The sequence below is a fragment of the Nonlabens sp. Asnod3-H03 genome (assembly GCF_045063665.1).
Taxonomy (GTDB): Bacteria; Bacteroidota; Bacteroidia; order Flavobacteriales; family Flavobacteriaceae; genus Nonlabens; species Nonlabens ulvanivorans.
The window spans coordinates 2,032,541-2,424,380 of the sequence record NZ_JBEFOD010000008.1 but is presented as its reverse complement, the minus strand read 5'-3'; the positions used below and the strand labels follow the sequence as shown (position 1 = coordinate 2,424,380).

The 391,840-nt window shown below is 34.8% G+C and carries 374 protein-coding genes and 1 other RNA gene (1 of these 375 only partly in view); 202 read left to right on the top strand and 173 right to left on the bottom strand.

From position 1 onward, the window contains the following. Positions 1–125 precede the first annotated feature (125 nt). The 6 genes from ACJJVI_RS14360 (at position 126) to ACJJVI_RS14335 (ending at position 7,009) form a co-directional block, all read left to right on the top strand. Entirely contained in the window at positions 126–722 is a 597-nt protein-coding gene (locus ACJJVI_RS14360; RefSeq protein WP_042271822.1) for a transferase hexapeptide repeat family protein, read from the top strand. 569 nt (positions 723–1,291) lie between these two features. Beyond that, the gene (locus tag ACJJVI_RS14355) at positions 1,292–2,572 is read left to right on the top strand and encodes a dihydrolipoamide acetyltransferase family protein (RefSeq protein ID WP_405352596.1); all 1,281 of its coding nucleotides are present in this window, start codon (positions 1,292–1,294) and stop codon (positions 2,570–2,572) included. A gap of 48 nt (positions 2,573–2,620) precedes the next feature. Further along, positions 2,621–2,938: a GIY-YIG nuclease family protein gene (locus ACJJVI_RS14350; RefSeq protein WP_104515590.1), complete on the top strand. Its 318-nt coding sequence runs from the start codon at positions 2,621–2,623 to the stop codon at positions 2,936–2,938. Positions 2,939–2,994: 56 nt separating this feature from the next. Beyond that, on the top strand, positions 2,995–5,079 hold the full coding sequence (locus tag ACJJVI_RS14345; protein ID WP_405352592.1) for a thiamine pyrophosphate-dependent enzyme: 2,085 nt from the start codon (positions 2,995–2,997) through the stop codon (positions 5,077–5,079). A 7-nt stretch (positions 5,080–5,086) separates the two neighbouring features. Next, positions 5,087–6,586, top strand: a complete 1,500-nt coding sequence (locus ACJJVI_RS14340; protein ID WP_405352589.1) for an HTTM domain-containing protein — start codon at positions 5,087–5,089, stop codon at positions 6,584–6,586. Positions 6,587–6,592: 6 nt separating this feature from the next. Then, positions 6,593–7,009: an OsmC family protein gene (locus tag ACJJVI_RS14335; RefSeq protein WP_042271814.1), complete on the top strand. Its 417-nt coding sequence runs from the start codon at positions 6,593–6,595 to the stop codon at positions 7,007–7,009. A gap of 36 nt (positions 7,010–7,045) precedes the next feature. Here ACJJVI_RS14335 and ACJJVI_RS14330 read toward each other — a convergent pair whose 3' ends face one another. From ACJJVI_RS14330 to ACJJVI_RS14315, 4 genes are all read right to left on the bottom strand, one after another. Continuing rightward, complete coding sequence (locus ACJJVI_RS14330) at positions 7,046–8,773, bottom strand: hypothetical protein (protein ID WP_405352585.1); 1,728 nt, start codon at positions 8,771–8,773, stop codon at positions 7,046–7,048. A 219-nt stretch (positions 8,774–8,992) separates the two neighbouring features. Then, the gene (locus ACJJVI_RS14325) at positions 8,993–9,529 is read right to left on the bottom strand and encodes a DUF4136 domain-containing protein (protein ID WP_317290953.1); all 537 of its coding nucleotides are present in this window, start codon (positions 9,527–9,529) and stop codon (positions 8,993–8,995) included. Positions 9,530–9,588: 59 nt separating this feature from the next. Continuing rightward, on the bottom strand, positions 9,589–11,598 hold the full coding sequence (locus ACJJVI_RS14320) for a urocanate hydratase (protein ID WP_405352581.1): 2,010 nt from the start codon (positions 11,596–11,598) through the stop codon (positions 9,589–9,591). Next, the gene (locus ACJJVI_RS14315; RefSeq protein WP_193742921.1) at positions 11,598–11,768 is read right to left on the bottom strand and encodes a DUF5522 domain-containing protein; all 171 of its coding nucleotides are present in this window, start codon (positions 11,766–11,768) and stop codon (positions 11,598–11,600) included. The genes ACJJVI_RS14320 and ACJJVI_RS14315 overlap by 1 nt, the downstream gene beginning before the upstream one ends. Before the next feature lie 76 nt (positions 11,769–11,844). Here ACJJVI_RS14315 and ACJJVI_RS14310 point away from each other — a divergent pair, with 76 nt between their 5' ends. The 4 genes from ACJJVI_RS14310 to hemL are packed head-to-tail and all read left to right on the top strand — an operon-like array spanning position 11,845 to position 15,275. After that, positions 11,845–12,180 carry a hypothetical protein gene (locus ACJJVI_RS14310; RefSeq protein ID WP_405352579.1) on the top strand — a complete coding sequence of 112 codons (336 nt, stop codon included), beginning with the start codon at positions 11,845–11,847 and terminating at the stop codon, positions 12,178–12,180. Continuing rightward, the gene (locus ACJJVI_RS14305) at positions 12,177–13,142 is read left to right on the top strand and encodes a 1-aminocyclopropane-1-carboxylate deaminase/D-cysteine desulfhydrase (RefSeq protein ID WP_405352577.1); all 966 of its coding nucleotides are present in this window, start codon (positions 12,177–12,179) and stop codon (positions 13,140–13,142) included. Before ACJJVI_RS14310 ends, ACJJVI_RS14305 begins: the two co-directional genes overlap by 4 nt. After that, positions 13,132–13,983, top strand: coding sequence for a glucosaminidase domain-containing protein (locus ACJJVI_RS14300; RefSeq protein WP_405352575.1), 852 nt, complete (start codon positions 13,132–13,134; stop codon positions 13,981–13,983). Before ACJJVI_RS14305 ends, ACJJVI_RS14300 begins: the two co-directional genes overlap by 11 nt. Beyond that, positions 13,983–15,275, top strand: a complete 1,293-nt coding sequence (hemL, locus tag ACJJVI_RS14295) for a glutamate-1-semialdehyde 2,1-aminomutase (RefSeq protein ID WP_405352573.1) — start codon at positions 13,983–13,985, stop codon at positions 15,273–15,275. The genes ACJJVI_RS14300 and hemL overlap by 1 nt, the downstream gene beginning before the upstream one ends. Positions 15,276–15,341: 66 nt before the next feature. On the opposite strand, the gene ACJJVI_RS14290 is transcribed toward hemL, so the two are convergent. The 4 genes from ACJJVI_RS14290 to lysS all read right to left on the bottom strand — a co-directional run bounded on the left by ACJJVI_RS14290 (position 15,342) and on the right by lysS (position 18,695). After that, entirely contained in the window at positions 15,342–15,716 is a 375-nt protein-coding gene (locus ACJJVI_RS14290) for a hypothetical protein (protein ID WP_036581563.1), read from the bottom strand. A gap of 110 nt (positions 15,717–15,826) precedes the next feature. Then, positions 15,827–16,252, bottom strand: a complete 426-nt coding sequence (locus ACJJVI_RS14285; RefSeq protein ID WP_042246622.1) for a hypothetical protein — start codon at positions 16,250–16,252, stop codon at positions 15,827–15,829. A 130-nt stretch (positions 16,253–16,382) separates the two neighbouring features. Continuing rightward, positions 16,383–16,964, bottom strand: a complete 582-nt coding sequence (locus ACJJVI_RS14280; RefSeq protein WP_042271795.1) for an OmpH family outer membrane protein — start codon at positions 16,962–16,964, stop codon at positions 16,383–16,385. Between the two features lie 39 nt (positions 16,965–17,003). Continuing rightward, the gene (gene lysS, locus ACJJVI_RS14275) at positions 17,004–18,695 is read right to left on the bottom strand and encodes a lysine--tRNA ligase (RefSeq protein WP_036581559.1); all 1,692 of its coding nucleotides are present in this window, start codon (positions 18,693–18,695) and stop codon (positions 17,004–17,006) included. A 160-nt stretch (positions 18,696–18,855) separates the two neighbouring features. Between lysS and ACJJVI_RS14270 the strand changes: the two genes are divergently transcribed. The 6 genes from ACJJVI_RS14270 (at position 18,856) to ACJJVI_RS14245 (ending at position 22,705) form a co-directional block, all read left to right on the top strand. Beyond that, entirely contained in the window at positions 18,856–19,014 is a 159-nt protein-coding gene (locus ACJJVI_RS14270; RefSeq protein WP_081908554.1) for a YqaE/Pmp3 family membrane protein, read from the top strand. Between the two features lie 43 nt (positions 19,015–19,057). Next, positions 19,058–19,786, top strand: a complete 729-nt coding sequence (locus ACJJVI_RS14265) for a hypothetical protein (RefSeq protein ID WP_042271792.1) — start codon at positions 19,058–19,060, stop codon at positions 19,784–19,786. A gap of 223 nt (positions 19,787–20,009) precedes the next feature. Continuing rightward, the gene (locus tag ACJJVI_RS14260) at positions 20,010–20,315 is read left to right on the top strand and encodes a lipoyl protein ligase domain-containing protein (protein WP_193743798.1); all 306 of its coding nucleotides are present in this window, start codon (positions 20,010–20,012) and stop codon (positions 20,313–20,315) included. A gap of 79 nt (positions 20,316–20,394) precedes the next feature. After that, positions 20,395–20,778, top strand: a complete 384-nt coding sequence (locus ACJJVI_RS14255; protein ID WP_036581553.1) for a hypothetical protein — start codon at positions 20,395–20,397, stop codon at positions 20,776–20,778. A 68-nt stretch (positions 20,779–20,846) separates the two neighbouring features. Further along, complete coding sequence (gene lipB / locus ACJJVI_RS14250) at positions 20,847–21,542, top strand: lipoyl(octanoyl) transferase LipB (RefSeq protein ID WP_036581551.1); 696 nt, start codon at positions 20,847–20,849, stop codon at positions 21,540–21,542. A gap of 83 nt (positions 21,543–21,625) precedes the next feature. Further along, positions 21,626–22,705 (top strand): DNA topoisomerase IB, encoded by a 1,080-nt coding sequence (locus ACJJVI_RS14245; RefSeq protein ID WP_405352565.1) that lies wholly within the window; start codon positions 21,626–21,628, stop codon positions 22,703–22,705. Positions 22,706–22,713: 8 nt separating this feature from the next. Here ACJJVI_RS14245 and ACJJVI_RS14240 read toward each other — a convergent pair whose 3' ends face one another. Beyond that, positions 22,714–25,143 (bottom strand): hypothetical protein, encoded by a 2,430-nt coding sequence (locus ACJJVI_RS14240; protein WP_405352562.1) that lies wholly within the window; start codon positions 25,141–25,143, stop codon positions 22,714–22,716. Between the two features lie 62 nt (positions 25,144–25,205). Then, positions 25,206–25,805, bottom strand: coding sequence for a ribonuclease HII (locus ACJJVI_RS14235; RefSeq protein WP_397303581.1), 600 nt, complete (start codon positions 25,803–25,805; stop codon positions 25,206–25,208). Positions 25,806–26,027: 222 nt separating this feature from the next. Here ACJJVI_RS14235 and ACJJVI_RS14230 point away from each other — a divergent pair, with 222 nt between their 5' ends. From ACJJVI_RS14230 to ACJJVI_RS14210, 5 genes are all read left to right on the top strand, one after another. Beyond that, on the top strand, positions 26,028–27,998 hold the full coding sequence (locus tag ACJJVI_RS14230; RefSeq protein ID WP_405352559.1) for a putative porin: 1,971 nt from the start codon (positions 26,028–26,030) through the stop codon (positions 27,996–27,998). Positions 27,999–28,177: 179 nt separating this feature from the next. Further along, a complete protein-coding gene (locus ACJJVI_RS14225; protein ID WP_405352556.1) occupies positions 28,178–29,164 on the top strand; it encodes a hypothetical protein in 987 nt (328 codons plus the stop codon). Positions 29,165–29,320: 156 nt separating this feature from the next. Then, a complete protein-coding gene (locus tag ACJJVI_RS14220) occupies positions 29,321–29,557 on the top strand; it encodes a hypothetical protein (protein ID WP_036581541.1) in 237 nt (78 codons plus the stop codon). Positions 29,558–29,597: 40 nt separating this feature from the next. Further along, positions 29,598–32,075, top strand: coding sequence for a TonB-dependent receptor (locus tag ACJJVI_RS14215; protein WP_405352554.1), 2,478 nt, complete (start codon positions 29,598–29,600; stop codon positions 32,073–32,075). Between the two features lie 47 nt (positions 32,076–32,122). Beyond that, positions 32,123–32,704 carry a type 1 periplasmic binding fold superfamily protein gene (locus tag ACJJVI_RS14210; protein WP_405352551.1) on the top strand — a complete coding sequence of 194 codons (582 nt, stop codon included), beginning with the start codon at positions 32,123–32,125 and terminating at the stop codon, positions 32,702–32,704. A gap of 73 nt (positions 32,705–32,777) precedes the next feature. Here ACJJVI_RS14210 and ACJJVI_RS14205 read toward each other — a convergent pair whose 3' ends face one another. From ACJJVI_RS14205 to ACJJVI_RS14180, 6 genes are all read right to left on the bottom strand, one after another. After that, a complete protein-coding gene (locus tag ACJJVI_RS14205; protein WP_170062957.1) occupies positions 32,778–32,918 on the bottom strand; it encodes a hypothetical protein in 141 nt (46 codons plus the stop codon). Between the two features lie 27 nt (positions 32,919–32,945). Continuing rightward, positions 32,946–33,113 carry a lmo0937 family membrane protein gene (locus ACJJVI_RS14200; protein ID WP_036581536.1) on the bottom strand — a complete coding sequence of 56 codons (168 nt, stop codon included), beginning with the start codon at positions 33,111–33,113 and terminating at the stop codon, positions 32,946–32,948. A gap of 88 nt (positions 33,114–33,201) precedes the next feature. Then, a complete protein-coding gene (locus tag ACJJVI_RS14195; RefSeq protein ID WP_405352548.1) occupies positions 33,202–34,743 on the bottom strand; it encodes a cryptochrome/photolyase family protein in 1,542 nt (513 codons plus the stop codon). Positions 34,744–34,811: 68 nt separating this feature from the next. Then, complete coding sequence (locus ACJJVI_RS14190; RefSeq protein WP_405352546.1) at positions 34,812–36,140, bottom strand: DASH family cryptochrome; 1,329 nt, start codon at positions 36,138–36,140, stop codon at positions 34,812–34,814. A gap of 13 nt (positions 36,141–36,153) precedes the next feature. Then, a complete protein-coding gene (locus ACJJVI_RS14185; protein WP_081866560.1) occupies positions 36,154–36,285 on the bottom strand; it encodes a DUF2256 domain-containing protein in 132 nt (43 codons plus the stop codon). Next, positions 36,278–36,931 carry a flavin reductase family protein gene (locus ACJJVI_RS14180; protein ID WP_405352543.1) on the bottom strand — a complete coding sequence of 218 codons (654 nt, stop codon included), beginning with the start codon at positions 36,929–36,931 and terminating at the stop codon, positions 36,278–36,280. The genes ACJJVI_RS14185 and ACJJVI_RS14180 overlap by 8 nt, the downstream gene beginning before the upstream one ends. Positions 36,932–37,013: 82 nt before the next feature. Here ACJJVI_RS14180 and ACJJVI_RS14175 point away from each other — a divergent pair, with 82 nt between their 5' ends. Then, entirely contained in the window at positions 37,014–37,811 is a 798-nt protein-coding gene (locus tag ACJJVI_RS14175) for a class I SAM-dependent methyltransferase (protein WP_405352541.1), read from the top strand. Positions 37,812–38,013: 202 nt separating this feature from the next. On the opposite strand, the gene ACJJVI_RS14170 is transcribed toward ACJJVI_RS14175, so the two are convergent. The 4 genes from ACJJVI_RS14170 to ACJJVI_RS14155 all read right to left on the bottom strand — a co-directional run bounded on the left by ACJJVI_RS14170 (position 38,014) and on the right by ACJJVI_RS14155 (position 44,280). Then, the gene (locus tag ACJJVI_RS14170; protein ID WP_405352538.1) at positions 38,014–40,443 is read right to left on the bottom strand and encodes a TonB-dependent receptor domain-containing protein; all 2,430 of its coding nucleotides are present in this window, start codon (positions 40,441–40,443) and stop codon (positions 38,014–38,016) included. Further along, positions 40,424–41,806 carry an HTTM domain-containing protein gene (locus ACJJVI_RS14165; RefSeq protein WP_405352535.1) on the bottom strand — a complete coding sequence of 461 codons (1,383 nt, stop codon included), beginning with the start codon at positions 41,804–41,806 and terminating at the stop codon, positions 40,424–40,426. Before ACJJVI_RS14165 ends, ACJJVI_RS14170 begins: the two co-directional genes overlap by 20 nt. A 67-nt stretch (positions 41,807–41,873) precedes the next feature. Then, positions 41,874–42,995 (bottom strand): imelysin family protein, encoded by a 1,122-nt coding sequence (locus ACJJVI_RS14160; protein WP_405352532.1) that lies wholly within the window; start codon positions 42,993–42,995, stop codon positions 41,874–41,876. A 79-nt stretch (positions 42,996–43,074) separates the two neighbouring features. Beyond that, complete coding sequence (locus tag ACJJVI_RS14155; protein WP_405352529.1) at positions 43,075–44,280, bottom strand: DUF4856 domain-containing protein; 1,206 nt, start codon at positions 44,278–44,280, stop codon at positions 43,075–43,077. 255 nt (positions 44,281–44,535) lie between these two features. On the opposite strand from ACJJVI_RS14155, the gene guaB reads away from it, so the two are divergent. The 10 genes from guaB (at position 44,536) to ACJJVI_RS14105 (ending at position 52,106) form a co-directional block, all read left to right on the top strand. Further along, positions 44,536–46,011 (top strand): IMP dehydrogenase, encoded by a 1,476-nt coding sequence (gene guaB, locus ACJJVI_RS14150; protein ID WP_036581514.1) that lies wholly within the window; start codon positions 44,536–44,538, stop codon positions 46,009–46,011. A 2-nt stretch (positions 46,012–46,013) separates the two neighbouring features. Continuing rightward, positions 46,014–46,628, top strand: coding sequence for a fumarylacetoacetate hydrolase family protein (locus ACJJVI_RS14145; protein ID WP_036581511.1), 615 nt, complete (start codon positions 46,014–46,016; stop codon positions 46,626–46,628). After that, positions 46,625–46,960 (top strand): Hpt domain-containing protein, encoded by a 336-nt coding sequence (locus ACJJVI_RS14140; protein ID WP_036581508.1) that lies wholly within the window; start codon positions 46,625–46,627, stop codon positions 46,958–46,960. Before ACJJVI_RS14145 ends, ACJJVI_RS14140 begins: the two co-directional genes overlap by 4 nt. Beyond that, the gene (locus ACJJVI_RS14135) at positions 46,961–48,208 is read left to right on the top strand and encodes a CinA family nicotinamide mononucleotide deamidase-related protein (protein WP_405352525.1); all 1,248 of its coding nucleotides are present in this window, start codon (positions 46,961–46,963) and stop codon (positions 48,206–48,208) included. A 158-nt stretch (positions 48,209–48,366) separates the two neighbouring features. After that, entirely contained in the window at positions 48,367–48,606 is a 240-nt protein-coding gene (gene rpmB, locus ACJJVI_RS14130) for a 50S ribosomal protein L28 (RefSeq protein ID WP_036581503.1), read from the top strand. Positions 48,607–48,625: 19 nt separating this feature from the next. Continuing rightward, positions 48,626–48,808 (top strand): 50S ribosomal protein L33, encoded by a 183-nt coding sequence (gene rpmG, locus ACJJVI_RS14125; protein ID WP_036581501.1) that lies wholly within the window; start codon positions 48,626–48,628, stop codon positions 48,806–48,808. 6 nt (positions 48,809–48,814) lie between these two features. Beyond that, positions 48,815–48,967, top strand: coding sequence for a DUF4295 domain-containing protein (locus ACJJVI_RS14120; RefSeq protein ID WP_081866548.1), 153 nt, complete (start codon positions 48,815–48,817; stop codon positions 48,965–48,967). Positions 48,968–49,132: 165 nt separating this feature from the next. After that, entirely contained in the window at positions 49,133–50,086 is a 954-nt protein-coding gene (gene ftsY / locus ACJJVI_RS14115) for a signal recognition particle-docking protein FtsY (RefSeq protein ID WP_036581498.1), read from the top strand. An 82-nt stretch (positions 50,087–50,168) separates the two neighbouring features. Beyond that, positions 50,169–51,770, top strand: a complete 1,602-nt coding sequence (locus ACJJVI_RS14110; RefSeq protein ID WP_042271763.1) for an amidase family protein — start codon at positions 50,169–50,171, stop codon at positions 51,768–51,770. Between the two features lie 78 nt (positions 51,771–51,848). Beyond that, a complete protein-coding gene (locus tag ACJJVI_RS14105) occupies positions 51,849–52,106 on the top strand; it encodes a hypothetical protein (protein ID WP_036581493.1) in 258 nt (85 codons plus the stop codon). Between the two features lie 16 nt (positions 52,107–52,122). Here ACJJVI_RS14105 and ACJJVI_RS14100 read toward each other — a convergent pair whose 3' ends face one another. Beyond that, positions 52,123–52,986, bottom strand: a complete 864-nt coding sequence (locus tag ACJJVI_RS14100; RefSeq protein WP_405352519.1) for a carboxypeptidase-like regulatory domain-containing protein — start codon at positions 52,984–52,986, stop codon at positions 52,123–52,125. A gap of 25 nt (positions 52,987–53,011) precedes the next feature. Next, complete coding sequence (locus ACJJVI_RS14095; protein ID WP_405352516.1) at positions 53,012–53,836, bottom strand: hypothetical protein; 825 nt, start codon at positions 53,834–53,836, stop codon at positions 53,012–53,014. Between the two features lie 110 nt (positions 53,837–53,946). Here ACJJVI_RS14095 and rimO point away from each other — a divergent pair, with 110 nt between their 5' ends. Further along, positions 53,947–55,251 (top strand): 30S ribosomal protein S12 methylthiotransferase RimO, encoded by a 1,305-nt coding sequence (gene rimO / locus ACJJVI_RS14090; RefSeq protein WP_042271755.1) that lies wholly within the window; start codon positions 53,947–53,949, stop codon positions 55,249–55,251. A 190-nt stretch (positions 55,252–55,441) separates the two neighbouring features. Continuing rightward, complete coding sequence (locus ACJJVI_RS14085) at positions 55,442–56,122, top strand: TlpA disulfide reductase family protein (RefSeq protein WP_053234211.1); 681 nt, start codon at positions 55,442–55,444, stop codon at positions 56,120–56,122. A 2-nt stretch (positions 56,123–56,124) separates the two neighbouring features. On the opposite strand, the gene ACJJVI_RS14080 is transcribed toward ACJJVI_RS14085, so the two are convergent. From ACJJVI_RS14080 to ACJJVI_RS14065, 4 genes are all read right to left on the bottom strand, one after another. After that, the gene (locus ACJJVI_RS14080; RefSeq protein WP_160165392.1) at positions 56,125–56,292 is read right to left on the bottom strand and encodes a hypothetical protein; all 168 of its coding nucleotides are present in this window, start codon (positions 56,290–56,292) and stop codon (positions 56,125–56,127) included. Then, positions 56,280–56,981, bottom strand: coding sequence for an ABC transporter ATP-binding protein (locus ACJJVI_RS14075; protein WP_036581482.1), 702 nt, complete (start codon positions 56,979–56,981; stop codon positions 56,280–56,282). Before ACJJVI_RS14075 ends, ACJJVI_RS14080 begins: the two co-directional genes overlap by 13 nt. Positions 56,982–57,038: 57 nt before the next feature. Continuing rightward, a complete protein-coding gene (locus ACJJVI_RS14070; protein ID WP_042271752.1) occupies positions 57,039–57,806 on the bottom strand; it encodes an O-methyltransferase in 768 nt (255 codons plus the stop codon). Between the two features lie 78 nt (positions 57,807–57,884). Continuing rightward, a complete protein-coding gene (locus tag ACJJVI_RS14065) occupies positions 57,885–59,765 on the bottom strand; it encodes an ABC-F family ATP-binding cassette domain-containing protein (RefSeq protein ID WP_405352510.1) in 1,881 nt (626 codons plus the stop codon). 245 nt (positions 59,766–60,010) lie between these two features. On the opposite strand from ACJJVI_RS14065, the gene ACJJVI_RS14060 reads away from it, so the two are divergent. The 31 genes from ACJJVI_RS14060 (at position 60,011) to ACJJVI_RS13910 (ending at position 93,771) form a co-directional block, all read left to right on the top strand. Continuing rightward, positions 60,011–60,814, top strand: coding sequence for a polysaccharide biosynthesis/export family protein (locus ACJJVI_RS14060; RefSeq protein ID WP_042271746.1), 804 nt, complete (start codon positions 60,011–60,013; stop codon positions 60,812–60,814). 1 nt (position 60,815) lies between these two features. After that, positions 60,816–63,272, top strand: coding sequence for a polysaccharide biosynthesis tyrosine autokinase (locus ACJJVI_RS14055; RefSeq protein ID WP_405352506.1), 2,457 nt, complete (start codon positions 60,816–60,818; stop codon positions 63,270–63,272). A gap of 42 nt (positions 63,273–63,314) precedes the next feature. After that, the gene (locus ACJJVI_RS14050; RefSeq protein WP_405352503.1) at positions 63,315–64,175 is read left to right on the top strand and encodes an ABC transporter permease; all 861 of its coding nucleotides are present in this window, start codon (positions 63,315–63,317) and stop codon (positions 64,173–64,175) included. Further along, the gene (locus tag ACJJVI_RS14045; protein WP_405352501.1) at positions 64,175–65,002 is read left to right on the top strand and encodes a polysaccharide pyruvyl transferase family protein; all 828 of its coding nucleotides are present in this window, start codon (positions 64,175–64,177) and stop codon (positions 65,000–65,002) included. Before ACJJVI_RS14050 ends, ACJJVI_RS14045 begins: the two co-directional genes overlap by 1 nt. After that, on the top strand, positions 64,999–66,252 hold the full coding sequence (locus ACJJVI_RS14040) for an ABC transporter ATP-binding protein (protein ID WP_042271741.1): 1,254 nt from the start codon (positions 64,999–65,001) through the stop codon (positions 66,250–66,252). Before ACJJVI_RS14045 ends, ACJJVI_RS14040 begins: the two co-directional genes overlap by 4 nt. 25 nt (positions 66,253–66,277) lie before the next feature. Beyond that, entirely contained in the window at positions 66,278–67,402 is a 1,125-nt protein-coding gene (locus ACJJVI_RS14035; protein WP_405352498.1) for a glycosyltransferase family 4 protein, read from the top strand. Between the two features lie 23 nt (positions 67,403–67,425). Continuing rightward, on the top strand, positions 67,426–68,442 hold the full coding sequence (locus tag ACJJVI_RS14030) for a glycosyltransferase family 2 protein (protein WP_405352495.1): 1,017 nt from the start codon (positions 67,426–67,428) through the stop codon (positions 68,440–68,442). Continuing rightward, positions 68,439–69,389 carry a glycosyltransferase family 2 protein gene (locus ACJJVI_RS14025; protein WP_405352493.1) on the top strand — a complete coding sequence of 317 codons (951 nt, stop codon included), beginning with the start codon at positions 68,439–68,441 and terminating at the stop codon, positions 69,387–69,389. Before ACJJVI_RS14030 ends, ACJJVI_RS14025 begins: the two co-directional genes overlap by 4 nt. Then, positions 69,386–70,282: a glycosyltransferase family 2 protein gene (locus tag ACJJVI_RS14020; protein WP_081908551.1), complete on the top strand. Its 897-nt coding sequence runs from the start codon at positions 69,386–69,388 to the stop codon at positions 70,280–70,282. The genes ACJJVI_RS14025 and ACJJVI_RS14020 overlap by 4 nt, the downstream gene beginning before the upstream one ends. Continuing rightward, complete coding sequence (locus tag ACJJVI_RS14015; protein ID WP_053234205.1) at positions 70,282–71,238, top strand: glycosyltransferase family 2 protein; 957 nt, start codon at positions 70,282–70,284, stop codon at positions 71,236–71,238. Before ACJJVI_RS14020 ends, ACJJVI_RS14015 begins: the two co-directional genes overlap by 1 nt. 15 nt (positions 71,239–71,253) lie before the next feature. Next, on the top strand, positions 71,254–72,174 hold the full coding sequence (locus ACJJVI_RS14010; protein WP_405352488.1) for an NAD-dependent epimerase/dehydratase family protein: 921 nt from the start codon (positions 71,254–71,256) through the stop codon (positions 72,172–72,174). Between the two features lie 6 nt (positions 72,175–72,180). After that, positions 72,181–73,206: a hypothetical protein gene (locus ACJJVI_RS14005; RefSeq protein WP_405352486.1), complete on the top strand. Its 1,026-nt coding sequence runs from the start codon at positions 72,181–72,183 to the stop codon at positions 73,204–73,206. Further along, entirely contained in the window at positions 73,207–74,274 is a 1,068-nt protein-coding gene (locus tag ACJJVI_RS14000; RefSeq protein WP_405352483.1) for a glycosyltransferase family 2 protein, read from the top strand. It abuts the gene before it with no gap. Continuing rightward, positions 74,267–75,367 carry a DegT/DnrJ/EryC1/StrS aminotransferase family protein gene (locus ACJJVI_RS13995; RefSeq protein ID WP_042271718.1) on the top strand — a complete coding sequence of 367 codons (1,101 nt, stop codon included), beginning with the start codon at positions 74,267–74,269 and terminating at the stop codon, positions 75,365–75,367. The genes ACJJVI_RS14000 and ACJJVI_RS13995 overlap by 8 nt, the downstream gene beginning before the upstream one ends. Beyond that, on the top strand, positions 75,364–76,002 hold the full coding sequence (locus tag ACJJVI_RS13990; protein WP_042271715.1) for a NeuD/PglB/VioB family sugar acetyltransferase: 639 nt from the start codon (positions 75,364–75,366) through the stop codon (positions 76,000–76,002). The genes ACJJVI_RS13995 and ACJJVI_RS13990 overlap by 4 nt, the downstream gene beginning before the upstream one ends. A 5-nt stretch (positions 76,003–76,007) precedes the next feature. Then, complete coding sequence (locus tag ACJJVI_RS13985; RefSeq protein ID WP_081908550.1) at positions 76,008–76,961, top strand: glycosyltransferase; 954 nt, start codon at positions 76,008–76,010, stop codon at positions 76,959–76,961. Between the two features lie 4 nt (positions 76,962–76,965). Beyond that, positions 76,966–77,874, top strand: a complete 909-nt coding sequence (locus ACJJVI_RS13980; RefSeq protein ID WP_053234200.1) for a glycosyltransferase — start codon at positions 76,966–76,968, stop codon at positions 77,872–77,874. Continuing rightward, positions 77,871–79,001 carry a glycosyltransferase gene (locus tag ACJJVI_RS13975; RefSeq protein WP_405352478.1) on the top strand — a complete coding sequence of 377 codons (1,131 nt, stop codon included), beginning with the start codon at positions 77,871–77,873 and terminating at the stop codon, positions 78,999–79,001. The genes ACJJVI_RS13980 and ACJJVI_RS13975 overlap by 4 nt, the downstream gene beginning before the upstream one ends. 63 nt (positions 79,002–79,064) lie before the next feature. Then, entirely contained in the window at positions 79,065–80,234 is a 1,170-nt protein-coding gene (locus tag ACJJVI_RS13970; protein ID WP_348021670.1) for a cytidylyltransferase domain-containing protein, read from the top strand. Then, positions 80,221–81,096, top strand: coding sequence for an N-acetylneuraminate synthase family protein (locus ACJJVI_RS13965; protein WP_042246163.1), 876 nt, complete (start codon positions 80,221–80,223; stop codon positions 81,094–81,096). The genes ACJJVI_RS13970 and ACJJVI_RS13965 overlap by 14 nt, the downstream gene beginning before the upstream one ends. Positions 81,097–81,141: 45 nt before the next feature. Further along, complete coding sequence (locus ACJJVI_RS13960; protein WP_405352473.1) at positions 81,142–82,560, top strand: UDP-glycosyltransferase; 1,419 nt, start codon at positions 81,142–81,144, stop codon at positions 82,558–82,560. Continuing rightward, on the top strand, positions 82,560–83,702 hold the full coding sequence (locus ACJJVI_RS13955) for a glycosyltransferase family 4 protein (RefSeq protein WP_405352470.1): 1,143 nt from the start codon (positions 82,560–82,562) through the stop codon (positions 83,700–83,702). The genes ACJJVI_RS13960 and ACJJVI_RS13955 overlap by 1 nt, the downstream gene beginning before the upstream one ends. Further along, complete coding sequence (locus tag ACJJVI_RS13950) at positions 83,699–85,189, top strand: glycosyltransferase family A protein (RefSeq protein ID WP_348021668.1); 1,491 nt, start codon at positions 83,699–83,701, stop codon at positions 85,187–85,189. Before ACJJVI_RS13955 ends, ACJJVI_RS13950 begins: the two co-directional genes overlap by 4 nt. Beyond that, positions 85,186–86,217, top strand: a complete 1,032-nt coding sequence (locus tag ACJJVI_RS13945; RefSeq protein ID WP_405352467.1) for an exostosin family protein — start codon at positions 85,186–85,188, stop codon at positions 86,215–86,217. The genes ACJJVI_RS13950 and ACJJVI_RS13945 overlap by 4 nt, the downstream gene beginning before the upstream one ends. 1 nt (position 86,218) lies before the next feature. Next, entirely contained in the window at positions 86,219–87,211 is a 993-nt protein-coding gene (locus ACJJVI_RS13940; RefSeq protein ID WP_405352464.1) for a glycosyltransferase family 2 protein, read from the top strand. Next, positions 87,211–87,759, top strand: coding sequence for a serine O-acetyltransferase (locus ACJJVI_RS13935; protein ID WP_042271704.1), 549 nt, complete (start codon positions 87,211–87,213; stop codon positions 87,757–87,759). Before ACJJVI_RS13940 ends, ACJJVI_RS13935 begins: the two co-directional genes overlap by 1 nt. Continuing rightward, positions 87,756–88,901 (top strand): glycosyltransferase, encoded by a 1,146-nt coding sequence (locus ACJJVI_RS13930; RefSeq protein ID WP_405352461.1) that lies wholly within the window; start codon positions 87,756–87,758, stop codon positions 88,899–88,901. The genes ACJJVI_RS13935 and ACJJVI_RS13930 overlap by 4 nt, the downstream gene beginning before the upstream one ends. After that, positions 88,898–89,965, top strand: coding sequence for a glycosyltransferase (locus ACJJVI_RS13925; protein WP_405352459.1), 1,068 nt, complete (start codon positions 88,898–88,900; stop codon positions 89,963–89,965). Before ACJJVI_RS13930 ends, ACJJVI_RS13925 begins: the two co-directional genes overlap by 4 nt. Beyond that, positions 89,965–91,338 (top strand): O-antigen ligase family protein, encoded by a 1,374-nt coding sequence (locus ACJJVI_RS13920; protein ID WP_405352457.1) that lies wholly within the window; start codon positions 89,965–89,967, stop codon positions 91,336–91,338. The genes ACJJVI_RS13925 and ACJJVI_RS13920 overlap by 1 nt, the downstream gene beginning before the upstream one ends. Next, a complete protein-coding gene (locus ACJJVI_RS13915) occupies positions 91,338–92,351 on the top strand; it encodes a glycosyltransferase family 4 protein (protein ID WP_405352455.1) in 1,014 nt (337 codons plus the stop codon). Before ACJJVI_RS13920 ends, ACJJVI_RS13915 begins: the two co-directional genes overlap by 1 nt. 28 nt (positions 92,352–92,379) lie before the next feature. Then, positions 92,380–93,771: a sugar transferase gene (locus ACJJVI_RS13910; RefSeq protein ID WP_405352453.1), complete on the top strand. Its 1,392-nt coding sequence runs from the start codon at positions 92,380–92,382 to the stop codon at positions 93,769–93,771. Between the two features lie 59 nt (positions 93,772–93,830). Here the strand turns inward: ACJJVI_RS13910 and lnt are convergent, their stop codons facing one another. Continuing rightward, positions 93,831–95,438 carry an apolipoprotein N-acyltransferase gene (gene lnt / locus ACJJVI_RS13905; protein ID WP_405352451.1) on the bottom strand — a complete coding sequence of 536 codons (1,608 nt, stop codon included), beginning with the start codon at positions 95,436–95,438 and terminating at the stop codon, positions 93,831–93,833. A gap of 29 nt (positions 95,439–95,467) precedes the next feature. Then, positions 95,468–96,550, bottom strand: coding sequence for a PorV/PorQ family protein (locus ACJJVI_RS13900; RefSeq protein ID WP_405352449.1), 1,083 nt, complete (start codon positions 96,548–96,550; stop codon positions 95,468–95,470). Between the two features lie 109 nt (positions 96,551–96,659). Between ACJJVI_RS13900 and ACJJVI_RS13895 the strand changes: the two genes are divergently transcribed. Beyond that, positions 96,660–97,415, top strand: coding sequence for a CDP-alcohol phosphatidyltransferase family protein (locus ACJJVI_RS13895; protein ID WP_405352447.1), 756 nt, complete (start codon positions 96,660–96,662; stop codon positions 97,413–97,415). A gap of 9 nt (positions 97,416–97,424) precedes the next feature. Here the strand turns inward: ACJJVI_RS13895 and lptB are convergent, their stop codons facing one another. Continuing rightward, the gene (gene lptB / locus ACJJVI_RS13890; protein WP_036581414.1) at positions 97,425–98,171 is read right to left on the bottom strand and encodes an LPS export ABC transporter ATP-binding protein; all 747 of its coding nucleotides are present in this window, start codon (positions 98,169–98,171) and stop codon (positions 97,425–97,427) included. Positions 98,172–98,326: 155 nt separating this feature from the next. Between lptB and ACJJVI_RS13885 the strand changes: the two genes are divergently transcribed. From ACJJVI_RS13885 to ACJJVI_RS13860, 6 genes are all read left to right on the top strand, one after another. Beyond that, positions 98,327–98,557, top strand: coding sequence for a hypothetical protein (locus ACJJVI_RS13885; protein WP_042246202.1), 231 nt, complete (start codon positions 98,327–98,329; stop codon positions 98,555–98,557). After that, positions 98,557–99,147 (top strand): phosphatase PAP2 family protein, encoded by a 591-nt coding sequence (locus ACJJVI_RS13880; RefSeq protein ID WP_405352444.1) that lies wholly within the window; start codon positions 98,557–98,559, stop codon positions 99,145–99,147. Before ACJJVI_RS13885 ends, ACJJVI_RS13880 begins: the two co-directional genes overlap by 1 nt. A gap of 1 nt (position 99,148) precedes the next feature. Further along, positions 99,149–99,598, top strand: a complete 450-nt coding sequence (locus tag ACJJVI_RS13875) for an OsmC family protein (protein WP_405352442.1) — start codon at positions 99,149–99,151, stop codon at positions 99,596–99,598. A gap of 99 nt (positions 99,599–99,697) precedes the next feature. Continuing rightward, on the top strand, positions 99,698–100,555 hold the full coding sequence (locus ACJJVI_RS13870; protein WP_405352441.1) for a YHYH protein: 858 nt from the start codon (positions 99,698–99,700) through the stop codon (positions 100,553–100,555). Between the two features lie 52 nt (positions 100,556–100,607). After that, a complete protein-coding gene (locus tag ACJJVI_RS13865) occupies positions 100,608–101,126 on the top strand; it encodes a toxin-antitoxin system YwqK family antitoxin (protein ID WP_405352439.1) in 519 nt (172 codons plus the stop codon). Beyond that, a complete protein-coding gene (locus tag ACJJVI_RS13860; RefSeq protein WP_405352437.1) occupies positions 101,035–101,772 on the top strand; it encodes an SCO family protein in 738 nt (245 codons plus the stop codon). The genes ACJJVI_RS13865 and ACJJVI_RS13860 overlap by 92 nt, the downstream gene beginning before the upstream one ends. 28 nt (positions 101,773–101,800) lie before the next feature. Here ACJJVI_RS13860 and ACJJVI_RS13855 read toward each other — a convergent pair whose 3' ends face one another. The 5 genes from ACJJVI_RS13855 to meaB form a co-directional block, all read right to left on the bottom strand. Further along, a complete protein-coding gene (locus tag ACJJVI_RS13855) occupies positions 101,801–102,424 on the bottom strand; it encodes a MarC family protein (protein ID WP_036581402.1) in 624 nt (207 codons plus the stop codon). A gap of 147 nt (positions 102,425–102,571) precedes the next feature. After that, entirely contained in the window at positions 102,572–104,878 is a 2,307-nt protein-coding gene (locus tag ACJJVI_RS13850) for an acyl-CoA dehydrogenase (RefSeq protein ID WP_405352434.1), read from the bottom strand. A 252-nt stretch (positions 104,879–105,130) separates the two neighbouring features. Further along, positions 105,131–105,619: a hypothetical protein gene (locus ACJJVI_RS13845; protein WP_405352432.1), complete on the bottom strand. Its 489-nt coding sequence runs from the start codon at positions 105,617–105,619 to the stop codon at positions 105,131–105,133. Positions 105,620–105,787: 168 nt separating this feature from the next. Next, positions 105,788–107,638, bottom strand: a complete 1,851-nt coding sequence (locus ACJJVI_RS13840; protein ID WP_405352430.1) for a M1 family metallopeptidase — start codon at positions 107,636–107,638, stop codon at positions 105,788–105,790. A gap of 425 nt (positions 107,639–108,063) precedes the next feature. Beyond that, on the bottom strand, positions 108,064–109,077 hold the full coding sequence (gene meaB, locus ACJJVI_RS13835; protein ID WP_405352428.1) for a methylmalonyl Co-A mutase-associated GTPase MeaB: 1,014 nt from the start codon (positions 109,075–109,077) through the stop codon (positions 108,064–108,066). A 123-nt stretch (positions 109,078–109,200) separates the two neighbouring features. Here meaB and ACJJVI_RS13830 point away from each other — a divergent pair, with 123 nt between their 5' ends. From ACJJVI_RS13830 to ACJJVI_RS13815, 4 genes are read left to right on the top strand one after another with little or no spacing between them, the layout of a single operon-like run. After that, on the top strand, positions 109,201–110,175 hold the full coding sequence (locus ACJJVI_RS13830) for a YHYH protein (protein WP_042295869.1): 975 nt from the start codon (positions 109,201–109,203) through the stop codon (positions 110,173–110,175). 7 nt (positions 110,176–110,182) lie between these two features. After that, positions 110,183–110,794 carry a hypothetical protein gene (locus ACJJVI_RS13825; protein ID WP_405352426.1) on the top strand — a complete coding sequence of 204 codons (612 nt, stop codon included), beginning with the start codon at positions 110,183–110,185 and terminating at the stop codon, positions 110,792–110,794. A gap of 27 nt (positions 110,795–110,821) precedes the next feature. After that, entirely contained in the window at positions 110,822–111,805 is a 984-nt protein-coding gene (locus ACJJVI_RS13820) for a YHYH protein (RefSeq protein WP_348021650.1), read from the top strand. Between the two features lie 10 nt (positions 111,806–111,815). Continuing rightward, on the top strand, positions 111,816–112,412 hold the full coding sequence (locus tag ACJJVI_RS13815) for a hypothetical protein (RefSeq protein WP_348021649.1): 597 nt from the start codon (positions 111,816–111,818) through the stop codon (positions 112,410–112,412). Positions 112,413–112,424: 12 nt separating this feature from the next. On the opposite strand, the gene ACJJVI_RS13810 is transcribed toward ACJJVI_RS13815, so the two are convergent. Beyond that, positions 112,425–112,841 (bottom strand): hypothetical protein, encoded by a 417-nt coding sequence (locus ACJJVI_RS13810; protein ID WP_348021648.1) that lies wholly within the window; start codon positions 112,839–112,841, stop codon positions 112,425–112,427. A 212-nt stretch (positions 112,842–113,053) separates the two neighbouring features. On the opposite strand from ACJJVI_RS13810, the gene ACJJVI_RS13805 reads away from it, so the two are divergent. Further along, the gene (locus ACJJVI_RS13805; protein WP_042246226.1) at positions 113,054–113,827 is read left to right on the top strand and encodes a hypothetical protein; all 774 of its coding nucleotides are present in this window, start codon (positions 113,054–113,056) and stop codon (positions 113,825–113,827) included. Between the two features lie 15 nt (positions 113,828–113,842). Continuing rightward, positions 113,843–114,466, top strand: a complete 624-nt coding sequence (locus ACJJVI_RS13800; RefSeq protein ID WP_042246228.1) for a DUF6705 family protein — start codon at positions 113,843–113,845, stop codon at positions 114,464–114,466. A gap of 97 nt (positions 114,467–114,563) precedes the next feature. Here the strand turns inward: ACJJVI_RS13800 and secA are convergent, their stop codons facing one another. From secA to ACJJVI_RS13770, 6 genes are all read right to left on the bottom strand, one after another. Continuing rightward, the gene (gene secA, locus ACJJVI_RS13795; protein WP_405352423.1) at positions 114,564–117,962 is read right to left on the bottom strand and encodes a preprotein translocase subunit SecA; all 3,399 of its coding nucleotides are present in this window, start codon (positions 117,960–117,962) and stop codon (positions 114,564–114,566) included. Between the two features lie 121 nt (positions 117,963–118,083). After that, positions 118,084–118,305 carry a DUF2795 domain-containing protein gene (locus ACJJVI_RS13790; protein WP_036581376.1) on the bottom strand — a complete coding sequence of 74 codons (222 nt, stop codon included), beginning with the start codon at positions 118,303–118,305 and terminating at the stop codon, positions 118,084–118,086. Between the two features lie 152 nt (positions 118,306–118,457). Beyond that, complete coding sequence (locus ACJJVI_RS13785; protein WP_036581373.1) at positions 118,458–119,030, bottom strand: cob(I)yrinic acid a,c-diamide adenosyltransferase; 573 nt, start codon at positions 119,028–119,030, stop codon at positions 118,458–118,460. 321 nt (positions 119,031–119,351) lie between these two features. Further along, the gene (locus tag ACJJVI_RS13780; RefSeq protein ID WP_036581370.1) at positions 119,352–119,699 is read right to left on the bottom strand and encodes a carboxymuconolactone decarboxylase family protein; all 348 of its coding nucleotides are present in this window, start codon (positions 119,697–119,699) and stop codon (positions 119,352–119,354) included. Then, positions 119,692–120,531: a twin-arginine translocase subunit TatC gene (tatC, locus tag ACJJVI_RS13775; protein ID WP_036581364.1), complete on the bottom strand. Its 840-nt coding sequence runs from the start codon at positions 120,529–120,531 to the stop codon at positions 119,692–119,694. Before tatC ends, ACJJVI_RS13780 begins: the two co-directional genes overlap by 8 nt. Before the next feature lies 1 nt (position 120,532). Next, the gene (locus tag ACJJVI_RS13770; protein WP_405352419.1) at positions 120,533–121,498 is read right to left on the bottom strand and encodes an SIS domain-containing protein; all 966 of its coding nucleotides are present in this window, start codon (positions 121,496–121,498) and stop codon (positions 120,533–120,535) included. Positions 121,499–121,584: 86 nt separating this feature from the next. On the opposite strand from ACJJVI_RS13770, the gene recQ reads away from it, so the two are divergent. The 14 genes from recQ (at position 121,585) to ACJJVI_RS13700 (ending at position 139,565) form a co-directional block, all read left to right on the top strand. Then, on the top strand, positions 121,585–123,780 hold the full coding sequence (gene recQ, locus ACJJVI_RS13765) for a DNA helicase RecQ (protein WP_036581358.1): 2,196 nt from the start codon (positions 121,585–121,587) through the stop codon (positions 123,778–123,780). 227 nt (positions 123,781–124,007) lie between these two features. Continuing rightward, positions 124,008–124,595, top strand: a complete 588-nt coding sequence (locus ACJJVI_RS13760) for a hypothetical protein (protein ID WP_405352417.1) — start codon at positions 124,008–124,010, stop codon at positions 124,593–124,595. 133 nt (positions 124,596–124,728) lie between these two features. After that, positions 124,729–125,661, top strand: coding sequence for a peptidylprolyl isomerase (locus ACJJVI_RS13755; protein ID WP_036582076.1), 933 nt, complete (start codon positions 124,729–124,731; stop codon positions 125,659–125,661). Positions 125,662–125,818: 157 nt separating this feature from the next. Next, the gene (locus tag ACJJVI_RS13750) at positions 125,819–126,910 is read left to right on the top strand and encodes a BT_3928 family protein (protein WP_036581353.1); all 1,092 of its coding nucleotides are present in this window, start codon (positions 125,819–125,821) and stop codon (positions 126,908–126,910) included. After that, complete coding sequence (locus tag ACJJVI_RS13745; protein WP_405352415.1) at positions 126,907–127,983, top strand: ABC transporter permease; 1,077 nt, start codon at positions 126,907–126,909, stop codon at positions 127,981–127,983. Before ACJJVI_RS13750 ends, ACJJVI_RS13745 begins: the two co-directional genes overlap by 4 nt. Before the next feature lie 21 nt (positions 127,984–128,004). Then, on the top strand, positions 128,005–128,757 hold the full coding sequence (gene tpiA, locus ACJJVI_RS13740) for a triose-phosphate isomerase (RefSeq protein WP_042270275.1): 753 nt from the start codon (positions 128,005–128,007) through the stop codon (positions 128,755–128,757). Continuing rightward, a complete protein-coding gene (locus tag ACJJVI_RS13735; protein ID WP_405352412.1) occupies positions 128,747–129,331 on the top strand; it encodes a DUF1287 domain-containing protein in 585 nt (194 codons plus the stop codon). The genes tpiA and ACJJVI_RS13735 overlap by 11 nt, the downstream gene beginning before the upstream one ends. Continuing rightward, a complete protein-coding gene (gene prmA, locus ACJJVI_RS13730) occupies positions 129,321–130,172 on the top strand; it encodes a 50S ribosomal protein L11 methyltransferase (protein ID WP_405352410.1) in 852 nt (283 codons plus the stop codon). The genes ACJJVI_RS13735 and prmA overlap by 11 nt, the downstream gene beginning before the upstream one ends. A gap of 60 nt (positions 130,173–130,232) precedes the next feature. Continuing rightward, positions 130,233–130,508 (top strand): ATP-dependent Clp protease adaptor ClpS, encoded by a 276-nt coding sequence (locus ACJJVI_RS13725; RefSeq protein ID WP_042246653.1) that lies wholly within the window; start codon positions 130,233–130,235, stop codon positions 130,506–130,508. 150 nt (positions 130,509–130,658) lie between these two features. After that, positions 130,659–131,330: a TetR/AcrR family transcriptional regulator gene (locus tag ACJJVI_RS13720; RefSeq protein ID WP_405352409.1), complete on the top strand. Its 672-nt coding sequence runs from the start codon at positions 130,659–130,661 to the stop codon at positions 131,328–131,330. A 3-nt stretch (positions 131,331–131,333) separates the two neighbouring features. Continuing rightward, entirely contained in the window at positions 131,334–133,007 is a 1,674-nt protein-coding gene (locus ACJJVI_RS13715; RefSeq protein WP_042270279.1) for a peptidase domain-containing ABC transporter, read from the top strand. A gap of 6 nt (positions 133,008–133,013) precedes the next feature. Further along, positions 133,014–134,369: an HlyD family secretion protein gene (locus tag ACJJVI_RS13710; RefSeq protein ID WP_036581338.1), complete on the top strand. Its 1,356-nt coding sequence runs from the start codon at positions 133,014–133,016 to the stop codon at positions 134,367–134,369. Continuing rightward, positions 134,347–135,822, top strand: a complete 1,476-nt coding sequence (locus ACJJVI_RS13705) for a TolC family protein (protein ID WP_405352406.1) — start codon at positions 134,347–134,349, stop codon at positions 135,820–135,822. Before ACJJVI_RS13710 ends, ACJJVI_RS13705 begins: the two co-directional genes overlap by 23 nt. 131 nt (positions 135,823–135,953) lie before the next feature. Continuing rightward, a complete protein-coding gene (locus ACJJVI_RS13700; RefSeq protein ID WP_405352404.1) occupies positions 135,954–139,565 on the top strand; it encodes a T9SS type A sorting domain-containing protein in 3,612 nt (1,203 codons plus the stop codon). Between the two features lie 72 nt (positions 139,566–139,637). Here the strand turns inward: ACJJVI_RS13700 and rluF are convergent, their stop codons facing one another. Beyond that, positions 139,638–140,399, bottom strand: a complete 762-nt coding sequence (gene rluF, locus ACJJVI_RS13695) for a 23S rRNA pseudouridine(2604) synthase RluF (RefSeq protein WP_317291049.1) — start codon at positions 140,397–140,399, stop codon at positions 139,638–139,640. Positions 140,400–140,493: 94 nt separating this feature from the next. Here rluF and ACJJVI_RS13690 point away from each other — a divergent pair, with 94 nt between their 5' ends. Beyond that, on the top strand, positions 140,494–140,853 hold the full coding sequence (locus ACJJVI_RS13690) for a hypothetical protein (RefSeq protein ID WP_042270282.1): 360 nt from the start codon (positions 140,494–140,496) through the stop codon (positions 140,851–140,853). An 11-nt stretch (positions 140,854–140,864) separates the two neighbouring features. Here ACJJVI_RS13690 and ACJJVI_RS13685 read toward each other — a convergent pair whose 3' ends face one another. The 3 genes from ACJJVI_RS13685 to ACJJVI_RS13675 form a co-directional block, all read right to left on the bottom strand. Then, positions 140,865–141,320 carry a hypothetical protein gene (locus ACJJVI_RS13685; RefSeq protein WP_405352402.1) on the bottom strand — a complete coding sequence of 152 codons (456 nt, stop codon included), beginning with the start codon at positions 141,318–141,320 and terminating at the stop codon, positions 140,865–140,867. A gap of 2 nt (positions 141,321–141,322) precedes the next feature. Then, positions 141,323–141,781, bottom strand: a complete 459-nt coding sequence (locus tag ACJJVI_RS13680; RefSeq protein ID WP_202963590.1) for a transcription elongation factor — start codon at positions 141,779–141,781, stop codon at positions 141,323–141,325. 106 nt (positions 141,782–141,887) lie between these two features. After that, positions 141,888–142,841: a fasciclin domain-containing protein gene (locus ACJJVI_RS13675; protein WP_042295889.1), complete on the bottom strand. Its 954-nt coding sequence runs from the start codon at positions 142,839–142,841 to the stop codon at positions 141,888–141,890. A 189-nt stretch (positions 142,842–143,030) separates the two neighbouring features. On the opposite strand from ACJJVI_RS13675, the gene mnmA reads away from it, so the two are divergent. From mnmA to ACJJVI_RS13655, 4 genes are all read left to right on the top strand, one after another. Next, complete coding sequence (gene mnmA, locus ACJJVI_RS13670; RefSeq protein ID WP_405352627.1) at positions 143,031–144,209, top strand: tRNA 2-thiouridine(34) synthase MnmA; 1,179 nt, start codon at positions 143,031–143,033, stop codon at positions 144,207–144,209. Between the two features lie 9 nt (positions 144,210–144,218). After that, positions 144,219–145,799, top strand: coding sequence for a S8 family serine peptidase (locus ACJJVI_RS13665; RefSeq protein ID WP_405352399.1), 1,581 nt, complete (start codon positions 144,219–144,221; stop codon positions 145,797–145,799). A gap of 80 nt (positions 145,800–145,879) precedes the next feature. Further along, on the top strand, positions 145,880–146,833 hold the full coding sequence (locus tag ACJJVI_RS13660; RefSeq protein ID WP_036581318.1) for a nitronate monooxygenase family protein: 954 nt from the start codon (positions 145,880–145,882) through the stop codon (positions 146,831–146,833). Then, on the top strand, positions 146,826–147,461 hold the full coding sequence (locus ACJJVI_RS13655) for a hemolysin III family protein (RefSeq protein WP_405352396.1): 636 nt from the start codon (positions 146,826–146,828) through the stop codon (positions 147,459–147,461). The genes ACJJVI_RS13660 and ACJJVI_RS13655 overlap by 8 nt, the downstream gene beginning before the upstream one ends. Here the strand turns inward: ACJJVI_RS13655 and ACJJVI_RS13650 are convergent. Together ACJJVI_RS13650 and ACJJVI_RS13645 are read right to left on the bottom strand one after the other, a co-directional pair. Then, positions 147,458–148,126: a ZIP family metal transporter gene (locus tag ACJJVI_RS13650; protein WP_036581314.1), complete on the bottom strand. Its 669-nt coding sequence runs from the start codon at positions 148,124–148,126 to the stop codon at positions 147,458–147,460. The two genes, ACJJVI_RS13655 and ACJJVI_RS13650, sit on opposite strands and share 4 nt — an antisense overlap. A 91-nt stretch (positions 148,127–148,217) precedes the next feature. Continuing rightward, positions 148,218–149,018, bottom strand: a complete 801-nt coding sequence (locus tag ACJJVI_RS13645) for a cyclopropane-fatty-acyl-phospholipid synthase family protein (RefSeq protein WP_036581311.1) — start codon at positions 149,016–149,018, stop codon at positions 148,218–148,220. Between the two features lie 44 nt (positions 149,019–149,062). Between ACJJVI_RS13645 and ACJJVI_RS13640 the strand changes: the two genes are divergently transcribed. From ACJJVI_RS13640 to ACJJVI_RS13620, 5 genes are all read left to right on the top strand, one after another. Then, a complete protein-coding gene (locus ACJJVI_RS13640) occupies positions 149,063–150,229 on the top strand; it encodes a class I SAM-dependent RNA methyltransferase (RefSeq protein WP_036581308.1) in 1,167 nt (388 codons plus the stop codon). Positions 150,230–150,370: 141 nt separating this feature from the next. After that, positions 150,371–150,547 carry a CAL67264 family membrane protein gene (locus tag ACJJVI_RS13635; protein ID WP_235183329.1) on the top strand — a complete coding sequence of 59 codons (177 nt, stop codon included), beginning with the start codon at positions 150,371–150,373 and terminating at the stop codon, positions 150,545–150,547. Beyond that, on the top strand, positions 150,547–150,960 hold the full coding sequence (locus tag ACJJVI_RS13630) for a hypothetical protein (protein ID WP_036581303.1): 414 nt from the start codon (positions 150,547–150,549) through the stop codon (positions 150,958–150,960). The genes ACJJVI_RS13635 and ACJJVI_RS13630 overlap by 1 nt, the downstream gene beginning before the upstream one ends. Further along, positions 150,957–152,648, top strand: a complete 1,692-nt coding sequence (gene ettA / locus ACJJVI_RS13625) for an energy-dependent translational throttle protein EttA (RefSeq protein WP_036581301.1) — start codon at positions 150,957–150,959, stop codon at positions 152,646–152,648. Before ACJJVI_RS13630 ends, ettA begins: the two co-directional genes overlap by 4 nt. A gap of 88 nt (positions 152,649–152,736) precedes the next feature. Then, positions 152,737–153,105, top strand: a complete 369-nt coding sequence (locus tag ACJJVI_RS13620) for a hypothetical protein (RefSeq protein ID WP_405352393.1) — start codon at positions 152,737–152,739, stop codon at positions 153,103–153,105. Here the strand turns inward: ACJJVI_RS13620 and ACJJVI_RS13615 are convergent. Both ACJJVI_RS13615 and ACJJVI_RS13610 read right to left on the bottom strand, forming a co-directional pair. Beyond that, positions 153,102–153,905, bottom strand: coding sequence for a zinc-dependent peptidase (locus ACJJVI_RS13615; RefSeq protein ID WP_053234041.1), 804 nt, complete (start codon positions 153,903–153,905; stop codon positions 153,102–153,104). The two genes, ACJJVI_RS13620 and ACJJVI_RS13615, sit on opposite strands and share 4 nt — an antisense overlap. 43 nt (positions 153,906–153,948) lie before the next feature. Next, positions 153,949–154,668 (bottom strand): Bax inhibitor-1 family protein, encoded by a 720-nt coding sequence (locus ACJJVI_RS13610; protein WP_042246281.1) that lies wholly within the window; start codon positions 154,666–154,668, stop codon positions 153,949–153,951. A 122-nt stretch (positions 154,669–154,790) separates the two neighbouring features. On the opposite strand from ACJJVI_RS13610, the gene ACJJVI_RS13605 reads away from it, so the two are divergent. From ACJJVI_RS13605 to ACJJVI_RS13590, 4 genes are all read left to right on the top strand, one after another. After that, a complete protein-coding gene (locus ACJJVI_RS13605) occupies positions 154,791–155,339 on the top strand; it encodes an RNA polymerase sigma factor (protein ID WP_036581294.1) in 549 nt (182 codons plus the stop codon). A 35-nt stretch (positions 155,340–155,374) separates the two neighbouring features. Then, complete coding sequence (locus ACJJVI_RS13600; protein ID WP_405352390.1) at positions 155,375–155,878, top strand: hypothetical protein; 504 nt, start codon at positions 155,375–155,377, stop codon at positions 155,876–155,878. Beyond that, the gene (locus ACJJVI_RS13595) at positions 155,875–156,348 is read left to right on the top strand and encodes a hypothetical protein (RefSeq protein ID WP_397303758.1); all 474 of its coding nucleotides are present in this window, start codon (positions 155,875–155,877) and stop codon (positions 156,346–156,348) included. Before ACJJVI_RS13600 ends, ACJJVI_RS13595 begins: the two co-directional genes overlap by 4 nt. 122 nt (positions 156,349–156,470) lie before the next feature. Next, positions 156,471–156,809 carry a hypothetical protein gene (locus ACJJVI_RS13590; protein ID WP_036581284.1) on the top strand — a complete coding sequence of 113 codons (339 nt, stop codon included), beginning with the start codon at positions 156,471–156,473 and terminating at the stop codon, positions 156,807–156,809. Here the strand turns inward: ACJJVI_RS13590 and ACJJVI_RS13585 are convergent. The 6 genes from ACJJVI_RS13585 to alaS are packed head-to-tail and all read right to left on the bottom strand — an operon-like array spanning position 156,806 to position 162,159. Beyond that, positions 156,806–157,429 (bottom strand): DUF4230 domain-containing protein, encoded by a 624-nt coding sequence (locus ACJJVI_RS13585; protein WP_036581281.1) that lies wholly within the window; start codon positions 157,427–157,429, stop codon positions 156,806–156,808. The genes ACJJVI_RS13590 and ACJJVI_RS13585 overlap by 4 nt on opposite strands. Continuing rightward, positions 157,426–158,355, bottom strand: a complete 930-nt coding sequence (locus tag ACJJVI_RS13580; RefSeq protein ID WP_405352387.1) for a GSCFA domain-containing protein — start codon at positions 158,353–158,355, stop codon at positions 157,426–157,428. The genes ACJJVI_RS13585 and ACJJVI_RS13580 overlap by 4 nt, the downstream gene beginning before the upstream one ends. 34 nt (positions 158,356–158,389) lie before the next feature. Then, the gene (locus ACJJVI_RS13575; protein ID WP_042295901.1) at positions 158,390–158,671 is read right to left on the bottom strand and encodes a hypothetical protein; all 282 of its coding nucleotides are present in this window, start codon (positions 158,669–158,671) and stop codon (positions 158,390–158,392) included. A 5-nt stretch (positions 158,672–158,676) separates the two neighbouring features. Beyond that, entirely contained in the window at positions 158,677–158,985 is a 309-nt protein-coding gene (locus tag ACJJVI_RS13570) for a hypothetical protein (protein WP_405352385.1), read from the bottom strand. A 33-nt stretch (positions 158,986–159,018) separates the two neighbouring features. After that, complete coding sequence (locus tag ACJJVI_RS13565; protein ID WP_405352383.1) at positions 159,019–159,537, bottom strand: hypothetical protein; 519 nt, start codon at positions 159,535–159,537, stop codon at positions 159,019–159,021. Further along, on the bottom strand, positions 159,538–162,159 hold the full coding sequence (gene alaS, locus ACJJVI_RS13560) for an alanine--tRNA ligase (protein WP_405352381.1): 2,622 nt from the start codon (positions 162,157–162,159) through the stop codon (positions 159,538–159,540). 158 nt (positions 162,160–162,317) lie between these two features. On the opposite strand from alaS, the gene ACJJVI_RS13555 reads away from it, so the two are divergent. Both ACJJVI_RS13555 and ACJJVI_RS13550 read left to right on the top strand, forming a co-directional pair. After that, a complete protein-coding gene (locus ACJJVI_RS13555) occupies positions 162,318–163,298 on the top strand; it encodes a M23 family metallopeptidase (RefSeq protein ID WP_036581268.1) in 981 nt (326 codons plus the stop codon). Then, a complete protein-coding gene (locus ACJJVI_RS13550) occupies positions 163,298–163,624 on the top strand; it encodes a MerR family transcriptional regulator (protein ID WP_036581266.1) in 327 nt (108 codons plus the stop codon). The genes ACJJVI_RS13555 and ACJJVI_RS13550 overlap by 1 nt, the downstream gene beginning before the upstream one ends. Before the next feature lie 50 nt (positions 163,625–163,674). Here ACJJVI_RS13550 and ACJJVI_RS13545 read toward each other — a convergent pair whose 3' ends face one another. The 13 genes from ACJJVI_RS13545 to ACJJVI_RS13485 all read right to left on the bottom strand — a co-directional run bounded on the left by ACJJVI_RS13545 (position 163,675) and on the right by ACJJVI_RS13485 (position 172,933). Then, positions 163,675–164,043: a DUF4870 domain-containing protein gene (locus ACJJVI_RS13545; protein WP_036581264.1), complete on the bottom strand. Its 369-nt coding sequence runs from the start codon at positions 164,041–164,043 to the stop codon at positions 163,675–163,677. A gap of 10 nt (positions 164,044–164,053) precedes the next feature. Then, the gene (locus ACJJVI_RS13540; RefSeq protein WP_036581261.1) at positions 164,054–164,416 is read right to left on the bottom strand and encodes a DUF1304 domain-containing protein; all 363 of its coding nucleotides are present in this window, start codon (positions 164,414–164,416) and stop codon (positions 164,054–164,056) included. Positions 164,417–164,552: 136 nt separating this feature from the next. Further along, a complete protein-coding gene (locus ACJJVI_RS13535) occupies positions 164,553–165,242 on the bottom strand; it encodes a haloacid dehalogenase type II (RefSeq protein ID WP_405352378.1) in 690 nt (229 codons plus the stop codon). Positions 165,243–165,257: 15 nt separating this feature from the next. Continuing rightward, a complete protein-coding gene (locus tag ACJJVI_RS13530) occupies positions 165,258–165,920 on the bottom strand; it encodes a peroxiredoxin-like family protein (protein WP_348021623.1) in 663 nt (220 codons plus the stop codon). 29 nt (positions 165,921–165,949) lie between these two features. Next, positions 165,950–166,594, bottom strand: coding sequence for a DsbA family oxidoreductase (locus ACJJVI_RS13525; protein WP_405352375.1), 645 nt, complete (start codon positions 166,592–166,594; stop codon positions 165,950–165,952). Further along, positions 166,594–166,911: an EthD family reductase gene (locus ACJJVI_RS13520; RefSeq protein WP_405352373.1), complete on the bottom strand. Its 318-nt coding sequence runs from the start codon at positions 166,909–166,911 to the stop codon at positions 166,594–166,596. Before ACJJVI_RS13520 ends, ACJJVI_RS13525 begins: the two co-directional genes overlap by 1 nt. Positions 166,912–167,002: 91 nt before the next feature. Further along, positions 167,003–167,551, bottom strand: coding sequence for a carboxymuconolactone decarboxylase family protein (locus ACJJVI_RS13515; protein ID WP_006797169.1), 549 nt, complete (start codon positions 167,549–167,551; stop codon positions 167,003–167,005). 66 nt (positions 167,552–167,617) lie between these two features. After that, a complete protein-coding gene (locus ACJJVI_RS13510; RefSeq protein WP_405352371.1) occupies positions 167,618–168,184 on the bottom strand; it encodes a TetR/AcrR family transcriptional regulator in 567 nt (188 codons plus the stop codon). Positions 168,185–168,309: 125 nt separating this feature from the next. After that, a complete protein-coding gene (locus ACJJVI_RS13505) occupies positions 168,310–169,761 on the bottom strand; it encodes an FAD-dependent oxidoreductase (protein ID WP_405352369.1) in 1,452 nt (483 codons plus the stop codon). A gap of 70 nt (positions 169,762–169,831) precedes the next feature. Beyond that, positions 169,832–170,308 (bottom strand): hypothetical protein, encoded by a 477-nt coding sequence (locus ACJJVI_RS13500; RefSeq protein ID WP_042246329.1) that lies wholly within the window; start codon positions 170,306–170,308, stop codon positions 169,832–169,834. Positions 170,309–170,393: 85 nt separating this feature from the next. After that, complete coding sequence (locus tag ACJJVI_RS13495) at positions 170,394–171,614, bottom strand: MFS transporter (RefSeq protein WP_405352367.1); 1,221 nt, start codon at positions 171,612–171,614, stop codon at positions 170,394–170,396. A 78-nt stretch (positions 171,615–171,692) separates the two neighbouring features. Beyond that, on the bottom strand, positions 171,693–172,214 hold the full coding sequence (locus ACJJVI_RS13490) for a hypothetical protein (RefSeq protein ID WP_405352365.1): 522 nt from the start codon (positions 172,212–172,214) through the stop codon (positions 171,693–171,695). Positions 172,215–172,300: 86 nt separating this feature from the next. Next, positions 172,301–172,933 carry a hypothetical protein gene (locus ACJJVI_RS13485; protein WP_405352363.1) on the bottom strand — a complete coding sequence of 211 codons (633 nt, stop codon included), beginning with the start codon at positions 172,931–172,933 and terminating at the stop codon, positions 172,301–172,303. 320 nt (positions 172,934–173,253) lie between these two features. Between ACJJVI_RS13485 and ACJJVI_RS13480 the strand changes: the two genes are divergently transcribed. From ACJJVI_RS13480 to ACJJVI_RS13435, 10 genes are all read left to right on the top strand, one after another. Further along, positions 173,254–173,592, top strand: coding sequence for a single-stranded DNA-binding protein (locus ACJJVI_RS13480; RefSeq protein ID WP_006797161.1), 339 nt, complete (start codon positions 173,254–173,256; stop codon positions 173,590–173,592). Between the two features lie 271 nt (positions 173,593–173,863). Continuing rightward, positions 173,864–174,487 (top strand): LemA family protein, encoded by a 624-nt coding sequence (locus tag ACJJVI_RS13475; protein ID WP_006797160.1) that lies wholly within the window; start codon positions 173,864–173,866, stop codon positions 174,485–174,487. Continuing rightward, the gene (locus ACJJVI_RS13470; protein ID WP_348036182.1) at positions 174,480–174,932 is read left to right on the top strand and encodes a TPM domain-containing protein; all 453 of its coding nucleotides are present in this window, start codon (positions 174,480–174,482) and stop codon (positions 174,930–174,932) included. Before ACJJVI_RS13475 ends, ACJJVI_RS13470 begins: the two co-directional genes overlap by 8 nt. After that, positions 174,932–175,723, top strand: a complete 792-nt coding sequence (locus ACJJVI_RS13465; protein WP_405352360.1) for a TPM domain-containing protein — start codon at positions 174,932–174,934, stop codon at positions 175,721–175,723. The genes ACJJVI_RS13470 and ACJJVI_RS13465 overlap by 1 nt, the downstream gene beginning before the upstream one ends. Before the next feature lie 188 nt (positions 175,724–175,911). Further along, entirely contained in the window at positions 175,912–176,469 is a 558-nt protein-coding gene (locus ACJJVI_RS13460; protein ID WP_042246337.1) for a CPBP family intramembrane glutamic endopeptidase, read from the top strand. Positions 176,470–176,578: 109 nt separating this feature from the next. After that, positions 176,579–177,238 carry a hypothetical protein gene (locus ACJJVI_RS13455; protein WP_405352358.1) on the top strand — a complete coding sequence of 220 codons (660 nt, stop codon included), beginning with the start codon at positions 176,579–176,581 and terminating at the stop codon, positions 177,236–177,238. Positions 177,239–177,304: 66 nt separating this feature from the next. After that, positions 177,305–177,730, top strand: coding sequence for a hypothetical protein (locus tag ACJJVI_RS13450; RefSeq protein ID WP_042270332.1), 426 nt, complete (start codon positions 177,305–177,307; stop codon positions 177,728–177,730). Between the two features lie 57 nt (positions 177,731–177,787). Next, positions 177,788–179,065 (top strand): DEAD/DEAH box helicase, encoded by a 1,278-nt coding sequence (locus ACJJVI_RS13445; protein ID WP_042270334.1) that lies wholly within the window; start codon positions 177,788–177,790, stop codon positions 179,063–179,065. A gap of 164 nt (positions 179,066–179,229) precedes the next feature. Further along, positions 179,230–179,379 (top strand): hypothetical protein, encoded by a 150-nt coding sequence (locus ACJJVI_RS13440; RefSeq protein ID WP_160165390.1) that lies wholly within the window; start codon positions 179,230–179,232, stop codon positions 179,377–179,379. Positions 179,380–179,509: 130 nt separating this feature from the next. After that, positions 179,510–181,153 (top strand): SulP family inorganic anion transporter, encoded by a 1,644-nt coding sequence (locus ACJJVI_RS13435; RefSeq protein ID WP_036581213.1) that lies wholly within the window; start codon positions 179,510–179,512, stop codon positions 181,151–181,153. A gap of 72 nt (positions 181,154–181,225) precedes the next feature. Here the strand turns inward: ACJJVI_RS13435 and katG are convergent, their stop codons facing one another. The 3 genes from katG to ACJJVI_RS13420 all read right to left on the bottom strand — a co-directional run bounded on the left by katG (position 181,226) and on the right by ACJJVI_RS13420 (position 186,255). Further along, positions 181,226–183,466: a catalase/peroxidase HPI gene (gene katG, locus ACJJVI_RS13430; RefSeq protein WP_405352354.1), complete on the bottom strand. Its 2,241-nt coding sequence runs from the start codon at positions 183,464–183,466 to the stop codon at positions 181,226–181,228. Positions 183,467–183,619: 153 nt separating this feature from the next. Beyond that, positions 183,620–185,014 carry an aminotransferase class V-fold PLP-dependent enzyme gene (locus ACJJVI_RS13425; RefSeq protein WP_405352352.1) on the bottom strand — a complete coding sequence of 465 codons (1,395 nt, stop codon included), beginning with the start codon at positions 185,012–185,014 and terminating at the stop codon, positions 183,620–183,622. Positions 185,015–185,091: 77 nt separating this feature from the next. Further along, positions 185,092–186,255, bottom strand: coding sequence for an aspartyl protease family protein (locus ACJJVI_RS13420; RefSeq protein ID WP_405352350.1), 1,164 nt, complete (start codon positions 186,253–186,255; stop codon positions 185,092–185,094). Between the two features lie 116 nt (positions 186,256–186,371). Between ACJJVI_RS13420 and ACJJVI_RS13415 the strand changes: the two genes are divergently transcribed. After that, entirely contained in the window at positions 186,372–188,000 is a 1,629-nt protein-coding gene (locus ACJJVI_RS13415) for an acyl-CoA carboxylase subunit beta (RefSeq protein ID WP_405352348.1), read from the top strand. Between the two features lie 84 nt (positions 188,001–188,084). Here ACJJVI_RS13415 and ACJJVI_RS13410 read toward each other — a convergent pair whose 3' ends face one another. From ACJJVI_RS13410 to ACJJVI_RS13400, 3 genes are all read right to left on the bottom strand, one after another. Further along, positions 188,085–190,016: a T9SS type A sorting domain-containing protein gene (locus ACJJVI_RS13410; RefSeq protein WP_405352346.1), complete on the bottom strand. Its 1,932-nt coding sequence runs from the start codon at positions 190,014–190,016 to the stop codon at positions 188,085–188,087. A gap of 66 nt (positions 190,017–190,082) precedes the next feature. Next, a complete protein-coding gene (locus ACJJVI_RS13405) occupies positions 190,083–190,775 on the bottom strand; it encodes a response regulator transcription factor (RefSeq protein WP_051788659.1) in 693 nt (230 codons plus the stop codon). A gap of 4 nt (positions 190,776–190,779) precedes the next feature. Further along, positions 190,780–191,553, bottom strand: coding sequence for an alpha/beta hydrolase (locus ACJJVI_RS13400; RefSeq protein ID WP_348021611.1), 774 nt, complete (start codon positions 191,551–191,553; stop codon positions 190,780–190,782). Between the two features lie 91 nt (positions 191,554–191,644). On the opposite strand from ACJJVI_RS13400, the gene ACJJVI_RS13395 reads away from it, so the two are divergent. Further along, positions 191,645–193,630, top strand: coding sequence for a DUF3352 domain-containing protein (locus tag ACJJVI_RS13395; protein ID WP_405352343.1), 1,986 nt, complete (start codon positions 191,645–191,647; stop codon positions 193,628–193,630). Between the two features lie 125 nt (positions 193,631–193,755). Here ACJJVI_RS13395 and pyrF read toward each other — a convergent pair whose 3' ends face one another. Next, positions 193,756–194,565 carry an orotidine-5'-phosphate decarboxylase gene (pyrF, locus tag ACJJVI_RS13390; RefSeq protein ID WP_405352341.1) on the bottom strand — a complete coding sequence of 270 codons (810 nt, stop codon included), beginning with the start codon at positions 194,563–194,565 and terminating at the stop codon, positions 193,756–193,758. Positions 194,566–194,649: 84 nt separating this feature from the next. Continuing rightward, positions 194,650–195,726 carry a peptide chain release factor 1 gene (gene prfA, locus ACJJVI_RS13385; RefSeq protein ID WP_006797143.1) on the bottom strand — a complete coding sequence of 359 codons (1,077 nt, stop codon included), beginning with the start codon at positions 195,724–195,726 and terminating at the stop codon, positions 194,650–194,652. 62 nt (positions 195,727–195,788) lie between these two features. On the opposite strand from prfA, the gene ACJJVI_RS13380 reads away from it, so the two are divergent. Then, positions 195,789–196,265, top strand: a complete 477-nt coding sequence (locus tag ACJJVI_RS13380) for a peptide-methionine (S)-S-oxide reductase (RefSeq protein WP_348021608.1) — start codon at positions 195,789–195,791, stop codon at positions 196,263–196,265. A 78-nt stretch (positions 196,266–196,343) separates the two neighbouring features. On the opposite strand, the gene ACJJVI_RS13375 is transcribed toward ACJJVI_RS13380, so the two are convergent. The 4 genes from ACJJVI_RS13375 to ACJJVI_RS13360 all read right to left on the bottom strand — a co-directional run bounded on the left by ACJJVI_RS13375 (position 196,344) and on the right by ACJJVI_RS13360 (position 201,850). Then, positions 196,344–197,522: an AIR synthase related protein gene (locus tag ACJJVI_RS13375; protein WP_348021607.1), complete on the bottom strand. Its 1,179-nt coding sequence runs from the start codon at positions 197,520–197,522 to the stop codon at positions 196,344–196,346. A 220-nt stretch (positions 197,523–197,742) separates the two neighbouring features. Continuing rightward, entirely contained in the window at positions 197,743–199,929 is a 2,187-nt protein-coding gene (locus ACJJVI_RS13370) for a glutamine synthetase III (RefSeq protein WP_036581190.1), read from the bottom strand. A 118-nt stretch (positions 199,930–200,047) separates the two neighbouring features. Beyond that, positions 200,048–201,001 carry a calcium/sodium antiporter gene (locus ACJJVI_RS13365; protein WP_036581187.1) on the bottom strand — a complete coding sequence of 318 codons (954 nt, stop codon included), beginning with the start codon at positions 200,999–201,001 and terminating at the stop codon, positions 200,048–200,050. A gap of 48 nt (positions 201,002–201,049) precedes the next feature. Next, positions 201,050–201,850 carry an SUMF1/EgtB/PvdO family nonheme iron enzyme gene (locus tag ACJJVI_RS13360; RefSeq protein WP_405352337.1) on the bottom strand — a complete coding sequence of 267 codons (801 nt, stop codon included), beginning with the start codon at positions 201,848–201,850 and terminating at the stop codon, positions 201,050–201,052. Between the two features lie 124 nt (positions 201,851–201,974). Here ACJJVI_RS13360 and fsa point away from each other — a divergent pair, with 124 nt between their 5' ends. Next, positions 201,975–202,628 (top strand): fructose-6-phosphate aldolase, encoded by a 654-nt coding sequence (gene fsa / locus ACJJVI_RS13355; RefSeq protein ID WP_036581181.1) that lies wholly within the window; start codon positions 201,975–201,977, stop codon positions 202,626–202,628. A 59-nt stretch (positions 202,629–202,687) separates the two neighbouring features. Here fsa and ACJJVI_RS13350 read toward each other — a convergent pair whose 3' ends face one another. Continuing rightward, complete coding sequence (locus ACJJVI_RS13350) at positions 202,688–204,142, bottom strand: redoxin domain-containing protein (RefSeq protein WP_036581179.1); 1,455 nt, start codon at positions 204,140–204,142, stop codon at positions 202,688–202,690. 138 nt (positions 204,143–204,280) lie between these two features. Here ACJJVI_RS13350 and ACJJVI_RS13345 point away from each other — a divergent pair, with 138 nt between their 5' ends. After that, positions 204,281–205,900: an ABC-F family ATP-binding cassette domain-containing protein gene (locus tag ACJJVI_RS13345; protein ID WP_036581176.1), complete on the top strand. Its 1,620-nt coding sequence runs from the start codon at positions 204,281–204,283 to the stop codon at positions 205,898–205,900. Positions 205,901–205,975: 75 nt separating this feature from the next. Here ACJJVI_RS13345 and ACJJVI_RS13340 read toward each other — a convergent pair whose 3' ends face one another. The 8 genes from ACJJVI_RS13340 to ACJJVI_RS13305 all read right to left on the bottom strand — a co-directional run bounded on the left by ACJJVI_RS13340 (position 205,976) and on the right by ACJJVI_RS13305 (position 213,870). After that, on the bottom strand, positions 205,976–206,170 hold the full coding sequence (locus ACJJVI_RS13340) for a hypothetical protein (RefSeq protein ID WP_036581174.1): 195 nt from the start codon (positions 206,168–206,170) through the stop codon (positions 205,976–205,978). Further along, positions 206,160–206,351, bottom strand: a complete 192-nt coding sequence (locus tag ACJJVI_RS13335; RefSeq protein ID WP_146128661.1) for a hypothetical protein — start codon at positions 206,349–206,351, stop codon at positions 206,160–206,162. The genes ACJJVI_RS13340 and ACJJVI_RS13335 overlap by 11 nt, the downstream gene beginning before the upstream one ends. A gap of 85 nt (positions 206,352–206,436) precedes the next feature. Beyond that, on the bottom strand, positions 206,437–207,156 hold the full coding sequence (locus ACJJVI_RS13330) for a hypothetical protein (protein WP_405352334.1): 720 nt from the start codon (positions 207,154–207,156) through the stop codon (positions 206,437–206,439). A gap of 109 nt (positions 207,157–207,265) precedes the next feature. Beyond that, the gene (gene pheT, locus ACJJVI_RS13325; protein WP_405352332.1) at positions 207,266–209,689 is read right to left on the bottom strand and encodes a phenylalanine--tRNA ligase subunit beta; all 2,424 of its coding nucleotides are present in this window, start codon (positions 209,687–209,689) and stop codon (positions 207,266–207,268) included. Between the two features lie 80 nt (positions 209,690–209,769). Beyond that, positions 209,770–210,537: a hypothetical protein gene (locus tag ACJJVI_RS13320; RefSeq protein ID WP_348021602.1), complete on the bottom strand. Its 768-nt coding sequence runs from the start codon at positions 210,535–210,537 to the stop codon at positions 209,770–209,772. A gap of 26 nt (positions 210,538–210,563) precedes the next feature. Then, on the bottom strand, positions 210,564–211,367 hold the full coding sequence (locus ACJJVI_RS13315) for a lysophospholipid acyltransferase family protein (protein WP_405352329.1): 804 nt from the start codon (positions 211,365–211,367) through the stop codon (positions 210,564–210,566). 75 nt (positions 211,368–211,442) lie between these two features. Next, complete coding sequence (locus tag ACJJVI_RS13310) at positions 211,443–213,269, bottom strand: T9SS type A sorting domain-containing protein (RefSeq protein WP_042270357.1); 1,827 nt, start codon at positions 213,267–213,269, stop codon at positions 211,443–211,445. Beyond that, complete coding sequence (locus tag ACJJVI_RS13305; RefSeq protein WP_405352327.1) at positions 213,262–213,870, bottom strand: NUDIX hydrolase; 609 nt, start codon at positions 213,868–213,870, stop codon at positions 213,262–213,264. The genes ACJJVI_RS13310 and ACJJVI_RS13305 overlap by 8 nt, the downstream gene beginning before the upstream one ends. Before the next feature lie 38 nt (positions 213,871–213,908). Here ACJJVI_RS13305 and ACJJVI_RS13300 point away from each other — a divergent pair, with 38 nt between their 5' ends. Continuing rightward, complete coding sequence (locus ACJJVI_RS13300; RefSeq protein ID WP_042270361.1) at positions 213,909–214,649, top strand: peptidylprolyl isomerase; 741 nt, start codon at positions 213,909–213,911, stop codon at positions 214,647–214,649. A 132-nt stretch (positions 214,650–214,781) separates the two neighbouring features. Here ACJJVI_RS13300 and ACJJVI_RS13295 read toward each other — a convergent pair whose 3' ends face one another. Next, positions 214,782–215,840 (bottom strand): 3-oxoacyl-ACP synthase III family protein, encoded by a 1,059-nt coding sequence (locus ACJJVI_RS13295; protein WP_036581155.1) that lies wholly within the window; start codon positions 215,838–215,840, stop codon positions 214,782–214,784. Positions 215,841–216,079: 239 nt separating this feature from the next. Beyond that, on the bottom strand, positions 216,080–218,917 hold the full coding sequence (gcvP, locus tag ACJJVI_RS13290) for an aminomethyl-transferring glycine dehydrogenase (protein WP_405352324.1): 2,838 nt from the start codon (positions 218,915–218,917) through the stop codon (positions 216,080–216,082). Positions 218,918–219,053: 136 nt separating this feature from the next. Here gcvP and ACJJVI_RS13285 point away from each other — a divergent pair, with 136 nt between their 5' ends. Further along, complete coding sequence (locus tag ACJJVI_RS13285; protein WP_405352322.1) at positions 219,054–219,905, top strand: hypothetical protein; 852 nt, start codon at positions 219,054–219,056, stop codon at positions 219,903–219,905. Positions 219,906–219,907: 2 nt separating this feature from the next. On the opposite strand, the gene ACJJVI_RS13280 is transcribed toward ACJJVI_RS13285, so the two are convergent. The 5 genes from ACJJVI_RS13280 to purE form a co-directional block, all read right to left on the bottom strand. Next, positions 219,908–220,153, bottom strand: coding sequence for a hypothetical protein (locus ACJJVI_RS13280; protein ID WP_146128660.1), 246 nt, complete (start codon positions 220,151–220,153; stop codon positions 219,908–219,910). 4 nt (positions 220,154–220,157) lie between these two features. Further along, entirely contained in the window at positions 220,158–220,721 is a 564-nt protein-coding gene (locus tag ACJJVI_RS13275; protein ID WP_042246402.1) for a sigma-70 family RNA polymerase sigma factor, read from the bottom strand. A 7-nt stretch (positions 220,722–220,728) separates the two neighbouring features. Next, positions 220,729–222,789 (bottom strand): M3 family metallopeptidase, encoded by a 2,061-nt coding sequence (locus ACJJVI_RS13270; protein WP_405352319.1) that lies wholly within the window; start codon positions 222,787–222,789, stop codon positions 220,729–220,731. Between the two features lie 84 nt (positions 222,790–222,873). Then, entirely contained in the window at positions 222,874–223,113 is a 240-nt protein-coding gene (locus ACJJVI_RS13265; RefSeq protein ID WP_146128659.1) for a hypothetical protein, read from the bottom strand. Then, positions 223,106–223,600: a 5-(carboxyamino)imidazole ribonucleotide mutase gene (gene purE / locus ACJJVI_RS13260; RefSeq protein WP_317291109.1), complete on the bottom strand. Its 495-nt coding sequence runs from the start codon at positions 223,598–223,600 to the stop codon at positions 223,106–223,108. Before purE ends, ACJJVI_RS13265 begins: the two co-directional genes overlap by 8 nt. 194 nt (positions 223,601–223,794) lie before the next feature. On the opposite strand from purE, the gene msrB (ACJJVI_RS13255) reads away from it, so the two are divergent. Beyond that, entirely contained in the window at positions 223,795–224,307 is a 513-nt protein-coding gene (gene msrB / locus ACJJVI_RS13255) for a peptide-methionine (R)-S-oxide reductase MsrB (protein ID WP_042270369.1), read from the top strand. A 72-nt stretch (positions 224,308–224,379) separates the two neighbouring features. After that, positions 224,380–224,766 (top strand): peptide-methionine (R)-S-oxide reductase MsrB, encoded by a 387-nt coding sequence (msrB, locus tag ACJJVI_RS13250; RefSeq protein WP_405352316.1) that lies wholly within the window; start codon positions 224,380–224,382, stop codon positions 224,764–224,766. Here msrB (ACJJVI_RS13250) and ACJJVI_RS13245 read toward each other — a convergent pair. From ACJJVI_RS13245 to ACJJVI_RS13230, 4 genes are all read right to left on the bottom strand, one after another. After that, complete coding sequence (locus ACJJVI_RS13245) at positions 224,763–225,446, bottom strand: hypothetical protein (RefSeq protein ID WP_405352314.1); 684 nt, start codon at positions 225,444–225,446, stop codon at positions 224,763–224,765. The two genes, msrB (ACJJVI_RS13250) and ACJJVI_RS13245, sit on opposite strands and share 4 nt — an antisense overlap. Next, positions 225,446–226,141 (bottom strand): hypothetical protein, encoded by a 696-nt coding sequence (locus ACJJVI_RS13240; RefSeq protein ID WP_405352312.1) that lies wholly within the window; start codon positions 226,139–226,141, stop codon positions 225,446–225,448. Before ACJJVI_RS13240 ends, ACJJVI_RS13245 begins: the two co-directional genes overlap by 1 nt. 115 nt (positions 226,142–226,256) lie before the next feature. Then, on the bottom strand, positions 226,257–227,390 hold the full coding sequence (locus ACJJVI_RS13235; RefSeq protein ID WP_405352310.1) for a DEAD/DEAH box helicase: 1,134 nt from the start codon (positions 227,388–227,390) through the stop codon (positions 226,257–226,259). Between the two features lie 132 nt (positions 227,391–227,522). Continuing rightward, a complete protein-coding gene (locus ACJJVI_RS13230; RefSeq protein ID WP_405352308.1) occupies positions 227,523–228,371 on the bottom strand; it encodes an OmpA family protein in 849 nt (282 codons plus the stop codon). A gap of 51 nt (positions 228,372–228,422) precedes the next feature. Here ACJJVI_RS13230 and ACJJVI_RS13225 point away from each other — a divergent pair, with 51 nt between their 5' ends. Then, positions 228,423–229,028 (top strand): DNA-3-methyladenine glycosylase, encoded by a 606-nt coding sequence (locus ACJJVI_RS13225; protein WP_405352307.1) that lies wholly within the window; start codon positions 228,423–228,425, stop codon positions 229,026–229,028. 3 nt (positions 229,029–229,031) lie between these two features. On the opposite strand, the gene ACJJVI_RS13220 is transcribed toward ACJJVI_RS13225, so the two are convergent. The 6 genes from ACJJVI_RS13220 to ACJJVI_RS13195 form a co-directional block, all read right to left on the bottom strand. After that, positions 229,032–229,778 carry a LytR/AlgR family response regulator transcription factor gene (locus tag ACJJVI_RS13220; RefSeq protein ID WP_405352305.1) on the bottom strand — a complete coding sequence of 249 codons (747 nt, stop codon included), beginning with the start codon at positions 229,776–229,778 and terminating at the stop codon, positions 229,032–229,034. Continuing rightward, a complete protein-coding gene (locus ACJJVI_RS13215) occupies positions 229,775–230,575 on the bottom strand; it encodes a sensor histidine kinase (RefSeq protein WP_405352303.1) in 801 nt (266 codons plus the stop codon). The genes ACJJVI_RS13220 and ACJJVI_RS13215 overlap by 4 nt, the downstream gene beginning before the upstream one ends. Beyond that, positions 230,568–231,200, bottom strand: a complete 633-nt coding sequence (locus ACJJVI_RS13210; protein ID WP_405352301.1) for a hypothetical protein — start codon at positions 231,198–231,200, stop codon at positions 230,568–230,570. The genes ACJJVI_RS13215 and ACJJVI_RS13210 overlap by 8 nt, the downstream gene beginning before the upstream one ends. Positions 231,201–231,203: 3 nt before the next feature. Then, positions 231,204–231,731, bottom strand: coding sequence for a hypothetical protein (locus tag ACJJVI_RS13205; protein WP_317291120.1), 528 nt, complete (start codon positions 231,729–231,731; stop codon positions 231,204–231,206). Between the two features lie 131 nt (positions 231,732–231,862). After that, positions 231,863–233,041, bottom strand: a complete 1,179-nt coding sequence (locus ACJJVI_RS13200) for an SdrD B-like domain-containing protein (RefSeq protein WP_405352300.1) — start codon at positions 233,039–233,041, stop codon at positions 231,863–231,865. Positions 233,042–233,098: 57 nt separating this feature from the next. Next, positions 233,099–234,814: an OmpA family protein gene (locus ACJJVI_RS13195; RefSeq protein ID WP_405352299.1), complete on the bottom strand. Its 1,716-nt coding sequence runs from the start codon at positions 234,812–234,814 to the stop codon at positions 233,099–233,101. A 318-nt stretch (positions 234,815–235,132) separates the two neighbouring features. Between ACJJVI_RS13195 and htpG the strand changes: the two genes are divergently transcribed. The 9 genes from htpG to ACJJVI_RS13150 all read left to right on the top strand — a co-directional run bounded on the left by htpG (position 235,133) and on the right by ACJJVI_RS13150 (position 246,411). Beyond that, entirely contained in the window at positions 235,133–237,025 is a 1,893-nt protein-coding gene (gene htpG, locus ACJJVI_RS13190; protein ID WP_405352298.1) for a molecular chaperone HtpG, read from the top strand. A gap of 557 nt (positions 237,026–237,582) precedes the next feature. Beyond that, positions 237,583–238,863: a hypothetical protein gene (locus ACJJVI_RS13185; protein WP_348021585.1), complete on the top strand. Its 1,281-nt coding sequence runs from the start codon at positions 237,583–237,585 to the stop codon at positions 238,861–238,863. 132 nt (positions 238,864–238,995) lie between these two features. Next, positions 238,996–240,276: a hypothetical protein gene (locus ACJJVI_RS13180; protein WP_106200850.1), complete on the top strand. Its 1,281-nt coding sequence runs from the start codon at positions 238,996–238,998 to the stop codon at positions 240,274–240,276. Between the two features lie 101 nt (positions 240,277–240,377). Next, positions 240,378–241,652, top strand: a complete 1,275-nt coding sequence (locus ACJJVI_RS13175) for a hypothetical protein (RefSeq protein ID WP_348021584.1) — start codon at positions 240,378–240,380, stop codon at positions 241,650–241,652. 65 nt (positions 241,653–241,717) lie between these two features. Continuing rightward, on the top strand, positions 241,718–242,224 hold the full coding sequence (locus ACJJVI_RS13170; RefSeq protein ID WP_348021583.1) for a hypothetical protein: 507 nt from the start codon (positions 241,718–241,720) through the stop codon (positions 242,222–242,224). A gap of 6 nt (positions 242,225–242,230) precedes the next feature. Then, positions 242,231–242,959, top strand: coding sequence for a CsgE family curli-type amyloid fiber assembly protein (locus tag ACJJVI_RS13165; protein ID WP_081866538.1), 729 nt, complete (start codon positions 242,231–242,233; stop codon positions 242,957–242,959). 11 nt (positions 242,960–242,970) lie between these two features. After that, on the top strand, positions 242,971–243,390 hold the full coding sequence (locus ACJJVI_RS13160) for a curli production assembly/transport component CsgF (RefSeq protein ID WP_036581098.1): 420 nt from the start codon (positions 242,971–242,973) through the stop codon (positions 243,388–243,390). A gap of 17 nt (positions 243,391–243,407) precedes the next feature. Then, a complete protein-coding gene (locus ACJJVI_RS13155; protein ID WP_036581094.1) occupies positions 243,408–244,922 on the top strand; it encodes a CsgG/HfaB family protein in 1,515 nt (504 codons plus the stop codon). A gap of 16 nt (positions 244,923–244,938) precedes the next feature. After that, positions 244,939–246,411, top strand: a complete 1,473-nt coding sequence (locus ACJJVI_RS13150; RefSeq protein ID WP_042296698.1) for a carboxypeptidase-like regulatory domain-containing protein — start codon at positions 244,939–244,941, stop codon at positions 246,409–246,411. A 362-nt stretch (positions 246,412–246,773) separates the two neighbouring features. On the opposite strand, the gene ACJJVI_RS13145 is transcribed toward ACJJVI_RS13150, so the two are convergent. The 3 genes from ACJJVI_RS13145 to ACJJVI_RS13135 are packed head-to-tail and all read right to left on the bottom strand — an operon-like array spanning position 246,774 to position 249,762. Then, positions 246,774–248,306, bottom strand: a complete 1,533-nt coding sequence (locus ACJJVI_RS13145; protein WP_405352297.1) for a hypothetical protein — start codon at positions 248,304–248,306, stop codon at positions 246,774–246,776. Beyond that, the gene (locus ACJJVI_RS13140) at positions 248,303–248,713 is read right to left on the bottom strand and encodes a thioesterase family protein (RefSeq protein ID WP_006797096.1); all 411 of its coding nucleotides are present in this window, start codon (positions 248,711–248,713) and stop codon (positions 248,303–248,305) included. Before ACJJVI_RS13140 ends, ACJJVI_RS13145 begins: the two co-directional genes overlap by 4 nt. Next, positions 248,713–249,762 (bottom strand): glutaminyl-peptide cyclotransferase, encoded by a 1,050-nt coding sequence (locus tag ACJJVI_RS13135; RefSeq protein ID WP_405352296.1) that lies wholly within the window; start codon positions 249,760–249,762, stop codon positions 248,713–248,715. The genes ACJJVI_RS13140 and ACJJVI_RS13135 overlap by 1 nt, the downstream gene beginning before the upstream one ends. Before the next feature lie 87 nt (positions 249,763–249,849). Between ACJJVI_RS13135 and ffs the strand changes: the two genes are divergently transcribed. Then, positions 249,850–249,949: signal recognition particle sRNA small type (ffs, locus tag ACJJVI_RS13130), an RNA gene on the top strand. A gap of 45 nt (positions 249,950–249,994) precedes the next feature. Next, complete coding sequence (locus ACJJVI_RS13125; RefSeq protein WP_317291130.1) at positions 249,995–250,798, top strand: SDR family oxidoreductase; 804 nt, start codon at positions 249,995–249,997, stop codon at positions 250,796–250,798. On the opposite strand, the gene ACJJVI_RS13120 is transcribed toward ACJJVI_RS13125, so the two are convergent. Beyond that, positions 250,795–251,487 (bottom strand): Crp/Fnr family transcriptional regulator, encoded by a 693-nt coding sequence (locus ACJJVI_RS13120; RefSeq protein ID WP_405352295.1) that lies wholly within the window; start codon positions 251,485–251,487, stop codon positions 250,795–250,797. The two genes, ACJJVI_RS13125 and ACJJVI_RS13120, sit on opposite strands and share 4 nt — an antisense overlap. A gap of 138 nt (positions 251,488–251,625) precedes the next feature. On the opposite strand from ACJJVI_RS13120, the gene ACJJVI_RS13115 reads away from it, so the two are divergent. The 9 genes from ACJJVI_RS13115 to ACJJVI_RS13075 are packed head-to-tail and all read left to right on the top strand — an operon-like array spanning position 251,626 to position 260,440. Then, positions 251,626–254,028, top strand: coding sequence for a heavy metal translocating P-type ATPase (locus tag ACJJVI_RS13115; RefSeq protein ID WP_405352294.1), 2,403 nt, complete (start codon positions 251,626–251,628; stop codon positions 254,026–254,028). 60 nt (positions 254,029–254,088) lie between these two features. After that, entirely contained in the window at positions 254,089–254,271 is a 183-nt protein-coding gene (ccoS, locus tag ACJJVI_RS13110; RefSeq protein WP_036581079.1) for a cbb3-type cytochrome oxidase assembly protein CcoS, read from the top strand. A gap of 2 nt (positions 254,272–254,273) precedes the next feature. Beyond that, a complete protein-coding gene (gene ccoN, locus ACJJVI_RS13105) occupies positions 254,274–256,478 on the top strand; it encodes a cytochrome-c oxidase, cbb3-type subunit I (RefSeq protein ID WP_036581076.1) in 2,205 nt (734 codons plus the stop codon). Positions 256,479–256,481: 3 nt separating this feature from the next. After that, a complete protein-coding gene (locus tag ACJJVI_RS13100) occupies positions 256,482–256,673 on the top strand; it encodes a hypothetical protein (protein ID WP_036581074.1) in 192 nt (63 codons plus the stop codon). Further along, positions 256,666–257,616: a cbb3-type cytochrome c oxidase N-terminal domain-containing protein gene (locus tag ACJJVI_RS13095; RefSeq protein WP_405352293.1), complete on the top strand. Its 951-nt coding sequence runs from the start codon at positions 256,666–256,668 to the stop codon at positions 257,614–257,616. Before ACJJVI_RS13100 ends, ACJJVI_RS13095 begins: the two co-directional genes overlap by 8 nt. A 17-nt stretch (positions 257,617–257,633) precedes the next feature. Further along, positions 257,634–259,055, top strand: coding sequence for a cytochrome c oxidase accessory protein CcoG (gene ccoG, locus ACJJVI_RS13090; RefSeq protein ID WP_036581069.1), 1,422 nt, complete (start codon positions 257,634–257,636; stop codon positions 259,053–259,055). Between the two features lie 59 nt (positions 259,056–259,114). After that, the gene (locus tag ACJJVI_RS13085; protein WP_317291134.1) at positions 259,115–259,558 is read left to right on the top strand and encodes a FixH family protein; all 444 of its coding nucleotides are present in this window, start codon (positions 259,115–259,117) and stop codon (positions 259,556–259,558) included. A gap of 1 nt (position 259,559) precedes the next feature. After that, positions 259,560–260,291: a sulfite exporter TauE/SafE family protein gene (locus ACJJVI_RS13080; RefSeq protein WP_036581066.1), complete on the top strand. Its 732-nt coding sequence runs from the start codon at positions 259,560–259,562 to the stop codon at positions 260,289–260,291. Between the two features lie 5 nt (positions 260,292–260,296). After that, positions 260,297–260,440 (top strand): hypothetical protein, encoded by a 144-nt coding sequence (locus tag ACJJVI_RS13075; RefSeq protein WP_170062954.1) that lies wholly within the window; start codon positions 260,297–260,299, stop codon positions 260,438–260,440. Positions 260,441–260,643: 203 nt separating this feature from the next. On the opposite strand, the gene hemN is transcribed toward ACJJVI_RS13075, so the two are convergent. Further along, on the bottom strand, positions 260,644–262,008 hold the full coding sequence (gene hemN / locus ACJJVI_RS13070) for an oxygen-independent coproporphyrinogen III oxidase (protein WP_405352292.1): 1,365 nt from the start codon (positions 262,006–262,008) through the stop codon (positions 260,644–260,646). Positions 262,009–262,200: 192 nt separating this feature from the next. Between hemN and ACJJVI_RS13065 the strand changes: the two genes are divergently transcribed. The 3 genes from ACJJVI_RS13065 to ACJJVI_RS13055 all read left to right on the top strand — a co-directional run bounded on the left by ACJJVI_RS13065 (position 262,201) and on the right by ACJJVI_RS13055 (position 265,508). After that, complete coding sequence (locus tag ACJJVI_RS13065) at positions 262,201–262,743, top strand: CopD family protein (protein ID WP_405352291.1); 543 nt, start codon at positions 262,201–262,203, stop codon at positions 262,741–262,743. A 175-nt stretch (positions 262,744–262,918) separates the two neighbouring features. Further along, the gene (locus ACJJVI_RS13060) at positions 262,919–264,220 is read left to right on the top strand and encodes a hypothetical protein (RefSeq protein ID WP_405352290.1); all 1,302 of its coding nucleotides are present in this window, start codon (positions 262,919–262,921) and stop codon (positions 264,218–264,220) included. Positions 264,221–264,230: 10 nt separating this feature from the next. Continuing rightward, positions 264,231–265,508 (top strand): hypothetical protein, encoded by a 1,278-nt coding sequence (locus tag ACJJVI_RS13055; RefSeq protein ID WP_405352289.1) that lies wholly within the window; start codon positions 264,231–264,233, stop codon positions 265,506–265,508. 32 nt (positions 265,509–265,540) lie between these two features. On the opposite strand, the gene ACJJVI_RS13050 is transcribed toward ACJJVI_RS13055, so the two are convergent. Next, complete coding sequence (locus ACJJVI_RS13050; RefSeq protein WP_036581053.1) at positions 265,541–266,410, bottom strand: sterol desaturase family protein; 870 nt, start codon at positions 266,408–266,410, stop codon at positions 265,541–265,543. Between the two features lie 133 nt (positions 266,411–266,543). Here ACJJVI_RS13050 and ACJJVI_RS13045 point away from each other — a divergent pair, with 133 nt between their 5' ends. The 8 genes from ACJJVI_RS13045 to ACJJVI_RS13010 all read left to right on the top strand — a co-directional run bounded on the left by ACJJVI_RS13045 (position 266,544) and on the right by ACJJVI_RS13010 (position 275,399). Beyond that, positions 266,544–268,211 (top strand): alpha-amylase family glycosyl hydrolase, encoded by a 1,668-nt coding sequence (locus ACJJVI_RS13045; protein WP_405352288.1) that lies wholly within the window; start codon positions 266,544–266,546, stop codon positions 268,209–268,211. A 101-nt stretch (positions 268,212–268,312) separates the two neighbouring features. Continuing rightward, entirely contained in the window at positions 268,313–269,665 is a 1,353-nt protein-coding gene (locus tag ACJJVI_RS13040) for a TrkH family potassium uptake protein (RefSeq protein WP_405352287.1), read from the top strand. Positions 269,666–269,759: 94 nt separating this feature from the next. Next, positions 269,760–270,878 (top strand): DUF2891 domain-containing protein, encoded by a 1,119-nt coding sequence (locus ACJJVI_RS13035; RefSeq protein WP_405352286.1) that lies wholly within the window; start codon positions 269,760–269,762, stop codon positions 270,876–270,878. Further along, positions 270,859–272,055, top strand: coding sequence for an Nramp family divalent metal transporter (locus tag ACJJVI_RS13030; RefSeq protein WP_405352285.1), 1,197 nt, complete (start codon positions 270,859–270,861; stop codon positions 272,053–272,055). The genes ACJJVI_RS13035 and ACJJVI_RS13030 overlap by 20 nt, the downstream gene beginning before the upstream one ends. Beyond that, entirely contained in the window at positions 272,042–272,791 is a 750-nt protein-coding gene (locus ACJJVI_RS13025) for a LamB/YcsF family protein (RefSeq protein ID WP_405352284.1), read from the top strand. Before ACJJVI_RS13030 ends, ACJJVI_RS13025 begins: the two co-directional genes overlap by 14 nt. Then, entirely contained in the window at positions 272,784–273,491 is a 708-nt protein-coding gene (locus tag ACJJVI_RS13020; RefSeq protein ID WP_405352283.1) for an allophanate hydrolase subunit 1, read from the top strand. Before ACJJVI_RS13025 ends, ACJJVI_RS13020 begins: the two co-directional genes overlap by 8 nt. After that, positions 273,484–274,326: a biotin-dependent carboxyltransferase family protein gene (locus ACJJVI_RS13015; protein ID WP_405352282.1), complete on the top strand. Its 843-nt coding sequence runs from the start codon at positions 273,484–273,486 to the stop codon at positions 274,324–274,326. Before ACJJVI_RS13020 ends, ACJJVI_RS13015 begins: the two co-directional genes overlap by 8 nt. 86 nt (positions 274,327–274,412) lie before the next feature. Next, positions 274,413–275,399: a YihY/virulence factor BrkB family protein gene (locus ACJJVI_RS13010; protein WP_405352281.1), complete on the top strand. Its 987-nt coding sequence runs from the start codon at positions 274,413–274,415 to the stop codon at positions 275,397–275,399. Positions 275,400–275,425: 26 nt separating this feature from the next. On the opposite strand, the gene ACJJVI_RS13005 is transcribed toward ACJJVI_RS13010, so the two are convergent. From ACJJVI_RS13005 to ACJJVI_RS12985, 5 genes are read right to left on the bottom strand one after another with little or no spacing between them, the layout of a single operon-like run. Beyond that, positions 275,426–276,163 (bottom strand): LytR/AlgR family response regulator transcription factor, encoded by a 738-nt coding sequence (locus tag ACJJVI_RS13005; protein ID WP_405352280.1) that lies wholly within the window; start codon positions 276,161–276,163, stop codon positions 275,426–275,428. Continuing rightward, positions 276,150–278,978, bottom strand: a complete 2,829-nt coding sequence (locus ACJJVI_RS13000; protein WP_405352279.1) for a histidine kinase — start codon at positions 278,976–278,978, stop codon at positions 276,150–276,152. The genes ACJJVI_RS13005 and ACJJVI_RS13000 overlap by 14 nt, the downstream gene beginning before the upstream one ends. Before the next feature lie 17 nt (positions 278,979–278,995). Next, the gene (locus tag ACJJVI_RS12995) at positions 278,996–281,065 is read right to left on the bottom strand and encodes a hypothetical protein (protein WP_348021567.1); all 2,070 of its coding nucleotides are present in this window, start codon (positions 281,063–281,065) and stop codon (positions 278,996–278,998) included. Positions 281,066–281,074: 9 nt separating this feature from the next. Next, positions 281,075–287,611 carry a hypothetical protein gene (locus ACJJVI_RS12990; protein WP_405352278.1) on the bottom strand — a complete coding sequence of 2,179 codons (6,537 nt, stop codon included), beginning with the start codon at positions 287,609–287,611 and terminating at the stop codon, positions 281,075–281,077. A gap of 11 nt (positions 287,612–287,622) precedes the next feature. Next, the gene (locus tag ACJJVI_RS12985; protein WP_405352277.1) at positions 287,623–289,341 is read right to left on the bottom strand and encodes a hypothetical protein; all 1,719 of its coding nucleotides are present in this window, start codon (positions 289,339–289,341) and stop codon (positions 287,623–287,625) included. Between the two features lie 334 nt (positions 289,342–289,675). Here ACJJVI_RS12985 and ACJJVI_RS12980 point away from each other — a divergent pair, with 334 nt between their 5' ends. Continuing rightward, complete coding sequence (locus tag ACJJVI_RS12980) at positions 289,676–290,176, top strand: pyridoxamine 5'-phosphate oxidase family protein (protein WP_405352276.1); 501 nt, start codon at positions 289,676–289,678, stop codon at positions 290,174–290,176. Between the two features lie 10 nt (positions 290,177–290,186). Beyond that, on the top strand, positions 290,187–290,621 hold the full coding sequence (locus ACJJVI_RS12975) for a hemerythrin domain-containing protein (protein ID WP_348021564.1): 435 nt from the start codon (positions 290,187–290,189) through the stop codon (positions 290,619–290,621). A 50-nt stretch (positions 290,622–290,671) separates the two neighbouring features. Here the strand turns inward: ACJJVI_RS12975 and ACJJVI_RS12970 are convergent, their stop codons facing one another. Further along, the gene (locus ACJJVI_RS12970; RefSeq protein ID WP_262496349.1) at positions 290,672–290,800 is read right to left on the bottom strand and encodes a hypothetical protein; all 129 of its coding nucleotides are present in this window, start codon (positions 290,798–290,800) and stop codon (positions 290,672–290,674) included. Positions 290,801–291,124: 324 nt separating this feature from the next. Between ACJJVI_RS12970 and ACJJVI_RS12965 the strand changes: the two genes are divergently transcribed. The 4 genes from ACJJVI_RS12965 to ACJJVI_RS12950 all read left to right on the top strand — a co-directional run bounded on the left by ACJJVI_RS12965 (position 291,125) and on the right by ACJJVI_RS12950 (position 295,230). Beyond that, complete coding sequence (locus tag ACJJVI_RS12965; RefSeq protein WP_042296668.1) at positions 291,125–292,798, top strand: histidine kinase; 1,674 nt, start codon at positions 291,125–291,127, stop codon at positions 292,796–292,798. Then, complete coding sequence (locus ACJJVI_RS12960; protein ID WP_405352275.1) at positions 292,799–293,557, top strand: LytR/AlgR family response regulator transcription factor; 759 nt, start codon at positions 292,799–292,801, stop codon at positions 293,555–293,557. A 95-nt stretch (positions 293,558–293,652) separates the two neighbouring features. Then, the gene (locus ACJJVI_RS12955) at positions 293,653–294,465 is read left to right on the top strand and encodes a hypothetical protein (RefSeq protein ID WP_405352274.1); all 813 of its coding nucleotides are present in this window, start codon (positions 293,653–293,655) and stop codon (positions 294,463–294,465) included. Between the two features lie 276 nt (positions 294,466–294,741). Then, positions 294,742–295,230 (top strand): hypothetical protein, encoded by a 489-nt coding sequence (locus ACJJVI_RS12950; protein WP_042296664.1) that lies wholly within the window; start codon positions 294,742–294,744, stop codon positions 295,228–295,230. A 72-nt stretch (positions 295,231–295,302) separates the two neighbouring features. Here ACJJVI_RS12950 and ACJJVI_RS12945 read toward each other — a convergent pair whose 3' ends face one another. The 3 genes from ACJJVI_RS12945 to ACJJVI_RS12935 all read right to left on the bottom strand — a co-directional run bounded on the left by ACJJVI_RS12945 (position 295,303) and on the right by ACJJVI_RS12935 (position 299,428). Beyond that, complete coding sequence (locus ACJJVI_RS12945) at positions 295,303–296,706, bottom strand: exonuclease domain-containing protein (RefSeq protein WP_348021562.1); 1,404 nt, start codon at positions 296,704–296,706, stop codon at positions 295,303–295,305. Between the two features lie 122 nt (positions 296,707–296,828). After that, positions 296,829–297,587 carry a hypothetical protein gene (locus ACJJVI_RS12940; protein WP_348021561.1) on the bottom strand — a complete coding sequence of 253 codons (759 nt, stop codon included), beginning with the start codon at positions 297,585–297,587 and terminating at the stop codon, positions 296,829–296,831. A gap of 251 nt (positions 297,588–297,838) precedes the next feature. Then, the gene (locus ACJJVI_RS12935; RefSeq protein WP_405352273.1) at positions 297,839–299,428 is read right to left on the bottom strand and encodes a protein adenylyltransferase SelO; all 1,590 of its coding nucleotides are present in this window, start codon (positions 299,426–299,428) and stop codon (positions 297,839–297,841) included. Positions 299,429–299,574: 146 nt separating this feature from the next. Here ACJJVI_RS12935 and ACJJVI_RS12930 point away from each other — a divergent pair, with 146 nt between their 5' ends. Genes ACJJVI_RS12930 through ACJJVI_RS12920 form a run of 3 tightly spaced genes read left to right on the top strand, consistent with a single transcriptional unit; the run spans position 299,575 to position 301,854 of the window. Continuing rightward, positions 299,575–300,933, top strand: coding sequence for a hypothetical protein (locus ACJJVI_RS12930; protein WP_405352272.1), 1,359 nt, complete (start codon positions 299,575–299,577; stop codon positions 300,931–300,933). A 42-nt stretch (positions 300,934–300,975) separates the two neighbouring features. Beyond that, positions 300,976–301,404: a hypothetical protein gene (locus ACJJVI_RS12925; protein WP_036581017.1), complete on the top strand. Its 429-nt coding sequence runs from the start codon at positions 300,976–300,978 to the stop codon at positions 301,402–301,404. Positions 301,405–301,464: 60 nt separating this feature from the next. Next, positions 301,465–301,854 carry a YchJ family protein gene (locus tag ACJJVI_RS12920; RefSeq protein WP_036581015.1) on the top strand — a complete coding sequence of 130 codons (390 nt, stop codon included), beginning with the start codon at positions 301,465–301,467 and terminating at the stop codon, positions 301,852–301,854. Positions 301,855–301,904: 50 nt separating this feature from the next. Here ACJJVI_RS12920 and ACJJVI_RS12915 read toward each other — a convergent pair whose 3' ends face one another. Further along, entirely contained in the window at positions 301,905–302,060 is a 156-nt protein-coding gene (locus ACJJVI_RS12915) for a hypothetical protein (RefSeq protein ID WP_405352271.1), read from the bottom strand. Positions 302,061–302,137: 77 nt separating this feature from the next. Here ACJJVI_RS12915 and ACJJVI_RS12910 point away from each other — a divergent pair, with 77 nt between their 5' ends. The 12 genes from ACJJVI_RS12910 to ACJJVI_RS12855 all read left to right on the top strand — a co-directional run bounded on the left by ACJJVI_RS12910 (position 302,138) and on the right by ACJJVI_RS12855 (position 315,136). After that, the gene (locus ACJJVI_RS12910; RefSeq protein WP_405352270.1) at positions 302,138–302,497 is read left to right on the top strand and encodes a hypothetical protein; all 360 of its coding nucleotides are present in this window, start codon (positions 302,138–302,140) and stop codon (positions 302,495–302,497) included. Positions 302,498–302,668: 171 nt separating this feature from the next. Beyond that, the gene (locus tag ACJJVI_RS12905) at positions 302,669–302,842 is read left to right on the top strand and encodes a hypothetical protein (RefSeq protein ID WP_397298700.1); all 174 of its coding nucleotides are present in this window, start codon (positions 302,669–302,671) and stop codon (positions 302,840–302,842) included. Between the two features lie 98 nt (positions 302,843–302,940). After that, complete coding sequence (locus ACJJVI_RS12900) at positions 302,941–303,237, top strand: hypothetical protein (protein ID WP_036581011.1); 297 nt, start codon at positions 302,941–302,943, stop codon at positions 303,235–303,237. Positions 303,238–303,480: 243 nt separating this feature from the next. Beyond that, the gene (gene hsdR, locus ACJJVI_RS12895) at positions 303,481–305,859 is read left to right on the top strand and encodes an EcoAI/FtnUII family type I restriction enzme subunit R (protein WP_405352269.1); all 2,379 of its coding nucleotides are present in this window, start codon (positions 303,481–303,483) and stop codon (positions 305,857–305,859) included. A 4-nt stretch (positions 305,860–305,863) separates the two neighbouring features. Next, positions 305,864–306,622 (top strand): abortive infection system antitoxin AbiGi family protein, encoded by a 759-nt coding sequence (locus tag ACJJVI_RS12890; RefSeq protein ID WP_405352268.1) that lies wholly within the window; start codon positions 305,864–305,866, stop codon positions 306,620–306,622. A 4-nt stretch (positions 306,623–306,626) separates the two neighbouring features. Beyond that, on the top strand, positions 306,627–308,057 hold the full coding sequence (locus ACJJVI_RS12885; protein ID WP_405352267.1) for an N-6 DNA methylase: 1,431 nt from the start codon (positions 306,627–306,629) through the stop codon (positions 308,055–308,057). Continuing rightward, positions 308,058–309,422, top strand: a complete 1,365-nt coding sequence (locus ACJJVI_RS12880) for a restriction endonuclease subunit S (RefSeq protein WP_405352266.1) — start codon at positions 308,058–308,060, stop codon at positions 309,420–309,422. It begins immediately after the preceding gene. A gap of 12 nt (positions 309,423–309,434) precedes the next feature. After that, the gene (locus ACJJVI_RS12875) at positions 309,435–311,480 is read left to right on the top strand and encodes a hypothetical protein (RefSeq protein ID WP_405352265.1); all 2,046 of its coding nucleotides are present in this window, start codon (positions 309,435–309,437) and stop codon (positions 311,478–311,480) included. Positions 311,481–311,483: 3 nt separating this feature from the next. Further along, the gene (locus tag ACJJVI_RS12870; protein WP_405352264.1) at positions 311,484–312,500 is read left to right on the top strand and encodes an HNH endonuclease; all 1,017 of its coding nucleotides are present in this window, start codon (positions 311,484–311,486) and stop codon (positions 312,498–312,500) included. 9 nt (positions 312,501–312,509) lie between these two features. Next, positions 312,510–313,349 carry a GIY-YIG nuclease family protein gene (locus tag ACJJVI_RS12865; protein ID WP_405352263.1) on the top strand — a complete coding sequence of 280 codons (840 nt, stop codon included), beginning with the start codon at positions 312,510–312,512 and terminating at the stop codon, positions 313,347–313,349. Positions 313,350–313,397: 48 nt separating this feature from the next. Further along, positions 313,398–314,357 (top strand): phospholipase D family protein, encoded by a 960-nt coding sequence (locus ACJJVI_RS12860; RefSeq protein WP_405352262.1) that lies wholly within the window; start codon positions 313,398–313,400, stop codon positions 314,355–314,357. 191 nt (positions 314,358–314,548) lie between these two features. After that, on the top strand, positions 314,549–315,136 hold the full coding sequence (locus tag ACJJVI_RS12855) for a DUF6642 family protein (RefSeq protein ID WP_405352261.1): 588 nt from the start codon (positions 314,549–314,551) through the stop codon (positions 315,134–315,136). Between the two features lie 257 nt (positions 315,137–315,393). On the opposite strand, the gene ACJJVI_RS12850 is transcribed toward ACJJVI_RS12855, so the two are convergent. The 19 genes from ACJJVI_RS12850 to ACJJVI_RS12760 all read right to left on the bottom strand — a co-directional run bounded on the left by ACJJVI_RS12850 (position 315,394) and on the right by ACJJVI_RS12760 (position 338,160). Continuing rightward, positions 315,394–316,020, bottom strand: a complete 627-nt coding sequence (locus tag ACJJVI_RS12850) for a Pycsar system effector family protein (RefSeq protein WP_052404961.1) — start codon at positions 316,018–316,020, stop codon at positions 315,394–315,396. Next, a complete protein-coding gene (ppk1, locus tag ACJJVI_RS12845) occupies positions 316,017–318,014 on the bottom strand; it encodes a polyphosphate kinase 1 (RefSeq protein WP_405352260.1) in 1,998 nt (665 codons plus the stop codon). Before ppk1 ends, ACJJVI_RS12850 begins: the two co-directional genes overlap by 4 nt. Positions 318,015–318,018: 4 nt before the next feature. After that, a complete protein-coding gene (locus ACJJVI_RS12840; protein ID WP_052403463.1) occupies positions 318,019–318,906 on the bottom strand; it encodes a DUF6268 family outer membrane beta-barrel protein in 888 nt (295 codons plus the stop codon). After that, positions 318,903–320,150 carry a cation:proton antiporter gene (locus tag ACJJVI_RS12835; RefSeq protein ID WP_405352259.1) on the bottom strand — a complete coding sequence of 416 codons (1,248 nt, stop codon included), beginning with the start codon at positions 320,148–320,150 and terminating at the stop codon, positions 318,903–318,905. Before ACJJVI_RS12835 ends, ACJJVI_RS12840 begins: the two co-directional genes overlap by 4 nt. Before the next feature lie 7 nt (positions 320,151–320,157). Continuing rightward, complete coding sequence (locus ACJJVI_RS12830) at positions 320,158–320,805, bottom strand: potassium channel family protein (protein WP_348021549.1); 648 nt, start codon at positions 320,803–320,805, stop codon at positions 320,158–320,160. A gap of 66 nt (positions 320,806–320,871) precedes the next feature. Continuing rightward, positions 320,872–321,249: a DoxX family protein gene (locus ACJJVI_RS12825; protein ID WP_042291956.1), complete on the bottom strand. Its 378-nt coding sequence runs from the start codon at positions 321,247–321,249 to the stop codon at positions 320,872–320,874. Positions 321,250–321,272: 23 nt separating this feature from the next. Further along, positions 321,273–323,216, bottom strand: a complete 1,944-nt coding sequence (locus ACJJVI_RS12820) for a thiamine pyrophosphate-binding protein (protein ID WP_405352258.1) — start codon at positions 323,214–323,216, stop codon at positions 321,273–321,275. Between the two features lie 12 nt (positions 323,217–323,228). Then, positions 323,229–323,600 carry a DUF2721 domain-containing protein gene (locus tag ACJJVI_RS12815; RefSeq protein ID WP_042246560.1) on the bottom strand — a complete coding sequence of 124 codons (372 nt, stop codon included), beginning with the start codon at positions 323,598–323,600 and terminating at the stop codon, positions 323,229–323,231. 125 nt (positions 323,601–323,725) lie between these two features. Then, on the bottom strand, positions 323,726–324,469 hold the full coding sequence (locus tag ACJJVI_RS12810) for a hypothetical protein (RefSeq protein ID WP_042246564.1): 744 nt from the start codon (positions 324,467–324,469) through the stop codon (positions 323,726–323,728). 11 nt (positions 324,470–324,480) lie between these two features. Next, a complete protein-coding gene (locus tag ACJJVI_RS12805) occupies positions 324,481–326,088 on the bottom strand; it encodes a glutamate synthase-related protein (protein ID WP_042246567.1) in 1,608 nt (535 codons plus the stop codon). Between the two features lie 18 nt (positions 326,089–326,106). Continuing rightward, positions 326,107–329,628, bottom strand: coding sequence for a metallophosphatase (locus ACJJVI_RS12800; RefSeq protein WP_405352257.1), 3,522 nt, complete (start codon positions 329,626–329,628; stop codon positions 326,107–326,109). Between the two features lie 371 nt (positions 329,629–329,999). Then, positions 330,000–330,275: a hypothetical protein gene (locus ACJJVI_RS12795; protein ID WP_348021544.1), complete on the bottom strand. Its 276-nt coding sequence runs from the start codon at positions 330,273–330,275 to the stop codon at positions 330,000–330,002. A gap of 231 nt (positions 330,276–330,506) precedes the next feature. Beyond that, entirely contained in the window at positions 330,507–332,159 is a 1,653-nt protein-coding gene (locus ACJJVI_RS12790; protein ID WP_405352256.1) for a CRTAC1 family protein, read from the bottom strand. Next, positions 332,152–332,817, bottom strand: coding sequence for a DUF6796 family protein (locus ACJJVI_RS12785; protein WP_042270475.1), 666 nt, complete (start codon positions 332,815–332,817; stop codon positions 332,152–332,154). The genes ACJJVI_RS12790 and ACJJVI_RS12785 overlap by 8 nt, the downstream gene beginning before the upstream one ends. 108 nt (positions 332,818–332,925) lie before the next feature. Next, a complete protein-coding gene (locus ACJJVI_RS12780; protein ID WP_405352255.1) occupies positions 332,926–333,489 on the bottom strand; it encodes a TetR/AcrR family transcriptional regulator in 564 nt (187 codons plus the stop codon). A gap of 157 nt (positions 333,490–333,646) precedes the next feature. Continuing rightward, positions 333,647–334,306 carry a Crp/Fnr family transcriptional regulator gene (locus tag ACJJVI_RS12775; RefSeq protein ID WP_405352254.1) on the bottom strand — a complete coding sequence of 220 codons (660 nt, stop codon included), beginning with the start codon at positions 334,304–334,306 and terminating at the stop codon, positions 333,647–333,649. A gap of 500 nt (positions 334,307–334,806) precedes the next feature. Further along, positions 334,807–336,243, bottom strand: a complete 1,437-nt coding sequence (gene mnmE / locus ACJJVI_RS12770) for a tRNA uridine-5-carboxymethylaminomethyl(34) synthesis GTPase MnmE (protein ID WP_405352253.1) — start codon at positions 336,241–336,243, stop codon at positions 334,807–334,809. A gap of 90 nt (positions 336,244–336,333) precedes the next feature. Further along, entirely contained in the window at positions 336,334–337,158 is an 825-nt protein-coding gene (locus ACJJVI_RS12765; protein WP_317291174.1) for an SDR family oxidoreductase, read from the bottom strand. A 30-nt stretch (positions 337,159–337,188) separates the two neighbouring features. Further along, positions 337,189–338,160, bottom strand: a complete 972-nt coding sequence (locus ACJJVI_RS12760; RefSeq protein WP_036580961.1) for a 3-oxoacyl-ACP synthase III family protein — start codon at positions 338,158–338,160, stop codon at positions 337,189–337,191. 205 nt (positions 338,161–338,365) lie between these two features. On the opposite strand from ACJJVI_RS12760, the gene ACJJVI_RS12755 reads away from it, so the two are divergent. Next, entirely contained in the window at positions 338,366–338,794 is a 429-nt protein-coding gene (locus ACJJVI_RS12755) for a DUF4268 domain-containing protein (protein WP_405352252.1), read from the top strand. 1 nt (position 338,795) lies between these two features. Here ACJJVI_RS12755 and ACJJVI_RS12750 read toward each other — a convergent pair whose 3' ends face one another. After that, a complete protein-coding gene (locus tag ACJJVI_RS12750) occupies positions 338,796–339,359 on the bottom strand; it encodes a nitroreductase (RefSeq protein ID WP_405352251.1) in 564 nt (187 codons plus the stop codon). Between the two features lie 130 nt (positions 339,360–339,489). Here ACJJVI_RS12750 and ACJJVI_RS12745 point away from each other — a divergent pair, with 130 nt between their 5' ends. The 8 genes from ACJJVI_RS12745 to ACJJVI_RS12710 all read left to right on the top strand — a co-directional run bounded on the left by ACJJVI_RS12745 (position 339,490) and on the right by ACJJVI_RS12710 (position 347,384). Next, positions 339,490–339,822: a hypothetical protein gene (locus ACJJVI_RS12745; protein ID WP_042270485.1), complete on the top strand. Its 333-nt coding sequence runs from the start codon at positions 339,490–339,492 to the stop codon at positions 339,820–339,822. Positions 339,823–339,831: 9 nt separating this feature from the next. Continuing rightward, on the top strand, positions 339,832–340,506 hold the full coding sequence (locus ACJJVI_RS12740; protein ID WP_405352250.1) for a hypothetical protein: 675 nt from the start codon (positions 339,832–339,834) through the stop codon (positions 340,504–340,506). A gap of 14 nt (positions 340,507–340,520) precedes the next feature. Then, the gene (locus tag ACJJVI_RS12735) at positions 340,521–341,186 is read left to right on the top strand and encodes a hypothetical protein (RefSeq protein WP_405352249.1); all 666 of its coding nucleotides are present in this window, start codon (positions 340,521–340,523) and stop codon (positions 341,184–341,186) included. An 11-nt stretch (positions 341,187–341,197) separates the two neighbouring features. After that, positions 341,198–341,932 carry a sensor histidine kinase gene (locus ACJJVI_RS12730; RefSeq protein ID WP_405352248.1) on the top strand — a complete coding sequence of 245 codons (735 nt, stop codon included), beginning with the start codon at positions 341,198–341,200 and terminating at the stop codon, positions 341,930–341,932. Positions 341,933–341,938: 6 nt separating this feature from the next. Beyond that, positions 341,939–342,595 carry a response regulator transcription factor gene (locus tag ACJJVI_RS12725; protein WP_042246594.1) on the top strand — a complete coding sequence of 219 codons (657 nt, stop codon included), beginning with the start codon at positions 341,939–341,941 and terminating at the stop codon, positions 342,593–342,595. 898 nt (positions 342,596–343,493) lie between these two features. Continuing rightward, positions 343,494–345,032 carry a YifB family Mg chelatase-like AAA ATPase gene (locus ACJJVI_RS12720; protein ID WP_405352247.1) on the top strand — a complete coding sequence of 513 codons (1,539 nt, stop codon included), beginning with the start codon at positions 343,494–343,496 and terminating at the stop codon, positions 345,030–345,032. A 14-nt stretch (positions 345,033–345,046) separates the two neighbouring features. Beyond that, a complete protein-coding gene (locus tag ACJJVI_RS12715; protein ID WP_405352246.1) occupies positions 345,047–345,406 on the top strand; it encodes an Hpt domain-containing protein in 360 nt (119 codons plus the stop codon). A gap of 94 nt (positions 345,407–345,500) precedes the next feature. Further along, positions 345,501–347,384: a DEAD/DEAH box helicase gene (locus ACJJVI_RS12710; protein WP_317291181.1), complete on the top strand. Its 1,884-nt coding sequence runs from the start codon at positions 345,501–345,503 to the stop codon at positions 347,382–347,384. A gap of 95 nt (positions 347,385–347,479) precedes the next feature. On the opposite strand, the gene ACJJVI_RS12705 is transcribed toward ACJJVI_RS12710, so the two are convergent. The 3 genes from ACJJVI_RS12705 to ACJJVI_RS12695 form a co-directional block, all read right to left on the bottom strand. Continuing rightward, positions 347,480–347,761 (bottom strand): hypothetical protein, encoded by a 282-nt coding sequence (locus ACJJVI_RS12705; protein ID WP_042248576.1) that lies wholly within the window; start codon positions 347,759–347,761, stop codon positions 347,480–347,482. A 2-nt stretch (positions 347,762–347,763) separates the two neighbouring features. After that, positions 347,764–349,731, bottom strand: coding sequence for an endonuclease (locus ACJJVI_RS12700; RefSeq protein WP_405352245.1), 1,968 nt, complete (start codon positions 349,729–349,731; stop codon positions 347,764–347,766). Between the two features lie 84 nt (positions 349,732–349,815). Beyond that, positions 349,816–350,280, bottom strand: coding sequence for a hypothetical protein (locus tag ACJJVI_RS12695; RefSeq protein ID WP_405352244.1), 465 nt, complete (start codon positions 350,278–350,280; stop codon positions 349,816–349,818). Between the two features lie 117 nt (positions 350,281–350,397). Between ACJJVI_RS12695 and ACJJVI_RS12690 the strand changes: the two genes are divergently transcribed. Further along, complete coding sequence (locus tag ACJJVI_RS12690; protein ID WP_036580882.1) at positions 350,398–351,531, top strand: DUF3095 family protein; 1,134 nt, start codon at positions 350,398–350,400, stop codon at positions 351,529–351,531. A gap of 130 nt (positions 351,532–351,661) precedes the next feature. On the opposite strand, the gene ACJJVI_RS12685 is transcribed toward ACJJVI_RS12690, so the two are convergent. After that, positions 351,662–353,110: a glyceraldehyde-3-phosphate dehydrogenase gene (locus ACJJVI_RS12685; RefSeq protein ID WP_405352243.1), complete on the bottom strand. Its 1,449-nt coding sequence runs from the start codon at positions 353,108–353,110 to the stop codon at positions 351,662–351,664. 169 nt (positions 353,111–353,279) lie between these two features. Further along, positions 353,280–354,686 (bottom strand): S1C family serine protease, encoded by a 1,407-nt coding sequence (locus ACJJVI_RS12680; protein ID WP_036581832.1) that lies wholly within the window; start codon positions 354,684–354,686, stop codon positions 353,280–353,282. A gap of 224 nt (positions 354,687–354,910) precedes the next feature. Between ACJJVI_RS12680 and dapF the strand changes: the two genes are divergently transcribed. From dapF to ACJJVI_RS12655, 5 genes are all read left to right on the top strand, one after another. Further along, the gene (dapF, locus tag ACJJVI_RS12675; RefSeq protein WP_042270496.1) at positions 354,911–355,693 is read left to right on the top strand and encodes a diaminopimelate epimerase; all 783 of its coding nucleotides are present in this window, start codon (positions 354,911–354,913) and stop codon (positions 355,691–355,693) included. Further along, a complete protein-coding gene (locus ACJJVI_RS12670; protein ID WP_042248587.1) occupies positions 355,690–356,211 on the top strand; it encodes a GNAT family N-acetyltransferase in 522 nt (173 codons plus the stop codon). Before dapF ends, ACJJVI_RS12670 begins: the two co-directional genes overlap by 4 nt. Continuing rightward, positions 356,204–357,250 carry an endolytic transglycosylase MltG gene (gene mltG, locus ACJJVI_RS12665; protein ID WP_405352242.1) on the top strand — a complete coding sequence of 349 codons (1,047 nt, stop codon included), beginning with the start codon at positions 356,204–356,206 and terminating at the stop codon, positions 357,248–357,250. Before ACJJVI_RS12670 ends, mltG begins: the two co-directional genes overlap by 8 nt. A 234-nt stretch (positions 357,251–357,484) precedes the next feature. Beyond that, entirely contained in the window at positions 357,485–358,129 is a 645-nt protein-coding gene (locus ACJJVI_RS12660) for a hypothetical protein (RefSeq protein WP_042296619.1), read from the top strand. Between the two features lie 69 nt (positions 358,130–358,198). Beyond that, the gene (locus tag ACJJVI_RS12655) at positions 358,199–360,472 is read left to right on the top strand and encodes a CotH kinase family protein (RefSeq protein WP_405352241.1); all 2,274 of its coding nucleotides are present in this window, start codon (positions 358,199–358,201) and stop codon (positions 360,470–360,472) included. Between the two features lie 69 nt (positions 360,473–360,541). Here ACJJVI_RS12655 and ACJJVI_RS12650 read toward each other — a convergent pair whose 3' ends face one another. The 6 genes from ACJJVI_RS12650 to ACJJVI_RS12625 form a co-directional block, all read right to left on the bottom strand. Further along, positions 360,542–360,934: a DUF2721 domain-containing protein gene (locus ACJJVI_RS12650; protein WP_042248594.1), complete on the bottom strand. Its 393-nt coding sequence runs from the start codon at positions 360,932–360,934 to the stop codon at positions 360,542–360,544. A gap of 89 nt (positions 360,935–361,023) precedes the next feature. Beyond that, the gene (locus ACJJVI_RS12645) at positions 361,024–361,692 is read right to left on the bottom strand and encodes a YggS family pyridoxal phosphate-dependent enzyme (protein WP_405352240.1); all 669 of its coding nucleotides are present in this window, start codon (positions 361,690–361,692) and stop codon (positions 361,024–361,026) included. After that, positions 361,689–362,912 (bottom strand): DUF1015 domain-containing protein, encoded by a 1,224-nt coding sequence (locus tag ACJJVI_RS12640; protein WP_317290869.1) that lies wholly within the window; start codon positions 362,910–362,912, stop codon positions 361,689–361,691. Before ACJJVI_RS12640 ends, ACJJVI_RS12645 begins: the two co-directional genes overlap by 4 nt. Positions 362,913–362,921: 9 nt before the next feature. Further along, positions 362,922–363,809 carry a 3-hydroxyacyl-CoA dehydrogenase family protein gene (locus ACJJVI_RS12635; protein WP_036581813.1) on the bottom strand — a complete coding sequence of 296 codons (888 nt, stop codon included), beginning with the start codon at positions 363,807–363,809 and terminating at the stop codon, positions 362,922–362,924. Between the two features lie 12 nt (positions 363,810–363,821). Next, positions 363,822–365,075, bottom strand: a complete 1,254-nt coding sequence (locus tag ACJJVI_RS12630; RefSeq protein WP_405352239.1) for a serine hydrolase domain-containing protein — start codon at positions 365,073–365,075, stop codon at positions 363,822–363,824. Beyond that, positions 365,075–366,043 (bottom strand): Gfo/Idh/MocA family protein, encoded by a 969-nt coding sequence (locus ACJJVI_RS12625; protein WP_042248598.1) that lies wholly within the window; start codon positions 366,041–366,043, stop codon positions 365,075–365,077. The genes ACJJVI_RS12630 and ACJJVI_RS12625 overlap by 1 nt, the downstream gene beginning before the upstream one ends. Positions 366,044–366,150: 107 nt before the next feature. On the opposite strand from ACJJVI_RS12625, the gene ACJJVI_RS12620 reads away from it, so the two are divergent. After that, positions 366,151–366,792 carry a protein-L-isoaspartate(D-aspartate) O-methyltransferase gene (locus ACJJVI_RS12620; RefSeq protein ID WP_348021758.1) on the top strand — a complete coding sequence of 214 codons (642 nt, stop codon included), beginning with the start codon at positions 366,151–366,153 and terminating at the stop codon, positions 366,790–366,792. Between the two features lie 66 nt (positions 366,793–366,858). On the opposite strand, the gene ACJJVI_RS12615 is transcribed toward ACJJVI_RS12620, so the two are convergent. The 3 genes from ACJJVI_RS12615 to ACJJVI_RS12605 all read right to left on the bottom strand — a co-directional run bounded on the left by ACJJVI_RS12615 (position 366,859) and on the right by ACJJVI_RS12605 (position 370,725). Then, on the bottom strand, positions 366,859–367,980 hold the full coding sequence (locus ACJJVI_RS12615) for a PepSY-associated TM helix domain-containing protein (RefSeq protein ID WP_348021527.1): 1,122 nt from the start codon (positions 367,978–367,980) through the stop codon (positions 366,859–366,861). 60 nt (positions 367,981–368,040) lie between these two features. Beyond that, on the bottom strand, positions 368,041–370,464 hold the full coding sequence (locus tag ACJJVI_RS12610; protein ID WP_405352238.1) for a TonB-dependent siderophore receptor: 2,424 nt from the start codon (positions 370,462–370,464) through the stop codon (positions 368,041–368,043). Between the two features lie 87 nt (positions 370,465–370,551). Next, complete coding sequence (locus ACJJVI_RS12605) at positions 370,552–370,725, bottom strand: hypothetical protein (protein WP_348021526.1); 174 nt, start codon at positions 370,723–370,725, stop codon at positions 370,552–370,554. 29 nt (positions 370,726–370,754) lie between these two features. On the opposite strand from ACJJVI_RS12605, the gene ACJJVI_RS12600 reads away from it, so the two are divergent. Continuing rightward, positions 370,755–371,276: a TlpA family protein disulfide reductase gene (locus tag ACJJVI_RS12600; protein WP_405352237.1), complete on the top strand. Its 522-nt coding sequence runs from the start codon at positions 370,755–370,757 to the stop codon at positions 371,274–371,276. A 12-nt stretch (positions 371,277–371,288) separates the two neighbouring features. Beyond that, entirely contained in the window at positions 371,289–372,050 is a 762-nt protein-coding gene (locus ACJJVI_RS12595) for a thioredoxin family protein (protein ID WP_405352236.1), read from the top strand. 143 nt (positions 372,051–372,193) lie between these two features. Here ACJJVI_RS12595 and ACJJVI_RS12590 read toward each other — a convergent pair whose 3' ends face one another. Both ACJJVI_RS12590 and ACJJVI_RS12585 read right to left on the bottom strand, forming a co-directional pair. Then, entirely contained in the window at positions 372,194–372,541 is a 348-nt protein-coding gene (locus ACJJVI_RS12590; protein ID WP_405352235.1) for a hypothetical protein, read from the bottom strand. Positions 372,542–372,559: 18 nt separating this feature from the next. Further along, entirely contained in the window at positions 372,560–373,327 is a 768-nt protein-coding gene (locus ACJJVI_RS12585; protein ID WP_405352234.1) for a CDP-alcohol phosphatidyltransferase family protein, read from the bottom strand. A 195-nt stretch (positions 373,328–373,522) separates the two neighbouring features. On the opposite strand from ACJJVI_RS12585, the gene ACJJVI_RS12580 reads away from it, so the two are divergent. After that, positions 373,523–374,374 carry an alpha/beta fold hydrolase gene (locus ACJJVI_RS12580; RefSeq protein ID WP_405352233.1) on the top strand — a complete coding sequence of 284 codons (852 nt, stop codon included), beginning with the start codon at positions 373,523–373,525 and terminating at the stop codon, positions 374,372–374,374. 34 nt (positions 374,375–374,408) lie between these two features. Here the strand turns inward: ACJJVI_RS12580 and ACJJVI_RS12575 are convergent, their stop codons facing one another. From ACJJVI_RS12575 to ACJJVI_RS12515, 13 genes are all read right to left on the bottom strand, one after another. Continuing rightward, entirely contained in the window at positions 374,409–375,209 is an 801-nt protein-coding gene (locus ACJJVI_RS12575) for a hypothetical protein (RefSeq protein ID WP_405352232.1), read from the bottom strand. Between the two features lie 2 nt (positions 375,210–375,211). Beyond that, positions 375,212–375,709: a DUF2628 domain-containing protein gene (locus tag ACJJVI_RS12570; RefSeq protein WP_405352231.1), complete on the bottom strand. Its 498-nt coding sequence runs from the start codon at positions 375,707–375,709 to the stop codon at positions 375,212–375,214. Between the two features lie 18 nt (positions 375,710–375,727). Beyond that, positions 375,728–376,450, bottom strand: a complete 723-nt coding sequence (locus ACJJVI_RS12565; protein WP_405352230.1) for a toxin-antitoxin system YwqK family antitoxin — start codon at positions 376,448–376,450, stop codon at positions 375,728–375,730. Positions 376,451–376,640: 190 nt separating this feature from the next. Beyond that, entirely contained in the window at positions 376,641–377,615 is a 975-nt protein-coding gene (locus ACJJVI_RS12560) for an acyl-CoA thioester hydrolase/BAAT C-terminal domain-containing protein (protein WP_405352229.1), read from the bottom strand. Between the two features lie 203 nt (positions 377,616–377,818). Further along, a complete protein-coding gene (locus ACJJVI_RS12555; RefSeq protein ID WP_405352228.1) occupies positions 377,819–378,319 on the bottom strand; it encodes a hypothetical protein in 501 nt (166 codons plus the stop codon). Positions 378,320–378,321: 2 nt separating this feature from the next. Further along, positions 378,322–379,233 carry a helix-turn-helix domain-containing protein gene (locus ACJJVI_RS12550; protein ID WP_405352227.1) on the bottom strand — a complete coding sequence of 304 codons (912 nt, stop codon included), beginning with the start codon at positions 379,231–379,233 and terminating at the stop codon, positions 378,322–378,324. A 9-nt stretch (positions 379,234–379,242) separates the two neighbouring features. Further along, positions 379,243–380,193 carry an SDR family oxidoreductase gene (locus tag ACJJVI_RS12545; RefSeq protein ID WP_405352226.1) on the bottom strand — a complete coding sequence of 317 codons (951 nt, stop codon included), beginning with the start codon at positions 380,191–380,193 and terminating at the stop codon, positions 379,243–379,245. Between the two features lie 240 nt (positions 380,194–380,433). Then, the gene (locus ACJJVI_RS12540) at positions 380,434–381,036 is read right to left on the bottom strand and encodes a short chain dehydrogenase (protein WP_405352225.1); all 603 of its coding nucleotides are present in this window, start codon (positions 381,034–381,036) and stop codon (positions 380,434–380,436) included. Between the two features lie 8 nt (positions 381,037–381,044). Next, the gene (locus tag ACJJVI_RS12535; RefSeq protein WP_317290887.1) at positions 381,045–381,326 is read right to left on the bottom strand and encodes a hypothetical protein; all 282 of its coding nucleotides are present in this window, start codon (positions 381,324–381,326) and stop codon (positions 381,045–381,047) included. Positions 381,327–381,370: 44 nt separating this feature from the next. Beyond that, positions 381,371–381,673, bottom strand: a complete 303-nt coding sequence (locus ACJJVI_RS12530) for an ArsR/SmtB family transcription factor (protein WP_405352224.1) — start codon at positions 381,671–381,673, stop codon at positions 381,371–381,373. A 67-nt stretch (positions 381,674–381,740) separates the two neighbouring features. Beyond that, positions 381,741–382,511 carry a tetratricopeptide repeat protein gene (locus ACJJVI_RS12525; protein WP_405352223.1) on the bottom strand — a complete coding sequence of 257 codons (771 nt, stop codon included), beginning with the start codon at positions 382,509–382,511 and terminating at the stop codon, positions 381,741–381,743. A gap of 222 nt (positions 382,512–382,733) precedes the next feature. Then, positions 382,734–385,205, bottom strand: coding sequence for a DUF5686 and carboxypeptidase regulatory-like domain-containing protein (locus tag ACJJVI_RS12520; RefSeq protein WP_405352222.1), 2,472 nt, complete (start codon positions 385,203–385,205; stop codon positions 382,734–382,736). A 167-nt stretch (positions 385,206–385,372) separates the two neighbouring features. After that, positions 385,373–386,401 carry a helix-turn-helix transcriptional regulator gene (locus tag ACJJVI_RS12515; protein WP_405352221.1) on the bottom strand — a complete coding sequence of 343 codons (1,029 nt, stop codon included), beginning with the start codon at positions 386,399–386,401 and terminating at the stop codon, positions 385,373–385,375. A gap of 201 nt (positions 386,402–386,602) precedes the next feature. Here ACJJVI_RS12515 and ACJJVI_RS12510 point away from each other — a divergent pair, with 201 nt between their 5' ends. After that, on the top strand, positions 386,603–388,003 hold the full coding sequence (locus ACJJVI_RS12510; protein WP_405352220.1) for an RtcB family protein: 1,401 nt from the start codon (positions 386,603–386,605) through the stop codon (positions 388,001–388,003). A gap of 191 nt (positions 388,004–388,194) precedes the next feature. Here the strand turns inward: ACJJVI_RS12510 and smpB are convergent, their stop codons facing one another. After that, positions 388,195–388,656 carry an SsrA-binding protein SmpB gene (gene smpB / locus ACJJVI_RS12505; protein ID WP_348021039.1) on the bottom strand — a complete coding sequence of 154 codons (462 nt, stop codon included), beginning with the start codon at positions 388,654–388,656 and terminating at the stop codon, positions 388,195–388,197. Positions 388,657–388,711: 55 nt separating this feature from the next. Here smpB and ACJJVI_RS12500 point away from each other — a divergent pair, with 55 nt between their 5' ends. After that, on the top strand, positions 388,712–389,464 hold the full coding sequence (locus ACJJVI_RS12500; protein WP_042270531.1) for a DUF6503 family protein: 753 nt from the start codon (positions 388,712–388,714) through the stop codon (positions 389,462–389,464). Positions 389,465–389,491: 27 nt separating this feature from the next. Here ACJJVI_RS12500 and ACJJVI_RS12495 read toward each other — a convergent pair whose 3' ends face one another. Continuing rightward, positions 389,492–390,469: a YitT family protein gene (locus tag ACJJVI_RS12495; RefSeq protein WP_036580661.1), complete on the bottom strand. Its 978-nt coding sequence runs from the start codon at positions 390,467–390,469 to the stop codon at positions 389,492–389,494. Positions 390,470–390,833: 364 nt separating this feature from the next. Here ACJJVI_RS12495 and ACJJVI_RS12490 point away from each other — a divergent pair, with 364 nt between their 5' ends. Further along, positions 390,834–391,840, top strand: partial view of a flavin-containing monooxygenase gene (locus ACJJVI_RS12490; protein ID WP_405352219.1) — the 5' portion only. It continues 37 nt past the right edge of the window; the window shows 1,007 of its 1,044 coding nt (coding positions 1–1,007); it begins with the start codon at positions 390,834–390,836; the stop codon falls past the right edge of the window.

Here is a 391,840-nt window from a genome sequence, read left to right as displayed (position 1 = left end):
TACCACATACCACATACCACATACCACATACCACATACCACATACCACATACCACATACCACATACCACATACCACATACCACATACCACATACCACATACCACATACCACATACCACATACCACATGATCTACTCCTTCAAATCACACATTCCAGTAATTCACGAGTCCAGTTTCGTTCATCCACAGGCGACCGTTATCGGTAATGTAATTATTGGTAAGAATTGTTACATAGGACCATCGGCTGTAATACGAGGCGATTGGGGCGAGATAATTCTGGAAGATGGTGTTAATGTGCAAGAGAATTGTACCATACATATGTTCCCTGGAAAAAGCATCACGCTTAAAGAAGGAGCGCACGTAGGTCATGGAGCAATTATTCACGGTGCAAACCTAGGTCGCAACTGCATGATAGGTATGAATAGTGTCATAATGGATGATGCGACTATAGGAGACGAATGCATAGTAGGAGCGATGACATTTGTAAAAGCTGAAGCTGTTTTTGAACCACGTTCTTTAATTGTAGGGAATCCAGCCAAAAAAATCAAAGAGGTTTCTGATCAAATGATCGCTTGGAAAACTGCTGGAACTAAATTGTACCAACAATTACCTGCAGACTGTCATGAAACTATGAGAGAAGTAGAGCCGCTGCGTGAAATCCCTGAAAATAGACCAGTTCAAGAAGATTTTTATAAGACCTTACAGGAAATCAAAAAGAGCTGATCATTAAATGATAGCTTAATATAAAAGATTTAATCCTTTATGGTTTTAACACTATGTATTAAAAAGTCACGTATTTAATTAAACCTATTTACTTCGATTAAGTCCTATTAGTATATAAAACAAACCATTTAAAACCTATGTACTATGAAAAATTTATTGAAAGTATTCGTCCCAACAACAAGAAAATTATTTGTTCAATTAAGTGACATAGCACGTTCCGCAAACTATGCAATTCATAGATAAAATGCTTTATTAATAAAAAAACTATAAAGTATACAATTATGAAAATCGAGCCTTGAAAGTGATAATAGCCCAGTCGTTATTATCACTTTTTTTTGTGTTTAATTTTGCTGGCCTTTTTTAATTGAATCACTCAGTTGTAGAAGAAACATAAGTCATAAATGGTTTGTACTCTTATCTTCTAGTTATCAGTTCAGTTGATTTCATAAATGAAATGATTTTTTATCGCTTTCGCGAAAGCGGAATTACAACATAAAATTTACAACTAACAACTGTTAGTTTTGTATTTTTATACCATGGCAAAGACTATGGATTTTTTGCTCCCAAAAATGGGAGAATCAATAACAGAAGGAACAATACTTAACTGGCTGGTTCAAGAAGGAGAAGCTTTTGAAGAAGGTGATATCCTTGTTGAAGTAGGTACCGATAAAGTAGATAATGAAGTACCAGCGCCAGCAGCAGGTATTATGTTTAAGCATTTATGTGCAAACGGTGATGTGGTAGAAATAGGTAGCGTGATTGCTCAATTTGAAGAATCAGATGGTTCTGTAAAGACGGTAGCCGCTCCAAAATCTGCTGAGTCTAATAAGGTAGTTAAGAGTGGATCTTCTGTGAGTAAGCCGCCTAAGATGGTAAAAGCAAGTTCAAAAGCTACTGCGGTTTCTAATTCTTATGTAAATCAAGATCTTTTTGTGAGTCCACTCATAGATAGTATGGCTCGCAAGCATCATTTATCTTATGAAGAACTAGCTCGCATACCAGCAACTGGTCATGAAGGTAGATTGCGCAAGAGCGATGTGGTAAATTATATCAATGAAGGTAGGCCTTTTCAATTTGCACAAGCAGTAAATAATGAACCAGATCCTACGGCATATCGTATACCACAATTAAAACTGGATAAAGGAACAGGAACCATTATAAAAATGGACCGCATGCGCTCTATGATTGCAGATCATATGGTGTATTCTAAACATACCAGTCCGCACGTGACTGCTTATGTGGAGGCAGATCTTACAGATTTAGTGAACTGGCGTAATAAAAATAAAGCACCTTTTCAAGAAAAATACGGTGAGCGATTAACGTTTACACCGCTTTTTGTAGATGCGGTAGCGAGAGCGATTAAGGAATATCCTAATATCAACGCTAGTGTAGATGGTTCCAATATCATCGTTAAAGAAAATATCAACGTAGGTATGGCGACGGCATTACCATCAGGTAATTTAATAGTACCTGTGGTAAAAAATGCCGACCAGAAATCTTTACAAGAAATCGCTGCAGATGTGAATCGCATGGCAAACCTAGCACGTGAAAATAAATTAGGTGGCGACGATATTAAAGGAGGAACATTTACGATATCAAATGTGGGAACATTTGGATCATTAATGGGAACACCTATTATCAATCAGCCAGAGGTAGCAATTCTTGCAACAGGAATTATAAAAAAACGTGCTGAGGTAATGACACGCGATGGAGTAGATTCTATAGAAATACGTAGTATGATGATGTTATCATTATCATTTGACCATAGAGTAGTAGATGGATTTTTAGGAGGTAGTTTTTTAAAGCAAGTGGCTTTGAATCTTGAGGCAGCGCCTGATAAAGATTATTAAAAAGAATTGAATTTCCGCACTCGATGCGGAAACTGCTAGTTTTATTTAATGGCCAGTTACGAGCACAAATATTATGTCTATTTACTTTCTAATAAGAAAGATGGTGTTTTGTACCTTGGAATGACAGATGATGTGAAGCATAGAACTGGACAACATAAAGAAGAAAGGTATAAGAAAGCGTTCTCAAAACGATACCAGACTAAAAAACTGGTCTATTTTGAAGAATTTCAATGGGTTCAAGAGGCACAAGCAAGAGAGAAGAAGCTGAAGAAGTGGAAACGGCAATGGAAAATAGACCTTATTGAAAAGGATAATCCAGAATGGCTAGATCTTGCAGAGGCTTGGTGGGATGATGAGAATTATTAATTAGTATGGAGTAAGTATAATCAGATTCCGCATCAAGTGCGGAAATTCAAGATATTATGAAAATAAGTAAAGAAATTTTAGAATTCGGATATAAAAACCTAATCACTGCCAAAGCCATGGCAGAGCTCTACGAAGAGAACTTTAAAACAGTTTCTAAGTATGTGCATGCAACTAGTCGTGGTCATGAGGTGATTCAGACGGCGCTAGGAATGCAGTTGTTACCGCAAGATTATGCTTTTCCATATTACCGTGATGACGCGATGTTACTTTCTATAGGTATGAAACCTTATGATCTAATGTTGCAATTGCTGGCTAAAAAAGATGATCCTTTCTCTGGTGGACGTACCTATTACTCGCATCCATCTCTGAAAGATATCGATAAGCCTAAAATACCACATCAATCTAGTGCTACAGGAATGCAGGCTATTCCTGCTACTGGTGTAGCGTTAGGATTTCATTATCGCGAGAGTTTAACAGAAGAACAAAGAGCTGCTATTGATTCAAATTCGAGTTCAAGTTCAAGTTCTGATTCCATTGTAGTTTGTTCTCTAGGTGATGCATCTGTGACTGAAGGTGAGATTGCTGAAGCTTTTCAAATGGCAGCTTTAAAGCAATTGCCTATTTTATATCTAGTGCAAGATAACGGTTGGGATATCAGCGCAAATGCTGCAGAAACTCGTGCACAAAATGCTGCTGAATATGCTGCAGGATTCCACGGTATAGAAGCTATTTCTATCGACGGGACTGATTTTGAAGAAAGTTACAACACCTTAAACGAGGTGATTGAAAAAATAAGAACAGAGCGCAGACCGTTTTTGGTTCACGCTAAAGTACCATTATTAAATCACCACACCAGTGGTGTAAGAATGGAGTTTTATCGCGATGATTTGGAAGAGGCGAGAAGCCGTGATCCATATCCGCGTATGAGACAGTTATTGCTCGATAATGGATTTAGTGAGCAAGATGTAGATGGTTATGACGCTTTCGCGAAAGCGGAATCTAAAAAAGCTCTAGAGCAAGCAATGAAAATGCCCGATCCTGAGCCATCAGATTTATACACACACGATTTTGCACCAACACCGATAACAGAAGAAAAAGGAGAGCGATCTCCAGAAGGTGCTGATAAAGTCGTGATGGTAGATTGTGCACTATTTGCCATTGAAGAATTAATGAAAAAACATCCAGAATGCTTGTTGTATGGGCAAGATGTAGGTGGTAGATTAGGTGGTGTTTTTAGAGAAGCGGCGACACTGGCACAAAAATTTGGCGATAATAGAGTTTTCAACACGCCTATTCAAGAAGCATTTATAGTAGGTAGTACGGTAGGAATGAGTGCTGCAGGTTTGAAACCTATCGTAGAGGTGCAATTTGCAGATTATATCTGGCCTGGACTAAATCAATTGTTTACAGAGGTTTCTCGATCTAATTACTTAAGTAATGGAAAATGGCCTGTTTCTATGGTCTTGAGAGTGCCGATAGGAGCTTACGGTTCTGGTGGTCCTTACCATTCTAGTTCTATGGAAAGCGTGGTTTCTAATATAAGAGGTTTAAAGATTGCCTATCCATCAAATGGTGCCGATTTAAAAGGACTGATGAAAGCTGCTTATTATGATCCTAATCCGGTGGTGATTTTTGAGCATAAAGGATTGTACTGGTCTAAAGTAAAAGGAACTAAAGGCGCTACAAGTATAGAACCTAGTGAGGACTATGTGTTGCCGTTTGGAAAAGCATGGGTACTACAAGAAATCTGGAAAAAAGAAGAAGAAGAAACCTTGAGTATTATTACTTATGGAATGGGTGTGCATTGGGCAATGAATGCAACTGAAGAACTTGGTTTGCAAGATAGAGTAGAGGTTGTGGATTTAAGAACGCTGCATCCACTAGATTATGAAACGGTTTTTGCGAGTGTAAAGAAATGTGGTAAATGCCTAGTCGTTACTGAAGAACCTAGTGAGAATAGTTTCTCACGTGCTTTACAAGGACGCATTCAAGAAGAATGTTTCAAATACATCGACGCTCCGGTAATGGTCATAGGATCTGAAAATATGCCAGCGATTCCATTAAATTCTGTTCTTGAGGAAACGATGATTCCTAGTACAGAGAAAGTAAAAACTAAGATTGAGGAAATTCTTAATTATTAATTGTTGCATGTTAACTAAATTAATTGCGAGATTAAATTCTAAAATTATCCCTTTTGACCTAAGGTCATTAGGGATTTTTAGGATAATTCTAGGGCTTGCAATAATTTATAATCTTGTTTTTTATAGATTTCCTGCTGTAGGTGTGTTTTATAATACTCCTGATTTAATTCCTCCATCTACTATTGCTAATTATTATGGGACTCCATTGCAATTATTTAATTGGATAGATTCTGATTTGTGGTATAATTCTCTATTTCTAATAATGCTTTTGTTGAGTATTTTATTGACGGTAGGTTATCAATTAAAATGGGTGATTCCAGCTCTATTTGTATTGTTCGGTAGTATGATCACTACTAATCCTTATGTCGCGCATGGTGTAGAATATCTAGAGGAAACAGCGCTGTTTTGGGCTATTTTTTTACCATTAGATAAAAGGTTTATCATTACTAAAATTACAGATGTTAGAACACAAAACTCAGGTAATTTTGCACATCTAGGTTTACATTTTCAATTGTTTCTTATCTATTTTTCTAGTTGGATTTTTAAAAATGGAGAGCTATGGCAGTCAGGAAAGATTCTTGAAATAGTATCTAAGGACTTAATACATTCTAAACCTCTATTACAAGGAATAAGCAACCAACCAGAAGTTTTAGAAATCTTAACCTATAGTGGTTTTTATCTAGAGGTGATTATTTCATTATTAATACTCAGCGCTTTCTTTTTCAAAAATTCACGTAAGTGGGTCTTTATTTCTATACTTATCTTACATGCGACTATGGCGCTTTATCTTCATGTAGGAACGTTTTTTATTATAGGTTTTGCTTTTTCTATTTTGTTTTTACCTGCAGGATTCTGGGATCATAGAATAATAAATAGACTGTACAGTCCGACTGGTATGATTGATGTTTCTCAAAAGGAGAAGCTAAATCAATTAAAAACTATTGGTATACTGGTATTTATGGCTTTTATACTACATGGTAATTTACATCACTGGAGTAAGAATAGTTATTTGAGCCCAACTTTATTAAAACTTCCTTTCTATCATTACACCATAGGTAGACAGTTACCAGATCCGGGAATATTTAGTGGCTTTTGGCACCAATCGTGGAAGTTTTTCCCTAATAATATATATGATGATTTAGGTGATTTTATATTCATCGGTTATAATGCGTCTGGGAAAGCTATAGAATTAAGAACTGGGACCGAATTAACTATTAGTGAAAGTGATGATACGATAGAAATAAATCCATTACCGTCGCATTCTTATTTCGGCGCAGAGTTTACCTTTGGAGTATATTATAAATTTTACCAAAATCGATTTCCTGAGTCAACTCAACAAGGTTGGCTAACTATAGAATTAGATAATTACAAAAAAGCACATCCTAAGAATAAAATTTCTAAAGCTGAATTATGGAAGCTAAAGCGTTTTCATCATTATGAAGGTGAACATTTAAAGTTGCAGGACTCACTTATCAAAATTTGTACTATTTATAACCCTATTAAATAATATCTCATGAAAATAACCCTAGAAAGAAAGAATACAGAATATCTACTAGAAGCAAAAGGTGTTTCTGGAAACACCGTGATGATAGACCATAGCGGTATGGAAACTGTTCAAGGAGTAAGTCCTATGGAGTTACTTCTTATGGGTGTAGGCTCTTGTAGTGCGATAGATATTATCGCGATTTTAAAAAAACAACGCCAGAATATTACTAGTTATAAGGTTGAGGTCACTGGAGAGCGTTATGAGTTAGATGATTCTAAGCCATTTAAATCTATGCATGTTCTTGTGAAATTAGAAGGAGACATCAATCCAGATAAAGCTCAAAAAGCAGCCGATTTGAGTTTTGATAAATACTGCTCTGTTTCAAAGAGTTTTGATAAGTGTGTAGAGATCACATATAGTATTCAAATAAACAAGCCTTCTTAACTAAGAAGGCTTGTTTATTTGAAGATGATATTGAAATTATTTTATTTTCTCAATCGTAAAAAAGTTGCTACCAGCGTCTGGACGCATTCTTATAACACCACTATTACCAGCTCTTTCAGTATGAATGTATACTTCATCACCAGCTTGTAATTCAATTACTTCTGTGATGTTAACACTAGATGAGTTACCTGCAGAATTATTATTAAGGATTATGTTATTTGCTGTAGGTGTTGCTGGGTAACCTGTACTTGAATCACTAGGTCTAAAGTACCTCAATTCTGCATCTAATTGTAAGTTAAAATTATTAGCGCTACCTGCTGTATTAGGAGCAAAAATTGCCATTGCAACTACAATTCTATAGCGTCCATCTTCATTTACGGTCAGTCTAGTTTGATTATCACTTTCTGTGGTTGAAAATAACATATTATCATCGTTCCAATCATTAAAAGCAAAAAGTTCTAGTTCTTGACTAGTCCCATTATTTAAATTTTTACCTCTACTAGCCGCATTACCAAAACGAGCTGAACGATCTTCTCTAAATTGAGGAACCCATCTACTTCCGTTCCATGAATATAATCCTTCTCTAACATCGTTGCGATAACCTGATGGAGTTAGATCCTCATTAGTATTATAAACAATCGTTCCTTTTACTACACCAGTAACCGGTGCTGCTAGTGATGCGTCAGTAAGAGCAACTCTATTAATTAATAGTCCTTTATCTGTCGCTCCTAGCTCTAGACTAGCTGCATCTTCTATAGAAGTAGTACCTATTCCTACACTACCATTAGTGTAAATGTTATCAGTAATATCAGTAGCAGCGTTAGTAGTAGATTCTACATGCCAGTCATAATCCTTGTCAGCAGATGTTATAATTCTATTCCATCTCTCTTGCCAGACATATAAGCCTTCAGTACCGGAACTTGTTCTCGAATTATAAGCAATTAGTCCATTTAATGGATCACTTACTAATGGAGCAAAGGTTGATAAATCTGCAATATTAATACGGTTAGGTAGAAAACCTTTGGTATTGTGAGCTAAAGATAATGAAGCATAATCAGGATTACTATTTGCTCCTATTTGAATGTTTTCTCTCTCTGGATTTGCATTGAGTATCACTCCAGAATCTCCACGTATTTGTAGATTCATATCTGGATCACCATCAGGATTAAAGGTAACCTGACTTGAACTACCAAAAGATCGATGTGATAGAAAAACGTCACCATTACTAGTAAAGGTCAAATCTGTGTTATTAGTGGCCAGATACATTCCAGAATTTGTTGAGTTTGTAAAAGAATAGCTAGGTGAGGTTTCTGTACCGTTAGATAAACTTCTTAACGCACCATTTGTTTCAAATCTAAATCTATCGTTATTATTGGTTTTCACGATCAGAGGAAATGCATTGTTACTTCCCAATCGGTTTGTAGTATCAATGGTATTACCATTTAAGGACCAGTCAGTATCATTCCCTAATGCTATCCATTGATCTGTACCATTCCAATAATAAAAACCTTTATTTAAAGGATTTGATCCTGTAACAACTTGTGTATTGTAAACTAAAACACCTTCTTCTAACGTGGTACCAGAAAGCGAAATTCCTGTTAGATTGTTACTTGCACTTAAAGCAACTTTAGGAATTAATATACCCTTATCACTTTCATTAATATCCAATGCAGTTCCATCGGCAGGTGTAGCGGTATTGATCCCTACTTGTCCCAAAATCACTTGGCATGTCAAGAAAACTAGAATGAGTGTAAAAAACTTCATATAAACATTATTGTTTTCAAATTTAAGTTTTGTTACCCATTGATATTCTGAAAATCTAATAATCGTGTGTTTAATCGATGATAATGCGTTTAGCGTCGGTAAAACGTATGGTGTAAGGTGCTTTTAAACTGTAATTCGTAAGTTTTAAAGCAAAAAAATATCTCGTTTCAAACAAAATGATACGAGATATTTAAATCTTTTCTAGTTTTAGAATTAACCTTACTGCGGTGGATATTGCATTAAAATTTCTTGAACAATCTTATTGATTCGTTCTGTTTTTTTAACTGGATCATTACTACGTATTGGTGCAGTTCCTACACCTTGCCATATCAATTCTTTTTTCTGTGCATCTATAAAGTCAATATGTAATACACCTTCGTTTACTGTATTAACATTATTACCGCCAAAACCGTTATTCCAACCTAATCCACCCCAGCCCCAACCAAAGCCAGCATTCCAGCCCCAATTATTGTACACATCTACACGCTGTTGAGTTTTAGTAAAGATATTAATCATGACGTCTGGAGTTTGTGATTTTGCCCAGCCGCTCGCTAGCATTTGTTCATCAATTGCTTTTAAAATACGTTTTTTATCTAAGTCGTTAATGTCGGCCTCATCGATACCTTGTTTAAAATAACCATAGGTCTTAAATTGATTAAAATCAGTTCCTACTGCATAGTCTTGAGAAACTCTCACGGTTTGACATCCTACTAGCAATACGATTGCTGCGATTAGTAAAGTAGCTTTTTTTATCATGGCTTTATAGATTGCGCTTTCGCGAAAGCGTGATTACTAATCAACTTTCTCAAAAGCAATTAAACTTTATTCAATAAATCATCACTCACGCTATGCGGTAAGGTAACTTGCAGCTGTGGATTCAATTCCATAGCTCTTTTAATAGCAAAAACAGCATTGTCATTTCTAGCCCAGTTACGTCTAGCAATACCATTATTAACATCCCAAAAAAGCATAGACTCAAGTCTAGCTTCTGCTTCAATAGTACCATCAATAAACATGCCAAAACCACCGTTAATGACTTCGCCCCAGCCAACGCCACCGCCATTATGTATAGAAACCCAAGTTGCACCTCTAAAACTGTCTCCTATTACATTCTGTATCGCCATATCTGCTGTGAAACGAGAGCCATCGTATATATTAGAGGTTTCTCGATAAGGAGAATCTGTTCCAGAGACATCGTGATGATCACGACCCAGAATAACTGGCCCTATGTAACCATCGGCAATGGCTTTGTTAAATGCTCTTGCTATTTCTATACGTCCTTGCGCATCTGCATAAAGGATGCGTGCTTGAGAACCTACTACAAGTTTATTCTCTTGAGCGCCTTTTATCCATTTTATATTATCCTGCATTTGCTGTTGGATACGTTCAGGTGCATCTTGTGATAATTGCTCTAATACATCTGTCGCAATTTGATCTGTTTTCTTAAGATCTTCTGGATCATTAGATGCGCAAACCCATCTAAATGGACCAAAGCCGTAATCAAAACACATCGGTCCCATAATGTCTTGTACATAAGATGGATATCTGAACTCTGTGTCTTCACCAGCGATATCAGCATCTGCACGGCTAGATTCTAGTAAAAATGCGTTACCATAGTCGAAGAAATAGGTGCCTTTTGCAGTATGATTATTTATGGCTTTAACATGCCTGCGCAAAGATCGTTGTACTTCTTTTTTAAATTCATCTGGACGATTACTCATCATCTCATTAGATTCTTCAAATGATAAGTCGACGGGATAATAGCCACCTGCCCACGGATTGTGTAAACTAGTCTGATCGCTTCCTATCGAGACATGAATATTTGCTTCAAAAAGAGTTTCCCAAACATGTACTACATTACCTTCATATGCAATAGAAACGGTTTCTTGATTTACTTGTGCTTTTTGAACTCTGGAAATTAAGTCTGTAGGATTATTAATTACAACATCAACCCAGCCTTGTGAATGTCTTGTGTGAACCGCTTTAGGATTCATCTCTGCACAAATTGTGATACATCCAGCGATGTTACCGGCTTTAGGTTGTGCACCGCTCATACCACCAAGACCTGAGGTAACAAAAATATTACCAGTAGGTTTTTGTTTGATTTTTCTAAATGCGTTGAGTACCGTAATAGTTGTTCCATGTACAATTCCTTGTGGTCCTATATACATATAAGATCCAGCGGTCATTTGTCCATATTGAGTAACACCTAGTGCATTAAATTTTTCCCAGTCATCAGGTTGCGAGTAATTAGGGATCATCATACCGTTAGTTACCACACAACGAGGTGCGCCTTTATGAGAAGGGAACAGTCCCATGGGATGACCACTGTACATAGCCAGTGTTTGCTCATCTGTCATCTCACTTAGGTACTTCATGGTCAGTAGGTACTGTGCCCAATTAGAAAAAACACCACCATTACCACCATAAGTAATCAACTCATGTGGATGTTGTGCTACAGCGTGATCTAAGTTGTTTTGAATCATTAACATTATTGCAGCAGCTTGTTTTGAGCGATGTGGATACTCCTCAATATTGCGAGCCTTGATTTCATACTCTGGCATGAAACGATACATATAGATACGCCCATAATCATCAAGCTCTTTCTTAAACTCTGGAAGTAAAATAGCATGATGATGTGGTTCAAAATAGCGTAAGGCATTACGTAGGGCTAGTTCTTCCTCTTCTGTAGAAAGAATCTTTTTACGTTTAGGTGCGTGATTTACATTTTTGTTATAAACATGAGGTGCTGGTAATGTATCAGGAATTCCTTGTTTTATGCTTTCGCGGAAGCGAACTAAGGAATTATCTACGGCTGTTTGCATTATTGTTTTTTTTTAATACTGTCTGATGATTTATCATATCCGTAAGGGCAGTGGCGACAACCACTTTTACAACAATAGCCTCTTTTAAGGTGGTACTGCTCAGTAAAGCATCTGTAACCTTGAGGTGTCAGGTAGTAATCTCCTTCTTCTACGGGAATGATTTTTTTCATTGTATAAAAATACGATTCTGTTGGCGGTCTATAAAGTATTGTAGTAGCAGAATCCTAGAAGTGGTATTTTTGTTCCATGTTTATAAGACGCGTTACATTATTTAAATGGGTAAATGGAATGGTGATATGGCCATTTTTATTAGTTCAAGATAAAAAGTCCATAAAAGATCCAGTTTTTATGAATCATGAGCGCATCCATGCTAGACAACAATTAGAGTTGATATTAATACTTTTTTTTATTTGGTATTTAATAGAGTATTGTGTCTTAAGACTAAAGTATAGTCATGGTAGAGCTTATCGCAATATTGTTTTTGAAAGAGAAGCTTATGCTATGGAATGTGATCTGGATTACTTAAAATTCCGTAAAACATGGAGTTTTATAAAGTTTTACTCTCAAAAATATAGGGTATGAAGCTTTTTAATGTAAAAAATGCGGTGAATCAGCGATATCGTGAATTTAATGATGGAGCGATTATAGTGGATATAAAACGCGAAGATTTATTACATACTCGAGTATCTGGAAATAAACTGCGCAAATTGAAATACAATATTCTAGCAGCGCAACGACTAGGTTTAGACACGTTACTCACATATGGTGGTGCTTTTTCCAATCATATAGCAGCAACAGCCGCAGCTGGGTATATTTGTGGGTTTAAGACGATAGGTGTTATTAGAGGTGAAGAATTGGGACATGACCTAGAGAAAACACTTGCTGGAAACAAGACTTTAAATACCGCACACGCATTAGGCATGCAATTTAAATTTGTCTCTCGTTCTGCTTACAGAGATAAGTATGAAGATTTTTTTCAATTTGCCTTGAAAAAGGAATTTAATTCATTTTACAATATTCCTGAAGGTGGAACTAATGATTTTGCAGTTAAAGGAACTGAAGAAATCTTAACAATTAAAGATAAAGATTACTATGATTATATATGTGTTGCCGCAGGAACTGGCGGTACTGCTGCTGGAATTATAAATAGTGCTGCACCACACCAGAAAGTGTTGGTGTTTTCTGCATTGAAAGGTGATTTTATGTTTGATGAAATTGCACAGTATACAGATAGAGCGAATTTTATGGTTTTTGATGAGAATAGATTTGGTGGATATGCAAAGTCTAGTGATAGATTGATTAAGTTTATGAATGGACGCTTTCGCGAAAGCGTAACTGAGCAAAATCCTAAGGGAATACCACTTGAACCTATTTATACCGGAAAAATGATGTATCGATTAGAACATCTTGTTAAGACTGGCGTTATATCTGGAGAAACTCGTATTTTAGCCATTCATACTGGTGGTTTACAAAGTGTCGCAGGATACAACGCCATGCTTGAAAAGAAAGGCAAAATTACCTTAGATTATATCAATGAAATTTAAGTCCATACTCTACATCGCACTTATTAGTTTATTTATAGCTTCTTGTGGCTCTAATAAAAAGGTAGTTACTACTAAAAAGCGTGACAAAACATCCAAAACACGTAATGACAACCAAGCTGATGAACCGCAAAAAACGGTTGTTACAAAAGATGAAGAAAAGGTAACAGAAACCATTAAGCCACGTAGTGGTGATAAGGTAGCTAACTATGTCAACGAATTTAAGGGTGTTGCTATGAAAGAAATGCATCTCTATAAAATTCCAGCAAGTATAACTCTAGCCCAAGGGATTTTAGAAAGTGGATCTGGATTTGGCAGATTGTCGGTAGAGGCAAATAACCATTTTGGAATTAAGTGTCACACTGCATGGACAGGTGAGCGTATCTATCACGATGATGATGAAGATCAAGAATGTTTTAGAAAATACGTTTCGCCAGATTATTCATACCGTGATCATTCCTTATTCTTAACACAGCGTAAAAGGTACGCAAGCTTATTTAAGCTAGATAAAGATGATTATAAGGGTTGGGCCTATGGTTTGCGCAAAGCAGGATATGCCACAGATAAAAAATATCCACAAAAATTAATAAGCCTTATTGAGAGGTATGAGTTATATCAATATGATGCCATTGTTTTAGGGAATCCTGTGAAAACCTATACAGAAACGACCACATCAACAGATAAAGCTGAAAATCATATCGTTAAGTCTGGAGATACACTTTATGGTATCGCCAAAAAATATAATATTACTGTAGCACAATTAAAAACTTATAATAGTTTGAAGTCTACAACCTTAAGTATAGGACAAGTCCTAATTGTTAAACCAATTTCTAAAGATTTTTAATGTCATTTAGTTACCAACGTAGTAGTGCGCTTTTTAAAGAAGCGCAAAAAGTAATTCCTGGTGGAGTCAATTCTCCTGTTCGTGCATTTAATGCTGTAGGTGGTTCTCCTGTTTTTGTAGATCATGCTAAAGGCGCATATTTATATGATGTCGATGGCAATAAAATTATTGATTATATAGCTTCATGGGGACCTATGATTTTAGGTCATGCCTTTGATCCTGTTGTAGATGCAGTAAAAGCAGCCGCAGATAAAGGTACCTCGTACGGAATGCCTACAGAATTAGAAACAAAAATTGCAGAGCTTGCCGTTTCTATGGCGCCTAATGTGGATCAAATACGTATGGTTAATTCTGGTACTGAGGCCTGTATGAGTGCTGTAAGACTAGCTCGAGGATTTACAGGGCGAGATAAAATCATCAAATTTGCAGGATGTTATCACGGGCATAGTGATTCATTCTTAATTCAAGCAGGTAGTGGTGCGGTTACCTTTGGTAGTCCTAATAGTCCTGGTGTAACTCAAGGTACTGCAAAGGATACTCTGCTAGCACAGTACAATAATCTCGAACAAGTTGCTGAGATTTTCAAGCAAAATGAAGGGGAAATAGCTTGCGTAATCATAGAGCCTATCGCTGGTAATATGGGATGTATTGTACCGCAAGAAGGTTTTCTAGAAGGTATAAGGTCTTTGTGTGATGAGAACGATTCCTTGTTCATTTTTGATGAGGTAATGACAGGTTTCAGACTTGCTGCAGGTGGCGCGCAAGAAACAACTGGCGTTAAAGCAGATATTGTTACTTATGGAAAAGTGATAGGTGGTGGATTGCCAGTAGGAGCATTTGCTGCGAGACAAGAAATCATGAATCATCTAGCACCTCTAGGTCCAGTATATCAAGCAGGAACCTTAAGTGGAAATCCGCTGGCGATGAGTGCTGGTATAACAATGCTATCTCATTTAAATAACAACCCAGATATTTTTTCAAGTCTAGCCCAAAAAACAGAACGACTTCATAAAGGAATTGATACTGTTTTAACAGAGAAAGGAATGCCGTATCAAATTAATAGATATGGCTCAATGATGTCTGTGCATTTTACAGATCAGCCTGTAATCGACTTTGCTAGTGCAGCCACTGGAAATAATGAATGGTTTAAGAAATTTTTCCACGGACTTTTAAAGCGTGGTGTTTATTTACCACCGAGTGCATTTGAAAGTTATTTCTTAAACAATGCCTTGAGTAATGAGGATATAGACAAAACTATTGAAGCGACTAGAGAAGTAGTAGCAGATTGGTAGTTTGAAAAATCATATATATAAAAGCCGTTTCATTTGAAACGGCTTTTATATATATGAATTAAATTTTTACTTAGGACTGATCGCATTTTTTACCATTGCGTATTTTTCTTCTCCTAAGAATGCTTTTAATTTTGTTTCAAATGAATCACGTATGTCATTAATTTTCGACTGCATTGCGATATCAGAAAGATTCTCTCTTTTAACACTTAATGTTTGAGTCTCTTTTTCGTGAACTAGCTCAAGTAATTCACCTCTTCTTTTAGCATCTACATTCCCTAATGTCATGATTTGATCTACTTTTTGATCTACAATTGCATTAAGCTTATCGTTCTTCTCTGAGATCACACGACTGTTTTCTAATTGAGCGTCAGTTATTTGAGGTGTTTGTGCATAGCCTAGACCTGCAACTGATACTGCTATAATAAAAAGTAATTTTTTCATGATTGTTGTTTTTCAAGATTTTAAAAATAAGAAATAAAATAGTTAAACAAAATAAAAGCCCTTAACATTCTCATGATAAGGACTTTTAAACCAAACTAAACTAAATCAAACTAATCTCTATTTCTTCTTTTTTTATCGCCTTTACCGCGTTTTTTTGCTCTTTGTTGCATCATTTTCTCCCATTCTGCATACTGGTCGTTGTTAAGAATCTTTTTCATTTTTCTTTTGACGGCTATTTTTTCATCTAGAATTTTTAATCGAGCTTCTTTCTTCTGATCATCAGATAATTTCTCACGATCTTCACGTGAAATTTTATTAGCCTCTCTTTTCTCTGCTTGTTTAAAAAGTACTTGAAATACTTCTTTTTCTTGTTGATCAGAAAGGTCTAATGCTAGTGTTAATTTTTTAGATTGAACTGTTGCCATTTCTTGAGGAGTAACATCTTTCATTTTTTCTCCTCGATCTCCTTTTCTACCTTGTTGTGCTTGAGCAACTGTCATTGCCATTAAGGCAATTAAAACGATTATCTTTTTCATGTTATTTATATTATTTGTTACACTTCTATGACTAGTGTATAGATAAAAAGGTTTAATCACAACTCAAAAAAAAAGTCAAGCACATGGCTTGACTTTTTAATTTTAATAAAGATAAAATATTTGTAATGTCTTATTCTTCAGTCACTTCTTTAGTTACTTCTTCGGTTTCTGAAGACGTTTCAGTAGAACTGTTTTTACCTTTATAAGAAGCGTTTATTTCTTTAATAACAGTTTCAGTAATATTGCTAGATTCATTCCCGTAGATTAATCCACCAGATTTATTTTTACCTAAAACAAACGCATAATTGTTCTTTTTTGCATGAGCAGCAATAAATTCCTCTACATGAGTATCGAGTTCTTTCAAATCATTTTCAAGTTGCTCTTGCATGCTTTGTTCTTGAGTTTTGATTTGTGATTCTATCATCTGCCATTTTTTACCAAAAGCTACGATTTCTGGATTTGTTTGCTGTTGTTGTTGACTCAGGTTATTAAATTTGGCTTGAAGAGGTGCGGCTTCCATTTGGTAAGCCATCGCTAGGCTATCTGTTCTCTTTTTAAAGTCCTCTTGTCTTTTAGTTATAGACGCTTCTAGATCTATTTTTTCTTGATATTCTTCATAAACTTTAGCATTATCAATAAAAACAACTTTTTGAGTTTCTTGACAAGATGCTGCAATTATTAGAATGGCAACTAAGGATATAATATTTTTCATGTATATTTTTTTATATTTTTAAAAACGACTGATTACGTATTAAATAGTCTTGATAATTAAAGATTCATCAGTCTTTTCAACTTTAGTGATCTTTTTTGCGTTCAATCCTTTTACGGCTTTGTCCCATTTTTTATTACTTAAACCAACTTGTCCTTTAAGTTCATTTAAATCCATTTCTGTTTGTTTTTTAAGAATATCAAAAACGGTTTTTTCATCTTCAGTAAGGTCTAGTGCTTTCTTCTCAGGTTTCATTTGAGGGAAGAATAATACTTCTTGTATAGATGGGTTATTGGTTAAGAACATGATTAAACGATCCATTCCTATTCCTAGTCCACTGGTAGGTGGCATACCGTATTCTAGTGCTCTTAAAAAGTCTTGGTCGATGAACATCGCCTCATCATCACCACGGTCTGCTAGTGCAACTTGAGCTTCAAAACGCTCGCGTTGATCAATAGGGTCATTCAACTCAGAGTAAGCGTTTGCAATCTCTTTACCACACACCATAAGTTCAAAACGTTCTGTAAGTTCTGGGTTATCTCTATGTGCTTTACATAACGGTGACATCTCTTTAGGGTAATCTGTGATGAAGGTAGGTTGGATATAGTTTCCTTCACACTTCTCTCCAAAGATTTCATCGATAAGCTTTCCTTTACCCATTGTGGCATCTACGTCTATTCCTTCCGCTTTCGCGAAAGCGTATAACTCAGCCTCACTTTTTCCATCAATATCAAATCCTGTAAAATCAATGATCGATTGACGCATGGTGATTCTAGGATAAGGAGCTTTCCACTCAATTGTTTGATCTCCAAATTGACTATTTGTTTTTCCATTAACAGAAACAGCACAATGTTCTAAAAGACGCTCTGTAAAATCCATCATCCAGTTGTAGTCCTTATATGCTACATAGATCTCCATTGCGGTAAACTCTGGATTATGAGTACGATCCATACCTTCATTACGGAAGTTTTTACTGAACTCATACACACCATCAAAACCACCTACGATTAATCTTTTTAAATACAACTCATTTGCAATACGCATGTAAAGCGGTATGTCTAATGAATTGTGATGTGTAATAAAAGGACGTGCAGCAGCTCCACCTGGGATAGGTTGTAGGATAGGAGTTTCTACTTCAAAGTACTCGCGCTCATTAAAGAAGTTGCGCATGGCGTTAAATAACTTTGTACGTTTTACAAAAACTTCTTTCACCTGTGGATTTACCACTAGGTCTGCATAACGCTGGCGATAACGCATTTCTGGATCTACAAATCCGTCATGTACTTTACCTTCTGCATCAACTTTAGGTAATGGTAATGGTTTTAATGCTTTAGTAAGAAGTGTGAATTTTTTAACCATGATGGTCATTTCGCCCACCTGTGTTTTAAATAATTCTCCTTCTATACCTATAATATCTCCTATATCTAGAAGCTTTTTATAAACATCATTATATTGTGATTTATCGTCGCCAGGACAGATTTCATCGCGATTAAAATAAACTTGAATGCGGCCTTCACTATCTTGAAGTTCTGCAAATGAGGCTGCTCCAGCGATACGTCTAGACATTAAACGTCCTGCAACGTTTACCTGTTTACCTTCTTTGAAATCTGCTTTTATGGATGTAGATGTGTTATCTACAGGATATAAAGCTGCTGGATAAGGATCAATTCCCATCTCACGCAATTTGCCTAGTTTCTCGCGGCGTATGATTTCTTGTTCAGAAAGTGGATTCATGTCTTAATTTATTAAGCTTGCAAAGATAACTTGCTTACATGGTGTAACAAAATTGTTTTTATAGAGTCCTATTTTTAGTTATGGGACATTTTGTTCCTTAAATCATTTACTATTTAAGTATAGTTTTAATTTTTTTCCCAACTAATTACTGAATAAATATATGAGTTTCTGGCGTGTATTACTTGCAATTATTTTTCCTCCATTATCTGTGATAGGAAAAGGATGTGGTTCTATTTTAATTGTTTTTATACTGACCTGTCTAGGTTGGGTTCCTGGAGTGATTGCTGCACTGATTATACTTAATAAAAGTAACGATTAGTGAATTAGAGTTCTTTTATTACTTTTAATAAAATTACTTTTTGATGAAGATCTTCAATAAATTAAGATTTAATATTATTCGTGCACGTTCATTTAGAAAATACCTGCTATATGCTATTGGTGAAATAGTTCTTGTGGTTGCTGGAATTTTAATTGCATTATGGCTTAATAATAAAAATGCACAAGCAAAAATTGAGCAAGACAATCTCAAGCATGCTCAAACGGTTCTTACTTATATGGATCAGCATATTCAAGAATTAGACATGGTTATGGAGCAATATGAAGCTTTTGAGCCCATTATTTCAAAAATTATTTACACACCAACGGACGAACCCATTTCAAACTGTGAAAATTGTAATCAAATGCTTTTTGGGTTTTTGTATCCTGAAATAGATAATCGCGCTGCAGTCAGATCAGATATGATTAGATCAGATAATGACTCTTTATCATTGCTTTCTCAAAAAATAACGGCAGACTATAATGCTTATTCCAAAATATCTGATATTTATATAAAATCTGCTCAAAATGTTCTACATGAAAATATGAATTATTTGAAAGATAATAATAGTTGGTTTACAGCATTTATATCTCAAGGAGAATGCAATGATGACTGTATGACTTACTTTAATGAAAGCTATGATTATCGTAATAGAGTAACTTATTTTAATTTAATTGTGTTTGACGCTTATCAATTTGAATTATATCAATTTAGAGATCAATTGAAAGAACATAGAGAGCATCTACAAAATATAATCCATGAAATTGAACCTTAATGTATTCTGAGATGGCTCTTATAATTTAGACGTGATAAATCTTACCATTGCCATATGAATAAACAAGTGCGGTTTAAAGATTTTAGGCCTCAAGGATTATAAAGATACTTAGGATCATCAAGTACAACTTTTCAAAGATATAATTGATATAAAAATTAAGAATAGGAGAGAAGATGCAGGTCTAGAAACTGATAATCATTTACTATTTGTAGAGCATGATCATGTGTATACATTAGGTGAAAGTGGTGATCTTGAAAACTTACTCGCTAACGAAAGTTTGCTTAAAAACATAGGCGCTACTTTTTATAAAATCAATTGTGGTGGTGATATTACCTATTCTTGGTCCTCGACAAATTCTATGTTATCCTATACTAGACCTCGAATTTTTTTTACAGATATTCATAAATACTTGAGTTTTCTAGAAGAAAATTTTATTAAAATTCTTGCAGACTATGGTCTTAAAGAAAAGCGTAGCGATCGAGAAACAGGTGTGATTGCTGCGCTGATTATTTTAAATAAAAATAACTAGCTTTTTTAAGCAACCTATAAGTTAAACACGCATCTATAATACTGTAAAAGCTTTACCTTTTATATAATCGTCCAGTTTTATGAAACGTCTTATTTTTTTATTTATCGCTGTAGTTACTATTGTTTCTTGTTCGATTGAAGAAGATTATAACACGTTTAATGTAACTAACAACTCTAGTGAAGAGATTTATATCGCCTTTGATTTTGATAATTCTGTAATTTCTTCCTTTGAAGATTCTAGTCTTGAATCTTCAAGAATAATTCAATCTATGAGCAGCAATCTGTTTTCTGTGGATGAAAGTGTCTTTTCCGGGAATAAAGAATTAACGCTTATTATTATCACTAAAGATGTCTATGATACAAATTCATGGCAAGATATTGTGAATGATAATCTATTTGATGAGCGATATGATTTAACCTTGAGTGAATTAAGAGAAATAAATAATGAGATTGTATATAATTAGATAGGTCTTATTGCTTTTTTAAGATACTAGTCTGATAGTTTTAAGACTGCAAGTTTTACCTTTGCCATATGAATAAACAAGTGCAGTTTAAAGATTTGGGTCGCAAGGATTATAAAGAAACTTGGGATCATCAAGAACAACTTTTCAAAGATATTATTGATGTAAAAATTAAGAATAGGAGAGAAGATGCAGGTCTAGAAACTGATAATCATTTACTATTTGTAGAGCATGATCACGTATATACATTAGGTAAAAGTGGTGATCTTGAAAATTTACTCGCTAACGAAAGTTTGCTTAAAAACATAGGCGCTACTTTTTATAAAATCAATCGTGGTGGTGATATTACCTACCATGGGCCAGGACAGATTGTAGGTTACCCTATACTAGATCTAGAAAACTTTTTTACAGACATTCATAAATATTTACGTTTCCTAGAAGAGATCTTTATTAAAATCCTTGCTGATTATGGTCTTAAAGGAGAGCGTAGCGATGGAGAAACAGGTGTGTGGCTGGATGTAGGAACACCATTTGCTCGCAAGATTTGTGCAATGGGCGTGCGTGCTAGTCGCTGGGTGACCATGCATGGATTTGCATTTAATGTAAATACTAACTTAGGCTACTTTGATCATATTATCCCATGTGGTATAGAAGACAAAGCAGTCACTTCACTTGCTGCAGAGTTAAAGCGACCAGTGAATGAAGATGAAGTAAAAGAGAAAATCAAACTTTATTTTTCAGAATTATTTGAAGCAGAACTCGTTTAAAAACCTGAGTCTACTACGCTAATTGTTTCAGAATTAGCCTTTTTTTATGTTTTGAAAGTAGGTTTCTGTTCTATTTTTAAGTCATGACTTTATCACCAGATCAAATAAAAGAATGCCTTACTCAACCAGAAGCAGCGGCTCAACTGGCAGATCTAGTGTATATACATAACGATCATTTAAATATTTACCGCAAGAAGTATGGTAGAGGATTCACTTACTTAATTCATAATAAAGAGCGTCTAGTTGATAAAAAACAGCTTAAAAGAATTAAATCTTTAGTGATTCCACCGGCATGGAGTGAGGTTAGGATTAGTGAACTGCCTAATGGGCATTTACAAGTAGTAGGTCGCGATGATAAAGGTAGAAAAGTCTATTTATATCATAATATGTGGTCGCTGTTGCGCAACCAGACTAAGTTTTTTAAGATGTCTGCTTTTGCAAAGGTGTTACCTAAAATAAGAAAGCGACTGGAAAAAGATCTTGATCAAGATGGAATGCCACAATCTAAGTGTCTCGCCCTAGTTTTAAGCATCATGGATCAAACTTACATAAGAGTAGGTAATCAACACTATGCAGATAAGAATGATACTTATGGCTTATCAACCATGCGCACCAGACATGTTAAGGATACTGATCAAGGTGTACTGTTTTCATTTGTTGGGAAAAAAGGTGTGTCGCAAGAAAGCAGTATCGAGGATCCAGATTTGGTAGATCATATCCATCAATGTGAGGAAATACCAGGATGGGAATTATTTCAATACTATGATGAGCATGGACAACATCAATCTATAGATAGTGGAATGATTAATGACTATATTCATGACGTTGCAGGTGATATTTTTAGTGCAAAAGATTTCAGAACTTGGGGCGCGACACGTGAGTTTTTTAAAAGTCTTATAGAATTAGATCTTTATGATGATGAAAAGGGCTGTGAGAAAAATATTCTTAAATCATTGGACGCAGCTGCAGATGCTCTAGGAAACACGAGAACGGTATGTAAAAAGTATTATGTGCATCCACAATTACCAGAATCTTATAGGAATGGTTCTTTTGAAAAGTATAGGGCTAGGTATCATGCTTCAAAAGATAGTGAGTACTTTGAATCAAGTGAGAAATGCGTTCAAGAAATTATAGCAGATTTTGAAATTGAGTTTGATGTCTAAATCACAATTTACCACTTATAAATAATAATGTCATCACCATCTAGAGTCGTTAGGAAATTACTCTTAGATCTTGCGATAGCAGTATTTTCTTTACCATATACTGGAAACGAGTTCAAAATCGCACCCTTTTTATCAAGTAAGTAAACTTGATTTTCACCAGAATCTATTAGGTGTATATACTCTTCTCTTAACAGCTTATCAACTTTAACATTGTTGTATGTGCCGTAAGGTAGCTCTATCGACTTACCATTAATTAATAACTTATTATTGTTTTGAATGATTTCAATACCATCTAGAGCGATATAATACTCGGTTGCAGAAACCGTTTTACCAGAATTTGTAATTTTACCAGTAACTGGATTTAGATAAATCAGTTGATTGCCATCTAGCATCTTTATAAGGTTTTTTTGAAAACTCATCGCTCCAGTTAATGATACTTTTTCTTTAACCTTAGTTCTTACCTTACCTGTTCTGTTGAGTAGTGAGATGGTGTTGTCAGCTTTCGCGAAAGCGATGTAATCACGACTTCCTACTCTATAATGCTGTGGCTGGCTTATGATTTCATCTTGCTTCTTATACTTAAATCCTTTTACTACTTTACCATTAATATCATACATGGTAAGTGTTTTACCGTGTGTTACTAGAAAGCGATAATTGCGATTATTATCATAGTCAAATACACTGAGTGGTTGGGTGATGCCACCTTTAATTTGAATAGGATATTTATTGACATCTTTACCATTGCGGTCTAGATAGTAAACGGATTTACTGGTAGAAAAAGCAAGTTGTTTACGGCCATTTTTATAACCGTCGACAGCATTTATTTGACCTATAATGATGGCGTCTAACTGCTTACTCCAGTGTTTTTTACCGGTATCTGTTAATAGATGTAATTTAAAATCTTCATCTTGGAAAGCGACATCATGTTTCCCTGTGAGATGATTGGGAAATAAAAATGGACCTGCAATAATCTTGCGTGGTGATTTATAAGAACCAGTTTGAACGATTCCTGTATTCTGTATGCTAGCATCTATTTGAGGTATGCTGGTGTGGTAATGTGCATAGCCCTTTTCATGAACGTACTGACTGACCATGAAAGGGAAATCTTTACTTGATATTTTATTGATAATTTTAGAATCACCTGTATCTGTTACAGACTCTTGTATAATATTTAAGCTCGTAAAATACATGAGCGTGCTAGAATCGCTTATGTTGTTAGATAAATCTTCCCACCAAGCTTGCTGAGATAGTGCAGATTTATTTTGGTAACTGACGATAAATTCTTCTGGCGCAGTAGCTGTGGTCGATAGAATTAAGTAGTCTTCTATTACTGTTAAGAACTTATAGTTATCGACAGGCAGCAGTGGTTGCATACCTTGAGTCTTAACAGGTTCTCTTAATTCATAAATGGTGAAATTGCGATAATCAAATTTTGCACTGGTGGCGCTGTCCATATCCATGAACAAGGCTTCAAATGGTTTAAGTGAAAATACGAGTGCGTCTGTTTTAGGTAAAGCAACTTGTGCTAGCTCAGTACTGTTGTCCAGTATTAATTGAAGGGTTTTATTAAGTTTTGAGGTAGTGCCATTGTAATGATTGACCTGTCTGTGTAATTTATGTGCATCTTTATAGGTTACAATTACTGCTTGATCCACATTACTAGGAATGATGGCAGGAACCCTATTTTGTTGTGCTTTCAAATCATTAAAAATAGCATGGAACTGCTGTGAAGAATCTGCATAAGTGAAGATCCCATCAATATTAAATGCATGATCTGTTTTACGTGGTTCTAATTGAAACCAGTGGCCTCTAACTTTAGAAGTACGAGAGTTTTGTTTCAACAAAAAATGCTGTAACCAGTCCTTTTGAGAACCATGGATATATATACTCAAGTCTGATTTTGAAGTACGATCATAAATAGACGCAAATTGAGAATCAAAGATATAATCTTCTACATTGCGACGTATTAAACTTTCAATGACTAAACGTGAGGTACTCGCAATATGAAAGCCGTTATGATTAAGATAATAATAAGGAATTTCATGTGTAGTATCTTCGGCATAAGTGATCTGGTCATAGGTATGAACAGACATGCTATCTGCTTTAATGATTTTGCTTTCTAAAATGTCTGTAATTAATGTAATGGCAATATCGTCCTTGCCTTCTGGACTAATTGCGATGATACTTTCCCCTTTTAAATCATAATCAAGTAAAAAAGCGCTCGCTGTTTTTAATTCCTGAATGCGTTCCAATTCTTTAACCTCTTCCATTAATGCGCTAGAGGAAAGAACATCGTTAAGGTTCTTTACATCATTAGTAGCAATGATTATTTTTGAATCTGTAGGGATGCGATTTAAAATCTGTTGATTAACGGTCACATTATCATTACAACCTATTAAAAAAAGACTGATAAAAAAGACGGCAATAAGGCCACGCATAGTTTAAGTATTTGCACAAAAATAGAAAGATAATTTACGATAACATCACAGTTTGCAATAAGTTATAATGTAGATTTTAATTCTTCTGGTAAAAGTTTAAAGGTCATTCTATGGTAAGGAGTAGTTCCAAATTCTCTAATTGCTTCTCGATGTTTTTTAGTAGGATATCCTTGATTTTGATTCCAACCATATTCGGGAAATTCTTTAGAAATCTTTTCCATATAATCATCACGATATGTTTTAGCAAGTATAGATGCTGCAGCAATATGTAAATATTTACCATCTCCTTTAATTACTGTAGTGGCATCAATATCAGCATATGGTTTAAATCGGTTTCCATCCACAGCAATATGTTCTGGTCTTGTTTGTAAACCGTCAATGGCTTGATGCATGGCTAGAATACTAGCATTAAGAATATTGATTTTATCAATAGTTTCCATCATAACATGGGATACATGATAAGCGATAGCATGTTCTTCGATTAGACTGCGTAGTTGATATCTACGCTTTCGCGAAAGCTTCTTACTGTCATTCAATAAATCACTTTTAAAATCTGGTGGTAATATTACAGCGGCAGCAGTTACAGGTCCACAAAGACAGCCTCGTCCAGCCTCGTCAGTACCGCATTCAACAATGTTAGGATGTATTTGATTTAAAAGCATATGCTAAAATATGAATTATAGTTATAATCTTTTTAGGAGTACTGTTATGATGGTGCTTTAAAACCGCATAATATGTTTAGTGACAAATTCTATGAATATGAAGTACTGTTAATTTTAAGCCTTATCAGATTGATACAATTACACGGGTTAATCGTTTTTCATAATACGACCACTTTAAAAGCGTTATAATGTTTACTTTTGATGCCTTGAGCAGCTATGCACATGAATAAGAATATTTTACTCTTTTTACTACTACCGCTTTGGGCTTGGGCTCAACTGCCTACCCAAACTACAACAAGTGGTCTCGGTAACAATCGCCCACAATTCGGTAATGAAAAAGATTTAACGGTTGAAGGTGAAAAACCGCCCATTACGGATTATTTAATCATATCGCAAGATCGGGATACGACCTTTGTAGACACAACTCTTACTATGGCCAAGGATTATAAATATAATTACTTGCGTCGTGATGATTTTGAATTAATGCCTTTTCATAACATAGGTAGACCTTATAATAGTTTAGGAAGAAACTTTGATTTTGATTTACTGTCACCACGTATGGGTGCACGGGCAAGACATTTTAATTATATCGAGATTGACGATGTTTTAGATTACCACGTCCCGACACCGTTAACTGAATTATACTTCAAAACCGTTGTAAATCAAGGTCAACAACTAGATGCCCTTTTTACAACAAATGTGTCGCCAGGATTGAACTTCTCGCTATCATATAAGGGTTTAAGAAGTGCAGGTAATTATGTAAATACATTGACTAGCACAGGTAACTTTAAGTTTACTACAAATTATGTGTCAAAAAATCAACGTTATAGATTAAGGCTGCATACTGTTTTTCAAGACAACTCAAATCAAGAAAACGGTGGTCTAGATCCCGAATCATTAGAAGGTTTTGTGACAGGTAATGAAGATTTACAAGATCGCGGTAGGTTAGAACCTAATTTAACAGTCGCTACTAGTTTTTTAGAAGGGAAACGTTATTACCTCAATCATGATTATGAGATTATAGGAGATAAAGACTCTACATCATACTATAGTGCACGCATTTATAATACTGCGTTTTATGAAGATAAACTTTATCGTTTTGAAGAGAGCACCGCTAGTAATAGCTTTTTAGGTGATTCTTATGTGAGTAGCAGTTTAAGAGATCAGACTGATCTGGAGCAAGGCGCTATTGAAGCAGGAATAACTTATGATCATTATATACTAGGTTATTTTAAAGCTGGTATTGTTAGGCAAGAGTATAATTATGGTTACAATAGAACATTAGATTTAGGCTCTGGTAACTTTATTACAAACCGACTGAAAGGTGAGCTGTATCAGTTTAAAGGTGCCTTTGAAAAGCGTATTGGTAAATTTGATATAAATGTGGCTACTGGGATTAATGTTGCAGGTGATCTGGATGGTCAGTACCTCAATGGAAGTGCTAGTTATAAATTTAAAGATGTTGAGGTCAATGCAGGAATAGCAATTAGTTCTAGAGCGCCAGATTTTAATTATCAATTATTTCAGAGTGACTATGTCAATTATAACTGGCAAAATAGTTTTAGTAATATTGAAAAACAACAACTATCATTTAATGTTCAGTCAGAAAAATATCTTGATTTAGATATAAGCTTCACTACTTTACAAGACTATGTGTATTTTGAAGAAAATCAAGTGCTTGATACAGATAATGAGGTGACTGGTTATAATGCTAGTCCAGTTCAGGCTTTAGATGATATTACTTATTTAAAAATAAAAGCACATAAAGATATTAGGTTTTTCAGGCATTTTGGAATTGATAACACCGTCATGTTTCAAAGTGTTTCACAAGGATCCGATATTATTAATGTTCCAGAATTTACAACTAGAAACTCGCTGTATTATAAAGATCGTCTTTTTAAAAATGCTCTTCTATTACAAACAGGTATTACGTTGAAATACTTTAGCAGCTATTATATGGACTCTTATGATCCTGTATTAGGTGAATTTACTGTACAGACAGAACAAGAATTGGGAGCATTTCCTATGGTAGATGTTTTTGTAAATGCTAAGGTAAGACAGACTCGAATCTTTTTTAAACTTGAACATCTTAATCAGCTATTTGCTAGTGGTGACGATTACTTCAGTGCACCACGTACACCATATCGAGATTTTACTGTTCGTTTTGGTGTCGTTTGGAATTTCTTCTTATAAAATCACCTTCCTCAGGTTCTAAATGTTTTCTTAAACACTGTTAATTTTTGAATTTTACTTGGGCTATGAATGCAGTAAATTCGTTTAAAGTGTTAAAACCTATTTAAAACCGACAATTAGATAAAACCATAAGAACTGTTCTAGCGTACATATTGTAACTAACAATAAATAGTACAACTATGAAAAAGCAAATTATTGCCATCGCAGTATTAAGTCTTACCATTTTCTCATGTTCTAATGACGATGATAATGGAGGCAACAACACAAAAAGAGCTGAACTTTATGCAACAAGTACAGCAAACGGAGATATTACCGTTTATGATTTTGCTAGTGGTGCAAGCCCTACTACCAGTACACTGACAACTGCATCTACTTCTAATGAAGGTATACAATACAGTGCATCTCAAGACGAGCTTTATGTAGCTTCCAGAAGTTCTTTTAATCTAAATGCATATTCTAATATTGAGGCTCAACTTATAGGGACTACATCTGCAATTGTAGGTGTGAATGGATCAATCGATTTCACAAGTCCTAGAGCTCTAGCGGTAAATGGAAATTCAGTAGTAGTAGCAGATAATGGAAACAATCAGCTATTTGTATACAACAGAACTTCTAGTGGTTTATCATTAGCAAATACCTTTGATATTTCATTTCCAGTTTGGGGTGTTGAATTTGTAGGTAATGATCTTTATGTAGTAGTAGATACCACAGGTGATCTTGCTGTATTTAATAATTTTCTTAGCAACTCTACAGATGGAGCGCTTGCAGCATCTAAAAGAATTACAATAGAAGGAATAGTTAGAACACATGGTATCGCTTACGATGCGTCAGATGATTTATTAATCATGACTGATATAGGTGATGCAGGAAGTGACTCAGATGGTGGTTATCATCTAATACAAAATGCAAGTTCACAAATTTCTGGTGTTACTAATGGTGGTACACTAGCAGTAGCTTCTCAAACTAGAATTGCAGGATCTAATACTTTATTAGGTAATCCAGTAGATGTAACATATGATACAGATGCAAATGTGGTTTATATCGCAGAGATTGCTAACGGTGGCGGTAGAATCTTAGGTTTTCCAGTAACAGTATCAGGTGATGCGACACCTAGTGTAAATAATATGTTGACTTCTGCAAGTTCTGTCGACTTTTATAATGAATAGTTAATTGGGAAACACCAATATTATTTAAAAGCTGCTATTTCAATAGCAGCTTTTTTTTATGCCTTTATTTAGAATTAATTAAGAATTAGTAGTCTATATTTGGAGTTGATGAAATCTAGATTATTCATATCGCGTCTTTTGCTAACCATTTTTGTAATGGTTCAGCTATCGGTATTGCATGAATTGCAGCACGATGATGCATCGCACAATTGCGATATTTGTATGATTTCTCATGATTTTCAATCAGAATCATTTCAATTAGCAACAACAACGACTGTTTCTACAGTTACTCAAATACCTGTTGTTCAAAGAAAAATAGATGTTTATTTCGCTTTCGCGAAAGCGTCTTACACACCTTCACATCTTTCCATTAGGCCACCGCCAGCTGTTTAATCTTATTATTACTCTTACGATTAACAGTTAAATTATTACAATGAAATTACAAACATTGTGGTTGTTTGTGATGCTTACTTCAGCATCATGGGCAACAGCACAAGACTGTACCTATATATTAGAAGGTACTGTTAAAGATTATCACGACAATAGTTCTCTTGAACTAGCTACTATTTATGTTGAGAGCTTACAAAAAACAGTAAGTACTGATGCAAATGGCTATTTCATTTTAAAGGGATTATGTACTGGTACTTATAATTTATCAATAGCTCATATCGATTGTGAGCCTAAGAAAATTACAGTTGACCTGACAGGCTCGCAAAAAATTGAAATATTGCTAGAACATCATGTCGAGGACCTGCAGACCATTCAAGTTATTGCAGATGTACATGATGATCACTCAAATACACAAGCAACAACACGCATTAAGAAAGAGATATTGCAAAACTTTAGTGGAGCAACTTTAGGCGATGCTCTAACTAGTGTTGCTGGAGTCAGTTCATTAAAAACAGGTAATAGTGTCGTTAAGCCTGTGGTGCATGGTCTTTACGGAAGTAGAGTGGCAATTGTGCATGATGGAATCCGTCAACAAGATCAAGAATGGGGAATCGAGCACGCGCCTAATATTGATGTTAATACGGCAAACAGTATACAAGTTATTAAAGGAGCAAGTGCTTTAAGATATGGTGGTGATGCGATAGGTGGAACAATAGTTATAGAACCAGCAAGAATTATTTCAAAAGATACCTTATCAGGATCTATCATTAGTCAATTACAAACAAATGGACGAGGTGGCTCTATTACAGGATCCATCAATAATTATCGTAAATCTGGCTGGTATCAACAAACTACTGTGACATATAAACGGTTAGGCGATTATGATGCGCCAGATTATGTTCTAAGTAATACGGGTAGTGAGACAGCAGCATTTAATTTGGGATTGGGATTCAAGACATTTGAATATGGAGCAGATTTAAAATATTCTTATTATGAATCGTCTTTAGGAATTTTAAGAGCTTCACATATAGGTAATGCTGCCGATTTAGTGCGCAGTATCAATTCAGGAACTCCTACAGTGATTAATGATTTTACCTATGACATAGATGTGCCTAGACAAGAGGTAGCACATCACAGTTTAAGATTTAGTGCTTTTAAAAGGTTTGCAGGTTTAGGAAAGCTAGAAGCAGATTATTCTTTACAGTTCAATAATCGAAAGGAATATGATATAAGGCGAGGAAGTAATGCTGGTAGAGCATCGCTAGATATGGACTTGATGACACATATCGCCGCATTAAACATGTTGTTTGACTCAAATAAAACTACCACGATTAATGTAGGTCTTGATGGTATGTATCAAGTTAATACTCCAGATGCTAATACTGGTGTGCGACGCTTAATTCCAGATTATGATGCTACTAAAGTTGGAGCTTACATTAGTATTAATCATCAGCTTAAGGATAATTGGATTATTGATGCTGGTTTGAGACTCGATTCCTATAAAATTGATGCTGATAAATTTTATTTTCAAACTCGTTGGGAAAGTTTGGGCTATGATGAGCAATTTCCACAATTTGAAAGAAGGACAGAAGGAAATCAGCTGCTTACAAATCCTGTTTTAGACTACGGTCTGTATGCATTTACAGCTGGGACTAAATATTTCTTTAATGACCATTATGATATCGCGGTTAATTTAAGTTCGGCAAATCGTGCGCCTAATCCTAGTGAGTTATTTAGTGATGGATTGCATCATGCGCTAGCAACGATTGAACTAGGAAGATTGGACCTGGCGAAAGAACAGTCTTATAAACTTAATACTACATTTCATGTCAATCACAAAAATCTAGATCTAGAACTAAATCCTTACTTGAACTTAGTAAATAATTTTATTCAATTAGTACCTACATCTATTGAGACAACAACACGAGGAGCATTCCCAGTTTATCAGTATGAACAGTTGGATGCACGTTTATTAGGAATAGATGTAAGTGCTAGCTACGATGTGTTTGCTAAAAAAGAAGCTGATGTGACCGAAGAAGGTGGACTAAACCGTAATCAACAAAGGCTTTTAAATTTTAACTCGCAATTTTCATATATACATGGGACAGATGTGGATGCAAATGAGGCACTTATAGATATGCCGCCAGCGCAGTTTAGTAACACAATAACTTGGTTTAATGCTATAAATACTGGATTAGACTTTCATTTGACTAATCAAACCACTCTTGAACAAACACGTTTTCCAGATAACGATTATGAGGTGAATGTTCCGTTAGAAACAGGTGGTTTTGAAATGCGTGAAGTTAATATTTCTCAACCACCATCAGCCTATAGTTTATGGAATGCAGGCGTGAGTTATAGTTTTTTCTCAAAGAAAAATCCCAAGGTTAAAAGGTCCTTATTAAAGTTAAGTGTGTTTAACATATTTAATACTAATTATCGCAACTATCTCAATAGACAACGATTTTATGCCGATGATATAGGTCGTGATATTCAGCTTCAATTCATCTATAATATTTAATAGTAAACCATAATAACAATTAATTAAGCAAGTAAACAATGAAAACAATGAAAACAATTAACACAAATACAATGAGATCAAATGCAATTAAAGTGCTAGGATTACTAGCAGCAACAGCAGTATTTACATCATGTGATAACGACGATGATATTAGCGCTGAAAATGAAGAAGAAGTGATAACCACTGTAGAATACACATTAACTAGTACTACAGATGCTACTAACGTAGTGGTATTTACATCTGTAGACGCAGATGGTGAAGGACCATTAGCTCCTGTAGAAACAGTGACAGGAACTTTAATGGCTAGTACTGTTTATGACGGAAGTATAAAATTCTTAAATGAATTAGAATCACCTGCAGAAGATATTACTGTGGAAGTAGCAGAAGAAGCTGATGAGCATGAAGTTTTTTACATCGATTCTATAACAGATCTTACTGTCGCAAAAGTTGACACAGATGCAAATGGTAATTCACTAGGATTAGATACTACTTTCACAACCGGAGCAGCTGGTACAGGAACTTTGACAATCGTGTTAAGACACGAGCCTTTAAAGCCTAACGATGGTACATTATTAAATGCCGGTGGGGAAACTGATGTGCAAGTTGAATTTGATTTAGATATTCAATAAGAACCTTTGAATATAGCCTAAGAAAAAAGCCATTCTGTAAAGAATGGCTTTTTGTTTATGATATACAGTACAACTAGTCTACTGCATCTTCTACGTCATCTGCAACGCTTTCAACTGCGTCTTCAACTTTATCTCCAGTGCTTTCTTCTCGACAACTAGATATTGATATGGTAAATAAAGCAACTGCTACTAATACGATTGATTTTTTAATCATGATTCTGTTTTTTTAGTTAGTGATTAATTATAGTGGTTTCTTACCTGATATAATATTGTAAAGAATTACGATTACCGCGATTACTAGTAAAACGTGAATAAGGTTACCCATTCCCATTCCACCACCTATGCCGGCTAATCCTAAAACCCAAATGATTATACAAATTACTGCTACAAGCCATAAAATACTTCTCATAATTTAAATGTTTAATTGGTTACAAGACTAATTTATAACTATTCTTCTGTGAATTTATTAATATAATCAGAATTCACATTAAATTATGTTAATAATTGTAAGGATTTTTAATAACGTCATTTGCTCTTGATTTATGCGCTTCTAATTTCTCAGTATCCATTTTTTTCAACAAATTCATCATCATGGCCATGCGGTGATTTCCTTTAAAGTATTCCTTTTTTTCATCTAGGAAATTCCAGTACAAAGAATTGAATGGACAGGCATTATCCTCAGCATTCTTCTTAGATACTTTGTAATGACATCCTTTACAGTAGTTGCTCATTTTATTAATATAACTACCACTAGAAACATAAGGTTTAGTAGCGACTATTCCGCCATCTGCCCATTGAGACATGCCGCGTGTATTAGTAATTTCTACCCATTCTATAGCGTCTATATAGACGCCTAGATACCATTCGTCTACATAACTAGGCTCAGTCATGGTGAGTAACGCATAATTGCCGGTCACCATTAATCGTTGAATATGATGAGCATATGCATTATCTAGTGAGTTATTAATAGAGTGACTTAAACAGTTCATCTTAGTCTCTCCAGTCCAGTAAAAATCTGGTAGCTTATTATGATTTTCTAGTTGGTTTTGACTTTGATAGCTAGGCATTTCCTTCCAGTATATTCCTCGCATATACTCTCGCCATCCTAGTATTTGTCTTATAAAACCTTCTACTTGTGAAATGTCAATTTTTGGTTTCCCGCTTCCGCGAAAGCGAGACAAAACAGCATCTATGACTTCTCGTGGGCTTAATAGTTTGCAATTCATGGCAAAGCTTAACCTAGAGTGATATAAGTAGTGCTGATCAGTGTGCATCGCATCTTGATAAGTACCAAATTCTATTAAAAGATTCTCACAGAAATAATTTAATACATCAAGTCCATCTTGTCTAGTGGTAGGCCAGTTAAAGTTGTGTTCATCGATGCGTCCCATGGTTTTGACATCTGCTTTATGGAGTAGTTTCACTATAGCAGTAACGTCTTTTCTAAAACCGCGCTCATGTGGTATATCAGTCTCGCCTTTCCACTGGTTGCGATTGCTATGGTCATAATTCCATTTCCCACCTTCAGGTTCTAGATCATCATCAATCATGATGTGATGCTTCTTGCGCATGTCCCGATAGAAGTACTCCATTGTCATACGCTTTTTACCTTCAAAAAATTTCTCAACGTCCTTTCTTTTAGTAAAAAAATGTTCGGTATCATAACCTTGCCATTCGATTTCTAGTGATTTACAGAATTCTTTGAGCTGTTGATCAAGTCTGTATTCATCTGGAGCTAAGTATTCAAACTTTTCAATCTTTTGTTCCTTGATGATTTGGTTGAGGTTCTCTACTAGATCTTGGTTATTCTTATCATCATCGAGATGGTAGTAAATACTGTTCCAGCCGCGATCATTAATCCATTCATTAAAACCACGCATCGCCATAAAAAAGGCAACTACCTTCTGTATATGATGTGTGACATAATCTGTTTCTTGACGCATTTCGGCCATGAAATAAATGATATTTTCTTGATCATCATCAAACCACGAGTGCTTGTGGTTAAGTTGATCGCCTAGTATGAGTCTTAATGTTTTCATTTTTTAAAATTTCAGATTGGGTCTGTAATGGTTTTTTACCTAAGGATTTGAACTATTATAAGTGAGATTTAAAACAATTCCTCTTGTAACCACATTCTTTGATATGTACCATCACTATCATATCTACTTGCTTGTAATTCTATATTAAAGGTTCTATTTCTAGGGTCATTACCTACACCGCTATTATACATCCAGTTGCCATAATTAGAATGCACGTCATAGTCGATTAAAATATGTTCAAAATATGCAGCGCCTATGCGCCAGTCTTGTTCTTTATGCATCGACCAGTAACTGGCAACGTTCTGTCTACCACGATTACTCATCCATCCAGTGGTAGCTAGTTCTTTCATGTTTGCATTTACAAAGCGTTCATGTGTTTCACCATTGATCCATTTTGATAATTCACGTTCACTGCTTTTCCACTCATATTCTTTTTGTAGGATACCACCTAATTTGAAGATGTCGTTCCCATTTTTTAGTGAAACATATTTAAAGAAGTCACGCCATATAAGCTCAAAAATTAGCCAATAGGTATCTTGATTTTTTTTCACTTCTTTTTCAAATCGTTGGACTTCCCAATAGATTTCTCGAGCGCTTATGCATCCTATGGACAACCATGTGCTTAACTTGCTACTGTAGTCTATACCTACTAAACCGTTTCTAGTTTTTTTATAATATTGAAGTTTGCCCGTATCCCAGAAATAATGGTTGAGTCTTTCCCATGCTGCAGTTGCGCCACCTTTCCATGGGAAAGCGCTACGATGGTCCTTTTCAAAACTTTCTAAGCCTAAATCTTCAAGTTGTGGAATAGTAGTCATCACAATGCTGGGCAATTCTTGCTGATAATCTTTTATATCAACTAGTGTTCTTACGTGAGATTCTTTCTCACATTTTTTACGGAATTGCGTAAAAACGGTTGGGATTTCTTGAAAGTTGGAGTAGGGAACGTCATCTGGATGATAAAGGAACTGATCATAAGTCCGATGTCCTTTAGGTTTTACTTCTAGCAGCTTGAGTGCAGTGCCCAATAGCTTTTCTTGCTCAACTTCATCGCGTGTCCATTCTTTTTGTAGATAGATATTTGTGATGTCGTATTCCTTAATGATGTCTGGAAATACATTTACTGGGGAATCATGATAGACTAATAAAGGAATGCCGTGTTTATCTAATTGTTTGCGTAAATCTTCTATAGCTTCTATAATAAATTGTGCTCTAAATTTTCCCGTTTTACCGAAAGGTAATTCTATATCGATATCAAGACCAAAATTACTATTCTGATAAAAAATAGGGTCAAAACAATATACACCTATTACTTTACCGTCATTATCGCATGCTTTTTTAAGGCTATGATTATCAGTTACTCTTAAATCATTTCTAAACCAGACGAGATTATTCATATATCAATTAATGCTATTTATTTGCGCTACACTTTTTACTACAATACTTTACAGTTTCCCAATTCTTTTCCCATTTCTTACGCCAGGTAAATTCTCGATTGCATACCGGACATATTTTAGTAGGTAAGTTGTGTTGATTACGCATCATTGTCAATTGAAAGTTCTTCTAACTCTTTATCAACTTGCGCATAAGACAATCGCTTCTTTGTTTTGGCGATGGCATAACCGTCTAAACCATTTATAGCAACGCTACCTGCTTTACTTATGTCTACCCATCCGTCTTTGTGTAAAATATCTGCTTTTATAAAAATGTCAGTGATTTTACAAATGACTAGAATACAGTTATTCTCCTTAATTGGATATTCGTTTACATATTCTGCCGCGACTTGTATGGTCGCTTCATTTACAAATGGTACTTTGAAATTATCACGACGAAGTAATTCTATATCTAACTCATCAAATTCTGAAATATGTTCAGCATATTTTGCGCTTGATTGATGTGCTCTATCTACTAAGTTCATATTCACATGGTTTAATGTGATTTTACCAGTAGCTTTTAAGTTCTCATAGGTATGCCCGACTCCATGTCCTAGTGGTCGTTGTACAAAACTAAACATGGCTGGATTACTTCCTAAATGGGTGACACTACTAAACATGGCTACGTTGTCTATTTCATCTATGGAACGAGTGGCAAGTAAGTTTGCGCTCTTAAATCCGGTAACACTATTAATAAGGTTGCCGCGATAAAAACGGTCCATAGTTTTAATAGCAATAGCATCAATATGCTTCATTTGTTTAATATTTTACCTCAAAGTTAAAACAAATTATTCATGAGCGTCATTTTCAAATGTTTAAACTTTGCTAAATTGCGATATGGATTTACAGGAAGCATTTGAAATAAATAAGAACACTTGGAATCAAAAAACAGCTATACATTTTGAGAGTGAGTTCTATGATAAGGACGCTTTCGCGAAAGCGAAAAATTCACTTAACTCCTACGAGTTAAACGCACTAGGCAATGTAAAAGACAAAAAGTTACTGCATTTACAATGTCATTTTGGTCAGGACTCCTTAAGTTGGGCACATAAAGGTGCTGTGGTAACTGGAGTAGATATAAGTGATGAAGCTATAAAACTAGCTCGTAAATTAAGTAAAGAGCTAGATGTACCTGCACAATTTGTGTGCTGCAATGTGCTTGAAACCTCAGATTATATTAAAGAAAAGTTTGATATCATTTTTACTAGTTATGGTACGATAGGCTGGTTGCCAGATTTAAAGCCATGGGCACAGATGATCAGTGAGCGATTAAATGATAACGGTGTTTTTTATATTGTTGATTTTCATCCTATCGCATGGATGTATGATTATAATGTGACACCACCAGTTATGAAATACCACTATGCTAGAGAAGAAGCTATATATGATGAGTATGAAGGCACCTATGCAAATAATAAATCTAAAATGGTTAGTAAAGAGTATGGTTGGAACCACAGTCTTAGTGAAGTCGTACAGTCACTTATTGATGCTGGTCTCTCTGTAAACTTACTGGCAGAGCATGATGGTAGCCCATACGATGTGTTTCCTAATATGAAATTGAGGGATGATGGGTTGTATTATTTAGAAGGTGGATTATATCCGATGCTATTTGAAATTAGTGCTGTAAAGGCATAAAAAAATGCCCTACTTATGAATTAGGGCATTTTAGGGGAAAGCATTTTGAATTAACTTTACAAAACGTTAGCAATTTAGTAAAATAGTTTTCTAGATACAATAGAATAAAATGAAAATATCCTAACTATTAGTAAGAATATTCTAATATATGTAATTTGGGATAGCAGGTATTAAGAATATAATAATATTAAAGATTGTTTTCTCAAATCTTAATCTCTAGAGTTATGTAATAATTACGATTAGGAGAGGTGATAATTCCAGGTCCTGGATAACCAGTTGCTCTTCTTGTAAAATAGGAGTTGTCTAGCACGTTATTAATTCCAGCTTCTAATTTAAACCTGTTGTATTTATATGAGGCCGAAAAGTCTAAAACATCATAAGCTGGTATAGCGCCTATTACACCACTAAGATTCCCATCAGTAGCGTTTGTAGCATCTGTGAATTGTTGAGATAGATATGAGTATTGGATACTAGACATGAAGTTTTTATATCCTAATTGAAAACCTGTTTTAAAATTTAATTCTGGTATAAACTCTACTTTATTTCCTTCAATACCGTTGGCATCAGAATTTGTGTATTCAGAACTTACTAAAGAAGTGTTGAAAAATAGATTGAATTTATAAGCTCGGTTTTTAATGAGTAGCTTTTGTAGATTAAGATCTACTAGACTTTCTAGTCCATAGATAACAGCGTCTCCTACATTACCTCGTTGACTTTTTACACGACCATCATCTGCAACGACTTGTGTAAAACCTATTCGGTCATTATAAAATAATGCAAATGCACTAGCGTCATAAGATATGAAATCGTTAAAATTACCACGAGCACCTATGTCTGCAGTAAAACCTTTCTCGTCGTCAATGTTGGGATCAATTTCAAAAGCAGGATTAATAGTGCTTATATCGGTAAATGTTACAGACCTATAATTTTGTGAGATATTACCGTATAATTCTATCGCATCATTTGCTTTATAACTAGTTCCTAAACCTAGTAAGGCAAAGGTTCTTTCATTAGATCTACTTTCATCAATTACTTCGTTAAAAATAACATTACCAGCAGCGTCAGTTCTTATTTCTCTAGTAAAACCTTCACTTTCTGTTTTGATATATTCTAGTCTAAAACCAGGAGTAAATGAAATTTTATCGTTTACATAAAAGATGTTCTCACCGAATAGCGAGATATTTAAATTAGGATATACAAAGTCGTTTTGATTTGAGTAATTAGGATATTCATCAAATCGAAAGTCAAAGTCTGCATCGCTACCATCACTTCCAGGACCTTGAGTACTTGTGTTGTTTGCTTTATAAAACTTAGAACCGATTAAGAAAATATTTTTCTTTCCAGCAAGATTGTAGGTGCTTAAGAATCTCGCCTCGGCACCATAATTATTAAAATCTCCTTTTATTAAATCTCTTTCTGTACCAGGATCAATTTGATCGACACGATTAGTTCTAAAGCCTAGTGCATTACGCTGTGCTTGTAATCCAAAGGCGTTAAAAGTGAATTTTGTGTCTTCAGTAAAATCATGAGAGAAATTAAGATTGTATAAAAACCAATCTACTTCAAACCAGTTACGTTCTCGATTACTTTGAAAAGGATTCTCCTCAAATTGTCGATCATTAAGCCCACCAGCTTGTTGGGCTAGGTAGTTTAGGTAAGTGATTTCTCCTGTGACCTTAGTCTGATCATTAAATTGATATCCTACATGAGCATAAATATTCTTAGATTCAAATTGAGAATTAGGTCTAAAGCCATCACCTTTTTTATAATTAAAAAAAGTATAATAACTCCATTTACCGCTAGTACCACTTAGACTTGTGAAATTAGTGTACAATCCATTAGAACCTATAGTGTTTCTTGTAATAAGCTCTAGAGGTTTAGATTGATTAGGTTCTTTCATAACAAAATTCACTAAGCCACCGAATTGAGTACCATATTGTAATGATGCTGCACCACGTATTACTTGAATACTCTGTAGACCTTCTGCCGGTGGAGCATAGTAACTTTCGGGATAACCCAACACATCTGCGCTTATATCATACCTATTTTGTCTAGTGTTAAAATTTGCAGTTCTATTAGGATCTAGTCCACGTCCGCCGATGTTTAATTGCAATCCAGCATCATCATTTTGATAGATATTAAGACCAGCAACTTGATTAAAAATTTGACGTGCATTATTTGCAGCTAGATTTGCGGTAGAGTTTTCAATAAGAACCACTTCAGTTTTCTTACCGGCATAAATAGAAGTGCCTTCAACATCTTTTAAACGCTCTAGTTGAAATAGTTTTTCTTTGCGCACTGTTAATTCAATGGCTGTTAACTCTTCACCTAATTGTTGTAATTGTACATTTTTAATAAGGTCATTGTTGATAGTAAGAGATTCTTCTAGAACAACATATTCATAACTGAACCATATAAGCGTTAATTCTTTTTGAGTAGTTTCAAATCGATATTTCCCATTTATATCTGTAATGGCTAGTTGTCCAGCATTTTTATCATAAATAGCAACGTTTTCAATGGCAGTACCAGTAATATTATCAGAAACGGTGCCTGATATTTGATATGACTGCGCATATGATATAGACCATGTCAATATCAATAGTATTAAAATACTATAATCCTTTAATTTCATCTTCTAATGGTAATAGCCAGTCTTTATGCTGGAATGAATCTTTAATTTGATATAAGTTTGCTTTGGGGTCTACTAGTCTGCGACTGGTTCTACCATTCAACGCGGCATAACAGTCTACATAAACTTTTACATCCTTATATCCTTGGGAGCTATAATGGTCTCCTAAAAAGTGTGCGTATTCTAAAATAAAGTCAGGTTGAAAGCTCATTTGCTTCTCTTGAAACGACGTTAGAAAATCATCATTTTGAACATAAAATGACTGTCCAGATCCGTCAACAATTTTAAACTGTGTGTTTCCCATTTTTTCCATCAACATCACACGCCACGAGAATCTATAGCCTTCCTCAGTCCAGAACAATTCTCCAGGATACGCGAGGTATCGCCATGGTAATACTAATTGAATTGTGAAAAATATCACTAGTACTGGTATTATAACTTTCTGATATTTAATTACAAATGGTTTGTTGTTGGTACGCTTTCGCGAAAGCGGACCTAATAAAGTGCTTAAAGGACTTAAAAATCTTCTTAAATAAGCAATAATTTTTTCATGTAGTGAACTGTCAAAAAACACCAATGCACTTACAATCATTATAAAAGGAAACATTCCTATCGGGAATAATACACGAGTTAATACATGGAATATAACCACAGCTATAAATGCCCAAAGCCGCGTTTTTTTATAAAGTAATAAAAAAGGAATGAGCAAATCATAGAGCATACCAGTCCAACTGAATGCATAATGTACCCATTCTTGTTGCATAAGGTTGCCTAGAAAAGGTAAATCATATTTAGAAGGCAACCATATTTTTAAAGGCATGGCTTTTAAAAGCCAGTCGCTATTAATTTTTGCTAATCCAGCATAGAAGTACACGATACTTAATAGCAATTTAATGCTGTCGATACTCCATTGCGGGATTGTTGGTGTCTTTAAGATGAGATCAGTTGCTTTAGGATGATCTATTGAGAAATGCCTATTTGCAGGTAAAAAGATCATTAAAAAACTAAGTAGGCTGATGAAGTAATAATGATTAAGATAGGTGGTTTTATCCATCAATTCTATATAAGTAAAGCTTAAGAAAAATAGAATAATGGACAACCTATACTTAAATCCTATGGCAATGAAAAATGCGGCTATACCGCATATAGTGAATAATAAATAAGTGAAGGACCCTAATGGTTTTACCCAATCAAATCCATAATAAGAGAAATGAAATTGAGGTGTTATATAAAGACTATTGATCCAACCATGTGCAGCAAATCTAATGATGCTATAAAGCATCATCAACCCAAAGCCAATGCGGAAAACCGCTAATGGCGCAGCAGATGCGCTTTTATCTAGATATGATTGTATCGTTTTATTCATAACCTAAAAAAAGGTTGCCTCATACTTTAATATGAGGACAACCTTTTTTAAAATTTATTGATATGGTTTAATCACCGTCAGCATCAACATAATCTACGCTTATATTAAGTGTTTGCAACATGTCTACTTTTAATAAAACAGTGACGCGCTGTAACTCATCATAAGTCATTAACATAGCTACATTATTATTGTTCACCTGATTATACAGATTGTTATCTAATTGATCAAGCTCAGTTCTAGCGGCTTCTATCTGACTGTTTATAGAGGCTGTTAGGTCAGAAGATCCACTATTATCCCTTAAAAGAGTTACATAACTTGCATAACTTATACCAATTGTTGAGTTATTATAAGCTTTACCGTTAAAAAAGTCTTGAACTGCTTGTAGAGCAGTTAGGGCAAGTTCTTTAGAGTAAACTTTACTGTATAATCCTTCCACTTTATCTGCAAGTGGTGTTGTAGAAAAAACTCCTGCAGGTATGCCTACTTTGTTAGCACGCAATCCCTTTTCATAATAAAAAATGAAATCGTTCACTAGCATATTTACAGAGCTAGATGCTGTGTTTGCCGTACTGCTAATAAAAATATCTCTATAAGAACTGGTCCAGTCTGTTAATACTGTAGTAGTTAGATTTTCCATCTGGTCTATCACATCGCTGAGGTAATTTTTGTAACCTAGCGCATTACTGTCAGTAGTATAAAAGTCTATTATGGCACTGTCGTCATTACCTAGACCATATAGTAAGTAATCTAAAGCAGGGAAACCTACGGCATCATTATTATTAGGACTAGTAAGGTCATAAGATCCAGACGCGATATTGTTTTGGATATCTGTCGTGTTAGTAGGATAGATGTTCATCTGGAAATTATATAAAACTTCTTCAGCCTTACCAATGTTAAACATCTCAACGTACTGCCATGTTTTATAAGCTGCTAACCAGTCAGTTCTTAGGTTATCAAGATTTGTTTGATTAGGTGTTGTTATAAAAGTCTCTTTTGACGCTTTTAAAGCTGTTAAATCAGAATTCAAATCTTGTAATGCAGGAATGATGATGTTATCTGCTGCATTTTCTAAAAGAGCCTTTCTATCAAAGTTATCAGATGATCCGCTAGTAGAATCATCGTTAGATTCTGTACACGCGGTGATCAGTATGATAGAAAACAGTGCTAATGCTAATTGCTTGATTTTCATTATTAATTTTTTAAAAGTTTGCAAATGTACCGTTGTAGTCGAGAGTATGTCCTATTAACTACATTAAATAAATGATAATTTAATTGCTAGCTTGTGCTGTTGTGAAATTAAATCTAGCCGCAATGTCATCTGATATTTGATCTAAAGTGGTAGGTGTAACATCCCAGAATCCATTACCAGTCATTAATTGACTTAAATAGGTGTTTACTTCAGTTTTGCTAAAATATGGTGCGTCAGTATCAGGATTACGTGTAAATTGAAGGCTATAGATAAATCCATAAGCTTCAGATAATCCATGAAATGCTCTTGCTGGATCTGCTGTTAAATTGTCTTTACCATTTTGTAAATAAAACACCGCTCTTACAGCTGGAATTAAAGAGACGTTCTCTCTTATAATTGCTGCTTGTTCATCTCTAACACTGTAGTTTCTTTCAACTATCGCTGCACGTCCTAATTTGAATGCATCATAAATTGTAGTTGCGATTCCAGCAAAATCTGCATCACCTTCTAAACGATCAATGTATTCACTTAAAAAACTATCTTGATCTAGAATAGGCATTGTAGCATCTGGTTCTGCACCGTATAAATAGCCAAAAGCCTCATCCCATTTATGCTCCATGTTGGTATAACTTTTACCTGATACTAATACTTCGTTATCATTATCTGCTCTATTAGTACTTTCATCAAGAACAGACGTGCTTAAATAATTGTTCAAAATTTGATCGGTCATTAAAGCCCCTAAAAGCCCTTTAGCAAACGCTTGGTCATACTCCAGACCTTTTGCGTTTACATATCTAATAGTTCCACCACCAGCTTGTTGAATCTGTCCTGGTACACCAGCGCTAGCTGTATTGTTCCATGCTGGGAAAATATCATTTACTTGAGATGATATATAATTATCAAAATCTGCTCTAATCGCAGCAGCATCTGTTGCGTTGCTAGAAAAATAGTCTGCACTAGCAGCTACTTTACTACGTACACTTTTGTCAGAAGAATTTAAAGCTGCATCACTAAAATCATTTGCTCCTGCTACATGCGCAAACATGTTAGTCAATTGTGTTTCGGTAGTAGATGTTTCTTTAAAAGCGGTCTTAATTTCTTCAGCCATTGCTATACGAGTAGTCTGGCCAGAATAGCTAACGGTGCTTTCTGTTCCTCTATTAAAAGAATATGTTGCTGGTGCTATAACGTTATTAACGGTTATATCATCATCATTATCACATGAGGTGGTAAAGAAAGTTGCTATAGCGGCAGTGGCGATTAAAGATATTTTTTTTAGAGTCATTTTGGTTTTATTTAGACTTGATATAAATAGTTGAATTGATTTCGGCTGCAAATTTAAGTCCTTATTTAGATTTAATAAAGATAAGGTTGGAAATTCGTTATTGATATTTCTGATACTATATAATATTCGGATTGATTTTCATTATTCATATTGATTCTAAATTGGTAAGTGTTTGAATAGTTAAGTATTGTATTAATCCATATGAATACTCACCAATTAAATAATGTATATTTGCATGCAATAAAATTCTATTGCATGATTTCCCATGATTCCAAATTTCTAGGTGAAGGTTTAACCTATGATGACGTACTACTTGTACCTGCTTACAGTGAGGTGCTGCCTCGAGAAGTAAGTATAAAGACTAAATTTTCAAGAAATATTACTCTTAACGCACCTGTAATCAGTGCTGCTATGGATACCGTTACAGAAAGCCGCATGGCTATTGCTATGGCTCAAGAAGGTGGAATAGGAATCTTGCATAAAAATATGTCTATTGAAGCTCAAGCTCAGAAGGTGAGACGTGTAAAACGAGCTGAAAGTGGTATGATCATCGATCCAGTTACTCTTACTATTGAGGCTACCATAGGTGATGCAAAAGCTAGTATGCGTGAGCACAGTATAGGTGGGATTCCTATAGTGGATGATGCTGGTTATATAAAAGGTATCGTAACTAATAGAGATTTACGATTTGAAAAAGATAATAGTCGCTCAGTTACTGATGTGATGACTTCAGAGAATCTAATCACAGCAAAAGCAGGGACATCTTTACATGATGCAGAAGCGATTTTGCAAGAATATAAAATAGAGAAATTACTAGTTGTTGATGATCAAGATAAATTAGTAGGACTCATAACCTTTAGAGATATCACTAAGCTAACTTTAAAACCTAACGCTAATAAGGATCAGTATGGTCGTTTGCGAGTAGCGGCTGCAATAGGTGTTACAGGTGATGCTGTTGATAGAGCTGGTGCATTAGTGGAAGCTGGTGTAGACGCTGTAGTAATCGATACGGCACATGGTCATACTAAAGGTGTTGTTGATGTTCTTAAAAAAGTGAAGGCCGCTTATCCAGATCTGGACGTTGTGGTTGGAAATGTTGCCACTGCCGAAGCTGCAAAATATCTAGCAGATGCTGGTGCAGACGCTGTAAAAGTAGGAATTGGTCCTGGTTCAATATGTACAACTCGTGTTGTAGCTGGTGTTGGTTTTCCTCAATTAAGTGCTGTAATGGAAGCGTCTCATGCATTAAAAGGTACTGGAGTGCCTGTCATCGCAGATGGAGGAATACGTTACACGGGTGATATACCTAAGGCAATAGCGGCAGGAGCAGACTGTGTAATGCTAGGTTCTATGCTTGCTGGTACTACAGAGTCACCGGGAGAAACCATTATATATGATGGTCGTAAATTTAAATCTTATCGTGGAATGGGATCTGTTGAGGCGATGCAACACGGTTCTAAAGATCGTTATTTTCAAGATGTAGAAGATGATATTAAAAAACTAGTTCCTGAGGGAATTGTAGGTCGTGTACCTTATAAAGGAGATCTAGTAGAAAGCATGACTCAGTTTATAGGTGGATTACGCGCCGGAATGGGTTATTGTGGTGCTGGTGATATTGAATCCCTCAAGAATAATGGCCGTTTTGTAAAAATTACAGCAGCTGGTGTTAATGAAAGTCACCCACATGATGTGACCATTACTAAAGAAGCGCCTAATTATAGCCGTAAATAATTATGAAAATTATTTGCATCGGTCGCAATTATACAGAACATATTGCAGAGCTTCAAAACGAGCGACCTACTGAGCCAGTCGTTTTTTTAAAGCCTGACACTTCTATTTTATTACATAAACAGCCGTTTTTTATACCTGCATTCTCAAATGATGTCCATCACGAGGTAGAAGTTGTAGTGCGTATTAATCGTATCGGTAAGCATATCGATAAAAAATTTGCACACAAGTATTATAATGAAATAGGCCTAGGAATTGATTTTACAGCAAGAGATGTGCAACAACGTTGTAAAGAAAAAGGATTGCCATGGGAGAAAGCAAAATCTTTTGATGGAGCAAGTGTAGTTTCTAGAGAGTTTATCAATAAAGAAGAATTAGGTGATTTAAATAACTTGTCATTTGAATTGTTTAAAAATGATAACTTGCAGCAAAGTGGTGATACCAGTCATATGCTTTGGAAAATAGATGAAATCATAGAGCACGTCTCTCAATTCTTTACACTTAAAATAGGGGATCTTATATTTACGGGAACTCCAGCAGGTGTATCAAGAGTAGAAGAGAATGATGTTTTAAAAGGAACTCTTGCTGGTAAAGAAATGTTCCAGATCAAAGTAAAATGAAGCAAAACCTATACGATCTACAAAAATTAATAGAGCTCTCAGACAATGATGCAGACTTTATTAAGGATATGGTAGAGATGTTTATTACAGAAATACCTAAAGATCTTGAGCATCTTGCGGTCGCCATAATCGATGACGATAGAGCACGTGTTCACGAGTACGCTCATAAAATGAAACCCAGTGTTGATATGTTTGGGTTAGAGTGCTTGTCCGACATATTGATAATTGAGGCATGGGGAAAATCAGATGATGAAATGGAGATTAAAGAACATTTCATGCGTGTTAACCAAGAATTGGATATGGCCTTAATTCAACTTAAAAGAGATTTCTAAATGCAAGCAACTATAATTACTATAGGAGATGAAATCCTTATAGGTCAAATTGTAGATACCAATTCTGCATGGATGGCAAGCGAACTCAATAAGATAGGCGTTAACGTTTATGAGATTATCTCTATTAGTGATGATCGGGAACATATCCTTTCCGCTTTCGCGAAAGCGAAACAAGAATCAGATATTGTGCTTGTTACAGGTGGTTTAGGTCCAACTAAAGATGATATTACAAAGAAAACGATTTGTGAATTCTTTGATGATCAACTCGTACTGGATCAAGAAGTCTTAGACCACGTGATTATGCTTTTTGAAAAATTTGTAAAAGCACCAATGGTCGATATGAATAAAGACCAAGCGTTAGTCCCTTCTAAAGCACAGGTAATCTCTAATCAGTATGGGACAGCACCTGGATTGTGGATTGAGAGTGAAGGAACTATTTTTGTGTCTATGCCAGGTGTACCATTTGAAATGAAGGCCTTAATGTCTGATGGTGTCATACCTAAAATTCTTAATATAGGTGAATTACCATTTATACATCATCGTACAATTCTTACAGCAGGTCAAGGAGAAAGTACAATAGCTACTCGAATAGAGCAATGGGAAAATGATTTGCCTTCTCATATTAAACTGGCTTATTTACCTAGTTTAGGAACTGTACGTTTAAGATTGTCTTCTCGTGGAATGGATAAAGATCTTATTCTTGAAACGGTAGATGATCAGATTCAGAAATTGTATGCGATTATCGAAGATGTCATTGTAGGTGAAAGTAATGATGAAAGCATAGTGCATGCTGTGGTTCAATTATTGAAAGAGAATAACAAAACGGTCGCCACTGCAGAGAGTTGTACAGGAGGAAAAATAGCTAGTCTTATTACAGAAATTCCAGGAGCGTCTAAAGTTTTTATGGGTAGCACCGTTACTTATGCTACCCAGTCTAAAGTTGACATGCTAGGTGTGGATCCGGCAATTATTGAAAAATATAGTGTAGTAAGTGAGCAGGTAGCTCATGAGATGGCTTATAAGGCACGATTAAAGTTTAAATCAGATTATGCCGTTGCAACTACAGGTAATGCAGGACCTACTCAAGGAGATAGTGATGCTCCTGTAGGAACTGTTTTTATAGGGATATCGACACCAGAAAAGACATATGCGCTACAGTTTATGATGGGTAATCATAGAGATAGAGTGGTTCAAAAAACAATTAATAAATCACTAGAATTATTGCAAAAAGATTTGATAGCTCAGTAATAATTACTGTTACAATAGAATATTACACGCTGATTTTAATGCTTGAATAGTAGGAAAATAGGCGTTTGAGAAAAAATTATAAAAAAGGGTGCAATTTAGGCTTGTGAGAACGAATAAATAATCGTTATTTTGCAGTCCGATTTTAAACACAGATAATCATGTCACGAGTTTGTGAACTTACAGGTAAGAGAGCGATGTCAGGAAACAATGTTTCCCACGCAATGAATAAGACTAAACGTAGATTCAACGTGAATCTTTTTACTAAGCGTTTCTACCTTCCTGAAGAGGATAAGTGGATTTCACTTAAAGTATCTGCTAAGGCGATAAAAAACATCAATAAATTAGGTATTACTGAGGTAATGAAGCAAGCTCGCGCTAAAGGGCTTCTTACCAAGTAATCTATTAATATACTAGAAGATGGCAAAGAAAGGTAATAGAATTCAAGTGATACTTGAATGTACAGAGCACAAGGAGTCAGGTAAAGCTGGAACTTCTCGTTACATCACGACTAAGAATAAAAAAAATACGCCAGATCGTTTGGAGATTAAAAAATTCAACCCGATCCTTAAGCGTATGACTGTTCATAAAGAAATTAAATAATACGACATGGCAAAGAAATCAGTAGCAACCCTACAAACTGGGTCAAAGAGATTAACGAAAGCCATCAAGATGGTTAAATCACCTAAGTCAGGTGCATATACTTTCGTAAGTGCTATTATGGCACCTGAATTAGTAAACGATTTCTTGAAAAAGAAATAAGTTGGTTAGTTAAGATGATAAAAGACCGCTCTGCTTGCAGAGCGGTCTTTTTTTATGGACCATTTGTCAGTCATGTTTCTGTGGCTCGCAAATTGACTACACAATATGATGCTTCTATAGTATCACATATATGATTAACTTTGCAACGACCAGAAACAGCCAAAAATGAGTTTTTTTAAAAAGATATTTTCAAAAGAGAAAAAGGAAACCCTAGATAAAGGACTAGAAAAAACCAAAACAACGTTCTTAGATAAATTAGGTAAAGCCGTTGCCGGTAAATCTAAAGTCGATGCAGATGTGCTTGATGATCTTGAAGACGTTTTAATATCTAGTGATGTAGGTGTGGCTACCACAATTAAAGTCATTGATCGTATTGAAGAACGTGTAGCAAAAGATAAATATTTAGGCACTACCGAGCTCAATGGTATTTTACGTGATGAAATCGCAGGTTTATTAAGTGAGGTTAATAATGGTGACGCTACTGATTTCACCATTCCTCAGCAAGATGGCCCTTATGTAGTTATGGTGGTAGGAGTTAATGGAGTAGGTAAAACAACTACCATAGGTAAGCTCGCTCACCAATTTAAGCAAAAAGGTCTTAAGGTCGTGCTAGGTGCTGGAGATACATTTAGAGCAGCAGCTGTAGACCAATTACAAATTTGGGCAGATCGTGTAGGTGTAGAAATTGTTAAACAAGATATGGGTAGTGATCCAGCTAGTGTTGCATTTGATACTTTACAAAGTGCCGTCGCTCAGAATGCAGATGTGGTTCTTTTGGATACTGCAGGTCGTTTACATAATAAGGTCAATTTAATGAATGAACTTACTAAGGTGAAACGTGTGATGCAAAAAATAATTCCTAATGCTCCACATGACGTAATGTTAGTTCTTGATGGCTCTACCGGTCAAAATGCTTTTGAACAAGCAAAACAGTTTACTGCGGCGACAGAAGTGAGTTCGTTAGCAGTTACAAAACTGGATGGTACTGCAAAAGGTGGCGTAGTTATAGGGATTTCTGATCAATTTCAAATACCTGTTCGATATATAGGAGTAGGAGAAGGAGTGGATGATTTACAAGTTTTTAATAAATCAGAATTTGTAGACAGTTTCTTTAATTAGAGTGCTCATTAAACAGTTTATAACTCTTATACCTAGCTTCGGTTAGGTCTAAGAGTTTTTCTATTTTTAAGAAAAATATTTTATGCGTTTTATATTACTTTTTTTAGCGTTCACAGTATGGAGTTGTAACTCTCCTAAAGCTGTAAATGAAGTCTCCCAATCTATTAATCAGGATGATGAGCAATTTAAAGTCTTGGATTCTAGGTTTTTGAAAAAAGAAGATATTATTGCTCCTTTTAAAGATGATTTATCCAGCTTTCGCGAAAGCGAGGAACTAAAATCTTTAATACTAGAAAAAAGCATCCCTGAAATTCAACAAGCTGTATATGATGGTAAGCTTTCTTACCAACAATTAACCTTATTCTATATCAATAGAATTGCAAAGTATGATAGAGAGAACAGGAAATCATTAAATTCTGTAATAGCTCTAAATCCACAGGCAATGGAAGATGCATATGCTTATGATTTGAGAATTGATGAATTCAGACGTGGAGAAGGTAAGTTTAACCCTTATAGTTTAATGGGTATGCCTATTTTGTTAAAAGATAATATCAATACCGAAGGTATGAAAACAACTGGTGGCGCTGCTGTTTTAAAAGATCTGGAACCTCAAAATGCGCGTATCGTACAGCGATTAATTGAAGCAGATGCTATTATTTTAGGAAAAGCAAATCTAAGTGAATGGGCTTATTTCTTTTGTGGTGATTGTCCTAGTGGTTATAGCGCTATGGGTGGACAGACTTTAAACCCATATGGTCGTAAGGAAATAGATACTGGCGGATCTAGTAGTGGTAGTGGAGTTGCAATAGCAGCTAATTTTGCGGTAGCTGCTGTAGGTTCTGAAACCGCAGGTTCGATATTATCGCCAGCGTCACAAAATAGTGTAGTAGGTTTAAAACCATCAGTAGGTACTTTAAGTGGGATAGGTATTATTCCTATATCAACTTATCTCGATACAGCAGGTCCTATGTCTAAAAATGTTGTGGATAATGTCATTTTAATGCGTGGGATGTTAAGTGATAAACGCATGTTCAGTGATTTATTTATAGCAAATTTGGGGACCTCTACGGTTCAAGGTCGTGTTTTTGGAGTTTTTCCTGGTTATAAGAAGAATCCATTATATGCCAGTGCTGTAGAACAAATTATAGCTTTAGGTGCAACTGTGGTAGAATTAGAAGAAAAACAACCGCAACTAGATGGATTTGTTTCTTTACTTAATGTCGATATGAAAAAGGATTTGCCTGCATATTTCATGGGATTAGGATTGCCTGAGTATCAAGGATGGGATGTGGCTAAGGTGATGGAATTAAATAAAGCAGATTCATTAAATTATATGCCTTATGGTCAACGACTGTTTCAAGGTATAACAGATGAAAAGGATTATTCTCCAGCAGAATCTGCGGCTCTTAAAACTAGATTAACAACTCAAGCACAAGAGTATTTTGATTATTACATTCAGTCTCATAATCTGGATGGTTTCTTATCAGTTAATAATTATAATGCGGCAGAGGCTGCTGTGGCTTTTTATCCTGCTATCACTGTACCTATGGGATATGATGAGAATGGTCAGCCTTTTGGATTAACTTTTATTGCACCTACCGAAGAAGAGAAGATGCTTTATCAATGGGCAGCTGCTTATGAAAAAGCAACCCAACACCGTAAGATGCCTAAAGGTTACAATTAAAATCATCAGTCATTGAAAGATTCAACTCAAAAGCCGTCGTTGCTTAGCTCTAAAAGCCTCGTTATTTTGACGAAGTTTATGGCAATCTATGCAGCCTTTCATATTATAACTGTGTTAGGAAAAACTTATGTAGATTCCCTATCTGAAGAATCAACAATTGTGGATACCTACCAGTTGCCTATATATATAGTCGCTGGTATACATTTTATCATGTTGCTTATTTGTGGTGCGATGCTAATGACTAAAAAGTATTATTGGTTAGTTACCGTAGCCTGCATAGTGATCTCATTGTATACACGATTCTTTTTTGAGGATATTGTAACCTGGGTGAATTAGATTAGTGATATCTGATTTACCAATTTCTTAAATTATAAGATATACCTAGGCTTACTTCTTCATAATTACTGATATGATGATATCTTACATTTATTATCCAATTGTATCTTATATTGTAATCTCCTTTCAATTCAACTTCATTAATTCCTTCCCAGTACGTATAGCCAGTTGTGAAAAAGAAGCCCCTAAAGACTCTTTTTCTAATTTCAATACCGTAACCAACTTCTTCATAATATAGCCTTTGGGAGCTAGAGTAGTTGATAAGTCCTGTACTAATCTTTATATGCTGATGAGGATCAGCACCTAAACCAAAATCTTTTGTTATAAAAAACTCATATTTGTGTAATCTATTTGATTTAAAATCAGCTTGATGGAAACTCAATCCAGGTTTTATATAGATGCCATTGATTCTAACAGGTTTTATGGTTTCTACTTGGATTTCCTTATTAGACTCAAGATTAGTAGTGATTCTTCCGTTCAATTCTAAATGGTTTAGCTGATGCCATCTCGTTTTGAATTCTATGCCTAGAGTTTTATAGTTTACACCATACATAGATTTTATACTATGAGTTGGGTCGTTCCAAAAATAACAGCCGGTAATTCCAGAAACCAGTGATACATTGATAACATTGTTTTTACCAGCGGATATCTCTTGAGTTTCATACCCTACAGATGAAAATATCAACACATCATCTTCTTCTACCTCAATAGAGTAGTTGCTATCAAAATCTGTGTTAACTTCATTATCAGTTCCTTTAATTAAAACGGTTGCTCCTAAAACAGGTATGCCACTGTTATCAGTCACAGTCCCAGTTATCGTCCTTTGAGCGATGCAGGTGATATAATAGAGTGATAGAAAAAGAACTAGACTTATTTTCATTAAAATTAGAAGTATTGAGGACGTTTTACAATCGATCAAAATTAGCACGCACTTTTTTCTCTGGCTTTAAATTATGTTCAGGAGTAGATGGGCCAGTGATAGGAGCAACTTGTGGTTGCGGTATTTTTTCTATCATTTTAATCTTTCCTTCTATCGAGTAATGTAAGGTGCTTAATGCATGCATCGGGTGACTGTATTGTTTCCAGTCCATAGCGTTAGTGACAGCCTGCTGTAATTCAACATATTTACGTTGCTGTTTTTGATTAAAACCTACATATCGATCACCTATTATGGGGAGTAATTCTTTATAATGGTTAAGCCAGTCGTTACCGTTGTAAATTCCGTAATACATAGCTTTCCAATAAAAATGAACGGTAAAAAAAGTATACTGTGGTACAATAGCCGAAGCCTGCACAAGTTTCCAATATTCTATTTGAGAAGTATCATTCCCAGATTTTAATAATGTAAGAGCCTCGTGAGCCTCAGCCCATGATGTTTTCATAAAGCTACGTTTCAAACGGAAAAATGCAATTGGAATCGTAAATGACACCATCATAAATATGTAGCGAGACCAATGCGCTTCTGGGCTCAAACATAAAATGATGCACAAAGCTGTGAATAAAATCCACGTAGGAATAAAAAACAATCTTCCGTTAACACCAAAAGTTGCTGTGAGCATGCAAATCCATGCACATAAATGTGCTTGAAATATAACCGCCATAGGTCGCGCATTCCCTATCTCCCAGATGCTGTCATCTATGTTAAATAGGTATAATATAAAATAAATGACACCAAAAAATAAGGCCAATAATAGTCCTTGAAAAAAAGCAGCTCCGTTAAATATTACCATTTGATTTACTTGAGATTGTTGAAAATACTAATTTTTATGAATACGCTTTCGCGAAAGCGTGATCAAAAACAACATTTACATCTAGTTAAGTCGTAAATTTGCAGCCGCTTATGAGAACAAAATCAAGAAAAAAGAATAAGATTAATGTTATCACTCTAGGATGTTCAAAGAACGTCTATGATAGTGAAGTGTTGATGGGACAATTGAAGGCCAGTGGTAAAGATGTAGTCCATGAGGAAGAAGGAAATATCGTTGTGATAAATACCTGTGGTTTTATCGATAATGCTAAGGAAGAATCTGTAAATACAATCCTAGATTTTGTAGAGCGCAAAAATAACGGAGAAGTAGATCAGGTATTTGTGTCGGGTTGTTTATCAGAGCGTTATAAGCCAGATTTACAAAAGGAAATTCCAGATGTGGATCAGTATTTTGGTACCACAGAGTTGCCGTCATTATTAAAAGCATTAGGAGCTGACTATAAGCACGAGTTGATAGGTGAACGTGTAACTACGACTCCTAAAAATTATGCGTATTTTAAAATCGCTGAAGGTTGTGATAGACCATGTTCTTTTTGTGCAATACCATTAATGCGTGGTGGTCATAAAAGCACACCTATAGAACATCTAGTCATTGAAGCTGAAAAACTGGCTGCAAATGGTGTTAAAGAGCTTATTCTTATCGCTCAAGATTTAACTTATTATGGATTAGATTTATATAAAAAGAGACGTCTTGCAGATCTTTTAAAAGAACTGGTGAAAGTAGAAGGAATAGAGTGGATACGTATGCACTATGCATTCCCAACTGGTTTCCCTATGGATGTTCTTGAGGTTATGAAATCAGAGTCTAAAGTGTGTAATTACTTAGATATACCATTACAACATATTTCAACACCTGTTTTAAAATCGATGCGTCGCGGTACTACATTTGAGAAGACTAATGCGCTTCTAGAAGATTTTAGAGCGACGGTTCCAGAAATGGCGATACGTACTACTTTAATTGTAGGATATCCTGGAGAAACAGAAGAGGATTATCAGATTTTAAAACAATGGGTAAAAGATCAACGTTTTGAGCGTATGGGTTGTTTTACATACTCTCATGAGGAGAATACACATGCTTATAAGTTAGAAGATGATGTGCCAGAAGAAGTAAAACAAGAACGTGCAAACGAGATCATGGAAATTCAATCACAGATTTCTTGGGAATTGAATCAGCATAAAATAGGTCAGACTTTTAAAGTTATTATAGATCGCAAAAGAGGTAATTATTTTGTAGGACGTACAGAGTTTGATAGTCCTGATGTGGATAATGAAGTATTGATTGATGCAGAGAAGCATTACCTGTCTGTAGGATCATTTGTAAATGTTACTATAACTGAGGCTGAAGATTTTGATCTTTATGGTACGCCGGTAGAGTAATGTTTGTATTTTAATACACTATTAAATTTATAATGAACAATGCTTCTTTGGGTGAGAACTAAAGAAGCATTTTTTATTTGCTGTTGAAATAGTTTATTTCAATATTATCAATTTATAAAAGTTATTCAATCAGAACGTGGCATCTTCTTTGAATACTGTGATACGTTCTACAAATCCGTATTTTTGACTTATGAAAAAGTTGTTATTTATTATTTTAATGATCAGTTCAGCTGCATTGTCCCAGGCACAAATTACTTACTATCAGATAGAGGATGGTACTGTGATGGATTTTTTTCAGTTTGAAAAGTATAAAAAAACATTATCTACTGGTTTAGTGATACATAATTCAGTTAGTACGCGAACGGCTCAGGATTCTGTAATTCAAACGGTTAAAGTTACTGTGGTAGACAGTAATCCAGATTCCAATTATTATGATCCTTTTTTAGTGCATCGCAAAAAGATAGGTGATCGCTTTCCTATGGAGGAGTTTATAGCTAGTGATAGTTCTGGAATTGATGATGTGGATTATACAGGTAAGCCTACGGTTGTTAATTTTTGGTTTACGAGATGTGGACCTTGTATTATAGAAATCCCATATTTAAATCAATTAGAAGAAGAGTTTAATGGCGAAGTAAATTTTGTAGCTATCACTTTTGATAAAGACTATGTGGTCAATCATTTTCTAGATAGAAAGGCATTCAATTTTGAACATCTTACAGATGTGCGACCTGCAATTGATGCTTATGACGTTCAAGCTTTTCCTATGAACTTACTATTAGATAAAGATGGTAGAATTGTTCAGGTTTATGGAGATATTATTGCAGAGCATTTGAACTTATCTGCAACATTAAGAGAAATGGTAAATGAGTAATATTATTTCTGTTGTTCTTTTTTACGATCTTCTAGTCGGGCTTTAAAGCTGCGTCTATTTTTTGTTCTAGAGCGGCCATGTGTTTTGCGATTCCATAATAGGAATACAAAAAAGGCAATGATAACAGCACCTATATACAGCCAGTCTTGGTAGTCGCTTAATCCTTCCATTCTTTATTTCTAATGTCTGTTTCAATAACGCCATCACGTAGTCTGATGACTCTATGAGCATGCTCTGCAATTTCTTCTTCATGCGTTACTAGAATCACTGTATTTCCATCGGCATGAATCTTGTCAAAAAGAGCCATTATTTCAACACCTGTTTTAGAATCTAGATTTCCGGTAGGTTCATCTGCTAGAATAATCGATGGATTATTAACTAAAGCTCTACCTACGGCAACACGCTGTCGCTGTCCACCAGATAATTGATTAGGCTGGTGATCCATACGATCGCCTAATCCTACACTTTCAAGTACTTCAGTGGCGCGTGCATTACGTTCTTTCTTAGACTTACCGGCATAAACCATAGGTAATGCGACATTATCTAATGCTGTTGTGCGAGGTAAAAGATTGAAAGTTTGAAATACAAAACCTATTTCTGTGTTTCTAATATCTGCTAGTTGATCATCACTCAAACTAGAAACGTCTGTGCCATTTAATTTATAAGAACCAGCTGTAGGAGTGTCTAGACAGCCTAGTAAATTCATTAAAGTTGATTTTCCAGAACCTGATGGTCCCATAAGTGCGACATAATCACCACGTTTAATCTCGAGATCTATTCCTTTAAGCACCTTGACAACTTCTTGTCCCAGTTTAAAATTACGCACGATACCACGCACATCTATTACATTATCACTCATAGGTTAAAAGTATGGAATTATTAGCCTTTCTCATAGGACGTTCAAATTCTGATAACGTTACAACTTGATGTAAAAACGTTCTTGTAATTGTTCTTTTCTTAAAAATAAGAGTCCTACATCATATAGGTCTATACTAGCGGTGACGTTTACATGTTGACATAGTTGACTCCATGCATCTGTCATATCTCGCGACCAGTATATGTCGTCCAGTATAAAAATAGTGTCTTTGTGAGATAGTTTTAGACAAGCATTAAAATAGTCTATGGTTGCCATTCCATCGTGATGCCCATCAATGTAAATCAAGTCATATGTTGTACCTAATTGATTTATAAGAAATTCATCAAACTTACTGCAAACACTTTTTACCTTATCAAGGCTAAATTTTTCAAATTGCGATTGTGCAAATTTTTGAACTTCAGGACTACCTTCAATTGTGGTTATATGAGCACCTGATAAAGCCATAGCATGTGTTGCTATACCTATGGAAGTGCCAAGTTCTAGAACATTGTTTACTTTAAAATAGTTACACAACCGGAATAACATTTCGGCAGATTTTCTATCACTGGAATTGTATTTCAGAATATCGCTCACACGACGTTCATCAGTTTTAAAGATTTTGCTTCCAGCTCCATAGTCTTCTATGTGTAAAATGGTGTTGTTATTTTTCACGCTTTCGCGGAAGCGTCTCATAACATCATATTGCTCATAAACGGCTTTATCTCTTAAGCACTTTTTCTCGAGTGTAAACACAAACGGCGAGTGAATCCCATGTAAATGAAAGGATTTAATGCTGTGTTTTATATAGTTCTTGAGTTGGTGTAGCAAGAGGAAGCTATTTCTGCGTTACTATTTTCTGTTTATTTAAAAGTAGTATTTGAATCCAATTTTAATTTTATAAAAATACTATCCAATCGACTCCGTAAGTTCTAACCATTCCATTTCTCTTTCTTCTAAGTCTGCTTTTACCTGATCTAGTTTTATAGAATTAGCTGCTAGTTCTTCTGGTGTAAGAGAAGTGTCTAGAAAAGACTCCTGAAGTTTCACACGTTGTTCTTCTAGTTTTTTAATGCTGTTTTCTAATCGGGAAAGTTCTTTTTGCTGTTCACGAGTAGGACCTGTGCTCGTGGTAGTGGCTTTAACTGCAGGTTTTTTAGCAACTGTTTTTTCGCCTTGAGCACTATCATCCTTGTCTAGTGCGAGATCAGTGTTTCCTACATAAGCACGGAAATCACTATAGTTCCCAGGGAAATCTGTGATGGTTCCGGACTGATTGAAAACAAATAGATGATCTACAATCTTATCCATAAAATAACGGTCGTGACTTACAACCATTAGACAACCAGGGAAATCCATTAAAAAGTTTTCTAAGATATTTAAGGTAGGGATATCTAGATCATTAGTAGGTTCATCAAGAATTAGAAAATTAGGGTTTTGAATGAGTACTGTACATAAGTAAAGTCGTTTGCGTTCACCACCACTTAGTTTTTCTACAAAGTCATGTTTCTTTTTACTGTCAAACATAAATCGTTCTAACAGCTGACTTGCACTAATGATTTTTCCTTTATTAAGAGGAATGTATTCACCGTATTCTTTAATCACATCAATGACCTTTTGGCCAGGCTTGATGTCTATTCCACCTTGAGTATAGTAGCCTATTTTTACTGTTTCACCTTTCACCACTTTACCAGAGTCTGGTAGTAGATTCCCAGTGATCATATTCAGGAATGTTGATTTACCAGTTCCATTTTTCCCTATAATTCCTACTCGTTCTCCTTTAATAAAGTTGTACGAGAAATTATCGATAAGCTTTTTACCAGGGAATGATTTAGATATTTTATGAAGTTCAACCACTTTTGTGCCTAAACGCTCCATGTTAATTTCTAATTCTACTTTATGGTCTTTACGACGGTTGTGAGCAGCTTCTTTTATTTGGTAAAAATCATCAATACGCGATTTAGATTTTGTTGTACGTGCTTTAGGCTGGCGGCGCATCCATTGTAGCTCTTTTTTATAAAGTTGCTGCGCTTTTTCTTGTGTAGTTTGTTCAATTTCTAAACGTTCTTCTTTTTTCTCTACATAATAAGAATAGTTCCCTTTATAGGTATAAAGTTTCCCATTATCCAGCTCTATAATTTCGTTACAAACACGATCTAAGAAATAACGATCGTGTGTCACCATAAGAATGGTGTAGTTTTCTTGCTTGAAATACTCTTCTAGCCATTCGATCATTTCAAGATCTAAGTGGTTAGTAGGTTCGTCCATGATTAATAGCTGTGGATCTGATAGTAAAGCTATAGCCATAGCGATACGCTTTTTTTGTCCACCACTTAGATTTTCTACTTTTTGAGAAAGATCATCTAGTTTTAATTTAGAAAGTATCTGTTTGTATTTAGTTTCAAAATCCCAAGCATTTGAAGAGTCCATGGCGTCAAAGGCTGCTTGATACTTATCTGCATCTTCCATGTTTTGCAGTGCCTTTTCATAATTTGCTATGATCTTTATAATAGGAATGTCAGAATCTAAGATGATTTCTTCTATCGTGGCATTGGGATCTAAATCTGGTTCTTGTAGTAAGAATGCCATACGTAAATCATTACGACGGTTTACAGATCCAGTATTAGGCATTTCTTTCCCTATAATGATATCAAGTAGCGATGTTTTACCGAAACCGTTTTTTGCTACAAAACCTATTTTCTGACCTTCATTAATCCCAAGTGAGATATTTTCAAACAACACGCGTTCTCCAAAGCTACGAGAGACATTTTCAACAGATATATAGTTCATGAAATCCTATGTTTTAATGGATTGCAATAATACGTGTTTTTTTGAGGGGTTTGATATTTAAGATTGCTGGTTTTCTATGGGTTATTGGCTCAATTTTATATAAAAATTAAAGAGTCGTTTTTTCTTATGGCCTAAATAAAAATAATCATGGAATGTTGTTCATAGAACTGTAGTGATAATAGCATGGTGTTTATAGGCATTTTAAATAGATAACTTTATATTTACAGCTTATTCCGAGAAGATTTATGCGTACCGTATTAGGTTTATTAATTATAGGTTTGATTTTAATGTTAAGTTCTTGCGTTCCTACACGTAATATTACTTATTTGCAAGAGTCTCCAACTGTAAAGAATGACTCGCTTATTACCATTCAAAAAGTGCAGCCACCCTATAGATTACAAATTAATGATGTCTTAAGCATTCAAATAAAGGCGCCATATGATCAAGAGTTAGTTTCTATGTTTAATGTAGGATCGACGAGTAATGCAAATACTTCAAATCAAGCAGGCGGATTATATTTTTCTGGGTACACTATAGATCAGCATGGTGATATACGAGTTCCACAATTAGGAGAAATTAAAGCTTTAGGGTTGACTTTAGAAGAATTAAGAGAGTTGATTGAAAGACGTTTGCTTACCGAATATTTTAAGGAAAATGCAGAATTATTTGTGACGGTAAGATTAGGTGGATTACGTTATGTTATGGCAGGTGAAGTAAGTGGTCAAGGTGAGCAAGTTATTTTCAGAGATCAAGTGTCCATTATTGAAGCTATCGCAAATAGTGGTGGTGTTCCGATTACAGGTGATTTGACTAAAGTTAGAATTGTACGACAGTATCCTGATGGTGTAAAAGTGCATCATTTAGACCTAACGCAATTAGACGTTGTTTATTCGCCTTACTATTATATACAGCCTAATGATATGATTGTTGTAGATCCGTTACCACAAAAATCATTAGGGACAGGAACTACTGGTTTGGCTTCTTTTACGACTATAATATCAGTATTGACCACACTTGTGACTACAGTACTATTCTTTACGCGTTTATAATATGGAAGAGGAAAAAGAAATTAATTCCTTATCAGGAATATTTGATATAAGACAGTTTTTTACAAAACTGATTAAACTGTGGTGGTTGATTGTGATTTGCCTAGGAATAGGATTAGGCTATGCCTACTATAAAAATCAGTTTATACAGACTGTTTATAGTGCAAGTTCTTTGATCAGTATCAAGGATAATTCAAATCCCTTATTTACCAGCAATCAGAGTTTGACCTTTAATTGGGGTGGAACGACTGATAAAGTGACGACAGCAATTGTACAGTTCAAATCTCGCACACACGCAGAGCAAGTAGTGGACGAGTTACAATTTTACATCAATTACATTAAAGAAGGTGAGTATTATAATACCGATGCTTATAAACAAACACCATTCTTCATTTATGCCGACACTAGTGCCACACAGTTGTATGGAAAGAATTTAAGAATCAAAGTGCTCGATCAAGAGCGCATTGAGCTATCTACTAGTTTTTCTAGCGCCACCGCTGGTGGCTATGATTATGCAAATCGAGTAAGTAAAAGTGTTCCAGTACCTCAAGGAGAATGGAAGCAAGAGTTTCAATTTGGTGAAAAGATAGACTTGCCATTTTTAAAAATAGTAGTGGATAAAAGAGGAGAAACTATTCAAACCGGTGAGTGGTTATTCAACTTTGGAAGTTACTGGGGAACGGTAAATCGATACAAAGGAATATCGATAAGTCAAGAGCCTAAAGGATCTTCTATTTTAAAATTAAGTTTACAAGGTAAAAACAAGCAGCGACTCATTGATTATATCAACACCAGCTCTGTGATTCTTGAACGAGGAGAGTTACAACGTAAAAATAAGTTTGCGGTAAGTACCATTAAATATATAGACAGTTCTTTAATTGCTCAAGAAAAAGCCCTTAGAAAGTCTGAGCAAGAATTAGAAGATTTCAAAGAGAAATCACAAATGCTTGATGCTGTTTCTCAAAACTCTGACTATAACCAACAACTTACAGAGTATGAAATCCAAAAACGCGGTATTCAAAATAAATTGAATTATTATAACAGCCTGAAATCTTATCTTCAGAATAAGTCTGACTACACTGCTATTCAAGCACCATCAGTTGTGGGAATTGAAGAAGGAAGTATTTCTGGAGCGGTGTCTAGGCTGGTGGCTTTATCTGAGGAGCGAAAGCGCAGAGAGTTTGCTATGCGTGCCGATGCCCCAGTATTCCAACAAATTGATCGTGATATCAATGCGGTTAAAGATGTGATCTATGAAAATATTGCTAGTTCTAAATCGTTACTCAATAAAGAGTTGAACCAGCTCTATGGTCAAATTAATAAAGTAGAAGCACAAATTAAAAAGTTACCTAAGGAGCAACAAGAATTTTTGCGCATACAACGACAGTTTGATCTCGATAATAATGCCTATAATGTCTACATTGACAAAAGAGCCGAAGCAGAGCTCGTTAAAGCAGCTAATGTTTCAGATATATATGTGATTGATGAGGCAAAAAATACTGGTGGTGGAGGGACTCGTAGAGATTCTAATTTAAATTATATCATGGCGTTGCTAATAGGTTGTTCCATACCTGTAGCGGTAGCATTTATATTAACACTCCTTGATTTTTATGTGCATTCTCCTAAGGAAATTGAAAAATTATCTAAAATACCATTAATAGGTGTAGTAGGGAAAATGGAACATCCTACTAATTTAATTGTGAAGGATAAACCTAAGTCTACCATTGCAGAGTCCTTTAGGGGAATACGCTCCAGTTTACATTTTATATATGACCAAGAGTCTTTGCATGGTTCTCGTACCATAATGGTAACTAGCAGTGTAAGTGGAGAAGGTAAAACTTTTACCAGTATCAATCTTGCAACAGTATTTGCCTTAAGTGGTAAACGTACCTTATTGGTGGGAATGGATTTAAGAAAGCCTAAGATTTTTGATGATTTTGGTATCGAAAATGATTTAGGAGTTTCTAATTATTTAGTAAACGATTGTTCACTTAATGAAATCATAAGATCGGCAGGTATGGAGAACCTAGATATTGCACTTTCTGGACCAGTACCACCTAATCCAAGCGAATTAATTATGTCCAAGCGTGCTGGAGAAATGATAGAGCAGTTCAAAATGGATTATGATTATGTGATTCTCGATACACCACCATTAGGACTGGTAGCAGATGCAATGGAAATCGCAAAACATGCTGATGCTTCCCTATATATGGTCCGTCAAGGTTATACTAAAAAAGGAATGCTGGATGTAGTTAATGAAAAATACGACCGTAAGGAAATTAAAAACCTAAGTTTTGTCTTTAACTATTTCAATGAACGCGGTAAATATGGCTATGGCTATGGCTACGGTTATGGCTATGGTTATGGAGCTTATGGGAACGGATATCATGAAAATGATCTGAAAGATGGTTTTATTGCAAGAATCAAAAAAATAATCAAGGGCATTTTTAAACCTGGATAATTTAAAGGTATCGCTTTCGCGAAAGTGGAATTACAACAAACTATGAGTAATCAACAAGAATGGCTGTATGAAATCAAGCCTAAGGGCAAGTTAATCGACCTTAATCTCAAAGAGATCTGGCGTTATAGAGATTTGCTTGTGCTATTTATTAAACGCGATATTATTACGGTTTATAAACAAACCATCCTAGGACCATTATGGTTTTTAATACAACCGCTTTTTACTAGTGTTGTTTTTACACTCGTATTTAATGAAGTGGCAGGAATAGATAATGGAATCATTCCTAATTTTTTATTCAACTTAACCGGTTTAACGCTATGGAGTTATTTTAAAGAAGCACTTAATGCGACGAGTAATACCTTTAAATCAAATGCAGGGCTCTTTGGTAAGGTTTATTTTCCACGCTTTATAGCGCCGGCGTCTAAGGTGCTATCGGGACTTTTTAAATTTGGAATACAGATTTTAATCCTAGTTATTTTTTATTGTTATTATGTATTCTACAAAGATGTCGCGATACAGCCATCGGTGTTTTTACCTTTGATCATACTAGTCATATTTATTGTCATACTTATGGCGATGGGAATAGGTATGATTCTATCTGCCTTTACTACTAAGTATAGAGATCTAACCATCCTTATAGGATTTGGCTTAAATCTATTAATGTATTTAAGTGCCGTGATGTATTCTCTAGAAGCTGCAAGAGATAAATTAGGAGAATATTATTGGGCAGTAGAGTGGAATCCACTAGCGCATATTATTGAGAGTTACCGCAGTTTATGGTTTGATAATCTAGAGATTCACTGGACTGGAATTTATGTAGGTTTGGGATTAGGATTGGTACTGTTTTTTATAGGATTGATTGTTTTTAATAAAACAGAAAAAACCTTTATAGATACTGTATAATGAGCAAATCGATACGTTTATACTGGTGGAGTGAGGTTTTAATCCAGAAAAAGGATTATGAAAACTATGGTGATCTGTTGGGGAAATACCTTGTGGAAAAAATATCTCACAAAAAAGTAATCTGGCAACGAGCTCACAAGTTTCACCTGCAAAACTTCTGGAAACCATTATACGTGACCATAGGTAGTATTTTAGAGCATATAGGTACGCATTGTACCGTTTGGGGTAGTGGTATTATTTCTAGAGACGCTCAAATAGCTGGCGCAACATTTTTGGCGGTTAGAGGTCCGCTTTCGCGAAAGCGTATACAAGAACTGGGCTACGATTGTCCAGCCGTTTATGGTGATCCTGCATTGCTCTTACCGCTGCATTATAACCCTATAGTAGAAAAAGAATACCAATTAGGAATCGTACCACATATTAATGATTATGAACTGGTTCAGGAGTGGTTTAAGGATAATGATGCGGTAAAAATCATTAACTTTAAGACCAATGATGTAGAGCAAACGACTAGCGAGATTATTTCTTGTGAGCGTATTTTATCTTCTTCATTACACGGAATTATAGTAGCGCATGCATATCAAATTCCTGCAGTGCAAATACAGTTTTCTGACCGTATTTATGGTGATGGAGTCAAGTACTATGATTATTTAATGTCTGTAGGTCTAGAACCATATGATCCAGAATTTATAAGTGAATTGCATAACATAGAAATGGGAATAGAAAAGGTGAAGCAACACGAGCAACGATTACCACAAGCTGAAATGATTCAAGAAATTCAAAATAACTTAATGAAAGTATGTCCTTTTAAACCTACTGACTTATGATCGATGATGATATCATTTTAAAAGCAGAGAATATTTCTAAGCAGTACCGTCTAGGTCTGGTAGGAACAGGTACGTTAGGACATGATTTAAACCGTTTCTGGCATAAAGTACGAGGAAAAGAAGATCCTTATTTAAAAATAGGAGCTGTTAACGACCGCAGCGCAACAGCTAGTTCGGACTATGTATGGGCATTAAGAGACATCAACTTTGAGGTAAAACGTGGTGAGATATTAGGAATCATTGGTAAAAATGGTGCTGGTAAATCGACCTTACTCAAAATTTTATCGCGAGTTACGAGTCCTACTACAGGATCTATAAAAACTCGAGGACGCATCGCAAGTTTGCTAGAAGTAGGAACTGGGATGCATCCAGAACTTACCGGTAGAGAAAACATTTTTCTCAATGGTGCTATCCTAGGAATGACTAAAAGCGAAATAGCAAGTAAGATTGATGAAATCGTGGAGTTCTCGGGTTGTCAAATGTATATAGACACGCCTGTAAAAAGATACTCCAGTGGGATGCGCGTGCGATTAGGATTTGCCGTAGCCGCATTTTTAGAGCCCGATATTCTTGTAGTAGATGAAGTACTTGCCGTAGGTGATGCCGAGTTTCAAAAAAAGGCCATAGGGAAAATGCAAGATATTTCTAGTTCTGGTGGTCGTACAGTGCTTTTTGTGAGTCATAACATGACATCGATAAGACAATTATGTACTAAGGCTATTTTACTTAAAAATGGTTCTGTTTCTTTTGAAGGTAAAACTGAAAAAGCTGTGAATTTATATATGGCCGACAATAAAAAAGAGAAGACTAAAGGGATTAAAAGTGATATTATTAATAGCTTAAAATTTTTTAAGGATAATGTCGAGAGTGATACATTTTATATTGGCGATGATATTAATGTTGAGGTGGATTTTCATGATTTTAAATTAAATATAGATTTGAATTATTGCTTTCTTGCTTTTTCTGATAGTAATGAAAGACGAGTTCTATCGGTAGGTACTCATCAAGACGGTTCATTTAATAAACTTATAGAGCCTAATTCAACATTGAAAAGCACTATCTTAAATGTAAACATTAAGCAAGGAGATTATGATGTTCTATTAGCCGTAGGAACTAAAACTCCTCGACAAAACTTTGAAATAATTGAGTTTGCTGGAAAGCTCACCATATTGAACAACGATTACTTTAAAACAGGTGAAGATCTTTTACATGGTCAAGGAGATGTTATTTTAAAGTCTAGTTGGAGTTGAATTAAGTAGAATAAAATTTGTTTCAATGAATAAAACTATAGTAGTTGTACCAACAGATCCCGTAAAAGCTTATGATAGAAAGGGTACTTCTGGAGTAGTTAAAAGAATCTATAACCCTAATAATTACTTTGATGAAGTAATTATTCTGTCACCATTTGAGGATGAAGAATTTGTTTGGGAAGGCTTAAAAGTAATTCCAACAAAAACTTATGTAGAGTTTCAAAAGCATTTAAAAAGAATTAATCCTCTGTTTGTAAGAGTATATGGTTCATATCATAGTTGCACATTCGCTATTCACGCAAGACTTCTTAAATATCCTGTTGTTGTAAGTATACATGATGATAGAGATAGTTTTATTCACGATAGTATTAAATATGCTGATAGGATTCTAGCTGTTAGTGATGTCTTAAAAGATATTTTGATAGTAAAAGGAGTTAAAAAGAATAAAATTACCGTGATAGGCAATAGAATTGATTATTCTACTTTCAAGCCTTTAGAAGGTAATTCTCATAACTCAATTGTTTTACCAAAAGGTAGAAATATTTTACATATTGGTAAAAAGACAAATCAAAAAAATTTAGACAATGTTATAAAGGCGCTGACTTTCCTGCCAAAAGACGTTAATTTGATTGCAATAGGAAGAGGTGATGACAGTGTTTACCAAGAAATCGCAGAAGAATATGGTGTTGAAAAACGCTTAGTTCTAAAACAGTTTATACCAAATCATGAACTGAATAATTTGTATAATTTATGTGAAGTATTCTGTGTTCCAAGTAGAAATGAGGGTTTTGGTGTTGTTTTTATTGAAGCCGCAGCAGCAGGTTCTAAAATCGTCACTAGTAATAAAAAACCTATGAGTGATATTTTACCTCGTGAGTATAAAAATGTTTTTTTAGTTGATAATTTTGAGTCGCCAAAAGATTTAGCTAAATTAATAAATCAAGCACTTACAGCTAACGAAATTGATGTTAAATCAGATGCCATAAGACTAAGAGGAATTCATAAAGAGAAATTTAGTTTTGAGATTGTTGGGCAAAAAGAAATTGGAGCTTTAGAAAATATTGGAGCTGCAAGGCCAAATTTGCTTTTGTTTTTAAGATTGAAGTTTTTTTCATTTTCACAAAGAATTATTAATAAAATCAAAAGATAATTAAGGCAAACTGTAACTAGTTAATGAGGCATCTAAACAATTTAATATCAATAATTCTTCCTGTTTATAATGGTCAAAAGTACGTTCGTGAATGTATTGAGAGTTGTATAAAACAATCTTACGAAAACTGGGAATTGATAGTAGTTAACGATTGTTCTACAGATTCTACACTTGAATTAATTGAAGAGTACTCTAAAAAAGATCCACGAATACTTATTGTAAATAATAAAACAAACCAAAAACTACCAAAGAGTTTGAATGTAGGCCATCAGATGGCAAAAGGTGAATTGATGACATGGATATCTCATGATAATATTTTTGACATTAATTTTCTCGAAAGAATGCGCTATCATTTAAACTCTACAAGTTCTGATATTGTTTATTCTGACTTTCAAATTATTGATAAGGAAGAAGTAATTACTGGAACCAGAAAATTATCCAGCTTAGATAATATTTTATTAGGAAATCCTATACAGGCCTCATTTCTTTATAAACGAGAAGTTTTTATATTTCTAAACGGTTATGATGAGAATTTGTTTCTGGTAGAAGATTATGACTTTTGGCTCAGAGCAAGTTTAAACTTTAAATTTTCACGTTGTAATGAAGAACTCTATTTTTTTAGAAAACACGAAGAAAGCTTAACAAGTAGTATTAGTAATAATACTGAACGATATAGTTTATTCGTTAAAGCATTAAGATCGAGTTTTGAAGGTCTTGATCATGGTTTGTTTAATAAGTCTTCATCGTTTTTTTTAACAATGATACAAATAAGTGAAATTGGTAAGAGCCACAAGTTGCCATTTTACTATTTATTCAATTTTCAATTGAGTCTTAAACAAATCCGTCGATATTGTGAAATTACAGGTTATGACTACGACTTTTACCGTCACAAGGTTCCATCTGCTATCAGGTCGATGATATTAAATGGGAATTTAAAATTAAGTTTTTTATCAATCTTATATTTAGCATTTTTTCAACCAAAATGGTGTGTTCATAAGTTTTACGATGTGAAGCAAATTGTTAAATTAGCTTTTATATGATAAGTATTATAATTCCAACGTATAATAATGAGAACTATTTGTTTAATACCTTAGAGTCAGTTTTAAACCAAACATCTAAAAACTGGGAATGCATAATAATTGATGATGGTTCTGATGATGGTACAAAAGAAATCATACAAAGTTATCGTAAAAAAGACAAACGATTTCATTCATATGAAAGACCACAACATATCTTGAAAGGTGCTAACGCTTGTCGCAACATTGGGATAGAAAATGCTGAAGGCGCCTTTCTTATGTTTTTAGACGCTGACGATTTACTGGCAAATACATGTATAGAAAATCGCTTGAATCAAATAGATAAGAATAGTGCGTTTTTTATATTTCCAATGGGTGTTTTAAGAGATTCTGATTTCACAAACATCAAAATAATTAATAGATATGCAGGTGTTGACGAAAGTTATTTAAGCATGTTTTTAAGTTATCAAATACCATGGCCTATAACTTCACTACTATTACCTAAAGCAAATCTTAGTATTATGTTTTCAGAAAAGCTGCAGAGGTTTCAAGATGTAGATTTTTCTATACGATTACTTCTAAATACAGCAGAAGAACAAATTAAATTTTGTAAAGTTGAGCCTGATTGCTTTTATCGAAAAGATGAGAAGAATTTAATGAAATTTAACGATCAATTATTCATTTCAAAAATAGTTACCTCATTTAGTATTTTAGTTCTGGACTTAATTCCTATTCTCAAAAGCAAATCTGACAAGCACCATATAAAACTTCTTTCAAAATTTTATAAAAAAATATATGATAGATATATAGTAAATAACAAGGGATTTTTGAACAATGTACCTAGGGAAATTGAATTGACCTTGTATAGAAATGATATTATAAGTAAAAAAGAAATAATTGTATATTATTTAAAATCCAAACCGTTTATTTATCGCTTGTTTCAACTTAGAAATTTTTTAAATCTTACATGAAAGTAACTATAGCAATTTGCACTTACAACAGGTCATTTTATCTAGATAAGTGTCTAAATGGGTTATCCGGGCAATTATCAAATATGGACAGCACTATAAATGTTCTAATTGTTGATAATAACTCTACAGATAATACTCACGATATTTTTGTGAAATATGAAAAATTGGGATGGCCTATCAGCTATGTTAAAGAGTTGAAACAAGGATTGTCTCATGCTCGTAATTGCGCAATTGAAAATTGTCAAACTCCTTATTTAGGTTATTTAGATGATGATGCTATTCCTCACAGTAATTACATTGAACGTTTGATAAGTATCATTGATGAGCACGAACCAGATTGTTTCGGTGGGATGTATTATCCTTACTATGAAAATGAAAAACCCAAATGGATTCCAAATAGCTTTGGTCAAAAAAGTAAGCTATCCTCTAAGTTTTCTTTAATAAAAGACAAATACCTTTCAGGTGGTATAATGTTTTGCAAACTTGCTATAATGAAAGAGGTAGGCGGTTTTGATCCTTCCAGAGGAATGATAGGAAATAAGATAGGTTATGCCGAAGAAGATCATTTCCAAATGCTGTTAAGAAGCGCAGGATATTCTATCTATTTTGATCCTTCATTAGCCATGAACCATTTAGTGCCAGTTTATAAACAGAAGATGCTATGGCATATTAAAAAAACTTATAAGTCAAGTTATAATACTGTAGATCCTGTATACGAGAAATATAATACTTGGTATTCTATAAAAAGTGTAGGAAGAATTTTTTTGTATAAAACGCCTAGATTATTTAAAATGTTATCTAAAGATAAAAATTACTTTATTCAAAGTTTGATCGTAGATTTTGCTAGTTCTTTTGCTAGAATATTAGGTCTTTATTTTAATAGAAATAAATAATGCGACCTCTGATTTCCATTATTATACCGACTTTTAATAGAGATCATCTGATCATAGATACCATTATTTCTATTATGAACCAATCCTATAATAATTGGGAATGTATAGTGGTTGATGATGGTAGCTCTGATTTTACTGAAAAGGAAGTGAACGAATTAATTGCTATTGATAGAAGGATATTTTACTATAAACGCCCGCAGAATCGAGAGAAAGGTGCCAATGCATGCCGGAATTTTGGTTATGAGATGTCCAAAGGAGATTATATCAATTTTTTTGATAGCGATGATTTAATGCATGCAGATAAATTAGATCTTCAAATGACTATGTTGGAAAAAGATCAAGCCGATTTTAATGTATGCCAAACACTCGTTTTTAGCGGTGAGGAGCATACCGTTGGAGAGTTGAGATTTCCTTTTTTGAAAAGTGATGATCCTCTGAATGATTTTTTAGCACATAAAATCAAATGGCTCACTCAAGCACCATTGATAAAAAAGCAATCTTTGAATAAATTTAATCTCAAGTTCAATGAGAAACTACAGCAATCTCAAGAATTTGAATTTATAGGTAGAATGCTATATCATCAATTATCTTATTCTATAATTGAGAAGCCACTTGTATATTTAAGAAAACACGATGATAGTATTACATACGGTAAGGTTACAAGTCCTAAAATTATTTCCAGTTTTAATGCGAGATATTATTTTGTTAATGATCGAAATAGTGCCCTTTCCCTAAATGCTAGATCCAGTTTATGTAAAGAGTTGATAGCACTATATACTACCGCGTTAAAAAATAGGAAATCATTTAAAAGACAAGATTTAGCTAATATGTATGAGAGGCTTAGAAATGAGTTGTCTTCAAATAAGGAAAAGGAACTGTTGTGGTGTCTCAAAATTAGTTTTAAGTATTTAGATCGTGGAGAGTGCTTCAAGGTTAGGTTACAAGCCATGCAATAAACTATATTTGTTACTATGAATAAAACACTAATCACTGGAGTAGCTGGAAATGTAGGAAGTGCTCTTGCTCATTACCTTTTAAAAAAAGGACATCAAGTAGTAGGTGTAGATAATTTGAGTACTGGGAGTATTTCAAAATTACCTGAGTACAACAACTTTACTTTTATAAAATTAGATGTTAATATATATGAAGAACTTGCAGAGGTAATGTTATCTCATAAATTTGATTATGTCTTTCATTATGCTGCTATGGTAGGAGTGCAACGCACTCTTGATAACCCTATTAAAGTTCTTCAAGATATAGATGGTATTAAAAATATACTGCGATTAAGTAAAAATACAGGAGTACAAAAAGTAGCATACTCCTCGAGTAGTGAGGTTTATGGAGAGCCAGTGAGCTTACCCCAAATTGAAGATGAAACACCTTTAAATTCTAAGTTGCCCTATGCAGTAGTTAAGAATTTAGGTGAGGCATATTTTAGATCCTATCATCAGGAATATGGATTAGACTATACTATTTTTAGATTTTTCAACACCTATGGTCCACAACAAAGTAAGGATTTTGTGATTCCTAAATTACTTCATCAAGCGCTTCATAATGAAGATATCACGATCTATGGAGATGGATTACAATCGAGAACTTTTTGTTATATAGATGATAATATTGAGGCTAGTTATCGCATTTTTAGTGATGATTCCTTAAAAAACGAGGTGTTCAATATAGGAAGTGATTTAGTTTATAATATTAAAGAACTCGTAGATGTTATTCTGAAAGTCACTGGTAGCAACTCACAAATCATTCACTTACCTGCACTAGAAGAAGGTGATATGACTCGCAGACAGCCTGATAATTCAAAAATGAAAGCTGTTTTAAATAGAGAATTAATACCTCTAGAAAATGGAATCGTTAAATTAATGGAGCATCTTAAAAAATAAGCTCTTATGCGCATAGGACGTAGTAATACCCATGATAAAAAGTATGAAGGAAATAAAGCGCAACATAGAGTTATCGTTCCTTTATACATTCCGCATGAAGAAGATTATTATAAAGATTCTTTTAAGATATTTAAAGCCTGTGTTTTTAGTTTAAGAAAAACTACTAGTGCTGGTACACCTATAAGCGTTATTGCAAATGGCTGCTCACCAACTATTCATGAGAAGTTGCTAGGCCTGCAAAATGAAGGACTTATTGATGAATTACTTTTAGAAACAGAGCAATTAGGTAAAGTGAATAGTTTACGTCGAGTGATAGGTGCTAGCGATGAACCCTACGTTACCATAACAGATGGTGATGTGATGTTTTTAAAAAATTGGGATCTAGAAGTAGCTGCCGTTTTTAAAAATTTTCCTCGAGCAACGGCAGTTTCTCCAGTGCCTGTTTTTAAAACTTTCAATCAATTTACGAGTAATATTTGGTTGGAAAATTTATGGACTGGTAGAGTGAAATTTAAGACGCCAGGTGATCCTGAAGGATTAGAGAAGTTTGCTAATAGTATAGGATGGTCTTACCTTAATGATGAGCAAAAAAACACCATACTTACTATATCTAATGGAACTTCTCAAGCGATTGTAGGTTGCAGTCACTTCTGTACTACCTATAAAAGAGAGGCCTTGTTATTTTCGCCACAAGAACCATCAGAGTTTTTATTGAGTGGGAATTCTGAAGGTGTTTATTTAGACATACCTACTATTAAAAACGATGGATATAGACTATCCTGTTTTAAAAACCATGCCTATCACTTGGGTAATACTTGGGAATCATGGATGGATACGGAATTGGAGGCTTTAGAAAGTAACACGCCATCTTTAGTTGAATGGTCTGTTTATAAAACATTATCTCAAAAGAAATTTAGCTATTGGTTAAAATTTGAATTTTTTAAAAAAATTCTTTTCAGAAAAAGGTTTTACAATTATGCAATGAATAGATTCAAGGTTCCCGGAATCTATAAAGAACATTATTTAAAATAAATGGAAAAACTCACTATCGTTATTCCTAATCGCAATCGGGATTTAAAAATCGTAAAACAATCGTTAAAATCTATTCATCCTCAACTAATAGATCATGTAACGGTTACTCTCGTGGATTATGGTAGTGCTCTTTCTTACCAGCGCCAGCTCAAGGAACTTATTGATGGTTTTAAAGGAATAGAATTGATTACTTGCCCAGTTCAAGGTCAGCTATGGAATAAATCGCGCTGCATTAATTTGATATTAAAAAACACTACAGCAACACATTTAATGGTGTCTGACATGGACTTAATTTGGCATCCTGATTTTTTAGAAACAATGATGCCGCAGCTCGATAATAAGAGTACATCTTATTTTCCAGTTGGTTTTATGTCTCAAGAAGAGTCTGTGAAGGATGTGAGTTTTGATCAAAGAACCATCAAGTTTATGTCTAATGAAGAGGCTACTGGAATCTCTATTTTTCCAGTTCATCAGCTGTTAGAAATTAATGGTTTTGATGAGTTTTATCACGGTTGGGGCAATGAGGACACAGATGTTCATTTGCGATTGAGAAATGCTGGTTATGAAGTCCGCTTCCGCGAAAACGAGATCTACTTTAAACATCAATGGCATGAAAAGGCTTATAGAAGTTTAAATCAAGGGTCTATATTTCACACTCAACTTGAAAAAATCAATCATCAACGTACCGAAATCGTTAAAAAACACAAACTTGTCCAGTCAAACCTACATCATAGTTTTGGACTCATGCCTGTTGAGCAAGATTATGGTAGACTAGAGACTACTGAAGAATTAATATCTGTAAACTTTGAGAAGAACAATGTAATTGCCACGCTAGCTAGTTTACCTATTATGGGTCTTAACAAAGTGATTGAGATTCGTTTTATAAAAGAGGAAGTTTCATGGACTGATAAAATCAAGAATTATTTAAAGCCCAAACAATATTTTCTAGATGCCGCAGCCGTAAACGATATGATACTTCTAGAAATAGTAAATCGTTATAGAAACTTACCTTATTTTTATAGTTATTCAAAAGAGTCTATATCTCTTAAAATTATGCTTTGTGAGTAGTTCAGATCAAAAACCAATCTATGTTACTAAATCATTTATTCCACCCATCGAGGAGTATCAAAAAAATGTAGATCGAGCATTTAAAAAAGAGTGGTTGACTAATCGAGGTGAACTAGTTCTAGAGCTTGAACATAAATTACAGGATTATCTAGGTGTGAATCAAATTACGTTGCATACTAATGGGACTTTACCTATTCAAATAGCCCTAAAAGCACTCGGTATTCATAAAGAAGTAATTACAACTCCATTTAGTTACGTCGCTACAACCAGTGCCATAATTTGGGAAGGAGCAAAGCCCGTTTTTGCAGACATAGACGAGGAACACTGGACTATCGATCCTAAAAGAATAGAAGAGAAAATAACTGAAAACACTCAGGCTATTCTTGCGACTCATGTTTTTGGTAATCCATGTGATATTGAAGCTATTGAAGAAATTGCACTAAAACATGGGTTAATCGTAATTTATGACGCTGCACATAGTTTTGGTGTGAATTATAAAGGTGAAAGCTTGTTTAATTATGGACATGTAAGTACTTGTAGTTTTCATGCCACTAAATTATTTCACACGGCCGAAGGTGGTGCTTCCTTCTGTAACGATGAAAAATTAAAACATCAACTTTTTTACCATCATAATTTTGGACATAACGGTGCTGAGGAGTTTCATGGATTAGGTATTAACTCTAAGATGAGTGAGTTGCAAGCGGCTATGGGTTTAACCGTATTGCCTCACATGGAAATGATTTTATCAAAACGAGAAGCAGCAAGCAAACGATATGAAGAACTTCTTTTAAATATGGATGTAACTTTCATAAGATGGAGAAAAGGAGCTACTAGAAATTATTCTTATTTCCCGGTCTTGTTTCCGAGTCATCAAATCATGACTCAAGTAAAAGAAGCTCTCGAAAAAAATAAAATTTTTCCTAGACGTTATTTTTATCCTAGTTTAAATAAATTACCATATTTAGATCATCTAGTTACTATGCCAGTAGCTGAGGATATCGCTGATAGAATTCTATGTTTGCCATTATCTCATAATATTTCAGGATCTGATGTGGATAGAATTATTGAAATAATAATAAAAGAGATGCTATGATAGTGATAGGTTCTAAAGGGTTTGCAAAAGAAATACTGGAAGTCATACTGGAGGGAAAATTTTCTTCTTCCAGTTTGTTATTCTTTGATAACATTAATAATTACGACAACAATGTTCTATTTGATAAATTTAAAATCTTAGTTTCTTTTCAAGAAGTGCAAGAATATTTTAAACTTCATGCAGATACAAGGTTTACATTGGGAATAGGAAATCCACATAATAGAAAAAAACTTACTGCTGTTTTTGAGGATTTAGGTGGTTTAAATACAACTTTTATTTCTAAATACTCAAGAATAGGGAGCTTTGACACAACTATTGGTAATGGTGTTCAAGTGATGCAAGGCACTGTTATTACGAACAGTGTAATGATAGGTAATGGTTGTTTAATCAATCTTAATTGTACCATAGGGCATGATACAAAAATAGGATCCTTTAGTGAGCTTTCTCCAGCTGTAAATGTTTCTGGTAGATGTACCATTGGTGACCTAGTAAGCTTAGGGACCGGAGCGATTGTTTTACCAGACATTACTATAGGAGATAACGCCACAATAGGTGCTGGTGCTGTAGTGACAGAAAATATTCCTGCAAATGCAGTTGCAGTAGGTGTTCCTGCTCGAGTTATTAAATATAAATAAGAATTATGAAGGTATCTGTATGTATGATTACTTATGGGCATGCTTCATATATAGGCCAAGCAATTGAAGGAATACTTTCCCAAGAAACTAGTCACGAGATAGAATTAATCATAGCAGATGATACATCACCTGATGCTACTGAAAGTATTGTGAATCAATTTATAGTAAATAACACTTCTCAAATCCATATCAAATATTATAGGCATGCTACTAATGTAGGTGCGATGGAAAATTTATTATTTGCCATTAAAAAGTGCACAGGAGATTTTATCGCTATGTGTGAAGGTGATGACTACTGGATGGACAACTCCAAAATAGAGAAACAAGTCAATTTTTTAGCTCAAAACCCGCAGTACAGCTTATCATATACTCATTCTTTATTTTTAAATAATTCTAGTGGTACGCTATCAGATCATCCACTTCGCAAACCTTTAACAAGCAAAAAAGCAAACGCTAGACAAATGCTTGATTCAAAATTTGTAGAATTTGCTACCTCAGTGTATCCTTCACAGGTACTATTTAATATTATTGATTGTATCAAACATGAATTAAAAAATGCCATCATAGCAGATACTAGAATTTTTCTTGAAGCAACTTTATTAGGTGATTTTCATTACATTGATCAACCTATGTCGGTATACAGGATATTGGAAGATAGTGCAAGCCATTCTAATAAGGCTGAGAAGTTTATTAAAATCAAAAAAGATTCTTTACTATGTAGAGAGCAATTTGCAGAAAGAAATAAATTACCTGAATCATGGTTGCAACATTATTTAAAGGGGCATAACACTTCATTTATTAATCGCGCTTATTTTGTTAAAAATAATAGGGATCGTGTTGAATTAATGAAAGAGATTAAGTTAGGTAGTTTAAAAAATCTATTTCAATTGAAACCTAGGGTTATTCTTAAGTATGTTTTAGTTATTATTGGAATACATAACTTAATTAAAAAGAAGTAGCGCAATGATATGTTCTAAAGATGAGCTTCTTACCGTCGTTGTTCTTACTTATAATCAAGAGCAGTTTATTCAACAAACCTTGGACGGTATTTTGAATCAAGAAACTGATTTTAGTTTTAGGATTTTAGTTTGTGATGATGGTTCACAAGATGATACACATTATATCTTAAAAAAATATCAGGAAAAATATCCAGCTATTGATCTTATTTTAAGGGATAAGAACATAGGAATATTACCTAATTTTATAGATGCCATAAGTAAATGCGATAAAGAATTTATTGCATTTTGCGATGGAGACGACTACTGGATAGATAGAAGGAAATTAGCAACTCAAATAGATTACCTCAAAGCACATCGAACAACAGATATTTTAGGAACTCAAGCCTCAATTTTGTTTCCTGATAACAAGTGGAAAGAACCACCACAACTAGAACAAGTTAAAAGTTATAGCTATGAAGACTTAATCGCTTCAAATATGCTTCTTGCATCTACAGTAGTTATGAGAAATAAACACGTTAATTTACCTGAATGGTTAATGAAGAGTTCTTATGGTGACTGGCCTTTATATTTATTATCTGTAGAAAACGGTCAAGATATAAGAGTGCTAAATAAAGTTACAACGGTTTATAGAAAGTCTATTGGAGTCACAAAAAAAACAGCTACAAGTGATATTAAATTTTTAAAAGCAGACTTGTATATTTATGAAAACCTGATGAAGAATCATTTGAAACACGATAGTGATGCAGTCATAATAAATCAGATTTTTGAGAGAAACTATCTTTTAATGGGTAATTATAACAAACATGATTATTTTTTAAATTCCTTTAAGTTATTCATTTCGTTATTTTTTAATAATCTAAATCAGTCTGGTAGAATTTTTAAAAGATATTTTAAAACAATAATAAAAAGATGAAAATTCTTCTTGTATCCATGAATTCTATTCACTTCCGTCGTTGGTCTGACCAGTTGCGAGATAGTGAATTTGACGTTTACTGGTTTGATGTGTTGGATCAAGGGTATGCGCCATCTATGAGCTGGCTGACTCAAATCACGGGATGGAAAAAAGGATTTCTTAAAAAACGTGGACGTAGCTTTTTAAAGAGTAAACTTCCTAAATTATTCAACGCACTCGCTCATAAATACGATAATAAGGTGGAAGATGCTTTTGCGAATGCCTTACAAGAAATACAACCAGATCTCGTACATAGTTTTGCTCTTTATGTGTCTTGCACACCTATTCTTAGCATTATGAATAAGCATCGGGATATTCCATGGGCTTACTCATCATGGGGTAGCGATTTATTTTATTATAAAAATATTCCAGAGTATTTAAAAGATATTCAAGCCGTGTTGCCACGAGTAAATTATATGTTTGCAGACTGTAAGCGTGATCAACAAATAGCAAATAAATTAGGTTTTAATGGAACCCATTTAGGAGTTTTTCCTGGTGGTGGAGGATTTGATTTGGAATTAATTGAGAACTATAAAATCCTTTTTGAAAATCGCAAAATCATTGCTATTAAAGGAAATCATAATCGCTCGGGAAGAGCCCTACAGGTATTAAAAGCATTAGAGCAACTTGGAGAACATATTGATCATTTAGAAGTAATTGTTTTTGGAGCTACTAATTCTCTAATTTTAAATCTTGAGACAGATCAGATTAAAAACCTAACTATAAAAGGGATTTTAAATCACGACCAAATACTGGAGCTTTTTGGGGAGTCCTTAATTTATATAGGAAATTCAAACAGCGATGGAATGCCTAATACGCTACTAGAAGCTATTTGTGCTGGGGCTTTCCCTATTCAATCTAATTCTGGTGGAGCTACAGCTGAGCTTATAGAAAATGGCACAAATGGATTGCTTATAGAAGAATGTGAAGATGTAGAACATATTCAAGAAATTATTCATCAAGCAATTTCTAATAAAACTCTTTTAGAAGGTGGAGTAGCTCATAATACAACTCATGTTTTACCTATGCTTAGTCGTTATAAAATTACACAACAAGTCTTAAAAGCCTATACTTCGATTAATTGTTGATTATATTAAATTATATTAAGGTTATCGTCTTCTTTCCTTAAATTTGCTCACAACCCTATATCTATGAAATCCATAGGATTTATCCCATTACGCGCAGGCTCAAAAGGCATACCTGGTAAGAATAAAAAAAAGCTTTTAGGAAGACCTCTTTTTTGTTGGACGCTAGGTGAAGCAATCGCTTCAAATCTCGACGAGATTTACGTTTATACAGACGATGCCGACATTCTTTCTTTTATAGAAAAAGAGTACCATTGGACTACTAAGGTAAAAGCGATAAAACGCAGTGATGCCAGCGCTACAGATACGGCTAGTACAGAACTAGCAATGATGGAATTTGTAAACAGCATTGATTCCGCATTTGATTTATTCTGTTTACTTCAAGCGACTTCACCTTTTACAACTGCTGTTGATATCAACAACTGTCTAGATGCCGTAGCAAGTGGTGAAAATTACGATAGTGCGTTAACAGTGGTAAATAGTCACAGATTCACATGGCATGCAGACGGTACTCCTAAGAATTATGATATTTTCAACAGACCGAGAAGACAAGATTTTGAAGGACTTCTCATAGAAAACGGTGCTTGTTATGTGACTACTGATTCCGCTTTACGCGAAAGTCAAAATAGAATAAGCGGTAATATAGCAACAGTCCCTATGCCTGAGGACAGTCTTACTGAAATCGATTCTTTAACCGACTGGAAAATAGTAGAAGAATTACTAGCAGCTCGATTAAAATCAAAGAAACAAAGTAATCGCATCACTCATTTAATTCTTGATGTAGACGGTGTTTTCACAGATGGTTGTATCTATTATGGTGCAGATGGTGAGTTGATGAAAAAGTTTGATATGCGTGACGGTATGGGCTTAGAAATTCTACGTCAGTATGGAGTAGAGGTAATGGTCATGACTTCTGAGGATTCTCAGATAGTCGCTAGCCGTATGAAGAAATTAAAAATTAAAGACGTTTATCTAGGTGTAAAGGATAAATACAGTTTACTCTCTAGGATAGTAACTGACAGGAACTTATCATTCTCCAACATTGCCTACATCGGTGATGACGTTAACGATATGGCAAATATTTGTGCCGCTGGCTGGTCATTTACTCCAGCAAACGCCACCCAACCCATAAAAAATCATGCAGATGTGATTCTGCAAAACAATAGTGCCGAAGGTGCCATCCGTGAGGCTACAGAATTTATCATAAAGTATAACAACCGATATGAGTCATTATAAAAAACCATATACCATTGCAGAGATAGGTGGAAACCATAAAGGCGATATGGAAATCGCAAAAGAGTTGATCAAAGTAGCTGCCATTTTTTGTAAAGTAGATGCGGTAAAGTTTCAAAAACGTCATAACGTAGAATTGTTAACTAAAGAACAATACGAGGCGCCACATCCTAATCCAGTAAACTCATATGGAGATACTTATGGAGCGCATAGAGAATTTTTAGAATTTGATGTCAATCAGCATGCAGAATTGAAAGCCTATTGTGAAGAGATTGGTATTACTTATTCTACAAGTGTATGGGATGTTACCAGTGCCAAAGAAATAGCAGGTCTAAACCCTGAATTTATTAAAATCCCAAGCGCATGCAACAATCACTACGAAATGCTAGGCTGGTTGTGTGAAAATTATAAAGGAGAAATTCACTGTTCTACAGGAATGACTACTAAGGATGAGGTGGAAGAACTCGTTGCGTTTTTTGAAAAGCATCATCGTGCAAAAGATCTTGTACTTTACAACTGTACATCAGGTTATCCAGTACCATTTCCCGATGTGTGTTTACTAGATATCACCACCATGATTCAAAAATATGGTGATCGCGTTAAAACAATTGGGTTTTCTGGTCATCATTTAGGAATTGCTGTAGATGTTGCTGCATATACTCTAGGAGCAAATGTGGTAGAACGTCACTACACACTTGATAGAACGTGGAAAGGAACCGATCATAGCGCATCTCTAGAACCAGCAGGAATGAGAAAATTAGCTCGTGATTTGAAAGCCGTTTATCAAGCATTAGATTATAAAGCGACAGACATTTTACCTATTGAGCAAGTGCAACGTGATAAGTTGAAATTCCGTAAAGCTTAAATCGAACTCGAATTTAAATTCGAACTTGAAAAATACAACCGCACTGTGTCAATTTATAATTCTAAAAAGTCAAAAATATTCATTCTTTTCCCAGATGGAGTAGGACTACGCAATTTTGCGTTTACTCAATTCAAAGAAATCGGTGAGCAACAAGGCTTTGATATTACATATTGGAATAATACTGTTTTTTCTCTTGAAAAAGAGTTGGGCTATCCAGAATTAAAGATAGAAAGTACTAGAATACATCCTAAAACACCGGTAATCAATCATGCTCGTAAAAGAGTGGAGTTATCGCTTTCGCGAAAGCGGACTAAGGACAATGTCTATCCTACTTATAGATTTCCACTGCGATGGAATAGTATTAAGAATATAGCTAAAAGTTCATTTGTTAAGTTTCATGAAACCTTTAGCGCTACACCTAAAGGCTGGAAACGCTTAATGGATGACATGAATGCTGCCGAACGTTCTACACAACGGTATCAAGAAGTTAAGGCACAACTGGAAGAACACCGACCAGATCTGGTTTTTTGCACCACTCAACGAGCAACACAAGCTATAGCACCTATACTTGCTGCAAAAGATCTTGGGATTAAAACTGCGTGCTGGATTTACAGTTGGGATAATCTACCTAAAGGAATGACTACCATTGAAACTGATTATTATTTTGTTTGGTCAGATTTGATGAAATCGCAACTGCTAGAATATTACCCTAAAACCAGAGAAAAACAAATATTTGTTACAGGAACACCTCAATTTGAGCCTCATTATGATGCTTCTATATTGCTTTCGCGAAAGCGTTTTTGTGAAGGTCATGGTTTAAATGAAGACACTAAATACATCTGTTTTTCAGGAGATGATCAGACGACGTCTCCGCTAGACCAATATTATTTAGAAGATACAGCTATTGCCATACGTAAGCTGCGTGAAGAAGGTCGAGATGTGGCGATTATTTATCGTAAAGTACCTATAGATTTTTCGGGTCGTTATGATAAGGTACTTGAAGAATATAAAGATGTCATTACACCTATAGATCCTTTATGGAAACCTATGGGAAGCCAGTGGAATCAAATAATGCCTACCAAAGAGGATTTTACATTATTAGTGAATACTTGTCACCATACTGAACTTGTGGTTAACATTTGCTCTAGTATGGTGTTTGATTTTGTGGCGCACGGTAAGCCCACTATTTATCCTAACTATGAGCAACCGCAACTCAAAAAAGGAATACGTGATATAGGACAAAATTATAGGTATGTCCACTTCCGTTCTATGCCAGATTATGATACATCGGTCATTTGGGCGATGAATAAATCAGAAATATATGATGGAATTAAAGGATTGCTGGATGGTGATTTATATCCAGTACCTATTACTAAAAAGTGGTATGGAATAGTTAATAAACCTGAATTTCCAGAAAAAGCGAGTGAACGTATATGGGATGGGATTAAAAGAATTATAAAATAATGCACATCGCCTACCTCACACCAGAATATCCTCATGAAAAAACCGGTCACTCTGGTGGCATGGGAACGAGTATCAAAAATTTGGTGTCTCGATTAGTTGTGAAAGGCCACCAAATAACTATAGTGGTTTATGGTCAGAAAAAGCAAGAGAAATTTGATGAAAATGGTATTCATTTTCATCTTATAAAACAAAAAAAATATAAAATAGGTGGCTTTTACTTTTATCGTAAGAACATTGAAAATTACATAAATAAACACTTAAAAAACGTTGATCTTCTAGAGGCACCAGACTGGACAGGTATTACGGCTTTTATGAAATTAAAGATGCCGTTAATTATACGTTTTCATGGAAGTGATACATATTTTTGTCATGTAGAAAACAGGCCTCAAAAGAAAAAAAATAAATACTTTGAAAGTAATGCCGTTTCCAAAGCGCAAGCCTACATAGCACCTACACAATTTGCTGGATCTACTTCTATGCGATTATTTAATCTACCTATGGATTTATTAAAGGTAATTCCATACGGACTAGATTTAAGTCAGTTTATAAATGAAGATATTTCAAATTATAATCCCTTTACTATTCTTAACGTTGGAACTTTGATACGCAAAAAAGGAGTTTTTCAGCTTGTTCAGGTATTTGAAAAAGTCCTAGAAAAATACCCACAATCCCAACTTACATTTATTGGTGGAGATAGTAATGATGTTCAAACAGGTGCGCACTCTACATGGGAATTAATACAGAATATAACACCACCGCTTGTTCTTGAGAATATCAATTATTTAGGAAAAGTACCTTACTCTCAAGTTCAAGAACATATTAGAAAAGCACATGTCTGTGTATATCCCTCACTCGCCGAAACTCTAGGAATGGTTACTATAGAGTCCATGGCTATGGGAAAGGCGGTTGTCAATACAAATATAGGATGGGCTCAAGATCTGATTGAAGATAGAGTAGATGGTTATATGCACTATCCGGATGATATAGACAATTATGTTACCTCTATTAATAAACTTTTTTCCGATGACAAGGAATTGAATCGCATAGGTCAAAATGCTATAAATAGCGTAGCTTCTAAGTTTGATATTAATCATTTAGTTGAGGAAAATGTGAAGTTTTATCAATATGTTTTAGGATTATGATCATCCTTAAATCACATATACATCCAGATTTTGATAAGGCTTATTTAAATAATAATGAACTAAAATTAGACGCTGGAACAACCTTCGACCATTTAAAGGAATTGGCTCGCAAGTTTCCTCAACAATGGATAGGATGGACTTCTATAGAAAGACCAGTTTCAGATTGGAATGACTTACTTAATAAAGCAACTGTCCCTTATATGGTGCTAAGTAAAGGTTCAGCTCCTGGCTTTTTAAGGGACTCTATAGATTATGTAGATGATACACCTTTTATTAACTTTAAAGAAGATCAATGGTATCCTACTTGGATGATGAGTGATAACATTGGTTTAATTCATTCAAGCGTTCTTCAACAAGAAACAGAATTTAAATCTACTGGTAATTGGATTTATGATTTAAATCTATTTACCAGAATCTATCAGTCTCAAGGTCTTTTTTGTTATTCTCAACTTTCTAGAGAACGTATTCAAATTTCAAGTTCAGAGGTGTTCTCTTTCATTTCTCAAACTAAAAAGAAAACATGGATCTTTTTTCTATTGTTATGCCAGATATGTTATGAAAAAAAGTTTCCTATTCTTGCTTTCGCGAAAGCGTTATTTAAAAGACAACTGAATTATACACTAAGATTAGAACCCATACAGTATTCAGTGCCAGAGAGTGATATGGAGAAACGTTATGATGTCATAATTCCAACAATGGGAAGAGCTTCTTATCTTAAAGATGTACTGCTCGATCTTGACCAACAAACTATAAAGCCTCAACAAGTAATAATAATTGAACAAAATGGCGATCATAGTTCTAGCTCTGATTTGGGTTTTTTAAATAATGAGAATTGGTCTTTTAAAATCATCCATAAATTTATACATCAAACGGGCGCTTGTAATGCTCGTAATATTGCGATAGCGCATACAAGATCACCATGGGTATTACTATTTGATGATGATAATAGATTTGATAAAAATTTAATCGAACGTATTTTTAATAGTTTATCTATTACTAAGACAGCTGTGTTAAATATGGCGTATCTTCAAAAGGGAGAAATTGAGTCTCAAAAAACTTTCAAACAGTGGCCGTTTTTTGGTTCAGGTTGTTCTATAGTTCATAGAGATGTATTAGAACAATGTAATTTTGATATGGCACTCGAGCATGGCTATGGAGAAGATGTCGATTTTGGAATGCAAATACGTAATGCAGGTTACGATGTAACTTACGCACCACAGATTCAAATTTTACACTTAAAAGCACCGATAGGTGGATTTAGAAAATCACATGTGTTTCCATGGGATAACGAAGATGTAAAGCCGAAGCCTTCACCTCAAATTATGTATTATCGCAAAAAAAATTATACGCATAAACAATTGTCAGGATATAAAATGGTGCAGCTATTTAAAACATTTGGTGTTTTTGGGACTAAACTACCTTGGAAACACTACAAGAAGTACCTGCAAGCTTGGAATCAAAGTGAAAAATGGGCAAACGAGTTATGATTAAACTCTATACAAATCGAGAATTATTAATCCCTAAAAATAGGAGGCAAGTGCACCCATTGCTTTTTGATTTGCATTATTATGAGAATGCTCACAAATCTGTGTCCAAACATTATGAGCTCGTAAATGAACCAGAAATGGCAGATGCTTTTATATTTCCCGTAGATGCGTTTTCAATAGGTGTGAAAAACTATGTCAATGATTTTAGAGATTTGTATGTCAAAGCATTTAGTTACGGGAAGAAGTTGATGTTATACACTGGTGGTGATTATGGTACCACTTCAAATAATGATCAAATCATTACATGGAGAAATGCTGGTTTTAAATCGACAAATGATCACCAAACGATTGTCATCCCATCTTTTATTAATGATCCATTGCAAGGAGATGATTTAAATCTTAAAATTATTGATTATCAAGATAAACCTCAAATCTCTTTTACAGGTTTTGCAAATTCCAGTTTGAAAGAATTTTTGCGAGTCACACTTTCAACGTTTAAGGCAAATTTAAATCGTTTCTTAAAAAAGGATGCTAGCGATAGGCAATCTATTTATAACGCAGCGGGCAAAAGATTTACCTACCTTAAACAACTAGAGTCTCATCCAGCAATTCATACCGATTTTATTTATCGAGATAAGTATCGTGCAGGTGCTATTACTAATGAACAACGTGAAAAATCTACAATTGAATTCTTCCAAAACCTAAATAACTCTCCTTATACATTTTGCTTGCGTGGTGCTGGTAATTTTTCAGTGCGATTTTATGAATCATTAGCTTGTGGTCGTATTCCAGTTTTAGTGGATACAGATGTGCAATTACCATTAGAAGATCAAATAGATTGGGATCGACATATCTGTCGTGTGTTGCCCAATGAAAATCTTGCCGAAAAACTAATTGGCTTTCACAAAACTCAAACACCTGCAAGTTTTCGGGACTTACAAAAATCAAATCGCGCGCTATATGAAAATTACTTAGTTAGACATGCGTTTTTTTGTAAGTTGCATGATTCATTAAAAGCACTTTTATAAATTGAATCTTTCTCTCATCATATGCACTTACATGCGTCCAGAACCGCTAACTAGACTTATGGAATCGGTTATGGTACAAACTCAAGTACCTGAAGAGATTTTAATTATCGATGGTTCTACAGATGATGAGACTGAAACTCGCTTTCGCGAAAGCGGAAACAAGATTATAAAATATTACAAAGTGCCTCCAGATCATCGTGGTCTTACCAAACAACGTAATTATGGTATTGAACGAGTGCAAGGTGATATGGATATTGTCGCTTTCTTAGATGATGACACGATTTTAAGTTCAGATTATTTTGAGAATTTAGTATCTACTTATGCTCAATATCCAAAAGCAGTAGGAGTAGGTGGTTATATCACAAACGAAGTTTCTTGGGAAGAATCATCAAAAGAAAATCCAGCAGATTTAAACTACTATTATTACGATGGTTATAGGAGAGTTGAGAGTAGTCGTTACAAACTAAGAAGAAAATTAGGACTGGCTCAAACGACAAAACCTGCTGTTTATCCAGAGTTTGGCCATGGTAGATCTATAAGTTTTTTGCCACCTTCTGGTAAGATTTATAAAGTAGAACAGTTAATGGGTGGTGTTTCTAGTTTTCCTCTTGCTGTTTTAAAAGAACATAAGTTTTCAGAATATTTTGAAGGTTACGGTCTTTATGAAGATGCAGATTTTACATTGCGATTATCTAATATAGGAGATTTGTATGTGAATACAGCAGCACAATTAGAACATCATCACGACGCAGCAGGAAGACCTAATAAGTATAGATACGGTAAAATGGTAGTGCGCAATGGCTGGTATGTGTGGCGTGTTAAGCATCCCAACCCGTCATTTAAAAACAAAGTGAAATGGTATCAAATCACCATTTTGCTTACTGCTATAAGATTTCTCAATATCTTTACTACTAGTGAACGTAAAGAAGCTTTTACAGAAGCGATGGGTAGAATCGTTGGGATCCTAAGTTTGATTTTCAATAAACCTAATTAATGAAGTTTTCAAAAGACATTAAACGATATACAGACTACAGTGGTAAGTCTGCCTTTCTCATGTTGTTGACTCAACAAGGATTATGGGCATTACTACAGTATCGTTTCTTCAATTGGATTTATACTTCTAAATGGCCTAAAGTAGTAAAATGGCCTTTATTAGGTATAGGAGTTCTTAAATTGAAAGGTATTGAAGTGTTGACAGGGATAACCATTCCATATAGCGCAACCATTGGAGAAGGTTTTTACATAGGTCATCATTCAGGGATTATTATTAATGCTAATGCTGTAATCGGTGTCAATTGTAATGTCTCTCAAGGAGTAACGATAGGAGTCAGCGGTCGTGGAGAAAATCGAGGTGTGCCAGTCATAGGCGATCACGTATATATAGGAGCCAATGCTACTGTTGCCGGCAATATCATTGTAGGCAATAAAGCGGTTATAGGTGCTAACAGTTTAGTTATTAAAGATGTGGAAGAAGGCACAACTGTTTTAGGTGTTCCAGCCATAAAAGTTAGTGATAACGACTCAGCCGACTATATTTTATGAAACTGCTCATTATATCAGACGCTCCTATTTTGCGTCTCTCAGATAAAAAAGAAGCATATGCACCATATGTTCGTGAGATGGATTTATGGATGCAGCATGCTAGCGATATTTCATTTGTATGTCCTACGCGATATCAACGCAAACTATTAACACAGCCTTTTCAAGAACAAGATTTTAAAATAACTTCCCTCAGGCGATTAGAGTTTCATAACATTATTTCGGCATTAATTTCGTTAATCACAATTCCTTATCAGACTATTATTTTATGGAATGCCATGCGCAAAGCAGATCATATCCATGTAAGATGTCCAGGAAATTTGGCTTTACTTGCCAGCGTTGTTCAAATTACGCTTCCGCGAAAGCGTAAAACTATAAAGTACGCAGGTAATTTTAGTCCTAATGCATCTCAACCTCTTTCTTACAGATGGCAGAAGCGAATATTGTCAAATACTAGTCTGTCTAAAAATATCGATGTATTAGTTTATGGAAAATGGAGTGGTCAGTCTAGAAATATCAAATCGTTTTTTACAGCAACCTATTCAGAAAAGGAAAAGAAACACTTTAAAAAAGAGTTTAAAGAACCACTACAATTTATTTTTGTAGGGACACTTTCTCCTAATAAGAATCCGCAATTATTAGTCGAACTTATTAAGCTATTGAATCATAAAGGAATAGTATCTCAAGCTCATTTTTATGGAGATGGTATTTTAATGGATAAGCTTAAAAATGAAAGTTCATTAATTGAAGTAAATAGTTTAAGCGGCTCAGAAAAAGCTTTTTATTTTTATGGTAATCAACCTAAGGAAATAGTTCAAAATGGTTACAAAAAAGCGCATTTTTCATTTCTTGCCTCACAAAGTGAAGGCTGGCCCAAGGCTGTTGCAGAATCTATGTGGTATGGTTGCATTCCTATTGCGACAGCAGTAAGTTGTGTCCCATGGATGTTAGGTGTAAGTGATAATAAAAGTTTAGGTTCTAGAGGTGTTATTTTTACAGATATAGACAATACCATTGCAACTATAAAACAATTTTTAAATCAACAAGAAGACATCAATTTATTATCTCAAAACGCACAAGAGTGGTCACAGGATTATACGTTAGAGAAGTTTGAAGATGAAATAGTTAAATTACTTCATTCATGAGAATCATTCAAATCATAGATAGTCTCGATGCTGGTGGATCTGAGCGTATGGCGGTGCAAATTGCAAACGAATTGCAAATCGCAGGACATGAATCGCACATATGTGTTACAAGAAGAGAAGGATTACTTAAAAAAACAATTAATGATAAGGTAGGTTATCTATTTATAGAAAAAAAAGGTAAGCTAGGTATTAAGGCGATGACCAAGTTGAAAACCTATATTGTTAAAAATAACATTGATACAGTTCATGCGCATAGCACATCATTCTTTACAGCAACAATTATAAAATGGTGGATACCTCCTGTTAAGTTGATATGGCATGACCATTATGGTAATGCTGAAGATCTAGATAATCGTAAAGTTGGTGTCTTAAGGAAATCCTCACGTTTTTTTGATGGGATTATAAGTGTGAATCAAATTTTGAAAGATTGGTCTATCCGTAATTTGAAACCCGAAAAAGTTATTTATTTAAGAAATTTTGTTTCTAATTCCCTGGAACAGAAGTTATTAAAACCGTTACCTGGTTCATCAGGTAAACGAATAGTACATTTGGCAAATCTGAGGCCTCAAAAAGATCATACACTTTTAATTAAAGCATTTCAAGAAGTAACTAAAAATACTACCGGATGGAATCTATTACTAGTCGGAATGGATTTTCAAGATGACTATGCTCGAAATATTAAATCTACAATAGAGGACTTAAAATTAGATGAACACATACACTTGTTAGGTTCTCGAGAAGATACGATTGCAATTCTAAAAGCATGTGATTTAGGAGTGTTGTCCTCAAAGTCTGAAGGTTTGCCGGTGGCAATACTAGAATATGGACTTGCAGGTTTACCTGTTGTGACAACAGATGTAGGAGCTTGTAAAGAAGTGGTGTTGGGTTATGGTAAAGTAGTACCGTCTCAAGATATTAATTCTTTATCTCAAGCCATTCAAGAATTTATAGATAATCCTGAAGAAGCAAAATCAATGGCTCACTCATACCAACAACATGTAATGACTACCTTTGGAGCTGCTTCTTACATTGAGAAGTTAGAGACTTTTTATAGTTCCTTATAATGATTCAATTTGAGAAATTACCATATCCGTTATTGATTGCTGGTCATATCATTTTGACCATATTCATGATTGCAGCACCATTTTTGATTCCTTTGTTTTTTTATGCCTCCATTATTTATTTTGGACTTAGGGTTTTGTTACAAAAAGATTCAGGTCAAGAAGCACTTTTAGCCTGTGCTTATTTAGTGACTTTAGAGGTTTTCTTAAGGATGAATCAAGCCTTAATCTTTTATGAATTTATGAAATACCTAGTCATTGTTTTTATGATTATGGGGATTATCATGAGAGGTTTTTCATTAAAGTCCATTCCCTATGTTTTTTATCTTTTGTTATTAATACCTAGTATTATTGTTGCTGCCGGAAATATTCCTTTAGGAGAGAGCTTGCGTAAAGCTGTAGCATTTAATTTAAGTGGTCCAGTAACTTTAGGAATAACTGCCATTTACTGTTATCAAAGGACAATTACAAATACGAGATTAGATCAAATATTAAAACTTTGCGTGGGACCTGTAGTTATGATAACCACGTATTTATTCTTAGTAACGCCAGATATTAGAGATGTGGTAACTAATACGGCTTCAAACTTTGCGACATCTGGAGGATATGGTCCTAATCAAGTAGCTACAGTTTTAGGGATAGGTATGTTTATCACCTTTGTTCGTTTCTTACGTATTAAGAATTTAATGATTAATATTTTAGATATTGTTCTCTTTCTAGCCATGACCTATCGGGCTTGGGTGACTTTTTCCAGAGGTGGCGTTTACACCTCTTTCTTAATGATTATAGCGGTGATTGGAACTTTGTTTCTTTTAAAAAGAAGCGAATTCAGAGCTTCTTTTATTCCAAAGCTTGCGGTTATTGCATTAGGTTTAATAATGGCTTGGGGTTTTACCTCACTAGTAACAAATGGTCTGATAGATAAGCGCTATGCAAATGAAGATGCTGCTGGTCGTGCTAAAGATGATTTGTCCACTGGACGTACTGAACTTATATCAATTGAATTAGAAGCTTTTTTTGAAAACCCTATTGCAGGTATAGGTGCTGGACAGGTAAAGTATTATAGAGCAAAAAAAGATGGAATTATAGCTGCATCACATAATGAGACCAGTAGATTACTTTCAGAACATGGAGCTATTGGGATTTTCTCTTTGTTAGTTTTAATATTTACTCCTTTGTTTTTTAGACTTTTTCATCGAGGTAATATTTACTTCTATGCTTTTTTAATTTTTTGGATAGCAACTATAAATCATAGTGCGATGCGTATTGCAGCACCAGCATTTTTCTATGGAATGGCTTTATTATATGTTAGACCTGTGAAAATTAAAAAGAAAATATCAACTGTAAATAGTACAGATAATGCCCTTCTCGCCTAATGAAAAACATTCTGTATATAGGGAATAAGTTAGCTGGTAAAGGACGCACTGCCACAACGATCGATATACTAGGGCCTTTGCTTCAAAAAGAAGGTTTTAAATTGAGATACGCATCTTCCGTAAAAAATACCAATGCTAGATTATTACATATGATGCGTCTAACTTTTTTAAGTAGAAACTGGGCACATTACGTATTAATTGATACTTATAGTACTCGTAATTTTTGGTATGCTATAACAATCGGTCGGTTATGTAAATCTTTAAAAATCAAATATATTCCTATACTTCATGGTGGTAACTTACCAGACCGATTAAGTAAAAACCCTAAAGCTATTCAAGCTTTTATTAATAATGCTCATACTGTTGTGAGTCCTAGTGATTATTTGATAGACGCTTTCGCGAAAGCGGATTTTAAACAACTAGTTAAAATACCTAATCATATCGATTTAAATAAATATTCATTTAAGTTGAGATCTGAGATACAACCTAGATTATTATGGGTTAGATCTTTTGCAGATATTTATAATCCTGAAATGGCTTTAGAAGTTCTCGATTTGATATCTGAAAATTATCCCAATGCCAAATTATGTATGGTCGGACCGGATAAGGACGGATCGATGAAGAAATGTATTTCAATAGCAGCTCAAAAGAATTTATCTGCAGAGTTTACTGGTTTGCTCGATAAGGAAGATTGGATATCATTGAGTAAAAACTATGATCTATTTATAAACACCTCTAATTTTGATAATCTACCAGTAAGTGTCATTGAAGCCATGGCATTAGGATTGCCAGTAATATCTACAAATGTAGGCGGTATTCCATTCTTAATAAAACATGGTGAAAATGGATTTCTAACGCCACCTTTTAAGGCTGTTGAAATGGCTAACCATATTAATGAGTTATTAGAGAATAATCAGTTAGTAACAGGTATCGCTCAAAATGCCAGGACAACTGCCGAAAATTTCAACTGGGATAAAGTTAAAGGATTATGGCTTCAATTATTTGAAGGGTAATCTTATCTTTAGAGCCCCAATTTGAACGATGTCCCAACCAGGTTCTATACATTTTGAAATCTCTGAACGCAAGGTTTTATTGCGTATCATAGATGTAGCCGTCGTTTTAGGCGCGCTTCATCTAGTAGGTACTGTGTTTAATTTTGATTATTTTAAAATTAATGAAGAACATTGGTCTTGGATTATATTGTTAGGTGCATATTTATTGTTTTTTGCGACTGTATTTGAATTGTATCATTTACAACGTGCAAGTCGAATTACTTCTACATTGAGAGGTGTGGTTTTTACCAGTTCTATTACTTCGTTAATTTACCTGTTGACACCTTTCTTAACACCATCTTTACCAGAGAATAGATTACAGATTTTATATTTTTATCTAGCCATTACTTTATCACTTTTAATTTGGCGAGCTTTTTACATTAAGTTATTTTCTAGTTCTAGATTTTATAAGAACATACTAATTATTGCTGATGCAACAGACGCTGCTCAAGTAGCAGAAACGTTACAGGAAGCTGATCCTAATTATAAAATTGCAGGTTATATTAATACAGATCGGCAACTTGAAATAGGTCATGATGATCGTATAAGTATATTAACGATACCAGAGGCAAAAAACAGATTAGAAGGTCAAGAGGTGAGTGAGATTGTTATAGCTTCTTCAAATGTTGAAGGGATCACGCCAGAGCTGTATGAGTGGCTCATCGAGTTAGTAGAAAACGGTTTTTCTGTAAGAGAATATACTCAGATTTATGAGGAGATTACAGATCGAGTGCCTGTTCAATATGTAGGTAAAGATTTTTATAAATACTTCCCATTTGCACGTAGCAATCAGAATAAACTCTATATGGTATATCATAGATTGTTTGACATCGTTTGCTCCATATTAGGTTTGATTTTTGGACTAGTGTTGTTGCCTTTAATTTTTATCGGTAATATAATTGGTAATAGAGGTCCGTTGTTTTATAAACAAGAGCGTGTTGGTAAAAATCGTAAGTCTTTTCAGATTTATAAGTTTAGAACAATGGTCAAAAATGCTGAGGTTGATGGAGCTCAATTTGCCACTAAAAATGATAGCAGAATTACTGCTTTTGGAAAGTTTTTAAGAAAGTCTCGTCTTGATGAGTTTCCCCAGTTTTATAATATTTTAAAAGGTGAAATGAGTATTATTGGACCTAGACCAGAAAGGCCTGTATTTGTAAAACAACTTTCTGAAAAGATTCCTTTCTATGAAACCAGACATGTCGTAAAACCTGGATTAACTGGTTGGGCACAAGTCAAAACTAAATATGGAGAGTCAGAGCTAGACAGCCTAAGAAAGTTACAATATGATCTTTATTATATTAAGCATCGCAGTTTATTCCTAGACTTAAGAATCATCGTTAAAACTTTAAGTACTATCATCTTTTTTAAAGGGCAATAGGTAACAATAAAACTTTCACCTTACTCAATAGACATTGAAGTCATTTTATAATTATTCTATTAGGAACGTTTTTTACGGCGTCTAGTAAAGCCAAATAATAGAGTAAATACACCCATAAATATCGCAATACGAGCTATGTAATCACCATGTTGTACATAAAAAGTGATGTCATCACGTTTTCTTATCGTACCGTTTATGGCGCCTTGTTTACCGTATCCCAATGATTGTATAATTTTTCCACGGTGATCGATGATAGCACTGATGCCAGTATTAGCGCTTCTTGTAATCCATCTTCTAGATTCTATAGCACGCAGCCTAGCTAAACTTAAATGTTGTTGATGTCCTTGAGTATTTCCCCACCACGCATCGTTAGTGATAATGGCAAGAAATTGCGCTCCATTATTTATATATCCAGAGACGTATTCTCCATATACAGATTCGTAACAAATTATGGATGCTACTTTAGTTTCATTTAATGAAGTAAAGACGCTACGTTCTTCTTGTGTGGTTTTAGTAGCTACAGTTCCGCCTAAATCTATCATGGCATCACCTAGTATTGGTTTAAGAATACTCTTATAAGGAAAGTTCTCTATACCTACAACCAACTTAGATTTATGATATAACTCAACAGGTCCCAGCTGGTTAAAAAACATCGCGCTGTTATAATCGTCATAATAGGTCACTCCATCGCTAGCCAGATTTGTTTGATTGGTAGCTTGATCAGGATTTTTAAATACATCAACTAATGATATACCACCTAAGTAACTCAGGTTGGGATAGGAGGCAAAATTACCTCTCAGACTTTGTAGTGTAGGATGATAATTAACTTGACTAATCCTTATGTTATCAGCGATCACAGTTTCTGGAGCAATTACAAACTCAGTGTTTAGTGTTATTTCAGGTAAAGCAAGGTTTGTGATGAGTTGAGTGACCTTATCATTTGTAAAGATGTATTTCTCTTCATAAGGATCTATATTAGGTTGCACAATTACTACATCAGTGCCGCTATCTTTACTTACTTCAAAATAACTGAATAAAATAATTTGAGATATTCCTATGGGAATTAAAATCACCAACGCTGGTAATACTGATTTTTTAATAGCTTGAATCACAGTAAAGCCATAATTCTTCAATTTGAAAAAGGTATAAAATAGGATTACATTTAATAACCAGATCCACAAGGTACCACCAAAAGTGCCGGTATATTCATACCATTGAATCCAGCTTACATATTCACTGAAACCATTACCCAAATTGAGCCATGGCCATGAAAAGTCCCATTGCAAGTGCATGTACTCAAAGCTAATCCATAAACAGCTTAAGAAGGTAAACGCAGCACCTTGTGATACTTTTCTAGCAAATTTATGATAACATAAAAATACTAGAGCCATCAGTAAACTGTTTACTAAAACAGCAAACCACATTCCAAATCCTGTTGCAAGATAGAGCCACCAAGTGGTTGAAATGTTCCAAATAAAAAAACTGAGATACGAAAGTCCTAAAACACGCCATCCTTTGAATCTTAATTCAGATTTTCTGATATGAAGTTCTGCAAATAGTAAAGGGACAAAGGCACCAAATAATAGTAAAGGAAAACCATAAGTAGGCCATCCTAACCATAATAATATACCTGATAAAAGAGCGAGAAGAATACTAGAGTACTTCATAAATAAACTAAGATGCTAAGGTATCAAACTTATCTAGAAAATGTAGAAAGATCTACCTTAAGCGAGAAAATATTTGAATAAAGCGCCTCGCTAGAATCGCCTATATCTGTCAGTGCATAATCTACCGCAATACCTTTGTACTTAAAGCCTATTCCTATATTAGGTTGAAAGTTCACATTATCACTTCCATCGAGTTGTTGCACGTTTTGAAAATTACCGACTCCAGCTCTCACAAAAACTAAATCTGTAAATCCATACTGCAAGCCTAATGCTGGTGTTGCACTTACGGCACTACTGGATATGATATCATTAGTTTGTATAAAGCGCATATTTAAATCAACTTCGGCAGTTAGAATATGGTCGTAGTGAAATGTGAAAGTACGAGCAACACCTATCTGTAATTTAGGTAATGTTATTTCTGTTGTTTCAGGTAAATCTTGATTTTGATTTTCCACGGCTCCTTGTACTTCGGCATATTTTTCTTCATCGATGGTCCAGGTATTATAGGTTGTTGTAATGTCTCTAGCCATAAAACCTAGTTCCCAGTCACCACGTTTAAACTGTGCGCCTACATCAAAGCCAAAACCCCATGCATTTGCAAATTCTCCTATAACTCGTCGTATGACTTTCACATTACCTCCATAACTAAAACCGTCTAATTGTGATTCTCTTGCATAAGAAAATGTGAATGCCCAATCTGCAGTTGAGAATGTAGAAATACGGTCATAATTAATATTTCCTTGTTGATCAATTAATTGAGTTGTATTTAATATGTCATCTACAGAAAATCGTATGACAGAAAACCCAAAGGAACTAAAGTCGTCTATAGGCATGGCAAATGCACCATAATTGTACTGTGCAATATTTGCAAAATAGTTAGCATGCATTACACTAATCTCTTGTTCTTGAACACGCATTAATCCTGCTGGATTCCAGTAACCAGCATTGACATCATTAGTGCTGGCAACCACTGCGTTGCTCATACCTAGTGCTGCTGCATCGACTCCTATATTTAAGAATTCGTTAGAGTATGCTCTAGAGGTTTGTGAATACGCTTTCGCGAAAGCGAGAACGCAACACAATACAATAATAAATTTAGCTTTTCTGGTCATATATAATCTAGCTGCAAATATCTAGGTTTCTCACTAAATAACTAGCAAAACCCTAGGATATTGCATATCAAGTTGAAACAAGTATCGTAGAAAACTGCATATTTGTAGAATGAAGAAATGGATTCCCAATTTAATAACGATGTTAAACCTATTGTCTGGTTGCATCGCTGCGGTATATGCTTTCAAAGATGAGTTGATACTTGCTGGTGTTTTTGTAGCGCTAGGTATATTTTTTGATTTCTTTGACGGTCTGGCAGCTAGATTATTAAAGGTTTCTAGTGAGTTAGGTACGCAGTTAGATTCACTTGCAGATATGGTGACTAGTGGTGTTGTTCCTGGTATTGTCATGTGTCAATTACTTGCAGATGCTACAGGTCACTCTTCTACATTATTTGCTGTGAATGGCGATCTAGGATGGAGTAGTGCAACCAGTTTATTTAAGGAAATTACTTTTTTAGGATTTTTAATTACTGCGGCCAGTGGTTATCGACTGGCTAAATTTAACATAGATACCAGACAGACAGATTCTTTTATAGGTGTACCTACACCAGCAAATGCTATTTTAATTATCTCACTAGGGATTATTGCTCAAATGACAACTAGCGATTTTATTTTTGGATTATTAAGTAATCCATATGTTTTGATACTAATCACGATTATAAGCTGTTACTTACTTAATGCAGAATTACCGTTGTTTGCGTTAAAATTTAAAAACTTCGGCTGGAAAAGCAACGAGATAAGATGGATTTTTATAGCGATATGTATTGCAATGATTGTAATACTTAAAATCTATGCGGTTCCTTGTATTATCGTTCTTTACGTGTTGATGAGCGTTTTTAATAATTTGAGCGCTGTAAAATCGTAAGGTTAATCTTTAATCAGCAAACAACTTCTTCTTGCGCAGCTCAAAATTCTGACCTAGGTATACTCGACGTACTACTTCATCTTCAGCAAGTTCTTCTGGACTACCATGTTTAAGAATATTACCTTCAAACATCAGGTAGGTACGGTCCGTAATAGCCAGCGTTTCTTGAACGTTATGATCAGTGATAAGAATACCTATGTTCTTTTTAGTTAGTTGAGCAACAATACGTTGTATGTCTTCTACAGCTACTGGATCTACTCCTGCAAATGGCTCATCTAGCAGTATAAATGTTGGGTTAGTCGCAAGTGCGCGAGCAATCTCTGTACGGCGTCTTTCTCCACCACTTAATAAGTCACCGTTACGGTTGCGTCTATCTTCTAGACTAAATTCTTCTAATAGCATCTCGCAACGTTCTCGTTGTTCTTTTTTAGTCAGGTCAGTTAATTGCAGTACGCCCAGTATATTCTCTTCTACTGTTAATTTTCTAAATATAGAAGCTTCTTGTGCCAGATAGCCTATACCATTTTGTGCACGTTTGTACATCGGGTATTGAGTAATCTTTTTATCATCTAGCCACACATCACCACCAGTAGGTTTAACCAGTCCTACAGTCATGTAGAAAGATGTTGTTTTACCAGCACCGTTAGGTCCTAGTAGACCTACGATTTCGCCTTGGTTCACTTCAAAAGAAACACCTTTAACTACTGGTCTGCCTTTATAGGACTTCTGTAAATTATCTGCTCTTAGTTGTTGCATAAAACAAAGATACTTTTTATAATTCTGAATTTAGAATTTCTTAGATTGCACTATTATTAAAAACTAAGTTAAGGTAACCTAGAGTTTTAGTAAAACTGCTGCGACAGCAACATTTTACAATTCTCAACGATAACATATAATTCATAACTAGTAACATGGCTTTCCCTAGATTTCTTATGGGCGATAACGCTCACCATCCCGAAGATATTTTTGTAGTACACCTCGATTATCCTCGATTTGTGATAAATTTAAAAGATGATACTCTAGAATTTCTAGAAGATATTGAAAAGAAAGATAAAGAAGAACTTGAGGAAGAAACCAAGAACCTAATCGAAGAAGCTAGTCGATTCTACGACGAGCAGTGTGCTATCTATGATAAAGAATAATGGAAGATATTAAACAGCTAGACTGGGATTTAATGCTTTTGTTGAATGATTGGGGAAACGATACCGTTGATTTGATTTTCAATATCATTACTTATAAATTCTATGCGATTCCACTTTATCTGTACTTGTTTTATGTACTTTTTAAAAAGTTAAATAAAAAAGAATTGATTATAGCGTTAATCACTATTGCATTATTAGTTGCGATAAGTGATCAAGTTGCGATGCTATTTAAGAATACATGGGTACAGCGATTAAGACCGTTTAGAGAACCAGCTTTAGAAGGGTTGATCTCTAAAGTTGGTAAAAGTGGTGGTACTTATGGTTTTTATAGTGGACATGCTAGTAATGCCATGGCGCTTGCTGTATTCATGTGGCATTTGCTCAAGCAGTCTCATAAAACTACTGGAATATTGCTTTTTATATGGGCTGTGTTAGTGGCTTATAGTCGCGTTTATTTAGGAGTACATTATCCAGGTGATGTGTTGATGGGTATGTTTATGGGAACTGTAATAGGTTGGTTATGTTATCGATTATTCGCTTTCGCGAAAGCGAAATATGCACCAGCTTCTTCATCATCCACGGCACTTTAGAATGAAAAAAGAATTCTTTTTCGAGGTACAAACTCAGTGGAAAAAAGGACAATTTAAAAACCATAAAACTCATACCTCTATTATAGAAGGGAAAAAAGATATCATCGTATCTGCAGCCCGAGAATTTAAAGGAGATAAGAATGAACACAACCCAGAAGACCTTTTGTTAAGCGCATTATCTTCTTGCCATATGATGTCTTATTTCTACGTGTGCCAGCAGCATGGTATAGATGTCTTAGAATATACAGATAAGGTTTCAGGTACTTTATTATTAAACGAAGACGCTAGTGGTGCTTTTCAAAAAGTTATTCTTAATCCCGAAGTCTTAATTCTGGATGCTCAACAAATAGATATAGCTACAAAATTACATGAAGAGGCACACCAACTATGTTTCATAGCAAATTCTGTCAATTTTGCGATTGATATAAAGCCGATAGTTAGAGGTCGTTAACATTTTTTTAAGTGTTGATTAAACTTTTAGATTTTTTAATAGTCTAAGTTTTATATCAATGAACAGCGCTTTAATCTAAGTCGCACAACCCTTGAATTTATGAATCAATCAATAAATAAATCTTTCCTTATGTATATAGGGATTTCGATAATGGCTATCGCAGGAGTTTACTCTTGTACTTCAAGCGATGACGATAATGGAAGTACAACTGATGATGGAAGTGGAAATAATACAACAGAATTACATGCCGCTTTTGCAGAATTTGACACAGATAATGTCACGATCATGATGAGTGGTACTTCATCTGTAAATATTGAGACTAACGGTTTGCCTAATCACACTTCACCTTACTGGTCCAGCACAAATGTACGTACTATAACTGGTCCTAATGGTAATGCGGTTGTGACAGGTCCTGCCGCTACTGACCATCCTTTATATGTGGATCCTATTATTACTAGTGGAGATCAAATGGCACCTGGTAACATAGACGACTTTAACGGTTCCTTTTCTTTAACAGTTCCATCAAGTCCAACGCTGGCTAGTAGTTCCTCAACGACTGGTTTAGGAGCCATAGGTATTGCTGTTAGTGGTTCAGTAATTTATAATGATGAAGAAGGACCTAATGTACCACTAGATAGCGCGGTAGGCTCGTTAGATTATACCGCAGCGCATACAGGACCACAAAGTTACCACTACCACTTAGAACCTAAAGCTTTTTCTGATGATGATGATGCACTAGTAGGTATCATAAGCGATGGTTTCTTTATTTATGGTAGAAAATGTACATCTACAGGAACATATCCTACTGATCTAGATGCTTCTGGTGGGCATACCTCTACTACACAACATACAACAACTGCAGAGTATCATTACCATATTCAGAATACAGTATACTTAAATCAATACTATATCATATTCCCTGGCGATTATCAAGGCACACCTAATAACATACAGTAGTATATTGGTCTTATTGCTTTTATCAAGCTGTAAAACAGACTCAAATCATGTTGTGAAAACAACTGAAAAGTTAGAGATTGATAAAGCAACTTTAGAATTAAGACCTAATGAAGGGCTCATGTATTATAACAACGAGCCCTTTACAGGTTACTCTGTAGTTAGTTACTCTAATGGATTAACTGCAGAAAAGATTGAGTATCTCAATGGATTACGCCATGGATTATATGAGAAGTGGTTTAGGGATGGAACTTTGAGTTTTCAATCTCGATATGAGAATGGACTACAGCATGGTAAAACAATATCCTGGTGGAATAATGCTCATAAACGTTCTCAAAGTAATTTTGAGAATGGTGTAGCTCAAGGTGCCCAGTTTCAATGGTATACTAACGGTTCTATTTTTAAAGAAATACATCTAGTCGATGGACGTGAGCAAGGCATGCAACAATCTTACCGTCAGAATGGTAAACTTTATAATAATTATGAAGCAAAAAATGGTAGAATCTTTGGACTCAAAAAAGCAACACTTTGTTTCTCTCTCGAGAATCAAGAAGTCGTTACTGATACTTTGTAATGTTGCTTTAATAGTTAGTTGTGGCTCTAAAGAACAGAATAATAAACCCATTGAAGAAGAGGTAGTAAGTAGAGTAGAGGCGTTGCCTTATTACCAAGAGGCCACTTTTACACCATACTGGCTTTCAAAAGATAGTGACTCGCTTATAGATTTTCATAGAATTCCTGATTTTACTTTTATCAATCAAAATGGTGATACCATCACTCAAGATTTCTATAAAGACAAAATTTATATTACAGATTTCTTTTTTACCGTTTGTCCTGGAATTTGTCCTGCGATGACTGAAAATATGAATCGCCTTCAAAACGAATTTTTAGAAGAAGAAGAAGTGTTATTACTTTCTCATTCTGTCACGCCAGATTATGATACGCCTACTGTTTTATTGGAATATGCACAACGTAAAGATGTGAATGTTAAAAAGTGGAATCTCGTTACTGGCGATAAGGATTTAATTTATGATCTAGGTAGAAATCATTATTTTGTAGAAGAAGACCTAGGTGCCACTAAAGATATCAATGATTTTTTACACACTGAAAACTTTATTTTAGTAGATAAAAACAAACATATTCGTGGTATTTATAACGGTCTCAATAAAGCATCAATAACTCAACTTATTGCAGATGTAAAGACCTTACAAGCAGAGTAAGTTGAATAGTTAATCCACCGATACTATATTAGTTCAACACGTCAAATGATAATTTCAAACCTGAAATAATCATACTAGTACCTATTATCGCAATAATTAATCCCATCAATTTTCCGATTACAGAAATGACATTATCACCTATTTTCTTAGCGATGACATCACTTAGTGAAAATGCGATGTAATTCAATAAACACATCAAAGCAAAAACAAGAAGAACTACAGCAATATCAGCATACGATGAGGTGTTGGCCACAAAGTTAGTTGCGGTTACTATAGTACCAGGACCTGCAAGTATAGGAATAGCAAGTGGTGATATAGCGATATTCTCATCATAATTTACCGTTTTGAGTCTTTTGATGTTTGACTTCTTAGACTGCAGCATTTCAAAACCTACAAAGAATATTAAAATTCCGCCTGTAATTTTAAAAGCTGGAATAGTAATTCCAAATAGCTCAAAAATGTAATTTCCTAAAAGCACAAAGGTGCTAACAATGATAAAGGCTACAATTATCGCTTTTAGATTAATTCTTTGCTTCGTTTCTTTATCTGCTCCTTCAGTAATCGTTAAAAAGATAGGCATATTAGAAATAGGATTCATAATAGCAAAAAAACCTGTAAAAACAGTAAACGCAAAGGTTAGTAAGTCTTCCATTAATTTGTTTTAATATCTCTGTATAGAAAAATTGATGATACCGCTCAATTTTGAAAATATCCTGTACTTATTGTGCAATAATAAGCAAAATGAAAGTCTAAGCTCAATTATAAATCCAGCATTAATGGTTACAATAAACTAACGGTACTAATAAAATTTTAAAGCGGTTGCAGTCATGTGTGCTGGAATATCAAAAGCATCCACTAAATGCTGACTTTCTTCTTTTAATTCTTTACACAGTTTTGAAACTAGCTTATTAATAGCAAGAGATTTTGAACCTGATATGTAATCGTGTTCTAGATACCAGCCTTTATATTCCTCTATGCGATGCAAGGCATATAAATTTTTAAGGGAATTAAGAACTTCTTTTACGCTGTTCTGTTCTTGTTTCTTGATCGCTCCTATAAATTGTTCTAAAACGATGCGATCGATATAAGCACTAGCCATATCTATTAAATGCACTTGTACATCTAGAAAAGCTTCATAGCTATCCATACCGCTTTTAATCTTTTTGTTTAGTCTCATCGCTAGAGTACGCAAGGAATATTCTTCTCTATAAGTGAACGCTGCTAGTTGAAATTCATCACCTAATAAATGTTCTTGAGAAGTATCTCTTGTTACCAGAGCATTAAGTTCAGTTAGATTTGTAGACGCGATGTTGGAAATATATTTAAGAGTATCCCACCAGTCCATTCGGCCAAACTGCTTTTTGAAATAGGTCAGACGACTTTTTGCGGTGAGTTGTAACAATACTGTATTATCACCTTCAAAGGTCATGAATATATCCGTGTCAGCTTTCAAACGGTCAAAATACATCTCGCTTAAATAACCTTTTCCACCACAGGCTTCACGACAGGTTTGAATTGTATCTGTAGCATTCCATGTACTTAGTGCTTTTAATCCAGCAGCAAGCGCTTCTATTTCTTGAGCATCATGATCTGAATGGCTGGTATATTCTCTTAGCAAGTGTTCATGTGCAAAATCATATGCATAGGCATTTGCAATTAACGGCATTAACTTTTTTTGATGCGTTGGATAGTCCATAATGGACTGTTCTGGTTTACCTGGTGGACCAAATTGCTTGCGATCCAGTGCAAAATAGACAGCCATATTTAGAGCTTTTTTGGCAGCAGTGTTTCCGGCAATAGGAACACAAAGTCTTCCACCTACTAGTGTTCCTAGCATAGTAAAGAAACGTCTGGATGAGCTACTTATAGGACTTGTGTATTGTCCTTCTTCATCTACATCACCAAATTTATTAAGCAGATTTTCTTTTGGGATTTTAACCGTATTAAAATGTAATGTCCCGTTGTCTACACCATTGAGTCCCATTTTATGACCATTATCGCCTATCGTAATTCCAGGCATGGTTGCACCTTGTTTGTTTCTAATGGGAACTAAAAAAGCATGTATTCCATGTTCCTCGTCATCGACTATTAGTTGTGCAAACACTGTAGCCATTTGGGCATGCATCGCGGCGTTCCCTATATAAGTTTTTCTATCATTATGTGTTGGTGTATTAATAATAAAAGATTGATCATCTGGTTGGTAAATAGCAGTAGTTTGTAATGCTTTTACATTGCTGCCATGGTGCATTTCTGTCATTGCAAAACAGCCTGGTAAAGCCATCGTGCCTATATCTTTTAAATATTTATCATGATGATAATTAGTTCCTAAAGATTCTACACTGCCACCAAATAATCCAAAATGAACACCAAATTTTATCGTCAGACTCAAATCATATTTGGCCATTTCTTCAAATACGGCTGCATATTGTACCATGGAATCAGATCCTCCATAAGCAGATGGATAAGCAAGTTTACCTAGTCCAGCATCAGCAAGTTCTTGAGTCCATTGCAATACTTTTTCACGTCTAGAATACAGATCCTCACTATGGCTTTCTATCTCTTCTTTATGTGGATCTAGAATGCTTTGTACTTTATTCTTTAAATCGGTATTTCCATGTTGTAGCAAAGTCTTTAAAGCCTTGGAGTATGGCGCTTCAGACCTTTTTAAATTAGAATCTACCTTAAATAATGCAGGATTAAAATCATCTATAAATCGTATAGCTTCATGACTTGAAACACCTAGGTAATTTTCAATTTGCTGTAACGACTGTTTTGTCTTTTCATTTGCCCATTCTTCTAGGTTCGGTTTTTTAGCCAGTACCGTTCCTAGGGAATATAAATCTTGTTTTTCACTTAAGTCCAGCACATCAGCATGCTGTTTTATATACTTTTTCCAATAAACTAATTCTCTTGCAGATGGTGGATGACTAGGGTCTAACCACTTTGAAATCAGTTGTTTTGTTGCGTCAGTGATGGTGTTGTTGTCATCAATCTGATTTTTAATATAATCGATTTCATGCTTTTCTAATATGCCATCAGCCCATGCGATATAAAATAAAGGTAAAAATGGTAGTAGAGAATCTTGAATGCTGATAGAAGTTTTCATAATGCTTTATATCTTAATCGCTGGTTTAACAGGTAGTAAGATACTTTGCAATTCTATATTATCAGCATTAAAAAATCTTAAAAGAATGAGTAGTTTTAAATAACACCGCTATGATCCTTTCCGACCAAAATTTGCTCTCGCTCGTTTTGTCAACTTTCATAATTTAAGAAAAGGAGTTATTTATATATCGATTAAAAATATAGTTTAAGTTTATGAGCCATTGTATTTAAATATTGCAAAAAAATATTAAAATTACTTTTTCAATATATCTTGTATTATTTTGAGATGATGCCTGGAATGTACTCTTAGGAATTTTCTAATCTTACGTTTGTTCAAATTCATTAATACAGCATGCTTGTAGAAATTGTTCTTTTCTAGATCTCTCCATCCTTCTATGCTTTTACGTGCCTTTTTCAGCTCTTCTAGAATTTGCTTTTTTGTAATATTATATGATGGATTAACCTTGTCCGGTGCTGTGACTTTATTGCGTGGTATTTTATTAAATACGGAAACAAATCTCCATTGAAAATTAGTCTTTGAATTATATTCATCAGGATTTGAATGTTCAGCTTCTTTAAGCACTCCATTAATTACTTGTAAAGAATGGAACAAATGCCACTTAACAGGAGCTTCAGACACTTCTAAATTTGTCTCATCCATAACCATTAAGTAAGATTCAATCTTATGGAATTCCTTATCTAGATTTAATTCTTGGGCCTTTAAGCTTACAGAATTAAACATAGATAAGGTAAATAGCAGTAGGTAAAATGGCTTCAAACATTTTTGTACTAATCTATTCAAGTGAAAAGGAGGGGAAATATTTGTAGAATTGGGAAGGTTGGTCATCTGTAAAAACATGATATTCTTTTTTTAAAGATGGGAATAGCCTACAAATGTTACAGTTGCGATTTATATTCTCAACATCTCATCCACTGTATTTGCGGTAACACTATGGTAGTTACCTCTTGCAGTTTTGTAAATTTCTTTTGCTTCTTCTATTCGTTCCGCTTCCGCGAAAGCGTTAAAAAGAGTCGTCACATACCAGCGACGTCCTACAGTATTTAAGAACTCAGCGATTTTTGTGTCTACGTTATTATCATGATAGTTGTTCAAAATAGATTGCTCAAACCAAACCATGGTGATGTAGGAGTTCGTAGAATCGGTCAAGTTGAAAGTGTCATCCAATGTTTGCATTTGTGTTACCGTAATATCTTCTGGGAAATTGCGCACAAAATGAACCCATTCTTGCGGTGTCCAGTTTTCAGTTTTAGTAACGTCTATTTTGTTTGTTTTTAAGAACTCTTCCAGCGTTTTCTCGACATTTGAAAATGCATCAGAAGTTATGACAGCAGCGTTTTCTGGCACACCAGGCTGGTAAATCCATTCCTCAGTATTGAACGTGATGTTGTTTTTCTCTAGCAAATTCTCGTTGAGGTAAGTGATGAAATCCTCTGTGTTTGTAGTGGAGAAAGCATTCTTTTTAAAGTAGGATTTTAAGAATGCATCCATGTTGTCACGTCCTACTTTTTCTTCTAGCGTGCGTAAAAACAGATAACCTTTATCATAAGCAATACTGTTCATTCCATCATCTGGATTGCGACCTTTTAAGTCTAGTTTTAACTTGGTGTCATTAGGTGACTCTTTTAGAGCTTCCAGTTCATCTTCAAGATCTTGTCTGCCTATTAAGGCAAGCATATTAGCACGGTCTTTTCCATACAATGCTTCCATGATTCTAATCTCAAAATAAACCGTAAAACCTTCATTAAGCCAGAAGTCGTTCCAAGTGGCATTGGTCACCAAATTACCTGACCAAGAATGCGCCAACTCATGCGCCACCAGCGATGTTAAACTTTTATCGCCTGCAATAACCGTAGGCGTCGCAAAGGTCAACCGCGGATTCTCCATACCGCCAAAAGGAAAACTAGGTGGCAATACAATCACATCAAATTGATCCCAATCGTAATCGCCGTATAGATTCTCTGCCGCAACAACCATTTTCTCCATATCTGAAAACTCTGTATGGACTTTATCAATCATCGATTTCTCCGCATAAACACCAGTGCGTTCACTGATTGCTTTATACTCGATATCACCTATAGCAAGTGCAATTAAATATGCCGGAATAGGCTGTTTCATTTTGAAATTATAGATCCCATTTGCATTTTTCTCCTTAGGATTCTCAGCACTCATCACCGCCATAAGTTCTTGAGGAACTTTTACAGTAGCGTCATAAGTAATACGTATTTGCGGACTATCCTGAATAGGAATCCAAGTGCGCGTTAAAATCGCTTGTCCTTGAGTGAATAGAAAAGGATTTGTTTTGTCTGCTGTTTGTTGAGCAGTAAGCCATTGTAAGGCTTCTGTTTTTGCCGTGGTAGAGTAGGTGACAGCAATTTGTTTAGTGTCTTCTTTAATAGCAATGGTTAATGGTTGCCCTAATGATTCATCAAAATCACCTAAATCAAACTCTGTTTGTTCACCATTTTGAGTAACGCTTTCAATTTCTAAATATTTACTGTCTAGAATGATTTGATTGCTACCGCTATTCTCAATATCATAAGTCACTGTTCCACTAATAACTTGTGTGTCAAAATCTACATTAATGTCTAAATCTAGATGAGTAATCACTGCATCATTAGGTTGTGCATAGGAATGGGATTCCTCTAGGTAGTTAGGTAGTTTTTGGAGTGATTCTTTGTTTTCTTGACAGCTGGTGAGTATAAATAGGGTTACTAGAATTAGAAAAAAGGTATTTTTCATTTGTTGGGTTTTGATATTGCTAAGATAAGATTACGTTTTCTAAAATGTGTGATGTCACACTGAATATGCGATATTTGATACTTGCGTGGCAAACGTGGAATATTTTAAAGACTTTATAATTATTTAAATAGACCTATAACATTTTCGGCAAAAAGTACAATCCAAAATCCCAAGTAGCCAAGCCAGTAAAATGCTTGAAAACATTTTATGATTATTGGTTCGACATCAGCCATCCACTTTTCACCTGGATTTGCCTTGGTAACTTTTTTAATTACAGTGGTTACGATATATTTATTCCATATATATATGACTATTCCAACAATTAATAACATTATCAGTTTTTCCAGAATTGTCATAACGATTAATTGTAGTGGCAAATTATTTATTTTAACTGCTCAGATAGACTAAGTTCTTCAAAGATTCAATCACAACCCCAACAATTCTCCAGCAGCATCAAAAGGGCTTTTCTTTTTGCTCAAAACCTCTTGTTCTAGAACCGCCAGTTTTGAGATCACTTCTGGGCGGTTATAGAAGTTGGTTTTAATGGCGTCTTCTATGGTCTGATGGAACCAGTAAAGTTCTTGCGCGTTGCGTTTTTTGGTGAAGCTTAGGTTATCGGTAGTGTGAGTTTTATAGTTATCAATTTCTTCGATGACTTCAGTGATTCCTATGTTGTTTAATCCACTACAGGTCAACACTTGAGTAGGCCAGCCGTGATCTTTTTGTGGCATGAGGTGCACCGCGTTTTTGAACTCGCGTCGGGCATGTTTTGCGGCGGTTTGATTCTCACCATCGGCTTTATTGATGATGATAGCGTCTGCCATTTCCATAATGCCTCGTTTGATACCTTGTAAATCATCGCCTGCACCTGCGAGTTTTAAGAGTAAGAAAAAGTCGGTCATGGAATGTACTGCGGTCTCGCTTTGTCCTACGCCTACGGTTTCTACGATGATAAAGTCGTATCCTGCGGCTTCACATAAGATGATCGCCTCGCGTGTTTTGCGAGCCACGCCGCCCAATGTTGTTCCTGCAGGACTTGGTCTTATGAAGGCTTGGTCGCTTTTAACCAGTTCTTCCATTCTGGTTTTGTCTCCTAGAATGCTTCCTCGTGAGATGTTGCTGGATGGATCTATAGCGAGTACGGCGACTTTTTTACCTCGCTGAATGAGTTCTTTTCCTATCGCTTCGATAAAAGTGGACTTTCCCACACCTGGTACGCCAGTTATTCCTAGTCTAAATGATTTCCCAGACTCTGGTAAGGCTTGTTTTATGATCGCTTTCGCGAAAGCGGAATCACCACTAGCGGTACTTTCTACCAAAGTGATCGCACGACTTAACGCACTTACCTGACCAGATTTCAAGTCATTAAATAGTGAGTCGACGTTTACAATTTCTTTTTTACGTCGTGCTCGAGGATTGATATGTGAGTTTGCTGCCAATGAAAGTTGATAAAATTGTAAGCTTCAAAGTAAAGTTTTTATTTCATAAAATTATGTGAAGATCGATTAAACCTTTTTTAAACTGATGAGTCCTATTTTATATCAATCCTTAAAACTACCGTTATGAAATTAACAAAAATCACAGCATGTATCATATTTATGGGCGCGACGTTTATCTCTTGCTCGAGCGACACTGATGATGGTTCTTCAGACACAGGCACAGATACTGTCGTCGTAGATGTAGAACAATCCAACTTTGTAAGCGGTGTATCGATTACAACTGTTCCATGTACTTTATCTGACGGTACGGTAACGGACTGTTATCAAATTGAAACCACAGGTGCTGCTACTGATCACCAGATGGGACCATGGTGTCCAGATAATATTGCAGATGACGCTACCGCTGGAGGAATATGGTTAGAAGGTGGAGTTGTATATGACGTGGATGGTGCATTTGTGCAAAATATGGCAACTTTTTATAACGACAACACTTGGTTAATGTATGATGCAAATGGTGATATTTATACAACAGATACAGAACAAGAGTGTATCGATGCGGCAAATCCTAATGTAGGTACTGCATATCAAAATTTTTGTGTTGAATGTTTGCCTTCTTATATTACAAATCTTACGACCACATGGGTTATACCTGTTACACCAGTACTGGATGTGACTTATAACTTTGCAACAGGTCCTGGTGGTCCTATGGGTGGAACTACAGGTCCATCTACTCGAGGTATTGCTCTAAACGGTATTGAGTTTTCTGCACCAGCACCGGTTAGTAATATACTTGCTGCATATACACTGGCGCCATTTGATGATGCAGGTGGACACATTAATGTAAACCAAGGTTATCACTATCATGCGGCTACTGGAATAAGTACTGAGATTGCGCAAGCTGATCTTCATTCTGGACTTATAGGTTATGCAATGGATGGTCATGGGATATATGGGCGACTAGACTCTAACGGTGATGCACCTACTGATCTTGATGAATGTCTAGGACACTATGATGATACTCGTGGATATCATTATCATGTAGATGAAGCCGGAGCAAATAACTTTATCAATTGTTTGAAAGGTGCGTATGCTTTATAAGCCTTTTGTGAAATATATAATCTTATTCTTATTTACGGTTGGTCCAAGTATAGTTTGGGGTCATAATCCTTCACAGTCTGGTAGTTTGATTTATCAGGTTAACGACAGTGTGTGGGCTTTACAAGTGAGTAGTGCTTTAACAGCATATGAATATGAAGTCGGTCATCGTTATGGTACAGATAGTTATGCAACTCCAGAAGAGTTTAAAGAATTAGTCATTAAACTTTTGAAAGATCATGTACACCTCACTTTTAATAATGGGAAAAGTGTTGATCTTACAATGCCTATCGTACAATTGGGACATGAGACCAAGGTGACCTTTCAGATTATGAAAGTGCCTAGTGTCATCAACGCTATAGATTTTACAAATAGTAGCTTCAGTAATGTTTCTAGAAATAAAAATTTATTAGTCATCGCTACTCGAGATGGAACAAAAGAAAAATTCACTTTAGAGACGCTTAATGAGCATCATATCAAAATAGAAAGAACTGAGAACGGTTTTTCTATCATAAAAGAAAATAAGTTTTCTTATATCAACATGTGGACTGCAATCATAATAGGAATGTTAACAGTTCTAGGTATAGGTTTACTGCTTTTAAAAAATAATTTTAAGAAATAAACGATGTGTAGAAAAAATATAAAAAGAATGCTTCTTATAGCATGTAGTGTGATGATAATTAGTTGTGATTCCAGCGACGATGGTACTGGAAATACAGACGATGGTAATGGAGATGAAGGAACAGCTCTAATTCAAGAATCGATGTTTAATACAGCGTCACTTGTATCTTTTCAAAGCATTACTTCAACTCTAGAAGATGGCACCACAGCAGCCTGTTATGAAATCACTTTTTCTAGCAATCCGGTAGCAAGTGGTCCTTTTTGCCCAGCAACTATTAATGATGTAGCCGGAATGGGTTTTTATGATGGTGCTAGTAATCCAGGCTTGAGAGTCTTTTCGGCTGCTTTATTGAATGACATAGAGGCTGATGGGTATAATATGGTAAATGATGATGGTACGGTAAACGTAGATGATTTTGCAAGTGGTCAGACAGATTCAAGTAAATCTTACTGTTTGGCCGCTGCTCCAGATGATAATTTACTGCTTACCTTTATTATTCCGGCAACGCCTAAATTAGCTGCTTCCAATAATGTAATTTCTGAAGTAGAATTGGTAGGGTTATCTCTAGATGGTGTACCTGTAAATGGTAGTCCGCCATCTGCGGTAAGTGGACCTATGATGGGTGGACCTGGTGGTGGCACATCAACACAAATTAATTTTCCGTCTGTTGATCCTTGTGGTGGACATCACGATCCTGCTGGTTATTATCACTGGCATCTTGTACCTGAAGTTGCCAATCAAGTACTGGCAGCAAATGGGATTACTGAAATCTCTTGTACGAACGTAGTGCAAACTAATGATGTAACCTTATCTGGATTTGCAAAAGATGGTTTTCCTATCTATGCTTATGCTGTAGAACCTAGCGATGTAGATGAATGTGGAGGTAGAGATGCTATAACAGCCGAATTTCCTGATGGTGTATATCATTATGTAGCTAGCACGCTAGCAGCTCCTAATGTGCCTGCTTGTTTAAAAGGTGTTGCAGCGAATAATTCTTTTAGATATCAATAAGTCTTTAATGATGAAAAATATGATCATAGGACTGATGTTTTTATTCAGTCCTTTTTTAATGTGGTCGCATAATCCTTTATCTGCAAGTTATTATTTTGAGGTATCTGAAAATGCGAGTTTACTATCCATTAGTTTAAGTCAAGATGCGATTAACAAAGTGTTGTTAACAACATATACTAAGGCGGAACTTGAAGAAATGAATCAAAAGAATTTTGAAGAATTAATAGTTAAATATATTAAATCTCACTTCAAAGTAATTCTAGACGATGTTGCGGTAGAGTTAAAAAAAGGCGGCATTAAATTAGGTAGCCATCAAACAGATTTAAAATTTGTATTGCCACCGTATGCTCAAGATATCGATGAAATCGTAGTTGACATTCCGGCTTTTAAAGAGAATGGAAAACATCAAACTATTTTCTCCTATAATATTAATGGAAAAACAAACAAGGTTATCCTTAGTGAGTTGAACAACTACAAAGTTACTATTGAGCTAAATGAAAAAGAAGCCATTATAAAAAATCATCAACTATGGAATTATAGTGGAATAGCTATTTTGCTAGTGATTACATTACTCTTTTTTAGAAAAAGGTTAACGAAAGAAAAATAGTGTAACTACAATTTATTTTTTGGAATATTTCAATGCTATACTTCCACCTATATAAGCCATTGGTATGTAGGCTAGTGCGATGTCCATAATGGTGAACCATGTAGGACCTGGCAGCATCATATTTACAGCGATACCACCGATGAGAAAAAAGACACCTATTCCCATCGCAAATTTCATTTTGTGAGTAGCAGCAAGACGTGCCGCTATGTAAGCACCTACCAGTGTGCCTAACGCGTGAGCCAGAAACGGGAATATGAAATTTTCAATGCCAAAATTGGGCATGGCTTTTTTTAAAGCTTCCATATCACTTGCATCCACACCTTCAATAGGGACCACAAAATTACCCAATTCTATAAATCCCATGTTAACAACGTTACCTATGACTACTCCAGCGAGTACGGCTAGAATGTTTTTTATAATTGGATTCATGATGGTTGGTTTTTAAGATTTAAAAATACTAATAATAGTTTTCACAGCAGTAAAAGCTCATAGGTTTTCAAGCTTTCTGGCTATCACATTTGTTGGACATGTTTCATTTCTTAATAGATTAGTGCCATTATAGAAGTAGGAATTAGATTCAAAGTAATGGCTAGTCTGCACTTGCAAAAGATATTTCTCGTTTTGTAGAAAAGAATTCTAGGTTGTTATCCCAAAAAAGTAATGTTTTTGCAGATTCTGTTCAAGATTTTTACGTTAATCTTGATAAAGTCGAATATTTAGAAGCAGTAGATAGTTCTTTTCATAGTTATACTTTTTTAGTAAATCGTTTAAATCAACTGACTAATCATCCTGATGTGAAGCCAGAAATGGAAGCTTTGGAAGCTTATGTGGATGGAAATCCTGTTAATGAAGATGGTGTTGAATTACAATTAGAAAGTGATGGGTCTTATACATCTGTGCCACCGGTCTCAACAGGCAATGGTTTTACTAGTTTTGCAACGGCTAGTGCTAATACAGTGGTACAAATTCATGCTCATGGAGTAGGAGATTATGATTATCCTTCGGACGGAGATCTGGTACTATTATCTGAGTTTCTTAACCAAGTTAAAGAGGCAAATACTAACAGTAATGGGATTGTTTTAAATAATGGACAAAATATTACTGCTATTATGATTTCAGATGGAAAAATAGTCGCTTTGAGAATTGGAAATTTAAGTCAGCTTGAAAATCTATATGATAGAATATTTAATCAAAATCTACATGATTTCTTTTTAAGAGCTTATAATAGCCGTGTTATTGAGCCTATAGATGAAGAATGCTTTGCTGGTACAAATCAATTATGTGCTGACCTTATTTTAGAAGAGAAATATAAAAATAATTTTGATAAATTTTTAGATGACGTAAATCTAGGTATTGATTTGTTTACGGCAACAAAAGATTCAGATGGAAATTATGTCTGGAATTGTGTAGATTAATTATAAAGTAAAGAGATGAAAAAGATATTTTTATTAAGTATAGCGTTTATAAGTGTTTTAGAAGGGTTAGCTCAAGATAATATTATACCACTGGAACAATTTTCTGCGGAATCAATCAGTCTAAACGATTATTATAAAGACGTAAATGGAGTTTTAGATAAATTTGTGGGCACATGGATTTATGATGATGGGACTACTTATTTTAAAGTAGTATTTCAAAAAAAAGAAAGAAACAGTGCTATTAATGATTGGGATAACACTCCTATTTATTTCGATCAATTAGTTGCAAATTTTGAATTAAAGTTGAATGGAGTAACAGTTTATAATAATTTAAATTCAACCGATAATTATCTTATTCATGATGGTCACAGGCTTTACAATTTGAATAGAAAAATTAAACTATTTTATAGTGAATCTGATAACATTTATACCGATTCTTATTATAATAATTATGGCTTACATCGTTCAACGCTAGAATTAACTTATCAACCTGATTTAACTAATAATATTGATCAACTACTTTGGAATAGGATAACTTTTAATGGTAAAGAACTGATAGATACAAGTAATTATTTAATAGGTCAGCAAGATTCAACTCCTTATCAAATCCCACCTAATATGTTATTGACTAAACAATAATTACCTTTTTAAGTTCATTTTACTTAAAGTCAAAAATGCCTTACTAAACAGTAAGGCATTTTTGAAATTATCTTTTCGCGTAAGAGTAATTAGAAAACTATCGTTCTAAAACCCATTCTCCTTTATTAATCAAAGGGATAGCGGCTTTATACTTCACTTCTTTAGTCTCGCCGTTCATTACATTCTTAATAGTCACTTTATCATTACGGCCAATTTTAGGTTGGTCACGAGTAATGGTTTCAGTTACTGGTGGACGTTGTCCTGCGTTACTAGCTCCAGCACCTACGGCACGGTTTTGTGCAGCACGTTCATCACTGTTTAAAATTTCTTCTTTTTGTGTAGTGGTTTTTTCTACCTTACGTTGTTCTGCCTCTTGAATAGCTGCAGTGTCTCGTGTAGGTAAATCACCTTTAAACATAAAGCTGATCACTTCTTTATTTACCTTATCAACCATTTTCTTGAAAAGCTCAAAAGCTTCAAACTTATAGATTAATAATGGGTCTTTTTGCTCGTGAACGGCTAGTTGAACACTTTGCTTTAATTCATCCATCTTGCGCAAGTGCGTTTTCCAAGAATCATCGATAATGGCCAGTGTAATGTTCTTTTCAAAATCAAGGACTAATGATTTTCCTTGAGATTCATAAGCCTCATCTAAATCTGTAGCAACGTTTAAAGTTTTTATTCCATCTGTAAATGGTACAGCGATGCGCTTGTACTGGCGCTCATCATTTTCATATACATTTTTGATGACTGGATACACCTCTGTAGCGGTGCGTTCCATTTTTTCTTTATAATGCTGGTAAGCTGCTTTATAAACTATACCGGTAATGGTTTGCTCATTTTTAGAACCGAACTCTGCTTCAGAAACTGGGCTACTCATTGAGAAGTAACGCATGATTTCAAATTCAAAGTTTTTGTAATCTTGAGCTTGTTTATTAGTCTCGGTAACAACCTCGGCAATATCATAGACCATGTTTGCAATATCTACTGCAAGACGATCGCCAAACAAAGCATTATAACGGCGCTTGTAAATCACTTCACGTTGCGCGTTCATCACATCATCATATTCTAGTAAACGCTTACGTACACCGAATGCGTTTTCTTCTACTTTCTTTTGAGCACGTTCAATAGACTTAGAAATCATAGAGTGCTGAATTACTTCACCTTCTTTCATTCCTAATCTATCCATGGTTTTTGCCATACGCTCAGAACCGAAGAGTCTCATTAAGTTATCCTCTAGAGAGACATAGAATTGAGAGCTTCCTGGATCACCTTGACGACCTGCACGACCACGTAATTGTCTATCTACACGACGTGAATCATGACGTTCTGTACCTATAATGGCAAGACCACCAGCGGCTTTTACCTCATCAGACAATTTAATATCTGTACCACGACCAGCCATGTTAGTAGCAATGGTAATTTGTCCAGGATCACCAGCTTGTGCTACAATCTCTGCCTCACGTTTATGCTGTTTTGCATTCAGTACGTTATGATCGATTCCTGCACGTTGTAAGGTGCGACTTAAAATCTCAGAGATCTCAACTGAAGTTGTACCTATTAATACTGGACGACCAGCTTGTTTTAATCGTGTTACTTCTTCTATTACAGCGTTATACTTTTCACGTTTTGTTTTATAAACTAAATCCTGACGGTCATCACGTGCGATAGGTCTGTTAGTAGGTATTTCTACTACATCGAGTTTGTAGATTTCCCAGAATTCTCCTGCTTCTGTTACCGCTGTACCTGTCATACCAGATAGTTTGCGATACATACGGAAGTAGTTTTGTAATGTAATGGTAGCAAAGGTTTGCGTTGCATCTTGAATTTTTACATTCTCTTTTGCTTCAATCGCTTGGTGTAGTCCATCGCTATAACGACGACCATCCATGATACGACCGGTTTGCTCATCTACAATCATTACTTGCATTTCTTGCACTATACCATTAGGTGTGCGTTTCTCATGCGGTTGTACTACATACTCCGTATCTTTTTCAAATAAGGTATAAGCTTTAAGTAACTGGTTTAAGGTGTGTACACGTTCTGATTTTATAGAGAATTCACGGAAAAGATCTTCTTTTGCTTCTGCTTGTTCTTCTATACTTAAACCAGAGTTTTCAATTTTTCCTATCTCCATTCCCATTTCTGGCATGACAAAGAAGTTAGGATCATCCTGACCAGATAGGTAATCGATACCTTTATCAGTAAGTTCTACTTGATTATTCTTTTCATCAATAACAAAGTAAAGAGCCTCATCTACTTTAGGCATTTCACGATTGTTATCTTGCATATAGAAATTCTCCGTTTTTTGAAGAAGAGTTTTAATACCTTCTTCACTTAAGAATTTTATAAGCGCTTTATTTTTAGGCAGTCCTCTATATACACGCAATAATTGCATTCCGCCTTCTTTAAGGTCGCCATCAGCAATTAACTTTTTTGCTTGTGCAAGGGTTTTGATTAACTCAGTGCGCTGCACTTGTACAATACTTTCTACAGGAGCTTTGAGGACATCAAACTCTTGACGGTCACCTTCTGGAACTGGTCCAGAGATAATTAATGGAGTACGTGCATCATCAATAAGAACAGAATCGGTTTCATCAATAATAGCATAATTATGACGTCTTTGAACTAGATCTTTAGGACTGTGCGCCATGTTATCGCGCAGGTAATCAAATCCAAACTCGTTATTAGTTCCATAAGTGATATCTGCGTTGTAAGCATTTCTACGTTCTTCAGAATTAGGTTTGTGATAATCGATACAGTCTATCGTTAAACCATGAAATTCAAATAATGGACCTATCCATGCGCCATCACGTTTTGCGAGATAATCATTTACAGTTACAACATGAACACCATTACCTGAAAGAGCATTAAGGTAAACAGGTAAAGTAGCTACAAGAGTTTTACCTTCACCAGTTTGCATTTCGGCAATTTTACCTTGATGCAATGCGGCACCACCTATAAGTTGTACGTCATAATGAATCATGTCCCATACGATAGGTTTACCAGCGGCATCCCATGAGTTTTGCCAGATAGCATCATCACCTTCTAGACTTACATAATCTTTATTTGCAGATAGGATACGGTCTTGTTCTGTTGCTTTTACTTTTATCGTGCTGTTGTGGAAAAAGCGTTTTGCAGTTTCTTTTACAACGGCAAAGGCTTCAGGTAATAATTCATTTAAAGTGACTTCACCTTGTTGATAAGCAACATCTTCTAATTTATCAATTTCATTATAGATATCTTCTCGCTTATCGATGTCACTTTCATTGTCAGCATCGGCTTTTAGAGCTGTGATTTTAGCAACAGTATCAGCTTTTGCAAGAGCGATTTTTTCTTTGAATTCTACCGTTTTATGCCTTAATTCATCTATTGAAAGTTTTTCCATAGACGGCTCGATAGCTAGGATTTTATCAACTAGTGGTTGAATATCTTTAACATCCTTTTTGGCTTTATCGCCTACAAATACTTTAAGTACGGAATCTAATAGTCCCATTATGTGGTTATTTAATTGGTTTATAGTGGTTTATGAAAACACACGTTCCAGTTGCAATATCTAAAAATTAAGGCAAAAAAAAAGCCTCTTTACGAGACTTTTTAAGCAGCGATTACCGCTATTAATATTCGTCCTCATTCCAGAGGTAGTCATCGTCTGTAGGGTAGTCGGGCCAGATCTCTTCAATAGAGTCGTACATTTCACCTTCATCTTCAATTGCTTGAAGGTTTTCTACCACTTCCAGAGGAGCACCTGTGCGAATAGCGTAATCAATAAGTTCGTCTTTCTCAGCAGGCCAAGGTGCGTCACTTAAATAAGATGCTAGTTCTAATGTCCAGTACATAGTTTTACCGTTTTAATTTTTGCAAAAATAAACTTCTTGTGAATTTATGCAAGTTATTTTTGAATTAATGATATCAAGATTTACAAGAGCGTGTAAGCTTTTGAGAATCAAAATGTTTTTGCTGAAAAATACTCTTCAGTTGCCCCACGTTTTTAATACTTCTTTGGGATCCATTTGATTTCTTCTGCTTGTAGGTCTTGTGACAATTTACGTGCCAAGACAAAAAGATAGTCAGATAGTCTATTTAAGTACTTTAATACTTGAGTATCTATAGGTGATTGTGCATGTAATTCGGTCGCGAGTCGCTCTGCACGACGACACACCGTACGTGTGATATGACAAAATGACACGGATTGATTGCCGCCAGGTAAGATAAAGTGGGTCATAGGTGGTAACTCTTGGTCCATGGCATCCATTTCCTTTTCAAGTACTTCTATTTTCTCATTGTTTATTTTAGGGATGTTTAATCGCTCTTTACCATTTTTAAGTATAAGTTTTTCAGGATCAGTTGCCAGTATGGCACCTGCGGTAAACAAATCGTCCTGTATTTGAATCAAAATACTTTTAGTGTGGTCATCTACAGGTTGATCTCTTATAAGTCCTATCCATGAGTTTAATTCATCAACGGTACCATAACTATCGATACGTAAATTATGTTTAGGTACTCTAGTGCCGCCAAATAATGCTGTGGTTCCTTCGTCACCTGTTTTAGTATATATTTTCATTTTTGGTATGTTATGCATTGAAATTTAAGAATCATCGTTACTTCATCTCTCTGCCTTCTCGGTTATCTTTAAATCTAGCTTTTAAATTATTGCGATAACTTTTTCTTTTTTGTAGTCGCAACTTACGATTCTTATTACTTAACCAAATAAAAAAGAAGATTCCGCCAAAACCAAAAAGTCCCCAATAAAACATAAATGCTAATTTCTCAAATATAAAATAGAGCAACTAGAATAGCCAATTTCTATTGATGTTGATTATAAAAAAAAACTTCTATCCTGCATAGGATAGAAGTTTTGTAAATTTCAATAGATCATAAATGATTATGATTGTTTCTCTACAGCATCCCAGTACTCATATGCACGTCGTAAATGCGGTATCACGATGGTTCCACCTACTAATGTTGCAATGGATAGTGCTTCAACAACCTCTTCTTTAGTCAGGCCAGCTTTGTGGCTTGCTTCTAGATGGTATTTTACACAGTCATCACAACGCAGTACAGTACTGGCAACAAGGCCTAATAACTCTTTAGTTTTTTTATCCAATGCACCTTCTGTAAATGCATTAGTGTCTAAATTAAAGATACGTTTGATGATCTTATTGTTGTCCTCAAGAATGGCATCGTTCATTTTCTCACGATACTCATTAAATTCTTCTACGATATTACTCATTGTTTAAAGCAGCTAATTTCTGTTTGCGTTTATTTCTGAGTACAAACATCGATATAAAAATGCTTAGCTCATATAAAATTAACACAGGTATAGCAACTATGACCTGACTTTGTATATCTGGTGGTGTAATAACGGCTGCTACAATAAGGATAAGTACTAGCGCATATTTGCGATACTTTCTCATTCCTTGTGGAGTACAAAGACCTATTTTAGTTAAAAAATAAACAATAACAGGTAGCTCAAACATGAGTCCGCTAGCAAGTACACTAGCTCTTATTAACGCGATATAACTCTGTAAGTCTGGTTCAAATTTAATTCCATCACTCAAATCATAAGTAGCAAGAAAATGAACAGATAGAGGTGCAATAAGGTAATATCCAAAAACAACTCCCATAAAGAATAGAATCGAGCTTATAATGATAAAACCACTGGAGTACTTGCGCTCATTTGCTTTAAGGCCAGGAGATATAAATTTCCAGAATTGCCATAGGATCCATGGGAATGCCGCAACAAAACCTACTGTTATAGAGGTCCATACATGTGCGCTAAAAAGATCAGACATCTTACGTGATTGAGGCATGAAGTCTAGTTGAGGATCACAAAATTCACTTTCTACACCTATAAATCGCCCAACATCACACAAAGCGCCATAAGTAACAAAATCTTTACTCTTAGGGCCAAAAATAATAGTGTCAAATATAAATTCAGTAAAAATAAATGCAACGATAGCTGCGATAAGAATACCTAATATAGAGCGTATGAGAGACCAACGCAGCTCTTCTACGTGGTCTAGAAATGACATATTGTTAGGGTCTGCCTTTTTACGTGCCATGTTATAAAATTCCTTCTCTGATTAAATCGTGGATATGGACCACTCCAGCATATCCATCATCATCAACCGCGACTAGTTGAGAAACATTATATTCTTCCATCACTTCACGAGCTTGCACAGCCATATCGTCTGCAGCGATGGTTTTAGGTGATGTGGTCATAATATCTGCGGCGGTAAGACTATCTATGTCTTTTCCGGTAGATAACATACGTCTTAAGTCTCCATCAGTTATGATACCTGTTAACTTAGAGTCATCTACAACGACAGTCATTCCTAAGCGATTCTCTGATATGTTAACAATTACATCTCTAAGAGAACTCTTTGAGTTTACTTGCGGTTTTGTGTTTTGATCTATAAGTTCTTGAACTCTTAAATATAACTTTTTTCCTAGCGCACCACCTGGATGATAACGAGCAAAATCTTTATCTGTAAAGCCTTTTAATTCTAACAAGCAAATCGCAAGCGCATCACCTACCACTAGTTGAGCAGTTGTGCTGGTTGTAGGGGCAAGACCGTTAGGACATGCCTCTTCTTCAATAGGTGCATGAAGAATAAAATCTGCCTCTTTACCTAAAAAAGAATCTCTATGACTAGTGATCGCTATTAATTTATTTTCAAAGTTTTTAATTAAAGGAACCAGAACTTTAATCTCTGGTGTGTTACCACTTTTTGAAATACAGATAACGACATCGTTCTTTTGTATAATCCCTAGATCACCGTGAATAGCATCAGCAGCATGCATGAAAATAGCTGGTGTACCTGTTGAATTCATTGTTGCGACTATCTTCATCGCTATTATGGCGCTTTTACCTATACCGGTAATTATAACTCTTCCTTGAGCAGTATGGATGTGTTGTACCGCTTTCGCGAAAGCGGAATCCAAACTATTTTCAAGGTTTTTAACCGCCGCAGACTCTATGCGAATCGTGCGTTTTGCTACTTCTAAAATATTATTCTCAGTGTCCAAAAAAGTTAATTGTTTTTTATGGTTTGTAGAAAAAGATAAAAATCGTAAATTTCAAGTTACAAAGATAAGTAAAACGTATCAGCCCCATGCCAGAATCGTCTACAGGACTAGAGGAACAATTAAAGAAGTATTTCGGCTTTGACCAATTCAGAGGATTACAGAAGAAAGTAATTACATCACTACTTAATAAGGAAGATGTATTTGTAATAATGCCTACCGGTGGTGGGAAATCTCTTTGTTATCAATTGCCAGCATTAATGCAAGAAGGAACCGCTATCGTGGTTTCTCCCTTAATAGCATTAATGAAAAATCAAGTAGATGCCATACGTGGTATCAGTGATCATGATGGAGTAGCGCATGTATTGAACTCTTCATTATCAAAAACAGACATTCAACAAGTAAAGGATGATATCTCCAATGGTATTACAAAATTACTTTATGTCGCGCCAGAGTCACTTACTAAAGAAGAATATGTAGACTTTTTAAAAGGTGAGAAGATTTCTTTTCTTGCTGTAGATGAAGCGCACTGTATAAGTGAATGGGGACACGATTTTAGACCTGAGTATCGCAACCTGCGCAAAATTATCGACCGTATTGATGAAGGTATCCCTATTATAGGGTTGACTGCAACGGCAACGCCTAAAGTGCAAGAAGATATTCTTAAAAATTTACAGATATCAAATGCGACTACTTATCAAGCTTCTTTTAACAGACCTAATCTATATTATGAAGTACGACCTAAAACATCGCAAGTAGATGCAGATATTACTAGATTTATAAAACAACATGAAGGTAAAAGTGGTATTGTTTATTGTCTGTCACGTAAACGTGTAGAAGAACTAGCTCAAGTATTACAGGTAAATGGTATTGATGCCGTTCCTTATCATGCTGGACTGGATGCAAAAACTAGAGTATTACATCAGGATAAGTTTTTAATGGAAAACTGTGATGTCGTTGTCGCTACCATCGCTTTTGGGATGGGAATAGATAAACCCGATGTACGATTTGTTATACATCATGATATACCTAAAAGTATTGAGTCCTATTATCAAGAAACTGGGCGTGCTGGACGAGATGGTGGAGAAGGACATTGTCTAGCGTATTATTCTTATAAGGATATTGAAAAGCTTGAAAAGTTTATGGCTGGAAAGCCTATTGCTGAGCAAGAAATAGGTCACGCTTTACTACAAGAAATGGTTGGGTATGCTGAGACGAGTATGAGCCGTAGGCAGTTTATTCTTCATTACTTTGGTGAAGAGTTTGATCCAGCTACTGGCGATGGTGGTGACATGGATGATAACATGCGTAATCCAAAACCACAAAAAGAAGCTGTTGAAGAAGTTAAAAAATTAATACATGTAATTGAGTCTGCCGGGCAACGGTATAAGGCCAAAGACATCGTGAATATAATAATAGGTAAGTCCAATGCGATGATTAGCTCTCATAAGCTAGATCAACAAGACTTTTTTGGTAGTGGTAAAGACAAAGAACCTACTTACTGGATGGCATTGATAAGACAGATACTAGTCGCGCGATATATAAAAAAGGACATTGAATCTTATGGAACTTTAAGGCTGTTAAAAGAAGGTGAAGAGTTTTTAAAGAATGGGAAGTCATTTATGATGACTGAAGATCATACCTATCCTGAAAACGCTAGTACCACAGTAATTGCTGCTGGTCAAGGTGGTGCAGTAGATGCAGCACTAGTTAAAATGTTGAAGGAACTACGTAAAAAAGTAGGCGCCCAGAAAAATGTTCCACCATACGTTGTTTTTCAAGATCCTTCCTTAGATGATATGGCTACTAAGTATCCTATTAACATGGAAGAACTAGCAAACATTCATGGCGTAGGAGAAGGAAAGGCTAAAAAGTATGGAGCAAAATTTATTGAGCTCATACAGCGCTATGTCGAGGATAATGACATTACAAGGCCAGACGATTTAATTATTAAATCAACTGGATCTAAATCTGGAAACAAACTTTATTTTATTACTAGTATAGATCGTAAATTGAGTTTTGATGATATAGCCAGTGCAAAAGGAATGGAAATCGATCAGTTGATTGAGGAATTAGAAAGTATAGTCTATAGTGGTACTCGCCTTAATGTAGGTTACTGGATTGATGAAGTACTCGATGAAGATCAACAAGAGGAGTTACACGAGTATTTTATTGAGTCGGAATCAGACAAAATAGAAGATGCCATGGAGGAATTTGACGGTGACTATGAAGAAGAAGAAATACGATTATATCGCTTAAAATTTATTAGTGAAGTGGCAAATTAAATAATTGCTTTTAATACAAATAATCAAAAACGCTCTTAAAATTTAAGAGCATTTTTTTATTCAGTATATTTTTATAATAAAGTTAATTATCACGATTTCAATCAGTTACTGATGGATGATTTATGTTTTACGCAAACGTTTGCGTAAATGGCACGAGATTTGAAACCTACCTAATAAGCGAACGCCGAAAAGCTTATAGAGTAGGCAAAACCCTAAATATTAAAGTCATGAAAAAAATGATACTTTTAATGGCAGCTGGTCTGATGATGATGACTACTGCGCAGGCAAATGAAGTTCTTGTAAACCAAGATAATTTACAGGGTGAATTAACACGTTACCGCAATGCGCAACCAGTTCTTTTTGCTCTTAATAATGTAGACTATGCTGTTTTTCCAGATGGTCGTGTTGAGTTTGAATTACCTAATACAAGACAGATTTATGGTAATAACAGTAACTATCGCAGATATGATACGAATAGACGATCTTCAAATCGTTCTAACAATCGCATAAATGTAAAATACAACCGTAAAGGTCAGGTGACTAAAATAGGAAACACACGCATTTCATATTTTGCAAGTGGTCAGGTCGCTCGTATTGGACATATTAATATGGATTACACATATAGAAGAGGTGTATTGAATCAAGTAGGTGGATTAGAAGTAAGATATAATCGCAATGGTAAATTAATTGCTGCACGTGGACAGGTAAATATGCGTGAACGACTTACTCACAACCAAGATTTCGGTCATTTTCCAGATGATAATCACGATGATTGGGATGATGGAGTTTTCTTTAAGCGAGGAACTACAGAATAATTATTACCAATATATATTAGTAAGCCACCACAACAAAATTGTTGTGGTGGCTTTTTTTATAAGAATTTGTGAATAAGCTATGAGTTAGACATTACGTTGATTGCGTATCTTTGTAGCCTTAAAAAAAGAAGACATGCAAGAAGGTATTTATGCAAAATTTAATACGACTAAAGGTTCAATATTAATTCAACTTCACCACGATAAAACTCCTGGTACAGTTGGAAACTTTGTTGCCTTAGCCGAAGGTAATCTAGAAAACGATGCAAAGCCACAAGGAACACCATATTATGATGGGTTAACTTTTCACAGAGTAATTCCAGACTTTATGGTACAAGGTGGAGATCCACAAGGATCTGGTGCAGGTGGACCTGGTTATAAATTTGATGATGAATTTCACCCAGAACTACGTCACGATGGTCCTGGAGTATTAAGTATGGCAAATGCTGGTCCTGGAACAAATGGTTCTCAATTTTTTATTACCCATGTAGAAACGGCTTGGTTAGATGATAAGCACACCGTTTTTGGTAAAGTTGTAGAAGGTCAGGATGTTGTAGATGCTATCGCACAAGGAGATTCTATTGAAACTGTAGAAATTATTAGAGAAGGTGAAGCAGCGCAATCTTTTAATGCTGTAGAAGAGTTCCGTCAGTTTGAAGGAGCTGCTAAACTACGTGAAGAGCAGGCACGCAAGCAAGCTGAGCAAGATCTAGATGAAATAGCAGCTGGATTTGATAAAACAGAAAGTGGATTGCGTTATAAAATTATTCAAGAAGGTAATGGTGCGCAGGCAGAGAATGGTAAAACAGTTTCTGTACACTATAAAGGAATGTTGCCTAACGGTAAAGTGTTTGATTCAAGTTTTGAGCGCAAGCAGCCTATTGATTTCCAATTAGGAGCAGGACAAGTTATTGCTGGATGGGATGAAGGTATTGCATTACTTAAAGTAGGAGATAAGGCTAGATTAGTCATTCCTTCTCATATAGGTTATGGTAGTGCTGGAGCTGGTGGTGTTATCCCACCTAATGCTACACTAGTATTTGACGTTGAATTAGTAGGGATTAAATAATCCTTAGTTATTATACTTTTAAAAGCATCGGTTTTAAAAAGCCGATGCTTTTTTTATTGCTCACCTTTTAGAACACCACTAAAAATCTCATAAACTAAACCAGCAAAAGCCGACAACTCAGCCCTAATTCCTATATTTGAATAACTAAAAAAATATAATGAAAGCACTGGTTCAATTTTGCAGATGGTTTGTAGGTATCCTTTTTATTTTTAGCGGATTAATTAAATTAAATGATCCACTAGGTTTTTCTTATAAACTAGATGAATATTTCAGTGCTGCGGTTTTGGGATTAGAATTTTTACAGCCGTTAGCCTTACCTCTTGCTATATTTTTAGTCATTTTTGAAGTGGTTTTGGGTGTGATGTTGCTCATAGGTTTTCAAAAGAAATTTACGATTTGGTCCTTATTATTAATGATTGTATTCTTTACGTTTCTTACCTTTTATTCTTGGGCATTTGATAAAGTGACAGACTGTGGTTGTTTTGGGGATGCCATACCTTTAGTACCGTTTGAGTCTTTCCTTAAAGATGTATTGCTTACTATTTTAATTGTGATCATGTTTTTTAATATGAAGTATATTCAACCGCTTTTCGCGAAAGCGTCTTTGAAATACATCATTTTAGTAGTCACTATATTTTGTTTTGCAATAGCTTATTATGTGTTAATGCATTTACCAATCCTAGATTTTAGAGCATATAAAGTAGGTGTGAATATTGAAGAAGGAATGGCAGAAGATCCTAATAATCCAGATGTATATGCATACGACTGGTATTATACTATAGATGGAAAAGAGGAAATCGTCTCAACTGAAGGAGCGCCGCCTAGCGGTTATCCAAAGTATGATAAAGTGGAGCCACGACTAGTTGAAAAAGGATATGTGCCACCTATTCATGATTTTTCTATTGAAAGAAATGGAGAGGATTTTACTGCAGATATACTTTCTAAAGAGAAAATTGCTGTAGTAATCACCTATAACTTAAGTAAGTCTGAGAGTGAAGGTTTATATAAATTAAATGCCTTTATTGACCGTGCAGAAAGTGCTGGATATGAAGTCCTAGCATTAAGTGCGTCTAGCGATAGTCAAGCACAAGAGATCATGAAAAAGTATGGATTTGAAACTACTTTCTATGTTACTGATGAAACGGCACTTAAGACTATTATACGATCTAATCCAGGAATCATGCTCTTAGATAAAGGAACCATAATAGCAAAATCACACTGGAACGATATCGATAGCCTAGAGTTATGATATCATATGCGCTGCGCAAAATAGGCTATGCTTTACTTACTCTTTATGGAGTTGTAACAGTAGTTTTTTTACTCTTTTATCTATTGCCAGGTGATCCTGCACAAATGATGATGGGACAAAATGAAAGTGCAGACCAACTAGCCATTGTAAAACATAAGTATGGTTTTGATCAGTCTATTGGTACACAGTATCTATATTTTTTAAATGATTTATCACCGTTATCCTTTCATAGTACAAAGACATCTGATTTTACTTATGATGACGGCTTAAAATATACGAGTGTGGCATTGTTTACAATTGGAGATATTAGGACTGTTTTAAAATTTCCTTATCTACGTCAGTCTTTTCAAAAAACAGGGAAAAATGTAAGCACTGTCATAGGTGAAACCTTGCCTAATACAATGATCCTTGCTGTAGCAGCGATAAGTGTATCACTAGTTTTAGGCTTATTCTTGGGTGTGATATCTGCATTATATCGTGATGGCTGGTTAGATAAATTCATACAGGTAGTAAGTACCATGGGGATGAGTGTACCATCCTTTTTTAGTGCCATTTTATTTGCGTTTTTATTTGGCTATGTCTTGCATGAATTTACTGGATTAAAAATGAGTGGTAGTCTGTATGAAATGGATGATTATGGAGAGGCAATGCACCTTCAATGGCGCAATTTGATATTACCGGCTATCGTTTTAGGGATAAGACCGCTTGCTGTTATTACTCAATTAATGCGCAATAGTTTATTAGAGGTGATGAGTCAAGAGTATATAACCACCGCATATGCAAAAGGTCTAACAACCTTACAAGTTATAAAAAAACATGCTTTTAAAAATGCTTTAAATCCAGTGGTTACTGCGGTTAGTGGTTGGTTTGCTAGCATGCTTGCTGGCGCAGTATTTGTTGAATATATCTTTAATTGGAACGGACTAGGAAAAGAGATTGTGGAAGCACTTAACACACTAGACTTGCCCATAATAACAGGAGCAGTTTTAGTTATTGCTACGCTCTTTATAATTATCAATATCTTTGTAGATGTAATTTATGTATGGCTCGATCCTAGAGTTAAATTAGATTAATATCATTTTAAAAATAATACGATGAGAAAAAATATAGTTGCAGGTAATTGGAAAATGAATTGTGATTTATCCATGACGCAAACCTTAATAGGTGACCTGAAAAAAGGACTTAAGGCAGATTATAACTGTGAGTTGATGATAGCACCTTCTCATCCATGTCTATATCCAGCATTCAATAGTACATTAGATACACCTATAGAAGTAGTGGCTCAAAATGTATGTGAACAAGAAAAAGGAGCTTTTACAGGAGAAGTTTCTATTGATATGCTACAAAGTGTAGGTGTTAAAACTGTTATTGTTGGACATTCAGAGCGACGCGATATCTATGCAGAATCTGATGAGCTGCTCGCTGCAAAAACTCTTGCTGCAGTAGAGAAAGGTATGCGTGTTATTTTTTGTTGTGGAGAGCATCTAGAACAGCGTAAAGCTGGTAATCATGTAAGTACAGTAACGGCACAAATTGAAAAAGGTCTTTTTCAATTAAATGCTTCTCAAATGGAACAAATTGTAATAGCATATGAGCCAGTATGGGCAATAGGTACTGGAGAAACAGCTAGTCCAGAACAGGCGCAAGATATGCATGCAGATATTAGATCGTTTATTCAGGCAAAATATGGGGATATGACGGCTAGACATACAAGCATACTTTATGGTGGTAGTGTGAAACCTAGCAACGCTGCAGAGATTTTTGCAAAGCCAGATGTTGATGGCGGATTAGTAGGTGGAGCATCACTAGACGCAAAATCCTTCCTTGCTATTGCAGATGCATTTTAAAACATTACTGTTAACCGCGTTTGTTTTAATCCCATTTGGCGGAATTTGTCAAACTACTTTTGGATGGCAACTTGCGCATGCTGCAGATGAACTTACTAAAGTTGATGTGGTGTATAATGGCGCATATTTCTCAATAGATTATCCTGGCGGCGATGTGCCATCTGGTTATGGAGTTTGTACAGATGTTATCATAAGAGCATATAGAGCAGTAGACATTGATCTTCAAAAGGAAGTACATGAGGATATGAAAAAACACTTCAGTGCTTATCCACAAAACTGGGGTTTAACTCGTACAGATAGTAATATAGACCACAGGCGCGTGCCTAATTTGAGACGCTTTTTTGAACGACATAACAGCTCTATCGCAGTTACTTCATTAGAGTCAGATTATTTACCAGGAGATATAGTAAGTTGGGTACTATCTAATGGATTAACTCATATAGGCATCGTGAGTAGCAATAAAATTAAAGGGACTAATAGATATTATATAGTTCACAATATAGGAGCAGGACAGGTATATGAAGACTGTCTGTTTCAATTTAAAATAACAGGACATTACAGATATGAGCCATAGCGTCACAGATCAAATTTACATTGAATATCAATTTACAATAACACCGCTTCAACCGTGGAACGATGTTTTAATAGCTCAACTGGGTGAGGCAGGATTTGAAAGCTTTGTTGAAACAGAAACAGGTGTAACAGCTTATGTTTTGAAATCACTCGATAATGATTCTATACTAAATGATGTAGAGGTTTTGAGCAATGAGTTAGTTGATATCGCTTTCGCGAAAGCAGAAATAGAACCTACCAACTGGAATGCTGAGTGGGAAAAGAATTTTAACCCAATCACTGTAGACAACCGCTGCGAGGTAAGAGCGCCTTTTCATGAAGCGACTGGTGTAGAATACGATATCGTTATTGAACCAAAAATGAGTTTCGGTACAGGTCATCATCAGACCACTCATATGATGATCCAACATTTGTTAAATGAAGATTTAACTGGATTAAGAGTCTTAGATATGGGTAGTGGTACAGGAGTGCTAGGTATTCTTGCCCAAATGCGTGGTGCAATTGACGTCGATGCAATAGATATCGATACCTGGTGTTACGAAAATGCTATCGAAAATATTGAACGTAATAAAGCCGATAAAGTAAAAGTGATCCTAGGTGGTGCAGAACAGTTAGAAGGCAAAACGTATGACTTTATTATAGCAAACATTAATAGAAATATCTTACTTCAAGATATACCAGTATACGGTGAAAGTTTAAAACCTGGTGGAACCATACTTTTTTCTGGATTTTACACCGAAGACCTAGAATTAATTAAAGAGGCCTGTAATAAAGTAGGTATTCAATACGACTCACATATGGTTAGAGATAACTGGGTAGGGCTAAAAATGATTAAGAATTAAAATTTAAGATGCTTTTAAAATTTAGATTAATATCTTTTTTAACTTTGTAATATGATGATTATGAGTACAAAAGAAAAAGTGTCTCCAGAGTTAGACTTAGAGATACTAGAACAAGCAGAAAATAAGATCGTTCTTTACAATGATGAGGTAAACACCTTTGATCATGTTATAGATATGTTAGTAGCGGCATGTGACCATACTCCATTGCAAGCAGAGCAATGTTCTATGATCGTCCATTATAAAGGGAAATGCAGCGTTAAAACAGGTGCGTATAAAGATTTAGAACCACGCTGTACAAAACTGCTTGAGGCAGGATTAACGGCAGAGATTGAATAGAATAATCTCGATTTCATTTTAAAAACCTGTGAGAATCACAGGTTTTTTTATATCTCAAAATTAAATGAAAGTCTTGGTATTGTTAAATAATACTAAAACTATTTATTATTAATAGTAATACTATTATGTTTGTATGGTAATACAATCACTATGGACCGATTACTACAAAACCTGAAGGTGCAGATCAATGATAAAATCTTTGTCAAAGATCCTGAATCGTCTGAATTAGGCCAGCGTATCATTAGCAACAGTATAACTATGATTCATGAAATGGGCTTTGAACAATTTACCTTTAAAAAACTAGGTAAGTCAATAGGCTCTAATGAGAGCTCTATTTATAGATATTTTGAAAATAAACATAAGCTGTTGTTGTATCTAACTTCATGGTATTGGGGCTGGTTAGAGTATCAATTAGTGATTGAAACTTTAAAGATTACAGTGCCTATAGATCGCTTAAGTAGAGCAGTTGAGATTATTACACAACCTATAGAGCAAGATTCAAAGTTTGAACATATTGATGAGGTTGTTTTAAATAAAATCGTCATTGCAGAGTATTCTAAATCATACCTTACAAAAGAGGTCGATGAAGAAAATAAAAGCGGCTACTTTACTATTTATAAGAGATTAGTAGAAAGAGTAAAGGATATGATTTTAATGGTGAATTCAGATTACCCATATCCTTCTTCATTAAGTAGTACGATATTAGAAGGTGCTTTACATCAACATTTTTTAAAAGATCATTTTAAAAACTTAACAGATTGTAACGATCAAGTATCTCCTACAGACTATTTTAAACATTTAGTATTTCAAACTTTAAAATAAATCATGGCAAAAAGTAAGAATATTTTAACCGCATGGCAGCGCTTAGTAAGAATGCTTAAGTTGGATAAAAAAGATGTGCGTCAGATTTTTTATTATGCCATATTTGCTGGATTAGTTGGTTTATCCTTACCATTAGGTATACAAGCAATTATTAATTTAATACAAGGTGCACAAATCAGTACCTCGTGGATTATACTGGTTATTTTAGTAACCTTAGGAGTTGCTTTTGGTGGTGTATTACAATTAATGCAAATTAGAATTACAGAGAACATACAGCAAAAGATTTTTACACGTTCCTCTTTTGAATTTGCATATCGTTTTCCTAAAATAAAAATGAGTGAACTGCATGGTATATATCCGCCAGAACTAGCAAATCGTTTTTTTGATACACTTACGATACAAAAAAGCCTTTCTAAGATTTTAGTAGATTATCCTACAGCTTTATTGCAAATTATCTTTGGTTTAATATTACTCTCGTTTTACCATCCATTCTTTATAATTTATGGATTTCTACTAGTATTGCTGGTCTATATCCTGTTTAAATTTACAGCACAAAAGGGTCTCGATAGTAGCCTTATGGAGTCTCAAAGTAAATATAAAGTAGCACATTGGTTACAAGAGGTAGCTCGATCAATTGTAAGTTTTAAACTATCTGGTAAGACAACACTTGCAGTAGATAAAAACGATCAACTTACGTCTGAATATTTAAAGCATAGAGAAAAGCATTTTAATGTTTTAATCAGCCAGTTTACACAGATGATAGGTTTTAAAGTTCTAGTTACTGCAGGATTGCTGTTAATAGGTGGTATTCTAGTATTGAGTCAGGAAATGAACATAGGTCAGTTTGTAGCTGCTGAGTTGATAATCCTTATTATTATCGGTGCTGTTGAAAAATTAATCACAGGCCTAGAATCGGTTTATGACGTTTTAACCTCATTAGAGAAATTAGGTAACGTGGTGGATAAAGAATTAGAGCCTATGGATGGTGAAAAACCATTTAAAGATGACGATAATTTTTCTGTTGACTTAGAGCATGTTACCTATGAAGTAGAGGACAGAAGTTTGCCTATCATAAATGATGTTTCACTTAAAATTACCCAATCCTGTAATATCGCTTTAAGAGGTAGTAATGGTAGTGGTAAAGCAACTTTATTGAGACTCATAACCGGTATCATTGAACCTACACATGGTAATATATATGTCAATAATACAGATTTACGAGGTGTCAATTTAAATTATTATAGGTCTCACATAGGTCAATCATTAACTGAAGAGTCACCATTTGAAGGTACCTTAAGGGAGAACATCACCTTTGGTGATCCTGAAATTACAGATGATCAAGTATACTGGGCTTTAAGTAAAGTAGGTTTAAACAGCTTTTTGAAAAAATTACCTCTAGGTTTAAAGACAATGTTATTCCCAGAAGGAAAACAACTATCCTACACCGTATCTAAAAAAATCGTTTTGGCTCGCAGTATAGTGCGCAAGCCTAAGATGTTAATACTCAAAGATCCATTAGATCAATTTGATGATGCCGAGGCAGATAGAATTATGGAGTTCTTAACAGATAAAAGTAATGGATGGTCCTTAGTAGTAGTGAGTCAAAATCCAGCGTGGATTACTAAATGTAGTCGAGTAGTGACACTTGATCAAGGAAAATTAATAGAAGATAAATAAAGAACGATGCTCAATATTTCTCAAACAGAATTAGTTAAAAGGCTAGATCTTATTAATTATAAGTCGGGTCAGCGTGTTCTAGAACGTAGACACTATAAATATTTCAATAGATTTTTAACAGGCGCAGCAATTGCTTGTGTTGTTATACTATTCTTGCCATGGACTCAAAATGTTACTGGTAATGGTTACGTCACTACACTTACACCAGATCAACGACCACAGACTATTCAATCTCCCATTCCTGGTAGAATTGAACAATGGCTTGTTCGGGAAGGTGACTTTGTTGCAAAGGGTGATACGATCCTGCGCATCAGCGAGATCAAGAACGAGTATTTTGATCCTAATCTTGTAGAACGTACGGGACAGCAAATTGATGCCAAAACGATGAGCGTTTCATCTTATAGCGAGAAGGTAAAAGCTCTAAATAGTCAGATTGCTGCTCTTGCTCAAGAAAGACAATTAAAACTAGAGCAAGGTCGCAATAAGTTGATGCAATCACGACTAAAAGTGACTACAGATAGTATCGACTACATCGCAGCACAAACTAATTTAAAAATAGCCGAAACTCAATTGCAACGAGCCCAGACCTTAAACAATGAAGGTCTTAAGCCTATGACTGAGGTGGAAGAAAAACGATTAAAAACTCAAGAGACTCAAGCTAAATTAATATCTCAAGAAAATAAATTATTAACGAGCCGCAATGATATCATTAATGCGCAAATTGACCTTAATCGCATACAACAAGAGTATGCAGAAAAGATCGCCAAAGCACGTAGTGATCAATTTACAGCACAATCCAGCCAGTTTGATGCAGAGGCGCAAGTATCTAAATTAGAGACGGACCGTACAAACTATCAAATGCGTAATGATCTTTACTTCATTACCGCACCTCAAAATGGTTATATAAATAAGGCGATATTTGGTGGAATAGGAGAAACTTTTAAAGAAGGAGAACCATTAGTAAATGTGATGCCAGCAGACTATGACCTAGCTGTAGAGACCTTTGTAGAGCCACTAGATTTACCTTTAATTCATCTAGGTGAAGAAGTACGAGTTCAGTTTGATGGCTGGCCAGCTATTGTTTTTTCAGGTTGGCCTAATGTTTCCTATGGTACCTATGGCGCAAAAGTGGTTGCTGTTGAAACCTTTATCAGTGATAATGGAAAATATCGTGTTCTACTAGCACCAGATGAGAACGATCATCCATGGCCTACCGCATTGCGCGCTGGTTCGGGTGCATATACCATTGCATTGTTAGAAGATGTACCTATATGGTATGAACTATGGCGACGTTTAAACGGTTTCCCGCCTAATTATTATCAGCCTAAAACTACAAAAGATGCCGATAAGAAAAAGAAGTAAATACCTATTCATTTTAGGGACGTTTATAAGCTTTATGATCAATGCTACGGTGTTAGAGAGTCCGCTTTCGCGAAAGCGTATTCAACACACTATCCAACAATCAACTGTTGCTCTGGATTCTACTGAAATGAGTTTTAGAGAGTACATGGGATTTGTAAAAGCACATCATCCTATAGCAAAACAGGCGCAACTATTAATCGATGGTGGACAGGCTAATTTGCTGCGTTCTCGTGGTGGATTTGATCCAAAAATTGAGGTAGACTATGACCGTAAAGAGTTTAAAGGAACAGAGTATTATGATCAACTTAATGCAATGTTTAAAATACCTACCTGGTATGGTTTAGAGTTTAAAGCTGGTGTAGAACGCAATGAAGGTACTTTTTTAGACCCGTCAAATACAGTTCCAGAAAATGGGTTGTATAACGCTGGTGTGAGTGTTAATCTAGGACAAGGGTTTTTGATAAATGAACGTATGGCAACATTGCGTAAAGCCAAAATTTATAGTGAGCAAAGTGTAGTGGATCGCGACTTGTTAGTAAATGCGGTGTTATATGAAGCTGCACTAGCATATTTTAAGTGGTGGCAAATCCATGAAGAATATAAAGTTTATGATCAGTTTTATGAAAATGCTCAAATCAGATTTCAAGCAGTGAAAAGTAGTTTTGTAGCTGGTGATAAAGCAGCTATCGATACGGTAGAGGCTGGCATTGCGGCACAAAACAGAGCGCTTAATAGAGAGCAGGCACGCATACAGCTAGTTAAACAGCGCCTCGAACTTTCTAATTTTCTATGGCTTAATGAAGTGCCTGTAGAATTACAACCTAATATAGTGCCCCAAGAAGATTTAAATAACGAGATCGATGCAACGCTAGAGATTTATGGTTTTACTTTAAATGAGTTTACCATCGAGAATCATCCTAAGTTGCGCTCCATGAATTTTAAGATTGATCAATTAGATATCGATAGACGATTAAAGGCAAATAAACTACTGCCTAAGTTAACACTCGATTATAATTTTCTTTCACCAGAGTGGAATGAGTTTAATAGTTTTCAAACAGCAAATTATAAAGGTGGTATTACTTTTTCTATGCCTTTATTTTTAAGAAAGGAACGCGGAGATTTAAGGCTAGCAAAAATTAAAATTGCAGATGCACAATACGATCTAGCATCTTCACAACTAGAAATTAAGAATAAGGTGACAAGTATTTTTAATGAGTTAGATTCTTATAATGTTCAAGTAAATATGATTACTAATATTGTAGAGTCATCGCAAATTATGTTAACGGGAGAAGAACGTAAATTTGACTTAGGTGATAGTTCCTTATTCCTCATCAACAGTAGAGAGGTTAAATTAATCGATTCAAAACTTAAGGAAATTAATACCTATAAAAAACTTTTTATATCAAAAGCAAATTTATTTAAGAGTCTAGCAGTAATGCCAGAGAATTTATAAAAGTAGGAAACTTTTTCACGCAACCATCTGGTTATTAGTTCATCTATGGAATAAGTCAGTAGTCTAAAAAGGTCGTTCAATACCTGAAATGACCATGATTTCAACTAACTTATAACCATAAAACTACCGCCATGAAAAGAATTTTACTCTTAACAGTACTACTGTTGACTACCATTGCTACAGCACAAGTAACTGCTGGTCCAGTTCCAGATTATATTTTATGTGATGATGTTTCTAATGACGGAACAGAAGTTTTTGATTTAACATTTTGGGACGCTACAGCATTAGCAAACCAAAGTTCAACGACACATAGCGTAACTTATTTTTCTTCTCAATTTGATGCCGTTAATAATTTGAATCAACTGCCCATGGCAAATTATTCAAATGTTACTAATCCAGAGTTGATTTTTATACGTGTTGATGATAATACAACGGGTAATTTTAATATTACTACTAGTAATTTAGTCGTTGAGTCATTACCTGTAGTTAATAATTTACAGACTTTTACGTATTGTGGTTCTATTACTGCCACTGGTGAAGTTCAAGTAGACCTTTTTGATATAGAACCTTTTCTTTCAAACGGACAGAATAATTTACTTGTCACTTACTTTTTGAGTTATCAAGATGCAGATACTAATTCAAATCCGCTGTCGACTACTTTTATTAATCAAGCAAACATTCCCACAGATTTATTTATAAGAGTACAGACTACATTAAACTGTCATGTAGTCATTAATGTAGTAGCAACTCTAACAGACTGTAATCAGAATTCTCAAGTAATCGATTTAGAAGAGTGCGAAGATCAAAATAATTCAGCATGTTTTGATTTAAACGTGAATGATTTTCCAGCTCTCGGAACGCTTTCACCAAACCAGTATAGTGTCACTTATCATATTTCTCAAGCAGATGCTGATAACAACGTAAACCCATTAACTTCTCCTTATTGTACATCTACATCGCAACCTATCTTTGTTAGAGTTTATGATCTTACTACAGGAAGTGGAGATACTTCTCAATCTTTTAACTTAGTTATCAGTCCAGCACCACCAGTATTTAATTTAACTCCTATTACGGGCTGTGATGATGATGGTGATGGATTTATTGATTGGAATAGCGCTACTGTACTTGCAGAGATTGATGCGACCGCGACATCTAATGTGAATAGTGCATTTACAGAATACTATTTAACACAACAAGATGCTTTAAACCGCATAAATCCAGTAGGCTATGGTGCGCAGTTATCAACGGCAATTGCAGTTAGTCAAGTTTTTGTAAGAACAGACTTTTTTACTTCTGGTTGCGCTAGTGCTTCACCATTACAACTTATTATTGATCCTATTTGCTTCTCTATAGGTAATCCATCTCATTTATTACAATGTGCAGATCCTGGAGTTCAAGTTTGCTTTGACCTTACACAACACGCTGCTCAAATTATGGCAACTAATAATCCTGCAGATTTCAGTATTTCTTATCATAATACTAATGCAGACGCAAATGCCGATACCAGTGCGATATCAACTCCTAACAATCACTGTATTAATAATAATCAGATGATATACTTTAGGCTAGAAGAAAATGCGACTGGAGCTTATAGAGTAGGTAGCTTTGATCTGTTCATTAATACTTATACCTATGATAATACAACTTCGCTGATATTAGATGAATGCGACGTTGACCTTAATGGAAATGTAGATTTTGATCTTACTGTAGTGGCAACTCAACTTAATACCGGTAATGTATTGACTTACTACGAGGATATTGTAGATGCTCAAAATGAGACCCAATCAATTACTAACCCTTTGCTTTATAGTTTCCCAGTTAATAGTCCATTCAATACAATATTTGTAAGAGAAACCGTGGCTGGTGATTGTGATGTGATTTATTCCATACAGTTAAATGCTCAAGGAAATTGCAATAACTCTTATTTATGTGATAATGCACTTTCATTATGTGATCGTATCGGTCAACCATTCATTAATATTTTTGACGGTTCAACTGCCGAAGCCGGGAACTATTATCCGTTTTCTTCAGCTACAGGACCTCGCAATCCGTCATGGTTCTATATTCCCATCGCAACAAGTGGTGACTTAACTATTGAGGTGTGGCAAAACACACAACCTGACTTTTTAGGGCAAGACTTAGATGTCGATTATGCCTTATATGGTCCTTTTACAACCGCTACTGGTGGTTGTGCAAATGGAATTACACAGGCTAATTATGTTGATCATAGTTTTTCTGTAAACATGCCAGAAATCGGACAAATAAATAATGCACAAGCTGGTGAATACTATTTATTGTTGACTTCAAACTTCTCAAATACTCCAGGTTTCTTAAAAGTAGAAATAGGCACAAGTAGTACGGCTACCGTTAATTGTGATGGGATTAGAATGCAATCTATCCTAGATGTTAACTTAAATGGAGTAGTGGACGCAACAGATGTACCTTTTCCATTGGGGATTTTTGATTGGGAAAAGAACATGAATGGTAGTGTCATGCAAGTAGCAACACCAATAGCAGCATATAGTATCTATGATTCAGACCCAACAAATAGTTATGATTTAGGTTATACTGTTTTACCAGCTTATGCATCAAATTACTCCGTATCACCAGCAACATATACAGCACAAAGTATTCCTGCAGGGTCAGGAGTAACAACAAGAGATTTTCTAGTAACACCTCTTGCTGCTTATGAAGATGTAGTGGTTTACATTATACCGCAACAACAACCTCGACCAGGTTTCACTTATAAAGAAACCGTCGTTTATGCAAATCTAGGAACTACACCTGTGGCAATGGGACAATTACAATATACTTATGACACACAGCTTTCTATAGTTGCGGTAGATGATCCAGCGGCAGTCATTAACCCATTGACTGTGGACTTAAATTACACTAATCTATTACCATTTGAATACCGCACGATGGAAATAGAGATGCAAATTCCTGTAATACCTAATATTAACCTAGGAGATGTTTTAACAAATACCGCAAGTATAACACCTGTTGCAAATGACATCACGCCTAATAACAATTCTAGTATAAGTTCACAAATCGTCATAGGTAGTTATGACCCTAATGATAAAATGGAATCTCGTGGAGCGTTTATTAACCCAGCAGAATTTGGTCCTAATGACTATTTCTACTACACCATCAGGTTTGAAAATACTGGAACAGCCAGTGCGATTAACGTGCGCATTGAAGATACACTAGACGCACAACTGGACTGGAACTCTATTGAAATGATAGATGCAAGTCATGCATATGTTATGGAACGTATGGAAGATCAAGTAGTTTGGAGATTTGATAATATTTTATTGCCAGACGCTGCCACAGATCCAGTAGGCGCAAATGGTTATGTATACTTTAAAATAAAACCTATAACATCAATAGAAGGAACGGTAATACCTAATACAGCCGAAATTTATTTCGATTTCAATCCGCCTATTATTACTAATACGTTTACATCAACTTTCCAAACGCCATTAAGTATTGATACACCACAAACAGTAAACTTCAGTCTAGTACCTAATCCTACTTCTGGAAGCGTACAGGTAAACTTGCAAAATGGTATGTTAGAAAACGCACAGGTTGTTTTATATGATGTGAGAGGTAGAATTACGCTTTCGCGAAAGCTAACAAACAACCATCCTCAAATAGATCTTACTGAACTACCTGCAGGAATTTACATTGCTGAGTTGCGTAACGGAAATGAAACTTATACCACTAAAGTGGTGAAACAATAATTGAAAACGTAATTATATTAAATAAAAAAAGCCTCGATAATTATCGAGGCTTTTCTATCTATTATGGATAGGTTAATCTACTTCGTCAGAAATATTATTTTCTTCTTGATATATTTTTGTGCTCTCTGCAGTGAGTCTGTAGATTTCATCTAGTTCTTCTTTAGTTAAATCACGATAAGTACCTTTAGGAATATCTAGTTCTACATTCATAATGCGTATACGTTTCAATTTTGTTACACGATAATCTAGATACTCACACATACGACGTATCTGTCTGTTTAATCCTTGCGTTAATACAATTCTAAAGGTCTTACGTCCTATTTGCTCTACTTCACACTTTTTAGTTACCGTGTCTAGAATAGGTATTCCTGATGCCATTCTTCTAATAAATCGGTCATCAATACTATGGTCTACAGTAACAATGTATTCTTTACCATGATTATTACGAGAGCGTAATATTTTATTAACGATGTCACCGTCGTTAGTTAGAAAAATTAAGCCTTCGCTCATTTTATCTAATCGTCCTATGGGGAAAATACGAGTAGGATAATTAATGTACTCAATAATATTATCAGGTTCTACACGTGTGTCTGTCGTACATACAATCCCAGTAGGTTTGTGAAATGCGATGTAAACAGGCTTTTCTTTCTTTTTTGAAATAGGTTCACCATCTACAGCAACTTTATCATCAGGTTGAACTTTAGTTCCCATTTCAGGAACAGAACCATTGATGGTGACGCGCTGTTGCTCGATTAATCGATCTGCGGCACGACGTGAGCAAAAACCTTGTTCACTCAAGTATTTATTAATGCGTATTCCTTTGTTTTCAGACATGTGGCAAAGGTAGGATTTTGAGTTTATATTTTCTTCTTTGAAAGATGTTATTGACACTATAGTTCAACCTACCTTTGTGCTTTAATTTATTTCCATGACTCCACAAGAACAATTCTTAACGCAAACCCTTTTCAGCGACCTTAATTATGAGGTGAAAAAGGAATCTATTTATGTGTTTAATGCAGACCATTTTAAAGAACTTATCAAACGATGTGCAAGTAATGGAGTAGGAGCATATCGATTGCTAGTATGGAAAGATAATGAAGTGGTTAAAATAGCAACGCATGATGAGTACAACAAGAAAGCAACTGACGTAAGGTGGTTGAAGACTGCTTATTATAAATACTTTTATGAAGATAAAACGTATAATTTCAGTACAGAATTTAAGGTGTCTGATAAGCTTCTAGAGCGCACAGAAATGTTTGTTCCTAAAGTTGAAGACGAAGAGGAATAATTATAAGATGATTATTTAAAAATGTCTCTGATAATTTTTAAATGATGCTCTGTATGAATGGCAAGGAATTTTTGAGATTCTTTTAAATCTAAATGCCCAAATAAGGGATGTTTAAAATGGCATTGTGCATCTAGCTGTTCAATATCATCAAGGCCATTTTCTGCTAGCTGTATTTGTTGAAGCAAATCAGTTTTTGTGATATGATCTTCTGGTAACACATGTTTAGGGGCACGACCTTTTCCTCTAGGGATTTTTTTAAATGTCATGATTGTCCATTTAAGAAAAGACCATTTAGGTTCAAAATTTTGAGGATTTGAGTTTTTTAAAGCTTGTGGTATACCATTAAATACACGTAAGGTATGATCAATGTGCCAGTAGCTACCTACTTTAGATATTGTTTTATTTTGCTTATCTCCTAATTCAATAAACTTTTGAAGTTCTGTGAGTTGTTGTTGTAGCTTTTTCATGACTAGTAGATTTCTTGAATCGTAAATTTTTGATCATTAAAGCTTATGATATCATTCTTCTTTTTATGTTTTAAAGCTACTCCTATAGGTGATTGTAGAGAGATACAGAATATGGCTTCTCCATCTACCATAACTTTTCCCATTCCAGCACTTACATAAAACCAGCCGGCAGGCAACTTTAAAAGTGCGCCAGGTTCTACTATATCACATTTTTTTACAGCATCTATTTTTTTAAAATGCTCCATTATTTTAGAGGTGTCTGCAAGTTGCCTTTTGAATAAATCTTCCTCATTTTGAATCATGGCCATACCTGTTTCATACTTATCACCAGCACTACTTTTGGTCTCATTTTGTTTTGAGTCCATAAGGCGATCTAGATTTTTAGTAATGGTTGCCATTCGGTCTTCTAAGATATGATGACAGTGATCATAAATTTCTTTTTTAAAGGCAGTAGATTTCATAAAGGATATTAAACTGTAAAAGTAAACAATATCATCGCGAGATTTTATAAAACAAAAAAGCCTCACGCACGAGGCAATGAGGCTTTTTCTCTACTAACCTAAAAGTTTATGGTAGCAACACGTTATCTATTGCGTGTACTACACCATTAATTGCTGTAACGTTAGTTACAATAATGTTTGTATCTCTTGTTTGTGCGTCTGTAATTACTGTTCCTGTAATAGAAAAAGTTCCAGGTCCTATAGGATCTACATTTGCGCCGTCTACAATATTTTCGGCTCTTACCGCTGCACCACTCACTACGTGGTAAGTAAGTACATCTGTTAAATTAGATAAAGCTAGAACGTCTGATATATTATTTAATCCGTCTGTTGTGCTTTCGTCTATTAATGCTTGAAAAGCATCATTAGTAGGAGCAAATACAGTAAAAGTTGCTGTGTCATCGCTTAATGTAGGTACTAATCCTTCCTGGTCTACTGCAGTAACTAGATTTGAAAAACTAGGGTTAGCGGCTGCTAGTGTAACTACTGTAGGTAAAGCAATTACCTCATCCACTACATGAACGACTCCATTATCCACATTTACATCTGCCATAGTAACCTCTGCACCACCATTAAGTACTACACCAGCTGTAAGGTCTACGTATAAATCTAATGCGTCACCATCACCGTTCGTTGCACTGGTCTTTACATACCCATCAGTAAGGTCTGTTGATCGTGCCACAGTTCCTAGTACGTGGTTGCGCAATGTGTTTCTTAAAATTAAAACTGGCACATCATCTATAGTAGCAAAACCATTTGCTGATAAAAATGTTTGGAAAGCTGTGTCTGTCGGTGCAAAAACGGTAAATGTTCCACCTGCTTGATCTAGTGTCGCGTCTAATCCTGTTCTTAATAATGCCGCATTAAGAATAGTAAAATCAGCATTGTCTACTGTTAAGTCATAAGCAGAATTGTTATTATCTAATACTCCGCCGTTGTCATCATCATCTGTACAAGATGCTGCACCTATGGTAAGTGCCACAAGCATCAATACCTTGAAATTGGTTATTAACTTTTTCATGAGTTTGGGTTTTAGTTTTTTTATTTGTTCAAATATAGTCTCAAACACTTTCTATTATGTTTAATGATTTGTTAAAAATATTAAACAATAAATTAGGACTGTTCATTATCAATTTTTATCATGCTCACTATAAGAAAAATCAACCTGCCTACAAGGTTAACTGTAATACATATGAATTATTTTTGCAGCATGGCAAAAGTAGTAGTAGGACTTTCAGGTGGAGTAGATTCTAGCGTCGCGGCATATCTTTTAAAAGAGCAAGGTCACGAAGTTATAGGTCTATTTATGAAGAATTGGCATGATGATACCGTTACCATAAGTGATGAGTGTCCATGGTTAGAAGATTCAAATGACGCGATGTTAGTCGCAGATAAGCTAGGGATACCGTTTCAGACTGTAGATTTAAGTGAACAATATAAAGAGCGTATCGTCGATTATATGTTTGATGAGTATGCACGTGGTCGCACGCCTAATCCAGACGTTTTATGTAATCGTGAGATTAAATTTGATGTCTTTATGGATATCGCTTTAGAATTAGGAGCAGATTATGTTGCTACAGGACACTACTGTCAGAAGACAACCACCATGATTGATGGTAAAGAAATTCATCATCTTATGGGTGGTGCAGATCTTAATAAAGATCAAAGCTATTTTCTATGTCAGGTGTCACAAGAGCAGTTAGCTCGTACGTTATTCCCTATAGGGCATCTTCAAAAACCTCAAGTTCGAGAAATTGCAGCTTCACAAGATTTAATTACTGCAGGTAAGAAGGACTCGCAAGGATTGTGTTTTATAGGTAAAGTACGTTTACCAGACTTTTTACAGCAACAATTGAAACCTAAAACGGGTGATATTATAGAAATTCCAGCACAGGTAAGTATGGATAAAGCTGAAGTTGTGGAAGGTGAGGATACTATGGTGACGCTTTCGCGCAAGCGACACTATCAACCACATGAAGGTAAAAAACTGGGCACACATCAAGGAGCTCATTACTTTACACGTGGACAGCGCAAAGGCCTCGCTGTAGGAGGAACACCTCTACCATTATTTGTGATAGAGACAGACGTAAAGAGTAATACTATTTATGTAGGACAGGGAAAACAGCATCCAGGACTTTACCGTCGTGGACTTTTTATAGATAAAAGTGAGTTACACTGGATACGTGAAGATCTGGCACTTCTACCAGGACAGACCATGGATGTGATGGCCAGAATTCGTTACAGACAGACCTTAGAAAAGGCAGTTTTAAATGTAGTAAGTGATGGCGCTTATTTGATTTTTAACACACCACAAAGTGCTATTTCACCTGGACAGTTTGCAGCATGGTATCGGGATAATGAATGTTTAGGTTCGGGTGTTATTTCTTAACTTGCTCACATGAGAGTTATTCTGTGTATTGTTTTTTATCTCGCTTTCGCGAAAGCGTATGCACAAGAACTTCATGCATGGATTTACTTTACAGATAAGCCTAATGTCACTGCTAGTATAGCGTCGCCACAAAGTATACTTACTCAAAAGGCAATACAACGCAAGGCAAGGCATGGAATTGCTATAGATGATCGAGACGTGCCTGTCAATCAAAGTTATGTCGCACAAATCCAATCTCAGCCTGGTATCACTTATAAAACTCAGTCTAAATGGTTTAATTGTGTACATGTTACGGGTTTAGAAACAGATATTAATGCATTAACAACATTTTCTTTTGTGTCGAGCGTGGATTTTGCAGATCCGACTAAAATGGCTCAAATCAACAACCATAATAAATTTGTCCAGACTACGATGCCGCCGCTCACGTATGGTAATGCATTGAACCAAATTAACATGATAGGACTTAATGATTTACATGATTTGGGTCATACAGGAACAGGTGTTACTATCGCTGTAACTGATAGCGGTTTCCCTAACGTAGATACTAATCCTGCATTTAATCAATTGCGTAATAATAATGGAATCGCTGGTGGTTATGATTTTGTAGCAGGCGATAATAGTTATTATGGAGATCATTTTCACGGTGCACGAGTGTTGAGTATTATGGCAGCACATGAGGCTGGTAATTATGAAGGAAGCGCGCCTGATGCGCAATATTATTTATTCAGAACGGAAGATGTTGCAACAGAAACACCAGTAGAATTAAGTTATTGGGTTGCCGCAGCAGAACGAGCAGATTCACTAGGTGTTGATGTTATCAATGTGTCGCTAGGTTATTTAGGATTTGATAACCCTGCAGAAAGTTTGAGTTATACAGATCTCGACGGACAAACGGCTTTTATATCACGTGGTGCAAATGTGGCTTTTGAGAAAGGATTGTTTGTCGTGGTAAGTGCCGGTAATTCTGGAACGTCGACTTCGCATCCCTATATAAGTGCACCTGCAGATGCTGATGGAGCCTTTAGCATAGGATCTGTAACAGCAACGGAACAGTTGTCTAATTTCTCTAGTATAGGTCCAACGTTTGATAATCGTTTAAAACCTAACGTAGTAGCTCAAGGAAGCAGTACGGCACTAATTACTGAAAATGGAGCTTTAGTTTCTGGTAGTGGTACCTCTTATAGCGCTCCTTTAATTAGCGGTGCTATTGCCTGTCTGATACAAGCATATCCTAATGTAATACCTTTACAAATTAAAAATGCTGTAGAACAAAGTGCAGATAATTTTATGACTCCAAATAATCAATTTGGATATGGTATTCCTGATTTTGGCGCGGTATTTCAAATTTTGAGTACAATACAGTTAGAAGGTCTAGAATTGAACCACTACATCGATGGTAGTAAACAGTTCGTGATTGATTTACCACAAAAGCATCCAGCGGTAAAAGCTAGACTGTATAACCTTATGGGCCAGTGCGTGTGGAATGGCATGCTTGAGAATGAAAAGCCATTAGATTTGAACTCTTTTAATTCTGGTATTTATATATTCCATATCGAAGATATGAATAGATCAATAAAAGTAGTTTTTTAAGTATTTATTGCATCCATTCTCTAAATTTTAAGCTCCACACCTCTCAATTTCTTTTAAATTTGCAGGAGTAAACACAAGCTATGGAAAATAGAATTACTTCGTTATTTGGTATAAAATATCCCATAATTCAAGGTGGTATGATATGGGCTAGTGGTTATAAACTGGCCAGCGCCGTATCCAATGCTGGTGGATTAGGTCTTATAGGTGCAGGATCCATGTATCCTGATGTATTGAGAGAACATATTCAAAAAGTAAAAAAAGCAACAGATCAACCTTATGGTGTTAACGTTCCATTGCTGTATACAGATCTAGAAGAAATACTTCAAATAATCATAGAAGAAAAAGTTCCTATTGTATTTACTAGTGCTGGAAATCCTAAAACTTATACCCAACGATTAAAAGATGCAGGAATCACTGTAGTACATGTGGTAAGCTCTGTGAAGTTTGCTTTAAAATGTCAAGATGCAGGTGTAGATGCTGTTGTTGCAGAAGGATTTGAAGCTGGTGGACACAACGGTAGAGAGGAGACCACAACACTTACTTTAATTCCAATGGTAAAAGCAGCTTTAAAAATTCCATTAATTGCTGCTGGTGGTATTGCAACAGGTAGAGGTATGCTGGCCGCGATGACATTAGGAGCCGAAGCTGTTCAAGTAGGAAGCCGTTTTGTAGCCACTCATGAAGCAAGTAGCCACCTAGCATTTAAGCAAGCTGTAGTGGATGCTAAAGAAGGTGATACGCACTTAACACTTAAGGAATTAGCACCGGTACGTTTATTGCGCAATAAATTCTGGGGAGATGTACAAGAATTGTATAAAACAGGACCAACAACTGAAGAATTAAAAACCTTACTAGGTCGAGCGAGAGCTAAGAAAGGAATGTTTGAAGGAGATCTAAATGAAGGTGAACTAGAAATAGGTCAAATATCTGGATTGATTGATGATATTATTCCAGCAGCACAAGTCGTTGAGAATATGGTGTCTGAATATGAGGAAGCTAGAAAAGAAATGATGAATAGGTCACTACATGGCTAGAGCACAGTCACCACTAGAAGAAAAGTGGAATGTCATCACACATGGCTTTGGTTTTTTACTAGCCTTAATAGGTGCTGTATTATTATTTTTAAAGATAGAAAATAGTAATCAAGCATATATATATCCTGCTATAATAGTATATGCATTTTCACAGATTTTTCTCTATTTTTCATCTACCTACTACCATTGGGTTGCGGTAGGGTCAAGAAAAGACGTACTGCGCAAGATGGATCATATAGCGATATATGGATCTATTGCAGGGACTTATACGCCTATGTGTTTATTAATGTTACAAGATAGTAATGGCTGGATGATTTTGTATGCCGTATGGGGAATCGCATTATTTGGACTTGTTTGGAAACTGTTTTTTACAGGTAAATATGAGGCGTTTTCGAGCATCCTTTATTTGGTGATGGGCTGGTTGATTGTTCTAGATTTAGAAAGTGTGCAGATCTTATTTACAGACTCGATGATTTTTTGGTTAATCACAGGTGGCGTTTTCTTTACCGTAGGAATCATTTTTTATGCTTGGAATAAACTCTATTTCAACCATGTAATTTGGCACCTATTTGTTTTAGGTGGTAGTATTAGTCATTTTTTAATGGTGCTTGAGGTGGTTTCAACTTAAACCAAAAATCCCAGCACAGCACCTATTAACATTACTAAAATCTTAGCAAGATTAAATTTGTGTGCCTCACTCGACTCTAAGATAAGAGTGGTTGACACATGCAATACTATACCAGCCACAATAGCTTTAATAGGTGTCATATAAGCATCAAAAAAGCTCAGCTCACTAGCGAGTAAACTACCTAATGGTGACATAACCGCAAATAATAATAATATAACAATAGCCTTCCATCTTGACATGGTGCTGTTCAATAGAAAACTAGCAAAAATAAAGGCTATAGGTATTTTATGAATAGAAATTCCATATACCATACCGCCATGATCTTGTAATGGCATACCTTCTAGAAATGCATGCAAACACAAACTACCGAAAAGTAGATAAGGAAACTGTTGAATCTCTTTATGCACGTGTAAATGTCCATGTTCAGCTCCTTTTGAAAAGAACTCTAATATGATTTGTATAAAAACTCCAGCAATAAGATAAATACCCATATTGCTATCGCCATCTTCATAAATTTCTGGTAAAAACTCTGAAGCGACACTACTTAATAAAAACGCACCAGAAAAAGCCAATAGCAATTTCATTCTATTTGCAGCTGGTGATTTAAAAAACATGGCTGCTCCAGCTCCTAATAAAACTGCGATAAATGGAAGTAAAAAATTCAAGTCAGGTTATGTATTAAAGCGTAAAAGTAATGTTAATGAATTATCTGTGAGGTGATTTATAGTCTGAATAAAGAATTGGTTTAGTTTGGATTTACTTTCTGACTATCATAATTAGCCGCTCACTAGTTGCAGCATCATAACTGTTCAAATGATAATCACCATAAACCTCTATTAATTCTAATCCAGCTAATTTAAAATAGTTCGTAAAATCTGCTAATTCTAGGGCACTCACACGTTCTGTGAAATGATAATCACGTTCTTGATCAGTAAATTTAATATCTTTATAGATATGACCTTTTTCATAACGACGCCATTGTTTAAAGGTAATACCATCCTCAATTTTCTCATTATAGGCAACTAGATTTTTAATGACAAAAGGAGCATTCATAAAATCTATAACTCCATATCCACCGGGCTTTAAATTTGAATGTATAGCTTTAATGGTATTTACATTATCTGCCACATCATCAAAATAACCAAAACTAGTAAAGAGATTAAATACCGCGTCAAATTGACCATCATAGGGTACTGTCATATTATGTACCTCAAAATTAATACGGCTTGCATCGATTGGTAAAAGCGATTTATCATTTTCTACATCTGAGGTAGAAGTCGTGTTGTCTCTCAATTGTGCTTTTGCAAATGCAATACTAGATGGACTTAAATCAACACCAGTTACACGATATCCTAAACGATTTAAATACATACTGTGTCTACCACGACCACAGGCTAAGTCCATGATATGAGAAGACTTAGATAAGTGAAGGCTGTCTGTAAGTCGACGCATAAATGCGCCAGCCTCTAGATAATCTCTATCTCGATAAAGAATGTGATAATATGGAGTGTCAAACCAACTCGCGTACCATTGATCTGTTTGGGATGCAGTGCTCATAGGCAACAAAAATAGCTTAATTTTGCGGCTCAAATCTGTGAAGAATGTCCCAAAGTTTTAAGATGATTGCCAAAACACTTTTTGGCCTAGAAGAAGTCCTTGAAAAAGAACTGCGCCAGTTAGGTGCAACACGTATTGAGAAAGGTGTGCGCATGGTGAGTTTTGAAGGCGATCTAGGTTTTATGTACAAGGCAAATATGATGTTGCGCACCGCGATACGTATTCTAGTACCTATACATTCTTTTAGAGCCCGTAATGAGGTAGATTTATATGATGGTATTTATCAGATGGATTGGTCTAAGTATCTGACGGCACACGATACACTTGCCGTACATGGTACTGTAGCGTCACAATACTTTAATCATAGTCAGTATGTTGCTTTAAAAACTAAAGATGCTATTGTAGATCAAATACGTAATAATACTGGTAGACGTCCAGATGTAGACACAAAACATCCAGACTTAAGGGTATCGGTGCATATTAATGATCAAAAAGTAGATGTATCCATAGATTCTAGTGGTGAGCCGCTCTTTAAACGTGGTTATCGTCAAGAAACTAATATTGCACCTATTAATGAAGTGCTTGCAGCAGGATTGATATTACTTAGTGATTGGGATCAACGATCACAATTTATAGATCCCATGTGCGGTAGTGGAACTATAGCGATTGAAGCCGCTATGATTGCAGCAAACATTGCTCCTAATTTAAACCGACCAGAATTTGGCTTTGAAAAATGGCCTAATTATGATAATGCTCTTTTTGAAATGATTCAAGAAAGCTGTCTAAAGAAAATGCGTGAGTTTGAAGGTCCTATCATCGCACGCGATGCAGATGGGTATACGTTAGAAAAAGCAAAAGAAAATGTAAAAAATGCTAATCTTCAAGATTTTATAAAACTAGAAAAAGGTGATTTCTTTAGAGATCATCAAAGTGCACAAGCCTTTATAATGTTCAATCCACCGTATGATGAACGTATAGAGATCGATACCGATGCATTTTATAAATCAATAGGCGATACATTAAAACAGCGTTATACTGGTTCCACGGCATGGATGATAACCGGTAATCTCGAGGCATTAAAATCTGTAGGATTGCGTCCATCGCGCAAGATTAAAGTATATAATGGTAAACTAGAAGCACGGTTTGTAAAATATGAAATGTATCGCGGTACAAAGAAACTCCATAAATTAGTTGATGGAGACTCTAAGTAATGCAATCATTAGAGAATTTTAAATAGTTAATTAAAAGAATACAACATAGAGATTTAAAGGAAGTCATGTTTGTAATAATATCAATTTAATTACTTGTGCTTTCCTTCTTATCTTTGAAATTGAAAAGAATAATATATGGCGATGAATAAAAATGGCGTTTTAGGCTGGGCAACTTTAATCATGATTATCATAGGACTAGGGCTTATAGCACTGGGCGCATTTAGATACAATCAGGTAGCTGGCTATGGATTTGCTGCAGTAGGTGTAGGTTTCTTTGCTATCGCTTGGGTTTTTAATGCATTAAAAGGTCGAGTTTAGTGAAGGAAAAAATTCAATTTGAAGATCTTACAGCTCTTAAAGTAGTTGTTCCTACTATTATAGCTGTAGTTTCTTGTTTTGTTTTTGGAACCCTAATTATAATAGACGGTGCTCACCTTTATTACATTATACCTGCATTTATAGGGATTATCCTCATCGGTATTCCACAAATCAAAAACATAAGACAGCGCAACACTATTAAATTTACAAACACAGGTCTAACGGCAAAATTATTAGGTCATAAAACCTTTGGCTTTCAATTTAAAGAAATAGAGCATTATGACCTTACAGAAAAGGGCATGACTCTTAAAGTGAATAAGATGGATGAGGTGACGCTTTCGCGAAAGCGTTTTCAAGAAGATTCTCTCACACAATTACATACATTAATACAACAAAAAACAGCGCAATTATGAGCGATGATAAACAAGTAATATTTTCCATGTCAGGTCTTTCAAAGACCTATCAAAGTACTGGGAAACAAGTTTTAAAGAATATTCACCTTAGTTTTTTCTATGGTGCAAAAATCGGTATTTTAGGTCTTAACGGATCTGGTAAGTCTACATTGATGAAAATCATTGCAGGTATTGAAAAGAACTATCAAGGTGACATTCATTTCTTACCAGGTTATAACGTAGGTTATCTTGAACAAGAACCAGAACTCGATGACACTAAGACGGTGATGGAAATCGTGCGAGAAGGAGTTGCAGAAACGGTAGCTATACTGGACGAGTATAATAAAATCAATGACGATTTTGGTCTAGAAGAAGTGTACTCTGATGCAGATAAGATGGAGAAGTTAATGAACCGTCAGGCAGAACTGCAGGATAAAATAGACGCAACCAATGCTTGGGAACTAGATACTAAACTAGAAATTGCCATGGATGCCTTGCGCACGCCACCAGGTGATGCCAGTATTAAAAACCTGTCTGGTGGAGAGAAAAGACGCGTGGCTTTATGTCGTTTACTATTACAACAACCAGAGATTTTATTGCTGGATGAACCTACTAACCACCTCGATGCAGAGTCTGTATTATGGTTAGAACAACACCTTGCTCAATATAAAGGAACGGTAATCGCTGTAACGCACGATAGATATTTCTTAGATAACGTTGCTGGATGGATTCTTGAACTGGATCGTGGAGAAGGAATTCCATGGAAAGGTAATTACTCGAGCTGGTTAGAGCAAAAAGGTGACCGATTAAGAAAAGAAGAAAAAACAGAGTCTAAACGTCAGAAAACGCTTAAGCGTGAACTTGATTGGGTGCGTCAAGGTGCAAAAGGTCGACAGTCTAAACAAAAGGCACGTTTAAATAACTATGATAAGTTATTGAATGAAGATCAAAAGCAAAAAGAAGAAAAGCTGGAAATATACATCCCTAATGGACCACGTTTAGGAACCAATGTTATTGAGGCAAAAGGAGTAAGTAAAGCCTTTGGCGATAAATTACTTTATGAAGACTTAAATTTTGTGTTACCACAAAATGGTATTGTAGGGATTATAGGTCCCAACGGTGCTGGTAAAACAACCATTTTCAAAATGATCATGGGACAAGAGCAACCAGATAAAGGATCATTTACAGTAGGAGAAACGGTAAAACTAGCTTATGTAGATCAATCGCATAGTGATATCGACCCAGATAAATCGATTTGGGAAAACTTTGCCGATGGGCAAGATATGGTGATGATGGCAGGTAAGATGGTCAACTCTAGAGCTTACTTAAGTCGTTTTAATTTCTCAGGTTCTGAACAAAATAAGAAAGTATCTACACTTTCAGGTGGTGAACGCAACCGTTTACACCTAGCGATGACGCTTAAAGAGGAAGGAAACGTTTTATTACTTGATGAGCCTACTAACGATCTAGATGTAAATACATTACGTGCACTAGAAGAAGGACTAGATAACTTTGCAGGTTGTGCCGTTATCATATCGCATGATAGATGGTTTTTAGATAGAGTTTGTACGCACATCATCGCATTTGAAGGAGATTCTCAAATCTATTCTTTTGAAGGTAGTTTTACAGAATATGAAGAAAATAAACGTAAACGATTAGGTGATGTAACACCTAAGAGAATCCGTTATAAGAAATTAATTAGAGACTAGGATTGAGATCTTAAGGTTTTAAGCATAGAGTCCGTAGTTCAAACTTGAATTACGGACTTTTTTTATTTAATTTGAAAAAATATAATATATGATTCCCCATACGGCAGACTTAAGAGCTCAAATAGAATATTATGCACAAGAAGTGAGCAGTGGTAAGATGGATTTAAGTGCTGTACGTAACAAGCTTAAAAATCAAATGATGGACCTAGAGGACGTAAACTATACGGTTCATAGAGTTGATAAAAGAGCTGCTAGATTAACAGAATTAAAAGGGATTCATCAAAGTGGAAAAACGAAGCTATGGATAGGTATTGCTTTGGTATTTTTTGGTTGTGTTTTCCCGTTCATTTATAATGTGGTCACCTTAAATAAATTTGTGGTTGCTGTTTATACATTTCCATTTGTGCTGGGACTATATTTGATATGGAATGGTCGCAATGATATGGCTCGATATTAATTTTCAAAAATCCATTCGTCCTTATAAAGTAAGGCAGTTTTTAAATAATTGAACAATACTGGGAAACCAGATTTAAAGTCGGCTGGCGATTCAAAGAAGTATTCTGTAAGTACAGATAGAAATTCATATTCATTTGTAAATGCATATTCTCTGAAGTATTTAGTGTTATCTAGTCGTTCTCTTACTTCAGGTTGCATGATGTGATGCAATATCTTTTGCTCGTATTTATGGAATCTAGCAGAATCTACATCTGTACTATGCTTACTTTCAAAATGCATAACGTGCATAAATTCATGTAGTCCTAAATGAAGATTATCGTTATCAATAGCCATACCTGTTAAAAAGTCTTCCCAGGATAGAGCAAGTACTTTAGCTCGTGGATTGTATTCACCTTTATGCATTGCCTCATTGGTAGGGCTTTGAAATGCCTGTGGGAAAAACAATACCGTATTCATCATACTATACAAATAGTTTGCTCTACCAAAACTTAATTGTATCGCCACAGCAGCGCTATAAGTAACTTGTGCATCAGATACTTGATTTTCATAACGATGTCTGAAGTCTTTATCTTTTATAAAAGCCACCATACGATGTTCAAACTGTCGTTGGTATTTTTTAGAGAGCTGTTGGTAGAAAGGATATGTTTCTAGAATACGCTTTCGCGAAAGCGTTAACTTGCGATACGTTACGGGTTGTCTATTCCATACAAAATCGTTCTTGTGCTGTAATTTGCGCAAAATGAGATGTCCAAAGAAAAATAAAAATCCGATGGCTACAGCCGCAAATGCATATGGCGCCATCCATTCAGTCTCTGGATTAAGAACAAGTATGTGAGAGAGAAATCTAATCTCTTGAGAATATACTCAGTAAATACCAGAATAATAACATCAATGATGCAAATAGACCTAGTGAAGCTCCTACATGTTGATCTGTACTGTATTTATGTACTAAGTTAGAGGTTTGATAAAGTATAGAACCTGCAGCAAGAACTACCATACCTGCACTAAAAGCAAGCCCTAGATTAAAACCAAATATCATACCTGCGATAATTAAACCTATAGCTATGAAAAAGCCTACCATCAGTATGTTGCGCAGGAAACTAAAATCCTTTTTAGTAAATAATACAATCGCACTCAAGCCTGTAAATAAAGCTAGAGTCATTACAGCTGCTTGATTAATGATGGAATTGTCAAAGATATTCATGCTTCCGCCAGAATAAGCAATGGCAATCCATAACATGGGAAGAAAAATAAATGCCTCAGCAATCACATAAAGTAATAATGCGAGATATTGTTTGGTTTTATCGTGTGATTTATGCGCAATATTTTCTGCATAGTTTGTTGCTAGCATAAATCCTCCCAACATTAATAACCATCTCCATCCTTGTGTCATGGATAACGCAAACTCTACCAATGGCTCAATGCGTAAAAATATAGACTCTACTATTATAAATAATAAAACGGCTAGTGCAACGTGCGCATAGGTGCGTTTATAAAATGCTACTCTAGTATCATCGCTAGCGGCAATAAGTGGTTGATAAGAAGAAATATTATTATGATCCATGGTTAGTTTATATTACAATTAGTGAAGATAATTAAACTACTTTTTTACAACGCTAAAACATTAATAAAATTTTCTGCAATTGAATTAAACCTTATCTTTCTTTTTGAGTCATAAGGTAGACTATGATAGCAGATAAAGAATACGAGATTCTGGAACTTTTAAAAGTGCCTCATTCCACAGAGGCTGGCTACCGCATGCTTTTAAAGGAGTTTCAAGAGCAATTATACTGGCAAATTAGAAAGTTAGTTATAGATCATGATGATGCACATGATGTGTTGCAAAATGTATTTGTAAAAGTTTTTAAAGGAATTAAAAATTTTAAAGGCGATAGTAAACTTTCATCATGGTTATATCGTATCGCATATAATGAAAGCATGACCTTTCTTACTAAAAAAAAGAAACAGCTTCAAATAAGTGACGCAGAGCTACAAGCTCATTTAGTAGAACAAATTGAAGCAGATGTATATTTTACTGGTGACGAAATCCAATTAGCACTACAGAAAGCACTCGCTCAATTGCCTAAAAGACAAAGCGAAATCTTTAAGATGCGTTATTATGATGAGGTTAAATTTAAGGATATTGCAAATTTGTTAGAGTTAAGTGAAGGAGCTGTTAAGTCTAGTTACCATATTGCTGCAAAAAAAATTGAACAATTTATTAAAGAAGATTAAACTATTTGAGAACTTAAGAGTCTTAAAATCAGAACATGGAAAAAGAAAATAAACATAATAAGGATTTAGGTTTTCAAGTGCCTCAAGACTTCTTCAAAAATTTTGAAGAGGACATGATGACACAATGGAATCTTGAAGATAAGCTAGGTAAAGAAACTGGTTTTGAAGTGCCTGATGGTTATTTTGAAACTCTAGAAGAACGATTATTACCGGTAGTTGATGATAAGGTAAGACAATTACCTAAGAAGTCTAATGTCACTACTTTCTTGTATCCAGTCCTTGCAATAGCGGCAATGCTGGCTATTGTTCTAACTTTAAATAGTGGAAATGAGTCAGTAGATATAGCAAGTGTAGATACTTCAGTACTGGAAGATTATCTTATTGAAGAATCTTTTTTATATGATGACGCTACAGTAGATATATTATTTGCAGATAACGATATATTAGACAATATTAATCTTACTGAAAGTGTTGACACAGATGTGTTGTATGACTATCTAGAAGATGAAATGGATTTAAACGAAATTATTACAGAATGAAAAAGTATATATTAATAATAGCTGTTCTTATAAGTACTATAGGTATGGCTCAAGGACCAGAAGGTGATCGAGATGATCATCGTCGTATGAATAAAGAGAAAATTGAAGCACTAGCTGTAGCTTATATCACAGAGCAATTAGAATTGACGCCTGATGAAGCCGGTAAATTTTGGCCTGTTTTCAATAAATTAAGAGAAAAGCGTCATGATTTAGAACGTAAAAAGAAAGCTTTGATTCGTGAAATGGAAGCTAAAATTGACACCATGTCAAATAGTGAAGCGACAAATTATGTAAGTAAAATTACAGATTTAGATAATCAAATTCATGCTTCTAGCTATGAGCAAAACAATGCTGAGATCATAAAAATTATAGGAGCAAAAAGGTTCTTGAAATTAATGAAAGCCGAAATGGATTTCAGAAAAAAGATGTTGAAAGAATACAAAGAACGCAGAGGTAGAGGCAGACCTTAAAACAACTGTCGGTTTATTTGATTTATTAATGGATAAAAGCCTTTTCAAAAAGCAATTGAAAAGGCTTTTTTAGTTTTTAAAATTTAATATCAAAGCTTAAATTTGAATCAAAATTAATAATCATGAAAAAGTTCTTTTTAATCTTTTTAGTAATAGGATTAGCATCGTGCAATCAACAGGATTCTACAGCTACTATCGAGGCGACAGACGGCATCAAAAGCAGTCAAGCTTATCAAGATTATGTAGTAGCCTTTAATGAATATCAAGCTTGCAAAGAAGAGCGTCCAGGAATAACCAATGCCTACATGAATAAAGAGCTTACAGCACCAGAGTTTGAAAAAGCGCTAGAGAAGAATGCTAAAATGTGTGCTCTTAAAAAACAAATCTTTAATACAAGATGGCAAATGTTACAGACTGAATATGATAAACTGTCCGAAGAATATCAAATCAAAGCAGACTAATCTTTAAATTCGGTTATTTCAGTCGCGTTTTCTACAGATTTACCATCATAAACAACGGTCCATCCCATAGAATTACTCAACACAAAAATACGTGTCAGTTCTATTAATAGTCTCTCGTCTGCGTTTTTGAGGATATCACTATTTCTAATTTGGCGCTCAATATCTTTAGATATTTTTTGCTTCATGCTATTGAAATCCTTAGCCTCAAAGGTGTTGAGTATTCCGTTATCTAATTGATAGAAGTTTAAATTAGGGTTGATGTTAATGGTAGCATCAGGTAATTTCGAAAAAACAATTTCTTTACGCTCGCTGTCAATAGAATACTCTAGATTTTTTAAATCATAGATTACTTGTGCTTTTGCATTTGAAATCACAACGGCTGTTTTCTGGCTAGAGAAATAATCCCAGCCATAGGACTTTGTGTTTTCATAGGTATAGATCTTACCATAGCTAGCCTCAGTGACGATTAATTTACTCACACTTTGCACTTCTTTTTCAATAAGTTCTGTTTGCGCAATAAGGTTTGCTTGCTCTGTGCGATAGCCTTTTATGTAGTCATAAATCAAAACGATGGCAAGCATCATCAAAGCACCTAGAATTAGTGTTTTTAAATTTTTCATAATTCAACTTGAGAATATTTTTGTTGCAGGCTTATCAAAGATTTTTCAATCTGTTCCAGATGCAAATCAACATTTGAAGGTCGATGCGCCATTAGCTTACGATGTTTATCTACCGCTTTCATTATAGGTGAGCAAGTTGTAGAAATCACACTTTCGCGGAAGCGTTCCCAGACCAACTCAATGCCAATTTCATTTAAATGAACCATATCACGACCATAGAATCTATAGTCACGCAGCTCATCCATAGTAATCTCATAGGCTGGAAAATAACAAGCTTTATCTAGATCTACTATAGTTTGAATGGCTTCAAAAAGTCTTGCTTTACTGCGTTGATTTTCTGTAAATCCATCTTTAATATGACGTACTGGTGATAATGTGAATGTTACAGTCGCATCTGGTTTTACCTTTTTAATGATGGAGATGATGTTACTTAATCTAGTTATAATTTCTGCTATAGATAATAGTTTCTTTACAAATAATCCTTGCGGTTTTTTATGACAATTTGCGACAATCGATTGTTGCTCAATATGCTCATATACCCAAGCCGTACCTAGCGTGATAAACACATGTGAGGCTTTTTTAATCTGTTGAGTAAGTAATGTTCCAGCAGTATTCAGATTATTTAAAACCGCATCTCTAGTAGAACCATTTAAATCAGAATGCGCGAGGTAAGAAAAATGAGTTTCTACATCCTCTAGAGTAAACAAGTCGCTACTCAAAGAACGCTCGAGCAATACCAGTAAACTATGAGGATTAAATATAATCCCAAATGGATTTACGCAAGTCTTAAAGCCGTGATAAGCCATTTTGCTACCTATATTTTCTGTAAAACAACTACCTAAAAATACCAGAGAACTTTCATAGTTAATGGCAGGTTGTAATGGAGTAATAGGAACTGGTGTGGTAAGTTGCATTGTTATCTTCACATTTAATAACATCAAAGGTAAAGCAATGCTGTAGTTATAAAAATAACCACCAATAAATTAAGAGTAATAAAACGATGGTGAGTATTAATTTGAGGTACCAGAAGCGTTTGTTGTCACGCTGGTCTTTAAGCGCTTTTGCTATTACTTTTCTTTTAGTACTTGCGACTTGTTCTGGTGTAAACTGCAGACTCATTTTTGAACTCGTCTGCTCATTGTAAAGTGAATCACGTGCATCATTTATTCTGTTGGTTCTACGTTGCGCCGCTTTATTTTGAATAGCCTGTATTTTTTTATAGAGATGATTGTTATAATACATACGGCTTAAGAATTAGACTGAAACTTCATTATTTCATATAGCAAGGTACCAATTCCATAAAAAACGATAGGTGCCGCGATAACCGTTATAATGATGATAAGAAGTGATTTTCTCTTATCCTTATCTGCCTGCTTGCGTATCTTGCGTTTTGCGTTTTCTACTTCTTGAAGAGTGTAATTTTTTTGAGAAACTCCTGCAGTATAGGCGGCTTTTAATTTACTATAATTTTTAAGACGTGTTTTTTTATTAGATAACAACTTTTTGTTGTTTCTAATCGCCGTAACCATCGCTTGTGCAGATCCTCCAAAACTCATAACACTTTATAAGTCGATGAATTAGAGAAAAAGTTACAGGTTGTTATTTATTGAATTTTGATTCAATAGTACTTTTAATGATTCAATATGATGAGTTTCGAAATATTGAATTGGTATCATAAGTGACTGTTTTTTACCCACGTAAAACTTAATCATTTGATATTCCTTAGACACTTTTATAATTCCTGACCAATCAATAGTTGATGAAGCTACAGGATTAGTTGACTCAATTCCATTGTGGTTGAGTATAAGTTTAGATTTAAGACCTGAACCAGCATGATTACTATATATTTTACGATTTCTACCTTTAATAATAAAAGGTTCAAAAAGGGTATAACCAAAATATAAAATTAAAATACCTAATATGTATAGACTTGAAAGTTTGTCATGCAACACGACTAGCGCAATTAAGCAAATTATAAAACTCAATATCCTGACTCCAACCACAATTTTTTTCCAGGGTTTATCAAAATAAACCTTGAAATAGTGATTAGCAAATTCATCCTTCGTAAGGATATAATCAATCTCAATACTTTCGGCCTGGAGATCCATTTAAATCATCTCCTTAGCCGAATCTAGCGCTGCACTAATTCCAGCAGGATTCTTTCCTCCAGCAGTTGCAAAATGTGCTTGTCCGCCGCCGCCGCCTTGAATGTGCTTTCCTAGTTCGCGCACCATAGTTCCAGCATTCAGATCTTTTTCTTCTACTAGATTTTTTGAAATCATAACGGTTAAAGTCGCTTTCTCTCCATCGCTTGCTCCTATAATAAGGAAAAGGTTGTCCATCTCGCGCTCAATTTCAAAAGCTAGTTCTTTTACAGATTTAGCATCAAGATCTGTTTGTGTCGCGATAAAGTTGACACCATTGATATCTTGTGCACTTGCCATTAAATCACCTTTTAAATTACCGGCTTTGGCTTTTAAAAGTTGTTCTATTTCCTTTTTAAGTGCTGCGTTCTCATCTTGTAGTTGAGCAATTGCCTCTGCAGGGTTTTTAGCATTAGATTTTAAGATGGTTTTAATCTCATCAAAATGTCTAGATTGTTCTGCAAAGAAATCTTTAACGGCATCACTAGATATAGCCTCAATACGACGTATTCCTGCCGCAACAGCTCCTTCACTCATGATTTTAAAATGCCACACATCGGCAGTGTTAGCCACATGCGTTCCACCACAAAGTTCATAACTCTTACCAAACTTTATAGTACGTACCACGTCCCCATATTTTTCACCAAATAAGGCCATTGCACCATCCTCAACAGCGGCGTCATAGGTGTTGGTTCTATTTTCTTCAAGTGGTAATTGCTCTCGGATACGGGCATTTACAAAGTTTTCTACTTCTTGTAATTGTTCTGGTGTCACCTTTGCAAAATGAGAAAAGTCAAATCGCAAACTCGCACTACGTACCATAGAACCTTTTTGTTCTACATGATCTCCTAATACCTTGCGCAATGCTTGATGTAATAGGTGAGTAGCTGTATGGTTAGAGCTTGTTCTATGACGTTGATTTGCGTCCACGGCTGCTTTATGAGAGCCTTCTAAATCTTTAGGTAGATTCTTAGTAAGATGTACGGTCTGTCCGTTTTCTTTCTTAGTATCTATGATATAAACGGTATCACCACTGGTGCTTTCTAGATATCCTTTATCACCAGTCTGTCCACCACTTTCTCCATAAAATGGAGTCATGTTAAAGACCAGTTGATATAAATCACCATCTTTTTTAGTAGTCACTTTACGGTAACGAGAAATGCGTACATCTGCCTCAAGTTTATCATATCCTATAAACTCTTGAGTGTCATCGCTGCGCAATTCTGTCCAGTCTGTAGTTGTGGTTTCACTAGCAGCACGTGATCGTTGTTTTTGAGCAGCCATTGCTTTCTCAAATCCAGCTTCATCGAGTTCCATCCCTTTTTCACGCAGGATTAATGCCGTTAGATCGATAGGGAAACCATAGGTGTCATAGAGCTCAAATGCTTTATTTCCGTCAATGATATTTTGTGAGTTACTTTTTGCCGCAGTAATCATGGAGTCTAGAAGAACTAGCCCTTGATCCAGTGCACGCAAAAATGATTGTTCTTCTTCTTTAATCACGTTAAGAATCAAATTCTTTTGTGATTTTAGCTCAGGAAAAGCATCGCCCATTTGTTTAGACAACGTATTAACGAGCATGTATATAAATGGTTCTTTTTTATTTAAATAGGTAAATCCGTAACGTATGGCACGTCTCAAGATTCTACGTATCACATATCCAGCACCATTATTAGACGGTAGTTGCCCATCTGCAATAGAGAAGGCTACAGCGCGTACATGATCTGCAATTACACGTATGGCGATATCTTCTTGTTCTGTCTTACCATAAGCATGCCCAGTGATCGTTTCTATTTCACGTATTAATGGTGTAAATACATCTGTGTCATAATTAGATTGCACACCTTGCATTACCATAGCAAGACGTTCAAATCCCATTCCTGTATCGACATGTTGTGCCGGTAGATTTTTAAGAGAACCGTCTGCCATGCGGTTGAATTGCATGAAAACGAGATTCCATATTTCTACTACCTGTGGATGGTCAGCATTTACAAGACTAGCGCCATCAACAGCAGCTTTTTCTTCAGCCGTTCTTATGTCTACGTGTATTTCAGAACATGGACCACAAGGACCTTGATCACCCATTTCCCAGAAGTTATCTTTCTTATTACCGTTTAGGATTCGATCCTCTGCGATAAATTCTTTCCAATAATCGTAGGCTTCAGTGTCACGTTCTAAGTTTTCACTGGTGTCACCTTCAAAAATGGTGACGTATAAACAGTCTTTATCAATTTTATATACCTCAGTAAGCAATTCCCAGGCCCAAGCAATCGCTTCTTTTTTAAAGTAATCGCCAAAACTCCAGTTCCCTAACATCTCAAACATTGTGTGATGATAGGTGTCAACGCCTACTTCTTCAAGATCATTATGCTTACCGCTTACACGTAGACATTTTTGAGAATCTGAAATACGGCTAAATTTAGATTCATTTATGCCTAAAAAGTATTCTTTAAAAGGGTTCATTCCAGCGTTTACAAACATTAACGTTGGATCATTTTTAATCACCATAGGCGCGCTGGCCACAATCTCATGTTGCTTGGATTTATAAAAGTCTAGGAACGTTTGTCGTATCTGTTGTGATTTCATGTGCAGCTTTAAAAGCGGTTAATGGTAATTTGTTATTTTTGTTGAAATGGAGTAGTTGGGTTGTTGAGAACTCGCTTTCGCGAAAGCGTAACAATTACCACCTTTATGCGTTATTAAAACAATCCATTTAACGACACAAAAATAGCACTTTATACCATATGTCAAAGGTCAAGTATTACTATGATGCAGAAACGCTTTCTTACCGCAAAGTAGAGAAGCGCAAACGCAATACTTTTAGAAAAATAGCTCTGTTTACAGTGGCCAGTGCATTGTTTGGTTTTTTGTTTTTTAATCTGGCATCACAGTTTTATGAATCGCCACAGGCGCGTAAATTAAAACGTGAGAATGAGTTTCTTAAATTAAGCCTTAAAGAGTCGCAAGAAGATGTCAATGATCTTGCAAAGGTGATTAAAAATGTAGAAGAGCGAGATAATTCAATATATCGTATCTATTTTGATGCGGCACCTATATCTGATGAGCAGCGACAGTCGGGTTTTGGTGGTGTGAATCGCTATAAGGATTTTGAAGGTTATGATAGTTCTAAAAAGGTTGTAGGTCTTAAAGAGTCTATTGATAAATTGAAAAAGCGAGTTGCTATACAGTCTAAATCACTGGATGAGATTGAAGAATTAGCAAAGAGTAAGGAAGAACTTTTAGTTTCCATTCCTGCGATACAACCAGTGCGTAATGAAGATTTAACGCGCATGGCCAGTGGTTATGGTTATCGTACAGATCCATTTAATAAGACCCGTAAATTCCATTATGGAATGGACTTTACAGCACCGCGTGGTACACCTGTGTTTGCAACTGGTGATGGAGTAGTGGATAGAGCAGATGCAAACAGTGCTGGATATGGTAATCATATACGTATTGACCATGGTTTTGGCTATGTGTCGTTATATGCTCACTTAAGAGAGAATAAACCCTATAATGTAAGAGTAGGTCAACGTGTAAAGCGTGGTGATATCATAGGCTATGTAGGTAGTACAGGCCGTTCTCAAGCACCGCATTTACATTATGAAGTGTTTAAGGATAAGGAGCGTATCAACCCTATTAACTTCTATTATGGTAATTTAACTCCAGAAGAGTTCAACTTATTATTGAAAGCTTCTCAACAAGAAAACATCTCGTTAGACTAATGTATATAGACCTGCCCGATAAGTTGTATTATTCTATGGGAGAGCTTACTAAAGCTTTTCAGGTTAATGCATCATTAATTAGATTCTGGGAAAAGGAGTTTGATATTTTACAGCCCAAAAAGAACTCGAGAGGTAATCGCAAGTTTACTAAAGAAGATGTAAAGAATTTACAGACCATCTATCATCTCGTAAAAGAGCGTGGTTTTACTCTAGAAGGTGCAAGAGAATATATGAAGTCTCATAAAAACGAATTGTCTAATCTAGAGATCATCAAGAAACTAGAGCATGTCAAGGCAGAGTTGTTAAAAATAAAGGATCAATTATAAGATCCGGTATTGAGGTTTTTTAGGGAATACCGTTTTACCTTAACCAGTAATTAAGCAATAAACTTTATGTTGATTGGATATTTGTAAAAATTACCTTCAGCAGCTTTAACAGCTCCTATGATAGGGAAAACGATGGTTAATATTGCTAATCCTATCAATAATGGTACGCCTATAATTGCACAAGTTAAAATCAAACCTAGAATACCATATATAAAAGAACTAATCATCCAGTTAACAATCTGTTTACCATGTTGATCAACTACATAGGATTGATCTTTATTAGTTAACCACATCACGATAGGTAATACAATGCCTATTAAGGGAACGATATATCCTGCAAATTGTGAAAGATGCATCAACATACAAAATTGGTTGAGTTCCATTCCCCAAGGCCTGAATTCTGGGTAATTCTGATTCATTGATCTCTTTTTAAAATATCAATATTAATAAGATAGTAATCGCAGCAGGAATGGTTTGAACAAAAAGTATTTTACGTTCCACTGTTAAAGCACCATAAATACCAGCGATGGCGACACATGCTAGAAAAAATAGGGCAACATATGATTGCCATATATCATCAGTGATCAATAAACTCCATATTAGTCCTGCGGCTAGAAAACCATTGTATAAGCCTTGATTTGCAGCCATGGATTTAGTAGGAGCAAATAATTCTTTGGGGAAACTTTTAAATACTTTTCTTCCTTTAGTTTCCCAAGCAAACATTTCAAACCATAAAATATAGACGTGAATTAAAGCAATAAAACCTATTAAAATGGAAATGAGAATCTGCATATAAGGATTTTGAAAAATGAGTATGGTATAAACAAGGCTAAATATAAGAATTAATACACGTTTTAACTTTTACATTTATTTGCTTTCTCTCAAATAATAAGAACATTCAACATCGTAAATCACTGAAATAAACAGTTTAATGGTATGCTACTAATAAATCTGCCACTTTCAGTAAATCTGGAGCGTTGATTTCCGTTTGTGGAGCTAGTGGAAAAAGTTGTTGTCCTGGTCTACTTACAAATGCGGCACGCCATCCAGCCCATAAAGCACCAGCAACGTCCCAACCATGAGCAGCTATTAACATACAGTCTTCTGGCTGTACGTGAAGTTGATTTGCAGCCCAATCATAAGTATCGGTAAAAGGCTTAAACTTTTTTACGGGTTCAATACTTAGTCTGCGATCAAAATAGCTATTCAATCCAGCGTTTTCAAATTGATGTTGTACACCTTCATCAGATGAGTTAGTAAGAGAAACTAATGTGTATCCAGCTTCTTTTAATTTTGATAAGGCTTCTTTAACTTCGGGATGTGGTGGTAAGTTGCGCAATCCATTAATGACAAGATTTCTAGCATCTTCTTCGGTCATCTTAATATCGTGGTTTGCAGCGACCATTTGTAAAGCTGCCGCACCTATATGACCGAAAGGTTCATATCGACCACTCGCAGACATTACTAATGAATATTGTAACATGGTTGTAAACCACAGCGGTAATAAATGATCATTACCTCCTAAGGCCTCTGCAACCTGTTTTTTCATTTGTGTAAGGTCCAACAAAGTCTCGTTAACGTCAAAGAATAATACTTTAGGCTTGATTTTAGGTTCCATGTTCAAATGATTTATCTATGCTTTCAAATGTTTTAATGTAGATAGTATATCTGTTCCTTCTGCTCTTTCTTTATAATCTGCATCTAAAAAAGCATATTGAATAATTCCTTTTTGATCGATGACATAAGTTGCAGCAAGTGGTAATTCATTACTATGATCACCATTTTTCTCACTTAATTTAAACCCAGCTTCATATATCGCAGCAACATCATCAGTTAATTGATAAACTACTCCATATGCTTTACCTACGGTATTTCCTATATCGCTTAAGACGTTGAATTTCAAATTATTCTTCTCAGCTGTGTTCAATGAATTGTCAGGTAGTTCTGGTGTTAGAGCAATTAATTGGGCATTAAACTTTTCAAACTCAGGTAATATTTCTTGTAAATAGTGCAATGTAATATTACAATATGGACACCATCCACCTCTATACCAGGTTAAAACAATAGGACCTTTTTCTAGCTCATTATACAGAGAAATGGACTGATTTAAAGCGTTTTTAAGTTCAAAATTTGGGGCTTTATCACCTATGTTTAATGCATTTTCTAAAACACCTGAATTAGCAACACTTTCAATACCATCATTATAGATTTTATTCTTTTCGGCTGTAAATTTTGCAATTCCTGCCTTGCGCTGTGGCTCTAGTAAACGGTCTAATGCTCCATTTTTGGTTTCCATTTTTCTTTTTTTATAGTTGAGTTTGGATATTATTCTGCAATGATTTCAGATAGTACTTGTTTAAAAATATCTACAGGTTGAGCACCAGAAACAGCGCTTTTTCTATTAAATACTATTGTAGGAACTGAACTTACTCCTAAGTTTTGCCAGAATTGTTCCTTTTTTCTAACTTCTTGTTGTGCTTCAGGTTGATCGATTAGTGCTAAAGCTTCTGTAGCATTAAGACCTACTGAAATCAATGCTTCTTTTAAAACATCGCGTTGAGAAACATCTTTACGATCACTAAAAAAGGCTTTGGTAAGCTGCATTTTTAACTCGGTTTGCTTTCCAAAATCTTTTGCATACTCAAGTAAGATATGAGCATCAAAGGTGTTGACCATGCGCATCTCATCAAAGTAATCAAAGGTGAAACCTAGTTCTGCTCCTGCCTCTATCATATGTTGTTTAGATGCTTGCTGCTGTTCTATAGTGGAACCATACTTTTTAGTGATATGTTCATTAAGGTTTTGACCTTCAACGGGCATATTAGGATTCAATTCAAATGGTTGCCATTCTATTTCGACTTGATCTTGAATGCCTAGTTCATTAATAGCCTTTTCTAATCTCTTAAAGCCTATCGTACACCAAGGGCAAACAACATCAGATACAATATCTATTTTTAGTTTATCAGCCATTAGGATAGAGTTATAAGTTCACTAATTTGTAATTCACCATCGACATTGCTATAGTTTTTTACATCTGCGGCAAACGTTGCAGCATGCGGAGCAAAAGAAGATTTAAAACTAGCGACATTGTCAAACAGTAAATGCGCGATTGCAACATAAGGAGCTAGTTCACCAGGCTGTCTTCCTGCAATTCCTACTTCAAATTCTAGTCCTTTTAAATCTTTACCTAATGATTTAGAAATCATCGGTAAATGACTGTTTTTGTAATAATCTGTATCAAACTGAACGTCTTTTCCGTTAGGATACATTACAGATACTTTAATCATAATAATGATATTTATTTTAGTAAGTTAATAAACCTTCCGCACTTAAACGGAAGGCTTATTGTTATAAATTGAGATTTAGGGAATCAACAATTTATTTTTTCCAAGCAAATTTTTCAAATGCAGCATCTACTGGAGTATGAGCGATGTGATTTGTATAATTACTGATTACTTTTTGTGACATTCCTAGAATGATGTCCAATACTTGTCTCTCTCCATAACCTGCAGCATAAAAAGCGTCTAAGTCTTCTTGAGATACATTACCACGATTGCGTACTACAGATAAAGTCATGTTGCGTAGGGCTTCTAATTTTGAGTCTTCTAATGGAGTCTCATTACGTAAAGCATCTGTGATGCCATCGTCTACTTTCATCATTTTTGCAATACCAGTGTGTGCTGGTACACAGTAATGACAGGCATGCTCTACATTAATAGTTTGCCATACAACAGTTAATTCATCTTCATTAAATGATGAGTTTACAAACAGTTCATGTAATTGCTGGTATGCCGTTAATAATTGTGGAGAAGCTGCTAGTACACCGTGTAAACCTGGTATCATTCCATATGCTTTTTGAGAATTCTCTAGTAAAGCTTTGCTTTCTTCTGGTGCGCTCTCAATGTTGTGAACTTTTAAAGTGGTCATAATTTCAATTTTTAATTTATGTTAATTTTAGCTAAACAATCGTTTAGTTATAGTGTAAAAAATATATTACAATCTATCGAATGTCATCTCGATATAATCTTCAATTTCTTTGGTGCTGTTTACTCTAGAAGCAGCGGCTAGACCATGCTTTGCTAACAATAAAAAATTAGCTTGTTTTTGAATGGTTTCTTCATCCTTAGATGAATCCATTCTCAATTTTTCTATAAATACTTCTTTAAGGTCATTCATAAAAGCATTCATCTGTTCTTTAATTAATTCATCAGGACTTTGTGAAAATTCATTATAGGTGTTTGTGATTAAACAACCCTTTGCTGACTTTTCATCACCGCGACCTAACTGAACAGAATCATAGAAGAATTCTTTGATATCCTCAACACCATTTGAAGCATTTTTCAGTTTATCAAATACATCTTTGACCTTATTTTTGTAGCTTTTTAGACTTTCTACAAAAACGCCATGTTTGCTGCCAAAACTTGAATAAATAGAAAATTTGTTAATGCCCATTTCTTTCTCTAGCATTTGCATAGAGGTGTTCTCATAGCCATTACGCCAAAAAAGAGTCATCGCTTTTTCAATGACTTCACTCTCGATATATTCCTTTTTTCTAGCCATTATTTCTAATACAGTACAAAACTAACCAACCGTTTAGTATTAAAAAAGCTTTTAACTAATAATTATCAATGACCTTATTTCAGTTTAAGTAAAACATTAATATTAATTGATTTGGGCTGGTACAATTATCTACGTTTTAGACAACGACCTCTAGGTTCATCACCTTCATGAAGTACAACATCAGAATGTAGAAATTGTGCTGCGGCAGCCGAATCTTTCACTTTAGTAGCGGTACGTTGAAGCATTTCAGATTCAAAGTCTTTTAAGACACTTTTCTTTAATCCTACTTCTCGCCAGTTGGATTGTGGTCTGCAACCCATAGTGATACAGCGAGCTAAGGATAAAGCATCCAGTAAAGCTTGATTTGCGCCTTGTCCTTTAAATGGACTCATAGGATGCGCCGCATCACCTATTAAGGTCACCATTTTACTATGACTTAATAAGTCTGGATTTAACAATTCACGATCATAAACAGGATAACCGGTAATATCTGATTCTTTAGTAGCTTCGAGAATGTGCGGAATAGGATCATGCCATGGAGTTCTTAATTGGGCTTCAGTCTTTAGGGCTTGAGCACCTTTTAAACTTAAATCTTTAGCTTCTTGTTCTGACATCGGGAAACTGAGTTGCCACATTACAGAATGAGCATCATATGGCATCATATAGATTCTCTCATTTCCATTGGCAGTTTGAAAAACCGTTGCCGAATCTAATAAAGAACTTTCCACATTCTTAAGTTGGTCCAAAGGGCAAATACCTAAAATCACAATACAGCCTAAGTATCTTAAAGGTGTGCGTTCTTCTCCTATAAGTTGTTTGCGCACCGTACTGCGTATACCATCTGCACCTACAATTAAATCTGCTCGAACGGTTTTCTTTTCTCCGTCGACATTAAAAGTCAATGCTCCACCGTTTTCTGGGTTAGTTTGGACATCGATTAATTGATGATTCCATTGAATATGCTGAGGTCCACCTAATTGGTTGATTAATTCTAATCTAAGGGATTGTCTCGCAATATGAATATTGGTTCGTTTTGGATATGGTTTATTTTCTGATGGCAACCATTTTCTAATTCCCCATTCACCAACAACATTACCTTCAGGTGTATGTACTACATGTTTTGTGGATATCACTCCATCTTTAAGCGTTTCGATTCCTAAGCCTTCAATAGCTTTGCTAGCTTGTTGTAAGGTTAATCCATAACCTTGTGATCTTGCATCAAAACTACTGTCGCGTTCATATAAAGTAAACGGTATACCACGATGTAAACAAGCTACTGCAAGCGCTACACCACCGATTCCGCCACCGATAATAGCCACGTGCGGATAGTTCTCTGCGTCAGGTGTTGGGAAATTTGTAGAAGGGATAATACCTTTTCCATGGCATATTTTACAAATGTGTAAATGCGCTTTAGGTCGAGTAGGAGCGATGCCTTTCTGATCACTGTTTTCAAATTGCTCTAAAGCTTTTTGATAAGCCAACTTATCTTTTTTGCGCAAGCGGCCACTTTTCTTGCCTCGACCTTGACAATCTGGACAGCTGGTCCAGCAAGAATGATGTTGCTGCTCGTTACTCAATGGTATTAGAAATCTAAAAATTATGGAATGGTAAAGATAAAGAAGCTTGAAGTATCGTTCATAGTTCTTTTTATTCAGCTCTCAATTCAATTAAGTGCTTTATAAGTGGATGATTTTCTGATTTTTTTAATTCTCTTAAAGTTCTTTTTCCAATTCGCTTATCAACTACTGCAAGTGCTTTTATTATTGGATTATAACTTTTAATCGCTTCTTGTACATTAAGGCTCAAAAAGTAGAAAGCATTGTCTGCAAAATCATATTTTGAAAACTCGCCTTTCTCCACTATATTCCCTTCTATTCTATCAGTTGATTTTATTCTTTCGTGAGAAATGTAATGAGTTTCGGCTAATTCATTTGAGTAGCTCTGAAATTCATTCCATGTGTCTTGATTAGAAAAATTTAAAATCTCTTTTCCATCCCAAGTAATCCATGCTCTTCCTAAATGACCTGTCGATTTTTGATATGTAGTCAAATGATAATCAAGTCTGTCTTTTAAATTATCTGCTAGTCTATTTTTTAACTCTTTTCTTAATTTACTCCATTTCATCAGGTCACATTATGAAAAATGATTTTGTGTATTGTTTTATAATTCTAGAATAATAGTATCTCAAATTATTGAAGAGTATTGTTGACTAATGCCTTAGCTCATTATTAGTTACTTTTTTATTCCAGAATACAAAACCAATCAATCCGATTCCAATAATTATTAAGCCTATAATTCCAATTTTCAAACCTAACATTGGATTATCATATAAACTGTCGTTAAATAATCCAAAAATAATAGAAAATAACCTGTTCGGTAAAAAAGCTAAACTAAATAGAATTGCTAAGTATTTAGGGTTAGAATATTTTGTCAAAACAGACTGGATTATAGGCGAGATATGAATTTCAGCGATACCTAGAAAAAGCAATGAAACAAGATAGGTTATAGTATGTTGTTCAGTCGGTACTTCTGGAATTAAGAATAATATCCCGAATGATAGTACTCCAGAAATAAATCCAATAATTATTTTAAAGAATTGACTACTGTAAAAATAAGTCCACAAAATAATTGTAACAATACTAATTGGTAAAATGAATATAGAGTTGATTGATTGCCACAAATGATTTGGAATACCTAATGTTGATATTTCACTTAATTGTAATTGCAAATCATAAGTACGAAGGCTTGATATTTCATGCAATTGCCAAAATAATGCAACAGCAATTAATGCAATTAAAATAATTAAAATTCTTTTTTTTATTGATAATGAATTCTTCTCAACTTTATCCAATCTTTTCTCTGCTACAATAAAGACTGGTATTATTGAAATTAAGCTTAATACTCCAGATATAATAAATCCAATATTGTATCCATATCTTTCTCCCATATAACCAATAATTAAAATCCCAAGGAATGAACCTAGATTTATTGCGAGATATAATATTGTAAATCCTGAATCTAATAGTTTAGTCTTATTTAAATATGATTTTCCAAAATTTGAAATAATATTAGGAGAGAAAAGTCCGTTGCCTAAGACGATAAGAACTAAGCCTGCATAAAAACCAGTGGTTGAAGCGATGCAAAGACTAAAAGCTCCTATTGCTTGCATAATTCCACCGAATATTATTGATTTTTTATTTCCAACAAATAAGTCTCCGAAAATAGCACCGAGAATTTGAGAGAAAACTAAAGAGCCTATAAGCACACCATAGATTGCTAATGCTTCTGTTCTTTTCATTGTTAAGCTTTCTCCGGCCATATATAATATAACAATAGCACGAAAGCCATAAAAAGATGCTCTTTCCAACATTCTAGAAATAGAGTAGTAGAGTGTTTCTTTTGTATGATTCTGATTTTGAATTTTTTCCATTCAGTCTGTTGGTTGAGTAAATCAATTACAACATAGACTTTACCTACCTTCAATATTAACTTACACGGTTTTTATTAATTAGTTCACATATCCCAATTCAATTCTTTTGATGATTTTTTTTTCCATAACCCATTCGGAATAGATTGTTCCTTGATAATTTGGTATCCAACCTATATGTTCAATGCATCTAGTTTTTTTAGGTGACTTAAGATAGAAATTCCCTGCAATAAAAAGCTCATCAAGTGATATGGTCATTCCGTAACTATCAATTGAATTTATAGTTACTCCGGACTTAGTTAAATATCCATTTTCAGTTTGAATAAGATAGATGCTAGAATTATTATTTTTCTGTAGTTTTTTTAATAGTGCTAATTCATCTCTGTGTTGCCCAAAATTTCGATTAATCATTTTATTTTCAAATTCTTTAATACTGAACTTAAATTCGGTGTCTTTAATTCTCAAAATTAAATTTGCATTTTCATAGTTTTCAGAACTACAAATAAATCGCGTATCAAGTTTCCCGTAATCTGTTAAGTTGATGTTTTTAGACTTACAACTTGAAATTACAATTGTTGTTACGATAAGTATTATTATTCTCATTATTGATCGAGTAAATCTTACAAAGTACAATTGATATATAGTTGCTAAGAAAAACAATTTCTAGTAACTATTGTTACCACACGTTTTTACAGTTTTTTTATTTCTCCAAATCCATATGTTCTATTAGATAAATTTGAATAATAGACGTAATTTCCATTCTCGAGAACATCAATTATTTTAACATCTATTTTTTGTCCTATTAGGTATTCGTTTTCTGGTTCAGAAACTCTTAAATAAGTCAGAACGTAATGACAAGGTGTGACCCATTCAATACGGTAAACAGTTTTGGAGTCTTTTGTTTTCTCAATTTGTTTTCTTTTACGCCTTATTATTTTAACGTCTTGATATTCAGGGTTTGTATATGTATATTCACCTTTTCCAAAATTAAAAAAGCAATCTGTACTAAGCATTTCCATTGATTGATATTTGGAACTCACAATTGTAAAGGAATAATCAAAACATTTATTACTGTACTTACTTCCTTTTAAAAAATGAATATTTTTTCTATAGTCTATAATTTGTTGTATATTTTTTTTGTTTTTATAGGTTGTTCTTTCTGGTATTTCAGTTACTGAAATTGTTTCACCATTTTCTCCCACACAAATTTTCACATACAGACGTTCAACAACTTCCACATCATCTACAAAAAAGTATTGCTGTATTTGAGAATACAAAAAAGAGGATTGTAAAATTAAAATCAGAAAGATAATTTTTCGCATATGTTTTCTTGAATGTTAGCTATCACTTTACATCCACCCAAATATAAACCTTCTCCTACACTTGTTTAAAAGTCATTTCAATTTTAAAATTGATTATTCAACGTGATGCTTTAATATTTTGCAAACTTTCAGAATTTCATAATCAACACTTTAAAGCAGGTTTATCAGATTTAAACCATTACAAACGTAAATAAACGTAAACAAACGTTTAAAATACTTATACAGCTTTTAACTCGTCACATATTTGCACCGTCATCAACAAACAAACTGTGATGTCACGATATATAAACTAATTTAATCCATACAAAAACAATTTAATTATGAGCACATTAAGAAACAAAGTACAGTTAATTGGTAACCTAGGTCAGACTCCAGAAATCAAAGTTTTAGACTCTGGTAATAAACTGGCAAAATTCTCTATCGCAACAACAGATCGTTATAAAAACAAGCAAGGCGAGCTAGTAAACGATACCCAATGGCACAACATTATCGCCTGGGGAAAAACCGCAGACATTGTAGAGCAGTACGTTCAAAAAGGGAACCAAATAGGTGTTGAGGGAAAACTGACCTCTAGATCTTATGAAGATAAAGATGGTATCAAAAGATACGTTACAGAGATTGTATGCAGCGAGCTACTTCTTATGGGAAATAAAGCTTAAACCACTATCCATTTTATATTTAAAAAGACCTGAGTAATCAGGTCTTTTTTTATGAAACCATAGGGAAGCTATCTGCTATTTCAACAGGAATATAGTATTCTTTAAAATAATAAATCTACTGCATTAAGATCGCAAAAAAGCGTTTAACAGATACAAAACTCACCTTAGTCGGATAGCATGCAACATCCCGATTCCTTTTAACAGTCCACCATTCTTTTTTGTAACTTTAGACCTTAATTAGATACCAATCAATTACATTAAATAAAAGATTATGAGTAAAGCAAAATTTGCGGGCTTAGGTTGCGCAGGATTAGGATTAATAGGTGTAGTGGTTATCGCCATTATTATCGCGATTAACGCATACAGCTGGTATAACAACGCGATAGGACTTAAAGAAAATGTACAAGCGCAATGGGCAAACGTAGAAAGTAGTTATCAACGTCGTGCAGATCTTATCCCTAATATAGTCGCAACGGCCAAAAAATATGCAGAGTTTGAACAAGAAACACTGACGCAAGTGATAGAAGCTCGTGCCAAAGCAACTTCTATTAACGTCGATGCATCAAACTTAACCAGTGAGCAAATTCAAGAATTCTCTCAGGCACAAGGTGCGGTAAGTTCTGGACTAGGACGTTTACTCGCTACCTATGAGAACTATCCAGACCTTAAAGCCAATGAGAATTTCCTAGAACTCATCAACGAACTAGAACGTACAGAAAATCGTATCAATACAGAGCGTAACCGTTACAATGGTGACGTTAAAGCATATAACGCACACATAGGTATGATACCAGGTAGATTCTATGCATCATGGTTTGGCTTTACTGGTTCGCCATATTTCCAGGCAGAGGCTGGATCAGAAACCGCACCTGTTGTAGAAGACTTATTTGACTAATACCATGGGTTCTAAAGTAGAAGATTTTCTCACTGCCTCACAAGAGCAGCAAATCATTGCCGCCATTAGAAAGGCAGAACGTACCACAAGTGGTGAGATAAGAGTACATCTCGAATCTCACTGCGCTGGTGACGCTTATGTACGTGCGCAAGAGATTTTTCATCTACTTAAAATGGATAATACAAAGGATGAAAACGGTATCCTCTTTTATATAGCCGTTACAGATCGCAAATTTGCCATTATCGGTGATCATGGGATACACCAGCATGTAGGAGACGATTTTTGGGTAAGTATTAAAGAGTTGTTGGTATCACGCTTTCGCGAAAGCGTATTTCACAAAGGCCTTATAGATGCCATACACCTTACCGGTGAACAGTTAGCGTGCTATTTCCCATGGGATGTAGATGATGTCAATGAACTACCAGATGAGATAACGACCAGTTAATGAAGAAGCTCCATTTTATTATAGGATTGTTGTTGCTGGTTACTTTACAGGCATATGGGCAATTTATCATTCCGCCAAAACCGGTAGATAATTTACAGACATCACTGTATGATTATGCCAGTTTGTTGGACCAGTCACAACGTGTATCGCTAGAAAATAAATTACTGCGCTATGCAGACTCTACATCTACACAAATTGTGGTCTTTATCGTTACATCTACTAAAGGCGATGATATCTCTATGGTGTCCACACAATGGGGACAAAAATGGGGCATAGGTCAGGAAAAAGAAGATAATGGAATAGTCATTTTACTGGCTATAGAAGATCGTAAGGTCGATATATCCACCGGTTATGGTATAGAATACCGCATGACAGACTTATTGTCTGAGCGCATTATTAATGGCGTTATGATACCACGTTTTAAGACAGGCGATTATTATGCTGGTCTTAACGATGGTGTAGATGCTATTTTTAAAGTATTAATTGGAGAATTTACAGAATCACGAGATTTTACTAAAGAAGATTTTCCATGGAGTTCTTTGATCATTTTTGGGATTTTTCTCTTTTTCATCATTTTAAGCGCTAGTAAAAATAACCGCAATAATGGTGGTCGTGGTGGTGGTAATCCATCTTTACTTGATATTATCATCCTGAGCAATATGGGGCGTGGTAGTATGGGCGGCGGCTTTGGCGGTGGTGGTTTTGGTGGTGGATCGTCTGGCGGCGGCGGCTTCGGTGGTGGCTTTGGCGGCGGCGGTTTTGGTGGTGGTGGTGCTAGCGGTGGCTGGTAGTGGATGGACTACAATTTATAAAGACTCTATTGCAAGCATAGAAACGGTCACAATCACGATAGGTTATCGTTGCAATCCTTGAATTTAGATTTGTGATGTTCCAATTAACAATTAACAATTACCAATAACCTAATATTCCAACTGTAACAAATCTGCTTTATCCCATACTAACTTTTAAAATAAGTTAGATGGTTCAAGATATTCTCGATTACTTTAAAAATCCCGATTGCCTTAAAGGTGATAATGTTTTCAATACTCAAAAGGTAAAATTATTCTGGACATCGTTCTGGATGATCATGGTTGGTAACATCGCTTTTTCCATTCTTATTTATGGTATTGAAGCTCTAGGTCTTATTGATACCGATAATCATGCGGTCATGGACATGGTAAAGAACGAGTCTGTCTATTTTATTTTGATGGCTGCTGTTGTGCTAGCGCCATTGCTAGAAGAATTAATTTTTAGAGCACCTATAACACTTTTCCGTACGGTAGATCGCAGTGATTTTAGATGGATATTTTATTTGTTTGCGTTAGCCTTTGGTGCTGTACATATCTCAAACTATGGAGTTAGTTTAACGACCATACTACTATTGCCTATCATCACTGGACCACAAATCGTGACTGGTTTATTTCTAGGATTGATACGTGTAAAGGTAGGCTTACTTTATTCTATGCTGTTTCATGCTTTGTATAATGGCGTATTGATGATACCATCTATTTTGTTTGTGAAGTATTTTGAGATGTAAATAGAGTAGTAGTGTGCGGTTGTATAAAAGGGCTCAAATAATAGTACATTTGTGTTGTAATTACTTTTTCGCATAAGCGAAACCTTTAACCAACCTTTTACCTCATTTCATGAAAATTCTATTAAAAGCATCCTTCATTTTTGTATTATTAACAACGTTATCTAGCTGTCTAGGTGGATCTAATACACCTGAAAAACTAGATGTAGAAAAAGACTTTAAGCTTTTTGAAAGTAAAAAATTCAGCATTAAAGTGCCGGATTACTTAACAGAAACAGCAGACTTAAATGAAGATGCAGAGATGCAAATGCAAAACATGTTCCGTGAGACCTACATGATCGTCATGGCAGAGTCGAAGACTGATTTTGATTTTGCTAGTGAAATCTTAGGTATGGGAAATGATAGTCTTTCTTATGCAGAGAATTATATGGACATGCAATTAGAGTCCATGACTGAGGCTTTTACTTATGATGTAGTAAAAGAAAAAACTACAACGGTTATTAATGATATGCCTGCTATGATAGTAGAGGCAAACGCTTCTATTGATGGTCTTAATGTATCCTACATTATCACAACTATTGAAAGTGATCACGATATATTTTATATTACTTGCTGGACTTTAACAGATAGAAGAGATCGTTATTTTCCAGCTTTTTATCAATCGGTTGAAACGATCCAGCAGTTAGAATATGACGTAGAGAGTGATGATAGTGGTTTACAAATCGATTATGATGAGTTGCTTAAAGAGTTAGAGCAAAGCGCTGGTGAGTAAGTAAATCTTGAGATGAGTAAAATCATTCTGGCAAAGGTTTTGATATAGCTAATTAAAGCCAGGATTATGAAAAATTTTACGAGACTTATTTTATTGATATTTACGACTACGGTAATGATGAGCTGTGATCCTGTCACAGACTGTATTGTTAACACACGTCCACACTTACCACATACGGACTTTGTAGATGGTACAGAAGGCGTTTACTATGAAGACTTTATTAGAGCCGAAATTAGAAACGAACCTAGAGACCGCGATTACTGGTATTATTTTACAGTAACTGGTTTGCCCGCTGGAATGGATTATGAATTTGTAGGACAGGACTTGTATATTTTTGGTACACCACAGTCACCTGGTAGATACAGTATAGAAGTTTTTCTAGAAGTAGAACCACAATATCTAGTGTTTGATGATGATGACGGTCCATTAGAAGATGGAGATTCTTTATGCTCTTATACCGATGAGCGTTTTTACTCATTGCAAATACAATAATAAGCTGGGTACGTTTGCCCAGCTTAATTAGTTTACCTTTGTAGCTTAATACAATTCATGACATTTAAAGAACTAGGGCTCGTAGAGCCTATCTTGCGTGCGCTGCAAGACCAAGGATATGAAAATCCTACACCTATTCAAGCGCAATCCATTCCTGTTTTATTAAAAGGGAAAGATTTATTAGGAGTTGCACAGACAGGTACCGGTAAAACAGCCGCGTTTTCAATTCCAATTTTACAACATTTATATAACGGTGCACCGCCTAAAGGGCGCAGACCTATTAAAGCACTAGTAGTAACACCTACACGAGAACTTGCTATACAAATTGATGAGAATTTCAAGGCCTATGCAAAGTATACTGATATTAGAAATACGGTTATTTACGGTGGTGTTAAACAAGCACAACAAGTCAATAGACTTAAAAGTGGTATCGATGTTCTTGTCGCAACACCTGGTAGATTACTAGATTTAATTAATCAAGGTTTTATTACCTTAAAGCATATTGAATACTTTGTCCTAGATGAAGCAGATCAAATGCTGGATATGGGTTTTATCCATGATATTAAAAAACTACTGAAATTATTGCCTCATGAGAGACAGTCGCTTTTCTTTAGTGCTACCATGCCTAAAACTATTGTAGAGTTATCTAAACAAATCTTAGGTGATTTTGAGCGTGTGACTATCGCACCTGAAAAAACAACTGCAGAGAAAGTAGAGCAACAAATCTATCATGTTAATAAAAAGCACAAGACAGCATTATTAATCGAGCTTTTAGAAACTAAGTTATTAGATTCTACACTCGTGTTCTCACGTACAAAACATGGTGCTAATAAGATAGTAAAAGATCTAGAAAAAGCAGGAATCGGTAGTGCAGCCATTCACGGTAATAAATCTCAAGCAGCTCGACAAAGAGCTCTAGGTGATTTTAAAGACGGGAAAATTCAAACATTAGTAGCTACAGATATTGCGGCACGTGGTATCGATATTGATGAGTTGAGCTATGTAGTGAATTATGACTTGCCTAACGTTGCAGAATCTTATGTACACCGTATAGGTCGTACCGGTAGAGCAGGTGCTAGTGGTCTTGCAGTCTCTTTCTGTATGCTTGAAGAGCGACCATTCCTAAAAGATATTGAGAAATTGATACAACAACAAATTCCTGTAATAGAGGATCATGAGTACCCTTTTAAAATGGAAGACGCTGCAGAGCCTAGTTTGAAAAAACAAGGTCAACGTGGTCGTAGACCACAACGTAAAACGGGATCAGGTAATGGGAAGCCTAAATCTGGCGGATCAAAAAATACTGGTGGCAATAAGCCGAGAAGAAGATATTAATTACGATTTTCTAATTCCATCTATAAAAGCCACGATTTAAACCATTGAATCGTGGCTTTCACTATTTAAGGGAATAATCAATCATTGATAGGGAACAACACATCTTCTCAAAACCTTAAAGTCTTTTCATCTTTGTATCATCATTAATCATAAAACGATACATCATGAAAAATCCCGTAAAATCATTATTCAATCTTATTGAAATATTTAGAAAAGGCGCTTATAAAAATCAATCACCGCTTATTGCAGAGAAACATTGTGAAAACCTAAGCCTACACGATTACTACTGTGATCAAGATCACTTGGGTATTTAACATTAAGCCTTTACGGTATGGCGAGTGTTGATGGATATACCTTATCAATTATTGATTACGCTTTCGCGAAAGCGTAATTCACATTATTCTTTTTAAAGACGTATTTTTGCACGCTTAAAAATCAAGCAGCATGCGCAAGATCTTCAATAATTTTACAAAGAACCCTAAAGACGATATTCTTTCAGGTATCACTGTTTCTCTCGCGATGATTCCAGAGGTAGTAGCATTTGCTTTTGTTATCGGGATTGATCCTTTAGTAGCGCTCTCTGGAGCCTTTATGATCGGTTTGATTACAGCTCTTTTTGGCGGTAGACCAGGATTGATATCTGGTGCGGCTGGTGCTGTTGCTGTAATTTTTGCAGATCTAATAATAGAAGGTCATGAAAAAGGCCTTGCTATGGAAGTGCCTGTGGATAACATGCAGTACATCTACCTGTTTGCTGCAGTTATTTTAATGGGTATTATTCAAGTATTAGCTGGTGTTTTTAAGGTAGGGAAGTTTGTGCGATTGATTCCACATCCTGTGATGATGGGATTTGTGAATGGTCTAGCTATAGTCATCTTCTGGGCACAAGTAAAAATGTTTAGAAACAGAACGGCTGTTGTTGATGAGAATGGTGTCACGGATTATGTTGCGAGCTATATGGAAGGATCCCAGCTTTATATCATGATAGGGTTAGTGGCGCTTACAATGGCGATAGTCTTCTTTCTTCCTAAACTCACAAAAAAAATCCCTGCTGCGTTGACCGCTATTATTGTTGTTACTGCAATTGTTATATTGGGTGACATGGAAGGAGTAAGCACAGTAGGTTCTTACATAAGAGATGGTGGTGGTACTGGTTTAAAAGGTGAATTACCAACTTTTAATACAGAGTTATGGGAAAAACTACCACTAGGTCTAGAGACTTTTAAATTCATACTGCCTTATGCATTTCTCGCAGCAGCCGTAGGATTAATTGAATCCTTAATGACCATGAATCTAGTTGATGAACTGACAGAAACACGAGGTAGTGGTAATCGTGAGTGTGTCGCTCAAGGTGCTGGTAATATCGTTAGTGGACTCTTTGGTGGAACAGGTGGTTGTGGTATGATAGGTCAGACCGTTATTAATATAAATGCTGGTGGACGAGGACGCTTAAGTGGTGTTATGATGTCCCTAACATTGCTAGTTTTCTTACTTTTTACAGATCAATATATTGAGCAAGTGCCTATTGCAGCTCTAGTAGGTGTTATGTTTATGATGGTAATAGAGACCTTTGCATGGTCTAGTTTTAGAATACTGGGTAAAATACCTAAGTCTGATGCTGTAGTTTTAATTATTGTGTCTGTAGTAACAGTAATATTTGACCTTGCGATTGCTGTATTTGTAGGTGTAATTATATCAGCCTTAGTGTTTGCATGGGAAAGTGCAAAACGCATTAGAGCTCGTAAAAGTATTAAAGATGACGGGACTAAAGTTTATGAAATATGGGGACCATTATTTTTTGGCTCTGTAACAGATTTCAATATGAAATTTGACCCTAAAAATGATCCAGATAAAATAGAAATCGATTTTATAGAGGCTCGTGTACAAGATCATTCTGGTATAGAAGCATTAAGAGGTGTAGCTAATAAATACTTAGACCTAGGTAAAGAAATTAAGTTAACACACCTGAGCCCAGAATGTAAGCAGCTATTAATTAAGAATAGTCCAGAGTTTGATACCATCATAGAAAGTAGTATCGAAGACCCGAGATATCACATCGCAACAGATTTACTAGATGCTGAGGTTTAATATTATAATTATAATACACAAAAAAAGGTGGACTGATTAAGTCCACCTTTTTTATTTCATTCTATTAAGTTATTACTTTAAATCAAAACGATCTAAGTTCATCACTTTATGCCACGCAGCGATAAAGTCTGCTATAAACTTATTCTTACTGTCATTGCTTGCATAAACTTCTGCTATAGCTCTCAACTCTGTGTTAGAACCGAATATTAAATCAACACGTGTACCTGTCCATTTCAAGTCACCAGTCTTACGATCACGTCCTTCAAATAATAAATCTGCAGACGATTTAGATTGCCATTTTGTGCTTAGATCTAATACGTTAACAAAGTAGTCATTAGTTAACTGACCTGGTCGATCAGTGAAAACACCATAGTTAGACTGATCATAGTTAGTATTCATTGCTCTTAATCCACCTACTAGGACAGTCATTTCTGGTACTGATAAGCTCAGTAAGTTAGCTCTATCAATCAATAAGTCTTCACCAGCCGCTTTTTGTTCACTACCTAAGAAGTTTCTGAATCCGTCTGCACGCGGCTCAAGATAAGTAAAAGACTCAATGTCCGTTTGCTCTTGAGTAGCATCTGCTCTTCCTGCGTTAAAAGGCACAGCAACGTCATGTCCAGCAGCTTTTGCAGCTTTTTCAATCGCAGCGTTACCACCTAAAACGATTAAGTCTGCCATAGAAACTTGTTTGCTTCCAGTTTGTGCATTATTGAAGTCGCTTTGGATTTTATCTAATGCATCAAGAACCTTATGCAATTGTTTTGGGTTATTTGCTTCCCATTGGTTTTGCGGCGCTAGCCTTATACGTGAACCATTTGCGCCTCCACGTTTATCGCTATCTCTATAAGTTGAAGCACTTGCCCATGCTACGGATACTAATTCTTGAACCGTTAAACCACTATCTAAAATTTGAGATTTCAGATTGCTAATATCTTCATCATTGATTAATTCATGAGTAACTTCTGGAATCGGGTCTTGCCATAATTCTTCTTTTTCTGGGATGTCATTACCTAAGTATCTTGTGGTAGGTCCCATATCTCTATGTGTTAATTTAAACCACGCTTTTGCGAAAGCGTCTTCAAACTCATCTGGATTTGCTCTAAAGTGTTGAGATATTTTAAGATATTCTGGATCTGTTTTTAAGGCTATATCTGCTGTTGACATCATTAAATCCTGACGTTTTGAAGAGTCACCAGCCATAGGAGCTCGATCTGCATTAGATGCGTCAGTAGGTCTCCATTGATGAGCGCCTGCTGGACTTTTAGTGAGTTCCCATTCATAATCTAGTAACACTCTAAAGTAATCATGATCCCATTGATCTGGATTAGGAGTCCATGCACCTTCTAGACCACTGGTGGTAGTGTCATCACCGTGTCCAGTACCATAGCTGCTATTCCATCCTGTACTCATTTCTTCGATACGAGCACCTGCTGGTTCTGGTCCCATATACTTCTCTGGGTCTGAAGCACCATGAGCTTTACCAAAGGTATGACCACCAGCTACTAATGCAACCGTTTCATAATCATTCATGGCCATACGACCAAAGGTTTCTCTAATGTCGTGTGCGCTACCCATTGGATCTGGTTTTCCATTAGGTCCTTCTGGATTTACATAAATCAATCCCATATGCGCAGCACCTAGAGTTCCTTCTAATTCACCATTTTCATATCGAGCATCGTTTCCTAACCATTCTGTCTCACTACCCCAGTAAATATCTTGTTCTGGTTCCCAAATATCTTCACGACCACCAGCAAAACCTAATTTTTTAAGCCCCATAGATTCCATCGCAACATTACCTGTAAGTATCATAAGATCTGCCCATGAGATACTTTTTCCATATTTCTGCTTAATAGGCCATAATAACAATCTAGCCTTATCTAGGTTACCATTATCAGGCCAGCTATTTAAAGGAGCAAATCGTTGACTACCAGAACATGATCCACCACGTCCATCACCGACACGGTAGGTACCAGCACTATGCCAAGCCATTCTCACGAAGAATCCACCATAATGCCCATAATCTGCTGGCCACCAATCTTGTGAATCTGTCATTAATGTCGTCAAGTCTTTTCTTAACGCCTCCATATCTAAACTATTAAACGCTTCCACATAATCAAAATCTGGATCCATTGGGTCTGATTTAGGTGCGTTTTGGCGCAAAACATTTAATCTTAATTGATTAGGCCACCAGTCTTTATTGCGTGTACCACGACCAGCTGTATTAGGTGTAGCGCTACCCATAAAAGGACATTTTGCAACGGCATCAGAATTATTGATGTCCCATACTTTTGTATTATTAGAGGAATCCATATGTTGAATTTTTTAAATTAGATTATGGTTAAAATTAGGTATAAGATAGGTTTCGTTTTAAGAATGTTAATTTCTTATAGTTACATTGATATAAGTAAAAACTATCACGTAATAAAAGTCAATATATTTTGATTATAATTTATAAATATTGAATTAAGAAAATTCAGCTCTTACGGATTTCACAAACTCCACATAGTGATCTAGATCCTTTTGTGTGGTAGCAATGCCTACAGAAACACGAGTTGCACCACGCATATTTTTTAATTTACGAACTAAATCTTTGCGATTACTATTATCAGAGGTATAAAATTCATTCTCGATACCGTCATTTGTAATGTGATTATTAAGTTCATCAATTCCAGGATTACAGAAACATCCAGACCTTAAAGATATATTCATAAGGTTTGCTTTTTCTTCAACATCATATACAGATATTAATGCTCCATCAGGATTAAAAAAGTTCATAATAATTGTCCCACCAGTAGTCTCACGACATGATGGACCAAATAAATGTATAAACCTAGAGCCATCGTTATAACGTATGTCCTTAAGAGATTGATATAAGTACTTAGTCATAGAGGTGATGCGTTCATTAATACGTTGCATACCTATTTTACTGATGTAATTAAGGCCTATGGTGACCGCAGGAATATCTAGATAACTTATGGTGCCATTTTCAAAACGTTCATAGTCATCTGCCAGAAAATAAAAAGGATTGCTTACACTAGCGTACTGAACTGTGCCGCCAGCAAACCATTTTTTTTCTAGTTTATGAAAAGCAGATTTTTTTATTAATAAACAACCTAGACCTGTAGGATATCCAAATATTTTATAAAATGAAACAGCAACAAATTCTGGTTGATACTTTTTTAAATCTAAAGGGCTGCTGGGTACATAAGCTGCGGCATCTAGGCACACATCCCATCCATTACTTTGTGCTTTGTTAATCCATTCTAGATCATGTTTTACTCCAGATACATTAGATTGTGCCGGATAAGTAAATAATTTATTCTTTTTATATGCATGTTGTTGAAGACTTTCCTCCAGATCTTGATCGCTTATCATAAGATCTTCATAGTTAAGTGGTGCATAACTATAGCTGCCACCTTGCTTGCTGCAATACTCTCGCATGCCATGCACGCTGTTATGATTATCTGCAAGCATAAGTAAGTGACTATCCTTATTATGAGGATAACATTCTCCTACAATCTTTAAGGCACCACTGGCATTTTGTGTAAAAACGCATTGATAGTCTTCACTAGCATTAAAAAAAGTAAGAACCTTATCTCGGGCTTCTTGAACTAATTGTGTAGCTAATAAACTAGAAGGGTTTCCAGAATGTGGATTACCTAATACATTATTGCGCAATAAAGATTGATGCTCATCAAGTTGTGATTGAGCATATAAGTTACCACCAGTAAAGTCTAGATACGTATGTTGCTGTTGACATAGACGCGAGTACTCTTTGCGTCTTAAATCGTTAAAATATGTATCATGTAGTAAAGTGGGTTTTTGGGCTGTTTGTTTTTTATATAGGCTGCTTAACATGACTTATGTTAATGGTTAGTTTTCAATGTCTTGCCTAAGTTAAGAAAATATAATGGAGGAATTAATGTATCGCTATTTTATTCTATGAGTTTTACCCGTTTTAATGTGGTGTTGTACTCTTTACCATCACGTAAATAGATGATATCTATCGTTTCTAATTTTTCTAAATCAAAATCGTTATAAATGTCACAGGACGTTTGATCATTAAGTTCTCTTAAATTATAGTCGTTGATACTTAATAGTTGATCGCCTATTTGTAAATCTAAATCTACCTCTTTAATCACAGCAACTACAATAGCTTTGTTTTCTTTAAATCTTGTTTGGAATCCAAAAACACTTTTCTCTCCTTTTTCATATTCTTTTATTTTTTTGAGATAAATAAGGTTAGAAGACCAATCCATAATCATGTCATGTTTATTCATAAAGTCATTACCTATCAAACTACCATGATCCAGTTCTACGATTTGTTGTCCCATATCTATATCGCCTATTCTTAAACTATCTATTTTTATTGTTCTAGTAGAAATAGAGTCTTTTACATCGTACAGCCCGACACTAGAACTGCCGTATTTTACAAAACCTATGGCATCATCAAAATCTGCGATGTCACTATCAACATCTAGATGCCCAGCAAATCCTGTATCAAAAGTGTATGTTGTAGAAACACCATTTACAAATCCGACTACATATGGAGTTTTTTGATTGCTAGTAAAGAAGTTAAGACGATCCTCATAACTGGTAATATCAAAATTAGCAAGCTGGTCTGTTATTGTTATTTCATGATTTTGATAATCAAATTTCCAAAAAGATTTTGCCATCTGATTAGCGCCTATAATTCCATCGATTCCCATACAGTTGAATTCAAAAACATCGCGCAGGTCTGCAACTATAGCTCCTATATCATTGTAAATTAGATTTCCTATCCTTACTTCTGGTATAATAACGACCTCTTGATTATTGGACTGTCCTTGGGAATCTGTTACGTTCGTACTATTTGCCGGATTAATATTAAGGTCCTTATAAATCTGGTTAGAAATAACGGTAGGAGCACCGGTATCTACTAAAAAAGTATAGGTTTTTTGATTGATCACTACATCTATTAATGCAAAATTATAATCATAATTAAATTTTATAGTTTCCATATAATCATCCTTTGCCACCTTGCCACCATTGAGTGTTTTAGAAAGACTATTACAACCTATAATAGTTAGGATTAATATTAAGTAGACCAGTTTTTTCATAATCAATAATTTAACTTTTAAAGATAGAGGTTAAGATGGGTACGCTTTCGCGAAAGCGTAATAATTCACATTTTTCTAACATCTAAAATCGCTATTTTTGAGCAAACATTCTATACATGGACATCAACTTCAATAAAAACGAAGATCATAATAAGTTACTACTTTCAGATTTAAAGCGTAGGCTAGGTGAAGTTCATCTAGGTGGCGGAAAGAAACGCATTGAAAAATTGCATTCTAAAGGCAAGATGACAGCTAGAGAACGTATTGATTATCTGGTTGATAATCCAGAAGATTGTATTGAGATAGCGGCATTTGCAGGTGATGGAATGTATAAAGAACACGGTGGTTGCCCTAGTGGTGGCGTGGTTATTAAAATAGGTTATGTAAAAGGTAGACAAGTAATGGTGGTGGCAAATGATGCTACTGTAAAAGCTGGAGCCTGGTTTCCTATTACTGGTAAAAAGAACCTGAGAGCACAAGAAATTGCTATGGAAAATAGATTGCCTATTATCTATCTAGTAGATAGCGCTGGTGTTTATTTACCAATGCAGGATGAGATTTTTCCAGATAAAGAACACTTTGGACGCATATTTAGAAATAATGCCGTGATGAGCAGTATGGGAATTACTCAAATTGCTGCGGTTATGGGTAGTTGTGTCGCTGGTGGTGCTTACTTACCTATAATGAGTGATGAGGCACTTATCGTTGATAAAACAGGAAGTATTTTTCTTGCTGGCTCTTATTTAGTAAAAGCTGCAATAGGGGAAAGTATTGATAATGAAACCCTAGGTGGAGCAACTACACATTGCGAGATTAGCGGTGTGACTGATTATAAAGCTGCAGACGATAAAGATGCACTTGATAAAATCAAAAACATCATCGATAAAATAGGTGATTATGATCGTGCAGGATTTAGTAAAGTAGAGGCTGTGAAACCAGCTCTAGATCCTGAAGAATTATTTGGAGTACTTCCTAGAGAACGATCTGCACAATATGATATGATGGAAATCATCAATAGAGTGGTAGATGCAGATACTTTTGAACCTTATAAGGATGGCTATGGACAGACTATTATTACAGGTTATGCTCGTATTGATGGTTGGGCGGTAGGAATTGTAGCAAATCAACGTAAAATTGTAAAGACCAAGAAAGGTGAGATGCAATTTGGCGGTGTGATTTATAGCGATAGTGCAGATAAGTCTACACGCTTTATAGCTAACTGTAATCAGAAGAAAATACCGCTAGTGTTTTTACAAGATGTAACTGGTTTTATGGTAGGTTCTAAGTCAGAACATGGCGGCATCATAAAAGATGGTGCTAAGATGGTAAATGCTGTTTCCAATTCTGTTGTTCCTAAATTTACTATCGTGATTGGAAATAGTTATGGAGCTGGAAACTATGCGATGTGTGGAAAAGCTTATGATCCTAGATTAATAGCAGCATGGCCTAGTGCAGAGCTTGCTGTGATGAGCGGTAATAGTGCCGCAAAAGTACTGATGCAAATTGAAAAAGCATCGCTAGAAAAGTCAGGTAAAAAGCTGACTGAAGAGGAAGAGAAAGCATTATTTGCAAAAACAAAAGATCGTTATGATGAGCAAGTATCTCCATACTATGCTGCGTCACGCATATGGACTGATGGTGTTATCGATCCACGAGATACACGTAAGTGGATCTCTATGGGAATAGAGGCTGCAGATCATGCACCTATAACAAAGGATTTTAACTTAGGCGTTATACAGACATAATTAAATTAATAACACAACAAAAATAAAGCTCCAAAATCAAGAATGATTTTGGAGCTTTATTTTTTTAAAGAAAAATTATAGTTACTAGTTCTTAATGAAGTTTTCAGCAATTCTACCATTGTTGGTATCAATTACAAGTAAATATTGTCCTTTACTTAGGTTTTCAATATTAAGTGCATACTTGTTACTCTGATTTTTCAACTGTATACGTTTGATGTTTTTACCAGTGATATCATATATACTAATAGCTTCTATAGATGAGTTCATTGTGTTGATATTTACTAAATCATGTGAAGGATTAGGAAATAGTTCCAAATCGACTTCTATGTCGACTATACTGGCTGTTGCACAATTCATATTAAATGAAGCTGTAGGATCGATGTTATTTACAAAATTACTATTCATGTAGGTTATATCAGATACCTCAATACAAGTAAGAACTGGATTGTTAAGAGCATTAAAACTCCAAAAGTTTTGATTGGTAGGATCTGTTGGGTCATTTGCAGCAAGCAGACCGTTTGCACCGTTATTTAAATTAAGTTGTGTTAATTGATTGTTGTTTACATCGATAAATGTGAGTAAAGCATTTGAAGATAAATCTAATTGACCTAGGTTATTGTCTCCTGCTCTTAGAAATTGTAGAGCACTATTCATTGAAAGGTCTAAATTGCTTAAATTGTTATTATTGAAATAAACGCCTTCTAATAAAACATTCTGACTGAAGTCTATTGTGCTTAAAAGATTGTTTGCGAAACCAACCTCAATCAAGTTAACGTTACTATTAATATTTACTGCGGTAAGTTCGCTATTTTCCCAAAAAAGAGATTCTACACTACCCAAAAGGCTGAAATCTGGATTTGTTATTCTACTACCAATGTTGATTAAATCCATAAGGTTTGGGTTGTTAGTAAAATCAATTGATGTTATGGGATAGTCAGTACTGGTGCGATCAAAATTATTTGAACCAAATCTTAAGTATTCTAACTGCGGATTTTGAGAAATATTAATACCTGTTAATAATGGACAGGATAGTAATTCTAGTCGTTCTAATAAAGGATTTTGAGTAACATCTATGGATGTTAATTGACTTGCAAATGCAAGTCTTAAGGTTCTTAAACTGGGGTTATTATTGGTGTTTATACTTGAGAAGGTTCCGCCTATGGCATCTAGAAAGTCAAGATTGATAGCTCCAGAAATGTCGATATTCTGTAAGCTAAAATTAAAAATAAAGCTGGCATAAGTTATTGAATTTGTTGAACTCATGTCCACTGTAGTAATAGAGTTATTATCTAGATTCACAAAGCGAGCATTATTTACTAGTTGAGAGTTAAATGTAGCTATGGAATTATCATTTGCTCTTAATGTGTCTAGGGCAACAAACGCCTCTAAACCGGTTAAATCACTAATACCTTTATTAGATATATCTAAAGTGTTTACGGCACTTACATTTGCGCTATCTAGTAAATTATCTAATACCGTATCATAACCTAAAGCGATTAGTTCTTGTTCAAAATTATCATCAGGAATTATAGTTTGTCCTGCTGGAACATTTATTTTGGATAGATTAAACGTGGCTTGAGCGGTTGGAATCCCACAAGCAGCCATGGTATTTTCTGTATAATTTATAGTAAAATTATTATCACCACTAGTAATACTCCATAAAGAGTTGTTACCGGCACTAGCCTCATCATAGATGATATTAGGAGCCGTGGTACATTGTAGGGTTGTGTCTAATAAGGGAACAGCTATTTCATTATTTGACAAGTCTAAAACTACCGAAACTGTTGCGCCATTAAATTCAGGTAGTAATTGAATCGTAAATACTCTCTCACTAGGTGTGTTTCCGACTGAAATAAAAACATCTGTTTCATTAAAATTAGAAGCTGTAAAAGCAGAACCTACTCCGGTAGTCCCGTTTGTAAGTTGATATAAGCCAACCATAAAATCATTAGGTTGAGCTGTCATTAATGAAATATTGAGCACAAACCCAATGATAATAAGTAATTTAATTTTCATAATATGTAGTTTAGTCAAAACTACAATCATAGCATAGAGTTTAAAATACCCTATTTGGGGTATATTTTACAACAGTTCAAGAGCTAAAGAAATTTTAACAATTTCAGCATTTTTTGATACATCAAGTTTTCTATAGATATTTTTTCTATGGGTATGGACACTATGCTTAGAAATAATAAGAATTTCGCTTATCTCTTGATTAGATTTTCCTTTTGCGATAAGCTTTATAATTTCTTTTTCCCTTTTAGTTAAGGTTTGAAATCGTTGCCATTGTAGAAGAGATTTTTCTCCCCATGGAATTATTTGCTTCAACACTTTTTCTAATCCACTTTGTTGGTGTGGAAAAAAAGTAGTGTTGAGGCTTAAAGTTTCATTCAATAATATCTTATTTGTGAAATAAGTAACCATTTTACCATTCATTGACACACATTGTAAATAGTCACTAACTTCATCAAAGTCATTTTTTAAATTTAGAATTTTAGCTTTGTTGATAGCATTTTGGTATAAATGAGGATTTGATATGGATGGTAAATATTCGATCCCAATTTCATAAAGCAATTCCATTTCTTGACCATAACTAAAAAATACATCGGCAAAAACTTCATACTCTAAGGTTTCTCTATCATTTACATAAACCGGTTGAGGTAGAAAATCTACTATCGAGTTAAAACTATTTCTATCATTTTGAAATAAGTGTTTTAACCTAAAGGCAAGATGTTGTGATTGAATGCGGTACTCTTTCTCGGTAAATAGATTCATTTCTCTATTTTAAATGAAGCTTAAAGACGTCACTGGCAAGATGGTTGATAATAGTAGACATTTCTTCAGGTCGCTCTAAAGTTGGATAATGGCCGCAATTTTCTAGCTCAATATAACTGGTGTTATGCGATGATTCTTTAACTACCTTTTTCAGATATTCTTTGTTTACTGATGGGTCATGCGAGCCACTTACTATAACCTTAGGACACTTTAGATTTGTAAAAGACTTATATTGATCTGACCAATTACCATTAAATAAATCTTCAGCTGTCGCAGATCTTACCTTGGGATTAGAATTTTTAAAATCACTGACTATTTGTTCTGTAAATTTTTGCTCATACACCGTTACAGATGCTGCACTTGCTATTTCTTCATCAGTAGATTTTTCTTTTAAAAAGGTCTGTAATGCGTCTACAGGTATAAAAGCTTCTTCAAAATTAATAGGCTTCTTAACTGGTGGAGCACTAAAAATAATCAACCCTTTAAGTTTCTTTATTTGATTTGCGATTTCCATAGCAAGATGACCTCCTAAACTGTTACCTACCAGTAATATAGGTTGGTCATAACTATTAATAAGGGATATTAACTCTTGTTTGTAAAACTGTAAACTAAAATCAATATTATCATCTGGATTCTCGTTAATTTCGTGCCCAGAAAGCGTAGGGATTAAAACTGAGTTATTTAACCTTAAATCTTTAAAAACTTTAGATGAAGATGAGTTTCCGTGAAGTAAAACGATGATGTTTTCTTCATCTGAGCTGATAAATGTACTTTTCATAAAATGTAGGTTACTCAAATTAAATCAATTTAATTTTCTTACAAAAGAAACCGATTGATTAATTTTAGTCAATCTCTTAATTTATAATATTTTGACTTTAAAAAAAATCATTTACATTATCATTATTGCGATGATTGCGTTTTTAGGCTATCAGGCGATAAGCTTTTTTGCAATAGAAGAAGATAAAATTAACTCGGTATATTTAATTCCAAGTGACGCTATCTTCATTATGGAATTTGATGAGCCGCTAGAGAATATTGAAACGCTCTCAAAGAGTGCTCTATGGGATCATTTACAGACTAATGATCAAATTCATGAGATGTCTGCCAAAGTTAATGCACTAGACTCTTTGTTTCAGCAAAAAAGTGATCTCTTTAATATGATAGGAGAACGCGATGTCCTACTATCTGCCCATATGATTAAGCGTGATGATTATGCTTTTCTCTATGTAGTGGATATGGATAAGTTATCGCGATTAGGCGTTATTAAAAATAATATTAATCAATTACTCAATAAAGATTTTAAAGTAACCAAAAGAAATTTTAAAGAAGTTGAAATTACAGAAATCACTGATCTAGAGTCTTTTGAAACTCTTTCCATTGCATTTGTAAAAAACCAAATGATTGCCTCATACACACATTCTCTAGTGGAGAAGTCCATAGATGAATATGAAAATCCACAAATCGGTAGAGATTTACAATTCTTAGAGATCCAAAAAGAGCTCAAAAAGAAAGGTTTATTTCGTTTATATCTTAATCATAAGCAACTTACCAGTTACTACAAAGTATTCTCAAATGAACCTAGTGCAATTGTTGAAACACTAGAAACCAATTTTAATTTCTCTGGATTTAATATAGATGAAGATGATGATCGTTTGTTAACCGCAACAGGTTATTCTAGCGGTAATGAGGTAATGGATGCGCTGGTAAAAGCGCTTGATGATTCGGGCACTGGTTCTATAGATGCTATAGGTGTTTTGCCTCAAGAAACAGCGCTGTACATGAGTTTTGGCTTTGAAGACTTTATCACACTACACGAGTCTTTTTACAATTTATTGGGTGAAAAACAGCCTGATATGGTGAAGCAGTATGAAGATGGAAAAACTAGAGTAGAAGAGTTCATAGACATCGATTTAGAAAATGATTTTTATAGCTGGATTGATGATGAGATCGCTTTCGCGAAAGCGGACTTCCCACAACTCAACGATAAGGACGGACTTGCCATTGCCTTTAAAACTAAAGACGTAGATGATAGTAATAAGCATTTACAGCACATAGAAAATCAGATTAGAAAAACAACGCCAGTAAAGTTCCAAACGGTAGAGTACAAAGGATATGATATTCACTATTTAAATATCAAAGGCTTTTTTAAATTAATATTGGGTTCGTTATTTGAAAACATAGAAAAACCATATTACACCACGATTAATGAGTACGTAGTTTTTAGTAATTCACCTATAACCTTGAAACTATATATAGATGCTTATGAATCTCAAAAAACCTTGTTTACAGACGAGTATTATCGTGATTTTATAGATGAATTTAGTAATTCTAGCAATGTGTTTTTATATGTAGACACCAACAAGCTAGCGCACGCTTCACAATCATATTTAAATGCTGATTCTAAGAAGGAGCTTCAAGATAATGAGAATTTCTTCTCGCAATTCACACAGTTAGGACTAGAGCTTAAAGCAGATGGGAACCATTTTAAGACTAAAGCCGTAATTCATTTTGATACAGATTATGATGTAGAGGCACAACGTCTTGAAAAAAAATCTGAAGGCATACCGTTTTCGGTTTTAGAAATTGAAAAGGAGGAAATTAGCAAGGAAACGATTTTTGATATTCCTGAGATTTTTCCTAGCGACTTTACAGCAAATAGTTATGTAGCTAAATTTAATACCGGTAAAACAGAAATGAAAGTATACCTAAAAGATGGTATACCACATGGACGCTATAAACTCTACTACTTTAATGGTCAATTAAAGATTTCTGGTCGTTTTAATAAAGGAGAAAAAACAGGAACCTGGCGAGCTTATACTAGAGATGGTAAATTATATCATAAAAAGAAGTTTTAGTAAAGCTAAATCTGTCACGCTGAATTTATTTCAACATCTCACTTTACAACGACACTAGTGTATTGCTATCACCAACCATAGAATTTCATTAACGGCAGATTTTAAATCAAGTTCAGAATGACAGATTACAATAATCCAGCCATTTGCTGCTGTAATTCTATCGCTTTAGCACGTGCAGCTTGAGCAAAGTCTTTTCCTTGAGATGCATAAATAATACCTCTAGAGGAATTTACTAATAAACCTACCTGATCATTCTTACCGTATTTTACAACCTCACTTAAAGAACCACCTTGAGCTCCTACACCAGGAACTAATAAAAAAGCATCTGGTACAATAGCTCTAATGTCACTTAAATACTCAGCTTTTGTAGCACCTACTACATACATCAAGCGATCACTATTTTTATATTGTGAAGCTGTTTTAAGAACCTCTTGGTATAGAGGTTTTCCGTCAACTGATTTAGTTTGGAAATCTGTGCTGCCGCCATTTGAAGTAAGTGCCAGAAGAATCGCAAACTTATCCTCAAAATCTAGAAAGGGTTCTACAGAATCCTTACCCATATATGGGGCAATAGTTACACTATCAAAACTTAGGTCTTCATAAAAAGCCTTTGCATATCTAGTAGAGGTATTGCCTATATCACCACGTTTAGCATCGGCGATGGTAAAGTGGTCCGGATAATTCTCGTTAAGGTAATTAATAGTTTTTTCCAGTGCCTGCCAGCCTTTCACACCATAAGCTTCAAAGAAAGCCGTATTAGGTTTATAAGCCACACACAAATCATGAGTAGCGTCTATAATCGCCTTTGCAAATGCAAAAATAGGATCTTCTTCCTGCAACAAATGAGCTGGTATTTTTTCAAGATCAACATCTAAGCCTACGCATAGGAAGGATTTCTTATCGTGAATTTGCTGGGTGAGTTGGGATAAAGTCATCGTGGTTGCATTGTCTCGGCGGATGCAATCCGCCCTTACTGGTTAGGCTACTTCGTTTCTAGTTTCCGCTCATTGCATGCGAGGTTACAAACCTTCATCTGTCATTTTTAACTTCTCGGTATTATCCACCAGTTGAAGTTCATCTATAATCTTTTGAATATCACCATTAATGATATTGTCTAGGTCATATAAAGTCAGGTTGATACGGTGATCTGTAACACGACCTTGTGAGTAGTTATAAGTTCTAATTTTGGCACTACGGTCACCAGAACTTACCATGCTCTTACGCTTCTCAGAATCGGCTTCCATTTTCTTTGCAAGTTCCATTTCATATAAACGAGAACGTAAAACCTTTAAAGCTTTCTCCAGGTTTTTATGAGATGATTTTTGATCTTGACAACTCACGATCATTCCAGTCGGCTCGTGGTGTAATTTAATCGCACTATAAGTTGTGTTTACAGACTGTCCACCAGGACCAGTAGAAGTTGTACGTTCTATACGTACTTCAGTCATATCTAGTTCTACGTCAAATTCTTCTGCCTCTGGAAGAACCATAACTGTTGCTGCACTCGTGTGTACACGACCTTGAGTTTCAGTTTGTGGTACACGTTGTACACGGTGCACTCCAGCTTCAAATTTAAGTGTTCCATAAACATCTTCTCCATTTACTTCTAGAATGATCTCTTTATAACCACCACTAGTACCATGACTGGTATCAACTACACTCGTGCTCCATCCTTTACTAGAGCAGTATTTTTCATACATTCTAAAAAGATCTCCAGCAAAAATACTCGCCTCATCACCACCAGCACCAGCACGTATTTCCATTACAGCATTCTTAGCATCTTCTGGGTCTTTAGGCACCAGCATCATGCGTATTTTTTCTTCTAATTCAGGTATAGCTTCTTTAGCTTCATCATACTGCATCTGCGCCATTTCAACCATGTCTGCATCGCTACCATCTGCTATGATTTCTTTTGCTTCATCAAGATTTGCCGTAAGAGTCATGTACTCTTCACGTACTTCCATTAAAGCTTTAAGGTCTTTATATTCTTTAGTAAGTTGAACATATCGCTTTTGATCAGAAATAATATCAGGTTGGATGATTAAATCATTAACCTCGTCAAAACGATTTTTTACTATATTTAATTTATCTATCATGGTCTATATCAAGTCCTGCGAAAATACAAAATTCGGCCCAATTTTTTACTATATTAATCTCTATGAAAACAATTCTCAAAATAGGATTAGGTGGCGGCTGTCACTGGTGTACTGAGGCTGTTTTTCAAGCAGTGACTGGTGTTGTAAAAGTAGAACAAGGATACATTTCTAGTGAGACACCTTATGATTCTATGAGTGAAGCTGTTATCGTTCATTTCTCTACTCTAGTTGATCTAGAGCAACTTATTGACGTTCATTTAGAAACGCATGCTTCAACACAACAACATAGTAGGAGAGAAGACTATCGTAGTGCGGTATATTTCTTTGATGTAGAGACTGAAAAAAAGGTGAAGTCTATTATAAACACGCTTTCGCGTAAGCGTAATAAAAAATACATCACTGCAGTGTTACCTTTTGTAGCATTTGAACCATCTCGCGAGTCCATCCAGAATTACTACAAAACCAGACCAGACGCGCCATTTTGTAAAAGATATATCGAGCCGAAGTTAAAATTAGTTAGTGAAATACTCAAAAGCTAAACGTCTGTCTCAGCTAGTCGACGAGGCTCTTATTATAAACCAATGTGCCTTGACAAGCCTAGTGTGACTCTTTAACTCTTAATATTCAAATATTCCAAATTCACTATCAATAGTCAACTTTTTAGAGTTTGCAGCTTCTACACGACCTATGATTTGAGCATCGACATTAAAGGAATTTGAGATATCAATGATTTGCTGTGCAATAGATTCATTTACATAGAGTTCCATACGATGTCCCATATTGAAAACTTGGTACATTTCTTTCCAATCTGTACCAGATTCCTCTTGAATCATTTTGAAAAGTGGTGGTAATTCAAACATGTTATCCTTGATGATATGCAAGTCATTTACAAAGTGTAAAATTTTAGTCTGTGCGCCACCAGAACAGTGTACCATACCGTGTAGATCTGCACGATTTACATCGCTCAAAATCTTTTTAATAATAGGAGCATAAGTTCGAGTAGGAGAAAGGACTAGTTTACCTGCATCTAGAGGACTACCTTCAACTGGATTAGTCAAATTTTGAGATCCAGAATACACTAAGTCTTCTGGTACGGCTGCGTCAAAACTCTCTGGGAATTTTTGAGCTAGTGTTTTATTAAATACATCATGTCTAGCGCTAGTGAGACCATTTGATCCCATGCCGCCATTGTATTCTGTTTCATAAGTAGCCTGACCAGAACTAGAAAGTCCTACGATAACATCACCAGCTTTAATGTTTGCATTATCCACTACATCGCTACGTTTCATACGTGCCGTTACTGTAGAATCTACGATAATAGTTCTTACTAGATCACCAACATCTGCTGTTTCTCCACCTGTAGATATGATTTCTACACCATGTTTTTTAAGATCTGCAATAAGCTCTTCAGTACCATTAATAATCGCACTGATCACCTCACCAGGAATTAAGTTTTTATTTCTACCTATCGTGCTAGAAAGTAAGATATTATCTGTCGCGCCTACACAAAGCAAGTCGTCTACATTCATGATAAGTGCGTCTTGAGCAATACCTTTCCATACTGCAATGTCTCCTGTTTCTTTCCAGTACATGTATGCTAGACTACTTTTAGTACCGGCGCCGTCTGCATGCATGATAAGACAATGATCTTGCGAACCGGTCAACGAATCAGGAACGATTTTACAAAAGGCTTGTGGAAACAATCCTTTGTCTACATTTTTTATAGCGTTATGTACGTCTTCTTTGCCAGCGCTTACACCACGCTGCGCATATCTTTTGGAAATGTCTTGGCTCATATGGCAAATTTACTATTTACATATAATTATGAGGTATGAAGTTCTAAGTATTAAGTAAAAAGTATGAATAGGTTGTTAAGAAATGAATTTAAATAAAATTATTCTGTTTTTTAAAATGTGGTTCCTGTTTCTTATAATCACGCTTTCGCGAATGCGTTTATTAAAAAAAGCCTCTAATAATTAAATTAGAGGCTTTTATATCATTTATGTTTTAGTAATACTAACGTGTAAATAATAATTCACGGTACTTAGTCAGTGGCCATAATTCATCGTCTACTAATAATTCTAGTTTATCACAGCTATAACGTATCACGTCAAAGTAAGGTTTTACTTTATCACAGTATTGAGCTGCAGTATCTTCAGCACTTTTTGCGTTATTTGCTTTTTTACGAGCTTCAGTCATTTCAGTAATTCCTTTATTGATCTTCTCAATATGCTCTGAGATTTCTTCAATAAGAATCATTTGCTCTTTTGCTACTTTTTTGAATTCTTTACCGTAGATTTCTTTTAATCCTACTACGTTTTCTATCAATCTGTTTTGATATTTAACTGCTGTAGGAATCACATGATTACGTGCGATATCACCTAATATACGTCCTTCAATCTGAATGCGCATTGCATATTCTTCAACTTCAATTTCATAACGAGATTCTGTCTCGATCTTACTCATGATGTTTAAGTCTTCAAAAAGCTTTATAGTTTTCTTAGAAACTTTTGCTTTAAGAGCTGTAGGCGTCGTTTTATTATTACTTAAGCCACGTTTTTTAGCTTCTTTTTCCCATGCTTCTCCATATCCATCACCTTCAAAACGTATCTTTTTAGATTGCTTAATGTACTCACGTAATACATTAAAGATAGCTTCGTCCTTCTTAAGCTTTTTGTCTTTAATTAGAGCATCTACTTCAGATTTGAACTCAATTAATTGTTGTGCAACAATCGCGTTTAAAACGGTCATTGGGTTTGCACAGTTTGCTGTAGAACCTACGGCGCGTAATTCAAATTTATTTCCTGTAAACGCAAATGGTGATGTGCGGTTACGGTCTGTATTATCTAAAATTACTTCTGGAATTTTACCAACAACGTTAAGTTTAAGGTCTGTCTTCTCTTCTGGAGAAAGCTTTCCATCAGTTACTTTTTCAAGTTCGTCAAGAACTTTAGTTAATTGCGAACCGATGAATACAGAAATAATAGCCGGTGGCGCTTCATTTGCTCCTAAACGGTGGTCGTTAGATGCACTAGCGATTGTAGCTCTAATTAATTCTTCATTATCATGTACGGCTTTAATCGTATTTACAAAGAATGTCAAAAATTGTAAATTCTTCATAGGTGTGCTACCTGGTGATAGTAAATTCACACCAGTATTAGTAGCTAGAGACCAGTTGTTGTGTTTTCCAGAACCGTTTACTCCTGCAAATGGCTTTTCATGGAATAATACTTTAAAATTGTGACGTGAAGCTACTTTGCGCATCACATCCATTAATAAAGAGTTATGATCTACCGCTAGATTTGCTTCTTCAAAAATAGGAGCAAGCTCAAACTGATTAGGAGCCACCTCATTATGACGTGTTTTAACAGGTATACCTAATAGCATACATTCTGTTTCCATGTCACGCATATAGTTCAATACTCTAGAAGGTATAGATCCAAAGTAATGATCATCTAGTTGTTGTCCTTTAGCAGATGAGTGACCTAATAATGTACGACCAGCTAGTTGTAAATCTGGACGTGAGTCAGCAAGTGCAGCGTCTATTAAAAAGTATTCTTGTTCCCATCCTAAAGTGGCGATTACTTTAGAAACGTTTTTGTCAAAATATTTACAAACATCAGTTGCTGCTTGATCTACCACTTGTAATGATCTTAAAAGTGGAGTTTTATTATCTAGGGCTTCTCCTGTGTAAGCGATAAATACAGTAGGAATACATAAGGTAGTTCCCATGATAAAAGCTGGAGATGTAGGATCCCAAGCAGTGTATCCACGAGCTTCAAAGGTGTTTCTTATTCCACCATTAGGGAAAGAAGAGGCATCTGGCTCTTGTTGAACTAATTGTCCGCCACCAAATTTCTCAATCACTTCACCATCCATTTCTAGTTCAAAGAAAGCATCATGTTTCTCTGCAGTTCCACCAGTAAGAGGTTGAAACCAGTGCGTGTAGTGTGTTGCGCCATTTTGGATAGACCATTCTTTCATACCTGTTGAAATATGATCTGCTACTTCACGACTTATTTTTGTGCCGTTTTCCATAGCGTCTATGACACTTTTATAAGCTTGCTTCGTCAAATGCTGACGCATCGCGTGCTTATTGAAAACATTCTTACCGAATATTTCACTACGACGTTTAGGTTCATTCACTTCAATAGGCTGGCGATTGAGTGTTTCTTTTAAAGCATTAAATCTTAATGTAGACATGATGTGGTGTTATTTTTATAATAATACACCGCAAAAGTAACACTTTTTATAAATCAACCCTTGTTTTTTTAGGGATGTAATATCAACAAAACATTAAAATATGTGAATAACCCCTTAATTATGATAGGGTGGCGAAGGCGAGGTAAATGAATAGCAGGTAAGCTGCTAGATATAGTATACCTTTATATCTTGAAATATTATAAGCTTTAGGTAAAAAGGCTAGTGGTAATAAAGCAAACGAGATGCCTAGCATCCAGTAGATATCATTATTTAATAATCCCATTCCTTCTGGGTTGATCTGTATAGGTTGGATTAAAGCGGTGATACCGAGAACTGATCCTATATTAAAGATGTTTGACCCTATAAGGTTACCTAATGAAATTGCCTTCTCTTTTTTTAATGCGGCTATTATAGAAGCTGCTAGTTCAGGAACAGATGTTCCTAAGGCTACCATGGAAACTGCAATGATACTTTCGGGAATTCCTAGACTAGCTGCAATATCAACAGCACCTTTAACTAGTAACTCACTTCCTTGCCATAATGCGAGTCCTCCTAAGACTAAAAACATGAAAATCTTCCACCATTTAGTTTCTTGTAATTCCTCTTCAACATTAACAGCTTCTGGATTCTTGCGAGCTCGTCTTATAAGTAAAACCAAGAAAATGACTATTCCACCTAATAAAACGCCACCTTCCCATCGTACTAAGTTGTTGTCAGATAATAAAAGAATATATAATACGATACTAAAAGCCATCATCCATGGCCAGTTAAATTTAAAGAAATCTTTGTCAATGGCTAGTGGTGCGATGAGTGCTGTTGCTCCTAATACCAAAGCGATATTTGCAATGTTAGAACCTATAACATTACCTAAAGCTAATCCTGAAAGTCCATCTAATGCAGATTGAATACTGACAATTAATTCTGGAGCACTAGTAGCAAATGATACTACTGTGAGCCCAATGATCATTCTAGATAGTTTTAACTTTAAAGATAATCCCACAGATGACCTTACTAGAAATTCACCACCTATGACTAAAAGAACTAAACCTATTAATAAATAAAATAAACTCATAAGAGAAGAAGGTATAGAATGATTTATAGAATAACTAGGATGGTTTAATTATGGGGTAACCTCACATATACAACGGAAACCTGTATTTAGTTCTTTAGCCTCATAATAAGATAGTGATTTATATAAAGGTAAGTAAGGTCCGTTTTTAGACAATTCTTTCATTTCAAAAACAGCCATGTGATAGTCGTCTTGAATTCTTCTGAATTTGTAAAAATCTCCAGCATAGCTATAGATCTCATTTTGATAGGTAAGTAGTTTTAATTGCTTGTCTAGTAAGTTTTGAGCAGCAATCATCTCTTTCTCACTAGGTAGTCGATAAGAAACTTTTGTTGGATATTGGGATCTTTGATTCTCATTCTTACTGCGTATACCATAAACTGCGTTTACCATATCTGTGCGCCATTTACAGAATAGTTCAGCTTTTTCTTGTGATACGTGAACTACAGGATGCCATTGGTAATACGGGTGGCTGGTATAGTTTCCTAGTGTGAGTTTAGGAGTAACCATTAATCTAGGGTCTAATGTAGCTCCTATCATTAATCTTGTACTACCGTTATATGGTTGAAAAACAGAGTCTGCTTCTAATCCATAGGATGGGTAAGATTTCATTTTCTCATGTTTCTTCTCAGACCAGTAGTTGCCTAAATGATCTAAAAATTCAGAATACATAAGGTTAGTAACAGGTACTCTATCAATATACAAGTTGTCGGTAAGTTTAATGGTTCCAGGTGGGATTGATGTATCTTCTAACTCAATCGCAACCTCAGTATTGCTAGGTTTAGGTCCACAGCTGATGGTTAAAATAACAAGGATAAATAATGGTAATGGTAATTTTTTCAATAAACTCATTTAAGTAAAACTTAGCTGTTAAAAACATTTAATATCTTAAGACTACAAGGTTACAAATTTAGACATTACATTGACGACTTTTGCAACTACTTAACATCAACTTTTATAATAACACATCACAACTATGAAATTTTTTATTGACACCGCAAACCTAGATCAAATTGCCGAAGCCCAATCGATGGGTGTCCTAGATGGAGTAACCACTAATCCTTCTCTTATGGCAAAAGAAGGTATAACAGGTAGCGAGAATATTTTAAATCACTACAAGAAGATATGTGATATTGTTGATGGACACGTAAGTGCCGAGGTGATTTCAACAGATTTTGAAGGGATGGTTAAAGAAGGAGAAGCACTAGCTGCAATGAATGACCAGATCGTTGTAAAGTTACCTATGATTAAGGATGGTGTAAGAGCTTGTAAGTATTTTAGTGATAAAGGTATTAAGACTAATGTCACTTTAGTTTTTAGTCCAGGACAGGCATTACTTGCAGCAAAAGCAGGTGCCACTTATGTATCTCCATTCATAGGTAGATTAGACGATATATCTACAGATGGTTTAAACCTAATTGCTGAAATCAGAATGATTTATGATAACTATGGTTTTGATACAGAAATTCTGGCTGCATCTGTAAGACATACCATGCATGTGATTGACTGTGCAAAATTAGGGGCAGACGTTATGACAGGACCATTAAGTTCGATTGAAGGTTTATTAAAACATCCATTAACAGATATAGGTCTTGCAAAATTTCTTGCAGATTATAAGAAAGGGAATTAAGAGATAGCTCAGTTATTAAATAAAAAAGGCTCGCATTGCGAGCCTTTTTTATTTAATCTTTATCTGTTAATATAACCCAACAGTGTTGTTTCTATTTGATAATGAAATAGATTAATACTAGGGTCTATTATCGTGAGATTTTTATCAATTACCATGCTGCGATTATCATTGCGCAATGCTAATTGTGCGGTCACCGGTGAGGTGTTTAGGATTTGATACTCCATGTTAGAGTTAAAACTATAACGCTCATAAGCTTCTTCCCATTGATTACCTTCAGAATCATCTAGATTAATACCTATAAAATCAATCTCAGGATACTTAAGTCTTAAATCTTTAATTTTGTCGTGTACTCTTATTGCATATTCACGCTCATCATCAGACCAGAAGAATAAGACAGTCAGTTTCTTTACACGCTCAGATAATTCCATTTTATCCCTATTAGTGTTTTGGATCTTAATGTTAGGCATTTCATTACCAGGATCCAGTTTAATGTAGGTAGATGCTGTAGTAGTAATTCTGTTTTTTAACTCAGCATCGTCAGTCATGCTTGTGAATAAATCAACTAATTCATTAATTTCATTAGCATTTTTACGATTCATTATGAAATGTTGCGTAATGTTAGAAGCAAAAATATCTTTAACTATTCCACGTGAAAATAAACTATCAATTACAGCCAGTCTCTTCTTTTGATATTTTAAACTAGATCGGTCTACCAGCACACCTGATCCTAATTCTTTTGCCAGGCTAGTAAATGCAAGGTTAGAAATCAGGGAATTTACATAAGGTCTGAAGGCTATATTATTAAGTAGTGATTTGTCATCTATGTCAAAATCTTTTCTGTAAGAATAGAATGAAGGCGGCAATTCTTTACTTTCTAAAAAATCATTTTTACCATAGTGTACAAAAGGAAAGCGCTCTATTTTTGACCACATTGAAAATTTAAAAACCTTATCTGCATGGCACAAAAAATCTGGATCTAGTGAATGTTCTTCAGCAATAGATTCTAGATTTAATATTCTAGCCTCGGTAATGCTATCCAACACTTTTTTAAATTCTGTATGTGATAACTTATAATTATTAAGAAATTCACGATCATCTTTTTCAATTTGCACAAAAAGATTAATAAGATAATTATTTTCTTTTGAATGGGTTCCAGAGAAAGCTAGAGTCTCATCAAAGGCCTTAGTATTAAGCCTTAAAACAGTGCTGTCTCCAGGTGAAAGATATACAGACTGATATTCTCCAGGATGTGCAAATGTGTATAGACCAGGTTTAAGTGAGTTATACGATTTTGAAAAAGAACCATCTGCCGCTAAAGGAATTGTATCTGTTAAGCCATTAAAATCTTTTAAGGTTACAAATTCTTTATGAGCATTGATAATTTTACCTGAAATATGAGTAACAGCATTAGAATTATCTTCCTTACATGAGGTAAATAGTAATAGTACTCCAGTAATTAAGGAGCTAATAAGAAGATAATTACGCTTTCGCGAAAGCAGACTATAAAAAATCATTAACGGTACTCATTTGGGCTAATAGCAAAAGAAACATTTATATGTGCGATAACTAGTTAATGAGCTGTTAAAAACAACAAAATCAATGTGGTAAATACCTAATAATATCAGTACTTTTGCACGCTCAAAGACAAAAATATGTTATCAGTTTCTAATTTATCTGTTCAATTTGGTAAACGCGTCCTTTTTGATGATGTTCACGCAAAGTTTGGTGGTAGTAATTGTTATGGAATTATAGGTGCAAATGGAGCCGGTAAATCTACATTTTTAAAGATTTTAACTGGACAAATGGAACCTACAAGCGGTCATGTCTCGTTAGAGGCTGGTAAACGCATGTCTGTTCTTGAGCAAAATCACAATGCTTATGATGAGGTTACAGTTCTAGAAACGGTGCTGCAAGGTAATAAGCCTTTGTATAAATTAAAGACTGAAATTGATGCTCTTTACGCAGATTATACTGATGAGAATGCAGAGAAGATAGGAGAGTTGCAAGTACAGTTTGAAGAAATGGATGGATGGAATGCAGATAGTGCTGCGGCATCTTTACTTTCTAACTTAGGTATAGGTGAAGAGTACCATTACACCTTAATGGGTGATATGGATAATAAACTTAAAGTACGTGTGTTACTTACTCAGGCATTATTTGGTAATCCAGATGTTCTTATAATGGATGAGCCTACTAATGATCTGGACTATGAAACAATCTCGTGGTTAGAGCACTTTTTAGCAAATTATGAGAACACAGTCATTGTCGTATCGCATGACCGTCACTTTCTAGATGCTGTATGTACACATATTGCAGACATCGATTTTGGTAAAGTAAATCAATACAGTGGTAACTACACGTTCTGGTATGAATCTTCACAACTTGCGGCTAGACAAAAAGCACAAGCTAATAAGAAAGCCGAAGAGAAGAAAAAAGAGCTTCAGGAATTTGTCGCACGTTTTAGTGCAAACATGGCAAAATCTAAACAAGCAACTTCTCGTAAGAAGATGATTGATAAATTAAATATTGAAGAAATCAAACCTTCATCACGTCGTTATCCTGCAATTATTTTTGAAAGAGAAAGAGAAGCTGGAGACCAAATCTTAAATGTAGAAAAACTTGCTGCATCAATTGATGGAGAAGTGCTGTTTAAAGATGTCGATATCAACCTGGCAAAAGGTGATAAAGTAGTTGTGTTTTCTAGAGATAGCCGTGCAACGACCGCTTTTTATCAAATAATAAATGATAAAATGAAAGCAGACGCAGGTACTTTTATGTGGGGAATTACTACAAATCAAAGCTATTTACCAGTTGATAATGCTGAGTTTTTTGACGTTGATTTAAACTTAGTGGACTGGTTAAGACAATATGCTCAAACTGAAGAAGAGCGTGAAGAAGTTCACTTACGTGGATTTTTAGGTAAGATGATTTTCTCTGGTGAAGAGGCACTGAAAAGTGCTAGAGTACTTTCTGGAGGAGAAAAAGTGAGATGTATGCTATCTCGTATGATGATGAAGAGAGCAAATGTTCTTATCGTCGATGAGCCTACTAACCACCTTGACCTGGAATCTATACAAGCTTTAAATAATAGTTTAAAGAATTTTAAAGGTACGGTACTGCTTACGACACATGATCATGAGTTTGCACAAACGGTAGGTAATAGAGTGATTGAATTAACACCTAATGGAGTTATCGACCGTTACACAACATTTGAAGAGTATATGGATGATAAAGCAATTAGAGAGCTAAGAAATAAGATGTATAATTCTTAAACTTCCAATATTATAAAATTAAAAAACCCATTTCTATTTTTAGAAATGGGTTTTTTAGTAGGGTATATTTTAAGTCTATTCAGACTTAGTTTTTTTATTTTTAAAATACTCAAATCCTCGGTATAACCCTAAACCTACTAAGAAAATTGAACCTACTAGTTGAAAATTAGAGACGTCTTTATTTAACATAAATCGCTCATAAATTTTCCAAGCTCCTAATCCTAAAAAAGCGAGTCCTAGAAAAAATTTGATGGACTCTTTATTCTGCATTTTTATTAATCAAAGCATTATAGGCTACGACAAGCCCGTAAACTACTATTGCTACTGATAAGACTACTCGCCATGTGGGCATTTCTTGTCCTAGAATAAAATGATTGTATAGTCTCCAAGAACCAAATCCAATCATTACTGCGGCAATGATACCTCCTAAAAATGGGTTTCTAGTTTTCATATTTAAATTTATGAAAGCAAGATAATAAAAAAACGCTCCTATTAAAAAATAGGAGCGTTTCATTGCCTTGTTTTTGAATAAGCAATTAGGCGTTAAAATATTTTGAATTCCATATGGCGGTATTAAAGTTTTTACCTTTTGCAAAAGAATAGTAGAGAACTATTGCCGCAACTGATTTGAACATAAAAAAGAAAATTAATACGAATTGAATCCCGCTAGTTTCTGGTGAGAAAACTCCACCAGGTACAAGTGCACTTATCAATAAGCTCACTAATAAAGTTGAGACTATTAAATTTTCAAAACATTTAAAGGACCAAGCCCATATTTTTCTCATCGGACTTAAATCATTTCCCCATTTATGGATCAAATAAAAGTATCCATTTCCTATAGGAGCAAAAAGTAATGGGTCATCAGCATTTTCTAATTTAAACATTTTTGAAGGAGCGACTATCTTAAAACCTTTCATAGTGATATGATGTCTCTTTTCCATTTGTTTAATAATGCTCACGGCTTCTTGAGGAATCTCGTTTTTAAAATACTTAGTATCTAGAAATCTCAATCTATAATCCACACATATGTCCCTTATTTGATCAATATGATATATGCGATTGGTCTCTAGTAAATCAAGGTTAAATTGATTGCGAGGAGTTGGTTTTTGAGGGCTTTTCATGCGAGCCATAATAGTATCCTCTTTCAACTGATCATCTTTGAGAATTTGAGATACTTGTTCTAGAATATCAACCTCTTGATACTCTTTATTTCTAGCTTTCTGCAGTTGTTGTTCAATATCTGTGCGCTCAAACATAAATTCCTATAATTAGATATTTAAAAATATGAGGAATTTTTTAAATTTAAAAACTCCTTCACAAACTATGTCGTAAAGGAGTTTAAAAGCTATCAGTTAAAGATATATTTTAACGTAGTTCTACTCCAGCTTGTTTTTCTAGTTGCTGTTGTATTTTTTGCATCGCTTTATCGATTTGTTTATCAGTAAGTGTTTTTACTTCATCTTGTAATAAAAAACTTAATGCATAGGATTTTTTACCTTTTGCAAGATTTTTACCTTCATAAACATCGAATAGTTGAACCTCTTTGAGGAGTTTTTTCTCAGTTTGTAAGGCAATATCATGTAATTCCTTAAAGCTAGTCTCATCGTTAACTAATAAAGCTAGATCTCTTTTAACAGCAGGAAATTTAGGTATTGCAGTTACCGATTTGCGATCTTCTTTTACTAATTTCAATACTTCATCCCAATAGATATTTGCATAATGCACAGTTGCATCTATATCAAATGATTTACATACCTTCTTTTTAACAACTCCAAGATCTGCGATTTTAGTACCGCTATTCAATGATATTCCTTCACTTAAGAAATCCATCTTAGTAGGTTTCTCATTTATTTTAGTAATACCTAATCTTTTAAGAGCACTTATTACGGCACCTTTTAAGTAAAAGAAGTCAGCCGTGCGAGATGTATTATTCCAACTTTGTTCATGTATAGCACCGGTAGTTACTAAACTTAAATGCTTTTGCTCTGTAAATTGTCTTTCTTGATATTGATGATACGTATTACCGAATTCAAACAATCTTAAATTCTCTTGTCTACGGTTAATATTATGCGAAACAGCCTCTAGAGCCCCATAGATCATGCTTTGACGCATAACAGATAAATCACTACTTAAAGGATTTAACATGCGCACTTCATTCTTTGGAGATATTTGCTCCGTTAGTGTATGGTATTTATCAGAGGTAAGGCTATTTGCCATCATTTCATAAAAGCCTTGACCAGCAAGTTGCTGTGCTACTAGGTTTTGTAGTTTATGATTGTCTAACCTCGAACTTTTTGCAATACTAGCATTTAGTTTATCGCTAGTTTCTATGCGATCATATCCATAAACACGTAAAATCTCTTCAATGACATCTGCGGGTCTAGTAACATCATTGCGATATGCAGGAATTGTCAGACCTAATCCTGTTTCTGTTACATTATTAACGTGAATATCTAATGTTCTAAGAATACTCTTGATTTCTTCTTTAGGTATTTCCTTTCCTATTAAAGAATTGACTTTAGAAAAGGGAAGAAAAACCTGTTGGTCCTCAATTTTATGAGAATAAACATCAGTGATATCACTACTTATTTCTCCACCAGCGGTTTCTATTATTAATAAGGCAGCACGCTTAAGTGCATATTCTGTAATATTAGGGTCTATGCCACGTTCAAATCTAAAAGAAGCATCTGTGTTAAAACCATGACGTTTTGCCGTTTTACGTACGCTTACTGGATTGAAATATGCAGATTCTAAAAAGATAGAATTAGTCCCTTTTTTAACACCACTATTCAATCCACCATAAACACCTGCAATACATAATGGTTTTACACCATCACAAATCATTAAGTCCTCTTCATGTAAGTCATGTTCTACCTCATCTAGAGTAGTGAACTTAGTTCCAGCCGGTAATGTTTTTACAACAATCTTATTTCCTTCAATGGCGCTTAAATCAAAAGCATGCAGTGGTTGACCTAACTCATGCATCACATAGTTAGTTATATCAACGACATTATTTTTAGGAGCAATACCTATGGCTTTTAATCTATTTTGAATCCAATCTGGAGAATCTTTTATAGTTAAACCTGTAAGTGTAACACCACAATATCTAGGTGCAAGTTCTGGTTGATCAATTGCTATATCAACTCTGTGTGAACGGTTGTCTACATGAAAACTACTTACAGATGGCGTGATAAACTCTAACAAATCTCCTTCAATCGCAAGTCCTGCTCTTAAATCACGTGCAACACCTAGGTGTGACATCGCATCAGATCTATTAGGCGTCAGTCCAATCTCTATAGTATAGTCATTTTCTATATTTATTACTTCACTAAATAATGTTCCTGGTTCTAATGATGCGTCTAGAACCATGATACCATCATGTGATGTACCTATGTTCAGTTCATCTTCGGCACAGATCATACCATGGCTTTCTTCACCACGTATTTTTCCTTTTTTGATTTTCCATGCCTCACCAGTTTCTGTGTATAGTGTAGTGCCTATGGTGGCTACCGGTACTTTTTGCCCAGCAGCTACGTTAGGTGCGCCACATACAATCTGCACTGTTTCAGTGCCTATATTTACTTTGGTAAGTTTAAGTTTATCAGCATTGGGATGTTTCACACATTCCAGTACGTGACCTACTACAATACCTTGCAATCCTCCTTTTACGCTTTCAAATTTCTCAATACCTTCTACTTCTAAACCTAGAGAAGTGAGCAAAGCTGCGTGCTCTTCAATTGATTCAGGAACAGTTATAAATTGACGTATCCAGTTGTAAGAAACCTTCATATAATTGTAGTTTTTTAAGGCAGTAAAGATAGTATTAATGGCGCTTTCGCGAAAGCGTATCCCATATAATCACATTAGGTTTATATCATCCAATGACCATGATGTACTATTTCTAAAACAGCAATGGCGAGTAACCATTTTTCCTCTTCTGGTGATGGTGTGTTGAGTAATGACATTATAGGTTGTCCAATAGCGTTTTCATTAAAGTTGTTTTTGAAAAGGCCTTCTTCAAAATCTGCATAATTAGGTGCAACATAAACGGTCGCTAATTTCTTGTCATTGATAATAACCTCATAGCTAGAATCACCAAAGCGATACCTGAAGTTACCCGAATTTATAGAAATCTTTGTCGGGTGAACGGCATTACCTATATAATTTCCTTGTGAGTTAAAGAGACCACCTGAATTTGTAATACTACCTAAATATTGATTATTGAGAGTAATGTATATGGTATCTTCTTTCACTTCATAGCCCAAGTTAAAAATCGTTGAGCCCACATAGAATTGTCCATCAGATCTAAAACCTCGCTCTATACGACTGAAAGCCATGATAGGTTTTTGATCTGTTGCATAAACGGTTCCTACCAGCCGTCTTGTCATTCCTTTAGAAAATTGATAAGTCATCCATGAAGATATATCTGTAAAACTACGATCACCCCAAGGAACAAGGGACTTTTTCATATAATCAACACGTGCCAGCAACTGCTGCTTTTCATTTTGAGTCTGCTGTGGTGACTTTTCTTTATTGGCTTTTCTTACAAACCATCTTATTAAAAAAAACATTCCTACTACAAAGCCTATCATGGCTAGTGCAGTCAGTAGAAAAGTAAGAAAGATGAAAGTTTCCAATCTGAAAAGTGTTTAAAGAAATGTTTCTAGTAATCCCATTTACGTTTTTGATTCAACTCTTCCATTTCTTCTAATACTTCTTGTGGAATCACTTTTAAAAATGATGAGTGCTGTTCTATAGCATATTCAATTTTTTCTACGATGGATTCTACGCTTTCATTTTCATAATCGATATCTAGTGGTTCTTTAATGACCATAGATTGTAGAATATTACGTTTTTTAATACGTAGTCCTTTTTTATCAAAACTTCTACGGAAACCATCAATTACAATAGGAACTACAATAGGTTTATATTGTTTAATGATATGGGCAGTACCTTTTCTAATAGGTTTAAATGGTTTTGTAGTTCCCTGAGGAAATGTAATAACCCAGCCATCATTTAAGGCGATACCTATATTCTTAGTGTCATCTGGATTAACAGATCTATTTACTTCTTCTCCTTTTGCACGCCAGGTACGTTCTACGGTAATCGCGCCTACGTAAGCAAACACTTTCGGTAAAAATCCACTGGTCATGGTTTCCTTTGCGGCTACATAATAGATATTAAGTTTAGGGTTCCACAGATAACCTACGTTTTTAATGGAATCTTGTCTGCCAGATAAGGCAGCATTAAATACATGAAACATGCTTACCACGTCTGCAAAATAGGTCTGATGATTTGAAATGAAAAGAACACCTTGTTCTGGTAGGTTTCTCAAAATCTCACTTCCTTCAATCTGTAATTCATTAAAACCTCTAAAACGTCTGTGAGATAACACACCTAAAAAGCGTATTAAAAAACGTTTAATCCATAGTATATGTCCGAAAGGATTTTTTTTGAATAATCCCATAGAGTCATTTAAGTTTAAGGGACGGCTAAGATAGGGATTGTAAGGATACTAGCTGTTAATCACATTTAAAATCGTTTAATTTTTTAACACTTTTCTATAGTAAATTTTATCATTTATGTAGATATGAGCAACATAATAACCTGATTGTAAATCTTGTAAGTTAATCATGTTTACAGTATGGTGATTTTCTAATACTAATTGACCTAGTTGATTATAAATTTTTACTGTTGAAATAGGACTCGTAGATTCTAAGAATAGTAAATGTTTAACCGGATTAGGGTATAAGGCTAGCTCAATCTGTTGTTCATCAGGTATAGATAGTGCTGCGTCCACCTGTGTTTTAACAGTGCCGTGTATATCTTTTAATAATAGTCTTTCATAAAATATTTGATGAGCCTCGTTTGTAGCGTGCACACCATCACCACTATTATATGCTGGTAATATTTGATTTCCGGCGGTGTTACCTATACCTGTCCAAAAATCTACAGCAAAAGTTCCAAAAGTGTTATATGTTTCTGTGACCATTTGTGTTTGTATGGCGACTTGACTTCCGTTTGCTGGAAAGTTACGTGGTTGTGGTGTTGCCACCCATAATGGTATTTGATTTTGAGAAGCCGTTTGAGAGATTAAACTATAATTATGCAATTGATCTGTTACAGGATAGTTGCCAGCTGCATCATTAGATGGTAGATTGATGATAATTCCATGTGCATTAAGGTTGACAGCCTTAGTTATATTCTTATCTACATTAATAGTTTTATTAACACCTGCAGGTATTGTGGTTCCAGTAGGTAAAATATTATAGGTAACAAATCCACCTTGTGCCAGATTTATAACCTCATAACGTGTGTCTATTTGTTCTAAGTAACGGCGGTATTTCCATACCCAAGCGTTATATTGGTTTGAAGGACCACTTCCAGCAGCTGTAGAAGAGCCTAGTACAATTATACGATAAACCGTATTGTCATCTGGTATAATTGTAACAGGTAAACTGTCTATTACTTGGCTTCCATCACTTAATCTTATAATCACATTACTAGAAATGGAATTGGGAACGGTAAAATCATAGCTCCGATCTGTGGAAGGAACTGTTGCTATATTGTTGAAGGTATTTCCACCATCGATAGAGTATTCTAAAGTAACCTGATCGATACCTTCACTAATCCACGATAATGGAACCGTTTTACCTACTTCCCAAGTTGATTGTTGTATGGGATAGGTGAGTAGCAAATTTTGTTGTGTAATGAATTGAGAGATAGGTGTGTTATCGATTTGTATTTCAAGAGCGTTGAGATAATAAAATCCATAACTGTTTGTATTGTTTGCACCAGCTGTTGCAGTAATCTCTATCTCGCCATTACTGTCTGGTTGCATATTATAAACCTCAATCTTTTGAGTTGTGTTATTTGATGCGTTTAGGCTTACGATTTGAGTTGTGTTACCATTAACTGTATACGAAGTTTCACGATTATCAGTTACATTCATTCTAGAAGCAAAAAATGAAAAGCTGTAAAACTTATTAGGATCTAATTGTCTTAATTTAAATCCACCTGTCACCTGAGTGCCGCCATTAAATGAACTTGTGGCACCAAAAAAACTATCTCTACTTGCAGATTGAGCAACGTTCACCTGATATGAAGGGTCTAATGAACCTGATAGGTTAATATTTAACCAAGCGTCATGCACTTTGAGGTTAATTCCTGACGAAACACCTAAATGATTATATAATAATACACCGTTTGAATAGCCAGCTTGATAACTCGTTGAGATATTGTTGATGTATTCGCGACTTGCTAGATCTTCATTAGTAGAGCCAAAGTCTATAAATACACGTTCTTGAGCCAGTGCCACAATTGAAAGTAGTCCCAGTAGCACTGTTATAAAAAAAGCCTTTTTAGTCATGCCTTAAAGATAAACTTTCTTGTAACATAGTTTTAAATTCTGAGAGCATCATTGCAGTAGCACCCCAAACGACTTGGTTTTGTAGATAATAACATGGTACTGTTATATCTGTTGCATAGCTAGTAGAGAGTGTATGTTGGCTCACGTTTGTAGGGTCCATTAACTCATGTAATGGTACCTCTATGATAGATTTAACCTCGCTAGGCTGTCTTGTGAATTTTAATTCCGCTTTCGCGAAAGCGAGAAAAGGAGCTACCATATAATTACTAGGAGGAATATAGATAGGAGTGCCTGCAGTGATAATTTCTTGATGTTCTGGTATAATGCCTACTTCTTCATGAGTCTCTCTTATAGCGGTAACAGCATCATCTTGATCTTCTTCTTCCTTACGGCCGCCAGGAAATGCTATCTGACCACTATGAACACCTTTAGAAATCATGCGTTCGATGAGAACAAAATGAGCGATATCTTTTACGGGATATACTAGCATCATAACAGCTGCCTTGCGAGGTGTTTTTTTACTTAGCGACTCGTGTTGCAATTCTTCTAGTCGTTCTACTGCAGCCATTTTAAGTTGCGCTTCAAAACCTGGTAAAGGCATTTTCTTTATTTTTGAAAGCGAATCTTTAAATGCGTTAAATGAAATCAAATGGTCTGTTTTTTATATTAGTGATACTCTTTACTTTAAGTTGTAAAGATAGTTCACAAAAAGAAACGCCGGTACATGTTAAAATAGAAGAGACACGTACTAAAGAACAGGTCTTAAAAGAACGTAAGGAAAAAGAAATTGCTAGGTTCTATAAGCGCAGTGTTAATAGAAAAGGAGATAGTTTATTACCATATATTCCTCAAGATTCTGTAGAGGTTTTTTTTACTCGATATGCTCAAGAACATCCCGAGACTAAGGTGCTAATGACAACGACGTATGGTGATATAGAAATGGAATTGTTTGAAGAAACACCTTTATATCGAGCTAGTTTTCTGTTTTTGATTAATAATGGATATTTTGATGAGACCGTAGTACATCGAGCAGTTAAGGGATTTATAGTTCAAGCTGGGAATAGCGATAATATGATTACTGCACAGAAAAAGGGTAGTGCAGGAAATTATCAATTACCTATGCATATTTTACCCGACGTAAAACATTCTTATGGTACTTTGAGTAGTGCAAAGTATTGGGAGAATAACCCAGAAAACTGGCATAATCCTTTTGACTTTTTTATTTCACTACGTGCTACAAAACATCTGGATGGTGAGCACACTATTTTTGGTCGTGTTACTAAAGGCATGAATGTCGCCGAAGCGATTTCAAAAGTTGAAACCGATTCAAGAGACTGGCCTAAAACGGATATTTATATTGAGATGAGTGTGATGGAGTAAATGTTTTTAATCCTTTGATTTTGAATGTAATAAAATTTATATTATTGGGTAGTAGTTTTAAAAATAAAACATAAAAAAACACCTTTTAAATAGTTGATAAGGTGTTTTTTAAATTATTATTAAAGGTCGTTTTTAGTAACGATATACAATAGCGTTAATATTCATACCAGCACCAACACTTGCAAACATGACTACATCACCTTTTTCTACTTTGTGTTGAGGCATTTTACCACGTACTACTAGATCCATTACCGTAGGAACTGTAGCTACAGAGCTGTTTCCTAGTTTATGTATAATCATAGGCATGATATCACGAGGTACTTCCATATCGTACAACTTGTAGAAACGTTCTACGATAGCCTCATCCATTTTCTCATTTGCCTGATGAATAAAGATTTTTTTCAAGTCTTTAATGTCAACACCAGCTTGATCCATAGCGGCCTTCATACCTTCAGGTACTTTAGAGAGTGCAAAGTTATAAATACGACGTCCATACATTTTAATGTATTTAGTCTTGTCTTGTAAGTCTTTATTATAAGAGGTTTCATTAAAAATAAAGAATGCCTCTTCTTCAGTATAAGTTGCTGTTGCCTGACCTAGTATACCGTGTTCGTCAGTGCTAGGTTCTACTACCACCGCACCAGCACCATCAGAATAAATCATCGAATCACGATCATGAGGATCTACTACTCTAGATAGGGCTTCAGAACCTATTACGAGGACTTTTTTTGCAAGGCCTGATTTTATAAAAGAGTCTGCTTGAGTCAAACCTAGAACCCATCCTGGACACCCAAAAAGGACATCATATGCTACACAAGCTGGGTTTTTAATACCCAGTTTGTTTTTAACTCGGCTTGCGAGACTTGGAACCATATCACTAGAACTACCGTCTGCTTTTACGTCTCCATAGTTATGAGCAACTATAATAAAATCTAATGTTTCAGGATCACACTTTGCATCGTCAATGGCTTTTTGTGCTGCAAAAGTTGCAATATCACTAGTAACGAGTTTGTCGTCCATATAACGACGTTCTTCAATACCAGTAATTGCTACAAATTTTTCAATTATAGTAGCATTGTCACTACCGAAGGAACTACCATCATTATTAAGGAACTCATGATTCATGAATTCTTCATTTTTTCTCACTACATCAGGTATATGACTACCTACTCCTGTAATTTTTGCTCTCATGTTCATCAACTTGTAAAGACAAAAAAAGTGATAAATGCGATGTTTTCCTAATAATTGAAAGCTTAATATATAGAACTTTTCTGTTGTTTAAGAATTTTCTACGTTTACAACGATTTCGTTGCGAATAATATAATGCACTGCATAGTAAATACCTATTAAATTGCTGTATTACTAAAAAAGGCCAAATTAACTGCTGGTCAATTTGGCCTTTTTTTATTAAAATGTATAAACATTAAATGCTACATATACTCTTCCATAGGCGCACAAGTACACATTAAATTACGGTCTCCATAAGCATCGTCTGCACGACGCACGGTAGGCCAAAATTTATTATCTGCAATGTATTCTAATGGATATGCTGCTTGTTGTCTAGTATATGGTAGTTCCCAGTCGTCACTCGTTATCATCTGTAAAGTATGAGGACTGTTTTTAAGAACATTATTAGGATTATCACTAGAGCATTCTGCAATTTCTTTTCTAATAGAAATCATAGCGTCACAGAAACGATCCATTTCTTCTTTAGACTCAGACTCAGTAGGCTCAATCATCATCGTTCCATTTACTGGGAACGATACAGTAGGAGCGTGGAAGCCGTAATCCATCAAACGTTTTGCGATATCAACGACCTCAATACCATGTTCTTTAAAAGGACGACAGTCTATAATCATCTCGTGTGCCGCACGACCTTTCTCGCCAGTATATAAACATTCATAGCTGCCTTTTAGTCGCTCTTTAATATAGTTTGCATTGATGATTGCATACTCTGTAGATCGTTTTAAGCCTTCTGCGCCTAACATACAGATGTAACCATAAGAAATTAAGCATACAGATGCGCTACCGTATGGCGCAGCACTGATAGGTGTAATTGCCTGATCACCACCTGTTGGAATAATAGGATTACTAGGTAAGAATGGAACCAGTTGTGTTGCCACACATATAGGCCCTACACCAGGTCCACCACCACCATGTGGGATAGCAAATGTTTTGTGTAAGTTAAGGTGACAAACATCTGCACCGATGTTACCAGGATTCGTTAATCCAACTTGCGCATTCATATTTGCACCGTCCATATAAACCTGTCCACCGTTCTCATGGATGATACCTGTTATTTCTTTAATGGCACTTTCATAAACACCATGTGTAGAAGGATAAGTTACCATTAAAGCACTTAAGTTATCTTTATGTTTAAGGGCTTTTTCACGTAAATCATCTACATCGATGTTTCCGTTTTCTAGCGCTTTAGTAACGACAACTTTCATACCAGCCATCACTGCACTTGCCGGATTAGTACCATGCGCACTAGATGGAATTAAACAAATATCTCTATGGTGATCTCCACGGCTATGATGATATGCTCGTATTGCCATTAAACCAGCAAACTCACCTTGTGCACCAGAATTAGGCTGTAAAGAAGTACCTGCAAAACCAGTAGCTTCATTTAATTGAAGTTCTAATTTATTCAACATTTCTTGATAACCTTGAGCTTGATCAACTGGTACAAACGGGTGAATATTTCCCCATTGCGGATTTGAAAGTGGTAGCATTTCTGCAGCGGCATTCAATTTCATTGTACAAGAACCCAGCGCAATCATTGAGTGATTTAATGCTAGATCTTTTCGTTCTAATTTTTTGATATAACGCATTAATTCTGTCTCTGAGTGATAAGAATTAAATACTTCATAGGTCATAAACTCAGTTTGACGACCAGTTCCTAAATGAGTGCTATCTAAAAGTTCAGTAATAGGAGTAAAGTCTTTATTTACCGCTTTCGCGAAAGCAGAAACAATGTCATTCAAGTCTGCCAAAGAAGTAGTTTCATTTAAAGAAACCTGAACTGTTTCAGCATCTGGATAATAGAAATTGATTTCTAAAGCCAAAGCCTCTTTTTTAACAGCCTCAGCATCTACTTTAAAACTTAACGTATCAAAGAAGTTTTCGTTAGTTTGATAAATACCTAATTTCTCTACAGCGTCTGCAAGTGTTGCTGTTTGAGAATGTAATTTATTTGCGATAAATTTCAAACCACGTGGACCGTGGTAAACACCATACATACCAGCCATAACTGCTAGTAGTACTTGTGCGGTACAAATGTTTGAAGTTGCTTTATCTCTTTTAATGTGCTGCTCACGAGTTTGTAACGCCATACGCAGTGCACGTTTTCCATCTGTGTCTTTTGTAACACCTATAATACGACCTGGAATTTGTCTTTTAAATTCTTCGCGTGTTGCAAAATATGCTGCGTGTGGTCCACCATAACCTAGTGGTATCCCAAAGCGTTGTGTTGTTCCCACAACCACATCTGCACCCCAATGTCCAGGAGCTTCTAGTAGTACTAAGGAAAGTATGTCTGCAGATACTGCTATACGTATATTGTTCTCTTGGCATTTTTTTGCAAAAGCGGTATAATCTACTACATTACCACTAGCACCAGGATATTGTAATAGAATACCGTAATATCCTGCATTTACGTCTATTTCTTGTGGATTACCTTCTACTAACTCTATACCTAGAGGAATAGCGCGAGTTTTTAAAAGCTCTTTAGTTTGTGGTAAGGCATCTTGATCTACAAAGAATTTTACAACCTTGTCTTTTTTCTGAGCTCTTTCTCTTACTGAAAATAGTAATGTCATTGCTTCTGCAGCAGCAGTAGACTCATCTAGTAAAGATGCGTTTGCTAGCTCCATACCAGTAAGATCAGTGATCATGGTCTGGAAGTTAAGTAAAGCTTCTAGACGGCCTTGAGCAATCTCTGCCTGATAAGGTGTATAGGCAGTATACCATCCTGGATTTTCCAATATATTTCTTTGGATTACCGCAGGTGTTATAGGAGCGTTATAACCTAGACCTATATAAGATCTAAATTGCTTATTCTTATCACCTAATTTTTTAATATGAGATAAAAACTCATATTCACTCATAGCAGTATCTAGCTGTAAATCTTGTTTAAGGCGTATGTTTTCTGGAACGGTTTCATAAACTAGTTGGTCAATAGATTCTACACCTATTGTTTCTAGCATGGGCGCAAGGTCTGCCTTGCGAGGTCCGATATGTCTTAGGGCAAAACGATCTGTATTCATAGTACTTATATGGTCTATTTGAGATAGTGCAAAAGTAGTCGTTTAAGACTTTTAAACTAACAAGCGTTCGCAAGAAATGGATGTATTTTTCAACCTTTTTAACCTAGTTATTAACTATGCGCTGTAAATTTGAATGATGAGGTTATTAAAATTAATTCTAGACTTTTATATACGCAGTAGTTTACACGTGGCAATTTGCTTTGTGGCTTTGGCTATTGTTTATAATAACGTCTATGAATTATATGTTCCTTTTGGATATTATATTTTTTTATTTTGCTCTGCCATTGCAGGATATAACTTAATTAAATACGGCTTTTTATGGCTTAAAAAGCCACTAGGGTTTAACATCACTTATAAGTTGTTATCACTTATGGCAACAGTAATTGCTTTGGCAGTTTTAATAAAACTAGAAATAAGTGGTTATGCGTTGATCTTATTAATGATGATAACAGCAATCAACTTGTTATATGTTTTACCCATTTGGAAAGGTCATGGATTAAGGTATAGCCCATTTTTTAAATTATTTTCTGTTTCTATTGTTTGGGCTATTTTAATTATCGCTATACCTCAATTTTTATATTATGAAACAATACCTGCTGCACACCTGATTAATGACTATAAATTGAGTTTTTTGCCTAGCCATTATATCGAGCTTTATACTTTAAAAATTTTCATTTTAGTAATAGCGCTTTGTATCCCTTTTGAAATTAGAGATTTAAAATATGATGAGGAAGAACTACAGACATTACCACAAGTACTAGGAGTTCAAGTATCTAAATATATCGGATTGTGTTTATGTGCACTTTATCTCTTATTGCTGTTTTTTCAAAATTTTGAAATTGAAGATATTCAATACAGCGAGATCATTATGATTACTATAACTGGAGCGGCTATATGGTTTTCAGGTAAATTTAAGTCAGATTATTATGCTAGCTTTTTTGTTGAGGCTATACCATTATTATGGTTGATAATATTTTGGGCGATATAAGCTTACTTTTTCATGGCAGCTTTCAGTTTGCTTTTAATAGAATTCTTTTGAGATTTAGACAGTTTAACCCATCCTAAACTGTTGATTGTTCTAGAAAATAAACGTGATTTTTTATCAAAATTTCTGCATCTCAAGCAGTGTCCATGATGTAGACTTTGCCTAAATTTTTCTTTGGAAGAAAGATCATTATACTGATCTCTTGTGCTTAAAATACTCGCCTCATCACACGAGATAAAAATTCTACTCATTTTCTTAATCCTTCTTGTACCATTTGCTATTTAAGCAATCCATTAACTGTACGCGTGCACGGTGAATGATTACCCATAGGTTGGACGCTGTGATATCATGTTCCTTACAGATAGTTTCTGTATCCAATTTGTCAATGGTCTTTTGGACAAATATAGTAGCATATCTCTCAGGTAAAGCAGCAATACATTCATTTAATGCTACACCCAATTCTTTTTGTTCAATTTCATCCTCAACATTTGGGTTGCGCAGGTCTCTAACCTGTTCTTCCATCCAGTCACCATTCTGATCTCCATTATCTAGGTAACTCATGCGCACTTCGGCCTGACCCTTTTTTGAATTAGATTTACGATAGTGATCTATTATTTTGCGCTTGAGAATCGAGATTAACCAAGTTCGTTCTGTAGATTGTCCCTTAAATCTATGAGCACTTTTTAAACCTGCCAGAAACGTTTCAGACACCAAGTCTTGAGCCATAATAGAGTCATTTACTCTAGAAATGGTAAAATTAAAAAGGTAGTCACCGTATCGGTCTACCCATTTTTCAGGTATCAGTTTTACTTCTGGCATCGTTTATTTATGTAACGAGTCCTGCTCTTTTAAGCAGGGCATCTATTTTAGGTTCGCTTCCGCGGAAGCGTTTATATAATATCATAGGGTTTTCTGTTCCTCCTTTTGATAAGATATGATCTTTAAAGCTGGTTGCTGTCGATCTATCAAAAATCCCTTTCTCTTTAAAAACTTCAAAGGCGTCTGCATCGAGTACTTCTGCCCATTTATAACTATAATATCCCGCACTGTAACCACCTTGAAAAATATGACCAAATGCCGTACTCATACAACTGGAAGAAACATCTGGATATAAATCTGTTTTCTCAAAGACTGTTCTTTCGTGGGCTTTTACATCTGTAATATCTGATGGATTAATACCATGCCAGCTCATGTCTAACATACCAAAAGATAACTGTCTTAAGGTCTGTAAGCCTTCTTGAAAATTTGCCGCTTTTTTAATTTTTTCAATGTACTCTAGCGGGATCACCTCATCGGTTTCATAATGTCTCGCAAAAATCTCTAAGGCTTCTTTTTCATAACACCAATTCTCTAAAATCTGGCTAGGTAATTCTACAAAATCCCAGTAAACTGATGTTCCTGATAAACTACGATAACGTGTGTTTGCTAACATGCCGTGTAATGCATGACCGAATTCATGAAACAAAGTAGTTACTTCATTAAACGTGAGTAATGACGGTTTTGTATTTGTAGGTTTAGTAAAATTACAAACGATAGAAACGTGTGGACGTTCATTTTTGTTATTTTCTACATATTGACTTTTAAAAGAGGTCATCCAGGCACCATTGCGTTTCCCTTTACGTGGGAAGAAGTCTGCATAAAATATAGAATTTAAACTTCCATCTTCATTTTTAACCTCATAAGTCATGACATCATCATGATATTTATCTACCTGTGTTGTCTTTTCAAAGCTTAGTCCAAAAAGACGATTTGCCACCTCAAAGGCACCATCGATTACATTTTCTAGTTTAAAATAAGGTTTTAATAATTCATCATCTAGTTCAAATAATTGTTTTTTCAACTTCTCAGCATAGTATGCGGCATCCCATTTTTGCAATTTTGTAATAGGCTCACTCACATCAGATTTTGAAGCGGCAGCTATGGCAAAATTTTGTAATTCTAAAAAGTCACGTTCTGCTGCTGGTTTTGCTTTTTCTAGAATATCGTTAGAAAATTCCATGACCTTTTCTGGTGTCATGGCCATACGTTCTTCTAGCACAAAATGAGCATGCGTCTCATAACCTAAAAGTTGTGCTCTTTCATATCTTAAAGCAGCTATTTGAAGTACATTATCTTGATTATCAAATTGGTCTTTAAAAGCTCTAGACCCAAAAGCCATTGATAGTTCCTTACGTAATTCACGATCGTCAACATAAGTCATGAAAGGGATATAGCTAGGGTAGTCTAATGTGAAAATATATCCTTCCTTTTCTTTGGCTTTAGCAAGCTCTGCTGCAGCTTCCTTAGCACTCTCTGGTAAACCAGCTAGTCTAGAATCATCTTCTAAATGTAATTCATAAGCATTAGTAGCAGCGAGAACATTCTCACCAAATTTCAAGGTCAACTGGGATAGTTGACTATCAATCTCGCGCAAGCGTGATTTTTTATCTTTACTTAAATTTGCACCATTACGTGAGAAACTCTTGTATTTTTTGTCCAATAGAGTAGATTGTTCTACATCTAAATTGAGTTCGTTTTTAGATTCGTAAACCTCTTTAACACGTTTGAATAGTGACTCGTTTAAAGTGATATCATTACCAAATTGTGAGAGTTTAGGACTTACTTCTCTAGCAATTCGTTGAATCTCATCATTAGTCTCGGCACTATTCAAATTAAAAAATATACTTGATATGCGACTTAATAAATCTCCAGATGCATCAAGGGCTTCAATCGTGTTTTCAAAAGTAGGCGCTACAGTATTATTAGTTATAGCATCTATTTCTTTACGTGCCAATTCTATGGCAGTATCAAATGCTTCTTCAAATTGCTCTTCTTTTATTAACGAAAAAGGAGCGGTATTTTGAAAAGTATCAAATTTTTCTAATAAAGGGTTTTTAGTAACACTCATGATATGGTAAAATTAATCTTCAAAAGTCAATATGTTCCATGTAGAACTGTTAAACTTTTGTACAAAAAGGTTAAACAAAATAATTTAAACAAAAAAGTAGCCATAGCCACCTAGCGTAATCATTAATATACTGTGTATGATGCCTAGGTAATTATAACGTGCTTTTACAAATTGTCTATTAATAATGATAGACATTAAGAAATGAATACCACCAGCGGTTAGAAATTGCCATTGTGGTGTGTATTTATCCATTCCCATAATCATAAACCAAACAATGGTAAGGCTTATGATTATAATAGATGCTATTTGAAAAGATCTAGACATTGTTGCGCATCTCTTGTGCGGCCTTAGTTACTTTCTCCTTAAGACTTTCTTTATAAGCAACAATACGTTCACGTACGTCTTCTTGTGTGGCACCTATGATTTGTGCAGCAAGAATTCCTGCGTTTTTTGCACCATTAAGTGCAACCGTTGCGACAGGTACGCCACCAGGCATTTGTAAAATTGAAAGAACACTATCCCATCCATCAATAGAGTTTGATGATTTTACAGGGACACCTACTACAGGTAAAGGAGATAAACTTGCTACCATTCCTGGTAAATGAGCAGCGCCACCAGCACCAGCTATGATAACAGCAATCCCATTCTTATGGGCGTTTTTACCAAAATCATACATTTTCTCTGGTGTACGATGTGCACTTACAACATCTACATCGGTCTCTATTCCTAATTCTTTTAAAACGTCTATAGCGTCCTGCATCACTGGCAAGTCACTAGTAGAGCCCATTATTATTGCTACTTTTTTATTCATGCCCTAAAATTAGCAATTATGCCGTAAAGGCAGTCGCTATTTAAGAGCATTTTTTATTTTCTTTTGTTTCTGCAATCATTCCTACTTACTGTTTACTTATCTGCAATGTTTTTGTGATATAAACGACATAATACTTAACAAATCTTAAAGAACCGAAAACTCTTTAATCACGTAACTTTACTTAAAAATAAGACATGAAATATTTAATAATAGCTTTAACGATTATTGCAGCTATAGGTTGTAAAACATCAACAACAGATTTAGCACAGAATGATACTCAAGAAAAAGTATATGAAGTACAAAAATCTGATGCACAATGGAAAGCAGAGTTAACACCAGCGCAATATGATGTACTGCGTCGTGCAGGTACAGAACGACCTCACACGAGCCCTTTAAATAAACAATACGCCGCAGGAACCTTAATCTGCGCAGCTTGTAATGCTCCTGTTTATGATAATGCAAACAAATTTGATTCTGGAACTGGCTGGCCAAGTTATGACCAAGCGATTGAAGGTCAAGTGGAACGCGATGTGGACTATAAAATAGGCTACGCACGTACAGAATTAAAATGTAATACATGCGGTAGTCACCTAGGACATGAGTTTAATGATGGACCTAGCGATACAACTGGAAAGCGCCATTGCATAAATGGAGTAGCTCTAGAATTTATACCTGAAGGTGAGGCAATTCCTGCTTTAAATAAATAATATCATGAGCTGGTGTAGATTACGCTTTCGCGAAAGCGTATTTACAAATCAAAGCGAACAAACAATAGTATTATGTTAGAAAAAACAGATGCAGAGTGGAAAAAGGAACTCACTCCAGAGCAATATAGAGTTCTAAGAGAAAAAGGAACAGAGCGACCATTTACAGGTGAGTATAATACGCATTATGAAGATGGAACTTATAGCTGTGCCGCTTGTGGAAATGAATTATATAAGTCTGAAACTAAATTTGACAGCGGTTGTGGATGGCCATCTTTTGATGATGAAATAGAAGGAGCTATTATGCGCAAACGTGATGTATCTCATGGTATGATTCGGACCGAGATTATGTGTGCTAACTGCGGTAGCCATCTAGGCCATGTTTTTAACGATGGACCTACAGCGACAGGAATTAGACACTGTGTAAACAGTGTGAGTGTGGATTTTAAGAAAGATTCTTAATTTTTTAATTCTTGTCTTTCCGGAATTCTAGGTTTAGGATAATTCCAGTATTCTAGAACTAAAATTCTTTCTTTTTTAAGTTCGTCTAGTTCTTTTAGGTTTAGTTTTTCAAGGTTTTTGTAGAAACGGTTTAATGCGATGCTATCCATGTATTTATTATAAGATGCTACAAAAGATTGAAGGACAAGTTTACTTTGACTTAAATCTGCTTTTTTATCTCTTATAATGATTAGTCCAGTTCTGTTTTTATAAGCATATTCATTTTTATTCTTAATAACTCTGTCAATTTTTAAAAGTAAATCTGAAGTGTCATTTACAAATTCTTGTTCAACTAGTATTTGATTATCTCTATTAATAAGTACCTCTACATTCAATTTTAAGCCACAGAACATGGGCATATCACATGGCTGTTGAAATCTTGCTGCAATAGTTAAACTATCAATTTTGAGATTAAAATCTTTAGAGGTTTCACAGCCATCTGGCATTAATTCCTCGTTTAATTGAACGAAGAATAATGAATCGGGTTGGTCAAATTTTATATCTAAAGTAGGAACACTATCAGAATGACTTAGTAGGTAACTAGTGTAGTCAAATGGAGTATCGATTTCTAGAATAGTATTCTTTTCATGTTTGCAGGAAAGAAATGCAATTAATGCTAAAAGTAGGAGAGGTTTTCTCATTAAAACTCGTTGTTGATTTCAGAAGCCGCTGGCGGTGGCGGTGGAACTCTTAAGCTTTCTATATCATAAAACACAATTAACATTCCGTGTTTTCTTTTAAAATCATTTAAATCTGACTGCGATGCCTTATGAATAGGTTTTCCATATTCCTGCTTAAATAAAGAAGTTGAGAAAGTTAGGTAAGCTTCAATAATATCCTCAAGAATTTTCTCTGTTATTAAAGCGTCACTTTTTGAATCTACTTTAAAACGTATTATAAAACGTTTGTAGTCACGTTCTATAGTATTCAAAAATATTAAGCTTTGATCTTTGACTTGATTTGGTTTGATAATTTTATAATTGAACCAAAGCCCATTCTTATCATTTATTTCAAACGACAACCTTGTTGGATTCGATGGTGGTGGCGGATTGTGACAAAACTCGGCAGCAAAACATTGTACTTTGTAAGCACCAATCTTGTAATTGAATCGGAAACCATCAAAACATTCCTGTTGTGTATAATTATCTATTATTTTAAAAATATTCTTAGAAGGTGCGTTTGCCGGAAATTCAAAAGTTGGAATATTTTCATCATTATTCCGCAACAAATAAGCTTTGTAGTCAAATGCTTTTTCCTCAGGAACTTCAGTTTCAACCGAGTCCTTACAAGAAACAAAAAGCAAGGTGAATACAGAAAGTAGTAAGAGTTTTTTCATATAGGTAAGTCATCAAGTTTTGTGCCTTTAAATATTTTAAACTGAAACTGAAACTTAAACCTAAACTTACACTTGATACTGCGCTGCGAGTAAAAACTTAAAAAAGACTCAAGACCTACTTAGAATTCCACTCCGGCAAATCCTCAGTCCATACTTTAATCTTCATCTTCTTCTGAATCACGCGCCAGTGGTGAGACTCTTCTGAGCTTATGAACGTAATAGCTTCTCCTGGATTTTCAGCTCGACCGGTTCTTCCTATACGGTGAACAAAGTCTTTAGGAGATCGAGGTAATTCATAATTTACTACAAAAGGTAAAAACTCAATGTCTATTCCGCGAGCGAGTAAATCTGTTGAGACTAATGCCGTTAATTCTCCAGATTTGAATTCGCTCAATGCAGAGTTTCTTGCACCTTGACTTTTCTTACTATGAATAGCTTTTGAGGCTATTCCATTCTTTTTAAGCTTATCGTTGACATGATCTACTTGGTAGGTAGAAGAGCAAAAAATCAGTACTTGAGTCATCTCTTTTTCTTTCATGAGATGTCTTAATAATGCTCCTTTTTTATTCTCAATGACTCGATAACCTATTTGCTTAATTAAAGATATATCCTCTTCCTTTTCTTCTACAGATGCTGTTACTGGATCATTCAGCAAAACTCTTTGTAATTCATCAACATCTTCACTCAACGTGGCAGAGAATAACAAGTTTTGTCTTTTGTTAGGTAATAGTTTTAGTATCTGGTCTAGTTCCTTTTTAAAACCTTTAGTCAGCATTTTATCGGCTTCATCGAGGACTAAAGCTTTGACATTTTTTAAATGCACTGCGTTTGCTTCAATAAGTTCTAACAATCTACCAGGTGTCGCTACTAGAATATCGACGTTATTCATCTTACGCATTTGCGGATTTATGGAAGCACCGCCATAAACAGCCATAGTAATCAACGGCTTTGTTAAAGCTTTAGAGTATGGAATAAAAACCTCACTTACCTGCGCTGCTAGTTCTCTGGTAGGTACCAGTATCAATGCGGTAATATGTCTGTTTTCAGATTCAATTCCTTCTAATCGCTGTAAAAGCGGTAGGGCATAGGCCATGGTTTTACCAGATCCAGTTTTTGCAATTCCTAGCACATCTTTGCCAGCCAGAATATCAGGCATGGCTAGCTTTTGAATAGGTGTAGGGTGAGAGAATTGATTTTCTCTTAAGGCAAAAAGTAATTGGTTAGATAATCCTAAGGATTCAAAAGACATATGTTGATTTTATACCATGCAAAGATAGCTCGTTTTTGCAGTAAAATGCATCTGTCTTAGTATGTGTAACTGATATGATATTTAGTATTAAAATTTCAAGTTTAGGCTATGAAATCCTCAAGTTGACTATTTTTAATCATCTTCACGTATTCTGGTGATGTGAATCTCAACTCTACGGTCATAAAAATCACCTTTTCCGGTTTTAAAATTAGCCTGTTTCCCTATGGTCGTTAGACGATCAGCAGCGACTCCATATTTAACGAGAAAACGTTTTACTTGTTCTGCTCTAGCTTGTGATAGATTCCATTGGCCTGTGTCCATGTCTCGACCATAAACACCAGCAGATAGACAGCATATATGGCCTTGTATCTCGATTTCATATTTTTTATGAAGTAATAAAGAGTTGATAATAGAGTCCATTACTGGAAAAGAAGATTCTCTTAAAACATGCCTGCCTGGATAGAAAATGACATTGTTAAATACTAGTTTATCACCTATTTGAAGACTGTCTTTTAAGATATCATAAGAACGGTATTTTTCAATACTATCTGCAGCAACGGCTATAGGTTCTACTCTAGGCTCAGGTTCTTCTTCATAAGTTACTGTTATATCTACTCGTCTATTTTGAGTGCGTTGTTGTTTAATGTTTGAACTGGACTGTAATGCAACTTCTCCTATAGCTTGCTCGCTAAATGCACCGTATGCATAATTAGGTTTCAAATAATCAATAATAGACCAAACTCGTTCCCATGCTAGTTGCTCGTTATAAACAACACTACCACGGTCGTCACAATAACCTGATAGAGAAATATTTGTGATTCTAGAACTTTCAGAATTGATAACATAGGTGTTAATTATATCCAGTGATTGAGTATTTAAAACAGCACTATCGGTATCAAAGTAAACCGAAAACTGTTCGGTCTTTTGTTGAGCGGTAACCACGACAGAAAAAATTAAGAAAAAGTATTTTATCATCTTCATAACAATAGAAAAACGTTGCAAGCATTAAATTAGTGTTTTCAATCCAAAACGATGTCTGAGAAGTTAACTATATCATATTATCAACATAATGATGTCGTGGAATTATCTCAAGATTTGATAGGTAAAAAGATTGTAAGTAATATTAACGGAGAACTAACAAGCGGCATAATTACTGAAACTGAGGCTTATCGTGGTTATGATGATAAGGCTTGTCACGCACATTTAGGTCGTTTTACAGATCGTGCTAAGGTGATGTATGAACCAGGTGGCGTTGCTTATGTTTACTTGTGTTATGGCATCCATCATTTATTTAATATCATCACAAATACTGATGGTAATGCAGACGCTATTTTAATACGTGCAGTAGAGCCTGTAGAAGGTATAGACATCATGCTAAAACGCAGAGGTAAAAAGAAACTAGATAAGATCTTAACCTCAGGACCTGGTAATTTTAGTAAAGCCTTTGCACTCGATAAATCGTTCTATGGAGCAGATTTAACCGGTGATGAAGTATGGATAGAGAAGAGTGATTTATTGCGCTTTCGCGAAAGCGATATTATATCAACCACTAGAATAGGAATCGATTATGCTGGTGAAGATAAGAATTTACCATGGCGTTTCTACCTAAATACTAGCGATTATATAAGCAGGCGATAACTCTTACGAACTGCGGAATTTTTCTAAAAACTCTGCACGTTTTGCTCTTGCGACAGGTATGGTCACATCACCTGTTAAGGTTACATATCCATCGTTTAAATACTTAATAATATGATTAGTGTTTGCTACATAAGATTTGTGCACATGGTAAAAATCTGGATGAGATAATAGCTTTTTGAAATGTCCAATGCTGCTGGAGCTAAGAATGGGTTTACGATTTGTGAAGTGAATTTTAGTATATCCATCAACGCCTTCACAATGCGTGATACTTTTAACTTTTACAAACTCTAATCCATCAGTTGATGGAATGACAATTTTCTTTTTTTGAAAGTTTTCTTGATTGATGTTTTCTAGTAGTTGCGTGTTTTTAACTAGTGCATTTTTTTGCTCGATATTTGTTGTAGCATTAGTGACTGCTTCTACAAGGTCTTCATTATCAATAGGTTTAACTAGGTAGCCTATAGCGCATTGTTTAATAGCGTCTAAGGCATATTGATCAAAAGCTGTGGCAAATATGATTTCGAATTGCGGTTTTTTAAACTGTTCCAATACATCAAAACCGCTCATGCCAGGCATGGCGATATCTATAAATACTAGTTGTGGTTGTAACTCGTTTATAATATCAAATGCGAGCGCTGGTTTTTCTATCGTTGCTACGATTTCCAGATCTGGACATAAGCGTTCAATTTTATTTTTAAGTATCGCGATAGCCTTAGGCTCATCATCTATTAAAATAGTTTTTATGCTCATAACTCACTTAAATTTTGAATGATTAATTGAACGATGGTACCTGTACCGTCATCAATATCAGATCGGTCATTGATAGAGAAGGAGATGTTCCAGTCGCCACTATCGTTTAAAATATCTAATCGTTCTGCAATAACAGCACTAGAGTGTGCCTTTGCCGTACCAGTGGTGTTTTTATTGTGTTTTTTAGTCTTATTAATACCAATACCATCATCTTTAATAACTATTTGATATTGATTATCCTCTTTAGTTGTTTTAAAATCGACTTCTATAGTACCCGTTGAGGTTTTATGAAAGATTCCATGATTTACCGCGTTCTCTAGTATAGGCTGTATCATCATGGTCGGTATGTTGAGGTCAGTAGTATCTAGCGATTTATCTATATTAATATAATATTCAATTTTATCTTCAAACCTTAGTTTTTCAATATCTAGATATTTTTTAATGAAGGCTATTTCTTCTTTAAGTGTAATAGTTTTGGTACGAGAATAATCAAAAAAGAGACGCATTAATTTTGAAAACTTGGTAAGATAATCTTCGCTTATCTCGACCTCATTGCGCTGGATATAATACTGGATAGCATTTAAACTATTATGTACAAAATGCGGATTGAGCTGACTGCGCAAGGCATTAAGCTCACTCTCGTATTGTTTCTTTTGTGCGGCCAGTTGATCTTCTAGTTGTTGTTGAAGAAGCTGGTTTTTACGATTGTTGAAGGTTATAAATAAAAACACCATTCCTAGCACAACAACCAGTACTAAAATGAAAAGTAAAGTATAAGTTAATACTAGATTATTCATAATCTTTAGATAGCTTTATTCCATAAATGATGCTACTATAAAGTAATACGCTTACCGTAGTAATAATCGTGAAATAAATATTAGTAGTAAGTTTAAGTTTTTCTTGTATAAGAAAGAATACAATAACTAGATTTATTTGATAGATAACTATACCTATGGAGATCCAGAAAGCCGGCGTTTTGTTATAGCGTACTACATTATCTGAAAGCAAGAGCTTGTATAAATAGAAAAAAACATTAATTAATAAAATGATAGAGATTATAAAATTTGCATAATAAAATATCTCTCTTAAAAAATTTTGTTGAAAGGCGCTGATGAAAAATGATAAAAAAATGGTAGAAATACTGATAAAGAGCAAGACTTTATTTTTAATATGTTTATAAAACCAATAGGACAATATAAGATTAGAAATTAATATAATAAGATTGCTGAAAACCTGTAGTTTAGAACCATGATAAAGCCTAAAATATACACCAGACAAGTCAAGAACGGTAGTTACTAATAAAAAAATAAGTATCCATAATTCTGGTTTATTTTTAATGTGATTCCAGTTAATTACTGCATATAATAATGCAGTAATCATACTAGAATACAGAATATAACTCGTTACTTCTACTAATGTCATTGTTTAAGGATTAGATAATCCAGTACCTACTGGTGGCATTCCTGCATTACCATGATTTAATAAGTCAGCACCAGGAATATTAGGTGCTTGTGGGAAGATTGCAGAGCCAGTAGTTACCACTGGATATCCTGTAGGAGCAAAAATAATGGTCGTTTTATAGTTATTAGTTGTAGGGTCATTTTGAGCAGCTAGATATGCTCTTATTCCTAAGTTTTCATATTCTCCTTCAAAACTCTCCACGTATTCAATAAAACATTTCATATCATCTAAGTTAAAGTGAACTTCAGGTGTATGAGAAACATTAATGGAATCACCGTTTGTATTTATATAAGGTAAATTTTCATTCATAATCGTTTGATTGATTTGATTAAAATCATTGACCATTTGAACTCCTTGAGGTCTTTGAATAATTCCATGTCCATCACCTGAACAATCTAGAGCTGTTTCTGGTGTGTCAGTTGGCCAGTTACAAGCGGTTACTAATAGAACAATACAAGCCAGTAATAGATAGTTAATTTTTTTAGTTTTCATAAGGTTGGGTTTTAAGTAAGTTTTAAAGGTATATGTTTTTTTATTATCGTTAGAATCGCTTTCGCGAAAGCGAAATATTATAAAAGAACCAGCGCAGCAAGATTGCTCCATACTACGCTGTCTCCTTGTAATTACATTCTACAAGAATAGAATTCTGTGATTACGGCGGTATTACCGATAACAGTTCTAGTTTCGGTTGTGACCGTTTGTGACCATCCTGATTGGTTTGTTATCCTTACGGTGTAGGTTCCATCGGCTAGGCCAGAAAAGAATATATTTCCATTAATGTCAGTAGTTGCAGTTCTAATCACTGTATTTGAATTATCTAATAATTCAAAGACCCAATTGTCACCTATACTGTCTGTAATAGCGTTGAACATTCTATCGCAGTTTACCTCTTCAAGAACATTTTGTACTGTTATAGTATTGTTCTCACAACATTCTTCACTGTTATTTGAAATGACAACCTCGCCATTACTAGTTACCATATCTCCTAAAAACGAGAAGCCTAAAATTACTGCACCGGTATTGATTAAACTTCCTCTTATACTATAACTACCAGCAGGTAAATTAAAATTAGTTTGCGACCATGCAGGTATTGCAGTTCCTGTCCATATATAGGTAGCACTTGTGTCTAAAACTGCACCTGTATTATTATCTACTAATTCAAAATACATACGATCGTCTGCCTTGAATACAAAGTTGTAATCTACTTGAGTGTCCTCAAGCACGCAGAAGGAACGTTCAAACACAAAAGGTACTTGAATACCAGCATTATTTACGGCATTATTACAACCAAAAGATCCGTTAGGTCCTAAATCAAATGGAGCTAGAGTTCCAGTACCAGGTTGATTTACCCAAGCGCTGCTTCCCATGGCGCCAAAATTCATGGAATAAGCATCATTTGAAAATGTTCCTACAGCTGCATTAGTACAAGGGTTACTTGCGTTTCCTTGAAATAATGGTGGTTGATTAATTACTTTCCAGAATGGATCTATTGCTCCAAACGCAGCGGCTATAGGATCTCCATTTGCATCGATTCCACTAGATAAGTTTAAACTTCCTTTTAGATCACAGCCTTCTGGAAGAATGGGCTCGTTTGTTATACACTCACAAAACTCATTAACCGTTCCGTCGAGTATGGTGTCACCATTACTGTCACAATCATCACCTATGTTTGCTTCTAGGTTAGGGCAATCTGGATCATTATCTCCAGTGTAGCCGCAAACTTCATCGCCGTCGCAGGAAAGAATCATAATAGCTAAGAAGCTTAATCCTATTGTTTTAAAATTACTTATAATATTTTTCATGTTTTCTATTTTTAATCTCTGCCACATCCGTGACAGAGATATTGTGTTATAAATGAATTATTCTGGACAGATTACTTTCATCTCTGTTCTACGATTGATTTGATGTTCAGCAGCGCTGCATTCAATACCGTCTGCACAGCGGTTTAAAAGTCTAGTTTCTCCATAACCTATTCCCACTACACGATTTGCATCTATTCCTTGAGAAGCGATATAATCTCTAGCGGCACTAGCACGGTTTTGAGAAAGTGTTTTATTATAAGCGTTTGAACCTCTAGAATCTGTGTGAGATGATATTTCTATGTGAATATCTGGATTGTCCTTCATAAATTGTACAAGTCTGTTCAATTCAGGTTCAGCATCGGCTCGTATATAGTACTTGTCTAAATCATATAGGATGTTTTTAAGAGCGATTGCTTTACCACAGTCTGCCTCTTCTAGACATACTTCTAATTTTACAAATAGAGTAGTACTACGGTCATAATTTTCTGTAGAAATCGTTTCTGTTTGTGAGAAGTAGTTTGCTTTTTTACCACGTAGAGAATAGGTAGCTTTTTGCTTTACATTGAAAATAAATTCTCCTTGAATATTTGTGATAGTGTTTTTTTGCTCTGCATCGGTAAGATTATTTAAAATTACAGAGACTCCATCCAGCGCTGTTGTTGTATTACATACTACAGCATTTCCTTTAAGAATAAAGTTTAGATCGCTGTAAACAATTTCTTTTTGGAGAGTTTCATTTGCCTTGAACTCATTTTTTACTGCTGTAGTTCCTTCTAGATTTACATCATATAATTTTCCTTCTATAGTATAGTCATCTTTTTTAATGTCGTTAAAAACAACTGCACCATAGGAATTTGAAGTCCCAGTTTGAACTATATTTCCTTCTGTATCTTTAAGAACGACCTCAGTATCGGCTAATAGTTCTTTGGTGAATTTATCTCGTGCAATTACAGTTAAATTGTACTTATCACAAACTTGACATTCTTCTTTATCATGTTTATTGAGCTTAAAAGTAACACCAGCAAAAGCTCCTACTGAAGAAATGTCACAATCACATGGCTCTTCTCGCTGTCTATAAGAACGCTGTGTTAAAAAAAGAGCTCCTTGATCGTCATTAAATTCATGATATCCAGTAGAAATGCCACTTTCTACAGATTCTGTTACATTGAGATGTCTCATGTAATAAGCACCTGCATGGATTCCCCATGACGAGTTGAAAAAGTAAGTTAATCTAGTTTGTAACTTAAAGGTCAAGGCACTACCTACGTCATATCCAGCATGAAAGTTTAATGGAACATCTGTACTATTAGCAGTAGAACCTTCATGAGAGACACGTCCGCCTTTTATGGACGCAAGTCCTACACGAGAATTGAACTCGGCACTGAAGTTTCTATTTGCGTTGCGATATTGAAAATTAGGTCCTATCCCATAGAAAAGTCGGGTTATTCCATCTTCTGTCACATTAAATGAATTAAAGGCAGAACCGTCAAAATCGATGAGCCCATCTGTAGGATAAGTAGTTTCGGGACTGTTCTTGATGTAATCTACATCTATACCTACACCGATCCAATTCCAATAATAATCAACACTTATTCCAGCTTCAAGGCCACCATTGTAATCTATGTATGGTGTGTTATTGTGATAAGATGGAAAATCATAACCTATACGAGGTGATATTTGAAGATAATTGTCGGTCGCATGGTTCACTTGCGACCATGAAATGATACCTTGTAATAGGATTAATAAAATAAGTAATGGTTTATAAAATTTCATAATTCAGAGTTTTATTTATAAAGTGAAAGAGCGATGATTTATTTTTTTGGCTAATCCTTAAACCACAGCTCTGTCACTGTTATTTGTGGCTTTCCACGGTTCAAATATGAAATCTAATACAAGAGTTAACTAGAGGTAATTGATGAACGGTAGCATTCAATACAGCAATGGTTTTTTTGAAAAGCTGATAGATTTTCAGTTTTGCTGCCACCTTGTCATTTTGTTTGAAATGGTACTGCCTTTGAGTAATAGAAGGAAGATGAATAATCCCGCTTTCGCGAAAGCGTAATTACAATAACTTAAAGAATAACACATATTATGTCACAAAAAGGAACCATTAACGTGGCGGTGGAAAACATTTTTCCGCTTATTAAGAAGTTTTTATATAGTGATCACGAGATTTTTCTACGTGAGCTTATTTCAAATGCTACCGACGCAACGCTCAAACTGCAACATCTTGCCCGTATAGGAGAAGCAAAAGTAGAATTGGGCGAGCAGCAAATAGAGGTGAAGATTGATAAGGAGGCAAAAACATTGCATATTATTGATCAAGGTTTAGGGATGACAGAAGATGAAGTGCAGAAGTACATCAACGAAGTTGCCTTTTCTGGAGCTGAAGAGTTTCTTGAAAAATATAAGGACACCGCAAAGGATAGTGGTATTATAGGACACTTCGGTCTGGGATTCTATAGTGCTTTTATGGTGGCCGATAAGGTGGATATCATTACTAAATCATTTAAAGATGAACCAGCAGTACACTGGTCATGTGATGGCTCACCTAATTATACGATTGAACCAGCAGATAAGACCGATTTTGGGACAGAGATTGTATTGCATATTTCTGATGATGAATTAGAGTTCCTAGAGGAATCTCGTATCACAGAGTTATTAAATAAATACAATAAATTTATGCCTGTTCCAATTAAATTTGGAATGAAAACAGAAACTCTACCAAAGCCTGATGATGCTAAGGAAGAAGATCCAGCGCCGACTCAAGAGGTAGATAACATTATTAATAACCCTAATCCAGCATGGACTAAACAACCAGCTGATTTAGAGGACCAAGATTATAAAAATTTCTACAGAGAATTGTACCCGATGCAATTTGAGGAGCCTCTTTTTAATATTCATTTAAATGTAGATTATCCTTTTAATCTTACAGGTATATTATATTTCCCAAAAATGACTCAAGACTTGAATGTACAAAAGGATCGTATCCAGTTGTATCAAAATCAAGTTTACGTTACTGACAATGTGGAAGGCATCGTGCCTGAATTTTTAACCATGTTACGTGGTGTGATAGATTCTCCAGACATTCCTTTAAATGTTTCGAGATCATATTTACAAGCAGATGGCGCGGTTAAAAAAATATCTAGTTACATTACCCGTAAAGTTGCAGATAAGCTTAAATCCTTATTTAATGAAGATCGCGCTGCTTTTGAAGAAAAGTGGAACGATATAAAGATAGTCATTGAGTATGGTATGTTGAGTGAGGAGAAGTTTTTTGAAAAAGCAGATAAGTTTGCACTTTATCCTACTGTAAATGGATCTTATTATACTTGGGATGAATTAATAGAGAAAATTAAGCCTACTCAAACGGATAAAGATGACAAGACAGTTGTATTGTATACTTCAAATAGAGAAGCTCAACATAGTTATGTAAATGCAGCATCAGATAAAGGGTATGAGGTATTATTGCTAGATTCTCCTATAGTATCTCACTTAATGCAAAAACTTGAAAGTTCTAAAGAGAATGTTTCTTTTGTGAGAGTAGATGCAGATCATATAGATAATTTGATTAAGAAAGATGAAGATCAAATTTCAAAATTATCAGATGAAGAAAAAGAATCCTTACAAAAAACCATAACTGACACGATTAGCGACGCGAGCTACACTGTTCAAGTAGAAGCAATGAGTAGTGACTCAGCGCCTTTTATTATTACACAGCCAGAATTTATGCGACGTATGAAAGAAATGCAAGCCACTGGTGGCGGCGGTGGTATGATGGGCTTCGGTAATATGCCAGATATGTACAATTTAGTTGTTAATGCAAATCACGATCTTATTCAAGAGATTTTTAACTCAAAATCTGATGAAAAGAAAGCGAGTTTAATTAATCAATCAGTCGATCTAGCTAAGCTTTCTCAAGGTCTTCTAAAAGGAGAAGCTCTTACAGATTTTGTTAAGAGAAGTTATGATTTAATAAAATAAAATAGCTTAAGTTTAAGCTAACTAACAAAAACACTCACTCAAAAGGTGAGTGTTTTTTTGTTGATATTTTTGAGGTCAAAAACTAATAGTTTACCAGCTTAAAGCGATAGACATTTTTTGTGTTAATAATTAGAAATCATTAATTAATGTAGGATAAAGATGTGAATTCTTTATTATTTGTTTAATTTTATTAGGTCAATTGTTAAACGAAATCCTTTTCGAAACCTACTTAATTTAGGGATTACCCTACAAAATATAAATTAACATAAAATTAACATAATCTGTCAGGTGTTGTTTTTGCTGTAAAAATTTAGTTTTGATTAAGAAGTGAAAGAACATTTCTTTAGGTGCATTTGCATATCTTTAAAATTCGCTGTTATCTTTGATGCGTAATTAAGAAACAGCTCAAGTTTTTTAAAAACAATTGGCAGATATCCCTATCTCCTGTCATAATTAACCCCTTAGATTAATGAACCTTGGTTCGCAAATGAATTATAGCATGTAAGGCTATTTTCATCGCTCGCAAATGTGTTTATATTAATTCTAAATATTTAATTATGAAAAGAGTAATCATGAGTGCCGCGGCACTTGCAATAGGAGGATTTGTCTTTGCACAGACTCCGCAGACAATCGCACCAATAGTACAGCAGTCATCTCCGACAGCAGCAGCCACAGTAGGTGGTAACTATTCTGACATCGACCAAAAAGGTATTGGTAGTGATGCAAAAGTTCAACAACAAGGAACAGCAAACGCTTCATTTATCGAGCAAACAGGTACTGATGTTGCAAATCGCAACTCAGTAGATGTACTACAATGGGGTAATGTACAACCTAGTATAAGTGGACACCTTAACTATTCTGATATCAAGCAAGATGGTGCAGGTAATGATTTTATGGCAACACAACAAGGTGATGAAAATGAAATTTCAGGTTTACAAATTGGACTAGATAACGCTGCACTTGTACAACAAGGAGCAAATACTCCACAGCAAGCCGAAAACAATTTAGCTAAAGTTGATCAAGATGGTAAAGATAACTATGCTGAAGTTCAACAACGTTATGATGATAATGAAGCAAGCATTCTTCAAAGAAATGATGCTGCAGCTGGTGTAGGTAACCGTTCTTATCAAGACCAAGTTTCAAATCCTAACCAATCTGCAGGTCAAGTTGCAATAGGCGAGCAATGGGGTGATAATAACGAGGCTGTACAAATTCAAGATAGTGGTTCTCCTGCATTAGGTGGTGGAAATCATGCTGAAATCCAGCAAGGTGATGCAACGAAAGACGCAACTGATGCATTTGCACAACAAGTTCAGTCTGGTGCAACTAACGAAGCTTATGCTACACAATTCTTATCTGGTGATGAGTCTTATCAAGAGCAATTAGGTACAGACAACAAAGCTGTAGTAAATCAAAATACTGCTGGATCTTTAAATGGTGGTGATAACCTGGTTGAGCAATTCCAAGATGGTGATCGTAACGAAGCACGTTCTACTCAAAACGGTAACAACAACATGGTTAACCAAGAGCAGTATGGAATGGATAACTATTCTCGTGTAAGTCAAGGGAATGGACAAGCAGTTGGTAACATGGCTACTTCTATTCAAGATGGTGCTGATAACAATTCTGTGATTAACCAACGTGCAAATGGTAACATGTCTATGGTAGATCAAACGGGTAATGGACAAACAAGTTTAATCAACCAAAATGCGCCATTAGCAGGACAACCAGCATTAACTTCTGGTCAAAACACTGCAACAGTTATTCAAAGAAATGCAAATGTTGCTTTAACTCCTCAAGCTAGAAGAGCGGCAGCAACAAAAAGACACACATTTTAATATTATTTAATAAACCAGTAGGGACGGTTTAATGTGATTTTAAAGTAGGCTAAGGTATTTGAGAGCCTTAGCCGACTTTTAAAATATGAGTTCTAATATCTCAAACCAATTTAAATCTAAATATCAATAATTATGAAAAGAGTAATTTTAAGTGCTGCGGCACTAGCAATCGGTGGATTTGCATTTGCGCAAACTCCTCAAACAATCACACCAATCGTGCAGCAAACGTCTCCGACAGCAGCAGCTACAGTAGGTGGAAACTATTCTGACATCGACCAAAAAGGTATTGGTAGTGATGCAAAAGTTCAACAACAAGGAACTGCAAACGCTTCATTTATCGAGCAAACAGGAACTGATGTTGCAAATCGCAATTCAGTAGATGTGCTACAATGGGGTAATGTACAACCTAGTATAAGTGGACACCTTAACTATTCTGACATCAAGCAAGATGGTGCAGGTAATGATTTCATGGCAACACAACAAGGTGATGAAAATGAAATCTTAGGTTTACAAAATGGATTAGACAATGCTGCACTTGTACAACAAGGAGCAACTTCTCCACAACAAGCTCAAAACAATTTAGCTAAAGTAGACCAAGATGGTAAAGATAACTATGCTGAAGTTCAACAACGTTATGATGATAACGAAGCTAGCATTCTTCAGAGAAATGATGCTGTAGCTGGTGTAGGTAACCGTTCTTATCAAGATCAAAGATCAAACCCAAATCAATCTGCAGGACAAGTTGCGATAGGTGAGCAATGGGGTGATAACAATGAGGCTGTACAAATTCAAGATAGTGGTTCTCCTGCATTAGGTGGTGGAAACCATGCTGAAATTCAGCAAGGTGATGCAACTACTGAAGCTACTGGTGCATTTGCACAACAAGTTCAGTCTGGTGCAACTAACGAAGCATATGCTACACAATATCTTTCTAGTGATGAGTCTTACCAAGAGCAATTAGGAACAGACAACAAAGCTGTTGTTGAGCAAAACACTGGTGGAATTTCTTCTGGAGGAAACAACTTAGTTGAGCAATTCCAAGATGGAGATCGTAACGAGGCTCGTTCTGATCAAAATGGTAACGGTAACACTGTTAACCAAGAGCAATATGGTCAAGATAACTTTTCTAGCGTGAAGCAACGTTATGGTCAGGATGCTGGTAACATGGCAACATCTATCCAAGATGGTTCTTTAAACAACTCTGTAATCAACCAACAATCTCATGGAAACATGTCTATGGTAGATCAAACAGGTGATGGTCAAACTAGTTTAATTAACCAAAATAACCCAACGACTGGAGCAGCCGCTGCAGCAGGTGGTTATAACACTGCAACTGTTATTCAGAGAAATGCTAATGTAGCTTTAACTCCACAAACTAGAAGAATCGCTGCGTCTAAAAGACACACATTTTAATTATTAAACCAGTAGGGACGGTTTAATTTAAATAAGTACTTAAGGATGGTAATTGTATCATACCATTACCATCCTTTTATTAATATTTCTAAATATTTTATATGAAAAGCTCAATAATATGCGGATTATCACTGCTCGTTAGTGGTATCGCAATCGCTCAAACATCACAGACACCACAAACAATTGTGGCGCCTGCTCAACAAGTTTCTCCGACAGCTGGTGCAACAGTAGGAGGTAACTATTCTAACATCGATCAAAAAGGAATCGGTAGTGATGCATTAGTTCAACAACAAGGAACAGCTAATGCTTCTTTTATAGAACAAACTGGTACAGATGCCGGTAACCGTAATTCAGTTGATGTCCTTCAATGGGGAAATGTATCAGCCTTAAGTGGTGAAGAAAACTATTCTGAAATCAAACAAAATGGTGCAGGAAATAACTTCACGGTAACTCAACAAGGGGACAAGAATGAAGTTTTTGGTACTCAAACTGGGTTAGATAACACAGCAATTGTTCAACAAGGTGCTGATCTTGCTCAACAAGCTCAAGATAATCTTGCTTTAGTTAATCAAGATGGTAAAGGCAACTTTGCTGAGGTACAACAAAGATATGACAACAATGAATCTACTATTACTCAAAATAATGATGCTGTAAATGGAGTAGGGAATAGATCTTATCAAAGTCAAATCTCTGATGGAAACCAAACACCAGGTCATAAAGCAATAGGTACTCAGTATGGAGATGATAATGAAATAGTTCAAAGTCAAAATAGTGAATACCAGCCGTTTGGTGGTAATAACTATGCAGAAGCTAATCAGGGAGATGCAGCGATAACAGCAGAGAGAGCATTCTCGCAACAAGTACAATCTGGTGGTTATAATAATGCATATTCTACACAATATGGATCAGATAATACTTCTTTCCAAGAGCAAAATGGCTTAGTAAATACGGCAGAAGTACATCAAAACATATCTTCTACAGGCGGAGATAATTATGCCGAACAATATCAAGTAGGTGGCTTAAATGAAGCATATATAAATCAAAATGGTCAGAATCATTCTGCATCACAAGAGCAATATGGGGTTTTAAACGAAACTATTGTTATACAAAGTGGTGGGCAAATGGTAGGAAATCAAGCCTTAACTATCCAGAATGGAATGAATAACGATTCTTACGTGAATCAGATGGCAAATGGAAATATCGCAGATGTTGATCAACTAGGAATGAATCATGTATCTGTAATAAATCAAAATAGCCTAGGAACTGCACCAGGTACAGGTGGTAGTAATACAGCAACAGTTACTCAAAGAAATGCAAATGTTTCTTTAAATCGTCAAACTCAACGTGCTGCTGCTACTAAGGCTCACACATTTTAATATTGCTTAATTACTTGAACTGAGAAGTCCTATTGGGCTTCTCGGTTTCATTAAAAACTATCATTATGAAAAAAATACTTTTCTTACTCGTTTTTACCACATTTACAGCTTTTGGTCAGACTTATGTAGATGATAGTCAGGTAATCAATACAGCAAATTTACAAACAACAAATGCGCAGCTCAATCTAGCTTCTGATCAAAATTCATCAGCAACGACGACGACTCAATTTGTTAATCAAAATAGTGTGTTTATTGAACAGGTAGGTACAAGTAATAACGCTAATGTAAGCGTTTCATCAGATGACAGTCAGATTAACATATATCAAAATGGTACTCTTAATAGCACTGTTTTAAATCACTCTGCAGATCGCATTAGGCAAAACATCGTACAAATTGGAAATTCTAATGTAGTATACGACTATAGTACTATTAGTGCTGCAAACCATTCATTAGACATTATTCAGAATGGAAATTTTAATACATCGATTACTGCAGGTTCCAATGCCATATCTGAAAATATGAGAATTAATCAAACTGGAAACGGAAGATCTGTTTTTGTAATCAATTTTTAAGTTACTATGAAGATTGCTCTGAATTTATTGGTCCTACTTATTTTTTGCTCCTTGCACGCTCAATCGCAAGAGCAAAAATCCTATTATAATCAGGAGATAAGTGGAGAATTATTTTTAGAACAAAAAGGAGATTATGTTTCTATTCAAGGTGTTGCTTTAAACCTTACAGATGTATCAGCAAGTATTAGGTATGAACTTACCGTTTTCAAAAAAGATAGTCTTAATAATACCTCAAAGAATAAACAAGAAGGACGTGGGGTTTTAAATGCAAAGACTAAAGCGATTCTATCCACAACTACTGTAAATATTAACAGCCCCTCAAAAATAACTATCATGTTACTCATCTATGATTTAGATAACAAACTGGTAGGTAAAGCAGTCCAAGTATTAAAAGAGAACTCTCTGCAACTAGAAAAAGAAGAAATAATTTCTAATGATGGAGTTGAGATTAGAGGTATTGTTATAGAGAAAACAAGAACAAAACCAGCTAGAGATTTTTACGATTATTTCTATGGAGAATATCATAAATATAAAATTAATGGTAACCGCATTGTTACTGTAGAGGAAGAATTTGGTCAGGGAAGAAATTCATTAATTAAAGTTACCGTAGGTAGAGAAGTGGTTTATGAATTTTTTGTAACCCCTAAAAAGAAGTACATGAAACAGATGGCGGATAACGCCATACGCTCTGTTTTTCAAAAATTTTTACAACTTCAAAAAGAAGAAACTAATTAAATAAATATATTATGCTCACAAAATCTACAACATTGCTCTCGTTGTTATTTTTAGTTCTCGCTTATACAGCGTGTAACGCACAACAATTTACTTACAAACCTATTAATCCGGCATTTGGTGGTGATACATTTAACTATCAATGGTTAATACAAAGTGCTGAAGCACAAAATAGGTTCACAGATCCAGCAGAATCTGCTATAGATGATACATCTGAATTGGACGCCTTTACTGATGGTTTAAATAGACAACTACTTAGTGGTTTTTCACGTCAGATTTTAAATCTTCAATTAGGAGAAGAAGAATTAAGACCAGGAGTTTTTACGATAGGATCTTATGAAGTTGAAGTCTTGGAATCTTTAGAAGGATTAGTAGTTAACTTATTGGACACTAATACTGGAGATCAAACCCAAATTATTATTCCTAATAATTAGGACCAAAGAACTCTACTATGAAATCTTATAAAAACATCATGATTCTCATGATGCTTACCATGCTATTATCTGCTTGTGGAGCATACATGAATCAACCCATGGGAACTCAACCAGCCCGCATAGGAGAAGCGACTGAAGTCTCTAAAAGATTAATTGCTCTACCAGAACCTAGTGCACCTGCCGTTGTCGGTGTCTATGAATTTGAAGACCAAACTGGTCAATTCAAACAGTCAGAAAATGGAAGTACCTTCAGTAATGCTGTTACCCAAGGTGGAACAACCATATTAGTAAAAGCATTAGAGGATTCAAAATGGTTCACACCTATTGAAAGAGAAAATTTAGGAAATTTACTTCAAGAACGTAATATTATCCTCAATACTAGAAAAGATTATGCAGCACGCAGTAATACGCAGGTTAAGGAACTAGATCCATTATTATATGCAGGCGTGCTTATAGAAGGAGGAATTGTTTCTTATGATACTAACGTATTAACCGGTGGAGCAGGAGCGAGATATTTTGGCGCTGGTGGTTCTACAAAATATAGACAGGATCGAGTGACCGTTTATTTAAGAGCCGTTTCTACAAAAACGGGTAAAATAATGAAGACCGTTTATGTGTCAAAAACAATCTACTCTCAAGCGGTAGATGCGAGTTTGTTTAGATACGTAAGTTTCAAAAGACTATTAGAAGCAGAAACTGGTTTTACAAGAAATGAACCAGGACAATTAGCAGTTAAAGAAGCAATTGAAAAAGCTGTTGAAGCATTAATTATTGAAGGGATCGATGCGCAATTATGGTATCCTAAAGGAGGAAAACCTGTGGCTGATCAGATGGTCGCCGCTTATAAGGAAGAAAAATCGGTAGCAGAAAACACAGACGTCTATCAACGTAATATGGTTAACAGGCGCAGTAAATGGCGAGTTGATGTTGGTGCCGGTGGTACTTTAATTAATGGTGATTACCCTAACGCTTACTATGAGTATGCACTAACTTTAGGAGCACAATATAATTTTTCACCTTATGTAGGAATTCATGGATCGGTACATAAATTTAGACTGAAGAATACAGATTTATTTAATCGAGAATTTGCTGCATCAGAACTTAATGTGCATTTAACAATGCTACCTTATGATAAATTTACTCCTTATGTATATGGTGGTGGTGGTTTAAATCATGCAAACTGGTTTGAACAGAATGACTTAAAGGTCCAAGCAGGATTAGGTCTTGAGTATACCTTATCACCATCTATAGGTGTTAAATTATATGCTGATTATAATGCAGTTTTATCTGATGATCTAGATTATATAGTCGCTGGTCAGCGTGATGATCATTATCTCAAATTTGGTCTAGGTGTCAATATCTATCTAGGTGGTAATGAGGCAAAGGATAATGATGAGAAACGTAAAATGAGAAAATACCGTCGTACACAAAGACGTATTGAAAAAATGAAATTAAGAGTTCAAGCAGAGCAAGAAGTTGCTGGTGACACGCTTTCGCGAAAGCGTAATAATTCAAACTTCCCTAATCCATAATTAAAAGATAGAAAAAATGAAATTACTGCAATATATAGCTGGAATTACCATCCTACTTTTAGTAATAGGATGTAGCGAAGATAAATTACAAATTAATGGTAAAGGAACCTTGAAAGGTCGGGTCGTAGCTGCCGAGACATTTTTACCACAAGAAAATGTGAAAATATCAACTAATCCTAATACGAATACAGTTTTTACTGATGCTGATGGATTGTTTGAATTTGAATTAGATAATGGTCAGTATTCTGTACAAGCTGAGAAAGATGGTTTCTTAACAGACTTTGAGAGTGCTACAGTTGAGGTGGATGAAACAGTTGAAATCGTATTTGAGTTACAAGTTGAAACGGCAAATAATAGAGCGCCAGATACACCTGTACTAGTATCACCGGCAGATAATGAGGTCGACGTATCGTCTAATGTAACGCTAGAATGGCTAGCAACTGATCCTGAAGATGATGATTTAACCTTTACAGTTGAATTGAGAAACACTTCAGATAATACGGTAGAAGTTTTTGAAGATATCACAGAACCTATGCTGGACGTGACTCTGGATTTTGGTACTACATATTTATGGCAAGTAAGAGCAGATGATGGAATCAACCAGACTATTAATAGTGCTTTATTTTCTTTTAGTACTTCTGATTTTCCGACCAATAGATTTCTATATGTACGTAAGGTTAACGGTAATAACGTTATTTACAGTAGTGATGAGAATGGAACAGAAGTAGCCCTTACCACAACGACTACTAATAGCTGGCGACCTAGAGTAAATAGACAGGCTAATAAAATAGCATTTCTAAGAAGTGTCGGAGCACAGGTACATGTGTTTACCATGGAATTAGATGGGTCACAAGTACAGCAAGTGACTTCTACAGTCGCTGTTGCTGGTTTTAATCTAGATGAGCTCGATATCTCATGGGCTTCTAATGGTTCTATAATTTATTACCCTTCACTAGATAAATTATACACCATACAGCCTAGTGGTGCTGGTCTAACACAACTTTATCAAACATCTAATGGTAATATCATTACCGATGTAGATGTTAATGAGCCTAGAATAGCCGTGAAAACTAATGATTTTGCAGGTTACAATGTTGAAATTTTGATACTAGATATGCAGGCTACTGTGGTGCAAACCGTTTTAAGTGGTATGCCTGGTGCTGCTGGTAGTATAGATTTAAGTGCAGATAACTCTACCATATTATATTCTAGAGATATTTCTGGATTTGAAAACATAGCATACAGACTGCTAGACTCTAGACTTTTTGTTTATAATTTGAACACTTTGCAAGAGTTAGAAGTGTCATTTAATAAGCCTGCTGGAACCAATGATCTAGATGCTCGATTTTCTCCTACAGAAGGTTTAGTAATATGTAAAAATCAAGATAATGATGGAAACTCTGCTCCGATAATACAAACTCTAGAATTAACTATAGCAGATACTAGAGAAGATTTATTTACAAATGCTATAATGCCAGATTGGGAATAGGCGCTTTTTATCCTTATGTAGTAAATGCGTTATCTACATAGTGGACTTGAGTCCCTGAGCAAGATTCAAATATGTCTAGGGTAACTAACTATGATACTTACGCAATTATCAATAGTTCTGTGCCTATTCCGTTTTGGTATTAATATTAAAAGGTAATGCCCAGTAAGAATGTAGGGATTCTTTACTGGGCATTTATCATTTCTAAATATCTTGAAAAGAAATATATTCTTGTTTAAGATAGAACAAACATATACTTTTATCTGTTGTCTCGCAATATTTTTAAGATATTTTGACGTTTAAAGGTTGTATTTAACAGATTTTTGGTAGTAAACGCCCTTTTAATCGATGTTTTAATCGGTGGTTTATCCTGCGCTTAAGTCAGTAGATTCATAAGCACCAGCATCTGGAGTAATGCTTCTAGGGTTATCTAAGATATCATTAACGGTCGCATTTGCTGGGTTTGCAATTCCATTTGCTCCACCTGTTGTATCGATTTGTAATTGATTATTATCCTCATCCTTAAAAATAGGGTCGACATTAAAGACACTTTGGTTGTATAAACTAGCATTATTAAAATCATAATTAGCAAATCCTACAAAATCATCAAAGCGATCATTAAATTTAATTAAGGAATTTTGAAAGTTAAAATTGAATTGAGACACGCCATCATCTGCTAAGATATATTCTATATCTCTATCGCCGTAAATAATACAATTCGTGAAACTTGCATTGATTAGGTCTTCAGTTAATTCTGTGTTTGGGATGATGTTAGAAATAAATAGGGTAGGGTCTTGTCTAAAACTGTTATTCCAGTAGTTTGCTATAGTGCAATTGTTGAAATTGTATTCACCACCTAAACGTAGAACTAGTGATGATTGCCCTGAATTATTAATGACTAAGTTTTCTGCCTCTATATGAGCGGTAGTTCCTATTAAACCAGAGTTTGAACTGTTATAAATTTGGGTATTATTGATTTGAAGAGTAGCGCCAGTAGATGCTGTATTTAAACTATCCATAATTATACCTACACTAGCGTTTTTAATAGTTGCGTTATTGATAATATTGTTTTTACTACCAGCGGTAAGCCATATAGCACCCCATTGACCTGGTATGTCTGCATAAGTCGGTTCTAATCTGTCGCCTTCAAAAATCACTTCGTTTTCTAGATCATCAGTTATTGAAGGTAAGCCGTTAACTTGCAGGCTACCTTCATTTGCGACAATAATACCACTTCCGCTATGAAAATGTAATCTTGCTCCTGCTTCTATGGTTAAAGTTTTATTTGCTGGTACCGCTGCAAATCCATAAATCACATAAGGCTTGGCAGCTGTTAATGTAAGTTCTGAATCATCAAGTACAAATCCACTTATATTTATACCATCTGCTGGATCTCCTATGGGCAGTGTTTCTTCAACACCTTGTGCATCTCTTTCTGGGAATAGAAATATAGCATCTTGGACTAGAGTAACCAGTTCTACCTTTTGCTGGTTAGGTCCACTATCAAACTCTATGGTGTCGGTATATAAAAACTCGTCTCCTGATGAGAAGTCGTTAATATCAATAGTGGTTTCTACAAATACAAAAAGAGAATCTTTGGCCAGTAATTCTACATTTTCAAATATGCGGCCGGGCACACCATCAACGGCTAGTCTATAGTTCGAATTCTCGCCTTGAGCCAGCGCAACACGAGGGATGACGATATCATCACTACTATTATTGTAAACCTTAAACGTACGTGTGCTAGATCCTATATTAGTAAATACGGTATCTAAAAAAACGGTGTCTTGAGAAAAACCTAAATCTCCCGTACTGTTTGAAAAAGCAAAATCATCTCTACAAGAAGCAAAGATGATACATAATAAAAGAGACGGAATGATTATAAAGTATTTCTTCATGTAAGTGTTTCAAATAGATCTCTTAACTCTTGAGATATTTTTACAGGTTTACCTTTTTTATTTATTGCACACCAGACAGATTTAGTCTTGACTAATAGCTGTTCTGTTGTGGCGTTATATATTTCTATAAAACGCTCGTATTTAACATTTGTTGCCTGACCTACTTGAGTTTTAATCAAAATCGTATCGCCTAAAAATGCCGCAGCTTTGTACTCTAGATTATGCTTAATCATTACCCAGTCAAATTGCTTTTTTAAAGCCTCTGTACCTACGTTTAACCAGTGTTCTATTGCAATTTCATTTGCCCACTGATTATAAACCACGTTGTTAACATGGTTAAGATCATCAATTTCTGCATCTGTAACTTTTCTAGTTACTGTATATGTTGGTAAATCTGCACTAATCACTATTTCTTAATTTTAATTTCAAACATTTTATCCCACCTCTTACCAGTTACAAAAATAGTACCGCTCTTAGGGTTAAAAGCTATACCATTAAGTACGTTATCATCTTTATTTGCATTTGGAATTTGAGCGGTTAATGATTTTAAATCGACGATACCTTCTACGACACCAGTTTGTGGGTTAATAATGGTAATACCATTAGTTTGATAGACATTGGCATAGATTTTACCATCAATCCATTCTAGCTCATTAATCTTTGTGATACTATTTTTAGTAGAAACGACTTGTACATAACTTATTTCTTCAAAAGTTATTGGATCAATCTTCCAAATTTTATCAGTTCCATCGCTTTTGTAAAGGAATTGTCCGTCATTGCAAAGTCCCCAACCTTCTTTGCTACGCCCATATTTAAACTCGTCTATGCGATTGAGAGATAAGTCATAAACATAGCCATAACCAGCTTGCCACGATAATTGATAAACCTTATTGTCTAGAATAGTCATTCCTTCTGCAAATATGTGGTCTGGTAATTCAAATTTCTTTAAAACCTCTCCAGTATTTACATCTGTAATTCTTAGGTCACTTTCTTTAAACTGTCCGGTACTCTCATAAAGTGAGTCGCCATAAAACTCAAGCCCTTGAGTGTAAGATTCTGTTTTATGAGAATAAGTAGCAATTTCTTCTATTTGATAAACTTTTACATTATTAGGAGCTAATCTTGTAATATGTGCAGACTTAGTCACCACTTTACCGTCATTATATATCGACGCTTCAAAAGTTAGTTTTCCATAGGGTTGAGTATCCAGCTTTCGCGAAAGCGTATTACTATTCTCTCCCATAACTTTACCAGCATTTATATGCCAAATGATGCTGTCATTTCCTATTTCTGACGCATCTATAACTGATAAATTGATCGAATCTGAGTTGGTATACGAATTTTTAGGGTTAGTTATCTCTAAACTATAATTGTCTTTAAAGGTATCGATATCATTCTTACAGGCTGTTAACGAGATGGTTGCTAGTAAGATTATAGCGGCATTTTTCCAGTTCATATATGGTTTTTAAGAGGTCGAAATATAACGATAAAATTGCTTGCTTAAAATCTTTGCAGAGTATAAACTAGGTATTATATTTGCACCTGGCAAGTCCTACACAACTAGCTCCTGTTGAACTCCTCCAGGGCGGGAACGCAGCAAAGGTAAGCGGTCGTAGCAGTGTGATGTAGGTAGCTTGCCTTTTTTTGTGTCCAATACTCAAATCTAATCATCTCAATAATAGGTTGTTATGAATAAAGTTGTTCTTGTAACCGGCGGTTCTAGCGGTATAGGAAAGTCTATTTCTATTTATCTTAAAAGTAAAGGTTATACCGTTTATGGAACGAGTAGAAATCCTGGTAGCTATCCAGACAGTCCTATTGACCTTGTTGCCATGGATGTCAAAGACCCAATATCTATCGAAAAAGCTGTTGCGGAAATTATCAATAAAGAAGGTAAAATTGATGTTCTTATTAATAACGCTGGAGTAGGAATTACTGGTCCGGTTGAAGAAACGCCTATTGAAGAAATACATGGCGCGATGGATACAAATTTCTATGGTCCATTACGAGTGCTGCAAGCCGTGTTACCATACATGAGAAAACAACAATCTGGTAGAGTTATTAATATAACCAGCATTGCTGGGTATATGGGATTACCTTATCGAGGTATTTATAGCGCTAGTAAAGGAGCTTTAGAAATCGTTACCGAGGCGTATCGTATGGAGTGTGCTCATTTAAATATACATTTTAGCAATGTAGCGCCGGGAGATTTTGCTACTAATATTGCAGCAGGTCGTTTTCATGCTCCGGTTGTAGAAGGTAGTGATTATGCTACTGGATATTCTCAAACTTTAAAGCTTATTGATGAGCATGTCGATGATGGTAGTGACCCTATGGAAGTCGCCTATAAGATTTATGATGTCCTACAAGAAAAAAATCCTGGAATACACTATAAGGTTGGTAGTTTTTTACAGAAATTTTCGATTGTCCTCAAAAAAATCTTGCCTGAAAAGCGTTATGAAAAAATGCTCAAGAAACATTACAAGCTTTAAAAGTCTTTAGTCAACTCTTCTAGAGCATCAAGTTGTAAAATTTTGATGTTTTTTCCTTGTGTTGTAATGTAACCTTTCTTTTTAAAGTCAGATAATAGCCTAATGCATGATTCTGTTGCGGTGCCTATAGCTGCGGCGAGATCTTCTCTAGAAAGAACTAAGGTTAAATCACCCGATAAAGGATCTTCACCAAATTGTTTTTTTAGATATAATAACGCTTGCGCTAGACGCTGTTTCACGGTCTTCTCAGATAAGTTGACAATCATGTCATCAGCAATTCTTAATTCTGTAGCCATATTTACCAATAACTCTTTTACAAAAAGAGGATTGTGAGCGATTCTATTTTTAATAGCAGACTTAGGTATAAAACACACTTCCATATCGTTAAGTGCCGTAGCGCTTAAATTTGCATTTTCATCACAGACTATAGATCGTTGCCCTAAAATCTCACCTTTAGAAGCGATTTTTACAATTTGGTCGCGACCTGAGGCTGTTATTTTAGATAATTTTGTAGCTCCATTGCGCACGCAGTAAATACCACTTAAACGTTGCCCTTCTTTAAAGATCATATCTCCTTTTGATACAGATTGTAGCTTTTTAGTTGCATTAATTTCAGCAAGGTCTTCTGTATTCAATACTCTTAATGCATTGTATTGTCTAATGACGCAGTTTTCGCATTTTGTACTCATGGTATTATCAGATTAGGCAGTTACAAAATTAAAGAATGTTGATGAGTGAAGTCTATTTCCTAATGTGATAATTATCATGTTTTAAATCTGTTTTTAAAATGACATTTGCAATAGGTATAATGAGCAAATAAATAAATTATGGATAATTGTTTCCATTGTGGAGATCCATGCACAGAACAAACTATCATACATGATGATAAGAAGTTTTGTTGTAATGGTTGCAAACTGGTTTATGAAATACTAAGTGATAATGATCTAGGCAATTATTATGATATCGAGAATAATCCAGGTACATCTCCTTCTTTTTCAAAGGATAAATTTAACTTTCTTGAAAATGAAGAAATAGTTCAAAAATTACTAGAGTTCAATGAGCAAGAGGTGCAAGTGGTACAACTATCCATACCATCGATACATTGTAGTTCTTGTATTTGGGTATTAGAAAATTTACAACGTATTCATCATGGAGTTAAGTCTTCTCAAGTAGATTTTCCTAAAAAAACAGTAAGAGTTACCTTTAATTCAAATGAGTTAGATCTTAAAGCACTGGCAATATTATTAGCCTCAATAGGTTATGAGCCTTATATATCGCTTGATGATTATGAAGAAAAAGATAAAAAAGTTGATCGTTCTTTAATCTATAAATTAGGTGTAGCGGGATTTGCTTTTGGGAATGTTATGTTTTTATCGTTTCCAGAGTATTTTGAGGTACAAGAATTTTGGTTAGATCAGTTTAAAGGGCTTTTTCGTTGGATGATGTTTGCGTTTTCATTACCAGTCGTATTCTATGCAGGTATCGATTATCTTAAATCTGCTTATAAAGGAGTTACATCAGGTGTATTAAATATTGATATCCCTATAGCCTTAGGGATTATCGTGTTATTTGTCCGCAGCACGATTGAAATTGTGTTTGACTTAGGAACTGGGTTTTTAGATAGTCTTACGGGTTTAGTATTCTTTCTATTACTAGGTCGATTTTTCCAACAACGTACCTATGCATACCTCTCTTTTGATAGAGATTTCAAATCTTATTTTCCAATAGCCGTAACTAGATTGCTTAAAAAACATGGTCAAGTAGAAGAAGATCAAGTACCTATTTATAAAATCGAAAAAGGAGATAGATTGTTAATACGATCAGGTGAGATTTTACCAGTAGATGCTGTTTTATTAAGTGATAAAGCATCGATGGATTACAGTTTTGTAACGGGTGAATCTGATCATATCACTAAATATTTAGGAGAGGTACTATATGCTGGTGGTAGACAGCAATCAGGACTTATCGAGGTGGAGGCTATAAAAAATGTAGAGCAAAGTTATTTGACCAGTCTGTGGAGTAATGATGTTTTCAAAAAGAAACGACACTCTAGTTTTCAAACACTGGTTGATCGTATCTCAAAAAAATTCACAGTTACCATTATCAGCGTAGCTGTAATAGGTGCTTTAATATGGTTATTTATTAATCCATTAACTGCTATTAATGTATTTACTGCAGTTTTAATTGTTGCCTGTCCTTGTGCAATAGCTTTATCTACTCCATTTACAATGGGTAATATGTTGCGCATTTATGGCAATATGGGCTTATATCTTAAAGAATCTGTAATTATCGAGCGTATGTCTCAAATAGATACGATTGTATTTGATAAAACAGGAACGATTACAACTAGTTCTGCCTCACAAATAGAGTATAAAGGAGAACCACTAAACGAAAAAGAAGAAAAGAATCTTGCTAGTACATTACGCGGTTCTAATCACCCATTAAGTAGAGCTTTGTATAATGAACTCAAAAAAAATGATATTTTACCAGCTTTAGATGATTTTAAAGAGGTAGCCGGTAAAGGTCTTATTTCTAGAATAGATAAAGAAGTCATTAAAGTAGGGTCTCCGTCATTTACATCATCACAAGCCACACAAGAAGAACATATAGAGACCGCAGTTCATGTTAATTATAATCAGCATTATAAAGGGAAATACACTTTTAAGAATAAGTATAGAACAGGTGTAGATGAACTATTTGAACGTTTGTCTAAGGATTATAAATTACATGTTGTATCTGGTGATAATGCCGGAGAAAAAGAACATCTTAAAGATCTGCTGCCATCTGGTGTAGTTCTTAAATTCAATCAACAACCAGAAGAGAAACTTAATTATATCAAAGAACTTCAATCACAAGGCGCTCGAGTAATGATGGTAGGAGATGGTTTAAATGATGCTGGTGCACTCGCACAGTCAGATGTAGGTGTTTCTATCGCCGAAAATGTGAACGTATTTACACCAGCCTGTGATGGTATTATGGACGCGAGTATTTTAGGCAGAATGGATGAGGTGATTACGCTTTCGCGAAAAGCAGTAAACATTATTAATTGGTGCTTCATCCTATCATTATTCTATAATATAATCGGAATATCAATTGCTTTAAGTGGAAACTTAACACCAGTAATGGCGGCGATTTTAATGCCAGTGAGTTCATTGAGTGTTGTGGCATTTACAACTATTATGACTAATTATATGGGTAGAAAATTTTCTAATAAAACTTCTCAAAACTGATAATTGTCATGTTTTAAGGAAGGCTATAGAAATATTTTTGTAACGATAATTCAAAGAGGTATGAGTATCATATATATGTTATTAGCAGTGAGCGTTGTGGTAGCGCTACTATTTTTTGTTCTATTTATAGTTTCTGTAAAGGATGGACAATATGATGATACGTACACGCCTAGTGTGCGCATGCTATTTGATGACGAAGTCGTTAAAACTAAAGAAGAAAACAACCAAATTAATTCAAAATAATTATGCAATTAGAACAATTCCATTACGATAATAAAATCGTTAAGAATTTCCTGTATGCTACCATACTTTGGGGTGTAGTAGGGATGACAGTCGGTTTATTACTGGCGTTTATGTTTCTTTTTCCTAACCTTACAGATGGCATTTCATGGCTTAGTTTCGGTAGGTTGAGACCTCTTCATACTAACGCGGTGATATTTGCCTTTGTAGGTAACGCTATTTTTGCCGGTGTATATTACTCTACTCAGCGCTTACTTAAAGCACGTATGTGGAGTGACTTTTTATCTAAAGTTAATTTTTGGGGATGGCAATTAATTATCGTTGCTGCGGCGATTACCTTACCATTAGGTATGACCTCTTCAAAAGAGTATGCAGAGCTTGAATGGCCTATAGATATAGCAATTGCCTTGATTTGGGTAGCGTTTGGTGTGAACCTTATCGGTACACTTATAAAGAGAAGACAGCGTCACCTTTATGTAGCAATCTGGTTTTATATAGCAACTTTTGTAACGGTTGCAGTATTGCATATTTTTAATAGTATGGCCTTACCAGTTAATATGTTTAAGAGTTATTCTGCATATGCTGGTGTGCAAGATGCTCTTGTTCAATGGTGGTATGGTCACAATGCAGTAGCGTTTTTCTTAACAACACCATTCTTAGGTTTGATGTATTACTTTGTGCCTAAAGCTGCAAACAGACCAGTTTATTCATATAGATTATCTATTATTCACTTTTGGTCTTTAATATTTATTTATATCTGGGCTGGTCCTCACCACTTATTATATAGTGCCTTACCAGACTGGGCACAAAACCTAGGAGTAGCCTTTTCTGTAATGTTAATTGCACCATCATGGGGTGGAATGATTAATGGATTACTGACACTGCGTGGTGCATGGGATAAAGTACGTACTAGTCCTGTGTTGAAATTTATGGTAGTAGCTATCACAGGTTATGGTATGGCAACCTTTGAAGGGCCTATGTTGTCACTTAAAAACGTAAATGCGATAGCTCACTTCTCTGACTGGATTATTGCTCACGTTCATGTTGGTGCACTAGCATGGAATGGGTTTATGACATTTGGTATCATATATTATTTAGTTCCTATACTTTTCAAAACAAAATTAGCATCTACTAAACTTGCTAACTTCCATTTCTGGATAGGTACTTTAGGTATTATTCTTTATGCATTACCTATGTATGTAGCAGGATTTGTTCAAGCATTTATGTGGAAACAATTTAATCCAGATGGTACACTTGCTTATGGTAACTTCTTAGAAACCGTTAATGAAATCATGCCTATGTACTGGATGCGTGCTATAGGTGGTACGTTATATATCGCTGGTATGCTAGTATTAGTGTACAATGTGATTATGACGGTAAGACAAGGTAGTACAGTTACAGATGAACTAGTTGAGGCAGCACCATTAACTCGTGTTTCTAAGAAAAGAACAGCTAGTGAAGGATGGCATACCTGGTTAGAAAGAAAGCCTTTAAAAATGACCTTGTATTCAACAATCGCTATTTTGATCGGTGGATTGGTTCAAATAGTTCCTTCATTAATGGTAGATGATTATATACCAGTAATTTCTAGTGTGAAACCATATACTCCATTAGAATTAGAAGGTAGAGATATCTATATCAGAGAAGGTTGTGTAGGATGTCACTCGCAAATGATTAGACCTTTCCGTAGTGAGGTAGAACGATATGGAGAATACTCTAAGGCTGGAGAATATGTATACGATCATCCATTCTTATTTGGTTCAAAAAGAACAGGACCAGATTTAATGAGAGTAGGTGGTAAGTATAATGATAACTGGCACTTAAATCACTTTTATGATCCTCAAACAACCAGTTCAGGTTCTATAATGCCATCATATAAATGGTTAATTGAAAATGAACATGATCGCAGCCAGACGCAGGATAAGATGGAGGTAATGGTAAGTCTAGGTGTTCCTTATTCACCAGCAGATATTGAAAATGCTCCAGAAACGATGGCTTCTCAAGCACTGAAAATAGAAATGAGTTTAATGAACGATCCTGACTTTGCAAAAATATATAATGCAGACAAAAAATATGCAGAGGAAAATGGAGAAGAGTTTATTGAAATGAGAGATAGAGAAGTGGTTTCTATTATCGCGTACTTGCAACGATTAGGAACCGATATCAAGGTTAAAAATGCCGAAGATTTAAGTGTTAATCAAAACGACTAAGCCATGCTCAAATTTATAAAAGGAAATCTTGAAGCGATAGAAGGCGTGTCCATCTATCCGATTATATCACTACTTATCTTTTTTACTTTTTTCACATTATTATTTGTTTATGTGTTTACAGCAAAAAAAGATCACATCAATACCTTAAGTGAGATGCCACTAAACGAACCAATTAAAACCCAAGAAGATGAATAAATCAGCACTTTTTAGAATAATCATTTTTATGATTCTAGCTTTAGTTCTATTTGAACTAGTAGCTGGTAAAGAAGGTACTTGGGCAGTACAAGAATACCCTTTAATATGGCTTATCCTAGGTGTGTTATTTTTATGTGCATATCTATTAGAAACTAGTGTGAAAACTCTAGAAAGAGTACTATACAATACATTAAGTGATGAAGCAAAAGAAAGATATGATGCAGCTACAATAGCACGCAAAGAGCAAGAATTTGCAGGTATTAAAAAGACTTATGCAAAAATGCTAGGAAGTAAACCTATTGAAGATGAAGGTGAGATAGAGCTAGATCATAATTATGATGGTATACGTGAGTTAGATAATAACTTACCACCATGGTGGGTTTATTTATTCTATGCGACCATTCTTTTTGGTGTCGTTTATCTTACTAAATATCATGTTTTTGATATAGCACCAGATCAAGCTGAAGAATACTTGCAGGAAGTAGCTGTCGCAGAAAAAGAAATAGAAGAATACAAGAAAACGGCAAAAAACCTTATAGATGTTAATACCGTGACTCTACTTACTGATGCATCTGACCTTAAAGCAGGTAAAAGCATCTTTCAAGACAATTGTATAGCATGTCACAAAGCCGATGGTGGTGGTGGTATAGGACCTAACCTTACAGATAGACACTGGATCTTAGGCGGTGGAATTAAAAATGTATTTAATACAATTAGTGAAGGTGGACGAGACGGTAAAGGTATGGTGTCCTGGAAAGCAGATTTATCTCCTAGCGAGATGGCACAAGTTGCAAGTTATGTGATGTCTTTTCAAGGTACAACTCCTGCAGAACCTAAAGAAGCAGAAGGTGAAATTTGGGAAGATCCAGATGCACCTAAAGACGTAGCACCAGTTGCACCAGAAACTCAAGTAGATTCTACAGCAGTAACGTTTAACGATTAAGTTTAAAGAACGATAAAATGGAAACACCAGAGAATGAGGTTTTTAGAGATAGCATCGGTACCATTAATGAAGATGGTAAGCGTAACTGGTTGTACCCTAAAAAACCAACAGGTAAATTTTATGACTACCGTAAATGGGTAAGTTATGGATTACTAGCATTTTTACTGGCCGCTCCGTTTATTAAAATAAATGGCAACCAGTTCATTATGATGAATGTACTGGAAAGAAGATTTAATATTTTCGGATTTCCTTTCTGGCCACAAGACTTTCATCTATTTGTTATAATGATGATTATCGGCGTGGTGTTTGTCATCTTTTTTACAGTTGCCTTTGGTAGAATTTTTTGTGGCTGGATGTGTCCACAAACCATTTTTATGGAAATGGTCTTCCGTAGAATTGAGTATTGGATAGAAGGTGATCGAGGAAAACAAATCAGATTAGATAAACAAAAATGGGATGCCGAAAAAATACGTAAAAAAGGAACTAAATGGTTCATATTTGCAGTCATCTCTTTTATCATCGCAAACGTATTTCTTGCCTATTTGATAGGTAGCGACCAGCTGTTTAAATATATTAAAGATGGGCCATTGGCTCACTTAAGTACATTGTTATCATTAATCATTTTTACTGCAGTATTTTACTTTGTGTTTGCATGGTTTAGAGAACAAGTTTGTATAATCGCCTGTCCCTATGGTAGATTGCAAGGTGTATTATTAGATGATAAATCTATTATTGTTGCATACGATCATAAAAGAGGTGAAAAAGAGGAAGGTCGTGCCTTATTTAAAAAGAATGAAGATCGTGCAGCAACAGGAAAAGGTGACTGTATAGATTGTGGGCAGTGCGTTCAGGTATGTCCTACAGGAATAGATATTAGAAATGGTACACAACTAGAGTGTGTTAACTGTACGGCATGTATTGACGCCTGTGATCAGATTATGGAAAAGGTAGACCTTCCTAAAGGTCTGATACGCTATGCAAGTGAAGATAATATTACTAAAGGTAATAAATTTGAATGGACACCTAGACTTAAAGGTTATGTCGCAGTTCTAGCTATTTTATTAGGTATATTTTCTGGTATGATGCTACTGCGTAATGATGTAGAAGCACGAGTTTTAAGATTGCCTGGTTCATTATATGAGCATAAAGGAGAAGACGTGATTAGTAACGTGTACACCTATAAATTGGTGAATAAGACGATCGTTTCTATCGATGATATTCATTTTAAATTATTATCCCATAAAGGAGATATTAATCTAGTTAAAAATCAAGGTTTTAGTATAGCAAAAGAAGGTCTTGCAGAAGGGACTTTATTTATAGAACTAAAAACAGGTGCTATTAAAGGTGATAAAGAACGTGTGGAGATAGGGATCTATAGTGGTGATGACTTGATAGAAACAACGACTACATCATTTTTAGGGCCTAGAAGTTATAAATAGAAAATTATTGAATTAGTAAACGCTTTCGCGAAAGCGTAATAACGATAAACATTACCATCATGAAATTAAATTGGGGAACCGGTATAGCGATTGCGATAACACTTTTTATAGGTTTTATAATGGTGATGGTTGTAACGATGCTTGCAGATAAAGGTTTTGACCACGATATGGTCACAACTGAATATTATAAAAAGGAATTACTATTTCAACAAGAAATTGATGCAGAACAAAACGCAAAGAATCTGGGTGAAATAAATGGTATGAAAACTACCACTGGATGGGCTATTGAGTTTCCAGAAAGCATTAAAGAAACTGAATTTAAAGGAACAGTGTCCCTATATAGACCGTCAGATAAGCAACTAGATTTTGACTTGCCTATTGTCTTATCTGGTAATTATTTGCTCATACCTGACAATCGCTTAATCGACGGTCGATGGGACATTCTTATAACGGGTACCTTAGATGGTAAACCGTTTAAATATAAAGAATCTATAATCTATTAATATGTTGTGGTCTGGTTTCATATTAGGTTTATTGGGCAGTTTCCATTGTATGGGAATGTGTGGTCCTATAGCCTTTTTGTTACCGGTAAATCATAAAAACCCAACTCAAAAAGCATTTCAAGTTAGTGTTTATCACGCTGGAAGATTATTTGCTTATGGCTTGATAGGTTTTTTATTAGGCTTGCTAGGTAAAAGTTTTGACCTTTTTGGGTGGCAACAGCAATTGAGCATTGCAGTGGGAATAGCGATGATAGTAATGGTAATAACTACCTATTTCATAGGTATGAATTTTACAGTTACTAAACCGTTATATAGACTGGTAGGTAAATTAAAAAGTGCGATGGGTAAGGAGCTGAAAAAGAAAACTTATGATGCTTTTTTTACTATGGGCTTTTTAAATGGTTTATTACCATGTGGATTGGTATATATGGCAGTTATAGGAGCAGTGGGATCTGGAAATGCAATGGAAGGTGCTGCTTATATGATGTTTTTTGGATTAGGTACGGTGCCATTAATGACCGCAGCCGTTTATTTAGGTAACGTGATATCTGTAAAAGTGAAGACATTTATGAGAAAAGCAGTTCCTGTATTTGTTATCCTAATTGGATTACTTTTTATCGTGAGAGGTCTAGGTCTAGGTATCCCATATCTATCGCCTAAAAATATGAAGAATCAACAGTCTGCGCAGCAGTCTTGTCACACACCTATAGTTTTAAATACAAATCAAAAATAAAAGTTATGAATATGTTACCTCTAGTAGATTGGACCATGGGAGCAGTTTTAATAGGTGTGTTTGCACTGGTATGCGTCGCACTGGTCGCGATAGTTATGAATATGATGAAAACAGATAAAACAAAGGATGAAAGTACTAGGGCTGAATAAGTCCGTAGTGAGAATGTTTCAGGGCGAGCTGTAAGGCTGGTCATGATTTATTTTGGTTAATTGGTTGAAAGAGGTATTCTGTTTAGAGTACCTCTTTCTTTTTTTACAATCCTAAATGTACACGTGGAAACGAATAATATTAGAGCAAAAAAAATCTCCCAGTTAAAGGAGATTTTTTGAGGTGATTAAATTTATTTACCATATTAAATCGTCATAGAAAATAATTGTGTGTTCGGTTTTTTACGTTTTAACCTAAGATCAAAAGCCATACAAATATTGCGTACAAATGGTCTACCTTTTTCAGTAACGCTTATACTATTGGATTCTAGTATAAGCAATCCGTCTTCTTCCATCTCTTTAAGACTAATTAATATATCTGGAATCTCTTCAAAATATAATTTTCCATTCTTTTCCCATTGGGTTTCAAAGTGACACATTAAATTCAGGATGTGTTTTCTGATGATTAAATCTTCATTGTTTAATAAATGTCCTCTATAAACTGGAATTTGATCTTGATCTAGTAACTTTTTATATTCTGTAATACTTTTTACATTTTGAGAAAATCCATACCAGCTATCACTGATAGAAGAAACTCCTAGACCTATCATAGCTTGTGTACTACTAGAACTATATCCCATAAAATTGCGATGTAACTTTTTTGTCTCCATAGCTATGTGCAACTCATCACTAGCCAGCGCAAAATGATCCATGCCTATCTCAATATATCCAGCGTCTTCTAGCATTTTTTTTCCGATCTCATATTGAGCTCTTTTTTCATCTGGACTAGGTAAGTTATCCTGACTAAAACCACGTTGCCCGTTACCTTTTATCCATGGCACAAATGCATAACTATAAAAGGCTATACGATCTGGTTTGAGTGCTATCGTTTGTTTAATAGTATGTATAACATGTTCTTTTTTTTGAAAAGGAAGGCCGTAAATTAAATCATGTCCGACAGAGGTGTAACCTATTTCTCTTGCGTTAAGTGTAGCGTTTAGAACATTCTCAAATGGTTGCACTCTGTGAATAGCCTTTTGGACCTCTAGGTTATAATCCTGAACTCCATAGCTTACGCGATTAAAACCTAATTCAAATAAAGTCTTTAAGTGTTCTTTTGTTGTGTTATTAGGGTGTCCTTCAAAACTAAGAGCCACATTTTTTGCTTTATGAGCATTTTTAAAAATTCCATCAATGAGAATTTGTAAATTTTCTGGAGAGAAAAATGTCGGAGTTCCTCCACCTAGATGTAATTCACTGATGATAGGAGTTTCATCTAATAGTGCCAAGTATAATGACCACTCTTTAAGCACATTTGATATGTAAGGTAGCTCTACATTATGATTTACGGTTATTCTTTTATTACAGCCACAAAATGTACACATCGCTTCACAGAATGGTAAATGAATGTATAAGCTGATTCCTTCTTTTTGATTAGATTCTTTAATGCTTTTTATAACAGAACTTTCCCAATCTGATTTAGTAAAAGAATTCTCTTCCCAGTAAGGTACTGTAGGATAACTAGTGTAACGTGGTCCAGCCACATTGTATTTTTGAACGAGTGAAGACATACCTGATTTTTAATATACACACCTCTTAAATGAGTCCTATGTGTGCATCGTTTAAGGATTCAAAACTAGCAGTATACCTATTTTAAAAAAATGACAATTGTCAGCTCTTAAGTTCTTACAAAAGATTTTTGATGTTTAGTGATATACTGGTATTGATTTAATATTTTTACGACAATTCATAAAAAAGAATCATTGGAAGATTACTATCTATATTTCAAGTCTTTACATCTTATTTTTATTGTAACATGGTTTGCAGGTCTCTTTTACATTCCTAGGTTATTCGTTTATCAAATTGAGGCTCATCAAGAACAAGAACCAGCAAAATCAATCTTGTTAAAACAACTTCAATTAATGACACGTAGATTATGGTATATCATATCATGGCCTAGTGCTGTTCTAGCCACTTTATTTGCAATTTGCTTGATTTATATCAACCCATCGATAATTGAAGCTCAATGGATGCAGGTTAAATTGGGATTTGTGCTGTTACTTTTTATATATCACATAAAAACCCATTTTATCTTTAAAGAATTAGAGAACAAAATAGTAAAATGGACATCAAACGGAATGAGATTGTATAATGAAGGTGCGACCCTTATCTTATTTGCAGTAATATTTTTAGTGATACTTAAAAGTGCTATTAATTGGATTTATGGAGTAGTCGGTATTTTCTTGCTAGCGGCTATTTTAATGATTCTATTTAAGATCTACAAAAGGTATCGAGAAAAAAGTTAATTTTTAAACACTGAATTTCAATTAGTTATAGAATTTTTTTGATTCTAGTAATAAAGAGATGTTGTTAAACGGCTTTTAAGTATTTTTCATCGAAAACTGATTTTTTTATCAAAAGTTAATATTTCAACCTGTCTTAACGAGATACCTTTGCGGCGTTAAAAAAAATAACTCCCAAATGAAAAACGTATTATTCGTTTTGTTAATTCTATTCTGTAGTCAATCTATCGGTCAGGTTGGAATCAATACAGATACACCTGCTCCAGACGCTGCTTTAGATATAGAAGGAACTGATAAAGGTATATTGATACCACGATTAGATCTGTCAGATTTATCTACTATAGCACCTGTTACTGGTGGTGCTACAGAAAGTCTACTGGTTTATAATACAAATACCACTACTGGTAAAGGTTTTTATTTTTGGTCTGGTGTCGAATGGGTTCCTGTAGGTAAAGGTTTATACTGGGAAAAAGACGGTAATACTGGAACAACACCTGGTACATCAACTGGTGAGAATTATTTAGGGACTAAAGACGCACAAGATTTAGTTATCGCTACTAATAGTGCTGAGGTGATGCGAGTTACTAGTAATGGACAAGTTTTGGCTTCTAACGCAGGATCTGCGGCAGCACCTACTTTTTCTTTTCATTCAGACAGCGATACAGGTATCTATTCTGAGGGAACAGATAAGTTAAACGTGAGCGCGGCAGGTAATAATATGGTAGAATTTGATGGTGGATCTAATCCTCAGACAATTCTGAATCCTACTAATTCAGACGTAGATACTCGCATCGCTTCACAAGGAGAATCTCATATGCTTTTTGTAGATGCTGGTACAGACCGTGTCGGAATTGCAAACAGCAATCCACAAGCAACACTTCATGTCGGTGGTACTACTAGTACAATTAGAATAGATGCTCTTAATTCTACTAATAATGTTAATAATAAAGGATCTGTTTCGACACCAGTATTTGTAGATGCAAATGGTGAGTTAAGTATTCAAGGTTCAAACGTCATTACTCAATTAGTAGAAGATAATACAGCGTTTTTATCTACACCTGTGATTGTAGACAATACATCAAGTGGTAGAACAATTACAGAGCTTTATGCTACAACGGTTACTTTAACTAGAGACGCACTTATTGAAGTGGTTTATCAGGCAGGTGTAACTATAACGGATACATCAAATGCTTTTATTTATGATGGAAGACCTAGAATCTATAGAATATTTGTAGAAATAGATGGAAGAAAAGTAGCTTATAAAGGAGATGCTTACACCAGTAGAAGTACGACAGGAACGACTATAGTGAATGGACCATTTTACCTTAATGGTAATGGTTATGTTCAATTGCCTGGATCTACTACGGGAACGACGCATGAAATTAAAGTATTTGCAGAGGTTTATGGAAACACTGCCTCTACTAGGTGTTCTTATGGTGGTAATGGAGATGACATTTTTCAAGTTCTAGTAAGATATTAATATTATGAGCTTGAAAAATATATATACAATCTTATTGTTTTCAATGAGCTTTCTATCTGCTACAGCTCAAATAGGATTTGGTACAAGTGGACCACAGCCAGAAACATTGATGGACGTTTACTCTGTTGATAAAGGTTTGTTATTACCACGTATCTCGATTAATGATTTTGATAGTTTTAATTTGCCTGTAGGTTCGCAAACAGAATCTCTCTTACTTTATAATACTAATGCTACTTTAGGTAAAGGTTTTACTTACTGGAATGGTAGCTCTTGGAATCATGTTAATAATAACTTTTTTTGGAGTACTTATGGCGATGATAACTTGTCTAGTTCTAATTTTTTAGGCACGGCAGATAATAATTCCTTCATTATAGGTACAGCAGGTTTACCTCGCTTACACTTTACAACTGGCCAACGGTTAGTTGCTCATAATAATGGTACGATATCTAATCCGTCATGGTCTATGATTAATACGGGAATAGGTGCATATAGTTTGGGAAATGATTTAAGAATAGGTCTTGACGGTAAAGACTATATATCTGCAGCTGCGAGTAATGCTGTAGTTATAAACCCATCTCAAGAAAATATCGATTTATCTATTCAAGGGAACACAACGCCAGTGCTCCAAATGGATGCTAGTTTAAACAGTTTAGGGATAGCGTCTGCATCACCTATTGAAGCTTCAATGCATGTACAAGGAGCATCTAGTACTGTAAGATTCAATAATCTGTCATCTTCCCATATGAATAATAATGGAGTTGATAAATCCTTATTATATGTAGATCAGGATGGTGAATTAACACTGGAATCTACGCCGCATGTTACTCAATTACCACAATTTGAATTTGAATCTGCATATCTTTCTTCAACTGTAAATGTACGTAGTACGACGTTAGGAGCACAGACGGTTGTATTACATAGTACGACTGAAGAGCTTTTTGAAGACGGGTTATTAGAAGTTGTATATCAAACATCCGTTTCGGTTAGAAACTATTCAGGTGGAGCAATTAGTGATGGTAGTCCTAGAAAATATGGGATAAGAGTGAAAGTTAACGGTCGTGTTATAGGTCAGACCTCAAAAATGTATACTGCTGACGGTACAGGTGGTGCTATAGCTTCAGGATTTATGTATTTAAATGGTAAAGGATATATGCCACTTTCTGGTAGCTCATCAGGAAGTACTTATGCTATTGACGTAGAGCTTTTTGTTGATGGTGGTGGTGGCAGCACATGGTATAGTATTGGTTCTTCTTCAAATGACTTTTTTGAAGTTATTGTCCATTATTAGAACGCTTCCGCGAAAGCGTAATTAAAACCAATTTACTTCTTAAAAGGCTCAACCAACTGCTCGCCAAAACTATCTGGATAGTGTTCATCGCCATGAAATCCTAATTCTAGATGAGCATCGTGATAAGGAACATGAGCAGTGCCAAAAAGGTAATCCCAAATACTTAAGGATAATCCATAATTTACACCGTACTTATGGTCAGCAGGTAAATCTCGTGCATGATGCCATAAATGCATTTTAGGATTATTGATAATGTATTTTAAAGGACCATAATCCCAACTCAAATTTGCATGGTTTAAATGTCCGATAAAGACACTGAGCATATGGACTATAAAGAATTGTTCAATACCAAAGCCTAACATAGCTAATGGTATGTATTGAAGACTTTTATAAATAATAGTTTCCATAAAATGAAATCTAAATTGTGCCGCAAATCCCATCTCTTTAATGCTATGGTGTACTTTGTGAAACTCCCATAACCTAGGCACGCGATGTAATAAACGATGGATGTTCCATTGTATAAAATCTGCAATAATAAACATGATAAGCAACTGGCTCCATACGGGAAGGCTACCCAATTCGATGGCAACTAGATTTTCAATTCCTATACTTTTAAGACCATCATTAAATGCTGCAACGGCAACATTTGAAATAGAGTTATAACCGACTAAAGAGAATAAAAAGAAATTGAAAAACAAATAAAATAGATCTAACCAAAAATCACGACGTAATACCTTCTGATCCTTGCGCCACGGCTTTATAATTTCTAAGGTAAATACTAGTAATGAAAGTCCCACTAGCCAATAAAAATAGTTGGTCCATGATGGCGTGGTGATTTCTTTAACGAGATAATTCCAATAATCAGAAAAGGAATTAATAAATAGATCGATATAATCTTGCATGTATGTAATGTCGTTTTATAATGTATAAAATTACTACTTGTTGCACTTACTACAACGTTATCTCAATATTAGAAATCTATTCTAGTATAAAGTACTGTCTATCCTTTATTTTTGAGCAAGTAAAATTAAATTCATGAAAAACTCCATTCTCTTTCTATTTTTAATATTAGTAATTTATTCCTGTAAGACTGAGGTTGAAAGTAAAACCATACCACTAGAAAAAGAGCAGGCTCATTATGACTGGAGTGCAGCAAATGTTTATTTTCTACTGACAGATCGTTTTAAAAACGGTGATGTTTCAAACGATACCATTATAAACAGAAATAAAGAGACAGGTAAATTACGTGGATTTAAAGGTGGAGATTTTGCTGGAATCATTGAAAAAATAGACGATGATTACTTTACAGATTTAGGAGTTAATGCCATTTGGTTAACACCTATCTGGGAACAAATTCACGATGGTGTTGATGAAGGAACTGGATATTCTTATGCCTTTCACGGCTATTGGGCAAAAGACTGGACTGCGGTAGAACCTAGTTATGGCACACAGGCAGAATTTGAATCATTAGTTCAAAAGGCGCATGATAAAAATATAAGGATTTTACTAGATGTCGTTATAAATCATACTGGACCTGTGACAGATATGGATCCTGTATGGCCAGCAGGTTGGGTGCGTACAGGTCCTTCTTGTACCTATCAGGATCAAGAAACTGCTGTAAGTTGTACATTAACTGATAATCTACCAGATATAAGAACGGATAGTAAAGAAGAAGTAGAATTACCAGAACATTTGGTTCAAAAATGGAGACAAGAAGGCCGCCTTGAAGCAGAACTTAAAGAGCTAGATGACTTCTTTAATCGCACAGGATTACCACGCACACCGGTTAACTATATTATTAAATGGGTTACTGATTATGCTCGTGAAACTGGTGTCGATGGATTTAGAATTGATACGGTAAAGCATGTAGAAGAAGAGGTTTGGAAAGTCTTTAATGAACAAGCCACTATAGCTTATGAAGATTGGAAGAAAGCCAATCCTGAAAAGAAAATCCACGACGATGCATTCTTCATTCTAGGAGAATTATACGGTTATGAGGCGAGTGGTGGTAGAAAATATTTTTTCAATGATAACCCAGTAGACTATTTTGATTATGGCTATGACGCGATGATTAATTTTGGTTTCAAGAGACATGCCATAGCGCCATATAAAGAGCTATTTAAAAGATATGATGGCTTTAGAGATAGCTTACTTCTAGAAAACCCTAAAGACCCTGCTTATTTTATGAATTATATCAGCAGTCATGATGATGGTCAACCATTTGATGCAGCTAGAGAACGTACATTTGAGAGCGCTACTAAGCTATTACTCTCACCAGGAATGACTCAAATCTATTATGGTGATGAGATAGCAAGACCTCTTATCATAGAAGGAACTCAAGGCGATGCCACATTAAGATCCGTTATGGACTGGGATACTATCGATAAAGATTTATTGAGCCACTGGCAAAAATTAGGTAAGTACCGTAACAATCATCCTGCGGTAGGCGCAGGCAGCCATCATTCCCTAGAACATGATGGACCGGGAACCATTTTTGCTAGATGGTATGATAAAAACGGTTTTAAAGATCAAATAATCGCTGGAGCAGGATTAAAAGACGGTAGTATAACCATAGACGTTACTCTTGTTTTTAAACATCTTACTCAATTACGTAATGCTTATACGGGAACAATTTTAGATGTGATAGATGGAAAAGTTACCGTTCAAGTTAATCGTGGTGTTATGCTGCTTGAATCTTTTTAAAAGCATTTAGTAATTGAAACATTATTGAATTTATGGCATTTTGTTAACGCATTGTTTTATCATTGATTCAGAATTTTGTCAGAAGAATAGATGGTACTGTTATGAATAAGCTTAAAATTTGGAAAAATAAATACACTAAGTTCAAATTAAAGTTAAGTCCGCAGCAGAATCTCTTTTATGGTTTCTTTACTTATGTCATAGCGGGATTTATTTTACTATCTCTTCCATGGTTGCAAAAAACGGATGTAGCATTTATAGATAACTTATTTACCGCAACTAGTGCAGTGTCTACTACAGGTCTAGTAACTGTAAGTATATTTGATTCCTATAATATTGCTGGTCAACTGGTGATCATGACATTATTTCAATTAGGTGGGATAGGATATTTAACCTTTACAACTTTTATGTTATTATCCACTACCAGACGTATTACTCACTGGCATAAAAAGTTATTGAATTGTGAGTTTACCTTACCTGTGACCATTAAAATTAAAGATTTTTTAAAGTCCGTTATTCTCTTTACAGTTATTATGGAAACCATAGGTGCTATTCTATTTTTTATAGCGTTTTATAATAATGGTATGCCTGTAGGTGAATCAATTTGGAACTCTATTTTTCATAGTGTTAGTGCATTCTGTACGGCAGGTTTCAGTCTTTTTAATAGTGGATTTACTGGCTATGTAGATGATGGCTTTGTAAACTTTATTATTGCTTTTCTGGCAATCGCAGGCTCGTTAGGCTTTATAGTTGTGACGGATCTAGTACTATGGATTAAAGATCGTACTCATCAATTAAGTTTTACGTCACGAATCATATTTATAGGCTTTGCATTTTTGTTAAGTTTTGGATTTGTATTCATGTATTTCTTTGAGCCTACAATCACTGTACTGGATGGAAGTGCCAGATTATATGCAGCTTTTTTTCAAACCATGTCTGCGATGACCACAGTAGGATTTAATACTGTTGATTATGGATCCTATTCTATACCTATCATACTCGTCACCATATTTTTAATGTATGTAGGTGCCTCGCCATCTGGTACTGCTGGTGGAATAAAAATAACAACACTATCCGCCGTATTTGCTATCATGAAAAGTAGACTTAGAGGCTCAAAAGAAATAACTTTTTTAGGCCGTAAGATTCTTTTTGAACGATTATACATCGCGACGTCATCTTTTATCTTTTATACTAGTTTAATTTTTATTTTCACTTTGGCACTTACGTTTACAGATGATTTCAGTCTAGAAAAATCTTTGTTTGAGGTCAGCTCTGCATTAGGAACCGTAGGATTAAGTATGGGAATAACAGGTGATTTATCTAGTATCGGTAAGATGTTACTGATCATGATTATGTTTATCGGTAGATTAGGAGTCTTGACTTTTGGGCTTGCTATTTGGTCTAAGTCTTTACAGAAAGAGCAGCCTCGACATATGGAAGATGATATTGCTGTTTAGAAATTGAGGTTTGGCAATTACGCTTTCGCGTAAGCGTAATTATTATAATCCATTAAGGATGCTTTATCTTTAGAATCTTAACTAAGATTTAAAGATGAAGTATTTTTTTTATTCGCTTATAGTATTGGGTTTAATCGCATGTAAAAATGAAGTTGAAGAGCAAAAGGTGGATATCGTTGATGAAATTGCAACGCCTCAACTACATCTAGATCAGGCCAATAATCTTGCGGTATTACCTTTACATTGTATTGAGACAGAGTATCCTAATAAAATGGGGCATGTTACCGCAGCACCAGAAGATCAAAAAAGACCAACAGACCAGCATCCGGTATTTTATGGTTGTTTTGACTGGCACAGTGCAGTACACGGCTATTGGAGCGCTGTGACTTTAATTAAGCAGTTTCCAAAACTTGAAGCTAGAGAAGAATTACTAGCAAAAATAGAACGCAATCTTACCGCAGAGAATGTTGTAGTCGAAATAGCGTACTTAAATACGGAGAATAATAAAACATTTGAACGCACTTACGGATGGGCATGGTTGCTTAAATTACAACAAGAGCTGGACACATGGGAAGATCCTCAAGGACAAGAACTAGCTCAAATTCTAAAACCTTTAAGTGATGTCGTTATAGAGCGATATACAGACTACTTACCTAAACTTAATTATGCCATAAGAGTAGGTGAGCATTCTAACACAGCATTTGGGATGGTATTTGCCTGGGATTATGCCACACATGCTGGTGAACAAGATTTAAAAAATGTAATAGAATCTAAAGCCAAAGATTTTTATCTGAATGACACAGACTGCCCATTATCTTGGGAACCTAGTGGTTATGACTTCCTATCACCATGTCTAGAAGAAATTGATATCATGAGGCGCATTATACCAGCTGCAGATTTTCATCAATGGGTTGCTGCGTTTATACCTAATATTCAACATGGAGATTTAGATATTGAAATAGGACGTGTATCAGATCGTAGTGATGGTAAACTAGTGCATATCGATGGATTGAACTTAAGTCGTGCATGGGTGCTTTATGGCTTAATCAGTCAGTATCCACAGCAATATGCTGCATTACAAGAAACTGCAGATGCACATTTGACCAATACGTTACCTAATCTCGTGGCAGACGATTATGCCGGTGGACACTGGTTGGGTAGTTTTGCTATTTATGCTTTACAAAATGCATCGCATGTTCCAGAAGATCTTTAAAAATATAGGTCCTGGTACTTTAGTAGCTGCGGCTTTTATAGGTCCTGGAACGGTAACCGTATGTACTCTTGCTGGTGCAAACTATGGTTATAGTCTGCTCTGGGCGATGTTGCTTTCTGTTTTTGCGACGATTGTATTACAAGAGATGGCCGCCCGATTAGGGTTGATTACTGGTAAAGGATTACCAGAAATATTGCACAGTACAATTAGCAATAAAATCATTAGAATGGCTATAATTATTCTTGTACTAGCTGCCATTGCGGTAGGTAATGCGGCTTATGAAGCTGGTAATATTTCTGGTGGTGTGCTAGGATTAAATATCATTTTCGGTACACAATGGTATTTTCCGTTACTACTAGGATTAATCGCTTTTTGTTTACTCATTTATGGAAATTATAAAGTATTAGAACGTGTGTTAATCACGCTAGTCGTTATCATGGGAATATCGTTTATAGTCACCGCAATAGCGATAAGACCAGACTTTAATTTGATTTTAAAAGGTTTATTTACTCCTTCTATTAATGAAGGTAATTTGTTAACCATTGTCGGTTTAATAGGTACTACCGTAGTGCCTTATAATCTTTTCTTACATGCATCATTGGTAAGTGAGAAGTGGAATGAAACTACAGATTTAAGTGCCGTTAGAAAAGATACCGTTATAAGTGTCATTTTAGGAGGATTAGTATCTATGTCTATTATTGTAGCTGCAACAGCTTTACAGTCTACAAAAGTCTCTACAGGAGCAGATGTAGCCAAAGCTCTTGAACCGATTTTCGGTTTGGCGTCAACTTACGTATTTTCTATAGGTATTCTAGCAGCCGGAATTACCAGTGCGATTACTGCGCCTCTTGCTGCTGCATATGTAGTAAAAGGTTGTTTAGGCTGGCATGGTAATATGAAAAGTTGGTCTTTTAGAGCGGTATGGATGATTATACTAGCACTAGGAGTGCTATTTTCTAGTATAGGTTTAAAGCCACTAGATATCATCACTTTTGCTCAAATAGCAAATGGATTGTTATTACCCATTATGGCTATTCTATTACTTTGGCTGGTGAATCAGAAGTTTTTAGGTGCTTATCAAAATCGCAGTTGGCAAAATATTATGGCTCTTATCGTTATCGCAATAGCCATTATGTTAGGTGCAAAAACCTTTTTAAAAGTATTTGAAATCATCTAATATGGTCACGATTGATATCAATATGGACCTAGGTGAAGGAATGAATGTTGAAGGACAGGTCATGCCATTTATAAGCTCTTGTAATGTGGCATGTGGTGGTCATTATGGTAATTACGATTCTATAAAAGAGACCTTACTTTTAGCTCAAAAATATAATGTAAAAACAGGAGCACATCCATCTTTTGATGATTTGAAGAATTTTGGTAGGTCACAATTAGATTGGGATGAAGCACGCTTTCGCGAAAGCGTATCTAAACAAATCCAGCAATTCCAGGATGTAGCTTTAGAGCTAGGAATAACCATGAATCATATTAAAATGCATGGTGCCTTATATCATGCCACGGCACACCTTACTGATTATGTAAATTGGACTGTTCAATTAGTTAAAGATAAATATCCTGAGGTTAAATTATATGTGCCACCTGGTAGTCTATTAGAACAAGAGTTAAAGAATCATGGATTATCCTATGATCGAGAGGCATTTGCAGATAGGCGATATGACAATGATGGAAAATTAGTTTCTCGTAATGATGCTAATGCTGTTATTGAAGATGTGTCTAAGCTTGTTAATCAACTATCCATTATGGTTCATGAAAATAAAGTGATTTGCATAGATGAGCATGAAATATTCTTAAATGCCCAAACCTATTGTGTTCATGGAGATAACCTATCGATAGTCCACAATTTTAATGAGGTCATTACCGCATTGAATTTAAATCAAATTAAAATTGGATAGCTTCATTTTATATCATCAATATAATGAGAATAGTCTACTGGTTACTATCGATGTAGATACCAATGTACAGGAATATCGTTCATACATCAGGAGATTAATTAATGATCAATATGGGCATAGGGTTGTATTGAATCAAGGGTTTAATTCTGTTCTCATATTATGGCGTGAAGAGTCTGTAACTCGTACTTTAATCGATGAGGTAAAATTGCTATTAAAAGGCATTACTCCATCACCAGTGCGTGTTATTAATAAATGGAAATTACCGGTTTATTATGATTGTCTTTCGGCAGATATACGAGCAGTATCAAAGTATACAGATTTAAAAGTTGATGAAATAATTAGTCTACATCAACAAGCAGTTTATACAGTTAGTTTTATGGGGTTTTTGCCAGGATTTCCCTATCTCAATGGGTTGCCCGAGTCATTATCCATTCCTCGTAAGGTGACACCATCATTACAGGTTAAAACAGGATCTGTAGCTATTGCGGCAGGAATTTGTGGAATCTACCCACAAAGTAGTCCTGGTGGCTGGTATATATTAGGGAACTGTCCTGTACCACTTTTTAATAGAGAACGAGAACAAGCTTTTTTACTATCTATCAATGATCAAGTTGAATTTTATGAAGTCGATAAATCAACTTTTAAAGATTTAAAGCAGAATACAAGTCATCTAGACATTAATCAATTTAAAAATGGCTAGACTTACAATTCTTAATCCAGGATTTAATTCTACTATTCAAGATATAGGTAGACTAGAATATAGAGCATATGGTGTGCCACATAGTGGTGCTATGGATCAAGATAGCTCGCGTCTCGCAAACCAATTATTAAATAATCAGGAGAGTGATGCGGTAATTGAAATGACTTTATCAGGTGTAGAGATTATCTTTTCAGAACCTACCCAAATAGCAATCACTGGTGCTCATTGCAAGATAATAGTTCAACACTTGGGATATGAAAGTCCATGTGTTATAGCTGTAAAAACGGGAGATGTAGTTCAAATAGGTGCTGCAATGGATGGTAATTTTATTTATTTAGGTATCAAAAATGGATTTCAGACCGAAGTATCTCTAGGTAGTCGTTCATATTATACAGGTATTTTAGATAGCTCATTTCTCAAAAAAGGCGATCACCTTTTATATGATAGCAGTGGTGTTGTCTCAACAGATTTATTCAATGACATGGAATCCAAATGGAATTCAAGTTTAAAGGCATATGTAGGTCCAGAGTTTTATTTACTTTCTAGAAAACAACAAGAACAATTACTAGGTACCTCTTTTACCATTTCAAAACTATGGAATCGTATGGCTTATCAATTAAATGAAATTCTGGTTAATGATCTAGAAGCTATTAAAAGTAGTCCTGTATTACCAGGAACGATTCAGTTAACACCAGACGGTAGATTAATTGTTTTAATGAGAGATGCACAAACTACAGGTGGTTATCCTAGAGTTCTACAACTTACTGAAGAAGCTGTGAATATCATTAGTCAAAAAAGAGTAGGAGAAGCCCTAGATTTTATAATTAAAAATTAATAGATTTTTAAGTTAAACTATATCTAATGCTATTGGAATACTTAAGATTACTTCTTTAATTCGTAGTAACATGCTTAAAAGAAACAATGTCTCAGCAAAAATTTAAATGGCTTCATTTGCCGTCCATTTTATGGGAAAGTGCAAAAAAATGGAACGATGATGATGTGTGGCAATTAAGTGCTAGTGTTGCTTATTATACAATATTAGCACTACCAGGATTGCTAGTCATTATGATTAACATCGTGGGAGCGGTATGGGATACTGAAATTGCCACAGGTAGATTAACCTCTAGCCTTACATCATTAATAGGGTATGATAGTGCCGAAAGTATCAATGGAATTTTACAAGCGGCAAGGCGAGATTCAGACAGTTGGTTTGCAAAAATTGTAGGGATATCGACATTAGTTTTTGCTGCAACAGGTGTCTTTTATCAGCTACAACTTTCTTTAAATAAAATATGGAAGCTCAAAATTAATCCTAAAACACCGTGGTGGAAAATCATTACGGATCGCGTAAAGAGTTTTGGGTTTATTCTCGTTCTTGGGTTTTTAATTTTAATTAGTTTCATTCTATCTGCAGTCATCGGTGTCTTACAGGACTGGATTCAAGTTCATATTGCAGATTATTTAGGACAACTAGCCTTACTGGTCAACTATATCGTTTCTTTGGGGATTATTTCATTTCTATTTGGGTTGATGTTTAGATATTTACCAGATGCAAGACTACAATGGAAAATGGTATGGCCTGGTGCCTTGCTAACAGGAGTTTTATTTGAAACAGGTAAGTTCTTAATGGAAATATATTTTACACAATCCTCGCCAGCTAGTGCTTATGGCGCAGCAGGTCTTATTGTATTATTACTTTTATGGGTGTCTTATTCATCACTGATTCTTTTCTATGGGGCTGAATTTATTAAAATTTATGCTTCTCGTTATGGTAATGGAATCTCACCGAGTTCAAAATCCTTAAAGTATAGAGAAGAGCTTATCATCACGGATAAAGGAGCAGATGTTACCGAGAAAGAAATTGAAGAATTGATAAATTCAGATGATAATCCTATTGTGGATCGCTAGTTCGCTTCCGCGAAAGCGTAATGAACCTAACTGAATAACTCGAGAAAAGCCTGTTTGTATGTCTTAGTTATTGGTACACGGTATTCATCGCCGATCACAACATAACCTTCGTTTTCAAAGGCTCTTACAGCTTTTATATTTACTATGTGAGACTTATGACACTTAAAAAAATAGTCGTCTAGGTAGTCGTTAAATCTACCTAAGCTATAGGAACTGGTAAGAGTTTTACCATCTGCTAGATGTATTTTTGTATAACCTTCATAACCTTCTAGATGTATAATTTCTTCTTGCGGAATGAATGAGATACCTTTTTGGGTAGGAACTTTTAGTTTATGGTCACGATCGATTATCTTATTGAGCAACTCCACAAGATTTGAATTTTGATCTGCGTTCTCTTTTTCTATATTAAAAATTGCTTTTTCTAATGCCTCTTTGAGCTCTGTGTTATCAACGGGTTTGAGTATATAATCAACAGCGTTTTTTTTGATAGCCTCTAAAGCATATTCTCCATAAGCGGTCGAGAAAATGACTTGAGATTTTAGTTCATTAATACTATTTAATAGTTCAAACCCATTAAGACCAGGCATTTGAATGTCTAAAAACAAAATGTCTGTAGCATGTGAATTGATGTAATTTAATGCCATCTTGGGATCCTGAAATGTTGCAATCACATAAACGTTAGGGCATACTTTTTCAATCTTCTTTTTAAGATTTTGTAAAGCAGAGTGCTCGTCATCTACCAGTATAGCTTTATAGGTTTTCATTACTTAATTTTTTTAGATTAAAAATCACTTCATGTCCAGGATATTCAATATCGCTTGATGCTGGTCCTCTTTTTAATTCTATTTCCCATAAACCAGAAGCTTTTAAGTATCTCAAACGATCTTCTAAAACAGATGATGATTTATACCTAACATCATCCTTCTTAAATTTAAACCCTACACCATCATCAATGATATGAATTTGTATTTGTTTTTCATCCAGCTTTACAAATTTAACAATGATCAATCCAGTTACTGATTTATTAAAAATGCCATGATTAACAGCGTTTTCAACAATGGGCTGTAATAACATACTAGGAATGAAATCGTTTAAATTTAAAGTTGGATCTACCTCAATTTGATAATGAAGTTTTTTATTAAAACGTAGAGATTCTAAATCTAAGTAGTTTTTTAATAACTCAATTTCTCTTTTTATAGTGATATGTTGTTCTTTGCTGAGCTCAAAAAATTCTCTTATGAGCCTTGAAAACTTTACAAGATATCGATCTGAAGTTTCAAAATCGTTTTCATTAATGTAATACTGAATGGCTGTTAGAGAATTGAAGACAAAGTGTGGATTCATTTGAGAGCGCAATGCCTTAAGTTGTAATTCTGACAATTTTTGTGCCTGTAATAGATCTTTATTCTTTTTTTCTTCGGATCTTTTAGTTAAAGCTTTTGTTACTAATATGATAAGAGTCACTACAGTTAATAGAGTAATTAAATAGAACCACCAGCTTTGATACCAGCGCGGTTCTAGTTGAAACTTAAAACTCTTATTAATTCCTCCACTGCGCAGTTCTAAATTATACTCGCCTGGGCTTAAATCAGAGAAGGTCAGGTTAGAAGAATTTGCAACGGTCCATTTTTTTTGTGTAGGTAATAACCTGAACTCATAGTACATTTTCTTATTTACTCTATAATCAATATTATTAATGACGAGTTGAAGATCACTATCTGGAATATAAGTTGTGTTGTTATTAAGTTTCAAATCATGGTTTGCATACAGAGCTTTGTCCACATAGATATCTAATAAGCTTTGAGAAGAAATATAATCTATAGGGTAGTGGATGATACCTTGATTAGTAGCAACTAATAACTCATTATTGACTTTCTCAATTCCATTTATTTTATTAGTAGGTAATCCATTTCTATTATTCCACAATTGCTTAAATCGAAATTTTCCATTTAAGTATTTATAATTATAAATTCCTTTATTAGTAGGTATGTAAAGTTCATTTTTTACAATACATGGATTGTTAGATTTTAAAAATTCGCTGCCTTCTAAAAGTTCTATAGTGTTTAAATCAGTTTGATATACACCATATCCACTAGTAGAAACGATCAAAGTTTTATCATTAACGCGAGCGATATCAATTACAGGTTTTTTAAAATTAGTTAAAGACTCAATTCCAATGATTTTATCATTTACTAACTCGTACAGTCCATTAGATCCTCCAAAAATTAATCGGTCATCCATGGTTGTTGAGCATCTCACACCGCTTAAACTATAGGGTTTAATTTTTTCTAAGCTATATGGAGCTATTTTTTTTATACCTACTGTATAGTGACCATAAATGAAGCCTTTATAAAAGGTCATTGATCTTGCTCTCTCATTATCCACGTCAAATTTCAGATTGAGAGAATCATTTTTTATGATTGAAAATATATTCTTCTTTGTTATGAAATGAGAAGTGTTTGTTTCCTTTATATATTCGGCGTCATATAAAAAATCATTACTATCCATGTAAGGTTGAAAAGTATTGGTTTTCTCATTTAATTCATAAAATCCCTTACCACTCACAAGAGCAATTATTTTTTCATTGACTCGTTTAATGTCACTTATTTTAAAATGACTCAGCTCTTTTTTTATGAGTCGTTCATTTAAAGAGTATTTATAAATACCATTTGAAAATGTAGCAATCCATACAGTGTTTTCCTTATCAATGAAGGAGTAATGCGATTTCAATTCAATAGGAATGTGAACAACCTCTATGGCTTTTAATGAATCATCAAGCATTGCAACAACGTGCTCACCAGTTAGCTGTATATTATTGTTTGCTAGATGTAAACGAGAATATTTTAAAAATGGCACGTTTAATTCACTTTCATAGGTATATCTCCTTGTTTCTAAATTATTAAAATTTATAAAACCATAAGAATCGTTGGAGTTACCTACATAAAGTGAATCTGTTAGTTGACCTCTAGAATGGCTGTTAAATGTAAATAATGAATCCTGTAATGGGTGTAAATTATTATCTCTAGTCACTAAATTAAGCCTATCATGATCTAACACGCTTCGTACAATACCTTTATATTTTTTATGGGATAAATAAGATACATTTGAAAAATCCTCATAAAAATTGTAGTTGATTTCCTCCCATTTGAAATCTGAATTAAGTTTATGAGATCTAAAGGTTCCCGATAGTATTAAAGAATCACCGGTAAATCCACTATAGATGGGATCAATACTTACATCCGCCTCTTTATTTACAAAATTATGGACCACGTTATCGAGAATGTATCCCATACTAGTACTTTTTGCGATATACCATAACTTCCCATCGGTAGCAGGGAACACATTCCATATATCATTAGTAGGCAGGCCTTCTTGAGTAGTGAAAACTTTGAAGTCAGTGCCATTATATTTTACGAGACCTTCATCTGTAGCAATCCATATAAAGCCATTTGAATCTTGTGTGATTTTGTAAATATGATTACTAGGTAAACCATCTTTTTCAGAATAATTGGTATAAGATTGTGCAGCGCTCCAGTTAAAGGCGATAAAAAAAGCAACTAGAATCCACGACTTTATCATTCTGTATAAAAATACTATTAAATACTTACTTCTTTACTTAATTTAGATTGCCCACCGTCAGTTGTAAATACTTTAACAGCATAGATGCTTTTATTTTTCTCGCTTTCGCTGAAGCGTAATTTTAACGACCTACCATGTCTCACAAACTGACCATCTTTATTTTTCTTGTAAATCACAAAATAGGTTTCTTTATTTAAGTCTTTATAACTCCAAACTAGAGTGACCTCACCATTTTTAGTAGTAATTCTTAAATCTTCTACAGGTGGTCTAACACCAGTCTTATAGGTTTTACCTTGTACCGGAACTGCATATTCTGATGCATTTTCACTTTCATCGATTGCTTTCATACTATAATAATAAATCGTTCCTTTTTTTACATTTTTATCTATGAAGGTAAGTTGGTCATTTTTTAAAATTTGATATTTTTCCCATGGTGCTTTAAGGTCTGTTTTACGATAGAGAATTTGTTCTTTTACGTCTATACTTTTACTCAAGGCAAACTGTAATTCGATAACATCTTCAGTAGATTTTATTTTTTTAAATACTGGAGTGGTAGGAGCAATTTTATCTGGTCTTTTGACTTTCAAAATTTCTGAAAATTCGGATGTGTTGTGATTAAAATCAAGAGCTTCAACTCTATAATATATATAAGGAGTTAAAGACTTTAAAGTAACGGTATCTTTATATACGGTTTTTACATCTCTACCCATACTATCAATAGATAGAAAACCTTCTTTAATTGCAGAAAATTCATGCTCTGCAGCGTTAGATCTATATAATCTATATCCCATTAAATCCGCCTCTGGGTTTTTCTTAATATCAACAGTAACGACACCAGTGGAATCTATTTTACCTTTAATAAATATAGGTTTACTAGGTGGAATGCTATCAATTAGTGTTACCGCTACAGGAAAAGATGAACTTACATTATTTGCGGTATCAACTGCCTGTACGAGATAGTAATTAGTTTTATCCATCAAGAATGATTTGTCTATAAATTTACGAGCTGTTTGCGGTAATAATTTATCGTGCAGTAAGGTAAATGTACCGTTGTTTTCTTCAGATCTTGATATGGCAAAACCTTTAAAATCTCCAGCAATAGGTGCTTGCATTTCCCACTCGATATGTACCTCATCAGGTTGAGCATGCTGTGGTTGCTTTAAAAAAGGTTGCTGTGGTGGCTTTCTATCGCGAGGCATTCCTGTTACTTCTGCAAACTGTACTCGTTCTCCAAAGAGAGTTTGAGCATAGAAACGATACGTATATTTTTGATAGTTAACTAAACTGTCTTCATCAAATCCAGTACGTTTAGGACCGTCATAGTCGCTACCTCTTATGGCATAAATAGGAGCCTTGTTAAGTTTAACGTTTTTACCATTAATAGTACGTTCTACATCGACACCGCTCAAGTCAGGATGTTCATTCCAGACAAACCCTAGTTCTGTATCACCTGTTTTTATGTAAATTTTATTTTTAAGGGCATCTGAATTATTAATTGCTTTTATACTGAATGGAATAGATTCTATTTTATAAATTGTTGATGGTGCAACTAGTTTAACTCTATAAGTGTAATCAACTCCATTCTCTACAGTCTGGTCCACATAAGAAAACCCTAATCCTTTTGCAGCTTCGGCATTTTTTATAGCGGTAAGTAAAGAGATCATTAGTTGAAAATCTTCAGCTGCTTTTTGATTCTTAAGTTCGCCTATACCGTCATTAAAACTCATCGTACCACCATTATCCTCAAGTACATCTAGATAAAAATCCATAGCAAGTTCTATTTCGTTCATTTTATCTTCATTTGGAGCAGCGTTCATTACTTCTAGCCACTGCGCTTCACTATATGGTGTAGTACGACCTATTTCTACAAAATTTCCTGCGCTACCGTTTGCTCGCTCAATTATAAAACCAGATTTAAATGCAAGTTTCATGGTACTTTTTCTGTCAGGAAAAAATCTTAACTCAACGGTATTATTAATATACCGTCCTTTGGTTTTTATTACGGTAGTCGGTTCTTGTTGCGCTTTCGCGAAAGCGGAAAACAAAAATAAAAAGCTGATAAATATGATCGATAGATATTTTTTCATGTCCTTTATTTAAAATGTTGAAGTACTAGCTGCTACTGCGACCACCGGTCCCGTACTGAATGTTTTAGTGATTGTTTGAGTTACAGGAGTTCCATCGTTTTTAACTGCGGTAACCCAACTGTTTCCTACGTACTCTTTTAATGTTGCTGTTACCGTAAATTTATATCTGCGATTGTACAGTAAATCATTAATTACAGGATCTGGATCTGGTGGTAAGTCGTCATAATCACTGCTAGGTGTTACCGGAAATGAGGTAAGAGAACTAGGTCCAGCAACTTCGGTTGTAGTTGATAAGCCAGATATTCCCATTGCAGGTGAAGAAGTATATACTGAAGCTGCTGGGGCAATTCCTAAAAGCCCAAAACTAGGTGCAGGTGGCATAGCTACTGCAGCTATAGTAGCTGTCATTGTACTTGCTTGTTTAATATATAAGTATTCACCGAGGTTATTTTGTTTTTGTGCTAAGTTTACAAATTCCCAAGCTCCTGTCGTTTCATTTTCAATTTTAAATGATTGAGTTTTTACCATTTTGAAAGTACGCATTTCTACGGTACCGTTTGATTGTTGCTCGCTGACATCAAACGCAACGTCTGGAGTTAAACCAAATTTTGCAATAACAGGCTGCTGTAAAGGGAAATTAGCACCAGGACTGGCTTTTACATAAGTAATTAATGCATTTTGCTGTTCTGCAGCGGCATCTCCTTGTGTCACTGGCGCACCAGAACTCGCACTACCATTGTTACAATAAGTTCCGTATTCAAAAGCTTGATAAAAGTCAAATGAAATAAGATCATCAAAAAGACCTACTTCACCTTCTACCGCACCAGCGGCATAGACTGGTTTTGGAAATTCTCCCGTTATCCAGGCGCCAGCTTTTATAGATGCGATGTTAATATTCCATTTTGTACTTCCGTCCTTTTTATATCTTGTTACTCTAGCACCAGCAGTACCGTACATTCCTAATCCACCTTTTGCTCTATAACCGTTGATACCTAATGGAGTGTATCCACCACAACTACCTACATACTGCATGTAAGAGAGATGTAGTTCTGCTCCAGCGGCTAGATCCCATCCTAAGACATGTTTTTTTTCTCCGCTATTGAATTTTGTGACCTTATATTCTCCACTTTTATCAAACATAAAACCTATTCCCATCGCAAATCCTTTTCCTTGCTCTGTATTACTGCCTACACCACCAGAACCAGTGGTTCCTGCATAAGGATAGTTCCCTACGGCACTGTAATAGTTATTCTTGAATCTCGTCGTAAATCCACCTGGAAATGGGATTTTATTTCCAAACATGAGATATTCATATAAGGAAACTCCACTTATATTAACGGTATTTAAATAATCGGGTTCTCCAAATTTGAAGAACCATTCATTCTTCTTTCCATCAATATCAAGAATCAAGTTCATAGGTGATGGAGTCGTGATAGGTGGTGCATTGACATTTACAGCTGCAGTTAAAATAAATTTCTTGTTTGGAAAATTGTAACTAACACCTACGGCACCATCTATTTTGGCTTTGCTGCGATCTACAATTTTTGCTCCTACAAAGAAGTCTCCGGTAAAAGCAATATTGGTCATACCGCCACTACCAGAAAAGGCAGCCAGTAGTCCTACGTCTGCATTAAAAGTCTCTTCTTTAGGAGTCGTTGCGATAACTGCATTTGCTCTGAAACCTAGTTGATCATACTCTGGTGTGAATATAAAATCACTTCCATCAGGCGTCGCAATCATATTTTGAAAAGCTCCACCGCCAAAACCTCTAAAGGCAATTCCCGGTAAAAATGTAATTCCTGGAGCAGGGAAAGTCGCTGCAGCTTCAACACGCCAGTATCGGTAAGGACTAGTGTGGTTGTAAGTGGTATTTCCGAACTCTGCCAGTGCACTTACTTTAATACCACCAGCTTTGAACTCGGCCTCTAGCGTTCCTAGAAACCCATTGCCATATTCAGGATCATCGGTTCTAAAAGCGAGCATTCCATCTATTTTCACGGCTGCTAAATCTGCAGAGACATGAATTTCATCTATGACTACACCTAATAATTCTGGATCAAAAGTTTTCCCACCACTAGATTTAGTGTCTGTAATGGCTCCTTCTATACCTAATGTTGCTCGTCCTCCTATTTTCTTGGATAGGTTGAAGATCAAATCAAAATTTAATTTACCGCGCATTAATTGATTGCCAGTAGTAGTCATTTGATTGAATTTAATTTCTTCAATCGTCACAGGGAAATTTGCAGCTTTCTTTTGTGGACTTGCAAAAGCCCAGTTTCCTGCATCAAAGGATAATTTATTGCTGGATAAGCTGCTGTCATAATCAAACCCTAGACCTTCAAATCCTAATGCCATATTGATTTGATCTACAGGCCCTACAGTAGCATCTTCCCACGCAAAATCACCATTAAGATCCATGGTAAAGGTTCTTTTATCTTTATCAAAGTAACCTGATAAGTTTGAAGTCTCATCAAGAGTAAATTGTCCGCCACCGAAAAGATCATTCTGTATAGGTTGATCTGGTTCTAGAATTATTTGAAAATTATTATTCAAAGCTGGATCTAAAGGGTTATTAAACAAAGCAGTATATGCAAGTGAGTTATCAATTCCATTTCCTTCATTTACCGGTATAGCGATACGACCTTCAACGCCAGCTTCTACAAAATTACTAGATAGTATTTCTAGATAAATACGATCTACACTAGCAACCATATCACCAACTTCTGCACCGCCGAAAGCGATGAGATTTTCTACCTCAGCAGTTAGTGTGATTCCGGTATCATCTATGATCATGTCATTAATACTCACTTCTATAGGGCCACCACTTGGTGTATTCATTTTATTAGGAGAGAATTTTACCGTTAATTCATCCATATAAAAACCTCTAAAAAGATTGGTAGTTTCACCAGTGTAAATAGGAGGAAAGGACATTCCAGGCGTGTTCATGGTATCAGACATATCCATGGCAATCTCGTCGGCAAGAATAATAAAGTCATGTGCTCCAGAATCTGTAGGTGTACCATTATCTGGATCGGGTATTGTAGCAGATAATATAGATTCTTCAAGATTACCAGTAAGTACTATTCCTTCCCATGCAGTTCCTGCGCCTACTAGGTTTGCGGTTGATTTTTCTGTTCCATCAATTTCATCTATAGGAATTAACCATTCTCTAGTAAAATCTACATCCAGTTCAACAGCATAGTTAGTAATTCCTGAACTGCCCCATTCTATAAAACAACCAGGACTAGTTCCTGGTACTGGAGCTTTAAATGTGAAGGTGATTTTATTATTGACATTTCCTATAGTAATATCTTCAAGTAGTTCTAGTCTTTCTGGTGGCCATACAGGTGCTGCTAGATGAAAGTCTGTATCACAGGCTTTAAATCCTAATACTTGATCTGGATTCACATCTGGCTCAAATTGTTTGATGACTAGTAAATTAAACTCTGATTTTGTAGGTTTAAAAACCATAGAACTTACTGCGATAATATCGCCACCAGGAAATTCAATTCCAAATGGAGCTTCTAAAGGTGCAAGAAAGGGTAGTGCAGGTGTGTACTCAACGATAGCTCCATCTGTGGTTAACCAATCTTGAATATCATCGGCATTATCGTGTCCCATTCCTACACATCCATAAGGATAAGCAGGCGCTGTATCGGCTACTATTACTGTGATTTCTCCAGAAACAAGATTTGCATCTGCGTCTACGGTAATATCGGTAAATTCTACAGCCACGTTTGCGAGTAACCATGGGATATGTGTGATTCCAGTTCCAGAATATGGGCCATCTCCTGAGATGCTGTCTATGACTATTTCAAACTCACCTTGTCCATCCACATGTTCACCTGCAAAAATGCTATCTCCATCAGCGATGTCTCCATCTCCTTCAGCTGCAGTATTTAATGTTAACCATTCTACGGGCACAGGTAAACACTTAGTTACCTCACACGCTTGACCATCGCTTGAAGGGAATAAAGGCGTTATGGTAAAGGTTACACATATTTCAGATGGAATTTGATGATCTTCTGTATCATAAGCATGTGTAAAAGGTCCAGCATTTACTATAGACTCTTCGTCATGGTCTTCGTCCCAATTAATGTTGACTTCCATAGAGTGAGTAGAAAGGCTGTAATTACTATTACAATTTAATAAGTAATCTCTATAAGCCGTAATTCCGCCGAATAAAATTTCTCGAGGTTCCTCGACAGCATCTGGTCTTAATAATGTAAGTGCTGGCTCAGTAAGCGTTGTGTCATCATCACATTCACATTCTTCTGTCCCGTTTATCGTGTTATATGCATCATGTGGTACAGGCACGTCTTGTGTGAAATAACAATCTATCCCAGCATTATCATTTACAATATGAAAAGTTACGGTCACAAATTCTGCTAGTGGTTGATCTGTGTCCTCTAGAACGGTAAACATATGTGTGTTACTAGGGTCATTTATAGCATCTGGTATATGCCATTCATGTGTTACTGTTCCTGTAAAAAAATGTTCTTGATAATTATATTCTGGATGACCATCCATATTTTCCATACCTTCAAATTGTTCATTTGTAGCCATACAATCTATAATGGATTGTAAAGCTGCTGGTGAACCAGGAATAGTGAGTGTATGTTCAGTGCCAGCTCCATTTGCGGTATAGTCCATGGTAAGATCTGGAATAGTCACACTGCTTTTATCTAGACAAGCACATTCTTCTTCACCAGCTTTGTCGTTAACGTCTGAATTATCATCATCTCCTGCGCCTTCATCATATTTTAAATCGTCTAACGCTCTCTGAAATTCTTCTGATAATTCAAGGCAATAAGTTTTCTCGCACACTATAATTTCTCCACGTATTTTTCTTTTAATAGTATAGGTAAGGCAAACTTTTTGTGGTATTTTTCTTTTAACGCAATCTTTAGTATACGTATGGGTTATAGTGCTGTCTTCACCTCTATCAATTTGAGGATCATGAACTTCCTCATAAGTAGGTTCATGATAACCATTATCGTAGCTTACATTTAACTCTACTTCATAATGATTAACTCCAGGATATAATAGTTCTCGTCTAATCTCCTCGGTAAAATCTGCCACATTAAATATTTCAATTTTTAATGGATCAGAGTTTGGATCGCTGTTGATAATACTTACTGCACGTTCAAAATCTCTTTGTGAAGGAAAATCACATTCCTTTAGTTTATCAATTTTATCTTGATCAAAAGTTGAATCTTTAAGCTCCACAGGGACAATTTTTACACAGACCATTCCCGATTTGAGAGAAACGAGTCTAAAGTGAATATTTATTGTAGTAGGAATCGAAAAATTATTATGAATACTTGAATTATAATCATGATATATATCTACGGCGTTTGCTGAAATAATTTCCATAGGATGAACTTGATCCCATTCGATATGAGTAGTCAATTGATAATCCATAGGTTTATATCCACCTACTGTTTGTAACCAATATTTTTGTTGTATAATATTTAATCCAGTCAAATGATATTTATAACTAAGACCGGTATCCATAAATATGATATGATTGCTCAAATTATTTGGGTTCCCTGGATATTCTGGATTAGCATTGCAATTGATTACTTCTGGAATGAATGGGTCTTTATTATTTTTAATAGAATTATCTCCATCTTTATCATCTCCGCTTTCATTACCACTTTTATTATTACTAATAAAATCGTCATTTCCATCACCTTTTTCATCACCGCTTTTATTATTGCCGCGTACGGTAAATACTCCATAATCTACAAAGCCATTATTTTTTTCTCTATAAGTATTTCCTTCTCGAGTCATGGGCTTAATTCCCCAAACATACTGTTGATCCTCATCTGGTGCTGGGATATCTAGTGGCCATATGAATTGCGTCCCGATGGTTACTTCTTCTTCTATAATCGGGTAATTCACACTGAATGCTTGACTAGGCGTTTGTCCAGGCTGCACTTCACTTACGGCAATTAGGTAAGTGATACCAGTCATGGCATCTGGTACAGGAACTAGTGGTGTCCATTGAAACATGAGACTGTTAATCAACAAAGGATCGATCACTTTATCATCTACAGGTGAAAGTAGTTCTGGCATTTGATAATCTGTAATGATCATAGGCCTACAGATTTGTTCTGGTTGCGTTAAACTGCGACCTTCTTGATCTAATAACTCTACACAAAAACTGTAGGAGCCAGGTGGTAACATACCAGTACGAGACACTTTATCTTTAAACTTAGCATCTATAAACTGTACCGCAGTATATGGGATCAACTCATCTGCAAGAAATGTTTCTGTACCTAGATCAGCCGTCATATATGGTACAGATCTATCGGTAGTTAATTTTACATCACCATCTAATAGTAGACTAACTTTAATTTGGTAATCTATAGTCAGACCAGCAACTGGATTAGTCACCGTTAAAATGGCGAGATTATTACGATTTACCCATTCACTTAATTCTGGAGTAGGATTTGAATCTACATTAAGTGTGGCTTGTAATTGTGCTTGAGCCCATTGACAACAGCATGCAAAAACTAATATTAATAATATCTTTTTCATAATCCAGTGTATTAAAATCGTTGTTGAATAGAGAATTGAACTCTATTTTGATCCAGTGCGGCACCAGGTTTAGAATTACCGTATCTGAAATTTGTGTAGCGATACTGCAGTTTACATTGCAGTTTTTTAGTCAGTTTATAACCCAATCTTAGGTTTAAATTTTTTCTATAATCTGTAGTGAATCCAGGAACGTCTACATGAGCAAAGTTGAATCCTATGGAAGGCGTTAATTTTTTATCTAGCATTTTGTAGCTGGCTATAAGACCATAATTCAACATGGTGAAATCTCCAGTAGGTAATTGGTTTTCTAGATAGATGCCCTGTAAACCGATGCTCAAAGGCTTTTCTAAGAAAGAGATATTATAATTGATAGAGTAGGTGGTATTTTCCGCTTTCGCGAAAGCGTTACTAACGACATCAAATTGCTCAAAACTGGTCAGCGCCACATTACCTGTAATAAGGTGCATGTACTTTTCTGTTTTAAACGTGTAGGAAGGCGATACCGTGATGGAATTATTGACTAGTTCTATGCGTTGATTCAATATGTTAGCATCGTTTTTGAATCCAAAGTTGCTGTAATTGAGGTTGACAGAGAAAGATTTTGTCACTTGCGCAAATAGATTTGCATTAGAAATAATGCGTTCTGAAGACGATAATTTTGTATCGTTTAAATTATTAGTTCTTATACCAAAACTACCTGTAAAGTTTACTTTGTTGTCAAATAGTTTCATACCAGTATTGACCTTATAATCTAGGATGTCGCGTTCTACAAATCGATATCCCACAGGTAAAAATCCTGGACCTATATATTGTACTTCACCACCTAATTGAAATTTATCTCCTTTCCAGTCTATACGTGTGTTATGAGAGAAGTCTGCAGTAGTACTTGCATTAACGGTGATAAAATCTTCTACTGCCGTTATGTAATCTTCATCAATGACTCCATTATTAAAGAGATCTTTGGTAAATATAGATCCAGCAGTCTCTGTACGGATGTTTAATTTTTTAAACACTTTAAATTCTGCATAGGGTGAAATGGTCAAACCTTCAATAGGTTCTATTCCTATGGGATTAGCAAGTACAGAATTTTTATGATCTCTCACACGTACTACGTTAATTGTGAATTTAGAACCTTCTATTTTTCCTACTCCTATGCGTGCCGTGATAATACTTTGTTCATAGGCGCCAGGTACGTTTAATAATATATCTGGTTCGATAGCACGTTGAGATTTCCCTACTGCTGCAGATAGAATAAATTTACCTGGGTTTATTTCTAGACCAACTCCAAAGATGGGAATGTCACCAGTAGTTAGTGGTGTGTACATAGGTGTTTGCGTACCAAAAAAGCCTTGAGCCCATTTGTACTTAGGATTGATACTTATGTTGTTTGCTGGATTTTGAATATAATCTAGAGCACTTTCTTCTGGTACACTAGGTAAATTATAAATAACGTCTTGATTAGTAACGTTGACACTTATAGGTATGCTAAAGTGCTTGCCAAAGTTGATGCTCATTTGAGCGTTAAGTCTTAATAGATTTTCGGGATATCGAGGTCTAAAACTTGCATAGTTTTCTTGTGTATAAGAATAGTAGTCATAGTAAAAACCTAAACTTCCTGTAACCTGAATAGGTGACTTTTTATCTTCTTTTTCATCTTGTGCCTTACTAACATGAAAACCCATCAATAAACACAATAATAATGTAAAAACGATTTGAACATTCCTCCCCATAATGTTGTAGTCTTGATAAAAAGTCACCTTCAATTAAATAATTAATTCAGGCTTCTTCAATTTAACAAGAACAATTTGAGACTTTCATTAAGAAAAGACAATCGCTATTTATTCAATGGTTGGTTTCATTCCATGAAATGCTTATTTGGTTCCTTAACATATTTTAACATTCTTAGAGATTTACCAGTAGAGGATAAATTGAGTGTAAGTTTTAAAGTACCTGATAATAATCATTTTAAATACGGATATGATTGTTGATACTTCTAAAAAACGAGTTAATTCGTAATTAATTAAGAGTATTACCAATGATGTGTCTGTATATTTAAAATAAAAAATGAGTTCAGAAAACCTATACCAAAGAGAAGCTTTAGAGAAATACTTAGAATTATCCAGATCGATTGAGACCAGTATGATGCTTACTAATCTAGGGTCAAAGCCAGTTGACAGTATACCTATGACGCCTAAGAGAATTAATGATAATGGATCAATCTTATTTTTCAGTAAAAGCACTAGTGATCACAATAAAAACATCCAAAAAGATGCAGATACTCAATTGATTTTTAGTGATGTGAAGTCTAAAGAGTTTTTGAGTGTTTATGGATCTACTAGTATTAGTAAGGATCCTATTTTAATTGAAGAGCTTTATGGAAATCTTGATAATAATTGGTTTGATGGAAAAGATGACCCAACAATAACGGTATTGACCTTCACACCAGAACAAGGGCAGTATTGGGATACTAAAACAAATTCCATTGTAACCTTAGCAAAATTAGCCTACACTGCTATTACAGGCGATGAAACAGAAATAGGAACTAGTGGAAGTTTAAAATTATAAAACCAACGATATGAATATTTTTGAAGCTCTAAGAAAAGATCATGAAATTCAGAGAGAACTTTGTGATCAACTAGTCCACACATCTGGTGATACAGCATTGAGAAAGAACATGTTTAATAAATTAAAACATGAATTAGCCATTCATGCAGATGCTGAGGAAAGACATTTCTATGTTCCATTAATTGAATCTGATCTTACTCAAGAAAAGGCTAGACATAGTATTGCCGAGCATCACGAAATGGATGAGCTAGTTGAAAAACTAGAAGAAACAGACATGGATAGCAGTGCATGGCTCAAGTACATGAAAGAGCTGGCACATCAAGTAGAACATCATCTTGATGAAGAAGAACAAGAGGTCTTTCAACTAGCAGGTAAAGCTCTTAACGAAAAAGAAAAATCTAGTCTAGCAAAAGATTATCAAGAATTTATGGAGCAAAACAGATAGTTATTATTTCAAATTAAGATAAAAAAATCCGATCAATCGATCGGATTTTTTTATAAATAGCTTTCAAAGCGTGAAGATGATGACGTATTATTCACGTCTTCGTCATCATAATTTTCATGATCATCAATAGTCTTGCGTTTGTAATCGCTATAGCCGTTAGGTGAAAATGTGTAGTTCATCTTTTTTATTTTAAAATTAAAGGAAATGTCTATTTCAGATTTTTAATAAATTCTTAATTGATAATCTATTAACATAGTTAACAAATGGACTTAATATATCCATTTACAATTCAACAGCAATCTCTTCATGAATCACATTTTGCTCACCATATTTTTTAAGGTAAGCTCTGATAATTTGATTGGTATGAAAGTTAAATAAGAAATTTTATAGTATGAAGTTTTCAATTAGCGTATCCAATTACTAGATTTAAGATTTTTTAATTTATGCGCTATTTTAAAATTTTAATTAGTTCGCTTCTTGTGTTTTCATTACTAAAGTGTGAAATGAATATAGAAGAAAATAATTTATCAACGAATTCAAAAACAAGCATTTCAGAAAAATATTTTAACTCAGGTCTTCAATACTACAAAGAAAATAACCTTGAGAAAGCAAAGGAATTATACAAAAAAGCTATTGATAGTTGTTTATCTATTGATGCTAACCTTCAATTTAAGTATTATACCAAATTAATGGGTATATATATATTTAAAAATGAATATGGTGATGCTTTGGCTGTTTTGAGAGAATTTGAGCAAAAAGAATTATTTCCTATTGAGCAAAAATTTATACTAGTTAAAAATACGGAGCAATATATTTATTTAAACTCAGGCCAGTTAGATAAAGCTTTAGAATCAAATCAAGAATATTATGATTTGATTCTTCAAAATGCTTCAGAAAATGAACTGGCAACTGCTTTAATTCTCAAGAGTACTATCTTAAGAAAAAAAAATGAGTTTAAAGAATCTAGTTTAATTTTACAAGATTTATTAAAATATAATGATCTTCATCCTTTATTAAAATCCTCAATTTTCACTAGTTTAGGCATAACTTATTTTTATAATAACGATTATAACAGGTCAATCGATGCATACAAAAAGTCATTAAAATTTCATAAAACGTCTGAATTGGATGGTAGAGTTAATGGTTTAGCGACATCTTATGCTAATATATCTGAGGCTTTCATTGCACTTGATGATTATGAGAAAGCAAGAAAGTATTTAGATTCATTTTATATGCTTAATCAAGCTAAGGTTTCAAATAACCTTAGAGTAAGCATTTATAAATATGAATTAAGATTAGCTAGGAAATTGAATCTAGACAATTCAAAAATAGAACAGCTTATCGATAAGTCTTCAAACGAACTTGAATTATTCTATCAAAATAGATTTTCTAAAGAATTAGAATCTTTAAAAAAAGAAAAAGTTAAATCGCAGGACTTATTAATTGAAAAACAAAATGTTGAGTTGGATAATTTTAAATTTTTAATTGCTTTAATTATTTCTGTCTCTTTTATTATAATCATTTCCTTAAGTTTATTTTTCTATTTAAGAAAAAAGAGAAAAGATTATGAAATAGAATCATTATTAAAGCAACAGAGGTTATTGAGAGCTCAAATGAATCCTCATTTTGTTTTTAATAGTTTAAGCCGCGTTAAGGAGATGATATCCAATAATAAAGAATTAGCTTTTTTATATTTAAATAAATTTTCAAGGTTATTGAGACTTGTACTAGAGAATTCGGCTAACAATTTTGTCCTATTAGATGATGAATTAGAAGCCGTTGAAAACTATTTAGATTTACAAAAATTAAGATATCCTCATAAATTTGATTACGAAATCATTCTCAAAGATCTATGTCAGGACTCTTTATATTACATACCGCCGATGTTATTGCAACCTTTTTTAGAAAACGCCATTGAACACGGATTTCAAAATTTAGAGTTTAAAGGTTTAATTAGTCTTGAATTATCTCTTTCAAAAAAGCCTAATTATTTACGGTGTGTCATTATAGATAATGGTAATGGTATTCAAAAAGTATTAGATACATCAAAAAGAATCAGCTCGATTAGTTTGATTTCTAACTATATTATAAAAGCAACAAAAGAAAATATTCAGTATCGTAGCAATAAAAATAACAAAGGGACTATAGTCGATTTTTTAATTCCAATACAACAGTAAATGAGTTTAAGTATAATAACTATTGATGATGAAAAATATATTCGGGATTTACTTATTGATTCTTTGCATAATAATTTTAAGCATAAGATAACTGTTGAAGGAGAAGCAAGTAGTATTAAAGATGGGATAGCTTTAATTAAAAATGTAAATCCTGATATCGTATTACTGGATATTGAATTGGAGGATGGTAACTCTTTCGAATTATTGAATCAATTGGAAACTATTGACTTTGAGTTAATTTTCATTACAGGATTTGATGATAAAGCGATCAAGGCCATTAAAATGGGAGCATTGGATTATTTACTTAAGCCTATTATAGAATCTGAATTTATTAATGCGATTGAAAAAGCCATTTCAGCTAAGAGTAATAAAGGACAGGTTGCATTTTTAAACCAAAGTAATATTGCTGGTGATTATTATCTTAAGGATATAAAAGAAAATATCGTTCTGAAAACTATTGAGGCCATACATATCGTCAAAATAGCCGATATAATGTACTGCAAGTCAGACGGGAATTATACTACATTTTTTCTTGTAAATAATAAATCCATTTTAATTTCAAAACCAATTAAATATGCAGTACAACTATTGCCTGAATCAAATTTTGTTAGATGTCAACGATCTTACTTAGTAAATGCAAATTTTGTCACTCAATTTATAAGATCAGGAAGCCTCATTCTTATTAACGGAGAAGAATTACCAGTTTCTGGACAAAATAAAGACGTGGTTTTTGAAAGAATTTTACAGAAGATGAATTGAAAATATGATTTAAAGAATCTATATGCGTTGTTAATGAACTTATTAAGTTAGATCAAAACCATCTTTATATATTACGAAAAATAAAACAATAAATTATGAAAAAAATTATTCTTATCATCATGTCAGCGATGGTACTTGGCTGTTCAAGAGATGAAGTTGTTAACCACGACAACATTAATATAGAAAGTAAAGTTGGTGTAATCGATCCGTTGTATTCTTATCCACCAATTACAGATCGAGATGTGCATAAAGAAATGTTGAATTGGAATGCCTTTATAGTTGGTGAAATTTTGCGGGATCGTAGTGACTTTAGATCCCACTTTTTTAATAATTTAGATACAGCAACAGGTACTGTAGATTTAGAGGATTTAATTGATTTTACAACAGATAATGTTTTCTCTAACTTGTATAGATATTATGCTGAAAATTCAATTTTTCAGTATGTTTCTTGTAATCCTGATGAAAGTGCTCCTTGGCCACCGTTAATACCACCTGCGGATGATAACATACCAAGTACTAATAGTGTAACTTGGTCAATTGATGTTAATAAACATGTGTCACGGATTATAAGTAACCCTATTCAATTATATGTTCCAAATGCTGACGTTTTTATAGGAGAATCCTATACTGTCGGGCATCCTCTTTTGCCTGTAACGAATAATCATGGCGACTATAATTATGGACGTTATGTATATTCACAACCGAATACAGAAAATAACATGGCTTGTGTTACACATGTTTTTTCTGAACTCTGTGTTCTATCAATAGGTGATGTTTATCAGGATAAGTTTATTATTGTTTCTAGACCAACAATTACATCCGTATCAAATTACCCTTATATAAATTTTGATATTACTAAATTTCTTGAAAGACCTGTTTTAGGTGACGGAGGTTCCTTATTTGAATAATAAAAACATACCTTATAATAAAGCTTATCGGTGACTATCCGATAAGCTTTTTTTTATATTTATTATTTCACATTACTTTTATCAGAATAGGTAGTTGATGAATTGAACTGCTATCCTCATACATCTCTAAAATTTAAATCAAGTATTCATAATAAGTTTACATCATAAGCAAGAGATCTTTGTTTATCGCGGTAACCGAAAAGCGAATGAGTAGGTGATTTAAAATTATTTATTATGAAAAACTTTCTAAAAACTTTATTTTTAATCTGTATTACAATGACTGTAATTTCATGTGATACAGAGGATATTGTTAATCAGACAGAAGAATCTAGCCTAGAGAAATTCGAATTAAGAGATGGTTCAATTGATATTGATCCTATTGAGGGAAATACAATTATTCCTTATGTAAGAGCTGTGAATTATGGTATTGCCTGTCCTACCGGACCTCAAGCAACTGAATATGAACTTACTCTTCGTAGAACAGCTTTTTCAAATATCCCAAGTGAAAACCCTCAATTATTTGTTGAAGTTTTGATAACATCAACCAATGGTAATCAGGCTCTTATAAAAGGTATGATACCAGCTAATACTCGATTCAATACTTCAGTTTTTAATCAAGACGCAGGGCTTACAGCTGGATTTCCATTTAGTGGGTTGAATCGTGGTCAAGCTTCTGTGGAAGTTGTTGCAGTTAATGCTTTAGGTGTAGATACTTCATCATACAATCTAGGATCTGCTTCAACTTACGTATATAATTGTAATTAAATTTTTTAATTAAGAAAGTTGCCATGTTTTTGGCAACTTTCTTATTAAAAAGATTATTGTCAATATATCCATTTACAATTCAGCAGCAATCTCTTCATGAATCACATTTTGCTCACCATATTTTTTAAGGTAAGCTCTGATAATTTGATTGGTATGAAAGTTTGCAACCTTGCGGTCTATAAAATCTTCACAGTCTGATAAAGAGTTGATCGTTGCATAACGATCTACATAACCATAGCCTTGATATTCACCATCTTTTACGAGAATAAAACAGGATTCTTCATGGGTTCTACCAGGCTGTTTAATGATGTAATTAGGATTCTGATTATGTAAAGATTCTATCGCCTGTTGTGCACGCAAATTGTATAAAGAAACAAGCTCTTCTTTTTTACACACGCCTTTACAATTCTTTAATTTATAATGTGATGTACAATCCTCTTTGGTTTTAAAGCTACAATATCGAGGACACAGATTATAATCTGCACAAAGCTGTTCTAGTTGCTCTACGGCATGAGCGCGGTTATAATGTGTCACTACAGAATAATCATAGGACTTAACTAATCCTACTGCAAATTGAATAATCCCTAGCTGATTTTTATAATGCAATATTTGGTAAGCTGGTTTAGGCTTTTTTTGAACCACATTAAAACGTGGATAGTGCTTTTTAATCAAATCAGATTCTTGCAATAAAGCAACCAGCTCATTACCTGTCACGATATGATCAATATGAAAAATCTCTTGACACATCAGGTAAGACTTAGACGTTTTAGAATAGAAATGAGATAATACACGTTTACGTATATTAATAGCTTTTCCTATGTAAATGATTTTATGTCCTTTATCTTTAAAGATATATACACCAGCGGCTTCAGGTAATTCATCAAATTGTGAACGTTCCAGATGTGGAGGAAAAGTTCCTTCTTTAAAAGTACCTTTAATAAATTTGTCAAATGTCACACCATCATCATCTATTGCGAGTAATTTTTTAAAAAGGATGACTGTTGCATCGGTATCACCTTCGGCGCGATGTCTATTGATTAATGGAATGCCTATTGCATCACATAATTTTCCCAGACTATACGACCTCATTCCTGGTATTAATTCTCTAGATAATCTTACCGTACATAATTTTTTACGTTTAAAGTCATGATGCAGTCTTTTAAACTCGTTGCGCAATACGTTGTAGTCAAAGTTGACATTATGTGCTACAAAAATGCAATCCTTGGTAAAATTCAAGATCTCTTCGGCAACATCTGCAAATACTGGTGCACTGGCCACCATAGCATTATCTATACCTGTTAAAGTCGTAATGTAATCTGGGATTAAAACTTCTGGGTCAATTAAAGAGCTGTATTTATCCAGTATGGTATCGCCTCGCATACGAACTATGCAAATTTCGGTCATACGATTACCGCTCATACGGTTACCAGTAGTCTCTATGTCAACGACACAATATAAATTTTCAAGATGATTCAAATGCTATTATTTGGAAATGTTCCAAAATTATGGAATAATTCCAATTAATATAACTTCAATTGAATTTTTAACATATAGCTAAAAATCAGAACGAACTACGAGAATTATCCTTGCTCAAGAATTTAATACTTAGTAATCGTTATTTGAGCGATATAGGTAGCATCTATAGGTAGTATGCTAAATAATTCTCTACTACCAGCACCTTCTACAACTGCAGCTTTTAAACCTAGGCTCACTTGATCTCCTACATCATAATAGCGTATGTCTGTGGCATAAAAAGGAACGCTAACAGGAGAATCTACAGAGCCTCTAGGGATACCACCAAATATTCTAAAACTATCCGTCTCAGTAGTACCTGAAAGTTTCAAATTATTAAGATAAAGATTGATAAAAAAAGTACTTGATCCTGAAATAGCAACAGTAGAATTGACTTCAAATCTATAAAAACCAGCTTTTTTAATCTCAAAATATTCATCTCCTAAAACTGTTGTTCCTGTTGGGTCTTCTAATTCTACTAGAGATGTATTATTGATATTAATTTGTGGTAGTTCTAAATGAAATCTTCTTTCCTGTCCTGTAGCACATGGGACACAATCACTAAAAAACACATTACCACCAGAACCAAATTTTGCATTAAACGCCAGTTGAGGAATTCCCACATTTTCTACTGCCTGATCAATGGTTACATTCACTACATCGCCGTTGGAATCTCTCGCCAGCAATCGGTTTTGAGCATCTGTACTTGTACCACTAGGTGCATCATCGATACGTAAACCGCCTGCAACATGTAAATCATTTTGAGGATTTACTGTTCCGACACCTACCTGTGCTTGTGCAATACAGGATAGAAACAAAATAATAATGAAGCAAAAAGAATTCATGAAGGTTGGGTTTAAGTACTAGAGTCTTTCAATAATACTCTACTTAAACATAATAGCTCACTGATTACTAGATTATTCGATTAAAAGAAAACTTTTAGAGATATGAGGTATTTTCTTTCATAACGATCTGTGAGTAGAATTCTTGCACTATCAAAATAGCATTCATGGGCGATATTCTAGATCGTCAATTTTGTTGTTGATTCAAAAAATCGTGTTGTATGGATTGCGATTATACCAAATCCTTTTCATTCTTAACTACTACAGCTCAACATGCTACAACCTACTTTGTTGCGAGCCCAATCAGGTCGCAGATCATACCATTTGTCAAATTCTGGTTGCTCGTCATACGGTCGCTGCAACATTTTGTAGACATCGTTTAATAAAGTATAATCTCCTTTGTCGGCATCATCGATAACCAGTTGTGCGATGTAATTTCTAAGTACGTATTTTGGGTTTATAGCATTCATTTGTTGTTGTTTCGCTTTCGCGAAAGCGATACCATCCATACCCAACGTGTCCTGTTCTAGCTGTAATCGTTTCAAGTAACGTTCTAACCATTCTAGCCAGCTCCATTGATGAGGCTCGCTGATGTTCTCAAGATCATAGAAAGCCATTGAAATAGTTACAAAAGCTTTATCGGCATCCATTTGTGGTTCAACTAAAGATAATTCTCTGAAGAACAAGGTCATGTCGGTCTCGTGTAACTGTAGATGATGTTCTAAAGTAGCGATAAGCTCTTGATCATTTTCTTGCGATGTTTGAAGACCCAATTTACTTTGCATCATCCTGAGATATTGAGACTGATAATTTGCTTTATAATTATTTAAAATCTCCTCTAATGCAGGACCATCATTAATTAATTCATACAAAGCATTTGCCAGTTGTAATAGGTTCCATAAACCTATCTCTGGCTGCGCACCATAGCGGTATCTCTTGTTTTGTCGGTCTGTCGTGTTAGGTGTCCATCCATGATCATAAGGCTCTAGCCAGCCATAAGGTCCATAATCTATGGTAAGTCCTAGAATAGACATATTATCGGTATTCATAACACCATGTACAAATCCGACACGTTGCCAGTGAATGATGGTATCGAGTGTGCGAGCGGTAACTTCTTTAAAGAATTGTAAGTAAGCCTCTTTACCGGTCGTGGTAATATGACTGTAAAATGTTTTAATGGTATAATCTGTAAGCTGCTTTAAATACTCTGGATTGCCTTGCGCTGCCGCCCATTCAAAATTCCCAAAGCGTATAAAACTAGGTGCCACACGACATACAATAGCGCCTTTTTCATGTGCAGTATTGCCATCGTACAACATATCACGCAACACCTGATCACCACTTAAAGACAATGATAAAGAACGCGTGGTAGGTATGCCCAGATGATGCATTGCCTCGCTACATAAATGCTCGCGTATGCTACTGCGCAGCACGGCAAGTCCATCGCCACTACGAGAATATGGAGTAGGACCAGCACCTTTTAATTGTAATGCCCATCGCTGGTCATGTTGCAACATTTCAAATAAATTGATAGCACGTCCATCACCTAACTGTCCAGCCCAATTGCCAAATTGATGTCCGGCATATGCCATCGCATAAGGTGCAACGCCATTAGGGAATTCTTGTCCAGTTACTATATTTTTAAAAGCAAGAGACTGCACTTCTTCGTCTGTAAAACCCAGCTCTTGTGCTAGCTTAGATACATGAATGACTTGTGCGTTTTTAAAAACTAAAGGTTGCGCTAGGGAATAAGCAGCACCAGTAACTTGTCTGGTGTAATTTTCTGTTATTGGGTCCTGTGGTAACGCGTCTGTAAAGCTGTTATTGATATGAATGTCGTGCATCATACAAAGGTAGCAGAATTGTAAGGAAACTAGATTTAATGATATGCCAAACCATATATAAAGGAATCTCAAAAATCCCCCATAATGGGAATGTTTTACTATTCAATTGCGATGTAATTTTCATCATTAATCAAAAACGGTGAATTATGAAAAGTTTGATGATGAGTATAGCCTTCGGTTTATTAATAAATATAACGATGGCACAGTTTCCCAGTTTTAGAGCTAGTGATAAGTATGATTCTCCTGTAATTTCTAATGAGGAAGGTTCTGAAAAATTTGGTGATAGCATTGCAGCAAATAAAGTAGTTTCTATTTATAAAAAAGATTTTGATGTATTCTTAAAAGAGAAAATTGACCCAAGTCTAGATTATGATGTTTTGCAAACAACAGACCTAAGTACTTTTCAAAATAAAATAGCTACAGCAAATGGTAATACCTTAAGCGCAGACCAAATAGCTTTATATAATGTGATTAAGGAAAATGTAGAAGATCTAGATGGCTATATTTTAAACATCAAATCTATAGATTATGATAACGCTACACTAGATCATTTTATCAATACGCATTTGATAGCAGAATCCTTACCAGCCTCTCAAAGTAACTTTCCTCTTTTAAAATTCAAGTACCATCAAACGCTAAAACAATTAGATTCGGTCAGAAAGAAGAAGCGCACCTTACTGGATAATCAAGAATTTATCGAGGCAGAGAGACTGACGATAATAGAGAAGAAGTTTCAAAAAAGTGCTGATACTTTAAAAACACTGTTTCACGATGCCCGAGATTCTACAAATATCAACTACAATATTTTTAAAGAGAATCAGATAGATCCAGTACAACAAATATATGCTCGAGATCATGGCGAGTTGTATTTTGTTAATGAATCTGCCCTACAATTTAATACCGACGCGGCAGTTGTTAATACTGAATTTGCAGCGACATTTTTTGGACCGTTGCGAGTCAATTTTGGAACGGTTTTAAGTACTGGATCTAATGATGAGGTTGCAGTAATGGAACCTACCACTCCTATTGTGGAAGATGTAAAAGTAAGCGAAGAAAGCAAACAACGTTTAATTACTGGTGGTGGTAACACTTATCTAGGACTAGAGCTTCCATTATTATATTACAGCTCACATCGATTTACGTTTTTTGGTTATATACGTGGTAGAATGTCTTTAGAGCTTAATGATTTTTCAGATGATGTCGATACCAGTTCTGGTGTATTAAGCAGCACTGGCCATATGGTACTGGCTATTAATAGTGATGATCGTGCCTTTAATTTTTATGTGCAAGCCAGTTATGGCGCATATACTGGAGCGAGCGCTTTTAGAGAACGATTAGGTGTTGAGGAAAAGGTTTTTGATTTTGGATTAATAACCGCTGGCGTGACGATTAAAGACTCTATGAGAATATCTGTAAATCTTAAACCGATTAGTTCACAAAATCAGTTAACAGATGGAAAGTTTACTTTAGGAATTCAATTCCTACCCAATCTCTTTAAAATTTAAAAGAATTCGTATTATTGAAAGCCAACTCATTAATAACACGACATGAAAATTTTAAAAGCCTTAAGTATTACCGCAGTTTTATTGCTGTTTCTAACCTCTTTTACATCATTACTGGGCGATAGTCCTCATGTAGGTCGTTGGAAAGGTGAGGATAAAAGCAATATAGGTTTTCTAGAACTCACCAGTGATGGATATGCAATCTTAGAATTTAATGGATCTAAAATGGGTGGGAAATCCTATTTTCATGATGGAAAAGAACTCGCTATGACTTATCAAATTGATGATAAGCAATCACCTATAGCTATCGATTTGATAAGAATCGATAAAAGTGATGATACAGAAGTAGGACGTCTTAAAGGAATTTTAGAAATGAAATCAAAGGATCAATTACATATTGCCTTGGGTTTTGGTCGGGAAGCTCGTCCTACAGATTTTACCACAGACGCATTACTTTTCAGTAGGGTGAAATAAGTAGCCTTTATAAACCAATAAGGTAATAAGTGATTAATTTTGCGATTAAAAAATGACCCTTTGAACTGCCCTTGCGATTCCCAGCGACTCTATAAAAACTGTTGTGCCATAGCACATCATCACATCAATGACGTGAACACAGCACAACAATTGATGCGATCGCGTTATAGCGCCTTTGTCATGGGTGACATCGATTATCTACAACGCAGTCATCACAGCTCTAAAAGACCTAGTAAAAAAGAAGCTCGCGAGATGAAACAATGGACTCAGTCTGTAGAATGGGTGAAATTAGAAGTGTTGCAAACCAGTCATGGGCTTAAAGATGATCTTACCGGTACGGTAGCGTTTAAAGCATTTTATATGGAGAATGGTCGATTAGAAATTATCCACGAGCATTCTAGATTCTGTAAAGAGAATGGACATTGGGTCTATCTAGACGCTTTGGTATAATGGGCAGATGAGTTGTTGGATTCCGCTTTCGCGAAAGCGTACTGAAACAACTAAGCCTCTTTATTATTTTGCACAGCTTTTACAATAGCCTTTAAGCGCAGGGCACGCGCCTCTTTCTCTTGGCGCAATTTATTTTTCTTGCGATTCATAAGCTTAGTATGCTTACTCTTGTTTTTAGTGTTTTTTTCTTTTCCAGCTTTGGCCATGAGGATATCATCAGGCGACAAAGGTAGTCGATATAGAATACTTGAAGATAGCACTTACCTTTACAAACAAAAAAACGATGACCGTAAATGATCTGGTAGGAACTTATAAAATTAGTGGTCATAATCAAGATCGTGCCCAAAGCAGCTATCGCGGTATCCTTACCTTATCACTAGATCCTCATGATAGAATTGTTGCATTATGGCAAATAGGTGATGATCAGGTGCAACAAGGAGTAGGCTTTTATAAAGATCATATTCTGGTAATTAACTTTAATTATAAGTCTGATACCGGCACGATATTTAAAGGTGTTGTGGTTTATAAATGTCTGACCATGGATGTTCTAGACGGATTCTGGTCAGAAGAACTAGGTGATCCAGACTATCTAGGAGTAGAACAAGCCTATAGAATTAAGGAAACCGATGACTTACTGAACTAAATAAAACAATATCACTATTCTATGTGGTGATTCATCTCCTTTTCTGGTATTTGGTAAGTAGTGAAGAATATTCTTATATTTATTTAAGTTTAAAACTAAATTGAGCCTAGTTTCGTATTTGATATAACCTTACTCAAAGCGTTTTAATCATACACCGATCAGGTAAACACAATGAATCAATACTTTTTAATAGGCCTACTCATTCTCATGGCGTTTCTAATTATTAGGATCTACCTATCTGTAGAAGCTATTAAGAAAAAGCGCGCCACTGGTCATAAAAATTATAAGGATAAAGTGTATTATAAATACTTTCTCAAGTATTTGATGAAAGACATTCCAGATTAAGGGTTTTAACCTTTGTGTTCTGTCCTAATAAGATTCCCTATAAAGGGTATGTTGATATTCAAATCATACCCATATATTTGACTACTAACCGTTTTATTATGAAAAAGACTTGGGGAATTATCATTGTCGTTTTAATCATCATCATCATAACTGCAGGTCGATTGTATAAAAAATACGATCGCGACCAGCGATTGCAAGAAGTAAATGCGGTATCGCAAGAGCAAGCACAACAATTGATTCAAAACCAACGCCAGGCAGAAATTGATGCCCAACTCGCAGAACAAACCAGATTAAGAGACTCTGCTTACCAGGTTGAAAAAGCCGCTCGAGAACAACAAATGGCAGACCTTAAAGCTTTAAGAGAACAACTAGAAGCAGAAGCTGCTGGGAATTGATTTTTACCAGTAGAAACTTGATGAATTTATAGGTGGTTGCTGTGGGAAACATTAGTTTAATAGTGGCGGTTTTCCTGTACATGCTACTATCATAATTATACTTTTCATTTCCCATTTATTTTTAATTCTGTTATATTCACATTCCCCTAAAACGCAGATTTTCCTACATCATTGGATAAGTGTGTTTTAGGGTTTTTAATTTTAAGTGTTTCGCTTTCGCGAAAGCGGTAACAACCACCAGCTATGAACAAAAAGAATCTATCGGAAAGAGATATTTGCACTAAATTTATTAATCCAGCAATTCAAAAGGCAGGATGGAATATGCGCACGCAAGTAAGAGAAGAGGTTTCTTTTACGGATGGTCGAATTATTGTGCAAGGTAATTTGCATACTCGTGGTAAAAGCAAGCGAGCTGATTATATACTTTATTACAAATCAAACATTCCTATTGCAATTATTGAGGCAAAAGATAATAAGAAGCCTGTAGGTCATGGAATGCAACAAGCTTTAGAGTATTCTGAGATTCTTCAAATTCCTTTTGTTTTTACTTCAAATGGAGATTCTTTTGTTTTTCATGATAAAACAGACTCTAATGGTTCATTAGAACAAGAAATCTCTTTAGATGATTTCCCTTCTCCAGAAACGTTATGGAACAAATATTTAAAGTTTCAAAATCTAGATACTCCACAAGCGCAAGAAATAGTTGAGAAAGATTACTATGTAGATGACAGTGGTATGTCACCGCGTTATTATCAACAAAATGCAGTTAATAGAATTCTAGAAGCAGTTGCCAAAGGTCAAGATCGAATTATCTTGGTGATGGCAACCGGTACCGGTAAAACTTACACAGCTTTTAACATTATATGGCGCCTTTGGAAAACAGGTGTTAAAAAGCGTATCCTTTTTCTAGCCGATAGAAATGCGTTACTCACGCAAACTAAAAATGGTGATTTCTCACCATTTGGTAATGATATCATGCACATTATCAAGAACCGAAAGATTGATAAGTCGTATCAAATCTATTTTGCATTGTATCAAGGTTTGACTTCTAATGATGAAGATAAAAATGCTTACAAAGAATTCAGTAAAGATTTCTTTGACTTAATTGTAATTGACGAGTGTCACAGAGGCTCTGCCTCTGAAGCTTCGGCTTGGAGAGCGGTTTTAGACTATTTCAAAGGAGCTACTCAAATAGGTTTAACCGCAACTCCTAAAGAAACTAAAGATGTTTCTAATATGGAATATTTTGGTGAACCGGTTTATACCTATTCTTTAAAGCAAGGAATCGACGATGGTTTTCTTGCTCCTTATAAAGTAGTTAGAATCACAACGAGTGTTGATGAAGGCTGGCGACCGACTAAAGGGTTAATTGATAAATATGGGAACGAAATTGAAGACCGTATTTACAATCTCAAAGATTATGACAAGAAACTCGCTATAGATGAGCGCACAGAAATAGTTGCCAAAAAAATCACCGAATACCTTAAAGCAACCGATCGTTATGCAAAAACCATTGTCTTTTGTGTAGATATAGATCATGCTAATAGAATGAGACAAGCGCTCATCAATGAAAATGCAGATCTTGTTGCCAAAAACTGGAATTATTGTGTAAAAATCACAGGTGATGATGAAGTAGGAAAACAAGAGTTAGACAACTTTACAGATGTTGAAGAACGATTTCCTGTAATCGCTACCACCTCAAAAATGTTGACTACTGGAATAGATACTAAAATGGTAAAGTTTATTGTCCTGGAATCTAACATACAGTCGGTAACAGAATTTAAGCAAATTATAGGTCGTGGTACTCGTATAAGAGAAGCAGAAGGTAAAGTCTTTTTTACCATCATGGATTTCAGAAAAGCGACTAATATATTTGCCCGACCAGATTTTGATGGTGATCCAGTACAAATTTATGAACCTGGACCTACAGAACCTGTTGTCCCACCAGAAGATGCAGATGAAACACCAGATCCACAGCATCCTGACGATGTTGAATTACCTGAGGGAACTAATCCTATGCCACCAGATATTGACATAGACGATACTGAATCTGAAGTAAAAAAATATTACATCAACGATATTCCTGTTTCTGTAGTAAATGAACGTGTCCAGTATTATGGAAAAGACGGAAAACTAATCACAGAATCTCTAAAAGATTATTCTAAGAAAAATATAACCGAAGAGTTCTCCTCACTAGATGATTTTATCCAGCGTTGGACAGCTTCTGAAAAGAAAGAGGAATTAATTAAGGAATTGGCTGAGCATGGTGTATTATTGGAAGCGTTGCGAGCAGAAGTAGGACAAGACTTAGATGATTTTGATTTAATTTGCCACATCGCATTTGATCAACCTGCTTTGACAAGACAAGAACGGGCTAACAATGTGCGCAAGCGCAATTACTTCACAAAATACAGCGAGACCGCACAAAAGGTGTTAAATAGTTTATTAGATAAGTACGAGCAAGAAGGAATTGTGTCTATAGAACAAGGCTCTATTCTTAAAGTACAACCACTTAACCAGATAGGCTCGGCGGTAGAGTTGGTGAGAGCTTTTGGAAAAAAGAAAGACTTTGACCAAGCTATAAAAGATTTAGAAAATGAAATTTATAATATAGGAGCTTAAAATTATGTCTAGTTTATATCCAACGTCATTATTTCATTTTACAAGTAAAGAAGCTCTTTATGCAATTTTAAAATCGACATTTAGAGTTTCTTATGCAAGAGAGAAAATTTACGCGCCCAATTCTACAAGAGAATTTGCTGTTCCAATGGTCTCATTTTGTGATATTAAAATGGCTGATTTAAAATATTTTATTGAAAAAGATTACGGAAATTTTGGGATTGGACTGACTAAGGACTGGGCAAACAGGATGTCTTTAAATCCTGTAATGTATGTAAATCAGCATTGTGACGTAGCAGATCGTTTCAATGATGGATTGCGAAGCGTTTATGCAACTCTTGGTCACAAATCAAATGAAATGACCTATAGAAATCGAGGTTATCATAATTTGATGAATACATATCGTTACATGAAAAACTATGAAGGTGATTTAATTCGAGAAAATGGTACGACACCTAATTATCGCTTTGCAGATGAAAGAGAATGGCGCTATGTCCCTGCTTTTGAAACAGAAAATGTAGAGCCGTTTGTTCCTATTTCTAGAATTGATACGAGAGCAAAAAAACAAAGTTATAATAACAGAATAAGACATTTGAACCTCTCTTTTCAACCTGATGATATTAAATATTTAATTGTTGAAAAAGACGATGATATATTGGATTTGATTGAACATCTAAATGTAGCAAAGGAAATATTTGACTCTGATACAAAAAAAAGATTAACAAGCCGAATAATTACGCTTGAGCAAATAATAAATGACTTTTAAATTTATGAGCAACATAACCACAAACATAAAAGGCATACGCGATATCATGCGTAAAGACACAGGAGTAGATGGAGATGCACAACGCATCTCGCAAATGGTGTGGATGCTTTTTATGAAGATTTTTGCCGATAAAGAAGAAGAATGGGAAATCACCATAGATGATTATCAATCGCCTATTCCTGAAAATCTAAAATGGCAAAACTGGGCGGCAGACGATGAAGGCCTTACAGGTGATGCCCTTATGGAGTTTATAGAAAACGAGCTGTTTTCTACTTTAAAAGACTTAGACATTACCATAAGCCCACAAGCAAAAATTATACGTGCTGTATTTGACGATACGTATAACTTTATGAAAAATGGAACGCTCTTCCGTCAGGTAATAAATGTTATCAATGAGATTGATTTTAATAGCACTACAGAGCGTCATCTATTTAATGATATTTACGAGACTATATTAAAAGACCTACAATCTGCTGGTTCTTCTGGTGAGTATTACACGCCTAGAGCCGTGACGCAGTTTATGGTAGATATGATAGACCCAAAGTTAGGAGAAAGCGTTTTAGATCCAGCTTGTGGTACTGGAGGCTTCTTAACTTGTACTATTGATGCTGTACGTAGCCAAGTAAAAACACCAAAAGATAGAGACGTATTACAACAATCCATACGTGGTATAGAAAAGAAACCACTACCGCATTTGCTCTGTACGACAAATTTAATGCTACACGGTTTTGACTTGCCAGTAGTTCGTAGGGATAACTTACTCAGTAAACCCTATGCAGATTGGGGCGCAAAAGACAAGCTCGACATCATACTTTCTAATCCTCCTTTTGGTGGAGTAGAAGAAGATGGTACAGAAACCAACTTCCCAAAAAAGTTTAGAACTAAGGAAACGGCAGATTTATTTCTTGCCCTCATCATTAAGCTCTTAAAAGATAAAGGGCGTTGCGCCATTGTATTACCAGACGGCACCTTGTTTGGTGAAGGAATGAAAACACGTCTTAAAGAAGAGCTACTCGATAAATGTAATCTACATACCATTGTGCGTTTACCTAATGGCGTTTTTAACCCATACACCAGTATTAAAACTAACTTGTTGTTTTTTGAAAAAGGTACACCCACCAAAGACGTTTGGTATTTTGAACATCCTTATCCTGATGGCGTAAAAAGCTATAATAAAACTAAACCGATTGATATTAAAGAGTTTGAGTTAGAAAAATTTTGGTGGAACAATCGTGAAGATGAAAAATTCTCTAAAAACGCTTGGAAAGTTTCTATTGATGAAATAAAAAAAAGGAACTATAATTTAGATATCAAGAATCCTGTATCCAAAACAGAAGAAGTTATTTATACATCTACTGAAACTATAGAGAATTTGAGGAAGTCTTTTAAAATTTCAAATCAAATTATTACGGAATTAGAAACACTTTTGAAATAAATGGCTAAAGAATATTTAATAGGTGATTTTCTTAAAAGAATAAAGCGACCAATTGATTTGGAACCAAACCAAGACTACAAGTTGGTTACAATAAAAATGAATCATAAAGGTGTCGTTTTAAGAGGAAGTAAAAAAGGTTCTGACATTAAGTCAAAAATGTTCCAAGTTAAAGAAGGAGATTTTATTCTTTCAGGTATTGATGCAAGAAATGGTGCTTTTGGAATAGTGCCAAATGAACTTGAAGGAGCAATTGTTACAAATGATTTTTGGTATTTTGATATCGATGAAGACATTATTTTAAATCAACTTTTTTTAGAATTGACAACGATGTCTTGGTTTGATGAAATTTGTAGAAAAGGTAGTGACGGTACAACGCAAAGAATCAGGTTGCAAAAAAGCAAATTCTTCAATCAAAAAGTTCTTTTACCTGAAGCTGATGAACAAAAGGAATTATTAGCTAAAATTTTAAATTTTAAAAAAGGTCAAAAAGCACTTAATTTACAAATTGAATTTCAGAATAATAAAATTTCCAATCTAAGGCAATCTATTTTACAGGAAGCAGTACAAGGAAAATTAACAGCAGACTGGCGCTCCAGTCATCCTGAGCTTGTCGAAGGATCTCATCACGCAAGTAATCTCTTAAAACGCATCCAAGAAGAGAAAGCACAACTCATTGCAGATAAAAAAATAAAAAAAGAAAAAGCCTTACCACCAATTACAAAAGAAGATATTCCTTATGAATTACCTAAAGGTTGGGTTTGGTGTAGGTTGGGTAATATATTATTATATTCTGATTCCGGGAAAAGTCCTAATTGTGAAAAAAGGCCTGTTATTGAAAAGGAATGGGGAGTTTTGACTACAACAGCTGTACAGCAAAATAGATTTGTTGAAATAGCAAATAAAGTGCTTCCAGTGAATTATGAAATCAATCCAAAACAAGTAGTTGAGGTTGGAGACATTTTAATAACTAGGGCTGGACCTATCAATCGAACAGGTATTAGTTGTAAAGTTGATAAGCTTAATTTTAATTTAATTCTTTCAGATAAAACAATACGCCTTAAATATTTGAACGATTTATTGTTTCCAGATTTTATTGTTTTAGCATTAAATAGTGATTCTATTCGAAAATTATTGTTGGATAAAATGATTGGAATGGCTTCAAGTCAAGTTAATATATCTCAAGCTAATATTAAAGGTATTTGTTTTCCACTTGCACCACTAGAAGAACAAAAAGCCATTGTAGAGAAAGTCAACTCTTTAATGGGTTTATGTGATGCGCTAGAGCAAGAAGTACAACAAAGCCAGCAACATAGCGAGATGATGATGCAAAGTGTTTTGAAGGAGGTTTTTGAGGGTAGAAGTTAAAACTGTTAGGGTATGAGTGGATTTAAGTTAATAGGAATTAGAGCCAATAAAGGTTGTACAAAAAAATATTCTAAAGTGCTTAGGCATGATGTTGTTTATCATTTTTCCCAAGAATACCAAATAGAACCAACCACAGATAAAATTCTTGAGTTTCCAGAAAAATATATAGACCTATACAGCACAGATAATCTTAAAATAAATATTTCTGCAATAGCAGGCAAAAATGGGACAGGAAAGAGTACTGTTATGGAGCTTTTCTTTATGATAGTAAATAATCTTTCAAGAACTCATGATAAGTTTCAAAAACATTTAGATAATATAGAAGGATTAAATGTTACTTTATTTTTTAAGACTGATCAATTTTATAAAATTGAAGTTGTTGACTCAGATGTTAAAGTTTTTGGTTATAACAAGAATTTAAAACCAAGAAGTAATTCTAATTCTAAATTCGATTTCAATAAATTTTTCTATACAGTTGCAATCAACTATTCCCAATACGCTTTAAATTCTAAAGAAATGGGTTATTGGTTAAATGGACTTTTTCATAAAAATGACGGTTATCAAATACCTATTGTTATAAACCCAATGCGAACGGATGGAAATTTTAATATTAATACAGAAAATGATTTAGTTCAAGCAAGACTTATAACCAATTTGCTTAGACGAGATGATGGTAAAAACATTGATTTTAGGAAGCTTACAGATTCATTAGAAGTTTCACATATTAATCTAAAAACACACAACAAGAATAAAAATACTAAGATTCTTTATAAAATTGAAATAGAAAGAAAAAGGGAAAAGAATAAAGGTAAAATAGATTTAAAAAAGAATGAAATTATAGAAATTAAATTAATTGATTTAAAGGTATCAAAAACTGAAGTTTTTAAGTTTTTAAATAAGTATCACAATTTTAACTTACTTAAGTATTTTCCTTTACCAGAAGAAAAAGAATATGATTTCAATAACCTAGATCCTTTTATTAAACAAAGTTTAGATTATTTGTATTACAAGGTAAATAATATAGCCATTACGTATCCTGAATACCAACAATATTTTAATAGAAAAGCTAAAGATTTTTATCCTAAAATGCTATCTGTTTTTATTAAAAAACTATTAATAGAAGATACGAGTCACATTGTTTTTAAAATAAAACAAACTTTAAACTTTCTAAAATATAACCATATTGATTTTTCAAGAAGAATTTATAGAGTAAGTGATTTGTCTAAACGTATATCAGATGTCATTGATAACCCTTTAAATAAATTGAAAGAAGAAAATAGGATAGAGTTATTGCCTCCTCCAATTTTTAAAACAAAAATAATTTTAAAACCAACTCAAGCGACTAGAAACAAAAAGCAAGATCAAATTGATTTTAATACTTTAAGTTCAGGGGAAAAACAGATGATTAATTCTGTTAGTTCTCTTCTTTATCATTTGATAAATCTTGATTCTGTTTTTCATGGATATAAGTATAAAAGAATTAATGTGCTATTTGATGAAATAGAACTTTATTTTCATCCAGAATTACAGCGTAGGTATATAGCAAATGTAATAGATAGTGTAAAGGCACTAAAATTTAATAAAATTAAAGAGCTAAACTTTTGTTTTGTTACCCATTCACCTTTTATTTTATCAGATATCCCAAGCGAAAATATAATGTTCTTAGAACATAAACATGATGAAAATGATAAGTTGTATTCAAAACAAGTACAAACACTAGATGATACTTTTTGCTCAAACATACATGATTTACTTGCAAAAAGTTTTTTTATGGATAACGGGTTTATGGGGAAGTTTTCAGTAAATAAAGTAAAAGAGATTATTTCTGAATTAAAAGAAATTAAAATTGCTAGACTGAATACTAATTATTCTTTTGATAGACTAAGAATTGAGGAGATTAGGAAAACGATTAATATTATTGGTGAGCCTTTACTAAGACATAAATTAATAGAACTTTTTAAAGATTCAACAGAAGATTATGAATCAAATCAAGAGCGTATAGAAAGATTAGAATTAGAGTTAAAAGAAGCTAAAAAAGAAGCTTTAAACAGACAATAACTCATGATTAAAATAGAAAAAGGGTTTAGTAGTAAAACACATAAGTCATCTTCTTTGTTAGATCTCGCTAAGGAGCATTATGATCGAGTTTTAGAAAAAAACAGAACATATGTTTCACCTTTAACAAAACTAGAAGAGAAATTATTGGAAATTAGAGCGATAGTTCCTCAAACTGATGAAACCATACTCAAAATTCGTTTTTTAGAAAAAGTAACAGCGAGAAAAGAGTTTAAAAAATTGCTTACTTCATCATTAGATAAATTTCAAGATATAATTAATGATTACCAAGAGTTTAATTCTCTTTTTGAAAATAAAAAGTATAAAGATTATTTAGAATTATTTGGATATTCCAGACTTCGAGGATTGCGTTTAATGTATACTTTGGCTATGGATTTAGGTATAAAAACTTGTCCGTATTGTAATAATAATTATATACTTACTATTAAAAAATCTAAAAAAGCAAATTTACATTTTGATCATTTTTATTCAAAAAGTGAATATCCATATTTAAGCTTAAATTTTTATAACCTGATTCCATGTTGTGCGGTATGCAATACTGCAAAAAGCGATAAGAAATTTGACTTCAAAGACTATATTCACCCTTATTTTGATTCTTTATCTAACAAGTTTGATTTTACGACTGATGGAGATTCCATATTCGACATGATTTTAGATGGAAGTAAAGACTTGACAAAAATGAAAGTGCGACTTGCTGCAAAAAACGGTTATTCTGGACTAGTGGAGAAGCACGATAATGTTTTTAACTTATCTGAGGTTTTCAACGAGCATTCTGATGTTGTTTACGAAGTATACGCTAAACAATATATTTATACAGATGAATTTAAAGAATTGCTTTTAGATAATTTTCAGAATCAATTTTCAAAAGAAGAAATGGAACGTTTTTTATTGGGGAATTATAGTCTAGAGTCTGAAATAAATAAAAGACCACTTGCTAAATTAATGCAGGATATACAAAAAGAGGCAAAAAAAGCGATAGAAAGTTCTAAAACAAATCTTTAAGAGAGAGTTATGACTAGACCACAAACCATACAAATATTCTTACCAGACGGCTCACCTACCAGCATAAGAGAAGCAGAGTTGACTAATAGATTAGTAAAGGCTATTTTATTTCCTAGAAATAAGATGCAAGAAGTAGCAAAGCGTGACTTAGTCCACTTTACAGGTGTTTATTTTTTGTTTGGAATAAGTGAAGATGGCACTAGGTCTAAAGTTTATATAGGTGAAGGAGAGAATTGTTATAAAAGAATCCAATCACACAATCGCAATAAAGACTTTTGGACACACTGCATTATTGTCTCTACTAAAACTGATGAATACACCAAGACAGATGGTAAATACTTGGAGCATTATTGTTTAAATAAAGCAAAGGAAATCAACCGTTATGAAATAGATAACGATACAGGTTCTACGAAGCCCAGTATTTCGGAAAGTAGGGAATATGACCTATTAGATAATTTTGATACCGCCAAAATTCTAATTGCAACATTAGGTTATCCAGTTTTTGAAGAGAAACGTAAAGCAGCCACCACAAAAGAAATTTTTCATTGTAAAGGTAAAAGTGCTTACGCAGAAGGTGAATATAATGATGATGGTATGTTAGTCTATAAAGGTGGTAAGTGTAATTTAAAAGAAACACCTACAGCCGGTCCATGGGTAACCAATAGACGTTATCAATTGCTAAAGGATGGCGTATTAAAAGAGGAAAATGAAATATTGGTTTTTCAAGAGGACTATATTTTTGATTCTGTATCTGCTGCTGCTGCCACGGTTCTAGCCAGACGTGCTAACGGTTGGAAAGAGTGGAAGGATAAGCACGGCAAAACTCTAGACGAACTAAAGAGAAAATAAAAAAAAATATTTTGATGACCTCTATTATAGAGACAATTAATTAATAATATGAGTACATTTTTAACAGGAGACGAATTAAATGATGCAATTGATGATGTAATAATCAACACAAAGAAATTTTTGTTTATTACATCACCCTATATAAAATTAGATGATCACTTTAAAGAACGTCTTGAAATATTGAAAAAGAATCGAGAAATTTATATTCATATTCTTTTTGGTAAAAACGAAAGCAATATTAGAAATAGCTTTAATAGAAATGATTTAGATTTTTTTAAAGAATTTAAAAATATATCTATTATTTATGAACCTAAATTACATGCCAAAGCATATAGAAACGAATCTGAAGGTGTGATTACATCAATGAATCTTTATGATTATTCTGCAGAGAATAATGTTGAGTTTGGAGTTTATTTTAAACAAGGTAGTTTAACAGATAATCTATACAGAGATTTGAAAGAGACGCACTATGAAATATTAGAAGGTGCGCACTGTATTTATATAAGAAGGCCTATTTATAAGAAAGCAGTATTCGGTTTAATTAAGAAAGCGATATCTTCTGAAATCCTTTTAGACAAAACAAAATTAACATCAATCAATTCCAGATCATATGAACAAGTCATTTATCATACTATTAATGTAGAAAGGATTTTTGAAAATGATTTGGTAGAATCTTTAAAGTCAAGATCTGAAAAAAAACAAGAAGAGGATTTAAAAAAACGTGATGCTAATACTGGAAAACCCAAAATGTGGGGCACGAAACACAACACCGAAAATCAACAAAAGGTAGGTTACTGCATTAGAACAGGTGTGGAAATCGATTATAACCCTAAGAGACCAATGTCATATGATGCTTACAAGGTTTGGGTAGAATATGCAAACTTTGACTTTAATGAGTCCTATTGTCATCAAACAGGAGAGAGAAGTGGCAAGAAAACTTCCATGAGAAAACCAATATTAAATTCGAATTATGAAAATAAAGAAATAATTATTGGTAAGATTATCTAAAGACGTGTGGTGCTAATATTCAATATCATAAAACTAAAATAAATGTTTAAGATTTTGTTATAGTATCTCTATCTGTTTTTATTGCTCGATGAAATTAGCAATAATCACCTCGACATTTTAGGATTTTGAAGTGTCTGATTCTCAATTTTCAAGGTTAATATTGCATTTTAAAATTGAATTGCGAGGCGTCTATGAGCGAACTGGAAATCCCCATAACCGAGATTGAGAATTTTATTTACTGTCTAGAGGTCGTTCCCGATGCGGCTTCTACTGATACTACTGAGGTGCTTACCATATTAGAAGATATGGCACTGCAGCAACATATTACTAGTATCTATAAAGCCTGTGATACCATTGAAGATCTAGAAGATAGTATCAATCATTTACTATATGATGATCATCATTTTAAAGATTATGAAATGATTTATCTGGTCTTACCTGGTGAGGCTAACAATATATTAATCAACGGTTACTACTACAGTATCGAGGAAATCGCAGAGCTTTTTGAAGGTAAAATGGATGGTAAAGTCATACATTTTGCAAACAAAAAACTACTAGACCTTACTGATGAGGAATCACAGTATTTTCTTGATGTCACTGGTGCCAGAGCCATTTCTGGTTACGGAGTTTCATCAGCTCATATGACCAGTGCGTTTACGCTAGATCGTTTGTTTTTCAGTTTGTTCTATGAGAATGATGATTTAAAAGAGGTCGTGGAGCGCTTGTTTTATAAGCAGTATAAACTGTGTCAACTGCTGGACTTTAGGTTGTATTATTAGTTTGTTGTGATCCTTAGTTTTTTTGAAGACGCTTTCGCGAAAGCGATATCCATTAATTGTATAAAAGAGGAATCTTAGGGATAAAAACATATTAATTATCCCATCAGTTTTTACTTCTTGATATGGTCTAATAGAATTCAGGTGTTTTCAATATATATTGAGGGATCTTACTGCTATGGAAGCATAGTTTTCAATTTACAATTTTGGAAGAATTAAATCTTTGATTGTTCTTAATGTGCTCACCTTTTTGTGAGGCGTTAAAAGATTTCACCAAACATGATATGGCACAATAGAAAAGCGAGTACAGAGCTTATGATCCCAATTAAAAATACATTGAACGACTTTCTTAAAAGCTTGAACTTTCTATCCATAGTTTTACCTAGATAGTAAGTGTCTTTTGCTATGATTTTATATAACTCATCACCTTCATTCATTAAAGTGGTTATATTTTCAACATATTCATCTTCTTCCATATCTTGAAAATTACCATAGAACATTAAATTGCGAGTTTCTTTTTTACCATGAATTAATTCTGGACGTGTTGCAAATATGGCATAGGTAATGGATATTAGATTTGTGATCATCATCATTACAACAGGGAAAATCAAATGAGGATCTGTATCTAATTGACTCATTACGGTTCCTAAAATCAACGAAATAATCAAAGCATTAATAGATAACAAAATATTAGATTTTGTATCTATCATTTTATTCAATGTATATTGATTTTTAGATAGTAATCTAAACAAGGTCTCAACGCCTCGCTCAGAACGTGGTTCTAGTTTTGCAAGTTTCTTTTTTAATTGCTTAAGCCCTTCTTTATCTACATTGAGCTCTTCCATTAGGTATTTGTCTTCTTCTTTTTTGATTTGTTTTTCGCTCATAATAAACTTTTATATATTAGGTATTGTGAACTCAGTTCACTGTCTGAATTAGTGTTTAAGTATTTATTTTCTTGTTTTGCATCAATTAATCTTCCCTTTATATGATCATTCAATTGTAGATTTAAAATATTTCTTAATTTGAATGCAATGTCCTTATCTAAGATAGGTGTAATAACCTCAATTCTATGATCTAAGTTACGAGTCATCCAGTCTGCAGAGCCTATATACATTTTTTCTTTTCCTCCGTTTCCAAAGATGTATATTCTACCATGTTCTAGAAACCTATCGACTATACTTGTAACTTTTATATGTTCGCTTTGACCATTTATTCCTGGAACTAGACAACATATTCCTCTTATGAGTAGTCTAATCTTTACACCAGCATTATTTGCCTTGTAAAGCAGTCTTATCATATCTTGATCTTGCAGGCTATTCATTTTTAATGTGATGTATGCATCTTCTCCTTTTTTAGATAGTTTAATTTCATTTTTTATGAGCTTTTCAAAAGTTGATCGCGTTGAAAATGGAGATATTAATAATTGTTTTGTTTTAGGTAAAAAGAGCTTGCGCTCTAAAACCTGAAAAACCTGTAGAATTTCTGATGTGATTTTACTATTTGATGTTATTAAACTGAAATCAGTATATATGGTGGCTGTTTTTTCATTAAAATTACCGGTGCCTATAAAGGCATAACAGGTGGGATTGTCATTCTCATTACGTTCAATGTATAGTATTTTAGAATGTACCTTTATTCCAGGATAACTATATTTTACGTCAGCACCATTTTCTTCTAATCGTTTTCCCCACTTAATATTATTTGCTTCATCAAAACGAGCTTTTGTCTCTATAAAAACGAAAACATCTTTTCCATTTTGAGCGGCTTTGACGAGTGCTTGGGCTACTGTTGAATCATTAGAGACTCTATACAAGGTGATTTTAATACTGGTAACAAAGGGATCTACAGCAGCAGTTTCTATAAAATTTAAAACACTATCATAAGAGTCATAAGGGAAGCATAGTAATTGATCTTTTTCATCAATTGCTTTAAAAATATTCTCGACAGATTTTAATACCTTGTTTTTTACAGGTGGTAAATGTTTGAAATATAGGTTCTTATTTCCTAATTTAGGAAAGCCAAAAAAGTCTTTAAAGTTATGGTAAGCTCCTCCTTTAATAATATCGGTCGCATTAATGTCTAACTCCTTTTCTACTGCCTTAAGTAGTTTATGAGGCATCATTTCATCAATTAAAGTTCTAGTTACCTGACCGGTGATTCTATTAGGAAGTGCTTCTTTTATTTTCTCGAGTAAATCTCCCGAATATTCATTATCAATATATAACTCTGCATCCCGAGAGATTTTAATAGAATAAAAATCTGTTTGAAATTCTTCTTTTAAATGAAGCTTAAGGATATCATCTATAAAAATGATGCAAGATGATTTATCACTAGTTGGGATTTCTAAAAATCTGGAAGTATTACCACTTATTTTAACCCAAATTAAAGCATCATCTTTTAAGTGACCTACCAGATATAATGCTTCATTTTCTATAAATGTTTGAGCTTTATCTGTCATCGGCTCAAAAAGGTGTTTGACTTTTTTATAATACGCTTTCGCGAAAGCGAGATCTTCATCATTTAACTCATGAATATTTTTAAAGAAAATATCTTCTTTTTCTAAAGCAGGTAATAGTATTGTATAAAATATTTTACCAAATTCTTTTTGTTGCAGATCAACTTGTGTTTTAATTTTTGCCAAAAGTCTATTAGGTTTAGTAATAAGCTTTTTTCTTAAAGGTTTATCAAGTTCTTTTATTTTCCTGATTTCAGAAACGCGTACTTTAAAGAATTCATCTAAGTTTGATGAAAATATGGCCAGAAATTTTAATCTTTCCACTAGTGGATTTCTATCATCTGCAGCTTCTTGAAGAACACGATGATTGAAACGTAACCATGATAAATCTCTATTGTATTCTTTTTTTGTGATTAAGGCCATAGGTCTAAATTTTGAAGCGTAATCCAGTTCTTAAATAAAGGTCATTTGTGTTATCGAGTCCTTTAATGTTATTACGACTATTATCTCTGAAGTTTACGGAACTACTTATAACATATGAAGATCTGGCATAAAACTGAAGGTGGCTAGTGACATGAAACTCGTACTGTAAACCTCCTAATAATAGAGACATATTGATACTCTCTGCAATTGTTGAATTATCGATAAGTACACCTTGTTGCAGGTTTGCCGTAAAACCATCTAGTTCGGTATATAATTTTAATCGATGCTTTTCAGAGATATGATATTCTAAATTTGTTTTAGGTATTCCAAAGTTGTAAGACCATTTTTCATGAAATTTTCTATAATAACTGATAAATGGAAGAGGGAAAGGAAAGCCGCGATTACCAGAATAGGATACTCCTAGTATAAGACTCCAAGGTTTATCTGCATTAGGGTCTTTCTTTTTGTCTTTAATAAAAACGACATCACCAGAGATAATAACGTCTTCTAAACTCAAGTCATTTGCGGTTAAGTTAGAGCTAAATCCTGGAGTTAACCTGACACCTAATCGCCAGTCATTTTTTAATGGTGTTGTGTAAGCTATATTCAAATCTAATATTTGAAAGTCACTAATCTTTTCTCTATCAAATGATAGATTGTCATTCATATCAAGTTTAATGTTTGAATAATCGAGCCCTAATAATAAATAGGCACCTTCTTTTTTTAGTTTTACAGGATAGTTGAATAGTCCTCTTACACGACTATACTCTACGTCAGAAGTTCCTGCGGGCAGTATGGTGTAGTCTACTCTTGCTAGATCGCTCAGCTGTGCATATCCTAATGTAGATGAGACGATCAAAAAGACTAGTGTTATAAATGTCACTTTATTCATTTCTTCTGATATAATTTTTGAGCAAAGGCACCTATACTTAATCCTTGTACTATAATTGAAAAGATCACAATGATATAGGTAATATGAAGAATTAGATTCCCAGAGAACTGGTCACTTAAACTCAGTGCTAGTGCTATAGAAATACCACCACGTAAACCACCCCAGGTCAATATAGCAATGGTTTTAATAGGTTTATCTTCTTCATGTTTAAGTAAAGAATAAGGTAAGAACACAGAAATAAATCTTGCTAACAACACAATGATAATTGTTATTACACCTAGGTAGACATAACTGCTAGTAAAATCTAATAAGTGAATGGCAAGACCTATAAGTACAAATAGAATACCGTTAAAAACGTCGTCTAGGATGGCCCAAAATGAATTGATAGCTATTTGTACTTCACTTTTATTTTCACTAACATGGATTTTGTTACCGATTAATAATCCTGCGACTACCATAGCTAGTGGAGCAGAGGTATGCATTAAAAAGGCTCCTGCTGTTCCTCCCATTACTACAGCAAGACTCATCATTACGGCAAGTTGTGGGTTATCGTTTAAGGACTGCATACATTTTAAGCCTATAAAACCTATCAATAATCCATAAAGTATGCCGCCTACAGCTTCTTCTAAAAATAGAATGCCTATTTCAGTTCCTATTTCGGTACTATTAAATTCTCCAGTAACAGATGCTATTATGAGTATTCCTGAGAAAACAACCACGCCTATACCATCATTAAAAAGCGATTCTCCTTCTATTTTAATTCCTAGACTTTCGGCAATATTTGCTTTCTTTAAAATAGCCATAACAGCGATAGGATCGGTAGGTGATATTAATGCTCCAAAAAGAAGTGCATGTATAAATGGTAAGTCTAAGTCAAAGAGTTGTGCTGTGAAATAGGTTAAAGAACCTACTATAACGGTAGATATAAGAACGCCTAATGTTGCAAACAAGATGATAGATTTTTTTTCTTTGGCCAGTGAAGCAAGGTTAACATGCAACGCACCAGCAAATAGTAAAAAACTCAATATACCGTCTAATAAAAGTGTTTTAAAATCTGCATTAACAATAATGTCACAAAAGAATTTATAAAATTCAGGAAAAATAGACTCACTTAAGGTGATAGGAATGATAAGTAGCAAGCTTAAAATCATTAAACCTATAGTGGTAGGTAATTTTAACCATTTATAATTGATGTAGCTAAAAAATGCTGCAATAGTAAATACGATACTGAATGACTCGAACATTTTATTTTTATTTAGTATTAATATATTTCCCTACAAAAACCCCAATTACAATAGCTAGATAAAATTGTCCAATGATATTCATTACTAGTGTAAGTGACTGCGCAGGTGCGGTTAACGGCGTAATGTCTCCATATCCTACGGTTGTAATACTTATGAAACTGAAATAATAGAAACTAAAGCCAGAAAACCCTTTGATGAGTTCGAATGAACTAGGATCAAAAAAATGAATTAATTCGAATAGAGTTCCTCCAATAATACCTAAATAAAGAAATCCTAAAATTGGACCTAAAATAAACTGAAGATTTATTTCTTTAATTTTTAAAAGTTGCCTTACAAGAATGATACAGAAACAAGCAAATAATAAAAGAGAAAGTACTAACCTGCAAATCAAGATTGATTTAGAATCAGAATTATTAAATTCTAACCAAATAGTTGAAAGTGTTAAACACCCCAAAATATAAGTAACGATTTTTGATGTCTTAATTGATGCAATTAAGGAACTACTTAAAATAACCAACGTATAATTTACAACTACTATATATGCAGGATTAAAGCCACTTATCATAATATGAATAGGAGTTAAAAGAAAATTGAAGACGCTTAAAAGAGCGATTAAATACTTGAAATTTTCTTGTAACATTTTAACCTTATTCATCCTCTATGAAAATTGTTTATTATGATTTCATTACTATAGAATTATACTTTACTATGAATATTGACATTACTTCTTTAGTAATAATTTAAGTTTATATATAGAAAGCACAGATAGAATTATAGCAATAACAACTAGCATGATATCTGGTTGAGGTCTAGCAAAAAATTCCATAATTAGACCACCAATCATTGTAGATAGCAGAAAGAAATACGCTATTTTCCCTAAATTAACTTTCTTATTGATTGTAAAAGCGATGAGTAATATCGCAATCAAAAGCTCGACGGAGCCTGTAAATATTCTAAATACATCTGCATCTAATGGTACTAAAGATTTAAACTGTTCAAAACCTTTAACACTCTTTTCAACTCCTATTAGTTTAGGGATAGCGAAGAAAAGCATAAGTCCTCCAGCTACTAAATTGGTGATTGTATTAAATTTTTTCATGTTGTAGGGCTTTAATTATTAATTTATATCAGGTTAACATCTGTAATAATTTCTAGTAGTGCAGGACCATCATGATCACGTAGTTTTTCCATTGCTGGAACTAGATCTTCTAACTTTTCTACACGTATTCCTAGAGCGCCGCAATTCTCTGCGTACTTTGCAAAGCTTGGGTTAGAGAGCGATGTTTGCCATACATCTACCTCGGCAGCACGTTGTTCTTTAGATATTTTTCCTAGTTCAGAATTATTAAGCACAACGTGTTTAATATTCATATTGTACTTGACTAGTGTATTTATTTCGGCTAGGTACTGTCCTAGACCAGCGTCACCAGACACAGACCATATAGGTCTTTTATCACCTTGGGCAGCCCATGCTCCCATAGCTGCTGGTAAAGCAAAACCTATAGAGCCTAAATATCCAGACATTAATACGGCTTGATTTGTCGGTTCAAAATACCTTCCAAAAGAGTAGGTGTTGTTACCTACATCTACCGCTATAACAGCGTTATCTGGAGTAACTTTATTCATTGCGTTAAATACAGAAATAGAGCTCAACCCATTACCACAGTCCTTTAAGCGACTTTCTTTTTCTTCTCTCCACAGTTTCCATCGTTCTTTAATTTCTTCGGTCTGATCTATGGCAGCAGTTTTATCTTTAGTTTGAGTAGTAATAATATGAAGCGTTTCAGAAATCTCTCCCCATAATGTCACATCTACCTTATGGTGTTTACTCAATGCCATAGGGTCATAGTCTACCTGAATAATAGGTTTCTTAGGTGTTATTCCAGTATGGTTAGAGAACGATGCGCCTAAAACGAGCATTAGATCACATTCATTCATAAACCAAGATGCGATAGGAGTACCGCTTCTTCCTAGCACACCACAACCTAATGGATGACTGTCTGCTATTAATCCTTTTGCTTTAAATGTGGTTATGACTGGACAGTTTAACGCTTTCGCGAAAGCGGTAATAGCATCCATCTCAAAACGTGCTCCATGGCCTACTATAATTACAGGTCTTTTTGCTTTCTTAAGTAAGTTAACCGCCTTTTCTACCATTTTCTTAGGAGGTGATATATTAAAAGGGGTAATTCTATTTTCTGGTGTTTGCGCTACGGCATGTTTTGGCTTTTCAGTAAAGGCTACTTCATCAGGAAAAGTTAAGTGCACCACATCTCTTTTGATCAACGCAGTTTTTACAGCTTGAGACATTAACTCACTATGATTAGAGTTTAAATGAACCGCATGATTAAATTGTGTGACACTGTCAAAAGCCTTAACGAGATCCACTTCTTGAAAAGCTCCTGTTCCTACTACTTGTGTATTTACTTGTCCAGAAAGGGCTAGCATAGGTGCTCGATCTACTTTGGCATCCCACATTCCTGTAAACATGTTTGTAGCGCCAGGACCAGCTATTCCAAAACAAGCAGCAGGTTTTCCAGTTAGTTTTGCATAACCAGATGCTGCAAACGCTGCGGCACCTTCATGTCTGATCCCAAAAAACTGTAGTTTTCCTTTCTCTTCTTGTCGGCGCATAGCATCTGCCACGGCAAGATTACTATGTCCTACCATTCCAAAAACGGTGTCTATGCCCCAGTTTACCATGGTTTCTATCATCACGTCAGATATCGTGTCTTTGTGAGACTCTTCTTCTGGTATGGCAACATAAATGGCGTCGCCTTCTTCTTTTACTTCAAAGGTGATAATACTATCATCATGACCACCTGGCGACTGACCATTGCAAGGGTCAAAATCCCAACCGTGCCACGGACATCGCAGCATACCGTTTTCTATAGAACCTTCTCCTAGAGGACCGCCTTGATGTGGACAGGCGTTATCTAGCGCTGAAAATTTGCCGTCATAATGTGTTAAACAAATACCTTGATGACCAGCAGTTACGGTTTGTACACGTCCTTCGGGCAACGTATTTCTATTATCTAAAACTTTATACCACTTTTTATTATCCATAATTAAGTTGATTTAATTAGATCTATTTTTAAATTGATTTTGATGAATATTCACAGATCTAGTTGAATATATAATCAATGATACAAGCCCAAACGTTGCTACAGCAATCGCACAAACTCCTAAATAGGTTGCTATTTTATAGCTTTGATTTATACCAGCAATCACTCCTGAAATGAGTAATAAGAAGACCGCTATATAAAAGTAAATCATAGCTCTATTTAATAATTTTAACTGTCTCAGTTTGCGACTTATTAAATTATCGTCCTTACAATTAGTTATTAATTTGTCCAACTCATCACTAAGCGCGACCATTAAATTAGATGTCGATAGAATCAAAAGACCTATTCCTGGTATGATAGTTATGGGTAGATACCAATGCTCCATATTAAACAAAGTGTTTGAGGTTATAATTGCAACACTCGCTAAACTTTAAGCTTAATGTAGATTGTCCATATTGTACGCAGAAATATTCATTATTCTGCATCGTAAAATCAAGAGAATCCATTAGATTAAGATTTCTTAAATTGTTCAATTGCTTCTTTAAAGAAAATATTCCATTCTTCTTCTTTTAAGTCACCAACAGGAAGTATAGCTCCTTTAAAGCCATCATTTTTCCATTCTCCTTTGCTCAATTTATTGAAACTACTTGTTTCAATCAACTTACCATCCTTGTAACCGCTTATGTATAAATAATGATCATGACTTAATGTATCTGGTATTGCTAGACCTAAACCTATTGTAATTTCACTATCGTTTAATCCAGTATAGATACCGGTATCAAAGTGATGTGGCCATACTCTTATAGAGGTATGAAGTTTATAATGCTCAACAATATGTTCTAGGCTATGCTCTGCTAAAATTCTAAGATGAGTTAAGTCAGCTAATTCTGATTCGTCATCTTTCCTAAAAACAGCTGCACCTTCCATTTTATATGGCATGTCATAATGAAGATCGTAATGGTATTCTTTATTCAATTGGTTTTTTGAAGTTTCTTTAAGCCATTTTAAAACATCTTCATGTGTTGCTCCATCTAGATTGAAGGATATTTTCCCATCATTAGAAGTCCATTCTAAAGAGAAATCACGAAAATTGAGTGACAATAAATCTCCATTATTTGATAATGGATGCGTTTCTAAGCAGCCATTATCTGTATTAAAGCCAGCGTTTGTATGGCTATCATCATCTTTTTTATCAAGAAAACTTATTCCTGCGGCTGCTAGATATTGTGCAGCCATATGTAATTGATCTTTCATTTTTTATTTTTTTAAATTCCAGCGTATTTGATTCCAGTTAGGAAATGAATATCTCTATCGTAAGTAGAAAGATCTTCCTGATTAAATTTTGTGACATCATCATAACCACAAGCACGTGCTACAACTCTAATCAAGTTGTTAGTTGCTTCAAAATAATTTTGCAATTGCTTTGCAGACTGGTCTATTATTATTCTACTTCTTAAAGACTCTTTTTGTGTAGCAATTCCGACTGGACAGTTATTAGAACCACAGGCTCTCATACCTAAACATCCTATAGCTTGTAATGCAGAGTTTGATACTGCGATAGCATCTGCACCTAACATCATCGCTTTAGAAAAGTCTTCTGCTACACGTAAGCCTCCTGTGATAATAAGTGTTACGTCGTTAGCACCCATTTTATCTAAATAAGTTCGGGCTCTTGCTAGTGCAGGAATGGTTGGTACATTTATATGATCTCTTAAAATAGTAGGAGCAGAGCCTGTTCCACCACCACGGCCATCAAGAATGATATAATCTACACCTACATCTAGTGCAAACTGTATGTCCTTTTCTATATGACTTGCGGCTAGTTTAAAGCCTATAGGGATTCCACCGGTTCTTTCTCTTACCGCTTTCGCGAAAGCTTTAAAATCATCAACTGTATGAAAATTAGGATTTGCTGCTGGTGAAATAGCAGTTTCACCTTCTTTTAATCCTCTAACCTCAGCAATTTCTTTACTTACTTTACTACCTGGTAAATGTCCACCAGTTCCTGTTTTTGCACCTTGACCAGCTTTAAAATGAAATGCTTGAACATTATCTAATTTATCCCAAGAGAAACCGAATTGTGCTGATGCTAATTCATAAAAGTATTTAGAATTACTAGCTTGTTCTTCTGGTAGCATTCCACCTTCTCCAGAACAAATTCCTGTGCCAGCAAGTTGCGCTCCTTTTGATAGAGCAATTTTTGCCTCTCTAGAAAGTGCGCCAAAACTCATATCACTAACAAAAAGTGGCATGTCTAATTCTAATGGCTTTTTTGCTTTAGGACCTATAACTACTTTAGTAGCCACATCTTCATGATCTAACAAAGGTCTAGAGGCTAACTGTGCTGGTAAAAACTGGATATCATTCCATTTAGGAAGTGTGTTTCTATCAACACCCATAGATGCTGAAAAGCCATGATGACCTATGTTCTTCAGTCCATTTTGAGCCAGTTCTTTTATATAACCAGTATAAGGTTCTGTTTCTTCAGGATGCGTGTCGGCATAAGCACCTAAATATTCATCACGATTAAATGGTTGTGGGCTATTAACTAAATAGGCGTCTATTTCAAAAGCATCTACATATAAGTTGTCTCCTTCAATTTTTGTAGAAAACTTATGAAGCACTTCTTTATTATTATATTCTGATACACCAGAATCTACTCTGTAATCCCAGCCGTGTACTCCACAAATTAGATTATGACCGTCCACATGACCGTCAGACATAAGAGCACCTCTGTGTAAACATCTACCGTAAAGTACGGAAATGTCATTATCAAATTTCACTATAACTAGGTCTAATCCATTAACTAGAGCATGCTCAGGTTCTTTATTTTTTAAATTACTTACTTGAGCAATTATTTGAGGTTTTTTCATGTTATTTTATTTTTATAATTAAAAAGCAAAGCCTAATACGAAAGCTATTCTTCCACCATCACTACTACCGTAATAGCCTAAGTTAGCAGTAAAAGTTTCTAAACCACTAACCCAAAAAGAACCTCCAACATTGTTGTGCCACTTATCTGAATTATCATCTTCTAACCATACTCTTCCATAATCAAATCCTCCAGTAATCCCATATTTGAGAGGTAGTATACTCGTTTTAAAGTTCCCTAAGACTAATCTTAAATCTGTGTTTTGATACATGGAATATTTACCTAGAAAACGTTCTTTTCTAAATCCTCTTAAACTACTTCCTCCACCTAGGTCTGCTGCGTGGTATAGTTCAAAATTATCTCCTAAGATTGCTTGACCACCTATTTTTGTAGCTAGTACTAAACTTCCACTATTATTTAATCTATGATCTATTGCAATATGTGGCGTGATATATGCAAATTCATTATCAAAATCACTGTCAATGTTTGTTTTATAACCAGCTGTAAGGCTGACATCTAATCCCAAAGTAGGGAATGAACTATCATTTTTATTTTTATAGCTATAATTAACCTCAGCACCAGCATAAGTTTGTTGCTCAAATACACTAGAGTTTGCAGGTAGTGCAAGATTGATAAACCGATCAGATTCATCAGTGTCAACTTCAAATGATTCAATTAAAGGTTTGAAATAGAAAGAACCTCCATCTCTACCGCGCCATATTAAAGAAATTGCAGTACTCCATTCCTTAATACTTACACGATTAAAGTCTATTTCTACTTCATCTTTATCGTATTCTGTATCGTTACCAAATCCAAAAAAGTTTTGCGCAAAATTTGGACTTGTATATTTAGCCTCAATACCAAAATTCCAATTGTGAAAAATGTTTGAAAACTCACCTTTATAAGATAAATCATAACCAGAATTCCCAGTATAATATGATGCACTTACAGAATGTCTTGTTGTAAAAGGATTGCGTTGAATACCGTAGGTAGTATAATTATTTGTAAAACCTATTTGGAACCCATCATCTGGATTTGCGCCTATATTAGGTAAAATTTGATTAATTCCATATTTACGCTTTTTATAATCGTAATTGTTTATTTCATAATCATCCACCAACCATTTTTTTGATTTTTTATTTACAATAGTATTGTCTTTGCCTTTATAATCATAAAGCTTTACTTTTTTTATATTCTCAAAATTATAAGTGTCATTTTTCTTACCACCTAAAATTTTAATGGTGATCAAGTTATCACCATCTCCAGTAACATTAAATGTGTCCTTACCATCTAAACCGTAAATCCATATTTCTTTAGTTTCTTCTTTATTAAAGGTCCTAGTAAAAACATCTAAATCCTTTCTATGTACCTCTATAGTAGTTTTACCATCGGCATGTCTAGTTACATTAAATGTATCAGACTTTTGAGTTCCTGTAATTACTGCGTGTTCATTTGTAAATTCATAGTATCTACGAGCTATATCTACAATGTTCCCTCGTCTTCCTTTTAATTTCCTTTTAATTCCCTCAATAGTTTCACCCTTCATCTCTTCTGGGATATTTTCAAATGCTCTTTCAATAACTTCATCGGTTAAACCAGTTTCCAAAGTTTTTGCTTCTCTTTCCCAATCTTCCCAATTTGATTTATTAATGAAAGTCATATCAAGAGGATATGGTTCAAAACTAAACCACTTAGGACTGCGTAAGTCATTATCAAATGACTGCATCATACGGAGACTCGGTACCGCGTGATTTAAAAAATTCAATATCGCTCCATCAAAAGTAGAGAACGCTTGATCTCTATCTCTAGGGATAGGTTTACAAATTTCTGTGCCATCTTCTTTTTCAAAAAGTGCCCATCTCCACTGGTCTTCATGTCTGTCCCAATCTCCGATAAGCATATCAAATAGTCTAGCTCTTATATATGATGGTTCATCTACAATAGATTTACCAGTTTTATTTATTTCTTGAAGCACATCACTAGTGCTTAAGATATCTTTAGGTTTTCCAAAGCTTGCTAAATCTTTATGTCCAGACTCTACACGTTCTTCAATCAGATATAGTTCATCACCATATTCATCATTATATTCCCCTAGTGCTTCTTGTTTTGGGATATAATACAATTCAGGATTTGTATGAAAAACATCAACAGCATCAGAAAGAGTAGCTACTACGGTAGGTGTATATGGATGTGCGGTGGTATAGAAATCTGAAAGAAAATCATCTGCATAACTACCTTCTAATTCTTCTTCGACATACTTATCTTGAAATGCAGTGGATTGTAAAAATTTAATGGCGCTTTTTCTAAGAGCTCTCATTACATATTGTTTACCATCTTTGGTTTCTAATCTTAATGATTTAGATTGATGACCACCACCACGTCTTACAGGAGTTAATCCTCCTTTTAAAGTGTCTATAAAAGCAACTTTTGCGCGTACATCTTTACTATAAAATTTTCTATAATGTTTACCCCAAAGAGCTTTATATAGTCCACTTTTTTCTGTTTCTTCTATTGAATAAACGGATGAAGTAATCGAGGTTTCAAAACTATCTTTTTCTTTATAGTCTGTAAACACTTCTCTTTTAATAGGTTTAATTAAAGTTGCGGTATAAGGTGTTGAAACACCTTGAAAAGTAACACTTACTTTACCTCCTTTATAAATATCAATTCTAGCATAACCGTTTTCGCTTGATGCGAAATCATTATCATTGTTTAAAGATGTTTTTCTAGTCTTACCTGCAGCTCCACTAATAATTTGAGGTATACCGTGTTTGTTGATATATTGTAAATTTTCATCATGTCCAGAAACGAAGAATATATCTTCTGTTTGTCTAGCTAATGTGATTAATCGATTTCTAAACTTTCTATTTTGTTTATTTTGAAAATTGTGTAATGATGTCCCACCTGTTCTTGCTATCAATCCCTCATTTGTGTTAGAAAAAATGGGGTGATGCATTGCAACCATAATTATTTTCCCTTGAGATTTTTTAAGGATACTTTCAAATTCTAAGAAAAACTCGGTTCTGTTTTTAATATCACAATCCTCATTTAGATAAATATGATTATTCCAATCTTCAAGGTACCATTGAGAATCAACTGTGATTAAAACTACATTATCTGCGATATCTGTTTTTTTGATAGGACAACCTTCATCAGGATAGAATTTTGCGGCACTATTCTTTTGAATAAATTTCTCTAAATCTCTTACATCTCTATGGCCATTAATAGCCCATTCATTTTGTCCTGGTGTAAAAATAACTTTACCATTGAAAGATTTTAAAGTCTCAAATTGTTTTATCACATCAGTTTTTGCATCTTCTGTGTACCCATCTTTTGAGACAAAATTCCCTAATATTAGTAGGTTTGAATCGTTCAATGTTTGAGACTCTTCATTAATCTGAGACAACACAGTTATATCTTCCGTTGTTCCAGTGTTTCCTGTTATGAAGATAGAAGTTTCTAATTCTTGAGCTGTAGTAAAGAAGCTGACAAGAAATAGTATATACAGTAGATTAATTTTAGTTAGGTTAGGGGTTCTCATATTATTGGCTATTTGGTTTTAAATGATGAATTTTGGTAACGACCAGTACACTAAATATTAATAGTGAATAATAACACATAGGTGTTCCTGAATCTGTTTTAGGACATTCGGTATATCCGGTAAACTGCATCGTGGATGCTATCAAAGCAATACTGCCAGCTAGTCCTGTGAATAAAAAGTATAACAAATTCCATTTTTTCAATACATGTACTCCGAGTGGGATTACTAGACAAATCAGAACAACGAAACATACCGGTATATAAATTATTTTGGGACAGCCTTCACCTGTTAGAAATTCCTCAATAACAAGAACTCCAGCTCCGTATAATCCTATTAGTAGAATTATTAAAATTAAAATATAGGTAAGTCTTTTATTCAATAGCCTTTATTTTTATTACACATGTTGGGCAAACTTTACCGTTGATACTACTCTTAAGTTTAATTCCCTTCATATGGGTTACTATAAAATCTTGAACAAAGGCATAATTAGCACTATGATTGTTAACGTTTATTTGAGCATCCTTATATTTTTCTCTTACAAGATTGTCATACTCTTGATCTCCCCAACAGTTAGGGCAATAGGCACTGGATAATTCAGTAATTTTCTCATTATTATTATGGGTTAGTAATTGTTTAATAAATCTCATCCTTGTTAGCTACTTTATTGTCGTTTATTTATTTTTTTCCTTCAGTTTTGCTATATCAGAGCCTCTGAAAAATAATTTAATAGGTTGTTTAACTTGTAGATAAAATGCCATTATAGCTTTGTATATATTAGGATACAATTTACTGCCTTAAATGAACGGAGTAAAATTGTATTTTGCCAATAGTTACTTTGCACGACATTTTACAAATATTCATTTCAACCTTACTGATATTTAATTTTCTCGAACATTTTCTCTAGAGATTTTTACTTCTTTATCAATTTGTGATCTCAAATTAATCATGCTATTAACTTTTGGATTATCAATGCTAATTTCTTGATCATTAGATAAAAGAACTTTTAGATTTAAGATCCTACTTTCTTTACCTAGTCCAAAGTGAACTAACGCGGTTTGATCACTAGCTAATCCTTCGCCTGTAACTAACCATTCAGTTAAAGTTTTTGTAGGAGTTGTAATAGTAATTTTAGCTCCTTGAGCATTAACGGATTCTCCAAGATCAACCTGCAGGTAGTTGTTGGTGCCACCTTTATTTATATAGGCTAATGAAGGCGAGTCAATATTAACCCATATCATATCTAAATAACCATCCTGATTAAAATCGCTTACCAACGAGGTAATAGCATAATGAGGATTGGTAACTCCACTTTTTTCTTCTGTAGGAGCGAATGTGCTATCTTCTTTTTGAATTAATACACGACTAGGTAATTTAAATAACTTGTTAGGAGGAAAGTCCACATAATTTTCGGCAACCATTAAATCTTGTAACCCATCATTATTTAAATCGGCAAAAGTGCAACCCCATGCAAATTCATAGTCTGCTATTTTAGCATCGGCTGCTACATCAGTGAATTTAAAATCACCGTCATTTTTAAATAAGATCCACTTATCAGTAAATAATGAAGGATCCTTAATATCCCCTTGTGCAAGCATGTTAGGAAGGGTGCTTCCGGTGTTAGAAAACATAAAATCCACTTTTCCATCATTATTATAATCACCTACAGCTAGTCCCATAGGATAAGCAAACTTCTTAGTTGTGGGATTAGATTTCATAGTGAAAGTTAAGTCTCCATTGTTCTTATAGGTGCGAACTTCTCCAGTATCGTGTACAACAATTAAATCTAACCAACTGTCATTATCGATATCAACAAAAACACCTTGAAAAGTGTTATGAACATATTCTAACCCTGCCGATATGGTAATACTTTTAAAAGTATCGTCTCCATTATTAAGTAACAGTTCACTGGTGGAGCCATAATTGTAATCCTCAAAAATGTTTTGACCTTCCATCAATTCCTTTTTAAGGTAAGTAGCTAAGAAAATATCTAAATCTCCATCTTTATCTATATCACCCACCGTGATTCCTGTAGGATTAGATTTTTCGTTTACCGGCGTGGCAATAATTTTTTCTATAAATTTTCCATTCGTATTATAGTATATACGCAGTCCATCTTCTCGACTTAAAATGATGTCAGAAAATCCGTTGTTATCAAAATCAGCAGATACGACACCTACAGTGGTTGTAGAATTTCCTTTTTTAGGCAAATTTACTTCGGTAGAAATATCAACAAACTCATTATTCCTGTATGCAAAAATGGCATCTTCTTGATTCATTCCACCTCCAAAAAAGACTTCGTCCACATTGTCATTATCAATATCAATCAATGCAGACGGTGCAAGTGGTAGAGATTTCTCTCCATTATATTTATGAATAAAGTTTAAAGGAATTGATTTGAATTCTGGGATTTTTTCTTCAGAAATTGAGGTGTCATATTTATCTGAAACAGAATCTCTCCAGAAAAAGCCCAAAACATAAAGGATAAAAAGAATAATAATTGTACCCAGTATTTTAAGTGTTTTTTTAAGCATGTAGTTGGTTTTTAGAATATTTTTTTAATTGATACAATGACAATGTAAAAAGTATAAAATGTGTAACGTTCATAGCTATAGGAACTAAATGTTTTGCTACATCTTTAGCAAAAAACATCGTTGAGAAAACGACTGCTAAAATTACAATTGGATTAAAAATGGCCATCCATTTTTTATAATATGTGCCTCCTTTTAAAATGGTAATAACAAATAAAGTAGATAAAATGGCAATCACCACACGAAGTACTTGTACTAATACCTCCATATGATTGGTGTAATGTGTAATCAAGTTTTCATAGCTTTGATTGTGCATAGAACCTTTTAAATGGATTATGTTACCTATTGAAGCTCGTGAGCCTATCCAAACTCCACCAACGGCAAAAGCAATAAATCCTGTTGCTAAAACTAATCTGGCTAAGATTTCATTTCCAGGTTTAAGCATTCTATAAATATGAAGATAACCGGCAAAATAAAATGGTAAGCCTATTACTGCTAGAAAGTGACCGATAGTAAGGTTTTCTAAAGGCACAAATTTGAAAAATTCATAATGTTCCGAATGCCCTAAGATATCTGAAGAATAGTGTAAAAAGTATTCTCCTAATCCTACGAGAATAGATGCTAGAATTCCAAGATAGCCTAATGATTTGGTAAGATTCATTTTATTTCAGTTTGTTGGTTCTTTTTCCATTTTATATTAAATTATTTGTAACTATTTGATTAATATAGTTTTATTTCAAACTAAGCATTTAGTTATTATGTAAAAAAATTATAGCGTCTTAAATGTATTTTCTATATAATTTTCTAATTGAGTATCGATAGTAATCTTAGAAGCTGATGATAATCCAATCATTGATATTAAAAGATAATCTGCTTTTTTTTCTGCGATTAATAAACTTTCGTTATTCCCAGTAATAAGCTTATTTAAAAAAACTTGTCTTATATCATCACGAAAACTCTCTACCTGTCTCAATATCTTATTATCAGTCTCTTTATCAATATCCATTAAAGTATTAGTCATTAAACAACCTTTACTGAAACCTTTTCCTGCAGACAGTTTTAAAAAATCATAGAAATACTGTTTAATTGCTACAACTCCTGCCGAAGATTTTTCAAGTTGATTAGTTATTTCTCCTACCTTTTTTCTATAAAGTTTTAAACTTTCAATAAATAGGTTTTTTTTTGAGCCAAAACTAGAATAGATTGAAAATTTATTTATCCCCATCTCTTTCTCGAGCATTTCGAGTGAAGTGTTTTCATAGCCTTTTATCCAGAATAAATTCATAGCCTTTTCAAGAACTTCTTCTTCTTTATATTGTTTTTTTCTTGCCATTTTTGAAATAAATTCAAACCTAACTAATCAGTTAGATAAATAAAAGACATTTTATAAGAAATTTGTAACAAGTTCATTATAAACTCTTCCATTTCAATTTTCTCTAAAATTAAATCTTACGTTACACTTTATTTTTACGTATTAGTAAGTTTTTTCGTCATAAGACTTTTGAAATAAACTCAACATTATAATCAATTACTCCTTCCTTCCGCATTTTACTCAAAACATTACTCACTGTCTGTCTTGAAGTATTAGTTAGGTTTGCAATATCCTTATGAGACAATAATTTTTTAGCTTTTGATTTACCTGATTTATCAATTTCTCCAAACTCATCTAGATAATCCAAAATAAACTCTTTAATTCTAGTAGGACTATCTTTAAACAATAGATCATTAAGTCTCCTCTCTAGCTTTTGAATACGTAATCCATAAATTTTAAGTAAACCATTTTTAAGTGATTTATGTTTTTCCATAAGAGCCTCCATTTGATCAGACTTTATATAACAAATCACGCAATCTTCTAGAGCAAATGCAACCTCTTCAATAACAGCTTCTTTATCAAAAAGGGAAAGCTCTCCAAAAACATTACCACGTTTTACTACATACTTAACGGTTTCACTACTGTTATCGATTATTTTAACACTACCTCTTTTTAAAAAAAACACACTGTTTTTATGCTCTTCCTTAAGTTCGATACGTTTGCCTTTCTCAATGTTATCCATTTCTAGAATCTCACATATTTTCATCATGTTGAGCATTCCAAGCTTCCTAAAAAGATTAAAACCTTCTAAAAACCAGTATTTTGTTATAGCTTTCAATTATCATCGATGTTTACGTATTCAAAATTAACATAATCATTTAATTTCTTAACATTATATCTTGTCAATTGTTACTTCAGGCGACATTTGTGTTGTGTAATTCGCTATAATTACATTAAAATTTTAAATAATCACTAAGAGTATTAGTGATTAAAAACACTATAAGAAATATAAGTAGATGATTATAAACGTAATTAAATTTTTCATTTTATCGTGCAATCATATCTATCTTGGTGTGATAAATAGATTCTAATAAAGAATATTTTATTTTTTTTAAATAGTTTAGGTAAAAAAAAAGCCTAATTACAAGAAAAAAGAGATTTAATAGACTTAAAAATTATACTTAAGACACAATGATCCAAATAGGTCTGAAGATTGAATTGATAATTTAAAAGTTATAGTATTTGTAAATGAGGTGTGAATTCTTGGTACTAATAGTAGATAGGATTCTGACTGCAAATTAAAATATTGACAATAAGTTAGTACATTAAAAATAACAATTACTTCCCAATACAAAACTGACTAAAAATATTACCCAACAATTCATCATTAGTAATCTCACCAGTGATAATGCCCAAGGACTCTGCCGTGGCGCGTATGTCAATAGCTAGAAATTCACTAGAGATATCATTTTCAATACCTTCTTGAACTTCTAGTAAAGAACTATAGGCTTGTTGTAAAGCATCATAATGTCTAGCATTGCTCACAATAGTATCATCTTGTGATAGAGCACCACTTTTAAAACTACTAACCAGTGCTGTTTTTAATTCGTCCACACCAGCACGAGACTTGGCACTTAATGAAATTAGAATCGTATCTGGTGACTTTGAATTAATTTGTTTGGTGATTTCAGCATGTTCTAGACCGGTGATTTGATCAATTTTATTGACGATCACTACTAGTGGTTTGTCTGGAAATTTCTCTCTTAAAATCTGTATGCGCATTAAGCAATGCATGATTCTAGGTGCCGTATTAAGCTGTGTGGCGTCTAGTAGATATAACACTAGTTTAGACTGTTCCGCTTTGGCATAAGAACGCTGTATTCCCATACCTTCAATGGTGTCTGTCGTTTCTCTTAATCCTGCAGTATCTATTAATCTAAAGCGTACGCCATCGATATTAATTTCATCTTCTATAGAGTCACGAGTGGTACCAGCAATATCACTTACGATAGCCTTTTCTTCATTAAGTAAAGCATTGAGTAGGGTAGACTTACCTACATTAGGTTCACCTACTATCGCAACAGGAATACCTGTTTTAAGTACATTTCCTAGTGCAAAGGAGTCGATTAACTTACGCAAGGTTTGCTGACTTTCTGATAATAATCTTTTCAAGTCTTCTCGATCTGCAAAGGCGACATCTTCCTCACTAAAGTCTAATTCTAGTTCTATCAAGCTGGCAAAGTTGAGCAGTTGACCTCTTAACTCCTTAAGCTCACTAGAGAAGCCACCGCGCATTTGTTGTAACGCAATTTGATGTGCCGTCTCACTTTCACTAGAGATGAGATCTGCAACAGCTTCTGCCTGATTGAGATCCATTTTTGCATTTAAAAACGCTTGTAAAGTGAACTCACCAGCGTTTGCCATACGGGCACCGTTTTTAAGGCATGCCGCAATAATTTCTTGTTGTATGTATATAGAACCATGGCACGATATCTCAACAACGTGCTCGCCTGTGTAGGATCGTGGTGCGTTAAATTTAGTAAGCAGTACTTCATCTACCATGCGATTACCGTCATAGATATGACCTAAAGTAACCGTGTTTGCTCCTAGATTATGATATAGCTCTGATGTTGATTTGGAGTCCGCTTTCGCGAAAGCGGGAACAAAAATCTTACTTGCTATTTCATGAGCCTCAGAGCCTGATAATCTTACAACGGCAATAGCTCCAGAACCTGCTGGTGTTGCCAGCGCTACAATGGTATCGTTTTTATACATAGTACAAAGGTAAAGAGAAGCCAGCAGTTCTATCTTAATCCTATGACAATTCTTAAATTAAGATATTGTTGAAACCTTTAATAGAATTTATTAACCAGTAATATTATAACCACCATCTACATGTCTTATTTCACCTGTAATGCGACTTTCTGGTCTAAAAAGGTGCGCAATTTCATAAGCTAGATCGATAGGTAAAGCATTCCCCAGCGGACTCATTTTATGGGATGTGGCGACATCTTCTTCTTTTAGTGTTGCATTTCCTGCTTTACTTCCCATGTAAGGTGAGAACCTTATGGCATTTACACGTATACCGTGCTTGCGTCCTAGCTCATCTGCTAGTTCTACGGTGATACGTTCTAAAGCGGCTTTGGCAATACTTATATTCCTATAAGGATGGAACGTCACTTTTGCAGCAGCGATGTAGCTTAGGGAACAAATAGAAGCACCAGATTGTAAGACGTCATGTTTTAAAAGATAGTGTGTTACTCTTATTAAGGAATAAGCACTTACATTCATGGTATCACAAAACTCATCTAGTGTGACGTCTATAAGTGGTTTTACTTCTTTTTTACGTATGGTTTTATCCATGGCAATGGCATGAAGAAATCCATCGAGTTTAATGTTGCGAGCGGCTAGTTCTTGAGCAAATGCTTCTATGTTTTCATCGAGTGAAACATCTAAGATCTCCACCATGGCGTCTCCTAAAGAATTATGAACCGAGGATTTAAAATCTTCAAAGTTTTTATTTAAAAAGGACTTAGCTTTATCTGATAAATTTTCGTGAAAACGACTAACGCCTAGACCTGTACAAACGACCTTACCGCCATTTTTTATAATTTCTTTTGCAGCATACATGGCTAGAGAATGCTCGTCTGCTATTCCTGTAATTAAAAAAGTTTTATTTGAGAACATCATGTGATGTGAAGTTTTAGTATTAAAATAAAATTACCATTTATAAAGTGACGTTGCCCAGGTCCATCCAGCGCCTACGGCTGCAAATAATACCATGTCACCATCCTTAAGTTTTCCTTTTGAAACGGTTTCATGAAGCATGATAGGTATAGTACCACCAGAGGTATTTGCATAACGATCCATATTAGTCATTACTTTTTCCCATGGTAAAGAGACACGTTTTGCAACTTCTTCAAGGATGCGCACACTAGGTTGATGTGGAATGAGAAAATCAATATCATCTATGTGAGTATTATTTCTATGAAGCAATTTTTCAATAGATTCTGGAACAACTTTTATAGCGGTTTGAAAAACGGCTGGACCATCCATTTGAAAATATTGAAGCCCTTTTTCTAAAGTTTCTGGGGTAGTAGGAGTGAGAGAACCACCAGCAGGTATATTCCAGCAATCCTTACCACGACCATCTGTATGTAGTAAGAAATCTATAAATCCTTTATCCTCATTAGTATGAGAGATTACCATGGCGCCAGCACCATCACCAAAAAATACAGCGTCTCTACGATTCCAATCTGTGATGTTTGAAAAAGTATCTGCTCCTATAACAAGCACATTTTTATACATTCCAGATTTTATGTACTGTACTGCGGTAGTAGTAGCAAACAAAGCACCTGAGCAAACAGCAGAAATGTCAAAGGCTACAGCATTAAACGCTTCTATTTTTTCTTGTACAAAACAGGCGCAAGATGGAGCGAGCTTATCTGGTGTTGCGGTGGCAAGAATGATTAAATCGATATCTTGAGGAGTGAGGCCAGCATTTTTAATAGCTTCCTTACCAGCCATTGCAGCGAGGTCGCTGGTAGTTTCACCTGTGGAGATGCGTCTTTCTTTTATTCCTAAGTTTTTTTGTATCCAGGCATCATTAGATCCTACAGATTCAAAAAAATCGTTTTTCACTATGTTTTCTGGAGCATAGGATCCAGTTCCTTTAATATATGCGTTATTCATAAATGAGTATAAGCGCATAAAAATGTGACATTTAAACAATAAAAAAGAGTAATATATAAGAAAATATCGGTAAATTAAGATATTCGTAAATTAATCCGTAATTCATTTTTGTTTACTTAATAATATTGCATTAAATCATCAAATTGATAAAATAAAAAAGTCTCATTTCTAGGATTTACTCTTTAATCACATTTATTTTTGCAAAATGTATTCACGTGAAGAAGCAAAATTAGTTAGACAGCAATTCTGGACCATGTTCGGTAAACGATATGATCGTAAGTGGTTGTTATACAATACTAAAATTAAAGATGTGGTTCTTAAGTTCTCTTTTGAGGATCGACGTGCGCTGGTTTCCATGGATATAGAATATGATGAGATGTTTTATCGTGAGTATTATTTTGAAAAGCTTATTAGTCTTCAAGCGATTCTGAAGGAAGAAGTCTCACCAGATATTATTCTAGATGCAGACTATGTTCTAGAGTCTGGCAAGCAGATTTCTCGGGTTTATGTGATGCTAGAAGGTGTTAAAATCCAGAAAAAGACGCAATGGCCAGAGGTCTATGAGTTTTTCTATACCTATATGGATAAGCTGGAATTATTTTTCTGGGAATACAAAGATTTTATAGAAAGTTGATTTACTCGTTAATAAAGCTAGCCATCTCTTTTATCGATTTGCGTTCTGGAAGTTCTTGCTCCTCATAAGGATATGTTCCTAGATAGAAAAAGCCTAAAAACTGTTCGTTATCTGCGACATGTATTCCTTCTAGGTTTTTAATGTTTGCAAACGGTTTAGGAGAACTCCAGTAGGCGCCATATTTCATATTATGACTAGTTAACCACATGTTTTGCACGCTCATTGATACCGCTGCTATTTCTTCCCATTCTGGTACACTTTCATTGATGTCACGATGCATAAAAATCAAGATGACAGCGCTAGCTTTGGTAGGATTTTCTTGTAATTTCTTTAGTTTAAACTTTTTATAGCCTTCCGTTTGGGCATAAGATGTCGCCATAAAGTTACCTAATCTTTCTAATGCTTTACCAGTCAGTATTTGATAACGCCACGGTTCTGTCTTACGATGATTAGGTGCCCATCTTGCGCTGTCTAAAATTTTTAGAATATCTTCTCTTGGTATTATTTCTCCGGTATACTGCGCAGGAAATACACTACGACGCGTTTTGATGATTTGATCTATCATTTTTTTAATAAAGATAATATGTATATGGTAGACGATAAAGGGTTTGCAAAAAGCTTTAATGCGATTTAACAAAATTATGTTAGCTTTATATCGAATTATGAATTTTAACCCCAATTAATTTTAGAGTATTATGTCAGAAAACACAATCCCATTAGAACAAGCCCAACAATGGCGTAGCAACTGGAAAACATCTGGTAAAGAGTGGATCCAAGCACAAACAGATGGTTTACAAGGATTTTTAGTTCCAGGAAGTGACCTTTCTCAGGTAACTGGAGAAAACGGAGTAGATTGTAGAATTTACTTAGGTCTTACTGAACCAGGAACCGGCGGCGTGGCAAAAGTAATGTTAGTGGCTGTAGGGAGCGACGGTAAAGACTTGATAGATGCAGAGAATGGATATTATATCTACGATAATTCGAGCAGTATTCCGCCTAACGGAGATTCATCAAGTCCTTTAAATTAGATTTAAACATTGTCTTTTTCAGATTTCATTGCTGATTTATACTATTTACTATTGATACTGACTACGATTGTGTTTTCAGTATCAATTGTTTATGGTGCCAGAAAGTTTTTACCTATTACTATTTGTTTAATCATAGGTTGCTTATGTGAATTCTTTACATATTTAATACGTGAGCACCACTTATTAATTATGGGAGAACAAAATAACGCGATAGTTGGTCATGTTTATAAATGGACTTCTTTCTTAACTTTTGGGTTCTTTTTATACAGTGTTCAAAAAAGTAAGGCAACAAAAAGATATTTTGTTTATCTATTTTCCATTTGTGCGGTAATAGGTATTTTTTCTCAATCAAGATTAAAACATTATTGGTTAGAAAATGATCCATGGTTAGCTTTCTCTTTAATGTCAGCTATCATCATAGCTTCGATGGTTTATTTTATTCAATTGTTAAAAGCTAGAGATGGGTATCCTTATATCACGACAGGGATTTTCTTAGTGTCGGGTAGTTTTTTAATATCTAGTGCTGTAAATGGTACTTATGTAGGTGTTGATCTTGAAATTTGGTTTTTTAGAGAGTCCATTAATAGAGTGGTTTTAATTATTATGTATGTCATGTTTTTGTTAGAATCATATTTATATTTTAAAGAAAGTGAAGTTATGAAGCTACAACGTTTACAGCAGTAATGTATGATTAACTAATGGAGTCATTTTTAGACCATCTTTCTACAGTTTATAAAACCCTATTGATTCTCGCTTTTTTATTTTATACTATAGCGATAAGTATGGGGAAAAATGATTTCAAGCCTATCTTTTTATATCTTATGACTGGCGCATTTACTGAGGTCATGAGTAAAATGATTACTTGGGATTATTTTCTAGTTTTAGGTGAGAAAACAAATGCTCCCTTTTTCTTTCTTTTCACTATTTTGCAATTTGTCTTTTTATCTTATTTCTTTAAGAAAGTAATCGACTGTCCTGTTTTTACTAAATATTTTAAATCTTCGGTAATCATAGTTTTAATAATCGGTATCATACCATATATTTTTAATCCATCATGGATATTAGAATTCTCAGTTTGGTTACCTTTAATGACTATACCTTTATTATTGTTTTTTAGCGCATATTATTTTATAGAATTACTTAAAAATAAAATGGGCTATCCTTTTATTAATATTGGTTTATTTATAATGCTAGGAACAACTTTGATCTTTTTTATGACGATGCAGTTTTATGAAGGTGTTCCTCCAGATGTGAAAATTCTACTCAGAACTCTTCATGTTTTACCATTAACGATTTTACATACCTTATTTATTTACGAATGCCTGTTATACTTCAAATCTCAAATACATCGATTAACTATATAGCTATAGGGTTGATGATTTTTATTATTCTATTTTCTATAGGTATGGTTATTTTTTTCCTGCTTTCGCGGAAGCGTATCACAGAAGCTGATCTGGAAGTAAGGGACACTCAAATTAAAGCTCAAAAAGATGTCATGTCTGCTACACTTGTAACTCAAGAAAAAGAAAGACAGCGCATCGCGAGAGACTTGCACGATGAGATCAGTGCAAAATTGAACGTGATAGCCATGAATACTAACATGCTTAAGGAAGAGTCTTTATCTCTTGAAGAGCGTGAAATGTTGATTTCTCGTATTGAAACAGCAACAGGTAAAACATTAGAAAACGCACGTAAAATAGCTCATAACCTTTTGCCTCCAGTACTTGAGAAATTTGGTTTATGTGCAGCACTTACAGAGGTTGTTAAGAGTATTAAAGGTGATAAAATTGATATTCATTTCTCCTGTGACTGGAATGAAGAGCAGTTAAATCCTGATTCACAGTTACATGTGTATCGTGTCATACAAGAGTTACTCAATAATACCATTAAATATGCACAGTCAGATAAAGTATCCATAGTACTTCATGAAGAAGATCATTATCGACTAATTACCTATAGTGATAATGGAATAGGTTTTCAAGATAATGCTCAAATAGGTCTAGGAACTAGTAATATAAGCAGTAGAGTAGACCTATTAAATGGAACCTATCACCTAGAAACTAGTGATGGTAATGGTGTTATATATACTTTTAAATTCCCTAAAACTTAAACCCATATGATAAACATCGCCCTAGCAGATGATGAGAGTTTATTTCTAGATACCTTAAGTTTTATGTTGCAAAGAATTCCAGATTTTAATGTGGTTTTTACAGCAACAAATGGACAGGATCTCGTAGATCAACTTTCTACTCAATCGCCATTACCAGATGTAGTGGTTACCGATCTTAAAATGCCAGAATTAAATGGAGTAGAAGCTACTAAAAAGATCAAAGAACTTTTTCCAGAACTAAGTGTTATCGCATTAAGTAGTTACAATACAGATGTGTTTATTTCTAATATGCTAGGTGTAGGAGCCGCGTCATATTTAGTGAAAAACACCACGCCTGCACAAGTTGAGCTTACCATCAGAGAAGTCGCGGCAAAAGGATTTTATTATGATAAAAATGTTTTACGCATATTACAGGATAATTCTCAAGATGGAAATTATAAGCGCAGCACACTAGATCATAATTTATTAACGCCACGAGAATTAGATGTATTACAGTTAATTTGTGAGCAATTTACAACTGCCGAAATTGGAGAACAACTTTGTGTTTCTAAACGCACGGTGGATGGGCATCGCAATAATTTATTGGTTAAGACAAAAATGAGAAACGTCGCTGGACTTGTGGCTTATGCCATACAGAATGCCATTATCACAGTCAAAATTTGATTTTCTATCAAAAAACAGGTATTTATACCTATTGTGTACACCTCTTGACCTGTCTAAATTTGAACAAGTAAAACAAGTAAAATAAGTAAATAAGAGAAGTTGAAGACTCTTTTTGATTTTGTAGGGGAAACCAAGAAGATATCTCAACTTTGAACACTAAAATAAATTTTTGGCGCATCAAAAAATTATTTTTAGAAAAATGTAAATGAGGCTTAGGCCTCATTTACTATTTAATAACCTTAATAAGTATTGATTTTCAGTTTGTTAATCGATATAAATATTGTATATTTAAGTAAGTAGTTTTAACTAGGTGATTTTCTTGTTTTTGTAGGGGAAACCGAGAGACTCTTCTGATTTTGTTTGAAAACTACTTATTTAACCTTCCAGAATCTTATTCTAAGGCAATGAAAGTGAGGCTTCGGCCTCATTTTCTATTTCGTACTATTTGTTCAATATACAAAAACAGGTATTTATACCTATTTCATGAACGATGAGGTATGCATAACTTTGGATTGTAATTAAGCTAGAGTTCTTCTTTTATTCAGTTTTGTAGGGGAAAAGGTTTATGAGTTGAACTTGAAATTACACACTCTGTATACAGAGTATTTAAAGGGGAAAGGAAATGGGGCTAGCGCCTCATTTCTGCTTTCCTTTTTAAAAAGGAATCGTATTTGAATTGAGTGTTTTTAATAAGTTTTGCTAATTGTTTTGATGGTTATGGATCGTCTAGTTTTCGGGGGAAAATGTATCACTTCATCAATTTAGGGTAATCAAATTACCTGCATTAGCAACACATTAACCGCAAGAATGGGACTTAGGTCCCATTCTTTGCATTACTATATGTTAGATTTATAATACTTCTGTTAAATTTCCTACTTTTAAACCATAAACCTATGATATGCTCACAAAAGTCTATGGAAGCGCCGTTTTTGGTGTAGAAGCAACAACTATAACAGTAGAGGTTAATAGTGTAAAAGGAATAGGATATCACCTCGTTGGGTTACCAGATAAAGCGATTAGCGAGAGCTCTTATCGTATCGCAGCAGCATTGTCTAATGTAGGATATAAGCTGCCAGGTAAGAAGATCACTATTAACATGGCGCCGGCAGACTTACGTAAAGAAGGAAGTGCTTATGATTTAACACTTGCCATAGGTATATTAATATCCTCTGGACAAATTAAAGCAGACGAAGTAGACCAATATCTTATTATGGGTGAGTTATCTCTAGATGGTAGCTTGCAACCTATTAAAGGCGCTTTACCCATCGCTATAAAAGCTAGAGAAGAGAAGTATAAAGGATTTATACTGCCGGCACAAAATGCTCGCGAGGCTGCTATTGTTGATGGACTAGAAGTTTATGGCGTTGATAATATATCACAAGTGATAAACTTTTTTAATGAAGGCAAGCCACTAGAACCTACCATAGTTGATACGAGAGATGAGTTCTTTCAGGCTTTAGAGCATCCAGAATTTGACTTTGCAGATGTAAAAGGACAGGAATCTATTAAACGATGTATGGAAATAGCTGCAGCCGGTGGACACAACATTATCCTGATAGGACCACCAGGTGCAGGAAAAACAATGCTAGCAAAAAGACTGCCGTCCATCTTACCACCTATGACATTACATGAGGCATTAGAGACAACAAAAATTCATAGCGTTGCCGGTCGTACTCAAGAAAAAGTAGGATTGATGGCACAACGCCCATTCCGCAGTCCACATCATACCATATCAGATGTTGCTTTGGTTGGTGGTGGAGCATATCCACAACCTGGTGAAATTTCATTATCACATAATGGTGTTCTCTTTTTAGATGAATTGCCTGAGTTTAAACGTACTGTACTAGAAGTGATGCGACAACCTCTTGAAGATCGTGAGGTCACTATTTCTCGTGCAAAATTCACGGTTACTTATCCATCTAGTTTTATGTTAGTGGCGAGCATGAATCCTAGTCCTGGCGGATATTTTAATGATCCAGATGCACCTGTGCAAAGTAGTCCAGCAGAGATGCAACGATATCTTAGTAAGGTATCTGGACCGTTACTCGATCGTATTGATATTCATATTGAAGTTACACCAGTACCATTTGAAAAATTAACGGAAGAACGACTAGCAGAAAAATCAAATGTTATTAGAAAGCGAGTGACTGCGGCTAGAGATATTCAAACAGCACGCTTTCGCGAAAGCGAGAAAACACACTACAATGCTCAAATGAGTGTAAAGGATATTAGGAAATACTGTATTCTAGATGATGCGAGTAAGGAGTTACTGAAGAACGCGATGGAACGATTGAACTTGAGTGCAAGAGCCTATGATCGAATTTTGAAAGTATCAAGAACTATTGCAGACCTAGAAGGTAGCGCAGAGATCACAGGTACACATATTGCAGAAGCTATACAATACCGCAGCCTAGATAGAGATGGCTGGTTGGGTTAAAATAATTATATGAAATGAGTGAAATTTTAGAATTAGAGACGCTTAAAGATAACTTTGGCGATGATGTTGAAACGTTTGTACAAATACTAGATATTTTCTTGCTTGAAGTTCCAGTAGATTACCAACTACTTAAGAAGCAAATTGAGACAAAAGACTATGAAAATGCTGGTGAAATAGCCCACAAGATAAAGTCTAGTTATCGGTTGTTAGATATGGAAATGGAAACGATGTTATTACAGGAAATTGAAAATAGGGCCAAGGCAGTACAAGATACCGATGAAATTATCACGCTATATGAGCAATTTCAAGCAAATTATGATACTGGTATTGATATGGTGCAACAAACACGAGATGCATTTGCCTCAAAAAGCTAAGCCTTGACTATAACTGATTTGATAATCAGTTGATTATTAATTAGCAAGTAGAGCTTTTAATTTGTATTTTTGCAAAATATTTAAAAGAAGTTATTTGAAAAATTTTGAAGTCTTAGGACTCTCACAGCCGTTATTAGACGGCCTCGCTGACATGGGTTTTGAAAACCCAACAGAGATTCAGCAACAGTCTATTCCCATTTTATTGAAGCATGACGGAGACTTTATAGGTCTTGCTCAAACCGGTACGGGAAAAACTGCTGCTTTCGGTTTACCCTTATTGGATCTTATAGATGTTAATTCACGTGAAGTACAAGCCCTTATTCTGGCACCTACTCGCGAACTTGCTCAACAGATTTGTGGGCAAATGGAACAAATGTCAAAACACCTAGGTAAATTGAATGTTGTTCCCGTTTTTGGTGGAGCAAATATTATGAATCAAATTAGAGACATACGCCGTGGCGCACAAATTATTGTGGCTACACCAGGTCGTCTAATGGATTTAATGAAACGCCGTGAAGTAAAACTCGACGCTTTAAAGTACATGGTACTGGATGAAGCCGATGAGATGCTTAATATGGGTTTTAAAGAGGATATCGATTTTATTCTCTCAAAGAGTGATACTGGTAGAAATATCTGGTTATTCTCTGCAACAATGGCACGTGAAATTAAGCGCATAGTGGATACATATATGGTCCAGCCTGAAGAGGTGCGTATTAATCCTAAAAACATTGTAAATAAAAATATTGAACACCAATCGATACAATTAAAAGCATCTGATAAAATTGAGGCGTTAAGACGTTTCTTAGATTATGATCAGGATATGTTTGGTGTTGTATTTTGTCGTACAAAGCGTGATACTCAAAACGTAGCAGATCAGTTGAACAACAATGGTTATGCAACAGAGGCTTTACATGGTGACATGTCACAAGCGCAGCGCGATGCTGCGATGAAACGTTTCCGTAATAAGAATCTTAAACTACTTATTGCAACAGATGTTGCTGCACGTGGTATCGATGTAGATGATATTACTCACGTTATACACTTTGCTTTACCAGATGATCCTGAATTTTATACGCACCGTTCTGGTCGTACTGCTCGTGCTGGTAAAAAAGGTGTTTCAATTGCTTTAATCACTCGTGGTGATAATCGTAAGTTAAAATTTATTGCTAGTAAATTGGGTATTGAATTCACACAAGGTGAAGTGCCTGCTCTAGAAGCTATTACTCAAAAACGTATTGCTCGCTGGTCAGATAACATGATCAAGCAAGAAATCAATGAGAAGATAGGTGAGGACTTACTGACAGCAGTTCAAGAAAGCTTTGCCGATGTAACTAAAGAAGAGTTGATAGCAAAGTTATTGACTAAAGAATACAACTCTATTTACAAGCGTAATTCTATTTCTGATCTTAATGATCGTTCTAAAGGACGCGATAGAGACGATAGTCCAAGACGCGAGCGCGGTAAACGTACAAGTCGTGGTACTGAAGAAGGTATGAAGACTTACTTTATCAATTTAGGTCTTAAAGATGATATCAATAAAGGAGCTTTACTAGGATATGTATGTGATACCACAGGTATATCTGGCGCTCAAATAGGTCGTATCGTTATGGATAAAACACATTCTTATATGGATGTAGCAGAAGATGTAGCGTCACAAATACTGACATTAGATGGTAAACAACGTAACGGACATGATCTAAGAGTTAATGAGCATAAAGGTGTTGTAAAAGAACCAGCTCGTGAACGTGGTGGACGTGGTGGACGTAGTGGTGGCGGTTTTAAAGGACGTCGTGATTCTAACGGTGGTGGCGGCTATAAAGGACGCAGTAATTCTGGAGGCAGTAGCCATAGAGGAAGACGTTCTGATTCTGATAATAGCGGTTCAGGTAATAGAAGTAGTCGTCGTAGAAGTGATTCTTCTTCTGGCGGTAATGATAGTGGTGGTAACCGTGGCGGCTTTAAAGGTCGTAAGTGGTAATCATATCATTAATATAAAAAAAGCCTGTTTAGTGAATGCTAAACAGGCTTTTTTATTTTAATCTAACCAAGAAAGGTAGGATGTGATTTTTTAAGTCAATTTCGCAGTCCTTTTTTACGTTGTTCTTTCTTTAAGTCTTGTCTACGATATTCTTCTTTATAGTCTCTTAATCTAGAACGAACTAACCATAGCCCAAATAGGATACATAGAATGCTACCTATGATAATTTTATAATCAATTATAGGTGCTGTGATAAAAAGTACAAAAGGAATTATAAAGAGAATCAAGGCAAATAAAAAGATCGATTGTAATCTACCTGTTAAAATACTACAAAGCATTAAATGGGCTTCTTTTAAAATATCAGACCTTTTAATCATTCTTATTTTACAATCAACTTCAAACTTTGTGACGCATTTTCCGTTTGAACTTTCACTATATATAAACCTATAGGTAAGTCGTGTTCAAAGGTTGTGTTTTGATCAATATCTTTTTTAATAGTAATTCTTCCTAATTGGTCATAAATAATTACCTGAGTGTCTTGTTCTATCCCAGAAATATGAAAGTTATTTTCGCTAGGGTTAGGGAATAGTTTTACGGCAGCTAGTTGTTCACTTTCACTAGATAGAGTAAAGTTTTGTCCTACTTGATTTCCCCAGATGTATTCTACTAATTCTGGATTATCGATAAATGGATTACGGTTGATTTGCCAGTTATAGATTACATTGTTACGATTCATTTCAAAATCATCTGGCGGATCATTTCTATGCCATTGTAATAATGTCGCAAGATCACCTAACTGTCCTACTGTAGAGTTACTAGGGTTACCATTGACAACATCAATATTGTTATAACGTAAGGTCATGTAAAATATAGCTCGCGCTACGTCTCCATGCCACGAACCTTGAGTACCATTAGGTCCATCATATTCTGGATAATCTTTATTACCTCTTGAACTATTCTCACCACCATCTGTAGCTCTTAAATGATGTGCATCACTTTGCCCATGTCTTAAACTATCTACGTTAGTATCAGTCCATACAGCCATACCATCAATGGTTTCATCATATTCAATTTCATAAAAGCCACCTCGTGATCGTGGATAGATGTGCTCACGATTCCATTTTCCAGTACTGTTGCTTCCGGTTTGATAATCTGCTTTAGATCGTTGTTGTTCAGTATACATTAACCATACTTGATTAGAATTTAATGGTGACTGATCAGATTCTTTCATGATTTGAACGATATCGTCATAAGTATGAATGCGTACTACAAACTCTTCTGCTATGATGTTGGTTATTGCATTTTCTAATTGTGGACTAGCTAACCCATCGAGAGAGTCGTAATAATTTGCTGGTGCCGTGCTGTTAACAATTCCATAGGTAGGTGCTAGTGGAGTACCATAAGAAGCTACTTGAAAATCATTATCAACAACAAGATGGCGCTCATTGTCTTTCAATCTTTTAAAACCTACAGGAACATTATTATCTAGATTGACACTTAATTCCTCATCACCTTCGTCAATGGTATCGTCTATTATGGTATAACTAGCAACAACACTAGTTTGTCCAGCAGTAAAAGTTACTTGAGAAGGACCCGTATAATCTGAACTATCAAAGTTTCCTAAATCGATAGTATAGTTAAGAACAAAGTCGGTTGTTTGTGGTTGTGATAAAGTAAAAGTGATATCAAAATTAGAGCCTTCTGTGATAGGTAAAGGAGCTACTGTAAATCCTATACCTGTGTAAGTAGGTACAGTCGCATCATTTAAAGAATGTGGAGTAGGCGCTTTGGTCTCATATGTCCCATCTGCTTTACGTTGAACAGATTCAGTGGTTTTATTCCCATTCTCATTCTCGTTATATTGATCATTAATGCCTAATAGGCTCATTAACGCCATATTATCAGCATCATCGGTATCATAAATTAATGCACTGATAAGGTTGGTTTGAGAAGCAAAGGTTTGATCTGGCCAGTCGGTGTCATTTCCTGCATAAATAGCAACAGCATCTGCACCTATTTGAATATTACTTTCTGCTAGATAGCGATCTGGTACAGGAGAAACTAATGAACTTCCTAATACAACCAGTCCATTATCGTCTGTTGTAAGACCATCTAGGTCTACGGTATAATAGCTGCGGCCCATCCCAGTAGAAGCACTAGTAGAACCATTAAAAAATACGAGTACATAACCGTTGAGAGAAAAGAATGGAACGTCAGATTTGAGTTCTACAAACTGCCTATCGTTTGTACTAGGCGTATCTGAGTCTAGCTCATTGATGACTACTTGCGCTTTCGCGAAAGCGATACTAAATATAGCAATCGTAATAAAAGTGATTAGCTTTTTCATTCTAGGGGATTTTAGGCAAAAATACGGTTGTTTCTGCGCTTCCTAGAATAAGAAATAGTTAATTATAAAGTAGTTATTCAATAATTAAAAGCGTAATGATAATCCTATAGAAGTACCTGTTGAAATAAAGGAAAGTTGAGCAGATGGTTCACTAGAAGGATTGAGACCTGAATTGTAAAGATCTACAGCAGTTTCTATTTTCCTAGTCTGCCTAATATTGATAGGGATAGCGATCGCTATTAATCCAGCACCGAGAAATCCTTGTACATTATCAAAATCTTTTCCAGCAATTAAGTTTCCTAGTTGATATCCTATTAATGCACCACCAGCAAATCCTAATATTTGAGATATGCCTCTATATTGTCTAGCATCGTACAACAATCGATGGGCCTCTTCATTAGATTCCAAAACTCTATCTAAATCAGATATGTTAAGAAAATCATCACCTAATTGATAGTGATAGCCACCAGTAGAGATTTTTTTTATTTCTTGTCCTTGTGAGAGGATAAGATTGAAAAATAATATTAGTAATGTAAAAATGATCTTCATAACTCAATTTAATATGGTATAAATGTAGTCTATTTCTGCTGTAATAATCTGAGTTTAATAAGTAATTAAGGTTTATTAGGCTATTGTCTCGCATGATTAATAAATGTAAGTTTGAATATGACAAATAATGATTTTTATCGTGATCTATTCATCCAGCATATACCAATTCAAGAGGTATTGCTAGAGCCTTCTTTATTTGAGGACGTACCTGATGACTGGAATATCATTGTTACCGATGTGCAGAATTCTACAGCTGCCGTTAGTGCTGGAAATCATCAACTTGTTAATCTAGCCGCAACAGGTAGTATAGTAGCGTGTCTTAATATTGCTCGAGATAATGATGTAATGATTCCATTTTTTTTTGGTGGTGATGGCGCGACGATTATAGTACCTGATATCATTCTCAAAGAGTGTTTACATGCACTTATCCTACATCAAGAAAACTGTCAATCTAATTTTGATTTCTTCTTAAGAGTCGATTCTTGTAAGGTAGGTGACATGTATAAAAAAGGGGCTACTTTAAAAATTACAAAGGTGAAATTGAATGATTTGCATATTATACCTGTCGTTTTAGGTGATGCCTTGCAAATGGCTGAGGATGAAGTAAAGTCTAAAAGCCGAAAGATTGGGTTAACAAATATTCCATATAATCTTAATTTAAAAGGTATGGAATGTAAATGGGATAAAATAGCGCCGCCCGTAGACTCTAATGAAATACTAACGCTTATCATAAAAGCGCAAACCACTGCTTTACAAAGTACTGTTTACAGTGAGGTTTTAACTAAAATGGAATTTATATACGGTGATGTTAAGAAGAGACATCCTATTACCATCGAAAAGTTAATTATGATCAATAGCCTAGGACAGCTCAAAAATGAGGTTTTGATGAAATTTTCAGAGCTTAAATGGGTAGAAGTATTTACGAGTGCTATACGTTCTTTTATCGCTCGATGGTATTTGAAAACTAATGAAAAAGGACGTAATTATTTAAGAGAATTACCAGAGTTAACGGAATCTTTAATGGTGGACGGTACGATAAATACTGTCATATCAGGTACTGCAAAACAGCGAGAGTTATTACTCTTTGAACTACAAGCCATGCAGGATAAAAACTTACTGCGATATGGTTATTATGTAAGTAATACTAGTGTACTTTCTTGCTATGTAACCGCTATAGATGATTATCATGTACATTTTTTAGACGGTGATCAAGGCGGTTATACACAAGCTTCTAAATTGCTTAAACTCTAGATTTTTAAAAACATATTATTGACATAGTTAATTGATGTGTAGTGACTTAATATTATTTGTTAGATAATTATTTATTCAATAAAAAAGCCATCTCAATTGAGATGGCTTTTTAGTTTTATAATATACAATCCTAGTAGTACGTGAATCGTCTAACTTTAGCGATGTATTTTGCTAATCTTATTACTTGATGACTGTATCCATACTCATTATCATACCATACATATAGAACGACATTCTTACCATCTGCACTGACAATAGTTGCATTTGAATCAAATATAGATGGAGCATTAGATCCTACAATATCGCTGGACACTAATTCATTATCAATTGAGTACTTAATTTGCTCTACAAGGTCACCTTCTAGTGCATATTTTTTCATGATTTGATTGATGCCTTCTTTACTAGTAACTGTTTCTAATTCTAGATTTAAAATAGCAAGAGAACCATTAGGAACAGGTACACGTATCGCGTTAGAAGTTAACTTACCTTCAAAAGATGGTAGCGCTTTACTTACTGCTTTACCAGCACCGGTTTCTGTAATAACCATATTTAAAGCAGCAGCACGACCACGACGGTACTTACTGTGCATGTTATCTACTAAATTTTGATCATTAGTATAAGCGTGTATGGTCTCTAAGTGTCCTTTAACAACACCAAAGGTGTCTTCGACAGCCTTTAATACTGGAGTGATCGCATTAGTGGTACAACTAGCAGCAGAAAAAATATCTATTTGATCTGGATCATTTTCTAACTGGTTAACACCATGCACGATATTAGGAATCCCTTTTCCAGGTGCAGTAAGTAAAACTTTATGAGCACCTTTAGCTTTTAAATGACGAGCAAGAGCTTCATCATCTCTAAAAGCGCCAGTATTATCTATAATTAAGGCATCATTAATTCCGTAAGATGTGTAATCGATATCCTCAGGTGCATTTGCACTAATCATTTTAACAGTGGTACCATTAATGATTAATGATTCATTTGCTACATCATAACTTACCGTACCAGAAAAATCACCATGTACAGAATCTTGAGCAAGCAATGATGCGCGTTTTTCAAGAACAGTTTCATCGATTTTACCACGAGTAACGATAGCTCTTAATCTTAACTGGCTTCCTTTTCCGGCTTTTGTCATTAACTCTCGAGCTAATAAACGACCTATTCTACCAAAACCATATAATACCACATCCTTTGGCTTAATATCATTAGCCTGTTGTGCATCACCTAACTTACTTGCTACAAATGCTGTAGCATTTTGATAGTCATTATCTTCTAGATGGTACTCATAAGTTAATTTACCTATGTCTAGTTTTGCAGGAGGCATGTCCAATTGTAGAATAGCCTGAGCAATTTCTACACTATCAAAAACCGAAATAGGCTTTTGAACAAACTCACCAGCATACTCATGCAGGTTGATGATCTCACTCACGTTACGATCAATCAATTGATTTCTAAAAAGCACCAGCTCTATAGACTTATCATACCATAAATCGCTTACGGCTTTAATAAATGCAACTGCTGCGCGACGCCTGTCAGTTTGAAAGGCGAGCTCTTTTTCATAAGTATCTAAGCTACTCATTGAATGGGTTTTTGTGGGTTTTATTTGGCTGCAAAAGTAATACTTCTACAACGTTTTCGTAACTGGTTTTATTTATTTTTTAACGCCTTCGTGAAAGTTTAATGATTATAAAAGTCAATAAGAAAAATACCTTACAATTGACGCATAAGGTATTTTTATAGTATCTTAACTAATTCACCGTGTATCGGAAACGTTCTATTTCACCTTTAGAATTTTTCATTTGAATCAATAGCGTTTCATTTGGAACAACATCTCTTAAAACAGCCTGAATATCATCTATGTCTGTTACATCTGTATCATTAACTTTTGTGACAATATAATCGCTGAGGTTGTAACGTGATAATTTACCTATTGTTTTAGTGATTTTCACTCCATCCTTAACATCAAAGATCTTTTTTTCTTCACCGGTTAAGTTGCGCAATTCCATTTCAATTTGTGGGATGGTTACCGTATTATTTTTTGTAATAGTGATAGGTATTTGAATCAGATTGTTTTTTCTAATCACTTCGGCGTTAACAACATCACCTGGATTTTTGGTTTTTATATAACCAGATAATTCAGAGAACTTACTGATTTTAACACCATCTAGAGAAGTGATTACATCTCCTTTCTGTAAATCACTTTTATCGGCACCGCTATCTTCTACGATTTCTGCTACATATATTCCTTCAGTAGAGTTAAGGCCAAATTCTTTAGAGTTTGTCCCGTTTAGGTCCGTTCCTCTGATACCTAACATACCTTTTTGTACAAAACCAAACTCCATAAAATCCTCGATGATTTTACGAGCATTATTAGACGGCACTGCAAATGAGTAACCTATATAAGAACCTGTTTGAGATTTAATTGCTGTATTAATTCCTATAAGTTCACCACGTGTATTTACTAGCGCACCACCAGAGTTCCCTGGATTAACTGCTGCGTCTGTTTGAATAAACGATTGGACTTTTGAATCACGAGATTCAAGGTCACGACCTTTTGCGCTTATAATTCCTGCGGTTACTGTACTGGTAAGATTAAAAGGGTTTCCTACTGCTAATACCCATTCTCCAATTTTAGCATTATTAGAATCGCCAAAAGGAACAAACGGTAAATCCTCATCGGTATCAATTTTAATTAATGCGATATCACTTTCTTCATCTGCTCCTATAAGTTCTGCCTTATAAGTTTGATTGTTGTTTAACGTCACTTGTAAATGGTTAGAATTTTTAATCACGTGATTGTTAGTGATTATATAACCATCTGGTGTGATAATAACACCGCTACCTGTTCCTATAGCCTCACGGTATGGAGTGCGTCCTGCCCATACATCTGCCATGGACATAGGTGCTCTAGCGACTGTTTTATTAATTACATGTACCACAGAGTGTACGGTTTTTTCCGCTGCTTCAGTAAAATCTACACCAGCAATAGAGGTGTTGCCTGTGTAAGAAACAGGTGTTACCGGTAAAGGGCTTTCTATGATAGATGATTGAGTGATGGCACCATTAGATTCTTCATTTTGTACCAGTTGGTAACCGCCTAATGCGACTATTCCACCTAGAATAGCCATTCCTAGAGATTTGATAAATGTTTTCATTTGCTTTCTTTTTCTATTATGACTTAATAACTTAAAATTAGTTTAGTGATTGTACAATACATATTAGTTTAACCTTATTTAACAGTTGAGCATAAGCTTTTTAAGAAATAGATTTCTTTTTTAATTTTATAACAGCTGTATCATCTATTTTCCTCTTTATTATGATCATTAAGAAATTGCGGCCATAAGCGGCAGAAAAAAGTTTTCGCTTTACCTTTGCAATTATGAGCCATATACAATTCTATAAATACCAAGGAACCGGTAACGACTTTGTCATGATTGATAATCGTGATCAATTATTTTCCAAAAACGATACCAAACTCATAGAATTATTATGTGACCGAAAATTTGGCATAGGTGCAGATGGACTTATTTTGTTAGAAAATCATCCTACGGCAGATTTTAAAATGGTTTATTTTAATGCAGATGGCCAGGAAAGTACCATGTGTGGTAATGGAGGAAGATGTCTAGTACGATTTGCTCAATTTCTAGAGATAATAAAAGATACGACAACCTTTGAAGCTATCGATGGTTTGCATCACGCTAGAGTTGTGGATGATATATCTATCAGTTTACAGATGAGTGATGTTACAGATATGCGATTAGAAAACAGCTATGTTTTCACAGATACTGGATCACCACATCATGTTCAACTTACTGAAAATTTGACAGAACTAGATGTTTATAAAGAAGGAAAGTACTTGCGAGATAATGTATATGGAAAAGCTGGTGCAAATATTAATTTTGTTCAGCTTCAAGATAACAACACCTTTAAAGTACGTACTTATGAGCGTGGAGTAGAGGATGAAACACTAAGTTGCGGTACTGGCGTTACAGCTGTTGCTATTGCTATGCACAAGACTAACCACACAGCGTCTAATGAGGTGACTTTAGAGACACCAGGTGGTGTTTTAAAAGTATCTTTTGAAGCTTGTGATACTGGATATGAAAATATATGGCTCACAGGACCTGCGCTGCAAGTTTTTAAAGGAACCTTTACAGCATGATGCTACAATCTCAACATTGCTTTTTAAGAGCTGTAGATCCTGAAGATATGGAGTTTATCTATAGATTAGAAAACAATTCCGAGTTATGGGAAGTGGGAAATACCTGGACGCCATTTTCAAAATATACAATCAGAGAATATCTAGAAAACGCGCATCGTGATATCTATGAGGTCAAGCAATTGCGACTTGCCATTTGTAATTTAAAAGAAGAAATAATAGGTGTTGTGGATCTTTACGATTTTGATCCTTATCATAAACGTGCTGGTGTAGGAATCGTGATATCTCAACATGCAGATCGTCAAAAGGGTTATGCCTCAGAAGGACTACAATTAATGATTGATTATGCCTTCAAGCATCTTAGGTTACACCAGCTGTATGCTGGTATTACAGAGGATAATAAAGCTAGCAGAAAGTTGTTTGAGAAATTACGCTTTCGCGAAAGCGGAATAAAAAAAGACTGGATTGCCACAGAAACTTCTTATAAAAACGAAATCACCTACCAACTTATTAATGAATAAATATAAAAACGTAATCGTAGGAGTAGCCCTAGTGGGCTTAATCGCAATGTCTTTATTTGCCTATAAAGTTTATAGCACCTTTTTTAGTGCAAATACAAACTTTGAGACTCAAACTTATGAAGTTTTCATTCCATCAACAGCAGACTATAATGCCGCTTTTATGCTAGTAGCAGACGCTGTTGAAGACCGAGATGCATTTCATGAAACTGCGGTGCGTAAAGGTTACAACTCAAATGTAAAACCTGGACATTATATTCTTAAAAAAGGAATGAGTAATAATGATATTATCAATACCATTCGCAGTCAGAACCAACCCGTAAAAGTGCGATTTAATAATCAAGAGCGACTAGAAAATCTAGCAGGTAGGCTAGCACAGCAGGTTGAACCAGATAGCCTCACTCTATTAAAAGTGATGAAAGATTCAGCTTTTTTAAAGGAACATGGGTTTACAGAAGAAACTGCACTGACCATGTATTTGTCCAATTCTTATGATTGTTACTGGAATACTAGTGCTGTAAAACTGAGAGATAAAATGTTAAGTGCTTATAAAAATTTCTGGAATGAAGACAGACTCGCAAAAGCAAAAAAGATAGATCTCACTCCTCAAGAAGTTTATACACTTGCCAGTATAGTTCAGAAAGAAACGGCTAAAGTAGATGAACGTCCTAGAGTTGCAGGTGTTTACATGAATAGATTGAATAGAGGAATTAAACTCGATGCAGACCCAACAGTAATTTATGCTAAAAAACTAAAGGAAAAAGATTTCAGTCAGATTATTAAACGCGTTTTGTACGTTGATTTAACCATAGATTCTCCATATAATACTTATAAGTATGCAAGTCTTCCTCCAGGACCTATTATCACGCCAGATTTAAATGCTATAGATGCAGTTCTTAATTATGAGAGGCATGGTTATTATTATTTTGTAGCCAATGTTGAAAATTTTGGGTATCATAAGTTTGCTAAGACTTTAAGTCAACATAATGCAAATGCAGCTGCTTATCGTAGATGGGTTAGTAGACAAGGAATAAATAGATAAGTTGTTTCTTCTAGAATAGCCATTTTATTTACTGATTTCCACAAAAAGCTTATGAAATTATCTTTAGTTAAGTTTTTAAAAATCCATGTGAAGTATTGCGTATGATTTTGGTTTTCAAATATTTATGAGTCTGTTAGGACTAATTTAACATCTTAAAAATCCACAACCGTTAATTAGTCGTAAATTTGCGCCGCGTTAAAGAAAGGGTGACAGTAACTTTCGAAAACAAAATTTATGAAATCACGTCATGTGTATTTGGTTGTTTTACCACTAGTGTTAATCTTTTGGTCTTTTAGTAATAACCACTTGAAATTAGATTCTGGTGTTTTTAAAACCAGTGTTAATAAGATCAATGAAGAGTTCTATGATGCAGATGCTTTTATAGGTCCTGTGGCAAGCTCTAATTTATTTGATGTACGCTATTACTCTTTAGCGATTACACCACCAGATTCATTTTTAACTTTTAGAGAAGCCTTAGCTTTTAAAGAATCTCAAGGGAAATTTTGGAAAGTGAATAGTCTAGGTTATATGGGGAAATATCAATTTGGTATGACCACATTAGAAACTTTAGGTGTTAGAGATTCCTTGCAATTTTTAAGATCTCCTAGATTACAAGAACGCGTGTTTATTAAAAATTTACGTTACAATCATGAAATTTTAGAGCCATATATTAAACAATATGCTGGCAAAAAGATAGGTGGTATACATGTTACTGAAAGCGGCATTCTTGCTGCAGCACACCTTTCTGGTCCTGGTGGTGTAAAACGTTTCTTTAAAACTAAAGGTCGTAAGTCTAATCGTGATGCTTACGGTAGTTCTGTAAAGACTTATATGAAACGTTTTGGAGGTTATGACTTAAGTGAAGTTATCGATTATTAAGATTTTTTTAAGGTTTGATTAAACCTTTACATGAAATTAAAGTCTAATCTGAATAATAAGACTTTAATCATGAAAAAAACTTTACTACTCTTTTTGCTATTAGTTCAAGTAGCAACGGTCTATTCTCAGACTCTTTATGACATGAATACCATCCAAGACATTAGAATTGTCTTTGCGCAAAGCAATTGGGACGCATTATTAGATGCCGAGAAAGCTGGCGCAGATGGTTATATAGCGGCCACTTCAGTGACTATTAATGGTACCGTATTTAACAATGTAGGTGTGAAATATAAAGGGAACAGTTCTTATAGAGCAAACCAAACTAAAAACCCTTTTCACATCGAGCTAGATACTTATGTTGATCAAGATTATGAAGGCTACACAGATCTTAAACTAGCCAATGTTTATTTTGATCCATCATTTGTTAGAGAAACAGTTTCCTATAACATTGTCAATAAATACATGGATGCGCCACAAGCAAACTATGCTAATGTATACGTAAATGGAACATTGATTGGGTTGTATACTAATGTAGAGTCAATTTCAAAGAAATTCGTCAATAAGCACTTTAACTCAAATGATAATGCATTCTTTAGTTGTAGTCCACCAGCAGGCGCAGGACCTCAAGGAAATGATTTTCCTAGTTTACAATATCTAGGAACCAATTACACAAGTTATGAAGACGCTTATGAAATAAAGTCAGATGTGACAGGTACTGGATGGGATGATTTAATAGAATTAACTAGAATATTAAATACGGATATAAACAATATAGAAACTGTGCTAGACGTAGATGCTGCATTATGGATGCTTGCCTTTGATAATGTGATGGTAAACTTAGACAGTTATCTAGGTCAATTTAAACAAAACTATTATTTATATAAAGATGATAACGGTAGATTTAGACCAGTAGTTTGGGATTTGAACATGTCTTTCGGAACTTTCGGTCAGACTGGATCTGGAGGATCTTTGAATAGTACTACGCAGAAAAGTCAGTTAACTCATTTGTTACATGAAAATGACGCTGCGTGGCCATTGATGAGTAAGTTAATGGCAGTACCACGTTATAAAAAAATGTATCTGGCTCATTTTAAAACGATTTTAACTGAAAATATATCGAACTCTGATTATTTAACTAGCGCAAATGCTTATCAAAATATTATTGACCTTGCCGTACAAGCAGATAATAATAAGTTTTACAGCTACGCACAGTTCAATAGTAATATCAATTCAGATGTAAATGCACAAATGAATACTGCTAGTGGATTAACAAATTTAATGAGTGCGAGAAGTACATATTTATTAGCACAGTCTGACTTTACTGCCATACAGCCTTCTATTACCGCGGTAGCTCCATCTATAGCTACACCAATCATAGGCAATACGATAACTGTTACTGCACAAGTAACTAATACGAATACAACGGCTGTATATTTAGGATATCGTGAAGGTGATTTTGTACCATTTACTAAGATTTTAATGTATGATGATGGAGCACATAATGATGGGGCTGCTGGTGATAATGTTTATGGTATTGACTTACCGATTACCAATTCATTGACCCAATACTATATTTATGCAGAAAATAACAATATAGGGGTATTTTCACCAGCAAGAGCTGAGTATGAATATCACTCTATAGTTGCAACTTACACAACAATTACTCCTGGAGATTTAGTTATTAATGAAATAATGGCGTCTAACAGTACAACTGCTGTAGATGATGATGGTGAGTATGAAGATTGGGTAGAGCTTTATAATAACTCTTCTTCAACTTTGAGTCTAGATAACTTATACCTATCTGATGATGCTACTGATCCTTTAATGTGGCAATTTCCTAGTGGAACAACCATAGCTCCAGATAGCTATCTAATTGTATGGTGCGATAAAGATTTAACTCAAACAGGTCTTCATGCCGACTTAAAATTTTCATCAAATGGAGAGGATGCTGTATTGTCATATGATAACGGAACCGTAATAGAGTCCATCACATTTGGTGCACAAACCACTGATATGGGATATGCTCGTGTACCTAATGGTACTGGTAACTTTGTGATTCAAGCACCTACTTTTGGCACTAATAATGAAACATTAAGTAATAGTGACTTTGAACTTAATACAGATTATTCTATTTATCCTAATCCGGTTAACGATGTGATAAACATCAAAACTAATAATGGAAGTATTAATCAAATATCGCTGTATAATTTACAAGGACAACAGTTGATGAGTCTCAAATTTAATGGAGAACAACAAAGTCAATTAGACTTAACAAACTATACGCAAGGAATCTATTTATTGACCATTAATAATCAACAAACGGTTAAGGTGATTAAGCAATAAGTTCATAATTATTGGCAACAAAAAAACCTGCATAGCTCCCTTTGCAGGTTTTTTACGTTTAATTAATTTCTATTTCTTCTCTATACTTTCCAGTTGGATTGATAGTGCTTTAGTAGATAACTGCACCTCTATAAGTGATAGAATCAGTGATATCATTAAAGCCAGTAAACTGATTCCAAAAACTAGATTTGCCCAAAAATTCAATTCTATATAAATTAAGAACATCGTGATTACCGCAAGTAAGAAACTTAAAATAGCAACAGCTTGCATATTTTTAATAATGGTCAGTCGCTTTCTTAATTTTTGAACCTGAATACGTACTTTATCTGATGGATTTTCTTCGTACTTAGCATGTAGATTTCTTATTAACGCAGCAATGGCTAGATAACGTGCGTTATAAGCTAGCATGGTTAATGAAATAGCTGGGAAGAGTAGGGCAGGTATGCTTAGGGATAATTCCAAAATTTGATTTTTAGTTAACTATTGATTTCGTTATAAGTATTGAAAGTTTTATATCTACAGAAAACGAAGTCTTTTAATAAACACCGCGGTTAAGCCCTACTCCCAAAAATCGCGCTACCTATCCTCACCATCGTACTACCTTCTTCTATCGCGATTTTATAATCGCCTGTCATTCCCATAGAAAGTATTTTCAAATCGTGTGAATCACTAATCAGGTGATTGTCGTTGATATGGTCTAGTAGTGTTTTGAGACTTTTAAACTCTTTACGTACTTGTTCTTTATTATCTGTAAAAGTGGCCATGCCCATCAGTCCTGTGATGCGCACGTTTTTATAACTTGCAAAGGCATCACTGCTTAATAACTCGAGCAGTTCATTTTGATCAAAACCAAATTTTGTTTCCTCTTCAGCAATATGAATCTGTAAAAGACAATCGATGACTCTTTCGTTTTTTTCTGCTTGTTTGTTGATTTCCTTGAGTAATCGTGGTGAATCCACACTGTGAATTAAATGAACATAAGGCGCCATATATTTTACCTTATTGCGCTGTGTGTGACCTATCATGTGCCAGTAAATGTCCTTAGGTAGCGTTTCCCATTTTTCGGTCATTTCCTGAATTTTATTCTCGCCAAAGTGTCTTTGTCCAGCATCATAAGCCTCTTGCAGATCGCTTATAGGTTTAGTTTTGCTTACGGCAACTAGAGTGGCTTTGGGTTCTATGCTTTCGCGAAAGCGTAATAAATGATCTTTTATGCTCATGATTCAAATTCGTAAATGGTAAGGCCGCTAGGTAACTTAGGTCTGATGTAAGTGCTCTTAGGTGGCATGATTAGAGACTCGTCTGCGATGGATTTCATTTGCTCTACTGTGGCTGGGAATAAACCAAAACCAACGGCAAATTCATTTTTATCTACTCGATCTTTAATGCGCAATAAATCTGTCTGTCCATAACTGTAGGCGATCCGAGAATCGTTGCGCAAGTCCTCAATGCCTAAGATAGGATTTAAGACCAAATCAAATAACATTTGAGTGTCCAGATCATCGAGTGGCGTTTCAATGTTATAAATGTCTTTACGTAAATACAAACTGTAAAACTCGCCATCTAGATACATAGAGAAATGGTGTTTTTTTGATGGCTTGTACATCTCTAGACCACGATTCTGTATCCGGAATTTCATATCCAGTTGCATGAGAAAAGCTTCTTTACTCAAACCGTTTAGATCTTTAACGAGTCTATTAAATTCATAGATACGCAACTGACTTTGAGCGATGAGGTAACTCATAAAATGATTATAGCTGTCGTGCTTTTCTCCCATCTCACTAGCGAGTAGGGAAGAGCTTGCACTACGGTGGTGACCATCTGCAATATAGACGTGTGGCATCGCTGCAAATTGCTGTTGCAATGACTGTATATGATGGATGTCTTTTATCACCCATAGTTTATGACAACTGCGATCTGTGGTAACAAAATCATAGACAGGTCTGTGCTTTTTTTCTTGGTCAATTACTTCATCAATGACGTGATCATCTGGATAGGTGAGTAGTACAGGCTCTGCATTAAAGCCTACTGTTTTCAAATAGTCTTTAAATAGTTTTTCTCGTTTTTCTAAGGTGTCTTCATGCTTTTTTATCTTTCCGCTATCATAATCTACAGTGGAAGTTCCAGCGATGATTCCTGTGTAAGAGTGTACCGCATCTGATCTTTCATAGATGTAAAATACAGGCGATTCATCTTGAACAAGGTATTGTTCTTCCTTAAATTCTAGATACCGATTGCGCACTAGATTAAATCGCTCTTCTCCCTTAAGGCTATTACTAAATTTATAACCAGGATTGAGAATGTGCAAAAAGCTAAAGGGATTATATTTTAAAATCGCCTCTAGCTCTGTGTCACTATAATCTTGATATGTGCGCGATATGACGTGTGACGCCATATGCGGTGCTGCTCTTACTCCTTTAAAAGGTTTTATGATGGGCATTTAAAAATCCTATTTAAAACTAGCACTCACTTTCTCTGCTTTTCTGGATTCTGAATAGTCATAAAAACCTTCTCCAGATTTCACACCTTTTTTGCCTGCCATGACCATATTTACTAATAATGGACATGGTGCATATTTAGGGTTTTTAAATCCATCGTGCATGACGTTAAGAATAGAAAGACAAACGTCTAATCCTATAAAGTCTGCTAGTTGTAATGGTCCCATAGGATGTGCCATACCTAACTTCATTACGGTATCAATTTCTTCTACACCAGCAACGCCATTATATAAGGTTTCAATAGCCTCATTAATCATAGGCATCAAGATACGATTTGCTACAAAACCTGGGTAGTCATTTACTTCAGTAGGTGTTTTACCTAGTTGTTTTGATAACTCCATGATAGTAGTAGTGACCTCATCACTAGTAGAATAACCTCTTATGATTTCTACCAGTTTCATAATAGGCACCGGATTCATAAAATGCATCCCTATAACTTTTTCTGGACGATTAGTAACCGCAGCGATTTGAGTAATAGAAATAGATGAAGTGTTAGTAGATAATATACAGTCTGCTGGTGCAAACTCGTCCATTTCACTAAATATTTTTAGTTTAAGATCTACATTTTCTGTAGCTGCTTCTACAACTAAATCTGCTTGAGCCACTCCAGTTTTTAAGTCCAGAAATGTAGTAATGTTTCCTAGAGTAGCTGATTTATCAGCTTCAGTAATACGTTCTTTGGCAATCATGCGGTCTAGATTCTTAGAAATAGTTCCTAAACCTCGATCGATAGCTTCTTGTGTACGTTCTACTAGGGCTACTTTAAATCCTTTTTGAGCAAATGTATGTGCGATACCATTTCCCATGGTTCCTGCTCCTATTACGGTTATATTTTTCATTGTTATAGCTGTTTATTTTTTTAATAATTTGTTACCATATTCTTTTAAAATGGAATCGATAGCAATAAAACTATCATAAGCTTCCTGACTATTAAAATCAGTATTCAAAAAGGTGATTTGACCTATACTAGTTTTAGGATTAAAATACATTAAGGTAGAAACGCCTGGATCACCACCAGAGTGACCTATGCCATCTCTTTCATAGGTGATAAACATTCCTTTATTAAAACCTTTCTGAAAGTCGGCTAGCGATTTTTCTGTTTTAAACATTGATTCATTTAGTTGCTTTTTATATAACTGTACATAGGTGGACGTTTTTAATAAAGTTCCCTTACCGTTATAACCATTAATAAGTTCAGTAAGAATTATTCCTAGATCGTTAGGTGTGGTATATAAACCACCATCTGCAAATGTGATTAATCGATACACAGGATAACGCAGTTCTAGTGTGCTGTATAAAGTGCTACGTTGACGCGAGTCTAGGTCTGCAACATTCCAAGAGGTGTTTTTTAAACCTAAAGGATCAATGATATGCTTTTTAGAATATCCTTTAAAAGAAGTTTTAGTGGCTTTTTCAATAATCAATGCTGTAAGTCCAGCACCTATGTTTGAGTATGAATATGCGGTACCTGGTGCAAATTGATGAAAGATATAGGAAGTCTGTGTGGAGTCCACTGTCTGCAAACCTTCTTTTAAATAGGCCTCAAGACATGGAGCTGTTTTCTGAGAATGAAAATAAGCAAGTTCTTCTTGATCAATTTTAGGATTATCTACAGCGTCATCTTCAAGATTGATATAACTCAAATCATAATAGTCACCATCTAGAATACTACTTGTATGTGAGGTTAAATGCCTTACTAAAATGGGATCATCTGGATATTGAGGATTGCGTACGTTAAAATCAAGATAATTGTTAATATCATCATCCAGTTTGATGTGTCCGTCTTCTACTGCTTTAGCAAGAGTTAACCCTAAGATTACTTTTGAGATAGAAGCGATGTTTTGAATAGTGTTTTCTGTATAGTCTGCTCTTATCTTACGATCTAGATATCCATAACCTTCTTGAAAAACAGGTCCTTTTTTATTAACTATAGAAACACCTATACCATGAAATTGTTTAAGTTGGTGTATGCTATCTAATTTTTTATCCAGTTCTACTTCAACAGCTTTTACAATGATGTTTTCATCAGTAGCGCTAGTATCAGTATTTTTGCAGCTGCTCAAACCACATAAGATTAATAAGCTAACCAGAAGTTTATAATTCATTACAGTGATTTAAATTCCTTAATGATTTTTAAGGCCACATCTAGTGCCGCTGTTCCATCTTCTAGATTTACTACTGGTCTGGTGTCATTTTCTATAGCGTCTGCAAAGGTCTCTAGTTCATCGAGTATGGCATTGTTATCTGCAACATCAGGATTGTCAAAATAGATTTGTTTTTTCTCACCTTCAGCATTTTTAAGAATCATATCAAAATCTCCTGGAACCTCTGGCGCGTCTTTCATACGCACAACTTCTACTGCTTTAGTTAAAAAATCAACAGATATGTAAGCATCACGCTGGAAAAAACGTGCTTTACGCATTTTCTTAAGACTGATACGACTAGCGGTTAGATTTGCAACACAACCATTTTCAAATTCTATACGAGCGTTAGCAATATCCGGAGTTTTAGAAATTACAGAAACACCACTAGCACTTACAGATTTTACAGGACTTTTTACCACACTTAAAATGGCATCAATGTCGTGTATCATTAAATCCAGCACTACACTTACATCTGTACCACGTGGATTAAACTCTGCCAGGCGATGAGTTTCTATAAACATTGGGTTATCAAATCGATCTACTACAGATCTAAATGCCGGATTGAAACGTTCTACCTGACCTACTTGACCTTTTACATTACGCTTTCGCGAAAGCGCAATTAAATCATTTGCCTCTTCTACAGTAACCGTTATAGGTTTTTCAACAAATAAGTGCTTGCCAGCCTCGAGAACTTTCATTCCACTCTCGTGATGATAAGAAGTAGGAGTGACCACGTCTATCATGTCACAGGCCGCGATAAGTGCGTCGATGTCTGAAAAATATTTGTAACCAAACTCTGCCTCAATGGATGCTGCATACTCGGGATTTGCATCATAAAATCCTATTAATTCATAACGCTCACTTTGTTCAAGAAGTCTTAAGTGAATTTTTCCGAGGTGTCCAGCACCTAGCACGCCAGCTTTAAGCATAGTTTATGGGTTTTCCACAAAAATAAGGATTAGCAAGGAGAAAATTATCTTAAATCTTTTTGATAAAATGTGCTGTAATTTTTAAGTAGTCATTATAAATTAGCGGTATCAAAGATGACTTCATACATAAAGGGAAAAGACGCCAGCTGGTAGAGTTGATGCGTGAGAAAGGAATCAAGGACCAGCGTGTGCTGGATGCCATGAATAAAGTGCCTCGCCATGTATTTTTAGACAGTTCTTTTCTAGAGCATGCATATCAAAATAAAGCATTTCCTATAGGTGCTGACCAGACCATATCGCATCCTTATACGGTTGCTTTTCAAAGCGAACTTTTACGAGTTAAGCCTAATGATAAGATTCTAGAAATAGGAACTGGTAGTGGTTATCAATGCGCAGTGCTTTTAGAAATGGGCGCACAGGTTTACACTATTGAACGTCAGAATGAATTGTACAAAAAGACCAATCTGATTTTTAGAAAATTAAATTATAGGCCTAAAAGATATTTTTTTGGTGATGGATATAAAGGTATGCCAGAAGATGCGCCATTTGATTCTATTATAGTCACGTGTGGTGCGCCTCAAATCCCTCAAACTTTATTAAGTCAGCTTAAAATAGGTGGCCGCATGGTCATACCGGTCGGTGATGACCCACAAATCATGACCTTATTGATTAGAGAATCTGCAACACAGTTCTCTAAAGAAACTTTTGGAGAGTTTAGGTTTGTTCCATTTTTAGATGGGAAACAATAAAAAAAGCGATTCAAGTAATTTCTCAAATCGCTTTTAAGTTAATAGACCTATAATTAATCAAATAAATTAGACTCTTTTCTTTTTATAGTGTCTGCCATACCATAATAGAATTCCCGTGATGGGCAAACTAGCGGTAAGGAAACTAATTATAAAGGCAATTATTTTGCCTACAATACCACCTATAGCACCTATATGAATGTCATAATTCATGCGTTGTATCTTATCTGCTACTTTTGCATTTTTATATTTTCCATAAATACTAGGTGTTTCTATTTCTTCTAAAGTATGTTGATCAAAGAATCTAAAGTCAGCATCATAGTAAAGTCCATCGCTATTAGTAACTTCTATATAAATACTTTCTTCTTCAGTTTTAGGATAGTGTAATTCAAATGCTTTTGCCTCTGGATTTTCTTTATGAAGCTTTACTATCAAATAATCCATGGGAATAGTTTTATTATCAAGTGGCGTATCGCTATTATTTTGCGGTATGATAAATCGAGCTTCTTTATCGCCACCAGTTGATTTATAAACCACATATTTAAGCCAGTTATAGGACATCATAGATCCAGTAAAAGCAAGCACTAAGGCAAATGAACATATGTAAAATCCTATCACGGTATGCAAATCAAAATTTTTACGTTTCCATCTTGTGGTTTTTTTCCAATCAAATTGGATGCGTTGTTTTATATTTTTTCTCTTCTTAGGAATCCAAAGTATAAAACCTGAAATGATGATGAATATGAATAGTAATATAGAAACACCGACCACTTGCTCGCCGATATCTTTAGGTAACCACAGGCGCATATGACCTTTTAGAATAAAAGCAAAAAAACCTGATAGATGATCATCTACTTGTATAACCTTACCAGTATAAGGGTTGAGGAATACGCTTTGATAAAATTCTGGTTGTGCGTCATAAAAAATGACCTCAATGGCATCATCTGCTTTTTTAAAAACGGTACCATGTACGGTATTATTAGGGAAAACCGTTTCAGCTATATCTCTGGCTTCAGTAGGCGTTAATATAGGTGCATTGTGTGGTTTAACTTTTTTATAATCATCATATAGACTTTCTATCTCTTCTCTAAATGCCCAGCAACAACCAGTAATGGCTACAATAAAAACAACAATCCCTGTGGCAAGACCAAAGATTTTGTGTAACTGAAATACAAATTTTTTAAATGTCATTTTATTTTATTTTAAAAAGAGCAACTCTACATGGAGCTGCTCTTTTTGACAATTGGCTAATTAAAAACGGTAAGAAATGTTAGCTAGTAATGCTCTAGGCATTTGTGGATTAATTGTTGTCCAACCTTTATAATATTCTTTATTAAAGGCGTTATTAAGCTTTAAACCAACTCGATAATGATCTGCTTGATAAAAGACAGATGCGTTTACAATCGTATAACTAGGTAAGATAAAATCACCAGTAGAGGCATAATTTATGGCAAATCGCTCACTGGCTCCATTAAGACCTAGTCCTAGTCCAAAGCCATCTAGATTTCCTTGTTGAAATTCATAGTTAGCCCATAGATTATATAACGTTTCAGGTCCAGCCTCTAGTGGTCTTTTATTTAGTATCTCTGTATTGTCAGACTCAGTTGTCTCACTATCATTTTTACTATAACCAGCTCTTATATTAAGTCCTTTAATGGGATTAGCATTGATTTCTATTTCAAAACCACTGCTTACAACTTCGCCGCCTTGAATTTTATTGAATGGAGAAGAAGGATCAGTTATTACTCGGTCTTTTACCTTAATGTCATAATAGCTTATGGTGGCATTAAGTCTATTTTTAAAAAGATTTGTTTTGATTCCTACTTCAATCTGATTGGCTTGCTCTGGATCAAAAGTTGCTAAAGTTTGTGCTCCTGCAGATGGATCACCAACTAGTTGAGGTGCTACGTTAGTAAAACCGTTTTGATAATTTGCAAATACTGATAGTTGATCTTTTATAGGTTGATATAATACACCTAACTTAGGTGAAAGTGTCGTCTGATCATAATCATCATCAATCGTTGCAAGGTCGCCTTCATTATTAAAATGATCAATTCGTAAACCAGCCATAACAGACAGGCGATCACTAATATTTAACACATCAGACGCATAGACACTGTAAATTTCATAATTTGATTTTACGTTACTAACACCGATGCCGGCAAGAGCTGCATCAACACCAGAAGTTGATAATGGATATACATCTTCCTCAATAGCAGCCGTAAATGGATTGTCACCGTTTGCACCGCCGTCTGGTGTAATATTGCCATAAAACGCATATCCTGTACTATTATTAGTCTGTGATTCATTAAAATAATCTAGGCCTATCACCATTCTGTTGCGCAGTTTGCCTATTTTGAAGTCACCTATAAAGTTTTGTTGAATATCTGTTGTTTGAGTATTTGCATTTTGTTTATTGATGTATCTTGAATAAGTGTCTCCTTCTAGGATTCCAAAATCAAATAGGTAAGAATAATATCCTTTTGTTGATGTGGAACTCTTAGATAACAATGTTTGTGATTGCCACGTATCAGACAGTTTATAATCCATCTCGATACGGTAGTTTTGTGTTGGGTTTTCTAGAGTTAAATCATTACTTGTAAATGATAATTTGTTGTTGTAGTTCAGTTCTTCTAGATTACGAGCTGCAGTAGGTGCACTTCTATTTAAGAATAAAAAAGTTGGATTGGTTTGTTCTGCTTGAGTTATCTCACCATAAAATGAAAAAGACAATCTGTTATTTACTTTGTAGGATAATGATGGAGCCACAAAAAAAGATTTTCTAAAACCAGCATCTTGAAAACTCTGCTCTGTACTATAAGCTGTATTAATCCTGAAGTATAAATCATCTTCCTTACTTAAAGCTGTATTGTAATCACCTACTATCTGGTTGAGTCCATAGGAACCCGATGTAAAGGATAACTCACCGCCAGAGCCTGCATATGGTTTTTTGGTCACTACGTTTATTAATCCACCATAAGAGCTTACAGCATTACCAAATAAGGTAGCAGATGGACCTTTTAAAACCTCAATACGTTCTATGTTTGCCGGATTAATCGTTCCGTTAGTTAAACCTGGTAATCCATTTACTAATTGTGGTTGTACAGAAAAACCACGCAAAGAAAAATATCCTGCGCCATCACCACCACGACCAGTAGAGGTCCATAAGTTTTCTACACCAGTAGCATTTTTAAGAGCGTCATCAAAATTGGTGACAATCTGTGATTGTAAAAGTTCATTGGTAACCGTGCTGTAAACTTGTGTGTTCTCAATATCCTTAAGTGGTAATTTAGACACATATGCAGTCTTTTTTCTCGAGAATTTATTACGTCTTTCTCCTTCAATAACTATTGCACTTAAGATTTCATTTCCCTCATACAGAATGATTGTTTCTACTTTTAAATCTTTTTGATTGATAATAGAAAAAGGGATTTCTCTAGTCTTAAAACCTATAGAAGATAATATAAGTGTGTAATTTCCATCTTCTATTTCCTCAATTTTAAACTGACCATCCACATCAGATTGCACACCTTTTGTGGTGTTTTTTAAAAATATGTTTACTCCTAGTAAAGGAGTATTGTTACTGTCTGTTACCTCACCTGTTATCGATGCTTGTTGACATAGCGCTATTTGTACGCTAAAAAATAGTAGTAAAATGGGTATTAAAGTTTTCATTATTTTTATTTAGACTTATTATTAATAGATGAATTTTGTGCAAAAGTATATGCCTCTTTTAAAGTAACCAAACTATTTATAATAAATCTAAATAAGAGTTTTATTACCACTTGATTCTGTGCTGCTTATAACAGTATAAATTTTAATGATGATGTCCGTTTTTATCGTTTCATACACTTTATGCAGATCGTATATACGCTTTCGCGAATGCGAGTTAATAAAAGACCCTACGTTTAAACCTTTTGATTTATTTAAAGTCATAGTGATAAAATTATCTGGACCAATCTTTAATGAAAAGTATCAAATTCTATTACGTGTTTATCATGTTGATTACATTGAGTTGTAAAAATAATAATGCTGATAGTCAAGTGTTTGAATCGAAAGAGTATAGTCACGATACAATCGATATTGTCGATTATAATGGGTTGCAACCTTATCTAGAAAATGAAGATGACCGCATCCATGTAGTTAACTTTTGGGCAATGTGGTGCGCGCCGTGTGTCGCAGAACTACCCTATTTACAACAGGTGGCAAGTCAAAATCCTGATATAGATATGTTACTAGTAAGTATGGATTTTACAAATGATGTTGAGACTAGTTTAAAACCTTTTTTGAAAGATAATAATATCAAGTCACGTGTTATTTTAATGGATGATCCCGATGCTAATTATTGGATTAATCAAATAGATCCTAGTTGGTCTGGTGCTATACCATTTACCATCATTTTTAATAAAGATAAACGCTTATATCTAGAACAGTCCTTTGAAAATGCAGAAGATTTTCAAAATCAAATAAACCAATTTTATAACTAAACAATTTTTGAGATGAAAAAAAGATTATTAAGTATTGCAGTAATGTGTTTTACTGCATTAACCATACTTTCTTGTAAGAATGAGGCTAATGAGAATAACAATTCACAAACTGAAAATCATCATAGCGATAAAGATCATTCTCATCACGATGAGGAAAGAAAAGGACCACCACCACATGGTGAGAGAAAAGGACCTCCTAAAGTTGGTAGCCCAGAACAGACCAAAACTCTCGAAGAGATCGGTGGTTATGCTATAGGAGATGTTGCAACAGATTTCAACCTTAAAGATGTAGGTGGTTCTGTGGTATCACTTGAGAGTATAGAAAATGCCAAAGGTTATATTGTGACTTTTACTTGTAATGAATGTCCTTTTGCAAAAATGTATGAAGACCGTTTGATAGCGTTGCATAATGCTTATGCACCTAAAGGATATAGCGTAGTTGCCATTAATCCTAACAGTCCAGAAGATGAAAAAGAAGGCTATGCAGCGATGCAGCAAAGAGCAAAAGATAAAAACTTCCCTTTTCCATATTTAGTTGATGAAGGACAGAAAATTTATCCGCAATATGGAGCAGTGCGCACACCACACGTTTTTCTGCTAGATCAGGACCGTAAAGTGCAATATATAGGTACCATCGATGATAATGCAAAATCTGCCAAGGATGTTAAAGTCAAATATCTAGAAAACGCTATAAATGCTTTAGAAAGAGGTGAAAAGCCAGAGCCTAATTTTACAAAGGCAATAGGTTGTCCCGTTAAGGCAAGCAGAGCTTAATTTATTGATACAGATTGTTAAAGCTGTCTACAAAAAATAGCAAGTTATAGTTTGAATTGAACGCTATTTTTAAGACAGCTTTTTTATTGTATATACTTGCCAAAAATCGTTTTATAGAGATTATAGCGTTACGCCATTTAGTATTACTTATCATCAGAAAGACAACCGCTATAGGCTTCTATTATTATAGACTGATTATTAAAATCTATAAGTTTAACATGTCGTGAATTTAACTTTTCGATTGAGGTATATGGGTTAAAGAAAAGATCCTCAACCTCTTTATTTTCAATAGAACTTTTAAATGGATTTATTTGCCACAATATAAATCCATTAGGGTCAATACCATAAACATTTTCATTAGTACTGGATTGATGATAATCTGTCATTATCACATAAAAGTCGTCATATTCTAGTACTTCCATAACTTGGTCAGGAAATGTAATCATCTGACAATTAACTACAAGGTTTTTATGAAATGTTTTAAAACTCATCTACTGGTTAACCATTTATCATTTAAAAAATATTTTTCTAATCCCTACAAAGATCAATACCATCACGGTATAATATAAAAAGAAGGGAAGAATGAAAGCTTTAAATCCTAGAATGAGCATTACTGAAATTATAAGTAATTGAAATCCTAAACCAAAGGTGGAAACACTGGTCATAAACCATTTAGGTAATGGTTTACCATAACCTGCTCTAGGATCTAAAACATATATAGCCTTATCAAAGGCGCCATATAGAAATTTATAAAGCTTAAAGAGCACATCAACATGTTGTTGCTTTTCACCATCTAATGCTATCGGAGTTTTGTTTTCAAACACACGACTGGTTCTATCACCATTAAACTTATTGCGCAGGATGACATAATAGTAATTATATAAGGTACCTTGTAATTGAAGCCCTATAAAAGCGGTGATACATACCCATAAACTAGTGTCTGTGACATACCATATGGTTAAAAAGATGATGGCGTTAAGCAAAATGTCTGCTACAGAATCTAGATAACGACCTGTGTAAGATGGCTTTTGTTTAATTCGAGCCAGCTCACCATCTGCTGCGTCTAATATGGACTTAAGAATAAGAAAGAAACCTGCAATCCAGTAGTAACCTGTTAAGATGCAATAAACAGCTATAAGACCAGATATTATAAAACCTATGGTCACATGAACTGGTGTTGCTGCTGTATTTTTTAATGAAGTAGCTATAATTTTTGCTATCGGTCGTCCATAATCGGACAGATCGATAAATTTATGCTCTTGAGGAAGTTTGGACATGTAATGTCATAGAAAGCAGTAATGTGGAATATACCAATTTTAACGGTTGCAAATATACGACCTAAACAGCTTTATAGTACACTACTGTAGGTTACTTCACGTTTCTCTATTTCTACATCTTAATCTCTTACTTGTTGAATAACATTTCATCACTATCTAAATTAACTTACTTTTATATCACGTCATAATTAACTCATGAGGCTTCTTTTTTTCTTTCTACTAGGTTTACTATTTCTTAGCTCTTGTAAAAGTTTACAATATCGATTACCCGATGAGGCTATATATTCCGCTTTCGCGAAAGCAGACATACCAACCAGCATCTCGTATGTTGAGATTGATAGCCTGGATTTAAAGGTCCGTGTGCAAAGTGTCACGCAAGGTTTAGAGGATTACAATCTAGTTTTTTTACATGGATCGCCCAGCTCCTTAACGGCATGGCAGGCTTATTTAAAAGATAGCACGTTGCGTCATACCGTAAAGTTGCACGCTATTGATCGACCTGGTTATGGCTATTCAAATTTTGGAAAACAAATGACCTCTATAGATACACAGACTAAGGTTATAAGTGAGGTTATAAATCAATTGAACCTTAAGAACGTTATAGCCATAGGTACTTCCTATGGTGGTCCAGTAGCTGCTCGATTACCTATAGAAAATGATCATATAAAAGCTGTTGTAATGGTGTCGCCAGCGATTGATCCAGACAATGAAAAAAGAGTCTGGCAATCAGATTTTACACAATGGTGGTTAACACGGTGGCTAGTTCCTACAGGTTATCGAGTGGCTGGAGATGAGAAAACCGTACATGCACAAGAACTGGCTGCTATAGAAAAAGATTGGTCACAGGTTAACGTTCCTGTAATGCATATTCATGGTGATCGTGATGAACTGGTGCCTTTTATTAACGTGGCATATAGCCAATCTGTTTTTTCAAATGTTGAGGTAGTTCCTATCTCAGGTTTGGGACACGAGATTGCCTGGGCAAGACCGGAACTGGTTATACCTTATTTGCTAGAAATGATTAAAAAATTAAAGCAAACCCAGTAGCCGATCGTGGTGTTGCTTTCAACTTAAGGTTTATTTAAGCGAGATTATATTCCCATTTAACACCGCTCAATCGATCGTGGTATTCAATGGCTTCATTAGTGCGTACCTGACCAATTTCTTTTACCAGATGACAACTAGAAGATCGTTGAGATTTCAGTTCATATTCATGAAGCCAATTTGTTAATTCTTGTTGCAGTACGGCTGTCCTGTTTGGGAAAATTACTTTAATCCTTTTTAAATTGATGCGATGCGGTTTAGGTGTTAATCTTGCGCGATAACAATTCTGTTTTCGGCACAACCAGCGGTATAAATGATCTGCGTTAAAATCTCTCATCATGCGCTTTGATTCATAACTCCTAGGATCAAAATCTTTATTAGTTACTAAAACACGATAACCTTTTGCGGTCTCGTATATTCTGAATCCCAGTTGATGATAATCCTTTTTTTGTGCTGTTTTCTCAATCTTGCGCAGCATTAACTGTTTTTGAGAATACGATCTTCTGAAGATAAGGTCGCTTACAGAAGATGAGTATTCATCGATATCAATAAACATTAATTTTTTAGAATTTAATACCAGTGCACCATATCTATTTCTGGTAATGATATTATCTTGATTAATTGTTTCTATAATCTCTTCTCTGATGTCTGCTTCATAGTCTCTATTTCTGCCTAGCTCGCCATTGATTCTTTTTTGAGCGTTGTTAAGTTTGAGAATAGCATCTTTAATAGCTTCATCTTCAGAGATATTAGAACCTCCATAGGTGGTAGAGAGTTGTTTAATTCCATTTATAGAGAGTTCTCTAGAATATTTCATCCAAAATTTGAAAATTCTCATAACTAAAAATTCAAGTCACCTAATAAATAAGCGAGAAGTAGCGATAACCCAACGATAATTGCTATTCCTACTATTACCGAAACCCAAGACGTGCCACCTTTCTTTATAATAAGTTCTTTTAATGCAGTAGGGTCTTGAAATTGTTCATTCAATTTCTGAATTTCTCTTTCGGCATGTTTGAGGTAAAAGTAATTTGCCGTAAAACCAATGGCTAGTGAATAGAAGATTCTAATTGCTATATCTACCGCACCATTCTCACCAACAAGATTAAAAGTAACCTCGGACTCAACAAGGATGATGGCAAATAAAATACCTGCTTCACGATACATTTTTCTATAAAGTAGCCAAGTGATACCAAATAAAAATGCGTAGAAATTAAAAGATAAAACACTACCGTTTTTTAAGCTTTCCCATTTCTCTAAATAATAAGCTCGATTCTCACCTACAAAGGCGGATAATTCCCAGTTGGTTTCTCTGTCTGTATTTAAAGGGTCTTTCATAATTTTAATCTATTAATTTTATGGATGGTCGTATGATTTGGTTTCAATAATAGTTCCTTGCCGATTGTATGTTTTCCAAACACCAGTTTTTTTAAAGTTGGTTTTAGTGCCTTCTTTATATAGGGTGCCGTTTTCATAATACTGTTTGTATACGCCTTCTTCAACACCTATTTTGAATTCTTTCACGCATTGTAGTACGCCAGTGTCATAGTAATGATTCCATAAACCATGGTTCTTACCATTAACCAGTTTTCCGGTACTACTTATTTGACCATTTTTAAAGTATTGTGTTTGCAATCCATGCGCTTGATTGTTGACATGATTTTCAATTAAAGATAATTCACCACTGTCGTAATAACTTTCCCATTTACCAGTACTATTGCCCTTGTTATCAAAATGTTTGAGATACTTAAGCTGTTGACTATCTTTAAAGTAACTTTTCCAAGTGCCAACTTTGACACCTTGCTTAAAATTGCCTTCCATGTAAAGTTCTTGCGAATACAGTATTTTTTGAAAACCATCCAGAACATCATTTTTATAATTTTGAATTGACTTTTCGTCTCCATTTTCAAAATAAGAAATCCATGTACCCGTTTTTTTATCGTGAAGTAATTGCCCTTTTATTTTAATATTTCCTGAAGGATAATAATCAGCAAAAGCTATAGGCGTACTAGTCTCTACTGTTTTTAATTCTTGAGGTTCTTTTAATACTGAATTGGAATCTTTGCACTTTATAAACATTACACATATTAAAACACATTTTAGTATTGATACAAGTCTATTAATAAAGTGCATAGATGAGTGATTGTGGTATTAACTTAATGAATAAATATAAAATTAATTTCTTGCTAATTTACTGTCACTGTTTAAATTAATATTCTTCTTTTAGAGTAAGGTCTTCAAATAATTCAAGATTCAATAATTAAGAAAATTATCTTGCATCTAGTTTTAATAGGTATTCTGTCAATTTAATTTTAGCATCTATTTTTGCTTTAAAATCACCATCACTAGTTCCTCCATAATTGTAAGTATATGTTTTACCGTTAATATTTAATGTCCCTAATCTGTTTTCTGATCTCTGTTCTGGAATATTAGATATTAGATGTCCAGCATTTTTATATTTTACATTTTGCAATTTAAAGTTAAAATGGTGTTTTTTTAATCGCTCCTCAATTCTATGAGCCATTTTAGCAGATGGCCATACCTGATCGTCTAAGCCAGAAAATAGAAGTATAGGTCCATTAATTTGCTCTACTTTAATTGCAGCATTATCTGCTATATCTGATTTTTGTAATCCATCTTCCCAATAGTTTAAAAATGTAATTTGACTAGTGTTATTTCCTTTGATCTTTTTCATAGGAATATAAGGGACGTCAATTCCTTGATAAGTCCAACTAGGTTTAATGGTGTCAGAATTATAAGGTAAAACAGTATTGGACCATGATACAGAACTAGGAGCATAAGCAATTACACCGCTAGTAATTTCTGGATATGTAGAGGCAATTAATAAAGCTAATTCTGCATTTCTAGAAGCGCCCATGACTACAATCTTTTCTGGGTTCACAGATTTTTGTTGTGCTAGCCATTGGATTGCTTTTTCAAAATACTCTAATTTAATTTCTTCAGGTAATCGAGGTAAATTCTCTTTACCTGAATAAGGTAATGATAGCCCTACTAGACCTTTTTGAGCAAATTCTTGAGCCCAATAATCTCCCCAAACACCACCACCAATTAGAATTACAGCCGTTTTGTTCTCTATGTTTTCTTTAGTAAAGTAACTTCCTTGAAAACCATTTTCATTTATAGATTTTGATCTTATACCACTGAAAAGCGCATAATCAACTACAAGGTAACACAGTATTAGTGCGATTAAAACTCCAATTAAAATAATAAGCTTTTTCTTCAAAGTGGTTGTATATTAAATTTATAGAGTTATACCGTCTTAAATCGATAGTATATCTTTCTCTATTAAAATTTAGGTGAAGTTATCATAAAATAATTTGTAAAATAAGGCTCTTAAGTTACATCACTGGAAGGTTGGAACCTCAGAATTTGAATAGTTAAAAAACTAGTTTTGTTTGATATGAATCCATCTATCTATTAGATTAATTATATAGTACTAACTAATAATTGTTGATGATAGTTTTCTATTCTACTATGTGCAGTACCATCAATGAGCAATATTACAATCAACATGGCTATAGTCGTAATACTAATGGAGCGCCACATCGTTGAATTAATAAATAATAGTATTAAAGCAGCAGCTATAATTATAAGTGGAATAGCTTTAAAAACTATAGTATCGTACTCTTTTAATGTTTTTTCAGTTCTATCTAATTCTGATTGAATAAATGCTGTTGCGTTTTCATTATAAGCTTTTTCAAACTGAGTTATTCTAGACTTATTTGTGTAAAATAGACCAATTCCAATAGTTAATAGCATTATACCAGCGACTAGGGTAGGGATGATGTAGGATCTTGCTAAATCGGTTTTTCCTAATTGCCAAAAACCAATACTAGCAATAATAAATAGTAGTCCAAATAATATAAAGAAACGTGTAGAGAAGACTTCAGATTTAGCCCATTCAGTGGCTAGTTTAAGTATATCCATAATTAATTCATTTTATATTTTTCAATGTATTGTGAAGGACTAATCCCTTCTTTCTTTTTAAAGAGTCTGGAGAAGTAGTGCGGATATTCAAACCCTAGTTCATAAGCGACTTCAGCAATTGTCTTATGTGGTTGAAGTAATATGTCCTTAGCCTTGTCTATTAAGTTTAATTGTAAATGTTCTGTCGTGGTTTTACCAGTTTCTTTTTTTAAAGTATCACTTAGATAACGTTGAGAGACGTTCAATTTATCTGCAATTTGTTCTATTGTGGGAATACCGTTTTCTGATAGTTTTCCTGATTCAAAATACATAGCCAATTGAAAATTAAATTTCTCTAATAAATCATTAGACAGTTCTTTTCTGTTTAAAAATTGTCTCTCATAAAAACGGTTAGCATATTTAAGTAAGGTGCTTAATTGAGAAATAATGATTTCCTTGCTGAATTCGTCTTGATTATTTTGATACTCGATTTTGATATTATGAACGATTGACTCAATCTGTTTCTCTTCTTTGGGAGATAGGTGTAGCGATTCATTAACTGAGTAGGAGAAGAAGTTATATTTTTTTATTTGGGTTGCTAATTCTGTACCTTTTAGAAAATCTTCATGAAAATTGATAGAAAATCCTTTCTGTTCAAAAATGACACTACTATCCCATTGTAACACTTGTCTAGGAGCTATAAAAATTAATGCACCATTTATAAAATCATAGGAGGTTCTTCCATAATTTAAATCACCCTTAACAATTTTCTTTAAGCTAATGGAGTAACAATCATTTGTTATAGGCGGCGAGCTTTCTCTAGGACATGGAAGAAAGGATTCTTCTTGAGCTACGTATATACTAAACATAGGATGCTCTGGAAGTGGTAGTTCCATATATTGTAGAAATGACGAGAGTGTTTTAAAATGTTTCATAATGCTAAGTTATAGATTCCATTGAAAATCTGTTGCTTTCTCAGAAATGATCCAAAGTTTTTGCATCACGGCTTTATCTTTTGCATGTGATTCTAAGTCACACTCACCTACAGGTCCGGTCCAGTAGTTGCGACCAGTAGGGCCATAAAAACCGTTTTGATCTAAATTAGGCTCTGTAGCACACATTAGTTCTGGATAAGAACCTTTTTCTGCAGATTGTACAAATGGAGATAATTTCATCATTTGCCAAATGAATCGGGTCATTAAACTTCCGCTGGTTTTAATTAATGAAGTTCTCGACGCACCTGGATGACATGCATAAACCTTAACATTTGATTTTCCAGCATTCTTAAGTCGATCTTGCAACTCATAAACAGACATAATCTGTGCTAATTTACTTTGACTATAAACAGTATTGGGTTCATAGTTATCGTCCCAATTCATGTCATCAAACTTTATGGTTTTTATTCCCATTTTATATCCTTCACTACCTACAGTCACGATACGTCCGTTAGATTTATCGATTAAAGGAAAAAGCAATCCTTGTAATAAAAAGTTTCCGTAATGATTAACACCTAACTGACTTTCAAAACCGTCAACAGTAAGTACTTGTTTTGGGACTTGTGCAATAGCAGCATTACAAATCAATGCATCAATATGAGGAATTGTGGAGAGTACCTGTTCAGCAGCTTTTCTTACTGATGCTAATTGTGCTAAATCCATTTGAATATTAGATACTTCAATATGATTACCCAACTCACTTTTGAATTTAGCAATGGTGTCTTGAGCTTTAGCGTCGTTACGATTTAACATAACAACTTTAGCATCCTTAGCAAGTAAAATTTTTGCAGCTTCTAATCCAGTACCACTAGTAGTACCTGTAATTACATATGTTTTACCTTTTAGGGAACCTATAATGTCTGGTGTCCATCCATTTTTGCCAAATTGATTCTTGCTCATAATAGTTTGTTTAATACAATGATATTTACAGTGCAAAATTAGATTAACGATCATCTTTGTGACTTACACACATTTTCGAAATTGATATACTTTTTGGGGCATGATGAGATTGCAATAGGTGACACAGGTCATGTAAAAACGTTTGCATTTGTTGATTAAAGCCTATAAAAAAGCTCTAAAATCCTGTGATAGAATTTTAGAGCTTTTTATGCTAAACGAAGTGTAAATAATTAATGATGATTAATCATAAATTCTGATAATTTCTCCATTACCTTTTCCTTTAACACTTCTCACGTAGCCATTGATTACCTTAGTCATAGGGATCGGATTGTGGCCTGGGAAATAGTCTTTATATTTATCATAAGCATCTTCCACCATTCCAGAGGAAACCACATTTACTCTGATTCCATTTTCTATTTCTAGAGCTACTGCTTTTACAAAACTATGTATACCGCCATTTACCATCGCTGCACTGGTCGTTTTTACTACAGGATCATCTGCTAGAATTCCTGTAGATAAAGTGATAGAGCCATTACTGTTTAAATAATCTTGACCTATACGGACCAGATTGACCTGTCCCATTAGTTTGCTTTTAAGACCTATGTAATAATCATCTTCTGTTAGGTCGTTAAAAGGCGCCCATTTTGCTTCTCCTGCAATACAAATGATGGCATCTAATTTACCCAACTGATCAAACATGGTTTTAATTGATTTTGCATCAGCAATATCGACTGTTATATCACCATTAGTACGACCAGCGATAATGATTTCATTCTCATCTTGAAAATGTGAAACAACTTTTTTTCCTATGGTACCATGACCACCAATAATCAATATTTTCATCTTTTTTTTTAGGTTAGACAATTATTTTTATTGCATTTCTTCTTGTTCTTCTTTTTCATGTTACTAGATCTATAGATCGTTAATGTAGCGATGATACTCCATATTAAATTAGTAGTAAATGGTGGTATTGCACTATAGTAATAGCAATTAGTAGCTATTAAAATTCCACCTACTAAATTTAAATATTTTCCATAATCTAAATACTTCTTATTCTCTATTAAGGTTAGGGCATAAGCTAGAATTATTAATCCTGAACCTGACCAGCCTATGATGTCAATTAAAATTTTCATATTTCGTTATATCTATATATGTCGATGTGTTTGTTTAAATTTTTTTATTTCAGAAATTTGATAAATTTCTCAATAATGTTTTCATTTCGTTTCAGATAAGACCACTTTCCGTGTCTTGTAGATATAAGTAATCCGCATTTTTCCATATTAGTTAAATATGTAGAAATGGTGGATTGCGACAGTCCTGCTTTTTCTTGAATATACGTAACGCAAACACCATCATAGAAATGTTTAAGTGTCTCATGTGGTGGAAAATTCTTTTCTGGTTCTTTCAACCATTCCATGATCTGAAATCGAGTCTCATTAGATAAACATTTTCCTATTTCAGTAGCTGTCTTAATATCCATGGCACAAACATATCTATAAATAGCGATATGTGAAAATGTTTTATACTTTATATAAGATTTAGTGGCTTTAAGTTCTGATTTTTAATCCTAGTTTTTCAATTCCAGATTTGAATTTTTCTGAAAAGAATATTTTGGTAGAGTCATGATGTTGACCTGTACTTTTTGCTTTGATATTGATATGATGAGTTTTTAAAACCTGTTCTAAACTGTCCGGATTATTGGTGAGTATTGAAAAGTCTCTTGTAGCATGGAATTCTACAACTCCTGTGCCTTGATAATATTCAAATTCATTTCTGAAATTTTGTAATAACGCTTTGTCACTTTCTGCCAGCCATGAAAAGGATAGTGTATTATTTAATCTATTGACTCCTTGTTCTTTCTTGCCGGCTAAAGTTTCTAACATTGCATAATTGATCAATGGATTTAAATCCTGCTGATTAAAAACTACTGGAACTTGGGTCAGGTTCAAGGCTTTTTGATAACTTTTTATTGCTTTTTGACTTTGACCATTGTAGTCATAAAGTCCACCTTCTACATGATAGTAATCTGTTGATTCTCTTTCTTCTTCTGGGATTTGTTTTAAAACTTGAAAGGCTAGGTCTAAAGTATCTTTCTCAATATAAACACCTATTAAATCATATTGTATCGCAGTATTCTTTTGATCAATTTCTAACGCCTTTAGGTAGTTAACTTGTGCTTGATCTAAATGACCATTCATTCTATGGACTTGTGCTTTACGGATCAATTCAGAAACTTGTTTTTCTTCTGTGTCTGATAAGTTACTCTTACAGCCAATAACTATTAGAAATAAGAATAATAAGTAAGTAATGTTTTTCATTTCTAAAGAAGATCAATGTTTCTGTTAATTCAACTAAATATAGCTTTATATACTTAGTGCTTAAATATTAGATCATAGAAAATTCTTCTAATCATTGCAAATACTGTTAAATACCAATAAAAAAGACCCATACACAAGTATGAGTCTTTTACTTAGAAGTTAATTATTACCACAAGGTGTTAGCGTCTAATTTTTCGCCCAAGCGGTATGTGTATTATTGTATTATAGCCCAAAGTTAATACCGACCACAAAGGCGCCATAACTGCGACCACTGGTGATACTGTGTACATAGTCCACACGGAACGGTCTGAACTTACCAAATCCAATATTATCAATTCCGGCACTGGCCTCAAAATAAGGTTTGCGGTCTGTAAACAGCGCTTTACCACTTAAAATGAGGTCATAGTTAAGCTTATTTAATCCTGGGATTTTACCTAGTATAAAGCCTTTAAAATCGTGTTGTAAGTGTACTTGTGCATAATCGCTGTTTGTACTGTAGTCATAGTAGTTCAATAGACCAAAACCATAGGGATTTAAGGCTTGTAACTTATAACGCAACCTATTCCCATTAAAGTGCTGGTAGTCTAAAAATGAGATGCCATCTCCATTAATAAAAGTACCACCGTTTACCCAGTAACTACTGCGTCCTACATTACCCATGTCAAATGATTGATAAAGGCTTGCTCTAAACTGGTGATAGTCATAGTTGCTGTTGTCTGACGCGAGTGCACCTTCATAGTTAAGAGTAATGGTTGGGTATTTTTCGTTATTAATGTTATACTTCTGATCTGGATAGCTCTGGAATTTCTGTCCTGGTCGTATGGTCAGTCCTAGACCTACTTTTACCATCTCGTGCTCATCGATTAAGGCAAGTCTGCTGTTGTCCAGCTGTAATGGATTATTGCTTGTATAGTCTACGTCTGACTGTGAGAAGAAAACCTGGTCTGTTGTGTTGGTTAACGGCTGGCGTCTTTCATAACCGACATAAGCGTTTGCAAATAGTCCGTTGATGAGTTCTTCACTATAGCTAGCTCGGGCATAATCGACTTCATAGAATTTGGCATAATTGCGTTCAAACAGTAAGCTGGATAACGTGTTTTCCATCGTCGATATAGGATTACTGTTATTGATTTGCTGTACAGCGGTACCACCAGACAGTCGCAGGCTACGCCTGTTTGTTCTATTAAATCGATAATAGATGGATGCGTTGTAACGCACGCGATCATCAGAGAATCCGTAGTCTGCATCGACACTGGCATATAGGTATTTGTTATAATCCTGATCATATCCTTTTGAATAAAACAGTCCAGTACCTAGTACATAACCTTGTACTGTATTAAAACCTTTAAAATCTGTGACACCTTTATAACCTATAGAACTGCGGTTATTTGAGTTGCGATAAGTATAACCTGTCAGTATTTCTAACAGGTCTAATTTATTATTTACGGCATCAACACTGTCCTTATATTTTGGGTCGTTGCGCACGGCAGATATGCTGTCCTTCTTAACGTACTCATCAGTCTCGGCAACGGTAAGTGGTGTAGGACGTTTTGCATTCCAGTAGGTGCTGTCCTTTTTGTTAGCACCATCTGCAAAGCTCAACACTTCTGGGCCAAAATATTTTTTATCAAATTGTGGTTTAAAGTCATAGTTAGTATAGTTTGCTATAAAACGACCGTAACCTTTAAAGCCAAAAAAAGCAAATTGAAAATCGATAGACTGCGATCTTTTTATCCAGTCACCACTTGCTTCTTCATAGGTAAAAGATTGATTAAAGACCAATTCTTCAATGATAGGCACGTTGATGTTCTCGCCACGAGTGGTTAACTCTACACCATAAATGGTCCAATCATCTTCTACAATATAAATCGTACCGTTAAAGGTGTTGTCCTTAGGTCTGCGAGAGCTTACCTGTATTTTATTGATTAAAAAATTATTATCGTCATAAAAGGTACCTAGCAATTTATATTCATAGTATCCTAGTGCATAGTCTGCGATAGGCGATACGATACGATTGTTTAAATCTATATTATTGTTATAGAAGTCAAAGTTGGCACTCTCGGCACTGTTAACAGAAAAGCCGTTATCATCACCACTGACTTTACTGGCCACGATACGTTCTTTAAAATTGTCTGGTGCGTCATAAGCGATTTCGCTCACGGTTTCAGACAGGTAAACGATACCGCTGCGCGTTAAAGAGTCTAGTGATCCATCTATGTCACCTATCTCTTCACCTAGAAATTTCTCTGGGACATCATCCATATACCAGAAACCACGCGAGTAAAAATCTGCCGTATAGCTCGAGAATTTCTTACGGTTAGCTTCTCTATTGTTAATCGCCTCACGTATGATGCGGTAAGCAGGATCTTCACCATTTGTGATTACCACAGCGTCGAGTGTGGTCAACTCTTCAGTAAGGGTAATGTCTTTGGTAACCGCAGCACCATTAAGCACTATTTCTACTACTTGTGTTTTATAACCTAGCGATTTAAAAACGACATTATAGGTTCCGTTTTCTGGAAATGTAAGAGTGTATTGACCACTATTATTAGTCGTTGTTCCTATGTAAGTACCTTCAACATATATAGAAGCAAAGGCGATAGGTTCTTTTTGATCATCATATAAAGTACCAGATAATTGCGCTTGCGCGAAAGCAAAACATAAAAGAATTACGGTACATAGAACATTTTTCATAGAAGAGTTAGTTTGGTGGTTCACCTACAAACGAATTTACGGCTCGTTTTGTATATAGACGAAACATTTTTGAAATGGTTGTCTGAAATTTAAAATTGAAGGGTGAGATATATGTGAAATTAGGTCAGTGTATGTTTGTTGAAGATGTTTTTATCAAATAAAAGAATTTACTCATTCCTGTTTTTCTTTTGATAAATTCTTGCTGCAAGTGCGGTTTTCCTTTTTATTCTTTGTCGTAAGTTTCTTGGTTTAAGGACTTCAATCGACTCGCCGAAACCTAGAATTAATCGCTCTAATTCAAAGTTTAAATTTACAAATATTTGAAAAGTCATACTACCATCTTCCTGCAAAGAGATAATTTCTTGAGAATGGTGAAACGGTTTAGTGACAATATAAGGAGCATTTGTCTTATTGACCTTAAAGACTACATGAGCCGTATGATGATGGTCTAAAACGGTAACACCTACCGTATTTTTATAATAATCTTTGGGGTTGATTTGAGCATATTGATAGTCGATTTTTAGATCATAATCTATTTCGATAATTCTGTCTAGAGCTAGCGTTCTAATACCATCCTCATTTTGCACTAGTCCTATGACAAACCATCGGTTATTATATTCTCTTAAGAACTGTGGATGAAAAGTCATATGTTGAGGTTGTCTAGCCTTAAATGATTGATAGGTTAGAATAATGACTACTTCTTTTAAAATCGCCTGGTATAATTCGTCTAGGTAATCCAGACCTTTTAGATTCTCATTTTTTTCTAAATAGATGATGGATGGTTTCTCACTATTCTCAGTGTGAATTTTATCTTGAAGTTTATTTATGATAACTTTTAATTCATCAAAGAATGAAAAATCCTTAAACTGACGCAGCATTTCCATGGTTTCTGTTAATACAGACATGTCAGCTTCTGTAACTGGAATATCTGTAATGGTGTAATTAGGATCACTGTATCTATAATACTTACGGTCATACACCTCAATAGGCGCATTATAACCTAGTTTGTCACTACGCATCATTTGAATATCAAGCTGGACAGTTCTTGTACTTACAGAAACATCTCGCCCTTCATAATCATATAAAGTTTGCGAACAGTATGCTACTAAATCTGCTAGTGTCCATGTGCGATATGTGTTTTGTAAACATTTATCAATGGTTTTATACCTGAGTAATGCATTTTTATTTACAGCCATGATTTTTAAAATATTGATTATTAGGCACCTATTAGGTTTTTGAATGTGTCTACATGCAATGATAAATATTTAAATTTTAACTACGCAAAAAGACTGCGCAGTAAGGTGTGCATATTTGTATCACAGTTAAACAAAGGGTATGAACCCGTAATGAGGTGCTGCGTCATACAGAGGATATGGCGCAGCTTATTAAAAGAGAAGATGGAAAAAGAAATTAAAATAACAGGAAAAGAGATAGTTGCATTGGGTTACCCTAGCGCACATTGGTTTAAAGATGCGATAGCTTTTATCAACCAAAATCAATTAAATCAACAAGATATGGAGGCTTATTTAGAGCAATTTAGATTGCCACCAGAGATGGAGTTATTTAAGAAGCCTATTTCTTATAGCTTAAACATTCAAGCCGAAAATGAACAGGAGCAGGATAATGTAGATAAAGTGATAGCAACAATGGATGCTGTAATGAGAACTCCGACAGTAGTTAGTGGTGCCGTCATGCCAGACGCTTGTCCAGCAGGTCCGGTAGGAACGATTCCAGTTGGAGGAATAGTTGCTACTAAAAATGCTATTCACCCAGGTATGCATAGTGCAGATATTTGTTGCTCAGTTATGCTTACGGATTTGGGAGACATAGATCCTAAAATCGTCTTAGATATGGCTCATCAAACTACTCATTTTGGTCCTGGTGGCAGACCTAGAGGAAAACAGTTTGCCTTACCTACAGAATTGAAAGAAGAGTTTAAAAACAATTTCTTTTTACATTCTGAGAGAGGTTTGTCTCTTGCTCACGAACATCTTGGAACTCAAGGTGATGGTAATCATTTTCTATTTGTTGGTAAAAGTTCATTAACAGGTCATACAATGCTTGTAACTCATCATGGTTCAAGAGCGCCTGGAGCAAGACTTTATTCTCAAGGTATGAAAGTTGCAGAGAAATTCAGGCAACTAATTTCTCCACAAACTTTAAAACAGAACGCGTGGATTCCATTTGAAACTCGTGAAGGCAAAGAATATTGGAAAGCTCTTCAAATTATTAGAAAGTGGACTAAATTAAATCATGAATTAATCCATGATTCGATAGCTCAAAAAGTTGGTGCTTCTGTTGAGAATAGGTTTTGGAATGAACATAACTTTGTTTTTAAAGATGATGATATTTTTTATCATGCAAAAGGTGCGACACCGTTGAATCCTAAGTTTATGCCCGATATAACAGGTCCTCGATTGATACCGTTAAATATGTCAGAGCCTATCTTAATTGTCGAAGGAGATACTACAGATGATAATTTAGGATTTGCTCCTCATGGTGCAGGTAGAAATATGAGTCGATCGCAACATAAAAGAAACTTAGCTCATAAAACGAATGAACAAATTTTTGAAGAGGAGACAGAAGGATTAGACATTAGGTTTTATTCAAGTGAAATCGATATATCTGAATTACCTAGTGCTTATAAAGATGCTGATTCTGTTAGAAGTCAAATGAGTGAATTTGGTTTAGGTAAAGTGATAGAGAAAGTGATGCCGTATGGTTGTATCATGGCAGGCGATGTCGATAAGAATGCCCCATGGAGAGTGAAAAGACGTCGTAAACAAAAAAGAAAATAATGTTTAAAAAGAAAGCTCTAACTATGGTTAGAGCTTTTTTGTCATTAAATAAAACTTATGTAAGGTTACTATTTTTAGATATAATCTGAACTTTTAGAAAATGACCTGTTGAGGTAATTAACTTATTTGAATTTTCAGTATTTATCGAGTTCTATAAAACTGACGAGATTATAAATAAAAAATAATGTGATCTATTTATAATTCTTCTTTATTTGATCTAATCGCTTTTTATTATCACGATCCTTAATTGTTTCTCTTTTATCGTGAAGCTTTTTACCTTTAGCAAGGGCTATATCTAGCTTTGCAAGCCCTTTATTATTAATGAATAATTTAAGAGGTATAATTGTATTACCGCTGGAATTAACATCCTTTTCTAACTTTTTGAGCTCCTTGCGGTTAAGTAACAATTTACGGGCTTGTTTAGGTTTGTGATTAAAATAGGTCGCATGAGAATATTCTTGAACTGTCATATTTATTATCCAAAGTTCCCCTTCCGTGAACTCACAAAATGCTTCAGCGATACTAGCTTTACCTAAACGTATCGCTTTAATTTCTGTTCCCCCCAAAACAATACCGGCCATATACTTATCCAGTATTTCAAATTCAAATCGAGCCTTACGATTTTTAATCTCTATGTTGTTCTTAAATTTCATATAACATTGGCAAATATAATTTAATGGTCCTTAGACATCGTTATATATTTGTGAAATGAAAAAAAACCTCCTTATATTTTTATCAATTATCGCCTTATTCTTACAATCTTGTTATGAAGAGCCTAGCATAACAGCAGATCACATTATTGATAAAGCAATCACTGCGCATGGCAGTAATCTATTAGAACAATCAGTAATGGAATTTAACTTTAGAGGAGTTGAATACAAATCAATGCGCGATAACGGTATCTACGAATTTACAAGATCCGACTTAACAGATTCTACTACCGTTGTAGATTTATTAGCAAATCAAACCAAACTTCGCACTATTAATGGAGTGCGTCAACAGGTGGTAGATTCTCTAATGAATAGCTATGCAAGTAGTTTAAATAGTGTAATCTATTTTGCTCAACTTCCTTATAGCCTTGATGGAGCAGCCGTTTATCGAGAATTTTTAGGTGAGAAAACTATAAAAAATCAATCCTATTATAAAGTTAAAATAACATTTGATCCTAAAGGTGGTGGTGAAGATTATGAGGATGAATTCATTTATTGGATACATCAAGATAACTTTTTAATTGATTATCTAGCTTATTCTTATTGTGAAGAAGATTGTGGATACCGCTTCCGCGAAAGCGTAAATCGCAGAAAGAAGAATGGTATTATAGTGCAGGATTACAATAACTATAAAGAATTAATTCAAGATCCCAATTTATCGCATATGGATCAACTTTTTATTGATGGTAAGTTAGAGTTGCTTAGCGAGATAAACATAGACGATGTGGTTATAACGTTGAAAAATGGTTAGAAATAGATTTGACCGTAAATGTTTAAGCTAACCCTTCAAAGGTCTCTTCTTTATCATACCACCTTTAATGTCTTTTATACTGTTCATAATTATAAAAGCGTTGGGTTCAATTTTTTCAATTTCAGTGTTAAGTTTATTTAATTCTAGACGGGTAATAACAGTATATATGATATCCATATCTTTTGAAACTCCATTTTTTGCATATCCGCCTTGTCCTTTATAGATCGTGACACCACGACCTAATTTACCAACTAGAGTCTCTTTAATACGATTGCTTTGTGAAGAAATAATGGTAACACCTATATATTCTTCAATACCTTCTATTACAAAGTCTAATGTTTTAGAAGCTGCTATGTATGTAATCATTGAGTACAGGGCAATTTCTATCGATAGAAAATAGGCCGCGACGGAAAATATGATAATATTGATAAGGATAATGATGTCACCTATGGTAGTAGAGAATTTTCTACTTAAAAATATAGCCAGAATTTCTGTTCCATCAATTACAGCACCACCACGGATAGATAACCCAATACCAGCTCCTAAAAAGAACCCACCAAAAATAGCCACTAGTAAGTCATCATCAGTAACATTAGGAAAAGGTACAACGGCAACACATAGAGCAAGGCCCATTATCGCTAGAGCTGTCTTGATGGCAAATCGTTGCCCCATAATTTTATAACCTAAAATTACAAAAGGTAAATTGACAGCTATAATTAAGATATATAAAGGGACACCAGTTACAGCTGCTACTAGTAGTGATATACCGGTAGCACCGCCATCTATGAAATCATTAGTAAGTAAAAAACCTTTAAACCCAAAAGACGCTGAAAAGATTCCAATAATAATGAGAATGAAATTTTTAAAATTACGCTTTAATGAGACTATGAAATCGTGATATTTTTTAGCGAGTTTATATTCAGACGGTTTCCCTTTAGGGTACTTCTTTTTATCTCTAAAGTTTTTTGTAGACTGAACAATAAGGTTTGCTAAAAATGGATTCATTCTTCTTAGAAAATTAAATGTGAAATGAAAAGAGCGATTCTTAAAAGATCAAAATCAATTCATTTTTTAAAGGTTCAAGATCTTTTAAAGATATCAATAAGAATCTTACTGGCAAGTACTATATAAATAATTAAATTATAATATTACAATGATTCATTTTTGTTTAAAACATTGATTTTTAAATGCTTAAGGTATTCGGTTGCTTGTTTTTTTATAATCTTATTCATTCTACTGATTATGCGCAGTATGAATCGATCAATTCGATAATTAAAAAAGTTTGATGGTCTTACTTCTTCAGTACTTTGTATTCTAAAGAACACTTTATAAGTCCTTACTTTTGCAACGAATTATAAAGAGTAACTAGATGTTGGATTATGTAGTAATTGGTGGCGCACAAGCAGGCTTGTCCATGGCTTATCACTTACAGAAACAAAATAAAAAGTTTATCGTTATTGATGGTGAAAAGGAAGTTGGTGCTTCTTGGTTAAATAGATGGGATTCTCTTAAACTATTTACTCCAACAGAATACAATCATTTACCAGGATTAAAATTTAGAGCTCCTAAGAATCATTATCCAACTAAATTTGAAGTAGCAAACTATTTTAAATCCTATGTTAAAAAGTATGATATTCCTATACAGTTAAACACCTTAGTAACCTCTGTTCGCAAGAATAAGAAGACTTTTATAATAGAGTATAAAGATGGCTTTATAGAGTCTAAAAATGTCATAGTCGCTACAGGTCCTTTTCACATTCCTTATACTCCACCTTGCCATACCAAAGCTTCTCAAGAAATATTACAGATTCATAGTAATTACTATAAAAATGCTGATCAATTACAAGAAGGTGATGCTCTAGTAGTAGGTGGAGGAGATTCTGGCTACCAGATTCTTAATGAAATTTCTAAAGATTCTACGAGAACAGTTTATTTTTCTGGAGACACTACAGTAAAGTCATTACCACAACAGTTTTTAGGAAAAACTTTATGGTGGTGGTTTACGATAACCGGTTTTTTAAATTATAATAAATACAGCTGGATAGGAAAGAAGATTAATTCATCTACACAACCAGTAATTGGTACTGACGTTAAAGGAATACTATCTAGAGAAAATGTGATACCGGTAGGAAGAACAAAAGATGCGTCGGATCAAAAGATAATTTTTGAAAATCAAAAAGTCTCAACTATTAAAAATATTATTTGGGCAACAGGTTATCGACCTAATTTTTCATGGATAGAAGGATTAGAACTAGACGCTAATAATTATCCTAAAAATTATCGTGGTATTAGCAATATTAAAGGTTTGTACTTTATGGGCTTACCATGGATGTATACACGTGGATCAGCAACATTAGGTGGTGTTTCTAAAGATGC

Excerpts from the sequence above, each read along its gene's own strand:
- ACJJVI_RS14360 (WP_042271822.1), top strand. The coding sequence starts at position 126 with ATGATCTACTCCTTCAAATCACACATTCCAGTAATTCACGAGTCCAGT.
- ACJJVI_RS14355 (WP_405352596.1), top strand. The coding sequence starts at position 1,292 with ATGGGAGAATCAATAACAGAAGGAACAATACTTAACTGGCTGGTTCAA.
- ACJJVI_RS14350 (WP_104515590.1), top strand. The coding sequence starts at position 2,621 with ATGGCCAGTTACGAGCACAAATATTATGTCTATTTACTTTCTAATAAG.
- ACJJVI_RS14345 (WP_405352592.1), top strand. The coding sequence starts at position 2,995 with ATGAAAATAAGTAAAGAAATTTTAGAATTCGGATATAAAAACCTAATC.
- ACJJVI_RS14340 (WP_405352589.1), top strand. The coding sequence starts at position 5,087 with ATGTTAACTAAATTAATTGCGAGATTAAATTCTAAAATTATCCCTTTT.
- ACJJVI_RS14335 (WP_042271814.1), top strand. The coding sequence starts at position 6,593 with ATGAAAATAACCCTAGAAAGAAAGAATACAGAATATCTACTAGAAGCA.
- ACJJVI_RS14330 (WP_405352585.1), bottom strand. The coding sequence starts at position 8,773 with ATGAAGTTTTTTACACTCATTCTAGTTTTCTTGACATGCCAAGTGATT.
- ACJJVI_RS14325 (WP_317290953.1), bottom strand. The coding sequence starts at position 9,529 with ATGATAAAAAAAGCTACTTTACTAATCGCAGCAATCGTATTGCTAGTA.
- ACJJVI_RS14320 (WP_405352581.1), bottom strand. The coding sequence starts at position 11,598 with ATGCAAACAGCCGTAGATAATTCCTTAGTTCGCTTCCGCGAAAGCATA.
- ACJJVI_RS14315 (WP_193742921.1), bottom strand. The coding sequence starts at position 11,768 with ATGAAAAAAATCATTCCCGTAGAAGAAGGAGATTACTACCTGACACCT.
- ACJJVI_RS14310 (WP_405352579.1), top strand. The coding sequence starts at position 11,845 with ATGTTTATAAGACGCGTTACATTATTTAAATGGGTAAATGGAATGGTG.
- ACJJVI_RS14305 (WP_405352577.1), top strand. The coding sequence starts at position 12,177 with ATGAAGCTTTTTAATGTAAAAAATGCGGTGAATCAGCGATATCGTGAA.
- ACJJVI_RS14300 (WP_405352575.1), top strand. The coding sequence starts at position 13,132 with ATGAAATTTAAGTCCATACTCTACATCGCACTTATTAGTTTATTTATA.
- hemL (WP_405352573.1), top strand. The coding sequence starts at position 13,983 with ATGTCATTTAGTTACCAACGTAGTAGTGCGCTTTTTAAAGAAGCGCAA.
- ACJJVI_RS14290 (WP_036581563.1), bottom strand. The coding sequence starts at position 15,716 with ATGAAAAAATTACTTTTTATTATAGCAGTATCAGTTGCAGGTCTAGGC.
- ACJJVI_RS14285 (WP_042246622.1), bottom strand. The coding sequence starts at position 16,252 with ATGAAAAAGATAATCGTTTTAATTGCCTTAATGGCAATGACAGTTGCT.
- ACJJVI_RS14280 (WP_042271795.1), bottom strand. The coding sequence starts at position 16,964 with ATGAAAAATATTATATCCTTAGTTGCCATTCTAATAATTGCAGCATCT.
- lysS (WP_036581559.1), bottom strand. The coding sequence starts at position 18,695 with ATGAATCCACTTTCTGAACAAGAAATCATACGCCGCGAGAAACTAGGC.
- ACJJVI_RS14270 (WP_081908554.1), top strand. The coding sequence starts at position 18,856 with ATGAGTTTCTGGCGTGTATTACTTGCAATTATTTTTCCTCCATTATCT.
- ACJJVI_RS14265 (WP_042271792.1), top strand. The coding sequence starts at position 19,058 with ATGAAGATCTTCAATAAATTAAGATTTAATATTATTCGTGCACGTTCA.
- ACJJVI_RS14255 (WP_036581553.1), top strand. The coding sequence starts at position 20,395 with ATGAAACGTCTTATTTTTTTATTTATCGCTGTAGTTACTATTGTTTCT.
- lipB (WP_036581551.1), top strand. The coding sequence starts at position 20,847 with ATGAATAAACAAGTGCAGTTTAAAGATTTGGGTCGCAAGGATTATAAA.
- ACJJVI_RS14245 (WP_405352565.1), top strand. The coding sequence starts at position 21,626 with ATGACTTTATCACCAGATCAAATAAAAGAATGCCTTACTCAACCAGAA.
- ACJJVI_RS14240 (WP_405352562.1), bottom strand. The coding sequence starts at position 25,143 with ATGCGTGGCCTTATTGCCGTCTTTTTTATCAGTCTTTTTTTAATAGGT.
- ACJJVI_RS14235 (WP_397303581.1), bottom strand. The coding sequence starts at position 25,805 with ATGCTTTTAAATCAAATACATCCTAACATTGTTGAATGCGGTACTGAC.
- ACJJVI_RS14230 (WP_405352559.1), top strand. The coding sequence starts at position 26,028 with ATGAATAAGAATATTTTACTCTTTTTACTACTACCGCTTTGGGCTTGG.
- ACJJVI_RS14225 (WP_405352556.1), top strand. The coding sequence starts at position 28,178 with ATGAAAAAGCAAATTATTGCCATCGCAGTATTAAGTCTTACCATTTTC.
- ACJJVI_RS14220 (WP_036581541.1), top strand. The coding sequence starts at position 29,321 with ATGGTTCAGCTATCGGTATTGCATGAATTGCAGCACGATGATGCATCG.
- ACJJVI_RS14215 (WP_405352554.1), top strand. The coding sequence starts at position 29,598 with ATGAAATTACAAACATTGTGGTTGTTTGTGATGCTTACTTCAGCATCA.
- ACJJVI_RS14210 (WP_405352551.1), top strand. The coding sequence starts at position 32,123 with ATGAAAACAATTAACACAAATACAATGAGATCAAATGCAATTAAAGTG.
- ACJJVI_RS14205 (WP_170062957.1), bottom strand. The coding sequence starts at position 32,918 with ATGATTAAAAAATCAATCGTATTAGTAGCAGTTGCTTTATTTACCATA.
- ACJJVI_RS14200 (WP_036581536.1), bottom strand. The coding sequence starts at position 33,113 with ATGAGAAGTATTTTATGGCTTGTAGCAGTAATTTGTATAATCATTTGG.
- ACJJVI_RS14195 (WP_405352548.1), bottom strand. The coding sequence starts at position 34,743 with ATGAAAACATTAAGACTCATACTAGGCGATCAACTTAACCACAAGCAC.
- ACJJVI_RS14190 (WP_405352546.1), bottom strand. The coding sequence starts at position 36,140 with ATGAATAATCTCGTCTGGTTTAGAAATGATTTAAGAGTAACTGATAAT.
- ACJJVI_RS14185 (WP_081866560.1), bottom strand. The coding sequence starts at position 36,285 with ATGCGTAATCAACACAACTTACCTACTAAAATATGTCCGGTATGCAAT.
- ACJJVI_RS14180 (WP_405352543.1), bottom strand. The coding sequence starts at position 36,931 with ATGAAGCATATTGATGCTATTGCTATTAAAACTATGGACCGTTTTTAT.
- ACJJVI_RS14175 (WP_405352541.1), top strand. The coding sequence starts at position 37,014 with ATGGATTTACAGGAAGCATTTGAAATAAATAAGAACACTTGGAATCAA.
- ACJJVI_RS14170 (WP_405352538.1), bottom strand. The coding sequence starts at position 40,443 with ATGAAATTAAAGGATTATAGTATTTTAATACTATTGATATTGACATGG.
- ACJJVI_RS14165 (WP_405352535.1), bottom strand. The coding sequence starts at position 41,806 with ATGAATAAAACGATACAATCATATCTAGATAAAAGCGCATCTGCTGCG.
- ACJJVI_RS14160 (WP_405352532.1), bottom strand. The coding sequence starts at position 42,995 with ATGAAAATCAAGCAATTAGCATTAGCACTGTTTTCTATCATACTGATC.
- ACJJVI_RS14155 (WP_405352529.1), bottom strand. The coding sequence starts at position 44,280 with ATGACTCTAAAAAAAATATCTTTAATCGCCACTGCCGCTATAGCAACT.
- guaB (WP_036581514.1), top strand. The coding sequence starts at position 44,536 with ATGATTTCCCATGATTCCAAATTTCTAGGTGAAGGTTTAACCTATGAT.
- ACJJVI_RS14145 (WP_036581511.1), top strand. The coding sequence starts at position 46,014 with ATGAAAATTATTTGCATCGGTCGCAATTATACAGAACATATTGCAGAG.
- ACJJVI_RS14140 (WP_036581508.1), top strand. The coding sequence starts at position 46,625 with ATGAAGCAAAACCTATACGATCTACAAAAATTAATAGAGCTCTCAGAC.
- ACJJVI_RS14135 (WP_405352525.1), top strand. The coding sequence starts at position 46,961 with ATGCAAGCAACTATAATTACTATAGGAGATGAAATCCTTATAGGTCAA.
- rpmB (WP_036581503.1), top strand. The coding sequence starts at position 48,367 with ATGTCACGAGTTTGTGAACTTACAGGTAAGAGAGCGATGTCAGGAAAC.
- rpmG (WP_036581501.1), top strand. The coding sequence starts at position 48,626 with ATGGCAAAGAAAGGTAATAGAATTCAAGTGATACTTGAATGTACAGAG.
- ACJJVI_RS14120 (WP_081866548.1), top strand. The coding sequence starts at position 48,815 with ATGGCAAAGAAATCAGTAGCAACCCTACAAACTGGGTCAAAGAGATTA.
- ftsY (WP_036581498.1), top strand. The coding sequence starts at position 49,133 with ATGAGTTTTTTTAAAAAGATATTTTCAAAAGAGAAAAAGGAAACCCTA.
- ACJJVI_RS14110 (WP_042271763.1), top strand. The coding sequence starts at position 50,169 with ATGCGTTTTATATTACTTTTTTTAGCGTTCACAGTATGGAGTTGTAAC.
- ACJJVI_RS14105 (WP_036581493.1), top strand. The coding sequence starts at position 51,849 with ATGGCAATCTATGCAGCCTTTCATATTATAACTGTGTTAGGAAAAACT.
- ACJJVI_RS14100 (WP_405352519.1), bottom strand. The coding sequence starts at position 52,986 with ATGAAAATAAGTCTAGTTCTTTTTCTATCACTCTATTATATCACCTGC.
- ACJJVI_RS14095 (WP_405352516.1), bottom strand. The coding sequence starts at position 53,836 with ATGGTAATATTTAACGGAGCTGCTTTTTTTCAAGGACTATTATTGGCC.
- rimO (WP_042271755.1), top strand. The coding sequence starts at position 53,947 with ATGAGAACAAAATCAAGAAAAAAGAATAAGATTAATGTTATCACTCTA.
- ACJJVI_RS14085 (WP_053234211.1), top strand. The coding sequence starts at position 55,442 with ATGAAAAAGTTGTTATTTATTATTTTAATGATCAGTTCAGCTGCATTG.
- ACJJVI_RS14080 (WP_160165392.1), bottom strand. The coding sequence starts at position 56,292 with ATGGAAGGATTAAGCGACTACCAAGACTGGCTGTATATAGGTGCTGTT.
- ACJJVI_RS14075 (WP_036581482.1), bottom strand. The coding sequence starts at position 56,981 with ATGAGTGATAATGTAATAGATGTGCGTGGTATCGTGCGTAATTTTAAA.
- ACJJVI_RS14065 (WP_405352510.1), bottom strand. The coding sequence starts at position 59,765 with ATGAACTATATATCTGTTGAAAATGTCTCTCGTAGCTTTGGAGAACGC.
- ACJJVI_RS14060 (WP_042271746.1), top strand. The coding sequence starts at position 60,011 with ATGCGTACCGTATTAGGTTTATTAATTATAGGTTTGATTTTAATGTTA.
- ACJJVI_RS14055 (WP_405352506.1), top strand. The coding sequence starts at position 60,816 with ATGGAAGAGGAAAAAGAAATTAATTCCTTATCAGGAATATTTGATATA.
- ACJJVI_RS14050 (WP_405352503.1), top strand. The coding sequence starts at position 63,315 with ATGAGTAATCAACAAGAATGGCTGTATGAAATCAAGCCTAAGGGCAAG.
- ACJJVI_RS14045 (WP_405352501.1), top strand. The coding sequence starts at position 64,175 with ATGAGCAAATCGATACGTTTATACTGGTGGAGTGAGGTTTTAATCCAG.
- ACJJVI_RS14040 (WP_042271741.1), top strand. The coding sequence starts at position 64,999 with ATGATCGATGATGATATCATTTTAAAAGCAGAGAATATTTCTAAGCAG.
- ACJJVI_RS14035 (WP_405352498.1), top strand. The coding sequence starts at position 66,278 with ATGAATAAAACTATAGTAGTTGTACCAACAGATCCCGTAAAAGCTTAT.
- ACJJVI_RS14030 (WP_405352495.1), top strand. The coding sequence starts at position 67,426 with ATGAGGCATCTAAACAATTTAATATCAATAATTCTTCCTGTTTATAAT.
- ACJJVI_RS14025 (WP_405352493.1), top strand. The coding sequence starts at position 68,439 with ATGATAAGTATTATAATTCCAACGTATAATAATGAGAACTATTTGTTT.
- ACJJVI_RS14020 (WP_081908551.1), top strand. The coding sequence starts at position 69,386 with ATGAAAGTAACTATAGCAATTTGCACTTACAACAGGTCATTTTATCTA.
- ACJJVI_RS14015 (WP_053234205.1), top strand. The coding sequence starts at position 70,282 with ATGCGACCTCTGATTTCCATTATTATACCGACTTTTAATAGAGATCAT.
- ACJJVI_RS14010 (WP_405352488.1), top strand. The coding sequence starts at position 71,254 with ATGAATAAAACACTAATCACTGGAGTAGCTGGAAATGTAGGAAGTGCT.
- ACJJVI_RS14005 (WP_405352486.1), top strand. The coding sequence starts at position 72,181 with ATGCGCATAGGACGTAGTAATACCCATGATAAAAAGTATGAAGGAAAT.
- ACJJVI_RS14000 (WP_405352483.1), top strand. The coding sequence starts at position 73,207 with ATGGAAAAACTCACTATCGTTATTCCTAATCGCAATCGGGATTTAAAA.
- ACJJVI_RS13990 (WP_042271715.1), top strand. The coding sequence starts at position 75,364 with ATGATAGTGATAGGTTCTAAAGGGTTTGCAAAAGAAATACTGGAAGTC.
- ACJJVI_RS13985 (WP_081908550.1), top strand. The coding sequence starts at position 76,008 with ATGAAGGTATCTGTATGTATGATTACTTATGGGCATGCTTCATATATA.
- ACJJVI_RS13980 (WP_053234200.1), top strand. The coding sequence starts at position 76,966 with ATGATATGTTCTAAAGATGAGCTTCTTACCGTCGTTGTTCTTACTTAT.
- ACJJVI_RS13975 (WP_405352478.1), top strand. The coding sequence starts at position 77,871 with ATGAAAATTCTTCTTGTATCCATGAATTCTATTCACTTCCGTCGTTGG.
- ACJJVI_RS13970 (WP_348021670.1), top strand. The coding sequence starts at position 79,065 with ATGAAATCCATAGGATTTATCCCATTACGCGCAGGCTCAAAAGGCATA.
- ACJJVI_RS13965 (WP_042246163.1), top strand. The coding sequence starts at position 80,221 with ATGAGTCATTATAAAAAACCATATACCATTGCAGAGATAGGTGGAAAC.
- ACJJVI_RS13955 (WP_405352470.1), top strand. The coding sequence starts at position 82,560 with ATGCACATCGCCTACCTCACACCAGAATATCCTCATGAAAAAACCGGT.
- ACJJVI_RS13950 (WP_348021668.1), top strand. The coding sequence starts at position 83,699 with ATGATCATCCTTAAATCACATATACATCCAGATTTTGATAAGGCTTAT.
- ACJJVI_RS13945 (WP_405352467.1), top strand. The coding sequence starts at position 85,186 with ATGATTAAACTCTATACAAATCGAGAATTATTAATCCCTAAAAATAGG.
- ACJJVI_RS13935 (WP_042271704.1), top strand. The coding sequence starts at position 87,211 with ATGAAGTTTTCAAAAGACATTAAACGATATACAGACTACAGTGGTAAG.
- ACJJVI_RS13930 (WP_405352461.1), top strand. The coding sequence starts at position 87,756 with ATGAAACTGCTCATTATATCAGACGCTCCTATTTTGCGTCTCTCAGAT.
- ACJJVI_RS13925 (WP_405352459.1), top strand. The coding sequence starts at position 88,898 with ATGAGAATCATTCAAATCATAGATAGTCTCGATGCTGGTGGATCTGAG.
- ACJJVI_RS13920 (WP_405352457.1), top strand. The coding sequence starts at position 89,965 with ATGATTCAATTTGAGAAATTACCATATCCGTTATTGATTGCTGGTCAT.
- ACJJVI_RS13915 (WP_405352455.1), top strand. The coding sequence starts at position 91,338 with ATGAAAAACATTCTGTATATAGGGAATAAGTTAGCTGGTAAAGGACGC.
- ACJJVI_RS13910 (WP_405352453.1), top strand. The coding sequence starts at position 92,380 with ATGTCCCAACCAGGTTCTATACATTTTGAAATCTCTGAACGCAAGGTT.
- lnt (WP_405352451.1), bottom strand. The coding sequence starts at position 95,438 with ATGAAGTACTCTAGTATTCTTCTCGCTCTTTTATCAGGTATATTATTA.
- ACJJVI_RS13900 (WP_405352449.1), bottom strand. The coding sequence starts at position 96,550 with ATGACCAGAAAAGCTAAATTTATTATTGTATTGTGTTGCGTTCTCGCT.
- ACJJVI_RS13895 (WP_405352447.1), top strand. The coding sequence starts at position 96,660 with ATGAAGAAATGGATTCCCAATTTAATAACGATGTTAAACCTATTGTCT.
- lptB (WP_036581414.1), bottom strand. The coding sequence starts at position 98,171 with ATGCAACAACTAAGAGCAGATAATTTACAGAAGTCCTATAAAGGCAGA.
- ACJJVI_RS13885 (WP_042246202.1), top strand. The coding sequence starts at position 98,327 with ATGGCTTTCCCTAGATTTCTTATGGGCGATAACGCTCACCATCCCGAA.
- ACJJVI_RS13880 (WP_405352444.1), top strand. The coding sequence starts at position 98,557 with ATGGAAGATATTAAACAGCTAGACTGGGATTTAATGCTTTTGTTGAAT.
- ACJJVI_RS13875 (WP_405352442.1), top strand. The coding sequence starts at position 99,149 with ATGAAAAAAGAATTCTTTTTCGAGGTACAAACTCAGTGGAAAAAAGGA.
- ACJJVI_RS13870 (WP_405352441.1), top strand. The coding sequence starts at position 99,698 with ATGAATCAATCAATAAATAAATCTTTCCTTATGTATATAGGGATTTCG.
- ACJJVI_RS13860 (WP_405352437.1), top strand. The coding sequence starts at position 101,035 with ATGAAGCAAAAAATGGTAGAATCTTTGGACTCAAAAAAGCAACACTTT.
- ACJJVI_RS13855 (WP_036581402.1), bottom strand. The coding sequence starts at position 102,424 with ATGGAAGACTTACTAACCTTTGCGTTTACTGTTTTTACAGGTTTTTTT.
- ACJJVI_RS13850 (WP_405352434.1), bottom strand. The coding sequence starts at position 104,878 with ATGAAAACTTCTATCAGCATTCAAGATTCTCTACTACCATTTTTACCT.
- ACJJVI_RS13845 (WP_405352432.1), bottom strand. The coding sequence starts at position 105,619 with ATGTTTAATTCTGTAAGCTTAAAGGCCCAAGAATTAAATCTAGATAAG.
- ACJJVI_RS13840 (WP_405352430.1), bottom strand. The coding sequence starts at position 107,638 with ATGAAAAATACCTTTTTTCTAATTCTAGTAACCCTATTTATACTCACC.
- ACJJVI_RS13830 (WP_042295869.1), top strand. The coding sequence starts at position 109,201 with ATGAAATTAACAAAAATCACAGCATGTATCATATTTATGGGCGCGACG.
- ACJJVI_RS13820 (WP_348021650.1), top strand. The coding sequence starts at position 110,822 with ATGCTTCTTATAGCATGTAGTGTGATGATAATTAGTTGTGATTCCAGC.
- ACJJVI_RS13815 (WP_348021649.1), top strand. The coding sequence starts at position 111,816 with ATGAAAAATATGATCATAGGACTGATGTTTTTATTCAGTCCTTTTTTA.
- ACJJVI_RS13810 (WP_348021648.1), bottom strand. The coding sequence starts at position 112,841 with ATGAATCCAATTATAAAAAACATTCTAGCCGTACTCGCTGGAGTAGTC.
- ACJJVI_RS13800 (WP_042246228.1), top strand. The coding sequence starts at position 113,843 with ATGAAAAAGATATTTTTATTAAGTATAGCGTTTATAAGTGTTTTAGAA.
- secA (WP_405352423.1), bottom strand. The coding sequence starts at position 117,962 with ATGGGACTATTAGATTCCGTACTTAAAGTATTTGTAGGCGATAAAGCC.
- ACJJVI_RS13790 (WP_036581376.1), bottom strand. The coding sequence starts at position 118,305 with ATGTACTGGACATTAGAACTAGCATCTTATTTAAGTGACGCACCTTGG.
- ACJJVI_RS13785 (WP_036581373.1), bottom strand. The coding sequence starts at position 119,030 with ATGAAAATATATACTAAAACAGGTGACGAAGGAACCACAGCATTATTT.
- ACJJVI_RS13780 (WP_036581370.1), bottom strand. The coding sequence starts at position 119,699 with ATGAGTAATATCGTAGAAGAATTTAATGAGTATCGTGAGAAAATGAAC.
- tatC (WP_036581364.1), bottom strand. The coding sequence starts at position 120,531 with ATGGCACGTAAAAAGGCAGACCCTAACAATATGTCATTTCTAGACCAC.
- recQ (WP_036581358.1), top strand. The coding sequence starts at position 121,585 with ATGCCAGAATCGTCTACAGGACTAGAGGAACAATTAAAGAAGTATTTC.
- ACJJVI_RS13760 (WP_405352417.1), top strand. The coding sequence starts at position 124,008 with ATGAAAAAAATGATACTTTTAATGGCAGCTGGTCTGATGATGATGACT.
- ACJJVI_RS13755 (WP_036582076.1), top strand. The coding sequence starts at position 124,729 with ATGCAAGAAGGTATTTATGCAAAATTTAATACGACTAAAGGTTCAATA.
- ACJJVI_RS13750 (WP_036581353.1), top strand. The coding sequence starts at position 125,819 with ATGAAAGCACTGGTTCAATTTTGCAGATGGTTTGTAGGTATCCTTTTT.
- ACJJVI_RS13745 (WP_405352415.1), top strand. The coding sequence starts at position 126,907 with ATGATATCATATGCGCTGCGCAAAATAGGCTATGCTTTACTTACTCTT.
- tpiA (WP_042270275.1), top strand. The coding sequence starts at position 128,005 with ATGAGAAAAAATATAGTTGCAGGTAATTGGAAAATGAATTGTGATTTA.
- ACJJVI_RS13735 (WP_405352412.1), top strand. The coding sequence starts at position 128,747 with ATGCATTTTAAAACATTACTGTTAACCGCGTTTGTTTTAATCCCATTT.
- prmA (WP_405352410.1), top strand. The coding sequence starts at position 129,321 with ATGAGCCATAGCGTCACAGATCAAATTTACATTGAATATCAATTTACA.
- ACJJVI_RS13725 (WP_042246653.1), top strand. The coding sequence starts at position 130,233 with ATGAGTACAAAAGAAAAAGTGTCTCCAGAGTTAGACTTAGAGATACTA.
- ACJJVI_RS13720 (WP_405352409.1), top strand. The coding sequence starts at position 130,659 with ATGGACCGATTACTACAAAACCTGAAGGTGCAGATCAATGATAAAATC.
- ACJJVI_RS13715 (WP_042270279.1), top strand. The coding sequence starts at position 131,334 with ATGGCAAAAAGTAAGAATATTTTAACCGCATGGCAGCGCTTAGTAAGA.
- ACJJVI_RS13710 (WP_036581338.1), top strand. The coding sequence starts at position 133,014 with ATGCTCAATATTTCTCAAACAGAATTAGTTAAAAGGCTAGATCTTATT.
- ACJJVI_RS13705 (WP_405352406.1), top strand. The coding sequence starts at position 134,347 with ATGCCGATAAGAAAAAGAAGTAAATACCTATTCATTTTAGGGACGTTT.
- ACJJVI_RS13700 (WP_405352404.1), top strand. The coding sequence starts at position 135,954 with ATGAAAAGAATTTTACTCTTAACAGTACTACTGTTGACTACCATTGCT.
- rluF (WP_317291049.1), bottom strand. The coding sequence starts at position 140,399 with ATGTCTGAAAACAAAGGAATACGCATTAATAAATACTTGAGTGAACAA.
- ACJJVI_RS13690 (WP_042270282.1), top strand. The coding sequence starts at position 140,494 with ATGACTCCACAAGAACAATTCTTAACGCAAACCCTTTTCAGCGACCTT.
- ACJJVI_RS13685 (WP_405352402.1), bottom strand. The coding sequence starts at position 141,320 with ATGAAAAAGCTACAACAACAACTCACAGAACTTCAAAAGTTTATTGAA.
- ACJJVI_RS13680 (WP_202963590.1), bottom strand. The coding sequence starts at position 141,781 with ATGAAATCTACTGCCTTTAAAAAAGAAATTTATGATCACTGTCATCAT.
- ACJJVI_RS13675 (WP_042295889.1), bottom strand. The coding sequence starts at position 142,841 with ATGAAAAAGTTAATAACCAATTTCAAGGTATTGATGCTTGTGGCACTT.
- mnmA (WP_405352627.1), top strand. The coding sequence starts at position 143,031 with ATGGCAAAAGTAGTAGTAGGACTTTCAGGTGGAGTAGATTCTAGCGTC.
- ACJJVI_RS13665 (WP_405352399.1), top strand. The coding sequence starts at position 144,219 with ATGAGAGTTATTCTGTGTATTGTTTTTTATCTCGCTTTCGCGAAAGCG.
- ACJJVI_RS13660 (WP_036581318.1), top strand. The coding sequence starts at position 145,880 with ATGGAAAATAGAATTACTTCGTTATTTGGTATAAAATATCCCATAATT.
- ACJJVI_RS13655 (WP_405352396.1), top strand. The coding sequence starts at position 146,826 with ATGGCTAGAGCACAGTCACCACTAGAAGAAAAGTGGAATGTCATCACA.
- ACJJVI_RS13645 (WP_036581311.1), bottom strand. The coding sequence starts at position 149,018 with ATGAGCACTGCATCCCAAACAGATCAATGGTACGCGAGTTGGTTTGAC.
- ACJJVI_RS13640 (WP_036581308.1), top strand. The coding sequence starts at position 149,063 with ATGTCCCAAAGTTTTAAGATGATTGCCAAAACACTTTTTGGCCTAGAA.
- ACJJVI_RS13635 (WP_235183329.1), top strand. The coding sequence starts at position 150,371 with ATGAATAAAAATGGCGTTTTAGGCTGGGCAACTTTAATCATGATTATC.
- ettA (WP_036581301.1), top strand. The coding sequence starts at position 150,957 with ATGAGCGATGATAAACAAGTAATATTTTCCATGTCAGGTCTTTCAAAG.
- ACJJVI_RS13620 (WP_405352393.1), top strand. The coding sequence starts at position 152,737 with ATGATTCCCCATACGGCAGACTTAAGAGCTCAAATAGAATATTATGCA.
- ACJJVI_RS13615 (WP_053234041.1), bottom strand. The coding sequence starts at position 153,905 with ATGGCGCCATATGCATTTGCGGCTGTAGCCATCGGATTTTTATTTTTC.
- ACJJVI_RS13610 (WP_042246281.1), bottom strand. The coding sequence starts at position 154,668 with ATGGATCATAATAATATTTCTTCTTATCAACCACTTATTGCCGCTAGC.
- ACJJVI_RS13605 (WP_036581294.1), top strand. The coding sequence starts at position 154,791 with ATGATAGCAGATAAAGAATACGAGATTCTGGAACTTTTAAAAGTGCCT.
- ACJJVI_RS13600 (WP_405352390.1), top strand. The coding sequence starts at position 155,375 with ATGGAAAAAGAAAATAAACATAATAAGGATTTAGGTTTTCAAGTGCCT.
- ACJJVI_RS13595 (WP_397303758.1), top strand. The coding sequence starts at position 155,875 with ATGAAAAAGTATATATTAATAATAGCTGTTCTTATAAGTACTATAGGT.
- ACJJVI_RS13590 (WP_036581284.1), top strand. The coding sequence starts at position 156,471 with ATGAAAAAGTTCTTTTTAATCTTTTTAGTAATAGGATTAGCATCGTGC.
- ACJJVI_RS13585 (WP_036581281.1), bottom strand. The coding sequence starts at position 157,429 with ATGAAAAATTTAAAAACACTAATTCTAGGTGCTTTGATGATGCTTGCC.
- ACJJVI_RS13575 (WP_042295901.1), bottom strand. The coding sequence starts at position 158,671 with ATGTATTATAACAATCATCTCTATAAAAAAATACAGGCTATTCAAAAT.
- ACJJVI_RS13570 (WP_405352385.1), bottom strand. The coding sequence starts at position 158,985 with ATGAGTTTTGGAGGATCTGCACAAGCGATGGTTACGGCGATTAGAAAC.
- ACJJVI_RS13565 (WP_405352383.1), bottom strand. The coding sequence starts at position 159,537 with ATGGATCTCCAGGCCGAAAGTATTGAGATTGATTATATCCTTACGAAG.
- alaS (WP_405352381.1), bottom strand. The coding sequence starts at position 162,159 with ATGAAATCACAACAGATACGACAAACGTTCCTAGACTTTTATAAATCC.
- ACJJVI_RS13555 (WP_036581268.1), top strand. The coding sequence starts at position 162,318 with ATGTCAAAGGTCAAGTATTACTATGATGCAGAAACGCTTTCTTACCGC.
- ACJJVI_RS13550 (WP_036581266.1), top strand. The coding sequence starts at position 163,298 with ATGTATATAGACCTGCCCGATAAGTTGTATTATTCTATGGGAGAGCTT.
- ACJJVI_RS13545 (WP_036581264.1), bottom strand. The coding sequence starts at position 164,043 with ATGAATCAGAATTACCCAGAATTCAGGCCTTGGGGAATGGAACTCAAC.
- ACJJVI_RS13540 (WP_036581261.1), bottom strand. The coding sequence starts at position 164,416 with ATGCAGATTCTCATTTCCATTTTAATAGGTTTTATTGCTTTAATTCAC.
- ACJJVI_RS13535 (WP_405352378.1), bottom strand. The coding sequence starts at position 165,242 with ATGGAACCTAAAATCAAGCCTAAAGTATTATTCTTTGACGTTAACGAG.
- ACJJVI_RS13530 (WP_348021623.1), bottom strand. The coding sequence starts at position 165,920 with ATGGAAACCAAAAATGGAGCATTAGACCGTTTACTAGAGCCACAGCGC.
- ACJJVI_RS13525 (WP_405352375.1), bottom strand. The coding sequence starts at position 166,594 with ATGGCTGATAAACTAAAAATAGATATTGTATCTGATGTTGTTTGCCCT.
- ACJJVI_RS13520 (WP_405352373.1), bottom strand. The coding sequence starts at position 166,911 with ATGATTAAAGTATCTGTAATGTATCCTAACGGAAAAGACGTTCAGTTT.
- ACJJVI_RS13515 (WP_006797169.1), bottom strand. The coding sequence starts at position 167,551 with ATGACCACTTTAAAAGTTCACAACATTGAGAGCGCACCAGAAGAAAGC.
- ACJJVI_RS13510 (WP_405352371.1), bottom strand. The coding sequence starts at position 168,184 with ATGGCTAGAAAAAAGGAATATATCGAGAGTGAAGTCATTGAAAAAGCG.
- ACJJVI_RS13500 (WP_042246329.1), bottom strand. The coding sequence starts at position 170,308 with ATGAAATGGAGTAAATTAAGAAAAGAGTTAAAAAATAGACTAGCAGAT.
- ACJJVI_RS13495 (WP_405352367.1), bottom strand. The coding sequence starts at position 171,614 with ATGGAAAAAATTCAAAATCAGAATCATACAAAAGAAACACTCTACTAC.
- ACJJVI_RS13490 (WP_405352365.1), bottom strand. The coding sequence starts at position 172,214 with ATGAGAATAATAATACTTATCGTAACAACAATTGTAATTTCAAGTTGT.
- ACJJVI_RS13485 (WP_405352363.1), bottom strand. The coding sequence starts at position 172,933 with ATGCGAAAAATTATCTTTCTGATTTTAATTTTACAATCCTCTTTTTTG.
- ACJJVI_RS13480 (WP_006797161.1), top strand. The coding sequence starts at position 173,254 with ATGAGCACATTAAGAAACAAAGTACAGTTAATTGGTAACCTAGGTCAG.
- ACJJVI_RS13475 (WP_006797160.1), top strand. The coding sequence starts at position 173,864 with ATGAGTAAAGCAAAATTTGCGGGCTTAGGTTGCGCAGGATTAGGATTA.
- ACJJVI_RS13465 (WP_405352360.1), top strand. The coding sequence starts at position 174,932 with ATGAAGAAGCTCCATTTTATTATAGGATTGTTGTTGCTGGTTACTTTA.
- ACJJVI_RS13460 (WP_042246337.1), top strand. The coding sequence starts at position 175,912 with ATGGTTCAAGATATTCTCGATTACTTTAAAAATCCCGATTGCCTTAAA.
- ACJJVI_RS13455 (WP_405352358.1), top strand. The coding sequence starts at position 176,579 with ATGAAAATTCTATTAAAAGCATCCTTCATTTTTGTATTATTAACAACG.
- ACJJVI_RS13450 (WP_042270332.1), top strand. The coding sequence starts at position 177,305 with ATGAAAAATTTTACGAGACTTATTTTATTGATATTTACGACTACGGTA.
- ACJJVI_RS13445 (WP_042270334.1), top strand. The coding sequence starts at position 177,788 with ATGACATTTAAAGAACTAGGGCTCGTAGAGCCTATCTTGCGTGCGCTG.
- ACJJVI_RS13440 (WP_160165390.1), top strand. The coding sequence starts at position 179,230 with ATGAAAAATCCCGTAAAATCATTATTCAATCTTATTGAAATATTTAGA.
- ACJJVI_RS13435 (WP_036581213.1), top strand. The coding sequence starts at position 179,510 with ATGCGCAAGATCTTCAATAATTTTACAAAGAACCCTAAAGACGATATT.
- katG (WP_405352354.1), bottom strand. The coding sequence starts at position 183,466 with ATGGATTCCTCTAATAATACAAAAGTATGGGACATCAATAATTCTGAT.
- ACJJVI_RS13425 (WP_405352352.1), bottom strand. The coding sequence starts at position 185,014 with ATGTTAAGCAGCCTATATAAAAAACAAACAGCCCAAAAACCCACTTTA.
- ACJJVI_RS13420 (WP_405352350.1), bottom strand. The coding sequence starts at position 186,255 with ATGAAAAAACTGGTCTACTTAATATTAATCCTAACTATTATAGGTTGT.
- ACJJVI_RS13415 (WP_405352348.1), top strand. The coding sequence starts at position 186,372 with ATGGACATCAACTTCAATAAAAACGAAGATCATAATAAGTTACTACTT.
- ACJJVI_RS13410 (WP_405352346.1), bottom strand. The coding sequence starts at position 190,016 with ATGAAAATTAAATTACTTATTATCATTGGGTTTGTGCTCAATATTTCA.
- ACJJVI_RS13405 (WP_051788659.1), bottom strand. The coding sequence starts at position 190,775 with ATGAATCTATTTACCGAGAAAGAGTACCGCATTCAATCACAACATCTT.
- ACJJVI_RS13400 (WP_348021611.1), bottom strand. The coding sequence starts at position 191,553 with ATGAAAAGTACATTTATCAGCTCAGATGAAGAAAACATCATCGTTTTA.
- pyrF (WP_405352341.1), bottom strand. The coding sequence starts at position 194,565 with ATGACTTTATCCCAACTCACCCAGCAAATTCACGATAAGAAATCCTTC.
- prfA (WP_006797143.1), bottom strand. The coding sequence starts at position 195,726 with ATGATAGATAAATTAAATATAGTAAAAAATCGTTTTGACGAGGTTAAT.
- ACJJVI_RS13380 (WP_348021608.1), top strand. The coding sequence starts at position 195,789 with ATGAAAACAATTCTCAAAATAGGATTAGGTGGCGGCTGTCACTGGTGT.
- ACJJVI_RS13375 (WP_348021607.1), bottom strand. The coding sequence starts at position 197,522 with ATGAGCCAAGACATTTCCAAAAGATATGCGCAGCGTGGTGTAAGCGCT.
- ACJJVI_RS13370 (WP_036581190.1), bottom strand. The coding sequence starts at position 199,929 with ATGTCTACATTAAGATTTAATGCTTTAAAAGAAACACTCAATCGCCAG.
- ACJJVI_RS13365 (WP_036581187.1), bottom strand. The coding sequence starts at position 201,001 with ATGAGTTTATTTTATTTATTAATAGGTTTAGTTCTTTTAGTCATAGGT.
- ACJJVI_RS13360 (WP_405352337.1), bottom strand. The coding sequence starts at position 201,850 with ATGAGTTTATTGAAAAAATTACCATTACCATTATTTATCCTTGTTATT.
- fsa (WP_036581181.1), top strand. The coding sequence starts at position 201,975 with ATGAAATTTTTTATTGACACCGCAAACCTAGATCAAATTGCCGAAGCC.
- ACJJVI_RS13350 (WP_036581179.1), bottom strand. The coding sequence starts at position 204,142 with ATGATTTTTTATAGTCTGCTTTCGCGAAAGCGTAATTATCTTCTTATT.
- ACJJVI_RS13345 (WP_036581176.1), top strand. The coding sequence starts at position 204,281 with ATGTTATCAGTTTCTAATTTATCTGTTCAATTTGGTAAACGCGTCCTT.
- ACJJVI_RS13340 (WP_036581174.1), bottom strand. The coding sequence starts at position 206,170 with ATGCAGAATAAAGAGTCCATCAAATTTTTTCTAGGACTCGCTTTTTTA.
- ACJJVI_RS13335 (WP_146128661.1), bottom strand. The coding sequence starts at position 206,351 with ATGAAAACTAGAAACCCATTTTTAGGAGGTATCATTGCCGCAGTAATG.
- ACJJVI_RS13330 (WP_405352334.1), bottom strand. The coding sequence starts at position 207,156 with ATGTTTGAGCGCACAGATATTGAACAACAACTGCAGAAAGCTAGAAAT.
- pheT (WP_405352332.1), bottom strand. The coding sequence starts at position 209,689 with ATGAAGGTTTCTTACAACTGGATACGTCAATTTATAACTGTTCCTGAA.
- ACJJVI_RS13315 (WP_405352329.1), bottom strand. The coding sequence starts at position 211,367 with ATGGGATTATTCAAAAAAAATCCTTTCGGACATATACTATGGATTAAA.
- ACJJVI_RS13310 (WP_042270357.1), bottom strand. The coding sequence starts at position 213,269 with ATGACTAAAAAGGCTTTTTTTATAACAGTGCTACTGGGACTACTTTCA.
- ACJJVI_RS13305 (WP_405352327.1), bottom strand. The coding sequence starts at position 213,870 with ATGCCTTTACCAGGTTTTGAAGCGCAACTTAAAATGGCTGCAGTAGAA.
- ACJJVI_RS13300 (WP_042270361.1), top strand. The coding sequence starts at position 213,909 with ATGAAATCAAATGGTCTGTTTTTTATATTAGTGATACTCTTTACTTTA.
- ACJJVI_RS13295 (WP_036581155.1), bottom strand. The coding sequence starts at position 215,840 with ATGAGAGCAAAAATTACAGGAGTAGGTAGTCATATACCTGATGTAGTG.
- gcvP (WP_405352324.1), bottom strand. The coding sequence starts at position 218,917 with ATGAATACAGATCGTTTTGCCCTAAGACATATCGGACCTCGCAAGGCA.
- ACJJVI_RS13285 (WP_405352322.1), top strand. The coding sequence starts at position 219,054 with ATGAGGTTATTAAAATTAATTCTAGACTTTTATATACGCAGTAGTTTA.
- ACJJVI_RS13280 (WP_146128660.1), bottom strand. The coding sequence starts at position 220,153 with ATGAGTAGAATTTTTATCTCGTGTGATGAGGCGAGTATTTTAAGCACA.
- ACJJVI_RS13275 (WP_042246402.1), bottom strand. The coding sequence starts at position 220,721 with ATGCCAGAAGTAAAACTGATACCTGAAAAATGGGTAGACCGATACGGT.
- ACJJVI_RS13270 (WP_405352319.1), bottom strand. The coding sequence starts at position 222,789 with ATGAGTGTTACTAAAAACCCTTTATTAGAAAAATTTGATACTTTTCAA.
- ACJJVI_RS13265 (WP_146128659.1), bottom strand. The coding sequence starts at position 223,113 with ATGTCTAGATCTTTTCAAATAGCATCTATTATAATCATAAGCCTTACC.
- purE (WP_317291109.1), bottom strand. The coding sequence starts at position 223,600 with ATGAATAAAAAAGTAGCAATAATAATGGGCTCTACTAGTGACTTGCCA.
- msrB (WP_042270369.1), top strand. The coding sequence starts at position 223,795 with ATGAAATATTTAATAATAGCTTTAACGATTATTGCAGCTATAGGTTGT.
- msrB (WP_405352316.1), top strand. The coding sequence starts at position 224,380 with ATGTTAGAAAAAACAGATGCAGAGTGGAAAAAGGAACTCACTCCAGAG.
- ACJJVI_RS13245 (WP_405352314.1), bottom strand. The coding sequence starts at position 225,446 with ATGAGAAAACCTCTCCTACTTTTAGCATTAATTGCATTTCTTTCCTGC.
- ACJJVI_RS13240 (WP_405352312.1), bottom strand. The coding sequence starts at position 226,141 with ATGAAAAAACTCTTACTACTTTCTGTATTCACCTTGCTTTTTGTTTCT.
- ACJJVI_RS13235 (WP_405352310.1), bottom strand. The coding sequence starts at position 227,390 with ATGTCTTTTGAATCCTTAGGATTATCTAACCAATTACTTTTTGCCTTA.
- ACJJVI_RS13230 (WP_405352308.1), bottom strand. The coding sequence starts at position 228,371 with ATGAAGATGATAAAATACTTTTTCTTAATTTTTTCTGTCGTGGTTACC.
- ACJJVI_RS13225 (WP_405352307.1), top strand. The coding sequence starts at position 228,423 with ATGTCTGAGAAGTTAACTATATCATATTATCAACATAATGATGTCGTG.
- ACJJVI_RS13220 (WP_405352305.1), bottom strand. The coding sequence starts at position 229,778 with ATGAGCATAAAAACTATTTTAATAGATGATGAGCCTAAGGCTATCGCG.
- ACJJVI_RS13215 (WP_405352303.1), bottom strand. The coding sequence starts at position 230,575 with ATGAATAATCTAGTATTAACTTATACTTTACTTTTCATTTTAGTACTG.
- ACJJVI_RS13210 (WP_405352301.1), bottom strand. The coding sequence starts at position 231,200 with ATGACATTAGTAGAAGTAACGAGTTATATTCTGTATTCTAGTATGATT.
- ACJJVI_RS13205 (WP_317291120.1), bottom strand. The coding sequence starts at position 231,731 with ATGAAAACTAAAAAAATTAACTATCTATTACTGGCTTGTATTGTTCTA.
- ACJJVI_RS13200 (WP_405352300.1), bottom strand. The coding sequence starts at position 233,041 with ATGAAAAATATTATAAGTAATTTTAAAACAATAGGATTAAGCTTCTTA.
- ACJJVI_RS13195 (WP_405352299.1), bottom strand. The coding sequence starts at position 234,814 with ATGAAATTTTATAAACCATTACTTATTTTATTAATCCTATTACAAGGT.
- htpG (WP_405352298.1), top strand. The coding sequence starts at position 235,133 with ATGTCACAAAAAGGAACCATTAACGTGGCGGTGGAAAACATTTTTCCG.
- ACJJVI_RS13185 (WP_348021585.1), top strand. The coding sequence starts at position 237,583 with ATGAAAAGAGTAATCATGAGTGCCGCGGCACTTGCAATAGGAGGATTT.
- ACJJVI_RS13180 (WP_106200850.1), top strand. The coding sequence starts at position 238,996 with ATGAAAAGAGTAATTTTAAGTGCTGCGGCACTAGCAATCGGTGGATTT.
- ACJJVI_RS13175 (WP_348021584.1), top strand. The coding sequence starts at position 240,378 with ATGAAAAGCTCAATAATATGCGGATTATCACTGCTCGTTAGTGGTATC.
- ACJJVI_RS13170 (WP_348021583.1), top strand. The coding sequence starts at position 241,718 with ATGAAAAAAATACTTTTCTTACTCGTTTTTACCACATTTACAGCTTTT.
- ACJJVI_RS13165 (WP_081866538.1), top strand. The coding sequence starts at position 242,231 with ATGAAGATTGCTCTGAATTTATTGGTCCTACTTATTTTTTGCTCCTTG.
- ACJJVI_RS13160 (WP_036581098.1), top strand. The coding sequence starts at position 242,971 with ATGCTCACAAAATCTACAACATTGCTCTCGTTGTTATTTTTAGTTCTC.
- ACJJVI_RS13155 (WP_036581094.1), top strand. The coding sequence starts at position 243,408 with ATGAAATCTTATAAAAACATCATGATTCTCATGATGCTTACCATGCTA.
- ACJJVI_RS13150 (WP_042296698.1), top strand. The coding sequence starts at position 244,939 with ATGAAATTACTGCAATATATAGCTGGAATTACCATCCTACTTTTAGTA.
- ACJJVI_RS13145 (WP_405352297.1), bottom strand. The coding sequence starts at position 248,306 with ATGAAGAAATACTTTATAATCATTCCGTCTCTTTTATTATGTATCATC.
- ACJJVI_RS13135 (WP_405352296.1), bottom strand. The coding sequence starts at position 249,762 with ATGAACTGGAAAAATGCCGCTATAATCTTACTAGCAACCATCTCGTTA.
- ACJJVI_RS13125 (WP_317291130.1), top strand. The coding sequence starts at position 249,995 with ATGAATAAAGTTGTTCTTGTAACCGGCGGTTCTAGCGGTATAGGAAAG.
- ACJJVI_RS13120 (WP_405352295.1), bottom strand. The coding sequence starts at position 251,487 with ATGAGTACAAAATGCGAAAACTGCGTCATTAGACAATACAATGCATTA.
- ACJJVI_RS13115 (WP_405352294.1), top strand. The coding sequence starts at position 251,626 with ATGGATAATTGTTTCCATTGTGGAGATCCATGCACAGAACAAACTATC.
- ccoS (WP_036581079.1), top strand. The coding sequence starts at position 254,089 with ATGAGTATCATATATATGTTATTAGCAGTGAGCGTTGTGGTAGCGCTA.
- ccoN (WP_036581076.1), top strand. The coding sequence starts at position 254,274 with ATGCAATTAGAACAATTCCATTACGATAATAAAATCGTTAAGAATTTC.
- ACJJVI_RS13100 (WP_036581074.1), top strand. The coding sequence starts at position 256,482 with ATGCTCAAATTTATAAAAGGAAATCTTGAAGCGATAGAAGGCGTGTCC.
- ACJJVI_RS13095 (WP_405352293.1), top strand. The coding sequence starts at position 256,666 with ATGAATAAATCAGCACTTTTTAGAATAATCATTTTTATGATTCTAGCT.
- ccoG (WP_036581069.1), top strand. The coding sequence starts at position 257,634 with ATGGAAACACCAGAGAATGAGGTTTTTAGAGATAGCATCGGTACCATT.
- ACJJVI_RS13085 (WP_317291134.1), top strand. The coding sequence starts at position 259,115 with ATGAAATTAAATTGGGGAACCGGTATAGCGATTGCGATAACACTTTTT.
- ACJJVI_RS13080 (WP_036581066.1), top strand. The coding sequence starts at position 259,560 with ATGTTGTGGTCTGGTTTCATATTAGGTTTATTGGGCAGTTTCCATTGT.
- ACJJVI_RS13075 (WP_170062954.1), top strand. The coding sequence starts at position 260,297 with ATGAATATGTTACCTCTAGTAGATTGGACCATGGGAGCAGTTTTAATA.
- hemN (WP_405352292.1), bottom strand. The coding sequence starts at position 262,008 with ATGTCTTCACTCGTTCAAAAATACAATGTGGCTGGACCACGTTACACT.
- ACJJVI_RS13060 (WP_405352290.1), top strand. The coding sequence starts at position 262,919 with ATGAAAAACGTATTATTCGTTTTGTTAATTCTATTCTGTAGTCAATCT.
- ACJJVI_RS13050 (WP_036581053.1), bottom strand. The coding sequence starts at position 266,410 with ATGCAAGATTATATCGATCTATTTATTAATTCCTTTTCTGATTATTGG.
- ACJJVI_RS13045 (WP_405352288.1), top strand. The coding sequence starts at position 266,544 with ATGAAAAACTCCATTCTCTTTCTATTTTTAATATTAGTAATTTATTCC.
- ACJJVI_RS13040 (WP_405352287.1), top strand. The coding sequence starts at position 268,313 with ATGAATAAGCTTAAAATTTGGAAAAATAAATACACTAAGTTCAAATTA.
- ACJJVI_RS13035 (WP_405352286.1), top strand. The coding sequence starts at position 269,760 with ATGAAGTATTTTTTTTATTCGCTTATAGTATTGGGTTTAATCGCATGT.
- ACJJVI_RS13030 (WP_405352285.1), top strand. The coding sequence starts at position 270,859 with ATGTTCCAGAAGATCTTTAAAAATATAGGTCCTGGTACTTTAGTAGCT.
- ACJJVI_RS13015 (WP_405352282.1), top strand. The coding sequence starts at position 273,484 with ATGGCTAGACTTACAATTCTTAATCCAGGATTTAATTCTACTATTCAA.
- ACJJVI_RS13010 (WP_405352281.1), top strand. The coding sequence starts at position 274,413 with ATGTCTCAGCAAAAATTTAAATGGCTTCATTTGCCGTCCATTTTATGG.
- ACJJVI_RS13005 (WP_405352280.1), bottom strand. The coding sequence starts at position 276,163 with ATGAAAACCTATAAAGCTATACTGGTAGATGACGAGCACTCTGCTTTA.
- ACJJVI_RS13000 (WP_405352279.1), bottom strand. The coding sequence starts at position 278,978 with ATGATAAAGTCGTGGATTCTAGTTGCTTTTTTTATCGCCTTTAACTGG.
- ACJJVI_RS12995 (WP_348021567.1), bottom strand. The coding sequence starts at position 281,065 with ATGAAAAAATATCTATCGATCATATTTATCAGCTTTTTATTTTTGTTT.
- ACJJVI_RS12990 (WP_405352278.1), bottom strand. The coding sequence starts at position 287,611 with ATGAAAAAGATATTATTAATATTAGTTTTTGCATGCTGTTGTCAATGG.
- ACJJVI_RS12985 (WP_405352277.1), bottom strand. The coding sequence starts at position 289,341 with ATGGGGAGGAATGTTCAAATCGTTTTTACATTATTATTGTGTTTATTG.
- ACJJVI_RS12980 (WP_405352276.1), top strand. The coding sequence starts at position 289,676 with ATGAGTTCAGAAAACCTATACCAAAGAGAAGCTTTAGAGAAATACTTA.
- ACJJVI_RS12975 (WP_348021564.1), top strand. The coding sequence starts at position 290,187 with ATGAATATTTTTGAAGCTCTAAGAAAAGATCATGAAATTCAGAGAGAA.
- ACJJVI_RS12970 (WP_262496349.1), bottom strand. The coding sequence starts at position 290,800 with ATGAACTACACATTTTCACCTAACGGCTATAGCGATTACAAACGCAAG.
- ACJJVI_RS12965 (WP_042296668.1), top strand. The coding sequence starts at position 291,125 with ATGAATATAGAAGAAAATAATTTATCAACGAATTCAAAAACAAGCATT.
- ACJJVI_RS12960 (WP_405352275.1), top strand. The coding sequence starts at position 292,799 with ATGAGTTTAAGTATAATAACTATTGATGATGAAAAATATATTCGGGAT.
- ACJJVI_RS12955 (WP_405352274.1), top strand. The coding sequence starts at position 293,653 with ATGAAAAAAATTATTCTTATCATCATGTCAGCGATGGTACTTGGCTGT.
- ACJJVI_RS12950 (WP_042296664.1), top strand. The coding sequence starts at position 294,742 with ATGACTGTAATTTCATGTGATACAGAGGATATTGTTAATCAGACAGAA.
- ACJJVI_RS12940 (WP_348021561.1), bottom strand. The coding sequence starts at position 297,587 with ATGAATTCTTTTTGCTTCATTATTATTTTGTTTCTATCCTGTATTGCA.
- ACJJVI_RS12935 (WP_405352273.1), bottom strand. The coding sequence starts at position 299,428 with ATGCACGACATTCATATCAATAACAGCTTTACAGACGCGTTACCACAG.
- ACJJVI_RS12930 (WP_405352272.1), top strand. The coding sequence starts at position 299,575 with ATGAAAAGTTTGATGATGAGTATAGCCTTCGGTTTATTAATAAATATA.
- ACJJVI_RS12925 (WP_036581017.1), top strand. The coding sequence starts at position 300,976 with ATGAAAATTTTAAAAGCCTTAAGTATTACCGCAGTTTTATTGCTGTTT.
- ACJJVI_RS12915 (WP_405352271.1), bottom strand. The coding sequence starts at position 302,060 with ATGGCCAAAGCTGGAAAAGAAAAAAACACTAAAAACAAGAGTAAGCAT.
- ACJJVI_RS12910 (WP_405352270.1), top strand. The coding sequence starts at position 302,138 with ATGACCGTAAATGATCTGGTAGGAACTTATAAAATTAGTGGTCATAAT.
- ACJJVI_RS12905 (WP_397298700.1), top strand. The coding sequence starts at position 302,669 with ATGAATCAATACTTTTTAATAGGCCTACTCATTCTCATGGCGTTTCTA.
- ACJJVI_RS12900 (WP_036581011.1), top strand. The coding sequence starts at position 302,941 with ATGAAAAAGACTTGGGGAATTATCATTGTCGTTTTAATCATCATCATC.
- hsdR (WP_405352269.1), top strand. The coding sequence starts at position 303,481 with ATGAACAAAAAGAATCTATCGGAAAGAGATATTTGCACTAAATTTATT.
- ACJJVI_RS12890 (WP_405352268.1), top strand. The coding sequence starts at position 305,864 with ATGTCTAGTTTATATCCAACGTCATTATTTCATTTTACAAGTAAAGAA.
- ACJJVI_RS12885 (WP_405352267.1), top strand. The coding sequence starts at position 306,627 with ATGAGCAACATAACCACAAACATAAAAGGCATACGCGATATCATGCGT.
- ACJJVI_RS12880 (WP_405352266.1), top strand. The coding sequence starts at position 308,058 with ATGGCTAAAGAATATTTAATAGGTGATTTTCTTAAAAGAATAAAGCGA.
- ACJJVI_RS12875 (WP_405352265.1), top strand. The coding sequence starts at position 309,435 with ATGAGTGGATTTAAGTTAATAGGAATTAGAGCCAATAAAGGTTGTACA.
- ACJJVI_RS12870 (WP_405352264.1), top strand. The coding sequence starts at position 311,484 with ATGATTAAAATAGAAAAAGGGTTTAGTAGTAAAACACATAAGTCATCT.
- ACJJVI_RS12865 (WP_405352263.1), top strand. The coding sequence starts at position 312,510 with ATGACTAGACCACAAACCATACAAATATTCTTACCAGACGGCTCACCT.
- ACJJVI_RS12860 (WP_405352262.1), top strand. The coding sequence starts at position 313,398 with ATGAGTACATTTTTAACAGGAGACGAATTAAATGATGCAATTGATGAT.
- ACJJVI_RS12855 (WP_405352261.1), top strand. The coding sequence starts at position 314,549 with ATGAGCGAACTGGAAATCCCCATAACCGAGATTGAGAATTTTATTTAC.
- ACJJVI_RS12850 (WP_052404961.1), bottom strand. The coding sequence starts at position 316,020 with ATGAGCGAAAAACAAATCAAAAAAGAAGAAGACAAATACCTAATGGAA.
- ppk1 (WP_405352260.1), bottom strand. The coding sequence starts at position 318,014 with ATGGCCTTAATCACAAAAAAAGAATACAATAGAGATTTATCATGGTTA.
- ACJJVI_RS12840 (WP_052403463.1), bottom strand. The coding sequence starts at position 318,906 with ATGAATAAAGTGACATTTATAACACTAGTCTTTTTGATCGTCTCATCT.
- ACJJVI_RS12835 (WP_405352259.1), bottom strand. The coding sequence starts at position 320,150 with ATGTTCGAGTCATTCAGTATCGTATTTACTATTGCAGCATTTTTTAGC.
- ACJJVI_RS12830 (WP_348021549.1), bottom strand. The coding sequence starts at position 320,805 with ATGAATAAGGTTAAAATGTTACAAGAAAATTTCAAGTATTTAATCGCT.
- ACJJVI_RS12825 (WP_042291956.1), bottom strand. The coding sequence starts at position 321,249 with ATGAAAAAATTTAATACAATCACCAATTTAGTAGCTGGAGGACTTATG.
- ACJJVI_RS12820 (WP_405352258.1), bottom strand. The coding sequence starts at position 323,216 with ATGGATAATAAAAAGTGGTATAAAGTTTTAGATAATAGAAATACGTTG.
- ACJJVI_RS12815 (WP_042246560.1), bottom strand. The coding sequence starts at position 323,600 with ATGGAGCATTGGTATCTACCCATAACTATCATACCAGGAATAGGTCTT.
- ACJJVI_RS12810 (WP_042246564.1), bottom strand. The coding sequence starts at position 324,469 with ATGAAAGATCAATTACATATGGCTGCACAATATCTAGCAGCCGCAGGA.
- ACJJVI_RS12805 (WP_042246567.1), bottom strand. The coding sequence starts at position 326,088 with ATGAAAAAACCTCAAATAATTGCTCAAGTAAGTAATTTAAAAAATAAA.
- ACJJVI_RS12800 (WP_405352257.1), bottom strand. The coding sequence starts at position 329,628 with ATGAGAACCCCTAACCTAACTAAAATTAATCTACTGTATATACTATTT.
- ACJJVI_RS12795 (WP_348021544.1), bottom strand. The coding sequence starts at position 330,275 with ATGAGATTTATTAAACAATTACTAACCCATAATAATAATGAGAAAATT.
- ACJJVI_RS12790 (WP_405352256.1), bottom strand. The coding sequence starts at position 332,159 with ATGCTTAAAAAAACACTTAAAATACTGGGTACAATTATTATTCTTTTT.
- ACJJVI_RS12785 (WP_042270475.1), bottom strand. The coding sequence starts at position 332,817 with ATGAATCTTACCAAATCATTAGGCTATCTTGGAATTCTAGCATCTATT.
- ACJJVI_RS12780 (WP_405352255.1), bottom strand. The coding sequence starts at position 333,489 with ATGGCAAGAAAAAAACAATATAAAGAAGAAGAAGTTCTTGAAAAGGCT.
- mnmE (WP_405352253.1), bottom strand. The coding sequence starts at position 336,243 with ATGTATAAAAACGATACCATTGTAGCGCTGGCAACACCAGCAGGTTCT.
- ACJJVI_RS12765 (WP_317291174.1), bottom strand. The coding sequence starts at position 337,158 with ATGATGTTCTCAAATAAAACTTTTTTAATTACAGGAATAGCAGACGAG.
- ACJJVI_RS12760 (WP_036580961.1), bottom strand. The coding sequence starts at position 338,160 with ATGAATAACGCATATATTAAAGGAACTGGATCCTATGCTCCAGAAAAC.
- ACJJVI_RS12755 (WP_405352252.1), top strand. The coding sequence starts at position 338,366 with ATGTATTCACGTGAAGAAGCAAAATTAGTTAGACAGCAATTCTGGACC.
- ACJJVI_RS12750 (WP_405352251.1), bottom strand. The coding sequence starts at position 339,359 with ATGATAGATCAAATCATCAAAACGCGTCGTAGTGTATTTCCTGCGCAG.
- ACJJVI_RS12745 (WP_042270485.1), top strand. The coding sequence starts at position 339,490 with ATGTCAGAAAACACAATCCCATTAGAACAAGCCCAACAATGGCGTAGC.
- ACJJVI_RS12735 (WP_405352249.1), top strand. The coding sequence starts at position 340,521 with ATGGAGTCATTTTTAGACCATCTTTCTACAGTTTATAAAACCCTATTG.
- ACJJVI_RS12730 (WP_405352248.1), top strand. The coding sequence starts at position 341,198 with ATGATTTTTATTATTCTATTTTCTATAGGTATGGTTATTTTTTTCCTG.
- ACJJVI_RS12725 (WP_042246594.1), top strand. The coding sequence starts at position 341,939 with ATGATAAACATCGCCCTAGCAGATGATGAGAGTTTATTTCTAGATACC.
- ACJJVI_RS12720 (WP_405352247.1), top strand. The coding sequence starts at position 343,494 with ATGCTCACAAAAGTCTATGGAAGCGCCGTTTTTGGTGTAGAAGCAACA.
- ACJJVI_RS12715 (WP_405352246.1), top strand. The coding sequence starts at position 345,047 with ATGAGTGAAATTTTAGAATTAGAGACGCTTAAAGATAACTTTGGCGAT.
- ACJJVI_RS12705 (WP_042248576.1), bottom strand. The coding sequence starts at position 347,761 with ATGATTAAAAGGTCTGATATTTTAAAAGAAGCCCATTTAATGCTTTGT.
- ACJJVI_RS12700 (WP_405352245.1), bottom strand. The coding sequence starts at position 349,731 with ATGAAAAAGCTAATCACTTTTATTACGATTGCTATATTTAGTATCGCT.
- ACJJVI_RS12695 (WP_405352244.1), bottom strand. The coding sequence starts at position 350,280 with ATGAAGATCATTTTTACATTACTAATATTATTTTTCAATCTTATCCTC.
- ACJJVI_RS12690 (WP_036580882.1), top strand. The coding sequence starts at position 350,398 with ATGACAAATAATGATTTTTATCGTGATCTATTCATCCAGCATATACCA.
- ACJJVI_RS12685 (WP_405352243.1), bottom strand. The coding sequence starts at position 353,110 with ATGAGTAGCTTAGATACTTATGAAAAAGAGCTCGCCTTTCAAACTGAC.
- ACJJVI_RS12680 (WP_036581832.1), bottom strand. The coding sequence starts at position 354,686 with ATGAAAACATTTATCAAATCTCTAGGAATGGCTATTCTAGGTGGAATA.
- dapF (WP_042270496.1), top strand. The coding sequence starts at position 354,911 with ATGAGCCATATACAATTCTATAAATACCAAGGAACCGGTAACGACTTT.
- ACJJVI_RS12670 (WP_042248587.1), top strand. The coding sequence starts at position 355,690 with ATGATGCTACAATCTCAACATTGCTTTTTAAGAGCTGTAGATCCTGAA.
- mltG (WP_405352242.1), top strand. The coding sequence starts at position 356,204 with ATGAATAAATATAAAAACGTAATCGTAGGAGTAGCCCTAGTGGGCTTA.
- ACJJVI_RS12660 (WP_042296619.1), top strand. The coding sequence starts at position 357,485 with ATGAAATCACGTCATGTGTATTTGGTTGTTTTACCACTAGTGTTAATC.
- ACJJVI_RS12655 (WP_405352241.1), top strand. The coding sequence starts at position 358,199 with ATGAAAAAAACTTTACTACTCTTTTTGCTATTAGTTCAAGTAGCAACG.
- ACJJVI_RS12645 (WP_405352240.1), bottom strand. The coding sequence starts at position 361,692 with ATGAGCATAAAAGATCATTTATTACGCTTTCGCGAAAGCATAGAACCC.
- ACJJVI_RS12640 (WP_317290869.1), bottom strand. The coding sequence starts at position 362,912 with ATGCCCATCATAAAACCTTTTAAAGGAGTAAGAGCAGCACCGCATATG.
- ACJJVI_RS12635 (WP_036581813.1), bottom strand. The coding sequence starts at position 363,809 with ATGAAAAATATAACCGTAATAGGAGCAGGAACCATGGGAAATGGTATC.
- ACJJVI_RS12630 (WP_405352239.1), bottom strand. The coding sequence starts at position 365,075 with ATGAATTATAAACTTCTGGTTAGCTTATTAATCTTATGTGGTTTGAGC.
- ACJJVI_RS12625 (WP_042248598.1), bottom strand. The coding sequence starts at position 366,043 with ATGCTTAAAGCTGGCGTGCTAGGTGCTGGACACCTCGGAAAAATTCAC.
- ACJJVI_RS12615 (WP_348021527.1), bottom strand. The coding sequence starts at position 367,980 with ATGACATTTAAAAAATTTGTATTTCAGTTACACAAAATCTTTGGTCTT.
- ACJJVI_RS12610 (WP_405352238.1), bottom strand. The coding sequence starts at position 370,464 with ATGAAAACTTTAATACCCATTTTACTACTATTTTTTAGCGTACAAATA.
- ACJJVI_RS12605 (WP_348021526.1), bottom strand. The coding sequence starts at position 370,725 with ATGACTTTAAATAAATCAAAAGGTTTAAACGTAGGGTCTTTTATTAAC.
- ACJJVI_RS12600 (WP_405352237.1), top strand. The coding sequence starts at position 370,755 with ATGAAAAGTATCAAATTCTATTACGTGTTTATCATGTTGATTACATTG.
- ACJJVI_RS12595 (WP_405352236.1), top strand. The coding sequence starts at position 371,289 with ATGAAAAAAAGATTATTAAGTATTGCAGTAATGTGTTTTACTGCATTA.
- ACJJVI_RS12590 (WP_405352235.1), bottom strand. The coding sequence starts at position 372,541 with ATGAGTTTTAAAACATTTCATAAAAACCTTGTAGTTAATTGTCAGATG.
- ACJJVI_RS12585 (WP_405352234.1), bottom strand. The coding sequence starts at position 373,327 with ATGTCCAAACTTCCTCAAGAGCATAAATTTATCGATCTGTCCGATTAT.
- ACJJVI_RS12580 (WP_405352233.1), top strand. The coding sequence starts at position 373,523 with ATGAGGCTTCTTTTTTTCTTTCTACTAGGTTTACTATTTCTTAGCTCT.
- ACJJVI_RS12575 (WP_405352232.1), bottom strand. The coding sequence starts at position 375,209 with ATGAGAATTTTCAAATTTTGGATGAAATATTCTAGAGAACTCTCTATA.
- ACJJVI_RS12570 (WP_405352231.1), bottom strand. The coding sequence starts at position 375,709 with ATGAAAGACCCTTTAAATACAGACAGAGAAACCAACTGGGAATTATCC.
- ACJJVI_RS12565 (WP_405352230.1), bottom strand. The coding sequence starts at position 376,450 with ATGTTTATAAAGTGCAAAGATTCCAATTCAGTATTAAAAGAACCTCAA.
- ACJJVI_RS12555 (WP_405352228.1), bottom strand. The coding sequence starts at position 378,319 with ATGGATATACTTAAACTAGCCACTGAATGGGCTAAATCTGAAGTCTTC.
- ACJJVI_RS12550 (WP_405352227.1), bottom strand. The coding sequence starts at position 379,233 with ATGAAACATTTTAAAACACTCTCGTCATTTCTACAATATATGGAACTA.
- ACJJVI_RS12545 (WP_405352226.1), bottom strand. The coding sequence starts at position 380,193 with ATGAGCAAGAATCAATTTGGCAAAAATGGATGGACACCAGACATTATA.
- ACJJVI_RS12540 (WP_405352225.1), bottom strand. The coding sequence starts at position 381,036 with ATGAAAATATTGATTATTGGTGGTCATGGTACCATAGGAAAAAAAGTT.
- ACJJVI_RS12535 (WP_317290887.1), bottom strand. The coding sequence starts at position 381,326 with ATGAAAATTTTAATTGACATCATAGGCTGGTCAGGTTCAGGATTAATA.
- ACJJVI_RS12530 (WP_405352224.1), bottom strand. The coding sequence starts at position 381,673 with ATGGATATTAAGACAGCTACTGAAATAGGAAAATGTTTATCTAATGAG.
- ACJJVI_RS12525 (WP_405352223.1), bottom strand. The coding sequence starts at position 382,511 with ATGAAAAACATTACTTACTTATTATTCTTATTTCTAATAGTTATTGGC.
- ACJJVI_RS12520 (WP_405352222.1), bottom strand. The coding sequence starts at position 385,205 with ATGAAAAATGTTCTATGTACCGTAATTCTTTTATGTTTTGCTTTCGCG.
- ACJJVI_RS12515 (WP_405352221.1), bottom strand. The coding sequence starts at position 386,401 with ATGGCTGTAAATAAAAATGCATTACTCAGGTATAAAACCATTGATAAA.
- ACJJVI_RS12510 (WP_405352220.1), top strand. The coding sequence starts at position 386,603 with ATGGAAAAAGAAATTAAAATAACAGGAAAAGAGATAGTTGCATTGGGT.
- smpB (WP_348021039.1), bottom strand. The coding sequence starts at position 388,656 with ATGAAATTTAAGAACAACATAGAGATTAAAAATCGTAAGGCTCGATTT.
- ACJJVI_RS12500 (WP_042270531.1), top strand. The coding sequence starts at position 388,712 with ATGAAAAAAAACCTCCTTATATTTTTATCAATTATCGCCTTATTCTTA.
- ACJJVI_RS12495 (WP_036580661.1), bottom strand. The coding sequence starts at position 390,469 with ATGAATCCATTTTTAGCAAACCTTATTGTTCAGTCTACAAAAAACTTT.